Annotated in this window: 415 protein-coding genes, 7 tRNA genes, 1 pseudogene and 1 riboswitch (2 of these 424 running past the window's edge); of the genes and pseudogenes, 150 read left to right on the top strand and 273 right to left on the bottom strand. The window is 67.5% G+C overall.

Features of this window, described 5'->3' with window-relative positions; genetic code table 11:
- The 3 genes in view from AB4Y91_RS04255 to glf are tightly spaced (each overlapping or abutting the next) and all read right to left on the bottom strand, a layout consistent with a single transcriptional unit that may run on beyond the window.
- Positions 1-638 carry the 5' portion of an ABC transporter permease gene (locus AB4Y91_RS04255; RefSeq protein ID WP_441417272.1) on the bottom strand. The gene continues 253 nt to the left of window position 1, outside the view, so 638 of the gene's 891 nt are visible here — the first part of the coding sequence; it begins with the start codon at positions 636-638; the stop codon falls past the left edge of the window.
- Complete coding sequence (locus AB4Y91_RS04250; protein ID WP_441417271.1) at positions 635-2,650, bottom strand: glycosyltransferase; 2,016 nt, start codon at positions 2,648-2,650, stop codon at positions 635-637. The genes AB4Y91_RS04255 and AB4Y91_RS04250 overlap by 4 nt, the downstream gene beginning before the upstream one ends.
- Positions 2,647-3,834, bottom strand: coding sequence for a UDP-galactopyranose mutase (gene glf, locus AB4Y91_RS04245; RefSeq protein WP_441417270.1), 1,188 nt, complete (start codon positions 3,832-3,834; stop codon positions 2,647-2,649). Before glf ends, AB4Y91_RS04250 begins: the two co-directional genes overlap by 4 nt.
- Before the next feature lie 276 nt (positions 3,835-4,110).
- Between glf and AB4Y91_RS04240 the strand changes: the two genes are divergently transcribed.
- On the top strand, positions 4,111-8,148 hold the full coding sequence (locus AB4Y91_RS04240) for an FtsK/SpoIIIE domain-containing protein (RefSeq protein ID WP_441417269.1): 4,038 nt from the start codon (positions 4,111-4,113) through the stop codon (positions 8,146-8,148).
- A gap of 26 nt (positions 8,149-8,174) precedes the next feature.
- Here AB4Y91_RS04240 and AB4Y91_RS04235 read toward each other — a convergent pair whose 3' ends face one another.
- A complete protein-coding gene (locus AB4Y91_RS04235; RefSeq protein ID WP_441417268.1) occupies positions 8,175-8,657 on the bottom strand; it encodes a hypothetical protein in 483 nt (160 codons plus the stop codon).
- A 239-nt stretch (positions 8,658-8,896) separates the two neighbouring features.
- Here AB4Y91_RS04235 and AB4Y91_RS04230 point away from each other — a divergent pair, with 239 nt between their 5' ends.
- Positions 8,897-9,145 (top strand): WhiB family transcriptional regulator, encoded by a 249-nt coding sequence (locus AB4Y91_RS04230; RefSeq protein WP_003804966.1) that lies wholly within the window; start codon positions 8,897-8,899, stop codon positions 9,143-9,145.
- A gap of 90 nt (positions 9,146-9,235) precedes the next feature.
- On the opposite strand, the gene AB4Y91_RS04225 is transcribed toward AB4Y91_RS04230, so the two are convergent.
- Genes AB4Y91_RS04225 through AB4Y91_RS04210 form a run of 4 tightly spaced genes read right to left on the bottom strand, consistent with a single transcriptional unit; the run spans position 9,236 to position 17,660 of the window.
- On the bottom strand, positions 9,236-10,705 hold the full coding sequence (locus tag AB4Y91_RS04225; RefSeq protein ID WP_441417267.1) for a sensor histidine kinase: 1,470 nt from the start codon (positions 10,703-10,705) through the stop codon (positions 9,236-9,238).
- 34 nt (positions 10,706-10,739) lie between these two features.
- Positions 10,740-15,602: an NAD-glutamate dehydrogenase gene (locus tag AB4Y91_RS04220; RefSeq protein ID WP_441417266.1), complete on the bottom strand. Its 4,863-nt coding sequence runs from the start codon at positions 15,600-15,602 to the stop codon at positions 10,740-10,742.
- 58 nt (positions 15,603-15,660) lie between these two features.
- On the bottom strand, positions 15,661-17,019 hold the full coding sequence (locus AB4Y91_RS04215; protein WP_441417265.1) for an AAA family ATPase: 1,359 nt from the start codon (positions 17,017-17,019) through the stop codon (positions 15,661-15,663).
- Positions 17,019-17,660 carry a hypothetical protein gene (locus tag AB4Y91_RS04210; RefSeq protein WP_441417264.1) on the bottom strand — a complete coding sequence of 214 codons (642 nt, stop codon included), beginning with the start codon at positions 17,658-17,660 and terminating at the stop codon, positions 17,019-17,021. Before AB4Y91_RS04210 ends, AB4Y91_RS04215 begins: the two co-directional genes overlap by 1 nt.
- A 153-nt stretch (positions 17,661-17,813) precedes the next feature.
- On the opposite strand from AB4Y91_RS04210, the gene AB4Y91_RS04205 reads away from it, so the two are divergent.
- Positions 17,814-18,029: a helix-turn-helix domain-containing protein gene (locus AB4Y91_RS04205; protein WP_175321842.1), complete on the top strand. Its 216-nt coding sequence runs from the start codon at positions 17,814-17,816 to the stop codon at positions 18,027-18,029.
- Between the two features lie 7 nt (positions 18,030-18,036).
- On the opposite strand, the gene AB4Y91_RS04200 is transcribed toward AB4Y91_RS04205, so the two are convergent.
- Positions 18,037-18,609 carry a hypothetical protein gene (locus AB4Y91_RS04200; RefSeq protein WP_441417263.1) on the bottom strand — a complete coding sequence of 191 codons (573 nt, stop codon included), beginning with the start codon at positions 18,607-18,609 and terminating at the stop codon, positions 18,037-18,039.
- Between the two features lie 197 nt (positions 18,610-18,806).
- Between AB4Y91_RS04200 and AB4Y91_RS04195 the strand changes: the two genes are divergently transcribed.
- Positions 18,807-19,643 carry a LysM peptidoglycan-binding domain-containing protein gene (locus tag AB4Y91_RS04195; RefSeq protein ID WP_441417262.1) on the top strand — a complete coding sequence of 279 codons (837 nt, stop codon included), beginning with the start codon at positions 18,807-18,809 and terminating at the stop codon, positions 19,641-19,643.
- A 44-nt stretch (positions 19,644-19,687) separates the two neighbouring features.
- Entirely contained in the window at positions 19,688-20,173 is a 486-nt protein-coding gene (locus tag AB4Y91_RS04190) for an Rv3235 family protein (RefSeq protein WP_441417261.1), read from the top strand.
- Positions 20,174-20,276: 103 nt separating this feature from the next.
- Here the strand turns inward: AB4Y91_RS04190 and secA are convergent, their stop codons facing one another.
- From secA to mtrA, 7 genes are all read right to left on the bottom strand, one after another.
- A complete protein-coding gene (gene secA / locus AB4Y91_RS04185) occupies positions 20,277-23,015 on the bottom strand; it encodes a preprotein translocase subunit SecA (protein WP_441417260.1) in 2,739 nt (912 codons plus the stop codon).
- A gap of 84 nt (positions 23,016-23,099) precedes the next feature.
- Entirely contained in the window at positions 23,100-24,341 is a 1,242-nt protein-coding gene (locus tag AB4Y91_RS04180) for a winged helix-turn-helix domain-containing protein (protein WP_441417259.1), read from the bottom strand.
- A gap of 29 nt (positions 24,342-24,370) precedes the next feature.
- Positions 24,371-25,090, bottom strand: coding sequence for a ribosome hibernation-promoting factor, HPF/YfiA family (hpf, locus tag AB4Y91_RS04175; protein ID WP_441417258.1), 720 nt, complete (start codon positions 25,088-25,090; stop codon positions 24,371-24,373).
- Between the two features lie 143 nt (positions 25,091-25,233).
- Complete coding sequence (locus AB4Y91_RS04170; RefSeq protein ID WP_441417851.1) at positions 25,234-25,899, bottom strand: ComF family protein; 666 nt, start codon at positions 25,897-25,899, stop codon at positions 25,234-25,236.
- A gap of 414 nt (positions 25,900-26,313) precedes the next feature.
- Positions 26,314-28,032: an LpqB family beta-propeller domain-containing protein gene (locus tag AB4Y91_RS04165; protein WP_441417257.1), complete on the bottom strand. Its 1,719-nt coding sequence runs from the start codon at positions 28,030-28,032 to the stop codon at positions 26,314-26,316.
- Entirely contained in the window at positions 28,029-29,774 is a 1,746-nt protein-coding gene (gene mtrB, locus AB4Y91_RS04160) for an MtrAB system histidine kinase MtrB (RefSeq protein WP_441417850.1), read from the bottom strand. The genes AB4Y91_RS04165 and mtrB overlap by 4 nt, the downstream gene beginning before the upstream one ends.
- A gap of 175 nt (positions 29,775-29,949) precedes the next feature.
- Positions 29,950-30,624: an MtrAB system response regulator MtrA gene (gene mtrA, locus AB4Y91_RS04155; RefSeq protein ID WP_175321836.1), complete on the bottom strand. Its 675-nt coding sequence runs from the start codon at positions 30,622-30,624 to the stop codon at positions 29,950-29,952.
- Between the two features lie 264 nt (positions 30,625-30,888).
- On the opposite strand from mtrA, the gene AB4Y91_RS04150 reads away from it, so the two are divergent.
- From AB4Y91_RS04150 to AB4Y91_RS04125, 6 genes are read left to right on the top strand one after another with little or no spacing between them, the layout of a single operon-like run.
- Positions 30,889-32,181 (top strand): DUF7847 domain-containing protein, encoded by a 1,293-nt coding sequence (locus AB4Y91_RS04150; protein ID WP_441417256.1) that lies wholly within the window; start codon positions 30,889-30,891, stop codon positions 32,179-32,181.
- Positions 32,178-32,891 (top strand): DUF4129 domain-containing protein, encoded by a 714-nt coding sequence (locus AB4Y91_RS04145; RefSeq protein WP_441417255.1) that lies wholly within the window; start codon positions 32,178-32,180, stop codon positions 32,889-32,891. The genes AB4Y91_RS04150 and AB4Y91_RS04145 overlap by 4 nt, the downstream gene beginning before the upstream one ends.
- On the top strand, positions 32,888-34,045 hold the full coding sequence (locus AB4Y91_RS04140) for a DUF4350 domain-containing protein (protein ID WP_441417254.1): 1,158 nt from the start codon (positions 32,888-32,890) through the stop codon (positions 34,043-34,045). The genes AB4Y91_RS04145 and AB4Y91_RS04140 overlap by 4 nt, the downstream gene beginning before the upstream one ends.
- Positions 34,042-35,142: an AAA family ATPase gene (locus AB4Y91_RS04135; protein WP_441417253.1), complete on the top strand. Its 1,101-nt coding sequence runs from the start codon at positions 34,042-34,044 to the stop codon at positions 35,140-35,142. Before AB4Y91_RS04140 ends, AB4Y91_RS04135 begins: the two co-directional genes overlap by 4 nt.
- Positions 35,143-35,145: 3 nt before the next feature.
- Positions 35,146-36,438: a DUF58 domain-containing protein gene (locus AB4Y91_RS04130; protein WP_441417252.1), complete on the top strand. Its 1,293-nt coding sequence runs from the start codon at positions 35,146-35,148 to the stop codon at positions 36,436-36,438.
- Positions 36,439-36,454: 16 nt separating this feature from the next.
- A complete protein-coding gene (locus tag AB4Y91_RS04125; RefSeq protein WP_441417251.1) occupies positions 36,455-37,165 on the top strand; it encodes a DUF4166 domain-containing protein in 711 nt (236 codons plus the stop codon).
- Positions 37,166-37,168: 3 nt separating this feature from the next.
- Here AB4Y91_RS04125 and AB4Y91_RS04120 read toward each other — a convergent pair whose 3' ends face one another.
- The 7 genes from AB4Y91_RS04120 to mnmA form a co-directional block, all read right to left on the bottom strand.
- Positions 37,169-38,206 carry a hypothetical protein gene (locus AB4Y91_RS04120; RefSeq protein WP_441417250.1) on the bottom strand — a complete coding sequence of 346 codons (1,038 nt, stop codon included), beginning with the start codon at positions 38,204-38,206 and terminating at the stop codon, positions 37,169-37,171.
- 2 nt (positions 38,207-38,208) lie between these two features.
- Positions 38,209-38,631 carry a chorismate mutase gene (locus AB4Y91_RS04115; RefSeq protein WP_441417249.1) on the bottom strand — a complete coding sequence of 141 codons (423 nt, stop codon included), beginning with the start codon at positions 38,629-38,631 and terminating at the stop codon, positions 38,209-38,211.
- A 133-nt stretch (positions 38,632-38,764) separates the two neighbouring features.
- Positions 38,765-40,480: an ABC transporter ATP-binding protein gene (locus tag AB4Y91_RS04110; protein ID WP_441417248.1), complete on the bottom strand. Its 1,716-nt coding sequence runs from the start codon at positions 40,478-40,480 to the stop codon at positions 38,765-38,767.
- A complete protein-coding gene (locus AB4Y91_RS04105; protein WP_441417247.1) occupies positions 40,477-41,508 on the bottom strand; it encodes an ABC transporter permease in 1,032 nt (343 codons plus the stop codon). Before AB4Y91_RS04105 ends, AB4Y91_RS04110 begins: the two co-directional genes overlap by 4 nt.
- Position 41,509: 1 nt before the next feature.
- A complete protein-coding gene (locus tag AB4Y91_RS04100) occupies positions 41,510-42,601 on the bottom strand; it encodes an ABC transporter permease (protein ID WP_441417246.1) in 1,092 nt (363 codons plus the stop codon).
- Between the two features lie 132 nt (positions 42,602-42,733).
- The gene (locus tag AB4Y91_RS04095; protein ID WP_441417245.1) at positions 42,734-44,368 is read right to left on the bottom strand and encodes an ABC transporter substrate-binding protein; all 1,635 of its coding nucleotides are present in this window, start codon (positions 44,366-44,368) and stop codon (positions 42,734-42,736) included.
- Positions 44,369-45,073: 705 nt separating this feature from the next.
- A complete protein-coding gene (mnmA, locus tag AB4Y91_RS04090; RefSeq protein WP_441417244.1) occupies positions 45,074-46,198 on the bottom strand; it encodes a tRNA 2-thiouridine(34) synthase MnmA in 1,125 nt (374 codons plus the stop codon).
- Between the two features lie 182 nt (positions 46,199-46,380).
- Between mnmA and AB4Y91_RS04085 the strand changes: the two genes are divergently transcribed.
- The gene (locus tag AB4Y91_RS04085; protein ID WP_441417243.1) at positions 46,381-47,625 is read left to right on the top strand and encodes an NAD(P)/FAD-dependent oxidoreductase; all 1,245 of its coding nucleotides are present in this window, start codon (positions 46,381-46,383) and stop codon (positions 47,623-47,625) included.
- Here AB4Y91_RS04085 and AB4Y91_RS04080 read toward each other — a convergent pair.
- Positions 47,622-48,848, bottom strand: a complete 1,227-nt coding sequence (locus tag AB4Y91_RS04080) for a cysteine desulfurase family protein (RefSeq protein ID WP_441417242.1) — start codon at positions 48,846-48,848, stop codon at positions 47,622-47,624. The two genes, AB4Y91_RS04085 and AB4Y91_RS04080, sit on opposite strands and share 4 nt — an antisense overlap.
- Positions 48,849-48,976: 128 nt before the next feature.
- Between AB4Y91_RS04080 and AB4Y91_RS04075 the strand changes: the two genes are divergently transcribed.
- Positions 48,977-49,876 (top strand): DMT family transporter, encoded by a 900-nt coding sequence (locus AB4Y91_RS04075; protein ID WP_441417241.1) that lies wholly within the window; start codon positions 48,977-48,979, stop codon positions 49,874-49,876.
- Here AB4Y91_RS04075 and AB4Y91_RS04070 read toward each other — a convergent pair.
- Entirely contained in the window at positions 49,863-50,561 is a 699-nt protein-coding gene (locus tag AB4Y91_RS04070) for a helix-turn-helix transcriptional regulator (protein WP_441417240.1), read from the bottom strand. The two genes, AB4Y91_RS04075 and AB4Y91_RS04070, sit on opposite strands and share 14 nt — an antisense overlap.
- 90 nt (positions 50,562-50,651) lie before the next feature.
- Here AB4Y91_RS04070 and AB4Y91_RS04065 point away from each other — a divergent pair, with 90 nt between their 5' ends.
- Complete coding sequence (locus AB4Y91_RS04065) at positions 50,652-51,065, top strand: hypothetical protein (RefSeq protein WP_441417239.1); 414 nt, start codon at positions 50,652-50,654, stop codon at positions 51,063-51,065.
- A gap of 40 nt (positions 51,066-51,105) precedes the next feature.
- Here the strand turns inward: AB4Y91_RS04065 and AB4Y91_RS04060 are convergent, their stop codons facing one another.
- Positions 51,106-51,777, bottom strand: coding sequence for a hypothetical protein (locus AB4Y91_RS04060; RefSeq protein WP_441417849.1), 672 nt, complete (start codon positions 51,775-51,777; stop codon positions 51,106-51,108).
- Positions 51,778-51,791: 14 nt separating this feature from the next.
- Entirely contained in the window at positions 51,792-52,694 is a 903-nt protein-coding gene (locus tag AB4Y91_RS04055) for a diacylglycerol/lipid kinase family protein (RefSeq protein ID WP_441417238.1), read from the bottom strand.
- Between the two features lie 126 nt (positions 52,695-52,820).
- Here AB4Y91_RS04055 and AB4Y91_RS04050 point away from each other — a divergent pair, with 126 nt between their 5' ends.
- From AB4Y91_RS04050 to AB4Y91_RS04035, 4 genes are all read left to right on the top strand, one after another.
- Complete coding sequence (locus AB4Y91_RS04050) at positions 52,821-53,792, top strand: J domain-containing protein (RefSeq protein ID WP_441417237.1); 972 nt, start codon at positions 52,821-52,823, stop codon at positions 53,790-53,792.
- A gap of 28 nt (positions 53,793-53,820) precedes the next feature.
- Complete coding sequence (locus AB4Y91_RS04045; protein ID WP_441417236.1) at positions 53,821-54,288, top strand: tRNA (cytidine(34)-2'-O)-methyltransferase; 468 nt, start codon at positions 53,821-53,823, stop codon at positions 54,286-54,288.
- A 255-nt stretch (positions 54,289-54,543) separates the two neighbouring features.
- Positions 54,544-55,149 (top strand): ECF RNA polymerase sigma factor SigK, encoded by a 606-nt coding sequence (gene sigK / locus AB4Y91_RS04040; protein WP_441417235.1) that lies wholly within the window; start codon positions 54,544-54,546, stop codon positions 55,147-55,149.
- Between the two features lie 10 nt (positions 55,150-55,159).
- Positions 55,160-56,032 (top strand): anti-sigma factor, encoded by an 873-nt coding sequence (locus AB4Y91_RS04035; RefSeq protein ID WP_441417234.1) that lies wholly within the window; start codon positions 55,160-55,162, stop codon positions 56,030-56,032.
- An 84-nt stretch (positions 56,033-56,116) separates the two neighbouring features.
- Here AB4Y91_RS04035 and AB4Y91_RS04030 read toward each other — a convergent pair whose 3' ends face one another.
- The 6 genes from AB4Y91_RS04030 to AB4Y91_RS04005 form a co-directional block, all read right to left on the bottom strand.
- Positions 56,117-57,511: a GntT/GntP/DsdX family permease gene (locus tag AB4Y91_RS04030; RefSeq protein ID WP_441417848.1), complete on the bottom strand. Its 1,395-nt coding sequence runs from the start codon at positions 57,509-57,511 to the stop codon at positions 56,117-56,119.
- A gap of 62 nt (positions 57,512-57,573) precedes the next feature.
- Entirely contained in the window at positions 57,574-58,107 is a 534-nt protein-coding gene (locus AB4Y91_RS04025; RefSeq protein ID WP_441417233.1) for a gluconokinase, read from the bottom strand.
- Between the two features lie 74 nt (positions 58,108-58,181).
- Positions 58,182-58,961 (bottom strand): PIG-L deacetylase family protein, encoded by a 780-nt coding sequence (locus AB4Y91_RS04020; protein ID WP_441417232.1) that lies wholly within the window; start codon positions 58,959-58,961, stop codon positions 58,182-58,184.
- A gap of 3 nt (positions 58,962-58,964) precedes the next feature.
- Entirely contained in the window at positions 58,965-59,918 is a 954-nt protein-coding gene (locus tag AB4Y91_RS04015; protein ID WP_441417231.1) for an electron transfer flavoprotein subunit alpha/FixB family protein, read from the bottom strand.
- Between the two features lie 14 nt (positions 59,919-59,932).
- The gene (locus tag AB4Y91_RS04010) at positions 59,933-60,733 is read right to left on the bottom strand and encodes an electron transfer flavoprotein subunit beta/FixA family protein (protein ID WP_441417847.1); all 801 of its coding nucleotides are present in this window, start codon (positions 60,731-60,733) and stop codon (positions 59,933-59,935) included.
- Positions 60,734-61,029: 296 nt separating this feature from the next.
- Positions 61,030-62,604 (bottom strand): S1C family serine protease, encoded by a 1,575-nt coding sequence (locus AB4Y91_RS04005; protein ID WP_441417230.1) that lies wholly within the window; start codon positions 62,602-62,604, stop codon positions 61,030-61,032.
- A 306-nt stretch (positions 62,605-62,910) separates the two neighbouring features.
- On the opposite strand from AB4Y91_RS04005, the gene AB4Y91_RS04000 reads away from it, so the two are divergent.
- From AB4Y91_RS04000 to AB4Y91_RS03990, 3 genes are all read left to right on the top strand, one after another.
- Positions 62,911-64,956, top strand: a complete 2,046-nt coding sequence (locus tag AB4Y91_RS04000; RefSeq protein ID WP_441417229.1) for a TPM domain-containing protein — start codon at positions 62,911-62,913, stop codon at positions 64,954-64,956.
- Between the two features lie 115 nt (positions 64,957-65,071).
- Complete coding sequence (locus AB4Y91_RS03995) at positions 65,072-65,860, top strand: PspA/IM30 family protein (protein WP_441417228.1); 789 nt, start codon at positions 65,072-65,074, stop codon at positions 65,858-65,860.
- Between the two features lie 82 nt (positions 65,861-65,942).
- Positions 65,943-67,367 carry a cryptochrome/photolyase family protein gene (locus AB4Y91_RS03990; RefSeq protein ID WP_441417227.1) on the top strand — a complete coding sequence of 475 codons (1,425 nt, stop codon included), beginning with the start codon at positions 65,943-65,945 and terminating at the stop codon, positions 67,365-67,367.
- Positions 67,368-67,419: 52 nt separating this feature from the next.
- Here the strand turns inward: AB4Y91_RS03990 and AB4Y91_RS03985 are convergent.
- Positions 67,420-67,496 (bottom strand) — tRNA-Met (locus AB4Y91_RS03985).
- A gap of 336 nt (positions 67,497-67,832) precedes the next feature.
- Here AB4Y91_RS03985 and AB4Y91_RS03980 point away from each other — a divergent pair.
- Positions 67,833-69,395, top strand: a complete 1,563-nt coding sequence (locus AB4Y91_RS03980; protein WP_441417226.1) for an acyltransferase family protein — start codon at positions 67,833-67,835, stop codon at positions 69,393-69,395.
- Between the two features lie 54 nt (positions 69,396-69,449).
- Here the strand turns inward: AB4Y91_RS03980 and AB4Y91_RS03975 are convergent.
- The 3 genes from AB4Y91_RS03975 to AB4Y91_RS03965 all read right to left on the bottom strand — a co-directional run bounded on the left by AB4Y91_RS03975 (position 69,450) and on the right by AB4Y91_RS03965 (position 74,162).
- Positions 69,450-69,523 (bottom strand) — tRNA-Met (locus AB4Y91_RS03975).
- 220 nt (positions 69,524-69,743) lie between these two features.
- On the bottom strand, positions 69,744-72,773 hold the full coding sequence (locus tag AB4Y91_RS03970; protein WP_441417225.1) for a UPF0182 family membrane protein: 3,030 nt from the start codon (positions 72,771-72,773) through the stop codon (positions 69,744-69,746).
- 159 nt (positions 72,774-72,932) lie between these two features.
- Positions 72,933-74,162 (bottom strand): YlbL family protein, encoded by a 1,230-nt coding sequence (locus AB4Y91_RS03965; RefSeq protein WP_441417224.1) that lies wholly within the window; start codon positions 74,160-74,162, stop codon positions 72,933-72,935.
- A gap of 235 nt (positions 74,163-74,397) precedes the next feature.
- On the opposite strand from AB4Y91_RS03965, the gene AB4Y91_RS03960 reads away from it, so the two are divergent.
- Positions 74,398-75,849: a zinc-dependent metalloprotease gene (locus tag AB4Y91_RS03960; protein WP_441417223.1), complete on the top strand. Its 1,452-nt coding sequence runs from the start codon at positions 74,398-74,400 to the stop codon at positions 75,847-75,849.
- A gap of 80 nt (positions 75,850-75,929) precedes the next feature.
- On the opposite strand, the gene AB4Y91_RS03955 is transcribed toward AB4Y91_RS03960, so the two are convergent.
- The 3 genes from AB4Y91_RS03955 to nudC form a co-directional block, all read right to left on the bottom strand.
- Complete coding sequence (locus AB4Y91_RS03955) at positions 75,930-76,562, bottom strand: M48 metallopeptidase family protein (protein WP_441417222.1); 633 nt, start codon at positions 76,560-76,562, stop codon at positions 75,930-75,932.
- A complete protein-coding gene (locus AB4Y91_RS03950; protein ID WP_441417846.1) occupies positions 76,562-78,682 on the bottom strand; it encodes an ATP-dependent DNA helicase UvrD2 in 2,121 nt (706 codons plus the stop codon). Before AB4Y91_RS03950 ends, AB4Y91_RS03955 begins: the two co-directional genes overlap by 1 nt.
- Positions 78,683-78,853: 171 nt before the next feature.
- Positions 78,854-79,801, bottom strand: a complete 948-nt coding sequence (gene nudC / locus AB4Y91_RS03945; protein ID WP_441417845.1) for an NAD(+) diphosphatase — start codon at positions 79,799-79,801, stop codon at positions 78,854-78,856.
- Between the two features lie 383 nt (positions 79,802-80,184).
- Between nudC and AB4Y91_RS03940 the strand changes: the two genes are divergently transcribed.
- Positions 80,185-81,513, top strand: a complete 1,329-nt coding sequence (locus tag AB4Y91_RS03940) for a phosphotransferase (RefSeq protein ID WP_441417221.1) — start codon at positions 80,185-80,187, stop codon at positions 81,511-81,513.
- A 6-nt stretch (positions 81,514-81,519) separates the two neighbouring features.
- Here AB4Y91_RS03940 and AB4Y91_RS03935 read toward each other — a convergent pair whose 3' ends face one another.
- The 3 genes from AB4Y91_RS03935 to AB4Y91_RS03925 all read right to left on the bottom strand — a co-directional run bounded on the left by AB4Y91_RS03935 (position 81,520) and on the right by AB4Y91_RS03925 (position 88,807).
- Entirely contained in the window at positions 81,520-84,975 is a 3,456-nt protein-coding gene (locus tag AB4Y91_RS03935; protein ID WP_441417844.1) for an ATP-dependent helicase, read from the bottom strand.
- A gap of 104 nt (positions 84,976-85,079) precedes the next feature.
- A complete protein-coding gene (locus tag AB4Y91_RS03930) occupies positions 85,080-88,328 on the bottom strand; it encodes an ATP-dependent helicase (RefSeq protein ID WP_441417843.1) in 3,249 nt (1,082 codons plus the stop codon).
- Positions 88,329-88,390: 62 nt separating this feature from the next.
- A complete protein-coding gene (locus AB4Y91_RS03925; protein WP_441417220.1) occupies positions 88,391-88,807 on the bottom strand; it encodes an MGMT family protein in 417 nt (138 codons plus the stop codon).
- A gap of 104 nt (positions 88,808-88,911) precedes the next feature.
- Between AB4Y91_RS03925 and AB4Y91_RS03920 the strand changes: the two genes are divergently transcribed.
- From AB4Y91_RS03920 to AB4Y91_RS03905, 4 genes are all read left to right on the top strand, one after another.
- On the top strand, positions 88,912-89,622 hold the full coding sequence (locus tag AB4Y91_RS03920) for a 3'-5' exonuclease (RefSeq protein WP_441417219.1): 711 nt from the start codon (positions 88,912-88,914) through the stop codon (positions 89,620-89,622).
- Positions 89,623-89,907: 285 nt separating this feature from the next.
- Entirely contained in the window at positions 89,908-90,933 is a 1,026-nt protein-coding gene (locus tag AB4Y91_RS03915; protein ID WP_441417218.1) for a methionine ABC transporter ATP-binding protein, read from the top strand.
- Complete coding sequence (locus AB4Y91_RS03910) at positions 90,933-91,604, top strand: methionine ABC transporter permease (protein ID WP_441417217.1); 672 nt, start codon at positions 90,933-90,935, stop codon at positions 91,602-91,604. Before AB4Y91_RS03915 ends, AB4Y91_RS03910 begins: the two co-directional genes overlap by 1 nt.
- Positions 91,605-91,712: 108 nt before the next feature.
- Complete coding sequence (locus AB4Y91_RS03905; protein ID WP_441417216.1) at positions 91,713-92,555, top strand: MetQ/NlpA family ABC transporter substrate-binding protein; 843 nt, start codon at positions 91,713-91,715, stop codon at positions 92,553-92,555.
- A gap of 111 nt (positions 92,556-92,666) precedes the next feature.
- Here AB4Y91_RS03905 and hemL read toward each other — a convergent pair whose 3' ends face one another.
- The 10 genes from hemL to hemE all read right to left on the bottom strand — a co-directional run bounded on the left by hemL (position 92,667) and on the right by hemE (position 103,686).
- Positions 92,667-93,998, bottom strand: a complete 1,332-nt coding sequence (hemL, locus tag AB4Y91_RS03900; protein ID WP_441417215.1) for a glutamate-1-semialdehyde 2,1-aminomutase — start codon at positions 93,996-93,998, stop codon at positions 92,667-92,669.
- 36 nt (positions 93,999-94,034) lie between these two features.
- Complete coding sequence (locus AB4Y91_RS03895) at positions 94,035-95,156, bottom strand: LLM class flavin-dependent oxidoreductase (RefSeq protein WP_441417214.1); 1,122 nt, start codon at positions 95,154-95,156, stop codon at positions 94,035-94,037.
- Positions 95,153-96,136, bottom strand: a complete 984-nt coding sequence (gene hemB / locus AB4Y91_RS03890) for a porphobilinogen synthase (protein WP_441417213.1) — start codon at positions 96,134-96,136, stop codon at positions 95,153-95,155. The genes AB4Y91_RS03895 and hemB overlap by 4 nt, the downstream gene beginning before the upstream one ends.
- Positions 96,133-97,053 carry a uroporphyrinogen-III synthase gene (locus tag AB4Y91_RS03885; RefSeq protein WP_441417212.1) on the bottom strand — a complete coding sequence of 307 codons (921 nt, stop codon included), beginning with the start codon at positions 97,051-97,053 and terminating at the stop codon, positions 96,133-96,135. The genes hemB and AB4Y91_RS03885 overlap by 4 nt, the downstream gene beginning before the upstream one ends.
- A 20-nt stretch (positions 97,054-97,073) precedes the next feature.
- On the bottom strand, positions 97,074-98,072 hold the full coding sequence (gene hemC, locus AB4Y91_RS03880; protein WP_441417211.1) for a hydroxymethylbilane synthase: 999 nt from the start codon (positions 98,070-98,072) through the stop codon (positions 97,074-97,076).
- Entirely contained in the window at positions 98,069-99,349 is a 1,281-nt protein-coding gene (locus AB4Y91_RS03875) for a ferrochelatase (RefSeq protein WP_441417210.1), read from the bottom strand. The genes hemC and AB4Y91_RS03875 overlap by 4 nt, the downstream gene beginning before the upstream one ends.
- Positions 99,346-100,059: a hydrogen peroxide-dependent heme synthase gene (gene hemQ / locus AB4Y91_RS03870; protein WP_441417209.1), complete on the bottom strand. Its 714-nt coding sequence runs from the start codon at positions 100,057-100,059 to the stop codon at positions 99,346-99,348. Before hemQ ends, AB4Y91_RS03875 begins: the two co-directional genes overlap by 4 nt.
- Positions 100,060-100,158: 99 nt before the next feature.
- Entirely contained in the window at positions 100,159-100,818 is a 660-nt protein-coding gene (locus AB4Y91_RS03865) for a hypothetical protein (protein WP_441417208.1), read from the bottom strand.
- Between the two features lie 181 nt (positions 100,819-100,999).
- Positions 101,000-102,517, bottom strand: a complete 1,518-nt coding sequence (gene hemG / locus AB4Y91_RS03860; RefSeq protein WP_441417207.1) for a protoporphyrinogen oxidase — start codon at positions 102,515-102,517, stop codon at positions 101,000-101,002.
- Positions 102,518-102,522: 5 nt separating this feature from the next.
- Positions 102,523-103,686, bottom strand: a complete 1,164-nt coding sequence (gene hemE, locus AB4Y91_RS03855) for a uroporphyrinogen decarboxylase (RefSeq protein ID WP_441417206.1) — start codon at positions 103,684-103,686, stop codon at positions 102,523-102,525.
- Positions 103,687-103,844: 158 nt separating this feature from the next.
- On the opposite strand from hemE, the gene AB4Y91_RS03850 reads away from it, so the two are divergent.
- A complete protein-coding gene (locus AB4Y91_RS03850) occupies positions 103,845-105,194 on the top strand; it encodes a glutamyl-tRNA reductase (protein ID WP_441417205.1) in 1,350 nt (449 codons plus the stop codon).
- A 67-nt stretch (positions 105,195-105,261) separates the two neighbouring features.
- Here the strand turns inward: AB4Y91_RS03850 and AB4Y91_RS03845 are convergent, their stop codons facing one another.
- Both AB4Y91_RS03845 and moeB read right to left on the bottom strand, forming a co-directional pair.
- The gene (locus tag AB4Y91_RS03845) at positions 105,262-106,275 is read right to left on the bottom strand and encodes an SDR family NAD(P)-dependent oxidoreductase (RefSeq protein ID WP_441417204.1); all 1,014 of its coding nucleotides are present in this window, start codon (positions 106,273-106,275) and stop codon (positions 105,262-105,264) included.
- A 69-nt stretch (positions 106,276-106,344) separates the two neighbouring features.
- The gene (gene moeB, locus AB4Y91_RS03840; protein WP_441417203.1) at positions 106,345-107,556 is read right to left on the bottom strand and encodes a molybdopterin-synthase adenylyltransferase MoeB; all 1,212 of its coding nucleotides are present in this window, start codon (positions 107,554-107,556) and stop codon (positions 106,345-106,347) included.
- A 6-nt stretch (positions 107,557-107,562) separates the two neighbouring features.
- On the opposite strand from moeB, the gene AB4Y91_RS03835 reads away from it, so the two are divergent.
- From AB4Y91_RS03835 to AB4Y91_RS03825, 3 genes are all read left to right on the top strand, one after another.
- A complete protein-coding gene (locus AB4Y91_RS03835; protein WP_441417202.1) occupies positions 107,563-108,309 on the top strand; it encodes a TetR/AcrR family transcriptional regulator in 747 nt (248 codons plus the stop codon).
- Positions 108,310-108,414: 105 nt separating this feature from the next.
- Positions 108,415-108,639, top strand: a complete 225-nt coding sequence (locus AB4Y91_RS03830; RefSeq protein WP_441417201.1) for a DUF3107 domain-containing protein — start codon at positions 108,415-108,417, stop codon at positions 108,637-108,639.
- A 65-nt stretch (positions 108,640-108,704) separates the two neighbouring features.
- Positions 108,705-109,007, top strand: coding sequence for a hypothetical protein (locus AB4Y91_RS03825; protein WP_441417200.1), 303 nt, complete (start codon positions 108,705-108,707; stop codon positions 109,005-109,007).
- Positions 109,008-109,085: 78 nt separating this feature from the next.
- On the opposite strand, the gene AB4Y91_RS03820 is transcribed toward AB4Y91_RS03825, so the two are convergent.
- The 8 genes from AB4Y91_RS03820 to thiO all read right to left on the bottom strand — a co-directional run bounded on the left by AB4Y91_RS03820 (position 109,086) and on the right by thiO (position 115,846).
- Positions 109,086-109,478 (bottom strand): VOC family protein, encoded by a 393-nt coding sequence (locus AB4Y91_RS03820; protein ID WP_441417199.1) that lies wholly within the window; start codon positions 109,476-109,478, stop codon positions 109,086-109,088.
- Between the two features lie 5 nt (positions 109,479-109,483).
- The gene (locus AB4Y91_RS03815) at positions 109,484-110,779 is read right to left on the bottom strand and encodes an RNA polymerase sigma factor (RefSeq protein ID WP_441417198.1); all 1,296 of its coding nucleotides are present in this window, start codon (positions 110,777-110,779) and stop codon (positions 109,484-109,486) included.
- A gap of 53 nt (positions 110,780-110,832) precedes the next feature.
- A complete protein-coding gene (locus AB4Y91_RS03810; RefSeq protein WP_441417842.1) occupies positions 110,833-111,159 on the bottom strand; it encodes a YciI family protein in 327 nt (108 codons plus the stop codon).
- A 183-nt stretch (positions 111,160-111,342) separates the two neighbouring features.
- Positions 111,343-113,037 (bottom strand): monocarboxylate uptake permease MctP, encoded by a 1,695-nt coding sequence (mctP, locus tag AB4Y91_RS03805; protein ID WP_441417197.1) that lies wholly within the window; start codon positions 113,035-113,037, stop codon positions 111,343-111,345.
- Positions 113,034-113,315 (bottom strand): DUF3311 domain-containing protein, encoded by a 282-nt coding sequence (locus AB4Y91_RS03800; RefSeq protein WP_441417196.1) that lies wholly within the window; start codon positions 113,313-113,315, stop codon positions 113,034-113,036. Before AB4Y91_RS03800 ends, mctP begins: the two co-directional genes overlap by 4 nt.
- 187 nt (positions 113,316-113,502) lie before the next feature.
- Entirely contained in the window at positions 113,503-114,312 is an 810-nt protein-coding gene (locus AB4Y91_RS03795) for a thiazole synthase (RefSeq protein ID WP_441417195.1), read from the bottom strand.
- Between the two features lie 5 nt (positions 114,313-114,317).
- Positions 114,318-114,554 (bottom strand): sulfur carrier protein ThiS, encoded by a 237-nt coding sequence (gene thiS / locus AB4Y91_RS03790; protein ID WP_441417194.1) that lies wholly within the window; start codon positions 114,552-114,554, stop codon positions 114,318-114,320.
- Complete coding sequence (gene thiO / locus AB4Y91_RS03785; RefSeq protein ID WP_441417193.1) at positions 114,551-115,846, bottom strand: glycine oxidase ThiO; 1,296 nt, start codon at positions 115,844-115,846, stop codon at positions 114,551-114,553. The genes thiS and thiO overlap by 4 nt, the downstream gene beginning before the upstream one ends.
- Positions 115,837-115,957, bottom strand: a riboswitch (TPP riboswitch). Its footprint overlaps the gene before it by 10 nt.
- A gap of 26 nt (positions 115,958-115,983) precedes the next feature.
- Between thiO and thiE the strand changes: the two genes are divergently transcribed.
- On the top strand, positions 115,984-116,712 hold the full coding sequence (gene thiE, locus AB4Y91_RS03780) for a thiamine phosphate synthase (RefSeq protein ID WP_441417192.1): 729 nt from the start codon (positions 115,984-115,986) through the stop codon (positions 116,710-116,712).
- On the opposite strand, the gene AB4Y91_RS03775 is transcribed toward thiE, so the two are convergent.
- Positions 116,709-117,380 (bottom strand): ferritin-like fold-containing protein, encoded by a 672-nt coding sequence (locus tag AB4Y91_RS03775; protein ID WP_441417191.1) that lies wholly within the window; start codon positions 117,378-117,380, stop codon positions 116,709-116,711. The two genes, thiE and AB4Y91_RS03775, sit on opposite strands and share 4 nt — an antisense overlap.
- A gap of 40 nt (positions 117,381-117,420) precedes the next feature.
- On the opposite strand from AB4Y91_RS03775, the gene AB4Y91_RS03770 reads away from it, so the two are divergent.
- The 3 genes from AB4Y91_RS03770 to AB4Y91_RS03760 all read left to right on the top strand — a co-directional run bounded on the left by AB4Y91_RS03770 (position 117,421) and on the right by AB4Y91_RS03760 (position 121,877).
- Positions 117,421-118,926, top strand: a complete 1,506-nt coding sequence (locus AB4Y91_RS03770; protein ID WP_441417190.1) for an RNB domain-containing ribonuclease — start codon at positions 117,421-117,423, stop codon at positions 118,924-118,926.
- A gap of 318 nt (positions 118,927-119,244) precedes the next feature.
- Positions 119,245-120,987 carry a DEAD/DEAH box helicase gene (locus AB4Y91_RS03765; RefSeq protein WP_441417189.1) on the top strand — a complete coding sequence of 581 codons (1,743 nt, stop codon included), beginning with the start codon at positions 119,245-119,247 and terminating at the stop codon, positions 120,985-120,987.
- Between the two features lie 8 nt (positions 120,988-120,995).
- On the top strand, positions 120,996-121,877 hold the full coding sequence (locus AB4Y91_RS03760) for a DNA-methyltransferase (RefSeq protein WP_441417188.1): 882 nt from the start codon (positions 120,996-120,998) through the stop codon (positions 121,875-121,877).
- A gap of 65 nt (positions 121,878-121,942) precedes the next feature.
- Here the strand turns inward: AB4Y91_RS03760 and AB4Y91_RS03755 are convergent, their stop codons facing one another.
- A complete protein-coding gene (locus AB4Y91_RS03755) occupies positions 121,943-122,551 on the bottom strand; it encodes a MarC family protein (RefSeq protein ID WP_441417841.1) in 609 nt (202 codons plus the stop codon).
- An 8-nt stretch (positions 122,552-122,559) separates the two neighbouring features.
- The gene (locus tag AB4Y91_RS03750; RefSeq protein WP_441417187.1) at positions 122,560-123,405 is read right to left on the bottom strand and encodes a PHP domain-containing protein; all 846 of its coding nucleotides are present in this window, start codon (positions 123,403-123,405) and stop codon (positions 122,560-122,562) included.
- 71 nt (positions 123,406-123,476) lie between these two features.
- Here AB4Y91_RS03750 and AB4Y91_RS03745 point away from each other — a divergent pair, with 71 nt between their 5' ends.
- Positions 123,477-125,060 carry an aminopeptidase P family protein gene (locus tag AB4Y91_RS03745; protein WP_441417186.1) on the top strand — a complete coding sequence of 528 codons (1,584 nt, stop codon included), beginning with the start codon at positions 123,477-123,479 and terminating at the stop codon, positions 125,058-125,060.
- Between the two features lie 88 nt (positions 125,061-125,148).
- Here the strand turns inward: AB4Y91_RS03745 and AB4Y91_RS03740 are convergent, their stop codons facing one another.
- Complete coding sequence (locus AB4Y91_RS03740; protein ID WP_441417185.1) at positions 125,149-126,036, bottom strand: general stress protein; 888 nt, start codon at positions 126,034-126,036, stop codon at positions 125,149-125,151.
- Between the two features lie 77 nt (positions 126,037-126,113).
- On the opposite strand from AB4Y91_RS03740, the gene AB4Y91_RS03735 reads away from it, so the two are divergent.
- From AB4Y91_RS03735 to AB4Y91_RS03725, 3 genes are read left to right on the top strand one after another with little or no spacing between them, the layout of a single operon-like run.
- Positions 126,114-127,397, top strand: a complete 1,284-nt coding sequence (locus AB4Y91_RS03735) for a magnesium transporter MgtE N-terminal domain-containing protein (RefSeq protein ID WP_441417184.1) — start codon at positions 126,114-126,116, stop codon at positions 127,395-127,397.
- Entirely contained in the window at positions 127,378-128,127 is a 750-nt protein-coding gene (locus tag AB4Y91_RS03730; protein WP_441417183.1) for a DUF1003 domain-containing protein, read from the top strand. The genes AB4Y91_RS03735 and AB4Y91_RS03730 overlap by 20 nt, the downstream gene beginning before the upstream one ends.
- 12 nt (positions 128,128-128,139) lie before the next feature.
- A complete protein-coding gene (locus tag AB4Y91_RS03725) occupies positions 128,140-129,291 on the top strand; it encodes an Mrp/NBP35 family ATP-binding protein (RefSeq protein ID WP_441417182.1) in 1,152 nt (383 codons plus the stop codon).
- 33 nt (positions 129,292-129,324) lie between these two features.
- Here the strand turns inward: AB4Y91_RS03725 and AB4Y91_RS03720 are convergent, their stop codons facing one another.
- The 3 genes from AB4Y91_RS03720 to sigE form a co-directional block, all read right to left on the bottom strand.
- Positions 129,325-129,702, bottom strand: a complete 378-nt coding sequence (locus AB4Y91_RS03720; RefSeq protein ID WP_441417181.1) for a twin-arginine translocase TatA/TatE family subunit — start codon at positions 129,700-129,702, stop codon at positions 129,325-129,327.
- A 101-nt stretch (positions 129,703-129,803) separates the two neighbouring features.
- Complete coding sequence (locus tag AB4Y91_RS03715) at positions 129,804-130,967, bottom strand: anti-sigma factor family protein (RefSeq protein WP_441417180.1); 1,164 nt, start codon at positions 130,965-130,967, stop codon at positions 129,804-129,806.
- An 8-nt stretch (positions 130,968-130,975) separates the two neighbouring features.
- On the bottom strand, positions 130,976-131,611 hold the full coding sequence (gene sigE, locus AB4Y91_RS03710) for an RNA polymerase sigma factor SigE (protein ID WP_175321762.1): 636 nt from the start codon (positions 131,609-131,611) through the stop codon (positions 130,976-130,978).
- 235 nt (positions 131,612-131,846) lie between these two features.
- Here sigE and AB4Y91_RS03705 point away from each other — a divergent pair, with 235 nt between their 5' ends.
- The gene (locus AB4Y91_RS03705) at positions 131,847-132,479 is read left to right on the top strand and encodes an O-methyltransferase (RefSeq protein WP_441417179.1); all 633 of its coding nucleotides are present in this window, start codon (positions 131,847-131,849) and stop codon (positions 132,477-132,479) included.
- A 65-nt stretch (positions 132,480-132,544) separates the two neighbouring features.
- Here AB4Y91_RS03705 and AB4Y91_RS03700 read toward each other — a convergent pair whose 3' ends face one another.
- From AB4Y91_RS03700 to AB4Y91_RS03685, 4 genes are all read right to left on the bottom strand, one after another.
- Entirely contained in the window at positions 132,545-132,712 is a 168-nt protein-coding gene (locus AB4Y91_RS03700) for a DUF3117 domain-containing protein (RefSeq protein ID WP_079550332.1), read from the bottom strand.
- 225 nt (positions 132,713-132,937) lie between these two features.
- Positions 132,938-134,254, bottom strand: coding sequence for a hypothetical protein (locus AB4Y91_RS03695; protein WP_441417840.1), 1,317 nt, complete (start codon positions 134,252-134,254; stop codon positions 132,938-132,940).
- A 5-nt stretch (positions 134,255-134,259) separates the two neighbouring features.
- Positions 134,260-134,667 carry a DivIVA domain-containing protein gene (locus tag AB4Y91_RS03690; RefSeq protein ID WP_441417178.1) on the bottom strand — a complete coding sequence of 136 codons (408 nt, stop codon included), beginning with the start codon at positions 134,665-134,667 and terminating at the stop codon, positions 134,260-134,262.
- 35 nt (positions 134,668-134,702) lie between these two features.
- Entirely contained in the window at positions 134,703-135,593 is an 891-nt protein-coding gene (locus tag AB4Y91_RS03685) for a TIGR00730 family Rossman fold protein (RefSeq protein ID WP_441417177.1), read from the bottom strand.
- Between the two features lie 161 nt (positions 135,594-135,754).
- Between AB4Y91_RS03685 and AB4Y91_RS03680 the strand changes: the two genes are divergently transcribed.
- The 4 genes from AB4Y91_RS03680 to AB4Y91_RS03665 all read left to right on the top strand — a co-directional run bounded on the left by AB4Y91_RS03680 (position 135,755) and on the right by AB4Y91_RS03665 (position 139,064).
- On the top strand, positions 135,755-136,510 hold the full coding sequence (locus AB4Y91_RS03680; protein WP_441417176.1) for an amino acid ABC transporter ATP-binding protein: 756 nt from the start codon (positions 135,755-135,757) through the stop codon (positions 136,508-136,510).
- 88 nt (positions 136,511-136,598) lie between these two features.
- On the top strand, positions 136,599-137,480 hold the full coding sequence (locus AB4Y91_RS03675; RefSeq protein WP_441417175.1) for a glutamate ABC transporter substrate-binding protein: 882 nt from the start codon (positions 136,599-136,601) through the stop codon (positions 137,478-137,480).
- A gap of 100 nt (positions 137,481-137,580) precedes the next feature.
- Positions 137,581-138,231 (top strand): amino acid ABC transporter permease, encoded by a 651-nt coding sequence (locus tag AB4Y91_RS03670; RefSeq protein ID WP_441417174.1) that lies wholly within the window; start codon positions 137,581-137,583, stop codon positions 138,229-138,231.
- Positions 138,228-139,064 (top strand): amino acid ABC transporter permease, encoded by an 837-nt coding sequence (locus AB4Y91_RS03665; RefSeq protein ID WP_441417173.1) that lies wholly within the window; start codon positions 138,228-138,230, stop codon positions 139,062-139,064. The genes AB4Y91_RS03670 and AB4Y91_RS03665 overlap by 4 nt, the downstream gene beginning before the upstream one ends.
- 105 nt (positions 139,065-139,169) lie before the next feature.
- On the opposite strand, the gene dapE is transcribed toward AB4Y91_RS03665, so the two are convergent.
- Complete coding sequence (gene dapE, locus AB4Y91_RS03660) at positions 139,170-140,294, bottom strand: succinyl-diaminopimelate desuccinylase (protein ID WP_441417172.1); 1,125 nt, start codon at positions 140,292-140,294, stop codon at positions 139,170-139,172.
- 70 nt (positions 140,295-140,364) lie between these two features.
- Here dapE and dapD point away from each other — a divergent pair, with 70 nt between their 5' ends.
- A complete protein-coding gene (gene dapD, locus AB4Y91_RS03655; protein ID WP_441417171.1) occupies positions 140,365-141,375 on the top strand; it encodes a 2,3,4,5-tetrahydropyridine-2,6-dicarboxylate N-succinyltransferase in 1,011 nt (336 codons plus the stop codon).
- A gap of 96 nt (positions 141,376-141,471) precedes the next feature.
- Positions 141,472-142,323, top strand: coding sequence for a hypothetical protein (locus tag AB4Y91_RS03650; protein WP_441417170.1), 852 nt, complete (start codon positions 141,472-141,474; stop codon positions 142,321-142,323).
- Positions 142,324-142,336: 13 nt separating this feature from the next.
- Here AB4Y91_RS03650 and AB4Y91_RS03645 read toward each other — a convergent pair whose 3' ends face one another.
- The 5 genes from AB4Y91_RS03645 to fdxA form a co-directional block, all read right to left on the bottom strand.
- A complete protein-coding gene (locus AB4Y91_RS03645; RefSeq protein ID WP_441417169.1) occupies positions 142,337-142,948 on the bottom strand; it encodes a hypothetical protein in 612 nt (203 codons plus the stop codon).
- A 58-nt stretch (positions 142,949-143,006) separates the two neighbouring features.
- Positions 143,007-143,669: a TetR/AcrR family transcriptional regulator gene (locus AB4Y91_RS03640; protein WP_441417168.1), complete on the bottom strand. Its 663-nt coding sequence runs from the start codon at positions 143,667-143,669 to the stop codon at positions 143,007-143,009.
- 136 nt (positions 143,670-143,805) lie between these two features.
- On the bottom strand, positions 143,806-145,089 hold the full coding sequence (locus AB4Y91_RS03635) for a citrate synthase (RefSeq protein WP_307034993.1): 1,284 nt from the start codon (positions 145,087-145,089) through the stop codon (positions 143,806-143,808).
- A 231-nt stretch (positions 145,090-145,320) separates the two neighbouring features.
- Positions 145,321-146,469, bottom strand: a complete 1,149-nt coding sequence (gene dapC / locus AB4Y91_RS03630; RefSeq protein ID WP_441417167.1) for a succinyldiaminopimelate transaminase — start codon at positions 146,467-146,469, stop codon at positions 145,321-145,323.
- A 12-nt stretch (positions 146,470-146,481) separates the two neighbouring features.
- Positions 146,482-146,808: a ferredoxin gene (fdxA, locus tag AB4Y91_RS03625; RefSeq protein WP_056737938.1), complete on the bottom strand. Its 327-nt coding sequence runs from the start codon at positions 146,806-146,808 to the stop codon at positions 146,482-146,484.
- A 152-nt stretch (positions 146,809-146,960) separates the two neighbouring features.
- Between fdxA and AB4Y91_RS03620 the strand changes: the two genes are divergently transcribed.
- A complete protein-coding gene (locus AB4Y91_RS03620) occupies positions 146,961-147,209 on the top strand; it encodes a putative acetyltransferase (RefSeq protein WP_441417166.1) in 249 nt (82 codons plus the stop codon).
- 442 nt (positions 147,210-147,651) lie between these two features.
- On the opposite strand, the gene AB4Y91_RS03615 is transcribed toward AB4Y91_RS03620, so the two are convergent.
- From AB4Y91_RS03615 to typA, 3 genes are all read right to left on the bottom strand, one after another.
- A complete protein-coding gene (locus tag AB4Y91_RS03615) occupies positions 147,652-148,461 on the bottom strand; it encodes a type IV toxin-antitoxin system AbiEi family antitoxin domain-containing protein (protein ID WP_441417165.1) in 810 nt (269 codons plus the stop codon).
- Positions 148,462-148,784: 323 nt separating this feature from the next.
- Positions 148,785-149,162 (bottom strand): hypothetical protein, encoded by a 378-nt coding sequence (locus tag AB4Y91_RS03610; RefSeq protein ID WP_441417164.1) that lies wholly within the window; start codon positions 149,160-149,162, stop codon positions 148,785-148,787.
- A gap of 27 nt (positions 149,163-149,189) precedes the next feature.
- The gene (typA, locus tag AB4Y91_RS03605; RefSeq protein WP_441417163.1) at positions 149,190-151,118 is read right to left on the bottom strand and encodes a translational GTPase TypA; all 1,929 of its coding nucleotides are present in this window, start codon (positions 151,116-151,118) and stop codon (positions 149,190-149,192) included.
- A 288-nt stretch (positions 151,119-151,406) separates the two neighbouring features.
- On the opposite strand from typA, the gene AB4Y91_RS03600 reads away from it, so the two are divergent.
- Positions 151,407-152,225, top strand: a complete 819-nt coding sequence (locus tag AB4Y91_RS03600) for an SGNH/GDSL hydrolase family protein (protein ID WP_441417162.1) — start codon at positions 151,407-151,409, stop codon at positions 152,223-152,225.
- Positions 152,226-152,373: 148 nt separating this feature from the next.
- Here the strand turns inward: AB4Y91_RS03600 and AB4Y91_RS03595 are convergent, their stop codons facing one another.
- The 5 genes from AB4Y91_RS03595 to AB4Y91_RS03575 form a co-directional block, all read right to left on the bottom strand.
- The gene (locus tag AB4Y91_RS03595; RefSeq protein WP_441417161.1) at positions 152,374-154,095 is read right to left on the bottom strand and encodes an ABC transporter ATP-binding protein; all 1,722 of its coding nucleotides are present in this window, start codon (positions 154,093-154,095) and stop codon (positions 152,374-152,376) included.
- Between the two features lie 11 nt (positions 154,096-154,106).
- Positions 154,107-155,099 (bottom strand): ABC transporter permease, encoded by a 993-nt coding sequence (locus AB4Y91_RS03590; protein WP_441417160.1) that lies wholly within the window; start codon positions 155,097-155,099, stop codon positions 154,107-154,109.
- Positions 155,089-156,018 carry an ABC transporter permease gene (locus AB4Y91_RS03585; protein ID WP_441417159.1) on the bottom strand — a complete coding sequence of 310 codons (930 nt, stop codon included), beginning with the start codon at positions 156,016-156,018 and terminating at the stop codon, positions 155,089-155,091. Before AB4Y91_RS03585 ends, AB4Y91_RS03590 begins: the two co-directional genes overlap by 11 nt.
- Positions 156,019-156,233: 215 nt before the next feature.
- A complete protein-coding gene (locus AB4Y91_RS03580; protein WP_441417158.1) occupies positions 156,234-157,874 on the bottom strand; it encodes a peptide ABC transporter substrate-binding protein in 1,641 nt (546 codons plus the stop codon).
- 278 nt (positions 157,875-158,152) lie between these two features.
- Positions 158,153-159,979 (bottom strand): ABC transporter ATP-binding protein, encoded by a 1,827-nt coding sequence (locus tag AB4Y91_RS03575; protein WP_441417157.1) that lies wholly within the window; start codon positions 159,977-159,979, stop codon positions 158,153-158,155.
- Positions 159,980-160,058: 79 nt separating this feature from the next.
- Between AB4Y91_RS03575 and AB4Y91_RS03570 the strand changes: the two genes are divergently transcribed.
- The gene (locus tag AB4Y91_RS03570; protein ID WP_441417156.1) at positions 160,059-160,685 is read left to right on the top strand and encodes a PH domain-containing protein; all 627 of its coding nucleotides are present in this window, start codon (positions 160,059-160,061) and stop codon (positions 160,683-160,685) included.
- A gap of 33 nt (positions 160,686-160,718) precedes the next feature.
- Here the strand turns inward: AB4Y91_RS03570 and AB4Y91_RS03565 are convergent, their stop codons facing one another.
- The 6 genes from AB4Y91_RS03565 to AB4Y91_RS03540 all read right to left on the bottom strand — a co-directional run bounded on the left by AB4Y91_RS03565 (position 160,719) and on the right by AB4Y91_RS03540 (position 167,809).
- Positions 160,719-161,825 (bottom strand): ABC transporter permease, encoded by a 1,107-nt coding sequence (locus tag AB4Y91_RS03565; RefSeq protein WP_441417155.1) that lies wholly within the window; start codon positions 161,823-161,825, stop codon positions 160,719-160,721.
- Positions 161,822-163,363, bottom strand: a complete 1,542-nt coding sequence (locus tag AB4Y91_RS03560; protein ID WP_441417154.1) for an ABC transporter permease — start codon at positions 163,361-163,363, stop codon at positions 161,822-161,824. Before AB4Y91_RS03560 ends, AB4Y91_RS03565 begins: the two co-directional genes overlap by 4 nt.
- Before the next feature lie 179 nt (positions 163,364-163,542).
- The gene (locus AB4Y91_RS03555) at positions 163,543-165,324 is read right to left on the bottom strand and encodes an ABC transporter family substrate-binding protein (RefSeq protein WP_441417153.1); all 1,782 of its coding nucleotides are present in this window, start codon (positions 165,322-165,324) and stop codon (positions 163,543-163,545) included.
- 401 nt (positions 165,325-165,725) lie between these two features.
- A complete protein-coding gene (locus tag AB4Y91_RS03550; protein ID WP_441417152.1) occupies positions 165,726-166,238 on the bottom strand; it encodes a hypothetical protein in 513 nt (170 codons plus the stop codon).
- Between the two features lie 89 nt (positions 166,239-166,327).
- Positions 166,328-167,038 carry a class I SAM-dependent methyltransferase gene (locus tag AB4Y91_RS03545; RefSeq protein ID WP_441417151.1) on the bottom strand — a complete coding sequence of 237 codons (711 nt, stop codon included), beginning with the start codon at positions 167,036-167,038 and terminating at the stop codon, positions 166,328-166,330.
- A 111-nt stretch (positions 167,039-167,149) separates the two neighbouring features.
- Positions 167,150-167,809 (bottom strand): Type 1 glutamine amidotransferase-like domain-containing protein, encoded by a 660-nt coding sequence (locus tag AB4Y91_RS03540; protein ID WP_441417150.1) that lies wholly within the window; start codon positions 167,807-167,809, stop codon positions 167,150-167,152.
- A 228-nt stretch (positions 167,810-168,037) separates the two neighbouring features.
- On the opposite strand from AB4Y91_RS03540, the gene AB4Y91_RS03535 reads away from it, so the two are divergent.
- From AB4Y91_RS03535 to AB4Y91_RS03525, 3 genes are read left to right on the top strand one after another with little or no spacing between them, the layout of a single operon-like run.
- The gene (locus AB4Y91_RS03535) at positions 168,038-168,730 is read left to right on the top strand and encodes a histidine phosphatase family protein (RefSeq protein ID WP_441417149.1); all 693 of its coding nucleotides are present in this window, start codon (positions 168,038-168,040) and stop codon (positions 168,728-168,730) included.
- Between the two features lie 24 nt (positions 168,731-168,754).
- On the top strand, positions 168,755-169,315 hold the full coding sequence (locus AB4Y91_RS03530) for a DUF3090 domain-containing protein (protein ID WP_441417148.1): 561 nt from the start codon (positions 168,755-168,757) through the stop codon (positions 169,313-169,315).
- Entirely contained in the window at positions 169,315-170,082 is a 768-nt protein-coding gene (locus tag AB4Y91_RS03525) for an SCO1664 family protein (RefSeq protein ID WP_441417147.1), read from the top strand. The genes AB4Y91_RS03530 and AB4Y91_RS03525 overlap by 1 nt, the downstream gene beginning before the upstream one ends.
- Before the next feature lie 106 nt (positions 170,083-170,188).
- Here AB4Y91_RS03525 and AB4Y91_RS03520 read toward each other — a convergent pair whose 3' ends face one another.
- The gene (locus AB4Y91_RS03520; protein WP_441417146.1) at positions 170,189-171,511 is read right to left on the bottom strand and encodes a nicotinate phosphoribosyltransferase; all 1,323 of its coding nucleotides are present in this window, start codon (positions 171,509-171,511) and stop codon (positions 170,189-170,191) included.
- On the opposite strand from AB4Y91_RS03520, the gene AB4Y91_RS03515 reads away from it, so the two are divergent.
- The gene (locus AB4Y91_RS03515; RefSeq protein WP_441417145.1) at positions 171,510-171,719 is read left to right on the top strand and encodes a hypothetical protein; all 210 of its coding nucleotides are present in this window, start codon (positions 171,510-171,512) and stop codon (positions 171,717-171,719) included. The two genes, AB4Y91_RS03520 and AB4Y91_RS03515, sit on opposite strands and share 2 nt — an antisense overlap.
- Before the next feature lie 963 nt (positions 171,720-172,682).
- Here AB4Y91_RS03515 and AB4Y91_RS03510 read toward each other — a convergent pair.
- Complete coding sequence (locus AB4Y91_RS03510) at positions 172,683-172,946, bottom strand: hypothetical protein (RefSeq protein ID WP_441417144.1); 264 nt, start codon at positions 172,944-172,946, stop codon at positions 172,683-172,685.
- Between the two features lie 274 nt (positions 172,947-173,220).
- Entirely contained in the window at positions 173,221-173,784 is a 564-nt protein-coding gene (locus AB4Y91_RS03505; protein ID WP_441417143.1) for a dihydrofolate reductase family protein, read from the bottom strand.
- A gap of 335 nt (positions 173,785-174,119) precedes the next feature.
- Here AB4Y91_RS03505 and AB4Y91_RS03500 point away from each other — a divergent pair, with 335 nt between their 5' ends.
- The 3 genes from AB4Y91_RS03500 to AB4Y91_RS03490 all read left to right on the top strand — a co-directional run bounded on the left by AB4Y91_RS03500 (position 174,120) and on the right by AB4Y91_RS03490 (position 176,257).
- Positions 174,120-174,557: a DUF1003 domain-containing protein gene (locus AB4Y91_RS03500; RefSeq protein ID WP_441417142.1), complete on the top strand. Its 438-nt coding sequence runs from the start codon at positions 174,120-174,122 to the stop codon at positions 174,555-174,557.
- A 119-nt stretch (positions 174,558-174,676) separates the two neighbouring features.
- Complete coding sequence (locus AB4Y91_RS03495; RefSeq protein ID WP_441417141.1) at positions 174,677-175,591, top strand: DMT family transporter; 915 nt, start codon at positions 174,677-174,679, stop codon at positions 175,589-175,591.
- A 474-nt stretch (positions 175,592-176,065) separates the two neighbouring features.
- The gene (locus tag AB4Y91_RS03490; RefSeq protein WP_441417140.1) at positions 176,066-176,257 is read left to right on the top strand and encodes a hypothetical protein; all 192 of its coding nucleotides are present in this window, start codon (positions 176,066-176,068) and stop codon (positions 176,255-176,257) included.
- A gap of 126 nt (positions 176,258-176,383) precedes the next feature.
- Here AB4Y91_RS03490 and AB4Y91_RS03485 read toward each other — a convergent pair whose 3' ends face one another.
- A complete protein-coding gene (locus AB4Y91_RS03485; protein ID WP_441417139.1) occupies positions 176,384-178,474 on the bottom strand; it encodes a putative bifunctional diguanylate cyclase/phosphodiesterase in 2,091 nt (696 codons plus the stop codon).
- An 816-nt stretch (positions 178,475-179,290) separates the two neighbouring features.
- Positions 179,291-179,860 carry a TetR-like C-terminal domain-containing protein gene (locus AB4Y91_RS03480; protein ID WP_441417138.1) on the bottom strand — a complete coding sequence of 190 codons (570 nt, stop codon included), beginning with the start codon at positions 179,858-179,860 and terminating at the stop codon, positions 179,291-179,293.
- Between the two features lie 54 nt (positions 179,861-179,914).
- Between AB4Y91_RS03480 and AB4Y91_RS03475 the strand changes: the two genes are divergently transcribed.
- Together AB4Y91_RS03475 and AB4Y91_RS03470 are read left to right on the top strand one after the other, a co-directional pair.
- Entirely contained in the window at positions 179,915-180,418 is a 504-nt protein-coding gene (locus AB4Y91_RS03475; RefSeq protein WP_441417137.1) for a DUF4188 domain-containing protein, read from the top strand.
- A 214-nt stretch (positions 180,419-180,632) separates the two neighbouring features.
- On the top strand, positions 180,633-181,310 hold the full coding sequence (locus AB4Y91_RS03470; RefSeq protein WP_441417136.1) for a GNAT family N-acetyltransferase: 678 nt from the start codon (positions 180,633-180,635) through the stop codon (positions 181,308-181,310).
- A 411-nt stretch (positions 181,311-181,721) separates the two neighbouring features.
- On the opposite strand, the gene AB4Y91_RS03465 is transcribed toward AB4Y91_RS03470, so the two are convergent.
- Complete coding sequence (locus AB4Y91_RS03465; protein WP_441417839.1) at positions 181,722-182,456, bottom strand: nuclease-related domain-containing protein; 735 nt, start codon at positions 182,454-182,456, stop codon at positions 181,722-181,724.
- Between the two features lie 605 nt (positions 182,457-183,061).
- Between AB4Y91_RS03465 and AB4Y91_RS03460 the strand changes: the two genes are divergently transcribed.
- Together AB4Y91_RS03460 and AB4Y91_RS03455 are read left to right on the top strand one after the other, a co-directional pair.
- Positions 183,062-183,652 (top strand): hypothetical protein, encoded by a 591-nt coding sequence (locus AB4Y91_RS03460; protein WP_441417135.1) that lies wholly within the window; start codon positions 183,062-183,064, stop codon positions 183,650-183,652.
- 173 nt (positions 183,653-183,825) lie between these two features.
- On the top strand, positions 183,826-184,200 hold the full coding sequence (locus AB4Y91_RS03455) for a hypothetical protein (RefSeq protein WP_441417134.1): 375 nt from the start codon (positions 183,826-183,828) through the stop codon (positions 184,198-184,200).
- 1,106 nt (positions 184,201-185,306) lie between these two features.
- Here the strand turns inward: AB4Y91_RS03455 and ychF are convergent.
- A complete protein-coding gene (gene ychF / locus AB4Y91_RS03450; RefSeq protein ID WP_441417133.1) occupies positions 185,307-186,392 on the bottom strand; it encodes a redox-regulated ATPase YchF in 1,086 nt (361 codons plus the stop codon).
- A 145-nt stretch (positions 186,393-186,537) separates the two neighbouring features.
- On the opposite strand from ychF, the gene AB4Y91_RS03445 reads away from it, so the two are divergent.
- Positions 186,538-187,830 carry a DNA recombination protein RmuC gene (locus AB4Y91_RS03445; RefSeq protein WP_441417132.1) on the top strand — a complete coding sequence of 431 codons (1,293 nt, stop codon included), beginning with the start codon at positions 186,538-186,540 and terminating at the stop codon, positions 187,828-187,830.
- Positions 187,831-187,878: 48 nt separating this feature from the next.
- Here AB4Y91_RS03445 and AB4Y91_RS03440 read toward each other — a convergent pair whose 3' ends face one another.
- Together AB4Y91_RS03440 and AB4Y91_RS03435 are read right to left on the bottom strand one after the other, a co-directional pair.
- Positions 187,879-188,970 (bottom strand): 4-hydroxy-3-methylbut-2-enyl diphosphate reductase, encoded by a 1,092-nt coding sequence (locus AB4Y91_RS03440; protein ID WP_441417131.1) that lies wholly within the window; start codon positions 188,968-188,970, stop codon positions 187,879-187,881.
- A gap of 22 nt (positions 188,971-188,992) precedes the next feature.
- Entirely contained in the window at positions 188,993-189,856 is an 864-nt protein-coding gene (locus AB4Y91_RS03435; protein ID WP_441417130.1) for a hypothetical protein, read from the bottom strand.
- Between the two features lie 220 nt (positions 189,857-190,076).
- Here AB4Y91_RS03435 and xseA point away from each other — a divergent pair, with 220 nt between their 5' ends.
- Entirely contained in the window at positions 190,077-191,363 is a 1,287-nt protein-coding gene (gene xseA, locus AB4Y91_RS03430) for an exodeoxyribonuclease VII large subunit (RefSeq protein ID WP_441417129.1), read from the top strand.
- A gap of 99 nt (positions 191,364-191,462) precedes the next feature.
- On the top strand, positions 191,463-191,705 hold the full coding sequence (locus AB4Y91_RS03425) for an exodeoxyribonuclease VII small subunit (RefSeq protein WP_175321268.1): 243 nt from the start codon (positions 191,463-191,465) through the stop codon (positions 191,703-191,705).
- A 15-nt stretch (positions 191,706-191,720) separates the two neighbouring features.
- Here AB4Y91_RS03425 and AB4Y91_RS03420 read toward each other — a convergent pair whose 3' ends face one another.
- From AB4Y91_RS03420 to AB4Y91_RS03385, 8 genes are all read right to left on the bottom strand, one after another.
- The gene (locus tag AB4Y91_RS03420; RefSeq protein ID WP_441417128.1) at positions 191,721-192,575 is read right to left on the bottom strand and encodes a polyphosphate kinase 2 family protein; all 855 of its coding nucleotides are present in this window, start codon (positions 192,573-192,575) and stop codon (positions 191,721-191,723) included.
- A 69-nt stretch (positions 192,576-192,644) separates the two neighbouring features.
- Positions 192,645-193,865 carry a pyridoxal phosphate-dependent aminotransferase gene (locus AB4Y91_RS03415; RefSeq protein WP_175321266.1) on the bottom strand — a complete coding sequence of 407 codons (1,221 nt, stop codon included), beginning with the start codon at positions 193,863-193,865 and terminating at the stop codon, positions 192,645-192,647.
- Positions 193,866-194,053: 188 nt separating this feature from the next.
- The gene (locus AB4Y91_RS03410; protein WP_441417127.1) at positions 194,054-195,016 is read right to left on the bottom strand and encodes an ABC transporter substrate-binding protein; all 963 of its coding nucleotides are present in this window, start codon (positions 195,014-195,016) and stop codon (positions 194,054-194,056) included.
- Positions 195,013-195,759, bottom strand: coding sequence for an ABC transporter permease (locus tag AB4Y91_RS03405; RefSeq protein WP_441417126.1), 747 nt, complete (start codon positions 195,757-195,759; stop codon positions 195,013-195,015). Before AB4Y91_RS03405 ends, AB4Y91_RS03410 begins: the two co-directional genes overlap by 4 nt.
- The gene (locus AB4Y91_RS03400; RefSeq protein WP_441417125.1) at positions 195,756-196,466 is read right to left on the bottom strand and encodes an ABC transporter permease; all 711 of its coding nucleotides are present in this window, start codon (positions 196,464-196,466) and stop codon (positions 195,756-195,758) included. Before AB4Y91_RS03400 ends, AB4Y91_RS03405 begins: the two co-directional genes overlap by 4 nt.
- A complete protein-coding gene (locus AB4Y91_RS03395) occupies positions 196,466-197,563 on the bottom strand; it encodes an ABC transporter ATP-binding protein (protein WP_441417124.1) in 1,098 nt (365 codons plus the stop codon). The genes AB4Y91_RS03400 and AB4Y91_RS03395 overlap by 1 nt, the downstream gene beginning before the upstream one ends.
- Positions 197,564-197,824: 261 nt before the next feature.
- Positions 197,825-198,979, bottom strand: coding sequence for a ribosome small subunit-dependent GTPase A (gene rsgA, locus AB4Y91_RS03390; protein WP_441417123.1), 1,155 nt, complete (start codon positions 198,977-198,979; stop codon positions 197,825-197,827).
- A gap of 259 nt (positions 198,980-199,238) precedes the next feature.
- Positions 199,239-199,691: an NUDIX hydrolase gene (locus tag AB4Y91_RS03385; protein ID WP_175321262.1), complete on the bottom strand. Its 453-nt coding sequence runs from the start codon at positions 199,689-199,691 to the stop codon at positions 199,239-199,241.
- A gap of 65 nt (positions 199,692-199,756) precedes the next feature.
- On the opposite strand from AB4Y91_RS03385, the gene AB4Y91_RS03380 reads away from it, so the two are divergent.
- Positions 199,757-200,794, top strand: coding sequence for a pirin family protein (locus AB4Y91_RS03380; protein WP_441417122.1), 1,038 nt, complete (start codon positions 199,757-199,759; stop codon positions 200,792-200,794).
- 31 nt (positions 200,795-200,825) lie between these two features.
- Here the strand turns inward: AB4Y91_RS03380 and AB4Y91_RS03375 are convergent, their stop codons facing one another.
- Positions 200,826-201,755, bottom strand: coding sequence for an N-acetylglucosamine kinase (locus AB4Y91_RS03375; RefSeq protein WP_441417838.1), 930 nt, complete (start codon positions 201,753-201,755; stop codon positions 200,826-200,828).
- 51 nt (positions 201,756-201,806) lie between these two features.
- Here AB4Y91_RS03375 and AB4Y91_RS03370 point away from each other — a divergent pair, with 51 nt between their 5' ends.
- Complete coding sequence (locus tag AB4Y91_RS03370; RefSeq protein ID WP_441417121.1) at positions 201,807-202,856, top strand: nitronate monooxygenase; 1,050 nt, start codon at positions 201,807-201,809, stop codon at positions 202,854-202,856.
- A 123-nt stretch (positions 202,857-202,979) separates the two neighbouring features.
- Here AB4Y91_RS03370 and AB4Y91_RS03365 read toward each other — a convergent pair whose 3' ends face one another.
- On the bottom strand, positions 202,980-203,963 hold the full coding sequence (locus AB4Y91_RS03365) for a LysR family transcriptional regulator (protein WP_441417120.1): 984 nt from the start codon (positions 203,961-203,963) through the stop codon (positions 202,980-202,982).
- Positions 203,964-204,053: 90 nt separating this feature from the next.
- On the opposite strand from AB4Y91_RS03365, the gene AB4Y91_RS03360 reads away from it, so the two are divergent.
- Entirely contained in the window at positions 204,054-205,391 is a 1,338-nt protein-coding gene (locus AB4Y91_RS03360; protein ID WP_441417119.1) for an MFS transporter, read from the top strand.
- Here AB4Y91_RS03360 and AB4Y91_RS03355 read toward each other — a convergent pair.
- Positions 205,388-206,551: a trans-sulfuration enzyme family protein gene (locus AB4Y91_RS03355; protein WP_441417118.1), complete on the bottom strand. Its 1,164-nt coding sequence runs from the start codon at positions 206,549-206,551 to the stop codon at positions 205,388-205,390. The genes AB4Y91_RS03360 and AB4Y91_RS03355 overlap by 4 nt on opposite strands.
- A gap of 133 nt (positions 206,552-206,684) precedes the next feature.
- Here AB4Y91_RS03355 and AB4Y91_RS03350 point away from each other — a divergent pair, with 133 nt between their 5' ends.
- Positions 206,685-207,191 carry an Lrp/AsnC family transcriptional regulator gene (locus tag AB4Y91_RS03350; RefSeq protein WP_175321256.1) on the top strand — a complete coding sequence of 169 codons (507 nt, stop codon included), beginning with the start codon at positions 206,685-206,687 and terminating at the stop codon, positions 207,189-207,191.
- Positions 207,192-207,213: 22 nt separating this feature from the next.
- Here the strand turns inward: AB4Y91_RS03350 and AB4Y91_RS03345 are convergent, their stop codons facing one another.
- The gene (locus AB4Y91_RS03345; RefSeq protein ID WP_441417117.1) at positions 207,214-208,455 is read right to left on the bottom strand and encodes an MFS transporter; all 1,242 of its coding nucleotides are present in this window, start codon (positions 208,453-208,455) and stop codon (positions 207,214-207,216) included.
- Positions 208,456-208,612: 157 nt separating this feature from the next.
- Between AB4Y91_RS03345 and AB4Y91_RS03340 the strand changes: the two genes are divergently transcribed.
- A complete protein-coding gene (locus AB4Y91_RS03340) occupies positions 208,613-209,170 on the top strand; it encodes an Lrp/AsnC family transcriptional regulator (protein WP_441417116.1) in 558 nt (185 codons plus the stop codon).
- 7 nt (positions 209,171-209,177) lie between these two features.
- Positions 209,178-210,173, top strand: a complete 996-nt coding sequence (gene corA, locus AB4Y91_RS03335) for a magnesium/cobalt transporter CorA (protein WP_441417115.1) — start codon at positions 209,178-209,180, stop codon at positions 210,171-210,173.
- A 92-nt stretch (positions 210,174-210,265) separates the two neighbouring features.
- Here corA and AB4Y91_RS03330 read toward each other — a convergent pair whose 3' ends face one another.
- The 10 genes from AB4Y91_RS03330 to galU form a co-directional block, all read right to left on the bottom strand.
- Complete coding sequence (locus tag AB4Y91_RS03330) at positions 210,266-210,607, bottom strand: hypothetical protein (RefSeq protein WP_441417114.1); 342 nt, start codon at positions 210,605-210,607, stop codon at positions 210,266-210,268.
- 67 nt (positions 210,608-210,674) lie between these two features.
- Entirely contained in the window at positions 210,675-212,267 is a 1,593-nt protein-coding gene (locus AB4Y91_RS03325; RefSeq protein WP_441417113.1) for an ABC-F family ATP-binding cassette domain-containing protein, read from the bottom strand.
- A gap of 214 nt (positions 212,268-212,481) precedes the next feature.
- Positions 212,482-213,201, bottom strand: coding sequence for a hypothetical protein (locus AB4Y91_RS03320; protein ID WP_441417112.1), 720 nt, complete (start codon positions 213,199-213,201; stop codon positions 212,482-212,484).
- 239 nt (positions 213,202-213,440) lie between these two features.
- Complete coding sequence (locus AB4Y91_RS03315) at positions 213,441-213,902, bottom strand: GatB/YqeY domain-containing protein (RefSeq protein WP_441417111.1); 462 nt, start codon at positions 213,900-213,902, stop codon at positions 213,441-213,443.
- A 133-nt stretch (positions 213,903-214,035) separates the two neighbouring features.
- The gene (locus AB4Y91_RS03310) at positions 214,036-215,175 is read right to left on the bottom strand and encodes a hypothetical protein (RefSeq protein ID WP_441417110.1); all 1,140 of its coding nucleotides are present in this window, start codon (positions 215,173-215,175) and stop codon (positions 214,036-214,038) included.
- A 199-nt stretch (positions 215,176-215,374) separates the two neighbouring features.
- Positions 215,375-215,447, bottom strand: a tRNA-Ala gene (locus AB4Y91_RS03305).
- 46 nt (positions 215,448-215,493) lie between these two features.
- The gene (locus AB4Y91_RS03300; protein WP_441417109.1) at positions 215,494-216,294 is read right to left on the bottom strand and encodes an SDR family oxidoreductase; all 801 of its coding nucleotides are present in this window, start codon (positions 216,292-216,294) and stop codon (positions 215,494-215,496) included.
- A gap of 79 nt (positions 216,295-216,373) precedes the next feature.
- Positions 216,374-217,315, bottom strand: a complete 942-nt coding sequence (locus AB4Y91_RS03295; RefSeq protein WP_441417108.1) for a hypothetical protein — start codon at positions 217,313-217,315, stop codon at positions 216,374-216,376.
- A 123-nt stretch (positions 217,316-217,438) separates the two neighbouring features.
- Positions 217,439-218,080 (bottom strand): GNAT family N-acetyltransferase, encoded by a 642-nt coding sequence (locus tag AB4Y91_RS03290; RefSeq protein ID WP_441417107.1) that lies wholly within the window; start codon positions 218,078-218,080, stop codon positions 217,439-217,441.
- Between the two features lie 4 nt (positions 218,081-218,084).
- Entirely contained in the window at positions 218,085-218,990 is a 906-nt protein-coding gene (gene galU / locus AB4Y91_RS03285; RefSeq protein WP_441417106.1) for a UTP--glucose-1-phosphate uridylyltransferase GalU, read from the bottom strand.
- A gap of 109 nt (positions 218,991-219,099) precedes the next feature.
- Here galU and AB4Y91_RS03280 point away from each other — a divergent pair, with 109 nt between their 5' ends.
- The 3 genes from AB4Y91_RS03280 to AB4Y91_RS03270 all read left to right on the top strand — a co-directional run bounded on the left by AB4Y91_RS03280 (position 219,100) and on the right by AB4Y91_RS03270 (position 220,982).
- Complete coding sequence (locus AB4Y91_RS03280) at positions 219,100-219,729, top strand: 5-formyltetrahydrofolate cyclo-ligase (RefSeq protein WP_441417105.1); 630 nt, start codon at positions 219,100-219,102, stop codon at positions 219,727-219,729.
- Positions 219,730-219,866: 137 nt separating this feature from the next.
- Complete coding sequence (locus AB4Y91_RS03275; RefSeq protein WP_441417104.1) at positions 219,867-220,118, top strand: FmdB family zinc ribbon protein; 252 nt, start codon at positions 219,867-219,869, stop codon at positions 220,116-220,118.
- A 297-nt stretch (positions 220,119-220,415) separates the two neighbouring features.
- Positions 220,416-220,982: an RcpC/CpaB family pilus assembly protein gene (locus AB4Y91_RS03270; protein WP_441417103.1), complete on the top strand. Its 567-nt coding sequence runs from the start codon at positions 220,416-220,418 to the stop codon at positions 220,980-220,982.
- A gap of 33 nt (positions 220,983-221,015) precedes the next feature.
- On the opposite strand, the gene AB4Y91_RS03265 is transcribed toward AB4Y91_RS03270, so the two are convergent.
- The 8 genes from AB4Y91_RS03265 to AB4Y91_RS03230 all read right to left on the bottom strand — a co-directional run bounded on the left by AB4Y91_RS03265 (position 221,016) and on the right by AB4Y91_RS03230 (position 232,066).
- Complete coding sequence (locus AB4Y91_RS03265; RefSeq protein WP_441417890.1) at positions 221,016-221,303, bottom strand: hypothetical protein; 288 nt, start codon at positions 221,301-221,303, stop codon at positions 221,016-221,018.
- Positions 221,304-221,355: 52 nt separating this feature from the next.
- Positions 221,356-225,171 carry an AAA family ATPase gene (locus AB4Y91_RS03260; protein WP_441417102.1) on the bottom strand — a complete coding sequence of 1,272 codons (3,816 nt, stop codon included), beginning with the start codon at positions 225,169-225,171 and terminating at the stop codon, positions 221,356-221,358.
- A gap of 221 nt (positions 225,172-225,392) precedes the next feature.
- Positions 225,393-226,982 (bottom strand): glutamine-hydrolyzing GMP synthase, encoded by a 1,590-nt coding sequence (guaA, locus tag AB4Y91_RS03255; RefSeq protein WP_441417101.1) that lies wholly within the window; start codon positions 226,980-226,982, stop codon positions 225,393-225,395.
- 95 nt (positions 226,983-227,077) lie between these two features.
- A complete protein-coding gene (locus AB4Y91_RS03250; protein WP_441417100.1) occupies positions 227,078-227,590 on the bottom strand; it encodes a DUF3817 domain-containing protein in 513 nt (170 codons plus the stop codon).
- Positions 227,587-228,459, bottom strand: coding sequence for an SURF1 family protein (locus tag AB4Y91_RS03245; protein WP_441417099.1), 873 nt, complete (start codon positions 228,457-228,459; stop codon positions 227,587-227,589). The genes AB4Y91_RS03250 and AB4Y91_RS03245 overlap by 4 nt, the downstream gene beginning before the upstream one ends.
- Before the next feature lie 75 nt (positions 228,460-228,534).
- Positions 228,535-229,023, bottom strand: a complete 489-nt coding sequence (locus tag AB4Y91_RS03240) for a PTS sugar transporter subunit IIA (protein WP_441417098.1) — start codon at positions 229,021-229,023, stop codon at positions 228,535-228,537.
- Positions 229,024-229,085: 62 nt separating this feature from the next.
- Positions 229,086-230,837, bottom strand: coding sequence for a glycerol-3-phosphate dehydrogenase/oxidase (locus tag AB4Y91_RS03235; protein ID WP_175321236.1), 1,752 nt, complete (start codon positions 230,835-230,837; stop codon positions 229,086-229,088).
- 92 nt (positions 230,838-230,929) lie between these two features.
- On the bottom strand, positions 230,930-232,066 hold the full coding sequence (locus tag AB4Y91_RS03230; RefSeq protein WP_441417097.1) for a GuaB3 family IMP dehydrogenase-related protein: 1,137 nt from the start codon (positions 232,064-232,066) through the stop codon (positions 230,930-230,932).
- 294 nt (positions 232,067-232,360) lie between these two features.
- Between AB4Y91_RS03230 and AB4Y91_RS03225 the strand changes: the two genes are divergently transcribed.
- Positions 232,361-234,265 (top strand): S8 family serine peptidase, encoded by a 1,905-nt coding sequence (locus AB4Y91_RS03225; RefSeq protein WP_441417096.1) that lies wholly within the window; start codon positions 232,361-232,363, stop codon positions 234,263-234,265.
- Between the two features lie 131 nt (positions 234,266-234,396).
- On the opposite strand, the gene AB4Y91_RS03220 is transcribed toward AB4Y91_RS03225, so the two are convergent.
- From AB4Y91_RS03220 to AB4Y91_RS03210, 3 genes are all read right to left on the bottom strand, one after another.
- Positions 234,397-236,238 carry an ABC transporter ATP-binding protein gene (locus tag AB4Y91_RS03220; RefSeq protein ID WP_441417095.1) on the bottom strand — a complete coding sequence of 614 codons (1,842 nt, stop codon included), beginning with the start codon at positions 236,236-236,238 and terminating at the stop codon, positions 234,397-234,399.
- Positions 236,239-236,355: 117 nt separating this feature from the next.
- Positions 236,356-237,867 carry an IMP dehydrogenase gene (gene guaB / locus AB4Y91_RS03215; protein WP_441417094.1) on the bottom strand — a complete coding sequence of 504 codons (1,512 nt, stop codon included), beginning with the start codon at positions 237,865-237,867 and terminating at the stop codon, positions 236,356-236,358.
- A 181-nt stretch (positions 237,868-238,048) separates the two neighbouring features.
- Complete coding sequence (locus AB4Y91_RS03210; RefSeq protein ID WP_441417093.1) at positions 238,049-240,145, bottom strand: acyltransferase family protein; 2,097 nt, start codon at positions 240,143-240,145, stop codon at positions 238,049-238,051.
- 146 nt (positions 240,146-240,291) lie between these two features.
- Between AB4Y91_RS03210 and AB4Y91_RS03205 the strand changes: the two genes are divergently transcribed.
- A complete protein-coding gene (locus tag AB4Y91_RS03205) occupies positions 240,292-241,260 on the top strand; it encodes a DUF389 domain-containing protein (protein ID WP_441417092.1) in 969 nt (322 codons plus the stop codon).
- 36 nt (positions 241,261-241,296) lie between these two features.
- Here AB4Y91_RS03205 and AB4Y91_RS03200 read toward each other — a convergent pair whose 3' ends face one another.
- The 4 genes from AB4Y91_RS03200 to AB4Y91_RS03185 form a co-directional block, all read right to left on the bottom strand.
- The gene (locus tag AB4Y91_RS03200; RefSeq protein ID WP_441417091.1) at positions 241,297-243,360 is read right to left on the bottom strand and encodes an acyltransferase family protein; all 2,064 of its coding nucleotides are present in this window, start codon (positions 243,358-243,360) and stop codon (positions 241,297-241,299) included.
- Positions 243,361-243,549: 189 nt separating this feature from the next.
- Positions 243,550-245,160, bottom strand: a complete 1,611-nt coding sequence (gene groL / locus AB4Y91_RS03195) for a chaperonin GroEL (protein ID WP_175321229.1) — start codon at positions 245,158-245,160, stop codon at positions 243,550-243,552.
- Between the two features lie 79 nt (positions 245,161-245,239).
- Positions 245,240-245,536: a co-chaperone GroES gene (groES, locus tag AB4Y91_RS03190; RefSeq protein ID WP_028275747.1), complete on the bottom strand. Its 297-nt coding sequence runs from the start codon at positions 245,534-245,536 to the stop codon at positions 245,240-245,242.
- Between the two features lie 334 nt (positions 245,537-245,870).
- Entirely contained in the window at positions 245,871-246,284 is a 414-nt protein-coding gene (locus AB4Y91_RS03185) for a hypothetical protein (protein ID WP_441417090.1), read from the bottom strand.
- A 56-nt stretch (positions 246,285-246,340) separates the two neighbouring features.
- Here AB4Y91_RS03185 and AB4Y91_RS03180 point away from each other — a divergent pair, with 56 nt between their 5' ends.
- On the top strand, positions 246,341-247,570 hold the full coding sequence (locus tag AB4Y91_RS03180) for a THUMP-like domain-containing protein (RefSeq protein WP_441417089.1): 1,230 nt from the start codon (positions 246,341-246,343) through the stop codon (positions 247,568-247,570).
- A gap of 21 nt (positions 247,571-247,591) precedes the next feature.
- Here the strand turns inward: AB4Y91_RS03180 and AB4Y91_RS03175 are convergent, their stop codons facing one another.
- Positions 247,592-248,425 (bottom strand): shikimate 5-dehydrogenase, encoded by an 834-nt coding sequence (locus AB4Y91_RS03175; RefSeq protein ID WP_441417088.1) that lies wholly within the window; start codon positions 248,423-248,425, stop codon positions 247,592-247,594.
- A 491-nt stretch (positions 248,426-248,916) separates the two neighbouring features.
- Here AB4Y91_RS03175 and AB4Y91_RS03170 point away from each other — a divergent pair, with 491 nt between their 5' ends.
- Positions 248,917-250,068: a glutamate--cysteine ligase gene (locus AB4Y91_RS03170; protein WP_441417087.1), complete on the top strand. Its 1,152-nt coding sequence runs from the start codon at positions 248,917-248,919 to the stop codon at positions 250,066-250,068.
- 16 nt (positions 250,069-250,084) lie between these two features.
- Here the strand turns inward: AB4Y91_RS03170 and tsaD are convergent, their stop codons facing one another.
- The 6 genes from tsaD to AB4Y91_RS03140 all read right to left on the bottom strand — a co-directional run bounded on the left by tsaD (position 250,085) and on the right by AB4Y91_RS03140 (position 256,123).
- Positions 250,085-251,224, bottom strand: coding sequence for a tRNA (adenosine(37)-N6)-threonylcarbamoyltransferase complex transferase subunit TsaD (tsaD, locus tag AB4Y91_RS03165; RefSeq protein WP_441417086.1), 1,140 nt, complete (start codon positions 251,222-251,224; stop codon positions 250,085-250,087).
- Positions 251,221-251,712, bottom strand: coding sequence for a ribosomal protein S18-alanine N-acetyltransferase (gene rimI, locus AB4Y91_RS03160; RefSeq protein WP_441417085.1), 492 nt, complete (start codon positions 251,710-251,712; stop codon positions 251,221-251,223). Before rimI ends, tsaD begins: the two co-directional genes overlap by 4 nt.
- A 53-nt stretch (positions 251,713-251,765) precedes the next feature.
- Positions 251,766-252,437, bottom strand: a complete 672-nt coding sequence (gene tsaB, locus AB4Y91_RS03155) for a tRNA (adenosine(37)-N6)-threonylcarbamoyltransferase complex dimerization subunit type 1 TsaB (RefSeq protein WP_441417084.1) — start codon at positions 252,435-252,437, stop codon at positions 251,766-251,768.
- A gap of 2 nt (positions 252,438-252,439) precedes the next feature.
- The gene (tsaE, locus tag AB4Y91_RS03150) at positions 252,440-253,051 is read right to left on the bottom strand and encodes a tRNA (adenosine(37)-N6)-threonylcarbamoyltransferase complex ATPase subunit type 1 TsaE (protein ID WP_441417083.1); all 612 of its coding nucleotides are present in this window, start codon (positions 253,049-253,051) and stop codon (positions 252,440-252,442) included.
- On the bottom strand, positions 253,048-254,271 hold the full coding sequence (gene alr, locus AB4Y91_RS03145) for an alanine racemase (protein WP_441417082.1): 1,224 nt from the start codon (positions 254,269-254,271) through the stop codon (positions 253,048-253,050). The genes tsaE and alr overlap by 4 nt, the downstream gene beginning before the upstream one ends.
- A 760-nt stretch (positions 254,272-255,031) precedes the next feature.
- On the bottom strand, positions 255,032-256,123 hold the full coding sequence (locus AB4Y91_RS03140; RefSeq protein WP_441417081.1) for a carbohydrate kinase family protein: 1,092 nt from the start codon (positions 256,121-256,123) through the stop codon (positions 255,032-255,034).
- An 82-nt stretch (positions 256,124-256,205) separates the two neighbouring features.
- On the opposite strand from AB4Y91_RS03140, the gene AB4Y91_RS03135 reads away from it, so the two are divergent.
- Entirely contained in the window at positions 256,206-257,621 is a 1,416-nt protein-coding gene (locus AB4Y91_RS03135) for a family 4 glycosyl hydrolase (protein ID WP_441417080.1), read from the top strand.
- A 55-nt stretch (positions 257,622-257,676) separates the two neighbouring features.
- Here AB4Y91_RS03135 and AB4Y91_RS03130 read toward each other — a convergent pair whose 3' ends face one another.
- Complete coding sequence (locus AB4Y91_RS03130; protein WP_441417079.1) at positions 257,677-259,461, bottom strand: glycoside hydrolase family 5 protein; 1,785 nt, start codon at positions 259,459-259,461, stop codon at positions 257,677-257,679.
- A gap of 83 nt (positions 259,462-259,544) precedes the next feature.
- On the bottom strand, positions 259,545-260,081 hold the full coding sequence (locus AB4Y91_RS03125) for a GNAT family N-acetyltransferase (protein ID WP_441417078.1): 537 nt from the start codon (positions 260,079-260,081) through the stop codon (positions 259,545-259,547).
- A gap of 97 nt (positions 260,082-260,178) precedes the next feature.
- On the opposite strand from AB4Y91_RS03125, the gene mshA reads away from it, so the two are divergent.
- A complete protein-coding gene (gene mshA / locus AB4Y91_RS03120; RefSeq protein WP_441417077.1) occupies positions 260,179-261,444 on the top strand; it encodes a D-inositol-3-phosphate glycosyltransferase in 1,266 nt (421 codons plus the stop codon).
- A gap of 71 nt (positions 261,445-261,515) precedes the next feature.
- Positions 261,516-263,273, top strand: coding sequence for a formate--tetrahydrofolate ligase (locus AB4Y91_RS03115; RefSeq protein ID WP_441417076.1), 1,758 nt, complete (start codon positions 261,516-261,518; stop codon positions 263,271-263,273).
- Between the two features lie 85 nt (positions 263,274-263,358).
- On the opposite strand, the gene AB4Y91_RS03110 is transcribed toward AB4Y91_RS03115, so the two are convergent.
- From AB4Y91_RS03110 to glmS, 8 genes are all read right to left on the bottom strand, one after another.
- Positions 263,359-264,444, bottom strand: a complete 1,086-nt coding sequence (locus AB4Y91_RS03110; protein WP_441417075.1) for an inositol-3-phosphate synthase — start codon at positions 264,442-264,444, stop codon at positions 263,359-263,361.
- Positions 264,445-264,636: 192 nt separating this feature from the next.
- Positions 264,637-265,674, bottom strand: coding sequence for an L-glyceraldehyde 3-phosphate reductase (gene mgrA / locus AB4Y91_RS03105; protein WP_441417074.1), 1,038 nt, complete (start codon positions 265,672-265,674; stop codon positions 264,637-264,639).
- A 15-nt stretch (positions 265,675-265,689) separates the two neighbouring features.
- Positions 265,690-267,447: a malto-oligosyltrehalose trehalohydrolase gene (gene treZ, locus AB4Y91_RS03100; RefSeq protein ID WP_441417073.1), complete on the bottom strand. Its 1,758-nt coding sequence runs from the start codon at positions 267,445-267,447 to the stop codon at positions 265,690-265,692.
- A 36-nt stretch (positions 267,448-267,483) separates the two neighbouring features.
- A complete protein-coding gene (gene treY / locus AB4Y91_RS03095) occupies positions 267,484-269,820 on the bottom strand; it encodes a malto-oligosyltrehalose synthase (RefSeq protein ID WP_441417072.1) in 2,337 nt (778 codons plus the stop codon).
- Entirely contained in the window at positions 269,817-272,057 is a 2,241-nt protein-coding gene (gene glgX / locus AB4Y91_RS03090; protein WP_441417071.1) for a glycogen debranching protein GlgX, read from the bottom strand. The genes treY and glgX overlap by 4 nt, the downstream gene beginning before the upstream one ends.
- A 91-nt stretch (positions 272,058-272,148) precedes the next feature.
- Positions 272,149-273,672, bottom strand: coding sequence for an NAD(P)H-hydrate epimerase (locus AB4Y91_RS03085; RefSeq protein WP_441417070.1), 1,524 nt, complete (start codon positions 273,670-273,672; stop codon positions 272,149-272,151).
- A 4-nt stretch (positions 273,673-273,676) separates the two neighbouring features.
- Positions 273,677-274,024, bottom strand: a complete 348-nt coding sequence (locus AB4Y91_RS03080) for a holo-ACP synthase (RefSeq protein WP_175321209.1) — start codon at positions 274,022-274,024, stop codon at positions 273,677-273,679.
- Positions 274,025-274,028: 4 nt separating this feature from the next.
- The gene (gene glmS / locus AB4Y91_RS03075) at positions 274,029-275,921 is read right to left on the bottom strand and encodes a glutamine--fructose-6-phosphate transaminase (isomerizing) (RefSeq protein ID WP_441417069.1); all 1,893 of its coding nucleotides are present in this window, start codon (positions 275,919-275,921) and stop codon (positions 274,029-274,031) included.
- 121 nt (positions 275,922-276,042) lie between these two features.
- Between glmS and coaA the strand changes: the two genes are divergently transcribed.
- Genes coaA through mscL form a run of 3 tightly spaced genes read left to right on the top strand, consistent with a single transcriptional unit; the run spans position 276,043 to position 278,368 of the window.
- Positions 276,043-277,008, top strand: coding sequence for a type I pantothenate kinase (gene coaA, locus AB4Y91_RS03070; RefSeq protein ID WP_441417068.1), 966 nt, complete (start codon positions 276,043-276,045; stop codon positions 277,006-277,008).
- A gap of 5 nt (positions 277,009-277,013) precedes the next feature.
- Positions 277,014-277,949 carry a M15 family metallopeptidase gene (locus tag AB4Y91_RS03065; RefSeq protein ID WP_441417067.1) on the top strand — a complete coding sequence of 312 codons (936 nt, stop codon included), beginning with the start codon at positions 277,014-277,016 and terminating at the stop codon, positions 277,947-277,949.
- A 29-nt stretch (positions 277,950-277,978) separates the two neighbouring features.
- Positions 277,979-278,368 (top strand): large conductance mechanosensitive channel protein MscL, encoded by a 390-nt coding sequence (gene mscL / locus AB4Y91_RS03060; protein ID WP_441417066.1) that lies wholly within the window; start codon positions 277,979-277,981, stop codon positions 278,366-278,368.
- 66 nt (positions 278,369-278,434) lie between these two features.
- Here the strand turns inward: mscL and glmM are convergent, their stop codons facing one another.
- The 3 genes from glmM to rplM form a co-directional block, all read right to left on the bottom strand.
- Entirely contained in the window at positions 278,435-279,796 is a 1,362-nt protein-coding gene (gene glmM / locus AB4Y91_RS03055) for a phosphoglucosamine mutase (protein WP_441417065.1), read from the bottom strand.
- Between the two features lie 138 nt (positions 279,797-279,934).
- Complete coding sequence (gene rpsI, locus AB4Y91_RS03050) at positions 279,935-280,444, bottom strand: 30S ribosomal protein S9 (protein ID WP_441417064.1); 510 nt, start codon at positions 280,442-280,444, stop codon at positions 279,935-279,937.
- A gap of 36 nt (positions 280,445-280,480) precedes the next feature.
- Positions 280,481-280,924, bottom strand: coding sequence for a 50S ribosomal protein L13 (gene rplM / locus AB4Y91_RS03045; RefSeq protein WP_015937805.1), 444 nt, complete (start codon positions 280,922-280,924; stop codon positions 280,481-280,483).
- A 308-nt stretch (positions 280,925-281,232) separates the two neighbouring features.
- On the opposite strand from rplM, the gene AB4Y91_RS03040 reads away from it, so the two are divergent.
- The 18 genes from AB4Y91_RS03040 (at position 281,233) to AB4Y91_RS02955 (ending at position 297,144) form a co-directional block, all read left to right on the top strand.
- Entirely contained in the window at positions 281,233-281,898 is a 666-nt protein-coding gene (locus AB4Y91_RS03040; protein WP_441417063.1) for a prepilin peptidase, read from the top strand.
- A gap of 270 nt (positions 281,899-282,168) precedes the next feature.
- Positions 282,169-282,375, top strand: coding sequence for a Flp family type IVb pilin (locus AB4Y91_RS03035; RefSeq protein WP_441417062.1), 207 nt, complete (start codon positions 282,169-282,171; stop codon positions 282,373-282,375).
- A gap of 110 nt (positions 282,376-282,485) precedes the next feature.
- Positions 282,486-282,890 (top strand): TadE/TadG family type IV pilus assembly protein, encoded by a 405-nt coding sequence (locus AB4Y91_RS03030; protein ID WP_441417061.1) that lies wholly within the window; start codon positions 282,486-282,488, stop codon positions 282,888-282,890.
- A gap of 53 nt (positions 282,891-282,943) precedes the next feature.
- Positions 282,944-283,909 (top strand): Tad domain-containing protein, encoded by a 966-nt coding sequence (locus tag AB4Y91_RS03025; protein ID WP_441417060.1) that lies wholly within the window; start codon positions 282,944-282,946, stop codon positions 283,907-283,909.
- A gap of 20 nt (positions 283,910-283,929) precedes the next feature.
- Complete coding sequence (gene cpaB, locus AB4Y91_RS03020) at positions 283,930-284,709, top strand: Flp pilus assembly protein CpaB (RefSeq protein WP_441417059.1); 780 nt, start codon at positions 283,930-283,932, stop codon at positions 284,707-284,709.
- On the top strand, positions 284,706-285,908 hold the full coding sequence (locus AB4Y91_RS03015; RefSeq protein WP_441417058.1) for an AAA family ATPase: 1,203 nt from the start codon (positions 284,706-284,708) through the stop codon (positions 285,906-285,908). Before cpaB (AB4Y91_RS03020) ends, AB4Y91_RS03015 begins: the two co-directional genes overlap by 4 nt.
- Entirely contained in the window at positions 285,905-287,380 is a 1,476-nt protein-coding gene (locus tag AB4Y91_RS03010; RefSeq protein ID WP_441417057.1) for a CpaF family protein, read from the top strand. The genes AB4Y91_RS03015 and AB4Y91_RS03010 overlap by 4 nt, the downstream gene beginning before the upstream one ends.
- A gap of 11 nt (positions 287,381-287,391) precedes the next feature.
- Positions 287,392-288,330, top strand: coding sequence for a type II secretion system F family protein (locus AB4Y91_RS03005; RefSeq protein WP_441417056.1), 939 nt, complete (start codon positions 287,392-287,394; stop codon positions 288,328-288,330).
- A gap of 14 nt (positions 288,331-288,344) precedes the next feature.
- Positions 288,345-289,226, top strand: a complete 882-nt coding sequence (locus tag AB4Y91_RS03000; RefSeq protein WP_441417055.1) for a type II secretion system F family protein — start codon at positions 288,345-288,347, stop codon at positions 289,224-289,226.
- A 275-nt stretch (positions 289,227-289,501) separates the two neighbouring features.
- Entirely contained in the window at positions 289,502-289,750 is a 249-nt protein-coding gene (locus AB4Y91_RS02995; protein WP_441417054.1) for a Flp family type IVb pilin, read from the top strand.
- 98 nt (positions 289,751-289,848) lie between these two features.
- Positions 289,849-290,265 carry a TadE/TadG family type IV pilus assembly protein gene (locus AB4Y91_RS02990; protein ID WP_441417053.1) on the top strand — a complete coding sequence of 139 codons (417 nt, stop codon included), beginning with the start codon at positions 289,849-289,851 and terminating at the stop codon, positions 290,263-290,265.
- Positions 290,253-291,230: a pilus assembly protein TadG-related protein gene (locus tag AB4Y91_RS02985; RefSeq protein WP_441417052.1), complete on the top strand. Its 978-nt coding sequence runs from the start codon at positions 290,253-290,255 to the stop codon at positions 291,228-291,230. Before AB4Y91_RS02990 ends, AB4Y91_RS02985 begins: the two co-directional genes overlap by 13 nt.
- Before the next feature lie 2 nt (positions 291,231-291,232).
- Positions 291,233-292,009, top strand: coding sequence for a Flp pilus assembly protein CpaB (gene cpaB, locus AB4Y91_RS02980; RefSeq protein WP_441417051.1), 777 nt, complete (start codon positions 291,233-291,235; stop codon positions 292,007-292,009).
- Positions 292,006-293,199, top strand: a complete 1,194-nt coding sequence (locus tag AB4Y91_RS02975) for an AAA family ATPase (RefSeq protein WP_441417050.1) — start codon at positions 292,006-292,008, stop codon at positions 293,197-293,199. The genes cpaB (AB4Y91_RS02980) and AB4Y91_RS02975 overlap by 4 nt, the downstream gene beginning before the upstream one ends.
- Before the next feature lie 225 nt (positions 293,200-293,424).
- On the top strand, positions 293,425-294,714 hold the full coding sequence (locus tag AB4Y91_RS02970; RefSeq protein WP_441417837.1) for a CpaF family protein: 1,290 nt from the start codon (positions 293,425-293,427) through the stop codon (positions 294,712-294,714).
- 7 nt (positions 294,715-294,721) lie between these two features.
- Positions 294,722-295,654 (top strand): type II secretion system F family protein, encoded by a 933-nt coding sequence (locus AB4Y91_RS02965; RefSeq protein WP_441417049.1) that lies wholly within the window; start codon positions 294,722-294,724, stop codon positions 295,652-295,654.
- A gap of 7 nt (positions 295,655-295,661) precedes the next feature.
- Positions 295,662-296,543, top strand: coding sequence for a type II secretion system F family protein (locus AB4Y91_RS02960; protein ID WP_441417048.1), 882 nt, complete (start codon positions 295,662-295,664; stop codon positions 296,541-296,543).
- A gap of 142 nt (positions 296,544-296,685) precedes the next feature.
- Positions 296,686-297,144 (top strand): Hpt domain-containing protein, encoded by a 459-nt coding sequence (locus tag AB4Y91_RS02955; RefSeq protein WP_441417047.1) that lies wholly within the window; start codon positions 296,686-296,688, stop codon positions 297,142-297,144.
- On the opposite strand, the gene AB4Y91_RS02950 is transcribed toward AB4Y91_RS02955, so the two are convergent.
- Positions 297,141-297,923: a response regulator transcription factor gene (locus tag AB4Y91_RS02950; RefSeq protein ID WP_441417046.1), complete on the bottom strand. Its 783-nt coding sequence runs from the start codon at positions 297,921-297,923 to the stop codon at positions 297,141-297,143. The two genes, AB4Y91_RS02955 and AB4Y91_RS02950, sit on opposite strands and share 4 nt — an antisense overlap.
- A gap of 247 nt (positions 297,924-298,170) precedes the next feature.
- Here AB4Y91_RS02950 and AB4Y91_RS02945 point away from each other — a divergent pair, with 247 nt between their 5' ends.
- Positions 298,171-299,859, top strand: a complete 1,689-nt coding sequence (locus AB4Y91_RS02945; protein WP_441417045.1) for a sensor histidine kinase — start codon at positions 298,171-298,173, stop codon at positions 299,857-299,859.
- A 121-nt stretch (positions 299,860-299,980) separates the two neighbouring features.
- Here AB4Y91_RS02945 and AB4Y91_RS02940 read toward each other — a convergent pair whose 3' ends face one another.
- From AB4Y91_RS02940 to AB4Y91_RS02905, 8 genes are all read right to left on the bottom strand, one after another.
- Positions 299,981-300,871 carry a tRNA pseudouridine synthase A gene (locus AB4Y91_RS02940; RefSeq protein WP_441417044.1) on the bottom strand — a complete coding sequence of 297 codons (891 nt, stop codon included), beginning with the start codon at positions 300,869-300,871 and terminating at the stop codon, positions 299,981-299,983.
- Positions 300,872-300,902: 31 nt separating this feature from the next.
- Entirely contained in the window at positions 300,903-301,469 is a 567-nt protein-coding gene (gene rplQ / locus AB4Y91_RS02935; protein WP_441417043.1) for a 50S ribosomal protein L17, read from the bottom strand.
- Between the two features lie 75 nt (positions 301,470-301,544).
- Positions 301,545-302,555 (bottom strand): DNA-directed RNA polymerase subunit alpha, encoded by a 1,011-nt coding sequence (locus AB4Y91_RS02930; protein WP_024366109.1) that lies wholly within the window; start codon positions 302,553-302,555, stop codon positions 301,545-301,547.
- Between the two features lie 126 nt (positions 302,556-302,681).
- Complete coding sequence (rpsK, locus tag AB4Y91_RS02925) at positions 302,682-303,083, bottom strand: 30S ribosomal protein S11 (RefSeq protein WP_018773682.1); 402 nt, start codon at positions 303,081-303,083, stop codon at positions 302,682-302,684.
- A gap of 52 nt (positions 303,084-303,135) precedes the next feature.
- Complete coding sequence (gene rpsM / locus AB4Y91_RS02920) at positions 303,136-303,510, bottom strand: 30S ribosomal protein S13 (protein WP_024366110.1); 375 nt, start codon at positions 303,508-303,510, stop codon at positions 303,136-303,138.
- Positions 303,511-303,694: 184 nt separating this feature from the next.
- Positions 303,695-303,808 (bottom strand): 50S ribosomal protein L36, encoded by a 114-nt coding sequence (gene rpmJ / locus AB4Y91_RS02915; RefSeq protein ID WP_009358722.1) that lies wholly within the window; start codon positions 303,806-303,808, stop codon positions 303,695-303,697.
- A 69-nt stretch (positions 303,809-303,877) separates the two neighbouring features.
- Positions 303,878-304,099 (bottom strand): translation initiation factor IF-1, encoded by a 222-nt coding sequence (infA, locus tag AB4Y91_RS02910; protein ID WP_009358723.1) that lies wholly within the window; start codon positions 304,097-304,099, stop codon positions 303,878-303,880.
- 181 nt (positions 304,100-304,280) lie between these two features.
- Positions 304,281-305,282, bottom strand: coding sequence for a P1 family peptidase (locus AB4Y91_RS02905; protein ID WP_441417042.1), 1,002 nt, complete (start codon positions 305,280-305,282; stop codon positions 304,281-304,283).
- Positions 305,283-305,516: 234 nt separating this feature from the next.
- Between AB4Y91_RS02905 and AB4Y91_RS02900 the strand changes: the two genes are divergently transcribed.
- From AB4Y91_RS02900 to AB4Y91_RS02890, 3 genes are read left to right on the top strand one after another with little or no spacing between them, the layout of a single operon-like run.
- The gene (locus AB4Y91_RS02900) at positions 305,517-306,467 is read left to right on the top strand and encodes a carbohydrate ABC transporter permease (protein WP_441417041.1); all 951 of its coding nucleotides are present in this window, start codon (positions 305,517-305,519) and stop codon (positions 306,465-306,467) included.
- Positions 306,464-307,390 carry a carbohydrate ABC transporter permease gene (locus AB4Y91_RS02895; RefSeq protein ID WP_441417040.1) on the top strand — a complete coding sequence of 309 codons (927 nt, stop codon included), beginning with the start codon at positions 306,464-306,466 and terminating at the stop codon, positions 307,388-307,390. The genes AB4Y91_RS02900 and AB4Y91_RS02895 overlap by 4 nt, the downstream gene beginning before the upstream one ends.
- 59 nt (positions 307,391-307,449) lie before the next feature.
- Positions 307,450-308,796: an ABC transporter substrate-binding protein gene (locus AB4Y91_RS02890; protein WP_441417039.1), complete on the top strand. Its 1,347-nt coding sequence runs from the start codon at positions 307,450-307,452 to the stop codon at positions 308,794-308,796.
- Positions 308,797-308,917: 121 nt separating this feature from the next.
- Here the strand turns inward: AB4Y91_RS02890 and map are convergent, their stop codons facing one another.
- The 23 genes from map to rpsJ form a co-directional block, all read right to left on the bottom strand.
- Positions 308,918-309,745: a type I methionyl aminopeptidase gene (map, locus tag AB4Y91_RS02885; RefSeq protein ID WP_441417038.1), complete on the bottom strand. Its 828-nt coding sequence runs from the start codon at positions 309,743-309,745 to the stop codon at positions 308,918-308,920.
- A 109-nt stretch (positions 309,746-309,854) separates the two neighbouring features.
- Positions 309,855-310,424 (bottom strand): adenylate kinase, encoded by a 570-nt coding sequence (locus tag AB4Y91_RS02880; RefSeq protein ID WP_441417836.1) that lies wholly within the window; start codon positions 310,422-310,424, stop codon positions 309,855-309,857.
- A 5-nt stretch (positions 310,425-310,429) separates the two neighbouring features.
- Positions 310,430-311,740 carry a preprotein translocase subunit SecY gene (gene secY / locus AB4Y91_RS02875; RefSeq protein WP_175321179.1) on the bottom strand — a complete coding sequence of 437 codons (1,311 nt, stop codon included), beginning with the start codon at positions 311,738-311,740 and terminating at the stop codon, positions 310,430-310,432.
- Positions 311,741-311,927: 187 nt separating this feature from the next.
- A complete protein-coding gene (rplO, locus tag AB4Y91_RS02870; RefSeq protein WP_011692793.1) occupies positions 311,928-312,422 on the bottom strand; it encodes a 50S ribosomal protein L15 in 495 nt (164 codons plus the stop codon).
- Entirely contained in the window at positions 312,423-312,629 is a 207-nt protein-coding gene (gene rpmD, locus AB4Y91_RS02865) for a 50S ribosomal protein L30 (protein WP_056626615.1), read from the bottom strand.
- 3 nt (positions 312,630-312,632) lie between these two features.
- Positions 312,633-313,313, bottom strand: coding sequence for a 30S ribosomal protein S5 (gene rpsE / locus AB4Y91_RS02860; protein WP_441417037.1), 681 nt, complete (start codon positions 313,311-313,313; stop codon positions 312,633-312,635).
- A gap of 26 nt (positions 313,314-313,339) precedes the next feature.
- Positions 313,340-313,723 carry a 50S ribosomal protein L18 gene (rplR, locus tag AB4Y91_RS02855; RefSeq protein WP_018773674.1) on the bottom strand — a complete coding sequence of 128 codons (384 nt, stop codon included), beginning with the start codon at positions 313,721-313,723 and terminating at the stop codon, positions 313,340-313,342.
- A gap of 2 nt (positions 313,724-313,725) precedes the next feature.
- The gene (rplF, locus tag AB4Y91_RS02850) at positions 313,726-314,262 is read right to left on the bottom strand and encodes a 50S ribosomal protein L6 (RefSeq protein ID WP_028269576.1); all 537 of its coding nucleotides are present in this window, start codon (positions 314,260-314,262) and stop codon (positions 313,726-313,728) included.
- A gap of 18 nt (positions 314,263-314,280) precedes the next feature.
- Positions 314,281-314,679, bottom strand: coding sequence for a 30S ribosomal protein S8 (rpsH, locus tag AB4Y91_RS02845; protein ID WP_056737814.1), 399 nt, complete (start codon positions 314,677-314,679; stop codon positions 314,281-314,283).
- An 80-nt stretch (positions 314,680-314,759) separates the two neighbouring features.
- Positions 314,760-315,341, bottom strand: a complete 582-nt coding sequence (gene rplE / locus AB4Y91_RS02840; protein WP_056425240.1) for a 50S ribosomal protein L5 — start codon at positions 315,339-315,341, stop codon at positions 314,760-314,762.
- The gene (gene rplX / locus AB4Y91_RS02835; RefSeq protein WP_066436866.1) at positions 315,341-315,700 is read right to left on the bottom strand and encodes a 50S ribosomal protein L24; all 360 of its coding nucleotides are present in this window, start codon (positions 315,698-315,700) and stop codon (positions 315,341-315,343) included. Before rplX ends, rplE begins: the two co-directional genes overlap by 1 nt.
- 3 nt (positions 315,701-315,703) lie before the next feature.
- Positions 315,704-316,072 carry a 50S ribosomal protein L14 gene (gene rplN / locus AB4Y91_RS02830; RefSeq protein ID WP_003803789.1) on the bottom strand — a complete coding sequence of 123 codons (369 nt, stop codon included), beginning with the start codon at positions 316,070-316,072 and terminating at the stop codon, positions 315,704-315,706.
- 555 nt (positions 316,073-316,627) lie between these two features.
- Positions 316,628-316,936 (bottom strand): 30S ribosomal protein S17, encoded by a 309-nt coding sequence (rpsQ, locus tag AB4Y91_RS02825; protein ID WP_056737811.1) that lies wholly within the window; start codon positions 316,934-316,936, stop codon positions 316,628-316,630.
- The gene (rpmC, locus tag AB4Y91_RS02820; RefSeq protein ID WP_011692802.1) at positions 316,933-317,262 is read right to left on the bottom strand and encodes a 50S ribosomal protein L29; all 330 of its coding nucleotides are present in this window, start codon (positions 317,260-317,262) and stop codon (positions 316,933-316,935) included. The genes rpsQ and rpmC overlap by 4 nt, the downstream gene beginning before the upstream one ends.
- Before the next feature lie 2 nt (positions 317,263-317,264).
- Complete coding sequence (rplP, locus tag AB4Y91_RS02815) at positions 317,265-317,681, bottom strand: 50S ribosomal protein L16 (RefSeq protein ID WP_138768571.1); 417 nt, start codon at positions 317,679-317,681, stop codon at positions 317,265-317,267.
- Complete coding sequence (gene rpsC, locus AB4Y91_RS02810; RefSeq protein WP_441417036.1) at positions 317,682-318,515, bottom strand: 30S ribosomal protein S3; 834 nt, start codon at positions 318,513-318,515, stop codon at positions 317,682-317,684. It lies immediately after the preceding gene.
- A complete protein-coding gene (gene rplV / locus AB4Y91_RS02805; protein WP_003803798.1) occupies positions 318,516-318,881 on the bottom strand; it encodes a 50S ribosomal protein L22 in 366 nt (121 codons plus the stop codon). It lies immediately after the preceding gene.
- A gap of 38 nt (positions 318,882-318,919) precedes the next feature.
- Complete coding sequence (gene rpsS / locus AB4Y91_RS02800; RefSeq protein ID WP_018773666.1) at positions 318,920-319,201, bottom strand: 30S ribosomal protein S19; 282 nt, start codon at positions 319,199-319,201, stop codon at positions 318,920-318,922.
- A 12-nt stretch (positions 319,202-319,213) separates the two neighbouring features.
- Positions 319,214-320,053, bottom strand: a complete 840-nt coding sequence (gene rplB / locus AB4Y91_RS02795; RefSeq protein WP_024366131.1) for a 50S ribosomal protein L2 — start codon at positions 320,051-320,053, stop codon at positions 319,214-319,216.
- A gap of 29 nt (positions 320,054-320,082) precedes the next feature.
- The gene (rplW, locus tag AB4Y91_RS02790) at positions 320,083-320,388 is read right to left on the bottom strand and encodes a 50S ribosomal protein L23 (RefSeq protein WP_018773664.1); all 306 of its coding nucleotides are present in this window, start codon (positions 320,386-320,388) and stop codon (positions 320,083-320,085) included.
- On the bottom strand, positions 320,385-321,005 hold the full coding sequence (gene rplD / locus AB4Y91_RS02785; protein WP_441417035.1) for a 50S ribosomal protein L4: 621 nt from the start codon (positions 321,003-321,005) through the stop codon (positions 320,385-320,387). Before rplD ends, rplW begins: the two co-directional genes overlap by 4 nt.
- Before the next feature lie 4 nt (positions 321,006-321,009).
- Positions 321,010-321,660 (bottom strand): 50S ribosomal protein L3, encoded by a 651-nt coding sequence (rplC, locus tag AB4Y91_RS02780; protein ID WP_003803812.1) that lies wholly within the window; start codon positions 321,658-321,660, stop codon positions 321,010-321,012.
- A 17-nt stretch (positions 321,661-321,677) separates the two neighbouring features.
- The gene (rpsJ, locus tag AB4Y91_RS02775; RefSeq protein ID WP_038464699.1) at positions 321,678-321,986 is read right to left on the bottom strand and encodes a 30S ribosomal protein S10; all 309 of its coding nucleotides are present in this window, start codon (positions 321,984-321,986) and stop codon (positions 321,678-321,680) included.
- A gap of 437 nt (positions 321,987-322,423) precedes the next feature.
- Here rpsJ and AB4Y91_RS02770 point away from each other — a divergent pair, with 437 nt between their 5' ends.
- Positions 322,424-323,863, top strand: coding sequence for a GH1 family beta-glucosidase (locus AB4Y91_RS02770; RefSeq protein WP_441417034.1), 1,440 nt, complete (start codon positions 322,424-322,426; stop codon positions 323,861-323,863).
- Positions 323,864-323,875: 12 nt separating this feature from the next.
- Here the strand turns inward: AB4Y91_RS02770 and AB4Y91_RS02765 are convergent, their stop codons facing one another.
- The 7 genes from AB4Y91_RS02765 to rpoB form a co-directional block, all read right to left on the bottom strand.
- Positions 323,876-324,001: a hypothetical protein gene (locus AB4Y91_RS02765; protein WP_441417033.1), complete on the bottom strand. Its 126-nt coding sequence runs from the start codon at positions 323,999-324,001 to the stop codon at positions 323,876-323,878.
- A gap of 141 nt (positions 324,002-324,142) precedes the next feature.
- Positions 324,143-325,333, bottom strand: coding sequence for an elongation factor Tu (gene tuf, locus AB4Y91_RS02760; protein ID WP_003803827.1), 1,191 nt, complete (start codon positions 325,331-325,333; stop codon positions 324,143-324,145).
- Between the two features lie 262 nt (positions 325,334-325,595).
- Positions 325,596-327,710, bottom strand: coding sequence for an elongation factor G (gene fusA / locus AB4Y91_RS02755; protein ID WP_138768566.1), 2,115 nt, complete (start codon positions 327,708-327,710; stop codon positions 325,596-325,598).
- A gap of 69 nt (positions 327,711-327,779) precedes the next feature.
- On the bottom strand, positions 327,780-328,250 hold the full coding sequence (rpsG, locus tag AB4Y91_RS02750) for a 30S ribosomal protein S7 (RefSeq protein ID WP_026531948.1): 471 nt from the start codon (positions 328,248-328,250) through the stop codon (positions 327,780-327,782).
- A gap of 1 nt (position 328,251) precedes the next feature.
- Positions 328,252-328,626, bottom strand: coding sequence for a 30S ribosomal protein S12 (gene rpsL, locus AB4Y91_RS02745; protein ID WP_011692814.1), 375 nt, complete (start codon positions 328,624-328,626; stop codon positions 328,252-328,254).
- Between the two features lie 545 nt (positions 328,627-329,171).
- Positions 329,172-333,071, bottom strand: coding sequence for a DNA-directed RNA polymerase subunit beta' (locus tag AB4Y91_RS02740; RefSeq protein ID WP_441417032.1), 3,900 nt, complete (start codon positions 333,069-333,071; stop codon positions 329,172-329,174).
- Between the two features lie 119 nt (positions 333,072-333,190).
- Entirely contained in the window at positions 333,191-336,706 is a 3,516-nt protein-coding gene (gene rpoB / locus AB4Y91_RS02735) for a DNA-directed RNA polymerase subunit beta (RefSeq protein ID WP_138768564.1), read from the bottom strand.
- 399 nt (positions 336,707-337,105) lie between these two features.
- On the opposite strand from rpoB, the gene AB4Y91_RS02730 reads away from it, so the two are divergent.
- Positions 337,106-338,305 (top strand): acetyl-CoA C-acetyltransferase, encoded by a 1,200-nt coding sequence (locus AB4Y91_RS02730; RefSeq protein WP_441417031.1) that lies wholly within the window; start codon positions 337,106-337,108, stop codon positions 338,303-338,305.
- Positions 338,305-338,817, top strand: coding sequence for an aminoacyl-tRNA deacylase (locus tag AB4Y91_RS02725; RefSeq protein ID WP_441417030.1), 513 nt, complete (start codon positions 338,305-338,307; stop codon positions 338,815-338,817). The genes AB4Y91_RS02730 and AB4Y91_RS02725 overlap by 1 nt, the downstream gene beginning before the upstream one ends.
- Before the next feature lie 108 nt (positions 338,818-338,925).
- Here the strand turns inward: AB4Y91_RS02725 and AB4Y91_RS02720 are convergent, their stop codons facing one another.
- From AB4Y91_RS02720 to AB4Y91_RS02675, 10 genes are all read right to left on the bottom strand, one after another.
- Complete coding sequence (locus AB4Y91_RS02720; protein ID WP_441417029.1) at positions 338,926-340,758, bottom strand: bifunctional metallophosphatase/5'-nucleotidase; 1,833 nt, start codon at positions 340,756-340,758, stop codon at positions 338,926-338,928.
- A gap of 205 nt (positions 340,759-340,963) precedes the next feature.
- The gene (gene rplL / locus AB4Y91_RS02715) at positions 340,964-341,338 is read right to left on the bottom strand and encodes a 50S ribosomal protein L7/L12 (RefSeq protein WP_441417028.1); all 375 of its coding nucleotides are present in this window, start codon (positions 341,336-341,338) and stop codon (positions 340,964-340,966) included.
- A 75-nt stretch (positions 341,339-341,413) separates the two neighbouring features.
- On the bottom strand, positions 341,414-342,013 hold the full coding sequence (rplJ, locus tag AB4Y91_RS02710; RefSeq protein ID WP_441417027.1) for a 50S ribosomal protein L10: 600 nt from the start codon (positions 342,011-342,013) through the stop codon (positions 341,414-341,416).
- A 291-nt stretch (positions 342,014-342,304) separates the two neighbouring features.
- Complete coding sequence (locus tag AB4Y91_RS02705) at positions 342,305-343,423, bottom strand: GNAT family N-acetyltransferase (RefSeq protein ID WP_441417026.1); 1,119 nt, start codon at positions 343,421-343,423, stop codon at positions 342,305-342,307.
- Between the two features lie 148 nt (positions 343,424-343,571).
- Positions 343,572-344,684 (bottom strand): GNAT family N-acetyltransferase, encoded by a 1,113-nt coding sequence (locus tag AB4Y91_RS02700; RefSeq protein WP_441417025.1) that lies wholly within the window; start codon positions 344,682-344,684, stop codon positions 343,572-343,574.
- A gap of 95 nt (positions 344,685-344,779) precedes the next feature.
- A complete protein-coding gene (rplA, locus tag AB4Y91_RS02695) occupies positions 344,780-345,487 on the bottom strand; it encodes a 50S ribosomal protein L1 (RefSeq protein ID WP_441417024.1) in 708 nt (235 codons plus the stop codon).
- A gap of 188 nt (positions 345,488-345,675) precedes the next feature.
- Entirely contained in the window at positions 345,676-346,107 is a 432-nt protein-coding gene (gene rplK / locus AB4Y91_RS02690; protein WP_003803853.1) for a 50S ribosomal protein L11, read from the bottom strand.
- 130 nt (positions 346,108-346,237) lie between these two features.
- Entirely contained in the window at positions 346,238-347,044 is an 807-nt protein-coding gene (gene nusG / locus AB4Y91_RS02685) for a transcription termination/antitermination protein NusG (RefSeq protein WP_441417023.1), read from the bottom strand.
- 112 nt (positions 347,045-347,156) lie between these two features.
- A complete protein-coding gene (gene secE / locus AB4Y91_RS02680; RefSeq protein ID WP_056738571.1) occupies positions 347,157-347,441 on the bottom strand; it encodes a preprotein translocase subunit SecE in 285 nt (94 codons plus the stop codon).
- Positions 347,442-347,520: 79 nt separating this feature from the next.
- A tRNA-Trp gene (locus AB4Y91_RS02675) sits at positions 347,521-347,593 on the bottom strand.
- A gap of 288 nt (positions 347,594-347,881) precedes the next feature.
- Between AB4Y91_RS02675 and AB4Y91_RS02670 the strand changes: the two genes are divergently transcribed.
- A complete protein-coding gene (locus AB4Y91_RS02670; RefSeq protein ID WP_441417022.1) occupies positions 347,882-349,099 on the top strand; it encodes a pyridoxal phosphate-dependent aminotransferase in 1,218 nt (405 codons plus the stop codon).
- A gap of 81 nt (positions 349,100-349,180) precedes the next feature.
- Here the strand turns inward: AB4Y91_RS02670 and AB4Y91_RS02665 are convergent, their stop codons facing one another.
- A complete protein-coding gene (locus AB4Y91_RS02665; RefSeq protein WP_441417021.1) occupies positions 349,181-349,870 on the bottom strand; it encodes a LuxR C-terminal-related transcriptional regulator in 690 nt (229 codons plus the stop codon).
- Positions 349,867-351,231 carry an ATP-binding protein gene (locus AB4Y91_RS02660; protein WP_441417020.1) on the bottom strand — a complete coding sequence of 455 codons (1,365 nt, stop codon included), beginning with the start codon at positions 351,229-351,231 and terminating at the stop codon, positions 349,867-349,869. The genes AB4Y91_RS02665 and AB4Y91_RS02660 overlap by 4 nt, the downstream gene beginning before the upstream one ends.
- 125 nt (positions 351,232-351,356) lie before the next feature.
- Between AB4Y91_RS02660 and AB4Y91_RS02655 the strand changes: the two genes are divergently transcribed.
- The 5 genes from AB4Y91_RS02655 (at position 351,357) to AB4Y91_RS02635 (ending at position 355,494) form a co-directional block, all read left to right on the top strand.
- Complete coding sequence (locus AB4Y91_RS02655; protein ID WP_441417019.1) at positions 351,357-352,994, top strand: PspC domain-containing protein; 1,638 nt, start codon at positions 351,357-351,359, stop codon at positions 352,992-352,994.
- Between the two features lies 1 nt (position 352,995).
- Positions 352,996-353,256, top strand: a complete 261-nt coding sequence (locus AB4Y91_RS02650) for a hypothetical protein (RefSeq protein WP_441417018.1) — start codon at positions 352,996-352,998, stop codon at positions 353,254-353,256.
- A gap of 3 nt (positions 353,257-353,259) precedes the next feature.
- Positions 353,260-353,514: a PspC domain-containing protein gene (locus AB4Y91_RS02645; protein WP_441417017.1), complete on the top strand. Its 255-nt coding sequence runs from the start codon at positions 353,260-353,262 to the stop codon at positions 353,512-353,514.
- Positions 353,515-353,701: 187 nt separating this feature from the next.
- Entirely contained in the window at positions 353,702-354,727 is a 1,026-nt protein-coding gene (locus AB4Y91_RS02640) for a 6-phosphofructokinase (protein ID WP_175321157.1), read from the top strand.
- A gap of 56 nt (positions 354,728-354,783) precedes the next feature.
- Positions 354,784-355,494, top strand: coding sequence for a GNAT family N-acetyltransferase (locus AB4Y91_RS02635; protein WP_441417016.1), 711 nt, complete (start codon positions 354,784-354,786; stop codon positions 355,492-355,494).
- Positions 355,495-355,529: 35 nt separating this feature from the next.
- Here the strand turns inward: AB4Y91_RS02635 and AB4Y91_RS02630 are convergent, their stop codons facing one another.
- From AB4Y91_RS02630 to AB4Y91_RS02605, 6 genes are all read right to left on the bottom strand, one after another.
- Positions 355,530-357,068, bottom strand: coding sequence for a DHA2 family efflux MFS transporter permease subunit (locus tag AB4Y91_RS02630; RefSeq protein ID WP_441417015.1), 1,539 nt, complete (start codon positions 357,066-357,068; stop codon positions 355,530-355,532).
- A 30-nt stretch (positions 357,069-357,098) separates the two neighbouring features.
- The gene (locus AB4Y91_RS02625) at positions 357,099-357,515 is read right to left on the bottom strand and encodes an ankyrin repeat domain-containing protein (RefSeq protein ID WP_441417014.1); all 417 of its coding nucleotides are present in this window, start codon (positions 357,513-357,515) and stop codon (positions 357,099-357,101) included.
- Positions 357,512-358,594 carry a CAF17-like 4Fe-4S cluster assembly/insertion protein YgfZ gene (gene ygfZ, locus AB4Y91_RS02620; RefSeq protein WP_441417013.1) on the bottom strand — a complete coding sequence of 361 codons (1,083 nt, stop codon included), beginning with the start codon at positions 358,592-358,594 and terminating at the stop codon, positions 357,512-357,514. The genes AB4Y91_RS02625 and ygfZ overlap by 4 nt, the downstream gene beginning before the upstream one ends.
- A gap of 22 nt (positions 358,595-358,616) precedes the next feature.
- Positions 358,617-359,375: a flavodoxin family protein gene (locus AB4Y91_RS02615; protein ID WP_441417012.1), complete on the bottom strand. Its 759-nt coding sequence runs from the start codon at positions 359,373-359,375 to the stop codon at positions 358,617-358,619.
- A gap of 71 nt (positions 359,376-359,446) precedes the next feature.
- Entirely contained in the window at positions 359,447-360,061 is a 615-nt protein-coding gene (locus AB4Y91_RS02610) for an FABP family protein (protein ID WP_441417011.1), read from the bottom strand.
- A gap of 177 nt (positions 360,062-360,238) precedes the next feature.
- Positions 360,239-360,973, bottom strand: coding sequence for a permease (locus tag AB4Y91_RS02605; protein WP_441417010.1), 735 nt, complete (start codon positions 360,971-360,973; stop codon positions 360,239-360,241).
- Positions 360,974-361,336: 363 nt separating this feature from the next.
- Here AB4Y91_RS02605 and AB4Y91_RS02600 point away from each other — a divergent pair, with 363 nt between their 5' ends.
- The 16 genes from AB4Y91_RS02600 (at position 361,337) to asd (ending at position 375,613) form a co-directional block, all read left to right on the top strand.
- Entirely contained in the window at positions 361,337-362,035 is a 699-nt protein-coding gene (locus AB4Y91_RS02600) for a winged helix-turn-helix transcriptional regulator (protein ID WP_175321149.1), read from the top strand.
- Between the two features lie 269 nt (positions 362,036-362,304).
- On the top strand, positions 362,305-363,324 hold the full coding sequence (gene mshD / locus AB4Y91_RS02595; protein ID WP_441417009.1) for a mycothiol synthase: 1,020 nt from the start codon (positions 362,305-362,307) through the stop codon (positions 363,322-363,324).
- 103 nt (positions 363,325-363,427) lie between these two features.
- A complete protein-coding gene (locus tag AB4Y91_RS02590; RefSeq protein WP_441417008.1) occupies positions 363,428-365,692 on the top strand; it encodes an RNA degradosome polyphosphate kinase in 2,265 nt (754 codons plus the stop codon).
- 11 nt (positions 365,693-365,703) lie between these two features.
- Complete coding sequence (locus AB4Y91_RS02585; protein ID WP_441417007.1) at positions 365,704-366,669, top strand: NUDIX hydrolase; 966 nt, start codon at positions 365,704-365,706, stop codon at positions 366,667-366,669.
- A 79-nt stretch (positions 366,670-366,748) separates the two neighbouring features.
- Positions 366,749-368,407, top strand: a complete 1,659-nt coding sequence (locus AB4Y91_RS02580; protein ID WP_441417006.1) for a hypothetical protein — start codon at positions 366,749-366,751, stop codon at positions 368,405-368,407.
- Positions 368,404-368,853, top strand: coding sequence for a GntR family transcriptional regulator (locus AB4Y91_RS02575; protein ID WP_441417005.1), 450 nt, complete (start codon positions 368,404-368,406; stop codon positions 368,851-368,853). Before AB4Y91_RS02580 ends, AB4Y91_RS02575 begins: the two co-directional genes overlap by 4 nt.
- 9 nt (positions 368,854-368,862) lie before the next feature.
- Positions 368,863-369,666, top strand: a complete 804-nt coding sequence (locus tag AB4Y91_RS02570) for a thymidylate synthase (RefSeq protein ID WP_441417004.1) — start codon at positions 368,863-368,865, stop codon at positions 369,664-369,666.
- The gene (locus AB4Y91_RS02565) at positions 369,663-370,256 is read left to right on the top strand and encodes a dihydrofolate reductase (protein ID WP_441417003.1); all 594 of its coding nucleotides are present in this window, start codon (positions 369,663-369,665) and stop codon (positions 370,254-370,256) included. Before AB4Y91_RS02570 ends, AB4Y91_RS02565 begins: the two co-directional genes overlap by 4 nt.
- Positions 370,256-370,474, top strand: coding sequence for an NF038396 family protein (locus AB4Y91_RS02560; RefSeq protein ID WP_441417002.1), 219 nt, complete (start codon positions 370,256-370,258; stop codon positions 370,472-370,474). Before AB4Y91_RS02565 ends, AB4Y91_RS02560 begins: the two co-directional genes overlap by 1 nt.
- 179 nt (positions 370,475-370,653) lie before the next feature.
- A complete protein-coding gene (locus tag AB4Y91_RS02555) occupies positions 370,654-371,736 on the top strand; it encodes a WXG100 family type VII secretion target (RefSeq protein WP_441417001.1) in 1,083 nt (360 codons plus the stop codon).
- 14 nt (positions 371,737-371,750) lie between these two features.
- Complete coding sequence (locus AB4Y91_RS02550; protein ID WP_441417000.1) at positions 371,751-372,404, top strand: hypothetical protein; 654 nt, start codon at positions 371,751-371,753, stop codon at positions 372,402-372,404.
- Positions 372,391-372,810 (top strand): hypothetical protein, encoded by a 420-nt coding sequence (locus AB4Y91_RS02545; protein ID WP_441416999.1) that lies wholly within the window; start codon positions 372,391-372,393, stop codon positions 372,808-372,810. Before AB4Y91_RS02550 ends, AB4Y91_RS02545 begins: the two co-directional genes overlap by 14 nt.
- Before the next feature lie 161 nt (positions 372,811-372,971).
- Positions 372,972-373,352: a hypothetical protein gene (locus tag AB4Y91_RS02540; protein WP_441416998.1), complete on the top strand. Its 381-nt coding sequence runs from the start codon at positions 372,972-372,974 to the stop codon at positions 373,350-373,352.
- Between the two features lie 110 nt (positions 373,353-373,462).
- On the top strand, positions 373,463-373,879 hold the full coding sequence (locus AB4Y91_RS02535; RefSeq protein ID WP_441416997.1) for a hypothetical protein: 417 nt from the start codon (positions 373,463-373,465) through the stop codon (positions 373,877-373,879).
- 82 nt (positions 373,880-373,961) lie between these two features.
- Positions 373,962-374,378, top strand: a complete 417-nt coding sequence (locus tag AB4Y91_RS02530; RefSeq protein WP_441416996.1) for a hypothetical protein — start codon at positions 373,962-373,964, stop codon at positions 374,376-374,378.
- A 92-nt stretch (positions 374,379-374,470) separates the two neighbouring features.
- Positions 374,471-375,613 (top strand): aspartate-semialdehyde dehydrogenase, encoded by a 1,143-nt coding sequence (gene asd / locus AB4Y91_RS02525; protein ID WP_441416995.1) that lies wholly within the window; start codon positions 374,471-374,473, stop codon positions 375,611-375,613.
- Between the two features lie 15 nt (positions 375,614-375,628).
- On the opposite strand, the gene AB4Y91_RS02520 is transcribed toward asd, so the two are convergent.
- A complete protein-coding gene (locus AB4Y91_RS02520; protein ID WP_441416994.1) occupies positions 375,629-376,744 on the bottom strand; it encodes a winged helix DNA-binding domain-containing protein in 1,116 nt (371 codons plus the stop codon).
- A gap of 109 nt (positions 376,745-376,853) precedes the next feature.
- Here AB4Y91_RS02520 and AB4Y91_RS02515 point away from each other — a divergent pair, with 109 nt between their 5' ends.
- Positions 376,854-377,339: a hypothetical protein gene (locus AB4Y91_RS02515; protein WP_441416993.1), complete on the top strand. Its 486-nt coding sequence runs from the start codon at positions 376,854-376,856 to the stop codon at positions 377,337-377,339.
- 20 nt (positions 377,340-377,359) lie between these two features.
- Here the strand turns inward: AB4Y91_RS02515 and AB4Y91_RS02510 are convergent, their stop codons facing one another.
- From AB4Y91_RS02510 to AB4Y91_RS02495, 4 genes are read right to left on the bottom strand one after another with little or no spacing between them, the layout of a single operon-like run.
- A complete protein-coding gene (locus AB4Y91_RS02510) occupies positions 377,360-378,427 on the bottom strand; it encodes a UDP-N-acetylmuramate dehydrogenase (RefSeq protein ID WP_441416992.1) in 1,068 nt (355 codons plus the stop codon).
- 53 nt (positions 378,428-378,480) lie between these two features.
- Positions 378,481-379,758 (bottom strand): MFS transporter, encoded by a 1,278-nt coding sequence (locus AB4Y91_RS02505; RefSeq protein ID WP_441416991.1) that lies wholly within the window; start codon positions 379,756-379,758, stop codon positions 378,481-378,483.
- A gap of 15 nt (positions 379,759-379,773) precedes the next feature.
- Complete coding sequence (locus AB4Y91_RS02500; protein WP_441416990.1) at positions 379,774-380,211, bottom strand: MaoC family dehydratase; 438 nt, start codon at positions 380,209-380,211, stop codon at positions 379,774-379,776.
- A 3-nt stretch (positions 380,212-380,214) separates the two neighbouring features.
- Positions 380,215-380,685 (bottom strand): FAS1-like dehydratase domain-containing protein, encoded by a 471-nt coding sequence (locus tag AB4Y91_RS02495; RefSeq protein ID WP_441416989.1) that lies wholly within the window; start codon positions 380,683-380,685, stop codon positions 380,215-380,217.
- A 149-nt stretch (positions 380,686-380,834) separates the two neighbouring features.
- Between AB4Y91_RS02495 and AB4Y91_RS02490 the strand changes: the two genes are divergently transcribed.
- Together AB4Y91_RS02490 and AB4Y91_RS02485 are read left to right on the top strand one after the other, a co-directional pair.
- On the top strand, positions 380,835-381,212 hold the full coding sequence (locus AB4Y91_RS02490; RefSeq protein WP_441416988.1) for an ArsR/SmtB family transcription factor: 378 nt from the start codon (positions 380,835-380,837) through the stop codon (positions 381,210-381,212).
- A complete protein-coding gene (locus tag AB4Y91_RS02485; protein WP_441416987.1) occupies positions 381,209-382,897 on the top strand; it encodes a SulP family inorganic anion transporter in 1,689 nt (562 codons plus the stop codon). Before AB4Y91_RS02490 ends, AB4Y91_RS02485 begins: the two co-directional genes overlap by 4 nt.
- Here the strand turns inward: AB4Y91_RS02485 and AB4Y91_RS02480 are convergent.
- From AB4Y91_RS02480 to AB4Y91_RS02460, 5 genes are all read right to left on the bottom strand, one after another.
- The gene (locus AB4Y91_RS02480; RefSeq protein ID WP_441416986.1) at positions 382,887-383,111 is read right to left on the bottom strand and encodes a DUF3188 domain-containing protein; all 225 of its coding nucleotides are present in this window, start codon (positions 383,109-383,111) and stop codon (positions 382,887-382,889) included. The two genes, AB4Y91_RS02485 and AB4Y91_RS02480, sit on opposite strands and share 11 nt — an antisense overlap.
- A gap of 52 nt (positions 383,112-383,163) precedes the next feature.
- Positions 383,164-384,114 (bottom strand): DUF2797 domain-containing protein, encoded by a 951-nt coding sequence (locus AB4Y91_RS02475; RefSeq protein WP_441416985.1) that lies wholly within the window; start codon positions 384,112-384,114, stop codon positions 383,164-383,166.
- Between the two features lie 29 nt (positions 384,115-384,143).
- Positions 384,144-385,007, bottom strand: a complete 864-nt coding sequence (locus AB4Y91_RS02470; protein ID WP_441416984.1) for an HpcH/HpaI aldolase/citrate lyase family protein — start codon at positions 385,005-385,007, stop codon at positions 384,144-384,146.
- A 185-nt stretch (positions 385,008-385,192) separates the two neighbouring features.
- Entirely contained in the window at positions 385,193-386,170 is a 978-nt protein-coding gene (locus AB4Y91_RS02465) for an aldo/keto reductase (RefSeq protein ID WP_441416983.1), read from the bottom strand.
- On the bottom strand, positions 386,167-387,873 hold the full coding sequence (locus AB4Y91_RS02460) for a glycoside hydrolase family 13 protein (RefSeq protein WP_441416982.1): 1,707 nt from the start codon (positions 387,871-387,873) through the stop codon (positions 386,167-386,169). Before AB4Y91_RS02460 ends, AB4Y91_RS02465 begins: the two co-directional genes overlap by 4 nt.
- A gap of 73 nt (positions 387,874-387,946) precedes the next feature.
- On the opposite strand from AB4Y91_RS02460, the gene AB4Y91_RS02455 reads away from it, so the two are divergent.
- Positions 387,947-389,176, top strand: a complete 1,230-nt coding sequence (locus tag AB4Y91_RS02455; protein WP_441416981.1) for an ROK family protein — start codon at positions 387,947-387,949, stop codon at positions 389,174-389,176.
- Positions 389,177-389,367: 191 nt separating this feature from the next.
- Positions 389,368-392,226 (top strand): M43 family zinc metalloprotease, encoded by a 2,859-nt coding sequence (locus AB4Y91_RS02450; RefSeq protein ID WP_441416980.1) that lies wholly within the window; start codon positions 389,368-389,370, stop codon positions 392,224-392,226.
- A 24-nt stretch (positions 392,227-392,250) separates the two neighbouring features.
- Here AB4Y91_RS02450 and AB4Y91_RS02445 read toward each other — a convergent pair whose 3' ends face one another.
- From AB4Y91_RS02445 to AB4Y91_RS02425, 5 genes are all read right to left on the bottom strand, one after another.
- The gene (locus AB4Y91_RS02445) at positions 392,251-393,822 is read right to left on the bottom strand and encodes a Na+/H+ antiporter (protein WP_441416979.1); all 1,572 of its coding nucleotides are present in this window, start codon (positions 393,820-393,822) and stop codon (positions 392,251-392,253) included.
- A 132-nt stretch (positions 393,823-393,954) separates the two neighbouring features.
- Positions 393,955-394,614 (bottom strand): SDR family oxidoreductase, encoded by a 660-nt coding sequence (locus AB4Y91_RS02440; RefSeq protein ID WP_441416978.1) that lies wholly within the window; start codon positions 394,612-394,614, stop codon positions 393,955-393,957.
- A gap of 164 nt (positions 394,615-394,778) precedes the next feature.
- A complete protein-coding gene (locus tag AB4Y91_RS02435; RefSeq protein WP_441416977.1) occupies positions 394,779-395,630 on the bottom strand; it encodes a hypothetical protein in 852 nt (283 codons plus the stop codon).
- Between the two features lie 337 nt (positions 395,631-395,967).
- A complete protein-coding gene (locus tag AB4Y91_RS02430; RefSeq protein WP_441416976.1) occupies positions 395,968-397,110 on the bottom strand; it encodes a tyrosine-type recombinase/integrase in 1,143 nt (380 codons plus the stop codon).
- Positions 397,111-399,582: 2,472 nt separating this feature from the next.
- Positions 399,583-399,849, bottom strand: a complete 267-nt coding sequence (locus AB4Y91_RS02425) for a hypothetical protein (RefSeq protein ID WP_441416975.1) — start codon at positions 399,847-399,849, stop codon at positions 399,583-399,585.
- A 273-nt stretch (positions 399,850-400,122) separates the two neighbouring features.
- Between AB4Y91_RS02425 and AB4Y91_RS02420 the strand changes: the two genes are divergently transcribed.
- Positions 400,123-400,680 carry a recombinase family protein gene (locus tag AB4Y91_RS02420; RefSeq protein ID WP_441416974.1) on the top strand — a complete coding sequence of 186 codons (558 nt, stop codon included), beginning with the start codon at positions 400,123-400,125 and terminating at the stop codon, positions 400,678-400,680.
- Between the two features lie 65 nt (positions 400,681-400,745).
- On the opposite strand, the gene AB4Y91_RS02415 is transcribed toward AB4Y91_RS02420, so the two are convergent.
- From AB4Y91_RS02415 to AB4Y91_RS02395, 5 genes are all read right to left on the bottom strand, one after another.
- Complete coding sequence (locus AB4Y91_RS02415) at positions 400,746-401,696, bottom strand: hypothetical protein (protein WP_441416973.1); 951 nt, start codon at positions 401,694-401,696, stop codon at positions 400,746-400,748.
- Between the two features lie 184 nt (positions 401,697-401,880).
- Positions 401,881-401,954, bottom strand: a tRNA-Met gene (locus tag AB4Y91_RS02410).
- Between the two features lie 62 nt (positions 401,955-402,016).
- A tRNA-Thr gene (locus AB4Y91_RS02405) sits at positions 402,017-402,088 on the bottom strand.
- 270 nt (positions 402,089-402,358) lie between these two features.
- Positions 402,359-404,395, bottom strand: a complete 2,037-nt coding sequence (locus AB4Y91_RS02400) for a DEAD/DEAH box helicase (protein ID WP_441416972.1) — start codon at positions 404,393-404,395, stop codon at positions 402,359-402,361.
- Positions 404,396-404,821: 426 nt separating this feature from the next.
- Positions 404,822-405,469 carry an MOSC domain-containing protein gene (locus AB4Y91_RS02395; protein WP_441416971.1) on the bottom strand — a complete coding sequence of 216 codons (648 nt, stop codon included), beginning with the start codon at positions 405,467-405,469 and terminating at the stop codon, positions 404,822-404,824.
- 54 nt (positions 405,470-405,523) lie between these two features.
- Here AB4Y91_RS02395 and AB4Y91_RS02390 point away from each other — a divergent pair, with 54 nt between their 5' ends.
- Positions 405,524-406,711 (top strand): acyl-CoA dehydrogenase family protein, encoded by a 1,188-nt coding sequence (locus AB4Y91_RS02390; protein ID WP_441416970.1) that lies wholly within the window; start codon positions 405,524-405,526, stop codon positions 406,709-406,711.
- Positions 406,712-406,798: 87 nt separating this feature from the next.
- Here the strand turns inward: AB4Y91_RS02390 and AB4Y91_RS02385 are convergent, their stop codons facing one another.
- From AB4Y91_RS02385 to AB4Y91_RS02360, 6 genes are read right to left on the bottom strand one after another with little or no spacing between them, the layout of a single operon-like run.
- Positions 406,799-407,608, bottom strand: coding sequence for an SDR family oxidoreductase (locus tag AB4Y91_RS02385; RefSeq protein ID WP_441416969.1), 810 nt, complete (start codon positions 407,606-407,608; stop codon positions 406,799-406,801).
- A gap of 22 nt (positions 407,609-407,630) precedes the next feature.
- Positions 407,631-408,965, bottom strand: a complete 1,335-nt coding sequence (locus AB4Y91_RS02380) for an MFS transporter (protein WP_441416968.1) — start codon at positions 408,963-408,965, stop codon at positions 407,631-407,633.
- Positions 408,962-409,480 carry a winged helix-turn-helix transcriptional regulator gene (locus AB4Y91_RS02375; protein ID WP_441416967.1) on the bottom strand — a complete coding sequence of 173 codons (519 nt, stop codon included), beginning with the start codon at positions 409,478-409,480 and terminating at the stop codon, positions 408,962-408,964. The genes AB4Y91_RS02380 and AB4Y91_RS02375 overlap by 4 nt, the downstream gene beginning before the upstream one ends.
- Positions 409,481-409,535: 55 nt before the next feature.
- Positions 409,536-410,813: a glycosyltransferase family 87 protein gene (locus tag AB4Y91_RS02370; RefSeq protein ID WP_441416966.1), complete on the bottom strand. Its 1,278-nt coding sequence runs from the start codon at positions 410,811-410,813 to the stop codon at positions 409,536-409,538.
- Between the two features lie 6 nt (positions 410,814-410,819).
- Positions 410,820-412,034, bottom strand: coding sequence for a cystathionine gamma-synthase (locus tag AB4Y91_RS02365; protein ID WP_441416965.1), 1,215 nt, complete (start codon positions 412,032-412,034; stop codon positions 410,820-410,822).
- A 17-nt stretch (positions 412,035-412,051) separates the two neighbouring features.
- A complete protein-coding gene (locus AB4Y91_RS02360; RefSeq protein ID WP_441416964.1) occupies positions 412,052-413,437 on the bottom strand; it encodes a cystathionine beta-synthase in 1,386 nt (461 codons plus the stop codon).
- A gap of 131 nt (positions 413,438-413,568) precedes the next feature.
- On the opposite strand from AB4Y91_RS02360, the gene AB4Y91_RS02355 reads away from it, so the two are divergent.
- Positions 413,569-414,702, top strand: a complete 1,134-nt coding sequence (locus tag AB4Y91_RS02355) for an SLC13 family permease (protein WP_441417835.1) — start codon at positions 413,569-413,571, stop codon at positions 414,700-414,702.
- 7 nt (positions 414,703-414,709) lie between these two features.
- On the opposite strand, the gene AB4Y91_RS02350 is transcribed toward AB4Y91_RS02355, so the two are convergent.
- Positions 414,710-415,207 (bottom strand): VOC family protein, encoded by a 498-nt coding sequence (locus AB4Y91_RS02350; RefSeq protein ID WP_441416963.1) that lies wholly within the window; start codon positions 415,205-415,207, stop codon positions 414,710-414,712.
- Between the two features lie 114 nt (positions 415,208-415,321).
- Here AB4Y91_RS02350 and AB4Y91_RS02345 point away from each other — a divergent pair, with 114 nt between their 5' ends.
- Positions 415,322-416,302, top strand: a complete 981-nt coding sequence (locus AB4Y91_RS02345; RefSeq protein ID WP_441416962.1) for a DNA-3-methyladenine glycosylase family protein — start codon at positions 415,322-415,324, stop codon at positions 416,300-416,302.
- A gap of 80 nt (positions 416,303-416,382) precedes the next feature.
- Here the strand turns inward: AB4Y91_RS02345 and AB4Y91_RS02340 are convergent, their stop codons facing one another.
- Together AB4Y91_RS02340 and AB4Y91_RS02335 are read right to left on the bottom strand one after the other, a co-directional pair.
- A complete protein-coding gene (locus AB4Y91_RS02340) occupies positions 416,383-417,303 on the bottom strand; it encodes a hypothetical protein (RefSeq protein ID WP_441416961.1) in 921 nt (306 codons plus the stop codon).
- 132 nt (positions 417,304-417,435) lie between these two features.
- Positions 417,436-419,112, bottom strand: coding sequence for an AMP-binding protein (locus tag AB4Y91_RS02335; protein ID WP_441416960.1), 1,677 nt, complete (start codon positions 419,110-419,112; stop codon positions 417,436-417,438).
- Positions 419,113-419,224: 112 nt separating this feature from the next.
- Between AB4Y91_RS02335 and AB4Y91_RS02330 the strand changes: the two genes are divergently transcribed.
- Complete coding sequence (locus tag AB4Y91_RS02330; protein ID WP_441416959.1) at positions 419,225-419,503, top strand: putative quinol monooxygenase; 279 nt, start codon at positions 419,225-419,227, stop codon at positions 419,501-419,503.
- A 123-nt stretch (positions 419,504-419,626) separates the two neighbouring features.
- On the opposite strand, the gene trxA is transcribed toward AB4Y91_RS02330, so the two are convergent.
- From trxA to AB4Y91_RS02290, 8 genes are all read right to left on the bottom strand, one after another.
- Positions 419,627-420,034: a thioredoxin gene (gene trxA / locus AB4Y91_RS02325; protein ID WP_441416958.1), complete on the bottom strand. Its 408-nt coding sequence runs from the start codon at positions 420,032-420,034 to the stop codon at positions 419,627-419,629.
- Between the two features lie 79 nt (positions 420,035-420,113).
- Entirely contained in the window at positions 420,114-420,659 is a 546-nt protein-coding gene (locus AB4Y91_RS02320; protein ID WP_441416957.1) for an acyl-CoA thioesterase, read from the bottom strand.
- A gap of 49 nt (positions 420,660-420,708) precedes the next feature.
- Positions 420,709-421,437 carry a Type 1 glutamine amidotransferase-like domain-containing protein gene (locus AB4Y91_RS02315; protein WP_441416956.1) on the bottom strand — a complete coding sequence of 243 codons (729 nt, stop codon included), beginning with the start codon at positions 421,435-421,437 and terminating at the stop codon, positions 420,709-420,711.
- A gap of 30 nt (positions 421,438-421,467) precedes the next feature.
- Complete coding sequence (locus AB4Y91_RS02310) at positions 421,468-421,872, bottom strand: VOC family protein (RefSeq protein WP_441416955.1); 405 nt, start codon at positions 421,870-421,872, stop codon at positions 421,468-421,470.
- Between the two features lie 21 nt (positions 421,873-421,893).
- Positions 421,894-422,451, bottom strand: coding sequence for a GNAT family N-acetyltransferase (locus tag AB4Y91_RS02305; protein WP_441416954.1), 558 nt, complete (start codon positions 422,449-422,451; stop codon positions 421,894-421,896).
- Positions 422,441-423,604: an EAL domain-containing protein gene (locus tag AB4Y91_RS02300; RefSeq protein WP_441416953.1), complete on the bottom strand. Its 1,164-nt coding sequence runs from the start codon at positions 423,602-423,604 to the stop codon at positions 422,441-422,443. The genes AB4Y91_RS02305 and AB4Y91_RS02300 overlap by 11 nt, the downstream gene beginning before the upstream one ends.
- Positions 423,601-423,777, bottom strand: coding sequence for a DUF1059 domain-containing protein (locus AB4Y91_RS02295; protein WP_441416952.1), 177 nt, complete (start codon positions 423,775-423,777; stop codon positions 423,601-423,603). The genes AB4Y91_RS02300 and AB4Y91_RS02295 overlap by 4 nt, the downstream gene beginning before the upstream one ends.
- Positions 423,778-423,888: 111 nt before the next feature.
- A complete protein-coding gene (locus tag AB4Y91_RS02290) occupies positions 423,889-424,281 on the bottom strand; it encodes a DUF7793 family protein (protein WP_441416951.1) in 393 nt (130 codons plus the stop codon).
- Between the two features lie 146 nt (positions 424,282-424,427).
- Here AB4Y91_RS02290 and AB4Y91_RS02285 point away from each other — a divergent pair, with 146 nt between their 5' ends.
- Positions 424,428-425,141 carry an alpha/beta fold hydrolase gene (locus AB4Y91_RS02285; protein WP_441416950.1) on the top strand — a complete coding sequence of 238 codons (714 nt, stop codon included), beginning with the start codon at positions 424,428-424,430 and terminating at the stop codon, positions 425,139-425,141.
- A 98-nt stretch (positions 425,142-425,239) separates the two neighbouring features.
- Here AB4Y91_RS02285 and AB4Y91_RS02280 read toward each other — a convergent pair.
- Both AB4Y91_RS02280 and AB4Y91_RS02275 read right to left on the bottom strand, forming a co-directional pair.
- Positions 425,240-425,321, bottom strand: a tRNA-Tyr gene (locus AB4Y91_RS02280).
- A 150-nt stretch (positions 425,322-425,471) separates the two neighbouring features.
- On the bottom strand, positions 425,472-425,726 hold the full coding sequence (locus tag AB4Y91_RS02275; protein ID WP_441416949.1) for a hypothetical protein: 255 nt from the start codon (positions 425,724-425,726) through the stop codon (positions 425,472-425,474).
- A gap of 200 nt (positions 425,727-425,926) precedes the next feature.
- On the opposite strand from AB4Y91_RS02275, the gene AB4Y91_RS02270 reads away from it, so the two are divergent.
- Positions 425,927-426,418: a YajQ family cyclic di-GMP-binding protein gene (locus tag AB4Y91_RS02270; RefSeq protein ID WP_138768479.1), complete on the top strand. Its 492-nt coding sequence runs from the start codon at positions 425,927-425,929 to the stop codon at positions 426,416-426,418.
- Positions 426,419-426,537: 119 nt separating this feature from the next.
- Here AB4Y91_RS02270 and htpX read toward each other — a convergent pair whose 3' ends face one another.
- Positions 426,538-427,410 carry a zinc metalloprotease HtpX gene (gene htpX / locus AB4Y91_RS02265; RefSeq protein WP_441416948.1) on the bottom strand — a complete coding sequence of 291 codons (873 nt, stop codon included), beginning with the start codon at positions 427,408-427,410 and terminating at the stop codon, positions 426,538-426,540.
- 64 nt (positions 427,411-427,474) lie between these two features.
- Positions 427,475-428,746, bottom strand: a complete 1,272-nt coding sequence (locus tag AB4Y91_RS02260) for an MFS transporter (RefSeq protein WP_441416947.1) — start codon at positions 428,744-428,746, stop codon at positions 427,475-427,477.
- A gap of 79 nt (positions 428,747-428,825) precedes the next feature.
- On the opposite strand from AB4Y91_RS02260, the gene AB4Y91_RS02255 reads away from it, so the two are divergent.
- Together AB4Y91_RS02255 and AB4Y91_RS02250 are read left to right on the top strand one after the other, a co-directional pair.
- A complete protein-coding gene (locus AB4Y91_RS02255; RefSeq protein WP_441416946.1) occupies positions 428,826-429,293 on the top strand; it encodes a Fur family transcriptional regulator in 468 nt (155 codons plus the stop codon).
- Between the two features lie 24 nt (positions 429,294-429,317).
- Entirely contained in the window at positions 429,318-430,826 is a 1,509-nt protein-coding gene (locus tag AB4Y91_RS02250; protein WP_441416945.1) for a catalase, read from the top strand.
- Positions 430,827-430,911: 85 nt separating this feature from the next.
- On the opposite strand, the gene AB4Y91_RS02245 is transcribed toward AB4Y91_RS02250, so the two are convergent.
- The 7 genes from AB4Y91_RS02245 to exaC form a co-directional block, all read right to left on the bottom strand.
- Entirely contained in the window at positions 430,912-431,799 is an 888-nt protein-coding gene (locus AB4Y91_RS02245; protein WP_441416944.1) for an ABC transporter ATP-binding protein, read from the bottom strand.
- The gene (locus tag AB4Y91_RS02240) at positions 431,789-432,562 is read right to left on the bottom strand and encodes an ABC transporter permease (RefSeq protein ID WP_441416943.1); all 774 of its coding nucleotides are present in this window, start codon (positions 432,560-432,562) and stop codon (positions 431,789-431,791) included. The genes AB4Y91_RS02245 and AB4Y91_RS02240 overlap by 11 nt, the downstream gene beginning before the upstream one ends.
- Positions 432,559-433,401, bottom strand: coding sequence for an ABC transporter permease (locus AB4Y91_RS02235; RefSeq protein WP_441416942.1), 843 nt, complete (start codon positions 433,399-433,401; stop codon positions 432,559-432,561). Before AB4Y91_RS02235 ends, AB4Y91_RS02240 begins: the two co-directional genes overlap by 4 nt.
- Before the next feature lie 14 nt (positions 433,402-433,415).
- A complete protein-coding gene (locus tag AB4Y91_RS02230; RefSeq protein WP_441416941.1) occupies positions 433,416-434,402 on the bottom strand; it encodes an ABC transporter substrate-binding protein in 987 nt (328 codons plus the stop codon).
- Between the two features lie 273 nt (positions 434,403-434,675).
- Positions 434,676-436,226 (bottom strand): amino acid permease, encoded by a 1,551-nt coding sequence (locus AB4Y91_RS02225; RefSeq protein WP_441416940.1) that lies wholly within the window; start codon positions 436,224-436,226, stop codon positions 434,676-434,678.
- Positions 436,227-436,401: 175 nt separating this feature from the next.
- Positions 436,402-436,809: a DUF779 domain-containing protein gene (locus AB4Y91_RS02220; protein ID WP_175321362.1), complete on the bottom strand. Its 408-nt coding sequence runs from the start codon at positions 436,807-436,809 to the stop codon at positions 436,402-436,404.
- An 87-nt stretch (positions 436,810-436,896) separates the two neighbouring features.
- Entirely contained in the window at positions 436,897-438,420 is a 1,524-nt protein-coding gene (gene exaC / locus AB4Y91_RS02215) for an acetaldehyde dehydrogenase ExaC (RefSeq protein ID WP_441416939.1), read from the bottom strand.
- A 217-nt stretch (positions 438,421-438,637) separates the two neighbouring features.
- Between exaC and AB4Y91_RS02210 the strand changes: the two are divergent.
- Positions 438,638-441,493: pseudogene (locus tag AB4Y91_RS02210) on the top strand (lamin tail domain-containing protein); the annotation flags it as partial.
- Between the two features lie 575 nt (positions 441,494-442,068).
- On the opposite strand, the gene AB4Y91_RS02205 reads toward AB4Y91_RS02210, so the two are convergent.
- The 4 genes from AB4Y91_RS02205 to AB4Y91_RS02190 all read right to left on the bottom strand — a co-directional run bounded on the left by AB4Y91_RS02205 (position 442,069) and on the right by AB4Y91_RS02190 (position 446,972).
- Positions 442,069-443,484, bottom strand: coding sequence for a GAF domain-containing protein (locus AB4Y91_RS02205; protein ID WP_441416938.1), 1,416 nt, complete (start codon positions 443,482-443,484; stop codon positions 442,069-442,071).
- A gap of 113 nt (positions 443,485-443,597) precedes the next feature.
- The gene (locus tag AB4Y91_RS02200) at positions 443,598-443,885 is read right to left on the bottom strand and encodes a hypothetical protein (RefSeq protein ID WP_441416937.1); all 288 of its coding nucleotides are present in this window, start codon (positions 443,883-443,885) and stop codon (positions 443,598-443,600) included.
- 61 nt (positions 443,886-443,946) lie between these two features.
- Positions 443,947-445,395 (bottom strand): amidase, encoded by a 1,449-nt coding sequence (locus tag AB4Y91_RS02195; RefSeq protein WP_441416936.1) that lies wholly within the window; start codon positions 445,393-445,395, stop codon positions 443,947-443,949.
- A 116-nt stretch (positions 445,396-445,511) separates the two neighbouring features.
- Positions 445,512-446,972: an FAD-dependent oxidoreductase gene (locus tag AB4Y91_RS02190; RefSeq protein WP_441416935.1), complete on the bottom strand. Its 1,461-nt coding sequence runs from the start codon at positions 446,970-446,972 to the stop codon at positions 445,512-445,514.
- 180 nt (positions 446,973-447,152) lie between these two features.
- On the opposite strand from AB4Y91_RS02190, the gene rarD reads away from it, so the two are divergent.
- Entirely contained in the window at positions 447,153-448,202 is a 1,050-nt protein-coding gene (gene rarD, locus AB4Y91_RS02185) for an EamA family transporter RarD (RefSeq protein ID WP_441416934.1), read from the top strand.
- Positions 448,203-448,231: 29 nt separating this feature from the next.
- Here the strand turns inward: rarD and AB4Y91_RS02180 are convergent, their stop codons facing one another.
- Positions 448,232-449,104 carry a universal stress protein gene (locus AB4Y91_RS02180; protein WP_441416933.1) on the bottom strand — a complete coding sequence of 291 codons (873 nt, stop codon included), beginning with the start codon at positions 449,102-449,104 and terminating at the stop codon, positions 448,232-448,234.
- A gap of 190 nt (positions 449,105-449,294) precedes the next feature.
- Here AB4Y91_RS02180 and AB4Y91_RS02175 point away from each other — a divergent pair, with 190 nt between their 5' ends.
- Positions 449,295-450,128, top strand: coding sequence for an AMIN-like domain-containing (lipo)protein (locus AB4Y91_RS02175; RefSeq protein ID WP_441416932.1), 834 nt, complete (start codon positions 449,295-449,297; stop codon positions 450,126-450,128).
- 143 nt (positions 450,129-450,271) lie between these two features.
- On the opposite strand, the gene gabT is transcribed toward AB4Y91_RS02175, so the two are convergent.
- Together gabT and AB4Y91_RS02165 are read right to left on the bottom strand one after the other, a co-directional pair.
- The gene (gabT, locus tag AB4Y91_RS02170) at positions 450,272-451,627 is read right to left on the bottom strand and encodes a 4-aminobutyrate--2-oxoglutarate transaminase (RefSeq protein WP_441416931.1); all 1,356 of its coding nucleotides are present in this window, start codon (positions 451,625-451,627) and stop codon (positions 450,272-450,274) included.
- Positions 451,628-451,695: 68 nt separating this feature from the next.
- Entirely contained in the window at positions 451,696-453,126 is a 1,431-nt protein-coding gene (locus AB4Y91_RS02165; protein ID WP_441416930.1) for a gamma-aminobutyraldehyde dehydrogenase, read from the bottom strand.
- 160 nt (positions 453,127-453,286) lie between these two features.
- Here AB4Y91_RS02165 and AB4Y91_RS02160 point away from each other — a divergent pair, with 160 nt between their 5' ends.
- On the top strand, positions 453,287-454,729 hold the full coding sequence (locus AB4Y91_RS02160) for a PucR family transcriptional regulator (protein ID WP_441416929.1): 1,443 nt from the start codon (positions 453,287-453,289) through the stop codon (positions 454,727-454,729).
- Between the two features lie 94 nt (positions 454,730-454,823).
- Here AB4Y91_RS02160 and AB4Y91_RS02155 read toward each other — a convergent pair whose 3' ends face one another.
- Positions 454,824-455,360 (bottom strand): hypothetical protein, encoded by a 537-nt coding sequence (locus AB4Y91_RS02155; protein WP_441416928.1) that lies wholly within the window; start codon positions 455,358-455,360, stop codon positions 454,824-454,826.
- Positions 455,361-455,531: 171 nt separating this feature from the next.
- Between AB4Y91_RS02155 and AB4Y91_RS02150 the strand changes: the two genes are divergently transcribed.
- Both AB4Y91_RS02150 and AB4Y91_RS02145 read left to right on the top strand, forming a co-directional pair.
- Positions 455,532-456,398: a DUF1206 domain-containing protein gene (locus AB4Y91_RS02150; RefSeq protein ID WP_441416927.1), complete on the top strand. Its 867-nt coding sequence runs from the start codon at positions 455,532-455,534 to the stop codon at positions 456,396-456,398.
- Positions 456,399-456,524: 126 nt separating this feature from the next.
- Positions 456,525-456,928 carry the 5' portion of a hypothetical protein gene (locus tag AB4Y91_RS02145; protein WP_441416926.1) on the top strand. It continues 178 nt past the right edge of the window, so 404 of the gene's 582 nt are visible here — the first part of the coding sequence; the start codon lies at positions 456,525-456,527; the stop codon falls past the right edge of the window.

The raw sequence follows: 456,928 nt of genomic DNA, 5'->3' as shown, positions 1-456,928 counted from the left end.
CAGACGTACAGGACCGGCGAGGCCCAGGTCACGATCATGAGGATCATGTCGACGATGTTTTCCGAGTCCCGGAAGTACACGTTGGCGGCTCCGAAGAGGAGTCCCAACCCGGTGGCCAGCACGCCGACGATGATGAAGGCGAGGACCACGGCGGCGAGCTGCAGGATGCTCGGGGCCCAGCCCGCCATCAGGCAGGCACCGATGAGCACCAGCGTCTGGGGCAGGAAGTGGATGGCGGATACCAGCAGCGTCGAGACCGGAAACAATTCACGCGGCAGGTAGATCTTCCGGATCAGGTCCCGGTTGTCAACGATCGAACGGGTCGAGTTGCCAAGGACCTCAACGAAGAAGTTCACCAGGATGATTCCGGAGAAAAGGTAGATCGCGTAGTTCGGGGTGCTGCCTTGGAGGTTCAGGAAGATGCCAAGCGCCACAAAGTAGACCAGGAACTGCATCAGCGGCTTCACATAGGACCACAGCAGCCCGAGGACCGAGCCGCGGTAGCGGACCTTGATTTCCTTGCGCACCAGGAGCTTGAGCAGGAACCACTGGCGGAACACGTCCCGCAGCCCTCCCCCTTCGCCGGGGGTGGTCAGCGGGGAAACCACTGTTCCGCCACCGGATGGAGTGGCGGTCATATCTTCGCCTCTCCCCTCTCCTGTTCCTTGACCGCGACAGCCTCGAAGGTTTCCCGCCAGGCCGCCTGGCCGGTGAACCCGGGCAGCGCGTCCTTGTACCGGCGGGCGTTGTTGTCCCATTCGGCCATCAGCTTCATGTGCAGCCTGACCGTCCGCAGGAGCATGCTTCCGAACTGCTTCCGGTCACGCTTGTACCAGGACGCGCCGCTGCCGTCCGAGGAGGACACGAGGGCAGAGTCGAGTGCCGCGAGCCGCCACCAGCGCGCCTCCACAGCCGGGACGGCCACTTCGGGATTCGTCATTGCGTCCTCGCGGACGGGACGCAGCTGGCGCAGCAGCCCGGTGACCGCGCGAACCAGCGATTCCGCCACGTAGTTCGGTTCGTGTTCCGCATCCACTTCACCGGAGCGGAGGACACGCGGGAACGAGTGCAGGTCCGGAGTGATCCGCGCGTCGGTGAAGTCGGCGCGGGTTTTCCGCACCCAATCCAGCCTATCCGCGATAGTCGCGTGAAGGTGCTCGGGTCCGCTGAGCACGTCCTCGAGCGCCTTGAGCCGGACTTCAACGGCGGAATACTGCATCGAGATCAGGTGCCGGACATCCACCGCGATGCTTTCGAACGGCATCCGGCCGCCCTTTTTACGCGGTGAGTGGCTCAGCGCCGCCACCCAACGGTTGCGCTGGTGGTAGTAGGCCTGCCAGTCGATGGTGTCGTCTTTTTCGCTCCAGGGCATGTGCCAGACGGCGGCGCCGGGCAGGGTCACCGTGGTGATGCCGTGTTCCTTGGCGCGGATGCCGTATTCGGCGTCGTCCCACTTGATGAAGACGGGGAGGGCGTAGCCGACCTCGCGGACGATCGAGGTGGGGATCATGCACATCCACCAGCCGTTGTAGTCGACGTCGATCCGGCGGTGCATCCAGGGCGTGGTACGCAGGTTGCTGGCGCCGAAGTCGTGGGCCTCTTTGGTGTTCACGGCGGGTCGCCAGAAGTAGCGGGCGTCGTCGACCTGCTCGCCGTAGGTGTGCAGGACCGAGCGCTCGTACAGGTTGAACATGTGCCCGCCCACGATGGTGGGCGTCCGCGTGAAGTCCGCGAAGCTAACCGCGCGCAGGATGCCTTCGGTTTCGATGCTGACATCGTCATCGAGCAGCATGACGTACTTGCTGCGCCCATCCTTCAGCGTCTCGTCCATGCCGCGCGAGAAGCCACCGGAGCCGCCGATATTGCCCTGCTCGATGATCTTGAGCCGGTCCCCGAGAATCGCCGCCTGCTCCTCGAACTGCGGCTGGGCGCGGACCTTGTCGGTCCCCTGGTCCACCAGGATGAAGCGGTCCAGGATCTTGACGACGTCGGCGTCCCCGGCCAGCGTGCCGATGTGGCGCAGCGCGTAGTCGGGCCGGTTGAAGGTGGTCACGGCGATGGAGAGGGTGCCGGGCACGAACCCTTCGGGTTCGCGGACGGACCACCCGGCACTCCTGAGGGTTACCGGGGTGCCGTGGGCCACGAGGTCGAACCAGTACCAGCCGCCGTCGACGAACGACTTCAACGGCAGGTCAAAGGTGACTTCTCCGCCTTGCGAGGCGTGGGTGCTGTCCACCCGGTTCGCCGTGCCACGGGGGCTGGAACGGTAGACGATGACCGTTGCCTCGGCGTCGACGTCGACCGTCAGCCGTACCGTCTCCACAGCGGTGTGGTTCCGCCAGTAGCTGGCGGGGAACGCGTTGAAATAGGTTCCCAGCGAAACCCTCCGGAACTCCGGCAGCGTCATGCTGTTGCGGCCGGTGATGAAGCCGGAGTGCTGGGGCGAGGTAGCCGGAACCGTCGGGGGCGCCGAGATCCGACCCCGCCGGAGGGCGCGCTTGGACAGCTGCACCACGCGCTGGACCGGGTTGAAATCGACGTACAGCGGAAGGACGTCGGTGTCGCCGTCGACCGGCAGCACGACGCGGTGGACAGTCCGGAAGGGGCGCTGGTCTTCAGCCCGTGTCGATGCGTCCACGGCTACGCTCATGCGTCCACTCCTCCGCTTTCAATCTTGGCGCCGGCCTCGAAGTGCGGGCGGATTTTGTTCTCGAACATGGTCAGGGCGGAACCGATGGCCATGTGCATGTCCAGGTACTTGTAGGTGCCCAGGCGCCCGCCGAAGAGCACGTCCCGCTCGGCGGCCGCGAGGTCGCGGTACTTGAGCAGCCGTTCGCGGTCGGCGGCGGTGTTGATCGGGTAGTAGGGCTCGTCGCCCTTCTCGGCCGCGCGGGAGAACTCACGCATGATGACGGTCTTTTCCGTCTGGTACTCGCGCTCGGGGTGGAAGTGGCGCGGCTCGATGATGCGGGTGTAGGCGACGTCGTCGTCGTTGTAGTTCACCACGGAGGTGCCCTGGAAATCCCCGACGTCGAGCACTTCCTCTTCGAAGTCGATGGTGCGCCAGGAGAGGTCGCCCTCGGCGTAGTCGAAGTAGCGGTCCACCGGTCCGGTGTAGACGACCGGGATGTTGCCGACGACCTTGTCCTTGCTGTACTCGTGCGACTCATCGAAGAAGTCGGTGTTGAGCCGGACCTCGATGTTCGGGTGCTCTGCCATCTTCTCGATCCACGCGGTGTAGCCGTTCGTCGGCAGGCCCTCGTACTTATCGTTGAAGTAGCGGTTGTCGTAGTTGTAACGCACCGGGAGCCGGGAAATGATGCCCGCGGGCAGGTCCTTGGGATCCGTCTGCCACTGCTTGCCGGTGTAGTGCTTGATGAACGCTTCGTAGAGCGGCCGGCCGATCAGCTGGATGCCCTTGTCGTTCAGGTTCTGCGGGTCGGTGCCCGCGAGCTCTCCGGCCTGTTCCTTGATCAGGTCCTGGGCCTGGCCCGGGGTCAGGTTCGCACGGAAGAACTGGTTGATGGTGGCCAGGTTGATGGGCAGGGAGTAGACCTCGCCCTTGTGGACGCCGTAGACCTTGTGCACGTAGTTGGTGAACGTCGTGAAGCGGTTGACGTACTCCCAGACGCGTTCGTTGGAGGTGTGGAAGAGGTGGGCGCCGTACCGGTGGACTTCGATCCCGGTCTGCTCCTCCTTTTCGCTGTAGGCATTGCCGCCGATGTGGTGGCGGCGGTCGATAACGACGACCTTCAAGCCCAGCTCAGTGGCGGCCTGTTCTGCGATTGTCAGGCCGAAAAAGCCCGACCCTACGATGACGAGGTCAGCGGTCACAAAATCTCCTGGTTCGAATGTGGGCAGCGCAACGTTGTGCATTGTCTGCTGCTCTAGACTACCGAGGCTTTTGCCGGAGCCACGAATCGCGGCGCCCGCCACGGTGTGCCGCCGGAGCTGTCCGGTCCCGAGCCGCACCTGGTTGCCCCCGGCGGGTCTTTTCCACATCGGACCCTTTTCCACATGGCCGGATTCGATGGCCTGCCGGCCCGGGGCCCTTCCCTAGCGTGGGTTTAGCGCGCGTCCCAGCGCCTGACCGCAGGAAGGAGGCTCCCGGTGTTGCTGCAGTGCACCCTGGTCCGTGGACCCGTCGCGGCACAGCCGGGGATGCCCGTGGAACTGTCCATCGAACTGCCGGCGGGCTGCCCCGGCGCAGAACTGGAGTCAGCGCTGGCCCGGAAGTACGGCACTGTCAGGCTGACGGTGGACGGCTCTCCTCTCGATGCCCTGACCGCCGGCAACGCCCCGCTGGTCAACGGCGCCGTCCTGATCGACGGCGCCGGTGCAGGTCCGGCCTCCGACGGCGGATCCGTCTCCGGCGCGGCCTTACTGCTGGCTGTGCTCAGCGGACCAGGCGCCGGGACGGTACTTCAGCTGCGCCGGGGCCGCTACCTCTTGGGCCGCGCCGGCACGGAACTCGTGCTTCCCGATCCCGAACTGTCCCGCGAACACGCCCGGCTGGAGGTTACCGATTCCGCGGTCACCCTGGTCGATCTGGGCAGCGCCAACGGAACCACCGTTGACGGCCGTCCGGTGAAGAGCGGCCGGGTCACGAGCGACTCCGTCATCGGCTGCGGCCAGTCCACCCTGGGCCTGGTGTTCCGCGGCGGGCGCGCCGGGCGGTGCGGCGACGGGGCCGGAGGTGCCGGGGCCGGAAGTGCCGAGGCCGGCACTGACACGACGGAAGCACTGCGGATCCCCAATCCGGGCTCCCCGGCCAACCGCGCCGTGCTTCTCCTCACCGCGGTCCTGCCCTTGGCCGTGGGCGCCGCACTGGCCGTCGCCACTGGCATGTGGATGTTCCTGGCATTTTCCGCGGTTTCGGGAGTGGCCGTGCTGGTACCGGCACTGTCCGGCCGAAGACGGCGCCGTGAGCTGAAGGCGGCCGTAGCGACCGCGGCGGACGCAGACCGCGATCGACGACGCCGGGCTGCGCCGTCTGCCGCCGCTCTGGTCACCGACGCCGGGCCGCCGGAGTCCAGAGGTGCAGCGGAGGTTGAACCCGGGCCCGTGTGGCTGCGGCTCGGGCTGGCCCCGGGGAGGGCGAGAATCCTGTTAGACCCGGACGATCCCGGGTTCAGCGCCCCGCCCGTGGGCCCCGTCCCCGTGTGCCTGGACCCGTCGGCCCCGACCGAACTCCGGGGCCCGGCAGACTCCCTCGCGGGGCTGATCCGCTTCCTGGTCATGCAGCTTGCGAGCTACCCCCGGGCAGGCCGAACCCGGGTGCTGCTGCATGGCCCGGCGGCGTCCCTGCCCCTGGCGGCCCGCTTCCTGGCGCGGGTTTCCCTGTCCGCCAGTGATTCAATGACCGCCGCGCACCTTGCCGCCGGCCCCGGCCCAGACTGTGACCGCGGCGTGCTGATCATTGTCGCGGACACCGGAGGCGCCTCGGCGCTCTGCGCTGCGGCAACTCCGAACGGCTGGCAAGTACTCTGCTGTTCCGCTGCTGAGCAGACCGGTGCCGGCCGCCAGTCAGTCGTGCTCGGCGAGCGCCGAGCCTTTCTCTTCTCTGGCACCGCGAAAACCGCCTTTGCCCCCGACCTTGTTCCGGAAGACGTCTTTGACCGCTTCTGCCGGAACCGGCGCCAGCATGAATCCGCCACAGACAGCGAAACTGGGCAGATCCCGGACGATTGCCGCCTGGCCGACTTCCTGCCGCTCTCGGCCGCGGATGTGAAACAGCGTTGGGAATCCGTGGGCCGGTCGCTGATGCGGGGGCTGTCCGTTCCTGTTGGCCGCGCGGCATCCGGGCCGCTCCACGTGGACCTGCAGGCGGACGGCCCCCACCTGCTCGTGGCGGGAACCACGGGCTCCGGAAAATCTGAGTTCCTGAGGACTCTGGTGGCCGGGCTGGCGGCCAGCTACCCGCCGGACCTGGTTAACCTGCTGTTTGTCGATTTCAAGGGCGGCTCCGGGCTAGGGCCGTTGACCGGGCTGCCGCATTGCGTCGGCATGCTGACCGATTTGTCGAGCCACGAAGTGGAGCGCACTCTCGCCTCGCTCCGCGCCGAGGTCCGCCACCGGGAGGAGTTGCTGGCCGCGGGCGGCGTGCCTGACCTCACCGCCTACCAGGCACACGCCCTCGATACCGCCCAGGCGCCAGCACTGCCGGCGCTGCCCCATCTGGTCCTGGTGATCGACGAATTCCGGATGCTGGTGGAGGAGGCGCCCGCCGCGCTAAGGGAGCTCATGCGGATCGCAACCATCGGACGCTCTTTGGGGATCCACCTCGTAATGGCCACGCAGCGGCCGCAGGGGGCGCTCAACGCGGACATCCGAGCCAACGTCACAAGCAGCATCGTCCTGAGGGTCCAGTCGGAGCTCGAGTCTTCCGACGTCATGAACTCGCGGCTCGCCGCCGCCATTCCGCTGGGGAGTCCGGGGCGCGCCTACCTCGTGCGCGGAAGCGGGAGACCCGAGGAATTCCAGACCGCCGCCCTCGCGGCCCCCTCGCCCCCTGCGGGCACCGTCGTGACGGTCACGGAAGCCGCGACCCTGCTGCAGCGGAGACCCGCTGGCCTCCAGCCCCGCACGGATCGGGCCGTTGCTCCCAACCCGCAGCAGGACGTTTCTCGCCTGGTGCGCCTGACATCACGGCTGTGGGCGGAGGACGGCGGCGCGCTCCCCCGGCGCCCGATAGCGGAGCCGCTGGCGGGATCGCTGCCGCTTCCCCGCCACGCGGCCGGCCCCGCCGCCGCGGGGCCCGCGCGCGGGCTGCTGCTGGGGATGCTTGACGTGCCGGAAGAGCAGCGACTTCGTGAGCTCCGCTGGTGTCCGCTCGGCCATGGCCATCTGGCCCTCGTCGGCGGCGCCCGGGGCGGGACGCCGGCCGGGCCGGCAGGTGCCCTGAGTCTCACAGTGGACCGGCTGTTGGACAGCGCGGCCGAATCGCACCTGTATATCCTCGATGCGGATGGCTCCCTCCGCGGTGCAGCCGCCTCGCCCAGAGTCGGCGCATGGACAGGCGCCCACGAGCTGCGTCGGGCTGTCCGGGTACTCGAACGGCTGGGCGAGGAGATCCGCAACAGGCTGGCCGCTCCCCGAACAGCGGACACCCCGGCGCTGGTTCTTGTACTGAACAACTGGGGGTCGTGGGTATCAGCATTCCGGGCCGACCCTCTGGCCTGGGCCGAGGACATCGTCCACGACATCATCCGCGACGGCCCCGCGGCGGGCATTGCGGCCGTCGTATCCGGCGAGCGCGAACTCGTGGCCGCGCGGTTCTTCGCTGCGCTTCCCAACCGCATCTTCTTCCCCGCCGGGTCGACAGAGGAAACCCGGCACGGCTGGCCGCGACTGCCGGATATTCCGTCGATCCCCGGCAGGGTGGCCGTCGCCGGTCCCTTCGCCGAAGCCTCCCCGCACGCAGCCCAGCTCTACGGGCCGGCGGATGCAACATCCAGGCCGCGCACCACCGTGCCTCTAAGCGAGCGCCCCACGGCCCGGCCGTTCCGCGTCGAGCCGCTTCCGGCAAGAGTGACCGTCGCCGAGGTCCGGGCCCGAATCGGCCCGGAGTCTCCGCAGCAGGCACCCCCGGCAAAAGGCGTCCGGCTCTGGATCGGCGTGGGCGGGGACGAACTCGAACCGGTCGGTGTTCCGCTGCCACCGGCCAGCGTTCTTGCCGTCCTCGGCGGACCGGCTTCGGGGAAAACGTCCCTTGTCCGGGCGTTGCCGGATCTCAATCCCTTCGCGGACTGGCTGCCGCCCGCGGTGGGAAGCGATCCGGCCCGGCAGTGGTCCGCCGTCCTGGAGCGGGCGCGCACCGGACAGCTCGACCACGCGGCCATCGTGGTGGTTGATGACGCGGATCTCCTGGGCCTGGACGCCAACCTGCGGCTGTCGGAGCTCAACTCCTTGGGCTGGACGGTCGTGCTGACCGCGGGCTACAGTCCCGCGATCCAGCAGCGCGTGCCGCTAACGCTCCAGGCCCGCGGCCAGGGCAGCGGGATCCTGATCGGTCCCCGGAAACTGATGGACGGCGACCTTCTCGGTGTCCGGTTCGAACCGGAGCCCAGCCCGCCGCCCGGCCGCGCCCTTGTCGTGGTGAATGGCCGGACCTCGGCCGTGCAGCTGGCGGTCGCGGAACCGCCGTAGGCCGGACTTGCGTCTGTCCCGCGCGCCTACAGGGCCCGGCTTGAACCGCCCGGCCGGGACGCGAACGCAATGACCCGCTTGTCGAACAGCAGCACGATGGCCAGGGCCGCCGGCAGCAGCATGGCGAGTCCGGCCAGGGGGTAACCGCCGGTGAGGGTCGGGAAGCCGATGGTGAGCATGAACAGCTGGGCCACCAGCGCTCCGGCCCTGGGCCAGCGGTACCCGCGGAAGAGGAAATGGCTCACGGCAAAAAGCCATGCCGAGAACGCCAGCAGCAGACCGAGGGTGAAGACCGCGCCCCAGAAGGACAGGACGGGTGCACCGGTCAGCAGCTGGAATCCGTACCAGCCTGCGGCCACCAGCAGCGCCGCGGCCTCCAGGGCTGTGACGACCGATACGACGGTGATGCCGGCAGGTCTGACGGCGGGAGCCGGCACCGGGCCGCCTGCCTCTGGACCGCCGGGCTGCGGGTCAGCGGGATCTGCGGGGTTCACTGGGGGTCTTGACACACTGGCACCCTACCGGACATAGTCAAACAGAATTGGGGGTTCCGCCAGGCAATGTGACGCATCGCTCACGATTTGGCGGCATTTGTTCGGCAAATACCCCTTGTTTACACAGCGTTAACATGACACGCTTAATCCAGATGACCGAGGGGGCCCACAGGGCCCCTTTCTTATGAAGCCTCTAGTGAATAATTTCACAAGAGGCATTTAACGAATTCCCAGGAATGGAGTTACTGATCAGCATGGATTGGCGTAACCGCGCAGCGTGCCTTGACAAGGACCCGGAGCTGTTCTTCCCCGTCGGAAACACCGGCCCCGCCCTCCTGCAGATCGAGGAAGCAAAAAGCGTCTGCCGGCGCTGCCCCGTTGTGGACACTTGCCTCCAGTGGGCCCTCGAATCGGGCCAGGACGCGGGCGTCTGGGGCGGCATGAGCGAAGACGAACGCCGCGCCCTGAAGCGCCGCGCGGCCCGCGCCCGCCGCGCCTCCTGATTTTCAGCCTTCGGGCGACCCAATCAGCAGTGGCCTCGGACCGACTGGTCCGAGGCCACTGCTTGTTTAAACGCCGCGTCGTGGCTGCCTTTAGCGTGTGGCGAGGCTCAAGACCACCTGCACTGCGGTTCCGCCGCCCTCCCGCGGCTTCCATTGGATGCTGCCGCCGAGCTCGCTCGTCACGAGGGTGCGCACAATCTGCAGCCCCAGGCCTTCGGTGTAGGAGCCGGCCGGCAGCCCGACGCCGTCGTCCGCCACCGTCACGGTGAGCAGTTCGTCACCGTCCTCGCTCTCGGAGCGGTCGGCGATCAGCCAGACCGTCCCGGCCCTGCCCTCGAGCCCGTGCTCGACGGCGTTGGTCACGAGTTCGTTGATGACGAGGGCCAGCGGCGTCGCGAAGTCGCTCGGCAGCTCCCCGAACAGCCCGGAACGCTGGGTCTTCACTTGCTGCGAGGGCGAGGCAACCTCGGCTGACAGGCGGAACTGGCGCCCGATCAGCTCATCGAAGTCGACGCTCTGGGTCAGGCCCTGCGACAGCGTTTCGTGGACCAGGGCGATGGTCGCGACCCGCCGCATGGCCTGTTCGAGTCCCTGTTTGGCCTCGTCGCTGACCATCCGGCGCGACTGCATGCGCAGCAGCGCCGCCACGGTCTGCAGGTTGTTCTTGACCCGGTGGTGGATCTCGCGGATGGTGGCGTCCTTCGTGACGAGTTCCATTTCCCGCCGGCGCAGCTCCGAGACATCGCGGCAGAGCACCAGCGCCCCGAAGCGCTGCTGTTCGTCCCGCAGCGGGATGGCCCGGAGCGAAAGGCTGACGCCGCGGGACTCGATCTCGCTGCGCCACGGCATTCGCCCAGTCACCACCAGCGGCAGGGTCTCGTCGACCATGCGGCGGTCCCGCAGCAGCCCTGCCGTGACTTCGGCCAGTGACCGGCCCTCCAGCGATTCGCCGTCGCCGAGCCGGCGGAAGGCGGAGACGCCGTTGGGGCTCGCGTACTGCACGATCCCCTCGGCGTCGAGCCGGATTAGGCCGTCGCCGACGCGCGGGGCGCCCCGGCGCGATCCGGTGGGCGAGGCAAAGTCCGGCCAGAGTCCCAGGGTGCCCATCCGCAGCAGGTCGTAGGCGCACTGCCGGTAGGTCAGTTCCAGCCGCGACGGCATCCGGGAGCTGGAGAGGTCCATATGCGAGGTGACGATCGCGAGCGTCCGGCCGTTGCGGACCATCGGCACGGCCTCGACCCGCATTGCCATGTCGCTGCTCCAGTTGGTCTCGTTGGAGCGTTCGATGGTGCGGCTTTCCCAGGCTTTGTCCACAAGCCGTTTCAGGTCCGAACGGATCCCCTCCCCCACGAAGTCGGCGTGGAACACCGTATGCGTGGTGGAGGGGCGCACGTGGGCCAGCGCCACGTAGCCAAGTTCGGGGTGCGGGAACCACAAGGCAAGGTCGGCGAAGGCAAGGTCGGCGACCATCTGCCAGTCCCCCACGAGCAGATGCAGCCACTCGGCATCCCCCGGCCCGAAATCAGCATGCTCCCTGATAGGGTCCGTAAAGATTGCCACAGCACCTCCATTTGCGACGCGGGGCCGGCAGACCCTAGCGTCGGACGATTGACCTCAAGAGCCTCAATGCTACCGAGAGCGAGGCCATGTCATCGGCCTCGAGGGCGTTCACCTCGTCGAACATGCTCTTCGCCCGCCCAAGTTGCTCCACATTCTGGCTTTCCCAGGCCACCAGCCGCTCTTCCGCCGGCATATCCGCCGACGTCGCCTCCAGGACCGCCGTCGTCATATCCGAGACGGTCGAGTAGAGGTCGTCGCGGAGGGCCGCACGGGCCAGGGCCTGCCAGCGGTCCTTCCTCGGCAGCTTGGTGATGCGCTCGAGCAGCGAATCGGCGTGGAACCGGTTGAAGACCGTGTAGTAGACGTGCGCGATGTTCTCCACCGGCTCCGGGCTGACGTGCACAATCTTGGCGATGTCCAGCAGCACGAAGCTTTCGAACAGCTCCGCCCAGCGGTGCGCCAGGTCCTCGGGAAGCTCCCAGCTGCGGGCCTTTTCGAGCCACTGCGACACCCGCTCGCGGTCATCGCCGCGCAGGTAGTCCAGCAGCCGGGCCCGCATCGGATCCATCAGCGGCTTGAACTCCGCCACAATCTCCGCGATCGGCCGCGCGGCGTTGCCCTGGCTCAGCACCCAGCGGACGGCACGGTCCAGGAGCCGGCGGATGTCCAGGTGGACGGTGCTCCAGTGCTCGGTCGGGAACGACGCCGGCAGCTCGTTGAGTTCGGCCACCATGATGTCCAGCTCGTAGACCTCGCGGAGTGCGACGAACGCCTTGGCGATGGCCGACTGGGTGGCTGAGGTCTCCTCCATGGCGCGGAACGCGAACGTGATGCCGCCCAGGTTGATCATGTCGTTCGCGACGACTGTCGCGATGATTTCCCGGCGCAGCGGGTGGGTATCGAGTTCGGCGTCGAACCGTTCCCGCAGCTGCTTCGGGAAGTAGGCGCGGAGCGTCTCGCGGAACCACGGGTCTTGCGCGAGGTCGCTGTCGCGCAGCGCCGTCGCGAGTTCGATCTTGGCGTAGGCGGCCAGCACGGAGAGTTCCGGGGAGGTCAGTCCCTGGCCCTGTTCGAGCCGCTCACGCAGCGTCTCGGTGGTCGGCAGCGCCTCGAGTTCACGCTTGAGGTCGGCCGATTTCTCCAGCCAGTCCATCAGCCGCTCGTAGCTGGGGCTCCACTCGGCGACCCGCATGCGGTCGTTGAGCAGCAGGATGTTCTGGTCGATGTTGTCCTCGAGCACCAGGCGGCCGACTTCGTCGGTCATCGAGGCGAGGAACTCCGCACGTTCGGCCGGATCCAGCTTGCCGGCGGCCACCATGCGGTCCACGAAGATCTTGATATTGACCTCGTGGTCCGAGCAGTCCACGCCGGCCGAGTTGTCGATGGCGTCCGTGTTGAGGATGACGCCCTGCAGTGCGGCCTCGATCCGGCCGCGCTGGGTCATGCCCAGGTTGCCGCCTTCACCGACCACCTTCACCCGCAGTTCGCGGCCATCGACGCGGATGGCGTCATTGGCCTTGTCGCCGACCTCGGCGTTGGTCTCGGTGCTCGCCTTGACGTAGGTCCCGATGCCGCCGTTGTAGAGCAGGTCGGCCGGGGCCAGCAGGATCGCCCGGAGCAGTTCCGGCGGGCTGAGCCGGGTGGTGCCTTCCGGCAGCCCCAGCGCGGCCCGGACCTGCTCGGAGACGGGAATCGACTTAGCCTGGCGGGCGAACACGCCGCCGCCTTCGCTGATCAGGGACTTGTCATAGTCGTCCCAGGAGGAGCGGGGCAGCTCGAAGAGCCGCTGCCGCTCCGTAAAGGAGGCTGCCTCGTCCGGGTTCGGGTCCAGGAAGATGTGCCGGTGGTCGAACGCGGCGAGCAGCCGGATGTGCCGCGAGAGCAACATGCCGTTGCCGAAAACGTCGCCGGACATGTCGCCGACGCCGACGACCGTGAACGGCTCTGCCTGCGTGTCCAGGTCCAGCTCGCTGAAGTGCCGCTTGACCGATTCCCAGGCGCCGCGGGCGGTGATGCCCATGGCCTTGTGGTCGTAGCCGACGGAGCCGCCGGAAGCGAAGGCGTCGCCGAGCCAGAAGCCGTATTCGGCGGAAAGGCTGTTGGCGATGTCGGAGAACGAGGCGGTGCCCTTGTCGGCCGCGACCACGAGGTAGGAATCGTCGCCGTCGTGCCGCACGACGTCGGCCGGGGGCACCAGCCTCTCGCCCTCCGGGGTGGTGACCAGGTTGTCGGTCAGGTCCAGCAGCCCGCGGATGAAGGTCTTGTAGCTTTCGACGCCCTCAGCCATCCAGGCGCTGCGGTCCGCCGCGGGGTCCGGAAGCTGCTTGGCGTAGAAGCCGCCCTTCGCGCCGGTCGGAACGATCACGGCGTTCTTGACGGTTTGTGCCTTCACCAGGCCCAGGATTTCGGTGCGGAAGTCTTCCCGGCGGTCCGACCAGCGGAGTCCGCCGCGCGCCACCTTGCCGAAGCGCAGGTGCACGCCCTCGACCCGGGGCGAGTAGACCCAGATCTCGAACATCGGCCGCGGGAACGGCAGGCCGTCAATGCCGGAGGGGTCCAGCTTGAAGCTGACGTGCGTCTTGTTCTGGTAGAAGTTGGTCCGGAGCGTGGCCTGGATCAGGTTCTTGAAGGTGCGCAGCACCCGGTCGGCGTCGAGCGTGGCCACCTGCTCGATGGCCGTGTCGAGCCCGGCGCGGACCTGGTCCTGGCGCTGTTCGCGTTCGCCGTCGGGCAGCGCGGGGTCGAAGCGCGCGGCGAAGAGCGCGTTCAGGCCCCGGGCCACGTCCGGGTTGGCCAGCAGCGTGTCGGCCATGAATTCGAAGGAGTTGGTGTTGCCCATCTGCCGCATGTACTTGGCGTAGGCGCGCAGCACGATGACCTGGCGCCAGTGCATGCCTTCGCGCAGCACCAGGCGGTCGAAACTGTCCGATTCCACCACGCCGGACACTGCCGCGCCGAAGGACTCGCCCAGCAAGGCTCCGGTGCGCTCCGGGTCCACCCCGGCCGGGTATTTCAGGCCAAGGTCGTAGAGGAAGAAGTCGCGGTGGTCGGCCGTTTCGATCTCAAAGGGGCGTTCGTCCAGGACCTCAAGGCCGAGGTTGTGGAAGTACGGCAGGATCTGGCTCAGGCTCTTGGGCTCGAGCATGTACAGCTTGACGCGGGCGTCCTCCTCGAGGGTGGCGCCGGCACCGTGCGGAAGGTACACGTGCACGCCCGGCCGCTCCCCGCCCGGCTCGCCGGTGCGCTCGGCGGCGCCGTACTTCTCGAAGCGGGCGATGTCCTCGAGCGCGTCCTCGACTTCGTAGTCGACGCGGTAGCTGGCCGGGAACGCCTCGGCCCAGACGGCGGCGAGTTCCTTGGCTCCGTTCTCGCCGTCGGCGCCGGCCCTGGCGCGCAGGACCTCGGTGATGCCTTCGCTCCAGGACCGGGCGGCGCGGACCAGGCGCTTTTCCAGTTCGTCGCTGTTGACGTGGCTGACGTCCGCATCCTTGGGCAGCCGGATCCGGAAGAACAACCGGGCCAGGGCGGATTCGGTCATCCGCGCCTCATAGTCGATCGACACGGCGTCGAACGTCTCCCGCAGTTCCTTCTCGATGCGCAGCCGGACGTTGGTGGTGTACCGGTCCCGGGGCAGGTAGACGAGGGCAGACATGAACCGGCCGTAGATGTCCGGGCGCAGGAACAGCCGGGTCCGGCGGCGTTCCTGCAGGCGCTGGATGCCGGTGGTGATGGCGGCGAGGTCCGGGATTTCGATCTGGAAGAGCTCATCGCGCGGATAGGTCTCAAGGATGCCGAGCAGGTCCTTGCCCGAGTGGGAGTCCGGCGGGAAGCCGGCGTCGCGCAGCACGGCGTCGACCTTTTCACGGACGACCGGGATATCCCGGACGGAACCGGCGTAGGCGGTCGTGGCAAACAGGCCGATGAAACGCCGTTCGCCGTTGACGTTGCCGGCGGCGTCAAAGCTCTTCACGCCGATGTAGTCGAGGTACGCCGAGCGGTGAACGGTGGAGCGGGAGTTGGCCTTGGTGATTACCAGTGCCCTCTTCTCGCGCGCCTTCTTCCGGCCCGTTTCGGTCAGGTGCTGGATCTGGTGGCGGGTGTCGGCGCCGTTGCGCAATAGGCCGAGCCCGCTGTCCTCCCGCAGTTCCAGCACATCCTCGCCGGATTCATTCTTCAGGTCGTATTCGCGGTAGCCGAGGAAGGTGAAGTTGCCGTCGTCCAGCCAACGGAGCAGTTCCTGGGCCTGGCGCAGTTCGGCGATCTGCGCAGCCTGCGCCACCTTGTCGAGGTCGTCGGAAATCTCGTGCGCCTTGTTGCGCATCTTCGGCCAGTCTTCGACCGCCGCACGGACGTCGCCGAGCACCCGGGAGAGGCCCTCGATCAGCTGCTCCCGCTTGGCGTCGTCGACCCGTTCGATTTCGACGGCGATCCAGGACTCCATGTGCGAGGCGTTGTCCCCCTGGGCGATCAGGTGGGACAGGTTGGGCATCGCCGCTGTGTCGCCGCTGGAGATGCCCAGGTGCGAGGGGACCCGGGCCACCTTGACCAGCCGGCCGGTCTCGCGGTTGCGGGTGACGACGAAAAGCGGGTGGATTACGAGGTGGATCGGGGACTTCTGCCGGACCAGCTCGGTGTTGACGGAGTCCACGAGGAATGGCATGTCGTCGGTGACGATGTAGACGACGCTGGACTCAGCCTCGTCGGAGATCGAAATGTTCGCCACGCCGGGCTGCCGGGTTGCGGCCACCTGCAGGTGCGTTTGTGACCGTGCGGTCAGGACGTCATCGCCGTAGGCGCGGGCATCCTCCTCGGCGAGATGTTCGTAGTAGTCCCCGAAGTACCCTTCGCTGGCACCGATCGAAACGGGTTGATCCTCCACGCTGGACCCAGACGACATCGACAAACGCCTCCATCAAAAAGTTCACGGCCGCACCGTTGCAGCCCTCATGGCGAGCCTAGTCTTTTAGCCGGGGCTTTGCTGTGGAAGAAAGGACAGAGGATTTAAGATTTTGCTGGGCAGGTGCACAAACCAAGCTCCGGATGGCCCGGCGGAGGGTGGAATCCGGTGCGCTCTCGAGCAGCAACGAGCCAGCCAGCAGGGCGGCGTCACAGGCCGCCGGATCCGCCGGGAGGAAGGCTTCCAGCGGTACGGTCGGGCCGTAGCGCGCCCAAGCCTCACGAAGCTGGCGTTCCGGGGAACGGCCGACGGCGGAGGCGCGCACCTTGTTCAGGACCACGCGGGGACGCGCCTGCGGGACGGCGGCGTCCAGCTCGACCAGTCCGCGCACCAGCCGTGGCACTCCGACCGGGTCGGCGGCGCCGATGGCATAGACGGTGTCGGCCATTTCGAGGCTTCGCAGGGTGGCCGCGTTCCGGCGCGGCGCCATCGAGTCAAAGCTGAGTTCCTCGTCCGCCTCCAGGCAGAAGCCGGCGTCGATCACCGTGACCTCGGCGATCTCCCGGGCCCGCTCGTAGACCAGCGCGAGTGCCGCCGCCCGAAGTTCGGTCCAGCGGTCGGCTCGGGTAATGCCGGTCAGCACCCGGAACGTTCCAGCGCGGGTGGATACCGGGACGGCGATTTGGCGCAACGCTTCGCCGTCGAGCAGGCCCTGGTCGGCCAGCCGGCAGGCCTGCGCAAGTCCGGCCGCCTCGTCCAGCAGCCCCAACACCGCCGCGACGCTGGCGCCATAGCTGTCGGCGTCGACCAGCAGGACGGACTTTCCCTCCGCTGCCAGTTCGCCGGCCATATTGGCGGCCGTCAGCGTCCGACCGGGCGATCCGGCGGGACCCCAGACGACGATAATTCTCCCCGTTCCCGTTGCAGTTCCCGCTTCCCCGGCGCCGGGCCCGGGGCCAGCCCGCTCCGCCCCGGCCCCGCCGTCCAGAGTGCGGTCCGGGCCCGCCTGCGTGTGAAGGGCCGCGGAAGGGTCGGCCAAGCCGCTTGCCGGCGGACCGGGCCGCGCACCGGCAAGTTCCGCCACCGCGCCCGCGATCAGGGCGGCGAGCGCGGCTGCCTCCACCCCGGAAACCTCCGGGGTAACGCCGATCCCCCGAAGCCTGGCCGATTCCTCCGGGCTGTCGGTCAGCGCCACCACGGCGACTCCCACGGCGGACAGGCGGTCGACCAGCGAGGCGGTAAGCTCGCCGGTCCCCTCGGCGACGACGGCGGCCCGCGCCAGGCCGGTCTGGCAGGCGGCCAGCAGTTCGGCGAGCTCACTGCAGCGCCGGACGACGGACACCGGGCCATGGAGCCGCTCCAGCCCGCCGACCAGGTCGTCCCGGGTCCGGCCCACCGTCACCACCGGAATGCCCATCAGGGCGCGCCTCCCGGATTCCAGACCACGGAGATCTTTGCCTTGTTGGCCTGTGCCCCCAGCAGTTTGGGCATCTGCCCGTCCGACACGAGGACCATCACCACAGTGGACCGCTGTGACCCCAGGGCGGTGCTTCCCGGGGTGAGCTGCGCAATCTCGGCCCCCGGCAGCAGCAGCGTCGGCTCGCTGAAACCGTTGCGGGTATCCGGCAGCGCCACCCAGACATCCACGCGGGAGCCCGCCACCGCCTGCGGCGGCAGCGCCTCCTCAACGGAGATGGCGACCGGCTTGCGGTCCAGGGCGTCCAGCCTGCCGAAGCTTTCGCGCGGCAGGAGCTGGTCCTTGCCGATGCGCTGGACGGCGACCAGGCCGCTGTCCATGCCGGACTCCGGAGTGAGGTACTGCGGCTCGACGTCGCCCAGCCGGACCTTGACCCGGTGCAGCTTGTCCGGAGAGACCTTCTCCCCGACCGCAATCGGCTCGCTGGCGGCGTAGGCCTCGGTGGTCTGGTCCGCTGCCGCCACGAGTGACACAACGCCGACTACGGAGGCCAGCACCAGCAGGATGCCCACGAGGAGCCGCGGGTCCTTCCACGAGGGCCGCTTTAACCGGGCGCCGCCGGCTACCGTGCTCACACTCATGCGTCCTGCTCCCCCTGTAGTCGCAGCCCGGGCCGCGGGCGCCGGACACCCCTATTCTCACGAATTGGCGGCCCTGCGGGAAGACACCTAAGCAAACAGCAGCAAATTGTGGATAACGCCCCCAAACGCCAGCACCGGTGGCAAAATGGTGCCATGCCCCGATTCCTGACGCTCGCAGATGTTGCCGAGCAGCTCCAGATCAACTCCCCCGCCGCCTACGCGCTGGTTCGCAGCGGCCAGCTCAAGGCCATCCAGGTGGGCGGACGGGGCCAGTGGCGGGTCGAGGAAACCATGCTCGAGCAGTACATCCAGGAGCGCTACGCGGAGGCAAGCCGCATGATCGAGGAGGCCAAGGCCAAGGGCCACTGAGCCGCCCCTAGCTGTCGGCGCCCCGGACCGACCTGATCCCTGCGAGTGCGCCAAAGGGAACCGTGGCCACGCCGCTGACATTCGCAGGCCGACGCTCCTCCCCGACAGGGGTGAGCGCGAGGTCAAGGAAGTCGCGGCCGACCCTGTCGATGACGCCGTGCAGGACGGACTCGCCTGCCGCCCCTCGAGACACGACCACGGCCAGGTTGGCGCGGTCCCGTGCCAGTCCCCGCAGGGCACTGGCCAGCCCGAGCCGGTGCCGGGCCCCGTTGCCTGCGACCACCGCCAGCCGGGAGAGGCCGGCGTAGCGCACCGCCGACGCGTAGGGAATCAGGACCTGGTGCCGCTCCTCGTCGAGCACCAGCCACTGGCTGCCCACGTGGCTGAGCGTGCCCTCGTACAAAGTTCCGGAGCCAAGGTGGACGCCGATCCGCAGGCCCAGCGAGCCCCGCAACCGGTCCGCCAGCTCGACGGCGGCCGCATCCACCCGCGCCCGCTCGCCAATTTCGGCGTCCAGGTCCAGGCGTTCGCCGGCAGCCAGTTGCGCCTCCAAGTCTGCAAACAGGGCGTCCCAACGCATGGCGCCAGCGTAGGCGCACCCCCAACGGCGGTCAATCCACATTCTTTGCGCACCCCCTAGACAAACAGCTTCTTTGGGCATCAAACTCACTCCAAGAGCATCAAATGACATCAAACAGCAACAGAAGCCCTCCCGGACGCATTCAGCGAACCGGCCAAGCGGGCAGGACAGCGGCTCGGCCCGCAGAGGAGGCGGTTGTGGACCCAAGAAATTTTTCCGGCGCGGGCCGCCGGCGCGGGCTGGGCGCGGACGCGGCCATGGCCCTCGTCATCCTCCTGCTTGGGGCCTTCCTCGCCGGCTCGGGAGCCCGGCTCGCCCAGCGCCTGCATTCATCGGCGGCGAGGCGTCAATCCCCCTCCTTCGAGGACCAGATCGGGGTTGCCGCCAACACCGCCGGGCTGATCGTCGTCGTCTGGTGGGCGTTGTCCTTCCTGATCGCCTTCGTGGCGGCGCTCCTCGAACGCGAGGGCAGCCGCCGTTCCGCCGAAGCGGCGGGGAAGTTCAGTCCCGCCTTCATGCGCCGGCTGGCGCTGGCCGCCCTCGGGCTCCAACTCGCCACCGCCCCGCTGGCCCACGCAAACCCTGCCCCGGCCGGCCCGGAGACGACCGCCCCTCCCGCCGTTTCCGCCGCATGGATCCCCAGCGGGGCCGAGCTGGCCGCTTTCGCGTCCGGATCCGCCGCTCCCCCTCCGGCCCGTTCTCCTGCGCCGGAGCCTGAGCCTCCTGTCCCCTCCGCTATGCCCCGGAGCCTCGGCCTGGATCCTCACTGGATGCCGGCGCCGCCGCCGGTGGATCCCCGGTCCTTGGCGCCCTCCCCGCGGCGCGCCCCGGAGCCGGCGGGCACGGCGGCGGTCACCGTCCGGGCCGGAGACTCGTTGTGGAGCATCTGCGCGGCGGACCTCGGACCGCTGGCGTCCGACGTCGACATCGCCCTGGCGTGGCCGCGGCTCTACCAGGCCAACCGCGATGTCATCGGCAGCGACCCCGGGCTGCTGCTTCCCGGTCAGGTCCTTCGGATGCCGCCCGCACGCTAAACCAAGCCAACCCGCAATCCCTCCACGACAGCAAAGGAAGTCCCATGAGTCCCATGACCGGTAACCGCGCAGGCACCGCTGTCCCCCTCCCGGTGGCGCCGCCGGGTCCCCGCCCCGTCCCGCTGCATGCTCCCCGCCCGCCTGTGCCAGCCGGTACGGCACCGGTCCTGCGGCTGGTGGACCAGGACCGCGAGGTGTGTGCGATTTGCCGCTCGACCGTGCAGGCCGCCATCGAGGTCCTTGCCGGTACCCGCCCCGCACAGCAGCTGGCCCGCCGGCTCGACGAGCGCTGCCTGGCGGCGCTGCAGCACCGGGCCGCGCTGACCCGCCGCGTGGCTTCGGGCACCTCGCCGACGGCGGGCCGGCTGCACCGGAATCCGTCCGTCCGCTCGGTCCGCGCCTGCCGGGTGTCCGAGGACGTCTATGAGGCCAGCGCCGTCGTGTCCGACGAACTGCGCGTCCGCGCCGTCGCCCTGCGGTTGGAGCGCAGCAGGCTGGTCTGGCGGGTCACCGTTCTGGAGATCGGCTGAGGATCCGCGCCAGGACCCAGGGAAAGGAGGTCACCATAAATGAAGCAGGGCCGGAACTGTCGTTCCGGCCCTGCTTGTGCGCTCTAGTCCTTGCGGCTGAGGCCTAGCGGCGCTTCTTCTTGCTGGCGCGCCGCGGCGACTCCTGGGCCGCGGCCTTCGCCGGGTTGCCGGAACGGCCGGAGGACTTCGCCTCGACCCGGGTCTGGGCCGCGCCGTCCTCGCCCGGCGCCGTGTACTGCAACTGGGCCGGCTTCTCCGGCGCTTCCAGGCCGGCAGCGTGGATCTGCGGCTCGTGGTGCTCCGTGTGCTGGCCCGCGGCGTCGGCCACCACGACGTCCTCCGCCGGGGTCACCTCGACCTCCAGGTTGAACAGGAAGCCGACGCTCTCCTCGCGGATGGCCTCCATCATGGCCTGGAACATGATGAAGCCCTCGCGCTGGTACTCGACCAGCGGATCGCGCTGGGCCATCGCCCGCAGGCCGATGCCTTCCTTGAGGTAATCCATCTCGTACAGGTGTTCCTGCCACTTGCGGCCGATCACGGAGAGCACCACGCGGCGCTCCAGCTCACGCATGCTTTCCGAACCGATCAGCTCTTCGCGGGCCTGGTAAACCAGACGCGCATCGGAGAGGATCTCTTCCTTCAGGAACTCCACCGTAATCCGCGACTTGCCGCCGGCCTCGTCAATCACGTCCCGCGGCGAGAAGCTGACCGGGTACAGGGTCTTCAGGTTGGACCAGAGCAGGTTGAAGTCCCAGTCGTCGCCGGTACCTTCGGCGGTTGCTTCATCGATGAACGCGGTGATCGTGTCCTCGAGGAAGTACTGGACCTTTTCGTGCAGGTCATCGCCTTCCAGGATGCGACGGCGGTCGCCGTAGATTGCCTCGCGCTGGCGGTTCAGGACGTCGTCGTACTTCAGGACGTTCTTGCGCTGTTCGGCGTTGCGGCCTTCCACCTGGCCCTGGGCCGAGGCGATGGCACGCGAGACGAGCTTCGATTCGAGGGCAACGTCGTCCGGCACCGAGCTGTTCATCAGTCGTTCGGCCGCGCCGGAGTTGAACAGCCGCATCAGGTCATCGGTCAGCGACAGGTAGAACCGGGACTCGCCGGGGTCGCCCTGGCGCCCGGACCGGCCGCGCAGCTGGTTGTCGATCCGGCGGGACTCGTGGCGCTCGGTGCCGAGCACGTAGAGTCCGCCGAGGTTGAGGACTTCCTCGTGCTCGTCCTTGACCGACTGCTTGGCGGCCTCGAACGCGGCGGGCCAGGCGGCCTCGTATTCCTCGGAGTTCTCTTCCGGATCGAGCCCGCGCTGGGCGAGTTCGGCGACGGCGGTGAACTCGGCGTTGCCGCCGAGCATGATGTCGGTACCACGTCCGGCCATGTTGGTCGCGACCGTCACGGCGCCCTTGCGGCCGGCCTGCGCCACGATGGACGCTTCCCGGGCGTGATTCTTGGCGTTCAGGACCTCGTGGCGGATGCCTTCCTTGGCCAGCAGCCGGGAGAGGTATTCGCTCTTTTCGACGCTGGTGGTGCCGACCAGGACCGGCTGGCCCTTTTCGTGCCGCTCGGCGATGTCCTTGACCACGGCGTCGAACTTCACGGTCTCGTTCTTGTAGACGAGGTCCGGCTGGTCGATGCGCTGCATGTCCCGGTTGGTGGGGATCGCGACAACGCCGAGCTTGTAGGTGCTCATGAACTCGGCGGCTTCGGTTTCGGCGGTACCGGTCATGCCCGCGAGCTTGTCGTACATGCGGAAGTAGTTCTGCAGCGTGACCGTTGCGAGGGTCTGGTTTTCGGCCTTGATCTCGACGCCTTCTTTGGCTTCGATCGCCTGGTGCATGCCCTCGTTGTAGCGCCGGCCGGCGAGGATGCGGCCGGTGTGCTCGTCCACGATCAGCACTTCGCCGTCGAGGATGACGTAGTCCTTGTCCCGCTTGAACAGTTCCTTCGCCTTGATGGCGTTGTTCAGGAAACCGATCAGCGGGGTGTTCGCGGACTCGTAGAGGTTGTGGATGCCGAGGTAATCCTCGACCTTCTCGATGCCGGCCTCGAGGACGCCGACGGTGCGCTTCTTTTCATCGACCTCGTAGTCGGTCTCGGGCTGGAGGCGCAGCACCACCTTCGCGAACTCGCTGTACCAGCGATTGGTGTCGCCCTGGGCCGGTCCGGAAATGATGAGCGGGGTGCGGGCCTCATCGATGAGGATGGAGTCCACTTCGTCGACGATGGCGAAGTTGTGGCCGCGCTGGACCAGTTCGGACTTGTCCCACGCCATGTTGTCGCGCAGGTAGTCGAAGCCGAATTCGTTGTTGGTGCCGTAGGTGATGTCCGAGGCGTACTGCTCGCGGCGGACGGCGGGGTCCTGGTTGGAGAGGATGCAGCCGCTGCTCAGGCCGAGGAAGCGGTACACGCGGCCCATCAGGTCCGACTGGTACTCGGCGAGGTAGTCGTTGACGGTGATGACGTGGACACCCTTGCCGGTGAGGGCATTGAGGTAGGCCGGAGCGGTGGCCACCAGGGTCTTGCCTTCACCGGTCTTCATTTCGGCGATGTTGCCCAGGTGCAGGGCGGCGCCGCCCATCAGCTGGACGTCGAAGTGGCGCATCCCCAGGGTCCGCGAGGATGCCTCGCGGACGGCGGCGAAGGCCTCCGGCAGCAGGTCGTCGAGCTTCTCCCCGTCGCCGTGGCGGGCGCGGAGACGGTCGGTCTCTTCGCGCAGTTCGGCGTCGGTGAAGGTCTTGAAGGAGCTTTCCAGGGCGTTAATGGAATCGGCATAGTTCCGCAGTTGCCGCAGGGTCTTTTTGTCACCCGTGCGGAGAAGTTTTTCGATTAGTGATGCCACGTGAAATTGCTCCCAGTCTCAAGCTGCCGAATTCCGGCGTGTTTAGTCTACGGGAGAGACGCAGGGCGGGACGCGCCTGTTCCCTCAGAGCGGATGCAGGCCTGCCACGGCCTGCCCGAGCGCCGGCGCCAGGTCCCCCACGGGGGCGACAACGACCCGGTCCAGCTCCAACCACTCTGCCATGAGCTGCAGTTCCTCGGCGAGTTCGACGGCGGTGTCGGCCGGCGCGCCGGGCTCGGCGTGGCTGGCCCGGGCGAGCAGGCTGCCGGTCGCCCGGTCCGCCTTCAGGTCCACGCGGGCCACGATTCCGTCGCGCAGCAGGAAGGGCAGCACGTAGTAGCCGTAGCGGCGTTTGGCCTCGGGGGTGTAGATCTCGATCCGGTAATGGAAGCCGAACAGTTCCTCCAGCCTGCGGCGTTCAAAGACCAACGAATCGAAGGGGCTCAGCAACGCGCGGCCGTTGGCGGCGCGGGGCAACCCGGCGTCGGCGTGCCGGTACAGCGGCCTGTTCCACCCGGCCACCGTCACGGGCTCCAGCCGCCCGGCGTCCACGAGGTGTTCCACCGCAACGGCGGCGGCGCGCAACGGGGTCCTGAAATAGTCCGCGAAGCACCGCACGGTGCCGATCCCGTGCGCCTGGGCTGCGGCGTCGATCAGCCGGATCATGGCGGCCGCGGCATCCGGCTCCCGGCCCGCGGCGGGTGGTCCCGGCGCGGCCGGGACGCTGCCGGCCAGGACCCTCGAGGTCAGCGTATAGCGGCGTTCGAAGGACTCGGTCCGGGACGCGGCCGAGACCAGGCCCTCCTCAAAGAGGTGCTCGAGGACCCGTTTGACCGCGTTCCAGTTCCACCCCCAGTTGTCCTTGGGCCGGTCCTCGACGTGGCCCAGCCTGGCCGTGAGTTCGGCGGCGGTCAGCGGCCGGCCCGCGGCCAGCGCCTCCAGTACCCGCCCTGCCACCTCGCTGCGGAGCTCCGGATCCATGGCATGCGCGCCGACCCATTTTCGGTTCTGCCACAGCACGAGATCCTGGAAATGCTCGGGCCGGATGAAACTGGCCTCGTGGGCCCAGTACTCCATCATCCGTCGCGGGTGTGTCCCCGCCATGCGGTGCAGGATGGTGCGGTCGTAGTTCCCGAGCCGGGAGAAGAACGGCAGGTAGTGGCTCCGCGAGAGCACGTTGACGGAATCAATCTGGACCAGGTGGAGACGGGCAAAGGTACGGCCCACCGCCCGTGCGCTCACGGGTGCGGCGGGCCGGACCTTGTCCAATCCCTGGGCTGCCAATGCGATCCGCCGTGCCTGCTTGAGGCTCAGCGATGCGTGCACATCAGTCCCTTCGTCGGATGGTCACCAGCTCAGGCGCTGGCGGGCTCATCCTCTGAACGATAAGCGATGATCTTTTCTTCCAGCGGAGCCTCGCCCGGTTCGCAGGTCTGGTCCAGGCTGATCACGCCGTAGGTCCAGCCTTCACGGCGGTAGACGACCGACGGGGCCTTCGTCTCCTTGTCCACGAACAGGTAGAAGTCATGGCCTACGAGTTCCATGTTGTCGACGGCGTCGTCGAGCGACAGGGACGCCGCGGGGAAGACCTTGCGGCGGATCAGCACGGGCGAGTCGCCGGCAGGAATATCGTTTTCCACCTCGTACGGCGACTTCTCGGCGGACCGGGGCTGCGGCGGATGGCTCGCTTCCTCGTAGATGGGCTCGCTGGTGCTGGCAGGTTCCAGGGTTGCCGTCGCCTCGGTGACGGACTTCGGAGTGTGCCGGCCGTGGTGGACCTTCTTGCGGTCCTTGGCACGGCGCAACCGTTCAAGAAGCTTGTTGTAGGCCAGGTCGAACGCGGCAAATTTGTCTGCGGCGCTGGCTTCGGCACGGATCACGGGCCCTCGGCCCAGGACGGTCAGCTCGACAGTGAGCAGTTCTGCGGTCTGCCGGGCCTTGGTCTCCTTGGTAACCTTGGCGTCCACCCTCTGGACCTTGTCCCCCAGTGATGCGATCTTCGAGATCTTTTCGTCGGCGTATTCGCGGAACCGGTCCGAGACCGTCAAATTACGACCGCTGATCATGAACTCCATGGTGCCCTCCAAATGACTTCGGTGACACGACGGCGGCACTTCCCGGGGCTGATCTGACTGACAGTCGAGCCCCTTTCCGAGCCGCTATCGACAGGTACATCTGTTCTTGGTACCCATGTTCGACGTTAGTTCATGGACCCCTGTTATTCATCTTTTTTTGGTTTATTTTTTTCCTCATCGCCGGGGTTCCCCGCCAGCCCGGGGATTGCCGCGGCAAAGTTGTACCGGGCGGGCGGGCGTGTCGCCGCGAGCACCACTGCGCCGCGGACCAGCCCTCCCGCGGCGTGCAGCGCGCGGGCCGCTTCCGCCAGCGTGGCGCCGGTGGTCAGCACGTCGTCCACGACGATGCAGGGCCGACCGTTCAGCTCCGGCCGGCGGAGTCCGCCCTTGATCCGCATCGAACCGCGTACCCGCCGGGTCCGGGCCGCGCGGCCCAATCCCTTCTGCCCGCCGGGCGAGCCGGCCGCCAGCCCGGGTCGGCCCCGGGGACCGTTTAGGGTGGGCCGCGCCTGGCGCAGCACGTCGGCGACGTCGGCTCCGGCCAGGGCGGGGATACGCCGGGCCCGCGCAAGCAGGAGGTGGACCGGGCTGAAGCCCCGGCGTCGAAACGCGGCACCGCTGGTAGGCACGGGCACCAGCAGGATTCCTTCCGCCCGGCCGGCCGCGGCGCCGATGGCTTTGACGAGGGCCTTGGCCAGTTCCTCGGCCAGCTGACGCTGGCCGTGCCTCTTGAAGGACAGCAGGGACTGGGCCAGCTCGCCCCGGTAGACCCCGGCTGCCACGACCGGCAGCAGGACCGAGCCGTCCATGTCCACGAGGGCAGGGGCCCGCCCTTCCGCCCGGAACGGCCGCCGCGTCAGCTGGCGGACACGATGCGCGCAGCCGGCGCACAACGTCCGGTCCTCCGCGCCGCAGCAGACGCATTCCACCGGCGCTGCCAGCGCCAGTAACTCCGCGGCAGCTGTGGCGGCACGGTCCGCGATGCGCTCCGTCCAGCGTCGGTAGCCACCACGGTGTTTCGCTGCCGGGGGTACCGGGGCAAGGTCCGGGTCGACAGCGCGGATTCTGGTGCTGTTTCCGGTGCTGTTTCTGGTGCGATGCCGGCGTTTGTTCACCCTTCAAGGCTGGGCGCCGCCGGTCCGCCGCGGAAGCCCTCCCGGCTGCTATGTGGACATCTGTCCGGGCGCCGCCCGGCCCCTCCCGGTCAGCCCGGCCCCTCCCGGTCAGCCCGGGTAGGAGGGGTCGATGGCGCCCTTGACCTGCGGCGACCAGCCGTTACCGAGCCGCTGGAAGATGCCCTCCGTGGATTGGCCGTAGATCTCCGTCGGTCCGTTGCCGGCGCTGAGCGCGGTTAGCCCCGGCCAAGGTGCCAGCAGCTGCGGCGCCCCGGAGGTAAGGGACAGCAGCTCGGGCGTGACGTTGTCGTTCGCCGAGCTCTTCATCACGGCGACGGTCGTGTCGTTGACCCAGACGCCCCGGTCGGGGGCACGGGCTGACAGGAGTGTGATCGGCGCGGTGAGGTCCCTCGGGGTGCCGTCGCCGTTACGGATGATTCCGGTGATCTGGACGCTGGTTTTGCCGTTCAACTCCGAGATGACGAGTGCACGGGTTCCTTCGCGCGAGACCCTGAACTCCTTGATGCTCCGTCCGGCGAGCCAGGGCGGGGTCATGGTCACGGCAGGCACGTTCGCTCCCGGCGCGGTCCCGGCAGGATGGTAGGCGAGAACCTCGGTGGCCCCGTTGCTGCCGGGCCCGGCGGTCCAGACCCAGTCGTAGCGGTCGAAGGACGGCCGCGACAGGCCTGCCCGCGTGGTGAGGGCGCGCGCCGGCTGGCCCGGCAGGATTGAATACAGCGTGGTGCGGCCGGCGTTGAGGAACGCCGCTGCCTGGGACACCGGCGATTCGGCGGGCACACGCGGCGCCAGCGCCCGGACGGACTGGATGTCCGGCAGCGGACCCAGCTTGTTGTTCTCATAGCGGACCAGGTCGTTGTTGCTGACGGCGATCTGGTGGGCGGGAACGTCCTTGTCCCGCACCGGCGGCAGCACGGAGCCGTCGTCTTCGACCCGGACAAGGTCCTGGTTCGCCCGCAGCTCCACGTTGATCACGTCGGGCTGGCTGCGGAAGGTCAGCGCCAGCTGGGTCTGCATGCGCAGCCGGTCCTCGTTGGAAGCGTCCACGAGCTCCTTAGCCGTGAGGTCCACCTGCGCGGCGCCGGAGACCACCGGCACCGACTCGCGCGCCAGCTTCATGCCCGAAGGGAACGCGCTTACGACGGCGCCCTTGAGGTAAGGGGCCGGGCCGCCGAGCAGGGCGCTGGTCATGGCCTTGACGGTCTTCTTCTTGATGAACCAGCGCATGTCCGGCACCGCGTAGGTGAAGGTGGGGTCGTAGAAGTAGATGGGGTAGGCGCCGTAGATGACCTTGAACGTCTGCTCGGGGATGGCGGTGCCATCAGGGATTTCCGAGATCCTCCACTCGCCGTCGACCTTGGTCAGCGTTGCGGGAATGCTTTCCTTGGAACCTTCCGGCAACGGCGTGGCGATCCCGTCGGCGTCGACCGAATACGCCAGGTCCAGTTCGTAGTTGAAGACATTTTCGACGGCGGTGCGCACCACGCGGGCGGAACGGAAGACCAGCACCCGCTGGTCCGGCTTCCACTTCACCGAGGAGGCCTGGGTGAGGTACTGCCGGGCCACGGCATAGTCGTCCTCGTAGCCGCTGCCCGCGAGGTAGAAGTCCTCGATCATTGCCTCCGGGCCCGCCCCTGCCCGCGGAGCCACGGGGAAGAAGACCGGTGCGTTGTTGGGCTTTCCGGCGCTCTCGTCCGTACTCTTTCCTACCGGGCCGGAGCGCGGAATCTGCGCGCACGAGGTCAGAAGGAGCAGCACCAGCGCCAGCAGGGCCCCGGCGAGCCTGGTGAGTTTCCCGGCACCTCTCATGGCTGCTCCTTCGTTGTGTCGGGGCCGGACGGGGCCGGACGGGGCTCCCTGACGGCCGTCTCCAGCAGCAGCATCGTCCGTTCACGCACGACGCCGGCGGGCCCGACGTCGGCGGGTTCCAGCTGGAGCGGTGATCGGGTGATCGTTTCGCCCTGGCGCAGCGGCAGGGTCAGTCGGAAGTTGGAGCCCCTCCCCTTGTCGCCCCAGGCCTGCAGCCAGCCGTTGTGCAGCTTGGTGTCCTCGGTCGCGATGGACAGACCCAGGCCGCTGCCGCCCGTGGTGCGGGCGCGGGCCGGGTCGGCGCGCCAGAAACGGTCGAACACGCGCGCGGCCTCCGCGGCGGTCATGCCTATTCCATGGTCCCGGACGGCGACGGCCACCGCGGTGTCGTTTGCCGCCACGGAGATGTTCACGGGCCGGCCCTCGCCGTGCTCCAGCGCATTCAGAACCAGGTTCCGCAGGATCCGGTCGATCCGCCGGTCATCCATCTCGACGATGATGCTGCGTGCGGGGGCATTCAGCGTCACCTCCGAGCCGTATTCGGCCGCCACCGGGGCCACCCCCTCGATCACGTGCGAGACGAGCTGGACGATGTCGGACGGTTCGGCGTCGAGCATGGCCACGCCGGCGTCGAACCGGGAGATTTCCAGCAGGTCGGCCAGCAGCGACTGGAAGCGTTCCACCTGGTTGTAGAGCAGTTCCGCGGACCGCTTGTTGATCGGGTCGAAGTCCTCACGGGCGTCGTAGAGCACCTCCGCCGCCATCCGGACCGTGGTCAGCGGGGTGCGGAGCTCGTGCGAGACGTCCGAGACAAACCGCTGCTGCATTTGGGACAGGGTGGCCAGCTGGGTGATCTGCTCCTGCAGGCTGGCGGCCATGTGGTTGAAGGAAGCGCCCAGCCGGGCGACTTCGTCTTCGCCTTTGACCACCATGCGCTCCTGCAACTGGCCGGCGGCCAACTTTTCGGAGACAACGGCAGCGTGGCTGACCGGGCTGACCACGTTGCGGGTGACGTACCAGGCCACGGCGCCGATCATGAGGGCCAGGGCGGCGGCACCGGCCAGCAGGACGTTCTGGATTTCGTCCAGGGTCTTTTGCGCCGTGTTGAGGTCGTAGATCAGGTAGAGCTCGTAGACCGTGCCGTTGAAAGTCACCTTGTTGCCAACCGCGATCCCGGGGCGATCCTCGGTTCCCACCGGGAATTCCGTGGAGGCCCAGAACTGGTCTTTGCCGGAGTCCTGCACCGCCTTGCGCAGCTCGGGCGGGATCACACTGATCGTGAGCTGGTCGGACGCGCGCGACTCGACCCACCGGTTGCGCGGCTTGGTCTGTTCGGGCATGGCCTCGAAGACGTAGCGCCGCTGGATCACCGAGCCGCGGCCTTCGACGGCGTTCAGGGTGTCGTAGACGAGGGTGATGACGCTGGACTGGTCGGTGACCTGCGCGCCGTCGAACGTGTCCTGGACCTGCTTGACGTTGTAGCGGGTCTCCGACTCCGCCTGGGCCAGCCGCTCCTGGAATAGGTTGTTGGCGATCTGGTTGGAGAGATACGCGCCGACGACGGCGAAGGAACCGATCGCGAGCATGAGGGTGGTGAGCACGGTGCGGAACTGCAGGGACCGCCGCCAGCGCCGGTGCACGGCACGCAACAGGTACCTGGTTGCCGGCAGGATGCGGGACGCACCGGTGCGGACCAACCGGGCAACGCGGGCGGTGACAATCCGGGCCCGGCGGCTCCAGATCCGGGCCCTGAAAAGCGGGGTCTGTCCACGGGACGATGACGGCGCCGTCTGGCCCTCGGGGGCAGCGGCCTCGGTCGCGGCAGCATCAGGCTGGCCGTCCGACGGGGCGGCAGTCTCCGGGAGCTCGAGCCGGGCAGCGGTCTCCGGGGCGGTCCCCGGCGGGCCGTCCGCCGGCTCAGGAACCTGCTTTGTAGCCGACACCACGGACCGTCAATACAACTTCAGGGGCTTCCGGATCGCGTTCGATCTTCGAGCGCAGCCGCTGGACGTGGACGTTGACCAGGCGGGTGTCCGCCGCGTGGCGGTAGCCCCAGACCTGCTCGAGCAGCAGCTCCCGGGTGAAAACCTGCCAGGGCTTGCGCGCCAGGGCGACCAGCAGGTCGAATTCCAGCGGGGTCAACGAGATCCGCTCGCTGTTGCGGCTGACCACGTGGCCGGCGACGTCAATCGTGACGTCCGCGATGCGCAGCGTCTCCGGGGCCTTCTGGTCGCCGGGGCGGAGCCGTGCCCGCACCCGGGCCACGAGTTCGGCGGGCTTGAAAGGTTTGGGAACGTAGTCGTCGGCGCCGGACTCGAGTCCGCGGACCACGTCCGAGGTGTCGGATTTGGCCGTCAGCATGACGATCGGCACATCAGACTCGCCGCGGATCTGGCGGCACACTTCGATGCCGTCAATGCCGGGAAGCATCAGGTCCAGCAGCACCAGGTCCGGCTTGGATGAGCGGAAAACCTCCAGGGCCTGTCCACCGTCCGCGCAGAAGACGGGGTCGAAGCCGTCGTTGCGCAGCACAATACCGATCATCTCGGCCAGCGCCTCGTCATCGTCCACTACCAAAATCCGTGCCTTCATAGGTTATATATTCCCCTATTGAAATGGCTTTGTCGTATTCGGGCAGTCCCCGGCATGGCGCGGGCGATTGCACATGCTGCGGCACCCGGGGTGGTCCCGCCGCTAACTTGGTGCCGCGACTTGGCCCGAATGCTTGCGGCCGGCCGTCGAAACTATAGGCTGGGGGCAAGCCTGGCCCGGACTTACGCCGGGGCACGCGGGCGGCACGGCAACCGGTCCCCGGCCGCGTGCATCCGGTGGGCAATTTTCTTGGGGAGGAAAAGCTTGTCTGAGCAGGAACCTAGCGAACCGCAGCAGTGGGGCGGCCAGCCGCAGTGGGGGCAGCAGCCGCCGGCCCAACAACCCGCAGGGGGCACCACCCCGCAGTGGGGCCAGCAGCCGCAGGCCCAACAACCCGCATGGGGCACCACCCCGCAGTGGGGCCAGCAGCCGCAGTGGGGCGCTCCCCAGCCCGGCCCCCGCTTTTCCGGCCCCTACGTCCCCTCCCCTTATGGCCAGCCGCGTTACGTCGCGCCGCCCAAGCCCGGCATTGTGCCGCTGCGGCCCTTGATGTTCGGCGAAATCCTCGACGGCGCATTCCGGACCGTCAGGCGGAATCCCGCGGCCATGCTGGGGGCGGGCGTGATCGCCCAGGCCCTGACGTCTGTCACTTCCGCGCTGGCCCAGACAGGTGCCCTCTTCGGGGGATCAGGCGCACCCTGGCCGGGCAACCTGGGTTCGTCGCAAGCCACGGCGTTCGCCTTTGGCACAGCGGCCGGCGTCGGCGCGCTGTTGTCGCTCCTGACCGTGCTGATTTCGGTGGTCATGCAGGGTGCCATGGCGGTCCCCGTGGCGCGGGCACTGCTGAACAGGCGGACAGGCTTCCGCCAGATGTGGACGCTCTCCCGTTCCCGGACCGGTGCCCTGCTGGGACTCGCAGGCCTGCTGATCCTGGGCGCGGCCGCCGTCGTCGTCCTCGCGGTGGTGGCAACGATGGCCCTGGTTGCGGCCATGGAGCGCGCCGCCGTGCTTGCCTTGGTGCTCCTGTTCATCGGCCTGATGATTGTGCTGCTCTGGCTCGGCATCCGGTTCCTCGTCGCGCCGGCGGCGATTGTGGTGGAGGAGATCGGCACCTTCGCCGGGCTGCGCCGTTCCTGGCAGCTCACGGGCAGGAACTGGTGGCGCATCCTGGGCGTCACCCTGGTGGTGGGGCTGCTCGTCGGGGTTATCACCCAGATTGTCCTTATTCCGGTCAGCCTCCTGGGCAACGCCGTCGGGTTTACCGTCTTCTCCCAGGGCGGCGAGGGTGGGTCCCAGGTGGTCCGGATCCTGGTCGCTGTCGTCGGCACCGCGGTCACCGCGCTGGTGGCCGCCGTGGGCTACGCCTTCCAGACCTCAACCGTTGCCCTGGTCTATCTGGATCTGCGGATGCGCAAGGACGGACTCGATCTGTCCCTGCTGCGGCAGTTGGAGACGGGAAGTGACCCGGAGGGGGTCCCGGGACGGACCGCAGCCATCCGCGGGGACACCTCCACCTGGCAGCAACCTCCCTACGGTCCTCCCCCGGTCCGGCGGTGACGGCGGCCCCCGTCTTCGCCGCCGAGCGCGCTGTGGCGGTGCTGTCGGCCCGGCTGCAGCCGGAACCTCCGGTGCTGCCCGACCGGGACGAAGCGCGCCGCTGGGCGGCGGAGGAGCTCGCGAAGGCACCGTACCGCGAAGCCGAGCCCAGTTGGCTGGACAAGGCACTTGCCGAGTTCGGTCGCTGGCTGCGCTCCCTGTCCGGCGACGGCACCCCCGGCGCCGACGGCGGCTATGCCGTGCCGCTCCTGCTGGTCATCGCCGCCGTGGTCATTGCTGTCGCCGTCGTGGTGGTGCGTCCGCGGCTCAACGCCCGGCGGGCCGCCGCCCAGGACGTGTTCGACGCCGATGCGGCACTAAGCCCTGACGCGCACCGCGGGCGGGCCTCCGCCGCCGCGGCGCGCGGGGACTGGTCCGCCGCCGTCGTCGAGCAGTTTCGCGCCCTCGTGCGCGCGGCGGAGGAGCGCACCGTACTGGATCCGCAACCCGGCCGGACCGCCAGCGAGGTCGCCGCCCGGTTGGGCCGCGCCTTTGGAGCGTACGCCCGCGAACTGGAGGAGGCGGCACTCACTTTTGACGCCGTCCGGTACGGCGGGGCGGACGCCGGATCCCCGGACCACGCGGCGCTCGCCCGGCTCGATGCGGCGCTGGCCGGCACCACCCCGGATTATCGGGGCACCGGTTCGGACGCGCTCGTCAGGCCGCTGTGAAGAGCACAGCGGCGCCGCTGCGCTGGATCCGCCGGCACCGCACCTGGGCCATCCTCGGCGTCGTCTTTGTCGCTGCCCTCGTCCTCACGGCGGTGCTTCAGCTGCAACCCCATGGAGATCGGACCCAGCTGTCCATCCGAAATCCCGCCCCTGAAGGAGCACGCGCCGCCGCGGAAATCCTTGTTCGCCATGGCGTCGTCGTGGAGCAGCGGGACTCTTTCGAGTCGACCATCCAGACGCTTGAAAGCGCCAAACGCGCCGGCGAGCGCACCACCGTCCTGCTCTACGACCGCAACGGCTACCTCGGCCGCGACCAGCTGCAGTACCTGGGCGGCGCGGCGGACCGTCTGGTGGTGATCACACCCCGGCTCAACACGCTGCAAGGCGTCAGCGGCGGGATCGTGCAGGCCGGCGTGGTGCGGGACGGCACCGAGGTACTAGCCCCGGCTTGCGTTATTTCCGACCCCGTCGACGCCGGCACGGTCTCGGCCGCGAATGGCTACCTCTACGACGGAGAAGTGGTCTGTTACGCGCCGCGCGACGGCGGGGGCGGCCTCTACGCCGGCAGCGAGGACGGCCGGACCGTGGTCCTGGGCAGCACCAAAATCCTCAGCAACGGAGCCCTCGCCGAGCAAGGCAACGCAGCTCTGGTGCTGCGGACCCTTGGGGCGGAGCAGCGGCTGGTCTGGTACCTGCCCGGGATCGCCGATGTGCCCGCGGCGAAGAAACCGGTGACCCTCGATGAGCTGGCCGCGCCGTGGACCCACGTCCTGGGGCCCTGGCTGGCGTTCGTGGCGGTGCTGGCAATTTTCTGGCGCGGCCGCAGGCTTGGCCCGCTGGTCTTCGAACCGCTCCCCGTGGTGGTGAAGGCGGTGGAGACGGCTGAAGGACGGGCCCGCCTCTACCATGACGCCCGCGCCGTGGACCGTGCCGCCGACGTCCTCCGGGCCGGCACGCTGGTGCGGCTGGCCAGGACCCTCCGGCTGGGACCGGACGCCGGGGCCGCGGCCATCATCGACGCGGCTGCCCGGCACCTGGACCGGACTCCGGAAAGCGTCGCCGTTGTCCTCGACGCCGAACCCCGGGCCGAAGCCGAGCTCGTGCGCTGGGCCCAGCAGCTGGAAAGACTAGAGAAAGAGGTACACGCCCGATGAATGATCAGCCAACCGTCTCCACCGGCCCGGCCGCAACAGCCGCTGCCGGATCCAGCACTGCCGCCCCCTGGCCCGCGCCACGGCCCGCCGCGCAGCAGGCGCCGCAGCAGGCAGCGGGAGCCCACGGCTACCGGGACGCCCGGGACCCGGACCCAGTCCGCCAGGCCCTGCTGGATGTGCGCCAGGAGGTCGCCAAGGCCGTCGTCGGGCAGGACGCCACCGTCACCGGGATGCTGATTGCGCTGCTGTCCCGGGGACATGTGTTGATTGAAGGGGTGCCTGGCGTGGCCAAGACCCTGCTGGTGCGCAGCCTCTCCGCGGCCCTCAGCCTCGATACCAAGCGGATCCAGTTCACCCCGGACCTGATGCCCGGCGATGTCACCGGCTCGCTCATCTACGATTCGCGCACCTCGGAGTTCAGCTTCCGCGAGGGCCCCGTTTTCACCAACATCCTGCTCGCGGATGAGATCAACCGGACGCCGCCCAAGACGCAGGCCTCGCTTCTGGAAGCCATGGAGGAGCGGCAGGTGTCGGTTGACGGCGTCTCGCGCCAGCTTCCCGCGCCCTTCATCGTGGCGGCCACGCAAAACCCGGTGGAGTACGAGGGCACCTACCCGCTGCCGGAGGCGCAGCTGGACCGCTTCCTGCTCAAACTGACCATGCCGCTGCCCGGCCGGGAGGATGAAATCGAGGTGATCCGGCGGCACGCGGCCGGCTTCGATCCGCGCAACCTGGCCGCGGCCGGCGTCCGCCCCGTCGCGGGTCCCGCCGAGCTGGAGCAGGCGCGGCAGGCCGTGGCCGCCGTCGAGATCGGTCCCGAAGTCCTGGCCTACATCGTCGACCTCGTCCGCGCCACCCGTTCCGCGCCGTCGTTCCAGCTGGGCGTCTCGCCGCGCGGCGCCGCGGCCCTGCTGAACGGCTCCCGTGCCTGGGCCTGGCTCTCCGGCCGCCGCTTCGTCACCCCGGACGACGTCAAGGCCCTCGCCCTGCCCTGCCTGCGGCACCGGGTGGCGCTGCGCCCCGAGGCGGAGATGGACGGCGTGCACGTCGACGGCGTGCTGGGCAGCATCCTCGCTTCCGTGCCAGTGCCGCGCTGAGCCATGGCGATTTCCGGACGCTTCGTGCTGCTGGCACTGCTTGGCCTGGTCCCCGCCGTGCTCCTGCCCGGCTGGGAGTCCGCAGGGGTTGTCCTCCTGCTGCTGGCCGCCGCCGCGCTGCTCGACCTGGGCCTCGCGGTAGCGCTGAGGCACGTCTCGGTGCAGCGCACCGATCCCGGCAGCGTCCCGCTCACGGGGTCGGCGGAGTCCGTCCTGACGGTGGCCAACGCCGGCCGCCGCGCCCTGCACGGCCTGGTCCGGGACGCCTGGCAGCCCTCGGCCGGCGCGCAGAACCCGAACCAGCGCCTGCTCGTACCGGCGGGTGAGCGCCGCCGGATGACCGTCACGCTGCAGCCCACGCGGCGCGGCGAACTGGGCGCCGCGCATGTCACGGTCCGCGCCTTCGGCCCGCTGGGCCTTGCCGCACGGCAACGCACCCTGCCCTGCCCCGGTTCCCTCCGGGTGCTCCCGCCGTTCCACGCGCGGCGGCACCTTCCGTCCAAGCTGCGCCAGCTGCGGGAGCTCGACGGCAAGGCGGCGGTCCAGATCCGGGGCGCCGGCACCGAATTCGACTCCCTGCGCGACTACGTCCGCGGCGACGACGTGCGCTCCATCGACTGGCGTGCCACGGCCCGCCGCTCCGCCGTCGTGGTCCGCACCTGGCGGCCGGAGCGCGACCGCCGCGTCGTCATCCTGCTGGATACTTCGCGCACGGGCGCAGCCCGGATCGCGGACGAGCCGCGGCTGGACACCGGCATCGAGGCGGCGCTGCTGCTGGCTGTCCTTGCCGAACGGGGCGGCGACAGGGTGGACTTCCTCGCCTTCGACCGCAGGCTCCGGGCGCGGGCCGGGTCGGCGGCCAAGGGGAACCTGCTGGGACAGCTGGTCCAGGCGATGGTCCCGCTCGACGCCGAACTCATCGAACTCGACTGGTCACAGATCCCGGCCCAGATCCGCTCGGTTTCCGCGCACCGGTCCCTGGTGGTGCTGCTCACCGCGCTCGACGGCGGCGCGCCCGAAGAGGGGCTGCTGCCGATGGCCGCCCTGCTCGCGCAGCAGCACGTGGTGGTGGTGGCCTCGGTCCGCGATCCCATGCTCGGCGAAATGCAGCAGGAGCGTTCGAGCGCCAGCGGGGTGTTCCGGGCCGCGGCGGCCGAGCGGGCCCTGCTGGAACGCGAGGCGGTCAGCGCCCAGCTGCGCCAGGCCGGCGCTGAAGTAGTCGATGCCGAGCCATCCCTGCTGCCGCCGGCGCTGGCGGACGCGTACATTCGATTGAAGGCCGCCGGACGGCTGTGACCCCAAGGAGTATGCCGTGACCAGCTACGAACCCATCTACCAGCTCGGCCTGGGACGCGAATTCTCCCGGCTGCAGCCGGAACTGCAGCAGTACTTCTCGCTCGCCCCGGGCTCCGGGCACTACGGGGTGGGCGAGGGCGTCTTCGACGTCGTCGGCTGCCGGCAGCGCTGGCTGCGGCCGCTGCTGCGGCTCGCGACCGGCGAACAGGCGTTCTTCCCGGAATACGGCGAGGGCATCAGGTTCCGGATCGAGAACCACGCCCATCTGGACCCGTTCGGGCGCTCCAGCCTGACCGCGCGCCGGGAAATTTTCTTCCCGCAGACCACCCGGATCTTCCAAGACACCACCAGCACGGACTCCTCCGGGGGCACCCCGCGGCTGGTTGATTACGTCGGCCGCTACCGCAGGCTGGTCACCGACCTCAACCTGAGCGTCACCCCGGAAGGCCGGCTGCGGGGCGTCTCCGAGGCCTCCCGGCTGTTCCTGGGGCCGCTGCGGATCCCGCTGCCGGACGCCCTGGATGCCAAGGCCTATGCCGAGCAATGGTGGGAGCCGGACGAGGGCCGGCACCGGATCCAGGTCAAGGTGATCCAGCCCCAGATCGGCCTGGTGCTGGTCTACGCCGGGCACTTCGACTACCGGCTTGAGCCTTACCCGGCGGATGCCCTGGCGCCGGGCTACCTGCCGGAGAGGGCCCGGCCCGAGCGCTGGGAAAGCCGCGTCTAGGTCTTAGCCGAGCGCCAGCTGGTTGAGGCCGTCAGCGAGCTGCGTCAGCCGGGTCAGCACCGCCGTCGCGGACGACGGGGTGTGTCCGGCGAGGCCTGCGGAGGGCGTCACCCGCACGGTGCCCAGCGCCGTGGCCGGGAGGCCGAGCTGACGCCACGGGAGCCAGAGCGTTTCGACGGCCTGGGGCACGCGCGGCAGCGCCGCGGCCGGCTGGTCGACCGGCAGCGCCCCGGCCCAGAAGCGTTTCCCGGACTCCACGGCTGCCGCGATTTGTTCCCACTGGCGGGAGGTCAGTGCCCGCAACGGCACCGCGATCCCGTCGGCACCGGCGGCGAGGATCCGGTCGAAGGGCGCCTCGACTTCAGGCACGGAGACCACGATTTCGGCCGCGCCGGCGGCCCTCAGGGCATCGATGACGAGGCGCCAGGACTCGGTGATTTCAGAACCGGCGACCGCGCGCAGGGTGCGGTAGCCGCTGGAGGTGGGGATGGTGCCGGCCATCACGGCGGCGATGTCCGGTTCGTCGAGCTGCACCACCAGGCCGGCTCCGGGCGCGGCGGCGGCGACCTTGCGCAGGTAGGGGCCCACACCGGCTGCCAGCGAGGCCGCGAGGTCCCGCCGGGCGCCGTGGTCGAGGAGGGCCCGCTCCCCATTGTGCAGGTGCAGTCCGGCGGCGAGGCTGAGCGGGCCGCGCAGTTGGATCTTGAGCTCCGCGGCCGGCGTGTCCTCGGCCCCGACGACGTCGGCGAGGACGTTGATGTCGGTGGACAGCGCCGAACGGGCCCGCATGAGGTCCTTGCCGGGGCGGTCAACGAGCCGCCAGCCGTAAGGCTGGACGTCGACGGCGAGGCCCTCCAGCAGCGACGCCGTCCGGCCGAGCGCGTCGGAACCCACGCCTCGGTCCGGGAGTTCGGCGAGGAAGGGAACGTGTGGACTGCCGAGCTCGCCGCGGATGATGCGGGCAGCTTCGACCGGGTCCTCCCCCGGCCACGGGCCGAGTGCGGTGGCCGTGACCTGGCCGGGGGAAACGGGTACGGGCACGGCTACGCCTCGGCGGAAACGCCGGGGTCCGCAGCAGCCGTGCCCCGGTGCGCGGCCGCCTCATGGTCCTCGGCGATGGCCTCATGGTGCCGGATCACCTCGCCGATGATGAAGTTCAGGAATTTTTCCGCGAACGCCGGGTCCAGGTGGGCTTCGGCGGCGAGGCGGCGCAGGCGCGCGATCTGTGCCGTTTCCCGGCCGGGATCCCCCGCGGGAAGCTTGTGCGCGGCCTTGAGGAAGCCGACCTTCTGCGTCGCCTTGAAGCGCTCGGCCAGGAGGAAGACCAGGGTGGCATCGATGTTGTCGATGCTGGAGCGGATGGAGAGCAGTTCCGCCATCACCGCGGGATCCACGTGCCCGGCCAGCGAGCTGGCCGTGGGGTCGTAGGAATCGGCGTCAGGGAGGTGCTGGTTCTGCTCGGTCATTCGTCCAGTCTAGGGGCTGGCACGGAAATCCCGCGGGGTGTTAAGCGGGCATGCCCGCCGTTCGCAGTGAACGGCGGGCATGCCCCTTGGTGCGGCCAGCCCTCGCCCCAGGCGGGGCAGGCGCGGCCGCTTGCTAGGCTCCGAGAACCGCGCGGAACTCCTCACGACGCCGGGCCTGCTCGTCCGGATCCGGGACCGGCAGCGACGCGATGAGCTTCTTGGTGTAGTCGTGCTGCGGGTGCCCCATGACCTGGTTTCCAAGGCCCTGCTCCACCATCTTGCCCTTGTACAGGACACCGACCCAGTGCGAGAGGATGTCCACCACGGCGAGGTCGTGGCTGATGAAGAGGCAGGCGAAACCGAATTCGGCCTGGATGTCCTTGAACAGCTCCAGCACCTTCGCCTGCACCGAAACATCCAGTGCCGACGTCGGCTCATCGGCGATCAGCAGCTTCGGGTTCAGGATCAGTGCCCGCGCCAGCGAGGCGCGCTGGCGCTGGCCGCCGGAGAGCTCGTGCGGGTACCGGTCCGCGTAAGCCGCCGGCAGCTGCACCGATTCGAGCAGCTCCCGGGTCCGCTGGCGTGCCTGCGCCGGCGTCGGCTTGGTGTGGATGATGAGCGGCTCCGCGATGCAGTCACCGATGGTGAGCTGCGGGTTGAACGACGCCGCCGGGTCCTGGAACACGAAGCCGATCTGCTTGCGCAGGGGTTTGAAGGTGCGCTCCTTGAGGTTGAGCATCTCGTAGTCCAGCACCTTGAGGCTGCCGCCCGTGGTTCTGTTCAGGCCCGCGATGGCGCGGCCGATCGTCGTCTTGCCGGAGCCGGACTCGCCGACGAGGCCGAAGACCTCGCCCTCGGACAGGGTGAAGTTCACGCCGTCCACGGCCTTGAACGCCGGGCTGCCCAGCCGGCCGGGGTACTCGATGGTGAGGTTCTTCGCCTCGACCAGCACCTTGCCGCCCTGGTGGGCGCGTTCGGTCATGCCCGCCGAGGCGGAGTTCCGGCCCAGGTGCGGGACGGCGGCCAGCAGCTTCTTCGTGTAGTCCTGCTTCGGTTCCGCAAAGAGCACCCGAGCGCTGGCCTCCTCGACGACGTCGCCCTGGTACATCACGACGACGCGGTCGGCGAGGTCGGCCACGACGCCCATGTTGTGCGTGATCAGCACGATCGAGGTGCCGTACTGGTCGCGCAGGTCGCGCAGCAGTTCCAGGATTTCCGCCTGCACGGTGACGTCCAGTGCGGTGGTCGGCTCGTCAGCGACGATGAGGCCCGGGTTGAGCGCCAGCGCGGCGGCGATGACGACGCGCTGTTTCTGGCCGCCGGAGAACTGGTGCGGGTAATAGTTGACCCGGGTTTCCGGATCCGGGATGCCCACCTTGCGCAGGGCGTCGATGGCGCGAGCCTTGGCCTCCTTGGCGCTGACCCGGCCTGCTCCCCCGTGCCCGGCATGGGCGCGGATGCCCTCGGCGATCTGCCAGCCGACGGTGAAGACCGGATTGAGCGCCGTGGAGGGCTCCTGGAACACCATGGCCACGTCGCGGCCGCGGATTTCCCGCAGCTTCGAGGCGCTGACGCTGATCACGTTGTTGCCGTTGATCAGCACTGCGCCGGAGCTGATCGCCGTCTCCGGCAGCAGCCCCAGGATGGTCTTGGCGGTGACGGTCTTGCCGGAGCCGGACTCGCCGACGATGGCGACGACTTCGCCGGGGTTGACCTCGAGGCTGACATCTTTCACGGCATAGACGTCCCCGGCGTCCGTGGCGAAGGTGACCCTGAGGTGGTCGATGTCCAGCACGGGCCCGGCGCCGCGGGCGTGCTGGTCTGAAACGGAACCGATATTGGTGCTCATGAACTGCTCACTTCTGCTGAGTGCGCTGCCTGGGCGGCGGAACCGGGTCCGCCGGTGCCGGGGCCGGCTTTGCCGGAGGCAGCCTTCTTGCGGCCGCGCAGGCGCGGGTCGTTGAGGTCGTTGATGCTTTCGCCGACCAGGGTCAGCCCCACCACGGTGAGGACAATGGCCAGGCCCGGGAAGACACCGGTCCACCAGATCCCGGAGGTGGTGTCCGCCAGCGCCTTGTTGAGGTCGAAGCCCCATTCGGCGGCCGAAGTCGGTTCGATGCCGAAGCCGAGGAAGCCCAGGCCCGCGAGGGTGAGGATGGCTTCGGAGGCGTTCAGCGTGAAGATCAGCGGCAGGGTGCGGGTGGCGTTCTTGTAGATGTGGCGGGTCATGATCCTGATGTTGGACGCGCCCACCACCTTGGCCGATTCCACGAAGGGTTCGGCCTTGAGCCGGATGGTTTCGGCGCGGATGACGCGGAAGTACTGCGGGATGAAGACCACGGTGATCGAGATCGCCGCGGCCAGGATGCCGCCCCACAGGCTGGAACGCCCGCCGCTGATCACGATTGCCATGACGATGGCGACCAGCAGGGAAGGGAACGCGTACACCGCGTCGGCGACGACCACGAGGATCCGGTCAAGCCAGCCGCCGATGTAGCCGCTGACCAGGCCGAGGATGACGCCGATGAAGATCGACATGATGACGGCCACGATGATGACCATGACGGCGGTCTGCGCGCCCCAGACGACCCGGGAGAACACGTCGTAGCCGCCCACGGTGGTGCCGAGCAGGTGCTTGCCGCCGGGTGCCTGCTGGGCGGGGAAGCTGCCGTCGGCGTCGGAGATCTGGGAGAAGCCGAAGGGTGCGATCAACGGTGCGAAGATGGCGGTCAGCAGGAACAGCGAGGTCAGGATCAGCCCGGTGACGAGCATGCCCCGCTGCAGGCCGACGCTCTTGTTGAAGTGGGAGACGACCGGCAGGCGCCGGTACCAGGGGTCCCGGCGGCTTTCTGCGGCAATGGTTGGTTCGATGCTCATGTCAGTACCTCACGCGGGGGTCGATCAGCGCGGCGACGATGTCCACGATGAAGTTGGTCACGGCCACGATCACGGCGAGCAGCACCACGATGCCCTGCACGGCCACGAAGTCGCGGGCCGTCAGGTAGGTCGCCAGCTGGAAGCCGAGGCCTTTCCATTCAAAGGTGGTCTCGGTCAGCACGGCGCCGCCGAGCATGACCGCGATCTGCAGGCCCATCACGGTGATGATCGGGATCAGCGCCGGCTTGTAGGCGTGCTTGGTGACCAGCCGGAATTCGCTGACGCCGCGTGAGCGGCCGGCCTCCACGTAGTCCTTGCCGAGGGTGCCGATCACGTTGGTGCGGACCAGCCGCAGGAAGATGCCGGCGGTCAGCAGCCCAAGGGCGACGGCGGGCAGCACGGCATGGGCGGTGACATCACCGAGTGCGGCCATGTTGCCGCTGCGGACCGCGTCGAGCCAGTAGATGCCGGTGGGCGCCTGCAGCGCGGTGAGGGCCAGTTCGGTGGAGGTCTTGGCGCGGCCGGCGACCGGGAGCCAGCCGAGCCAGACCGAGAAGGTCAGCTTGAGCAGCATGCCGGCGAAGAAGACGGGCGTGGCGTAGCAGAGGATCGCGAAGATGCGCAGGACGGCGTCGGCCGCCTTGTCGCGGCGGTGCGCGGCGATCATGCCCAGCGGGATGCCCACGAGCAGTGCCACGAGCAGTGCGTTGATGGACAGTTCCAGCGTTGCCGAACCATAGGTGGTCAGCATCTCGGAGACCTGGCGGTTATCCGAGAGCGTGGTGCCGAAGTTGCCGGTGATGAGCTGTCCGAGGTACTCGAAGTACTGCACGAAGATGGGCCGGTCGTAGCCGGCCGCGTGGATGCGCTCCGCCAGTTGTTCCGGCGGGAGCCGCCCGCCGAGGGCGGCCGTGATCGGGTCGCCCGTGATGCGCATCAGGAAAAATACGAGTGTGACCAGGATGAAAATGGTCGGGAAGATCAGCAGGAACCTGATCAGGATGTATTGGCCCAGTCCCCCACCGGACGCCTTCTTCTTTGTTGGCAATAGGCCGTCGGCGTCGCTGGGCGGCGCCTCAATAAGTGTTGTCATTGGTACCTAAATTTGTGTTTCCGTCGGCTTCGTGGGCTTCCGGAATCGGTTGTCCTGCTATCAGCAAGAAAGGCGGGACGCCGCGCAGGCGCCCCGCCTCCTTGGCTGGTCAGGACCGGATGGGGAATGGACCTACTTGGAAATCACACCAAGACGGGTCTTGAAGGACGCGTCGAGGGTCTTTTCGACACCCTGGACGTCCTTGCCGGCGACCATGAGCTGGGCGCCCTGCAACAGCGGCAGCGTGGAGAGGTCCTTGGCGACGGCCGTCTGGGCCTCGCCAAGCACCTTTTCGCGCTCGGTCTTGTCAACGGTGGTGAGCTGCTTCTTGATCAGCGCCGTGACGGAGGCGTTCTCGTAGTGGTTCTTGAGGAAGTTGCCCGGGACGAAGAACGGGGTCAGGAAGTTGTCGGCGTCGGAGTAGTCCGGGAACCAGCCGAGCTGGTAGACGGGGTAGACGTCCTTGGTGCGGTCCTTGGAGTAGGTGACCCACTCGGTGGACTGCAGGTCGACTTTGAACAGGCCCGACTTTTCCAGCTGCTCCTTGATCATGGCGTACTCGTCGCCGGAGGACTTGCCGTAGTGGTCCGGGTTGTACTGCAGCTTCAGCGTGACCGGGGCGGTGACGCCGGCGTCGCTGAAGGCCTTCTTGGCCTTGTCCAGGCTGGGCTTGCCGTTGCCGTCGCCGTACATTTCCTTGAGCGGCTTGATGGCACCGACGAAGCCGTCCGGGACGACGGAGTACGCGGGCAGGTAGGTGCCCTTGTAGACCTGGCTGGCGATCGCGTCGCGGTCGACGATGTCTGCCATCGCCTGGCGGACGGCGAGTGCCTTCTTCGGGTCGGCGTCGGCAGCCTTGGCGCCGAACGGCATGGTGTCGAAGTTGAAGACGATGTAGCGCAGTTCGCCACCGGGGCCCTTGTGAACCTTGACCTTGGAGTCCTTCTCGAGGTCGGCGGCGTCGGTCGCGGTCAGGCTGCGGCCGGCGACGTCGATGTTGCCCTGCTGGACATCGAGCTTGAGGTTGTTGGAGTCCGCGTAGTACTTGATCGTGGCGCTGTCGTTCGCCGGCTTGCCGAGCAGACCCTTGTAGTCAGGGTTGGCCTTGAGGCTGACGAGCTCGTTCTTCTTGTAGCTCTCGATCGTGTACTGGCCGGCGAAAGGCTTGCCCTTGACGATGTCCTCGTCGCTCATCAGCTTGTCGGCGGAGAAGACCTCTTCGTCGACGATCGGACCTGCGTTCGCGGCAAGCACGCCCGGGAAGACCTGGTCGTTGCCTTCCTTGAGCTTGAAGACCACGGTGGAGTCGTCTTTGACTTCCACCGAGGCGAGGTTGCCCAGCAGGGAGGCCGGGCCGTTGTCGTCGTTGATCTTGATGACGCGGTCGATCGAGAACTTCACGTCCGAGGACGTCAGCGCGTGCCCGTTGGCGAACTTGAGGCCGGACTTGAGCTTGACGGTGTATTCCGTGGGGCTCGTGAAGGATGCGGACTCAGCGATGTCCGGGCTGGAGTCAGCCGTTCCGGGCTTCGAGTTCATCAGGAACGGGTAGATCTGGTTCATCACCATGAACGAGCCGGCGTCGTAGGAGCCGGCCGGGTCGAGGGTGACCACCTTGTCCGTGGTGCCGTACGTAATGCTGCCTCCGCCTGCGGCGCTGCCGGAGGACGTTCCGCCGCCGGTAGGGCCGGTGCAGGCCGTCAGTGCAAAGGCGGAAACCCCGGCAAGCGCGATGGCGCTCTGCAGGGCCTTTTTGTTCATTGCCATCTGTGAACTTTCTGTTCGATGAGTACTAGTGCGCAGCCCGAAGTAGCTTGACTCGTTGGGCAGCACCTGTCCTGATTCCTAGATTCAACCAGAAGACCACGGGCGAATCGCTACATCTTGTGAGTTGAGACACAAAATTTACACGAACCGGCGGAAGTTATCGCATTCTTCGGGATTTCGCCCGGATCTTCGGCACCCCGGACTCGGTGCGGCCTGCGGCGGCGGGGGCTCGGGAACGGACATGCCCACCACCAGGCCAGGGACTGGGCATATACCCGAAGTGCCCACTCGTGGCCGCGAAGAATGGACATGTCCCGCGCTCTAGCCGGAAGACGAACATGGCCCGCGCTCTGGCCGGAGGACGGGCATGCTCACCGCCGAGGCCCGGGAGTGGACATAATCCCGAAGTGCCCACTCGTGGCAGCGAAGAATGGACATGGCCCGCGCTCGATGCTTGCGCGGGCCGCACGCTAATGAACATGTCCCGCGCGGGATGCTTGCGCGGGGTGCACGCTAACGAACATGTCCCGCGCCCGAGCCCGGGAGTGGACATATACCCGAAGTGCCCACTCGTGGCCGCGAAGAATGGACATGTCCCGCGCCCGGGCGACGGTTAAAGGCAGGAGCGCCGCAGGCCAATGGCATGCGGCGCTCCTGGATTCGGCGGACCCCCGCCGAAGCGAAGACGCGGCCCGTCGAGGGCGGTTAGAGTGCGGCCCGCTGGAGCGACCGCGCGGCGTCGATGGTGGCCTGGCCAAGGACCCGGCTGCCCTGGTAGAGCACCACGGTCTGGCCGGGGGCGACGCCGCGGAGCGGTTCCGCCAGCGTGACCACCAGGTCGCCGGACCCTCCGGAGTGTTCCATCCGGGCGGTTGCCGGCACCGGGTCCCCGTGGGCGCGGACCTGGGCGTAGCAGTCGAACTCCTCGCCGGTGGCGATCTCCGCGATCGGCAGCCCGGCCCAGGACACCTTGATGCCGCGGATCTCGTCGATCGCGAGCAGGGCCTCGGGGCCGACGACCACCTTGTTCTCCTTGGGCTGGATCTCCAGCACAAAGCGCGGCTTGCCGTCGGCGGCCGGGGTGCCCAGCTTCAGCCCGCGGCGCTGGCCGACGGTGAAGGCGTTTGCGCCCGGGTGCTCGCCGACCTTGGCACCGGATTCGTCCACGATGTCGCCGGTGGTCATCTCGATCTTCTCCGCCAGCCAGCCGGCGGTGTCGCCGTCGGGGATGAAGCAGATGTCGTGGCTGTCGGGCTTGTTGGCCACGGACAGCCCTCGGCGTTCGGCCTCGGCGCGGACCTCGGCCTTGGAGGGGGTGTCCGCGAGCGGGAACATCGAGTGCCGGAGCTGTTCGTGCGTGAGGACGCCGAGCACGTAGCTCTGGTCCTTTGCCCAGTCCGCGGCGCGGTGCAGTTCGGGGTTACCGTCGGCGTCCGTGATCACCTTGGCGTAGTGGCCGGTGCAGACGGCGTCGAAACCCAGCGCGATCGCCTTCTCCAGCAGCGCGGCGAACTTGATCCGCTCGTTGCAGCGCATGCACGGGTTGGGCGTGCGGCCTGCGGCGTATTCGTCGATGAAGTCCTGGACGACGTCTTCCTTGAATCGCTCGGAGAAGTCCCACACGTAGTACGGGATGCCCAGCACGTCGCACGCCCGCCAGGCGTCGCGCGAGTCCTCGATGGTGCAGCAGCCGCGGCTGCCGGTGCGCAGCGTTCCGGGCATGCGTGAGAGGGCGAGGTGGACACCAACGACGTCGTGGCCGGCCTCGACGGCGCGGGCTGCGGCAACGGCTGAATCGACGCCGCCGCTCATGGCTGCAAGAACTCGCATGCTGGCTTTCTCTAGGAATCGGGAGGTCCGCGGGCAGAGGAATAACACAGCGCCCGCCTACCGATTCTATCGCCACGCCGATTCCTGCCCCAAAAAGGCTTGACGGCAGCCTGCCGCGCTTCTAACGTCAGCATTAGCGGTTTTAGAACAAGGGCGGCGAAAGCCCAGACGGGACGCGCGAGATGGCTGTCGAGAGCATCGTGATTGTGGGTGGCGGGCTGGCGGGCGCCACCGCAGCGAAGACCCTGCGGGTGGAGGGCTTCGAGGGCCCGGTCACGCTGCTCGCCGAGGAGCCGCAGGCCCCCTACCTGCGGCCGCCGCTGTCCAAGGAATATCTCCTGGGCAAGGACGGCGAGGACGGCCTCCCGGTGGTTCCTGCCGGCTGGTACGGGGAGAACGACGTCGACCTCCGGCTGGGCGCTCCGGTCACCGGGCTGGACACCGTGGCCCGCACGGTGACCCTCGGCGACGGCAGCCGGCTGCCCTATTCCGCGCTCCTGCTGGCCACGGGGGCACGTCCGCGCTCGATTCCGCTGCCCGGCAGCAGCCTCGACGGGGTCATGACGTTCCGGACGCTCGACGACAGCCGCCGGCTCCGGGATGCCCTCTCCGCGGGCGGCCGGAACGTGGTGATGGTCGGCTCAGGTTGGATCGGAATGGAGCTTGCGGCCGCCGCGAATTCGTATGGCAACTCCGTCACCCTGCTGGGCCTCGAGCAGGTGCCGCTGGCCGCGGCGATCGGCCCCGAACTGGGCGCCTTCTTCCGCTCGCTGCATGAGTCCCGGGGCGTGCGGTTCCGGCTGCCGGCGTCGGCCGCAGCCATCACAGGCGTCGACGGCCGGGTCACCGGCGTCCGCACCGACGCCGGCGAAATCCTGGCCGCCGACCTGGTTGTCATCGCCGTCGGCGTCGTCCCCGAGACATCGCTCGCCGCAGCCGCGGGTATCGCCCTGGACAACGGGATCCTCACGGACGCGTCGCTGCGCACTTCGGCTCCGGCAGTCTTTGCCGCCGGCGACGTCGCCAACGCCCTGCATCCGTTCACCGGCGGGCACCACCGCAGCGAGCACTGGTCCAACGCGCTCAACGGCGGGAAGGTCGCCGGCCGGGCGATGCTCGGGCGGGAGGCCGTACTGGACACCATTCCTTACTTCTATACGGACCAGTACGACGTCAGCATGGAGTATTCCGGCTTCCCCAGCCTGGTCGAGGGCCCGCCCGTGCTCAGGGGTTCACTGGAGCGGCAGGAATTCCTCGCCTTCTGGCAGCGCGAAGGCTGCGTGGTCGCAGGCATGAACGTCAACTGGCCGCGGTCCGACAAGCCGCAAAAGGCCATCAAGGCACTCATCACTGCACGCGCCTCCGTCAGCCCGGACTCGCTGGCGGATCCGGACGTCCCGCTGGAGCAGCTACTGTCCGGGGACTAGCCGTTGGCGGATTGGCGGGCGAGGGTTCCCGCGGTCTGGATGCTGGACTCGTGTCCGGCCATGCCGGCCTGGCGGGCGCGGGTGTACGCCGCCGGCAGGGCCGCCAGCAGCGCATCGACGTCGGCGTCGGTAGAGGAGTGGCCGAGGGTGAAGCGCTGGGCGCCCCGGGCGGTGTCCTCATCCAGGCCCATGGCGAGCAGCACGTGGGAGGGCCGCGGCACGCCGGCGGTGCAGGCTGAGCCGGTGGAGGATTCCACCCCGGCGAGGTCCAGCAGGAACAACAGCGAGTCGCCCTCGCAGCCGGGGAAGGTGAAATGCGCGTTGCCCGGCAGCCGGCCGTTCCCGGGGGCACCGCGCAGCATGGCCTCCGGAACGGCGGCGCGGACGCCGTCAATCAGCCGGTCCCGGAGCGCGGAGATCCGTGCCGACTCGGCGGCCAGATTTCCGGTGGCTGCCTCCGCCGCGGCGGCGAAGGCTGCGATCGACGCGGTGTCCAGGGTGCCGGAGCGCACGTCGCGTTCCTGTCCCCCGCCGTGCTGGACCGGGGTCAGCTTGACGGCGCGGCCCAGCAGCAGCGCGCCGACGCCCACCGGGCCGCCGATTTTGTGGCCGGAGATGGACATGGCGTCCAGACCGGTCCCACGGAAATCAACCGGCACGGAGCCGAACGCCTGCACGGCGTCGGAATGCACGGGCACGCCGGCGGCGTGCGCCAGCCGCACGACCTCCGCGACCGGTTGGAGGCTGCCTACCTCGTTGTTGGCCCACATGACGGTGACCAGGGCAATCGAGGCCGGATCGTCGGCCAACTCGGCTTCCAGCGCGGCCAGGTCCAGCACGCCGTCGGCGTCCACGGGCAGCCAGCGAACGTCGGCTCCCTCGTGCCGTTCGAGCCATTCGACGGCGTCCAGCACCGCGTGGTGTTCGACGGCGGAGCAGAGAACGCGGGTCCGCCGCTGATCCTCGGCCTGGCGGGCCCAATAGAGTCCCTTCACGGCAAGGTTGTCGGCTTCCGTGCCGCCTGAGGTGAAGATAACCTCCGAAGGATGCGCCCCGGCTGCCGCGGCCAGGGCCTCGCGGGCATCCTCGACAGCCCGGCGGGCGCGGCGGCCGGACCCGTGCAGAGAGGAGGGGTTGCCGGTGCGGGCCAGCTCACGCGTCAGCGCGGCCAGCGCCTCAGCGGCGAGCGGCGTGGTGGCTGCGTGGTCTAGGTATACGGGCACACGCCAATTCTACCGTGGGGGGCTTGCTCCGCGCCGCGGGACGGCGCCGCCGGAAGGCGCGGGACGGCGCCGCCGGAAGGCGCGGGACGGCGCCGCCGGAAGGCGCCGGAGGGCGACGCCGGAAGGAGATGGCACTGGTGTACATTCAAGCGGTGAAAGCGTCCTTCTACCTCGTCCTGGCCACCCTGTTCTGGTCCGGAAATTTCGTCGTCGGCCAGGCCGCTGTCGCCTCAATGACGCCCCTGGACCTGACCTTCTGGCGCTGGACGCTGGCCGCCCTGCCGCTGCTGGCCCTGGCCCACTTCGTGGAAAAGCCGGACTGGCGCGCGGTCCTGCGCCGCTGGCCCGTGCTGCTGCTGCTGAGCGCGCTGGGGATGAGCGGCTACACCTTGCTCCTGTACAGCGCGCTCGGCTACACCTCCGCGATGAACGCCTCGCTGATCACCGCGGCGAACCCGGCCCTGATTGTGGTGATGGCAATTTTCCTGCTCGGCGAGAGGACCACCCGGCTCGGCTGGCTCGGCATCGGGCTCGGGCTGCTGGGCGTGCTGCTGGTCCTGACCCGCGGCGAACTGCAGCGGGTATTCAGCCTCTCGATCAACACCGGGGAACTCCTGATGATCGGCGCCATCGTGGTCTGGGGCAGCTACACGATCATCGCCCGCCGGCTGGACATTCCCGCCATCGCCGCCACCGCTGTGCAGGTCACCATGGCCACCGTGACGCTGGCACCGTTTGCGCTGGCCATGCACGTGCGGTTGCCGGAGACACCGGCGGAGGGCTGGTCGCTGGCCTACATAGCGGTCTTCCCCTCGCTGGGCGCCTACCTGTTCTGGAACCTGGCATTGAAGACCACCCCGCCGGGCACCGCCGGGAACTATCTGAACCTGATGGTGGTCTTCACCGCCGTCATCACGGTGGCGCTTGGGACGCCCCTGACCCTCGTCCAGGTCGCGGGCGGCATCATGGTGGTAGCCGGCGTCCTGCTGACCGGCATCAAGGGGCAGGCGAAGCTCAGAGCGGCCTGATCCGGGCGCAGCACTGGGCCGGGGCAGCCGAGCCCTGCACCCGGAGTTCCTCGATGTCGAGCGCTTCGACCCTGGCCGGATCCACCCCGCAGCCCGCCGCGGCCCCGCCCAGGAACGCGCCGTTCATGGCGCAGACCACCTCCGCGTGGCCCTGGGCCACCCGGTGAAACGGGCAGTTGAGCAACACGAGCCCGCCGGCGCCGTCGTCCGCCGGTCGGTACCCCTCGGCGGTCAGCAGCTCCGCGAAGTCGGCGGTGCCGGCGGCTTCCCCCGCGGCCAGGCCCCGCGACCGGGCGGCCTGCAGCAGCGCGGTCCGGGCCGATCCGCCGTCGGCCGCGGATTGTTCAATCGCCGTCACCAGGAGTTCGGCGGCCAGATCATAGTTGCGTTCCGGGACGGACGCCGAGACCTCCTGGACGGCCGCGCGGTACAGCTTGGCCGGCCGGCCGGAACCGGGCCCCTCCTTGCCGCCGAGTTTGCGGAACTCCACCGCCAGCAGGCCGTCGCGGACCAGCCGGTCCAGGTGGAACGACGCGGTGCTCCTTGCCAGCCCGAGGGCACCGGCCGCGTCGTCGCGGCCCACCGCCTGATCCGCCGCGGTGACGAAGTCAAAGAGCCGCCTGCGGTTTTCATCCCCCAGGGACGCGACGGCGGCAATCCTGCGGCTCCACGGCAAACGGTTCATGGCATCAGCCTAACTCTAAAAACAAGATCCATTGCTTAACCCCTGCAGTCATTCTAAAATCAAGTTACCCAATTTTAGAAGGAGTAGAAGATGAAATCTTCAACAGCCCTTGCGGCCCCGGCCCCGACGGTCGCAGCCGGTTCCCAGCGGCAGGCCTTCCTGTTGCTGCGCACGGTCTTCACCGTCGCGCCGATCATTTTCGGCCTGGACAAGTTCACCAACCTGCTGACCGACTGGACGATATATCTCGCCCCGGTCGCCACCTCGGTCGTCCCGGTGTCGGCACAGAGTTTTATGTACGTCGTCGGCGTCGTCGAGATCATCGCCGGCATCGCCGTGGCCGTCCGCCCGCGCTTCGGATCCCTGCTGGTCGCCGTGTGGCTGCTCGGCATCATCGTCAACCTGCTGGTCCTTGGCAGCTACTTCGACGTGGCGCTGCGCGACTTCGGACTGCTGGTCGGGGCCCTGGCGCTGAACCGGCTCTCGCCGGCGAAGCTCCACTAGCCGGCCCCCTGCCGCCGCCGGCCTGTCCGCTTCGGGCGGGTCAGGACGACGGCGGCAGCACGGCCAACCGGGCGGCGATGTCGGCCCGCGCGGCCGCGAGCGCCGCGTCGTCCGGGCAGGACACGGAGACATAGACGGATGAGCCTGCCTTGGCAAAGAGCCGGGCGTAGCTGGCGCTCGCCCGGCTCCCGGCCTTCTTACCGCCCTCGAGCACCAGTACCTCGACCCGCGGGCCCGGCTTGTCCGGTTCGCCGCCCCAGCGCAGGACTGCCGTCTTGAGGTAGGACGGCAGGATGCTGGGGTCCAGGTAGTGGAAGAGGGCCTCCGTGGACGCCTTGTCGTCGCCGGCGACGACGAGCGGCCACTGGTTCACCCGGACCCTGGTTGAGACCAGGCAGCCGTCGGCCTTCCGGTACTCGCTGGCGCCGGCCACATCCTGTTTGCCGGCCTTCCAGGCGGGGGCGTCGCTCAGCCCGTCGGAGAGTCGGACCGGTACGCCGGCAGCGAGGCGGTCCCCCGCTCCGAAAGGCAGGCTGCGCGCAGCGACCGCTTCGGCGTCGTACCCCGGCGTCACGGTCGGGGTGGCGACGGTGGCAGCGCTGCTCACCGGTTTGGCCGCCGAGGGATCCGGAACCCCCACACTGCAGCCTGCCAGCAGGGGCAGCAGTGCCAGCAGTGCGCCGCCGAACCGTGCCGTGCCATGGCCCGCCATGTCCGTCACCCTGCCTACGCCAGGACCCGGAGCGCACCGGGCACAACGTCGATGGTCAGTGGCAGCGGACCGACCCGCTCGCCGTCCGCGTACGCGACGACGCCGTCAGCCTCAAGTTCAACCCGCCGGACCCGGCGGATCTCCACGGCCGGGTGGCCCACGTGCTTGCCGGAAAACACCTTGGGGAACACCGCCAGGAAAGCGGCGCGGGACAACGGCCGGACGATGAACAGGTCCAGATAGCCGTCGTCGAGGACGGCGTCGGGCACGACCTTCATGCCGCCGCCGATCGACTGTCCGTTGGCCACCGAGATCAGCATGGCACCCTGCTGCCAGCGTTCGCCGTCGGCCGTCACGGTGTACTCGATGGCGCGAAAGGTGGCCAGTTCGCGCAGCATGGCCAGGTTGTACCGGGCCTGGCCGCGCGGCCGGCGCCACGCGTTGGCGCGCTCGTTGACCGCGGCGTCAAAGCCTGCGGACACCACCCCGGCAAACCAGTGCGTCCGGCCGCCGGAGCTCACCCGGCCGGCGTCGATCAGGCGGCCGCCCGACGGCAGGGCAGCCAGCACCCGTGCGGCGGCCGCCGGGATGTCGTGCCGCGGCAGGCCGAGCGCGCGTGCCATGTCATTTCCGGTTCCGCTCGGAATGATGCCCAGCGGAGTCCCACCGAACGGGGCACCCGACCCGGCGAGCGCGTTGACACCCAGGTGGACCATGCCGTCGCCGCCCGCCACAACCAGCGCGTCCACCCCGTCGGCGAGCACCTTGTCCACGGCCTGGGACAACTGCTGGTAGCTGTCCTCGCACAGCAGCTGGACCTGGACCCCGGCCGCGCTGAGGCACTCGGCCGCTTCCCGGCCGGCATGCCGCCCGCGGCCAAAGGAGGCGCGCGGGTTGACGGCGAGGGCAATCTTCATGCGCTGAATTATGCCAGCCGCCGGGAACCATCCACGGCCACACGCTCGTTATTCCCCCAGCCGGTTAAACTGTCCACGCCGGAGGTCCCCGACCGGACCGGCTCCACTGACGCAAAGGAATCGTGCTTGACGCAGGGCAACAGCTCGCATTACCAGGTCCTCAGGATCCCCGTCACGGCGACGTACAAGGACATCAAGGTGGCCTACCGCAAGGCTGCCCGCACGGCCCACCCCGACCACGGAGGCGACGCCGCCACCTTCCGCCGGGTGACCCTGGCCTATGAGACCCTCATCGATGCCAAGCGCCGTGCCGACTACGACCGTTCCTACGGCAGCGGGACCGCCTTCTCCAGCCGCACGGCCCCGGCCGAAGAAGGTGCGCACTTCGACGCGCCGGCAGCCGGCAGCCGGGCGTCCGCGCATGTCCGCCGTCCGAACACGCCGCGCAACACCGCCGCCGATCCCCCGGTCTACGTTCCCTCCTTCGAAGAGGTGGCGGCGGCCGGTGAGGTGCCGCTGATCCCGGCGTCGGTGGCCGGGCAGCAGGTCCACGGCATGCCCCGCCGGCGGGGCATTTTCGGCGCTGAGGCGCGCATCCAGCGCGAAATGCGGACGGTGCAGCTGATCACCCGGCAGATCCTGCCTGCCATCCCGGCCGCCCGGCTGATCAATGGTCTGCAGTCCCCCGCGGACAACAGCCACATCGACCATGTGCTGGTCTCCGGCTACCGGCTGGCCATCATCGGTTCCATGCTCCTGCCGCCGGGAGCCTACGCCTGGAACGGCAGCACCCTGAACCACGGCGGCCGATCCATCGCCCCGCCGCAGCTGGCCCATGTGGTGCGCCGGATGCAGGACATCTTCCCGGAGCTGAACGTCACCGGCTGGACCGTCGTCCACAGCACCGACGGCAACCTGCACGAACCGGTGATCGACCGGCACGGCCGCTCCCGCGACCGCGGCGACAGCCAAGAGCTCGTCCAGGTGGTCAACGCCGCCGGGCTGGCCCGCGGCCTCAAGCAGTTCCTCAGTTCCGGGCCCGCCCCGAACACCGTCAACGTACCGGTGCTGGCCAGGCTGCTGCGCGGAATGCATTAGCGGCCAGCCGGCTCGCTAGGATGGGAGCGTGTTCCGCATCCTCTTCCACAGCCCCGAAATCCCCGGCAATACCGGCAATGCCATCCGGCTGGCCGCCATCACGGGCGCCGAACTCCACCTCGTGGAGCCGCTGGGCTTTGACTTCTCCGACGCCAAGCTCCGCCGCGCCGGCCTGGACTACCACGACCTCGCCGTCGTCACCGTCCACCCGGACATCGACGCGGCCTGGGAAGCGCTGCAGCCGGAGCGGGTCTTCGCCTTCACTTCCGACGGCGAAACCTCCTACACGGACATCAGCTACCGTCCCGGCGACGTGCTGATGTTCGGCCGGGAATCCGTGGGCCTTTCCGAGGCACTCAAGCACGACCCGCATGTGACGTCCCGCGTCCGGTTGCCTATGCTGCCGGCGCTGCGTTCGCTGAACCTGGCCAACGCGGCGTCGATTGCTGTCTACGAGGCCTGGCGCCAGCAGGGCTTCGCGGGCGCCAAGCTGTAGTACCTGGGGCTTGCGGCGCTGGATCCGGATCAGGCCGCTGGCGCAAATTTCCCTGAAGTCCGCCCATCCGTTTCTCCCGCCGCGCCGAATCGTTTGTGAGAGACCATCCAGGCGAGCGTTGAAGGGAGCGAGGAGCGGCAGGTGACAATAATGCAGGCGGATAGACGCCTGGCCCGTTGGGCTGCGGGCAACCACGGCACGGTCGAAGTCCGTTCTGGCCCCGGACCGGAGGCTGGCACCTTATGCTTGAGGGTGATGGAAACTCCGAATGCCCCGAATCCCGAGGCCGCCGCTCCCCCCAGCGCCTCAGCCGACGTTAACCGCCGGCTGGGAGCCCTGCTCGGACAGATCGCCAACGGTGACCAGGCCGCCTTCGCCGAGTTCTATCAGCTCACGTCGCGCCGCGTTTTCGGCATGGCGCGCCGGGTCCTGATTGACACGGAGCTCAGCGAGGACACCACGCAGGAGGTGTTCCTCCAGGTCTGGCAGAACGCCGCCAAGTTCAACGCCGACGCCGGCAGCCCGCTCGCGTGGCTGATGACCATCTCCCACCGCCGGGCCGTGGACAAGGTCCGGTCCTCGCAGTCCTCCACCGACCGTGAGGCCAAGTACGGCGCCAGCAGCCAGGAGATCGACCACGACTCCGTTTCCGATGCGGTCGGCAGCAAGCTCGAGGCCGAAGCGGTGGTCCGCTGCCTGGACACGCTGACGGACACACAGCAGGAATCCGTCCGGCTCGCCTATTACGGCGGGCTCACCTACCGGGAAGTCGCCGAGAAGCTCAACGCGGCCGTTCCCACCATTAAGTCCCGCATCCGCGACGGACTGATCCGACTGAAGACCTGTTTGGGGGTGAGTTGAGATGAATGACATGAATCCTCAGAACAGCGGCCGCACGCCCGGCAGCTTTTCCGCCGACATCGCCAGCGACCTCAGCTCCGGCCGCGCCGTCGACCTCGCCGAGGTTTACGCGCTGCACGCCCTCGACGACGCCGAACGCACCGCCGTCGACCGCTACCTCACGGAGGCCCCGCCGGCGGAACGCGCCGAGTTCGAGGAGCGTGTCCGGCAGGCCCGAGAGACGCTGACGATGAGCTTTAGCGCGGAGGAGGAGCCGCCGGCCGGCCTCTTCGACCGCATTGTCGCGGCCCTGCCGGCGCAGGCCGCCGAGCCGGGTGCCGAGGCACGGCCTGGCCCTGCCGCTCCCCCGGTGGTGGCCCGTCCGGTCCGCGAACACCCGGGGCTTCCGGTCACCGACGAACTCAGCGCCGCCCGCCAGCGCCGTGACGAACGGCGCCGGCCCCAGGGCATGCGCAACTGGCTGATCGGCGTCGCCGCTGCTGCCGCCATCGCGGTAGGCGGAGTCGGGGTGGGCGCGTATGTCGCCAACCAGAACGACCCGCTGAACCAGGTGCTTCAGGCCAGCGACGTGCGCAAGGCGACGATCGACGTGATCGGCGGCGGCACGGCCTCGCTCACGCTCTCGTCCTCGAAGGACGCCGCGGTAGTAAAGATGAACGGCGTTCCCGCTCCACCGACGGGCAAGGTCTACCAGATGTGGCTGATCCCGAAGGACGGCTCGGCTCCGGTCTCCAAGGGCCTGATGGACGCGGAGGCGCTGTCAAAGCCTGCTGTCGTCACGGGCATCGGCTCCGCCGCGGCCCTGGGCATCACGGTGGAGCCGGCGGGCGGCTCTAAGACGCCCACCATGCCGACCGTGGCCTCCGCGCCGCTGGGCGCTTAGTAGCTGACGCTTAGTATCTGACAACGACAAAGCCGCGCAGGACCCGATTGCCCGGGGCCTGCGCGGCTTTTGTTGTGCCGCCCGCTAAATGACCAGCGAGAGCAGCATCACGAAGGCAAAGCCCACCACGGAGATCAGCGTCTCCATCACGGACCAGGTCTTGAACGTCTGTCCGACGCTGAGGCCGAAGAGTTCCTTCACCAGCCAGAACCCGGCGTCGTTGACGTGGGAGAGGAAGAGCGAGCCGGCGCCGATCGCAAGGGCCAGCAGGGCGGCGTGGGTCGGGGAAAGGGAACTGGCCAGCGGTGCCACGATGCCCGCCGCGGTCACGGTGGCCACGGTCGCGGAGCCGGTGGCGAGGCGCAGCGCCACGGCCACGAGGAAGCCGAGGACCAGCACGGACATGTTGGCGCCCTCGGCCCATTTCTTGACGGCGTCGCCGACGCCGGCGCCGATCAAGGTCTGCTTGAAGCCGCCGCCAGCGCCCACGATCAGCAGGATCGCGGCAATCGGGCCGAGACTCGCGCCGATCTTGGTGGTGATCTTGTTGCCGGTGAAGCCGACGGCGTAGCCGAAGGTGCCGATGGCGAGCAGGACCGCCAGGGTCATCGCAACGAGCGGCTGACCCACGAAATCGAAGAAGACCCGGATCCACGGCGCCGAGGCGGCGTCGGGCCAGATGATGTCCACGACGGCCTTGAGCAGCATGAGGACCACCGGGAAGATGATGGTCATCAGCGTGACCGGGAAGCTGGGCTGGCGCTTGACGCCTTCGAGATCGGCGCCGTGCTCGGTGTCGATGCCGCCCGCGACGGCGGGGGCGCCCACCGGCACCCATTTGGCGGCGAGCCGGGAAAACAACGGCCCGCAGATGATGACGGTGGGGACGGCGACCAGGAGTCCGAGCGCGAGCGTGGTGCCCAGCTCGGCCTTGACGGCGCTGATCGCGATCAGCGGACCCGGGTGCGGCGGCACGAGGCCGTGCAGCACCGACAATCCGGCCAGCGCCGGGATGGCGATGCGCATCAGCGGCATTTTGGAGCGCTGCGTGACCAGGACAATCACCGGCAGCAGCAGCACGAGGCCGATTTCGAAGAACATCGGCAGGCCGATGATCACCGCGACAAGCGTGATGGACCAGACCACCCGGTTACCGCCCGCCTTGGCGAGCAGCGTGTCCACCACGCGGTTGGCTCCCCCGGAGTCCGCCAGGAGCTTGCCCAGCATGGCGCCGAGGGCGATCAGCAGGCCGACCTCCTTCAAGACGCCGCCCACGCCGTCCTCGAAGTTGCTGATGATCTTGGGCAGTTCCACGCCCGAGGCCAGTCCGACAAAGGCCGAGCCCAGCACAAGCGCGAGGAAGGGGTGGAGCTTAAACTTGGCGATCAGCACCACGATCAGTGCGATGCCGAGGCCGGCGACCACCAGGAGCTGGGTGTCGTGGCCGGTCCAGGCCTCGAGGGCAGCGGGAAGCTGCATTGCTGTAAGAGAATTCAAAACGTTTTCCTAGCTGGAATAAGGGGGTGGTGACCGGCGCGCGGTTAGCGCGCGGCGGCGTCGGCGCCGTTGAGGTGGAGCCGGTCGATGATTTCCTGGGCTTCGTCCGCGGGGGTTGCCCCTACGGAGAGGGTGATGAAGTTTTCGTCCTCGGTGGGGGCTTCCAGCGCGTCGAACTGGGATTCCAGCAGCGCCGGTGGCATGAAGTGGCCGTGCCGGGAGGCGAGGCGGTCCGAGATCCGGTCCTTGCTGCCTTCGAGGAAGACAAAAACCACGCCTTCCCCGCGCAGGACGTCGCGGTACCGCTTCTTCAGGGCCGAGCAGGTTACGACGCCGGGGGTCCCGGCGGCGGTGTGCTCCCGGATCCAGGCGGCGATGGTGTCCAGCCAGGGCCAGCGGTCTTCGTCCGTCAGCGGCTGGCCGGCGTGCATCTTGGCCACGTTGGACGCCGGATGCAGGTCGTCGCCTTCCGCGAGGTCCCAACCCAGCCGCCCGGCCAGCAGGCCGGCCACGGTGGATTTGCCCGAGCCTGAGACGCCCATGATGACCAGGACGGGGTGCTGCGCAGTCTTCGCCATTAAAGTCTGCCTTCCATCAATAAATATGATTTAAACAATGGCAAGCATATGGCAGCGGTCACGCTCGGGCAACACTAGAAGCCGGCGATGGTTCCCGGGCCGTTGACCGCGACGACGTGGAACGCCTCGGCGCTCCGGCCCGGAGCGAGGCCGCCGCGTTCCCCGGTGGCGAGCATGAGGCCGCGGACGGTGCGTTCCATGGCGTCAACGTCGGGGTGCTGGCTGGCGTGGATGTGGATGGCCGCCAGCTTTTCCTCGACGTTCCCGGTGACATCCACAAAGTGGTTCTCCCGCTCCTCCGGTCCGGCGAAGAGCCACAGCCAAGGCAGCTTGTAGGCCTCCAGCCCGGCCGCGGCCAGCTCCGGGTACGCGAAGGGGTTCTCCAGCGCCGGGTACACAGCCCTGGTCACCGCCTCCCCCACCGCCAGGTGGTCCGGATGGCTCTTCTGGATCCGGTTCCAGTTCCGTTCCGGATGCATGGCGAGCACGACGTCGGGACGGAGCCGGCGGATCAGGCGCACCACCTCGCGGATGACCTCGTGCGAGGGCTCAAGGTAGCCGTCCAGCTGGTGGAGGTAGTGGATATCGCTCACGCCGACGAGCGCGGCGGCGCGCTGCTGTTCCTCCGTCCGCAGCCGGACGATTTCGTCGCGCTTCGCCGGGTCGAAGCCGCCGGCGTCCCCGTCCGTCATGATGCAGTAGCTGACCTGGACTCCGGCGGCGGTCCACGCGGCGATGGTGCCGGCGGCGCCGAAGTCGATGTCGTCCGGGTGGGCGGTGAAACAAAGCACCCGCTCGATCCGGGTGTGGTTCGGATCGAACGGGCTCTGTGCCGCGGGGGCGTTGGTGCTCAATGGTCAGCCTTTGCGCTTCTTGATTTCTTCGGTGGCCTGCGGCAGCACCTGGAAGAGGTCGCCGACGATGCCGAAGTCGGCGATCTCGAAGACCGGGGATTCGGCGTCCTTGTTCACCGCCACGATCACCTTGGCGGTCTGCATGCCGGCCTTCTGCTGGATGGCGCCGGAAATGCCGGCTGAGATGTAGAGCTGCGGGGAGACGGTCTTGCCGGTCTGTCCGATCTGCGCGTCGTGGCCGATCCAGCCGGCGTCCGTGGCGGCGCGGGACGCGCCGATGGCCGCGCCCAGGGCGTCGGCGAGGTCCTCAAGCGGTCCGAAGTTTCCGTCCACTCCCCGGCCGCCGGCCACGACGATCCGGGCCTCGGAGAGGTCGGGGCGGCCGCTGGCGGCCTTCTCGGTCCGGGCGGTCACCCGGGCCGCGCCGGCTGTGGTGTCCGCCGGCAGGTCGACCGTGACGGGCTGCGGGGCGGTGGCCGTGGCGGCCGGCTCCGGGGCGACGCTGTTGGCCTTGACGGTCAGCACGGCCACCGGGGTGGTGGCCCTGGCCGTGGTGGTGTACGAGCCGGCGAGCACCGACTTGTGCGCGGTCCCGTCCGGGTCGACCGCGACGACGTCGGTGATCACACCGGCGCCGAGTTTGATCCCCAGCCGCGCCGCGACCTCCTTGCCCTCGGCCGAGTTCTCGGCCAGCACCACGGTGGCCCCGGAGGTTCCGGCCGCGGCCGCGAGGAACGCCGCCTTGGGCCCGACGAGGTAGTCGTTGAGGTCGGCTGCCGCGGGGACGTAGAGTTCCCCCACTCCGTAGGCTGCCAGCTCGGCGGCGACGTCGTCGTGCAGTTCGCCGTTGAACGCCACCACGGCCTCACCCAGCGAGCGCGCGATGGTGAGCAGCTCCAGGCTGGACTTCTTCAGCGCCTGGCCCGGGGTATCGATGAATACAAGTACTTTTGCCATGTCTGGATTTCCCCTTAGAGCAGCTTCTGGGCGGCCAGGAACTCGACCAGCCTGAGGCCGGCGTCGCCTTCGTCGGTGATGATGGTGCCGGCCGTCCGCGGCGGGCGCGCTTCGGCGGTCTCGACGGCGGTCCAGGAGCCCGCGAGCCCCACCTGGCCGGGTTCGACGCCGATGTCTCCCAGCGTCAGGGTGGCGATGGTCTTCTTCTTCGCCGCCATGATGCCCTTGAAATTCGGGTAGCGGGGGTCGTTGATCTGGTCCGTGACCGAAACGAGGGCCGGCAGGGTGGCCTCGACGGTGTCCGCGTGCGAGTCACCGTCGCGGCGGGCCGTGAGCTTGCCGCCGTCGAGTTCCAGCGAGGATGCGAAGGTCACCTGCGGCAGGCCAAGGCGCTCGGCGAGCTGGGCCGGGACCAGCGAGGTCTCCCCGTCGGTGGAGGCCATGCCGGTCAGGATGAGATCCGCGGGCGCGTCGGCGCCGAGGTGCCGGATCGCCGCGGCCAGCGCCAGCGAGGTGGCTGCCGCGTCCGAGCCGGCGAGCGCATCGTCGCTGAGGTGGACACCTTCGGTGGCGCCGATCTGCAGCGACTTCTTGACGGCATTGACGGCGCCGGCCGGGCCCATGCTCAGGGCGATGACCTTGTTGCCGGCCGCTTCGCCACCGCGAGCCTCGATCAGCTGCAGCGCGGCTTCCAGGGCGTATTCGTCGAGCTCCGACAGGATGCTTTCGGACCGGTCCGTGGTGTTGTCCCCGCCGCCAAGGTGGCGGTCGAACTGCGCGTCCGGTACGTGCTTGACCAGCACGATGATCTTCAAAGTCTCTTCCACTGTGTTTACAGCAGCCTTCCATGCGGGTGGGCAGCCAGCCGGGTGGGGACGTGGCCAGGGAGCGCCCGGGGTGCCGGGTTGCTCCTAGCTAACCATATAGCGCGGGCCTGGCGGGGCCTCGGTTAACGCCTGTGTCAGGGCGCCCCGGAAAGGGGCAATAGCGGTCGTTAGCGTGCCGGAAAAGGGAGCCGGGAAAAGCAGCGCCGGCCGGCACCCCAAGGTGCCGGCCGGCGTCACGGGCCGGGCGTTGCGGCTCCGGGACCCTCTCGTCGTACTGCTGTTCGCTACTGGTCGGCGGCCGCACCAAGGGTCACATCGAGCTGCTGTTCCTGGCCGCCCCGGAGGACGGTGACCTTGACCGTCGCGCCGGCGGCCTGCTCGCGCACGGCGGCCGTCAGCTGGTTCGGATCGCTGATGGTCCGGTCCTGGAACTTCGTGATGACGTCGCCCACCTTGATGCCGGCCTTGTCGGCGGCCGAGCCCGGTTCGACCGTGGCCACGTCGGCGCCGACCGAGAAGCCGGAGGACGAGGTGCCGGCCGCCTTGGACTTCACGCTCACTCCAAGCTGGCCGTGGGTGGCCTTGCCGGTGCTGATGATCTCCTGGGCCACGCGCTTGGCGTGGTTGATCGGGATGCTGAAGCCGACGCCGATGTTGCCGCTGCTCGTGCTGCCGCTGGCGTCCCCGCCGGCGGAGGCGATGGCCACGTTGACGCCGATGATTTCACCCTTGCTGTTCACCAGCGCGCCGCCGGAGTTACCCGGGTTGATGGCCGCGTCGGTCTGGATGACGTTGATCGAGATGCTGCCCTGATCGGCAGTGCTCGGCGCCTGGCCGCCACCGGGAGGGGCGAACTGGAAGCCCTGGTCGCCGCCCTGGGAATTGTCGGCGCCGCCCTTGGGGGCGGCCGAGGAGGCCACGCTGATGGTGCGGTTGAGAGTGGAGACGATGCCGTCTGTGACGGTTCCGGTCAGGCCCAGCGGGGAGCCGATCGCGACGGCGGTGTCACCGACGTTGAGTTTGTCCGAGTCGCCAAGGGTTGCCGGAACCAGCCCGGCCGGCTTGTCGATCTTGATCACGGCGAGGTCCGAGAGCGGGTCGGTGCCGACGATCTTCGCGCTGAAGACTTTGCCGTCGCTCGTGCGGACCTCCACGGCGGCGTTGGCGGTCTTGCCGTCCAGCGTGACGACGTGGGTGTTGGTGAGGACGTGGCCATCGCCGTCGAGGATGATGCCGGACCCCGTGCCTCCGTCGCTTCCGCTCGAGGCCTTGATGGTCACGACGCTGGGCGAGGCCTTCATCGCTGCGGCGGTGATCGCGTTGACGTCGTCCTTGTTGTTCACGATCACGGTGCCGGACTGGCTGGTGCTGCCCGTGGAAGACAGGGGCCGGTTCCCGATCAGGGCGTTGCTGCCGGCCACGACTCCGCCGCCCACCAGACCGGCGGCCAGGATGCTGGCAATGAGGGTGGGAACGCCGAAGGCGGCCTTGCGCTTCGGCGCGTTGGCCGGGTGGTTAAACGCATTGTTGTGGGGAGCCTGTCCGGCAGGCGGCTGGTTGCCGTAGGCGCCATAGGGGCTGGCTCCCTGGCCGTAGGGCGCGGGCTGTTCGTGCGAGGGCGCGCCAAACTGCTGCGTCTCGGGACCCGAGTGCTGGGCATAGGCCGGGGGACGCTCCGGATACACGGGGCGCGGGGAGCCATCCGCCGATTGGTCAAGCCTCATGGTCGGGTTTTCCCGGGCTGAGTCCTCCGCCGCTGTGCTGTGCGAAGCCCCGGCAGCGGCCTCCCCCGGCTCAAGCGGCTCCCCGTTCGGGGTCGATGGATCCGGTGACGCGCCCTGCATTGGGTTCTCAGTCATGGGACTTCCTTTCATCCTCGTCTGCAGTCAATTATGGCGGTCCAGACTGGAACATAAGCGAACATTTGCTGGGAGGTTCCTGAATGCCGACGCGCGCCGGGGCGGGGCCGGGTCCTCCCGTCCCGCCAGCTTCAGCGCGTTTCGCTGGTGGCATATTCCCGGCGGTGGACGGCCATTGGGGTGCACCATAGAATCAAATGGAATTGCCACAGCGACCTGCGGCTTTACACCTGCGTGGGGGCGCTGCTGCGTTCTGAGACGACCGGCTCGGCTCGATCCGGTCACAGAAGTGCTGAAGGGTTGCACATGCGGTCAATGATGAAACGATTCCTCGCCGTTCTCGGCGTGGCCGGACTGCTGGCGCTCCCCGCCGCTCCTGCCCTCGCCGAAGATCCGGTGACCATTCCTTCCGGGCAGAACATCGTCGACAGCGGCAACGTGCTCGGCAGCCGCAAGGGCGAGGTCCAGGACGCGATCCAGAAGCTCCTGAAGGACCACAAGTACAACCTTTACGTGGTCACCGTAAAGACCTTCGAGAACCCGGCCGACCCCAAGTCATGGTCACAGGCCGTGGCCACCAAGAAGGGTATGGGCCGGGCCGACGTCATCCTGGCCATGTCCGACGACGGCAAGTACTACTTCTCGCCCAACTCGGCCAGCGCCATCTACTCGAAGACTCGCAGCATCAGCGACAACGCAATCGTCGCGAACCTGGCCGGCGGAAAGCGCGACTTTGCGCAGGCCGCGATTGACACCGCCGCGGCAGTCGGTGACGCCGCCGGCGGCGGCAGCGGCTCGGTCCCCTCTGCGGGCGCCGTGAACGGCGTCCTGGTCGGCGTCGGCGTCGTGGCGGCCGGCGGCGTGGGAACCTATCTTTACCTGCGCAACCGACGGAAAAAGACCGCCGCGGCAGCCGGCACCGCCTATGGCCCGCAGGGCGCCGAACTCGACCCCCTCGCCGGATTGAGCGTTGAGGAGCTGCGCCGCAAGAGCGGTTCGCTGCTGATCGAAGCGGACGACGCCATCAAGTCCAGCGAACAGGAGCTTGGCTTCGCCCAGGCGCAGTACGGCGACGCCGCCGTCGGCAACTTCACGAAAGCACTGCAGGACGCCAAGGCCCACATGAGCGAGTCGTTCAAGCTGCAGCAGCAGCTTGACGACCACATTCCGGACACCGAAGAGCAGCAGCGGACCTGGCTGGGCGAAATCATCCGCCGCTCCGAGGCCGCACTGTCCTCCCTCCAGGAGCAGAAGGCGGACTTCGATTCCCTGCGGGAGCTTGAGAAGAACGCCCCGCAGGCGCTGGCGGCCGTCGGCACCGGCGCAAAGGACGCGGAGGCCAAGATTGCCGCCGCTGAGCAGTCGCTGGGCGAGCTCCGGGCAAAATATGCGGAGAGCGCCCTGACGCAGGTCGCGGACAACATCAGCCAGGCCAAGGAACGTCTGGCATTTGTGCAAAACGCCTCCACCACGGCCCAGGACAAGCTCAGCGCCGGCGAGGGCAGCCTTGCCGCCGTCGCGGTCCGGGCCGCCGAGGAGAGCCTGCACCAGACCAACGTGCTGCTCGGGGCCATCGCCAAGGTGGCGGCCAATCTGGACGAGGCCCGCAGCGGACTCGAGTCCGCCGTCGTGGACACGTCGCAGGACCTCGCCCAGGCGCGGGCCATGATCCAGTCCGGCGCCCACCCGGAGCTGGCCGGACCGGTCGCCGGGGTGGAGGCCGCACTGGCCCAGGTCAAAGCCGAAATCCAGGCCGGCAAGATCGACCCCATCGCCACGCTGGAGCGCGTGGAGAACGCCCACCAGTCCCTCGACACGGCCCTGACCGGCATCCGGGACCAGCAGGAGCAGGCCCGCCGGGCGCAGGCCTCGCTGCAGCAGAGCATCATGTCCGCCCAGGCGCAGATCAGCGCGACCTCCGACTACATCACGGCACGCCGCGGCGGGGTGGGCACCGAGGCGCGCACCCGGCTCGCCGAGGCGCAGCGCAACCTCGACTACGCCCTGTCCATCTCCCGCACCGACCCGGTCACCGCCCTGCAGTACGCGCAGCAGGCTCATTCCCTCGCCGCCCAGGCCGCACAGCTGGCGCAAGCCGATGTGGACCAGTTCGGCGGCTACGCGAACCAGGGCTACGGCCGCGGCGGGATGTTCGGCGGCGGCGGAGGAGGCGGCCTCGGCGGCGCCATCCTCGGTGGCATCCTGATCAACTCCATCCTGCACGGCGGCGGTGGCGGCGGTTGGGGCGGAGGCGGCGGAGGCTGGGGCGGCGGCGACTCCGGCGGCGGTTGGGGCGGCGGCGACTTTGGCGGCGGCGGCGACTTCGGCGGCGGGGACTCAGGGAGTTTTTAGCCGGCCGGTCACAGACTAGGCGCCGGCGGACTCGATCCGGCCGGCGGGTAGAAGCGGTACATTCACTGTTCACCGAATTCAGTGGCCACCACTGGATAGGACGAAAGGTAACACCATGGTTAAGCAGTCCATTTTCGGCCGCATGGCGCAGCTGGCGAAGGCGAACATCAACTCCTTGCTGGACCAGGCAGAGGACCCGCAGAAGATGCTGGACCAGATGGTCCGCGACTACACGAACAACATCGCCGAGGCCGAATCAGCGGTCGCCCAGACCATCGGCAACCTGCGCATGCTCCAGGACGACTACAACGAGGACATCAAGAACGCGCAGGACTGGGGCAACAAGGCACTGGCCGCCTCGCGCAAGGCCGACGAGTACCGTGCCAAGGGCGACATTGTGGATGCCGAGAAGTTCGACAACCTGGCCAAGGTGGCCCTGCAGCGCCAGATGTCGTCGGAGAACGAGGCGAAGTCGGCCGAGCCGAGCATCGCTTCCCAGACCGACGTCGTGGACAAGCTCAAGCACGGCCTGGACCAGATGAAGGGCAAGCTCAACGAGCTCACCAGCAAGCGCAACGAGTTGGTGGCCCGGTCCAAGACGGCGGCCGCGCAGACCCAGGTGCACGATGCCCTCAAGAGCATTGACATCATGGATCCGACCTCCGAGGTGGGCCGGTTCGAGGAAAAGATCCGCCGCGAGGAGGCCAAGGTCCGCGGCCAGCAGGAACTCGCCGCCTCCAGCCTGGACGCCCAGTTCAACTCCCTGGAGGACCTCGGCGAGCAGACCGAGATCGAGGCCCGCCTGGCAGCGCTGAAGTCCGGCGGCGCCACCCCGGCCCTCGGCGCCGGCAACGGCTCGGCCGCCCGCTCCACCGTTGAGGAAGCCGACTTCGACAAGCTCTAACCCTTGAGGCGGGGCCGGGCACCTGCGGGTGCCCGGCCCTTGCTGTGTCCCCGGGGGGCCGCCAATCCAGTAGCGTGGAGCCATGTCTTCGACCCTTGTCTGGCTCCGCGATGACCTCCGCCTCGACGACAACCCCGCCCTGGCGGAAGCTGCGGCGTCCGGTGACCCGCTGACCGTTGTCTATGTGCTCGACGAAGCTTCGCCGGGCGTGCGGCCCCTCGGCGGCGCCGCGAAGTGGTGGCTGCACCACTCGCTCGAGTCGCTCGCCGCCGACCTTGAGACGGCAGGGTCGCGCCTGCTCCTCCGCCGCGGCCCGGCGGAGGAGGTCATCCGGGGGCTGGCCGAGGAAACCGGCGCCACCCGGCTGCTCTGGAACCGCCGCTACGGCGGCCCGGAACGCACCATCGATGCCGGCCTCAAGGACTGGGCGGCGGGGCGGGAGATCAACGCCACGAGCTTCCAGGCCAGCCTGATGTTCGAGCCGTGGACGGTGCGGACCGGTTCCGGCGGCCCGTACAAGGTCTTCACCCCCTTCTGGAAGGCCTGCCTCGACGCACCGGAGCCCCGACTGCCGCTGGACGCGCCGCAGCGGCTCCCCGAGCCGGCCAAGACCGAGGCCGGTGAACTGCCGGGGAGCGACGCTCTGGAAAGCTGGCACCTGCTCCCCCACAGCCCGGACTGGAGCGCCGGGCTCGCCGCGGAATGGACGCCGGGCGAGGCGGGCGCGCACAGCAGGCTGGAAGACTTCCTCGACGGGCCCGCGGTCGAGTACGGCACCGGCAGGGACGTCCCCGGCGTCGAAGGCACCAGCAGGCTCTCCCCGCACCTGCGTTTCGGCGAGATCAGCCCGTTCCGGGTCTGGCATGCGCTGCGGGAACGTTACCCGCGCGGCGCACCGGCCGACGTCGGGATCTTCCGCTCCGAACTCGGCTGGCGGGAATTCTGCTGGCAACTGCTCTACGAGAACCCGCAGCTGGCCACCCGCAACTACCGCCCCGAGTTTGACCGCTTCGCCTGGCAGACGCCGTCGGACGCCGAACTGCAGGCGTGGCAGCAGGGCCGCACGGGCTACCCACTGGTGGACGCCGGCATGCGCCAGCTGTGGCAGACCGGCTGGATGCACAACCGCGTCCGGATGGCAGCGGCCTCGTTCCTGGTCAAGAACCTGCTGGCCGACTGGCGGCTCGGGGAGGCGTGGTTCTGGGACACCCTGGTGGACGCCGACGCCGCGAGCAACCCGGCAAACTGGCAGTGGGTGGCCGGTTCCGGAGCCGACGCCTCCCCCTACTTCCGCATCTTCAACCCGGTTACCCAGAGCAAGAAGTTCGACGCTGCCGGGCGCTACCTGCGGGCCTTTATTCCGGAGCTTGCCGGCCTCGACGACAAGGCGGTACATGAACCGTGGAAGGCCGACGGCGGCGCGGCCGGCTACCCGGGCCCGATCGTGGGTCTGCCCGAGTCGCGGGCTCGGGCCCTGGACACCTACCAGCGGCTCAAGGACGCCTAGGAAACAGCAAAGGCCCGGATCCTGGGATCCGGGCCTTTGCTATTACTGCCATTGGTTGCGGGGGCAGGATTTGAACCTGCGACCTCTGGGTTATGAGCCCAGCGAGCTACCGAACTGCTCCACCCCGCGTCGCTTGATCAACACTACCCTACTTTGGCCGCCGCCCCGACCACGGGCGGGTCCAGGGGGCTCCCATGGGTAGCCGACGGCGCTCCCGACCGGTCGCAGGCGCCGCCGTCCTGACCTTCTGCAGCACCCGGTCGGACTTTCCGCACCATCGGCAGGACAGGCCATAGACCGTGCCGCACCGGTAAAGGTAAGCTCCGAAGAACCCATGTCCACCTGATCTCCGCAGGACCAAGAATCTTCGAGAGATCGGTCCGTTTTCCTCCTATCTCCGTGCCCGCGGGAAGGAAGGAACAGTCGCGACGGCGACTACCCTCAGGAACGGAAAGAGGACACATCATGTCCGGACCTGTACGAGCCAAGCTGGCGCCCGGGCTGGCTGCCACTCCAAGTGCGCCGCCGGCCCTTGCCCCCGTCCGGGATCGGTACCTTGACCTGCTGCGCGCCGTTGCTCTGGCCCGCGTGGTCGCCTACCACTCCTTCGCCAGCGCGGTATGGCTGAGCGTCGTCTTCCCCTCAATGGGTGTCATGTTCGCCCTCGCAGGTTCCCTGATGGCGCGCTCCCTCGAGCGGCCCGCCTTCGGCGTACTGCGGAGCCGGACCCGCCGGCTGCTGGTTCCCCTGGCGGTCTACAGCGCGACCGTACTTATGCTGTTGCTTTGGGAGGGCTGGATCCCTGATAGGGAGGCGGGGCAATCCTGGTTGCAGACCCTGCTGTGGTTCATCCCGGTAGCGGACCCGCCCTTCCCGGAAGCTATCGGAACGGATGCGGGCCTCGTCGAATCATCCTGGGCATCACAGGCCGAAGAAATCCTCTGGTACATCCGGGCCTACTTCTGGTTCATGCTGCTCTCACCGCTGCTGCTCAAGTCCTTCCGTCGTTTTCCGTGGGCCACACTGCTTGCCCCGCTGGGCCTGATGGCCCTGCTTAGCCTTGGCGTTGTCCCCCTTCCGGGCTGGGCAGACAGCGGCGTCACGGACTTCGCCACCTACGGCTCCTGCTGGATCCTCGGCTTCGCCCACTACCAGGGCCTCCTGCGCCAGTTCCCCCGGCGGGTGGTCTTCATCGCGGGGCCGGCCGTAATGGCGCTGGGCTTACTCTGGGCCTCCACCCACCTGGACGATTCCGGCTGGGACCTGAACAACATTCCCCTCGCCCAAGCCCTCTGGTCCGTGGGGTTTTGCGCGATGCTATTGCGGATTTCACCGTCCTGGCAATCGCTCCCGAGGCCCCTGCGTTTCTTGGACAAGACGGTCACGCTTGTGAACAACAGGGCCATGACCATCTACCTTTGGCACAACCTGCTGCTGGTCGTCACGGTGGTGATCATCGACAGGCTTTATGACATCGACACCGTTGCCACAGCCATACCCTGGCTGCTGGACAGCGAGTGGACGCAGTTCATCGCAGTCTGGTTCCTGTTGGCGCTCATGTTCCTCACCATCGGGTGGGTGGAAGACCTCGCCGCCAAACGCACCCCGCAGCTTTGGCCCACCGGAACCCGAAACACGCCTCCCGGAGACATGCTCCCCCCGGCCCCTGCCGATCCACGGATTGCGGAGGAACCGATCACTAACGGAAAGCTGACAGTCCTGCCGCTGAACCGACAGACCGGGCGGATCCGGGCCTACAAATGCATCATCGCTGCCGGACCAGGGGGCCCTCAGCCGGAACCGCACGCTCACAGCGGCCAGGAGTCGATCCACGTTCTGAACGGCCATCTGCGGTTGCTGGTCGGAGACAAGGAGCTGGTCCTGCTCGCGGGCGAGAGCGCGGACTTCGACCCACGGGTCCCGCACTGGTTTGGGCGCGCCGGGACCGAACCGGTGGAGTTTCTGGGCCTATTTGAAGGGCACAGCGAGCGGATCCACATACCTCCGAGGTCCGGTCGGGCAGTCTGAGGACTTAAAGCAAGAAGTCCGGAACACTTTCCAGTGTTCCGGACTTCTTCTCAGTTGCGGGGACAGGATTTGAACCTGTGACCTCTGGGTTATGAGCCCAGCGAGCTACCGAACTGCTCCACCCCGCGTCGCATGATCAACTTTACCTGCCGGTGAACGGCAGGCCAAATCGGGGCGGCGTGATGTGCGTCCCATCCGTCACTCGGCCCCTGCCCGGAGGTCCGCACGGGACCCGCAAGCTGCCGGTTCGCCCGTTCAAGCCAAGGCGAAAGGCCGGATCCCCCCCTCGAACGGTACGGGGAATCCGGCCTTCGGCCTTCCTACATACGCCTGCCGGGCCGTCGGCGCCTACTTACTCGGCGAGGGCGACGGCGAGGGCGTGGACGACGGCGACGCGCTGCCGCTCGGCGACGGAGTGGCCGACGGTGACGGCGACGGCGTCGTCGTGGTGATCCTGGCCTCTGCGTCGATCGCCCGCTGCAGGGCCGCGGAGAGCTTCTTCTGCTGCTCGCCGTAGGCCGCGAAGTCACCCTTGGCCAGGGCCGCCTGGCCGGCCTGGATCGCGCCGTTGGCCTCTTCGAGGGCCGCTTTCAGTTCCGCCTTGGCGTCCGTCGTACCGCCGGCGGCCGGGGGCGTTGCTCCCGGGGCCGGGGTAGCCGGGGTTTGGCCGTTGTTGGCGGCGTCGCCGGCGGTGGCGCCGGAGCGGCCGCCGAACAGCTGGTTCAGTGCCTCGTCAAGGGTCGGCGCGAAGCCGATCTTGTCACCGAATGCGACCAGGACCCGTTGCAGCGTCGGGTAGGAGGTCTCGCCGGTCGACTTCAGGTACACCGGCTGCACGTAGAGCAGGCCCCCGCCCACCGGCAGCGTCAGCAGGTTGCCGTTGAGCACCGCCGATGCGCCCTGTCGCAGCAGGTTCAGTGCCTGCGACACGGTGGGATCGGAGTTGAACTTGTTCTGCGCCTGGCCGGGCCCGGGGACGTTGGCTTCCGGCGGAATCTGCAGCAGCCGCAACTGCCCGTAGCTCGCCGCCTTTACGCCCTTCTGGTTGCCGGCATCCGAGTCCGCGGCCAGGAAGCCGTAAAGCACGTTGCGCGCATTGCCATTGACTACCTGCGGGATGAATGACGACGTCAGCTGGAAGGCAGGCTTGTCCTGGTCGGGCATCTGCAGCGACATGTAGAACGGCGGCTGTTTGACCCCTTCTTCCTTGACGGTCGGGTCGTTCGGGACGCTCCAGGCATCATTGTTGGTGAAGAAGCTGTCCGGGTTCGTTACGTGGTACCGGCCCAGGAGTTCGCGCTGGACCTTGAATAGGTCCTCCGGGTAGCGGACGTGGCTCATCAGGGCGCCGGACATTTCCGAGTACGGCTTCAGGGAGGTCGGGAACACCTTCTGCCAGGCCTTCAGGACCGGATCCTGGTCGTCCCAGGCGTAGAGCGTGACGGAACCGTCGTAGGCGTCCACGGTGGCCTTCACCGAGTTTCGGATGTAGTTGACGGAGTTGCTCGGCAGCGCGGCGGTGCGGCCGGCCGAGGTCTGCGAGTCCCGCGTGGCGTCCGAGAGCTGCTCCTGCTGCGAGTACGGGAAGTACGGGCTCGTGGTGTAGCCGTCCACAATCCACTTCACCCTGCCGTCGACGACGGCGGGATAGGCGTTTCCGTCGACCGTCAGGTAGGGCGCGACCTTCTCCACCCGGTCCTTCGGGCTCCGGTCGTAAAGGATCTGTGACTCGGCGTTGACGCCGTCGGACAGCAGCAGGTCCGAGGACTGGAACTTGATCGAGTAGAGGATCTTGTTGAAGAAGCTGCCCACGTTCGGACCGCCGTTGCCGGTGAAGGTGTACTGCGTTCCGGCGTCGCCTTCTTTGGCCGCCGGGCGGTCCTGCTCGCGGTGCGCGGCACCGGCCGGAGCGCCGACGATCGAGTAGTCCGGCGAATTCTCGCCGAAGTAGATCCGCGGCTGGTAGCTGGTGTCGGTCCCCAGCACGCCTGTGGAGGGGATACCCGACTGCAGGAACTCGGGCTTGCCGTCCGCGGTGAACTTGTTGCCCTTGGCCGCGACCACGCCGTACCCGTGGGTATAGACCACGTGCTTGTTGAGCCAGGACTGCTGGTTGGTGGCCAGGCCGCCCGGGTTCAGCTCGCGCACGGCGATGACGGTGTCCTGGATCTTGCCGTTCACCTCGTAGCGGTCCACGTTCAGGGTGCTCGGGAACTGGTAGTACGGCCGGTACTGCTCCAGTTGGGAGAACGCGTCCGAGATCAGGTTCGGGTCCAGCAGGCGGATGTTGGCGGTGGTCTGGGCGTCCGGGGCCAGGGCGCCGGTGGTGGCCTTGGTGGTGGCCTCGTAGCGCTTCTCCTGGATCTTATCCAGGCCATAGGCGGCGCGGGTCATGGTGATGTTGCGCTTGATGTACTCGTTCTCCAGGGTCTGCTCCGAGGGGCGGACCTGGAACTGCTGGATCACCCAGGGGTAAACGCCGCCGGCCAGGATCGAGGTGATCACGAGCATGGCGGTGCCGATCACCGGCAAGCGCCACTTGCCGATCACTGCGGCGACGATGAAGAGGACGGCCACGAGTGCGGCGGCGACGGCGAGGATGGCCTTGGTGGGGATGACCGCGTTCACGTCGGTGTAGAGCGCGCCGGCCCAGCGGCCGCCGTTGTTCAGCACGGCGGAGTAGCGGTCAAGCCAGAAGTTGACGCCAAGCAGCAGCAGGAACGCCGCGCCCGCGACCGCGAGGTGGATCTGGGCGGCGCGGCTGGTGAAGACGCCGCGCTCCATTAGGCGGATGCTGCCGTAAAGGTAGTGCGTGAGGATGCCGGCGACTCCGGCCACGACGGCGACGCTGATCAGGAAGCCGGTAACGAAGCCCAGGAAAGGCAGGGTCATGAGGTAGAAACTGATGTCCAGGTTGAACTGCGGATCGTTCTGGCCGAAGGGCTCCTGGTTGAGGAAGAGCATCACCTTTTGCCACTGGCTGGCGGCCGCGCTGCCGGCGAAGAGGCCGAACAGCACCGGCAGGCCGATCATGACCACGCGGCGGATCGGTTCAAGCTGGGCCTGGTAGCGGTTGAGGTTGTCGCGGACGTCCGAGTCGGGTGCGTAGACCGGCCGGGCGATATAGGCGATCCGGATCGCGAAGAACACGGCGGCGAACATCACGGCGAAGCCGGCCAGGAAGATGGCGATCCGTGCGATGTTCTCGGTCAGGAAGACTTCAAAAAAGCCCAACTGCTGGTACCAGAGGACGTCCGTCCAGACATTGGCGAAGAAAATGAAGCCCACGACGATCAGGGCGACAACAATCAGTGTCGGCGTCAGTGCGCCTCGCCGTTGCTGTGGCCTTCCGGGTGGGACGGTGCTGGGACGGGACAAACTCGGTACCTCATAGCTGGTCGTCAGTGCTGCTGGTTTTTTAGTTGTCTAAGTGCATCGTGTTGCTGCAGTCTAGCGACTGCCGGCGCCGGCCCGGCAGGGCGGCAGCGGCCGTCATTAGTGCCACGAGTGGCGCCTGAGCTTAGTTCCGGGGTCAGTCTAGTTGCTGGTGCAGACCGGAAGCCCCGATGTGTCGCCGCCGGCAGCGGCGAGCTCGACGGCGCGGCGCGCGTCGGCCAGGTTCTCCACCTTGACGACCTGGAGGCCTGCCGGGATGTGGCCCACGACGTCGTCGCAGTTGGCCGCCGGGGCCAGGAACATCGTGGCGCCGCCGGACCTGGCCCCGACCATCTTCTGGCTGATCCCGCCGATGGCCCCCACGGCGCCGTCGGGCGTGATGGTGCCGGTGCCTGCAACATGCTTGCCGCCGGTCAGGTCACCGGGGGTCACAGTGTCGACGATGCCGAGGGCGAACATCATGCCGGCGCTGGGGCCTCCGACCTTGTCCAGCGAGATCTTGACGTTGAACGGGAACTTGAACTTGTACTGCAGCACGACGCCGAGGAGGTAGCGGCCGGTCTGGGACTTGCTCGGGGTGACCGTCAGCGGCAGTTGGCTGCCATTGCGCTCGACGACGACCGTCACCGGTCTGCCGTTCCCCGCCGCGAGCTGCGCCTGGACAACGCTGAGCGCGGTGATCGGCTTGCCGTCGATCGAGACCAGCACGTCGCCTTCCTGGATCTTGCCCTTCGACGCCGAGTCGTCCGGAATCCCGGCAACCTGCAGCTTCTGCTCGAACGGGATACTGAGTTCCTTGAGCGCCGCGGCGACGGCATTCTCCTGCGAGGTCGTCATGGCGACCGCGCTTTCCTGCTGCGACTGTTCCTTGGTGACGCCCTTGGGGAAGATCAGTTCCTCCGGATAGACCGCCTTTGCGGCGTTCAGCCAGGCGCTCAGGGCTTCGAAGACCGTGACCGGCCCGTTGGGGCCGCCGTCGACGTAGACGGTGGTGAGGTCCAGGTTGCCCTTGGCCGGGAAGGTCTCGTGTCCCGCCACGGTGATGACCGGCTTGCCGTTGTCCGTGCCGAGCGTATTGAACGTAGGGCCGGGCGATTCGATCACATAGGGAACGGGCAGGCTCATGGCGGCGAGGCCGAGGGCCATCGCCAACAGGCCGGAGACGAGCATGGTGGAGGAGCGGTTGTCCTCTCCCCCGCCGTTGGCACCGCGGGTCCTCCGTCCCGGGGCACTGCCTCCGCTGCCTGCGGCGCCGCGTCTGGCGGCGAAACGGGACCACAGGCTGGGTTTGCCGCCGGCGCTGCGGGTACCGCTGCCGCCGTCGCGGGGCGCGGGTTCGGCCGGCAGCTGCCCGCCCTGGTTAAACGTCAATGAAGGACCTCTCCATGCCGGCGCCTTGGCCCTTGCGGGGCCCGGATCAGGGCGCTGCGGCTGCGGCCGAAACCGGCTCCGCAGCCTTCAAATATTCCAGTCTCTAACACTACGCGCTCGGGCACCGCAGGGGCTCTTTGCCGACAGCGAACGTGGCCGGGTTTCGGGAGACAGCCGCTCACACGGAGGGGTAGCGTGAAGATGAGCACCAGTCACACCGACGATCGGCGGGATCATGACCTCTAACCCACTCAATCCGTCCAACGGGGACGACGAACCCAAGGATCCGCTGGCAGAAATGCTGCAGAACCTGATGGGCGGCAAGGGCATGGGGGACATCGATCCGGCAGAGCTCGCCAAGGCCGCCGGGCTGCCCGACGACCCCAACCTGCTGGCCCAAATGTTTTCGCAGGTCCAGGCCATGATGAGCGCGTCCTCCGACGGTCCGGTGAACTGGCAGCTGGCGCACGAGAACGCCCGCCGGGTGGCCGCCAGCGGCTCCGACCCGTCAGTGACCGCCGCGCAGTCCCGCGAAGTCGACGAGGCCCTCCGGCTCGCCGAGCTCTGGCTGGACCAGGTCACCGAGCTTCCCGCCACCGGGCTGATCGGCCGGGCCTGGTCCCGCGCCGAATGGGTCGAGGAAACCCTGGGGACGTGGAAGCGGCTGACGGAGCCCGTCGCGAATAGCATCGCCAACGCGCTCTCCTCCGCCATGACCGAGCAGATGCCCGAGGAAATGAAGTCCATGATGGGCGGCGCCTCCTCGATGCTGCAGAACATGGGCGGGGCCATTTTCGGCATGCAGCTGGGCCAGGCGATCGGCGCGCTCTCCGCCGAGGTGGTCAGCTCCACCGACATCGGTGTCCCGCTGGCCGACCTGGAAATGGCGCTGCTGCCGGCCAATGTGGCGAAGTTCGGCGAGGGCCTCGGCCTGCCGGAAAACGACATCCGCCTCTTCCTCGCGGTCCGCGAAGCCGCCCACGCCCGGCTCTTTGTGCAGGTCCCGTGGCTGCGCGGGCACCTGCTCGGCGCGATCGAGGCCTACGCCCGCGGCATCCACATCGACACCTCCAAGATCGAGGAACTCGCCCGCGAGCTGGACCCCAGCAACCCGGAGGGCATCCAGGAAGCACTCTCGCAGGGTGTCTTCATGCCGCAGCGCACGCCCGCCCAGGACCAGGCCCTCGAGAAGCTTGAGACGGCGCTGGCCCTGGTGGAGGGCTGGGTGGATGAACTCACGGCCGCCGCAACGGAGAAGCTGCTGCCCTCGGCCGCGGCGCTGCGCGAAACCGTCCGGCGCCGACGCGCGACCGGCGGCCCCGCGGAGCACGCGTTCTCCTCGCTGGTCGGTCTTGAGCTGCGGCCCCGCCGGCTGCGCGAGGCCGCCACGCTGTGGGCCCAGCTGAAGGAAGAACGCGGCGTGGAAGGCCGGGACGCCATCTGGCAGCACCCCGACCTCTTGCCCACGGCCGGAGACCTGGACGATCCGAAGGGCTTCAGCGAACGCCGCAAGCTGGCCGAGGCCAGTGACACCGAGGTTGACGACGCGCTGCAGAAGCTGCTGAGCGGCGGGTTCGACACGGCTGAACCCGGGGCGGAGCAGGGCGAAGACCATACCGGCGAAACCGGGGACGATTCCAGCGGTGAGCCCGGAGCCGGGGACGACACCGGCAGCCCCAAGGCCTGACTGGCTATTTCGGCGAGCGGCACCGGAAAGCCCCGGCCGGAACCTCGGTTCCGGCCGGGGCTTTCCCGTGCCCGGGGTCGTCAGCGGACGGCGGTACCGGCGTCTTCGACATCGGCGCTGTCGACGTCGTCCCGGTCGGCCGGCAGGCCGCGGGCGGCGGCAAAGGACACACCCTCCAGGAACGCCTTGGCGCGTTCGGTTTCCGGGTAGGCGGCCAGCAGCCGCCAGAACGCGGCGTTGTGGGCGGCCACCAGGAGGTGGGCCAGCTCGTGCAGCAGGACATAGTCAATGACCCACTGCGGCATCGGCTGCAGCTTGTGGGAGAGCCTGATGGTTCCCTCCGATGGCGTGGCCGAACCCCAGCGTGAGTTCTGGTTGGTCACCCAGCGGACCGACGTCGGGACCGCCCGGCCGCCGAGGTATTTGGCGGAAAGGTCGGCCGCATGGGCCGCCAGCTCCGCGTCGCTGCCCGCCCGGCGCTTGCCGGCGGCCTTGGGGCCGCGGCTGCCCTGCAGGCGGAGCTTCTCCAGCATCCGGTGCACCCATTCGCGCTCCTGGGCGCCGCTGAAATGCGCCGGGATGGCGACCACCGCGGTGCCGTTCTCCCAGAATGCGGCCACCGTGCGGCGCCGCCGGGCCGAGCGGCGCACCTCCACGGGAGCGCCGTCGGCGGTGGTCACCGGGGTGACGCTGGTGTTGGCGGCGCCGGCCATCAGAGGCTGGAGCTTTCGACCAGGACGGCCAGAACGGCTTCGCCGTACTTTTCCAGCTTCGACGCGCCGACCCCCGGCAGCGTGGCGAGCTGTTCGAGGGACTCCGGCCGCGCCTCGGCGATCGCGGTCAGGGTCGCGTCGGTGAAGACCACGAAGGCGGGGACGTCTGCCTCCAGCGCGGTCTCCTTCCGCCACTGCCGCAGCGCGTCGAAAGTCTGTTCCTCGTAGCTCGGCGGGCACTGGCTGCACCGGCCCACCTTGCGTTCGGCACCGGAAGAGAGCATGCTCCCGCAGACCCGGCACGACGCCGGCACCGCCGCCTTGCGCCGCGGCGCGGCCCCCTTGCCGCGGACGGAGGAGCTCGCGACCGAGTCGGGCCGCAGCCCGTCCAGGAACCGCGTAGGTTTCCGGTTGGCGCGGCCGCCCGGTGTCCGGGCCGTGGACCAGGACAGGTGCAGGTGCTCCTTGGCGCGGGTGATGCCGACGTAGAGCAGCCGGCGCTCCTCGTCCACGGCTTCGGGAGTGTCCGCGAAGGAGATCGGCATCAGGCCTTCGCTCAATCCGACCAGGAACACGGCTTCCCACTCCAGCCCCTTCGCGGCGTGCAGCGAGGCCAGGGTCACGCCCTGGACGGTGGGAGCGTGCTGCGCCAGCGAGCGCTCCTGCAGTTCATTCACGAAGTCGGCAAGGCTGAACTGCGCTCCCCTGCTGACCACCAGTTCGTCGGCGAGTGCCACGAGTGCTGCCAGCGACTCCCACCGTTCCCGGAGGGCGCCGCCGCTGTGCGGGGCCGCGTCCGTGTAGCCCAGCGAGGACACGATGTCGCGGACCAGCTGACCCAGGGGCTCCGGCGTCGCGGTCTCGGCGACGGCGCGGGTGGCGGCCCGCAGCTGCAGGATCGCGTCGCGGACTTCCTTGCGGGCGAAGAACCGCTCGCCGCCGCGGAGCTGGTAGCCGATGCCGGCCGAGGCGAGTGCCTGTTCGTAGGCCTCCGACTGGCCGTTGGTGCGGAACAACACGGCGATCTGGCTCGCGGGCGTCCCGGCCTCGAGCAGTTCGCGGATCTTCACGGCGACGGTGGCAGCCTCGGCCTCGTCGTCGGAACATTCGGTGAACTGCGGCACGGGGCCGGCCGGCCGCTGGGCCACGAGTTGCAGCGGCGTGGCCCAGGCCGCGTCCGCCACGGGACCGCCGCTGCGCCGGCCGGCGAGCAGGTCGTTGGCCAGCTTCACCACCTGCGGCGTGGAACGGTAGTCCCGGATCAGCTTGACCACCGTGGCGTTGGGGTACTGCGCCTTGAAGCCGAGCAGGTGCTTCGGCGAGGCGCCCGTGAAGGAGTAGATGGTCTGGCTGGCGTCGCCGACGACGCAGAGGTCGTCACGGCCGCCGAGCCACAGCTCGAGGAGCCGCTGCTGCAGCGGCGAAACGTCCTGGTATTCGTCCACCACGAAGTGCCGGTACTGTTCGCGGACGGTGGCGGCGACCTTGGGGTCCTCCTGCAGGATCCCCACGGTGATCAGCAGCACGTCCTCGAAGTCGATCACGTTCCGGTCCGTCTTGACGTCCTCATAGGACTGGAACACGCGGGCGACGGCGGTCAGGTCGAAACCGCCGGGGGTGCCACGGCCCTGGGCCTTTTCCAGGTAGTTGGCCGGGGTGAGCATGGACACCTTGGCCCACTCGATTTCGGAGGCAAGATCCCGGATGGAGGCCCGGTCGGTGCTGAGCCGCAGCCGGCGGGCAGCCTCCGCGATCATCTGGGCCTTGTGGTCCAGCAGGTTGGGCAGCGCGCCGCCGACGGCCTGGGGCCAGAAAAACTGGAGCTGGCGCAGCGCCGCGGCATGGAAGGTGCGGGCCTGCACGCTGCCGACGCCGAGGTCGCGGAGCCGGCTGCGCATTTCGGCGGCGGCCCGCGAGGTGAAGGTGACGGCCAGCAGCCGCTGCGGGCTGTACACGCCGGAGTGCACACCGTAGGCGATGCGGTGCGTAATGGCGCGGGTCTTGCCGGTGCCGGCGCCTGCGAGCACGCACATGGGCCCGTTCAGGGTGCTAGCCACCTCGCGCTGTTCGGCGTCGAGGCCGCCAAGGATCCGCTCCTCGAGGGAACGGCCGTCCGGCACCGGAGCTTCAGCGGCGGGTGAGCCGTCGTGGGACTGTCCGGCCGGAAAGGCGCTGGACTGGAAGATATCTGTGTTCACTTCTGCTGCTCAGTCGTTGGAGTGTGTGCGGTGGATGCCGCGGCGTGTGGAACCCGCCGCACGGGGGTGCCTCCGGATGGTGTCACGAGGACGTCAGGCACTGTCCGGGCGATCCTGGATGACGCCCCCGTACCAGTGTTCAATCAGGGCCCGCGCGATCGAGAGCCGGCTGGAAATGACGATTTCGCCGCTCAGCACCGCTTCCTGCAGCTCGGCGCGGCTGAACCAGCGCGCCCGGGTGACCTCGACGCCGTCGGGCGTGGCCTCCGTGTCCGCCGTCGTCGCGGTGAAGCCGAGCATGAGCGAAGCCGGAAAGGGCCAGGACTGGGAACCGAGGTACTGCGATGCGGTGACCCGCACCCCCACCTCTTCGCCAATTTCCCGGACCACTGCCTGCTCCAGGGACTCACCGGGCTCGACGAACCCGGCCAGGGTCGAGTAGTTCCGGGAGTCGAGCGGGCCGCCGCCGCCCAGCAGCAGCCGGTCGTCCGGGCCGACGACCGTAACGATGATGGCCGGATCGGTGCGCGGGTAATGCTCGGAATTGTCCGAGGGGCAGCGCCGGACCCAGCCGCCGGCCTCCGGGACCGTGGCGGCGCCGCACCGCGGGCAGTGCGTATGGGTGGCGTGCCAGTTGGCAATGGCGCTGGCCTCAATGAACAGGGCAGTATCGGTGGGGTCCAGCTGGGCGGCCACCTCGCGGAAGCCGGCCCACTGCGCACCCGCCGGGATGCCCTCGACGTGCGGCTCGAACGGCTCGGCACGGACCTCGAACTGTTCCGGAAGGACGAACAGCACGTACTGCGTTCCCTCGGCCGCACGCGCTCCGGGCAGTGCGGTGCCGAGGTAAATCACCTGTTCCGGGGCGTACGCGGTTCCCTTGAACCGCCCGGCGAGGCCGGCCGCGTCCAGGAAGACGAGCCCCTGGCCGCTGACCAGCGCCTGGCGCCGGGACAGGACCATCGCCTGCACGCCACCGGAACGCAGCAGCTCCTCCAGCATGCCCGGCTTCAGCCTGGCCGCGGAGCCGCGGTCAATCATCGCGGGCCGGACCGGAAGAACGGTGTCCCGCAGCTGGTTGGCCGGGGGGCTGTCGCCCGCGGCCCGGGCCACCGCAACTCCCCCCGCCGGAGCGGCCCCGGCAGCGGGCACCGATCCAGGATCAACCTGTCCGCTATTTTGCCCGGTAATTTGCCCATCGATTTCTGCATTACCGGACTCCGGTGACTCCGCAAGACTCATGTACCCACCGTACCGACCCCCGCCGACAATTGACATTTTCGCCGGCCCTCCGGGGCCCGCCTCCCGGCCGATTGCGGGAGCGGTTGCCCAAGCAGCCGCCGTTCGGCGCTATTTCGGGCCGATCTTTCAGACTCGCCGTGATGCAGCGCCGTCTTAGGGCCGGCTCAATCTACCGTGGAAGCGTGAGAAGAAAACCAATCGAACTGGCAGCTGTAGCGACTGCGGCTGTCCCCGGCCTGACCCCGACCGCCGTGAGCTCCGCGCCCGACGATCCGGCAGACTTCGATTCCGCCCTTCTCCTGGACTCCGAAGGCAAACGCTGGCGTGTCCGCTCGCCACGCCATGCCGAGGCCAGTGCGCGGCTCGAAACAGAGTTCCTGGTGCTGCGCGCGTTCACTCCCGGCATCCGCGCCGAGCTCCCCTTCTTGATGCCGACCGTGGCCGGCACCGTCCGGCAAGGCACGCTCAGCACCTTCGTCTACTCCCACCTTTCCGGCACCACGCGCTCGGTGGAGGAGCTCAGCACCGGCTCCGCCGCGCTGACCCGGGAACTCGGCGCCGCTCTCGCGGCCATCCACGACCTCCCGCACTCTCTGGTCAGCAACGCCGACCTGCCCAGTTACACGCCGAACGAGTTCCGCCAGCGGCGGCTCAACGAGCTGGACCAGGCCGCCACCACGGGCAAGATCCCGCCCCTGCTGCTGCGCCGCTGGGAGCACGCGCTGGAGGACGTGTCGCTCTGGCGCTTCAACCCCAGCGTGGTGCACGGCGACCTGCACGAGGACAACCTCCTGGTCGACGGCGACCGGGTCACCGCCGTGACCGGCTGGACCGACCTGCGGATCGGCGACCCGGCCGACGACATGGCGTGGCTGGTCGCGTCCAACGACCAGGACTTTGTGGACGCCGTCCTTGCGCACTACACGTCCAGGCGCCGGGACGCCCCCGACGCCCATCTGCTGCGCCGCGCCGCGTTGTCCGCCGAGTTCGCCTTGGCGCAGTACCTGGTCAAGGGCCTTGCGGCGGCCGACCAGGACATGATCCGCGAGGCCGAGTCGATGCTCGCGGTGCTGGCCGAGGACGTCGCGGAACATGGCGGCCAGCCGATCAGCGTCGAGCCGCTGCCACAGCCGGCCGTGACCGTGCAGCCGATCAGCCCGGATGCCCCCGGCTCAACGCCCGGACAGGATCCGCAGCACGTCAGCGATATGGCGACCGCTGTCCACGTCACGCCGATCCCCCGCGACGAGCTTCCGGGCGCGGCGCAGGACGACGCCGGGACGCAGGCCGCCACTGACGGCGGTCCGGAGGACAGCGCTCGCGACGCCGGTGCCACCGCCGCTGACGGCGATCCGGAGGACAGCACGCCCGTCGACAGCCGGGCAGCCGCCGACGGCGATCCGGAGGACAGCATGCCTGTTGCCGACGTTCCGGCCCCGCCAAAGCCGTCCGCTGCGGACGACACCTCCACCACGGCGCTCACCGTGGTACCGGCGAGCGAGCGTCGCTAAGGCCAGCTAGCCTGATTTCCTTCCGAGGGCCGCCGCGACGATTTCCTCCAGCCGTTCCGCGGAGCCGAGATCGTGCGGGCGGACCACCTGGTTGTCTGCCACGTAGTAGAACGCTGCCCGGACGTCCTCAAGCGGGACGCCCTTGAGCCGGGACCACGCCAGGCGGTAGACGGCGAGCTGCACGGACTTTGTCTTGAGCTGGCCGGCCGAGGGCCGGCGTCCGGTCTTCCAGTCGACGAGGTCCCAGCCGCCGTCGGCGTCGCGGAAGACTGCGTCGATGCGCCCGCGGACCACGGCGTCGCCGATCCGGGTTTCGACCGGCACCTCGACGTGTGCGGGTGCCCGGTGGGCCCACTCCGACTGGCGGAAGGTCTCCACCATGGCGTCCAGGCCGTAGGCCTCGTCAATGTGGTCGTCCGAGCCGGCGGCCTCGCCGAGGTCCAGCATCCCGGAGGTGCCGAAGTATTCTTCGACCCAGGCGTGGAAGGCTGTTCCCTTGCGGGCCGACATCCCGGGTTCGCGCGGGACGGGCCGCCGCAGCCGGGCCACCACGGAGGCCGCATCCTCGTCCAGGTCCACCAGGGTGGAGGCGGAAATATGGCCCGGCAGGTGCACCTCCTGGACGGCTGACCGCCGGGAACGCCGGTCCAACAGGGTGGCCGCTTCCTGCGCCCACCCGGCCGCCGGCCCGCGCAGTCTGCGCGCCCCGGCCGCCGAAGCTGCGGGCGCCGTTCCCGGCCCGGCGGGAGCCGGCAGCGAGCCGGCGCCGGGCTGTTCCAATTGCTCCAGGACCCGCGCCGCGGCAGCCTCCATGGCGGCCCGGCGGCCCGGTACGAGCCGCAACCGGGCTCCGGTGTGCGGGTGGACTGGTCCTTCCAGGGGATCGTAGGGCCACAGGGCCAGCTCCAGCTCGGAGGTCAGCGGGCTTTCCTCCGGCAGGGCCTCCTCGGCAACGGAATGCGGATGGATCTCGGCCGCGCCGGCCCCACTGAGCCCTTCGAGTTCGGCCAGGAACGGGGACATCTCGGCCAGGCCCGCCCGGGAGCCCACCCAGGCTGCGCTTGAGACCCAAAGCACATGCTTGGCGCGGGTGTAGGCAACATAGGCCAGGCGCCGTTCCTCGGCTTCGCCGTGGGCCTGGACCGCGGACTTGAACTCCTTCTCGGCGTCGAGCCAGCCTTTCTGGTCCGGCTGATCCAGGTCCCACTGCGGCAGGTCGGCGCGGTCCCCGCGGAGCGGCCACGGCAGCGCGGCGGACCCGCTGCTCCAGCGCGAATCCCGGCTGGACGGGAACGCCCCGGCGTTGAGGCCGGGAACGAACACGACGTCCCATTCCAGCCCCTTGGAGGCGTGGACAGTCAGCAGCTGGACGGCCTCGTGGTTGACGTCCGGCGCGGCGGCGTCGAGGCCGTTCTCCTCGGCAGCGGCCGCTTCCAGCCAGGCCAGGAAGGCGAGTACGTCGACCCGCTGCGAGGTGTGCAGGAACCCGGCGGCAGCATCCTGGAAGGCGTCCAGGTTGCGCCGCGCCTGATGGATGCTGATGCCGGGCCGGGCCGCAACTTCGATGTCCAGGAGCATGGCACGTTCCACTTCGCCCAGCAGGGTGCTGAGGTCATCGCCCATGAAGCTGCGCAGTTGACGGAGCTCGGCGGAGAGCCGCTGCAGCCGCTCCAGCGCGTCCGGGCTCAGCCGGCGGCCGTGGGCGGACGTCCAGTCGGGACGGGGCAGCCAGTCCAGCGCCTCGATCAGGCTCGCGGCGTCGGTGAGGTCGCCCTCGATGACGGTTTCGGCGGTGTCGCCGTCGACGTCGGTATCGGTGTCGGTGTCGCTGCCGGGGCGTCCGCGGCGCCGCGCCAGGAAGCTCGACCAGTCGCGGAACGCCATCAGGTCCGCAGGCCCGATCCGCCAGCGCGCGCCGGCCAGCAGCCGCATCAGCGAGTCGGAGCGGCCCGGATCGGCAAGCACCCGCAGGGTCGCCACCAGGTCGACGATTTCGGGGGTGTCCAGCAGCCCGCCGAGGCCCACGATTTCGTAGGGGATGCCGCGCAGCTCGAATTCGCGGCGGATGCACTCCATCTGGGCCCGGCGGCGGCACAGTACGGCCATCGCCGGCGGCTCGGGCTCCTCCGCCTTGCCGGCGCCGAAGTCGGTCCGCCGGAATTTCAGCACGTCGGCGGCGATGGCCGCCGCTTCGTCCTCGTCCGTGCCGAAGCGGCCCATCAGGACGCGGCCCTGGACCGCGGCGGGGCTGGGCTGCAGCGGCGGGACCTCCACGGTGTCGGCGCTGTCCCGGGCACCGGCCACGGCGGCATGGGCCGCCGCCTTGCTGAGCGGGGCCGAAATGACGTTGGCGGCCTCGAGAATATTCCGGCCGTTGCGCCACGCGGTGGTGAGGTACGACGTCGGCGCGACGGCGAACTGCGGCGGGCCGCCGCCGGCGTCGCCGGAATCACGCGCACTTCCGCCGTCGTCAACCCGGACGGGGAATTCGCGGACGAAGTGGAAGAGCTGGCCCGCGGACGCGCCGCGGAAGCCGTAGATGGACTGGTTCGGGTCTCCCACCGCGGTGACGGCGTGCCCGTCACCGAACAGGCGGGAGAAGAGGACAAGCTGGGCGTGGGAGGTGTCCTGGAATTCGTCCAGCAGCACCACCTTGTAGCGCTGGCGTTCCGTTTGCGCTGCCACCGGGATCTCGTTGGCCACCCGGGCCGCGAGGGCCACAAGGTCACCGAAGTCCAGTGCGCCGCGGGCCCGTTTGGCCTCCGCATAGCGGCCCACCATGTCCGCAACGCTGGCGCGGGTCCGGAGCAAAGCGCTGAGGTCCCCTGCGGCCTGGCTGGGATTCTTCTTGGCCGTGGCGACATACGGCAGCGCTTCGAACTCGGCCACCCGGTCCAGCAGCCAGCCCCGGACTTGCGCGGGGTCCTGCAGGTGCTCCGCGCATTCCCCGGCAAGCTGGATGACCGCTTTGACCAGGGTGGACTTGGCGGAACGGAAATGCTGGTAGTCGCCGTCGAAGGCTTCCACCACCTCGCTCGCGAGCTGGAAAGACTGGGCACCGCCGAGGAGCACAACGTCCCGTTCGACGCCGAGCCGGAGCCCGTAATCCGAGACGATGCCGCTCGCGTAAGAGTGGTAGGTGGAGACCTTGGGTTCCAGCGCGTCGGTGCTCAGCAGCCCGGCCGGAAACACCTTGTGCTCCGGATCGGCCGCGGCGATCCGCGCCAGGGCGGCCAGCTTGGCCCGGATCCGGGTGGCGAGCTCGCCGGCAGCCTTTCGGGTGAACGTCACACCGAGTACTTCCTCCGGCCTGACCCAGCCGTTTGCGACGAGCCACACCACACGGTCCGCCATGGTGGCGGTCTTGCCTGAGCCGGCCCCGGCGATGACAAGCCGGGGCGCCAGCGGCGAGGAGATGATCCGTGACTGTTCGGCGGTGGGGCTGTTCTTCTCCCCCAGCATCACGGACAGCTCTTCCGGGCTGAACCGCGGTTCGGGCAGGGGCTTCGGCCGTGTGTCCGCCGGCGCGGCGGTCTCCGGCCCGGCCGCCGTCGTCGTCTCGATACTCATTCGGTGACCTGCTTTCCGCGTGCGCACAGCGGGCAGACTTCGGGGAGCCTGCAGCCGTGGCCGCCGTGCCCGCCCTTGGCGGGGTCGTGGCGGGCTTCAAACGTGGTGCCGGACATGACGCGTGCGGCCTCGCCGACCATCTCCAGGGCCCAGTTCGCTTCCGGATCCAGCGCCGGCTGGCTCTGCACCCCGGGGCTTTTGGTGCTGGTGCCGAGCTGGGCCAGCACCGCGCCGCCGGGTCTTGGCGGCGGACCGTCGTCCGGGCCGGTAAACCCGCCGGCCAGGACCGCCGCCTGGTAGGCGCCCAACTGGGGATGGCGTTCCAGCTCGGCCTTGCCGGGCTGGCGCTTGCCGGTCTTGAGGTCCACGATGACCAGCCGCCCTTCGGCGTCGATCTCCAGCCTGTCGACCTGGCCGCGGAGCACGGCGGGCCGCGCGGGCCAGGACTCTTCACCGCCGGCAACGGCTGCGGGCTCCAGATCGGGAAGCTTCACCTCGAAGTCCTGCTCGACGCCGAGCAGGCTCCGGCCCTCGCTCCGCATGACCAGCACGTACTGGGCGAGCTTGCGGACCATGGTTTCGGCCCGCTGGAAGTCGAGCTTGCCCTCCCAGTTGTCCTTCATCCCGAGCGCGGGCCAGCGTTTCACCAGCTCGGCCACGTACTCGCCGCCCGAGGCGTCCGGGAGGTCCTGGGCAATGGCATGGACCAGGGTTCCGAGGCTGCGGGCGAAATCCGTTGCGGCCTCTCCGCCGGCTGCCTGGACGAACCAGTCGAGGGGCGACTTCTGCACGGTCTCGACCTTGGAGGGCGAAACGAAGACGGTACTGCCGGGCGGCACCACGGGGTCCGTCGACGACAGCGGAGCCAGCCCCCACCAGCTGTCCGGGTGGGCGCCGGGCACCGCCGGCCGCGCGGCTGCGAGGGCGCCCAGCACGGCGGTGGCTTCGGCCGCCTCGGCGGGGGCGCCGTCGAGCTGGGCGTACTGGCGCAGTTCCGCGACGAGCGCGCGCAGGGTCAGCGGCCGCTCAACGGGCGTGAAGCCGCGCCGGTCCTGGTCCGGGTGCAGGGGCGAAACGTAGTCCAGGAAGGATGAGGGCTGTTCGTCCTCGGAGGAAACCGCCGTGCAGATCAGCACTTCGCGGGCCCGTGAAACGGCGGTGGAGAAGCTCCGCAGCTCGTCATAGCGGATCTCGCGGAGACGGCTCAGCGGATCGAGCTGCAGGGCGTACTCGACACCGTGTTCGACGGCGTCGGCGAAAAGTGTGCTGCCGAGCAGTTCACCGCGGAGCCGGGTGTTGGGCCACACGCCTTCCTGGAGGCCGGGCACAATGACGACCGGCCATTCACGTCCCGCGGCGCTGGCCGGGGTCATGAGTTCCACCGCGTCCTCGAGCTGTGCCCGGGCCGCCAGCGTGTCCATAGGCAGTTCCTGGCTGAGCAGGTACTCAAGGAACTGCTCCGGACCTGAGCCCGGGAGCTGGTCCACGTACCGCTCGGCGGTGTGGAACAGGGCCATCATGGCGTCCAGGTCGCGGTCCGCGCGGGCGCCCGCCGCCCCGCCGGCCAGGGCTGCCTCGGTCCAGCGGCCGGCCAGTCCGGTGGAATGCCAGAGCGCCCAGAGCACGGTCTCGGCGTTGCCGCCCGGTGCCTCGGCGGCGTCCCGGCCGGCGCGGATCATCCGGGCAACGCGGCGGGCGGAATGCCCCTCGATGCCGAGCGTGGCCAGAGCGCCGGGGTCCAGGAGTGCTTCCACGAGCAGCACGTCGCTGGTGCGGCCGCCGCCGCCCAGAAGTTCCTCACGCCGCAGTGACTGGCGGAGCCGGCGCAGCTCGATCGACGTTGCCCCGCCGATCCTTGAGGTGAGCAGCGAGACGGCGGCTTCCGGGGTAAGGACGTCAGGGTCCAGCGCCACCGCGTAGGCGTCCAGCAGCGGCCGCACGGCCACCTCGTCCCGGACCGCGGACTCGGCCACCGGGATCCGGACCGGGATGCCTTGGCCGGCCAGGTGGCGCTGCAGCTGGCTGAGCTGGCCGCCGTTGCGCACGATCACCGCGATGTCTCCCAGCTCCCGGCCGTCATTCAGCTGGGCTTCCAGGATCCGCTGCGCCACATAGCGCAGTTCGTGGACCGGGGACGGCAGCAGGTGCGCCTCGACGACGCCGTCGCCCTGTCCGCTGGGCTTCGGGTGTTCCAGCCGGCGCGCCACAGTCCCGCCGGAGCGCAGCGAGATCCGTTCGGCGACGCCCTGCCAGGCCTGCGCGACGGCCGGGGTATGGCGGTGTGCGGTCCAGAGCGGCCGCTCCAGGACGGTGCCGCCGGCCGGGGCGAGCAGCCGGGGCAGCTCGGCCACCAGGTCCGGCCGCGCCCCGCGGAATCCCTGCACCACGGTGTCCGGGGAAGAGGTGACGAGCGTGTCCTTGCCTGCGGCGATGTCCGCGAGCAGTTCGAACACGGCCGGGTTCGCCTCCTGGATATCGTCCACGAGGATCAGCTGGAGCCGGTCCCGCTCCGCGGCCAGGAATTCCGGGGCGTCCTGGAAAATCTGGCGTGCCGCCGTGATGATCCCGGCCGGGTCAAAGGATTCGGGCATCCGCAGGTCAAGGACGTCGCGGTACTCGGCATAGAGGGCGGCCGCGGCGGTCCAGTCCTGCCGGCCGCAGCGCTGCGCGAGGGCCGCCAGGTCCTGCGCGGTGCGCCCGGATTCGATGATCCGGTCAAAGAGCTGGCGCACTTCCTGCCGGAAGCCGCGGGTCTGCAGGGCGGCGGCCAGGTCCTCGGGCCAGGGCAGTTCCAGCCCGGGCCGGGCATGGCCTTCGAGGAGTTCCTTGATGATCAGGTCCTGTTCGGGCCCGGAGAGGAGCTTCGGCGCACGCGGCAGCGGCAGGATGCCCTCCGCCTTGGCACGCCGGATCAGGTCGAAGGCGTACGACGCCCAGGTGCGGGCCGGCGTCGTGCTCAGGCTGCGGTCCAGGCGCGCGGTGAACCGGTCGCGCAGCGCATCGGCGGCCAGCCGGCCGGGGGCCAGGATCAGCATCCGTTCCGGGTCCAGGCCGTCGCGCTGGGCCCTGCGGACGGCGGCCTCGACCAGGACCGTGGACTTGCCGGTGCCCGGCGCGCCGGGCACCAGGACGGGTCCGGAGCCGTGCGCGACGTCGACGGCGTCCCGCTGGTCCGGGGACAGTACCGGGACGGCGCTGTGCTGCGTCCGGGGCGGCAGCAGCCGGAGGCCCGTCTGGCCGGGCACGGCTTTTTTGGGGGCGGTCTTGTTGGGGGCGGCTTTGTTGGGGGCGGTCCGGCTGGGGCTACTCACACAGACATTTCATCATTGGGGACAGACAATTTATGCAGCTCCCGTTCGAGGCGCTCGGCGATGGCGTCGATCTGCTCGAAGTCCGGCTCGGACGGCGCCCACCGGGCCGCCATCAGGTCGACCCGCCAGCGGCCCTCGCCGGTGCGCTCGTATTCCAGGTAGCTGCCCAGCAGCGGTGTCCCTTCGGCGAGGTAGAAGGCCAGAGCCTCCCGCTCGTGGCCGGGCGGGGCGTCTCCGTTGGCTTTGAGGATCCGCCACCAGGGAACGGCGCTGCCGTGGTGGCTCATTACGGAGCCGACCTGGCGGGGGCCGCCCGCGCCCAGGAGTTCGGCGACGTCCCCGTAGGCGACGGCGGTGCCCGCCGGAACCATCGCTGCGAGCTCCAGTACCGCCTCCACATACTCCGTCCGCATGGACCAAGGTTACCGGTGCCGGCTGCCGCCGGTCTCGGCACGGCACCGCAAGGCACTGCACGGCGGTGCAAAAAACTGTCAGCGGCAACAGGTAGCGTTGAAGCATGAGCACCTGGCACACCCTCCCCCGCGCAGCCTTCGACCTGGAAACCACCGGGCGGAATTCCCGCGCTGCGAGGATCGTGACGGCATCGGTGACCGTGGTGGACGCCGACGGCTCGGTCATCAAGGAGCACGAGTGGCTGGCCGATCCCGGGGTGGAGATCCCCACCGAGGCGAGCGACATCCACGGCGTCACCACCGAGCAGGCCCGCCGTGACGGCCGGCCTGCGGCCGAGGTGACCCGGGAGCTGGCGGCCGTGCTGCAGGAGCTGTTCGACACCGGCGTACCGGTCATTGCCTTCAACGCCAGCTATGACTTCACCGTGCTCGCCGCCGAGTCGGCCCGCTACGGCGTGCCCCAGCTGAGCCGCTTTCCCGTGCTGGACCCGTTCATCATGAACAAGCAGGTGGACCGGTACCGCAAGGGCAAGCGCACCCTGACCGCGCTGTGCGAGGAGTACGGCGTCAGCCTCGACAATGCGCACACCTCCGCGGCCGATGCGCTGGCCACGCTGCGGATGCTGGATGCCATGGCCGGGAAGTTCCCCAAGCTCCGGATGCCGGCCAGCCACCTGCACCAGCTCCAGGTCGAGTGGGCGTCGGCCCAGGCCGCGGATTTCCAGAGCTACCTGCGCAAGACCAAGCCCGCGGCCGTGATTGAGGGCGACTGGCCGGTTCTGCCGCCGGAAGATGCCAGCCGGGGCGACTTCTAGCCCTGAGCGCGGGCCACCGGCACGGGACCGGCAAGCTACTGGGACTGAGATCACAGCGGCGGTTGCCCCTGCCGGCGGCTCCTGGCGCCCTCAGGGATTTGGCCGCGGGACGGCTGCCGGTTTCCTCCCGCGCCCATCGACCTTCAGGACGAAATTATCTGCACCCGATGGCACTTTGTGACGAACTAAATGCGCAAGTGGATGGCCTTTGGCGCCGCTGACATAATTTAGTTCAGAACAGGGCGTGTGTTATGTCGCGCCCAGACCCCAACCGCCAAGGGATAAATGATCACAGTTACCGACCTTCGCAAGGTCTACCGGCAGGGCAAAAAGGAAGTGGTAGCGCTCGACGGCGTCACGCTCTCCGTGCCGAAGGGCTCGATCCACGGCATCATCGGACACTCGGGCGCCGGCAAGTCGACGCTGGTGCGCTGCCTGACCCTGCTGGACCGCCCCACCGCCGGGTCCGTCAGCATCGACGGCACCGAGCTGAGCTCCGTGCGGGATTCGGAGATCCGTGCTGCGCGGCGGCGCATCGGCATGGTTTTCCAGCACGCGAACCTGATGGACTCCCGGACCGCGGCCGGCAACGTGGCGCACCCGCTGGAACTCGTCAAGACCCCCAAGGACAAGATCCGGACCCGGGTTGCCGAGCTCCTCAAGCTCGTGGGACTCGAAGGCTTCGAGAACGCCTACCCGTCCCAGCTCTCCGGCGGCCAGCGCCAGCGCGTAGGGATCGCGCGGGCCCTCGCCTCGGACCCCGAGGTGCTGCTCTGCGACGAGCCCACCTCGGCCCTGGACCCTGCCACCACTGAGGAAATCCTGGACCTGATCCAGGACCTGACCCGGCGGCTGCAGCTGACCGTGCTGATCATCACGCACGAGATGAACGTCGTGAAGCGGGTCTGCGACTCGGTGTCCCTGCTCTCCCGGGGCCGCATCATCGAACACGGCGCCCTGCAGGACGTGGCCGGCGAGCTGGACAGCAAGCTGGCCCGGGCCCTGCTTCCGCTGCCGCCGTCGGAGCCCCTGCACGGCGCGCTGCAGCGCGGGCCGGTCCTGGAGATCCTCTTCTCCGGCGAGAGCGCCAAAGAACCCGTCCTGACCGGCGTCGCCCGGCACTTCGACATGGACCTTAACGTCCTCGCCGGCAGCGTCGAGACCCTCGGCGGCCAGCAGTTCGGGCACCTCCGGGTCCAGCTCGCCGAAAACGCCGATTTCGACGCCGTCCTCCACTACCTGCACGAGCGGGGCATCAGCGCCAAGCGCGTCGCCGCCGATGCTGCTCCGGCGGAAGAAGGAGCCAACTAATGAACGACATTTTCAGCAACCCCGTACTCGCCAGGGCCCTCCCCGAGGCAATCGTGGAGACCCTGCAGATGGTCGGCATCTCGGCCTTCTTCACCGTGCTGATCGGCCTGCCGCTGGGCGTCTTCCTGCACGTCACGGCCCCCGGCGGACTGCGCCCGATGCCCGTCACCAACCGGATCCTCAGCGACGTGATCGTCAACATCACCCGGTCCATCCCGTTCGCCATCCTGATGGTGGCGCTCATCCCGCTGGCCCGCGCCCTGACCGGGACGAGCCTCGGCCCGATTGCAGCGTCGGTGTCGCTGTCCATCGGTACCATCCCCTTCTTCGCCCGGCTCGTCGAATCCTGCCTGCGCGATGTGCACCACGGCAAGATCGACGCCGCCCAGGTGATGGGGTCCACCAACATGCAGGTCATCAGCAAGGTGATGCTGCGCGAATCCCTGCCAGCCCTCGTCGCGGCCGCCACCACCACGGTGGTGACTCTCGTGGGCTACTCCGCGATGGCCGGCCTCGTCGGCGGCGGCGGCCTCGGCAAGCTGGCCTACAACTACGGCTTCCAGCGCTTCGACGTCACGGTCATGATCGTCACCATCGTCCTGATCGTCGTCCTCGTCCAGGTCATCCAACTCGTGGGCGAGCGGATTTCCCGCGGCCTCGACCACCGCTGACCCGACAAACAACCACCCCAGCCTTGCAGCGGGTAGCCGCCCTCTGCATCTGCGCGGACCACGGCACCGCCGTCGTGTTTTCCGCCTATTTCGAAAGGAACGCATCCGATGCGTAAGTCACTCACCCTCTTGGCCACCGGCATTGTCACTGCCCTGGCGCTGACGGCTTGCGGTGGTTCTTCCACCCCCAGCGCCCAGGTCACGACCCTGGATCCGGCGAAGCCCGCCACCCTCAAGGTCGGCGCCAGCCCGGTCCCGCACGCCAAGATCCTCGAATTCATCAACCAGGAGCTCGCCCCCAAGGCCGGCCTCAAACTGGAGATCAAGGAGATCGAGGACTACCAGACGCCGAACACCGCGCTGAGCGACGGCTCCCTGGACGCCAACTTCTACCAGCACCTGCCCTGGTTCGAGGACCAGGTCAAGACCAAGGGCTACAAGTTCGGCCACGGCGCCGGCGTGCACATCGAGCCCTACGCCGCGTTCTCGGAAAAGGTCAAGGACATCAAGGACATCCAGGACGGAGCCAAGGTCGCCATCACGAACGACCCGTCCAACCAGGTCCGGGCCCTCAAGGTCCTCCAGGTCGCCGGTCTGGTCAAGGACATCAAGGACGACACCTCGGTACTGACGCTCAGCGACGAACAGAACCCCAAGAAGCTGAAGTTCTCCGAGAACCAGCCGGAACTGCTGATCAACGACCTCAAGGACCCCTCGGTGGATCTGGCCCTGATCAACGGCAACTTCATCCTCAAGGCCGGGCTGAGCACCAAGAACGCCCTCGCGGTGGAATCCGTGGACAACAACCCCTACGCCAACTTCCTGGCCTGGCGTGAGGACTCCAAGGACGACGTGCGCATCAAGAAGCTTGATGAGCTGCTGCACTCCCCCGAGGTCAAGGCCTTCATCGAGAAGGAATGGCCCAACGGCGACGTGACCCCGGCCTTCTAGGCCCGGACCAGCGTTAACAACTTTCGGCACCCGCTGCGGCGGGTGCCGAAAGTGTTTAAAGGGCGACGACGGCGACGGCCGCCGCCGGTTCGCTGGGCCTGCGCCCTGCTCCTAGGCTCGCGCCGCCGCGGCGGCCCGGGCGGCAGCCGGCAGGGCCTCGAAGATCCGGTTCATCGCGGCGTCGTCGTGCGCGGCGGAGAGGAACCAGGCCTCGAACACCGACGGCGGCAGGTACACCCCGGAGTCCAGCATCGAGTGGAAGAACGGCGCGTAGCGGAAGACCTCCTGGCCCTGCGCGTCGTCGTAGTTGTGGACGCCGCGGGCCGAGGTGCCGAAGGCCACCGAGAACAGGTTCCCGGCGCGCTGGATGGAGTGGTCCACCCCTGCCGCGTCCAGCGCCGAAGACAGGGCGCCGGAGAGTTCCAGCGAGCGGGCGTCGACGAACGAGTAGACCTCGGGGGTCGCGTGGGTGAGAGTGGCGACGCCGGCAGCCATCGCCACCGGGTTCCCCGAGAGAGTCCCGGCCTGGTAGACCGGGCCCACCGGGGCGAGGTAGTCCATGACCTCGGCGCGGCCGCCGAGGGCCGCCGTCGGCATGCCCCCGCCGATGACCTTGCCGAAGGTCAGTAGGTCCGGGGCCCAGGGCTCGGCGGCGTCGGCCGCCCCGCCGGTGAGTCCCCAGTAGCCGGAGTAGCCGGTGCGGAACCCGGTGAGGACCTCGTCGAGGATCAGCAGGGCGCCGTGTTCGCGGGTGATCCGGGCCAGGCCGGCGTTGAAGCCCTCGCCCGGGGTGACCACGCCCATGTTGGCCGGCGCGGCCTCGGTGATGACGGCCGCGATGCTGTCGCCGTGTTTGGCGAAGGCGGCTTCGACCGCGGCGAGGTCGTTGTAGGGCAGCACGAGGGTTTCGGCGGCCGTGGCGGCGGTGACGCCTGCCGAGCCGGGCAGCGCGAGTGTCGCGAGCCCGGAACCGGCGGCGGCGAGGAGGCCGTCAAGGTGGCCGTGGTAGCAGCCGGCGAACTTGATCACGAGGTTCCGGCCGGTGTAGCCGCGGGCCAGCCGGATCGCGGTCATGGTCGCCTCGGTGCCGGTGGAGACCATCCGGACGCGCTCCGCCGCCGGGACGCGCTCCTGGACGATTGCGGCGAGGTTGGCCTCGTCCGGGGTCGAGGCGCCGAAGGACAGCCCGCGGTCGACGGCGGCGTGCACGGCCGCGAGGACAGCCGGGTGGGCGTGGCCCAGCAGCGCCGGCCCCCAGGAGCAGACGAGGTCCACGTACTCGGCGCCGTCGGCGTCGGTGAGGTAGGGGCCCGTGGCGGAGACCATAAAGCGGGGTGTGCCGCCCACCGAGCCGAAGGCCCGGACCGGCGAGTTCACGCCGCCCGGCATCAGGCGGCGGGCGCGGTCGAAGAGTTCCTCGTTGCGAGGGTGGCTGGAAGTCATGGTTCCTATTCTCTCAGTGGTTCTCACAGGTCGCTCTCACAGGGCCCGGTCACTGGCAGGCACCCCGCCGGCCAGCTGGGCGGCCACACGCGGCGCCACTTCGGTGCCGAACAGCTCGATGGAGCGCATCATGGCGGTATGCGGGAGCGTGCCGTTGCTGTATTTGAGGTCGAAGCGGTCCACGCCCAGGTTCCGCTTGAGCAGGGCGATCTTCGCGGCCACCGTGTCCGGCGAGCCGACGTAGAGCGCACCCTCGGGACTGCACAGGTGGTCGAATTCGTCGCGGCTGCCCGGACCCCAGCCGCGTTCGGCGCCGAGCTGGTTGCGCTGGCCCAGCCAGTGCGGGAAGAACTCCTCCCGCGCGTCCTCATCCGTGGCCGCCACGTGGCCGGGCGAATGCGTGGCCACCTGCTGCATCGGGTGGCCGTATTTGGCCATGGCCTCGCGGTAGAGCCCGGCCAGCGGACCGAAGGACCGTGGCTGGCCGCCGATGATGGCGAAGATGATCGGGTAGCCGTATTCGGCGCAGCGCAGCACCGATTCCGGGGTGCCGCCGACGCCGATCCAGGCCGGCAGCAGGTGGTGTTCGAGCGGCGGGTAGACGCTGAGCCCGTTGATGGCCCGGCGCGTCCGGCCCTCCCATTTGATCGGTTTCTGGGCCCGGACCTTGTCGAAGAGCTCAAGCTTCTCCTCGAACAGGACCTCATAGTCGGCCAGGTCCAGTCCGAACAGCGGGAAGGACTCCACGAAGGAACCGCGGCCCAGCATGACCTCGGCCCGGCCGTTGGAGATTGCGTCCACGGTGGCGAAACGCTGGAATACCCGGATCGGGTCATCGGAGCTGAGAACGGTGACGGCGGAGCCGAGCCGGATCTTCTTGGTCCGGGCCGCGGCGGCGGCGAGGAAGACCTCGGGCGCGGAGACGGCGAAGTCGCGGCGGTGGTGCTCCCCCACCCCGAAGGCGTGCAGCCCCACCTGGTCCGCGAGTTCGACCTGTTCCAGCAGTTGCCGCAGCACCTGGGCGTGCGGGACCGGGTGCCCGTCCGGGAACACCCCGACGTCGCCGAAGGTGTTCAGGCCGAGCAGGATCTTGTCCGGGCCGACCGGCGCGGTCGGGTTGGCTCCCGATGCCGGGTCCGGCGCTTCCGCGGGGCTCATCGGGTCTCCTTCAGCCAGCCGGCGAGTTCGCTGGCCCAGTAGGTCAGGACCACGTTGGCCCCGGCCCGTTTGATGCCGAGCACGGATTCGGTGATCGCGGCGCGGCGGTCGATCCAGCCGTTCGCGGCGGCGGCCTCGATCATCGAGTACTCGCCGGAGATCTGGTAGGCGGCCACGGGCACCGGGCTCATCGCGGCGACGTCGGCCAGGATGTCGAGGTAGCTCATGGCTGGTTTCACCATCACCATGTCGGCGCCCTCCTCGAGGTCCAGTTCCACTTCGAGGATCGCTTCGCGGCGGTTGGCGGCGTCCATCTGGTAAGTGCGCCGGTCCCCGGTGAGCTGCGAGTCGACGGCTTCGCGGAACGGGCCGTAGAAGGCGGAGGCGTACTTGGCGGCGTAGGCCACGACGGCGGTGTTGGCGTGTCCGGCCTCCTCCAAGGCCTGCCGGATCACGGCGATCTGGCCGTCCATCATGCCTGAGGGGCCGAGCACGTGCGCGCCGGCCTCGGCCTGCGCCACGGCCATCTGCCCGTAGATCTCCAGGGTCGCGTCGTTGTCGACGTAGCCGTGCGCGTCCAGGACGCCGCAGTGGCCGTGGTCGGTGAATTCGTCGAGGCAGACGTCGCTCATGACTACCAGTTCGTCGCCGACCTCGGCCTTCACATCCCGGATGGCCTTGTTCAGCACGCCCTCGGGGTCCAGCGAGGCGGTGCCGCGGGCGTCCCGTTCGGCCGGAATGCCGAAGAGCATGATGCCGCCCACGCCCAGCTGCACGGCCTCGGCGGCGGCGCGCTTGAGCGAGTCGGTCGTGTGCTGCTGCACGCCGGGCATCGAGGCGATCGGGTTCGGCTCGGAGAGGCCCTCGCGGATGAAGGCCGGGAGGATGAGTTCGGCAGCCGAGAGGCGGTGTTCGGCCGTCAGCCGCCGCATCGCGGGGGTGGTGCGGAGCCGGCGGGGGCGGTGGGTCGGGAAGCTCATGTCTGGTCCTTCACAGTCTGCTCGGGGTCGGGATGGGGAGTGGGGGTTGCCGGATCCAGGGCCCGGATAACGGCGGCGACGAGTCCGGAGGCGGTGGGCTCCTCGGCAACGGCGGCGACCGGGAGTCCGAGGGCCAGGGCCTCGGCCGCCGTCGAGCGTCCGATCGCGACGAGCTGGCAGCCGCCCAGCGGCGACAGCCCGGTGTGGACGCGGCGGGCGGCGCTCGGTGAGGCCGCGACGACGGCGTGCAGCGTTCCGGCGTCGATCGCGGCTTTCGCGTCGGCCACGGTCAGGACTGCGGCGTCGTGCCCCTGCGGGTCGGGGGCGGCGGCCAGGCTGCGTCGCGGGTCCGCGGGGAAATCGACGGTCTGGTAGGCGGTGACGGCCTGGACCGAGGCGCCGCGGGCCTCCAGCCCCCGGCGGAGCCGCGGGTCGGCGATGTCGGCCTGCGGCAGCAGGACGCTGCCGTGGCCGCGGGGCCAGATGTCGAGCAATCCCGCGCCGGACTGCTGGCCGGCGGGCGCGAGGTCCACTGCGATGTCCAGGCCTTCAAGCATGCGGCGGGTGGCCGGGCCGACGGCGGCCACCTGCAGGCTGCCCGGAAGCCACGCGCTGAGGGCCGCACCGCGTTCGGCCGCCTTGGCTTCCAGGACCTGGACCGTGGTCACGCTGCTGACCACCAGCCATGAGTAGGCGCCGGCGCCGAGCGCGTCGAAGGCCACGTCCAGCGAGTGCTGGTCGGCGGCGCGCTCGAAGTCGATGAGCGGCAGCAGCAGCGGCTCGGCGCCGGTCTCGCGGAGCGCGGAGAGCAAGGCACCGGCACGGTCCGGGTTGCGGGTGACCAGGACCCGGGCGCCCTCGAGTACCCGGGGCCCGGCGCCCCCGTCCGGCCGGCGGCTGGCGCTGCGGCGTCCCATCAGGTGAGAATCCGTCCGGCTCAGGAAGCGGCCAGGTCGGCGATGTCGGCAGCACCGGCCGCCAGCAGCGCCTCGGCCAGTTCGATTCCCAGCAGGGTGGCGCCGACCTCGGTCAGCCCGTCGGTGGCCTTCTTGTCCCGGACCGTCGCGGTGCCGTCCACGGCACAGACAACGGCCTCGAGGTGCAGCATGCTGCCCTTGCGGTAGGCGTAGGCGCCCACCGGCGCGGCGCAGCCGGCCTCCAGCCGGGCCAGCAGCGCCCGTTCGGCGGTGACGGCCAGCCGGGTGTCCGGGTCGTCCAGGGCTGCGAGGGCCTGGGCGAGCACGCCCTGGGAGCCCTCGGTGGACCCGGCCTTGCGCGGCGCGTCGGAGCTGCGGCATTCGATCGCGAGCGAACCCTGGCCGGCGGCCGGGAGCATCACCTCGGTTTCCAGGTATTCGCTGACCGCGTCCAGCCGGCCGATCCGGTGCAGGCCGGCAGCGGCGAGCACGACGGCGTCGAGGTCGCCGGACTTGCCTTCGACGACGGCGCCTGTTTTGTTGCCCGGCAGGCCCGGCACGCGGCCCAGGCGGGTGTCGACGTTGCCGCGGATGTCCCGGATGTCCAGGTCCGGCCGTGCGGCCCGCAACTGGGCGGCCCGGCGCGGGGAGCCGGTGCCGACGGTGGCGCCGGCCGGCAGCTGGGCCAGCGTGAGCCCGTCCCGGGCGCAGAGCACGTCCCGGACGTCCACGCGCTTGGGCGTCGCCGCGAGGGTCAGGCCCAGGGCAGCGCCGGTGGGCAGGTCCTTGAGCGAATGGACCGCGACGTCGCACGCGTCCCGCAGCAGGGCGTCGCGCAGCGCCGCCACGAACACGCCGGTGCCGCCCATTTGGGACAGCGGGCCGGTCAGGACGTCGCCGTCGGTGCGGATGTGGACGAGTTCCACCGGAAACCCTCCGACGGCGGCCAGCTGGTCCGCAGTCTGCTGGGTCTGGGTGAGGGCAAGTTTGCTGGCCCGGGTACCGATCCGTACGGTCACGGCGTGGCCTGGCCTGCTGCCGGGACCGCCTCATCCGCAGCCGCGGATGCCCCTGCCGGGTATGGATCATGCCCTGTCCCGACGGTGGTGTCCGCGCCCGCGATGGTGGGCTTTTCGCCGCGGAAGTTGGCGCAGCAGCCGGGGCGGCAGACGTCGTACCAGGGGCCGAGCTTGGTCAGGTGCGGCCGGTCGGCGATGTTGTGTGCCGCCGTCCGCTCGCTGATCAGGTCCACGATCCCGGCAACGAATTTGCGGTGCGTCCCGGGCGTCGGAACGCGGGTGGCCGCGAGGCCCAGCTTGCCGCAGGTTTCCAGGGCCTCGGTGTCGAGGTCCCAGACGACTTCCATGTGGTCGCTGACGAAGCCCAGCGGCACGATCACGACGCCCTTGACGCCCTGGCCGGCGAGCTCCTCGATGGCGTCGTTGATGTCGGGTTCGAGCCACGGCACGTGCGGGGCCCCGGACCGGGACTGGTACACGAGGGACCAGGGGGCGGTCAGGCCGGTTTCGGCTTCGACCCGGCGGATGACCTCGGTGCCGGTGGCCAGGTGCTGGGCCACATAGGCGGAGTCCTGTTCGAAGTGGCGCGGCTCGCCCTCGGAGCGGCCGGCGGCTTCGGCGTCGCGGGTCGGAATCGAATGGGTCGCGAAGAGGATGTGCACCGGCGCGTCAGGGGTGCCGGCCGCGGCCAGCTGGGCGCGGACGTCGGCGAGGCCGGCGGCGGTGCCCTCGACGAAAGGCTCCACGAAGCCCGGGTGGTCGAAGTACTGGCGCACCTTGTCCACCTCGAGCTTGCCGTCCAGCCCGGTCTCGGTGAGCGCCATGCCGATGTCTTCGCGGTACTGCCGGCAGCTGGAGTAGCAGGAGTAGGCGCTGGTGGTGACCATCAGGACCTTGCGGTGCCCGGCGTCGTAGATCTCCTGCAGGGTCTGCGGGATGTAGGGATCCCAGTTGCGGTTGCCCCAGAAGACCGGCAGGCCGATGCCCCGGGTGGCGAGCTCCTTCTCCATGGCGGCCTTGAGCTCGCGGTTCTGCTGGTTGATCGGGCTGATGCCGCCGTTGGCGCGGTAGTGGTGCGAGACCTCTTCGAGCCGTTCGTCCGGGATGCCGCGGCCGCGGGTCACGTTGCGCAGGAACGGGATGACGTCTTCCTGGCCTTCGGGACCGCCGAAGGAGGCCAGCAGCACGGCGTCGTAGTCTTTGGGGGCCATCCGGCCGGCCTCGGTGACGGGATTCACGGCGGTGGCCGTGGGATCCTGCGGATCGAGCGGGCTCATGCGAGGACCTCGGCAATCTCGACGGCGCTGACGCGGCGGCCGGTGTAGAACGGGACTTCTTCGCGAACATGGTGGCGGGCTTCGGTGGAGCGCAGGTGGCGCATCAGGTCCACGAGGTCCACCAGCTCCGGTGCTTCGAGGCCCAGGATCCACTCCCAGTCGCCCAGGGCGAAGGAGGAAACGGTGTTGGAGATGACCTGCGGGAAGTCCCGGCCCAGCAGGCCGTGGTCCCGCAGCATCGCGCCGCGCTCGGCGTCCGGGAGCAGGTACCACTCGTAGGAGCGCACGAAGGGGTAGACGCAGAGCCATTCGGCCGGTTCCACGCCGCGGGAGAAGGCCGGCGTGTGGTTCTTGGCGAACTCGGCCTCGCGGTGGACGCCCATCGCGGACCAGGCGATCTCAGTCCCCGTGAAGAGTTTGCTGCGCCGGATGTCGCGCACGGCGCGCTGCAGCGCTTCGGCCCGGGGGCCGTGCAGCCAGATCATGATGTCGGCGTCGGCCCGCATCGCGGACACGTCGTAGCTGCCGCGGTGGACGACGCCGTCCTCGGCCAGCCGTTCGATGAGTGCGTCGAAGTCCTCAGCCGCGTCGCCGCTGCGCAGGACATCGGCGGAGCGCTTGAAAACCGTCCAGAGCGTGAAGAACTGCTCGGTCGATTCCTCGGCTGCTGTTCCGGTTTTAGTGACAGATTCGGCAGAAGTGTGGCTCATGGATACCAGTCTGCCCCCTCCCCCGAGCTAAGTCGAAATAGAGCACTTCTACAACGCGTAGAAGTGCTCAATTTCACAGCCGGGTGGTTCGGACGTCCCTTAGATCTTGCGCATCCGTAGGGCCACGACGCCTGCTCCCAGCGACACCGCGAGCAGGCAGATCCCCCAGCCGACCAGGGCGGAGGGGGACGATTCAACGGAGGAGGCAGCCTGCATCTTGTCGCCGGACCGGGGCGCGGCGGTGGGAGCCTGCTTGGCGGCGGACATCGTGGTGGCGGACCTGGGCGGGCCGCTCGGCGTTGCCGCCGGCGTACCGGTTGCCGCCGGCGTACCGGTTGCAACACCGGGAGCGGCACCGGCGGGAGTGTCGTTCGCTGGCGCCTGGACCGGGGCCGGGGCCTGCTGGGTTCCGGAGGGCTGGCCGGCTGCCGGCTGCGGGGCTGCGGGCACCGGTGGCGGAACCGAGGTTCCCGGCGCCGTGGCCCGCTCGGAGGCCTGCCGGGAAGCCCGCTGCTCCGGCGTCTCGGTCGGATCCGGTGCGGTCGACGTCGGCGGGGCCGTGCTTTCGGTGGGGTCCGGGCTGCCCGAGTCGGAGGTCGGCGAGGGCGACGGCGTCGGGGATTCCACCAGGCCGCCGATCAGGTCGTCGATGCCGACGGAAATCGAGGCTGACGGGCCGTCCGGGCTGGGCGTCGGGGTGGCAGCCTGGGTGGCAGGAACCCCTGCGGTGAGAGCCAGTACCGCTCCGAGTGCTGCCACGGCCGTGCCGCGTCGGAGTCCCCCATGGTGACCGGCCGGCGTTTCTGGAACTTCGGACCTGTGCATAACCATGGTCATCGACCCTAGCCGGAGAACGCCGGCGTGGAAAATTTGCCCAAACGCCTACTTTCCGGCTATCGGGCACCGTGCCGTGCCCCCCCATCAAGCCCCGGGGCAGGCTTCAGGGAAGCAGGGCGGCCACCTGTTTGGGGGTGTCGGCGACGATGGCGGCGAGGCCGTTTCCGGACAGCCAGCCCCCGACGACGGCGAGGCCACCTTCCGCCGCGCAAAGTTGCCGAACCTGCTCGACCCGCCGCTTGTGGCCGAGTGCGGCGAAGGGCAGCGCGCCGGACCATCGCACCACGTCCCAGCCGACGACGTCGGTCCGGGCCAGCGGGACGGCGAGGAGCGCGGCGGCGTCCTGCAGCGCGGCGTCGAACAACTCCTCGTCGCTCCGGGGCTCCGGGGCCGCCGCGGCGTCCGGCACGTTCGCGCCGCGACCGTAGGAGAGCCGGAGGACGTGCCGGCCGGGCGCCGTCCGTTCGGCCAGCCAGGCCCACTTGGCGGTCGCGTGGGTGAGGGCCTTCGCGCGGATGCCGGGGCTTTGCGGGGCCACGAGCACTCCGGTGCCGCGCGGTGCGGCGTCGAGGGCGGGGCTGTCCAGCACCAGCGTCACGAGCCGCACATCGGGTCCCGCGTCCGGACGGAGGGCAGCCAATGCCGGCAGCGTGCCGGCGAGCAGCGAGACCGCCGCCGGGCCCTCAACCGCCACGATTAGCCGTCCGGCGTCGAAGGTGGCCTGGCCCGCGGTGGCCCGCCAGCCGCCCGGGATGCGCTGCACCGCGCCTACCCGGGTGCCGCCGAGCAGGGCCACGTCCAGCCCGCGCAGCTCGGTGAGGAGGGCAGTGACGAGGGTGTGCATCCCGCCGCGGAGGCCGGCCACGGCGGAGCCCGCCTTCTGCAGCCCAGGCTGCTGGGCACCGGGCGCGGGAGCGCTGGACCCCGGCGCGCCCGGCCGGGGCCCAGCCCCCCGGCGCTGCGCGGCCACGGCGGCGGCGAGGGAGCCGTGCGTGCGGATTCCTGCGCGCAATCCGGGCGCCACCATGTCCACGTCAAGCAGGGCCGGGTCGGCCGAGTGCACGCCGCCGACCACCGGCGCCACCAGCCGCTCCAGCACGCGTCGGCCCATCCGGGCGCGGACCAGGGCCGCCACGCTTGTGGCCTCGGCAGCGGTCCCCATGGAAGCCGGCAGCAGTGCGTCGAGCGAGGCGCGCAGGGATCCGAGCAGGCCAAGGGAACGCCGGACTTCGGGGTCCCAGGGGTTGGCGGGAATGCCCAGCACCCCGGTCTTCGGCAATTCCCGCGGACCCTCCGGCAGTTGGACCCAAGCGCCGCCGGGGTTGGGCGGAACGATCTGCGCGCCGAGGCCGAGCTCTTCGGCCAGGCCGGCCACCGCGGCGGACCGGGTGGCGAAGGATTCGGCGCCGCTGTCCAGGGTCAGGCCGGCCACCACATGGCTGCCCACGCAGCCGCCCCAGTCGCCCGATGCTTCCAGCACCGTGGTCCGGACGCCAGCCCGCGCCAGCTCCCGGGCGGCGAGCAGGCCGGAGATGCCGCCGCCCACCACCACGGCCGTCGGCGCGGGAGCAGCACTGGTGTTGGAGCCGGGGTTGGTGTCAGTGGCGGCGTCGGTGGCCATCGGGGTTACTCCGGGGCGATCGAGTGGATCAGTTCGACCACGCGGGTCAGCACCGCCGCGTCCGTCTCCGGAGGCACGCCGTGGCCCAGGTTCAGGACGTGGCCCGGGGCCGAGGCGCCGGCTTTGATGACGTCGCGGACATGGGCCTCGAGGATTTCCCATGGTGCGGAGAGCAGTGCCGGGTCGATGTTTCCCTGCAGCGGCACGGTCCCGCCGAGCCGGCGGTTGGCCTCGTCCAGCGGCAGCCGGTAGTCGACGCCGACGACGTCCACGCCGACGTCGCGCATTGCCACCAGCAGCTCCGAGGTGCCGGTGCCGAAGTGGATCAGGGGTGCTCCGAGGTGCCGGACGTGATCCAGGGCGCGGGCGGACGCCGGAGCCACGAACCGCGTGTAGTCGGCCAGGCCCAGGGAGCCGGCCCAGGAGTCGAAGAGCTGCCCGGCGGAGGCGCCGGCCTCCAGCTGCGCGCGCAGGAACATCCCGGAGGCGTCGGCTGCCCAGTTGGCCAGCGCCGTCCAGGTCTCCGGATCCGCGTGCATCATGGTGCGCGGGCCGAGGTGGTCGCGGGACGGCTTGCCCTCCACCATGTACGCCGCCAGGGTGAAGGGGGCGCCGGCGAAACCGATCAGCGGGGTGCTGCCGAGTTCGGCCACGGTGAGCCGCACGGCCTCGCGGATCGGCTCCAGGGCCTCCCAGCTCAGCTGGGGCAGCGCGGCAACGTCCGCGGCGGTGCGCACGGGCTTGTCCAGCACCGGGCCGACGCCGGGGACGATGTCGACGCCGACGCCGGCCAGCTTGAGCGGGATGACGATGTCGGAGAAGAAGATCGCCGCGTCGACGTCGTGCCGGCGCACGGGCTGGAGGGTGATCTCGGAGGCGAGATCGGGGCGCAGGCAGGAATCCAGCATGGCCACGCCTTCGCGTACCTTGAGGTACTCGGGCAGCGACCGGCCGGCCTGGCGCATGAACCAGACGGGGCGCCGGGAGGGCTTGCCGCCGCGGTAGGCGGTGATCAGCGGCGAGTCGGCGGTACGGCCGTCCATCAGGGGGTGGCCGGCGTCGAGACTGTTGTGTGCCGTGCCGGAGTCTGCCGTGTCGGAGTGTGCCCTGCCGGAGTTTGCCGTGCCGTCGATTGCAGTGCCGTTCGTGGCCGCAGCGCTAAGAGTCATGCCTTTGATTGTGCCGAAAATCGGCTCCAAAAGATAACGACAACCTGTCACGGCAGCCGCTGCGGGCGCCGCCGTGGCGGGAATCACAACCCCGGGTGGGCAGTCCCACGCCCGGTAGTTGTTCTACACGGACGCGAAAAAGCTATGATTGTCGTGCTGTGGTTCTTTTCTCATTGGTGGCTACACACGCCGACATCGATCTGGAGACCGTTGCTCAACTGAGCACCGGCGCTTCCGGGCTTGCCACATCCGCCCTCGCCGGATCGCCGGCCGTGGCGGGTGCCGTTGTCCTTGCCACCTGCAACCGCTTCGAAATCTACGGCGAAGCGCCGCACCCGGACGACGTCGAGGCGGCCCGCGCCGCGCTGGTCTCCGAGATCAGCGGTGCCAGCGGACTCAACGAACAGCTCGTCTCCCGGTCCTTTAATACCCGCACCGGCCCGGACGTCAGCCGCCACCTGTTCGCGGTCAGTTCCGGACTGGATTCCGCCGTCGTCGGGGAACGGGAGATCGCAGGCCAGGTCCGGCGCGCCCTGATCACCGCGCAGCACGAAGGCACCGCGAGCTCCGGTCTCGTGCGGCTGTTCCAGGCCGCTTCCAAGACCGCCAAGGACGTCGGTGCGCAGACGGCCCTCGGCTCGCGCGGACTGTCGATCGTCTCCGTCGCTCTGGACCTCGCGACCGACCTCTCCGAGAACCCCGACTGGTCCACCAAGAAGGCCGTCGTCTTCGGCACCGGCGCCTACGCGGGCGCAACCATGTCCCTGCTCCGCGAACGCGGCTGCACTGACATCTCCGTCTTCTCCTCCTCCGGCCGCGCCGCCGGCTTCGTCGCCACCCGCGGCGGCACCGCCCTGGACAGCGCTTCCCTGCCGGACGCAGTCGCGGCCGCCGACGTGATGATCGGCTGCAGCGGCTCCGACAACCGCGTCGAGGCCCCCGAACTGGCCCGGATCCGCTCGGCGTCGCCGCAGCCGCTGATCGCGATCGATCTGGCCCTCACCCACGATTTCGACCCCGCGGTCGCCGAACTCGACGGCGTCGAGCTGCTCACGCTTGAGTCCGTCCGGCTGGCCGCCCCGCAGGAGCAGGCGGAGTCCCTGAACCAGGCCAGCGGCATCGTCGACGGCGCCGCCACCGCCTTTGAGCAGGAGCGCGAGGCGCGCTCGGTTGATTCGGCCATCGTCGCCCTGCGCCGCCACACGATGGACGTGCTCGACGCCGAAATGGAAAAGGTGCGCGCCCGCCACGGCTGCACCGCCGCGGCAGAGGAAGTCGAGTTTGCCCTGCGCCGGATGGTCAAGCAGCTGTTGCACGTGCCCACCGTCCGTGCCCGGGAACTCGCTGCGAACGGCCAGCAGGACGACTATGTGGCCGGCCTCGAGGCCGTCTACGGCATCACGGTTGAACAGCATGCGGCACGGCGCCCCGCTTCCGGCACCGAGGCCGAGTGCCCGGTCGACCACAGCGCGTTTCCCGCCGCCGACGGCCAGCGGGAAACGGCCTAACAACCTTCAGCCCCTTGTCCGGCGGTATTTCCGCCAGTCCGGTGAGTCCGGCCGGCCAGTCAGGCGCTTAGTCCGTTTGCGCGGCGAAGGCGTTGACGCCCGTCAGCTCGGCGGACAGCTGCCACAGCCTCTCGGCGTCCGCCCGGTCCACGGCGTGGGCGTCGACTCCCCTGACCCGTGCTTCCGGGGTTCCCGGCACCGTCGGCTCGGCAATGTCGCAGTCCTCGCAGTAGACGCCGCCCTTGCCGGCAAGCAGCGGCGAGGTGGCCGCCCAGACCGAGGTCGCGGCCCCCTGGGCAGGCGTCTTGAACCGTTCGTTGAGGTTGCCCTCCGCGTCCATCCAGCCCGAGGCGATCATCTCTTCCCGGGGCAGGTGCCGCTGCAACTCGGTCATGATGCCTCCCGGGTGCACGGCGAAGGCCCTGACGCCGGCCTGTTTCCCGAGCGCGTCCAGCTGCACCGCGAACAGCGCATTCGCGGTCTTCGCCTGACCGTAGGCCTTCCACTTGTCGTAGCCTGAGTCGAAATTGATGTCATCGAACCGGATGGGCGACAGCTTGTGGCCGGTGGAGGACAGTGCCACCACCCGCGCCCCCTCCCCCGCGGAGAGCGCGGGCCAAAGCAGGTTGGTGAGCGCGAAGTGGCCCAGGTGGTTCGTGGCGAACTGGGATTCCCACCCCGGGCCGACGCGCTGCTCCGGGCTGGCCATGATGGCGGCGTTGTTGATCAGGATGTCCAGGCTGCCGCCGTCGCCGAGGAAATCGGAGGCAAGGAAACCGGCCGCGAACTCCCTCACGCTGGACAGTTCGGCCAGGTCCAGCCCGGTCACGCGGACGCCGTCGAGGCCGGCCTCGGCCAGGACCTTGCGGGCGTGGTCGGGGCGCCGCGCCGGAACCATCACCCGGGCCCCGGCGGACGATAGCGCCCGCACCGTCTCCAGGCCGAGCCCGGAATAGCCGCCGGTGACGACGGCGGTCTTCCCGCTCAGGTCCAGGCCCGCAACGACCTCCGCCGCCGTCGAACGCGGGCCGAAACCCGAGCCGATCTTGTGCTGCGGGGTCAGGCTGGTGTCTTCGCTCATGGCAGTGCCTCTCGGGTAGGGGCCCGGCAGTCCGGGGACAAGGTGTTCAGGGCAAGGTGTTCAAAAACGTCAGTAGACCGGTTTTCCCGGTTCCACCTCGCGCACCCAGGCGAGGATCCCGCCCTCCAGGTGGCTGACCCGTTCGTAGCCGGCTGCCCGGGCGGCGGCGAGCACGGCCGCGGAGCGTGTCCCGCCCTTGCAGTGGAACACAATGTCCGTGTCCAGCGGCAACTCGGCCCACGCGTCGCCGGCCAGGATCCTGCCTTGCGGGATCAGCGTGGCGCCGTCGATGCGGACGATGTCGAATTCGCCGCTCTCGCGCACGTCCACGAGCTGGAAATCCTTCAGCCCGGCCTTGCGCGACGCGAGCATGGTGGCGAGCTGGGTGGCGGTGACGGTGTGTTCGGTTCCGGCGTCCGCGGCGGGTGCGATCCCGCAGAAGGCCTCGTAGTCGGTGAGCTCGGTGACGCGCGGGGCTTCGGGGTCCCGGGAGACTTTGATTTCGCGCCAGCTGCCGCCGAGGGCGTCGAACAGCGCCACCCGGCCCAACAGGGAACGCCCGACGCCGGTGATGAGCTTGACCGCCTCGGTCACCATGAGCGAGCCGACCGCGGCGCACAGCATGCCGAACACGCCGCCTTCCCCGCAGGAGGGCACCGAGCCGGCGGGCGGCGCTTCGGGGTACAGGTCCCGGTACGTCGGGCCGTGCTGCTCCCAGAAGACGCTGACCTGTCCGTCGAAGCGGAAGATCGAGCCCCACACGTAGGGCTTTCCGAGGATGGCGGCGGCATCGTTGACCAGGTAGCGGGTGGCGAAGTTGTCGGCGCCGTCGACGATCAGGTCGTAATCGGCGAAGAGCTCCAGAGCGTTGGAGGCATCCAGCCGGACGTTGTGCAGCCGGACATCGACCAGGGGGTTCAGCGCTGCGATCGCGTCGCGGGCGGACTCGGTCTTGGGCCGGCCGACGTCGGCCACGCCGTGGATCACCTGGCGTTGGAGGTTGCTGAGGTCCACGTCGTCGTCGTCGATAATGCCCAGGGTTCCCACCCCGGCGGCGGCCAGGTAGAGCAGCGCGGGCGAGCCGAGGCCGCCGGCGCCGATCACCAGGACCCTGGCGTTCTTTAACCGGCGCTGTCCGAGCGTACCGATCTCGGGAATGATCAGGTGGCGGGAGTAGCGCTCCACCTCGTCCGGCGTCAGCGCGTCCGCAGGTTCGACCAGCGGTCCGGGCGCCGGCGGCGGGGTTGCGGGGGTTCCGTTTGGGGTCAACTGGGAAGCCATACTTCAATGTATGCCCGAAGATGCCGCCAGGTCATATTACCCCCGCGTAAAGTGGAGCTAACAGCGAAGGAAAGAAGGCCGATAGTGGTTCATCAGGCACCGGTTGAGCGGGGACATACCGGAAAGTCGTCGGCGGCCCAGGCGCGGAGCGGGACGCAGCGCTCGGCGCGGCTGCCGCGCGATGAACGGCGGGCCCAGCTGCTCGCCGCCGCGCAGGAGGTCTTCGTGGCCAACGGCTACCATGGCGCCGCCATGGACGAAATCGCCGAGACCGCGCACGTGAGCAAGCCCGTGCTGTACCAGCACTTCCCGTCCAAGCGCGAGCTGTATCTGGCCCTGCTGGACAGCCACCTGTCGGCGCTCACGGAACTGCTGCTCGGTGCGCTGAACTCCACGACGGACAACGACGAGCGCGTGCAGGCCGTCATGCGGGCCTATTTCCATTTCATCGCCAACGATGACCAGGCCCACCGGCTGGTCTTCGAATCCGATCTGGTCAACGACCACGATGTGAGCGCGCGGCTGGAAACGTTCAACAAGACTTTCGCGGACGCGATCGCGAAAGTCATCGCCGAGGACACCAAACTGCCGCTGCTGGAAGCCCAGCTCCTGGGCCGCGGACTGTCCGGAATGGCGCAGGTCAGTGCCCGGTACTGGCTGGAAACCGACGGTAACCTGGACATCGATGTGGCCAGTGACCTGATTTACCGTTTAGCTTGGCGCGGAATCTCCCGCTTTCCCAAAGAGTCCTAGACTACAAATAGAGAACACCTCGTGGAGGAAACTCGCAGAGAACGCCTCGCAGAGAAACCCTCGCAGAGAAAATTTGAACACTTTGATTGGCTGGGAGGCCTTGCTGTGGAAGTAAAGATCGGCATTCAGAACATCGGCCGCGAAATTGCCCTCGAATCCAACCAGGACGCGGACGCGGTGGCGAAGCTTGTGGAAGAGGCCATTTCCAAGGGCACCGAACTCCGCCTGACCGATGAGAAGGGCCGCCAGATCATCATCCCGGCGAACGTCCTGGGCTACGTGGAAATCGGCGCCGAAGAGGTCCGCCGGGTCGGCTTCGGCGCCCTCTAGGCAACGCCCCGGATCCCCCTACCGTTCAACCCGCCCCTCAACCCGCAGTTCCCAAAGGAGTCTGAATGCTGTCCCTGATTGTGGTGGCCATGGTCGCCGTGGCCGCGGGTTTTTTGGTCTGGGCGAACGACAAGCGGCACGCCAAGTACGGCATCACTGTCCCGGCCGGTATCGCCCTGGGCGTGGCGATGCTGAGCTGGATCATCTTCATGGCGGCCGGCTTCGGGTACCAGCCGGGCCTGACCTGGATTCCGTGGGTCCTGCCCGTACTGCTGGGCTCGGCGGCGGCGGTCGGCGCGGTGCTGTACCTCGGCAAGTCCCGGACCCGGCTGGACACGGCCCGGATGACCGCCATCCTGCGCATCTAGCGGACAGCTGAAGTCGCAAAGCGCTGTGGCCACTCCCCCTCGGGTGAGTGGCCGCAGTGCCTTAACCGGCTGAAGCCCTCAGCGCCGGGAAGCTTCCTTCACTTCCGGGTCCGTGGTTTCCTGAAGGACCCAGCGGTTGCCGTCCGGGTCGCTAAAGTATGCGAAGGCTATCCCGCCGATGTCCTGGACTTCACTGATCTCGGCTCCGCGTCCCAGAAGTTCGGCGCGGGTGCCGGCCATGTCCGGGACCACCAACTGCAGTCCTTCCAGGCTTCCGGGGGCCATGGCGGTCATTCCGGTGCCGATGACGATTGAGGCGGCGGAGCCGGGCGGCGTGAGCTGGACGACCCGCATGCCTGGAATGTATTCGACGTCGTGGTCCAGTACGAAACCCAGCTTCTCCGTGTAGAACAACTTGGCCGCGTCCACGTCGGTGACCGGCACTTGTACGACTTCCAGACGCATCTCCATGCGCATCACAGTACTCCCGATACTTCCGGACGGGTCTCCGCCAGGCGTTTGCTGATGTAGCGGCGCTCAGCCTCAGACGGTGCGAGCTCCCGGGCACGCCGGTATTCCTGGCTGGCCTCCGGCATTCTGCCAAGGCGCCGCAGGAGGTCCGCCTTCGCGGCAGGCAGGAGGTAGTACCCCTCCAATGACCGGGCATCCTCCAGCCGGTCGATGAGCGCCAGCCCGGCGTCCGGCCCTTGGGACATCGCGACGGCGATGGCACGGTTGAGTTCGACGACCGGTGACGGTGCCAGCCGCGCAAGACGGTCGTACAGCATTGCCACGCGGCCGAAGTCGGTGCTGCCAAAATCGCGGGCGGTCATATGGCACGCGGCGATGGCTGCCTGGATCCGGTAGCTGCCGGGCCGGACGCCGAGTGAAATGCCGGCGCGGTCGGCGGCCGCCAGGAGCGCCACCGCTTCCGCAGTCGCTGCCCGGTCCCATCGTTCGCGGTCCTGGTCCTCCAGCGTCACCAGGTCCCCGGCCGCGTCCGTACGTGCGTGCCGGCGGCCGTGCTGGAGGAGCATCAGCGCCAGCAGGCCCAGCGCTTCGGGTTCCTGCGGTGACCCTTTGAGCAGGCCAATCAGCAGCCGGTCGAGACGGATCGCCTCCCGGGCAAGGGGCTCGCGGATCAGCGTGTTGGCGCCGGTGGCCGCATACCCTTCATTGAACATGAGGTAGAGGACTGCCAGGATCCCGGCCGTGCGTTCCGCCATTAATTCTGGCGGCGGCACCCGGTAGGGGATCCCGGCGTCGCGGATTTTGGCGCGGGCACGGACCAGCCGTTTGGACATGGTTGACTCCGAGACGAGGAACGCGCGAGCGATCTCGCTGGTCGTCAGGCCAGCCACGGTGCGCAAGGTCAGGGCGACCCGCGCCTCAAGCGGAAGGGCGGGATGGCAACAGGTGTAGATCAGGCGCAGCCGGTCGTCGCCGTCCACGGGATCCCCGGGAGCATCCTCCGCCAGCTCTTCGAGCCTGGCCAGGACCGAGAGCTCCCGCACCGCCTTCTTCTCGCTCGCTGCGCTCCGCAAGCAGTCAATAGCCCTGTTCTTGGCAACGGTCGTCAGCCAGGCCGCCGGGTTTCCGGGGATGCCGCGCTGGGGCCAGTCGACGAGGGCACGCGCGAACGCGTCCTGGACACAGTCCTCGGCCAGGCTCCAGTCGCCGGTAATGCGGATGAGGGTGGCCGTGATCCGTGCTGCCGCCTCGGCGGAAGCACCCCCGAGGGCCGCCCGCACCTCCGCCGCGTCCGCTGCCATCTGATCCCCCTTTTCGCCCTCCCGCGCTGAGGCGCCGATTGCTGTAACGAGTGCTATAAACCGAGCGGCCACACGGGCCTGATCTCGATCTTGCCGAATTTTGCCATCGGATGCTTGGACGCCACCTCGATCGCCTCGTCAAGATCGGTGCAGGCGATGATGTCATAGCCCGCGATCCATTCCTTTGTCTCGGCAAACGGGCCGTCCGCGACGACCACCTCCCCCGCCCGCACCGTCACGGTGGTCGCGTCCTCGACAGGTCGCAGCCTGTCGCCGTGGCGGGCGATGCCTCGCGCTTCTATCTCCGCCGCCCATTCCTCGATGTTGTCCTCGGCGGGCACATATTCCGGCGCAGTCGGATCGGTGCAGATGAACAGCATGTAGTCCACGGTGACTCCTTCTAGTAGGTAGATACGTCAATACGACGAAGGAGCTGCCGGCAAAAGGACACCCGGTGGAAAAATTCCTGGTCGGCCGGCCAGCCACCTCCAACCGGAGTCTATGGCCCGTGAACGCCCGCGGGCGGTCAATCGCCGATCCATGGTCACCACGGATAAAGGGCTTCAGTACGTCGGGCCCCCTGGTTCGGCGAGCGGGTGTTCGCGCTGGAGCTGGGCCACCTTCGGATCGTTCTCGTCTGCGCCGTAGTCCGAGGAGCGGGTGATGTCCTTGCCGTCGGGGACTTTCATTGCCCGGAAAACCAGGGACAGCACAGCTGCGACGACGAGGTTAATCACGAACGCCACAACGGCGATGTAGACCTGGATATCGGTGCCGGGGATGGCCGAGATGGACCCGCCAAAGTGGGCTTTCGTGACGGGATTGACGACGTTATACGCCGCGATCGTGCCATAGGCGATGCCAGCCGCCCAACCGAGGAACAGCGCCCACCGGTGGAACCAACGGGTATAGAGTCCAGCCACGATGGCAGGGAAGGTCTGCAGGATCCAGATGCCGCCAAGTAGTTGCATGTTGATGGCCGCGGACTGGTCCATGGCGATCACGAAGACCAGCGCGCCGAACTTCACCACCAGCGAGGCGATCTTGGAAACGCTGGCTTCCTGCCGGGGCGTGGCGTCCGGCTTGATCAGGTCCCGGTAAATGTTTCGGGTGAACAGGTTGGCCGCGGCGATGGACATGATGGCGGCCGGGACCAGCGCCCCGATGGCGATGGCGGCGAGCGCAATGCCGGCAAACCAGGCCGGGAACTGATCCAGAAACAACTGCGGCACCACCAGTTGCGGATTGACGGCGCCGTTCAGGTCGGTGGGCTTGGTGCCGGCGAAAATGGCCGCGTAGCCCAGGAGTGCCAGGAAGCCCAGCATCAAGGAGTACAGCGGCAGCACCGCAGCGTTCCTGCGGATGGTGTTCCGGCTTTTGGTCGCCAGGACGCCCGTGATCGAGTGCGGATACATGAACAGGGCCAGCGCGGAACCAAGCGCCAGGGTCCAATACGCGGAGTAGCTGGACGCCCCCGGGATGAACGCGCCCGCCGGTTTGCCCGTCGCCGGATTGACCGCTCCCAGCTTCGCCTCGGCGGAGTCGAAAATGGTACCCCACCCGCCGAACTTGATAGGCAGGTAGATCACCGCCACGATCACGGCCAGATAGATCAGCAGGTCCTTCACGACGGCGATCAGGGCAGGAGCGCGCAGGCCCGAGGTATAGGTATACGCGGCCAGAACCACGAACGCGATGATGAGCGGCAGGTCGGTCAGCAGCGCGTTCTCAGCACTGCCCAGGCCGAGCACTGTGAGTACGGCCTTGATGCCCACGAGTTGCAGGGCAATGTAGGGCATGGTGGCGACGATGCCGGTGGCGGCGACCGCAACGGTAAGGGCCCTGCTGCCATACCGGCCGCCAACAAAGTCCGCCGGCGTGACGAAACCGTGGCGGTGCGAGACGGACCACAGCCTGCTCATCAGCAAAAACACGATCGGATAGAGCACGATTGTGTACGGCACCGCGAAGAAGCCGCTCACGGCTCCGGTGGCCCACATCGCCGCCGGGACCGCCACGAAAGTGTAAGCCGTGTAAAGATCCCCGCCGAGCAGGAACCAGGTCACCCAGGTACCAAAGCCCCGGCCGCCCAGTCCCCATTCGTCGAGGCTATGCAGCCCTGTCGTTTCTTCCCGCCTCCACCGCGCGGCAAAGAAGCCGAGGACCGCCACCAGGACGAAGAGGATGATCACAATAGTGAGGGCTATGCCGTTGACCGGCCGGTCCGGTGCCGCCAGCGGCACGACCGCCCCGTTCACCGCTCCTCCCCCGCAGCGGCCGCCCCGCGGACGGATTCACGGCGACGGCGGTCCTCCCTGGTGACCAGCCAGTAGGAGATCCCCACCAAGGCCGCGGTGACCGGGATCCATGCCATCTGATACCAGTAGAAATACGGGATACCCGCCAGCCGCGGTTCGTCGAAGGCGTACGCGGGCACAACCAACGGAACCACAATGGCGACGAGCAACAGGATTCCGGACACTACATAGGGACCCGGCTTGGCCGGCCCCCGCGTTGGCACATCAGGACTGGACATGGACGCCTCCTCACCGAGACGGGCCCCCGGAGCGGGAAGGCTTCCCGGGACGTGCCGGCGGCCTGCGGACCGTGCAGTGCAGCGGTCGTTACCCAACAGGATAGACACTGGATTTAGATCTTCAACAGTGCCTTTAGCCACCGATTGGCGAGGCGAACGGGCCCGGACGGAAGCGCCGCCGGGGCCGCTACAGGAACTCGGCGCGACCTTCCATCGCGGACGACGCGAGGGCGTGCTCGCGGCGCGGGATCCGGCCGGCCCGCCGCGCCAGCCGGCCGGCGATGACGGCGTGCCGGAACGCCTCCCCCATCAGCGCCGGGTCCTGGGCCCGGGTCACGGCGGTAGCGAGCAGCACTGCGTCGCAGCCCAGTTCCATCGCGAGCGCGGCGTCGGAGGCGGTGCCAATTCCTGCGTCGAGCACCACCGGCACCGAGGCACGGGAGACGATGAGTTCAATGTTGTGCGGATTCAGGATGCCCAGGCCGGTGCCGATCGGGGCGCCCAGCGGCATCACTGCCGTGGCGCCGAGGTTCTCCAGCCGGAGGGCCAGGACCGGGTCGTCATTCGTGTAAGCGAAGACCTTGAAGCCGCGCGCCACCAGCTGTTCGGTTGCCTCCACCAGTTCCAAGGCGTCGGGCAGCAGGGTGTGCTCATCCGCGATCACCTCGAGCTTCACCCAGTCCGTCTCCAGCGCTTCGCGGGCCAGTTCGGCCGTGAGGACGGCGTCCCGGGCGGTGAAGCATCCGGCGGTGTTGGGCAGCACCCGGATGTTGTGGTCCGCCAGCAACTGGAACAACGAGCCGCTCTCGGCCGGAGAGTAGCGACGCATGGCCACCGTCGTGAGTTCCGTTCCGGAGGCCACCAGCGCGGCTCCGAGGCCGTCCAGGCTCGGCGCACCGCCGGTGCCCATGATCAGGCGGGAGCCCAGTTCCACTCCGTCAACCGTCAGCAGATCCCGGCGTGCCTGCTGCGTTTCCTGCATTGCTGTTGCTTCCATGCCTTCTATCCTCCCTGTACTGCCGTAACGAGTTCGACGTCGTCGCCCTCGGCGAGCGCGGTCGCGTGCCACTGGCTGCGCGGCACCACCTCGGCGTTGCGGGCGACGGCGACGCCCAGTTTCCGGCCGTCCGTGGCCCGGCCGTCGGCGGCCAGCGTCCGGCCGGTCACCCCGCTGACCAAGGCGCTGATTGTGGCGCCGTCGGCGAGGGCGTGCTGCGCTCCGTTGAGCCTGATATTCATGCTGTCGTCCTGTCTTTCGCTGGAGCGTCCGCGGGTGAAGCGTCCCGCTCGGATGAGCCGGGGGCTGGAGAAACCGGGCGGCGGCTGGAGAAGCGGTCCGGGCGGAAGCCCTCCCAGCGCCGGTCCGGCTCTCCGTCCAGCAGCGCCCGGCAGATGGCGGCGGCCGCCGGGGTGAGCAGGACCCCGTGCCGAAAGAACCCGGTGGCAACGATGAGTCCCTCGACGTCCTGTCCGGATCCGGCGCTGGCCACGCGCCCCAGGAGCGGGGCGTTGTCCGGGGTCCCGGGCCGTGCCCGCGCCGTGGCCTCGAGCAGTTCCAGCTCGGCAACGGCCGGGACGAGCTGCTGGGCATCGCGCAGAAGCTGGTACACGCCGCCGGCAGAGACGGCGCCAGCCTCGGAGGGCGCATCCTCCCGCTGGGTTGCGCCGATCACGACCGTGCCGTCCTCCCGCGGGACGATGTAGACCGGAACCCCGCGGACCAGGCCCCGCACGGTCGAGCGCAGCAGTGGCCGGAGCCGTGCCGGGATCCGGAGCCGCAGGATGTCCCCGTAGACCGGACGCAGCGGCAGGGACAGTCCCCCGGGCAGGCCCTGCAGTTCCGCCGCGGCCAGGCCGTTGGCTACGACCGTCTCGCCGGCGCGGAGTTCTCCGCCGCCCTCGAAACGGATGCCGGCGACGCGGCCGCCCTGCCAGAGCAGCCCGGCCGCGCGGCGGGGCACGGCCGTGAACCGGCTGTCGGTGGCCAGCAGTGACCGAATCCTGGCCAGCAGCCGGCGCGGATCCACCTGGTGGTCGGCCGGGATGTCGAAGGCGCAGGAGATACCGGGGCTGAGCAACGGTTCGCGGCTGCGTGCTTCACGGACGGTCAGCGGCTCCACGGCCAGGCCGCAGGCCTGCTGCGCGGCCCGCAGGTCGGCGAGCGCCCGGCGGTCGGCCGCGTCCGCGCCGACGGCGAGGGTCGGCGTCGTGAGATATCCGGTGCCGCCGCCGTCAGTGCTGCCGCCGGCCAGGCCGGCGGCGAACTGCGGCCACAGCCCTGAGGCTTCCAGCATCAGGGCAAGGAGCTCCTCCTCCTGGTAGTGGAGTTCACTCACGGGCGCCAGCATGCCGGCGGCAGCCCAGCTGGCGCCGGTGCCGGGGGCGTCGTCGACCAGCGCGACGGTACGGCCCGAACGGCGGGCCTCCCAGGCGATGCCGTGGCCGATCACTCCCCCGCCGATCACGACGACGTCGTAATAATCCGAGGATGGGCCCGGTGGTGTGGCGGGTGGTGCGACGGATACGTCCATGGGTTCCTTCCCTACGCCGGTACTAGCCGGATCAGGTCAAGCGGTCGGCTCTGACGCCCTCTCAGCCCGTCGGCCGTCTGGCGGCCCGCGCGGGCTCCCGCGGTATGCGCCCAGTTTAGAGGAACTAGGCTTGGGGCATGAGCCAGGATGTCCACACCACCGCCCGCCTGTACCTGTGCACCGATGCCCGGAAGGAGCGCGGTGACTTCGAGGACTTCGTTGACGCTGCCTTTTCCGGCGGCGTCGACATCATCCAGTTGCGGGACAAGTCGCTGGAGGCGGCCGAGGAGCTTGAGCTGCTGGAGGTCCTGCACTCCGTGGCGCGGCGGCACGGCCGGCTCTGGGCGGTGAACGACCGTGCCGACCTGGCCTCACTGGCAGGGGCGCCGGTGTTCCACATTGGGCAAAAGGACATCCCGTTTGCCGCTGCCCGGGATTTCCTGGGCAAGGGCACCGTGATCGGCATGTCCACGCACACGCCGGAACAGGTGGATGCGGCCATCGCGGCGTCCCCGGGCCGGGGCGGGCTGGACTACTTCTGCGTGGGCCCGGTCTGGGCCACCCCCACCAAGCCTGGCCGCGCCGCCGTCGGGCTGGACCTGGTGCGCTACGCCGCCGCGGCGATCGGCCGGGCCGAGGCCGCCGATGTCGGGAAAGTCGCCGGGGTGGTGCCGTGGTTCGCGATCGGCGGCATCGACCTGGGCAACGTGGCGCAGGTGGTCGACGCCGGAGCCAGAAGGATTGTGGTGGTCCGGGCGATTACCGAGGCCGCTGATCCTGCCGGGGCCGCGCGTGCCCTGCTCGCCGCGCTCGACGCCGGGGCGGACGCCGACGCCGACGTCCACAGCGGCGCCGCGGACAACTAGCCGGCTAGTCCCAGCTCTGACATCCGACGGGAATGGGCGGCGGCAAGCTCGGCGGTCAGGGCGCGGGCGAGTTCACCGGCCCGGTCCTCGTCCGTGCCGGTCAGGCCGCCGAGGAAGGCGTGCTCCACGCTGACCCGCTGGGCCTGGGTAAGCGCTTCGCCGAGCAACCGCCGAGCCCACAGGGCCAGCCGGGACGCCAGCCGCGGATCGTCGGCGAGCGCGGCCTTGAGCCGGTCCCGCAGCACAACCGTCGCGTCCCCGGCCGCCTGGACCAGTTCGATCAGCCCGGCCGTCCCGGCGTCGACATAGCCCGAAATGGACCGGTAAAAGTCCGCGGAGACCGTGTCGATCACGTAGGCCTTCATGAGCGACTCGTGCCAGTCGGCGGGGCGGGTGCGCTCATGGAAGTGGTCCACCGAAGGCTGGAACGGCAGCATGGCCTCCTCCGCGTCAAGACCCATCTCCGCCAGCTTCGCGCAGACCAGTTCAAAATGCTGGAACTCGATGACGGCGAGGCGGCCCAGCACCGCCCGGTCGTGCAGGGTGGGCGAATACCGGGCGTCGGAGGAGAGCCGTTCGAAGGCCGAGAGCTCCCCGTAGGCCATCACGCCGAGCAGGTCCCGGAGGAAACGGTTGTAGCGGGCGGGCTCGGCCGGGGAGGTGCTCATGCTTCAAGACTAGTAGCGGAAATCGGGCTAACCTGATTCCGTGTCTCATCATCGCCTGACTCCGAGCGTCCGCCAGCAGAAGAACCAGCTTGCCCAGGCGCTCAACGCACTGCGCACCGTCCTGGAGCTGCCCGGGCCGTTTCCGGAAGCCGTGCTCCGGGACGCCGAGGCGGCCGTCGCCTCCCACGAGCTGCCGGAACTGGATTTGACTCACGTGGAGTTCGTGACCATCGACCCGGCGTCCTCGACGGACCTGGACCAGGCCTTGTTCATTGACCGCGCCGGCGACGGGTACAGGGTTTTCTACGCGATCGCCGACGTCCCGTCCTTCGTCGCCCCCGGCGGCGCGCTCGACGCCGAGACCCGGCGCCGCGGCCAGACGTTCTACACTCCGGACGGCCGAATCCCCCTGCACCCCGAGGTCATCAGCGAAGCGGCCGGCAGCCTGCTGGCGGGCCAGCTCTGCGCGGCCTTCGTCTGGGAGTTCGAGCTCGACGCCGCCGCCGAGGTCTCCTCCGTGCTGGTCCGCCGGGCACAGGTCCGCAGCCGGGCCAAGCTCAGCTACCAAGGTGTGCAGGCCGAACTCGACGGCGGTACCGCGGACCCCGTTCTGCAGTTGCTCAAGGAAGTCGGCAGCAAGCGGGTGGAACTGGAGCGCCTGCGCGGCGGGGCCAGCCTGAACATGCCGGAGCAGGAGATCGAGCAGCTGCCCGACGGCGGCTACCGGATCGTCGCGGCGCCGCCGCTGCCGGTGGAGGACTGGAACGCCCAGATTTCGCTGATGACCGGCATGGCCGCAGCGGAGCTCATGCTGCAGGGCAAGGTCGGCATCCTGCGGACCATGCCCGCCCCGGATGAGAGCTCGCTGCGGCACTTCCGGCGCCAGACCGGCGCACTCGGCAAGCCCTGGGACGGCCGGATCAGCTACGGCGAATACCTGCGCACTCTGGACCCCACCGACCCGCGCCAGCTTGCCATCGTGCACTCGGCCGGGATGCTCTTCCGCGGCGCCGGCTACACCCACTTCGACGGCGCCGTCCCGGAGGACGCCATCCAGTCCGCTATCGGCGCGGCGTATGCCCACTCCACCGCCCCGCTGCGGCGCCTGATCGACCGCTTCGTCCTGGTCATCTGCGAGGCCCTGTCCAATGGCGCCGAGGTTCCGGGCTGGGCCCGTGAAGCCCTCCCGTCGCTGCCGGCCATCATGGCGGCTTCGGACCAACTGGCCGCCAAGCTGGAGCGGCTGTCGCTGGACACCGTGGAGGCGGCCCTGCTGAGCAACCACATCGGGCAGGAGTTCGACGCCGTCGTGATCTCGGGCTCAAAGCCCGCGAAGAACGGCGGCACGAACGGAAACGGCAAGGGCAGCAACGGGAACGGTAAGAGCAACGGGAACGGCAATGGCCCGTCCGGGATCGTGCAGATCGCCGAGCCCGCGGTGACCGCACGGTGCCCCGGCGAGCTGGAGCCCGGCACCCAGGTCCGGGTGCGGGTCGTATCCTCGGACATCGCCACGCGGGAGGTCCGGCTCGAACTCGTGGGCTGATGTTACGCCCGGCTTGCGCCCCGCAGCCGTGCCACTGGCGCGCCGCACCGCGGGCCCCGGTCGAGGTTCCGAACGGCGAACAGCTAGACTGGAAGGGTAGTAATGGATGCCCGGTCGTTGATTTCCATGTTTTTCGAATTCAACAAGCCCGCCCCTACGCGATCTTGAGACACACCCGCTGGTCCCAGTGCCAGCATTTAGATAGCCCGCGATCGGCTTCCACTGGACTTGCTTGCGCTCCTGAGCGTGCTCCGGAACGGCCCTCGGCCGGCCCCGTTGAGCAAGCAGCGCAGCCCAAATGAATAAGGAAACTCCCCTGTGAGTGAATTGCACACGCACCAGCTTCTTACCGACGAGTCCGGCACGGAATCGATCGAGCCGGAAGAGACCATCATTTCGGACGAAACCCCGCACGAAATCGCGGAAAAGTCCTTCGCCGACTACAACGTCCGCGCCGACATTGTTGAATCCCTTGCCGACGCCGGAATCACCCACCCGTTCCCGATCCAGGCCATGACGCTGCCGGTCGCACTGAGCGGCCACGACATCATCGGCCAGGCCAAAACCGGCACGGGCAAGACCCTCGGCTTCGGCATCCCGGCCCTGCAGCGCGTCATCGGACGCGACGACGCGGGCTTCGCCGACCTCCCGGCCCCCGGCGCACCGCAGGCCCTCGTGATCGTGCCGACCCGTGAGCTCGCGGTGCAGGTCGCCGGCGACCTGCAGAACGCCGCCCGCAAACGCAACGCCCGCATCACCACGATCTACGGCGGCCGTGCTTACGAGCCGCAGGTCGAGTCGCTGCAGCAGGGCGTCGAGATCGTCGTCGGCACCCCCGGGCGCCTGATCGACCTCTACAAGCAGAAGCATCTCGTCCTCAAGAACGTCAAGATGGTCATCCTCGACGAGGCCGACGAGATGCTGGACCTCGGCTTCCTGCCGGACGTCGAGACCCTCATCGCAGGTACCCCGGCCGTCCGCCAGACGCTGCTGTTCTCCGCCACGATGCCCGGCCCGGTCGTCGCGATGGCGCGCCGCTACATGACCAAGCCCACCCACATCCGCGCCGCGGATCCCGAGGATGAGGGCCTCACCAAGCGCGACATCCGCCAGCTGATCTACCGTGCCCACAGCATGGACAAGATCGAGGTGGTGGCTCGGATCCTGCAGGCCCGCGGACGAGGCCGGACCATCATCTTCACCAAGACCAAGCGCACCGCCGCCAAGGTCGCCGAGGAGCTCGTGGACCGCGGCTTCGCTGCGGCCGCCATCCACGGCGACCTCGGCCAGGGTGCCCGTGAGCAGGCGCTGCGCGCCTTCCGCAACAACAAGGTGGACGTTCTCGTCGCCACTGACGTCGCCGCGCGCGGCATTGACGTCGACGACGTCACGCACGTGATCAACTACCAGTGCGTCGAAGACGAGAAGATCTACCTGCACCGCGTCGGCCGCACCGGCCGCGCCGGCAACAAGGGCACCGCCGTGACCTTCGTCGACTGGGACGATATGCCGCGCTGGGGCCTGATCAACAAGGCCCTCGGCCTGAGCGTGCCCGAACCGGTGGAGACCTACTCCTCCTCGCCGCACCTGTTCGAGGAGCTGGACATCCCGGAGGGCACCAAGGGCCGTCTCCCCCGCGACAAGCGGGTGCTCGCCGGCGTCGACGCCGAAGTCCTCGAGGACCTCGGCGAGACCGGCAAGAAGAACGCCCGTCCCGGCACACGCGACGGTGCACGCGACGGCGGCCGCTCAGGCTCCCGCGAGGGCGGACGCGACAATGGCCGCTCCGGCTCCCGCGAAGGCGGCCGTGACGCCGGACGCTCCGGCTCCCGCGAAGGCGGCCGTGACGCCGGACGCTCCGGTGAGCGCCGTCGTCGTTCGCCCGAAAAGGAGACCGCCACGGGACCCGCCGAGGCAAGCGCCCCGGCAACGGCGAGCGCTCCGACCGAGGTCGACCGGGCTACCCGCGCGCGCCGCCGGACCCGCACCCGCCGCCGCAACGGCGAAGTGGTGGCCGGCGAGGCACAGGGCGGCGCCCCGGCACGCAGCGCCGAGGCCTAATCCCCTACATGACTGACACCGTCTGGGCGCCGGACGGCAGCAACCTGGTGGTTCACGCGGATAACGCGGAATACCTCCCTACGCTGCCGGACGGCGCCTTCACACTCATTTACGTGGATCCGCCCTTCAACACGGGCCGGGTCCAGCGGCGCCAGGAAACCAAAATGGTGCTCAACACCGGCGGCGAGGGCGACCGCGTCGGCTTCAAGGGCCGCTCCTACGACACCATCAAGGGCGCGCTGCACAGCTACGACGACGCCTTCAGCGACTACTGGTCCTTCTTGGAGCCCCGGCTGGTCGAAGCCTGGCGGCTGCTCGCCGACGACGGCACCCTGTACCTGCACCTCGACTACCGCGAGGTGCACTACGCCAAGGTCATGCTGGATGCGATCTTCGGCCGCGAGTGCTTCCTCAACGAGATCATCTGGGCGTACGACTACGGCGCCCGGGCCAAGTTCCGCTGGCCGACCAAACACGACAACATCCTCGTGTACGTAAAGAACCCGGCGAAATACCACTTCGACAGCGCCGAGGTGGACCGGGAGCCGTACATGGCACCCGGACTCGTCACGCCGGCCAAGCGCGAACTCGGCAAGCTTCCCACCGACGTCTGGTGGCACACGATTGTCTCGCCCACCGGCAAGGAAAAGACCGGCTACCCGACGCAGAAGCCCGAGGGCCTGATCCGGCGGGTGGTCGCGGCCTCCAGCCGCCCCGGCGACTGGTGCCTGGACTTCTTCGCCGGTTCCGGCACGCTCGGCGCTGTGGCGGCCAAGCTGGACCGTCGGTTTGTGTGTGTGGACCAGAACCAGGCGGCCGTGGACGTCATGGCCAAGCGGCTCAGCGCGCACGCGTCGTTCACCGCGCTGCCGGGCTCAGACCCCAACTAGCTCGCATTAGTTGTCGTTTTGACGCCTCAAAACGACAACAAGTGCGAGTCAGTTGGGCGACGTCGTCAGGTCCAGCTCTTGATGAAGGCGTGCACGGCGTCGGCGATCATCTGCACCGCAATCGCGGAGAGCAGCAGGCCGGCGATCCGGGTGATGAGTTCGACGCCGTTCTCGCCCAGGGCGCGCTGCACGAGACCGGCGAACCGCATCGCCAGGTACAGGGACGCGAGTGTCACGGCGATCCCCAGCCCGACGGCGAGGTACTGCGCCATGCTGCCGGAGCGCTGGACGAACACCATGACGGCCACGATTGCACCCGGGCCCGCCATCAGCGGCGTCCCCAGCGGCACAAACGCGACGTTCTTGTACTTGGCGGCGTTCTCCTCGCCGCTGGTGGAGCCCGTGAGCAGCTGCAGCGCGATCAGCACCAGCAGCAGGCCGCCGGCCCCCTGCAGCGCGGCGAGCGAGATGTGCATGTAGTTCAGGATGGACTGCCCGAAAATCGCGAAGGTCACGATCACGCCCGTGGCCACGAGCAGCGCCTGCAGCGCCGACAGGTTGCGGTCCCTGGCGTCCATCTGGGCCGTCAGGGACATGAAGATCGGCACCGTCCCGGGCGGATCCATGATCACGAACAGCGTGACGATCACGGAGGCCAGGAGCTGGAGGTCAATCCACTCCATCAGCGCACCACGGACGATCCGGTGCCCAGTTCCTCGATCCGCGCGAAGACCTCGGGAGCGGTCAGGTTCTCGCCCAGCAGGTTGGGTTTGCCGGTCCCGTGGTAGTCGGAGGACCCGGTCACGAGCAGTCCGTGCCGTGCTGCGAGGCGGCGCAGGAAGGCGCGGCCCTCCTCCGGGTTGTCCCGGTGGTCGATTTCCAGCCCGGCCAGGCCGGCGTCGATCATCTCCCCGTAGGTGCGGTCCCCCACGATCCGCCCGCGGGAGGACGCCACAGGATGCGCGAACACGGGCACCCCGCCGGCGTCGCGGACCAGTTCGACGGCGTACGCCGGGTCCGGCGCGTAGTGCTGCACCCAGTACCGGGAATGCGAGGTCAGGATCGATTCGAAGGCTTCGCTGCGGTCCTCGACCACGCCCGCGGCAACGAGGGCGTCGGCGATGTGCGGCCGGCCCAGGGTGGCGCCGGGGGCGACGTGGTGGATAACGTCGTCCCAGGTCAGCGGGTAGTCCTCGGCCAGCAGGCTGACCATCCGTTCGGCCCGCGTGAAGCGCGCGTCCTTGGCCTTGGTGATTTCCTCCAGCAGCCCGGGGTGCGCCGGGTCGTGCAGGTAGCTGAGCAGGTGGACGCTGATGCCCTCCCGAGTCCGGCAGGAGATCTCCATGCCGGGGACCAGCGCCACGCCGTGTTCCCGGGCGGCGGCGGAAGCCTCGGCCCAGCCGTCGGTGGAGTCGTGGTCGGTCAGCGCGATGACGTCGAGCCCGGCCCCCGCAGCGGACGCGATCACCTCCGCGGGCGCTTGGGTGCCGTCGGAAACATTCGAGTGGGCATGCAGGTCAATCCTCACCTCCCTAGCCTAGTAGATCCGCCGGGGCGGCTTGTTGGCCTAAGCCGCGCAGCTGGTGAGACGATGGGACGGTGAACGATGCAGATAACACCCAAGTCTCCGCTTCCCAGCCCCTCGAAGAGCGCGTCAACAACCGCTCGCAGCGGCCCAGCTCCGATGCCTTCAAGGCGTTCATGGCCAGCAACTGGGCCCCGTCCCGGGAACAGCTGCCGGAACTCGACGCCGTGGCCGGCCACGCCGCCGCCCGCCGCCGGGCCATCTCAGAGTTGTTCAAAGGTGAACGCCTGGTCATCCCCGCCGGTCCGCTGAAGGTCCGCTCCAACGACTGCGACTACCGCTTCCGCCCCCACTCGGGCTTCGCCCACCTCACCGGCCTGGGCCTGGATCACGAGCCCGACGCCGTGCTGATCCTGGAGCCGGCCGACGAAGGCAAGGGCGACGACGGCGGACACCACCGCGCGACGCTGTACTTCCGCCCGCTGGCCGGCCGCGACACCGAGCAGTTCTACGCCGACTCCCGCTCAGGCGAGTTCTGGATCGGCGCCCGGCCGACCCTCGCCGAGTTCAAGGCCCAGCTGGGCCTGGAGACCGCCGACCTGGCCGAACTCGAGCTCGCCATCACCAAGAACGTCGGTGCCCCGGAAATCGGCGGCATCTCCATCCGGCTGGTGCGCAAGGTGGACGAGAACATTGATGCGCTCGTGGACACCGCCCGCTACAACACCGCCAAGGATCCGGAGAACCTGGACCTGGGCGTGCTGGACGCGCTCGACGAGAAGCTCAGCGAGGCCCTCTCCGAGCTGCGCCTGATCAAGGACGAATGGGAAGTCGAACAGATGAAGACCGCCGTGGCCGCCACGGTTGAAGGCTTCACCGAAGTGGTCAAGGCCCTGCCGCGGGCGCTCACCCACCGCCGCGGCGAACGCGTGGTCGAGGGCGCCTTCTTCGCCCGGGCCCGCGAGGAAGGCAACGAGCTCGGCTACGACACCATTGCCGCTTCGGGCAACAACGCCACCGTGCTGCACTGGACCCGCAACACGGGCAAGGTCAACGCCGGCGAGCTGCTGCTGCTGGACGCCGGCGTCGAGGCCGACTCCCTGTACACCGCGGACATCACCCGCACCCTGCCGGCCAACGGCACCTTCTCCGAGATCCAGCGCAAGGTCTACGAAGCCGTGCTCGACGCCGCCGACGCCGGCTTTGCCGCCGCGCAGCCCGGCACCAAGTTCCGCGACATCCACACCGCGGCCACCACCGTTCTGGCCGAACGCCTCGCCGAATGGGGCCTCCTGCCGGTGTCCGTCGAGGAAGCCATCAGCCCCGAGGGCCAGCAGCACCGCCGCTGGATGCCGCACGGCACCAGCCACCACCTGGGCCTGGACGTGCACGACTGCGCCCAGGCCAAGCGTGAACTGTACCTGGACGGGATCCTGGCCCCCGGCATGGTCTTCACGATCGAACCGGGACTGTACTTCAAGGAGGAGGACCTCGGCATTCCGGCGGAATACCGAGGAATCGGCGTCCGGATCGAGGACGACATCCTGATGACGGCGGACGGCCCGGTCAACCTGAGCGCGGCGCTGCCGCGGAAGGCCGACGACGTCGAGTCCTGGATGGCAGGCATCTACCAGGACGTTGAGGCGCAGCTGCCCTAGCAGCCGGGCAACAAGAAAGGGAGGGCCGCCGGTGATCCGGCGGCCCTCCCTTTCTTGTCCAGTGCCGTGCTTTGACTGCCTGGCGGCCTTAGCGCTGCTCGCCGTCCCGGCGGGGTCCGTCCGCGCTGGGTTCTCCCTGCCGGGGTTCGTTGGTGACCCGGACGCCGTACTGCGGCCGGCCGTCGGGCAGGTCCGGGTAGCTGACCCCGGAGGGGCGCACCGGCTCCTCCTCCGCGGCGGGCTCACCGGCGGCCGCCGGCTGGCCGGCGTCGGCGGTCCGCTGGCCATACGGGTCGCTCCAGCCCGCGGGACGCTGGGGCATCGGCCCCTGCCCCTGGTGGCCGGGCTGCTGCTGCTGCGGGCCCGGCTGTTGCGGACCGGACTGCCGCGGACCGGGCTGCTGCGGGCCGGGCTGGAACGGCTGGTGCTGGTGGTCGTGCTGCTGGTAGCCCGCGGCGGAGGCGTCATGCTGCGTCATCGGCAGCTGGTGCAGCAGGCGGCGCGCCTCATGGGCGGCCTCGAAGGCCACCACGACGTCGTAGTTCGTTGCGACCACCTGGCTGGTGGAGGTGAAGTCACGCTTGCCGCGCTGCATGGCGTACGTGACGATGCCGAACAGCATAAAGAAGGCCGCACCCATCAACACCGAGGTGACGATCGAGAAGTAGCCGCCCGACTCCGAGAAGAAGGAGAGCATGACCCCCACGAAGAGGCCGAACCACATGCCGCTCAGCGCGCCGGAGAGCGCCACGCGGGGGTAGGTGAGCCGGCCGGTGACGCGCTCCACCATCTTCAGGTCATTGCCGACGATCGAGACCAGCTGCACGGGGAACTGCTGGTCCGCCAGATAGTCCACCGCCTTCTGGGCGTCCAGGTAGGAGTTGTAGGAACCGACGGTGTCCCCCTTGGGAACAGCGCGGGACTCGTCCGCCCCGCCGGGAGCGCCGGCCTTTGGACCACCAAAAATGTTAGACATACGCCCATTCTCACCCATCCAGCTGGGCAGCGGCTGCAAATTCAGCTAAAAGAGAGCGGACTCGGTAGCCTGTAGGTGTGAGCACAACTCTTTCGCGGGTATTTGTCGCGCGCCTCCTCGGACTGGACGTCTTCGACCCCCTGGGCGACCGTCTGGGCCGGTTGCGCGACGTCGTCGTGCTCTCCCGCGGCAACCGGGGCGCCCCGCACGTGGTGGGCATCGTCGTCGAGGTCCCCGGCAAGAAGCGCGTCTTCGTGCCGATGACCCGGATCACCTCGATCGACCAGACCCAGGTCATCTGCACAGGGCTGGTGAACCTGCGCCGGTTCGAACAGCGCGGCGCGGAAACCCTCGTGGTCGCCGAGATGTTCGACCGCCGCGTGACCCTGGCCGACGGCAGCGGGGACGCCACCATCGAGGACATCGCGATGGACCGGCACCGCTCCGGCGACTGGTTTGTCAGCAAGCTCTTCGTCCGCCGCGGCCACTCCCTCTCGCCGCTGAGCAGGCTGCGCCGCAACGAAACCATGATCATCGACTGGGCAGACGCCCAGCAGGGCGCCCGCACCGAGCCCCAGGCCGCCACCCAGTTCGTCGCCACCCACGAGGACCTCAAGCCCGCCGACTTTGCCGAGGCGCTCCAGGAGATGAGCGACAAGCGCCGCTTCGAGGTCGCCAGCGAGCTCCAGGACGAACGCCTCGCCGACGTCCTGCAGGAAATGCCCGAGGGCGACCAGGTGGAAATCCTCTCCGCCCTCGACGTCGAACGCGCCGCCGACGTGCTGGAGGAGATGGACCCCGACGACGCCGCAGACCTCCTCGCCGAGCTCCCCAGCGCGCAGGCCGAGGAACTGCTGCAGCTGATGGAACCCGAAGGCGCCGAGGACGTGCGCCGCCTGCTCGAATACGACGAGGACACCGCCGGCGGCCTGATGACGCCCGTTCCGGTCATCCTGCCCCCGGAAGCGACCGTCGCCGAGGCCCTCGCCCACGTCCGGCGCGAGGAGCTCTCCCCCGCGCTGGCCTCGTCGATCTTCATCGCGCGCCCGCCGCTGGAGACGCCGACGGGGCGTTTCCTCGGCGTCGTGCACATCCAGCAGCTGCTGCGCTACCCGCCGCCGGAACCGCTGGGCAACCTGGTGGACAAGAACCTCGAACCGGTCTCTGACCAGGCCCACATCAGCGAGGTGGCGCGCACCCTGGCTACCTACAACCTGAACTCACTCCCCGTGGTCAACGAAGACGGCCGACTCGTCGGGGCGGTGACTGTTGATGACGTGCTTGATCATCTGTTGCCCGACGACTGGCGCGCCCACGATGACGACGCCCCGATAAGGAAACTTGGAGGCCGCATTGGCTGATATCAGCACACCACGGAACCCCAACGTCCGCCCGGGAGCCCGGACCACCGGCGGCCTTGATACCCCGCTGAGCGGCCGCGCCCGGATCCTGCCCAAGTTCTCCCCCAACCCGGATGCCTTCGGCCACGCCACCGAGGGCTTCGCCCGGTTCATGGGCACGCCGACGTTCCTGGTCTACATGACCGTGTTCTGCGTCTTCTGGCTGGTCTGGAACACTTTTGCGCCGAAGGAGTGGCAGTTCGACTCCCAGGCGCTCGGGTACACGCTGCTGACCCTGATGCTCTCCCTGCAGGCCTCCTACGCCGCACCGCTGCTGCTGCTGGCCCAGAACCGCCAGGACGACCGTGACCGCGTCTCGCTGGAGCAGGACCGCCAGCGTGCCGAACGCAACCTCTCCGACACCGAATACCTGACCCGGGAACTCGCCTCGCTGCGCATCGCCCTGCGCGAGGTCGCCACCCGCGACTACGTCCGGGCCGAGCTGCGCAGCCTCCTTGAGGACATGCTCGAAGCGCAGGAGGAACTGCGCACCCACGACCCCTCGGCCGGCGTACACGAGACCCCGCGGGACAAAGTCAAGGAAAAGCTCAAGGAACGCCGCGACAAACAGCGCAGCCCGCGTACCCAGCAGATCCCCCGCGTCAGGAGCGAGGCAACGCCGGACAAGCAGTCCGGTTCCGGTCCGGACGCCACCGGCGCGCCGGCGCACCGCACCTTCCCCGAAAGCTGAGCCAAGCCCGCAATGAGCACCCCGCAGGGATCAACCCCGGCATTCCCCCTGGACCAGGCCGTGCACGCCGCACTGGCCACCGTGATCGACCCGGAACTGCGCCGCCCCATCACCGAACTCGGCATGGTCGATTCCGTGGACATTTCCGGCTCCGGCCACGTACGGATAGCCGTGCTGCTCACCATTGCGGGCTGCCCGCTGCGCGGCACCATCACCGCGGACTGCGAGGCGGCCCTGGCCGCCGTGCCGGGCGTCACCGCCGTCGACGTCGAACTCAAGGTCATGTCCCAGGAACAGCGCGATGCGCTCAAGGAGCGGCTGCGCGGCCCGGGCGGTGCGCGCGGCATCCCGTTCAACGCGCCGGGCTCCCTGACCAAGGTCTACGCCGTGGCGAGCGGCAAGGGCGGGGTGGGGAAATCCTCGGTGACCGTGAACCTGGCCTGCGCCCTCGCGGCCCAGGGGCTGCGGGTGGGGATCGTGGACGCGGATGTGTACGGCTTCTCGGTCCCGGCGCTGATGGGCATCAGCCAGGCACCCACCCGGGTGGACGACATGATCCTGCCGCCGGTGGCCTACGGCGTCAAGGTCATCTCCATCGGCATGTTCGTCACGGGCAACCAGCCGGTGGCCTGGCGCGGGCCGATGCTGCACCGCGCCCTCGAGCAGTTCCTCACCGACGTCTACTTCGGCGACCTGGACGCCCTGTTCCTGGACTTGCCGCCGGGCACGGGCGACATCGCCATCTCGGTGGCCCAGCTGCTGCCCAAGGCGCAGATCCTGGTCGTGACCACTCCCCAGGCCGCGGCGGCCGACGTGGCCGAGCGGGCCGGGGCGATCGCGGTCCAGACCGGCCAGTCAGTGGCCGGCGTCGTGGAGAACATGTCCTATCTGGAAATGCCCGACGGCGGCAGGATGGAACTCTTCGGCAGCGGCGGAGGCGCCGTGCTCGCCGAGCGTCTGTCCGCCACCGTTGGCACCGACGTGCCGCTGCTGGGCCAGATTCCGCTCGACATCCTGCTCCGCGAAGGCGGAGACACCGGCGTTCCGCTTGTGCTTGGCCGGCCCGAAACTCCGGCAGCGCTGGCCCTGGCGGGCATAGCCGGCAGGCTGGCTGCCAGCCCGCGCGGGCTGAAAGGGATGTCGCTGGGCCTCCAGCCCCGCTGACACGGGCCGCACCGGGCCCGCCGGACGTCCTGTTTAGGTTGCCTCGGAGTCGAACGGCGCAGCCTCGCCCTCCGGCAGCCGCTCAACGACCCGGGCCGGCCGGCGCTCTTCGGCGGTGGCGACGGCGGCGGGCGCACCGGCGCTCACGGGCTTGGTGTCGTCCTCCAGGAGGGCTTCCTTGATGATCCGGCGGGGGTCGTACTGCCGGGGGTCGTACTTCTTCCAGTCCACATCGTCGATGTCGATGCCGACTTCTTCCTTGATCTGCTCGCGGGCGCCGGAGGCCATCCGCCGGACTTCCTTGACGATGTTGGCCAGCTTCTGCGTGTATTCGGGCAGCCTGCTGGGTCCGATCACCAAAAGGCCGATGATCAGCAGAAGTATGAACTCCGGTCCGTTGATTCCAAGCACCCTAGGAAGATTACCCTCTCAGTCCTGTGCGCGACGATTCCAGAAAACGCTGCCCGGGCCTGGCTGACGGACCCCGTTACGGCGCGGCGCCATGGTGTGCGTCATCGTGCCAGCAGCTCCACAATCCGTTCCAGGCCCCGCTCAAGGCGGGCCGGGACTCCCTCGGCGCCGTGCGACGTCGGGGCCTTAACGGGATGGGGATGCACCAGGGCGCCCACGCCGTCGTCCGCCTGCTCCGCCGGGAGCTCGGAGATATACGTGAAGGTGGCCGTGGACGTCCGGTAGATGGCGCGGAAGGGCGCCTCTTTGTTGATCCAGAGCGAGCCGGCCGGGGCGGCGGGGCCAACCGCCGCGGCGGCGTCCAGCCGGGCGGCAACGAAGCCGTCCTCGGTGGCCGGATGCCCGGTCAGCACGTTCACCGGCGGCCCGGCGGCGGGCTGTGCTGGGCCAGGCTGTGCTGGGCCAGCCGCCCCGGGGGTCGGCCGCACAGTGCCGGCCGTGCCGTGCTGGTCGGCGGAGACGTCCGCGTGTTGTTCCAGGACCGTCGCAAAGTGCCGGCCGTCGGTGAGGCGAAGCTCCAGGAGTTTTGAGCCGTCGGCGACCCCGCCGCGGGCCCAGACGAGGTGGTAGCCCAGCTCCCGCAGTTCCGGGCAGGTCCAGCCACGGGCACGCAGTGCGGAGAGCTGTTCGGCGCTCAGCGAGCCGGCCGGCGTGCCGTCCGGCTCGCCGCTGAGCTTCCACGCGGCCGCCGAGATGCTCTCGGAAGACAGCGCCGGGCCGGACGGACCCGACCCGGGAAAGGCCGAGGTGAACGCCTCGTCGGCGGGCAGCGCCGTATCGCTGCCCATGAGGTAGGCGGCGCCGCCCATCAGGACGGCGGTGGCAGCCACGCCGCCGGCGATCTGGACAGCGAGCCGCAGCGGCCGCCCCTGCTGTGGCGGCGTCCGCCGCGGCGCAACCGAGGTCGGACCGGGCGCGGGAGCCGCCTCCGCATCCTGCTGCCCGGCGGCCAGGACGCCGGTGCGGGCCAGCAGGCGGGCGGTCAGGTCTTCGCTTGCGGCGGGCACAGCGGCACCGCGCAGCCGTTCGAGGTATTGGCGTTCGCGCTGCAGCCGGGCACGGCACGCGGTGCACCGCTCAAGGTGTTTCCGGCGCCGCTCCTGGGCCCTGCCGGTGAGCGGCTGTGCGCCCGTCCGGACCCGGCCCGGTTTCCGGCCGAAATACGTGCACGTGAGGCCCGCGAGGAAGTGTTTCAGCTGACCCATTGCCTGGTTCAGAGGAGGCCGGCGATGCGGGGCATCTTGAGCCGGGGCTTCAGTGACTGCTTTGCGGCCGGCTGCGGCCTGGGGTCGCGGTGGGCGAGCTTCTCGCGGAGCATCGTCCGGCCGCGGTGGATCCGGGACCGGACGGTGCCGAGTTTGACGTCCAGGGCCACGGCAACCTCGTCATAGGACAGGCCCTCAAGGTCGCAAAGCACCACGGCGGCGCGGAAATCCGGCGGGAGCTCCTCGAGGGCGGCCTGCACGTCCAGATCGAGGTTGTTGAATTCAAAGCTCTGCTCCGGACCGGGCTCGCGGCCGGGAATGCGCGACTCGGCGTCCTCGGCCAGCGCATCGAAGCGGATCCGGCTCTTACGCCGGGCCTGGTCGAGGAAGAGGTTGGTGGTGATGCGGTGCAGCCAGCCGTCGAGCGTACCGGGCTTAAAGTTGTCCAGCGAGCGGAAGACCCGGACGAAGACTTCCTGGGTGAGGTCCTCGGCGTCGTACTTGTTGCCCGTGAGCCGATACGCCAGGCGGTAGACCTTGGCGGAGTGGTTGGTCACCACCTCTTCCCACGTCGGCCTGACCCATTCGGCCTCGGCCGTGGGCTGGGACTCGTCAGTTACCGGGACAGCTGCCACAACCGACATTGTCCACTCCCCTCGCGGATGGTGCTTACGCCTGGATGGCACTTGCTGCTGCAAGCCCCTACACCCCTAGATTCGGCGCCGATCACCACGCGGATGAGCGGATATCCATCATTTCAAAATAAGCTGGGAATTTCCTGACGTGGCCGGTTCTTCCGCCCACGGCGGAACGCAGAAGACCGCGCAGGACACAGTACGCTGTATGAAACACTCCCCTCCTGCCCGGAAAGCGATACCCATGAGCGCCGATAAGTCCACGAGCTGGTCCTACGCAGAAGATCTGCCTGCCGAGGATGAGGTCTTGTTGCACGCGCGCGAACGGTCTTTCGAACTGGGCGTCACCCCGATCGGGCCCGGCGTCGGCGCCGTCCTGACCGTACTCGCAGCCGCCTCCAAGGCTCAGACCGCGGTGGAAATCGGCACCGGGGCCGGCGTTTCCGGCGTCTGCATCCTGCGGGGCCTGGGGCCGCAGGCGGTGCTGACGACGATCGACGTCGACGTCGAACACCTCCGCGCCGCGCGGGAGTCCTTCCAGGAGGCCGGGAGCCCCGCCAACCGCACGCGCACCATTTCCGGCCGTGCCGGCGACGTGCTGCCGCGTCTGACCGACGGCGCCTATGACCTGGTGTTCATCGACGCGGACAAGCCCAACTACCCCAGCTACGTGGAGCAGGCCGTCCGGCTGCTCAAGTCCGGCGGCCTGCTGATCGTCAACGACGCCCTGGACAAGGACCGCGTCTCCAACCCCGCGGCCCGCGAGGCAACCACCGTCGTCCTGCGCCAGGTCGGAAAATCCATCCGCGACGACGACCGCCTCGCCTCAGCCATGCTGCCCACCGGCGACGGTTTGCTGGTGGCGGTCAAGAAATAGCCCGGGCTGCCGGAAAGGGGCCCGCTGCCAACCGGCTGCGGGCCCCTTTTCCTGTGACGATAAGGCTATTCGGTAACGCCGACCAGGCATTCCTTAAGATTTGTCGCTTCGGCAGCGTTGAGTTCGACCACAAGCCGTCCTCCGCCTTCGAGCGGAACCCGCATGATCAGGCTGCGGCCCTCTTTGGTCACTTCCATAGGGCCGTCGCCGGTGCGTGGTTTCATAGCCGCCATGAGGAATATCCCCTCCAGTAGTCCCGTGACTTACCAGCCCGGCCGGGCTGTGTCCGCTTGGTCAAACAAGACGCCTGGCGGCCGTGATGGCAGCCGCCGTGGCTCAACACTCAGTTTTCCTTTGCTTACGGCCCATTATCCCGTAATTACGCGCTTGTAGCTAATCGATGGACTTTTTATGCTCCTTGGGAATGTCGCGCTTACGGCAGGAAAACGTGTTCGGCGTCACGGCGGATAGTCGCCGCCGCCGGGCAATTGGGCCCACGCCCAAAGCCACACGATCCAGACGATTTGCAGCAGAATAAACATGACAACAACCGTCGCGCGGTAGGCGCGGGAGCGGGAAACGAGTGCCGCGCCGAGGGCCAGCGGGAAGAGCGGCAGCAGCATCCGGAAGGTGCTGGTCTGCGGGTGCAGGAACACCAGCAGATAACCCACGTAACAAACGCACCACAGCCGCAGCTCCGTGCCCAGCGCCGCCACGGGACGGGACATCATGAGCAGGACAAAGGCGGCCACGAAGACGAACGGCGCCAGCAGCCCCAGGACGGGTCCGAAGAGCTGGACGCCGGTGTCGAACCAGGGTTTGAAGGGCACCAGGTCATGCCCGCGCCACACCGTTTCGGTCTTGGTGTAGGCCTGGACGTCGCCCGTGACGGCCCACGCAAACGCGGGCCACAACAGCGCCCCCAGACCGCTGACGGCGGCAAGGCCGGCCAGCGACCACAGCTCCCCGGGGCTATGGGTCCCGGCGGCGGGCGGCCCGGCGGCGGAGGTCCCGGCGGCGGGCATCCCCAGGTCGGGGCTGTGCACCGCACCGGTCCGGGGCCGCCCGCGGACCGTCGCGACGAGGCTCGGGTACACGCGGTACAGGAACAGCAGCCCGACCATCGCGGCGAACGGCACGCCGGTTGGCCGCGACAGGCACATCAGCAGCACCACCGGCATGGCCCAGAGGTAGCGCCGGCGCAGGACGAGCAGCAGCGCCGCGGCCAGCAGCAGGAGATTCAGGGACTCCGCGTAGGGAACCTGCAGCACCGGGGAGACGGGGAAGGTGGAGAAGAACACCGTGCCCCAGAGCGCCGTGCGGTGGGTGGCCTTGTGCCGGAATAGCCGGTAGACCACGAGGGCCGCCGCCAGTCCGGAGAGCATGGCGATGACGGTAAGCGCGGCGGCGGGCGCGATTCCAGCCAGCCCGGCGAGGGTCCGGCCCAGCAGCGGGAAGAGCGGGTAGAAGGCCCATGTGTTTTCCTGCACCGCGCCGGCGTCGTCGGTCGGCAGTTGGGCGGGATAGCCGTTCCGCAGGGCCTCGCCGTACCAGCGGGCATCCCAGATGTTGATGAAGTTCCAGTAGTCGGGCTTCGCCGGAAACCACGGGTTCACGCCCTGGTGCAGGGCGGCCGCCATGAAGATGCAGGCGCTGACCAGCCGCGCGGCAAGGTAGATGCCGCCGACCTGAAGCCACCACGGCCAGCGGGCGGCGCGCGTGCCGGCGGCCGCAATCCGGCTCCACACGGCGGAGTTCAGGCCCTCCTGAGCCACCGGGGTCACGGGGCCGGGTCCGGCGCAGGGTCCGGGTGCCGTTCCGGTGCCCCTTCCGGCAGCGGGTGTTCCAGCGGGGGTAGTTCCGGCGTCGTTGCCTCACGCTCCGTGCGGAGCCGGGCGATTTCGCGGTCCTTCCGGGCGATCTGGTCCCGCAGCTCGTCGAGGACCTGGTCCACCTGGTCCATCCTGTAGCCGCGCAGCCCGACGCCGAACCTGATCCGGTCGACGTCGGCCGGGTCCGCGTCGGCGGGCAGCAGCACGGCCGGCAGCGAGGCCACCGGCTCGTCGAAGCCGTCGTTGAAGGGCTGTTCGCCGGCGCCGCGGCGGAAGATCCGCGGCACCAGGTCGGTGCCGACGAGGATGGCGACGGCGGCCAGCACGATCGCCACGAAAACCAGGAAGAAACTCACAGCTCCATCGTGCCAGACCCGGCCGTGCGGGCTGCTCAGGCCCGCGGGCCGTTAGCCGCGCCGTAGCTGCCGTTTCCAGTGCCGTTGGTCCCATTACTGGGGCTGGTTCCGTTCGGGTTGCGGTGGCGGGCGGCGCCTTCGACGATGAGTTCGACGGCGAGCGCCGGGTCGTCAACTACCTGCACCAGGTCGAGGTCTTCCTCCGCCATCATGCCCTCGGCGACCAGGGTGGTCTGGATCCAGTCCAGCATCGGGCTCCAGAAGGCGGTCCCGATCAGCACGATCGGGAAGGAAGTCACCTTCCGGGTCTGGACCAGGACCATGGCCTCGAATAGCTCATCCAGGGTGCCGAGGCCGCCGGGAAGGACAATGAAACCCTGGGCGTACTTCACGAACATGGTCTTGCGCGCAAAGAAATAGCGGAAGTTGATGCCCAGGTCCACCCACTGGTTCATGCCCTGCTCGAAGGGCAGTTCGATCCCCAGGCCTACCGACACCCCGTTGCCCTGGACCGCGCCCTTGTTGGCCGCTTCCATGGACCCGGGACCGCCCCCGGTGATCACGGCCAGGCCGGCTTCGGCCAGTTTGCGGCCCACGTCGACGGCCAGCTCATAGTTGAGGCTGCCCGGCAGCGTCCGGGCGGAGCCGAACACGCTGACCGCCGGGCCAAGGTCCGCGAGGGCGCCGAAACCTTCCACGAATTCGCTCTGGATCCGCAGCACACGCCACGGGTCGGTGTGCACAAACTGTCCGGGGCCCTTGGTGTCCAGCAGCGTCTGGTCCGACATCGTGACCCTGGCAGCCTTGCGGCGCAGCTCCAACGGGCCCTTGTGCCGGATGCCGTTCGCCTGCGGGGCGTCCCGCCGCCCGGCCCCGGCGTTCGGTGCGGGGTTCTGCTCTGGCGTGGGCTGCTGCTCGGTACTCATGCCCATAGGCTAGCGCGGATCGGAAGGCCCGGCGCCGCGGCGCGGCGGGGCGCCGGGAGGGTGTGGTACGACCCTGACCTGCGGATATCTCTTGGGTCACGATGTTGACCAACTCCGAGTGATTGGGGTCATAATCCGCTAATGTTCGCTAGATTCTTCTTATGACTACTCAAGTGCCCGGCGATGCCCTCGTCTCCCTAAATGCCGTCAACAAGCATTACGGCCAGTTGCACGTCCTCAAGGACATCAATCTGAACGTCCGCAAGGGAGAGGTCGTTGTTGTCATCGGCCCCTCGGGCTCCGGCAAGTCAACGCTCTGCCGCGCCATCAACCGCCTCGAGACCATCGACGACGGCGTCATCACGATCGACGGCAAGGAACTTCCCGCCGAGGGCAAGGAACTCGCAAAGCTGCGCGCCGACGTCGGGATGGTCTTCCAGTCCTTCAACCTGTTCGCGCACAAAACGATCCTGGAAAACGTCACGCTCGGCCCGATCAAGGTCAAGGGGGTGTCCAAGGCCGAGGCCGACAAGGACGCCATGGCTCTGCTGGAGCGCGTCGGCGTCGGACACCAGGCACCGAAGCTGCCGGCCCAGCTCTCCGGCGGCCAGCAGCAGCGCGTGGCCATCGCCCGCGCCCTGGCCATGAAGCCGAAGGTGATGCTCTTCGACGAGCCCACCTCCGCGCTGGACCCGGAAATGATCAACGAAGTCCTCGACGTCATGATCCAGCTGGCCAAGGAAGGCATGACGATGATCGTGGTGACCCACGAGATGGGCTTCGCCCGCAAGGCAGCCGACCGCGTGGTCTTCATGGCCGACGGCCAGATCGTCGAGGACGCGACGCCCGAGGAGTTCTTCACCAATCCCAAGAGCGATCGGGCCAAAGACTTCCTGTCCAAGCTCCTGACCCACTGAGCCGGCAAGGCTCCGCACACCACCACTGAAATTCCGCAGATTCCGCACCCAGGCTGCCGCGAGGCGGCCGTCCAATGAAAGGAATGTCATGATGGCATTTTTGACCCGAAGGAAATCCCTTCTGGTGGCCGCATCCGCAGCTCTGGCGCTGAGCCTGAGCGCCTGCGGCGGCAGCTCCTCCACGACGAACCCGCCCGTAGCCGAGAAGCCGAGCTTCGCCGCCGACAGCACCATGGCAAAGCTTTCTTCTGCCGGCAAGATCACCATCGGCACCAAGTTCGACCAGCCGCTGTTCGGCCAGAAGGGCCTCGACGGCAAGCCTGTCGGTTTCGACGTTGAGATCGGCAAGCTGATCGCCGCGAAGCTGGGCATCCCCGCCGACAAGATCGAGTGGGTCGAGACTGTTTCCGCCAACCGCGAGCAGTTCATCAAGCAGGGCAAGGTCGACATCATCGTCGCCACCTACACGATCAACGACAAGCGCAAGACCGAAGTCGACTTCGCCGGCCCGTACTACGAGGCTGGCCAGGCCCTCATGGTGAACAAGGACAACAACTCCATCACCAAGCCCGAGGACGTCAAGGGCAAGAAGGTCTGCTCCGTGACCGGTTCCACCCCTGCCTCCACCATCGTGGAGAAGTACGGAGCAATCCTGGTCCCGGCCGCTACCTACTCGGCCTGCCTTGAGCCGCTGCGCAACAAGCAGGTTGAAGCCGTCACCACCGACAACGTCATCCTCGCCGGATTCGTCAACAAGGAGCCGGACGCCTTCAAGCTGGCCTCGGACGAGACCTTCACCAAGGAGCCTTACGGCATTGGCCTGAAGAAGGACGACAAGGTCTTCCGCAACTGGATCAACGACCAGCTGGAAGCCTTCGACAAGGATGGCTCCTACAAGAAGGCCTGGGAAGCCACCGCGGGCTCCGTCATCAAGACGGCCCCGAAGCTCCCCGCCATCAACCGCTACTAAAGCCGGATGTGGCGGCCGCCGGAAACCGCGGCACTCGCGGCCCGGCGGCCGCCACAGCCCCGCTAACGCTTGAATCCCCTCAACGCAGCTGAAGGAACCTATGGACGTCATCATTGAGAGCCTGCCCCAATACTGGGACGGCTTTCTCAGAACCCTCTTCCTGGCAGTGGTCTCGGGAATCATCGCCCTTGTCTTCGGTACCCTGCTCGCAGCGGCCCGGGTCTCCCCCATCGCCGCGCTGCGCGGCTTCAGCATGGCCTACGTGGAGATCGTCCGGAACACCCCGCTGACCATCGCCTTCTTCTTCGCCGCCGTGGTGCTGCCCCGCCTGGGTGTCACGTTCCAGCAGTTCGAAGTCGCCGCCATCATCGCCCTGAGCGCCTACACCTCGGCCTTCATCGCCGAGGCCGTCCGCTCCGGCGTCAACAGCGTTCCCGTGGGCCAGGCCGAGGCCGCCCGCAGCATCGGCATGAAGTTCAGCCAGGTGCTCTCCCTGATCATCCTGCCGCAGGCCCTGCGCACGGTGATCCCGCCCTTGATCAATATCCTGATCGCCCTGGTGAAGAACTCCTCCGTGGCCGGCGCGTTCTATGTGCTGGAGCTCTTCGGCTACGGCAAGCAGCTTGCCAACGACCACGGCGATGCCGTCATGTGGGTCCTGGTGGGCGTCGCGTTCTTCTACCTGCTGATAACCGTCCCGCTTGGCTACCTCGCCAACGTGGTTGAACGAAAGGTGGCGATCGCACGATGACCTCAGTTCTCTACGACGTCCCGGGTCCCAAGGCCCGCCGCGTTTCCCTGATCGGTTCGGTCATCGGCGTCATTGTGATCGGCGCGCTCCTGGTCCTGGCCGTAATGACCCTGGCCCAGCAGGGCATCTTCGAAGGCCAGCGGTGGGCCATCTTCGGCCAGGCCGACGTTTGGACGCTGATCGCCAACGGCATCGGCGCCACGCTGAGCGCCGCCGCGGTCTCGGCCGTGATCGCCTTCCCCCTGGGCCTGCTGCTGTGCCTGATGCGGATCTCCGACGTCGCCTGGATCCGTGTCCCCACCCGCATCGTCCTGGAGTTCCTCCGCGGCATGCCGGTGGTCCTGATGATGCTGTTCGTGTTGCTCGTCTTTGCCACCAGCTCCTTCATCGCCGTCGTGGCCGGCCTGGTCCTCTACAACTCGGCCATCTTCGCCGAAATCATCCGGGCCGGCATCCAGTCGCTGCCCAAGGGCCAGCGGGAAGCCGGCCTCGCTATCGGCCTGACCAGCTTCCAGTCCCGGCTGACCATCGAGCTGCCCCAGGCCATCCGCCGCATGCTCCCCTCGCTCGTGGCGCAGCTGGTTGTCCTGCTCAAGGACACCTCGCTCGGATACATCGTGGCCTACGGCGAGCTGCTCCGCGCGGTGCAGGTCATGGCGGACTTCCTGGGTCCGCAGTTCCTCTTCCCGGTGTTCTTCGTGGCCGCCGCGATCTACATCGCGATCAACCTGGCGGTCTCCCGCATCGCCATCTGGATCGAGAAGCGCGGTTCCAAGAAGGCCGCCGGCGGCATGGCCCACGTCCCGGTCGCCGGAGTCGCACCGGCCAAGTAGCCGGTACCAGCCGCCAGTACAAACGCAGGAGGTCCGGAACCCAGTCGGGTTCCGGACCTTCTGCCTTTTTCCCGGACGGGCCAGCGGCGAATTGGTCCCGGCCGGCTAGACTCCCAGCCAGCTCCGCAGCGCCCGCAGGCACTCGCGGATCGCGTCGGCGTCGACGTGCTCGTCGTCCTTGTGCGCCAGCAGCGCATCACCCGGCCCGAAGTTCACGGCGGGGACGCCGAGCTCGCTGAAACGCGCGACGTCGGTCCAGCCGTACTTCGGCTTCGGCTCCGCGCCGACGGCGGCGACGAAGGACGCGGCGGCGGGGTGGTTCAGGCCGGGCCGGGCCCCGTTCGCTCCGTCGGTGCGGACCAGGTCGAAGCCGGCGAGCAGTTCGCGGACGTGCTCCTCGGCCTGCTGCATGGATTTGTCCGGGGCGAAGCGGTAGTTGATCTCCACCACGCAGCGGTCCGGAATGACGTTGCCGGCCGTCCCGCCGTTGACCCGCACGGCGTTGAGGCTCTCCCGGTAGTCCAGTCCGTCCACGGTGACGGTCTGCGGCTGGTAGGCGGCCAGCCTGGCCAGGATCGGGGCCGCAGCGTGGATGGCGTTGCTGCCCATCCAGGCCCGCGCCGAGTGGGCCGCCTCACCGAGGGTGGTCGCCTCGAAACGGATGGTGCCGTTGCAGCCGCCCTCGACGGTCCCGTCGGTCGGTTCCAGCAGGATCGCAAAGTCGCCCTCGAGCAGGCCGCCGTGGTTCCTGACCAGCCGGCCGAGGCCGCTCTTGACCCCCTCGACTTCCTCGTGGTCATAGAAGACGAAGGTGACGTCCTTATCCGGTGCCGCGCCGCCGTCGAACAGGCCCGCTGCCAGCGCGAGCTGCACCGCGACGCCGCTCTTCATGTCGGTGGCGCCGCGCCCGTACAGGACGCCCTCCCCCGGCGCCCCTGAGGGCCAGTAGGAGGGGACGGTGCCCAGCGCGCCCTCGGTGGTCGGCAGCGGGACCGTGTCCAGGTGTCCGGCGAGAATGACGCGCTCCGCCCTGCCCAGGTTGGTGCGGGCGATCATCGCGTCGCCGTCGCGGGTCAGCTCCAGCTGCGGGATGGCGCGGAGGGCATGCTCCACGGCGTCAGCCAGGCGGCGTTCCTCTCCGGAGACGCTGAAAATGTCGATGATGTCCGCGGTCAGCAGGGCAACGTCCTGGCGCAGGTCCAGGCGGGCGGGGGCAGTATGATCAGTCACCGTTCCACTGTATCTGCCCGCCCCCGTCACCGGTTTCGGGGAGCGCGGGGGCCGTCTATAGACTTGACGCATGACTGAAACCGCTTCTGCTGCTGTGCCCTACAACTCCCGCTCCGCCTACGGTTACGGGCTCGCTACCATCGCCACCCGCAACGGCACGGCCACGGTGCTGGACGTCTGGTTCCCGGCGCCGGCGCTCGGAACCGCTGCAGAGAACCTGCGCGACGTCGCGAACGCGGACCAGTCACTGCTCGACATCGCCGCACACGGCGCCGACGCGGACCGTGGCACCGAACAAAAGGTCGTTTTCGCGCAGATCCACCTTGACGAGGCGCCTGCCGACACCGCCGACGCGTACCTGCGCCTGCACCTGCTCTCCCACCGTCTGGTGCGGCCGAACAGCATCAACCTGGACGGCGTTTTCGGCAAGCTGCCCAACGTCGTGTGGACCAACTTCGGCCCGGCCGCCGTCGAGGACTTCGAACTGACCCGGGCGCGGCTGCGCAAGCGCGGCGCGGTGACCGTCTACGGCGTGGACAAGTTCCCCCGGATGGTCGACTACGTCATCCCCTCGGGTGTGCGGATCGCCGATGCCGACCGGGTCCGCCTCGGCGCGCACCTGGCCGAGGGCACCACCGTCATGCACGAGGGTTTCGTAAACTTCAACGCCGGCACGCTCGGAACATCCATGGTCGAGGGCCGCATCTCCGCCGGCGTGGTGGCCGGCGACGGCTCCGACGTCGGCGGCGGGGCCTCCATCATGGGCACCCTCTCCGGCGGCGGCAAGGAGAAGATCTCCCTTGGGGAACGGGTCTTGCTCGGCGCCAACTCCGGCGTGGGCATCAGCATCGGCGACGACTCCGTCGTCGAGGCCGGCCTCTACGTCACGGCCGGAACCCGGGTGCGGGTGATCGGGCCGAAGGACGCCGACGGCGAGGACACCAGCCGGATCGTCAAGGCCGTCGAACTCTCCGGCGTCCCGAACCTGCTCTTCCGCCGCAACTCCTCCAGCGGCGAGGTGGAAGTACTGCCGCGCAAGGGCCAGACTGTCGAGCTCAATGAGGCCCTGCACGCCAACTAGGCGGCTGCCGCCAACCAACCGCCTGAAGAACAAACCGGCTGAAGAACAACTGGCTGAAGGACTAACTAGCCCGTCAGGGCTTGAGGGAGTAGTTACGTGGCACGCAGAGGTGGCTGGCGCCGTCGGATCGTGCTGTTGCTGACCCTGGCCATGGTGGCGGGTGCCATCTACACGGCGGTGGGATTCCTGCAGCGCTCCGAAACGCTGATCACGGAGCGCTGCACCGCGGTGGGCGCAGGCGGCGAAGATCTTGCCACCGACCAGGCCGCCAATGCCGCCCTGATCAGCGCCATTGCGGTCCGGCGCGGGCTGCCGGCACGCGCAGCCAGCATCGCCCTGGCCACCTCCATGCAGGAATCGAAGCTGCGCAACATCGGCCACGGCGACCAGGCCGGCCCGGATTCCCGAGGGCTGTTCCAGCAACGGCCGTCGCAGGGCTGGGGCACCGAGCAGCAGGTGATGGACCCGTACCACGCCACAAACGCCTTCTACGATGCGCTGGTGAAGATCCCGGGCTACGAATCGCTTCCCATCACGGAGGCCGCGCAGCGGGTCCAGCGTTCAGCGTACCCGGGCGCCTATGCCCAGCATGAGCCGATGGCCCGGGCCTTCGCCTCGGCGCTGACCGGGTACACCCCGCAGGGCGTCGATTGCTCGCTGCGCAAGCCGGATACCGCCGGGGCCGCCGGGCAGGTCCGCCAGCGCCTGCTGGCTGCTTTCGGGAGCATCCCGGCGACGGCGGCCGGCCGGACGCTGACCATCCAGGTCCAGGGCAGCGAGGCGTGGGCGGTGGCGCAGTGGGCGGTGGCCAACGCCAAGGCCTTGTCCGTCACGGAGGTGCGGCTGGACGGGCAGGGCTGGACCAGGGTGTCCCACAAGGGCTGGGAAACCGCAGAAGGGCCTGAGGGGCAGGTCACCATCACGGTTGCCGACAAACCCGCGTCGTAGCTGCCGGGCCCGCTCAGACCAGCAGTTCGACGACCGGCTGGACGTAGCTGCGGAAGAGTTCCGGTTCGGACAGCAGGGCCGAGCTCATGATGATCTTGTCCGGCTCCAGGTACCAGGCCCGGGGCTCGGCGAGCGGAAGCTCGATGATGGTCAGTTCGAAGTCGCGCGCGGCCCGGCCGACTTCCAGCAGCCGGTCATCGACCATGTCGGCGAGCACCTGGTTGGCCCCGCTGGCGTCCCGCTCGGCTTCGAGGGCAAGATACTCCCCGCGGCGTTCCCGGGCCCAGCTGAGGGCGGCGCCGAAGTGGGCCTGCAGCACGCGCCGGAGGGCAGGCGAGTTGCCGAAGGCCCGGAAGCCAGGCGGACCAAGCTCGGGCTCCATCTCCGGGTGGGCCTTCAGGATCTGCGCCCACCAGGCTTCCCACTCGGTCTTGAGGGCCGGCATGCCACCGACCTCGTCGATCAGGTGCGTATGGTCGGAGGAACGGATCTTCGGTGCCACGTGGGAGAGTGCGGGGTGGCCCGCGGTGTCCAGGCCGGCCGCGTCGCGGACGTAAAGCGCTATGAGCATGGGACCTGAGGTGTCCATGGTGATTCGCCAGCCGGGACCGCCTGTGTGGTGCATCCGATTGCCTCCCTTGGCATGACGTACTTATCCAGTCTATTCCTGAAGGTAGCGCACGTTAATGGCTGGCAGCGCGGCGGTCCAGGCTCGCCAGATGGGCTTCCAGTACATCGTGGCACATTTGCGCCGTCATCCATTCCGGCTGCAGCAAAGCGTGCATGGTAAGTCCGTCCAGGGTCGCCAGCAGCCGCTCGGCCTCGGTGACGAGCCGCTGCTGCCCCGGCACCTCCGTGCCGTCTGTGCCGTCGACGGCGGCCGTGCCGTCGGCCGCGGCCAGGTCCATCATCAACCGGCCCACGACGGCTGCCACCGTGCGGTGGCTGCGGTCGGCTTCCGCGGCGAGGAATGGCTTGGTCCGGGCCGCGTTCTTGAAGGCCATCCAGACGCAGGCATCCACGGCCCGCTCCTCATCCAGCGGCAGCAGTTCCCCCAGCAGGGTTAACACGCCTCGCCGGTGCTCGGCCGAGCCAGGGGCGGTTTCCGCCAGCCGGTCCTCGGCGGCGTCGAGCCGGCCGGCGATGCGGTCCACCACGACGCCGAAGGAGTGCGCCAGGAGTTCGTCGCTGCTGGCAAAGTAGTGCCGCACCGAGCCCACCGCCAGATCGGCTTCGTCCGCTACTTCGCGGAGGGAGGCCCGTTCCAGCCCGTCCGCCGCGACGATCCTGAAGACGGCTTCGACAACTTCCTGGCGCCGCAATGCAGCGTCGACAAATTTGGGCATTGCTCCTTTTTAGCACGGATGTGCGCCCACCCGGGTTGCCCACGCCGGTCACACCCGCAACTCCAGCACCATTCACTCCAGTACTACGGACCCTCATGCTTGAGGTGCGCGGCCGGCGTCGTTAGCGGCTTCTAGCCTAGACCGAAGGGTAGTTCCGTTCCGGCTCTCCCGTGTAGAGCTGGCGCGGGCGGCCGATCTTGGTGTTCGGGTCGCTGATCATTTCACGCCACTGGGCAATCCAGCCCGGCAGGCGGCCGATCGCGAACAGCACGGTGAACATCTTCTCCGGGAAGCCCATGGCCTTGTAGATCAGGCCGGTGTAGAAGTCCACGTTCGGGTAGAGCTTGCGCTCGATGAAGTAGTCATCCTGCAGCGCCTTCTCTTCGAGGCGGAGCGCGATCTCCAGCAGCTCGTCGTTGCCGCCGAGCTTGCTGAGGATCTCGTGGGCGGTGGCCTTGACGATCTTGGCGCGCGGGTCGTAGTTCTTGTAGACCCGGTGCCCGAAGCCCATCAGGCGGACGCCGTCTTCCTTGTTCTTGACCTTCTCCATGTAGTCCTCGGGCTTGATGCCGTCGGCCTGGATCTGGCGGAGCATCTTGAGTACGGCCTCGTTGGCGCCGCCATGGGCGGGGCCGAAGAGCGCGTTGATGCCGGCGGAGACGGAGGCGAAGAGGTTGGCGTTGGAGGAGCCGACCAGGCGGACCGTGGAGGTGGAGCAGTTCTGCTCGTGGTCCGCGTGCAGGATCAGCAGCAGGTCCAGTGCCTTGGCGACCACCGGGTCCACCTCGTACTGCTCGGCCGGGAGGCCGAAGCTCAGGCGCAGGAAGTTCTCCACGAGGTTGTGGGAGTTGTCCGGGTACAGCATGGGCTGGCCGACGGACTTCTTCAGGGCATAGGCAGCGATGACCGGCATCTTGGCCAGCAGCCGGTAGGTGGAAACCTCAACCTGCTCGGCGTTGAACGGGTCCAGCGAGTCCTGGTAGAAGGTGGACAGGGCGGACACGGCGGAGGACAGCACCGGCATCGGGTGGGCGTCGCGCGGGAAGCCGCTGAAGAAGCCCTTGAGCTCCTCGTGCAGCAGGGTGTGGTGGCGGATCCGCTGGTCGAACGCTTCCAGCTCGGCCGGCGTCGGCAGGTTGCCGTAGATCAGCAGGTAGGAAACTTCCAGGAAGCTGGAGTGCTGGGCGAGCTGCTCGATCGGGTAGCCCCGGTAGCGCAGGATGCCGGCGTCACCGTCAATGTAGGTGATGGCCGAGGTGGTGGCCGCGGTGTTCATGAAACCGGGGTCGAAGGCAACGGCGCCGGTCTGCTTCAGCAGCTTGGAAACGTCGTAGCCTTCGTTTCCTTCAACAACCTTGATGCGCGGGAGCTCGAGCTCGCCGCCCGCGTGACGCAGGGTTGCGCTGGTGGTCTCAGTCATGGATTCTCCTCATGAGGCGTCTGGGCCCCTGTTGAAAGCTTGATCCAACATCTGGTGAAGCCGCCCACGGAACCTGTATCTGGACACGGATTCCAACGGCTGCGCTGCCTTCTTGTGGAAAGCCACCATTGATAGTCAGTTAAAAACTACCGTCAGTTCGCGGGTGGCACTAATCCGAGGCGATTCCAAGGCGACCAAATCCCGCATCTTGTGGCCCTCCTCACAGCATTGTTACGGTCCCGTAGCCAGCCGCTCGACGGCGGCGTCGATCCGCTCGTCACTGGCAGTGAGCGCCACCCGGATGAAGCCGTTGCCGGCGTCCCCGTAGAAGACACCGGGACCGACGACGATTCCACGGTCGGCGAGCCTGCCCACGGTGTCCCAGGTCGCCTCGCCCGCCGTGGCCCAGAGGTACAGTCCGGCGCGGGATTCACGGATGTCCAGCCCGAAACGCTCCAGTGCCGGGACGATCCGTTCGCGCCGGCCGCGGTACAGGTCCTTTTGCGCCGCCACGTGGGCGTCGTCGCCGAGGGCCACCCGCATGGCCTCCTGGACCGGGTACGGCACGATCATGCCCGCGTGTTTGCGGCTGTTCACCAGGTTGGCCATGATGGCGCCGTCGCCGGCCACGAAAGCGGCGCGATAGCCGGCGAGGTTGGACTGCTTGCTCAGCGAGTAGACCGCCAGAAGTCCCTCATGGGAGTCCCCGGCCACCCGGGGGTCAAGGATGCTGGGGACCGGCTCGCCGCCGCGCTGGACGTCCCATTCGCCCCAGCCAAGTTCGGCGTAGCACTCGTCGGAGGCGACCACGGCACCAAGTTCCCGCGCCTGGCCGACGATCCGCTGCAGCGACGCGACGTCACGCACGCTGCCGGTTGGATTGGCCGGGGAGTTAATCCAGACGAGCCGGACGCGCGAGCGGGTGTCGGCGTCGAGTTCGTCGAGGTCGTCCGCGGCCACGTGCTCGGCGCCGGCGAAGGTGGCCCCGATGTCGTAGGTGGGGTACGCGACGGTCGGGCGGACCACGACGTCGCCGGCCCTGAGTCCGAGCAGGAACGGCAGCCAGGCCACGAGCTCCTTGGACCCGACGGTGGGCATCACGTTCTGCGGGTCCAGTCCGGGGACGCCGCGGCGCCGGTCGAACCAGGCAGCGATCGCTTCCCGGAGCGCCTGGGTGCCGTGCACCGTCGGGTAGCCGGGCGCATTGGCCGCCGCCCGGAGCGCCTCCTGCACCAGGGCCGGCGTGTCATCCACCGGGGTGCCGATCGAGAGGTTGGCTACGCCCCCCCGGTGCGCCGCGGCCCGCGCGAGATACGGGGCCATGGCTTCCCACGGGTAGTCGGGCAGGCTGAGGCCGAAGCTGCGCACCGCAGAAGTCACCGGAGCGCCGTCCTAGTTGTCTTGGTTCTGCGGGGGCAGGGCGGCGATCATCGGGTGGTCCGTGTGGGTGTTGCCGATCTTGGCGGCGCCACCCGGCGAACCGAGCACGTCGAAGAACTCAACGTTGGCCTTGTAGTAGTCGGCCCACTCCTCGGGGGTGTCGTCCTCGTAGTAGATGGCTTCGACGGGGCAGACCGGCTCGCAGGCACCGCAGTCCACGCACTCGTCCGGGTGGATGTACAGGGAGCGCTCACCCTCGTAGATGCAATCGACGGGGCACTCTTCAATACATGCCTTATCTTTGACATCTACACACGGCTGCGCGATTACGTACGTCACGTCCCTGGCCTCTCCACGTTGGTTCCGGCGTCCCGCCGGATCTTGCTCCCGGCCTGAGCGCCGGGCTACTGACTTCCGAGCCTATTATCTCCCAGTCTGATCCCGCGAACCTAGCCGGGCGTCACAGAGCCCGCGCGTCCTACTATGAACGGGTGAGTTCACCGATCCCCCAGCCGCAGCAGTTCCTCTCCGACGCACCCCTGGGCACCCGCGTGGTGGTGCGGTACCGGATCGAGGGAGGCCTCACGGACGCGATCGGCGACCTCGTGGGGAAGGCCGACGGCGGCTGCACCGTCCGCACCCGGCGCGCCGACGTCGTCATCCCGCTCCGGCTCGTCGTGGCGGCCAAGGAAGTGCCGCCCGCCCCGGCCCGCCGGCCCCGGGGACACGCCCAACCGTAGCCCCGGCCGCCGGACATGCCCACCCCCTGCCCGCCCCGCCGGACATGCCCACCGCCTGCACTGAGCAATGGACATAACACGTATACGTCCATCCCTGACGGGAAGCGGGGAGCATGCCCGTTGCGAGCCCACCCGGCCCCCGCGGAACATGCCCACCCCTAGCTTCGCGCAATGGACATACTGCCCATGTGTCCAGCCTTGGCCGGGAGCGGGGAGCGCGCTCATTCTCCGCGGTCGCCGACGGACATGTCCTCGCCTAGAGCCGAGCAATGGACACATTGTCCATATGTCCATTGCCGGCCGCGCGCACGGAGCATGTCCGTCCCGCGCCCGACCGAGCGCGGAACATGTCCATCGACGATGCTGCAACGCGGACAAGTCCAGTGCCGACAGGGGGTGCACACATCCTGCGAGCTGCTTTGCTCGGCCCGGACGACCGGCGTCAAGCGGCCGCTGAGAGCCGGTTCAACGCCTCACGGACCATGGCTATAAATTCCTGAGGACGATATTTGAGCAGAGGGTAGGTCACGACCAGGGTGGGTACGCCCAACCGGACAGTGACATTCCACCGCCGTCGGTCTTCTTCGAAACTTGCGCGGTCCATGTGAAACCCGGCACCGTCGGTCTCAATCCCGAGCCGGCCGTCCACCATGAGGTCCAGGTGGCCCATTCCGGGGATGTTCACCTGCGACTCAACATGAAAGCCCGCCCGTCGCAGGAGGAACCGCGCCATGCACTCGATGACCGACTGCGACTGCGGAACGATAGCCGCAGCAATTCTGCGCTCCCGGGCGTCGCTTCGGCCGGCCAGCCGCTGTCGGAGCGCTGACAGCGGAAGGCCCTTGAGGACGACGGCGGATTCGGCGAGTGCCAGGCCCTCCAGTTCCGGCAGGCAGCGCAGGCTTTGGACCACGGTGTCCAGCAGTGTCGGCGGTGCCGCAGACCGGTGGCAGACAAAGCCCGGGTAACTGCGGCTGTGGGGCAGCGCTACATGCGGCTGCTTGGGCGCTTCGAGCACCCAAAGTCCACTAAAGTGCGCGGCACTGACACAGGCGGGCTCGGCGGGCAGGGAACGGATGGCGACCAGTTGCGGATCCGCGCCCGGTATTGCGTATACCCCGCGGGCGACTCGGGCGACACTTCCGTTGGCGAGAGCGGCGTTGAGCTGGAAGCTGGATATTCCGGCCGCCGCGAGATGCTTGGCGCGGGCCACGCCGTCGTGCTTGGACATGACTTCACTGACTTTGACCATGGGCCCATGATCTCTATGCCGGCCGCCCCGGAGCAGCCCCTTCTTCCGGTATGTGCACAAGTGCATGTCCATGGGTAGGCGCCGCCGTTGGGCATGTACACCGGCGGGATCGGGACATGTCCGTTTGGCAGGTCCCGGGACTGGGCATGTCCATTGCTCAGAACGGGACATGTCCGCTGCCGGGCCCGAGCGGTGGACATAGTGCGAATATGTCCACCCCAGCGGCCGAAGGATGGGCATGTCCCAAGGGGGCAGGTGCGGAGGATGGGCATGTCCACCCCGGGGAGCGGAGGATGGGCATGTCCCCCGTGGGTCCGGCTCCGCTACCCCGCGTGCCGTGCGTAGCGGCGGCACCAGACGAGCATGGCCACTGTGACCGCGCCCGCGCCGAAGATCCAGAGATTCCCGGCGAGGTCCCCGATGATCAGACGCTTGCCTACCTCGAGGGTGGACCACCAGCCTGTCAGCGCGTAGCATCCCGCGCCGCAGACCGCCGTCGGGACGAGGGAACGGAAGGCGGTCCCGAGCAGCAGCTCCACGGACGCCAGCAGGACCAGCGCGGCGACAGCGCCCCAGGGAAGGTCGACGCCGGCCACTGCCAGATGCTGCCGGTGCAGCGCGGTGCCAGCCAGGGCAACAAAAAGAGCTGCCGGAAGGGCGGCGGCAATACCGCCTGCCCTTCCGGCAGCTCTCTTAGTCACGTCTCAGCCGAAGCCGGTAGACCGGGATTAGACCTTGGCGCGGGCGCGGTTGGACTTGGCCCGCTCGTTGGTGTCGAGGATGACCTTGCGGATGCGGATCGACTCCGGGGTGACCTCGACGCACTCGTCTTCGCGGGCGAATTCGAGGGACTCTTCGAGGGTCAGGTCGCGCGGCGGCGTCAGGTTCTCGAAGGTGTCCGAGGAAGCGGCACGCATGTTGGTGAGCTTCTTTTCCTTGGTGATGTTGACGTCCATGTCATCGGCGCGGGAGTTCTCGCCGACGATCATGCCCTCATAGACCTCGGAGGTGGGCTTGACGAAGAAGGAGCCACGCTCCTGCAGGTTGATCATGGCGAACGGGGTCACAACACCGGCGCGGTCGGCGATCATCGAACCGTTGGTGCGGTACTCGATCGGGCCGGCCCACGGCTCGTAGCCTTCGGAGATGGAGGCGGCGATGCCGGCGCCACGGGTGTCCGTGAGGAACTTGGTGCGGAAGCCGATCAGGCCACGGGCCGGAACGATGAATTCCATGCGGCACCAGCCGGTGCCGTGGTTGGCCATGTTGGTCATGCGGCCCTTGCGGGCTGCCATGAGCTGGGTGACGGCGCCGAGGTACTCTTCCGGCACGTCGATGGTCATGTGCTCCATCGGCTCGTGGATCTTGCCGTCGATGGTCTTGGTGACAACCTGCGGCTTGCCCACAGTCAGCTCGAAGCCTTCGCGGCGCATCTGCTCGACCAGGATGGCCAGCGCGAGCTCGCCACGGCCCTGGACTTCCCAGGCATCCGGACGCTCGGTGGGGAGCACCTTGATCGAGACGTTACCGATCAGTTCCTTATCGAGGCGATCCTTGACCTGACGTGCGGTGACCTTCGCGCCCTTGACCTTGCCGGCCAGCGGCGAGGTGTTGATACCGATGGTCATGGAGATGGCGGGGTCATCCACCGTGATCAGCGGCAGCGGCTGCGGGTTCTCGGCGTCGGTCAGGGTCTCACCGATGGTGATTTCCTCGATGCCGGCGACGGCGACAATCTCGCCCGGGCCCGCGGACTCGGCCGGGACGCGGTCCAGTGCCTTGGTGGCGAGCAACTCGGTGATCTTGACGTTCTTCAGCTCACCGTTGGCGCGAGCCCAGGCCACGGTCTGGCCCTTGCGCAGGGTGCCGTTATAGATACGCAGCAGGGCGAGGCGGCCAAGGAACGGGGAGGCGTCAAGGTTGGTGACGTGCGCCTGCAGCACACCGTTCGGGTTGTAGGTCGGCGCCGGGATGTGGTCGATGATGGTCTGGAACAGCGGCTCCAGGTCCTCGTTCTCCGGAGCGGTGCCGTCAGCGGGCTGCTCGAGCGAAGCGCGGCCGACCTTGGCGGCGGCGTAGACGACCGGAACGTTGAGGATCTTGTCCAGGTCCAGGTCCGGAACTTCGTCGGCGAGGTCGGAGGCCAGGCCAAGGAGCAGGTCCATGGACTCGTGGACGACTTCCTCGATCCGGGCGTCGGGGCGGTCGGTCTTGTTGACCAACAGGATCACCGGGAGGTGCGCGGCGAGGGCCTTGCGCAGCACGAAGCGGGTCTGGGGCAGTGGGCCCTCAGAGGCGTCGACGAGGAGGACGACGCCGTCGACCATCGACAGGCCGCGCTCGACCTCACCGCCGAAGTCGGCGTGGCCGGGGGTGTCGATCACGTTGATCGTGATGGTCTCACCGTGCGAGGACGGACCGTTGTAGGCCACCGTGGTGTTCTTGGCCAGGATGGTGATGCCCTTTTCGCGTTCCAGGTCACCGGAGTCCATGACACGGTCTTCGAGGTGGTTGTGCTCGGCAAAGGAGTTGGTCTGCTTGAGCATGGCGTCGACCAGAGTGGTCTTGCCGTGGTCAACGTGGGCCACGATCGCGACGTTGCGCAGGTCACTGCGCGATGCAGTGGCTACCGCAGTGTTGGTGGTGGTTTCAGACATGCGTTATTGCTCGATTCAGTGGTGAAGTCAGCTGTTGTATCGCGACATTTCCAACCGGAACGCACGACAGGTACGGCCCTTTGACACAGGGCGCCTTCATCCATTCTAGACGCTAGGGCATTTATTGGCCTAAAATCCCAAAGCGCCCCTCCCCCGGCCTGTTACCGAATCGTGAGTCCCCCACGCTGTCAGGTGACCAAAGTCACTGGTATTCGGGCCGGGCATGCCGCATTATTGCTGGAGTAACTACGAACGCGGGGGAAGTCCGACATGCCAAGCGTCCAGAGGATGGCCCGTATCATCCCGCCATTTCTCGCCGCAGCCCTCTTCCTTGGCGGCTGTGCCCCGGCGCCCGACGCAGCCGAGTTGCCCAAAACCTCAGACCGCGTGAAGGAGCTTCCGGTGGCCGCGGCGGCCGGCCCGGGACAGCCCGCGGCAGCAGGTTCCGTCCGCAAGAAGACCGCAGCGGTGAATCCGGACAGCCTGCCCCCGGGCTCGGTCTACCGGAACCCTGCGAACGGCAGGGACGAAGTCATCGTCGAGGACATTTCGAGCACCGCCGTATTGATCGGCGATTCCCAGTCCGAGCCTTCGGAGAGCTGGCCCCGGCTTGCCCTCGGGAACCTCGGCTACGACGTGGTGTTCGGCGGCGGAAGCGGCACCGGGTTCGTGGCCGGCAACGGCACCCGCGGAAACTACATCGACGGCCTCGAGAACGGGGACTGGCGCCTGCCCTACGGCGCGCCACCGCTGGTCGTCATCGAAGGCGGCGGAAACGACGCCGCCAGAGGCGCCTCAAATGTCGACATTGCTGAGCACGCCGAGCGCCTGATCCAGGCCATCGAGGACCGCTACCCCGCCGCCGAGGTGGTGCTGGTCGGGACCCTGGCGCGGGGCGCCCAGGCCGGCGGCGGGCGCCGGACACAGGTGGACACCCTGCTGGGCGCGGTTGCCAAGGAGTACGGTCTCTCCTTCGTCAGCGTCGGCGACTGGCTGACCCGTTACGGTCTCGCCCGGTACCTGGCTGACGACCGCCACCTGAATGCAGAAGGGCACAGGCTCGCGGGGGCCCTGCTAACCAAGCGGCTTGAGGCCCTCGACCTGTAAGGACTGACACGGGCCCACGCCGGCTAGGACCGTCAGCCACCAACCAGAAAACAACCAAGAAACAACCAGCCAACGCAAGAGCCGGCGCCCACCCTGGGGTGGACGCCGGCTCTTGTGTTTTAAGGCTTGCTCTTGCCGCAGCCTATGGCTAGGCCGTTGCCACCTCGGGGGGCAGCATGAGCTTGGCGCCGGGAATCGCGTTGAGCAGGGCCTTGGTGTAGTCCTGCTGCGGCGAGTCGAACACGTCGTCGGTGGAACCGGTTTCGACCAGCTTGCCCTTCTCCATCACGCACACGTGGTCGGCGATCTGCCGGACCACCGCAAGGTCATGGGTGATGAACAGGTAGGTCAGGCCCAGCCGGGACTGCAGGTCTGCAAGCAGGTTCAACACCTGCGCCTGCACCAGCACGTCGAGCGCCGAAACGGCCTCGTCGCAGATGATCACCTCGGGGTCGAGGGCCAGGGCGCGTGCGATTGCCACGCGCTGGCGCTGGCCGCCGGAGAGCTCGTTCGGGTACCGCTGCATGGTGGACTGCGGCAGCGCCACCTGGTCCAGCAGTTCCCGGACCTTCTTCTCGCGGCTGGCCTTGTCCCCGATCTTGTGGGTCCGCAGCGGTTCCTCGATGGTCCGGAAGATGTTGTACATCGGATCGAGGGAACCGTAGGGGTCCTGGAAGATCGGCTGCACGCGGCGGCGGAAGGCGAAGATCTCCTTGCTGTTCAGCGTGGAGGTGTCGACGCCGTCGAACACGATCTTGCCCGAGGTGGGCTGCAGCAGGTTCAGCACCATCTGCGCCACCGTGGACTTGCCGGAACCCGACTCCCCCACGATCGCCGTCGTGGTTCCGCGCTTGACGCTGAAGGAGACGTCGTCCACCGCGGTGAAGTCGGTGGCCCGGCCGAAGCCGGAGCGCAGCTTGAAAACCTTGCTCAGGTTCTCAATCTGGAGCACCTCGTCGGGCATGCTCGACGCGACGACGACGTCCTCGGCCGGCGCCAGCAGATCCTCCGATTCGACGCCCAGTTCCTTGGCGGCCTGGATGCGCCGTGACGCCAGCGACGGCGCCGAGGCGACCAGCCGCTGGGTATACGGGTGCTGCGGGTTCTGCAGCAGCTCCAGCGAGGGACCGGATTCAACGACCTGCCCGCGGTACATCACCACGACCTTGTCGGCACGTTCGGCAGCCAGGCCCAGATCGTGCGTGATCAGCAGGACGGCCGTTCCGAGTTCGGTGGTCATCTTGTCCAGGTGGTCCAGGATCTGGCGCTGCACGGTCACATCCAGGGCCGACGTCGGCTCATCGGCGATGAGCAGGCGCGGCTGGCAGGACAGGCCGATGGCGATCAGGGCACGCTGGCGCATGCCGCCGGAGAATTCGTGCGGATACTGGTTGGCGCGGCGCGCAGCATCCGGCAGGCCGGCCTCGGAAAGCACCTTCGCGACGTCGTCCGGGCCGCTGGGCAGCCCGTTCGCCTTCAGTGTTTCCCGGACCTGGTAACCGATTTTCCAGACCGGGTTGAGGTTGGACATCGGATCCTGCGGCACCATGCCGATGCTGTTGCCGCGCAGCTCGATCATGCGCTTCTCCGAGGCGTGGGCGATGTCCTCGCCGTCGAAGATGACTTGTCCGGCAGCCACCCGGCCGTTGCCCGGAAGCAGGCCGATGGCGGCCAGCGCCGTCGTCGACTTGCCGGAACCGGATTCGCCGACGATCGCGACGGTTTCGCCGGGCATCACGGTGAGGTGGGCGTTGCGGACGGCGTTGACCTCGCCGTTGCTGGTGGTGAAGCTGATTGCCAGGTCCTTGATTTCAAGGAGCGGGCGCCCGGCCGCCGCGCCGGCTTCGTGGATTTCGACAGAGGCGTTCATGGCGTCCCCTTTCATCGCTTGCGCGCTTTGGGATCGAGCGCATCACGCAGGGCGTCGCCCAGCATGATGAAGCTCAGGACGGTGATGGACAGCGCGATAGCCGGCCAGAGCAGCGGCATCGGGTTGGACCGCAGGGACGCCTGCGCTGCCTGGATGTCATTGCCCCAGGACATGACGCTCGGCGGGAGGCCGATGCCGAGGAACGACAGGGTGGATTCCGCGACGATGAAGGTGCCCAGCGAAATGGTGGCCACGACGATGATCGGCGCGAGCGAGTTCGGCATGACATGGCGCATCAGCGCGCCGAACTTGGAGACACCCAGGGAACGGGCGGCAGTCACGAAGTCAGCGTTGCGGACCTCGATGACGGCGCCGCGGGTGATGCGCGCGATCTGCGGCCAGCCGAAGGTGACCAGGATCAGCACGAGCGTCCAGGCCGTGCGGTTGGCACGGAACACCGGCAGCTGCATCATCACAATGGCGCCGAGGATCAGCGGCAGGGCGAAGAAGATGTCGTTGATGCGGGCCAGGATGGAGTCCACCCAGCCCCCGTAGTAGCCGGCGAGGGCCCCCATGATGCCGCCGATGAGGAGGACGCCGAGGGTGGTGAAGAGGCCCACGGTCACCGAAGAGCGCGTGCCGAAAATGACGCGCGCATACACGTCGCAGCCTTGCTGGGTGAAGCCCAGCGGGTGCCCGGCCGCCGGTCCGGCGTCGGAATTGGCCAGCTGGCATGCCTCGGAGGCCGGATCAATACCGGAAAAGAGCGAGGGGAAGAGTGACACGGCGACGACGACGAGGATCAGGAACGCGGAGATCAGGAAGAGCGGCTGCCTGCGCAGGTTCTTCCAGGCCTCGCCCCAAAGGCTCAGCGGGGCCTGGTCTTCCTTGACCTTGTCGGTTGCCTGCAGCGGTGTTTCGGCAAAGTCGGCGACGAAGTGTTCGACGTGCCGCTTCGCCGGCGCCGCAGGGCGCAGGTCTGGGGTCATGTTCTCAGGCGTCATAGCGGATCCTTGGGTCAAGCCAGGCGTACAGCAGGTCTACAAGCAGGTTGGACACGACGTAGATCAACACGAGCACCGTGACGATCGAGACGACCGTGGGGCCCTCACCCTGCGTAACGGCGCGGTAGAGCCGGTTGCCGACACCGGGGACGTTGAAGATGCCTTCGGTGACGATGGCTCCGCCCATCAGGGCGCCCAGGTCGGCGCCGAGGAAGGTGATCACCGGGATCAGCGAGTTGCGCAGAATGTGCACGCGGACCACACGGAAGCGGGACAGGCCCTTAGCCGTGGCGGTGCGCACATAGTCGGCATTCATGTTTTCGATGACGGATGTCCGGGTGAGGCGCAGGACGTAGGCGAATGAGCCGAGGCCGAGGACGATCGCCGGCAGGATCAGGTCCTGCACCGTGGCGGCCGAGCTGACGGTGGGCTTGGCCCAGCCGAGCTGGACGCCGATGGTGAACTGCAGCAGGAAGCCGAGCACGAAGATCGGGATGCCGATCACGATCAGGGAGGCGATCAGGACCGTTGCGTCGAAGAACTTGCCCTTCCGGAGGCCGGCGATCAGACCGAAGATGATGCCGAAGACGGCTTCGAAGATCAGCGCCATGACGGCCAGCCGGGCCGTGACCGGGAAGACCTCGCCCAGCACGGCGGCGATCGGGCGGCCGGAGAAGTCCTGGCCAAGGTCGAAGGTGAAGATCCCCTTGAGATACAGCAGGTATTGGATCCAGAACGGCTGGTCCAGGTGGTACTGCTCGCGGAGCTGGGCCGCGACGGCCTGGTTGACCGGCTTGTCGCCGAAGAGTGCCACGATAGGGTCGCCAGGCAGGCTGAAGACCAGGAAGTAGACAAGCAGCGTGGCGCCCAGGAAGACCGGGATCAGCTGCAGGAAACGCTTAAGGATGTAGGTCGCCATCAGCGAAGGACACCCCCGTCAGCAGGCATCCTGTCCAAGGATGCGGCGGAGTTGTTCATCAAAGAACCTTTTCACTATGGGTGCAGCCGTCGCCGGTGCGGTCACGGCGGGCCGGCTGCGAAGACACCGGCCGAAGGCTGGTGCTTAGAAATTGGGGTGGAAGCAAAACAACGGCGGAGGCCCCAATCCAGGCAGCCCCCGCCGTTGTTCAGTTGTTACTTGCCAGTGATGTTGTAGTACAGCGGGACGCCGTCCCAGCCGTAGTCAACGTTGGTGACCTTGTCGCTCCAGCCGCCCTGGGCAACCTGGTACCACAGGGGGATGGCCGGAAGGTCGGTCAGGAGGGTTTCCTGGGCCTTGTTCATGGCCTTGTTGCCTTCGCTGACCGAGGAAGCGGCGAGACCTTCAGAGATGGCCTTGTCGAACTCCTTGTTGGCGTAGCGGGCGTCGTTCGAGCCTGCACCGGTCTTGTAGATCGGTCCGAGGAAGTTGTACAGCGACGGGTAGTCGGCCTGCCAGCCGGCGCGGATCGCACCGGTCAGCGTGCCTGCGGTGGCGTCGTTGCGGGCTTCCTTGAAGGTCGCGTACGGCTTGCCCTCAACCTTGATACCCAGGGTGTTCTTGAGCTGGTTCACAACAGCCTCGACCCATGCCTTGTGGCCGCCCTTGTCGGCGTTGTAGGCGATGGTGAAGGTCTTGTTGGCGTCCCACTTCTGGATGGCGTCAGCCTTGGCCCAAGCGGCCTTGGCCTTGTCGGCGTCGAACTTCAGGTTCTCGGAACCCGGGATCGAGTCGCTGTAACCGTCCAGGACGGGGGCGGTGAAGTCCTTGGCGGGCTGGCGTGCGCCGCTGAAGATGACCTTGGTGATTTCATCGCGGTTGATGGCCATGGAGATGGCCTGGCGGCGAAGCTTGCCGGCTTCCCCGCTCCACTCCGGCAGGTATTCCGGAATCGCGATGGTCTGGTTGCCGGCGTACGGCTTGTTGATGGTGCGGTCGCCCAGGTCGGTCTTGAAGTTCTTCAAGGCGCTCGTGGGGATGGTCTGCAGGATGTCCAGGTTGTTGGACAGCAGGTCCTGGTACGCGGCGTCGTCGTTCTGGAAGATCTTGAACGTCACGCCGGCGTTCTTGGCCTTGCGGGGGCCGTTGTAGTCCGGGTTCGGGACGAGCTGGATCTGCACGTTGTGCTGCCAGCCGCCGTCGGCCAGCTTGTACGGGCCGTTGCCGACCGGCTTCTCGCCGAAGCCCTTCGGGTCCTTCAGCGCACCGGAGGGAACCGGAACGAAGGCGGTGTAGCCGAGGCGCAGCGGCCAGTCGGATTCCGGCTGCTTGAGTTCGACGGTGAAGGTCTGGTCGTCGACGACCTTCAGGCCGGACATGGTCTCGACCTTGGAGCCTTCGGCGCTGGCCTCGTCGTAACCCTTGATGCTTTCGAAGAAGGCGCCGCTGAGCTGGGCGTTCTTAGCGGCCGCACCGAAGTTCCAGGAGTCGACGAACGACTTGGCGGTGATGGCCTCGCCGTTCGTGAACTTCTGGTCCTTCTTGATCTTGATGGTGAAGTGCTGGCCGTCCTTGCCTTCGATGGACTCGGCCAGTTCGTTCACGGGCTTGCCGCTGGGGTCATAGCTGACCAGGCCGGCGAAGATCATGTCGATGACCTTGCCGCCGCCAACTTCGTTGGTGTCGGCCGGCATCAGCGGGCGCTGCGGCTCCGAGCCGTCGGCGATGATGACCTTGCTGGCGTTGCCGCCGGTGCTGCCGCCGGCGGTGTTAGAACCGCCGCCGCCGCAACCGGTCAGGGCCAAAGCGGCGATAGCCACCATGCCCAGTGCTTTGGAAGTGCGCGAAAAACGCATTCCGCCTCCTAAGAGTTGTGGGAGTTCGTGCGGGAGAGACTTGTGCTTCCCGGCAGGCCCGGGCACAGAGATATCCTGTGACGTGGCCTACATATGGAAGTAGCCTAACCGCAAAAAGTCCGAATGGTGGAACTCCGTTGCCAAACCGTGACTCGACAACGTCGTGACGGCTAGCGTCAATCGCAACGTATTTCAAGTCACACATTACTGGCTGGTACCATTCGCTCCCGGCGGCTCCTGGTTATGGCCCGTTAACCGAAAATCTCCCGCGGAACCCCTTAGCTGGCGCCCGAGAGCAGCTGGGCGCGCAGCTCCCGCCGCTCCCGCTGCTTCTCCGGATCCGGCAGCGGCACAGCGGCCAGGAGCCGCTGGGTGTAGGCCTCCTGAGGGTTCCGGAGGATCTGGTCGCGGGTGCCCTGTTCGACGATCCGTCCGCGCTGCATCACGCAGATCCTGTCGGCCAGGACGTCGACGACGGCCAGGTCGTGAGTGACGAACAGGCAGGCGAAGCCAAGTTCCTTCTGCAGGTTCTGGAAGAGTTCGAGCACCTTGGCCTGGACGGACACGTCAAGGGCCGAGGTAGGTTCGTCGGCCACCATCAGCTTCGGCTTCAGCGACAGGGCCCGGGCGATGCCCACGCGCTGCTTCTGGCCGCCGGAGAGCTCGTGCGGGTACCGGTTGCGGTAGTCGCGCGGCAGTTCCACCTGGTCCAGCAGCGCCTCGATCCGGGACTGCAGCGCGGCGCCCTTGGCGACGCCGGCGAGGAACATCGGTTCGCCGATGCTTTCGCCGATGGGCAGCCGCGGGTTCAGCGAGGATGACGGGTCTTGGAAGACCATGCCGACGTGCCGGCGCATTTCGTGCAGCTGGCGGCCGTTCTTCTTGGCGGCGGAGATGTCCTGCCCCACGACCTTCATGGTGCCCGCCGCCACGGGGAGCAGGCCGACGGCGGCACGCCCGATCGTTGTCTTGCCGGATCCGGACTCCCCCACCAGGCCGACCACCTGGCCGGGGTAGATCGCGAGGTTGGCGCCCTCGACGGCGCGGAAGGCCGGCACGCGCCCCTGCTTGGGGTACTCGATGGCGACGTCGGTGAGTTCCAGCACCGGTTCGCCCTGCGGCTTCACCGTCTCGGCGGCGGACAGCGCGGCGGCGTTTTCGCGCTCGCGGCGGAGCAGCTCCGAACGCGGGACCGCCTCAAGGTCGGCGTGCGTCGCCGCCGCGAGGGCCGCGGTCACGTCAACCTCGTCGTCGCTCGCCGCACCGCCCTGCCCGAGGTGCGGGACGGCGGCCAGGAGGGCCTTGGTGTACTCATGCTGCGGGTTGTGGAAGATCTGCTCCGCGGTGCCGGTCTCGACGATCAGCCCCCGGCGCATGACGGCGATCCGGTCCGCGAGGTCCGCCACGACGCCCATGTCGTGGGTGATCAGCACAATCGCACTGTCCAGCTTGTTGCGCAGGTTGCGCATGAGGTCCAGGATTTCCGCCTGGACGGTGACGTCCAGCGCGGTGGTGGGCTCGTCCGCGATCAGCAGCTTCGGGTCGCAGGAGAGCGACTGGGCGATCATGGCGCGCTGCCGCTGACCGCCGGAGAGCTGGTGCGGGTAGGACTTGAAGGCCTTTTCCGGGTCCGGCAGCTCCACGAGGTCGAGCATCCGCAGGGCACGCTCCTTTGCCTGGTCGGGCGAGACCTCATTGTGCAGCCGGATGGTCTCCACGATCTGCGCGCCCACGGTGTACACCGGGTTCAGGGCCGTCATGGGCTCCTGGAAGATGACTGCGACATCCTTGCCGCGGACCGCGCGGATGTTGGCCTCGTTCCCGCCGAGCAATTCCTTGCCGCCAAGTTTCACGCTGCCGCTGACCCGGCTGTTGCTCGGTAGCAGTCCCAGCAGTGCCATCGAGCTGGCGCTCTTGCCGGAGCCGGACTCCCCCACGATCGCCAGGACCTCACCGGCCCGAACCTCGTAGTTCAAGCCGATCGCCGCGGGAACCCACTTCTTGTCCACGCCGAAGTCGACGCTGAGGTCCCGGACCTCCAGGACGGTGTCACCTTTTCCGGGCGCGGGAGCCGGGGCGGGATCCAGGGTGATGAAGTCAGTCATGATGGGTTTTTCCTTCCACCCGAGCCGCCGTCGCACCGGTGATTAGTGCTGGAACTCGGAATACTGAATTATGGGGGGCATGAGCACTGTGCCCGCTGCCGGAAACGTTGAAATCTTCAAGGCCAGGACCAACAAGTGGTTCGCCTGGCTGGCCTGGACCGTGGCGGTCGTCGGCCTGGTGGTCACGGTCGCCTCCGCCGGCCCCGCGGCACTCCCCACCACCGCGCCGCTGCTGCTGATCGCGCTGCTGGGCTGGCAGTTCTTCTGGATGCCCGCCGTCGTAGTGCACGACGGCGGCGTCACCCTGGAGAACCCGTTCCGCTCGGTCCTGGTGCCGTGGGCGGCCCTGGTGCACGTGGACACCCGCTACGCCCTGACGCTGGTGACGGCACAGAAGGGCTACGCCGCCTGGGCGGCGCCGGCCCCGGGCATCTGGGGCGGACGCAATGCCCGCCCCGAGGACCTGCAGGGCCTGCCGGACACCAGCTACGGCCCGGGGAAGTCGGTGCGGCCGGGCGACCTCAAATCCACCGACTCCGGCCAGGCCGCCCGCCTGGTGCGCACGCGCTGGCGGGACCTGGTGGAAAGCGGCGCCCTCGCCGCAGGCGACGCCGACACGGCTGTGACCGTCACGCCGCGCTGGGCGGCCATCGGCGGCGTCGTGCTGCTGCTGGCGGCCAGCTACTGGGCGGTTGCCGCCCGGTAGCTGGCCGCTGCCGGCGGCGTGGCTGCAGCGCATCTAGTGGTCCTTGGGTCCATCAAATGCGGTGACCGGAGCGGCCTCCGGAACCCGGCTGCCCGTTTCCCGCGCCTTCTTAGCGTTGAACTTCTTCTGCCGCGGGTCGAACGCGTCGCGCAGCCCGTCGCCGATGAAGTTGATGCTCAGGCAGATCAGCACGATGAACAGGCCGGGGAACCAGAACAGCCAGGGACGGGTGGCGAACGCCTGCTGGTTCTGCGAGATGAGCAGGCCCAGCGAGGTATCCGGAGCCTTGACGCCGACGCCGAGGAAGCTCAGCGCCGTCTCGGTGAGGATCGCGGCGGACATGGTCAGCGTGACATTCACGATCAGCACGCCGACGGCGTTGGGCAGGATGTGCTTGAAAATGATCCGCGCGTTGCTGGCGCCGGAGATCCTGGCCGCGTCGACAAATTCACGCTCCCGCAGTGTCAGGAATTCGCCGCGCATCAGGCGGGCCAGGCTCACCCAGCTGATCAGGCCAAGGAAGATGCCCAGGGCCAGGACGCCGTTGGTGCTGGCGAAGGCGGCGAACCAGCTTCCCGAGTCCCGCCGTCCGGCCATCTGCGCCATCACGGCGGCGAGCAGCAGCGCCGGAACGATGATGATCACGTCGGTCAGCCGCATCAGGATTGCTTCGGCCCAGCCGCGGAAGTAGCCCGAGACCGCTCCGACGACGACGCCGATCAGCCCCGCGATGATGCCGATGACGAACATGACCGTGATGGACTGCTGCGCCCCGCGCATGGTCATGGCGAACAGGTCGCGGCCGATCCGGTCCTGGCCGAACGGGTGCTCGCCCCAGGCCAGCGGCCAGAGCGAGGAGGTCGGCGCGCCGTCGTTGACCAGCGGCGAAACCTGCTCGTGGTTGTACTTCCACCAGCCGGGGATGCCCCAGTACCCGACCGAGGTGAAGGCGACGATGAAGATGAGCGCAAAAACCACCAGGCCGATGATGGCACCGGAGTGGCCGAGGAAGCGCTTGCGGACAATCTGGCCCTGGCTCAGGCCCTTCGCTTCGAGGACGGGCTCGATGCCGGCCGCCGGCGTGGGCTGCAATGCGGCTTCTTCGGCCATTATTTCGTCTTGCTGGCTTGGCTGGCTCATGCTTTTACCCTTACGCGCGGATCAAGTGCGGAGTAGGCGAGGTCCGCGATGAGGTTGAACACCATGGCAGTGATGGCTACACACAGGAAGACACCCATGACCGGGTTGGGGTCAACGTGCGAGATGCCGTCCAGGAAGAGGAAGCCCATGCCGCGAACGGAGAAGACCGATTCGGTGATGACGGCGCCGCCGATCAGGCCGCCAATGTCGAAGGCCACGATGGTGGCGATCGGGATCAGCGCATTGCGGAAGGCGTGGCGCATCACCACGGTCCGTTCCGACAGGCCCTTGGCCCGGGCGGTCCGGATGTAGTCCATGTTCATGATCTCCAGCATCGAAGCCCGGGTGAACCGGGTGTAACTGGCGAGGGAGATCAGGATCAGCGCCATCGTCGGCAGGATCAGGTGGGTGAAGGAGTCCAGGCCCAGGACCCAGAAGTCGCCTTCGATGTTGGGGGTGGTCGCCCCGATGGTCGCGATGGGGCGGCCACGCACTCGGCTGTTGTTGAAGTACGTGGGCCACGCCTGCATGAAACGGTCCAGCAGGATCATGAATCCCACCAGGAACGACGTGATGGCGGCCGCGCGCATCGACTGCCCCCGGTCGTAGCCGCCGACCAGGTAACCGATGCCCAAGCCGACCAGGACGGCGGCGATGGCCAGCAGCACGATCATGACGAAGGTGGCCTGGTCCAGCAGGGGCTGGACCAGGAAGTACAGGACCACGCCGACGCCGACGGCGATCAGTGCGGATTGCAGGGCCTTGCGGTTTTTCAGGCCGGCGGTGAGCAGGGTGACGGCGAAGGCGATGCCGACGCCGGCAATGGCGATCAGCACCGGGCCCAGGCCCGGGGCCTTGAACCATTCGGTGGCGGAGAAGTAGATGAGGATGGCCGTGACGAAGAGGAAAACGACGCCGCCGGAAAGCACCCTGCGCTTCAGCTCGCCGCCTATCGCCACCGCGATCAGCGCACCGAAGGCGATGCCGATGGCGACGGCGGTCGGTATCGGGATCTCCGGGTTCCTCAGGAAGTTGTTGAAGCCGATGGCGCCGAATTCCTTGAGCAGGACGGCGACCCAGAAGATTGGGAGGGAGAAGAACAGGAAGGCCATGAAGGTCACGCCGTAATCCAGCGCGCTGTACTGGCGCAGGGCGGTGATGATGCCCAGGGTGATGCCGACCAGGATGGCCAGCACCGTGGCACCGGTGACCAGGGTCAGGGTCTGGATGAGGGCATGGCCCAAGGCGTCGGTGACGGGCTGGCCCACGATGTTCTTGCCCAGGTCACAGGAGTTGGCGAAGGGCACGAGGCACTGGGCGGCGCCGCCGAGCCACTTGAAGTAGCGCAGCGGCGGCGGGACGTCCAGCTGCAGGAGTTCGGTGCGGGCGTCCATCAGTTGCTGCTTGTTGGCCGCGCTGATGGCGCGGTATTCCTCGAGGGGGTCACCTGACGCCGCTGTCAGGAGATACACCAGGAAGGATGCGCCGAGAAGAATGAGGGCGGCAGTCATGAGCCGCCGGACTATGTAGGTCACCATGGGGAATAGAACCTCGGTATTCGGGCCCAGGGATCGCCCGGACCGGTCTCAGAGTTAGGCCGGATGCCCCGGACGATGCGGCCGCGCCAGTTCATCGCCGGGGTCGCTAGAAAGGCGTCGGGACCGTAAAGCCGTGGTCCCGACGCCTTTAGCTAGCAAGTGTCACTTGAGGCTGCGGGCTACTTCTGCGCCCACTCCCAGAAGTTCCACCAGACACCGGTCTGGTTCGGCATGTACTTCACGCCGGTGACGCGGTCGCTGTATGCGTCCACGCCGACGGACTGGAACAGCGGCAGGCCGTAGCTGGAAGCCCAGATCTTCTTGTCGATCTGCTGGACCAGGTCATCCTGCTTGGCCTTGTCGGTGGTGACGATCAGTTCGTCCATCAGCTTGTCGGCGTCGGGATCGGTGAACTTGTTGAAGTTCGAGCCGTTTCCGGACTTGAAGATCTGCGGGACGCCGGAGACGCCGACACCCGAGTTGCTCCAGCCAAAGATGGTGGCATCGTAGCTGCCGTTGCCGAGGGCCGCGCCCCAGTCCGACTTGCCGAGGCCGCCGTCGACGACCTTGAAGCCTGCCTTGGCGGCGGACTCGCGGATCAGGGAGAAGGAGTCCACCCGGTTGGGGTTGTCCTTGTTGTACATGATGCGGACCGTGGGGGTGGCGCCGTTCAGCAGCTTCTTCGCACCTTCGATGTCAACATCCTGGTAGGCGGAGGAGCCGTTGTCCTTGACGGAGTCGGCGTACTTGGCCTGGTCCGGGACGAAGAGCTGGGAATCCAGCGGAGCGGACTTGTCATCGAGCTTCTTGACGATCTTGTCGACGATGTCCTTGCGCGGAACCGTCTTCATGAAGGCTTCGCGGACATTCTTGTCGGCGAACGGGCCGCTGTAGTTCAGGTCGAGGTGGTCGTAGGCCAGCTGGTGGCCCACCTCCACCGTGACGCCCTGGCTTTCGAGGGCCTTGAGCTGCTCCACCGTGTCGGCGGAAGCCTGCGGGGCGATGATGTCGGCCTCGCCGTTCTTCAGCGCCTGGACCTGGGCCGGGGCTTCGCCGATGTAGCGGACGGTGATTTCATCCAGCTTGGGCTCCGGGCCCCAGTTGTAGTCCTTGTTCCTGACCATGGTCAGGGACTGGTCCTGGTTGACGGCCTTGACGACGAAGGGGCCGTTGGAGAGGTAGAGGCTCGGGTCGGCCGGCAGCGTCTTGGTGTCGAAGCCGGTGTTCCACATGTCGGCCATGGCCTTGAGCTGCTTGTTCGCGGGCTTGGGGTTCTTAGCGTCGCCGCGCGGCATGCCCTTGACCAGGTCAACGAAGGCCTTGGCGTCCGCCAGGCCGGCCTTCTTCGCAAGGACGTGGGCCGGAATGTCGATGCCGGGGCCGCCGAGGGCGATTTCCCAGTCAGCGAAGGGCTTGGAGTACTTGAGGGTCATCGAGCGGTTGTCGTCGCCGAGTTCCGGGAAATCGGTCAGCGCCAGGCCGGTCGGATCTCCCGCGTAGTCGAAGTACGAGGTGCCCTTCTTGCCATCCGCGTCAGCATCGTTGTAGTAGCCGGAGAATGCTGCCCACTGAAGCACCAGGTCGGCTGCCGTGACGGGAGTGCCGTCAGACCACTTGACGCCGTCGTTGATGGTGTACTTCACGGTGAGCGGGTTGTCTGAGACCTTTTCCATCTTGCCGAACTTTTCGTTGCGTACAACGTTCAGCTTGTTATCGACGTAGAAGAACCCGGAGTGGGTGGCGTAGCTGATCTTGGAGTTGATATCAGTGTTGCCTTCAGCGGTGTTGGGGTTGAACGTATTGAACGCGTTCACCTCTACGACCGTTGCCGATCCGCCTGTCTTGGCTGCTGCCGCGGCCGACGACGGGGTTGTCCCGCCGCTGTTGCCTGCGCAAGCGCTGAGTGCGAGTGCTGCTGCTGCCGCGACCCCCACTGCTTTGGAAATACGACCGAATCGCATTCCGCCTCCTTGTTTCTGTGGTGTGGATGAGACCGGCGCCGTAGGCACCAGACAGACGTCCACACTCCCCCAGCGGCAGTGTGGCGCGTCTCACATGGGATGAAGCGTAAACCCATGACAGGGCAGAAGGGCACGAAAGTTGACCGCGGGTATAGTTCGTTATCGAGCTGCAACAATTGGCGGCACCGTTAACTGAATTTTGTCGAAATTCATTGACGGATGCGGCACCCCAAGATAAAAGCCGATTGCTGCAAAAAGCCCGGATTCATGCAAATCGGGGCTTTACGAGTTAATCTTCCATTACTGGCCCCGACGGGGCCCAACCTGCGAAGTTGCACTCCGCCACGTCTTCGTTGGCAGCGCGACCGCCCGATCGCCATGTACTTTCCGCTGCTCCGACGCTAATGGTTCTGGCCGATTGCCAAGGTGCCGGAATTACAGGCCAGTTGAAGTCCGCCGCCGACCGGGTCGAGCCTGCAGTTCTGGTCCTTTACCCGCGGCCAGCCGGCGAGCTCGGGCGCGCTGCGGCTCCACCGGTAGTGGGTGTCGTCGTGCCGCACGTAGATGTCGACTGCCTCGCCGTCGAACTGATCCTGGGTGATGAGCACCGACTGGCCGTCAGCGGCTTCAAGCCTCACATAGTCAGCAGACATCCCAGCCGTGAGGAAGGCGAAGAACAACAAGAGCGCAAGGTAGGGCACCGCAGCGGCCGCAGCCAGACCTGCGGTCCACGCGGCTGCCAGCCGTAGCTTGCGGCGGCAGATCCTTCTGATGAGGGGCGGCACCAAAAGGCTCGCCGCGGCGACCGCCGCCATTAGCGCAATAGCCCGGAGCCCTGCGCCAATACATTCGGCCGGCACAGCGAAGAAGAGAAGTAGATGCGAACCGGCGGCAACCCTGGCGGCCTCAGACACTGCACTTCCGCCCCACCCGACCAGCGCTGCCGCCACCAGGACCGCAGCGCCCCAGCCCTCGCGTCGGCTCAGGGGTCCACATCCCACCTCTACACTCTGTCGGCTTCGAGGACGAAGAAGATGAAGGACAGGAACGCTGTCTTCTCGCCAGTGAGGATGCGCGGGGGGAGGAGTTCGTGCGGTGTATCTGGAGACGGGGCTGGTTCGCTTACGGCGGCTACACGGTATCCGGCCGAGATGAAGGCGTTGATCATCGCGTGAAGGGGCCGGTGCCAGAAGGTCAGGACCGCAGGCTCGCCGTCGAACTCGTAGTCCTCCGAGTACTCCCGGACGGCGAAGTAGTCCTCGGTTGGCTGGGTGACCACGCTGACCGTGGGGTGGTTGACCGACAGGATCAGGCGGCCGCCCGGCTTGAGCACGCGCCGTAGTTCGGCAAGCGGTGCCGACCAGTCCTCAAGGTAGTGCAGGACCAGGGACGCGACGACGTCGTCGAAGGAGTCATCGGCGAAAGGGAGCGGCCTGCTGAGGTCGGCCAGGTGGAGGTCTGCGCTCTCTCCCAGTCGCTGTCGTGCCAATTCGAGCATGGCAGGACTGGAATCGAAGCCGGTCACGACCGCGCCCTTGGCGCTCAGTGCCGCGGACAGGGGCCCGGAGCCGCACCCGGCGTCGAGAATCCGGCGGCCGGCCACCTCGCCGGCGAGGCCTAGCATCGCCGGCCGCTCGTAGTAGGCGTTGAGGAGGCTGGACTCGTTCTCCGCCGAGTAGCTCTCAGCGAAACTGTCGTAGTGGTCGGCTCGCACGGATCCCCGCTCTCAGGTTGACGCTGATGGTCAGGTCGGTCGGCCCGATCCTACAACTTTTCAGGGGTCCTGTGCGGGGCATCGCAGGACTTCACAAATGCTGATCACCCATCACCCAAACTTCTTCCATCGTCCTTCGGAAACCACCTCGACGGAGCCGTCGACGACCTTGATGGCTGTCTGTTCATCGATGGCGTAGGCAGGAACATCTATGTCGGCGGCCCACCGCTCTGCGTGGGCCAGGGTGTTGCCCGGGAAAGCGTCCAGATGAGGAAAGATCGAAAAATCCACCACCCCCAGAGTCTGATCATCCGGAGCGGACGGCCACTCGACGAAGTAATCCCCGATCCGGGGCGTCATCACCATGCTTCCGGCACTTACCCCCACCCACACCGTGTCGGGAAGTGAGGGCAGCAGCTCGGCCAGCCCGGACTCCCGCATCCAATGGGACAGGTACGTCGCGTCGCCGCCGTCGACCAGGAGCACGTCGGCCGCCCGAAGCCAAGGGACCCACCGATCCGCGCCGATGGTAGGCAGCGCGGTCAGCTCGAGAACACCGAGCGACGCCCAGCCAAGGCCGGACAAGTGACGGTGGTTTGGGTCGGCGGCCAGTAGGCCCCGTACAGATGCCGGTCCGCACATGGGGTGACCCCACTGCGCCGTCGGGACGACCAGGGCGTGGCATTGGGCGACCGGTTTGTTGAGAAGCTGCACGAGCGCCGAGTGGATGCTCGGGTTCGTCACGCCGCCTGACGTCAGCAAGAGTTTCACACGTGCCCCCAAAGTTCGCGCGCGGATGGTGGATGTGCCTGAACGCGGGAAACGGGCTGGAACCCACCGGCCGATTCGGCCCGCCCGTCTGGCGCTCGGCCCTTCAATAGGTACACACCCAGCAAATCTTTGTCCATGGTCCGGCATGGACGCAGACACCACTCAGGTGGTGGACGCGCGACCCGGTCCGGTTCACACCGCCGTCGAGCGGGTGGCTAGGCTGGGTGGATGGCGACAGTTATCCTCGTGCGGCACGGCCGCACCACAGCCAATGCCACTGGACTGCTGGCCGGCCGGGCAGCCGGCGTCAGCCTGGACCAGACCGGGCGGGAGCAAGCGGCTCTGACCGGAGACCGGCTCGCGACCGTACCCTTGGTCGGGGTGGTGTCGAGCCCCCTTGAGCGTTGCCGGCAGACCGCCCAGCTCATCCTCGATCGCCAGGCGGGCGCGCCGTACGCGCCGGTCGATCTCGATCTCACCGAGTGCGATTACGGCCAGTGGCAGGGCCGCACGCTCAGTGATCTCGCGGCCGAGGATTTGTGGCCGGTTGTGCAGTCGCAACCGTCCGCCGTCGTCTTTCCCGGCGGTGAATCCATGGCCGCGATGCAGGCTCGGTCGGTGGCAGCGGTTCGACGCCACGACGCAGCTTTTGAAGCCGAGTACGGGCCAGGGCCCGTGTGGGTGGCGGTGAGTCACGGTGACATCATCAAGTCAATCCTCGCCGACGCGCTCGGCATGCACCTTGACCTGTTCCAGCGTATTAACGTGGGCCCCGCGTCCGTATCGATCGTCCGCTACGGCGCCAGTCGGCCGAGCGTCTACGCGACCAACACCGACGCGGGTGATCTGTCGTGGCTGTCGAACGGCATCCATTCTGGCGATGCGCCGGTGGGCGGCGGTGCAGGGCAACCGGCGCCATGACACTCATGTGCCTAAAATACTGACATGCCTTCACGTGTTCACGAGTTTGCCTGGCCCGATCGGGTCATCGTCGGCACCATCGGCGTTCCAGGGGCGCGCACGTTCTACCTACAGGTGCGCGCAGGGAAGCAGCTCGTGAGTGTTGCCATGGAAAAGCAGCAGGCAGCTCTGCTCGCGGAGAAGGTCGACGAAATTCTCGACCAGCTCATCACCGTCGAGGGCAACCCGTTCAGCGTTCCCACGGGTACTCCCCTTGAACTTGTCGACAATGACCAGCTCGAGGCCGTTCAGGAGCAGTTTCGCACCGGCGCCATGACCTTAGGGTGGGATCCAACCACGGCTCAGGTCGTCATAGAGGCCTATCCCGTCACCGATGCCGATGCCGATGCCGATGAGAACGACGAATCGCTTGACGAGGACGGCGCTAACGAGCCCGAAATGCTGCTGGTGCGAATGCCGGTCGGCACCGCCCGCGCATTCGCCAAGCGCACCCGCGAGATCGTGGGCGCCGGGCGTCCGACGTGCCCGCTCTGCGGTTACCCCATGGACGCCGACGGGCACATCTGCACCCTTCCCGAGGTCTGATGCCAGCGCCCGACCTAGTGAACACCGAGCTGACCCTCACCGGCCGCATCACGACGGCATCAAACACTACGTTTCTGGGCAGCATCGGCGACGTGATGGTCGTCTATAAGCCAATAGCCGGCGAAAGCCCGCTGTGGGACTTTCCCCACGGCACCCTGGCTCACCGGGAGGTGGCCGCCTACCTGGTCTCGCAGGCCTTCGGCTGGGACGTCGTGCCGCGCACCTGGCTGCGCGATGGTCCGATGGGCGAAGGAATGGTGCAGCTCTGGCAGGAGCAAGACCACGCCCAAAGCGCCGTCGACCTGGTCGCGACGGACCGCGTGCCGGAGACTGGGTGGAAACACGTCCTTGAGGGACGGGATGAGAACGGACGGATGGTCGCCCTCATTCACGAAGACTCGCCCGCGCTCAGACGCATGGCGGTGTTCGACATCATCGTCAACAACGCAGACCGCAAAGGCGACCACATTCTTGCCATGACGGACGGACACCGGCACGGCGTGGACCATGGGCTCACCTTCCACCCGGCCCACAAACTGCGCACGGTGCTGTGGGGATGGCTGGGAGACGCTCTGACCTCCGAGGAACGCGACGGCATCGATCGCGTCAGCGAGGGATTGAACGGCGGGCTGGGCCGAAACCTGGCGGACTTGCTCAGTGCCGAAGAAATCGCAGCGCTCGCCGCGCGCTGCGCCCGGTTGCGCTTGGCAGGGCGGTTTCCGGCTCCGCGCGGTGAGATGCCGGCGGTGCCCTGGCCGCTGTTCTAAGGAACGACGGCGACGGCTTCGCCGGCTGTGCCGCGTTGAGTCGTCCCTCTGCGGACGCGCCCGCAGAGCGGATCCAACGCCAGGCAAGGTCGGCGCCTTGACCACTTCACTCGTAGATGGTCGGGATAGCCGGACCGCCGGCCTGCAGCCGGTCCACGACCCGGGGCAACTCCGCCATGGAGGCCGCGTGCCGGTCCCGCGCCCGACCCACCGCGCCCGGCCCGGTCCACCCGGGCAGGAGCTCGCCGCCTCTCATGAACTGCTGCAGGAGCGGCCGGCCGTTCTTGCCATCGGCCGGCGGATGCTCCACGCCGAGGACCTCATGGGTGGCGGTGCCGCGGCCATCCAGGCGGCGCACCGCGAACTTGCGGCCGCCCACGTTGATCTTGTCCTTCGAGGTCTTCGCGACGGCGACGAGCCCGCCTGAGTCGCCGGCGCGGCTTACCAACTTGTAGACCATGCCGGCGGTGGGCGCCCCGGAACCCGTCACCAGCGACGTGCCGATCCCGTAGGAATCGGCCGGCGCTGACCCTAGCGCGGCGACGGAAAACTCGTCCAGGTCCGAGGTCACCACGATTTTGGTGTGCACGTTGCCCAGGCTGTCCAGGAGTTCGCGGACCCAGCGCGCCTGGGCCACGAGGTCTCCGGAGTCCAGCCGGATGGCCCCGACCTTGTCTCCGGCAAGGTCGACGGCGGTGCGGACAGCCGCTTCGACGTCGTACGTGTCCACGAGCAGTGTGGTGCCCGCCCCCAGCGAGGCAAGTTGCGCCGCGAAGGCGTCGCGCTCGGAGTCGTGGACCAGCGTGAAGGAGTGTGCCGCGGTGCCGACGGTCCGGAGGCCGTAGCGCCGGCCGGCGGCCAGGTTGGACGTGCCGGAAAAGCCGGCGATCACGGCCGCGCGGGCCGCCGCCGCGGCCGCTTCCTCGTGCGTACGGCGGGAACCCATCTCAATACAGGGCCTGCCGCCGGCGGCACTGGTCATTCGGGAGGCGGCCGAGGCGATGGCACTGTCGTGGTTCAGCACCGACAGGACGTAGGTCTCCAGGACGCAGGCCTCGGCGAAGGTCGATTCCACGATCAAGATTGGGGAATGCGGAAAGTAAGCCTCGCCCTCCGGATATCCCCAGATGTCACCGGAGAACCGGAATGCGGACAGGTGTTCCAGCGTGTCTTGATTAACCACCCCGGAACCGGCCAGGAAATCGAGGTCGTCCTGGCTAAAGCGAAAGTCCGCGATGCCTTCAAGGAGCCGGCCGGTGCCAGCCACGATCCCGTACCGGCGCCCGGCCGGGAGTCCGCGGGCAAAGGCCTGGAAGACGGACCGGCGGTGTGCGGCCCCGGAGTAGAGCGCCGCCTGGTACATGGTCAGCTCATAGTGATCGGTAAACAGTGAGGTCCGGGATCCGTCCGGTGCGGCAGATGTGCCCATGACTCACTCTAGGGCGGGGCCGTGCGGAAAGGGAGGCCGCTGGCCGCTGGTACCGGCTGGCGTGCTGTACCGTCTCCGGGCCGCACTTAGCCAGTGCGTGGAGCTTGCCGGATCCGAGACGGCCCACGAACTGCTCACGCTCGTCAGCGCCGAACTGGAACGCCGCGAAAGCCCGGAGCATCCGCACCCGCTGTTCCCACCACGGTGAGGGACCAAAGACCCCACGCCCCCTCGGCGGGCTGGCTGCTGGCGCACCGCAAGGACCTTCGCCCCTACTCAGGGAACTCATACAAGCGATTAATGAGGGCTAGAGCGTGCGCTACAGAGGAGAGGGATCATGGGAACATGCGATGTTTGCGGTAGCCCCGACGGAAGGACGTTCACCGTCTCCATGGGAAACCAGAGTGGAACTTTCGACAGCTTCGAATGCGCCATACAAATGATGGCTCCGGCGTGCGAACACTGCGGCTGCCGGATCATCGGACATCCGGTGGAGAGCGAATCGGGCGTGTACTGCTGCCTCCACTGTGCCAAGGAAGCAGGAAACCCGCACAAGCCCGCCAAGGAACAACCTTCCGGCCTCGCCGTTCCGGTCCAAGACCCGTCCTCCCCCCGCTGAGTGCTTCCGCGGTGAACCGCCACCTCGGACTGGGCGGTTCACCGCGGAGATGGGGTGAGCGCGGTGGGAGATAGGGGCCGCTGTGGGCGAACCACGCGTCGACCATGTCGGATTACGTGGGCCAGGGAAAGTGCGTGGCCGGGCACTAAATAGGGGAAGCCCCACCAGCAATGCTGAAGGGGCTTCGACTGTTTTGATTCCGTTATGACGAACATCATCTCCCGAACTTGCGGGAATCCTAGCGCTTCCTGCCTCGTCACCGGCAGACCACGGAGGATTAGATCCACCATGCGTTCAAGGGTTCCCCTGTTGTTCGTTCCCGTCCTTCTTTCGAAGAACGTATTAACAGTGATACGCCTAGTTTTTCGATGGCGCAAGAGCCAATGCTCCCCGCGTCGGCGGGGCTTTTTCCGAGCGGTGTCGGTGGATCAAGGTGACTGTAGGAGACTGCAGCTTGGATCCAGGGCCACAGCACCGCCGCAGAGGCCAGTTCCTGACGCCCGAACTGAACCTGAATCGAAAAGCCATCCGCCACGGGATCCGATAGCAACGCTAGGCTGTCATCGTGTTTGCCAGCTCGTGCTTCTCCGGGGTGACTTCCACCAGCAGGTTTGGCCTGACATTGTTGTCGAACCATGCATCGTGCTGCGCGGCCTCCTCCCAAATTTCCACGACAGTCATTCCGCCTACGCTCTCATAGGCGTAATGGGCGTTGAATCCTGGCGTGGCCATGAGCTTGTCCCTGAGAGCGGCGGCGATGCCTTCGTACTGTTCCCGGGTCAGGCCGGGCACAAGGTTTTGGACCAGAACAGTCATGGCGGACTCCTTTATAACCGAACGGCCAGCCGGGCGGACGGAACCCGCGGACAGGGCCGGCACAGCCGAAGCCTACGCCGGTAACGGCGGCCGCGACATAGCTGGGTGCTACCCCGTGGGGCTGGGACGGACCCCAAGACGGGGCGTTTGCGTGGCGAGCCTCGACACGTTGGATTCGTCCCGGGAACACGCGCCCGGCCGGGGGCCAGTCGGCGATGTGTACGTTGGGTTGGCCGCGTCCGGCCCTGTTAAGGTTGGCGCTCCGGCCGGGCACTCAGTGCCGTGTCTCGTACCTAGTGAGGACCACACCGCCCGGAAAGGTCCGGGTCTCCACCAAGCTCAGGTTCACCCAGTTGTCCAGGGCTGTGAAGAACGGCGTGCCGCCGCCCAACAGCACCGGATGGGTGACGATCGCGTACTCGTCGATCAGTCCGGCCCGCATGGCTGCCGCGGCGAGCGTGGCACCGCCGATGTCCATGGAGGCGCCGTCGTCCGCCTTGAGCCGGGTGATCTCCGTGACCGCGTCGCCGGTGACCAGGCGGGTGTTGCCGTCGACCGTGCGGGTCGTCGAGGAGAACACCACCTTTGGCATGTCCCGCCAGCGGCGGGCGAACTCGATCTGCGCCGGTGTGGCGCCAGGCTGCTGGTCGGCAGTCGGCCAGTGGGAGCTCATCCTCTCCCACAGTTTGCGCCCGTACAGCGCCAGCCCGGTCGCCGCCACCCGGTCGGACCACCATTGGAACAGCTCGTCGCTCGGTGCGCTCCAGCCGAGGTCATCGCCGGGGGCAGCGATGTAGCCGTCCAGGCTCAGGTTCATACCGAAGGTCAATTTGCGCATGGCGTCAGTCTCCCGTGAGGGGGTATTCCTTGTACAGAGTTGAACAGACCCGGAACGCCGACGCGTGGCTAACCGTTCATATAGATCGCCGGTCAAGCGGGCCGCAGAAGTTCACTGCATCGCCGAGGCTTCGCCGTCACAAACGGGACAGCAGGTGATGGACGCTATGTGTGTGAAGTCCCGCCAGCCAGCATGGCCAGCGGGACCTTTCAAGTTAGCTCTCGCCGCACCCTGCTTGACAGAAAGAGAAACTAAGCAAGCTTATCATCCTGACGCTTCTCCACCTGCTGGTAGGCAGAGGCCCGGCGGCGGTCATCCTCCGGCTACCCTGAGTCATGACCGACCACCCAAAGACCTGGCACGACGGGCACAAAGCCACCCTCACTAGAGGGCAGCGCGCCGCAGACATCATGCGAAACGGAATGGGAAGTTGGCCATTCGTGGGCGGCTTCATCACTTTCATGCTCATCTGGGCCGCCATAAACACCTGGGCCCTGGCCACCAACTCCTGGGATCCGTACCCCTACATCCTTCTCAACCTCCTGCTCTCGATGCTGGCCGGACTCCAAGGGGCCATCCTGTTGATCGCCGCCAAAAGGCAGGATGCCATCGCCGCCGCCATGGCTCAACACGACTACGACACCAATGTAAAGACCAAGGAAGAGATTGAGCTGCTTATGGCAATCAACAGCCAACAGTTGGAGATTCTCAAGGAGCTGAAGGAACTGGCGACCATTGAACGCCATGGCGTCATCGATCCTGCCGGCATCTGACCTGCACCCGGTGCCCGGACTAGGCCAGGCCAGTAGGCCCTCCTGGGCCCCCGGCTCCTTCTCCTGGGAAGCGCTGAGGCGGTGCAGTCAGCGCTGCAAGCCACCTGTAGGGTCGGAGCATGATCCAGACTGTCGCAGCGCCAATCTTGTCGTCCTATCACTGGCTTGGCATCCCGATCGCCGTCGCCGGAGCGATTCTGCTGGCCCTGGGCACCCTCTTCCAGCACAAAGCCGTAGACGAGCAGGCGCCCGCACCGGGGCGCGGCGCCGGGAGCATGGGAGGGGGCCGGCTGCAGGCCCTCCTGGGCAAACCGGCGTGGCTCGCCGGCACAGCCATGCTGGGAGCAGCAATACTCCTGCAGCTCACAAGTCTGAGATTCTCACCCCTGATCGTTGTGCAGCCCATCGGCGCAGTCGCCCTTGTGGTCACGGCCCTGGCGACCGCCAAAATGACCCGGAGGCCGCCGGGCCGCCGAGCGCTCACATCCGTGGCCCTGTGTATTGCCGGTGTCGGGGTGTTTGTTGCAGTCGCTGCAGTTTCCGCGCGCGACGTTGCAATCACCGACCGGCAACTCATCACAATTCTGATACTGCTCGGCGCTGTCCTCGCCGCGCTCGGCACGGGTTTCGGCCTTTGGCGCCACAGCTGGAGCGCCGTCGTGTTCACCGCCGGAGCCGGGACACTCTTCGGGTTCGTCGCGGCGCTGGCTAAAACCGTCATTGCCCGACTCTTCCAGGGCGACTTCGAATGGCTATCCTTGACCTGTCTGGCAGGGCTCATCATCGCAGCCCTGTTCGGGACGTTTTTGGTCCAAAACGCCCACACCCGAGGGACACCCGAACTCGTCGTCGCGGGCCTGACAGTAATTGATCCGCTCGTCGCCGTCACCATAGGCATTACCGTCCTCGGGGAGGCTGACACAGCCCCGGCAGAAGCATTCATCGCATTCCTTCTCGCCGGCGCAACAGCCGTCGCCGGAGTCGTCCTGCTGGCCACCGTCAAAAAGGCACCGGTCAGCACTACGGCCGCATAGTCCGTAGCACAGCAGCCTCCTCCGTCCTGACCGCGACAGCGGCCCCTACGGCCGCATCCGTCTCCCCCGCAGCTCTGCCCCGACCAGTGCGCGACAGCCAACACTAGCCACCGCTGTACTCTTCAATTCGCCGCGCAATATGGCAACCGCGGAAGGCGTCACCGCCATGGTCGCGATTGACGTCTGCATACCTAGACAGACCTTATTCCGTGAGACGCGTCGACCCGGCCCTTTTGCGCGTGCGAAGAAGCTCTGGCGGTCGTGGCACCATGCAGGGCTATTTCCGCAAAAGCGGCCGCCAGGAACATGTGTTCTTGGCGGTCATCGCAAAAGGGCTCAGGGACTACACGTTGAAGCGGAACTCCCCCACGTTCCGTCACGGAATAAACTTTGCTCCACCACGATGGACCCGAAGACGAGTTCGCGGCCGATCCAGAGCACCCGCGCACTCCCGGACCTGCTCGAGAGGACCTCATGAAGTTGCGCGCGGCACTCCGGAAGGTTCAGCGCCTGGACGGACCGGACATCACCGGCGGGTTCCTCACCCTCGTTGAAGAGGAACGTCGTCGTCGCAGGACGGCGCGGAAAATCCACATCTCCGGGCCCGCCCGGGCACGTCGACGCCCGCCCCGCACCGGACCCGGCACCGACCCCGCACCGAAGTGAGCGCGGTCGGTGACCTGTGCTGCGCTGACAGAAAAGACACGGGCCACGACCTCGTTTTCGCCACCTCCACCCGGACGTAGCCGCCGACTGACCTGCAACCGGGAAGGATCCTGTGACGCCCTCGAATCAGACCAGGCCGGGCACAGTCCCGTGTCCCGGTTCAACGGCAAGGAGAGCGCCCATGCCGGGCGCCGGCTCTGAATCCCGGGACTCGAGCCAGGAGTCCAGCTCCTCAGCGGACACCGGACTGGACATGAAGAAGCCCTGGGCGAGGTCGCACCCATAGTCACTGAGCGCCCGGTAGGCCCGTTCGTCTTCAACGCCCTCCGCCGTCATTTCAAAGCCCAAGCTGTGGGCCAAGTCGATGGTCGAGACCACCAAAGCGGTAGCGCGGGCATCATCCATCATCGAAAGAACAAAGGACTTGTCGAGCTTGAGCTCATCGATGGGAAGCTCCCGCAGGTAGGACAGCGAACTGTACCCCTTTCCAAAGTCGTCGACGGCGATCCTGACCCCCATCTCCCGCAGGGCCGCCAGCACAGCACAGGCACGCTCACGGTCAGCAACCAGCACGTCCTCCGTGATCTCCACGACCAGCACAGAAGGAGATAACCCCCGGGCGGCGGCCATGGCGGCAACCTGTTCTGGCAGCCGCGCGTCCATAATCGACCCCGCGGACAAATTAACCGCAACAGAAATCAACCGTCCCTGCCTCGTCCACCGAGCCGCCTGATCCAAGGCCTTGACCAGCACCACGCCCGTCAGGGCCCGCATGAGACCGGCCTCCTCAAAGCGATTGAGGAAAGCATCGGGCTGCAATAACCCCAGGCTCGGGTGGGTCCAGCGAACGAGCGCTTCTACGCCGCGGACCTCGCCCGTCCCCAGCTCAAGCTTCGGCTGGAAATGCAGAACAAGCTGATCTTCGGCCAGGGCTGCATTCAATGCCTGCACGCTGTGGAAGTGCGTGTGACCAGAGGCGCCCACTGTCTCCATGTAGAGAGCGTGGCCGCTGCGGTTGGACTTCGCCGAGTACATAGCCATGTCCGCTTTGCGCAATAGCAAACTCAGGTCCCGGCCTTGCTCCGGAAAACACGAAATGCCAATGCTGGCGTTGACCTGCACCGTGACCCCGCCCAAGTCATAAGCGCTCCCCAAAACCTCCCGAAGCTTCAGGGCCACCGCCTCCGCTTCCTTCGGCGAACAGTCGGCGACATGAACGACAAACTCATCCCCGCCCATCCGGGTCAATAGATCGGCATCACGGAGGTTTCCGGACAATCGTGCGGCGACCTGCCTGAGGAGCTCATCCCCCACATCGTGGCCCAACCCGTCGTTGATCTCCTTGAACTTATCCAAATCCAGTAACAGGACTGCGCTGGCCCGGCGGGCGTCGGCCAGCCGTAGCGGCAGATCAGCGTACAGGGCGCGCCTGTTCGGAAGACCGGTGAGCTCGTCAGTCCTGGCCTGCCGGTTGGCATCAGCCAGCCGGATCCTCTGCCGAAACACCAACGGCAACACGGCCAACGCCAATGTAAGTCCCGCCAGCACAACCGCCAGCAGCATCACGCGTTGTTGGGTGGCCAGGATTAGGACACCAAGTCCTGCAACCGTTGCTAGTGCCGGGACGGCCTGAACCGGGATATCAGGACGCCTTGCCCGGGCCGACGACTGCCCGGCATCTTCCTGAACTACCGCCCAACAACCGATCAAGGCAGTCCCCAGCGCCCACGCCGTATCCAGCGGAGTTCCCACGACATAAAGATCGTGGAGTTCCAGCAGGGCATACACGATGTCCGCCCCGGTAAACGTGAGCAATCCAGCCACCAGCAGGACCCACCCACGTCCCAACCCGCCGCCAGGGGTGGCTGCGATTCCCATGACCGTAGCGATCAACAACAGATCCAGCAGAGGATAGGCGGCGCCAACCGCTGCCGCCACCGAATGCGACCCCCCAAAAGCAGACCCAAAAACCGGCCCCATGACCACGGTCAGAGCTGCTGCAGCCCCAAGGCCTCCCACAACACTGTCCAGGACGACAGGCCAGGTCATGTCACGCAGCCGCCCCCTGACGACCACCAGCAACGCCGCGAGCATCAGGATGTAGAAGCCGATATAGCCAATATCCGCGGGCGAAGGCAGGGGAACATTTCCGCCGCCGGCCGACTGCACAGCATAGTAGGTGTCGCCCGCGGCCTGGCACGACACGGCAGCTGCCACCAAAGCGATGTCCGGTCTGCGGGAGCGCGCTCGTCCGACCACAAGCCAACAGACAACCGCAGGCAGCCAAACCGTCAGGAGCGACAAGAATCCATCGACAAGGGGACTGAAAGCATCCGAATCACGGCACAAGACGCCGACCGCATACAGGACCGCGGCAGCGATCATGCCACCGGAACACACCCAGATAAAACGCCTCCACGAGTGGACTCCGGCGCCCGCCACATCCTGTCCCGCCATCAGCCCTCACCCCAGCAACGGGCCACTGGAGCGATCCGCAGAGCAACGCCGCGCTTGGCTTTCGAAAAGTCACCAATTAGGGCAAAGACGTCGACAACATTGCAGATCATGATGCTCCTCCGCGGAAACCTTCCGCTTCATACTCAGCTATCGACCTACAAACGCGCCCGGTAACGATATCCCGCCCATAAGGAAGTCCCCGAAGCTCTGGTACTGGAGTCGACCCAGCTGCAACGAACCTCAGTCGAATCCGGGAGGGATAAGGGGGTCCAATCTTTCGGGGCCGGAGCCGGTTGCCTCAGGATGCAAAGTCCGGGCGACATCATTTCGCCTTGGCAACCGGTGGCAAAACGCGCATGGCCGCTAAGAACACAAGTTCTTGGCGGCCATCGCAAAACTTCTCAGAGGATCAGGAACTACACGTTGCAACGGAACTCCACCACGTTCCGTCACCAAACAACCTGTTGTAGAACAGGGGGTACGCTGACGAACATACTGGCCGCCCGTCACGAGATCCGGATTTTCGACGGCTGCTGCGACACCATGGTCCGCCGGCTGATTGAGGACCGATGTTCCCTAGCGTCTCAGCGAGCGGCCAATCTGGCTGATGGCGGCATCATAGGCCACATCCCAGATCCAGCCAGCCGCCGGTGCACCGGCCAGCTCCAGTGACACCAGCCCGTGGACTTGGCCCCACACGACGGCGACCATCGAGGCGATCTCGTCATCCGCTGCTCGGGGCAGCGCTGCGGCAACCGCGGTGAACAGCGGCGCGATCGACGGCTCAGCGGCACCCGGCGTCGGCCGGCACGGCACCTGGCCGGCCAGTGAGCCGCCGAACATCAGGCCGTAGAGGATCGGATGCTCCAGTGCCCAAGTTCGGTAAGCCCGGCCCAATGCTTCGAGGCCGCCAGCGGCGGCCTCTTGTTGGGAGGCAGCAAAGGAAGCGAAGCCATCGTCGAGCACCGCAGTCAACAGTTCCGCCTTGCCCCCGAAGAGCGAATACACCGCCGTCGTCGACGTCCCAGCAGTAGCGGCAATACTGCGCAGCGATAAGGAAGCGGCGCCGTCGCGGGCGATGAGGGAGGCTGCGGTGTCGAGCAGCCTGCGACGCAGGGTCTCATCGTGGACTATGGGTCTTGCCATAGGACAAGTATTGCATAACACTGTTCTGTAACAGCGTTATGAATAGGAGAAGCAATGTCGGAACAAGTGCACGCAGGACGTTTCACTGCCGATCCCGGAGGCGGCCCGGTGACAATCTTCCTGATTGGGATGCGCGCCAACCGGTGGTGGAAATTCGGGAAAGTGGCACGGGTGGGGGCGGCCATGCCCAGGATGCTTGCCCACCTGGCCAAGACGCCGGAGGCAGGGTTGTTGGGCTACCAGCAATGGTTCGGGCGCACGACCATCATGGTCAGCTACTGGAGGAGCCCGGAGCATCTGCAGCGGTTCGCCGCCGACCGGTCGGCGCCGCACCTTGAGCCCTGGCGCCGATTCATGCGCGAATCCGCCGGTACTGGCGACATCGGTGTATGGCACGAAACCTACGAGACGATGCCCGGTGGCAGGGAAAGCGTGTATAGCGATATGCCGGTCTTCGGGCTGGCAGCGGCTACCGGTCACGTACCAATGGGAGCGGGACTGAACACCGCACGCCAGCGTATGGAGGCAGACGAGGTAAGTTGGCGTCTGTCCGAATGAGCCGTCTTTATTGCAGTTCTCACTGTGAAAGGTCCCCGGCCAATAGTAAAGGCAGAGCCCGCTCATTGGAGTCATCGCCGCGATTCTCCGCCGCGGTGCAGCGGCGTCCGGCATCCGCAGCACGTCCATGGCAGCCAGCAAACTTCACCACCGTGCGAACGGGCCGCGGCACTCCCGAAACAAATCCAAAGGTCCTACGAGGAGAAGAAACTAAATGCCGACTTTCAACAGCCCCGAAACAAGACCCGCTGTCGCCCATTTCGAAACACCGCGCCTTCACGCCCGCCCATTCCATCCGGCAGATGCAGAAGCCTTTGCCGCCTATCGCGCCCAGCCCCAGGTCGAGCGGTACCAAAGCTGGAGCAATTACACCCTTGAACAAGGTCGCACCCTCATCAACTCGATGCAAAACATCCAGCCCGGCACACCGGGAGAGTGGTACCAGTTCGCCCTCGAAAGACGTGCCGACGGCATTCTCATCGGCGATGTTGCATTAAAGGTGAACGACACTGAAAAGAGCGAGGCGGAATTGGGATTTACGCTAGCGCCCGAGCACCAGGGGCACGGGTATGGCCGTGAGGCGGTTCTGGGGCTCCTCGGCTACGCCTTCGAGCAGTTGCATCTCCACCGCATACTAGCTGTCACCGACGCGCTCAACGATTCTGCGGCCCGGCTTCTTGACAGGGTAGGAATGCGGAGGGAAGCCCACTTCCACGAAAACGTCTTTTTCAAAGGTACGTGGGGAAGTGAGTTCGTCTTCGGAATACTGGACCGGGAGTGGACTGCAGGTACACGGAGCGTACCGGATCTGCCTCCGACGGAATCGGACCATAAGGAAACGACCGAGATGGCCCCCTCCCCGGTCGGCATCAAGGGGTTAGCTGTGAAATGACTCGTGAGCGCTGGTAAGGGAAAAACCCGCATCGCCTCGCGTTGGAGTCGCAGGTCATTGGGTAACCGAGGAAAAAGCCCGAAATTTCCTATGCACCCGGACTCCGCCCGAAGGTCCTTGACGCTACGACTATCAATTCTGTTACAAGAAATGCCGCCCTCGTACGTTTTCACGGAGGGCGGCATTTCTACTGATTCAGGCGAAGAATCTACACATTGAATCTAAATTCAACCACGTTCCGTCACGGAATTACCTTTCATTCAACTGGAGAATGGCGGGCCTTGACCGCAACACCCCTGGCCGCCCTACACAATGTCTCGAAGCTTGTCGGGTTGAGCGGCTTATTCACCGCTGGTTGCGAGATTCGGCCAATGGTTAGAACGTTTCTGACCAATGGATACTTTTGTACCGTCAGAAGTAGGCAGAAAGCGTCGCCAGAATAAGGGGGCCCCCGACGAGAAGGGCTAGAATCCATCCCGCGCGGCGGCGTCGCGCGCTGTCCACGAGGGATCGCAGCCTGGTGAATTCGTACAGCAGCAACGCGGGATCCACCACGTCCGGCGGACTCCGGTGCCACGTTCCGGGACTTATGGCTGCAGCTGTAATCGCCGCTGTCTGCCGGGGCGTGAGAACGTTCGGGCGGTCGCTGAGCCACCGCAGGAGCCGCCGGTCCGTGACCACAGCAACGTCGGAGGGCCTCTCCCTGACAGTCATGCTCTTCGGGGCAACGACGACCACGACGCCGGTGACCGCAACTGTGGCATTCACTCCGCGGGTGAGAAGTTTCGCCGCCCTGGCGGCTTCGTGGCTGGCGTTGTAGAGATGGCGCTGTTTCTTCCCGGACACCATCAACGTCCGGCCTGCAACCCAAACGGATTGCCCGGTGTGGTTCTTGGTATTGAGAGTGAATACGCCGCCCGGACCTATCAGCACGTGATCAATGTCGGAGGCACCGGCGCCCACCGGCACGGCGTGCAGGACCGTCCACTCTGGACCTAGGCGTTCAAGGATCTGCCCGACTGCGATTTCCCCTAGAGCACCCTTGTACCAAGGGTAATTGTCCGGAGTTAGCGGGTCGGCGCCGAAAACACGACCCAAAAACGACCGCGGAGGTAGACCCTTCCGATCGGCCAGCAGCTTCTCCATCACGGCATGTCCAGCGACACGCTGACTCACGACTCGCCTGATGTCGTCATCGCTCCCCGACCCAAATCGCTGCGATGCAAAGTCAGACGACATAGGACTCCCCCATCCCACCTACAGTGAGGCCAGTCGGCCCAGATGCAACGAACCCTAGTCGACCCCGGGAAAGATAAGGGCTTCCAAGAACAATAATGCGTCAAACTTTCGGGGCGCGTGACTCAGCACAGCAAAAGTGAGACCGTTGGCCCAGCGCTGGCTCCGTTCCGCCATCTTCGGACGTGATCTGGGAATTCCGTTCAAATCAAGAGACCGACCCGGACGCTCTCGGCGTTGAGTTGCAGATCGCCCGGCGCAAGCTCGATCTGTCGAAAACAGCGCCCCAACTGCAACATCCCTGACGTCTTGCGCCCCAGAGATGGGGGGTGGCATCTCAGGAAGTCGGTTGGACGGCGGCGTCGAGAACTGACCGGCCGTTGCCGGCGTCCAACAGGGTGTTTAGGGTAGGGAAAGCCACATACCAATCCAGACAAGAGGAGCAACAACTTCCTTGACCTTCCCTCGGCCGCCCATCGCGGTTCTGCCGGACACCGCGGATACAAGGCTCTTTGGTGGACCTCACAAGCCACGCCAACGACCTTTCAGAAGCCTCGCACGCCCTCGCGTGCGCGCTGGGCGCGGGTGAGGAATCAGAGCTATGGATGCCGCTTACGTCGCACGCCGTCACGGCGTATATTCGCCCGTTCATCTTCTCCAATGTCCGCAGCCGACTCGACGAGATGCCGGGCATTCCAGCCGTTCCGGCCGCCCATCAAGCGGTGCACGACATCATTCGAAAGTATCGCAACACCACCATTGCGCACTCGCAATCAAATCTGGTCATGCCGCTGCCTCTCGCGATTTTGAGTGCCGAAGGGCAAGGGGTCGATGTCATCGGTGTGTCGATCATCCATTCGATGCCATTAGCCGTGGCCGAACGCTTCGCTAACCTGATCGGTGCGATGGAAGGGATCGTTGAACTTGCAACGCAACCAATTCTGGAGCGTCTGCGTACCTGGCTGAAGGACCAGGCCCCGGAAACTATCGACGGTTGGGAGCTCCCGGAAGTCATCCATGCCATTGACTCGGAGTTCACGGCTGCACACCGAAGAAAGCGGATACCGCGCTTCACCAGTTATTGGCGCATTGAGCACCCGGTTTAGAACTGCCCTGCGACAACTTCTCTGGGTAGTATCCGCTGACATATCCCTATCCTTACAGCCTGCAACCCTGATGGTTCACGGCTTTAGCGGCAACTGGCATGCCGGAAATCTAAGGGCAGGGAGTAACCGGTTGAACCGATGAAAGGAATTGGTCGTCATGAGAAGGTTACTGCGTGAATCCTGACGCCCTCAGAAAGTGGACCGATGTTTATCTGGCCGAGTTGTTGGCAATGGACTCGTTGTCTTTGGCGAGCGACGCGCGCTCGCGACGATGGAATAAACACGTCCATCGAATGCAGCGTGCCCAACTCGAGCTGAGAAAGTCTGCCGAGGGTCGCGCGACAATTACGGCGATGATGGCTCATTCCGTGCCGACCGTGGCGCTGTGGTCCGCAGCTCATACTCTGTTCTGGTCAGAATCCGAAGCGCGGGTTTTTCTGCAAACTCTCGCAAGCTCGTGCGGCGCAGGGTCCTTCGAGGCAGAGATGGTGTTGCGTGAATTCAACGCTGGCCGCCTCCGGATGGACTGGGAGCCCAAGAGCAGATGATCTGGCGCGCTCACGGACTGGTTTGCTGTGTTTGCGCTTCCTTAGCGGGAGGTTGATACTTCCACACATGGAGGACTCCCTCCCCGTGCGCACGACCTTCGGTAACGAATTGGATGTGACATGAACGCTAGCAAGCAACCGACGAAGGCTCTGTCTGTGGGTACCATCGTCGGTGGCCGGACTACATCAAACCGGGGCTGGATCGACGCAGTCAACGAATTGACCAACCGGATAATCAATGCGCGAGACGGCGTTACTTCCGCCTTAAACATCAATGTCGAATTCCACATTCCCGGGAACCTGATTGCTCCCGGCTATGCGGGGGTCCGCCCTGCAAGTTTCCGGACGGACGATTCGCTATTGAAGGTTCAGGTGGCCCTACCAGCCCAAGCCCCGGATGACCCCCGGTCCGCCCTCATAGGGTATCTATGGGCAGCTCTCGACGCAGCCGATGTCTGGGCCGTCGGGAAGCGCAAAAACTTCGACACAGCAGCACTCCGCGAAATAGTCGGGTCAATTGAGGCATCCGCAAGCCGAGACCACTTGGGCTCGGAACAGCCGTCGGGCCCGGGTTTAGGGTAGTGCCATGAGCGACACTCTTCCCTGGCACGCAGCCGGCAATGTTCGTTGGTTGCCGCTGTCCCGAAGTGTTGGACGTCCGGTGAGTCCCTCGGCACCAAGCTATTCTCCGACGGCAGTCTTCGTCCTCGGAGGAGAAGCGGAGATCATCCCTGGGTGGCCATCCACGGGCGAGCACTTCAGCCTCGAGATCGAGTTGGGCAATCCCGACCTGACTGGGCGCGTTCCGGCAAGATTTCGATTCTTAGCGCCAGAACTCGTAGGAGATTATTTAACTCCAGGCGCGGCATTCATGGTGATGGAGGGGCCCAGGCCTGTCGGGGAAGCGGAAGTAATCACCGTTGCCGGGGCCGCCGATGAAAAGGGCACGCAGCCATACCGCGTTGCGACGTCGCGCGCCGCCCAGGAGGGATCTCAGCCCTCTGGAGTCCCCCATCCAGGAGCCTCCGCAACCGCTGGCGAAAGCGATGGCCGCTAAGAACACGTGTTCTTAGCGGCCATCGAAAATGGTCTCAAAGGATCAGGAACTACACGTTGAAGCGGAACTCCACCACGTCGCCGTCGGCCATGACGTATTCCTTGCCTTCAATGCGGACCTTGCCACGGGCCTTCGCTTCGGCCATCGAGCCGGCCTCGATGAGGTCGTCGAAGGACACAACTTCGGCCTTGATGAAGCCGCGCTGGAAATCGGAGTGGATCACGCCGGCGGCCTGCGGTGCCGTGTCGCCCTGGTGGATGGTCCAGGCCCGGGTCTCTTTGGGACCGGCGGTGAGGTAGGTCTGCAGCCCCAGCGTGTGGAAGCCGACGCGCGCCAGCTGGTCGAGGCCGGACTCGTCCTGGCCGTTCATTTCCAGCATTTCGCGGGCTTCTTCCTCGTCCAGTTCGACGAGGTCGGACTCGAGCTTGGCGTCGAGGAAGATGCAGTCGGCCGGGGCCACCATGGCGCGTAGCTCTTCCTGCTTCTCCGGGCTGCCAAGGATTCCCTCATCCGCGTTGAAGACGTAGATGAACGGCTTGGCCGTGAGCAGGCCCAGCTCCTTGAGGTGTTCCATCTCGAGCTTGTCGCTCTTGATCGAGGAGAAGATGGTGTCGCCGCGTTCCAGCACAGCCTGGGCGGCCTTGACGGCGGCAAGCTCGGCGGCTTCGCGCTTCTTGATCTTTACTTCTTTTTCGATCCGGGGGACGGCCTTCTCGATGGTCTGCAGGTCCGCCAGGATCAGCTCGGTGTTGATGGTCTCCATGTCCGAGCGGGGATCAACCTTGCCGTCGACGTGGATGACGTCTGGGTCATCGAACACGCGGACGACCTGCGCGATGGCCTCGGCCTCACGGATATTCGCGAGGAACTGGTTGCCCAGGCCCTCACCTTCGGAGGCGCCCTTGACGATGCCGGCGATGTCCACGAAGGACACGGCGGCCGGGAGCAGGCGTGCGGAACCGAAGATGGCCGCCAGCTTCTCGAGCCGCGGGTCCGGCAGGTTCACGACGCCGACGTTGGGCTCGATCGTGGCGAACGGGTAGTTCGCAGCGAGCACCTGGTTGCGGGTCAGTGCGTTGAAAAGAGTTGATTTGCCGACGTTGGGCAGTCCGACGATGCCAATAGTAAGAGCCACGAGTATTGATTCTACCGGTAAACGGGCCGGTCCCCTGCGGCGGCGGGGCGCTGTTCGCCGTCGGCGTCGCTCCTGGCTGCCTCAGACCGTGAGGGCCCGTGCGTCACTGGCTAAAAGTGTCACGGGTGCGTGCCAGAGTGATGGCATGGACGCTTTCGCACTTATTCTCGCCCTGCTGATGTTGCTGATCGGAGCCGTCGCCGGCGCCGCCTTCACCTTCGTGGTGTTGCGGCGTCGCAGCGCCGGCCTTGAACAGGACTTCGACGGCGTCTCCGCGCGCCTTTCCGAGGTCAGCGCCCAGTTCGCCGCCGCCGACGCCGAACGCCGCCTGCTGGCGGCCCAGAACCGGGAGCTGGGCGACGCCAGAACGCAGGACGGCAGCGTGCTGCGTGCACTGGCCCCCGTAGCCGAAAAGCTCACCGCGGTTCAGCAGCAGGTCGCGCTGCTGGAGCGGGACCGGCTGGAACAGTACGGCCAGCTCGCCCAGCAGCTGCAGGAGGCGAGGCTGTCTGACGAGCAGCTGCTGCGCTCAACGCATGCGCTCGAATCCGCCCTGCGCTCCAACAGCGCGCGCGGCCAGTGGGGCGAAGTGCAGCTGCGCCGCGTGGTCGAGGCGGCCGGGATGCTCCGCCACGTGGACTTCCACGAGCAGCTTCACAGCTCCGGTTCCGGATCAGAGAACACCGTTCGGCCCGACCTCGTGGTGCAGCTCCCGGGCGACAAGCAACTCGTGGTGGACGCCAAGGTGCCGCTGACGGCCTACCTTGAGGCGCAGGAACTCGGCGCCACCGCCGCAAGCCGGGCCGCCGGGGCGGGAACGCTGAACGGTCAGCAGGCCCTGCTGGCCACCCACGCGAAGGCCCTGAAGGCCCACGTGGACGCCCTGAGCAACAAGAAGTACTGGGACATCCCCGGCAATGCCCCGGAACTGGTGGTCTGCTTCCTGCCCGCGGAGTCGATCCTGGCCGCGGCACTCACTGCGGATCCGGCCCTGCTGGACTACGCGCTGTCCAAGAACGTCGTCCTCGCCTCGCCCGGGACGCTGCTGGCGGTCCTTAAATCGGTGGCGTTCACCTGGCGGCAGGACGTTCTGACGGACAGCGCGCGGGAGCTTTTCGAACTGGCGCAGCAGCTCTATGAGCGGATGGGAACCCTGGGCGACAACGTCTCCAAGCTTGGCTCATCGCTGAAGACCTCGGTGGACCGCTACAACTCCCTGGTCGGCACACTGGAGGCCAGGGTGCTGCCCACCGCACGGAAGCTCAACGCCCTGGACGGCGCGGGCCTGGCGACTCCGGTCACCGTCGAGGTGACACCGCGCTCGGTGGCGGCACCGGAACTCCAGCAGGAAATTGGCGTACGGGACGTCGTCGGCGACCGGGCCGACGACGTCGAGCGGCGCAACGACGCCGGCACCTCGGAAGAGTCAGCCGCGTAGGACTACTCTCCGGGCGAGGACTGTTCCGGGCGAGGACTGTGCCCCGGGCTAGGACTCTTTGGCGGCGCGGGTGCCGCGGCCGCCAAGGGCGCGGGTGACGTCCCCGGCCTGCTTCAGCGTGGCCCGGAGTTCCTTTGGCAGCGAGAACAGCAGGTCCTCCTCCGCTGTGACGACTTCCTCGACGGAACCGTAGCCGTAGTCGGCCAGGAGCCGCAGTACGTCCTTCACCAGGACCTCGGGCACGGACGCCCCCGAGGTCACGCCTACCGTGGCCACGCCCTCGAACCAGGACTCGTCCACCTCGTTGGCGAAATCCACCCGGTAGGAGGCCTTCGCCCCGTATTCAAGTGCCACTTCCACGAGGCGCACGGAGTTCGAGGAGTTGGCCGAGCCAACCACAATCACGAGGTCGGCCTGGGGCGAGATCTTCTTGATGGCCACCTGGCGGTTGGTGGTGGCGTAGCAGATGTCGTCGCTGGGCGGATCCTGCAGCGTGGGGAACCGCTCTTTCAGGAGCCGCACGGTCTCCATGGTTTCGTCCACGCTCAGGGTGGTCTGCGAGAGCCAGATAACCTTTTCCGGGTCGCGGACCGTCACCTTGTCCACCTCGTGCGGGCCGTTGATGATCTGGATGTGCTCGGGGGCCTCGCCGGCGGTGCCTTCGACTTCCTCGTGGCCGTCATGGCCGATCAGCAGGATGTCGAAATCGTCCTTTGCGAAGCGGACAGCCTCTTTGTGCACCTTGGTCACCAGCGGGCAGGTGGCATCGATGGTGCGCAGGCCCCGGTCCTCCGCAGACTGCACAACAGCCGGCGAGACACCGTGCGCCGAGAAGATCACCAGGGCGCCTTCAGGAACCTCGTCGGTTTCGTCAACGAAGATGGCACCCTTTTCCTCGAGGGAGCTGACAACGTGGACGTTGTGCACGATCTGCTTGCGGACGTAGACGGGAGGACCGTAGTGCTCAAGCGCTTTTTCCACCGCAATCACGGCACGGTCGACGCCGGCGCAGTAGCCGCGCGGGGCCGCCAACAGTACCTTCTTCGGTCCGGTCACGGGTGCCGCCGCCAGCACTTCCTCCGGCGAACGCCGCCGGCGCGGAACGGAGGGCATCGGAATGGATACAGCGGTGGAGGTCATGCCCCAATGCTACCGGTGTTCGCTACGGCAGGTTATTTGACGCCGGCCGGCGGCCGCCGACAACACGGAGCACGATGCCGGCGGCCAGCAGCACGCCGCCCGCCAGCAGCGCCGCCACAATCCACTGCCCGAAGCTGGCCGTGGCCGCCGCCACGAATTCACGTTTGAAGATCCCCGCCACGTCGTTGCCGCTCCCGACGCCCTGCACCATCGTTCCTGCCGCGTCCGAGCCAAATTTCCAGACACCGGCCAGGACCAAGGCCCCCAGACCGGTCCCGGCAAGGACCGTCCACTTCCGCCGCGCCGCGACGAACGCCAGGAGGAACGCAATGGCCGAGCCCACAGCCACGGCGGTGCCCATCGGCGCATAGGCCGAGACCCGTTCGATGAGCTGGCGCTGGTCGGACTGGCCGATGCTGATGCGCACCTGCTCCGGCGCCTTAATCGGAACGGGAGAGGCCTCCGAGACGCGCTTGACCACCAAACCGACCAGCGGGGCGACGTCCAGTGTCAGGGAGGTGGTGCCGGCCACTTCCGGCGGAAGCGTGCGGGGATCGGCGAAGCTTAGCCGGTGACTCCTGCGCAGGGTCTCTGCCCAGGCCTCCGAGTATCCGGGCATGGAGGTCAGTGACTGCGCGGCGTCCGCCAGGATCGGTTTGACCACGGCCTCGAGGGGGGCGGGCAGCTGCTGGCCGCCGAAGGCCATCCCATTCACTGCGGCCGTGGCCAGCCTCTTCTGGAACGCGGGGTCCTTGCCGAGCGGTGCGGTGAGGGCGACGAAACCCTCCTCCTGGACAATGTTCCGGTCCACCCACATGGCCGGGACGGCAACAGCCGCCATGGCGAGGCCGATCAGCACTGCAATGGCCGAGACAAAAGTGCGCACGAAAGTCTCCTAGAAGGTTGGGAGTAGAGCCATCCTACGGTGGCGTCGCCGCGAACCCGAATGCAGGGCACCGTAAAGCGGGGCACCGTAAAGCAGCGGCCCAAAACGTCCGGCCCTACTGGTAGACCTATGGATAGAGTTGAAGCAGCTCCCCTCTTTATCAAAGGACCATGCATGCACCCGCACCTGCACCAGGCACTTTTCGCCGGCGGCCACCGGCATGTCTGAAGACACCGCCGCGGCCACCACCCTGCCGGCGACTGCGGCAGACACCAGCCCGGACAACCCGTGGCCGCTGCAGCTGCTCTCACAAAAACTGAAGATGCACATCGACCGGGCGCCCTCGGCCTGGGTCGAGGGCCAAGTCATCGAACTCAACCGGCGCGGCACCAACGCCTACCTCACGCTGCGGGACATCGACGCGGAGATCTCCCTCCCTGCCTCGGTCTGGACCAACGTCCTGGACCGCCAGCCCACGCCGCTGGAGCGCGGTTCCCGGGTGGTGGCGCTGCTCAAAGCCGAGTTCTGGCTGAAGACGGGCCGGCTGAACATGTCGGTCAAGGACATCCGGCCGGTAGGACTCGGCGACCTGCTGGCCAGGATCGAACGTCTGCGCCAGGCCCTCGCGGCGGAGGGGCTGTTCGCCGACTCCCGCAAAAAGCGGCTGCCCCTGCTCCCCCACCGGATCGGCCTGATCACCGGCCGCGACTCGGATGCTAAAAAAGACGTGCTCCGCAACGCGGCGCTGCGCTGGCCCGCCGTCGAATTCGAAATCCGCGAGGTGGCCGTCCAGGGCAACACCGCGGTGGCCCAGGTCATCGGCGCGCTGCAGGAGCTGGACGCCCACCCGGAGGTCGACGTCATCGTCATCGCCCGCGGCGGCGGCGCCCTGGAGGACCTGCTCCCCTTCAGCAGCGAGGAACTCATCCGGGCCGTGGCCGCCGCGGCCACGGCGATCGTCAGTGCGATCGGCCATGAGGCGGACCGTCCCATCCTTGACGACGTCGCCGACCTGCGCGCCTCGACGCCCACCGATGCGGCGAAACGGATTGTGCCCGACGTCGTGGAGGAACTGGCGCGGGTCCGGCAGGCCCGGGAGCAACTGCGCCGCGGCGTCACCCGCCTGGTCGAGCGGGAGACGGACCGGCTGGCCTCGCTTCGCTCCCGACCGGTGCTGGCAGCCCCGGAGGGCATGGTCACCGCCCGGCACGACGACGTCGAACGGCTCAAGGGCCGCTCCCATGCGGCCATCAACACCGCCGTCGTGCGGGCCGCCGACCAGCTGGTCCACCTTAAGGCCCAGGTGCGCGCCCTCTCGCCGCAGAAAACGCTGGACCGCGGCTACGCCGTCGTCCAGCTCGACGATGGCAGCACCGCCCCGGGAACCCGCCACGAAGTGGTGCGACACCCGGACCAAGCACCCGCCGGCACTCCCCTGGCCGTGCGGGTGGCCGGCGGCAGGTTTAAGGCCCAGTCCACCGGCGGCCAGGAGCCCGCCGAGGACTGACCGGCCCATTTCCAAGAACCCAGGCAATCCAGACTTCCCGGACCCCGCGACGGGACCCCGACACGCGGTAGGCACCGGACCCACGCAAGGAGCATCAGCATGGCAGCAGAAAACGCAGCAACCCCGACCCCGAACACCGACATCGACGGCCTCAGCTACGAGGAGGCCCGCGAACAACTCGTGGGCGTGGTGGGCAGGCTTGAGGCCGGCGGCGCCAGTCTCGAGGAATCCCTCGCACTGTGGGAGCGCGGGGAGGCCCTCGCGAAGCGGTGCGAGCAGTGGCTCGAGGGCGCCCGCAAGCGTCTCGCCGCGGCCCGGGACCAGGCCGGCCAGGAAAGCTGACCTACGGCCGGCCGGCTAGGAGCGCCGCACCAGCTCGCGCTCCATGTCGACGTCGATCTCCGGGACCGGCCACTCGAGCGCCAGTCCTTCCAGCGCGTCCAGCAGCAGCTGCTGTACAGCGATCCGGGCATACCACTTCTTGTTGGCAGGGACCACGTGCCAGGGCGCAAGCTCGGAGCTGGTCCGCTCAAAGGCGGCCTGGTAGGCGTCCATGTAGTCGTCCCAGAAGGCCCGTTCCTTGAGGTCGTTGCCGCTGTACTTCCACATTTTCGAGGGGTCTTCCAGCCGTGCGAGCAGCCGTTCCTGCTGCTCGTCGCGGCTGATGTGCAACATGACCTTGACGATCTTCGTCCCGGCGGCCGTCTGCCGGGCCTCGAACTCGTTGATGGCCCGGTAGCGGCGCTCCAGTTCCTCTGCGTCCGCCCAGCGGTGCACCCGGTGGATCAGGACGTCCTCATAGTGGGAACGGTCGAACACGCCCACCATGCCGGCCGCTGGTACTTCCTTCTCGATCCGCCAGAGGAAGTCGTAGGACTGTTCCTCCGGGGTGGGCGCCTTGAACGACTTGAGCTGCACGCCCTGCGGATTCATCTGGCCCATGACGTGGTTGACGATGCCGCCCTTGCCCGCGGTGTCCATGGCCTGCAGGACCAGCAGGACGCGCTTCTTTCCGCCGGTCCTGGACTCCGCAAAGAGCTGCTCCTGCAGCTGCGTGAGCTTGCCGTCGAGCTCGCTAAGCAGGGTCTCTCCGGCGGCTTTGTCCCCGGCGTAGCCCGGTGTGGAACCCGGGTCAAGGTCGCGGAGGCTGAACTTCTTGCCTGCCCTCAGGGTCTCGGAGGGATGTTTGTCGAAGTCCACGACATCTGCCATCAAAGCCTCTTTCCGGTTCGGGCAGCCCGCCGGCCGGACGTTCGGCGAGCGGCGCTGCTGTCCCGAATCCTAGTTGCCCTGGTACCGGCTCAGGAAGTCCGCCATGCGGTTGATCGCTTCCTCGAGGTCCTTGACGTTCGGCAGGGTCACCATTCGGAAGTGGTCCGGCCGGACCCAATTGAAGGCGCGGCCGTGGGAGACGAGGATCTTCTGCTGGCGCAGCAGGTCCAGGACGAACTTCTCGTCGTCGCGGATGTGGTAGACCTCGGGGTCCAGGCGCGGGAACAGGTACATCGCCCCGCGGGCCTGCTGCGTGCTGACGCCCGGGATGGCGTTGAGCATGTCGTAGGCCTTGTTCCGCTGCTCCAGCAGACGGCCGCCGGGCAGGATCAGGTCGTTGATGCTCTGGTATCCGCCGAGTGCCGTCTGGATCGCATGCTGCGCCGGCACGTTAGCGCACAGCCGCATGTTGGCGAGCAGGTTGATGCCTTCAAGGTAGTCCGCGGCGTCCTTCTTCGGACCCGAGATGGCCATCCAGCCGGCCCGGTAGCCGCAGACGCGGTAGGCCTTGGACAGCCCGCTGAAGGTCAGGCAGAGCACGTCGTCGCCGGTGAGGCTGGCCATGTTCACGTGGACGGCGTCCTCGTAGAGGATCTTCTCGTAGATCTCGTCGGCGAACAGCACGAGGCCGTGCTTTTCGGCCAGGGCCACGATCTTCTTGAGCGTTTCCTCCGGGTAGACAGCGCCGGTGGGGTTGTTGGGGTTGATCACCACGATGCCCTTGGTGCGCGGCGTGATCTTCGCTTCGAGGTCGTCCAGGTCCGGCTGCCAGCCGGATTCCTCGTCGCAGAGGTAATGCACAGGCTTCCCGCTGGCCAGGGCCACCGACGCCGTCCAGAGCGGATAGTCCGGGGTGGGAATGAGGACCTCGTCGCCGTCGTCCAGCAGGGCCATCAGCGACATGGTGATGAGCTCGCTGACTCCGTTGCCCAGGTAGATGTCGTCGACGTGGATGTTCTGGATGCCGCGGGTCTGGTAGTACTGCGAGACGGCGGTGCGGGCGGAGAAAATGCCTCGGGAATCGCTGTAGCCCTGGGCGTGCGGCAGGTGGCGGATCATGTCCACCAGGATCGCGTCCGGCGCTTCAAACCCGAACGGGGCCGGGTTTCCGATGTTCAGTTTGAGGATGCGGTGACCCTCTGCCTCCATCTGCTGGGCGGCCTGAAGAATCGGTCCACGGATGTCGTAGAGGACATTATGAAGCTTGGTGGACTGCTTGAATTCTGCCATTCATCAAATATGCCATATGGCGGATGTACTTCCCCTGAGACTTGTCTCACAGCGGAAGTCCGCGTCACACGGGCTCCCCGGGGCCGCCTGGCACCGAGCGGCGCAACGACGGCGGCGTAGCGACGGCGGCCGCCGGGTCCGGGGGTGCCGGATCCGGCGGCCGCCGTCGAGCGCTCAAAAGCTCCGGTCTACTTGACCAGGCCCTTGTCCTTGAGCCACGCTGCCGCGGCGTCCTTCGGGTTCTGCTTCTCGCTGCCGCCGACCGCCCGGTTGAGGTTGATCAGGTCCTCAGTGGTGAGCAGCTTGGAGACGGCGTTGAGCGCCTCCTTCGCCTTGTCGGTCATCTTGGCCTTGTTGTACAGCGGCAGGACCTGCTGGGCGATGAAGTTGTTCTTCGGGTCCTCCAGCACCACCAGGTCGTTGTCCGCGATGGCCGGGGTGGTGGTGTAGATGTCGGCCACCTGGACCTGGTCCGAAAGCAGGGCCTTGACCGTGACGGGGCCGCCGCCGTCGCTGAAGGGTTCCAGCTTCTTGGGCTCGCAGTTGTAGTTCTTCTTCAGGCCGGGCAGCCCGTAGGCGCGCTCGGCGAACGTTGCGGGGGCGCCGACCACGATCTCGTTGCAGACCTTGGCCAGGTCCTCGATGGACTTCAGCTTGTACTTCTCGGCGGTGGCCTTGGTGACCACCATGGCATCCTTGTCCTCGGCCTTGGCGGCGTCCAGCACGGCCAGGCCGTCGGGAAGCTTGCCCGGCAGTGCCTTGGCAATGTCGTCGGCGGAGATCTCGGTGGCGTCCTTGTTGACGTGCAGCAGCAGGTTTCCGCTGTAGTCCGGGATCACGTCCACGGAGCCGTCCTGCACGGCCTTGAAGTAGACCTCGCGGGAACCGATGTTCGGCTTGGTGGTGGCGGTGACGCCGGCGGCGTTGAGTGCCCCGGCGTAGAGCTCCGCGATGATCTGGCTCTCGGTGAAGTCGGCCGAACCGATCACGAGGGCGCCGCCGGCTCCCCCGGAGGAACCGCCGCTCGCGGGTGCCGAGGACAGCGGGTTGGACGAGCCTCCGCAGGCGGACAGGGCCAGGGCCAGGCCGACGCCGGCGGCGAGGCCGCCGAATGCGCGCCTGCCGAGGGCTCGTTGGCGGTTTTCTTTCATGACGTACCTCCTTGGACAACAGTCTCCGCCGGTGCGGGGTCTGTGAGATCAACCGCGGCCTGCTGGCTCCGGTTTGGCTTGTTGGCGGCCCCACGGGACAGGAAGAGCCGCTGGAATAGGACGAGGACAAGGTCGACGGCGATGGCGAGTCCCGCGATGAGCAGCGAGCCGCCGAGCATCTGCGGGAAGTCGGAGAGCACCAGGCCGTCGAAGAGGTAGCGGCCCAGGCCGCCCAGGTTGATGTACGCGACCACCGAGACCGTGGCGATCACCTGGAGGACTCCGGTGCGGAACCCGCCGAACATCACCGGAAGCGCGTTGGGGAACTCGGCCCGGAAGAGCACCTGGAGTTCGGTCATGCCCATGGCCCGGGCGGCGTCCACGACGTTCCGGTCCACGCTGGAGATTCCCGCGTAGGTCCCGGCCAGCAACGGCGGCACGGTCAGGATCACCAGCGCCCAGACCGGAGGCATCAGCCCGATCCCGGCCAGCAGGACGAAGAGCGTCAGCAGGCCCAGGGTCGGCAGGGCGCGCAGGGCCCCGGCGAGGGCCACCACGGCCACCCGGCCGCGGCCGGTGTGGCCGACGTAGAGGCCGATCGGGACGGCGATGGCGGTCGCAATCAGCATCACGAGGCCGGTGTACTGCAGGTGCTCGGCCAGGCGAACCGGAATGCCGGTGCTGCCGGACCAGTTGTCCGGGTCGGCGAGCCACGCGGCGGTGTCGGTGATGACGTTGCTCATGCGGACGCCCCAGCCGTGGAATCGGACAGCCGCCGGGCCGCGGCCGGCTCCCCGGGCTTCCCGGTTTTCCCGGCGCCTGCCCGGGTCCACGGGGTCAGGAGGCGTTCGAGCAGGACCAAAACGGAGTCCATCAGCAATGCCAGCACCAGGATCGCAATGATGCCCACCATCACCTCGGTGACGAAGTCGCGCTGCAGCCCGGAGGTGAAGAGCATGCCCAGGTTGCCGATGCCCAGCAGGGCGGCGACGCTGACCAGGGAGATGTTGCTGACCGAGACCACGCGGAGCCCGGCGAACAGCACCGGCAGGGACAGCGGCAGGTCGATCTGCAGGAACCGTGCCAGGGGTTTGAAGCCCATGGCGACGGCGGCCTGCTGCAGGTCCTCGTCCACGGAGTCAAACGCGTCCAGGGCGGCCCGGACCAGGAGCGCGACGGCGTAGATGGTCAGGGCCACCACGACGTTGACCGGGTCCAGGATCCTGGTCCCCAGCACGGTCGGCAGGATGATGAAGAGAGCCAGCGACGGGATGGTGTAAAGCAGCGAGGACGCGGTCAGGACCACGGTGCGCAGGGTCCGGTTCTGCCTGGCAAGCTGGGCCAGCGGGATCGAAATCAGCAGGCCGAAGAGCATCGGCAGGATCGCCAGGACGAGGTGCTGGCCGGCGAGGCTGAAGACCTGCCCGCTGTTGGCCAGGAACCATTGCATCAGCGCACGCCCTGCCGGACCCGGCGGTCCGCTTCGATCACGGCGAGCACTTCTTCCGCCGTGATCACACCGGCCACCCGGCCGTCGGCGTCGACAGCGACGCCGAGTCCGGACGGCGAGGACAGGGCCGCGTCCAGCGCGCGGCGCAGGGTCTCGCCCTTGTGGAAGAGGGAACCTCCCGGGACGGTCGCCGCTCCGGCGCCCGGCGCGCTCCAGCCCAGCGGCCGGTTGTCGGCGTCGACCACGAGCTGCCACTCGCCCGCTCCGGGGCCGCCGTCACGGCCGAGGGCGTCGGCGCGGACGGTGTCGACCGGGTGGATCGTGACGCCGTCGGAGGGGCTGAAGGCGAGGTGCCGGAAGCCTCGGTCGCGGCCCACGAAGGACGCGACGAAGTCGTTCGCCGGGGCCCGCAGGATCTCTTCCGGCGTCGCGTACTGCGCCAGCTTGCCGCCGCCGGCGAAGACGGCCACTTTGTCCCCGAGCACCGTGGCCTCGTCGATGTCGTGGGTGACGAACACGATGGTTTTGGCCAGGTCGCGCTGCAGGCGGAGCAGTTCCTTCTGCAGTTCATCGCGCACCACGGGATCCACCGCGCTGAAAGGTTCGTCCATGAGCAGCACGGGCGGATCTGCGGCGAGGGCGCGGGCCACTCCCACGCGCTGTTGCTGGCCGCCCGAAAGCTGTGAGGGGTAGCGGCGGCCGAGGCCGGAGGCGAGGCCGACGACGTCGAGCAGCTCCTCCGCGCGCTTGCGGGATGCCGCCTTGGACACGCCGTTGAGCCGCGGGACGGTGGCGATGTTGTCCAGCACGGACCGGTGCGGCATCAGCCCGGAGGACTGCATGACGTAGCCCATGGAACGGCGCAGCTGCGCGGCGGGCACGGAGGTGACGTCCTGCCCGTTGACGGTGATGGTGCCCGAGGTCGGCTCGACCATGCGGTTGATCATCCGCAGCGAGGTGGTCTTGCCGCAGCCCGAGGGGCCGACGAAGACCGTGATGGCGCCCTTGTCGATAGACATGCTCAGATCGTCGACGGCGGCCTGGCCGCCCTGGTACTGCTTGGTGACGCTCTGGAACTCGATCATGGCCTCTGCCATTCCGGGCTTACCTAACTGTTGGCGGCAACATGGGACGGTCCAGCCAACTGATCATATGCATGCTGATTTTTGGCTGTAAAGCGGGTATGACCCAGCGTAGCTGCCACCGCCGGCGATGTCGGAGCACAGAATCGAAGAAACGGGCCCGATAACGTCGGCGGCGCCGGGGCTACCGTTGGCATTCGGCGCCGGGCGGGATTTGGATGGGCGCGGGTTCAGGCCCGGTCCCGGACCCCGCGCTGGTCCGGGACCGGCACTGTGTCACGTCGCCCGGCCGCTGCCCTTACCGTGGCCTTTTCCGTTGTCTTTTCCCCTGCGGGGATGGTCGTGGCTGAGCCGCTCGGCCGCCCGCTGGCTCCGGCTGGCCACCACCACCTTCTGATGCCACTCCCGCTGGTACGCCCGTCGGGCGGCGGCGTCGTGGCGCCGGGCCAGGGCCGCCACTTCGCGCTGCATCTTGAGGTAGCTTGCCCAGCGGCGCTCGTCCAGGGCACCCTCCGCGAGCGCGGCCTGCACGGCGCAGCCGGGTTCGCGGCCGTGCGCGCAGTCGGTGAACCGGCACCGGGTGAAGACCTCCTCGAGATCGCCGAACATCTCGTCCATGCCGTCCCCGGCATCGAACAGGCCAAAGCCGCGCACCCCGGGCGTGTCCATCAACACCGAGCCGCCGGGCAGTGGCACCAGCTCCCGGGACGTCGTGGTGTGCCGGCCCTTGCCGTCACCGGCCCGGACCGCACCCGTTTCCTGCGCCTCGAACCCGACGAGGGCATTGATCAGGGTGGACTTCCCGGCGCCCGAGGGGCCCAGCAGCACGATGGTCCCGCCGGGCGGCAGATGAGCCAGCAAGTCATCGAGGCCATCGCCCTGCTCGGCGGAGGTGGTGACCACGTCGACGCCGGCGGCCTGCAGCATGACCTGCCCGACGACGTCGTCCGCCACCTCAGCGAGGTCTGCCTTGGTGATCACCACCAGCGGGGTGGCGCCGGAATCCCAGGCCGCGACGAGTGTCCGTTCGAGCCTGTTGTGCGTGAGCGGACGGTCCACCGGCACCACGACGCCGACGACGTCCATGTTGGCGCCGAGCACCTGCGCTTCGGAGGATGCCTCGAAGGCGCGCTTGCGGCTCAGCTCTGAGCGGCGCGGCAGCACGCCCACGATGGCTGGATCGCCCACCGGGTTGCTGCCGAGCCAGACCCAGTCGCCGGTGGCCGGGATGGGTCCGGTCCGCGGGTAGGGCAGCTGTGCCTGGCCGGCATGGTCCGCGACCAGCACGAGGTTGCGGTCCACCCGGACCACCCGCCCGGCTCTGGTGCCGCCGGGGACGGGATTGGCGGCGAAAAGTTCCGTGACGGCCTCGGTGAAACCGAAACGGGCCGGCCCCTGGAGGCCGGAGTGGTGACTGAACTGAAGATTCAATGGAAACCCTTTGATGGGCCCGGCTGCGCATTGCCCGCTGCGGTCTGGAGAGACCGGTCAGCTGTAAGGGCTAGGAGGTGTGGACTGCCGGGGCAGGAATAATGATGGGGCTTTGGGGTGTGCGCTGCGCGCGCAGTTCCGTTGCTTTCATTGCTTCCACCTCCCCGGCTATCTGGCCCACAGCTGGGCTCATCGGGCGGCCTTCCCGGCCGCGGTTTCTCTAGGGTAACCGCCCGCGCCGCGGCTGGCTAGGGATTTCTCAGGCGAGCTTTCCGTCCAGCGGTCGCTCGCGGTACAGCCGGAGCGCGGCATCGACCAGTGAGACCCGGTTCAGGCCCGCCACCTCGGCCAGCGGGATCCAGGCCGCGTGCGTGGTGCTGCCGCCTACCTCATGCCGCAGTTCCCCGCCGGTGATGCTCGCTTCATAGACCAGCCGCAGGGACTGGAAGTCGCGGTGGCCGCCGTCGAGCCGGCTCTCGGCGGGCCAATGCCCGACGTCGATCCCCAGCATGGCGCCGATCTCAGCGTGGTAGCCGGTCTCCTCGTAGATCTCCCGGCGGCACCCGTCCACGGGGTGCTCGGCGAGATCCAGACCGCCACCCGGCAGGGTCCAGCCCTCCTTGCCGCCCTGCTTCCAGTACGCGAGCAGGAGGCAGTCATCCCGGAGGATCAGTCCGTAGGCAGCCGGGCGGGTATCGAATGGCAGGGTCATTGCTCCAGCGTAACGGCGCAGCGCGGGCCCTGCCGGATCTCCGGGTTCGGCCCTAAAGTTTGAGTGTGACCAACCTCGAAGTCCTTCCGCCCGAAGAAGTCTGCCCCGCCGCCCGCAGCGTGGAGGGGACCGCCAGCGGCCCGTGCCTGCAGTTGTGGCCGGCCAGGGAGGTTCCGCTGGGCGGCGTCCGCGCCATGAACGTCTCGCGGACCCTGCCGCAGCGCGGGCTGCCGACGGTGGGCGCGTGGTGCTTCCTGGACAGCTTCGGACCGGACCGGGTGGCCATGTCCGTGCTGCCGCACCCGCACACGGGGTTGCAGACTGTCACCTGGCCGCTGGCCGGCAACATCCGGCACCGGGACAGCGTGGGCAGCGACGTGATCGTCCGCCCGGGCGAACTGAACATCATGACGGCGGGCCGCGGCGTTTCGCACTCCGAATTCGCGGTGCTCCCCGTGAACGGGGTTCCGGGCGGGCCGACACCGGAACTGCCCGTGCAGCGCGGACTGCAGTTGTGGGTCGCGCTGCCGGACTCCGAACGGCACCGCGCACCGGCCTTCGAGCAGCACCGCGAGCTGCCCGTGGTCCGCGGCGACGGCTTCAGTGCAACCGTCATGGTGGGGACCCTGGCGGGCACCACCTCGCCGGCCACGATGTACTCCCCGATCGTTGGCGCCGACATTAGCTGCACCGGAAGCATCAGCCTGCCGCTGCGGCCGGAGTTCGAGCACGCCGTGCTGGTGCTCGACGGCGCCCTGGCCCTGGACGGCCAGGAGGTGCGGCCGGGCCCGCTGGGCTACCTTGGCTCCGGGCGCAGCCGCCTGGACCTGGACGCCGCTCCGGGCACCCGTTTCCTGTTGCTGGGCGGCGAGCCGTTCGAGGAGGAGCTGCTGATGTGGTGGAACTTCGTCGGCCGCAGCCACGAAGAGGTGGAGCAGTCACGGCTGGACTGGGAAGCCCAGGCCGGGCTCTCCGACGACGACGCGTCGCGGGCACGGTTCGGGCTGGTGCGCGGACACGGTCCCGACGCCGGATCCGAAGCCGGCCGCATCCCGGCGCCGCCGTTGCCGGGGGTGCCGCTGCGGCCGCGACGCCGGCAGTGACTCCGTCCTAGGTTCCCCGCTGCGGCTGCCGCTAGCCCTGCTCGGCGACGAGCTGGAGCACCCCGAACACGGGTTCCTGCTGCAGCACCCGGACGTCGGTGATCCCGGCCGCGGCCAGGGCAGCGCGGAACGATTCCTGCAGCCGCGGCACGTTCATGCCGAGCCCGCTGCCCAGGATGACCGGGCCCTCGATGCCGAGCTGCCTCACGGTCTGCTCGGCCATGGCGGCGAGGTCGCGGCCGGCCTGGTCTATCAGCTCCCGGCTCGGCTCATGGCCGGCGTCCGCCGCCTCCACGACGAGCCGGGCGCGCTGGGCCCAGAAGCGGCGTCCGGTCTCGGGTGAGTGGAACAACGCAATGAGTTTGTTCGGGTGGCCCACCCCGCAGGAATCCAGCAGGGCCCTGGTAAGTTCATCCGGTTCCAGCCCCTGGTTCATCCGGCGCAGGCTGTGCCGCACGGCCTCGCGGCCCAGCCAGTAGCCGCTGCCTTCGTCGCCGAGCAGGTAGCCCCAGCCGCCGGCCCGGGCTTCCTGTCCGCGGCTGTTCTTGCCCCACGCGGCCGAGCCGGTACCGGCGATCACGGCGACGCCGGTGCTGGCCCCGCCGGCTGCCAGCAGGAGCCGTGAGTCGTGCACGACGGTGATCTTGGCGCCGGGCACGTGCGGGGCGATCAGCGCGGCGAGCGCCGCGGCGTCGTCGTCGGTGTCGATCCCGCCGGCTCCGGCGTAGACCTGGGCGACGTCACCGCCGCCAATCCGGGCGAAGAGCTCCGCGAGGTTCCGGGCGGCTTCCTCGGGAGTGACGTTCTGGACGTTCGCGCTGCCCACGGACTCGTCGGCCACGGGCTTGCCGGCCTCGAACCGGACCCCGCGGGTCTTGGTGCCGCCGATGTCGAGTCCGATCACGGCGCCGGATGTAGTGGCATGCGCGGCGGCGGAAACGGCGTCCGGCGGTGTGGGGATGTCAGAATGAGTCACCGGAACAGCCTACTGAATCACCGACAGGAGCGAGCAATGTCCCGCGATATCTTCGGTACCCGCATTATCGCCGCGCCGATGGCCGGCGGGACTTCAACTCCGGCCTTCGTCACGGCCGTGCACGAGGCCGGCGGTCTGGGCTTCCTGGCCGCCGGCTATAAGAGCGTTGCTGCAATGCTGGCGGACATCCGCGCCGTCCGCGAGTCCGGTGCGCGGTTCGGCATGAATGTCTTCGTCCCGGACCCGGCCCAGCTGGCGCCCTCCGCGGCCACCGTGGCCGAGCTCGAGGCATACCGGCTGCAGCTGCGCGCAGACGCCCTGCGCTACGGTGTGGAGCTCCCGACTTTGCGGCTCGATGACGACGACGCGTGGCAGGCCAAAGTCGAGGCCCTGCTGGCGGATCCGGTGGAGCTGGTCAGTTTCACCTTCGGCCTCCCCGGCGCGGACGTGGTCCACGCCCTGCAGCGGGCGGGGTCGGCGGTACTGGCCACGGTCACCACCGCGGCCGAGGCCCGGCAGGCGGCCGAACAGGGCGTGGATGCCCTGGTGGTGCAGCATGCGTGCGCCGGGGGCCACAGCGCGGCGTTCCTGCCCGTGTCAGTCGATCCGGGTTCAGCCGTGCCGGGTTCAGCCGCGCCGGCCACGACGGCGGAGCTGATTGCGGCGGTGCGCTCCGCCGTCGCGCTCCCCCTCGTCGCGGCCGGCGGGATCATGGACGCCGCCGGCGTGGACCGGGTGCTGGCCGCGGGCGCACAGGCAGCCCAGCTGGGCACGGCCTTGCTGCGCACGGAGGAGAGCGGCGCCCGGCAGTTGCACAAGGACGCCCTGTCCAGCCCGCACTTCACCCGGACGGCCCTGACCAGGGCTTTCACCGGACGGCCGGCCCGGGCGCTGGTCAACGAGTTCGTCCGGGACCACCCGGACGCGCCGGAGGCCTACCCGGCGGTGCACCACCTCACTGCCCCGCTGCGCGCGGCCGCCGCCGCCGTCGGGGATGCGGAGCGGCTGAACCTCTGGGCCGGAACCGGCTGGCAGCAGGCGCGCGCCGCCTCCGTCGCGGACGTCCTGCCGGGCCTGTTGGGCTGAGCGGCGCGGGCGGCCTGCCCGCTCGCGGCGTCGCTGCGGACTCGCCGTGTGGAGACGTCGAGCCCGGACGGAACCCGCGAGCGAAGAACGGCGACGACGGTGCGTGCGCGGGTTCCGTCCGGCTCAGGTGCCCGAGCGTCCGCGGACAAAGCCGGCCAGGAGCGCCGGGCCCTCGCTAAGCACCAGCTCGCGGAACAGCCGCACCGGGTCCGGCTCGGCGTCCGCTCCCCCGCGCCGTTCCCGCCAGGCCAGGCCGATCTCCCGGAACGCCAGGCCGGAGTCGAGCGCCAGTTCCACCCAGCCCAGGTCGCCGGACTGCCCCGGGGTGTGGCGTCCGGGGGCCAGTCCGCCGGGCGGCAGGATGCTTACACCCAGCCCCGCCGAGACGAGCCCCCTGGCCGTGTGGGAGTCCTGGCTTTCGAAGGCGATGCGGGGCCTGAATCCGGCTTCCCGGAACAGTGCGTCCGTCAGCGAGCGCATGCCGTAGCCGGGGCCCATCGCCACGAACGGGTCCTGACGGATCTCCGCGAGGCGGGCACGACGACGCCGGGCGAGCGGGTGCCGGTGGTGGACCACCAGCCGCAGCGGTTCCCGGTACAGGGCAGCCGAGGAGATCAGCCGGCTCGGCGCCGCGATCGGGGCAGTGAGTGCCAGGTCCGCGTCCCCGGCGGCCAGTTCGGCCAGGCAGCCGTCCCGCGCACCCTGGCTGAGGTCGAAGGCCGGCTGCGGATGCCGGCTGCGGAAGGCACTGATCATCAGCGGCAGCATCGCCTCGCCGAAGGTGTGCTGGAACGAGACCGCGATCCGGCCGCGCACCACCTCCGACTCGTGCCGGACCAGGTCCAGCCCGGCTTGGAATTCGCCCAGTGCGGCCTCAATGTGCGGGAGGAGCGCCTTGGCCGCGGGGGTCAGCCGCACGCCGCGTCCGTCCCGGATCAGCAGTTCCGTCCCGATGATGCCGCTGGCCCGCGCAATTCCACGGCTCACCGTTGACTGGGGCAGTCCCAGCACCTCGGCCGTGGCGGTGATGTGCTGGGTCCGCCCCAGCTCGGCCAGCAGGGGCAGCAGCGGCAGCAGCTGGACGAGCTGCTTGTGCTCAACGTCCATGGCCAACCCTCTCAATCGTTCCGTATTTGCCATGAATACTATGAGAAACATGCATTGGAAGCATGTCTTTCCGGGACCTATTCTGGGGACATGCCCCGCCTACCCCTCCGCAATCCCGCAACCGAGCCCGATACCGCAGCTGATGCGGGCACCGCGGCGGACGGCAGCCCCGCAGCCGGCGGCGGGGTAACCGCGTGGGCGGGCCATCCCAAAGGCTCGGCGGCTTACCGCCGGATCCTCGCCGGCCTGGCCTTCGCCGGCGTCGCGACCTTCGCCCAGCTCTATTCAACCCAGGCCGTGCTGCCGATCATCGCCGCCGATTTGCAGGTGACGGCCGCCGAGGCGGCCCTGACCATCTCCCTGGCCACCGTTGGCCTGGCCGCGACGGTCCTGCCGTGGTCCTTTTTGGCCGACCGGATCGGCCGGGTGCGTGCCATGGCCTGGGGCATCTCCGCGGCCACCGTCCTGGGGCTGCTGGCCCCGCTGGCACCCAGCTTCCAAGTCCTGCTGGGCCTGCGGATGCTCGAGGGCATGGCACTGGGCGGCATCCCGGCCATCGCCATCGCCTACCTGAACGAGGAAGTGAACAAGGCCCACGCCGCCCTGGCGGCCGGTACCTACGTCGCAGGCACCACCCTCGGCGGGCTGGCGGGCAGGCTCGTGGCCGGTCCGGTGGGCGAGCTGTGGGGCTGGCGGGCCGCAGCACTGGCCGTGTCCGTGATGGCGACGTCCGCCGCCGTCCTGTTCCTGGTGCTGGTGCCGCCGGCACGGAATTTCACCGCCGCGGCCGCCAGCGGCTTCCGCGGCGCCCTCGCAACCCTCGCCGGCCACGGCCGGAACCCGCGGCTGCTGGCCATCTACGTCCAGGCGTTCCTGCTGATGGGCGGCTTTGTTGCGGTCTACAACTACCTCGGTTTCCGGCTGTCCGGCGAACCTTTCAGCCTGCCGGCCACCCTGATCAGCCTGATCTTCCTGGCCTATCTCTCCGGCACCGTCTCCGCCCGCTGGGCCGCCGGGCTGACGCTGCGCTTCGGTCGGCGCAGCGTGCTGGTGGCGGGCACGGTCCTTATGGTCGCCGGGCTCGCACTGACCCTGACCGAGCTCCTGGTCCTGATCCTGGCCGGGCTGTTGCTGTTCACCGGCGGCTTCTTCGCGGCCCACAGCATCGGCTCCGGCTGGACCGGGGTGATCGCGAGCACGGGCCGCGCGCAGGCAGCCTCGCTCTACAACCTCGCCTACTACCTGGGATCCAGCGTCATCGGCTGGGCCGGCGGCCTGCTGTTCCAGTCGTTGGGCTGGACCGCCCTCGCCCTCGCCGTGATGGGCCTGGCCTGCACGACGGCGGTGATCACCGCCGTCGTGCATCCCGCCGGCGCGGGCGGCGCCGTCGCCGCGAGCGCATCCCCAGGGCGGAGCGCGGCGCGCTAGCGGGTCGCCTCGAGGGCCTGCACAAGATCGGCGACAATGTCCGCCGGGTCCTCCAGCCCCACGGAAACCCGGAGCAGGCTGGCGTGCGGCTTGGCCTCCGCGGCGACCGGCCGGTGGGTCAGGCCCGCGGGGTGCTGGATCAGGGTGTCAATGCCGCCCAGCGAGACGGCGTGCGTGATCATGCTGACGGCTGCCGGAATGCGCTCGGCATGTTCGGCACTGGCCAGCTCGAACGCCAGCAGCGAGCCCGGGCCTGCCATCTGGGTGCCGACCAGGCCGCGCGGATCGCACTCCGGCAGGCCCGGATAGAACACCCGCCGGATCAGCCCGTGCTCCGCCAGGGCGGCCGCGACCTTCTCGGCGCTGGCCTGCTGCGCCCGCACCCGGACCGGCAGGGTCGCCAGGCCCCGGTGCAGCAGGTACGCCGGCCATGGCGTGAGGATGCCGCCGGTGATGGCCCGGATCTGCCGGAGCCGGACGGCCCATTCCGGGGAAACGGCGACGACGCCGCCCATGGCGTCGCCGTGGCCGCCGAAGAACTTAGTGGCGCTGTGCAGCACCATGGCCGCACCGTGCCGGTACGGCTGCTGCAGGACGGGAGTGGCGAAGGTGTTGTCCACCAGCAGCGGCACGCCGTCCGCCGCAGCCGCCGCGGCGGCGATGTCGACGAGCTCCAGGCTCGGGTTCGCCGGCGTCTCCAGGATGACGAGCCCGGTGTCGGGGCGCAGTGCCGCGCCGATGCCGTCGGGCGTGGTGAAAGTGACCTCGGTGCCCAGCACCCCGGAGGCCAGCAGGTGGTCGCTGCCTCCGTAGAGCGGCCGGACCGCCACCACATGCTTCTTCCCGGTGGCGACGACGGCGAGCAGCACCGCGCTCAACGCGGCCATGCCGGTGGCGAAGGCGACGGCTTCTTCAGTGGCCTCAAGCAGGGCGACGCCGTCTTCGAAGCGGGCGACGGTCGGGTTCCAGAGCCGCTGGTAGACCGTGCTATGCCCGTCCAGGTGCGGGCCGCCGGTGGCCATCTGTTCGTAGGCGAGGCCGCCGTCGTGGACGGAGGGCAGCGGCGCCGTGGTGGACAGGTCGATCGGGACGGCGTGGACGCCGAGTTCCGTGAGGCCGTTCCGGCCGGCGTGGACCGCCAGCGAGTCTTGAGAAAGCACCGTTACTCCTTATGAATATTCACCATTGAATGCGGTAAGTATCTGGCAATAATTCGGCGTTTTACAGGGGTTCTGAATGGAACTGTCAGATAGTGGCGTTTATGATGAACTCACAACACATCAAGGAGGATCCGTGAGCAGCACCACGAAGAATGTTCGGCCGGGAGCCGGAGCCGGCGAACCCCTGGACGCCATTGACGAGCGCCTGCTCGCCGCCCTGGTCGCGGATGCCCGGATTTCCAACAAGCAGCTGGCCGAACTGGTGGGGATCGCACCGTCCACGGCACTGATGCGCACCCGGGCCCTGTCCGAGCGCGGGATCATCCAGGGTTTTGAGGCCAAGCTCAGCCTTGCCGCGGTGGGCCGCTCGGTGCAGGCGCTGATTGCCGTCCGGTTGCGCGCCCACGACCGCGAACAGATCGACCGTTTCACGGCCCGGGTCCCCAAGCTGCCCGCCGTGCTGTCCACGTTCCACACCTCGGGTTCGGTGGACTACCTGCTGCATATCGCCGTCGCCACCACGGAGGACCTGCGCGACTGGGTGCTGGACAACCTGGCCACCGACCCCGTCGTGGGCCACACCGAGACCACCCTGGTGTTCGACCACATCCAAGGCAACCACGGGCCGCTGCCGGACTAGGGGTTTCCGCCCGGCTGCGGGCTCAGGCCCGCTGCCGGAGGGCGCTGCGCAGCGTGACGGCCGCCAGACCGAGGGCAACGAGCGCGCACAGCACCACAAAACCGGCCACGGCAGCCTGCAGGCCGAAGTATCCGGCCGCCAGCCCCAGCCCGATCACCGGGAAGGCGCTGCCGAGGTAGGTGATCACGTAGACGGTGCTGATGATCTGGGCGTGGCGCGACGCCTCCACCTTGCCGGCCACATCGTTGAAGACCGTCCGGAACGAGACGCCCTGGCCCAGGCCGGCGGTGATGCTGGCGGCAATCAGCAGCCACGGGCTGCTCCACGCCGCGGCTGCCGCGATCAGCAGCACGGAACCGGCGAGCAGGGACAGGCCTACGGGCACCACGAAGCGCCCGCGTACGGCCAGCAGCTGGCTCAGCGCCGACGCCGCCAGGGTCAGTCCCGCGAGCAGACCGATCAGCGGCCGTGAGTCCGCGTGGACAATCTGCGCGAAATAGCCTGGAGCCAGCGAGAGGCAGAATCCGAAGACGGCAAAACTGAGGAACCCTACCGCCGAGGCCAGCCAGAACGCGCCCCGCGCCTCCCTCGACACGGAGGGGCGCCGGGGTGCGAGGACCTTCAGCGGCTGGGGACCCGCGACCGAGGTGATGGCGGGCCTGGCCTTGAGCAGATAGAGCGGCACCAGCAGGGCGGCCAGGACTACGGAGTGCAGGTAATAGGGCGTGGACGTCGGCCCGGGAAGCACGGAAAGCACCCCGCCAATGGCCGGCCCCGCCGCCACCCCGCCGGCGGAGGCCAGCAGCGTAAACCGCGAGGCCCACTCGGGCCGGCTGGGCAGCAGCTCGCGCAGGGCCGCGGAACTGGCACCGGTGGCCAGGGCAACCGCGGCGCCCTGCAGCGCCCGGCCGGCGGACAGCGCCAGCAGGCTGTTGGCGGTGGCGAAGACGAAGCCCCCCGCGAGGCCTACCAGCACGGCCAGGACCAGGGCAGCGCGCCGGCCGATGTGATCCGACCAGTGTCCGGCGAGGATGAGGGTGGCCACGAGCGCCAGGACGTAGGCGGAGAAGGCAACCGTGACGTCCAGGGCCGTGATGCCAAGTTTGGCCTGCAGCAGGGGGTACAGCGGTGTCGCCAGGTTGGCGCCGACCAGCAGCGTGAAAATCACGACGCCGGCCATCACCAGCCGTGCGGTGACGGAAGCGTCCCAGCCCCAGCGTTCTGCCGTGGCCGGGCGCATGCGAAGTTCGCTGAAGACGGTCATAGCGGTGCCCCTGCTGCATCGAAGCGGGCCGCACGCGTTCCCTGTGGGGAGGCGCCGGCCCGGTGAAGATTGATATCTACAGAATGCGGCACGAATGACTGTTCCAGCCAAGTTCTGTGCCAAAATTGATCAAAACCGTCAATCACGGACCACAAGTATGAACCGGAGTGATGATTTGAACAGTCTGGACCCCACCGATCTGAAGATTCTGCTCGAACTTATCAAGGACCCGCGGATCCAGATCGGCGAACTCAGCGACGCCCTCGGGATCGCGCGGAACACCGCGCAGTCCCGGGTCCGGCGGATGCTGCGCTCCGGTCTGCTGCACGACGGCGGCCGGGAAATCGACCTGGAGGCGGTGGGGTACGACGTCGTCGCCTTCGTCACGATCGAGGTCAACCACCGCGAACTCGACGGCGTGGTGGGCGCCCTGCGCCTGATCCCCCAGGTCCTGGAGGTCCACGAGATTTCCGGCCGCGGCGATGTCTGGTGCCGGGTGGTGGCGACCGACACGCACAACCTCCAGGCGGCGCTGCGGTCCATCCTGAGGATCAAGGGCGTCATCCGGACCGAGACCGTGCTGGCCCTGCACACCCACATCCCGTACCGGACCGAGCCGCTCATCAGCCGGCTTGCCCAGGGCAGCGCCCTTGCCCCCGGCCGGTCGGCCTCGCGCCGGGCCGGTGCCGCGGATCCACAGCTAAAGACTGGATAATGTCCCCGTGACTATCATTGACAACGCCGTCTACGTTGACGGCGTCCGGCGTGCCGAGCCGCGCAACCTGGAACAGACTTTTGAGACCCTGACCGAACACGGCGGCATGGCCTGGATCGGCCTGTACCGGCCGACGGAAGAGGAAATGGCCGCCGTCGCCGAGGAGTTCGGCCTGCATGGTCTGGCGGTGGAAGACGCGATCTCCGCGCACCAGCGCCCCAAGCTGGAACGCTACGATGACAACCTCTTCACCGTACTCCGGCCGGCCCGGTACCTCGACGAGACCGAGACCGTGGAGTTCGGTGAGCTGCACGTATTCACCGGCCGGAACTTCGTGGTGACCGTCCGGCACGCCGAGACGGCGGTCGTGGGCCAGGTCCGGCGCCGGCTGGAGCGGCGCCCGGACCTGCTCTGCCACGGCCCCGAGGCGGTTCTCTACGCCCTGATGGACCAGGTGGTGGATGATTACGTCCCAGTGGTGGCCGGGCTGGAGAACGACATCGACGAGATCGAGGACCAGCTCTTCAGCGGGGATCCGCTGGTTTCCCGGCGCATCTACGAGCTCGCCCGGGAGGTCATCCATTTCCAGCGGGCCATCCACCCGTTGCCGGCCATGATGCAGCAGCTCCGGCGGGGCTTCGAGAAGTACCAGGTGGACACGGAACTGCAGCACAGCCTCCGCGACGTCGAGGACCACGTGGAGCGGCTGATTTCCCGCGCCGATTCCTTCCGCGACCTGCTGCAGAACGCGCTCACCCTGGACGGCACGCTGACGGCGAACCGCCAGAACGAAGCCAGTGCGGAACAAAACGAGCAGGTCAAAAAGATCTCTTCCTGGGCCGCCATCTTCTTCGCACCGTCCTTTGTCGCCGGTGTGTACGGCATGAACTTCGAACGGATGCCGGAGCTGCATTGGACCTTCGGCTACCCGATGGCGCTCGTCATGATGGCGGGCACGGCAACGCTCATGTACGCCATTTTCAAACGCAAGGGCTGGCTCTAGCCGGCGCGGCGCCAATGTCCTGTCGACGCGTATACGGGCTGACGCGAGGGGCATACCCGCCGCGCCAGCCTTTTTGCGCGTCATGGAATCATTTACGCGTCGGGCCAGCCTCCTGAGCGGCGCTGGCGTGCCTGGGCCACAAGGCGGATGAACGCGAGGACGAAGCAGCTCTCGATCACGGCCATCAGCCCGAGCCACAGCCACTGCCCGTGGCCGATGAAGTAGATCGTCCCGAGAAGGACCAGCACGCTGCCGAGGACAAGGGCATAGACGGCGAAGCCGAAGGCCACGCGTGCGCTGCGCACCCCGGTGCGGAAGCCGAAGCCGTAGGGCTCACCGCCCGGGTAGCCGCCCACGCGGTCCTCCGCGGCCGGCTTGAGCCGGTCGAACTCCTCCCACGGGTCACGGTCCTGTTCCCGTCGCTGCTCGGGCATAACCCCATTATCCCGCGACGGCGGCGCGCCGGCGGCACCGGGCGGCAGCACCGGCAGGCTTGACCGCTTAGGCGGCCCGCTGGCCGACTTCGCCGGGCGCGGCTCCGGCTGCTCCGAAGATGAGCTGGCGGGTGGCGATCTTCTCGGTGAAGAACCGGTCATGGCTGACTACCACGACGGCGCCGGGGAAGTGCAGCAGCGCCCGCTCCATCACCTGGGTGCTGGAGAGGTCCAAGTGGTTGGTGGGTTCGTCAAGCAGCAGCACCGAGGCGCCGGAGAGCAAGCACTGCGCCATGGCCACGCGTGCCTTTTGGCCGCCGGAGAGGTTCCCGATCTTCTGCTTGAGGTCTGCTTCGGAGAACTGGAACATCGCCAGGAACCGGTTGACGGACTTCTTCGTGGCGCTGAAGGCCAGGCTGTCCGGCAGCGCGTTGACGGCGTGCGAGACGGTGTCGCCGTCGTCGAGTTCTTCCAGCATACGGTTGTACGAAACGAAGCCGGGGCCCTTCGCCCACGCCACCGCGCCGGCGTCGGCGGCCTCCTCGCCGGTCAGGACCTTCAGCAGGGTGGACTTTCCGCTGCCGTTGGCACCCAGCACGGCAATCCGGTTGCCCCTGCGGATTTCGAAGCTCAAATCATCGAACAACACTTTCTCGCCGTAGGATTTGCCCAGCCCCTCCACCCGGCACAGCACGTCCTTCACGTGCAGCCCGCCGTAGATCTCGGTGACAATCTGGTCCACCGGCCGGGGCGTCCGGGATTTCTTGATCTTGGCGAGCTGGTTGCCCAGGCCGCGGCCGGCGGCCTTGGCGGCTTCACGGCGGTCGGCGATCCCTTCGGCCTCGAACGCGAGCAGCTCGGACTCGTGCACGAACTGCTGCTCGAGGGTCTTGAGCCGGAACTGCTTCTGGATCACGTATTCGCCGAAGTTCCCGGGGTATTCGTGCAGGTGGAAGTTCTCCACCTCGATGATGCGGGTCACGACGGCGTCCAGGAACGTCCGATCGTGCGAGACGATGACCGCGGCTCCCTTGAAATCGCGGAACCAGCTTTCCAGCCATTCGACACCGGCGACGTCCAGGAAGTTGGTGGGCTCGTCGAGCAGCAGGACGTCCGGCCCTTCGAGCAGGATCTTCGCCAGCGCGGCACGGTTGCGCCAGCCGCCGGAGAGCGCGTCGATCGCACAATGGCGGTGCGCGTCGTCGAACCCTAGAGTGGTCAGCACCGTATCGATGCGGCGCGGGTAGTCCCAGCCGTCGAGCCGGTCCATGTCCTCGAACAGTCCGGCCTGCCGCCCGATCAGCCGGTCCAGCTCATCTGCCGCGGGATCTTTGGCGATGGCCGCATCAATGGCGGCAAGCTCGGCTTCCACCGCCTTGATCTCGCCGAACAACCCGTCGAGGACTTCGGTGATGGTCGCGTCGCCGTTGAGCTCGGAGAACTGGGAGAAGTACCCCACCCTGGTTCCGAGGTCCACGCTGACCGTGCCGGTGTCCGGAGACACCTGGTCCAGGATCAGCTTCAGGATGGTGGTCTTGCCGGATCCGTTCTTGCCGATCAGGCCGACCCTGTCGCCGGCTTCGAGGCGGAAGAACGCCTCGCGGAGGATCTGGGTGTTGTCGAAGCGGACGCTGACGTCGTGCAGCCGGATCAGGCTCATTGCTGCTGTCCTCTCAAGGGGGTTGGCCCCGGCGATTCCCGGGGGCTGTCCGGGAGGGGGCTGGCCGACGATATCCGCCGCCGACGCCGGAACTGTGGGCGGGCGTCCGTAAGCGGGCCGGGCTTTCAGACTATCCCGAACGGGCGGAGCGGTCGGACACGGAGACAGCAAAGACCCCGCACCGCGATGCGGTACGGGGTCTTTGGACCAATGCTTACTTGTGGTGCTTGCCCGACCCGCTGGGCTTGGCGTGCGCGGCCTTGGGTGCTTCGGCGTGGCCCGGCGCGCGAACGGCTGCGGTGACCGACCCGGATCCGTAGCTCGGAACCGCGGGGGTGGCGGCGTGCTCATTGCGGTGCTCGGCGGCCTTCGCGAGCCCGGCTGCGCGGTGCGCAGCGGCGTTCTGGTGGGCCCAGGCGCTGTTGCCGTGCTCCGAGGACTTCTCGTGCTCGTTTGACTGGTCTTCCCCGGCCTCGTCGGCATCATCGCCGTCGGTCGGCTCCGGGGCCGGCGCCGTCTCAGTCTCGGTCGGCTCCGGGGCCGGAGCGGTCTCGGTCGGCTCCGGGGCCGGCGCCGTCTCAGTCTCCGTCGGCTCCGGGGCCGGAGCGGTCTCGGTCGGCTCCGGGGCGGGCGCCGTCTCAGTCTCCGTCGGTTCCGGGGCGGGAGCGGTCTCAGTCTCCGTCGGCTCCGGGGCCGGAGCGGTCTCGGTCGGCTCCGGGGCCGGAGCGGTCTCCGTCGGCTCAACCGTCGGATCCGCCGTCGGGGTCTCGGTGGCGGTCGGTTCGGGAGAGACGGTGGCGGTCGGGTCCGAGCTGAGTTCCGTTACGGTGGCAGCCATGGCGGCGCCGGCACCACCCGTGACGACGACGGCGGCAACGACAGTGGCCTTGCCTGCAGTACCGAGGGCGCTGAGCCAGGTGAAGATTCCTGCCAAGGGGTGATCCTTCCAGAGTTCGTACGTTGAGGGCGGCTCGCGGTTCCACACCGCCAGCCGCGCGCAACGTTACCGAACAGAAAGCACGGTCCGGGGCGGGAAAGGAATTCCTGCGGAATTCCTTGGGAAAAACACTGTCAGCCGCGGCTCAAAGGCACTGGTCCGGCGCCTGCCGGGCGCCCGGGGGCCTGGCACCCCCGGGGCTTGGCAGCGGAGGCTGTGCATCACCGTGTCCCTTTTCAGGCCAGGCGGCTGCGGACGATCTCGCTGACGGACTTGCCGTCGAAGCGACCGGCCACCTTGGCGGTGACCGGCTTCATCACCGCGCCGATGGAGCGCATGGAGAGCTCCTGACCGTCGGCCTTAAGCGCAGCGATGGCCTCGTCGACGATCGCTTCCACCTCGTCGCGGGTGAGCGCCTTAGGCAGGTATGCCTCGATGATTTCGGCTTCAGCGACCTCGGCGGCGGCGCGGTCGGTTTCGCCGGCTTCGGTGAAGATGCGGGCGGTGTCGCGACGCTTGGCGGCTTCCTTCTGCAGCAGCGACGTCACCTGGGCGTCGTCTAGCTCAACCGGCGTCTTGCCTGACTTCTCCCGGGTGCTGATCTCGCCCAGGACGTTGCGGACGGTAGTCAGCGCGGTCTTGTTGCCGGCCTTCATGTGGGTGACAACGTCTTCTTTCAGGCGCTCTTTGAGCGTCATGGTGTCCTCTTTCCTAGATCGTTAGCGGGGTGCCCTACAGGCCAGTTTCCCCCAGGAGCGTGCGAATGACGATGCCGGGCCGCCTACGGCCTGCCGTCCACAGGTACAGGCCGTTGTTTCCACCGCTCCCCGCTCAGACTTCGGGCCTGCACGCCCCCTGGCCGAGAACGGACAGGCCTGTGAGGTCCCCGGCCTGGTACGTGGTTACCCCGGGGACGGCCGTGGGGTTCATCAGCTGGGCCGGGTCCTGGACGTGGCCCAGGCCCACGACGTGGCCGAGCTCGTGTTCGATGACCCCGCGGGCGGGCGCCAAGCCGTCCCGGAGGATCAGGGACTGCATTGCGGGCCCGTTCAGTTCCAGCTGGCCGCTGACGTAGGTGACCTCGGTGCCGTCCCGGCTGAGCGCGGCGCTGCCGCCCAGACCCATAACGTTGGTTCCCACGGCGTAGTTGGTGAAGCGGGGCTCCTCGGCTGTGGTCTCCCAGGCGATAAGCACCGGCGCCCAGCGGTCCCCGTACCGCGCCGGCTGGTAGGACTTGTGCTTCGCCGCCGGGGCCTCCGTGGTGGCTCCGTCGTTGATAAACACCAGCCCGGTCGCCCGGGAGACGGCTGCGATGGCCTCCTTGATCAGTCGGGGCCCTTCCGCCGGCTGGTTGGCGGCGCGCGTGACGTAATGGATAGGCCGGCAGGGGTCGTAGGCGGCCGGCCGCTTGTCCTTGCCGGTGGCCGTAAACGCGTAGGAGCGGGATTTGACCGTGACCGGCGCGGGTCGACCCAGCGGGGCGACGGCCTCTTCGCGCCCGGGTGTGGGGTGGTCCGCAGCCGCGCGCGGGGTGGGCACCGGAGTAACCGCCGCAGGAGCCGCCGCCGGAGTCCGGGGCCTTGCACCGGCGGACGGAGCGGTGCGGTACACCAGGGGGTCGGATGCGCCGGCGGCAGGATCGCCCGCGGGTCCGCCCAGGAACGACGACGGCTTCAGGTCACCTTTGAGGTACAGCAGGAAACCGCACACGAGCGCAATGGCCGTCAGGACGGCGACAGCCTTGAACAACCGTCCCAGCATCCTGCCGAGGGCCCGGAGGAGGCGGACCGGCCACGGGGCGCGGCGCGCCCAGACGTCCCGGACGGTCGAGGAGGTGTGGACCTGGCTGGGGTCCCAGCCGGGCAGCAGCGGGGCCGGGTTGCCGCGCCAGCCTTCGGACGGGGCCTGGCTGCCGGCCGTTTCTTCAAGTTTCCAAAGCGGAATCCGCTTCGGCTCCCCCTCATCACTCATCGGCGCCCCTACCCCCGTCGTCGTCGGCTCCGGTGTCAGCGTAAGGGAATTCGAGGCGCCGCACTACGTCCCGGATGATTTTGTCCCGACATCAGCCGAGATGCCGGCGCTCGGGTGGCTCTACCGCCACATGCGGGCCCAACGGGCTACCAGCATGATTGTGCGACCCACGCAGGGGCTCAAAAACCCCTGCAAATTGTGGAGCTAAGGAGATTCGAACTCCTGACCTCTTCGATGCGAACGAAGCGCTCTACCAACTGAGCTATAGCCCCGCAACAACGCCGCTCCCGGAGGAACGGCGTTGTCAACGTTCCTAGGCTACAAACTATCGGCGTGCATTGCCAGCCAGCCCTCGAATGTCTGCGTGCCGTGTCGCTCGCCGGGGGCCAGGTTGAGGCCGGCGCGCAGGTATTTGCCCATGCCGCCGGGCAGCGGCAGTTCCACTACGCGGCCGCGCGCCCCGGTAGCCTGCCGCCAGCTGTGGGCCAGCTCGCGCATCCCGACGATCTCCGGACCTCCGACGGTCCGGACCCGGTGCTGCACGCCGGACGGCGCCTCCAGCGCCGACTCCAGTAGTTCCGTGGCCACCTCTGCGGGCGCAATCGGCTGGAACCGGGCGCCCTTCACCACCGGGATCAGCCGGATCCTTGCTCCGGCGGCAAACACGCCGGCGAGGAGGGAATGGAACTGCGTGGCCCGAAGCACCAGGGTTTCAAGCCCGGAACGCTCGTAGACCTGCTCTTTGGCCGCCTTCGACTTGTAGTAGCCAAAGCTGCTCCGGTCGCAGTTGACGATCGAGAGCATGACAGCCTTCCTGACGCCGGCGTCCTGGGCGGCAGCGAGCAGCCGCGCTCCGCCGTCGGCGAAGTTCTTCAGCGCCCTGCCGGACTGTCCCTCAAGGCAATCGATGACGACGTCGGCTCCGGCCAGCGCGGCGGCCAGCCCCTCCCCCGTGGTGACATCCCCACGGAAATACTCTGCGCCGTCGTCCCGGCCGGCCTCCCCCGGCGCGGGCGGACGACGGCTAAGCACGGCGACGCGGTGTCCGCCCTCGACGGCCTGCCGCACCACTTCACGGCCCACCTGGCCGGTTCCCCCCGCAACGCAGATTCTCGTCATGCTCGTCAGGATAACTCCCGCGGGCAACAAAAAGCCCCGGGCGGCCGATGTGTCGGCTGCCCGGGGCGGGAAGTTTGAGTCAGGCGCGTCGGCGCTGCAGGACGTCGTCGAGGTTGCTCAGGGCGCTCTGCCCCTTGCCCATCACCTTCGACTCGGCAGCAGCCGCCTCCGGCTGCCGGACGGTGGCCTGCTTGAGCGAGGGCTTGCCGACGGCTTTCGGGGCTTCCGGCAGGTCCAGCGGCTCCGGGGCGGGGCGTTCCGCCTTGGGCGCCTCCACATACGTCGGCTTGGGGACCTCCACGGGTTCCCAGCTGGAGCCTTCTGCAGAGGACGGGTCGCCGACGCGGCGCACGGACGTATCGCCCGAGGCGGCGGCCTCGGCCAGTGCCGCCTGCCGCAGTTCGTCGGCTGTCAGGGGTGCGGGGGCGGCCTGGGGCTGCGCGGCGCCTGCTTCTGCGTCGAAGAGCGGACTCTCTTTCGCGGGCACCGCAGCTTCCCGGATGACGTCGGACTGCGCCGGGGTCTCCTCGGAAGCTCTCCGCGCCGGGGCGCCCATGGCCGAGCGGAACGCGGCGTTAACCTTGCGCCGGCGGTCCCGCACCGCAAGCCTGCGGAGCAACACGACGGCGGCAACGGCCCCGAGCAGGGTGGCGGCGGGCAGCCAGCCCGAGCCGACGCCGAAGAGCCGAAGGGCGGCGGACACGACGCCGGTGAGCAGCGAGAGCAGCCCCAGCACGGCAAGCGCCAGCCGGCCGTAGCGGATCCGGAACGCCGGAGCCGCCGGTTTCCGATCGCCGGAGTTAGTGGAACCCGGGGCTGACTCGGGGCGCTGCGTACTCGTCATCGGTGTCTCCTGCGGGGCAGCCATCTTCATGAGGTTTCCGGCTTGGGGGTCTGCTTTTTCTACATCCACGGCATTCATCAGGAGCTCCCCCGCCGGCTGCAGCTGGGGGCGGCCGTTCCGGAGCATGTAGGGAGCCACCCATACGATCCAGAGCGCAACAGCAATGACAAGGATCACTGAGCTGCTAAGAGGGAAGTCCACAATCAAAACCGTATGAGCAAGACGGCGGAGCGGGCGGCATTGGCAGCGGTGTGTCGCGAGGCAACTGCCAAATCACTGGATATATGACGAAACTGCTGGTCAGGCGGGGGTTTCCGGTGCCTGTGCGGGGCGGGTTTCCAGCCACCGGGCCAGCAGGCCCCCGGGGACTTCCTCGGAGGTCAGGGCGAACGTGCGGTGGTCCGCCCATGCGCCGTTTATGTGCAGGAAACGCGGCCGGTAGCCCTCGTCGCGGAATCCGAGTTTTTCCACCACCCGCAGGCTCGGACGGTTCTCCGGCCGGATGTTGATTTCCATCCGGTGCAGCCCCAGGGTCCGGAAGCAGTAGTCAGTCGCCATCGCGACGGCGGTGGGGGCTATGCCCTGGCCGGCGCGGTCCTGGTCGACCCAGTAGCCGAGGGTGGCCATCATGGCCGAGCCCCAGACAATCGAGGAGACAGTCAGCTGCCCCACGATCACCGGTTCCTTGAACCCGGGAGTCCAGGCAGCAATGACAAAGGGAAGCGCGGTGGCCTGCGCCGCCTGGGCCTTGAGCGACCGCACCATCTGCCGGTAGTCAGGCAAGCCGCCGCCCGGTACCGGGTTGGACGCTTCCCAGGGGGCCAGCCACGCGTCGTTGCGGGCCCTAAGCTCGCTCCACTCCTTGCGGTCCCGGTACCGGATCGGACGCAGCACAAGATCGCCGCACTCCAGGGTCACCGGCCAGGTGAAGCTGCCCCCCATGGGACTATTTCGTCAGGCTGGAGGCGAAGCCGGGCAGCCATTCGCGCAGACCGGGGCCGAGGTCATCGCTGTCGCAGGCGAGCTGGACGCAGGCCTTGAGGTAGCTGAGCTTGTCGCCCGTGTCATAGCGGCGGCCGCGGAAAATGACGCCGTACACGCCGTAGCCTTCACCTTCGCCGGCGGAAAGTTCCTGCAGGGCGTCGGTGAGCTGGATTTCGCCGCCGCGGCCGGGCTCGGTCCGCTCGAGGACCTCGAACACCGCGGGGTGCAGCACATAGCGGCCGATGATGGCCAGGTTCGAAGGGGCCTCGTCGACGTCGGGCTTCTCCACCAGCTGCTTGATCCGGACGTACTCCTCGCCCTCAACCGGCTCGACGTCGGCGCAGCCATAGGCGCTGATCTGCGAGGGGTCGACCTCGATCAACGCCACGACCGAGCCGCCGGTCTTTGCCTGGACCTCGATCATGGTGCTCAGCAGCTCGTCGCGGGCATCGATGAGATCGTCGCCCAGCAGCACGGCAAAAGGTTCGTAACCGACGTGCTGCTTGGCGCGCAGCACGGCGTGCCCGAGGCCCATGGGGTCGCCCTGGCGGACGTAGTGGATATCGCCCAGGTTGCTCGCGGCCTGGATGGACTCCAGCTTGGCGGTGTCGCCCTTGGCCTCCAGCGTCGCTTCCAAGGTGGGCACGCGGTCGAAGTGGTCCTCGAGGGCGCGCTTGTTGCGTCCGGTGATCATCAGGACGTCGTTGAGGCCCACGTTCACGGCTTCCTCGACCACGTACTGGATGGCCGGCTTGTCGACGACCGGCAGCATTTCCTTCGGCATCGCTTTGGTGGCCGGAAGGAAACGGGTGCCGAGGCCCGCAGCGGGGATGACGGCCTTACGGACGGAGGCGTTGGGTGTAATCACTCGACTAATCTAACTGAGGGGGCAAAACATCAGGTAATTGTCCCCACCGGCACGGCAGCCGCGGCAGCCGACATCATCAGGCGCCGCCCGGGCGAGAGGACGCCACCGCATGAGCACCAAGGAAGAGATCCGTTCGCGGCACCGGCTGCGCCGGACAGCGATGTCGCCGGCGGAGCTGGATGCCGCCGGTTCGGCAATCGCCCGGCACGGGCTGGCGTGGGCCTCCGGGCTGGCCGACGGCGGACCAAGCACCTTCGCTGCCTACCTTGGTGTCGGTTCCGAGCCGCCCACCCTGCCTCTCTTGGCCGCCCTGCATGATGCCGGCCACCGGGTGCTGCTCCCGGTCTGCGAACCTGGACTGGCGCTGAGCTGGGTGTACTGGACTCCGGCCTCGGAGTTTGTCCGCAGCCGCTATGCACCCATCCAGGAGCCGACCGGTGAACGGCTCGGCACGTCCGTGATGCGGGACGTGGCCGGAATCTTCCTCCCGGCCACGGCCCTGGACCGTTCGGGCAACAGGATCGGGCAGGGCGGCGGCTATTACGACAAGTTCCTTGCGGCCCTCGCCGCCCTGCCGGCGGGCCCTTCCCGGGCTGGCGATGGCCCGCTGCCGACGGCGGCCGTCGTCTACGACGCCGAGGTACTCCCCGCTGGCAGCATCCCGGCGGAGTCCTTCGATCAGAAGGTCGCCGCCGCCCTGACTCCTGGCGGCTTGGTCCGGCTTGCCGGGCTTTCCTAGCCGCAGTCGGCGGGTGATAGAATTGGCACTCAGGCCCTGCGACTGCTAACGCGGACTCCTCGTCCACCGATTCCGGTGGCGGAAATGCCGCTCCGGCAGCACGGGACCTGCTCGTTTGTCCAAGAGGAGGAACCCCAGTGCCCACGTATGCATATGCCTGCAAGGACTGCAGCCACGCCTTCGAGACCGTGCAGTCGTTTACGGACAGCTCCCTGACGACCTGCCCGGAGTGCCACGGGACGTTGCGCAAGAAGTTCAACAGCGTCGGCGTCGTGTTCAAGGGCTCCGGCTTCTACCGGACCGACTCACGCGACAGCAAGGGCAGCGCCGTCGCCCCCGCTGCCAGCCCGGCTGCGAGCTCCGCACCGGCTTCCGCCGCCGCCAACTAGTACCCGGCAGGCCGGCACCCTCGCGGTTGTCCACATAGCGCCGCCCGGGCCTGACGCCCGCTGGCTTCCCCACCATAACGTGGCGGCATGGCCCACCGCAGCCGCCGCACACTCTTTTCCCGATCAGCACCGTCTTACGGGTCGACGCCGCGTTTCAGATCGGCTCCGTCACCGCTTCCGCGCGCTGCCATCCGCCCTGGCGCCCGCCGCAAATTTCCGCCGAGGCGGCGCTTCCGCGGCTGGCTGGGCAGACACCGCCGGCTGGTCATAGCCCTGCTGCTGTGCCTCGCCGCCGGCATGGCCGTGCAGCAGCTGACGCCTGCGCCCGAAGCCACCGTCACCGCGTGGGCCGCGGCCAAGGATCTCCCGGCCGGCCGGGTGCTGGACGCGGCCGACGTCGTCGCCATCCAGATCCCGCCCGGCGTTCTGCCCGCCGGCCCGCTTGACCCTGCCGGACTGGACGGGAAACAGCTCGCCGTGGCCCTGCGCAAGGGCCAGCTACTCTCCGACTCACAGTTCGTCGGCCCCGGGCTGCTTGCCGGCAGTCCGCCGGGTTCGGTGGCCGTGCCGCTTCGCATGGCAGACCCTGCCTCGATCCAGCTGGTCTCCCCAGGCCAGCTGGTCAATGTCGTGATGACGAGCGGCGACGGTTATGAAAAGGCAGCCGCTTCCCGGCTCCTCGCTTCGGCTGTTCCGGTCCTGTGGACCTCAGCGCAGGGCGGCCGGGCCGGCCCATGGCTCGACGCCGGGGCGCCGGACGGCCTGATCGTGGTGGCCGCGGACCCTGACCAGGCCCGCCAACTCGCCGGAGCGTCCACGCAGGGCAAGCTGTTCTTCGTCCTGGTCAGGGCCGCGCGCGGATAGCGAAGGCCGCCGGCTGCTTCGCCGGCGTGCGGGTCAGCCCCAGTGCGGCGGCCGCTGCTCCTTGAGCCAGGCATCGTGGTCGTAGCTCCCGGGCTGGTCGCCCCAGCGGCGCGGATCGTCTTCGGCCGCCTTGTTCGGCAGCAGTCCGCCGGAAGCCGCGGCGCCGGCCCCCGGCTGCCCCTGTGGTTTCTGGGCGGGCGCTTCCTGATTCCGTTGAGCGGTGTCCGGGGCAGTCACGTTCGGGTCGCCTGCCTGCTTTGCGTCACCGCTGTCACTGCCGTCACCGTGGTTGTTGTTTTCGTTCTCGCCGTCTGCGCTCATGCCGCCGGCCTCCTTGCTGCAAATAACTGTTCAGTGCCTCCGGGCCTGCCGGTCAGCCCCGGTCAGCTGCGGCCGGAGCGTAGGCATCTTGCCCGTCTTCGACGCTCAGGTTTTCGATGTCGTCGGAGAAACCGGGCGAGGGGCGCACCCGGCTCGGCGCCGCAGGCTTCTCCAGTCCGAGGTAGCCGCCGATCCGGTCCGCGCAGGCGGACGGATCGGTGAAGACTTCTATTGTCCATAGTGGCATGTACCGCCAGCCCATGCGCTCCAGCAACTGCGGGCGGAGCCGGCTGCGCTCACGCACTGTCATCCGCCGGTACCGTTCGGTGCCGTCAGACTCGATGGCAACCGGGCGGGGAATCTCGGCGTCGTCCTGGCCGATAGTGTGCATCGGGTCGGCCGCGGCAACCATGTCCAGGACGCCGTCGTACTGGTGCCAGACGCGGGCGCCGCGGGCACGGAGCCGGTCCCCGAGATCGGCCACAAGCGGGTCGGCGCCAAGGGCCTGCTCGCTGGCCGCGGCACGGGATGCCGGGCTCCCCAGGTCGGAGTTGCCGGCGATCTCGCGGTCCAGGAGCTCGTAGAAGTCCACCGCGCCGTGGCTCAGGCGGGTGACGTCCAGGTCCTCGGGCCGGAAGCAGCTCAGCACGTGCAGTGAACGCCGCGCCCGGGTCATCGCCAGGGCGAATTTAGCACGGCCGCCCTCGGCTGAAAGCGGCCCGAGGCTGTGCAGCGCACGCCCGTGCGGGGTGCGGCCGTAACCGGGCGAGAAGATCACATGGTCGCGGACCAGCCCCTGGGCCCGTTCGAGGTCCACGACCCGGAAAGATTCGTCGCCGGCGGTGAAGAAACTGCCCAGCACCGGGTAGTTGGGCAGCTGCCGCCGGATGGCCTCGCCGATCCGGGCGGCGTGACGCAGGCTGCCCGTGACAACCGCCAGGGAGGTGCGGGGGCGCAGCCGTGCGTGTTCGAAGACCAGCTCCACCACACGGTTCACTTCGGCCACGACGGATTCGACGCCGTCGTGGTCGGCGCTCGGCAGGCCGGTCCCGTCCGGCAGGTATTCCACTGTCAGGGCCCGGTCCAGGCCCGTGGCCGACTGCCCCTCCGGGAGCCGGCGGAGTCCGCCCTCGTAGAATCCCTTGCTCAACTGCCGGACCAGGTCCTCGTCGACGGCGCGGTAGACGGTCCGCAGTTTCCAGACCGGCAGCACGGCGGCCAGGGCCTGGTAAGCGCTGTCCACCGGCTGGTGCGAGTTCTCACCCGCGGCGAGCCGCTCGACCCCCACGGTGAAGCCGCGCGGGCTGGCGATTTTGTCGTCGCCAAAAGCAATGACCTGCCGGGAGCGCGCCACGGCGGGCAGCACGGCCTGCAGGGACGTCGCCTCGGCGTCGAGGATCACGACCGCGTCGAAGCGCTGTTCGGCCGGCAGCAGGCTGGTCATAAGGTAGGGGCTGACAGACCAGACCGGCACGAGCATGGGCACGAGCTCCGGTGACTGCGCGGTCAGTGCCGCCGGAGTGACCCGCCCGTCCTTGAGCAGGCTGCGCAGCAGGTCGGCCTGGCGGGGGTGCTCGCTGAGGGCGGCGCGCCACCGCTCGGCCAGTTTCCAGCGCAACCGGGCGGCGCCGCTGGCGATGTGCGCGTTGTCCGCGAGGCGGTACTCCGCCTCGAGCTGGCGGAGTGCGTCGCCGTCGGACATGGCGAGATAGTCGTCACCGCTGATCATGGCTTCGAGGGCCGACTGCCACCAGGCCAGCTCAAGCTCCGCGGCCACCGACTCGGCCGGCACCTCGCGCTCGGCGAGGTCCGCGAGCAGCTCGCCCAGGCCGTGCTCGCGCATGTTCTCCACCAGCAAGGTGCGCTCGGGCAGGGTCTCCAGCGTGCCGGTGTCCGCGACGAGGCGTTCCAGGCGCTCCACCAGTTCCTCGTACGGGGTGTCCCGGACCGCTCCGCCGGCAGCCGTATGCCGCACGGCCTCACTCAGCTCGGCCAGCTCGGAATCCAGCTCCCGGTACAGGGCGGTGATCTCGGCCAGCCCGGAGGGAACGGCAGGGTGGCGCTGAGTGGTGGCGTACCCCGACCAGGTGGCCCGCTGCTCCTGGACCAGCACCAGCGAACTGTGAAGGTCCGCGATGTGCACGCCCGGACGGACGTACTCCTTGGCAACGCGGCGCAGGCGTGAGCGTTGCATCGACGCCATTTCGATGTTCCGCTCGCGGCGCCACGAGGACGGGGCGGTGGCCGAAATCAAATCATGGACGGGCCGGTCGAAGATGTCGGGGGTGAACTTGTCCAGGCTTTCCCGGACCGCGACCAGCAGGTCGATCTGGTCCCCCCATTCGGCGAATGTCTCGCCGAGGCGGATCTCTGCGTGTTCGGCGACGCCGTTCATTCGTTCGCGCAGCTGCGGGAGCTTGTCCGCGACAGAGCGGGCCACCTGCTGCGCCTCCTGGGTCTCCTTGCGCGTCAGCAGCCGGGCGCCATGCCAGGGGCTCATGGTCGAGGCGCGGCTGAAGCTGCCCAGCTCGGCCGCCCGTTTGAGCCGTCCGGCCAGTTCCTCACGGTCCCGGATGCTGTCCAGCACGCTGCGCTTGAGCCGGACGGTGGTGGCCGGTGCCGGGTGGATGGCGGTCAGGGCCGCGAGCGACTGCATGGCCTCGTACGGCGAGCAGCCCCAGCGCTGGCGAACGTTGTGCAGGGATGCGACATGGTCCATCAGGGCGTGCCGGTGCTCGGTCAGGGTGGAGTGCAGGTTCTTCAGCTGCGGTTCGAGCGACTTTTCGTTGCGGACAATCGCGCGGACCAGCTGCCCCTTGAGCATCAGGGGCGTGGAGTTGCCGGCGAGCTGCACGAGCAGCGATTCGAGCCCCAACGTCTCCAGCTGTGCGGAAACTTCGCCCAGGCTGGCCCGGCGGTCGCCCACGACCAGGACGCTTTTGCCTTCATCGACCAAGGCGCCGATGGTGTTGATCGCGGTCTGGGTCTGTCCGGTGCCCGGCGGGCTGCTGACCACCAGTGAGTCGCCGGCGCGGACGGCGTCCACGACGTACTGCTGGTCCGTATCGGCGTCAAGCAGCAGGAGTTCGTCGGCGGGGCTGCGCTGGTCCGTGCTGGGAAAGCGCCCCTCTTCGAGGTGGGGAACATCCACCGGGTCGCCGGCCGCGGCACGGCCCAGCGCCGCCACGAGCGCGTTGTTCGGGTTGATCCAGGGGTCATCCAGGTTGCCGGAGAGGTCGGCGAACGTCGAGACGAGCAGGTTGTGCTCGATTTCGGCGCCGTGGATCGGCTGGATCAGGGTGCCGAGGCGGTCCAGCACCGGCTGCGGATCGTACCGGGCCGTGCTGTAGGCCATCCGGGTCACGGCGTTGACGTCGAAGACAATCCCGTGGATGGTCTTCAAGTGCCGGACCAGGGCGGGGTTGATCCGGGCCTGTTCCGTGAGCTGCAGTTCGTAATCGTCCTCGCCGGGGCGCACGGTGAGGGAAATGGCGGTGAGCATGACCGGCGCGGACACGCGCTGCGGCTTGCCCCCGACGGCGGAGGTCCAGACAACGGTGCCGGCCGATAAGTAGCCGGCGTCGATGCCGCGGTCGTTGGCGAGCTCGAAGATCTTGGAGCGAAGGTTGCGCGAGGCCCGCGCGGCGACGACGTACTGCTGACGGTCACGGATCAGGGTCGACAGGCGGGTCCTGCGGCCGGCCATCAGCTGCGCCAGGCCCGAGGGATGCGCGTGAGTCAGGTCAATGGAGCCCTCGGGCGTTTTCGTAAAGCGCAGCATGGTGTCTGCTCCGGTGACGGGTTTGAGACCCGACAGCCATTTCCTGAACTCCTCGGAGCCCTCGGGGTGGCCTTGACCAACTGACACTGCTGCCTTCTTTTCTGTGCTCACGGTTTCTGTGCTCGCGGTTTCTGAGTTCGCGCGGGACGCCCTGGACCATACCGGCATGCCTTCGAGGTTAGCCCGAATCGGGCGTCAGTGCGGGGCCGCAACACTGGCGTACACCAAATTCGTGGGCAAATTGCTTCGGCGAAAGGGCTGGCCAAAAGAAAATGGCCGGCCTCCGAAGAGGCCGGCCATTCACAACGCTATTCCCACTCGATGGTTCCCGGCGGCTTGCTGGTGACATCCAGTACCACGCGGTTCACGCCGTCCACCTCGTTGGTGATCCGGTTGGAGATCCGGGCGAGCAGCTCGTAGGGCAGCCGCGACCAGTCCGCTGTCATGGCGTCCTCGGAGGACACCGGACGCAGCACGATCGGGTGGCCGTAGGTGCGGCCGTCGCCCTGCACCCCGACGCTGCGGACGTCCGCCAGCAGCACGACCGGCATCTGCCAGACCTCGTTGTCGAGGCCGGCCGCGGTCAGCTCGGCGCGCGCGATGGCGTCGGCCTTGCGCAGCAGGTCCAGCCGCTCTTTGGTCACTTCGCCGACGATCCGGATGCCGAGCCCGGGGCCCGGGAAGGGCTGACGGCCCACGATTTCCTGCGGCAGGCCGAGCTGGGCGCCGACGGCGCGGACCTCGTCCTTGAACAGTGCACGCAGCGGTTCCACGAGCTCGAACTGCAGGTCTTCCGGCAGGCCGCCCACGTTGTGGTGGCTCTTGATGTTTGCCGCGCCCTCGCCGCCGCCGGATTCGACGACGTCGGGGTACAGGGTGCCCTGGACCAGGAACTTGATCTTTTCGCCGTGCGCCGCAGCCTCGGCGATGATGGCCAGTTCGGCCTCTTCGAACGCGCGGATGAATTCGCGGCCGATGATCTTGCGCTTGGTTTCCGGGTCGCTGACGCCGGCCAGTGCGGCCTGGAAACGCTCCTGCTCGTTGGCGACGTAGAGCTTGACGCCCGTGGCGGCCACAAAATCGCGTTCCACCTGCTCCGCTTCGCCTTCGCGCAGCAGGCCGTGGTCGACGAAGACACAGGTGAGCTGGTCCCCGACGGCGCGCTGGACGAGGGCTGCGGCCACGGCGGAGTCCACGCCGCCGGAGAGCCCGCAGATCACGCGGGAGTCGCCGATCTGTTCGCGGATCCGCGCCACCTGCTCTTCGAGGATGTTGCCGGTGGTCCAGTTCGGTTCCAGCTTGGCGCCCTTGAAGAGGAAGTTCTCCAGGACCTGCTGGCCGTAGGCGGAGTGCTTCACTTCGGGGTGCCACTGCACGCCGTAGAGGCACTTCTCCTCGTTGGCGAAGGCGGCGACGTCGGCGCCCGCCGTCGTCGCGAGGACCTCAAAGCCCTCCGGGGCCTCGTGGACGGAGTCGCCGTGGCTCATCCAGGTGCTCTGGTGCTGCGGCATGCCCTCAAGGATGGAGCGGCCTTCGCCGATGGTGGTGGTCTCGGTGGCGCCGTATTCGCGCAGTCCGGTCTGGGCGACCTTGCCGCCCAGGGCGTTGGCCATGGCCTGGAAGCCGTAGCAAATGCCGAACACCGGGACGCCGGCCTCGAACAGGTCTGCGCCGACGCTCGGGGCACCTTCGGCGTAGACGCTCGCGGGGCCGCCGGAGAGGATGATGGCGGCCGGGTTCTTGGCCAGCAGCTGCTCGGTGCTGTAGGTATGCGGAACGACTTCCGAATACACATTCGCTTCCCGGACGCGGCGGGCAATCAGCTGCGCGTACTGGGCACCGTAGTCAACAACCAGCACAGGCCTTTGGGACGTCTGGGATGCAGTGGGAGTGGTCACCCCACTAGCCTACTTTGCACCGCCGGTCCCCCGCACATTGAGAAGCCCCGGGTAAGCGAACTCACAGGCCGCCGGAGCGTCCGGAGGAGAGCAGGTCAGTAGCGCTGCGGCGCCTGCGGGTTGGCCGCCAGTTCCGCCTCCACCTCTGCGTGGAACCTCTTTTCCACAAAGAAGGACAGGAACGGCACGACGCCGCCCAGCGCCAGGATGACGAGCTTGGCAAAAGGCCAGCGCATCAGCGACCAGAGTCGGAAGTTGGACATCAGGTAGACGACGTACATCCAGCCGTGCACGATCAGCACCGCCACGGAGAGGTTCACTCCCCCGATCACTCCCGGCGGCTCGGCGTCGGCGAACCCGAAGCCGAACGGCTGCCCGGTCACGGCGTTGGTGCCGCCGGCGAAAAGGTAGTGGCCGAAGACGTAGCGGGCGATCAGCTCCGCGCAGAGCAGGAGCAGCATGGAGCCCGTCAGGTAGGCGAGGACCTTGTAGAACTTCAGGGCGGAGCGGATCTGCGCCTCGGTCCCGCCGAAGCGGCGCTTCTTGCCGTTGGCGCTTCCCGTTCCGTTGGACTGCTGCGGCTGGATGGCCGGCTGGGGCTCGATCATGATTGCACTCTCGGATTGGTTGGTTCGGTTGCGGGGGAATCAGTGGGCGGATCGGTGTCGTGGGGTCCGCCGGCGGCGGCCAGCCGGGCGGCCGCCTCGTCCTGGGCGTCTTCGAGGCCGCGGCGGTAGTCGTCCTTGACCAGGCGCCACCAAATAAACAGTGCGAAGCCGGCAAAGACCACCCACTCCGCGGCGTAGAAGAGGTTGAGCCAGTTCACGGTCTGGGCGGGCGGCTGCGGGCCGATATTGAGCGGTTTGACGGAGCCGGCGGCGGCAACGTCCGCACCGCCGGAGCGCTCGGCGCTGGCGGCCACGAACCCGGGATAGCTGCTGACGTCCCAGAGATTAATGAGTTCCGCGACGGAGACGGCGCTTGCCCGCCCGGCGCCGGCGTCGGTGTTGGGCAGCGGCGCTTCGGAGGGGATCAGCCGACCGGTGAGTTCAATAGTGCCCGACGGCGGCGCCGCGGCGTCAGCCGCATCGGCCACCCAGCCCCGGGCCACCGGGATCCAGGTCTGCGGCGATGCGCCGGCGCCGGTCAAGGCGGGAGCGCCCTGCACGGCGAAGGCGGAGACGATCCAGAATCCCTTGGCGCCCTCGTGAATCCGGCCCGGCACCAGGACCTGCTTCCGCGGGTCGTAGCTGCCGGTGGCGGTGACGACCTGGTCGGCCACCGAGCCCGGGAAGAACTGTCCCGGCTTCAGGACCGTGGTCAGCGGGCGGGCGTCCTCGGTTCCTGTGGAAACCGGCGCCTCGGACCGTGTGGAGCGGCCGAACTGCCACTGGCTCAACAGCACAAAGACTCCCGAAATCACGATCGCCAGCACCAGGCCTGCGATCCAGCGGGGTTTGAGGGCGGTTTTCAGCACCCCTTAACCGTACTTCGTCGGCGTGTAGAACAACGAAACGGCTCTGGAGACCAGCCATAGCGTCGGCAGCAGGTGCTAGTGGTCGAAGAACACCAGGCTGGAATTGATCAGTTCGGAGATCACTTCGGGATCATAGGCTCGGCGGAGCGACTCCCGGAAGGACTCCTTGGACAGCGAACGCGCCAGGGTGGCCAGCACCTCCAGGTGGTCCGAGAAGGAACTCGCGGGCGTCGCGATCAGCAGGATAACGGTGGCCGGTCCGTCGGCCGCCCCAAAGTCCAGCGCCTTGCCGTACTTGGTGATGCCGACCGCGATCGAGGTGCGGGAAACAAATTCGCTGCGGGCGTGCGGCAGGCCGACGCCGCCGGGAAGCCCGGTGGCCAGCTGGTGTTCGCGGGCGTTGACGTGGCTGAGGAACCCCTCCAGATCGGAGATCCGGCCGGCGTCGTACATCCGCTGCGCGAGCTGGGCGGCGGCGTCGAACTTGTCCTCCGCGTCCAGCTCCAGGATCACCATCTGCGGCGTGGTGAGGTCGGCATCGTACCGGTCCAGTGGTTCCGCCAAGAGGTGTCCCTTCGAAGTGGCGTCGGTGCACGCCGGCTGGCGGCGCCGTACGGCGTCCCCGGTCAGCGCAGCGGAACGATGTCCTCGACGCCCAGGCGTGCTGCGTCGGCGGATTCGTCGTCCGGCTGCTCCTGGCTCAGCCGTTCCGCGTCGACCCGGGCCAGGTAGTGCTTGATCTCGCTCTCGCGCTGCGCGTCGCTCCAGCCGAGAACCTCACCGATCAGTTTAGCGACTACCGGCGCCGCGGACACACCGCGGTCCCACGCCTCGATGGAAATGCGGGTCCGGCGGGTCAGCACATCCTGGACGTGGCGGGCCCCCTCGTACCTGGCCGCGTAGACGGCCTCGGCTGCGAGGTAGTCGTCCGCGCCCGGCAGCGGCTCGGCCAGCTCGGGGTTCTCCCCGATCAGCGCCAGCACTTCCGGGGCCATCGAACCGTAGCGGTTGAGCAGGTGTTCGATCCGCGCGACGTGCACTCCGGTTTCTTCCGCCATCCGGTTGCGCTTGTTCCAGGCAGCCTTGAAGCCGCTCGCACCGAGCAGCGGGATGGACTCGGTGCAGGACGGCGGGACGCGTTCGTCCATGCTGCGGGTGGCTTCGTCGACGGCGTCCTTGGCCATGACCCGGTAGGTGGTCCACTTGCCGCCGGCCACGACGACGAGGCCGGGCACCGGGTGCGCCACCACGTGTTCGCGGGAGAGCTTGGCCGTTGAGTCGTTCTCCCCGGCCAGCAGCGGGCGCAGTCCCGCATAGACGCCTTCGACGTCCTCGCGGGTCAGCGGCCGCTTGAGGACCTTGTTGACGTGCTCGAGGATGTAGTCGATGTCCTTGCTGGACGCCGCCGGGTGCGCCTTGTCCAGGTGCCAGTCCGTGTCGGTGGTGCCGATGATCCAGTGCCGGCCCCAGGGAATAACGAACAGCACGGACTTCTCGGTCCGCAGGATCAGGCCCACCGTGGACTGGAAGCGGTCGCGCGGCACCACCAGGTGGATGCCCTTGGAGGCGCGGACCTTGAGCTGGCCGCGGTCGGTGACCATGGCCTGGGTTTCATCGGTCCAGACGCCGGTGGCATTGATGACCTGCTTGGCCCGGATGTTGAAGCTGGAGCCGTCCTCGTGGTTGACGACCTTGGCCCCGACCACCCGTTCGCCCTCGCGGAGGAAGTCGACAACGGCCATCTGGTTCACCGCGTGCGCGCCGTAGTAGGCGGCGGTGCGGACGAGGTTCGCGACGTACTTCGCGTCGTCGACCTGGCCGTCGTAGTAGCGGATGGACCCGACGAAGGCGTCGTCTTTAAGGCTGGGCGCCGCCCGCAGGGTGCCGCGCCTGCTCAGGTGCTTGTGGAACGGGACGCCGCGGCTGTGGCCGCCGGTGATGGACATGGCGTCGTAGAGCGCGATGCCGGAGCCTACATAGGGCCGCTCCACGAACCGCTTGGTGAGCGGGTAGAGGAACGGGACGGGCCGGGCAAGGTGCGGGGCGAGCACGGAGAGGATCAGCCCGCGCTCGTGCAGGGCCTCCTTGACCAGCGCGAAGTCCAGCATCTCCAAGTACCGCAGGCCGCCGTGGATGAGCTTCGAGGACCGCGACGAGGTGCCCGCAGCCCAGTCGTTGGCCTCGACGATGCCCACGCTGAGGCCGCGGGTCACGGCATCGAGGGCGGCGCCGGCGCCGACAATGCCGCCACCGACGATCAGGATGTCGAGTTCCTTGCCGGGCTGGGTGCTGGCTTTGAGCACCGCGAGGGACGCTTCGCGTTCCGCGGGCCCTAGCGCGCCACCGGCCAAGGGAGCACCACCGGGAAAACTGTTCATCTCACGCCTCCATCCGGATCAAACCTCGTAGTGCACCACACTACTTCCAAGTTCTTCGGATGGGCAGGGTCTTGGCCCCGCCGGCGCCGGGCTCAGTTTCCGGCGTACGGGGAGACGACGACGTCGACGCGCTGGAATTCCTTCAGGTCCGAGTAGCCGGTTGTCGCCATGGATCGGCGCAGCGCGCCGATCAGGTTCGAGGTCCCGTTGGTGTGGTGGCCCGGGCCGAACAGGACCTCCTCGAGCGGTCCGACGGTGCCGACGTTGGCCCGGTCGCCGCGGGGCAGTTCGAGGTGGTGGGCTTCCTGGCCCCAGTGCCAGCCCTTGCCTGGAGCCTCTTCGGCGCGGGCCAGGGCGCTGCCGAGCATGACCGCGTCGGCTCCCATGGCGATGGCCTTGACGATGTCGCCCGAGGTGCCCATGCCGCCGTCGGCGATCACATGCACGTAGCGGCCGCCGGATTCATCCATGTAGTCCCGGCGGGCGGCCGCGACGTCGGAGATGGCGGAGGCCATCGGCGAGTGGATGCCCAGGGCGCGGCGGGTGGTGCTCGTCGCTCCCCCGCCGAAGCCGACCAGCACGCCGGCGGCGCCGGTGCGCATCAGGTGCAGAGCCGGGGTGTAGCCGGCCGCCCCGCCGACGATCACCGGGACGTCGAGTTCGTAGATGAACTGCTTGAGGTTCAGCGGCTCGTGGTCCTTGGAGACGTGCTCGGCTGAGACCGTGGTGCCACGGATGACGAAAATGTCAACGCCGGCGGCCACGACGGTTTTGTAGTGCTCCTGGGTGCGCTGCGGCGTCAGGGAGCCGGCCACGGTCACGCCTGCGGCGCGGATTTCGGCGAGCCGCGAGGTGATCAGTTCGGGCTGGATCGGGGCCTGGTAGAGCTCCTGCATCCGGCGGGTGACGGCCGGGCTGTTGGTCTCGTTTTCGAGGGCGGCAATCTGGTCCAGGACCGGCTGCGGGTCCTCGTAACGGGTCCAGAGGCCTTCCAGGTCGAGGACGCCGAGGCCGCCGAGGCGGCCCAGTGCGATGACGGTTTCCGGGGACATCGCGGAATCCATCGGCGCGGCAATGACGGGCATGTCGAACTTGTAGGCATCGATCTGCCAGGAGACGGAGACGTCCTTGGGATCGCGGGTACGTCGGTTGGGGACGATCGCAATGTCGTCCAGGGAGTAGGCACGACGCCCACGCTTGCCACGGCCAATCTCAATCTCGTAAGTCACGTCCCCACTTTACTTGACCGGGCCGGGGACCCGGCATTGGCCGCGCCTGCCGGGCTGCGGGCCGGCCCGCGGGGGCACGGCGGCGGCCGCGGCGGCGGCGTTGCCGGGCCGGCCGATAGCGAAGTATGCACCCGAATTAATCGATAGCTCACACTTACTTGACACGATCTGTCAATAGTTTACAAAACCTGAAAATGCCCTTACGTTTACTTTCGGCCGGCCGGGGATTTCGCCGGGGGCCTCCACACCCAGTTCCGGGCATTCCGCAATGCCCGGTTAAAGAAAGCAGAACCCATGGGAAGTGCATCACTCAGGAAGTCCCGCGTCCTGGCCCTGTCGCTGGCCGCCGTCGTCGGAACCATGACCCTCGCCGTCACCCCGGTGCTCGCCGCCCCCGGCACCGGGCCGGTCGCCACCGAAAATGTCCCCGCGCCGGACGTCAACGCCGGCGAGGCGTACACGCAGTTCATCGTCAGTTTCAAGAAGACCCCGGGCAACGCCACCCCCAACGGCCGCGCGAACGCCTGGGGCAAGGCCGCCAAACAGCAGGGGGTGAGCGTACGGGAGCTGCGCGCCCTGGCTACCGGAGCGACCCTGATCGCCTCCGACAAACCCCTGTCCGACCAGGCCGCCACGGACTTCATGGACTCGATCGTCGCTTCCGGCGCCGTCAATGCCGTCGAACCCGACGCCCGCATGACGGCCGTCCTGACGCCGAACGACACCCGCTACGGGGAGCAGTGGGACTTCACCGGCGCCAATGGCATGCGGATCCCCGGCGCCTGGGATGTCTCCACCGGGTCGGGGTCCACCGTTGCCGTGATCGACACCGGCATCACCGCACACCCGGACCTGGACGCCAACGTGCTGCCGGGCTACGACTTCGTCTCCGATGCCACCGCTGCGCGCGACGGCAACGGCCGCGACTCCAACGCCCAGGACCAGGGTGACTGGTACGCCGCCGGCGAGTGCGGGCAGACCACCGCCGGCAACTCCTCCTGGCACGGCACGCACGTCTCCGGCACCATCGCCGCGGTGACGGGTAACTCCACCGGCGTGGCCGGTGTCGCGCCCAACGCCAAGGTCCTGCCGGTCCGGGTCCTCGCCAAGTGCGGCGGCTCCCTCTCCGACATCGCGGACGCCATCATCTGGGCCTCCGGCGGGACTGTCTCCGGGATCCCCGCCAACGCCAATCCGGCCAGGGTCATCAACATGAGCCTGGGCGGCTCCGGCGCCTGCGGCACCACCTACCAGGCCGCCATCGACTCCGCCGTGTCGCGGGGCACGACCGTGGTGGTGGCGGCCGGCAACAGCAACCAGGATGCCTCCGGCTTCCGTCCGGCCAACTGCAACTCGGTGGTGACCGTCGCCGCCAGCAACCCGAGCGGCGCCCTCTCCTATTACTCCAACTACGGCGCCACCGTGGATCTCACCGCTCCGGGCGGCGACACCAGCGTCAGCGGCGGAGGCATCCTCTCCACGCTCAACACCGGAACCACGACGCCGGGTGCGGCGGGCTACGCCAGCTACCAGGGCACGTCGATGGCGACCCCGCACGTCGCCGGGCTCGTCGCCCTGATGAAGTCCAAGTCACCGGCCCTCACCCCGGCCCAGGTCGAGTCCACGCTCCGGCAGGGCACCCGGGCCATGCCCGGCGGTTGCACCAAGGGCTGCGGCGCCGGCCTCTCTGACGCCACGGCTACGATGGGGCTCCTCGGCGGAAGCACCCCGCCGCCGCCGTCGGGCAACCTGCTCCTGAACCCCGGCTTTGAAAGCGGCTCGGCGTCCTGGACCTCCAACCAGTCGGACACCTTCGAGACCGGCACGGCCGCCCGCAGCGGCAGCGGCTTCGCGGGGCTGAACGGCTGGGGCAAGTCGACGTCGTACACGGTGGACCAGGCCTTTTCCATCCCGTCCTCCGTCAGCGGCTCCTCGCTGTCCTTCTACCTGAAGACGCTCTCGGATGAGACCACCACCAGCACCGCGTACGACACCCTGAAGGTCCAGGCCATCAGCGGCGGCGTGACCACGACGCTGGCCACCTACTCCAACCTGAACAAGTCCACCGGCTATGTCCTGAAGACGCTGGACCTGTCCTCGTTCAAGGGCAAGACCGTCACGCTGCGGTTCCTCGGCGTGGAGGATTCCTCCCTGGCAACGTACTTCTACCTTGACGACACCTCGGTGACCACCTCGTAGCACCACCGGCCGCTGCTAAGAATGGGCATGCCCTCCCTCCCCGGGAGGACATGCCCATTCTTTGTGCCCCGGAGTGGACATAACACCGCTATGTCCACGGGACGTCGCCGGCAGAGGGCATGTCCGGCGGCTCAGACCCCCTCGGCCTCGTCGACGGCGAGCTGCGATTCGAACATCCGGAAATAGCGGCCGCGCAGTGCCACGAGTTCCTTGTGCGTGCCCTGCTCCACGATCCGGCCGTCCTCGAGCATGTAGACGATGTCCGCCTTCTCGATCGTGGCGAGCCGGTGGCTGATGGCGATGATCGTGCTGCTGCGGTCGGCGAAGAGCCGGGTGAAGATCCGGTGCTCGGCCAGGGCGTCGATTGCCGACGTCGGTTCGTCCATCACCATGAAGGACGCGTCCCGGTAGAAGTTCCGGGCCATGGCCAGGCGCTGCCACTGCCCGCCGGACAGGCCGCTGCCCTTCCGGCCCCGCGGGTCCTCCATCCAGTTGCTGACGTGGTTATCCAGCCCGTTGGGCAGCTTGTTGATGAACTCGAGGGCCTCCGCGTCCGACGCGGCCCGGCGGATCCGGTCGTCGTCGCGCGGCGCATCGACGTCGCCGAAGAAAATGTTCTCCGCCGCGGTGGCGAACTCGTACTTCAGGAACTCCTGGCTGAGCACCGCGAGGTGGCGGTGCCACGACTTCACGTCGACGGCGGCGAGGTCCACGCCGTCGAGCAGCACCTGGCCCGAATCCGGGCGGTAGAGCCCGGCGAGGATCCGGATCAGGGTGGACTTGCCGGCGCCGTTCTCGCCCACTACCGCGATGTGCTGGCCCTGCCGGATGGTCAGCGAGATCCCTTTGATGACCTCCAGCTCGCTGCCGGTGTAGGTGAACCGGATATCCCGCAGTTCCACGGTCCGGGGCGCCTGGAGCAGGGGCGGGGCATGGTCGGAGTGGACCGGCAACGCCATGAACAGCTCGTAGTCCTTGAGGTTGGCGAGGTCCTCGTCGATGGAACTGAGCGAGGAGACGAGGCTGTTGGCGGTGGACAGGGCGCGGCTGACGATCTGCTGGACGTAGAGGAACTGCCCCACCGGCTGGGCCCGGGCGATGATCTGGCCCACCACCCAGATCAGCGAGACCACCTCCGCGCCGTATTGCAGGGCGTCGGCGGCGAGCTGTTTGGGGATGTAGCGCTTCTGGAAGTCGAGCCGGCGCTTCTCATCCGCGTCCCGGAGCCGGGAACGGAGCCCCATCAGGTAGCCGACGATCCCGTAGAGCCGCATCTCGGCGATGTGCTGCGGGCGCAGCAGGTTGGTTTCGATCATCCGGCGCTGCCGGCGTGAATCGACCTGCGTGTTCCAGTGCGCGATCTGTTCCCGGGACAGTTTGAACTGCAGGTAGACGCTGGGCACGATCGCGACCAAAACGATCACCGCGATCCACCAGCTGACCAGCAGCAGCGCGCCGATCGCCAGGACCACCGAAACCAGTTGGGTGAAGATGGCGGCGATCCGGTCGAGGACCCGGGCGTAGGAGTCGGAGAAGCGCTTCGCCCTGTCGTACAGGTCCACCGTTTCCTTGTCGTCGTAGCGCCAGAAGTCGAGGGCGAGGAAGCGCTCGTACATCAGGTCCCCGACGATCGCGCCGACCCGGAAGCTCATCAGCTGCTGGATGTAGCGGTCCACGCTGCTGAAGGCTCCCCAGAACAGGCCAAGCGCCGCGGTGATGATGACGTAGACGATGGCCTGCTGCCCGGCGGCGGCGTTTCCCGCATAGGCGGCTGCCAGCGCCGTCGTGGTCAGCGCGGCGTAGTAGGTGGTGACGAGGGGCAGCAGCGCCGAGACCAGCGAGCCCACGACTTTCATGACGACGGCGGCGGGTGAGGCGCGGAAGCTGACCCGCAGAACCTGCGCAACGGCCCGGGCGTAGGGCCGCAGCGCCAGTTTCCGCTTCGGCTCGCGTGCGGGCAGGAGTTCGGACATGCCTCCAGCCTAGTTGCGGGCCGCGGCGGCGGAACGCGAAAGGGCCACGGGACGAATCCCGTGGCCCTTCAAGTTGGCGTGGTGGCAGGAGCCGGATGGGCCCACGGCGCCCGGGACTTAGCGCGAACCGTAGTTCGGCGCCTCCACCGTCATCTGGATGTCATGCGGGTGGGATTCCTTCAGCCCGGCCGGGGTGATCCGGACGAACTTGCCACGGGCCTTGAGCTCGGGGACGGTGGGTGCTCCGGTGTAGAACATGGTCTGGCGGAGGCCGCCGACCAGCTGGTAGGCCACGGAGGAGAGCGGGCCGCGGTACGCCACTCGGCCTTCGATGCCCTCCGGGATGAGCTTGTCGTCACCGGAAACGTCGGCCTGGAAGTAGCGGTCCTTGGAGTAGGAGGTGTTCTTGCCGCGGGTCTGCATGGCCCCCAGCGAACCCATCCCCCGGTAGCTCTTGAACTGCTTGCCGTTGACGAAGATCAGGTCGCCCGGGGACTCGTCGCAGCCGGCCAGCAGGGAACCGAGCATGACGGTGTCCGCACCGGCGACCAGGGCCTTGCCGATGTCGCCGGAGTACTGCAGGCCGCCGTCGGCGATCAGCGGCACGCCGGCCGGGATGGCCGCCTTGGCGGACTCGTGGATGGCGGTGATCTGCGGGACGCCGACGCCGGCGACGACGCGGGTGGTGCAGATGGATCCGGGGCCGACGCCGACCTTGATGCCGTCGGCGCCGGCGTCGATCAGGGCCTGGGCGCCTTCGCGGGTGGCCGCCTGGCCGCCGATGATGTCCACGTGCGCTGCCACCGGGTCGGACTTCAGCCGGCGGATCATGTCCAGCACGCCCTGCGAGTGGCCGTTGGCGGTGTCCACGAAGAGGGCGTCCACGCCGGCGTCGATCAGGGCCATGGCCCGCTCCCAGCCGTCACCGAAGAACCCGATGGCGGCACCGACGCGCAGCCGGCCCTCGTCGTCCTTGGTGGCCAGCGGGTACTGCTCGGCCTTGGTGAAGTCCTTGGTAGTGATGAGGCCCTTGAGCCGGCCCTGCTCGTCGACGAGCGGGAGCTTCTCGATCTTGTTGGTGGCAAGCTTGTGCGAGGCTTCCTCGCGGCTGATGCCGACGTGACCGGTGACCAGCGGCATCTTGGTCATGACATCGCTGACCAGCCGGATCGGGAAATCCGTCTCCGGCACGAAGCGGGTGTCGCGGTTGGTGACAATGCCCAGCAGCCGCATGCCCTCGTCCACGACCGGCAGGCCGGAGACCCGGTAGTGCGAGCAGATCTCGTCCAACTCGGCCAGCGTGGCCTCGGGGCCGATGGTGAGGGGGTTGGTGATCATGCCGGACTCGCTGCGCTTGACCCGGTCCACCTGGTCGGCCTGGTCGGCGATCGAGAGGTTCCGGTGCACGACGCCAAGGCCGCCCTGGCGGGCCATGGCGATGGCCATCCGCGACTCGGTGACGGTGTCCATCGCGGCGGACAGCAGCGGCGTGTTCACCGTGATGCGCTTCGAGATCCGCGAGGAGGTATCAGCTTCGGAGGGGATGACGTTGGTGTGTCCCGGCAGGAGCAGGACGTCGTCGTAGGTCAGGCCAACAAAGCCGAAAGGGTCGTGTTCGGGCTGGGTCATGAGTGCGCCTCTTACCTTGGGTTTCTGGGTTCACGGGTAGGGGTTGCAGCAGATGACCAGCCCGTCATTACGGGCATGGCCTGTGCAGAGGTGTTGTGTAAATACTAGAACCTTGGCGGCGATCCCCATATTCCGGGACGCGAATGTGAGCAACGGCATCCGACTGGCGGCGCCGGGGGCGTCACTTCCAGCCGGTGGCGGCGAGCAGTCGCTTTTCGAACATTGGGATCATGCTTTGGACGTAGGTCTTGGTCAGGTGGTTGTCGTCCTTGTAGACGTACACGTTCCCGACGACGGCGGGGCAGGTCCCGTCGGCGCAGATGAAGTCGCTCATGTCCATCAGGTGCAGGCGGGCAACCTTGCCGCGGTAGTCGTCCAGCGGTGAGGACGCCGCCAGGGATTCCTGCAGCGGGACGTTGCACTCGGCGGCGTCGGGGCCCTTTTTCTGGACGCATTCGGGCATGTTGGTGGTGAACCGCGGGTTGTCGCGGATGCCGACAACCTCGATGCCGGCGTCGGTGAAGGGCTTGATCCCCTCCAGGTACTGCGGCACCTCGGTTTCGAACGGCGCCTCCTTGTGCGTCAGCGACGCGACCGTGAAGACGGCGTCGGGCTTGTGCGACAGGACGTAGTCGGAACTGGCTTTGTTGAAGGCGTTGCAGTCGGCATCCCGCTCGGGTGACTCTCCCCCGAAGCGGCAGTTTCCCTTGAGCAGGGTGACGACCTCCCAGCCGTGGCTCTTGGCGATGGGGCCCAGCGCGGCCATGTACTGCTGCGCATGCGAGTCGCCGAGCACCACGATTTTCTTGGTGACCTTGTCCGGCCGGCTGTTCTGAAGGCAGCCCTGCAGGAGGGGGTCGCTGGGCACGTTGCCGTCGGTGCAGAGCCCGTCGATGTCGGCCCATTCGTTCTTCATGGCGGCCGGTGCCGGGATGATCTTGGCCTCCGGCGTCGGCTTCCCGGCGTTCTCCGGGGCCAAGGCTGCGGCGCCGGGCGTCAGTTCCTTCGGCTGGGACGCGGCCGCGGCTTCGTCGGCCACAATGTGGCTCTGCCACAAAGTCACCGGGCCGGCCAGCAGGGCCCCGCAGGCGGCGATGACGACGGCGGTGCGCCAGGCGCGGCGCTGCGGCCAGTGCCACTCGCGCAGCGGCTTCTCCACGAAGCGGGTGGTGAGCACGGCCAGCACCACGGAGATGGCGACTATCGCGAGCCCCTGCCACAGGTCCGGCGCGCTGACTCCCATCCCGGCCAGGGCCAGCACCAGCAACGGCCAGTGCCAAAGGTAGAGGGCGTAGGAGTTGTCGCCGAGGGCGACGAGCGGCCGCCAGGTCAGGAAACGGTCCACGCCGAACCGGCTGCCGCTCTGCCCCGCCACAATGATGGCGGCGGCAGCCAGCGTCGGCCACAGCGCGATGAATCCGGGGAAGGAACGGTCGACCGTCAGCAGCAGCCCGCAGGAGAGCATCGCCGCCAGTCCCGCCCAGCCCAGCACCAGGCGCAGGATCCTTCCCGGTTTCAGGTACGGCAGGGCCAGCGCCAGCAGCGAGCCCAAAGCGAATTCCCAGAGCCGCGCACGGGTGTCGAAGTAGGCGTAGGCCTGATTGCTGGCGGTCTGCTCGATCGAGTAAACCAGCGATGCGGCGAAGATGGCGCCGAACGCGAGGGCCAGGAACAGGCGGTAATTCAGCAGTCGTTCGTCCACCCCGGTCCAGCGGCGCAGCGCGTAGCGCAGTCCCTTGCGCAGCAGGGCGGCGCCCGCGAACACGAGCGGCCACAGCAGGAAGACCTGCCCCTGGATGGACAGCGACCAGAAGTGCTGCAGCGGGCTGGCTCCCGAGTGGTCCTGGGCGTAGTAGTCCACGGCAGAGTCCGCGAGCAGCCAGTTCTGCCGGTACAACAGTGACGCCCAGGCCTGGTCGAGGATGTCCGGCCAGCGGCTTGCCGGCAGGATGGCCCAGGTGCCTGCCAGCACGCCCAGGACCACCACGACGACGGCGGGCAGCAGCCGCTTGAGCAGATGCAGCCAGTGGCTCACCAGGCGGAGCGGCTTACCGCTTTCCACCTTGCGGGCAAAGCTCAGGGTCATCAGGAAGGCCGAGATGAGCAGGAAGATGTCGACGCCACCGGAGACCCGGCCAAGCCACACGTGGTAGGTCACCACCATGAGAACGGCGAGGGCACGCAGGCCCTGCACCTCCGGGCGGTACCCCGATTTTCGGCTCGCGGGAGAACCCGCGGCCGCGTGCTGCGGGCTGGCTATGGTTCGCTCGTTCGTCACGCGGGATCCCTCAGGCTGGCTTCCAAAACATCAATGTTACCGAACCGTAATTTTCATTGCCAATTTCCGGGGCGCCTTCCGCCCGGGATTCCCGGGGCAGGGCGCACCGGCGAGGCTAGGCTGTTACGAGTCGAAGGAGGCCGCGAGTGATCGTGCAGGTGCGGATATGTGTCCCGGAGGAGCTCTCCGGAGCCGTGGTGGAGTGCTGCTCCGGTGAGCTTGGCGTCGCGGAGGTTGCGTTGCACGCCGGCGCCTCGGTGGTGCCGCCGGGCAACGTCATCCTCGTGTTCATGGCACGGGAGTCCGTCGAGTCGCTGATCGAAAAACTCCACGCACTGAACGTCCAGGACGTTGGCTCCATCTCGGTCACCACGCCGGAGCTGGTGCTGTCCGATCGCGCGGACCAGGCGGTCGCTGAGGCGCCCGGCGAAGGCGCGGACGCGATGATCTGGGATGAGGTGTCGCGGCAGACCGGGGAGGATTCCCGGCTGACGTGGAGCTACCTGGCGTTCCTTGTCCTCGCGACGCAGCTGGCCGCGATCGGCATCGTCACCGACTCGACCATCGCGATCGTCGGTGCCATGGCGGTGGGGCCCGAGTTCGGCCCGCTCGCCGCCCTGGCCGTGGCCCTGGTGCGGCGCCAGTGGCGGCTGGGGCGCAGCGCGGCACTGGCACTCGGCGTCGGGTTCCCGGTCGCGATGCTGGCGGCGGCCTTCACGGCCTGGCTCTCCGTACCACTCGGGCTCTTTCCAGCTGACGCCCTGGACCGCGGTTCGGCTGTGGAGTTCATCTATCACCCGGGGCCCTATTCCCTGATTGTCGCCCTGCTGGCAGGGACCGCCGGCATGCTGTCCGTGATCAGCCGGCGCTCGGCGGCCCTCATCGGGGTGTTCATCTCCGTGACCACCGTCCCGGCCGCCGGTTTCGTAGCGGTTTCCCTCGTTCTGGGCGAGTACCAGAAGGCCGCAGGTTCCGCCCTCCAGCTCCTTGTGAACTTGGTCGGGATTATTGTCTCGGCGGTGGCGGTGCTGCTGTTCTACCGGCTAGTCACGAAGCGGCTGCCGCGCGACGCCGCGCGGAAGCTGCGGAGGAACGCCCAGCGCCTGCACCACTGAGCTGCACCGGGCCGGCCCCGGGGCGTCCCCTGCGGGCTACATCCAGCCGGTCGACTCAGCGAGCCGCTGGCCGAACACGGGTGACATCGAGGCCACATACGTGCGGGTCAGGTGGTTGTTGTCCTTGTAGACGAACGTGTTCCCGACCACCCCCGGGCAGGTTTTTCCGTCGCAGATCAGGTCGGTCATGTCAACGAACGACAGTCCTGGCACCCGGCCATGCAACGGAGCCAGAGGGCTCTTCGCGGCGAGCACGTCGCGTTCGGCGCGTTCGCAGTCCGGGCTCTCAATTCCCTTGTTCGCCACGCATTCGGCAATGTTGAAGTTGAAGCGCGGGTTATCGCGGATAGCGACCATCTCGACGTGCTTCCCGGTCCAGAATTTCGCGGTCGCTTCAAGGCCGGGTGACAGCTTTTCCGCCGGGGAAGACACAGCGGCGACGGTGCCCACGGTGATGATGGCGTCCGGCGGATTGTCGGTGACCTCTTCCGTGACGGCAGCGTTGAAGGTGTCACAGGGAATGGACCGTCCCTGGGCGGCAATGGTGTACCGGCAGCCGGCCCGGAGGATGGAATAGACGCGCCAACCGTTCTTCTTGCCGACGGCATCGATAGCGGCCAGCCACTGCTGCGCGTGGGAATCCCCCAGCACGAGGACGGTCTTGGCGGGCTTGTCCGGAGCCGTGTTCTGCGAGCAACTGCTCCTCAGCGAACGGTCCTCGGGTTCAAGGTCGCCGGAGCACCGGTTGCCCAGGCTGGACCAGTCGTTCTTGAGCTGTTCGGGCAGGGGCAGGATCGGGGCGTCGCTGTCCGCCGCGCTGACGAAACCGGGCACCAGGGCCAGGGCGCCGGGGTTGTTCCGCTGTGACTCTGCCATCACAGCCTGCGCTTGGAAGTGCTGCTGGAGCTGCACCCCGGTGAGCGGCACCGCGACCACTGCGAGGCAGAGCGCCACGGCGAGGGCAGCGCGCCGACGTCGGACTTCCGGCCATGCCCAGGACCGCCACGGCTTCTCGACGAACCGGGTGGTCAGGAAGGCGAGCCCCAGTGAGACGGCGATGATGAGGCTGCCCGAAAGCCATCCCGCGTGCTCCTTGCCGCTCCAAGCCAGGGCAAGCACCAGGACGGGCCAGTGCCAGAGGTAGAGGGCGTAGGAATTATCTCCGAGCCTTACGAGGGGGCCAGCGCTGAGGATGCGGTCCACTCCCCAGCGGCTGTTGGTCTGCCCGGCCAGGATGACGCAGCTGGCGGCCAGGGTGGGCCACAGCGCCACGAACCCAGGGAAAGCCCCTTCCACATCCAGGATGAAGCCGCAGCTGACCATGGCCAAGACACCGACCCAGCCGAGGACCACGCGCACCGACTGCGAAAGGAACGACAAGCCCGGCAGGAACAAGGCCAGAAGCGTGCCCAGGGCGAACTCCCAGAGGCGTGCGCCGGTGTCGAAGTAGGCCTGGGACTGGTTGGTGGCCGTGTAGTAGATCGAGAAGGTCAGCGAAGCCAGGAAGATCGCGGCGAAGATGTAGCTGAGCAGCGCCCGGTAGCGCAGGTTGTACCGTCGTGCGAGGAACGCTGCGCCGGCAAAGATTAGCGGCCACAGGATAAACACCTGGCCCTGGATGGACAGCGACCAGAAGTGCTGGAGCGGGCTGGCCAGCGCGTGGTCCCCCGCGTAGTAGTCGACGGCTTCGGCCTGCAGGACGCGGTTTTCCACGTAGAACAGCGATGCCCAGCTCTGCGCGACCACATCCGGGAAGCGGGTGCGGGGCAAAAGGAAGTAGCTGGCCGCCAGCGTGGCGACAATGACGACGGCGGCCGCCGGCAGGAGCCGCCGGAACAGGTGCAGCCAATGCTTGATCAGCGCCATCTGCGAACCCCGCTCGAAGCGGCCCACGAACTGCAGCGTCATCAGGAACGCCGAGATCAGCAGGAAGATGTCGACGCCGCCGGACACCCGGCCAAACCAGATGTGGTAGGTGACCACCATGAGCACCGCGAGCGAACGCAGTCCTTGGATTTCCGGCCTGAATTTCGTCCCCCGGGCAGGACGTGGCTCGGCGCTCGTTTCGCGCGGCGAGACGAGCGTTACCGCTCCAGACATACAAACCCCCGTAGAAACAACGCAAGACAGCCAGAGCAACTATACAACCCGGTTCGGCGTCGGTCCCTTTCGGATGACGCCGGCCACGATGCCCGGACCCCGACGGCATGGCTCCGGGGAACAAAAAGGACCGGACCAGCTGACGCTGGTCCGGTCCCTTCTTTGCACGGAAACTAGTGCGCGGGAACCTTAGTGCTGGTGTCCGGCGTGCTCGTCCTCGTCGGCCGGCTTTTCCACCACGAGGGTTTCGGTGGTGAGAACCAGCGCCGCGATGGAGGCCGCGTTGCGGAGGGCCGCGCGGGTGACCTTGACGGGGTCGATGACACCGGCCGCGATCAGGTCCTCGTATTCGCCGGTCTTGGCGTTGAAGCCCTGATTGACAGCGGATTCGGCCACCTTGGCGACGACGACGTAGCCGTCAAAGCCGGCGTTCTGGGCGATCCAGCGCAGCGGCTGGGTCAAGGCCCGGCGGACGATGCCCACGGCAGCTGCCGCGTCGCCGTCGAGCGCCTGGACAGCCGGATCCTCATCAAGCGCCTTGAGGGCGTGGATGAGGGCGGAGCCGCCGCCGGCCACGATGCCTTCTTCGAGGGCAGCGCGGGTGGAGGACACGGCGTCCTCGATGCGGTGCTTCTTTTCCTTCAGCTCGACCTCGGTGGCAGCGCCAACCTTGATCACGCCGATGCCGCCGGCCAGCTTGGCCAGGCGTTCCTGCAGCTTTTCCTTGTCCCAGTCCGAATCGGTGCGGGTCAGCTCGGCGCGCAGCTGGGCAACCCGGGCCGCGACGTCCTCGGCCGAACCGGCGCCGTCAACGATGGTGGTGTTGTCCTTCGTGACGGTGATGCGGCGGGCGGTACCCAGGACCTCAAGGCCCACGGTGTCCAGGCTGAGGCCCAGTTCCGGGGAGACAACCTGCGCGCCGGTGAGGGTCGCGATGTCCTGCAGCATGGCCTTGCGGCGGTCTCCGAAACCGGGAGCCTTGACGGCCACGACGTTCAGGGTGCCGCGGATACGGTTGACGATCAGCGTGGAGAGTGCCTCGCCGTCGACGTCTTCGGCGATGATGAAGAGCGGCTTGGAGCTCTGCAGCGCCTTTTCCAGCAGCGGCAGGAATTCCTGGACCGAGGAGATCTTGCCCTGGTTGATCAGGATAAGGGCGTCTTCGAGGACTGCTTCCTGGCGTTCCGCGTCGGTGACGAAGTAGGGGGACAGGTAGCCCTTGTCGAACTGCATGCCCTCGGTGAGGACCAGTTCGGTCTGCGTGGTGGAGGACTCCTCGATGGTGATCACACCATCCTTGCCGACTTTGCCGAAGGCCTCGGCCAGGAGCTCGCCGACCTCGTCGCTCTGTGCGGAGATCGCGGCCACGTTGGCCACCTGGGTGCCCTCGACCGGGCGGGCGTTTTCGAGCAGGCGGGCGGCCACGGCCTCGACGGAGACCTCGATGCCGCGCTTGATCTGGCCCGGGGCGGCGCCGGCGGCAACGTTGCGCAGGCCTTCCTTGACCAGGGCCTGGGCGAGGACGGTGGCGGTGGTGGTACCGTCGCCGGCGACGTCGTTGGTCTTGGTGGCGACCTCCTTGGCGAGCTGTGCGCCAAGGTTTTCATAGGGGTCGTCCAGCTCTACTTCGCGGGCGATGGTCACACCGTCGTTGGTGATCGTGGGGGCGCCCCACTTCTTGTCCAGCACGACGTTGCGGCCGCGCGGGCCGAGCGTCACCTTGACCGTGTTGGCGAGCTTATCGATGCCGGCTTCGAGCGACCGGCGGGCAGCGTCGTTAAACGCAAGCTGCTTTGCCATGGTTTTGTCCTTTCAAGACAGAACCCCGCGCAGCCGTTCGTTCAAAGCGAAGGATCGGCGGCGCGGGGGTCCAAGAGAGTTACTTTACGACGATCGCCAGAACGTCGCGGGCGGAGAGCACGAGGTACTCGGTGCCGCCGGTCTTAACTTCGGTTCCGCCGTACTTGGAGTAGATGACAACGTCGCCAACGGCAACGTCAACGGGAACGCGGTTGCCATTGTCATCAAAGCGGCCGGGGCCTACTGCAACAACTTCGCCTTCCTGCGGCTTCTCCTGTGCGGAGTCCGGGATAACCAGGCCGGAAGCCGTGGTCTGCTCGGCTTCGAGCGGGCGGACAACAATACGATCCTCAAGAGGCTTAATAGAGACCGACACTCGGACCTCTCCTTTTCGTCAGCAAATTTGTGGACTATGAAGCGATGATCCGTGGCGTACAAACCGTCGTCGCGGTGCCGGCAGTAGCCCGGCGGAACATGCTTCACGTGTTAGCACCCGCCTAGGGAGAGTGCTAATGACGACTCTATGTAAGTAGTTAGCACTCGGTCAAGGTGAGTGCCAGAAGTTCGTCACTGGTGAACGTCCGGCGGGACCGTCCGGAGTGACGGACATGCCCATCGCAACCGGCCGGCACTGGACATATCGGCAATATGTCCGGTGCTGGTGCCGAAGGATGGGCATGTCCCTCGGTCCGCGCCCAGGCCGGGGCGGCCTACTCCCCCGCCAGGTCCTCATAGTCCCAGTCCTGGCCGTCGTCGTCTTCCTCGATCCGGGCGGAGGCGTTGCGTTCGCGGTACAGCACGAAGCCGCCGGCGAGGGCAGCGACCACGCCGAGGACGAGGGCGATGATGCCGCCCACCCGGGCTGCGGCATAGGTGTCACGGATCGCGCGCGCCTCATCGGTCGCATCCTTCACGTCCTTGCCGCCGACCGAGTAGACGGTCGCATTGAAGGAGTCCAGTAAGAAGATAATGACGAGCAACGCCACGCATACGACGGCGATCACGATGCCGGCGATCAGCGCCGGCCGGGCGAAGCGGGCCAGTCCCCGGCTGTCCCGGGCCTCCCCGACGGTGTTCTCCCGGGTGCCTGCCGTGCCGAAGTCGTCTGTGTCCCTGCCATCCATGCCGTCCAGCCTATCGGGCGCGCCGGGCGTTCCCCGCCTGAACTACGCTTGATGGCATGGCTGAGACTACGCAGGACCAGATCGCCCCGCTCCTCAATCCGGAGGGCTGGGAGCTGCTGGCCTCGCTGGGACCGTACCGCGAGGAGGAGGCCTTCCGCCTCAACGCCTCGCTCCGGAAGGCCGGCCATTCCCCCGAGCTGGTCTCCGCGGCACTCACCCAGTCCCGCCTGCGGACAAAGGCGGAAGCGAAGTTCGGTGAATTCGCCCGGCAGATGATTTTCACCCGGGCCGGCCTGGAACAGGCCACCCGGCTGACCGTAGCGGCGCGGCACGCGCAGCGCTTCGCCGAGGCCGGGATTGCCCATGTGGCGGATCTGGGCTGCGGACTGGGAGCCGACGCAATGGCCCTGGCCTCGCTGGACATCAAGGTGACCGCCGTGGAACTGGACGAAACCACCGCCGCCTGCGCCACGATGAACCTGATCCCGTTCCGGAACGCCACCGTCGTCCATGCCGATGCCGCCGCCGTCCCGCTCGACGGGATTGACGGCGTCTGGCTGGACCCGGCCCGCCGCACCACCTCAAGTTCCGGGACCAAGCGACTCTGGGATCCGGAGGACTTCTCCCCCCCGCTGTCCTTCGTGGAATCCCTGGCCTCGTCCGGCCGTGCCGTCGGCGTGAAGATGGGCCCGGGCATGCCGCATGCCTCCGTCCCGGAGGACTGCGAGGCGCAGTGGGTCTCGGTGGGTGGCGACGTCACCGAAGTTGCGCTGTGGTTCAACGCGGTCCGCCGGCCCGGAATCCGGCGTGCCGCGCTGGTACTCGGCCCGCAAGGCGCCGCGGAGCTCACCAGCTCGGAGGACTTCGGCGCCGGGCCGGAGGCCCCGCTGGGCCCGGTGGATGGCTACCTCTACGAGCCCGACGGCGCCGTGATCCGCGCCGGCCTGGTCGCCGACGTCGCGCTCCAGCTGGGCGGTCATCTGCTGGACGAACACATCGCCTATATCTGCGCGCCGGAACTGCACGATACCCCGTATGCCCGCGCGTACAAGGTCCTCGAGGTGATGCCGTTCAACGTCAAGGCGCTCAAGTCCTGGGTCAAGGACAACGGCGTGGGCGTCCTTGACATCAAGAAGCGCGGCACCTCGGTCACGCCGGAGGAACTGCGCAAGCAACTGCTCCCCGGCGGCGGCAGGAGCGCCAAGAATGCGGCCAAGAAGACGGCCACCCTGGTCCTCACCAGGATCGGGGAGGAGCGGGTGGCCATCTCGGTGGAACCGGCCTAGGGCCGGCCTTGCGGGGCGGGGCTACTGGGCCCGCATGAACTCCTCGGCGGCACGGACCTGTTCGTCGCTGGGCCGGATGCCCGTGTAGAGCACGAACTGTTCGAGGGCCTGGATGGTGGCGACCTCGGCGCCGGTGATCACCTGCTTGCCGGCCGCCCGCGCGGCTTTGATCAGCGGCGTTTCGGCGGGCAGCGCCACAACATCGAACACCACCTTCGCGGCCGCCACGGCTTCCGGCGGGAAGGACAGGGCGCCGGACTCGGGGCCGCCGGCCATGCCGACGGGCGTCACGTTGATCAGCAGGTCGGCTGTGCCCTCTGCGGAATCCGGGGCCGGGAGTACTGCACGCCATTCGAATCCGTAGAGCCCGGCGAGCGCCCGGCCGGCCGCCTCGTTGCGGGCGATGATCGTGACGTGCCGGAATCCGGCGTCGCGCAGTGCCGCCGCAGTGGCCTTCGCCATTCCACCGGCGCCCAGCAGCCACACCGTGTTGTCCGTGGGGACGGCGTTGCGTTCCAGCAGCTGCTCGATCGCCGTGTAGTCGGTGTTGTAGGCCGTGAGCTTCCCGCCGTCGTTGACGATCGTGTTGACCGAGTCGATGGCTTTCGCGGACGGGTCCATGACATCCACGAGGGCGATGACGTCTTCCTTGAATGGCATGGACACGGCGCAGCCGCGGATGCCCAGGCCCCGCACGCCGGCGATGGCCTGGGCCAGGTCGGTGGGGGCGAAGGCCTTGTAGATCCAGTTCAGGCCCAGCTGTTCGTACAGGTGGTTGTGGAAGCGGGTCCCGTTGTTGCTCGGCCGGGCCGAGAGCGAGATGCACAGGGTCATGTCTTTATTCAGGATGGGCACAGCACCATTAAACGCCACGAAACGCCACGGCAACGGCTCAGCGGCAGCCGGAACCAGGCCCTTGCCGCCCGACGGCGACCGGCAGCTTCCCGGGGGCGCTGGTCCGGACCCCATCCGAGGGGGCGTGGCTTCGCGGAACGGGCATCTCCGGCCGGCGGAGGGGCGCTGTGGACACTCCGGCCCTGGGACGGGGCGGGATTCGAGGCGCCGGGGCCGGTGCAGCCTGTGGATACCAGGGCGAGCCCTGTCAGAACCGCCGCGGCTGCCGGGAACAGGCTTCTTCTGTGAAAACTCTCACGCATCAGCTGTAACTTGACCACCAGTTGGATGCTACCCCTGCACTAGACTTTGAACACCGCTGCCTGGCCACTGCATGCCGCAACCGGGCTGCACCAGCGGCCAATGAACACCAGCGGCCAATGAACACCGGCGGCGAACACACACTGGCGGGTGACAAACTCCGGCGGGCAACAAAACAGCGAAGGGACCACATGAAGATTGATTTCGCTTCATCCAGGCAATCAACTCTTGGTGTGGAATGGGAGCTCGCGCTCGTCAACGCCGAAACCGGTGAGCTGGCCTCGGTGGCCAGCGAGGTGCTCCGCGGCGTGTCCGCCCGGCATCCCGAGCTGAACGAGGATGACGAACACCCGCACATCAAACAGGAGCTGCTGCTCAACACGGTGGAGCTCGTCACGGGCATCTGCACCACCGTGGCGGAAGCGAAGGCGGACCTGAACAGTTCCCTCGCCGCGGTGCGCGAGGTCACCGACCCGATGGGCGTCGAAGTCTTCTGCGCCGGCAGCCACCCCTTCAGCCCGCCGCAGCTCCAGCCCGTCACCGACAAGGCGCGGTACGCCAAGCTGATCGACCGCACCCAATGGTGGGGCCGCCAGATGGTCATCTACGGCGTCCACGTGCACGTGGGCCTCGACAGCCGCGACAAGGTACTTCCTGTACTCGACGGGCTCGTCAATTACTTCCCGCACTTCCAGGCGCTTTCCGCCTCCAGCCCGTTCTGGGGCGGCGAGGACACCGGCTACGCCTCGCAGCGCGCGCTGATGTTCCAGCAGCTGCCGACGGCGGGACTGCCGTTCCAGTTCTCCAGCTGGGAAGAATACGAGTCCTACGTCCAGGACATGTTCACCACCGGGGTGATCGACACCCTCTCCGAGATCCGCTGGGACATCCGGCCGGTACCCAACCTCGGCACCATCGAGATGCGCATCTGCGACGGCCTGGCCACGCTTGAGGAGGTGGGGGCCATCGCCGCCCTGACCCAGTGCCTCGTGGACGAGTTCTCCACCATCCTGGACAACGGCGGCACCATCCCGACCATGCCGCCCTGGCATGTCCAGGAAAACAAGTGGCGCGCGGCCCGCTACGGTCTGGACGCAATTATCATCCTCGACGCCGAGGGCAACGAGCAGCTCGTCACCGAGCACCTGCGGGAGACGCTGGCCCGGCTCGAGCCCGTGGCTGCCAAGCTCGGCTGCAGCGCGGAGCTGGCCGACGTCGAGAAGATTATCGAGCGCGGGGCCGGCTACCAGCGGCAGCGCCGCGTCGCCGCGGAGCACGGCGGGGACCTGCGCGCCGTCGTCCTGGATCTGGTCGAGCAGATGCGCAAAGGGCCCGAAGCCTAGATTCCTGGGCCGTCCCCTAGGCGGATACGCTCGTCACCGGCATCGACGAGTCCGGCGCGAAGCCGAGCCCGCTCGGCACTATTCCGGACATCACCAGCTGCGCCCCGAGCGCGGCCACCATGGCCCCGTTGTCCGTGCACAGCGAGAGCGGCGGGACGGTCAGCCGGATTCCGGCCGCCGTGCAGCGCTGCTCCGTGAGCTGGCGCAACCGCGAGTTCGCCGCCACTCCCCCGCCCAGCAGCAGTTCGGTGATGCCGTTTTCGCGGCAGGCGAGCACCGCCTTGGAGGTGATCACGTCCACCACGGCCTCCTGGAAGGCGGCCGCAATGTCCGCCACCGGCACCGCTTCGCCGCGCGCCTCGAACTGCTCCACGCAGCGGGCGACGGCGGTCTTGAGTCCGCTGAAGGACCAGTCGTAGCGGTGCGGGCCGGGTTCCTCCGCGGTCCCCATGTACTTGGGCTGGGTAAGACCACGGGGGAAACGGATCGCCTTCGCATTGCCGGTGCGTGCCAGCTTGTCGATGGCCGGCCCGCCCGGGTAGCCGAGCCCCAGCAGCCGGGCCACCTTGTCGTACGCCTCGCCGGCGGCGTCGTCGATCGTGGAGCCCAGCAGCTCGACGTCGTCCGTGATGCTGCGGATCCGGAGGATCTCGGTGTGGCCGCCGGAGACCAGGAGCGCGCCGAGGTTCTCCGGCAGGGCGGTCCCGGAGCCGGCCGCCTGCCCGCTGTCGTCCGAGCCGCCGTCCTCCGGCGCGCCGCCGCCGGGCTCGAGCAGTCCGACGCCCACATGCGCCACGAGGTGGTTGATCGCGTACAGCGGCTTGCCGGTGGCGACGGCGAGGGCCTTGGCTGCGCAGACGCCCACCATCAGGGCTCCGGCCAGTCCCGGGCCGGAGGTGACAGCGATGGCGTCGATATCGTCCAGCGTCACTTCCGCTGCGGCGAGCGCTTCCCGGAGGGTGGGGACGAAGGCGTCGAGGTGCGCGCGGGAGGCGATCTCGGGGATGACCCCGCCGAAGCGCACGTGCTCCTCCATGGAGGACGAGACGGTGTTGGCGAGCAGGCGGGTGCCGCGGACGATGCCGACGCCGGTCTCGTCGCAGGAGGACTCGATCCCAAGCACCAGGGGGGCGGAGCTGCGTGGGTGGTGGTTCATTCTTGGCCTGTTCCCCTTGGCTGTGTGTGGTCCGTGGTGTTGCCGGGCGCTGGCTGTTCCGTCGCGTGCAGCTCGAGCCGCATGATGAGCGCGTCGACGCCGTCGCGGTAGTAGCGCGGCCGGACATGGATCTGCTCGAAGCCGAAGCGCCGGTAGAGCTGCTGGGCGCGGGGGTTGTCCGCGCGCACCTCCAGCAGCACATCGGCCGCATGCCGCCGCCGGCTTTCCCGGATGAGCTCGGTCAGCAGCGCCGAACCGATGCCACGGCCCTCCTGTTCGGGCACAACCGCGATGGTCTGCACGTCCGCGATGGGTTCGATGCACATCAGCCCCGCGTACCCGACGATTGAGCCGCCGGACTCGGCAACGATGTAGCGTCGGGTCTCGGTCTGGGCGAGCTCGTCGACAAACATCTGCAGGGGCCAGGCGTCCACCGGGAACAGCCGGCGCTCCAGCTCGTGCACCGCGGGGATGTCCGCGGAGGCCATGTCCCTGAGGCTCACACCTGCCGGGGACGGTCCGCGCGGCGTATCCGGGGCGTTCACAGGGCGCGCTTCCGCGGGCCCGGGACCTGCGCGTCCGATTCCCGCAGGTACAACGGGGTGGTGTCCAGGAGCTGCTCCCCGGCGGCGAGCCGCGCGAGCGCGAACTGGCCCAGCAAAAGCGCCTCGGGCTGCCGCGCGGCGAACTCGGGGACGGCATTGAGGACGTCCGGGTACAGACCCGCGCCCGCGCCGTAGACCGGAAGGTCCGGCAGATCGGCGGCGAAGCCCACATGCGGCCCGTCCAGCAGCTGCGGCAGCTGGCTCCCGGCCAGCGCGTAGCGGGCCCAGTAGACCTCCTTGCGCCGCGCGTCGGTGGCCACAATGAACTCCGGGGCCGCTTCCGTGGACTCCGCTACCTCCAGGGCAATGGCATCCAGGCTCATGAGCCCGTAGAGGGGCTTTTGCCAGACGAAAGCCAGGCTGCGGGCGGTGACGATGCCGGAGCGGAGGCCCGTGAATGGACCCGGTCCCACCCCGGTGACAATGACGTCGACGTCGGCGCCGCTGAGACCCGCGGCGGCGAGCAGCTGCTTGATGCCCGGGGCCAACACCTCGGCATGGCTGCGGGTGTCCGCGGTGGCGAAGCTGCCGACGACAGATTCCAGGGAATCATCGGAAACGAGCGCCGCGCTGGCAACGGCCGAGGTATCGATGGCGAGGATCAGCATCTTCAGTCCGTTTCCGTGGTCGCGGGCAGGTCAGGGATTCCGGCAAGGGCGGCGGGCGGTTCGGCCCAGCGCGGCCCAAAGCCGCGGAAGACCACGGTCCTGGGCTCGTCGGCGTCGTCGGTGTCGAAATCCAGCACGTCGGTGCCGGGCTGTGCGGGGCCGGACGGGGCTGTGCCGCTGGGCTGGGCGCTACCCAGCCGGCGTTGCAGCTCCACCTCCAGCCGGCTCTCGCTCAGGTGCTCCACCCGGCCGCGGCCCCACTCCACGACGGTCACTGCACTGTCCATGGTGTTTTCCAGGTCGATGTCGTCGATTTCGGAAGCAGAGGCGAGCCGGTACGCGTCGACGTGGACCAGGTCCGGGCCGCCGGGACGGGGTCCGTCCGGAAGGTTAGGGTGGATCCGCACCAGCACGAACGTGGGAGAGATGATTCCGGCGCGGACGCCAAGGCCCTCGCCGAGCCCCTGCGTGAAGGTGGTCTTCCCGGCGCCAAGCTCGCCGCTGAGCACTAGCAGGTCGCCCGCCTGCAACTCGGCGCCAAGGCCGGCCGCGAGGGCATGTGTCTGCTCCGCGGTCCCCACTTCCAGGGTCCGCTGCCAGGCCGGGTGGCTCACTGCGCGGCCCCGTCGCCCGGTGCGGGCTCTTCGTTGATGTAGCGGCGCGGCACCCGCGGGCTGATGCGGGTGACGATCTCGTAGTTGTTGGTGCCGGCTGCCCTGGCCCAGTCCTCGGCGGTGGGACCGCCGTCGGCACCGTTTCCGAACATCACGGCTTCGGCACCCAGCAGGCTGGGACCGCCGGCGGAGACGTGGAGCGGGCCGAGGTCGATCACCATCTGGTCCATCGCGATGCGGCCCACCACGGGGTAGCTGATTCCGGCCACCCGGATCGGACCTCCGGTGGCGACGCGCGGAACGCCGTCGGCGTATCCCAGCGGGACGAGGCCCAGCGTGCTGGCGCCCCCGGTGCGGTAGTTCAGTCCGTAGGAGACACCCTGGCCGGCGGGCACGTCCTTGCAGTGCGAGACGACGGTGCGGACTGTCATTGCCGGGCGCAGCCCGATCTCCGCGGAAGTCTGGCCCTCGAACGGTGAGAGCCCGTAGATGCCAAGGCCCACCCGGACGAGGTCGAAGTGCGTGTCCGGGCGGGACAGCGTCGCCGGGGTGTTCGCGAGGTGGCGGACCTCGGGATCGACGCCGGCGTCCTGGGCCATCGCCAGGACATCGCGGAAGGCGGCAAGTTGCTCGTCGGTTTCGGGGCGCTCGGGTTCGTCGGCCACGGCAAGGTGGGAGAAAATGCCCACCACCCGCAGCAGGCCCTGGTCCTGGTAGTCCAGCGCTTCGCCGAGCAGGGTGTCCCAGGACTCCAGGGTGGCGCCGTTGCGGCCGAGCCCGGTGTCCACCTTCAGGTGAATCCTGGCTGGGCGTTCCTGCTCGCGGGCTGCGGCTACGATCCGGCCCAGCTCCCAGCCGGAGCAGCCGATGTCGATCCCGGCAGCGACGGCGGCGGCAAAGTTGCTCTCGGGGGTGTGCAGCCAAGCCAGCAGGGGGGCCTCGATCCCGGCGGCGCGCAGGGCAAGCGCCTCGGAGATATGTGCGACGCCTAGCCAACTGGCCCCGGCGCTGAGCGCGGCGCGGGCCACCGGGATGGCCCCGTGGCCGTAGGCGTCGGCCTTGACGACGGCCATCACCTTCGCCGGCGAAGCCACCTTGGCCAGCCGCCGGACGTTGTGCCGTATCGCCTCGAGGTCGATGACGGCCGAGCGCTCCTCGACGTGGTCCGGACCTGCTTCCGCCACCGGCCGGAAATCACCTGTTGCTGCTGGGTATATCACTTTACGATTCTACGGGTGGCCGCAGATCCTGCTGAATTCCGCTGGCGCCCCGCACTTTGGGACATGCCCATCCTTGGCTTCGGGACATGCCCATCCCTCGCAGCCGCGACTGGGCATATGCGGACTATGTCCAGTCCACGGCCCGGGCGCAGGGCATGTCCCTCGCCCGCACCCCGCGGCATCCCAAACCATTCACGGATCCATTCCTGGCGTCGGGACATGCCCACCCCTCGCAGCTACGAGTGGGCATATGCGGAATATGTCCAGTCCACGGCCCGGGCGCGGGGCATGTCCCTCGGCCCGCACCCCGCGGCGTCCCAAACCATGCACGGGTCCATTCCTGGCTTCGGGACATGCCCACCCCTCGCAGCCACGAGTGGGCATATGCGGACTATGTCCAGTCCACAGCCCGGGCGCAGGGCATGTCCCATGTCCCGCACCCCGCGGCGTCCCAAACCATGCACGGGTCCATTCCTGGCTTCGGGACATGCCCACCCCTCGCAGCCACGAGTGGGCATATGCGGAATATGTCCAGTGCACAGCCCGGGCGCAGGGCATGTCCCTCGGCCTGCACCCCGCGGCGCCCCCAAACCATGCACGGGTCCATTCCTGGCTTCGGGACATGCCCACCCCTCGCAGCCACGAGTGGGCATATGCGGAATATGTCCAGTCCACAGCCCGCGCGCAGGGCATGTCCCTCGGCCTGCAGTCCTCGGCCCGCAGCCCGCACCCGCTCCCCAGCCGCCCGCCACCCCAAGGGCTACGCGTCGGAGAGGTGCGCAATCGTCGCCGTCGCCCGCCGCTGCGCCTCCGGCGGCACGTCGCGGACGATTTCTTCCAGGAAACGGTAGCGGCGCAGCCATTGACTGCCCTGCCGCTCCTTGCGGGCATTGGCCCGCTGCCACCAGTCGGCGAGGTCGCCCCAGCCGGGAGCGGCCAGCGAGCCGCCCACCTGCTGCACGGCCAGGGCCGCGCACAGGTTGGCGAACCGGAGCCGGTCCCCCAGCGGCCAGCCGGCCAGGCAGCCGACGATGAACGCGGCCCCGAAGCAGTCCCCGGCCCCGGTGGGGTCGAAGGCCGCCACGGGCAGCGACGGCACCCACTCCTCCTCACCGGTCTCGGAGTCCACCGCCATGGATCCCTGCGGCCCCAGGGTCACCACGGCCACTGGGACCCTGTCCGCGAGCGCGTAGAGCGCGGCCCACGGGTTGTCCTTGCCGGTGAACGCCATGGCCTCCTGCTGGTTCGGCATGAAGGCGTGGAAGTATTTCAGGTTGTCCAGTCGCGCCTGCGCCCACGTCCCGGTGGGATCCCAGCCGACGTCGCCGAAGAGACGCACACCGGCCCGGTGCGCGTCGACGGCCCACGGTTCCAGCTCCTCGCCTAGCTCGGCGACGGCGGCGAGCGCGGGCGGCGGGCAGCCGATCAGTTCGCTTGAGGTTACCGGCGCCGGGTGGCCGTGGGTCACCATGGACCGGTCCTTCTCGACACTCAGCGACACGGTGACCGGCGAGTGCCAGCCGGGAACGCGCCGCGACAGCGACAGGTCCACGTGTTCCTGCCGGTCGAGGATCTTCCAGTTGTAGTCGCCGTAGCCGTCGTCGCCAAACGCGGCGGCCAGCCCGGTCCTCAGCCCCAGCCGTGCCGCGGCGATGGCCTGGTTCGCCACCCCGCCGGGACAGCTGCCCATCCCGTCGCTCCAGATTTCCGTGCCGGGCCGGGGTGCGTGCGGCAGCCCGGTGAAGATGATGTCCTGGAACACGGTGCCGGTCAGGAGCACGTCGAAGCTTCCCGCCGCCGGGGTACGGACGGCGGCGAGCGGGTCGAAGCGCGGCGCTGGAATCGCGTCCATACACGGCACACTACGCCGTCCAGGTAGCCGGCGAAAGACGACGTTCCGGGCCCATCAGCGCGGCGCGGAATAGACTGCAGCCATGCGGCTCATGATTGCTGGCGGCGGCGGATTCCGGGTGCCGCTGGTCTACCGGGCGCTCTCCGCCGGTCCCTTTGCCGGGCTGGTCCGGGAGCTGGTGCTGTACGACGTCGACGCCGGCCGGCTGGCCGCCATCGAAGCGGTGCTGGCCTCCCTGCCGGGCAGGGAACAAGGCGGCGGGCCGCCGGTCCGCACCACCACGTCGCTGGCCGAGGCCCTGTCCGGCACGGACATGGTTTTCGCCGCCATCCGGCCCGGCGGCACGGCCGGCCGCACGGCCGACGAGCGCGTGGCGCAGGAGCTGGGCGTGTTGGGCCAGGAGACCACCGGCGCCGGCGGCATCTCCTACGCCCTGCGCACCATCCCGCCGATGTTGGCCCTGGCGCAGGCGATGAAACGTTTCTGCCCCGGGGCGTGGCTGGTCAACTTCACGAATCCGGCTGGCATGGTGACCGAGGCCCTGGTCCCGGTGCTGGGCCGCCGGGTGGTGGGTATCTGCGATTCGGCCGGCGGACTGGTGCACCGCGCGGCGCGGGCCGCCGGCGTCGTGCTGCCCGAGGGCAGGCTCGACGGCGTCGGCTACTACGGGCTCAACCACCTGGGCTGGCTGTACCGGCTGGAGTCCGGCGGCAGGGATGTCCTCCCCGCCCTGCTCGCCGACGCCGGGACCCTGGCAGGTTTCGAGGAGGGCCGGCTCTTCCCCCAACCCTTTCTGGCCGGCCTCGGCTGCCTGCCGAACGAGTACCTGTTCTACTACTACGAGACCGCCCGCGCCCTGGCCGCCATGCGGGCCGCTGCCCAGACCCGCGGCGAGTCCATCCACCGGCAGCAGTCCGAGCTGTATCCGCGGCTCGCGTCCGCCGGTGCGGAGGCCTACGGGCTCTGGGATGCCGCCCGCCGGTCCCGCGAGGAGGGCTACCTGGCCGAGGCCCGAACCGCTGGCGAGCACCGGGACGAGGAGGACCTGGCCGGCGGCGGCTATGAGCGCGTCGCGCTGGCGGTGATGCGCGCCCTCTCCGGTGGCGGCGGGGCCGAACTGGTGCTGAATACCCCCAACGCGCTACCCGGCCCGGACGGTGCACGGACTGCCGCGATCCCGGGGCTGCCGGCGGACGCCGTCGTGGAGGTCCCCTGCCGGGTGGACGCCGACGGAGTGGTGCCGCTCCCACAGGACCGCCCGTCGGAAGCGCAGCTCGCGCTGATGCTGCGGATCAAGGAGGTGGAACGGCTCGTGGTCCAGGCCACCGGGCCGGGTCCCGGCAGCCTGCGGCGCGGGGCCGCCCTCGCCGCGTTCGCCCGGCATCCGCTGGTCGACTCGGACGAGCTCGCGGCGAAGCTGCTCGCCGGTTACGAGGCAGCGTTCCCGGGCCTGTTGCAGCTCTGGCGCAGCGACGTCCGCAGTTCCGGTGACTCCTAGCCGAGTCCGCCGCTCAACGCGGGCCGCTCAACGCGGGCCACTCAGCGCAGTCCGCTCAACGCAGTCCGCGGGCGAGGGTCTCCTGTAGCGCCTTGTTGGGTTCGCCCGGCTGGCCGGTGCCGCTGAGGTAGAGCCCCATCTGGGTCCCGTGGTATTCCCAGTACGCGAAGCTGAGCTCGTTCTCCGCCAGGAGATCAAGCATGTCGGTGACCCACTGGCTGCCGCCCTTGCCCTCCATCTCAAATGCTTGCCGGACCAGTCCGAACTCCATGACCGACATCGGCACGTTGTTATCGATGCCGAACTTGAGTCGCTTCCCCAACTCATGTGCCAAATAGCCTTTGTCGCGTGCCAGGAAGCCGTTTCCGGGTGTTCCGGGCGACTGTGCGTAGACGTCGAGCTGGAGCCCGATCCGGGGTGCCGAACCGGCCGAGGCCGCAATGTTCTGCCCCCGCATGTGGCCCTGGATGCGGTACTTGTTACCCGGCACGACCTTGAACAGGTGGGCGTCGTTGCTCCACCCTGCGATTGCCGTGGCGTCGACGGCATTGCTGATGGAGAGGCTGCCGCTGTCCTGGTGCCCGGTCTTCTCCCGCGCGAACTTCGGCGGCGCCGCCGTGTCCCCGTACTGCCATTGATGCCAGTCCAACGTCGAGTCGCGGTCCAGGGGATCGTTGATGACTTGCCGGAGTTCGGTCCCGTCGGGGCCGTATTCGGTCACCCTGATTGCATCGAAACCGGCCGTTCCGCGCATGCCGCCCTGCGCAGTGACCATGGGTGCAGCCGCCACCGCGCTGCTGTCCTCGATAGTTACGATGCCGCTGTCATACGCCGCCCAGCCTGAGGTGCCGGGCGGCAAGGACTTGGTTGCGATGCGGCTTTCCGGCAGCAGGACCCGCTGACCGGTCGGGAGAATGGTGTCGGGGTCGGGATAGCGCCCGCCGTCCTGAACCGGGCCCTCGACCCAGGACGCATACTGGTGGGTGTATTTGATGGGCTCGTAGAAGTGGAAGTCGTAAACCACGTTGTCGTCATCAACAAGGAAATGCTGGTCGACCCCGGAGAAGCCGTAGCTGCCGTTGACCCCATAGATCCCGCCCACAACCAGAAGGTGGTTCTGGTCCTCGGACCGGACTGCGGCGACCAACTGCCCGGCCAGCACTTTCCATTGTTCCCCGGTCGCGTCAGTCGTCACCGGCTCATTGAGCAGGTCGTAGGCTGCGATGGCTGGTTCATCCTTGTAACGGGCTGCGATATCGCGCCACAGGTCCGCGTTCTGCTGCTGCAGTCGGGGGTTGGACCAGATGTCGAAACTGACGGCGTCGCTGGTGGGGTCCAGCCAGAATCCGCCGATCGGGGTGTGCAGATCCAGGATCAGGCGCATCCCGTGTTCCCGCGCCCAGGCCACGTTTTGGTCCAGCCACTGCCAGAAGACCTGCGGGGAGTCGACATACCAGTCCCCGTCGAAGGCGAAGCGGATGCTGTTGAAGCCAATTTCTTTCGCCCGGGCAAAGTCGTCCCCCGCATGGTGCTGCGAATTAGGAAGCTCGGCCCCGTTCAGGTTTCGATGGTAGAAGTTGGAGAAATTCACCGCTTTCAGCCGGGTGGGCTCGCCGTTGAGGACGAGGCCGCGGCCCGAGGCGGTGACGAAGCCCGGCGAATTCTCCGCCGAGGAGCTTCTGTCGTTGTTCCGGGCCAGCGTGCACCCGGCCATGACCAGCAACGGAACCACCAGCAGCAGGACGGCCGGAACCCACCCAGGCAAGCGGCGCCGTCGTGCACCCCGTTCAGGACTGCGCCGTTCCTGGTGCGGCAGTTGCGGATCGCCACTTCCGGGCATTCAGGCCTCCCTCGCTCGGCCCCCAGAGGGCCAGCCTATTCGGGCCGGCAGAAAATGTCTTGGGTTGAATCCGGCGAAGGCAGCTATAGCTTGCGGTACATCACGTGCAGTCCCACGTAGCCCAGCTGCGGGTGCCGGAAGGCTTCCGGGATGGTGGCGAGGATCTCGAAGCCCATGGCTTGCCAGGCGGCGACGGCCCGGACGTTGCTTTCCACCACGGCGTTGAACTGCATGGCGCGGAAGCCCGCGGCGCGGGCGGCGTCCAGCGAGTAGGCGCACAACGCCCGGGCCACTCCCTGGCCGCCGTAACCGGCGCGGACCATGTAGCCGGCGTTGGCGACGTGGCTGCCGCCGCCGCCCTGGTTCGCGTGCAGCTCGCCGGTGCCCAGTACGACGCCGTCGAACCGGCCAGTTCCGACGGCGACGAAGGTCCTGCCCGGGACGGTTTTGAACCACTTGGCGCGGGCCTGGTCCTCCGTGGTGTCGCGGTCCCAGGTAAACGTCTCCCCGGCACGGATCACAGGCTCCAGGATCTCCCAGATGGCGGCCCAGTCCTGCGCGGTGGCCTCGCGGATCTCCCACGACGCCGTGGCCGGCCGGTCTTTTGCGTTTGCGCTCACAGCCGCCACGCTAGCAGCAGGCAGCCGCCCGCGAACCGGCCCGGCGTTCAGGAGTAATGTTTTACCGAATCCACGTCACGCGAAGGGAAGGAAGAAGATGCCGCTGGTCCGCCGTGTCGCTTTCCTCTCCCTGCACACCTCGCCGATGGAGCAGCCCGGGTCCGGGGACGCCGGCGGCATGAACGTGTACATCCGGGCCCTCGCCGCCGCCCTCGCGGAGACCGGCGTCGAGGTGGAGATTTTCACGCGGTCCAACGCGGCCGGCCAGGCCGCTGTCGAACACCCCACCCCGGGAGTCTGCGTGCACAACGTGCTCGCCGGGCCGCCGCGGAAACTTCCCAAGGAGGAACTGCCGGCGCTGCTGCACAGCATGGTGGCCGAAATCGACCGGATCAAGCAGCTGCAGCCGCATGGCCGCTACGACGTCATCCATTCGCACTACTGGGTTTCCGGCGTCGCGGGCCTCGAACTCTCGGAGCTGTGGGGGGTGCCGCTGGTGCACACCATGCACACCATGGCCAAGGTCAAGAACCTGCTGCTGGAATCCGGCGAGCAGCCCGAGCCGCGCCGGCGCGAGGATGGTGAACACCGGATCGTCGAGGGCGCCACCCGGCTGATCGCCAACACCGGCGCCGAGGCCGCCGAGCTGGTCTCGCACTACGACGCCGACCCCGACCGGATCGACGTGGCGCCCCCGGGCGTGGACCTTTCCGTCTTCACGCCTGCCTTCCGGAGCCGCGCCCGCAGCCAGCACGGGGTCCCGCCGGGCCGCTTCCACCTGCTCTTCGCCGGGCGGATCCAGCGGCTCAAAGGCCCGCAGATCCTGATCAAGGCGGCCGCGCTGCTGCGTGCGCGCCGCCCGGACATCGACCTGCAGCTGACCATCCTCGGTGCGGTGAGCGGTGCGAAGGACTTCGACCTCAAGGCCCTGATCACCGCCGCCGGGATGGATGACGTCGTCACGCACCATCCGCCGGTCAGCGCGCCCAAGCTGGCAGGCTGGTACCGTTCGGCCGACGTCGTGGTGATGCCTTCTTACAGCGAGTCGTTCGGCCTCGTCGCGCTGGAGGCCCAGGCCTGCGGAACGCCCGTGGTCGCCACGAAGGTGGGCGGGCTGTCGCGGGCGATCTTCGACGGCCGGACCGGGCTGCTGGTGGAAGGGCACAAAGCCGCGGACTGGGCCGATGCCCTGGAGGCACTGCACGACGACCCGGCCACCCGGGAGGACATGGGCCGCGCGGCGTCGGTGCACGCCCAGGGCTTCGGCTGGCAGCGCACCGCCGCGATTACGCTGGAGAGCTACCAGTCCGCATTGCTCCAGTATTTTGGAACACGGAGCATCCCGGTGGGCCACACGCCCTGAGGGAACCACACCGGGCGCCTGGCCGGAACCGCCGGCCGGAGCGACCCGAAGCCACGAGCTGAAGGGCAACGATGTCTGAGAACACCACGGAAACCGCAGCAGCTACCGAAGCGCCGGCCGGGACGGCGGCACCGGGTACGCCGGCCGCAGCGCCGGTCCTGAGCGACCTGGAGATTGCGCAGCGGGCCACCATGCGGCCGATCGAGGACGTGGCTGCCGCGGCCGGGATCAACCCGGAGGCGCTGGAATTCTACGGCCGCTACAAGGCGAAGATCGATCCGGCCAAGCTGGCCCGGGACGGTGCGCACGCGCCGGGCAAGGTGGTGCTGGTTTCGGCGATGTCCCCCACGCCGGCCGGCGAGGGGAAATCCACCACCACCGTGGGCCTCGCCGACTCCCTGGCTCGCGCCGGGCACCGGGTGATGATCGCCCTGCGCGAGCCTTCGCTGGGTCCGATCCTGGGCATGAAGGGCGGCGCGACCGGCGGCGGCTACTCCCAGGTCCTGCCGATGGACGAGATCAACCTGCACTTCACCGGCGACTTCCACGCGATCACCTCGGCGAACAACGCCCTGATGGCTCTGGTGGACAACCACATCTACCAAGGCAACGCGCTGAACATCGATCCGCGCCGGATGACGTTCAAGCGGGTGCTGGACATGAACGACCGGGCGCTGCGCGAGGTCGTGATCGGCCTGGGCGGTCCCACCCAGGGCGTGCCGCGACAGGACGGCTTCGACATCACGGTCGCCTCGGAGATCATGGCCGTGTTCTGCCTGGCCACGGACCTGGACGACCTGCGCGCCCGGCTGGGCCGGATCACCTTCGGCTACACCTACGACCGCGAGCCGGTCACGGTCGCGGACCTCGGCGTCCAGGGTGCCCTGACCATGCTGCTCAAGGACGCGATCAAACCGAACCTGGTGCAGACCATCGCGGGCACCCCGGCCCTGGTGCACGGCGGGCCCTTCGCCAACATCGCGCACGGCTGCAACTCGCTGATCGCCACCCAGACGGCGCGTTCCCTGGCCGACGTCGTCATCACCGAGGCCGGCTTCGGCGCCGACCTGGGTGCCGAGAAGTACATGGACATCAAGGCGAGGATGGCCGACGTCGCCCCGTCCGCCGTCGTGGTGGTGGCCACCATCCGCGCGCTCAAGATGCACGGCGGCGTCGCCAAGGACCAGCTCAAGGAGCCCAACGTCGAGGCGCTGGCCGCCGGCGTCGCCAACCTGCAGCGGCACGTGCGCAACGTGGAGAAGTTCGGCATCACCCCGGTGGTGGCGATCAACAAGTTCGGCACCGACAGCCAGGAGGAGCTCGACTGGCTGCTGGACTGGTGCGCCGCGGAGGGTGTTCAGGCGGCCGTGGCCGACGTCTGGGGCCGCGGCGGAGGGGGCGACGGCGGCGACGAGCTTGCCGCGAAGGTTGCCGCCGCCATCGACGCCCCGCACGGCTTCCGCCACCTGTACCCGCTCGCGATGTCGGTGGAGGACAAGATCCGCACCATCGTGCAGGAAATCTACGGGGCCGACGGCGTCGACTTCTCCGTCCCGGCGCTCAAGCGGCTCGCGGAGATCGAGAAGAACGGCTGGTCCGGGATGCCGGTCTGCATGGCGAAGACGCAGTACTCCTTCAGCGACGACGCCACCAAGCTCGGCGCCCCGAAGGGCTTCACCGTCCACGTCCGGGACCTGATCCCCAAGACCGGTGCGGGCTTCATCGTGGCGCTCACGGGTGCGGTGATGACCATGCCCGGACTGCCCAAGGTCCCGGCGGCCATGCGGATGGACGTGGACGCCAACGGCAACCCCGTCGGCCTGTTTTAAACAGCAACGCGGGGTCACTTACGGCCCATCCCAAGGGGGATGATGGGCTGTAAGTGACCCCGCGTTGCGGTGTACGGTGCGGGGCTTAACGCTCCAGGTTGCCGCGGATGAAGGCCTCGACCTTTTCGCGGGCGAGGTCGTCGTTGAACTGCTCCGGCGGGGACTTCATGAAGTAGCTCGACGCCGAGAGCAGCGGGCCGCCGATGCCGCGGTCCAGGCCGATCTTGGCGGCGCGGACGGCATCGATGATCACGCCGGCGGAGTTGGGCGAGTCCCAGACCTCCAGCTTGTATTCGAGCGAGACCGGGGCGTCACCGAAGTTGCGGCCCTCGAGGCGTACGAAGGCCCACTTGCGGTCATCGAGCCACTGGACGTAGTCCGACGGGCCGATGTGCACGTCCTTGGCGGCGAGCTCGGCTTCCACGTTGGACGTGACGGCCTGGGTCTTGGAGATCTTCTTGGACTCGAGGCGGTCGCGCTCCAGCATGTTCTTGAAGTCCATGTTGCCGCCGACGTTCAGCTGGTACGTGCGGTCCAGGGTGACGCCGCGGTCTTCGAAGAGCTTGGCCATAACGCGGTGCGTGATGGTGGCACCGATCTGGCTCTTGATGTCGTCGCCCACGATCGGCACGCCGGCGGCGGTGAACTTGTCCGCCCACTCCTTGGTCCCGGCGATGAACACCGGCAGCGCGTTGACGAAGGCCACGCCGGCGTCGATCGCGCACTGGGCGTAGTACTCGGCGGCTTCCTGGGATCCGACCGGCAGGTAGCAGACCATCACGTCGACCTTGGCGTCCTTGAGGGCCTGGACGACGTCGACCGGCTCCTCCGGGGACTGCTCAATGGTCTCGAGGTAGTACTTGCCCAGGCCGTCGAGGGTCGGGCCGCGCTGAACGGTGACGCCGGTCGGCGGGACGTCGGCGATCTTGATGGTGTTGTTTTCGCTGGCGAGGATGGCGGCGGAGAGGTCCTGGCCCACCTTCTTGCCGTCGACATCGAATGCTGCGACGAACTGCACGTCGTTGACGTGGTACTTGCCGAACTGCACGTGCATCAGACCCGGAATCGTGGCCTGGGGGTCGGCATCCTTGTAGTACTGGACACCTTGGACCAGCGAAGTGGCACAGTTACCCACGCCGACGATTGCAACACGAATCGGATTTGAAGACACGAAACTCCCTTTGAGAACAAACTTCACGTGCCCGGCGCGGCCATACTCTGATGTACGACGGCGGCAAACGGGCACAACGCCATGCGGCACTCTTGCATTCTAGTCAACGGCGCCGGGACTCAAGTTGTTCCCGGCCACGGCACCGAATCTGTTACGTCAGCCGGCGGCGCCGCGGAACGGCGCCGCCGGGGCTTATTTCTGGGCCCAGAGGTTGATGTCGGACTCGACGGCGAACTCGTCGATCGCGTCCAGCTCGTCGGCCGTGAAGTCCAGGTTGTTGATCGCGGCCAGGGTGTCCTCCAGCTGCCGGACGCTGGATGCGCCGACCAGGGCGGACGTCACCGAGGTGCCCTTGCCCTGCTCGCGCAGGATCCAGGCGATCGCCAGCTGCGCGAGGGTCTGGCCCCGGCCCTCGGCAATCCGGTTGAGCCCGCGCACGCGGTACAGCTTCTCCCCGGTGATCATCGCCTCGTCCAGGGACTTGTCCTGCGCCGCACGGGAATCCTTGGGGACGCCGTTGAGGTAGCGGTCGGTAAGCATGCCCTGCGCCAGCGGCGAGAAAGCGATGGCCCCTGCACCCACCTGCTCCAGCGCCTCGTAGAGGCTGGGGCTGCCGTTCTCGGTCCAGCGGTTGAGCATCGAGTAGCTGGGCTGGTGGATCAGCAGCGGGGTGCCGAGTTCCTTCAGGATCCGGGCCGCCTCGAGCGTCTGCTCCGGAGTGTAGGACGAAATGCCGGCGTAGAGCGCCTTGCCGGAGCGCACGGCCTGGTCCAGGGCGCCCATGGTCTCTTCCAGCGGCGTCTCGGGGTCCGGGCGGTGGCTGTAGAAGATATCCACGTAATCCAGGCCCATCCGGCCCAGCGACTGGTCCAGGCTGGCCAGCAGGTACTTCCGGGAGCCCCAGTTGCCGTAGGGCCCCGGCCACATGTCGTAGCCGGCCTTGCTGGAGATGATGAGTTCGTCGCGGTACGGCTTGAAGTAGTCCTTGAAGTGGCGGCCGAAGTTAGTCTCGGCGCTGCCGTAGGGCGGGCCGTAGTTGTTGGCGAGGTCGAAGTGGGTGACACCCAGGTCGAAGGCGCGGCGCAGGATGGCCCGCTGCACTTCGAAGGGCTTGTCATCGCCGAAGTTGTGCCAGAGGCCCAGGGAAATGGCCGGCAGTTTCAGTCCGCTGCGTCCCACCCGGCGGTAGGGCATCGTCTCGTATCGGTTCTCTGCTGCAACATATGTCATGACTATTATCCTGTCCTAGTTTGAGACGACGGCGGCACTGTGGCCGGGCAGTTCCACGCGGCCGGCGGACAGCGCGACGCCGTCCTCGGTGGCCAGCAGCAGCGAGCCGCCGTCCACGGCTACCTGGCGGGGTTCGATGGAGAAGTTCATCGCGACCTCCACGCTGCCGCGGCGCAGGCGCAGCCAGCCCTCGTCCTCGCTGAACGCCACTGCGGTGTCCTCGAACCCGAGCCCGGCCAGCTCCGGGGTCGCACGGCGCAGCGCGATAAGTTTCCGGTACAGCTCCAGCAGCCGCGCGTGCTCCCCGGACTCGGCTTCGGACCAGTCCAGCTTGGAGCGGGTGAACGTGGCCGGGTCCTGCGGGTCGGGCACGACGGCGGGGTCCCAGCCCATCCGTTCGAACTCCTTGATCCGGCCCTCCGCCGTGGCCTTGCCCAGCTCGGGCTCCGGGTGCGAGGTGAAGAACTGCCAGGGCGTCGTGGCGCCGTATTCCTCACCCATGAACAGCATCGGGGTGAAGGGCGAGGCCAGGGTCGCGACCGCTGCGAGCGCCAGCTGCCCGTAGCCGAGGCTCTGGGAGAGCCGGTCGCCGGTAGCCCGGTTGCCGATCTGGTCGTGGTTCTGGCTGCAGACCACGAGGGCGGCCGGGTGCACGAGGGCGGTGTTGATGGGCCGGCCGTGGTGCCGCTCCCGGAAGCTGGAGTAACTGCCGTCGTGGAAGAACCCGTCCACCAGGACCTTGGCGAGGGCCGCGAGCGAATCGAAGTCGCTGTAGTAGCCGGTGGTCTCGCCGCTGACGTTGACGTGGACCGCGTGGTGGAAGTCATCGCTCCACTGCCCAGCCAGGCCGTAGCCGTTTACCTCCCGCGGGTAGAGCAGCCGCGGGTTGTTCAGGTCCGACTCGGCGATCATCGTCGCAGGGCGTCCGGTTTCGGCGGAGACCTCATCGGCGAGCGCCCCGAATTCCTCCAGCAGGTGGACCGCCCGCTCGTCCTTGAAGGCGTGCACGGCATCGAGCCGCAAGCCGTCCACGTGGTAGTCGCGCAGCCACATGGCTGCGTTGTCGAGGATGTAGCGGCGGACGACGTCGGAGCCGGGGCCGTCCAGGTTGACCGAGTCGCCCCAGGTGTTGCCCTCCCCGGACTTGAGGTACGGCCCGAACCGGGGCAGGTAGTTGCCGCTGGGGCCGAGGTGGTTGTAGACGACGTCCTGGATGACGCCCAGGCCGGCGGCGTGGGCGGCGTCGACGAAGCGCTGGTAGGCGGCCGGGCCGCCGTAGCCCTCGTGCACGGCGTACCAGAGGACCCCGTCGTAGCCCCAGTTGTGGGTGCCGTTGAACCCGTTGACCGGCAGCAGTTCGACGAAGTCGATGCCGAGGTCGGCGAGATAGCCGAGCTTGCCGATCGCGGCGTCCAGCGTCCCCTCGGGCGTGAACGTGCCCAGGTGCAGCTCGTAGATCACGCCGCCCTGCAGGCCGCGGCCCTTCCACTGCCCGTCTGCCCATTCGTGGCTGCCGGCGTCGAAGGTCCGCGAGAGTGCATGCACTCCCCCGGGCTGGCGGCGTGAGCGCGGATCCGGCAGCGGGGTGGAATCCCCGTCGAGCAGGTAGCCGTAGTCGACGTCGCCGGAGGCCGGTGCCTCCGGCGCGCTCCACCAGCCGGCGGACCCGGACCGGACCATCGGGTAGTGCCGGCCGTCGGCGAGCAGCGTGACGTCCTGCGCTTCCGGTGCCCAGAGGTCGAAGCGTGCGGTTCCGTGTGCGGGCAGAGTCATTGCCGTTCCCCTAAGTTGGTTCGTCAGTTCGTGCGTTCAGGCGCCCGGCACCAGCAGGGCCACCGGGTAGTCGCGGAGGATCTCCGCCACGTCCGTCGTGCCCGGCCCGAAGGACCTGCCGCTGAGCTGGTCCGTCATGGCGACGGTGAGGCCGATGGCGGTGTCCTGCCAGCCTCCGCGTTGTTCGAGGCCGCGGGGCAGCCTTGTGGCCAGGGTGAGGGCCCCGGGCGTGCCGGCGCCGCGGTCGAAGGCGACCAGGTGTTCGGCGGCGGCTCCGGTGGCAGCAACCGGGGCGTAGCCGGCGAACAGCTCCGGCCGGTCCCGGCGCAGCCGCAGCGCCCGCGAGGTCACGAGCAGCTTCGCCGCGTCCTCCCGGTACGATGCCGGCCGCTCACCGGCGTCGATCGCTTTGAGGGCGGCGCGCCGCGCCCCGAAGTCGAACGGCCGCCGGTTATCGGGGTCGGTCAGCGACCGGTCCCAGAACTCGGTGCCCTGGTAGACGTCCGGCACGCCCGGCATGGTGAGCTGGACCAGTTTGGCGGAGAGCGCGTTGGCGGAGCCGTAGGGTTCCAGCAGGTCCACCAGCGAATCGAGTTCGGCGCGCACCTGAGCGTTGTCGAACGCAGCGTCAACGGCGGCTGCAAGTTTCGCTTCGAAGTCCGGGTCCGGGTCCAGCCAGTTCGTCGAATTGCCGGCCTCTCGGGCCGCCTTCTGGGCGTAGGACTGGAGGCGTTCCCGGTCCGCGGGCCACACCCCGGCCACGGCCTGCCACAGCAGGTTGGCCAGCGGGCCGTCGGGCAGGGGCGCCAACTCCTGCAGCCGGCGCAGCGAGGCCGTCCATTCCGGGGCCAGCTCCGCAAGCACGGAGATCCGGGCCCGGGTGTCCTCGCTGCGCTTTGTGTCGTGGGTGCTGAGCGTGGTCATCGACAGCGGCTGGCCCGCCTGGCGGCGTGCCATCCGGGCGTGGAACTCGTCGGCGGACAGCGCGAACTCGGTGGGGTCCGCGCCGACCTCGGTGAGGGTGCCGAGCCGGGTGTAGCGGAAGAACGCGGTGTCCTCCACACCCTTAGCCATCACCATGCCGGAGGTCTGCTGGAAGCGGCGGCCCAGCTCGGCGTCGGGCCCGGGGCCGGCCTGCAGCAGCAGCGGGAGCAGCGCCTGCACCACGGGTTCGAGCTCGGGACGCCGCCGGGCGGCGAGTTCGCATGCCTCGCGCAGCACGCCCTCGCCCTCGGGCAGGTAGCTGCGGTAGACCGGGAAGGCCGCGGTGATCTCGGACAGCGCATCGACGGCGGCCTCCGGGCTGAGGCCGGCGGACGCCGGTACCAGCCGGGCGAGCCGCCGCATCTCCGAGTGCAGGATGCCGTCGGTGATCCGGCGCTTGGTGCCGCGGATCATGTCCTCATAGTCGGCGGGGGTGCCGCCGCGCAGCGAGGTGTCCAGGGCGTCGAGGCCCGCCTGGCCGGCGGGGTCGACGAAGAGCCGGTCCACGTCCGCGAGGGCGTCGTACCCGGTGGTCCCCTCGCACTCGAAGCCGGCCGGAAGCTCTTCACCGGGCTCCAGGATTTTCTCGATCAGCAGGTAGGCCCCGCCGGTCACTTCGCGCAACCGGCGGAGGTAGCCTGCCGGATCCGCGAGGCCGTCCGGGTGGTCGATGCGCAAGCCGTCAACGAGGCCCTCCCGGAACCAGCGGACAATCTCCTCGTGCGCCTCATCGAAGACCTCCGGGACCTCAACCTTGATCCCGGCGAGGGTGTTGACCGCGAAGAACCGGCGGTAGTTCAGATCGGTGTCCGCACGGCGCCAGCCCACCAGCTCGTAGTGCTGCCGGTCATGGACCGCGCGCGGGTCGTCGGCAGTGGAGTCACCTGCGGTATAACTGCCCTCGGCCAGCGGGAAACGGTGGTCGTAGTAGCGCAGTTCGCCGTCACGGATTTCGAGCGCGTCCACGTCCGCCTCCTCGCCCAGCACCGGGATCCGGATCCGGCCGCCGCCGAAGTCCCAGTCGACGTCGAACGCCTGGGCGTAGCGCGACTGCTGACCTTCCTTGAGCAGCGACCACCACCACGGGTTCTGGACCGGGGTGGCGACGCCGACGTGGTTGGGCACGATGTCCACCAACACACCCATGCCGGCCTCCCGCGCCGCGCGGGACACCGCCGCCAGCCCTTCGGGGCCGCCGCGGTCCGGGTCGATCGCGGCGGGGTTGGTGACGTCGTAGCCGTGGTCCGAGCCCTGCTCGGCCGTCAGGATCGGAGACAGGTAGATCCAGTCGACCCCAAGGGACTTCAGGTAGGGCACGGTGTCGGCGGCGTCCTGCAGGGTGAAGCCCGGCCGGATCTGGAGCCGGTAGGTCGAGACGGGGGTCCTCATGAAGCAGTGGCCTTCGCTTCGCTGGCTTCGGCGGCCTTCGTCTGGGCTTCCGCCATCTCCTCCTGGGCGTCCTCGTGCTCGGCCATGGAGGCCAGGGAGGCGGCTGCGGAGTGGTCGACCTCGATCTCGGGGCCCGAGTAGGCGCGCAGCACGGCCATCGACTTGGCCGCCAGCGTCAGGGTCGACCCTGCCTTGAGCGGCTCGTCCGTATCGGCCTGGTCCGCGGTGTCCACGAGGATCTCCCAGAAGGGCGAGTACTCGTCGTTAGGCAGCACGAAGTCCACGCTGTCGTCGTGGGCGTTGAAGGCCATCAGGAAGCTGTCGTCGGTGATCCGGCGGCCCCGGGAGTCCTGTTCCTGGATGCCGTGGCCGTTGTAGAACACGCCGATGGTCCGGCCGAAGCCGCTGTCCCAGTCCTCCGGCAGCATTCCGGTGCCGTCGGTCTTCAGCCAAACGATGTCCGGCAGTTTCTCGCCCTCACCACGAACGACCGGGCGGCCGTCGAAGAAGCGGCTGCGGCGGAACGTCGGGTGGTCGTGGCGGATCTTGTTGACGAACGCGGTGAACTCCACGAGGGGCTGGTCCATGGCTTCCCAGTGCACCCAGCTCAGTTCGGAGTCCTGGCAGTAGGTGTTGTTGTTGCCCTGCTGGGTGCGGCCCAGTTCGTCGCCGTGCAGCAGCATCGGCACGCCCTGGGAGAGCAGCAGCGTCGCAATGAAGTTCCGCTGCTGGCGGGCGCGGAGGGTCAACACCGTGTCGTTGTCGGAGTCGCCCTCTTCGCCGCAGTTCCAGGAGCGGTTGTGCGATTCGCCGTCGTTGTTGCCCTCGCCATTGGCCTCATTGTGCTTCTCGTTGTAGGAGACCAGGTCGCGCATGGTGAAGCCGTCGTGCGCGGTGACGAAGTTGATCGAGGCCACCGGGCGCCGAGCCGAACTCTCGTACAGGTCCGCGGAGCCGGTCAGGCGGGAGGCGAATTCGCCCAGGGTGGACGGTTCGCCGCGCCAGAAGTCCCGGACGGTGTCGCGGTACTTGCCGTTCCATTCGGTCCACTGCGGCGGGAAGTTGCCCACCTGGTAACCGCCGGGGCCGACGTCCCACGGCTCGGCGATCAGCTTGACCTGGGAGACGATCGGATCCTGCTGGATCAGTTCGAAGAAGGTGGAGAGCTTGTCGACGTCGTAGAACTCGCGGGCCAGCGTGGAGGCGAGGTCGAAGCGGAACCCGTCGACGTGCATTTCCGTCACCCAGTAGCGCAGCGAGTCCATCAGCAGCTGCAGCGAGTGCGGGTGGCGGACATTGAGCGAGTTGCCGGTGCCGGTGTAGTCCATGTAGTGCTTCAGGTCCCCGTCGACCAGGCGGTAGTACGCCTGGTTGTCGATGCCCTTGAAGGAAAGGGTGGGGCCGAGGTGGTTGCCTTCGGCGGTGTGGTTGTAGACGACGTCGAGGATGACCTCGATGCCGGCCCGGTGCAGCTCGCGGACCATGGCTTTGAATTCCTGGACCTGGTGTCCGACGTCGCCGGAGGAGCTGTAGGTGTTCTGCGGGGCGAAGAAGCCGATGGTGTTGTAGCCCCAGTAGTTGTTGAGGCCCTTCTCCACCAGGGTGCCGTCGTTGACGAACTGGTGGACCGGCATGAGCTCGATCGCCGTGACGCCGAGCTTCTTCAGGTGCTCAATGACGGCCGGGTGGGCCACACCGGCGTAAGTGCCGCGCTGCTCTTCGGGGATTTCCGGGTGCAGCTCGGTCAGGCCTTTAACGTGGGCCTCGTAAATGACCGACTCGTGGTAGGGGACGCGCAGCTGGCGGTCACCGTCCCACTCGAAGTACGGGTTGATGACGACGCCGTGCATGGTGTGCGGTGCCGAATCGGCGTCGTTGCGCGAATCGGGGTCGCCGAATTCGTAGGAGAAGAGCGCCGGGTCCCAGTCGATCTGGCCCTGGATTGCCTTGGCGTACGGGTCCATCAGCAGCTTGTTGGCGTTGAAGCGGTTTCCGCTCGCCGGGTCGTACGGGCCGTGCACCCGGTAGCCGTACTTCTGTCCGGGCTGGATCTGCGGCAGGTAGCAGTGCCAGACGTAGCCGTCCACCTCGGTCAGTTCGATCCGCGTCTCGCTCAGGTCGTCGGCCAGGAGGCAGAGCTCAACCCGCTCCGCTTGCTCGCTGAACAGGGCAAAATTGGTGCCGGTGCCGTCAAAAGTGGCTCCCAGCGGGTAAGCCGTTCCGGGCCAGACTTCCATGTGTACTCCTCGTGCGATGCGGACAATCTCTAGACAGACTACTTGTAAGTAAGGTTACTAATTTACCGGAGGCGCGAGGCGCGCGCTTTTGTTACAGCTTCGCGATAACCTCCGGCAGGGCTTCGGCAATGTCCGACGCCGTCAGCGGCCCGCCGTTCGAGGCAGCTGTTCCGGCACGGCCGTGCAGGCTGGCCGCCATCGCGGCGACGGCGGCCCACCGGTCCGGCCCCTCGAGCCCCAAGGCGCTGAAGGCACCGGAGCCCTCCGGGAGTTGTGCCAGCAGGGCGCCGAGCACCCCGGCCAGGACGTCGCCGCTGCCGGCGGTGGCCATCCACGGGCTGGCTTCGGCCTGGCTGAAGACCGCCCCCGAGGGGGCAGCCACCAGGGTGGTGGCGCCCTTGAGCAGCACGGTCGCTCCGGTGAGCCCGCTGGCCTGCCGGACGGCGGCGAGCGTTGCGTCCTCGACGGAGGTCCGGGCCGGGCCGGCGCCGTAACGTTCCAGCAGGGCGGCCAGCTCGCCGGCATGCGGGGTCAGCACGGTGTGCGGGGACAGTTCGCGGGGCAGGGCCGGCAGCGCACCGGCGTCGGCCACGGTGGGAAGTCCGGCGGCTGCCGCCTCGCGGACCCGCTCCAGCTGCTCGTGGGCGCCGGCGTCGAGTCCGGATCCGAGCAGCCAGGCCTGGACGTGCGCGTCGGCGACGGACGTGCCGCACACCACTTCGGGGCAGGCCTGGCGGACCAGGTCCGCGACCTCCGGCGGGCCCACGTAGCGGACCATGCCGGCACCCGCGGCCAGGGCGCCGCGGCAGGCGAGGACGGCCGCCCCCGGGTAGCGGGCGGATCCGGCCACGACGCCGAGCACGCCCCGGGAGTATTTGTGCGAGCGGCGGCCGGGCTGCGGGAGCAGCGCGGCCAGGTCCGCGGCCTGGAGGCGCCGCAGCTCCGGATGCACCAGCGCGTCCTCGATGCCGATCGGGATGGTCCGGAGCCGGCCGGTGAAGTCCGCGCCCGGGTCGGCGAGCAGGCCGGCCTTCGCGGCCCCGAAGCTCACGGTGACGTCCGCGGCCAGGACAGGGGCGTGCGCTTCGCCGGTGTCGGCGTCGACGCCGCTGGGGATGTCGCAGGCAACAACCAGCCCGTGGCGGCTGCGCTGCAGCTCTTCGATCAGCGTGCCGGCCGCGCCGCGCAGCCCACCCTGCGCGCCGGTTCCCAGGACCGCGTCAATGACGACGTCGGCGCGGGCGGCGTCAGCAGCCAGGTCCCTGGCGTTGCCGTCGGTGAGGGCGGTGTCCCGGCCGCCGGCGGCGCGGAAGGCCGCCAGCCCGCTTGGATGGGCGTCGCCGGCGGTGAGCACCGCCGTCGTCCGCAGGCCCCGGCGGGCCAGCAGCGCCGCGGCGTAGAGGCCGTCGCCTCCGTTGTTGCCCTTGCCGGCAAGCACGGTGACGCTGGAGCCGTAGGGCCGCAGTCCGCGGCGTTGGAGTTCCCGGATGACCGCGTTGGCGAGCCCGTAGGCGGCCCGCTGCATGAGAACAGCGCCCATACCAGGGTCCGCACTCGCCTCAAGGAGTTGCTTCTCGAGGCCTCGAATGTGGGTACCTGTATAGGCGCTGATCATGTGCTTAGCCTTCGGCGATCACCGTGGCGGTGGCGATGCCGCCGTCGTGGCTGATCGAGAGGTGCCAGCGCTTGACGCCTTTCGACTCGGCCACGGCCAGTACCGTGTCCTTGACCTGGACGGTGGGTCCGTTCTGGTCCAGGCCGATCCAGCAGTCCTGCCAGTTCATTCCGGCGGGCGCGCCGAGCACCTTGGCCACGGCCTCCTTGGCCGCGAACCGCGCGGCCAGGGACCGGGTGTTCAGTTCCCGCTCGGCCGGGACAAACAACCTGTCGCGCAACCCGGGGGTGCGCTCAAGCTGCCGGCCGAACCGCTCAATGTCTACGACGTCTACGCCAATGCCAACAATCATGCGGCTATTCTACGGTCACGCTCTTGGCCAGGTTCCGCGGCTGGTCCACGTCGTAGCCCTTGGCGCTGGCGAGTGCCAGCGCAAAGATCTGCAGGGGCACGGTGGACAGCAGCGGGGCCAGGAGGGTCGGGGTCTCCGGGATGTAGATGACGTGCTCGGCGTAGGCCTTCACCGCTTCGTCACCCTCCTCGGCGATCACGATCGTCTTGGCGCCGCGGGCACGGACTTCCTGGATGTTCGAGACGACCTTGGCGTGCAGCGAGTCGCGGCCCCGGGGCGACGGGACGACGACGAAGACCGGCTGGCCTTCCTCGATCAGGGCGATCGGGCCGTGCTTGAGCTCGCCGGCGGCGAAGCCTTCGGCGTGGATGTAGGCGAGCTCCTTGAGCTTGAGCGCACCCTCCATGGCAACCGGGAAGCCTACGTGGCGGCCCAGGAACAGCACGGACTTGGCGTCCACCATGTCGTGGCCGAGTTTCTTGATCGCGTCGGCATTGTCCAGAATCTGCTGGATCTTGGCCGGGATCTTGCCCAGGTCGGCGAGGATGTCCTTGATCTCGCCCTGGAACTTGTTGCCGCGCAGCTGTGCCAGGTACAGGCCCAGCAGGTAGGCGGCCGCAATCTGGGCGAGGAACGCCTTGGTGGAGGCCACCGCGATTTCCGGACCGGCGTGCGTGTACAGCACGGCGTCGGACTCGCGCGGGATGGTGGAGCCGTTGGTGTTGCAAATGGACACCGTCTTGGCGCCCTGTTCCTTGGCGTACCGGACAGCCATCAGCGTGTCCATGGTCTCGCCGGACTGCGAGATGGAAACGATCAGGGTGTTGGCGTCCACGATCGGATCGCGGTAGCGGAACTCGTGCGAGAGCTCGACCTCGGTGGGGATCCGGCACCAGCGTTCGATCGCGTACTTCGCGACCTGGCCGGCGTAAGCGGACGTGCCGCAGGCCAGGACGATGATTTTGTCCACGCTCTTCAGCAGTTCCGTGTCGATCCGGAGCTCGTCGAGGGTCAGCTTGCCGTCGACGTCCGACCGGCCCAGCAGGGTCTGCAGCACGGCGTCCGGCTGGTCGTGGATTTCCTTTTCCATGAAGGACGGGAAGCCGCCCTTCTCCGCGGAAGCGGGATCCCAGTTGACGTAGTATTCCTTGCCCTCGGCCGGGGCACCGTAGAAGTCGGTGATCGCGACGGTATCGGCGGTGATGGTGACGATCTGGTCCTGGCCCAGTTCCACGGCGCGGCGGGTGTAGTCGATGAAGCCGGAGACGTCGGAACCGAGGAAGTTCTCGCCCTCGCCCAGGCCCACCACGAGCGGGGAGTTGCGGCGGGCGGCCACGACGACGTCGGGCTGGTCGGCGTGCACGGCGAGCAGCGTGAAGGCGCCCTCGAGGCGCTGGCAGGCAAGTTCCATGGCCTTGGTCAGGCCGCCGTTGGCGTTGTCGCCGCCCAGCTGGTTGCGGTAGATGTCACCGATCAGCGCTGCGGCCACCTCGGTGTCGGTCTCGGAGAGGAAGGTCACGCCTTCGCCCACGAGTTCCTGCTTCAGCTCCGCGAAGTTTTCGATGATGCCGTTGTGGATGAGCGCCAGCTTGCCGCCGTCGGACAGGTGCGGGTGCGCGTTCAGGTCCGTGGGGCCGCCGTGGGTTGCCCAGCGGGTATGCCCGATGCCGGTGAGGGCGTCCGGCAGCGGGTGGGCCTCCAGTTCGGTGATCAGGTTGCTCAGTTTCCCCGACTTCTTGCGGGAAGAAATGGCACCGTCCGCCACGACCGCGATCCCGGCGGAGTCATAGCCGCGGTACTCAAGGCGCCGCAATCCCTCCAGGACAACGTCCAAGGCTTTGTGTTCAGTATTTACCCGGCCAGCCGAGCGGCCTACATATCCAACGATTCCGCACATGGACATAAGCCTAACCGGTTTCCCGGTCGTCCGACGTAGGATGTGCCGGTCCGGGCCCGCCGCTGGCGGCTGGCGGGGTGTCCATTTCGCTCTGGGCGTTGTCAAGGGCAGAATCTCTAAGGTGACTTTGCAACGCAACGAAGCGAACGGCGAGGGCGTCTCCCCGTTCGTTGAGCTGGACCGGCAGACCTGGTCCCGGCTCGCTGCCCAGATGGAGCAGCCCCTCAACGAAGAGGATGTGCTCCGCCTCCGCGGCCTGGGCGACCCCCTGGACATGAAGGAGGTCCGCGAGGTCTACCTCCCGCTGTCCCGGCTGCTGCACCTCTACGTCGAGGCCGCCAACCAGCTCCACGCGGCCACCACGACCTTCCTGGGCGAGAAGACCCAGCGCACCCCCTTCGTGATCGGCGTGGCCGGCTCCGTGGCGGTGGGCAAATCGACCATCGCCCGCGTACTGCGTGAAATGCTGCGGCGCTGGCCCGGCACCCCGAACGTCGAGCTGATCACCACCGACGGGTTCCTCTACCCCCTCGCCGAACTCAAGCGCCGTCAACTCCTGGAGCGCAAGGGGTTTCCGGAGTCCTACGACCGCCGCGCACTGCTGCGCTTCGTGAGCGAGGTCAAAAGCGGGGCCGAGGAAGTGCGGGCCCCCTGGTACTCGCACGTCACCTACGACATCGTTCCGGGCAAGGAAGTTGTGGTCCGCCGGCCGGACGTGCTGATTGTCGAGGGCCTGAACGTCCTGGCGCCGGCACGCCCGCGGCATGACGGCCGGCAGGGCCTGGCGTTGAGCGACTTCTTCGACTTTTCCATCTACGTGGACGCGAAGACCTCGTATATCGAGGAGTGGTATGTGGACCGGTTCCGCAAGCTGCGTACTACCGCCTTCGCACAGCCCGAGTCCTACTTCCACCGCTATGCGACGCTCTCCGATTCGGAGGCCGAGCAGACCGCCCGGGACATCTGGAAGCGCATCAACGAGCCGAACCTGGAAGAAAATGTCCTCCCCACCCGCGGCCGGGCCCAGCTGGTGCTGACCAAGGACGCCGACCACTCCATCCGACGCATGTTGCTGCGCAAGGTTTAGCACAGGTGTGCCACGACAGCGCCGGCACTTCCCCGGGCTCGGCAACCCCGAGCCGGCGGACGCTCGGGCGCCTGCTCGCGGCGGGAACGGCACTGGCTGTCCTTGCCGCCGTGGCCGGCTGTAGCCCGGGCAGCAGCCCGGAGCCATCCTCCAGCACGGCTGTGCCAACTGAGCGTTCCTCCGCCGCGGTTTCCGCCTCCGGCTCGCCTACGGCGACGACCACCTCCGCGGGCATGGCCACCGCCACCACACCCCCGGCCGACGCAGCGCCGTCAGCCTCCGCGCCTGCGGCTTCCGGACCGGCCGCGTCCGGGCCGGCCGCGTCCGGGCCGGCCCGGAAGCATTCCCTGACCGATCCTGCGAGCCCGTGGGTGGTGGTGAACAAGCACCGGCCGCTCTCCCCCGCCACGTTCGTTCCGCCCGACCTCGTGCAGCCGGCCGTCAGGCTGGCGGTTTCCGGCGAGGCCGCGCAGCTGAACAGCACGACGGCGGCGGCCGCCGAGCGGATGTTTGCAGCCGCCGCGGCGGACGGCGTGATCCTGACCCTGGCGAGCGGCTACCGTTCCTACGCGACCCAGACGGCCACCTACAACGGCTACGCGAACGCCCGGGGGCGCGCCGAGGCGGACACGGCTTCCGCGCGGCCCGGTTACTCCGAGCACCAGACGGGCTGGTCCTTTGACATCGGCGACGGCGGAGGGGCCTGCAGCTTCCAGCCCTGCTTCGCGGAACAGCCGGCCGCCGTGTGGGCCAAGGCCAATGCGCACCGCTTCGGCTTCGTGGTCCGCTACCCCTGGATGGCCCACCCGGTCACCGGCTACTTCTACGAGCCGTGGCACCTGCGCTACATCGGTACCGAGGCCGCGGGCGACATGCACAAGCGCGGCGTCGCCACCCTCGAAGAGTATTTCGGCCTGGAAGCCGCGCCAGCCTACCGCTGAGCCTGCCGGGCCCGGGCTACCGTGGGTTCATGCTGACTGGATTCAAGAATTTCATCATGAAGGGCAACGTCGTTGACCTTGCCGTCGCCGTCGTCATGGGGGCCGCCTTCGGCGCCGTCGTGACCTCCATCGTGGAAGGACTCCTCACGCCACTCATCGGCTTGCTTTTCAACGCCAAAGGCATCGAGGAAATGGCCTGGGAGGGGTTCAAGTACGGCTCCGTCATCTCCAGCATCATCTCGTTCGTGCTGATTGCAGCTGCCATCTACTTCGTGGTGATCCTGCCGATGAACCACATGATTGAACGCCGCAACCGCCGGCTGGGCATCAACCCGGACGTCAAGGAGGAATCGGCCGAGGACCCTCAGATCGCCCTGCTCACCGAGATCCGCGACGCCCTGACCCGCACCGCCCGCTAGCTTCCGGACCAACAAAAGGTGGCCCGCTTCCTCACGGAAACGGGCCACCTTCTTGCGTTCTTGGAGTCAGTCGGCGATGAGCGCCAGGGCAAGCTCGGTCCGGACCACCTGGGCCAGGCCTTCGGCGACTTCCTGGGCGGTGTCCTGGTCCGCGGCTTCCACCATCACCCGGACAACGGGTTCGGTCCCGGAAGGACGCAACAGCACTCGTCCGGTATCGCCCAGCCGTGCCTCGGCCCGGGCCACGGCTTCGGCCACGGCCTCGTCACCCTTGACCCGGGTGCGGTCGACGCCCTTGACGTTGATCAGCACCTGCGGGAGCTTGGTCATGACCGTGGCCAGTTCCTTGAGCGGACGGCCGGTCAGCGCGACCTGGGCGGCAAGCTGCAGGCCCGTCAGGACGCCGTCGCCGGTGGTGGCGTAGTCGGCGAAAATAACGTGGCCGGACTGCTCGCCGCCGAGGTTGAAGCCACCTTCGCGCATGCCTTCCAGCACGTAGCGGTCGCCTACCCCGGTCTCACGGAGGCTGATGCCTGCCTCGCGCAGGGCGATCTTGAGTCCGAGGTTGCTCATCACGGTGGCAACCAGGACGTCGTCCTTGAGCTTGCCGGATTCCTTGAGGGCCACGGCAAGAATGGCCATGATCTCGTCGCCGTCCACCTCGTTGCCCTCGTGGTCCACGGCCAGGCAACGGTCGGCGTCGCCGTCGTGGGCAATGCCCAGGTCAGCCCCGTTGTCCAGGACCGCCTGCCTCAATGGGCCGAGGTGCGTTGAACCCACCCCGTCGTTGATGTTGAGGCCGTCCGGATCGGCGCCGATCAGTATCACCTCGGCGCCGGCCGTCTTGAAGACCTGGGGTGAGCAACCGCTGGCGGCGCCGTGCGCGCAGTCCAGGACCACCTTTAGACCGTCCAGGCGGTGCGGGAGCGTGCCCAGGAGGTGCACGATGTAGCGGTCTTCCGCGTCGGAGAAGCGCTGGATGCGGCCAACTTCGCCACCGACCGGGCGGTACGGCTCCTTGCTCAGCTGTTCCTCGATCGCGTCCTCGACGTCGTCGGGGAGCTTCTGGCCGCCGCGGGCAAAGAACTTGATCCCGTTGTCCGGGGCCGGGTTGTGGGAGGCGGAGATCATCACGCCGAAGTCGGCGTCGAGGTCGGCGACGAGGTACGCGGCGGCCGGCGTTGGCAGCACGCCGGCGTCGTAGACGTCGATGCCGGAGCTGGAGAGCCCGGCCTCCACGGCGGCCGCGAGGAACTCGCCGCTGGCCCGCGGATCGCGGGCGACGACGGCGCGCGGCCTGTTGCCGTTGGTGTTGCGGTCGTGGCCGAGCACGACGGCGGCGGCCTGCGCCAGCTGCAACGCCAACTCTGCGGTCAGTAGGCCGTTCGCCAGGCCCCGGACACCATCTGTTCCAAATAATCTAGACATCGAGCCCAAGTTTAGTCGATCGCGGGCCCGGGTCCGGTTTCCGACCATTGGATACCCGTTAAACGCCGGAAACCCGCCCCGCAGAATGCGGGACGGGCTTCCAGTTCCAACCAGCGGCGCCGGTTGGGAAGGCGCTGTTTAGCGCTTGGAGTACTGCTGAGCCTTGCGTGCCTTCTTGAGACCAGCCTTCTTACGCTCGATGATGCGAGCGTCGCGGCGCAGGTAGCCGGCCTTCTTCAGGGTGGCGCGGTTGTTCTCGGTGTCGATCTCGTTCAGTGAACGGGCGATGCCGAGGCGCAGGGCACCGGCCTGGCCGGAGATGCCGCCACCGTGGATGCGGGCAATAACGTCGTAGGCGCCTTCAAGGTCAAGGATCTTGAAGGGCTCGTTGACGTCCTGCTGGTGCAGCTTGTTCGGGAAGTAGTTCGCCAGCTCGCGACCATTGATGGTCCACTTGCCGGAACCGGGCACGACGCGAACGCGTGCAACGGCTTCCTTGCGACGGCCAACTGCAGCGCCGGCGACGGTCAGTGCCGGACGTTCCTTCTTCGGCGCCGCTGCGTCAGCAGCACCGCTCTCCGAGGTGTAGCTGGTCAGGTTTTCCTCAGCCTCAACGGCTTCGGTGGTCAGTTCTTCGTTCTGAGCCACGATTCTCCTTGATAAAAAGTTGGTTGGTGGCCAGGACTACTGGGCGACCTGGGTGATTTCGAAAGTCTTGGGCTGCTGGGCGGCGTGCGGGTGCTCGGCACCGCGGTAGACCTTCAGCTTGCCCAGCTGCTGTGCAGCGAGGGAGTTCTTCGGGAGCATGCCCTTGATGGCCTTCTCCACGGCGCGGACCGGGTTGGACTCCAGCAGCTCCGCGTAGTTGACGGAGGTCAGGCCGCCCGGGTAACCGGAGTGGCGGTATGCGCGCTTCTGCTCCAGCTTGGCACCGGTGAGGGCGACCTTTTCAGCGTTGATGATGATGACGAAGTCGCCCATGTCCATGTGGGACGCAAAGGTGGCCTTGTGCTTGCCGCGCAGCAGGATTGCGGTCTGGCTGGCGAGACGACCAAGGACAACGTCGGTGGCGTCAATGACGTGCCACTGGCGGTTGATATCGCCGGGCTTCGGGGTGTACGTACGCACGGTGTTTGCCTCGTTCTTGTTCTGGCGTTCTTGTTTTAGGCGTCACGCAAAAGGTGCACCTACTATCTATGCGCTACCGGAACAGAGGTGAGGGCTCCATGTAACCAGTCATCCTGTGGTCTCGAATGTGCACGTTGAGTAGCTATCCTGCAACCGGATTCTCAAGCGGGCACGCATCATCGAGATAGGACACGCACAACGACTACCAAGAATAGCGGAAGCCGGGGTCGTGGGTCAAAATGGGGTTTCCGGTGGCACGCAGCCCTGCGTGCCGTTCAGTTCCGGTACGCCGTGTTCCTGGAGGTCCCGTGCCCGATCCCGCCGTTGCAGGTTCCGCATCGCTGCTGTTCCTCGCGGGAGTCGCCGCCGCCGGACTGTGCCTCGGGCTGCTGGCAGACGTCTTCGTCAGGCGCGCCCTGCCGGAGCTGGGACCCGGCCCCACGCCTGCGCAGCGGACGGCGACGGCGGTTGCCGCCGCGGTGCTTTGCGCCCTCCTGGCCTGGCGGTTCGGCGCCTCTCCGGAATTGCCGGCATTTATGGTTTTGGCGGTTATTGGCGTCCAACTGGCCCGAATTGACGTTATTCATCATTTGCTGCCTAACCGGCTGGTCCTGCCACTCCTGGGAGCCGGCGTTGTGCTGCTCGCAGTGCCTTCGATAGCCCTCGGAGGCTGGGGGCAGCTGGCCCGGGCCCTGGCCGGGGCGGTAATTCTCTTCTTTTTCTACTTCATCTTGGCCCTCATCAGCCCCACAGGCCTCGGAATGGGCGACGTTAAGCTCGCTGCGCCACTCGGCCTGTACTTAGGCCACTTGGGCTGGACCCAACTGTTCTATGGCGGAGCCCTGGGGTTTGTCGCCGGCGGCCTGGTTTCCTTGGTCCTCCTCCTAAAGAACCGCGGAAACAAGCCGAAGGAAGTGGCCTTCGGGCCCTCGATGCTGGCCGCCGCCCTGCTCACCGTCCTGCTCTCCGCGTAGCGCCCTCTCCTGCGCCGCTTGTTGGGTGAACCAGTAAGCCGACTTATCAAAACAAGTAGTCGGCTCCGTAGCGCCCGAAAGTACTGAGTACACGTCCCTCAGAGCGGCAAGTAAACGCTCCTTTTCCACCCAAAAAGTCGGGTAGTCGCATGCATTGCCGGGCCGTTAATCGGCGTGCAAATGTTGTCCCAACGGAGCTCCAGCAGGTAGCAAAGGGGACTTGCTGGAATTCCGTCAAACTATTCAAATCTCTGGAGAAGGACTTTCAAAATGACTGGTCTCATGGTCTCAATGCTCGCTTTTGTTGCCGGCGTCAAGAACAAGCTCGAATCCGAAAAGGGAGCAACCGCGACGGAATACTCGCTGCTGGTGGCGTTCATCGCCTTCGCTGTTATTGGCGGCGCAACCGTCTTCGGCAACCAGTTGAGCGCCTGGTTCACCGAGCTGGGCAACAACGTCCGCGCTTGGTCCAACTAGGCAACTAGTTCCGCCACAGGTCTCAGTAACACCGATTGTGCCGCGTCCGTGTATCGCGGGCGCGGCACAGTTCTTATTTCGTCGACTGCATCTATCCCTGGGGGGATCCAATGAAGCGCAGCAATTTTTCGCCCTGGTTTGGGGCTGAGGGACGCGAGCAGGGGGCGGCCGCAGTCGAGTTCGCCCTCGTTGCACCTATACTCCTCGCCTTGGTGGGCGGGATCATCGAATTCTCTTACATCTACAATTTGCAGATCTCGGTGACCCAGGCCGCCCGCGAGGCTGCCCGGACTATGGCCATCTTCAACGATCCGGCCCGCGCCCAGGCTGCCGCTGTCTCAGGTGCGCCCGGGTTGAATGCGGCAGGCTTCACCTACACCTTCACGGGCGCATGCCCCGCCGGCGGCACGGGCAACGCCAAAGTGGCCGTTGGTTACACCGCAAATTCACTGACCGGGATTTTCGGTGGTTCCGTCACCGTCCACGGAACCGGAGCCATGCGATGCCACGGTTGAGGACTTCGATCCAAGACCAGTGCGGCCTAGGGCGGGAGCGGGGCGCCACCGGCGTGCTTGTAGCAGTGATGATGCTGGTGCTCATAGGAGCCGGCGCCCTGGCCGTTGATGCCGGCCAAATCTACGCCGAACGGGCCCAACTGCAGAATGCAGCGGACGCAGGCGCATTGGCGGCAGCACAGAGGTGCCACGCGGCCGGAACCTGCACAGTTCCCCAGGCTCTGGGCTGGGCCCGCGAACTTGCCGGTCCCAACTCCAACGACGGAGCCTCTGCCGTCGATTCAGTAAACGTGGACCTTTCCCGCGGCCAGGTCAAGGTGGTCACGTCCACCCTGGGCAGCAACGAGGCGGGCTTCCTGACCAAAATCTTTGCCAATGCGCTGAACGCCCCACCCGCAACAGTCCGCGCCGGCGCCACCGCGGCCTGGGCACCGTTGAGCAGCGGCTCCGGATTTCCGCTTGCGATCTCCAACAGCTGCTTCAACCTTTCCACTGCCGTGGCCACCGGAGAGGTACAAAAGATCTCCTACAAGCCGGGCGGAACCTGCACCGGTCCTTCCGGAACGCAAATCCCGGGCGGCTGGGGATGGCTCGACCGGAACTCACCATGCGTTGCCGTGACGGCCACCGGAAACAACCGGGTGGGGTCCGACCCAGGCAACAACCCGCCGACCGACTGCGACACCGTGCTGGGCGGCTGGATCGCCACCATCCTCGCCGGCGGAGAGGTGAAAGTCGCTTTTCCCGTCTTCGACGACGCGAGCAACCAGGGGCAGAACGGCTACTTCCACGTGATCGGTTACGCCACCTTCAAGATGTGGGGCTGGAAATTCGGCAACAACCACAACTACGAATTCCGGAACACAGCCGGCGACCCGAACATGACGAGCGCCCTGGCCTGCAGCGGCGGCAACAACCGGTGCATCATCGGCCAATTCGTGAAATTCGAAACTATTAACTCGACCGGACCTGGTGGCGGCGCCGACTTGGGAACCGTCGATATCAAACTCATCAAATAGGTAATTTCTAAGGAGTTACGATGAAAACACGCCTACTGGGAGGCATCGCCGCATTACTTGTGGCAATTATCGGAACCGTATTGCTGGTCTCATATGTTCAGAACGCTGATAAACGAGCGTTAGCCGGCACGGAAACAGAATCAATCTACATTGTGCAAAAGGCCATTCCGGCCGGAACCGCCGCGGACAAGATTGCGGCAATGGTGACAAAGAAGGAAGTTCCCAAGCTGGCGCTGGCTGACAGCAGCGTCACGGATCTCGCCTCACTGGGCACCAAGGTCACCGCCGTTACCCTCATGCCGGGTGAGCAGCTGCTGTCCACCCGGCTGGTGGAAGAGAGTGCTTTCCTCGGCCCGTCCCGGGTCCAGGTACCTGCGGGCTTCCAGGAGATCACGCTCAAGCTTCCGATCGAGCGCGTCGCCGGCGGCATTTTGAAGGCCGGCGACACGGTGGGGGTTTTCCTCTCGCTGGAAGACGCCGGCGGCAAGGCCGGTGCCAAGGTCAGCAGGACGCAGCAAACTTTCCACAAGGTCCTGGTGACCGCGGCGCAGTTCAGCGATGGGGCGGCCACGCAGACTGGGACCTCCGACACCGCGTCCGGGGCCAGCCAGGTCTCGTCAACCTCCTCCACCAAGGCACAGGGTGACGGCAGCTACCTCATTACCCTGGCCAGGAATTCCGCTGATGCGGAGCGGATCGTGTTTGCCACGGAGTTCGGCAAGGTCTACCTGTCGAAGGAACCGGGCAATGCTGTCGAATCGGGCAAGGGCACAGTCGATGCGGCAGGACTGTTCCGATGAGCCGCTTCGTCCTGATCACGCCCAACGCCGATTTCGAACGGCTGGTCCGGCTGGCTGTCGGCGGAATGCATGGGGACCTCCACGTCTTCAAAGCCGACTACCTGCCAGAGGGCCCCGCCGACATCCTGCGCCAAATGGTCGGCGACCCGCCCGAGGTCCTCATCCTTGGTCCCGGCGTGCCTGTGGCCGACTCACTGAAGCTGGCCGCAGTGGTCGACCTCCAGTATCCGGAGATCAGCGTGGTCCTGGCCGTTAATGCCAGCCCGGAAACCGTGGTCCAGGCAATGCGCGCCGGCGTCCGGGACCTGCTCGATCCCGGAGCCGACCCCGACACCATCCGGGTCATGCTGGAGCGTGCCAGCCTGGCCGCAGCGGGCCGGCGTCGGGGTCTCGGTCCGCAGACGACCGAGCATGCCGACCACGGCTCAGGACGTGTCATCGCCGTGATGTCCCCCAAGGGCGGCGTTGGCAAGACAACGGTCGCCACCAACCTCGCGGTCGGGCTGGGAAAGACCGCGCCGATGGGGGTTGTGATCGTGGATCTTGACCTGCAGTTCGGCGACGTGGCCAGCGGACTCCTCCTTGAACCGGAGTTCACGATCACGGACGCCGTAATGGGGGCCGCAAGCCAGGACTCAATGGTGCTCAAGACGTATCTCACAGTCCATCCTGCAGGCATCTACGCGCTCTGCGCCCCCAGGACGCCCGTGGAGATGGACCGTATCAGTGCGGCCCATGTCTCCCACCTGTTGGAACAGTTGCGGCAGGAGTTCCGCTACATCGTGGTGGACACGGCCCCGGGACTGGGCGAACACGTCCTGGCCACGCTCGAACAGGCGACCGACGCCGTGTGGATCTGCGGCATGGACGTTCCGAGCATCCGCGGTATGCGGACCGGGTTCCAGATCCTCGAAGAACTGAACCTGGTACCGGCCCAACGCCACATCGTCCTCAACATGGCCGACCGCCGGGCGGGACTATCGCTCAAGGACGTCGAAGCCACCATCGGGGCCCCCGTGGACGTCGTGCTGCCGCGTTCCCGGACCCTTCCCTTCTCCACCAACAAAGGCGTTCCCGTCCTTCAGGACGGCGGCCGGGACGCTGCCCTCAAGGGGCTCCGCCAGCTGGCTGACCGTTTTAAGCCGGATTGGGAAGCCAGACCGCACAAGCAACTGCACAGAAGGGCGGTAGTCCAGTGAGCCTCACCGACCGATTCCAGCAACTACGCGGCGGACTTCCGCCCGCCGCGCCCGAGGAAAAGCCGGCCGCCGTCGACGTCTTCGCCTCTCATACGCCACCGGCGACGCTGGGGCGGATCCTGGAAGCGAAGACGGCAGCAGAATCGCACCCCGGATTCACCGAGCTGCAGCAGACCGCGTCCGTGGCCAGCGAGGCGCTGAACGCGCTCAAGGAACGCGCCAGCCAGGCGCTCTTCGAACGGCTCGGATCCCGCATCACCGATTCCTCTATCGATGAGACGGAACTTCACCAGTCGGTCAAGGACGAGTTGAAGGCCGTCGTAGACGAGGAGCAGATCCCCCTCACCGCGGTCGAACGCCAGCGCCTGATCCGGGAGATCATCGACGACGTTCTCGGCCATGGCCCCATCCAGCGGTACCTGGATGATCCCACGGTGACAGAGGTCATGGTCAACCGTTTCGACCAGATCTACGTGGAACGCCAGGGGCAACTCCAGCTGACGGACTCGAAGTTCACCTCCGACGACGCCCTGCGGCGGGTCATCGAAAGGATTGTCTCCAACGTGGGACGCCGGATTGACGAGTCATCGCCGCTCGTGGATGCCCGGTTGTCGGACGGTTCCCGCGTCAACGCCATCATCCCGCCGCTGGCCGTCAATGGACCGGCCCTGACCATCCGGAAGTTCGGCCGGGATCCACTGACCGTGCATGACCTCATTTCGATGGGCAGTCTTTCACCGGAAATGGCGGAGCTGTTGCAGGCCTGCGTGCTGGCCAGATTGAACATCATTGTTTCGGGCGGCACCGGCACCGGCAAGACGACCCTGCTGAACGTGCTCTCCTCGTTCATTCCGAGCTCGGACAGGATCGTCACGATCGAGGACGCGGTGGAACTCCAGTTGCAGCAGGACCATGTGGTCCGGTTGGAGAGCCGCCCGCGGAACATCGAGGGAAAGGGCGAAATTTCCATCCGCGACCTGGTCCGCAACTCGCTGCGTATGCGGCCGGACCGGATTGTGGTCGGTGAAGTCCGCGGCGGCGAGTGCCTCGACATGCTGCAGGCCATGAACACCGGCCACGACGGCTCCATTTCCACCGTGCATGCGAACTCCCCCCGGGACGCGATCGCCCGGCTGGAAACCTTGGTGCTGATGGCCGGCATGGATCTGCCGCTGCGGGCCGTCCGCGAGCAAGTGGCTTCGGCGGTGAACCTGATCGTGCATATTTCCCGGCTCCGTGACGGTTCGCGGCGGGTCACGCACATTACGGAGGTCCAGGGCATGGAAGGCGACGTCGTCACGCTCCAGGATGCCTTCGTGTTCGACTACTCCGCCGGTATCGACGCCGGCGGCCGGTTCCTCGGCAAGCCCATGCCTACCGGTGTTCGTCCGCGCTTCACTGATCGCTTCGCCGAATTGGGAATCCCGATTTCGCCGGCGGTCTTTGGCGCAGCGCCTGCTAGGGGGCGGTAACAGTGCAGGATATGTCTCCCCTTGTCTTTGTAGCCGGCCTCGTCCTGGCGTACGCAGCCTTGGCGACGATTGTTGCCGTCCTCTTCAAGTCAAACGCGGTGCCGCTGTCCCGGCGCCGGCCCGACGAGGCGGCCGTCCACTCGTCAAACCTCAGCAGGCTCACCGATCAAGCCGTGCACACCCTCAACAGGGGCCTGCGGAGCCGTGACTCGGGACTGCTCAGCCGCACGAAACTCGAGAACGCCGGTCTGAAGAAACAACCCGGCGACTACGTGCTGATGGGCTGTGCCTTCACTTTCGTGGCCGCGGTCCTTGGCTTCCTCCTCGGCGGACCGGTCCTGGCCGTTTTGTTGACGCTGCTGACACCAGTGGTCCTGCTCTTGTTTCTCAACGTCCTGGTCTCGCGGCGGCGCAAGAAGTTCGACGAGCAGGTGCCGGACGCACTGCAGATGCTCGCGGGCGGCCTCCGGGCCGGCCACAGCCTGCTCCGCTCGGTGGACGCCGCCGCGGAGGAGAACGAGGCGCCAATGAAGGAGGAGCTCAATCGGGTGGTGAACGAGACACGCATCGGAAGGGACCTTGGCGAATCCCTCGCGGAGGTCGCCAGGCGGACCGACAACGAGGACTTTGCCTCGATCACCAGGGCCATCGATATCCACCGCGAAGTCGGCGGCGACCTCGCCCAGGTCCTGGACCACGTGGGCGAGACCATCCGGGACCGCAACCAGATCCGGGGCCAGGTCAGGGCCCTCAGCGCGGAGGGCCGGATGTCCGCCATAGTCCTGATGTCACTCCCGGTGGTGATGTTCATCGGGCTGACACTCTTCAACCCTCTGTACTCCAAGGTCTTCCTGACCACTTTTCCGGGGTTCCTGATGATCGTCGCTGCCATAGTCCTGCTGACTGTGGGCGGCTTCTGGCTCAGCCGACTCGTCAAGCCGAAGTTCTGAGAAGGGAGAGAACCGTGCAAACAATTGCCTACGCAGCGATCCTGGGGGTCGTCGCACCGCTCTCGATCATGACCTGGCTTGCCTTCACCGGAGACCGGGCCGGCCTTCGCAACGTGCAAGCCAACCTCGGGCGGGGTCCGCAGAGCAACGGATCCGCGCTCTCGGCCACCGGCCAATTCGCGGCACTAAGCCGGAAGGGCACGCCGAAGGGCTACACGGCGTGGCTGGACAAGCAGCTCGCCGGTGCCGGCCGGCCCAAGGACTGGCCCCTGGGACGCGTCCTTATGGTCAAGCCCCTGCTGGCCCTCGCGGGAGCCATGACGGGAATCTTCATGGTTGCCGGGAGCCCCACGGCGACCACGGTCCTCCTGATGGTGGGCATGACCGCGCTGGCTTACTTCGTCCCGGACATTCTGCTCCGGAACCACGCCCAGAAGCGCCGCGAAGCAATCAAACTGGAGCTGCCTGACGCGCTGGACCAGATGCTCATCTCGGTCCAGGCCGGGCTCGGCTTCGAAACCGCCATGGCCCGGGCTGGCCAAAACGGCAAAGGGCCGCTCGCCGAGGAACTGATCAGGACCCTGCAGGATATCCAGGTCGGCCGGTCCCGAAAGGACGCGTACCTGGCCATGTCCCAGCGCGTGGATGTGCCGGACCTGCGGTCCTTTGTCCGGGCCGTGGTCCAAGCGGACGCTTACGGCATCGCCATCGCGCAGGTATTGAACGCCCAGGCGAAGGACATGCGCGTGAAGCGCCGCCAGCGGGCGGAGGAACACGCCATGAAGATGCCCGTCAAGATGCTCTTTCCGTTGATCTTCTCGATCCTCCCCACGTTGTTCATCGTGGTGCTGGGCCCCACGGTTATGAGCATCATGGAGGTTTTTGCCAACAAATAGCCACGCGGCCCGCGTCAGGGCCGCCCATAGACCGGACCCCCTTGGTACCCAGAGCCAAGGGGGTCCTCCTTTGTGCCCGGGGCCCACTCCCAGGGCCTACGGCCAGTTCCGCAGCCCCCAGCGCAGGATCCGCGCAGGGAAAGTACAGGAATAGGGCAGTTTGGGAAGTCTTGGCACAGGATGTTCCAAACTCCGATTGACGGCGTGTCGGCGCTTGCTAAGTTCCTCTCAGTGCTGGTGCAGGGCCAGCCGCCCAACTCGCTCAGGAGTCACCAATGCGTTCCTACCTCTCCAACATCGCAACCCGCCTTCGCCGCGACCAGCGCGGCGCGACCGCCGTCGAATACGGCATCATGGTCTCCCTCATCGCCGTTGTCATCATCGTCGCCGTTACGCTGCTCGGAGGCACCTTGAAGGACACCTTCACCCAGGTGCAGTGCTCGGTCAGCAACGGCAGCTTCTCTCCCGCCGTGGCCGGCGTCGACGGGGCTGCAGGAACCGCCGCCAAGTGCACGCCGAAATAGAACGCATTCACCGCGCATAGCGCGATACGTGTGGCGGCGGCTTTAGCCGCCGCCACACTGCCATCTCCGGATGTACCCAGCCAGGAAGGCGGTCCCCCATGTCCAAGACAAGCGAACGGGGCGCCGTCGCGGTGGAGTTCGCCCTGCTGGCCCCGGTCCTGGTCATGATGCTGCTGGGGATCATGGAGTTCGGCCGCGCCTACAACGTGCAGATTTCGCTCTCCAACGCTGCCCGTGAAGGCGCAAGAGTGATGGCCGTCAACTACGCGGCGCCAGCAGCCGCGACGACCGCCAAAGCCGCTGCTGTGAGCGCCGCGAGCGTCCTACAGCCGAGTCTGACAAACGACAAGATTGTCTTGACATATCAGACGACACCCGCCTCGACGCCCGCGCCAACGGCCTGCGCCGCGAATGTCCAAGTTACCGTGACAATCAACTACACCCTGTCCACTATGACCGGAATTGCCGGACCATTTGCGATGAAGGGCGTAGGTACGATGCAATGCGGCGGATAGCAGTTTCGGGCGACACGGAACGTGGCGGGATCGCTGTCATGGTCGCCCTCCTTATGCTGGTTCTACTTGGGTTCGCGGCCATCTCCATCGACGTTGCTCGACTCTATTCCGAGCGTGGCCAATTGCAGAACGGGGCCGATGCGGTGGCCCTCATGCTGGGCCAGAAATGTGCCAAGAATCCGAATGATGTGGACTGCTCGGACACCATGACTTCGCCAGTGATTCTCGCCAGGACGCTTGCCAATGCGAACGCCGTTGACGGTCAGAGCAATGTCAAGAGCATCGTCTTGGATAAGGCGAACCGCAAAGCCACGGTCACCACGAGCGCCAAGGACAGTGGGGGCGCCCTCAACTCCGTACCCGACCTTTTTGCCCGCGCACTGGGCTTTTCGAACTCTGAGGTCGCGACAACTTCGAATGTTCAGTGGGGGACGCCGTCCAAGGGCACCGTCATCGTCCCTTTGGCCATCGCCGAGTGCAAATTCTCCCCCGACCCCTCCTTCGTGCAGGTCCTCAATATGAGTGCGGGCGGATGCGCAGGGATCCCCGGAGGTTTTGGATGGATCACGGACCCCAATGCGGCCGATTCTGCGTGCAGCGTTGTGATCAGCGCCGGCGCCTCGAATGATCCGGGCATCTGGTTCAGCAGCGACACCGGCGCCTCCAGACCCTCGGTCTGTACGCCCGGGGACATCAGCGCTTTGAACGATCAGACCGTTCTCCTACCGCTCTACGCCGTGGCCACGGGCACCGGGTCAGGCGGCAAGTACTACATCAAGGGTTTCGCAGCCTTTCACGTCACCGGCTACCGCTTTTCGAGTGACACCTGGAATTCCAGCGGGCTGGCCAACAAGTCCATCCGCGGATACTTCGTGAAGTTCGTGTCCCTGTCACAAGCCCTCGAACTCGGAAGTACAGCCGATTACGGCGCGTCAGTCGTCCGCCTCACCATTGGAGCCCCCTAGTAATGAAGTCACGCCTATTGGCAGGACTGGCCGCAGTCGTGCTGGCCATCGTCGGCGCCGTCCTCGTCGTCAGCTATGCACAGGGCGCCGATACCCGTGCAGTCCAGAACCTCAACCCCGTCAGCGTCATGGTGGTGCAAACGGCCATCCCCGCCGGCACCCCGGTAGCGCAGCTAACAGCCTTCGTCACCGCCCAGGAACTCCCCGGCAAAGCCGTGTCCAAGACTGCGCTGAAGAATCTTGACGGCTTGGCCGGCAAGGTCACCGCCGTCGACCTGTTGCCGGGTGAGCAGCTCGTCGCCGAGCGGCTGGTCGAGCCGGAGGAGCTGAAGACGAGCGGATCCGTGGAAGTTCCAAAGGGGCTGCAGGAGGTGTCTTTCCAGCTTGAACCCCAGCGCGTCGTCGGCGGTCGCATCACGGCCGGGGACCATGTGGGTATCTTCATCAACCTCAAGGAGGGCGGCATCGAGGGAAAGCCTGACCAGCAAACCACGCAACTGACCGTCCACAAGGCCCTCGTGACGGCGGTGCAGCGCGCACCCGTTACCACCCCCACTCCGCAGCCCTCGGCGAGCGGCTCCGCCGCTCCCGCCGAGGACACCTCGCTCCCCGTCGGCTCGATGATTGTGACCGTTGCCGTCAACGACGTGGCCGCCACGAAGATTGTCTACGCCTCGAACTTTACGGACGTGGCGAGCATCTGGCTGAGCCGGGAACCGCTCGACGCAAAGGACAGCGGCCGCCCCGGAATTATTACCCGACCGGAGGTCTACAAGTGAGCCGCTTCGTCCTCATCACTCCCAACGCCGACTTCGATGCGCGCGTCCGCCAGGCGGTCGCGGGCGGGTTGCCCGGCGGCGTCCAGACCTTTGCCTTCATCAATCCCGCCAATCCCGGTGAACTTTTCGCCAACCTCAACCAGGAGCGTCCCGAGGTGCTGATCCTCGGACCCGACGTTCCGATTGAGGACGCCCTGCGGCTCGCCACGGTGTTCGACGTGCAGCTGCCAGAGTTAAGCGTGATCCTGGTGGGCGAGCCCGAACCGGAGTTTGTGCTGCTGGCGATGCGTGCCGGGATCCGCGACATCCTCAGCCCCGCATCTGACCCGGCCCAGATCCGGGTGCTCCTGGAGCGGGCCTGCCAGTCCTACGCCAGCCGGACCCGGGCCACCGCCGTCCAGCAGCCGGATAACAATCCCAAAGGCCTGGTGATCGGAGTCTTCTCCCCAAAGGGAGGAGTCGGCAAGACGACCATTGCCACGAACATCGCCATCGGTCTGGGCCAGGTTGCACCGATGGGCGTCGTCATCGTGGACCTGGACCTGCAGTTCGGCGACGTGGCCTCCGGCCTGTACCTGAATCCGGAACACACCGTCACCGACGCCGTCTCGGCGTCGGCCAGCCAGGACTCGCTGGTCCTCAAGGCGTTCCTCACCGTGCACCCCAGCAGCATCTACGCCCTCTGCGCGCCCCGGACCCCGGTGGAAGCGGACGACATCACGCCCCAGCAGGTCAGCCGGCTGATCGAACAACTCGCGGAGCAGTTCCAGTACGTCGTCGTGGACACCGCCCCCGGCCTGCCCGAGGTGGGCCTGGCCGCCATGGAACAGTGCACCGACGTCGTCTGGGTCAGCGCCATGGACGTGCCCAGCATCCGCGGCCTCCGTTCGGGGCTGGAAATCCTCCGCCGGCTCGACCTGCTTCCGGAAACCCGCCATGTGGTCCTGAACATGGCGGACTCCAAATCCGGGCTCAGCGTCCAGGACGTCGAGGCCACTATCGGCGCGCCAGTGGACGTGAGCATTCCGCGCTCCCAGGCGGTGGCGTACTCCACCAACCGCGGGATCCCGGTCCTGCAGGACGGCCGCAAGGATCCCGCAGTGAAGGGCCTGCGGCAGCTGGTGACGCGCTTTGATCCGGCCTGGCGGGCCACAGCGCAGAAGAAACTGCACCGACGGGTGGTGGTCTAAGTGAAACTCTCCGAACGTCTCTCCGCAGCGGAAGCCGGCCCCCAAACGCAGCCGGCACCGCCGTCGTCGGCCCCGCTAACGACGGCGACCGCCCCGTCGGCCCGGCCACCCCGGCTCTCCCCCCACCTCGAAGCAGCGCGCTCCGAGCCGTCGCGCCTCGCCGCGGCGGCCGCGCCGTCGTTCGCAGAACACCCCGACACGGCCCGCGCCAAGGGGCAGCAACCGGTGGATGCCTTTGCCGCGCTCAAAGAGCGGGCAGCCACCGCCCTGTTTGAGCGGATGGGCACCCGCTTCAACGATTCGGCGGTCAAGGAAGAAGAGCTGCGTGCCACCGCGCGCGACGAATTGACCCGCATCATCGACGCCGAACAGGTGCCGCTGTCCACCGAGGAGCGCACCCGGCTGGTCCGCGACGTCGCGGACGACGTGCTGGGGTACGGTCCGCTCCAGCGGCTGCTGGATGACCCCGCGGTTACCGAGATCATGGTCAACCGGATGGACCAGATCTACGTGGAACGAAAAGGCCAGCTCACCCTGACCGAGTCGCGCTTCAGCTCGGAGGACCACCTGCGCAAGGTGATCGAACGCATCGTCTCCAAGGTGGGCCGCCGGATCGACGAGTCATCCCCGCTCGTGGACGCCCGGCTCGAGGACGGCTCCCGCGTCAACGCCGTCATCCCCCCGCTGGCAGTCGGCGGCTCCTCGCTGACCATCCGAAAGTTCAGCAAGGTCCCGCTCACCGTGCGCAACCTGATCGATTTCGGCACGCTGACACCGGAAATGGCCGAACTGCTGAACGCCTGTGTCCGGGCCAAGCTAAACATCATCGTCTCCGGCGGCACCGGCACCGGCAAAACCACCCTGCTGAACGTCCTCTCCTCCTTCCTGCCGCACGACGAGCGCATTGTCACCATCGAAGACGCGGTGGAACTCCAGATCCAGCAGGAGCACGTGGTGCGGCTTGAAAGCCGGCCGCCGAACACCGAAGGCAAGGGCGAGGTCACCATCCGCGACCTGCTGCGCAACTCCCTGCGCATGCGGCCGGACCGGATCGTGGTGGGCGAGGTCCGCGGCGGCGAGTCCCTCGACATGCTCCAGGCCATGAACACCGGCCACGACGGCTCCCTCTCGACCGTCCACTCGAACTCGCCGCGCGACGCCGTTGCCCGGCTCGAGACCCTGGTGCTGATGGCCGGAATGGATCTTCCGCTGCGCGCCATCCGGGAACAGATTGCTTCGGCGGTGAACTTGATCGTGCAGATCTCCCGTCTGCGGGACGGAACCCGCCGGATCACCCACGTGACCGAGGTGCAGGGCATGGAGGGGGACATTGTCACCCTCCAGGATGCCTTCATCTTCGACTACTCGGCCGGGGTGGACGCCCACGGGAGGTTCCTCGGCAAACCGGTGGCCACCGGGATCCGGCCCCGATTCATCGACCGCTTCGAGGACATGGGCATCTACGTTTCCCCCAACGTCTTCGCGGCGCCGCTGGCACCGGCCGGCAAGGCGTGAGCCGGCCATGACACTGACTATCGGCGCCGCCTTCCTGGCCACCGCCCTCCTCCTGCTCGCCGTCGCGGTCCTCTTGCCGGGGACCGCCCGCGTTCCACTTGACCGACGGCGGCCGGTCCAGGCCGCACCGGACTCCTCGCTCAGCCGGTTCGCGGGATCCGCGGTCAACCTGGCGGACGGCTTCTTCGCACAACGGAAGGTCCGGCTCTTCAACCGGGAGGCTTTGGAACAAGCGGGACTGCGCATGGGCCAGGGCGACTTCTACGTGCTGCTGGCGGTCGGCGCCTTTGTGGGGGCCCTGGCCGGCTTCGTCGTCGGCGGCGTCCTGCTTGCCCTTCTGCTGGTCCTGCTCGCCCCGGTGGCCGGTCACCTGGCCCTCACGGTCCTGGCCGGAAAGCGTCGTGCCAAGTTCGACGACCAGCTGGGCGACACCCTGCAACTGCTTTCCGGCGGCCTGCGGGCCGGGCACAGCATCCTGCGCGCCATCGACGCCGCCGGGAGCGAATCGCAGAGCCCCACCGCGGAGGAAATGCGCCGCGTCATCACCGAAACGTCCCTCGGCCGCGACCTGCTGGCCTCGCTCAGCGACACCGCCGAACGGATGCGCAACGAGGACTTCGTCTGGATCGCCCAGGCCATCCAGATCAACCGCGAGGTGGGCGGCAACCTCGCCGAAGTGCTGGACCAGGTGAACGAGACCATCCGCGAGCGCAGCGAGATCAAGGGCCACATCAAGTCCCTCGCGGCCGAAGGCAAGTTCTCCGCCTACATCCTGATGGCCATGCCCATCGGCATCGTGGTCATGCTGATGCTGGTCAACCCCGGCTACATGAACGTGATGTTCACCAACCCGCTGGGCTGGGCCATGATGGCGGCCTCCGTGATCCTGATGACGATCGGTGGTCTGTGGATGCGCAAGATCATCGACCTGAAGTTCTGAGGCCCGGATGAACCCCCTGATCCTGTGCTCCCTCCTGCTGGTCAGCCTCCCCTCGGCGTACCTGACGTGGTCCGTCCTCTCCGTCGACCGGAAATCCCAACGCGCCATCCGGGAGATGCTTTCCCTGGGCACCGGACCCGCCGAGTCCGCCGGGCCCAAGGAGACGGCCCTGCTCGAGCGGATCGGCCACCGCCTGACGCCTCCCGCCTATGTCCGGAAACTCGACCGGCTGCTGTCCTTGGCCGGACGTCCCGCCTCGCTCCCGCTGGGTCGGGTTCTGGCCGCCAAACCGCTGCTGGGACTGCTGGGCGCCCTCCTGGGTCTCTGGCTCGCCGGCACGCCGGCCCCGCTCCTGAAGCTGGTGGGCTTGTTCGTGATGCTCCTGGGCTACTTCATCCCGGACCTGCTGCTCTACAGCAAGGGCCAGGAACGCCAGAAGATCATGCAGCTGGAACTGGCCAACACGCTGGACCAGATGCTGATCTCGGTCGAGGCCGGATTGGGATTCGAGGGGGCCATGGCGCGGGCCGGTGAAAACGGCAAGGGACCGCTCGCCGAGGAACTGGTCCGAACCCTGCAGGATATGCAGGTGGGACGCAGCCGGCGCGAGTCGTACCAGGCGCTGGCGGCACGAACCAACATCCCCGAGCTGCGCAGCTTTGTCCAGGCCGTGGTGCAGGCCGACACCTACGGCATTGCCATCAGCCGCGTGCTCCGAATCCAGGCCAAGGTGATGCGCGTCAAGCGGCGCCAGCGAGCCGAGGAGAAGGCCATGAAGCTGCCGGTCACCATCCTGTTCCCCCTGCTGTTCTTCATCTTTCCGGTGCTCTTTATCGCCATCCTGGGGCCCGCCGTGATCAATGCCATAGAGACCTTCAGTGGACACTAATCGGCCCATAAGTTTGCGGCGAACGGCCTGCACGGACGCCGCTAGTTGGCCCATAAAAGTGCCGGACAAGGATAGCCGCAAGGTTTCCGCAGGATACTCCGCCGCCTCCGGCGCCGGTCCGGACAGCTAGTACCGTAGAGCCATGTCTCTCTTAGCTGCCTGCCCCGACGACGCAAACGCGGGGTCCTTGCTCGCCGCCGATGCCCCCGCAGGCGGGGCCGGACTGACGGCGCCGTCCTCCGGCGCGGCCCCGCTCGTGGACCCCGCGGCCCTCCAGGACCTGGGCGAGCAGCTGAACAGCGCCGCCGTCGCCAAGGGCTTCGCCCGGGACTACGCAGAGATGTGGGACCAGCGCTATGACTCGCTGGCCGGGGCCCTGGAACGCCGAGACCAGGCAGCCGCGCTGGACGCCGTGCTGAGCCTCAAGACGTCCTCGTCGATGGTCGGCGGCCTGCGCCTGGCCGAACTCGCCGGCGAACTCGAGGAATCGATCCGGGGCGGGGACCTCGGAAGGGCCGCTTCCCTGCTGGACGATGTCGCCGCCCGCGGCAGCGAAACCGTGGACGAGCTGCAGTTCAGCTACATCCTCTGGGAGCGCTAGGAACGTTCAGCGTACTGGGAGCGCTCAGGCGCCAGCCGGTAGCCCACTCCGCGCACCGTCTGAAGCCAGCGCGGTTGCACCGAATCCTCCCGGAGCTTCCGGCGCAGGTTGCCGATGTGGACCTCAACGGCCCGTTCATCGGACTCGCTGATGTAGGCGTCGGCGCGGTAATACTCTCCCCGCACCACACGGACCAGCTCGGTCTTGGACTTCACCGCGCCGGCGCCGCGGAGGAGCGCATGCAGGAGGTCGAACTCACTGCGGGTCAGGGCGAGCGGTTCGCCCTCGACCGTCACCGAGCGCATGTCGGGATTCAGTGCCAGCCCGTTGTGGCGCAAAACATTGTCCGGCACGGCAGCGTCGCCGGCCGGCCGTGCCGACGCCGCAGTCAACGCGCCCTGGCCGTCATGCCGGGGCCGGCGCATCATCGCGGCCACCCGGGCCCGTAGCTCTCGGGGCCGGAACGGTTTGGTCAGGAAATCGTCGGCGCCGGTGTGGAGCGCAGTCAGCGTGTCGAGCTCGTCCGTCCGTGCGGTCAGCATGACGATGTAGGCGTCACTGAACTGGCGGATCCGGCGCAGCACCTCATAGCCGTCAATGTCGGGAAGACCCACGTCCAGTGTTACGACGCTGGCCTCCCGGCGCCGGACAACCTCGACGCCCTCCCGGCCCCCGGCCGCTGAATGCACCTCATAGCCGGCCTGCCGGAGCACTGCCTCCACGAGGTTGCGCACATCCGCATCGTCCTCAACAACGACGGCCACCCCAAGGTCAGTCATGCCACCCTCACATCCGATGCTGCTCTGCCGGCCGGCGATGACCGTGCATACGCCGCCGCTGTAAATCCGGGCCTCATGCCCCGATGCCCACGCCGTGCCCAAGGGACACGGCCTACACATGTCCTGCCACCATACCTACCAAGGGCCCCAATTTCGGTCTCCGGCGCAGTAACACGGGCAACAATAATATGTTTAGTGTCAAGTAGGTGTGACAGCAATGTAAACTCCAGTTGCGAGGAAGGGGCGCTTGTCATTGGGTGAACAGCGGCTGTTTCGTGGCGCGGGCGTGGACCGCCGCCTGGGCGCCCTGCACCCGCGCGCCCGTGTGCTGCTCAGCCAGCTACCACTCACCCTGTTGTTCGGCGCCGGCCTGACGGCCGCGCCGGCCGCTTGGAGCCTCCACTTGGCCAACGGCTGGGGCCAGATCTCCCTCGCCCTTCATGCCGCACTTCTCCTGGCCTGCCTCCTCGTGCCGTGGCAACGGTTCGGGCCGCTGGCGCCCCTGGCGATTCCGGTCCTGGACCTCGCCGCGATCGGACTCAGCCGGGTGGCGGCCGCCGAGGAACTACCGGGCCTCGGAGTGCTGTCAGTGCTTCCCGTCGTCTGGATCGCCGCCTCGCAGCTCTCCCCCGCCGTCATCGCGGCCGTCAGCTTCCTGGGGCCGCTGCTGGCAGGTCTGCCCTGGTATTTTGCCGCCGGCGCCGGGGACAGCCCGGGGCGCGGCGCCACCGTCGTGCTCCTGGCACTGATGACCCTGGCAGTCGCCCTGGCCATGCAGTTCGCCAGGGCGCAGCTGTGGCGCCAGCAGCGCAAGGTCGAAGCCAAGGAGGCGGAGTTGCAGGCCCTCCTCGCGGAAAGCCGGGAGCGTGAACGGCTGCTGAATACCATCCTGGACACGGTCGACGTCGGCATCGTCGCGATCGGCGCGAACGGCCGCCGACTGCTCACCAACAGCTGGCAGGCACGGCTCGAGGCGGCCGCGGCGATTCCCGGGCCTGCCGGGCCCGCGGATCCGGGCTGGGAAGACCAACTGCTGCTAACCGGGCGGGACCAGACCACGCTGCTCCCGCCTGCCCGGCGCCCGCTCCGCCGGGCGCTGGAGGGCGAGTCCTTCGCGGACCACCTTGTCTGTTTCGGGGAAGCGCCGGGCAGCCGGGTTGTGTCCACCGGGGCGAGGCCGCTGAAAAACGACGACGGCGGCTTCGGCGGCGCCGTCGTCGTGTACAACGAGGTCACCGGGCTGGTCAATGCCCTTGCTGCCAAGGAAGACGTGGTCGCGACCGTCTCGCACGAGTTCCGGACACCGCTGACGTCGATCATCGGCAACCTGGACCTGGTCCTGGGCGATGAACTGCCCCTGCCGGTGCTGCGCCGGATCGAGGTGGCGCAGCGCAACGCCGAGCGGCTGCTGGCGCTCGTCTCCGACCTGCTGATGTCCGCCAGCTCAGCGGTTCAGGTCCACCCAAGGAAAACCGACCTGGCCGGCCTGGTGGAGGCGAGCCTCGGCTCGGCCCAGGCGCATGCCCAGTCCTCGCGGGTGTCCCTGGCGATGCACGTGCCGGCGCCGCTGTGGGCGAATGTGGACCCGCTGCGGATCAGCCAGGCGCTGGACAACCTGGTCTCCAATGCCATCAAATACTCGCCGGATGGCGGCGCGGTGACTGTCTCGGCCTGGGCCGACGACGGCCGTGTGCTGCTGCAGGTGGAGGACAGCGGCATCGGCATGACCGCTGCCGACGCCGAAAGGGTCTTCACCCGCTTCTTCCGGAGTCCGGCCGTACGGGACGGCGCAATCCCCGGGGCCGGGCTGGGCTTGTCCATCACCAAGGCGATCGTGGAGGGCCACGGTGGCTCCATCACCTGCAGCACCCTCCCCGGCTGCGGGAGCACCTTTACCGTGGACCTGCCGGCAGACGGCCACCCTGCCGCTTTCTAGTCCCTCGGGTCAGTCGCCGGTCGGAACTCCCCAACTTCGGCGCCGTGGCCCGGCGTGTTGCGCCGACCCGCCGTCCTTGCCGGCTTTGGTGCCGTCAAAGACGGGGAAACTCGGCCGCGGGCTATTTGCGAAGGGCGCGCGTCAGCTCGGCCCGTGCCAGCAGCCCGCTAGCGGAGGGGTACGCCACCTCTTCAAGGACCAGCGGGTGCGGGGCGGCAAGGACGGACCGGGCATCCCGCTGGCGGGCGATCAGCCGCTCGTAGAGCCACCCGGGCTGCTCGACGCCGGCTCCGACGTAGAGCGCCGATCCCACGAGCGAACGGACCATGTTGTGGCAGAAGGCGTCAGCCTGGACCGTGGCGACGATGACGCCGTCAGCGCCCCGGGTGAACTCGAAACGCTGCAGTTCCCGGATGGTCGTGGCGCCTTCGCGGGGCTTGCAGTAGGAACGGAAGTCCTGCAGCCCCAGCAGCTGGGAGGCGCCTTCGTTCAGCAACGCGGTGTCCAGCTGCTCCTTGTGCCAGAGCGTCGAGTACCGGCCGAGCGGATCCCACAGGGCCGCCCCGTCCGCGATCCGGTAGCTGTAGCGCCGCCACAGCGCGGAGAACCGGGCATCGAAGCCTTCCGGCGCCAGGGCAACCCGGTGCACTTCGATCGCGCCGCTGAGCTCGCCCAGCCCGCGGCTCAGCGCGCCGCGCAGCCGCCGGAGCAGGGCCGCAGCAGGGTCGAGTTCGGCCCCGCGGTTCAGCCCCTGCCATTCCGCTTCACTCAGGTCCACGTGCACCACCTGTCCGCGCGCGTGCACGCCGGCGTCGGTGCGACCGGCGACGGTGACGCGGACCGGCCGGCGGATCAGCAGGGCGAGGGCCTCTTCCAGGACGCCCTGCACGGTACGGCGGCCGGGCTGCAGGGCCCAGCCGCTGAACGGGCCGCCGTCGTACGAAAGATCCAGCCGGATACGCAAAAACCCGCCGCCCCCCATAACGGGGGCAGCGGGTTTGAGCTCGTTCATAGACTTAAGTCTATAAGAAGGTTCTAGCGAATTACTTCGCGTCCTTCTCGGACTCTGCAGCAGCTTCCTCGGCGGCCGGAGCCTCTTCGGTCTCGGCGACCTCAGCTTCGGGAGCCTCTTCGGTCTCGGCAGCTTCAGTCTCGGCGACCGGAGCGGCTTCAGCCTTGTCAGCGTCCTTCTTGTCGGCATCGCGCTTCGCAGCGGAAGTAGCCTCGGCTACCACGGCCTGCTTGGCGGAAACCGGCTCGAGAACCAGTTCGATGACAGCCATGGGAGCGTTGTCGCCCTTGCGGTTGCCGATCTTGGTGATACGGGTGTAGCCGCCGTCGCGGTTCTCCACTGCCTGTGCAATGTCGGTGAACAGCTCGTGGACGATGCCCTTGTTGCTGATCAGGCCGAGTACACGACGGCGGGAAGCGAGGTCACCGCGCTTGGCGAAAGTCACCAGGCGCTCGGCGTACGGCTTCAGGCGCTTGGCCTTGGTCACCGTGGTGGTGATCCGCTTGTGCTCGAACAGTGCGGCGGACAGGTTCGCGAGCATAAGACGCTCGTGAGCCGCTCCGCCTCCGAGGCGCGGACCCTTAGCGGGGGTAGGCATTATAGTTTCTCCTCATATGGAAGCCGGCGGGCTGCGCACGCTGCGGTGCGTCCAGCCTGCTGGCCAAGATCTGTTTTAGAGCTCGTCGTCGCTGAAAGCGGCGTCGTCCTCTTCGATGGCTGCGGCGCGGGCTGCGAGGTCGAAACCGGGAGGGGAGTCCTTGAGGGACAGACCCAGTTCAACGAGCTTCGCCTTGACCTCATCAATGGACTTCGCACCGAAGTTACGGATGTCCATCAGGTCAGCCTCGGAGCGGGCAACGAGTTCACCCACGGTGTGGATGCCCTCACGCTTGAGGCAGTTGTAGGAACGGACGGTGAGGTCCAGATCCTCGATCGGCAGAGCCATGTCTGCTGCCAGGGCAGCATCCGTCGGCGACGGGCCAATCTCGATACCTTCAGCTGCGGTGTTCAGCTCGCGGGCCAGACCGAACAGTTCCACCAGGGTGGTACCGGCCGAAGCAACCGCATCGCGCGGGGCGATGGCCTGCTTGGTCTCAACGTCGACAATCAGCTTGTCGAAGTCAGTGCGCTGCTCAACACGGGTAGCTTCCACGCGGAAAGTAACCTTCAGGACCGGCGAGTAGATCGAGTCGACCGGGATGCGGCCGATCTCGGAGTCGCCGGACTTGTTCTGAGCTGCCGAAACGTAGCCGCGGCCGCGCTCGATGGTCAGTTCGAGTTCGAACTTGCCCTTCGAGTTCAGCGTGGCAATGTGCAGATCCGGGTTGTGGAATTCGACGCCGGCCGGAGGAGCGATGTCCGCGGCGGTGACGACTCCCGGGCCCTGCTTGCGCAGGTAAGCAACAACCGGCTCGTCGTGCTCGGAGGAGACCGACAGGTTCTTGATGTTCAGGATGATCTCGGTGACATCTTCCTTGACACCCGGAACCGTGGTGAACTCGTGCAGCACGCCATCGATCCGGATGCTCGTTACAGAGGCACCGGGGATGGAGGAGAGCAGGGTACGGCGGAGGGAGTTTCCGAGGGTGTAACCGAAGCCCGGCTCCAGCGGTTCAATGATGAAACGGGAGCGGTTATCGGAGACGACCTCTTCGGAGAGGGTGGGGCGCTGTGCAATGAGCACTTAGGTTTCCTTTCGGCGAGCATCCGCTATATGACGCAACACAGGTGGTGGAAAGATCGGTCTGAAGACTTAACGCGGCTGGGCTTGCCCGGACCGGCGAGGGTCCGGGCAAGCTCCGGCTAAGACTTAGACGCGGCGGCGCTTCGGCGGGCGGCAGCCGTTGTGCGCGCTGGGGGTTACATCCTGGATGGATCCAACCTCGAGGCCAGCGGCCTGCAGTGAACGGATTGCGGTCTCGCGTCCGGATCCCGGTCCCTTGACGAATACGTCAACCTTGCGCATGCCGTGCTCCTGAGCGCGCTTTGCGGCGGCTTCGGCGGCCATCTGGGCTGCGAACGGGGTGGACTTACGTGAGCCCTTGAAGCCAACCTCACCGGACGAAGCCCAGGAGATGACAGCACCGTTCGGATCCGTGATGGAAACGATGGTGTTGTTAAAGGTGCTCTTGATGTGCGCCTGGCCCAGCGCGATATTCTTCTTGTCCTTCTTACGCGGCTTGCGAACCGCGCCACGAGTCTTCGGGGGCATTATTTCTCCTACAGAAAGTTATCGGGGGGAAGACGAGCTAATCCCGAGGGATCTAGCGGGTCTTCTTCTTGCCTGCGACGGTGCGCTTCGGGCCCTTGCGGGTGCGCGCGTTCGTCTTCGTACGCTGTCCGCGCACTGGCAGGCCCTTACGGTGGCGAATACCTTCGTAGCTGCCGATTTCAACCTTGCGGCGGATATCTGCTGCTACTTCGCGGCGAAGGTCACCCTCAACCTTGTAGTTGCCTTCAATGTAATCACGCAGCTGGACGAGCTCGGCGTCGGACAGGTCCTTGACCCGAACGTCCGCGCTGATGCCGGTGGCAGCCAGGGTTTCGTGTGCACGGGTCTTGCCCACGCCGTAGATGTAAGTAAGCGCAATTTCCAACCGCTTTTCGCGGGGAATGTCTACGCCAGCGAGACGAGCCATAGTGGCAGTGCTCCTTGAATAAACCGGAGGTCGTAGGCAGTACACCCGTACAGTCCGTACGGCCCCAGCCTCCGACCGGGGGTTAGCTGTCCGGACTCGTTATTGCTCAGTGTCCCAGATCAGCTTGTGCTGCCTTTTTATTTACTTGCGTGGGTTAGCAACCCAGGGTTTCCGGTGAAGGAAATTAGCCCTGGCGCTGCTTGTGGCGCGGGTTCTCGCAGATCACCATGACCCGGCCATTACGGCGGATCACTTTGCACTTTTCGCAGATCTGCTTGACGCTCGGCTTGACCTTCATGGCGTTCCTTTGCGTGTTGCAGTTGGTCAGCTGGACCGGCCTTTGGCTAATGCCCTGGCCGGCCAGTGTTTACTTGTAGCGGTAGACGATACGACCACGTGTCAGGTCGTACGGGCTCAGCTCCACCACTACCCGGTCCTCAGGGAGAATCCTGATGTAGTGCTGGCGCATCTTTCCAGAGATGTGTGCCAGAACGATGTGCTTGTTGGTGAGCTCAACGCGAAACATCGCGTTAGGCAGCGCCTCGGTCACAACGCCCTCGATCTCAATGACCCCGTCCTTCTTGGCCATACCCTCCGCTAACTGTTGTTGCCACAGCCCCTCCGGCTTGCACCGACGATCACTGCGGACGATTTTAATTGCTTGTTTTGCTAGCTTGCCTGCTGCCACCAGGCCACAAAAGGGCACAACAGGGCAGACAACCAACAGTCAACACTACGGCATTGCGGGCCGAATGTTAAATCCAGCCATGCTAGCGCACTCCGTCCCCGTATGCACGAAAGCGCCCCGCCGGGGTCTCCACCTCCGCCGCCGCGGCGATCCCGTCCAGGATGGCCAGCCGGACGACGTCGGCTGCCGCGCTCTGCAGGTTTATCAGGCTCAACTGCCGTGCGGCGTCGGTACTGCGGTCCAGCGCGACGGCGCCAGTGGAGAGCGCGAACACCGTGTCGCCGTCGGCCAGCGTATGGCTTGGATTCAGCGCCCGGGCGAGGCCGGCGTGGGCTGCCGATGCTGTCCGCTTGCACTCGGCCTTGTCCAATACGGCGTTGGTCGCGACGACGACGAGGGTTGTGTTGAGGGGCGGCGCGGCATTCGCCGACGTGGAATCGGGAACCCGGAAGCGCGCGTCTAAGGGAGGAACGACCGAGCGCGCGGAGGGTTCGGGATTTCCCGTAGGCACCACAAATGGGAGTCCCAGCGCGTTGACTACAGCAAGCGCCCCGACGACGACGCCGTTTTCCAGGGTGATCGAGGCCGTGCCTACTCCGCCCTTGAATTGGCCCCGGCCGATAGCTGCGCCGGTGCCGGCTCCCACGTTGCCTCGTTCGACGTCGTGCCCCTCCTGGTGTGCGGCGGCATCGGCGGCGGCGGCATAGCCCATGGCCTCGTCCGGGCGGGCGGCGAAGTCGCCGCCGCGGCCCAGGTCGAAGATGGCCGCCGCGGGGACAATCGGCACCACGCCGCCGGGCACGGGGAAGCCCCTCCCCTGCTCCTCACACCAGCGCTGGGCGCCGTGGGCAGCCGCCAGCCCGAAGGCGCTGCCCCCGGTCAGGACCACGGCGTCGACGGCGGTGCTCAGCGTGGTGGGGTCGAGCGCGTCGGTCTCGTGCGTACCGGGACCGCCGCCCCTGACGTCCACCGAGCCTGCCGTCCCCGGGGGCGGCAGGACCACCGTGACACCGCTCTGCCAGCCCTCCCCGGTCCGGGCGGCATGGCCCACGCGGATTCCGGGCACATCCGTAATCGCCGTCATGGCTCCATTGTGCGCCCCGCCGCCGGGAAACCAGGCGCCGCGATCTCCCCGCCCGCAAACGAACGTTGTGGAATACTGCAACCAACAATAGGTAAACGGGCAAGGAAGCCTGACATAACAAAGCTCTGACGAGGCCTTGTGCGGGGTTCCGCCCACCCAGCGTGTGGTGAAGTGTTCTTGATCCCCCGCCCAACTGCCTGCCCTCGGCAGGCCCGGATCCGTTAGAGACGCCCTATGACTAGACAATTGACGGACAGTCCCGTGGCTACCGCCGGGACCGTCACGCGGGACCAGCGCCGGGGACGCTGGTCTGCCCGGACGCGCAGGGACTTCATCGTGTTCCTGGCGCTGGCCCTGCCGAACCTGGCACTGATAGCGGTGTTCACCTACCTCCCGCTCATCAACAACATCTACTACTCCACGCTGGACTGGACGCTGGGCTCCGCCTCCGCCACGGTCGTCGGCTTCGACAACTACATCAACTTCTTCACCAGCGCTGACGCCCCCAAGGTGCTGGGCACCACGGCCATCTTCACCGTCATAACGGTCGGCGGGTCCATGGTCCTCGGACTGCTGGTGGCCCTCGCCTTGAACTCCAAGGTCCGCGGCACCACCTTCGCCCGGTCCGCCGTTTTCGCCCCCTACGTGCTCAGCGGGGTCGGCGTCGGACTGGTCTGGCTGTTCATCTTCGACCCCGGCTACGGGGTGCTGTCCTGGCTGCTGCGCGGGATCGGCCAGCAGAGCCCGCAATGGATCAACGATCCGCAGCTCTCCCTGGTCATGGTGATCACGGTCTACATCTGGAAGAACCTCGGCTACTGCGCCGTCGTCTACCTCGCCGGCCTCCAGTCGCTGCCCCAGGACGTCATGGAAGCGGCGTCGCTGGACGGCGCCAACGGGTTCCGCCGCTTCGTCAGCATGTCGGTCCCGCTGCTCTCCCCCACCACGTTCTTCCTGCTGATCACCACGATGCTCAGTTCGCTGCAGGCTTTCGACCTGATCCGGATCATGACCCCGCTCGGCAACGGGACGTCCACCCTGATCTACGAGGCGTACCTGCAGGCCTTCGGGGCCTTCAACCGGGCCGGCTACTCGGCGTCCATTTCCGTGGTGCTCTTCGCCATCCTCCTGATCATCACCGTGCTGCAGGTGCGGTTCGTAGAACGGAAGGTGCACTACTCGTGAGCACACTCTCTCCCGTGAACCCCGATCCCGCTGCCAACGCCGGACCCGCCGCCGGCCCCGAGGTTCCACCGCAACGGCAGCGACCGTTTTCCCGCGCAAACCTGGTCCAGACAATCGCCGCCGGCTACGTCCCGCTCATCCTCGCCACCCTCGTGGTGGTGCTGCCGCTGCTCTGGATGGTGCTGAGCTCCTTCAAGCAGCCGGGCGAGATCGTCACGACGGACCTGATGATCCTGCCGGAAAGCGTGAACCTGGACAACTACCACGTAGCGATGACGACGGTGCCCTTCGCCAGGTTCTTCCTGAACAGCCTGATCGTCACCACGGTGGGCGCCACTGTGAAGGTGATCCTGGCCATCCTGACGGCCTACGCCCTGGTCTTTGTCCGCTTTCCGTTCAAGAACGTCATCTTCATCCTCATCCTGGTCGCGCTGATGGTGCCGCCGCAGGTGTCCATCCTGCCCAACTACATCCTGATCGCGGGCCTGGGTGGCAAGAACACCCTCTGGGGCATCATCCTGCCCGGGCTGGGCACCGCCTTCGGCACCTTCCTGCTCCGCCAGCACTTCATGACGCTGCCCGGCTCCATCCTGGAAGCTGCCGAGATCGACGGTGCGGGGCACTGGCGCCGGCTGTGGCAGGTCGTCGTCCCGGTCTCCGGCCCGTCAATCGCCACCGTCGCCCTGGTCACCGTCGTGAGCGAATGGAACGACTACATCTGGCCGCTCATCATCACCGACCGGCCGGAAACCATGACGCTGCCCGTGGGCCTGACCCTGTTGCAGAACTCTGAAGGCAACGGCTCCGGCTGGGGCATCCTGATGGCCGGCGCGGTCCTGGTGATTGTTCCGATCCTGCTGGTCTTTGCGGCGCTGCAACGCTACATCGTGGCCGGCCTCACCCAGGGCAGCGTCACCGGGTGACGCCGCCTCCGAATGCACCCCACCATCACAACAAGTCAACACTTTTGAGAGGATCCACCATGGCAACGAATCTTGGCCGCAGACACTTCCTTGGCCTGGCCGGCGCGGGCGCAGGGGCCGCGGCCCTGGCGGCCTGCGGCGGCCCGTCCACGGGAGGCGGCACCGGGGCCTCCGGCGCGGCGGACATCGACTTCAGCGGCGTGAAGCCGGCCTCGTCGATCGATTTCTGGACCAACCACCCGGGCAAGTCCCAGGACGTGGAAAAGGCGATCATCGAGAAGTTCCAGGCCAAGTTCCCGGACATCAAGGTCAACCTGATCACCGCCGGCGCCAATTACGAGGAAATCGCGCAGAAGTTCCAGACCTCCCAGGCAGCGAAGTCGGCCCTGCCCGGCCTTGTGGTGCTCTCGGACGTCTGGTGGTTCCGGTACTACACCAACGGCAACATCATCCCGCTCGACAACCTGATCAAGCAGTTGGACATCAAGGTTGATGACTTCCAGAAGTCACTCGTCGCCGACTACCAGTACGCCGACAAGCAGTGGGCCCTCCCCTACGGCCGCTCCACCCCGCTGTTCTACTACAACAAGGACCACTTCAAGGCCGCCGGCTTGCCGGACCGGGCGCCCAAGACCTGGCAGGAGTTCGCCGAGTGGGCCCCGAAACTGAAGGCCAGCTCCGGCGCCCAGTACGCCTACATCTATCCCGCACTGGCCGGATACGCCGGCTGGACCCTGCAGAACAACCTCTGGGGCTGGGGCGGCAGCTGGTCCAACGAATGGACCATCAACTGTGATTCCGCCGAGTCGGTGGAAGCGCTCCAGTGGGCCCAGGATTCGATCTACAAGGACAAGTGGGCGGGTGTCTCCTCCAAGGAGGCCGCGGACGACTTCGCGGCCGGCATCACCTCCGCCACGATCGCCTCCACCGGCTCCCTGCTGGGCGTGCTGAGCTCCGCCAAGTTCAACGTGGGCGTCGGCTTCCTCCCGGGCGGCCCGAAGAAGGAAAGCGGTGTCTGCCCCACCGGCGGCGCCGGGCTCGGCATCCCCAGCGGTGTCAGCAAGGAAGTCCAGCTCGCTGCCGCGACATTCCTGAAGTTCATGACCGAGCCGGAGAACACCGCCGCGTTCTCCGCCGCGACCGGCTACATGCCGACCCGGACGTCCGCCGACATGACCGCGGTGCTCGCCAAGACGCCTCAGATCAAGACGGCCATCGACCAGCTCGCGGTTACCCACGTCCAGGACAACGCCCGGGTGTTCCTGCCGGGCGCGGACCAGGAAATGGCCAAAGCCGCCGCGAAGATCCTCACCCAGCAGGGCGACGTCAAGGCCACCATGACCGAGCTCAAGACCACCCTCGAGGGCATCTACACGAAGGACGTGAAGCCGAAGCTCAAGAGCTGACGCTGCGCTCACTGCCTGAGGATACGACGAATCCCTGGCGACGCTGGAATACCAGCGCCGCCAGGGATTCGTCGTATCACAAGCCGCCAAGCGCATCGCTAGGGAGCCGCGAAAGAAACGCTTAGGGAATCGGGACGGGGACGACGCCGAGCGGCGCCAGTTTCGCGGCTCCGCCGTCGGGCGCCGAAAGCACCCAGATGCCCTTCTCGTGCACCGCCACGGAGTGCTCCCACTGGCAGGAGCGCTTCCCGTCGGTGGTGACCACGGTCCAGTCGTCGTCGAGGGTGGCGGTTTCGATGCTGCCGCGGACCAGCATGGGTTCGATCGCCAGACACAGTCCGGGCCGGATCTTGGGGCCGCGGTGGCCCGTACGGTAGTTCAGCACGTCCGGGGCCATGTGCATCTCGGAGCCGATCCCGTGGCCCACGTAGTCCTCCAGGATGCCCAGCGGCTTCCCGGGCACGGAGGAAACATAGTCGTCCACAGCGTTGCCGATGTCGCCGACGAACTTGCCGGTGGCCAGCGCCGCGATGCCGTGCCACATGGCCGCCTCGGTGACGTCGGAGAGCCGCTGGTCTTCGGGGTCCGCCGTCCCGACGATCACGGTACGGGCCGAGTCGGAGTGCCAGCCGTCCACGATGGCGCCGCCGTCGATCGAGATGATGTCCCCGTCCTGCAGGACACGGTCGCCGGGGATGCCGTGCACTACTTCCTCGTTGACCGAGGTGCAGATGGTGGCCGGGAAGCCGTGGTAGCCGAGGAAGTTGGACTTCGCTCCGGCGTCCTGGAGCACGCCGGCAAAGACGGCGTCGAGGTCGCGGGTGGTCACTCCGGGGACGGCTGCCGCCACGGCGGCGTCGAGCGCGCGGCTCAGCACCAGCCCGGCCTCGTGCATGGTCCGCATCTGGGCGTTGGTCTTGTATTCAATGCGGGTCTGGCCGAATGCCATGCTCAGCGTCCTTTCGGTGGTGCCGCAGCCGCCCTGCAGGGGGTGTGCGGACAAATGGCTGAGGCTCCTCCCGGCACTGCGGGAGGAGCCTCAATAGTCACGGGCCGGATCAGGCGGACTGCGCCGCTTTGATGGCCTGCATGACGCGGTCGGTGACCTCGTCGATGCCGCCGATGCCGTCGACCTGGGTGAGGATGCCGCGGTCGGCATACTTGGCCACCACGGCTTCCGTCTGGCCGTGGTAGAGGTCCAGGCGGTGGCGGATCACGGCTTCGTTGTCGTCGCTGCGGCCGGTGTCCTTGGCGCGGCCCAGGAGGCGCTTGACGAGTTCCTCGTCGTCGGCCGTGAGCTGCAGGACGACGTCGAGCTTCTGGTCGGCGTCGGCGAGGATCGCGTCGAGGTAGTCCACCTGCGCGGTGGTGCGCGGGTAGCCGTCCAGCAGGAAGCCGGCTTCGACGTCGTCCTCCGTGAGGCGGTCCCGGACCATCTTGTTGGTCACGCTGTCCGGGACGAAGTCGCCCGCGTCCATGTACTTCTTGGCTTCGATGCCGAGCGGCGTCTCACCCTTGACGTTGGCACGGAAGATGTCGCCGGTGGAGATCGCAACGACGCCGAGTCGCTCCGAAATGCGTTCCGCCTGCGTTCCCTTGCCGGAACCGGGAGGTCCGATAATCAACATTCTCGTCATCGCAAAAGCCCTTCGTAGTGACGCTGCTGTAGCTGAGCATCAATCTGCTTGACGGTCTCCAAACCTACGCCCACCATGATCAGGATCGAGGTGCCGCCGAACGGGAAGTTCTGGTTGGCGTTGATCAGGACCAAGGCAATCAGCGGGATCAGGGCCACAAAGCCCAGGTAGATCGCGCCGGGCAGGGTGATCCTGGAAAGCACATACTGCAGGTAATCCGCGGTCGGCTTGCCGGCACGGATACCCGGAATGAAGCCGCCGTACTTCTTCATGTTGTCAGAAACTTCCTCAGGGTTGAAAGTGATCGCAACATAGAAGTAAGTGAAGAACACAATCATGGCGAAGTACAGGGCCATGTAGATGGGGTGGTCACCGCGGGTGAGGTTGTTGTTGATCCACTCAACCCACGGCGCGACGGGCTCGCCCGGCGCAGGCCGGTTGAACTGGGAGATCAGGCCCGGCAGGTACAGCATCGAGGACGCGAAGATGACGGGCACGACGCCGGCCATGTTCACCTTGATGGGGATGTAGGTGCTGGTTCCGCCCACGGTGCGGCGGCCGATCATGCGCTTGGCGTACTGCACCGGGATCCGGCGCTGGGACTGCTCAACGAAGACGACCAGGGCCACGGTCAGCAGGCCGATGACGAGGACCATAAAGAAGGTGCCCGGGCCCTGCGCCTTCCAGATGGCGCCGAGGGACGTCGGGAAGCCGGCAGCGATCGAGGTGAAGATGAGCAGCGACATGCCGTTGCCCACACCCTTCTCGGTGACGAGCTCGCCCATCCACATGATCAGGCCGGTGCCGGCCGTCAGCGTGATGATGATCAGGATCGTGGTGATGATGCTCGCGTCCGGAATGATCGGCAGCTGGCAGTTCGGCAGCAGTTGGCCGGAGCGCGCCAGCGACACCAGCGTCGTGGCGTTCAGGAGGCCCAGGGCGATCGTCAGGTACCGGGTGTACTGGGTCAGCTTGGACTGGCCCGAGGCGCCCTCTTCGTAGAGCTGCTGGAACCGGGGAATGACCACGCGGAGCAGCTGGACGATGATGCTTGCCGTGATGTACGGCATGATCCCGAGCGCGAAAATTGAGACCTGCAGCAATGCACCGCCGCTGAACAGGTTGACGAGCTGGTAGATCCCGCCCGAGGTCTGACCGTTCTGCAAGCATTGCTGGACATTCTGGTAGTTCACACCAGGCGAGGGGATGAAGGCACCCAAGCGGAAGATTGTGATGATTCCCAGCGTGAACAACAACTTGCGTCGCAGATCAGGCGTGCGAAAGGCCCGGCCAAATGCGCTAAGCAAGCGTCCTCCTGAGTAATAAGTAAAGTCGTGTGAGATAGGTCAAATAAACCCAACAACCGAGTCTAACGGGTGGATGCGCCCGGCGAACAATCGGCATGGCCGGGAAACAGAAAAAACTCCCGGCACCGGGGGCCTGAGCCCCATGGTGCCGGGAGTTTGAACAACGGGCAACTGCCCCGCCGCCTCTTTAGAGGGCGGTGGTGCTTCCGCCTGCTGCGGCAATCTTTTCTGCGGCGCTGGCCGAGAATGCGTGGACGGTGACGTCAACCTTGACGGTGATGTCGCCGGTGCCCAGCACCTTGACGGGCTGGTTCTTGCGAACGGCACCCTTTTCGACCAGGTTCTCCACGGTGACTGCGCCACCTTCCGGGAACAGCTCGTTGAGCTTGTCCAGGTTTACAACCTGGTACTCAACCCGGAACGGGTTCTTGAAGCCGCGCAGCTTCGGCAGGCGCATGTGCAGCGGCAGCTGGCCGCCGGCAAAGCCAGCCTTGATCTGGTAGCGGGCCTTCGTACCCTTGGTACCGCGACCAGCGGTCTTACCCTTGGAACCTTCACCACGACCAACGCGGGTCTTGGCGGTCTTGGCACCCGGGGCGGGACGCAGGTGGTGAACCTTCAGTGCGTTCTGCTTCTCAGCAGCGGCGCCCTGTGCCTTCTCGGCGGTGTTCTTCTCTGCCATTTACTTCGCCTCCTCTACCTTTACCAGGTGCGGAACCGTGTTGAGCATCCCGACGGTCACGGCGTCGGCGGTGCGGACAACGGTGTGTCCGATCCGCTTCAGGCCGAGGGAGCGAAGGGTGTCGCGCTGGTTCTGCTTGCCGCCAATGGCGGACTTGATCTGAGTGATCTCCAACTGAGCGTCGGAGGGAATCAGGTTCTTAGCCATGACTCAGACACCTGCCTTCTGGTTCAGGAGCGCCTTCACCATTGCCGGCGGAGCGACCTCGTCGAGCGGGAGGCCGCGGCGTGCTGCCACTGCTGCCGGCTCTTCGAGGCGCTTCAGCGCATCAACGGTCGCGTGAACGATGTTGATGGCGTTGGAGGAACCGAGCGACTTGGAGAGGATGTCGTGGATGCCCACGCACTCCAGTACTGCACGGACCGGACCGCCGGCGATAACACCGGTACCGGCGGAAGCCGGACGCAGCATGACAACGCCTGCAGCGGCTTCGCCCTGCACGCGGTGCGGGATGGTGCTGCCGATGCGGGGAACGCGGAAGAAGGACTTCTTGGCCTCTTCAACGCCCTTCGCGATGGCGGCGGGAACTTCCTTAGCCTTGCCGTAGCCGACGCCGACCATACCGTTGCCGTCACCGACGACGACGAGGGCGGTGAAGCTGAAGCGACGACCACCCTTGACGACCTTGGAAACGCGGTTGATGGTTACGACGCGCTCTACGAACTGGCTCTTCTCGGCTTCGCGGCCGCCGTCGCGGCCACCACGGCCACCACGGTCGCCACGGCCCTGGCCGCGGTCGCCACGCTCGCCACGACGGGCGCCACCACGGCGGTCGTCAGTGGTAGCAGGCGCAGCGGTCTCAGTTGCCGGAGCAGCTACAGCTTCAGTCACCTGAATGTCCTTTTCGTTATTTTCGGTCACAGTGCCAGCCCACCTTCACGTGCGCCGTCAGCGACGGCGGCGATCCGGCCGTGGTACTTGTTACCACCGCGGTCGAAGACAACAGCTTCGATACCGGCAGCCTTGGCGCGCTCGGCGACGAGCTCGCCAACGCGCTTGGCCTTGGCGGTCTTGTCACCGTCGAACGCACGAAGGTCGGCTTCCAGAGTGGACGCGCTCGCTACGGTCAGGCCCTTGGTGTCATCGACAACCTGGACGAATACGTGGCGTGCGGAACGGTTGACGACCAGACGCGGACGTACAGCCGTACCGGAGATGCGCTTGCGGATACGAAGCTGGCGGCGGCTGCGCTGGGCAGACTTGCTCTTGTTCGTACGCTTCTTGTTAATTGCGATGGCCATGGTTACTTACCAGCCTTTCCGACCTTGCGGCGGATGACTTCGCCGGCGTAGCGGATGCCCTTGCCCTTATAGGGGTCCGGCTTCCGCAGCTTGCGAATGTTGGCAGCAACCTCGCCGACCTGCTGCTTGGATATACCTGAAACAGAGAGCTTGGTCGGGGTCTCAACTGCAAAGGTGATGCCGTTCGGAGCCGAGACGTTGACCGGGTGGCTGTAGCCCAGAGCGAACTCAAGGTCAGAACCCTTGGCCTGGACGCGGTAACCGGTACCGACAATCTCAAGCTTCTTCTCGTAGCCTGCGGTAACGCCCTGGATCATGTTGGCGATCAGGGTGCGGGTCAGGCCGTGCAGCGAACGGGAGGCGCGCTCGTCGTTCGGGCGGGCGACAGTCAGGGTGCCATCTTCCAGGGTGACCTCGATCGGGCTGGCCACAGTGTGGCTCAGCTCGCCCTTGGAACCCTTGACGCTGACGACAGAGCCGTCAACCTTGACCTCAACGCCGGCAGGAACGGTGATGGGGAGACGTCCAATACGTGACATTATTCTCTTCCTTTCCCGTTACCAGACGTAAGCGAGGACTTCGCCGCCCACGCCCTTCTTGCCGGCCTGCTTGTCAGTCAGGAGGCCGGAAGAGGTGGACAGGATTGCGATACCCAGGCCACCCAGCACGTGCGGCAGGTTGGTGGACTTTGCGTAAACGCGCAGTCCCGGCTTGGAAATACGACGAACGCCAGCGATGGAACGCTCGCGGTTCGGACCGAACTTGAGCTCGAGGGTCAGCTTCTTGCCAACCTCCGCGTCTTCTTCCTTCCAGGAGGCGATGAAGCCTTCTGCCTTCAGGATGTCAGCAACGCGTGCCTTGAGCTTGCTGTAAGGCATAGACACGGAATCGTGGTATGCCGAGTTTGCATTGCGCAGACGCGTAAGCATATCTGCGACAGGATCTGTCATAGTCATGTGGGCTCTTGCCCTTCCTCATAACGGTTTCCGCTGTCCTGGAAACAAAGCCAGGCAGCCGGACCTTTTACGTAGCTAGATTAATCTTCGGTCTTGAACGGGAAGCCAAGCGCCTTGAGCAGCGCGCGGCCTTCGTCGTCGGTCTTGGCAGTGGTCACGACGGTGATGTCCATGCCGCGAACGCGGTCAATGGAATCCTGGTCGATCTCGTGGAACATAACCTGCTCGGTCAGACCGAAGGTGTAGTTGCCGTTGCCGTCGAACTGCTTGCCGCTGAGGCCCCGGAAGTCGCGGATACGCGGCAGTGCCAGCGTGACCAGACGGTCCAGGAATTCCCACATGCGGTCGCCACGCAGAGTTGCGTGCGCACCGATCGGCATGCCTTCGCGCAGCTTGAACTGTGCGATCGACTTGCGGGCCTTGGTTACCTGCGGCTTCTGGCCGGTGATCAGGGTCAGATCGCGGACAGCGCCGTCGATCAGCTTGGAGTCCTTAGCGGCATCTCCAACACCCATGTTCACAACGACCTTCACCAGACGGGGAACCTGGTTGACGTTCTCGTACTTGAATTCCTCAACGAGCGAGCTCTTGATGGAATCCGCGTACTTGGTCTTCAGACGAGGAACGATCTTGCTTGCCGGAGTCTCGAGAGTCTCAGTCATTAGATGTCCTTCCCTGAGCTCTTGGCCACGCGGACACGCACTTCACGCTTCACGCCATCGCGCTCAACGGTCTCGGTGCGGAAACCGACGCGGGTGGGCTTCTTGGTGGAGGGGTCAACCAGAGCCACGTTGGAGATGTGGATTGAAGCCTCAACGACCTCGATGCCACCGGTCTTGGTGCCGCGCTGCGACTGACCGACCTTGGTGTGCTTGGTTACGCGGTTAATGCCTTCAACCAACACGCGGTTGGTCTCCGGGAATACGCGCAGAACCTTGCCCTGCTTGCCACGGTCGCCGCCGCGCTCAGCCTTGGCGCCAGTGATGACCTGAACCAGGTCACCCTTTTTGATCTTAGCCATGGACTAGAGCACCTCCGGAGCCAGAGAAACGATCTTCATGAACTTCTTGTCGCGAAGTTCACGACCAACCGGTCCGAAGATACGGGTACCGCGGGGGTCACCGTCGTTCTTCAGGATCACAGCTGCGTTCTCGTCAAACTTGATGTAGGAACCATCCGCACGGCGGCGTTCCTTCTTGGTACGGACGATGACAGCCTTGACGACGTCGCCCTTCTTTACGTTGCCGCCCGGAATTGCGTCCTTGACGGTAGCGACGATCACGTCGCCAATGCCTGCGTAGCGACGGCCAGATCCACCGAGAACGCGAATGGTAAGGATTTCCTTAGCACCCGTGTTGTCGGCGACCTTGAGTCGCGACTCCTGCTGAATCACTATTTACTCCTTGCGTCGCGCCGGTTCTCAGACCGAAAATCTTCCTACGGAATGAGCCTTGCGGAACGGTTGATCGGGGTGTCTCTTGACCTGCCTGGATTTTGCCAGACCAGGCCTAAACGCCCGTGCCAAAAACAGTTGCTTCCCGGGAGCGCGAGGCGCGAGGGGGCACTATGCCGTGGCACGATTGTTTACGAGGTTGATGATGACGCACGAAAGGCGCCATACAAACTCAAAATCCTAGCACGTTTCCGGCGCATCCCCATATCACAGCTGCCGGCCCCCTGCCCACGGCGCGCGAAGGGACACTTAGTGGGCGCGGGCGGGGTGCGGCCGGCCCTCAGCGGCCGACGTCGTCGCTCACGGCAGTCTTTTGGCCCGCCTTCCGCCCCCTCCCCCGCGAACTGAGCCGGCCGGCGTCGGACACCCGCTGAAACTCTGCGCGGCGTGAGATGCCGGCGACGCCACAGGCCCCCGCCGGAAACGAGGAAACCCCCGCTCCCAGAAGGGAACGGGGGTTTCGGCGCAGATCCCCGGGCGGGGAAGCTGCAGGTGTTACTTGGCCTTCTCGAGGATCTCCACCAGGCGCCACCGCTTGGTAGCGGACAGCGGGCGGGTCTCGGCGAGGAGAACGAGGTCGCCGATGCCGGCGGAGTTCTCTTCGTCGTGAGCCTTGATCTTCGTGTTGCGGCGCATAACCTTGCCGTAGAGGGCGTGCTTCACGCGGTCTTCGACCTGGACAACGATGGTCTTTTCCATCTTGTCCGAGACGACATAGCCGCGCTTCGTCTTACGGTAACCGCGCTCGTCAGCCTTGGCTGCGTCGGAAACAGTTTCCGTCACGTTCTCGTCCTTTTCACTCACTTGGCGTCCTCCTCGGTCTCAACCGTTTCAGCCTTGTCAGCCTTCTTGGTTGCAGCCTTCTTGGACTTCTTTTCTTCCTTGGCTTCCACAACCGGTGCGGCAACCTCGGCACGAATGCCCAGCTCGCGCTCACGGAGAACGGTGTAGATGCGTGCGATGTCCTTCTTTACCGCGCGCAGACGACCGTGGTTCTCCAGCTGTCCGGTGGCGGACTGGAAACGCAGGTTGAACAGCTCTTCCTTGGCCTTGCGGAGTTCTTCAACGAGACGCTCGTTGTCGAAACCGTCCAGCTGTGCGGATGCAAGTTCCTTGGATCCTACTGCCATTTCTACTCACCACCTTCGCGACGCACAATGCGTGCCTTCAACGGCAGCTTGTGGATTGCCAGGCGCAGGGCCTCGCGAGCTACCTCTTCACTGACACCGGAGAGTTCGAAGAGAACCCGGCCCGGCTTGACGTTTGAGACCCACCATTCCGGAGAACCCTTACCGGAACCCATGCGGGTTTCGGCCGGCTTCTTCGTCAGCGGACGGTCCGGGTAGATGTTGATCCAGACCTTTCCGCCACGCTTGATGTGGCGGGTCATCGCGATACGGGCAGATTCGATCTGACGGTTCGTGACGTAGGCCGGGCTCAGAGCCTGGATACCCCACTCACCGAACGAGACCTCGGTGCCGCCCGTGGCAGCGCCGGAACGACCCGGGTGGTGCTGCTTACGGTGCTTTACTCGACGCGGGATAAGCATTTAAGCCTGTCCTCCTTCTACTGCCGGTGCAGCTGCTTCGACAGCCGGAGCGTCGGCAGCAGCGGGTGCAGCCTCGGCCGGGCGGTCGTTACGACGACGGCGGTCACCACGGTCAGCGCCACCCGGGCGGCCCGGACGATCGCTGGCACCACGGCCGCGGGACGGAGCAGCAGCTGCCTGCTGAGCCAGTTCCTTGGCGGTGACGTCACCCTTGTAGATCCAGACCTTCACGCCGATGCGGCCGAAGGTGGTCTTGGCCTCGTAGAAGCCGTAGTCGATGTTCGCGCGGAGGGTGTGCAGGGGCACACGGCCTTCGCGGTAGAACTCCGAGCGGGACATTTCTGCGCCACCCAGTCGACCCGAGCAAGCGATACGGATGCCCTTGGCACCAGCGCGCTGCGCGGACTGCATTGCCTTCTTCATCGCACGGCGGAAGGCCACGCGGGAAGTCAGCTGCTCTGCAACGCCCTGGGCAACAAGCTGGGCTTCCATCTCGGGGTTCTTGACCTCGAGGATGTTCAGCTGGACCTGCTTGCCGGTGAGCTTTTCGAGCTCGCCGCGGATGCGGTCTGCCTCGGCGCCGCGGCGGCCGATCACGATACCCGGACGTGCCGTGTGGATATCCACGCGGACACGGTCGCGGGTGCGCTCGATCTCAACCTTGGCGATGCCGGCGCGCTCCATGCCCGTGGACATGAGCTGGCGGATACGGATGTCTTCGCGAACGAAGTCCTTGTACCGCTGGCCGGCCTTGGTGCTGTCGGCGAACCAGTGCGATACGTGATCGGTGGTGATACCGAGTCGGAACCCGTGCGGGTTAACTTTCTGTCCCACTTAGCGAGCCTCCTCTTTCTCCGGGGTAGCGACTACCACGGTGATGTGGCTCGTGCGCTTCTTGATCTGAAATGCACGACCCTGGGCACGCGGCTGGAACCGCTTCATGGTCGGGCCTTCATCAACAAACGCTTCGCTGATGATGAGGTCACCTTCGTCAAACGCCACGCCGTCGCGGTCCGCGAGGACCCGGGCGTTGGAGATTGCCGACTGAACTACCTTGAATACCGGCTCAGAAGCTGCCTGCGGGGCAAACTTCAGAATTGCCAGAGCCTCGTTCGCTTGCTTACCACGAACAAGGTTGACGACGCGCCGGGCCTTCATAGGCGTTACGCGGATGTGACGCGCAATTGCCTTGGCTTCCATTGCTTTCCTTCTCTCGTCTTTGACGTAAGTGCAGGCGCCTAGCGGCGCTTGCCCTTACGGTCGTCCTTGACATGGCCGCGGAATGTCCGCGTGGGAGCGAATTCGCCGAGCTTGTGCCCGACCATCGACTCAGTGACAAACACCGGGATGTGCTTGCGTCCGTCGTGCACGGCGATCGTGTGGCCGAGCATGTCGGGGACGATCATCGAACGGCGGGACCAGGTCTTGATGACGTTCTTGGTGCCCTTTTCGTTTTCCCTGGCTACCTTCACAAAGAGGTGCTGGTCAACGAAAGGACCTTTTTTCAGGCTGCGTGGCATGTGTCCAGGCTCCTATCGCTTGTTCTTGCCAGTACGACGGCGACGAACAATAAGCTTGTCGCTCTCTTTGTTGGGACGGCGGGTGCGGCCTTCGCGCTTACCGTTCGGGTTGACGGGGTGACGTCCACCGGACGTCTTACCCTCGCCACCACCGTGCGGGTGGTCGACCGGGTTCATGGCGACACCACGGACGGTCGGGCGGACGCCCTTCCAGCGCATACGGCCGGCCTTACCCCAGTTGATGTTCGACTGCTCGGCGTTGCCGACCTCGCCGACGGTTGCGCGGCAGCGCACGTCAACGTTGCGGATTTCGCCGGAAGGCAGACGCAGCTGGGCGAAACGGCCTTCCTTTGCAACGAGCTGGATCGATGCGCCGGCGGAGCGGCCCATCTTGGCGCCGCCACCCGGGCGCAGTTCAACTGCGTGGATTACGGTGCCGACCGGGATGTTGCGCAGCGGCAGGTTGTTGCCGGGCTTGATGTCAGCGTCGGCACCTGCTTCCACGGTGTCACCCTGGGCCAGCTTGTTCGGGGCGATGATGTAACGCTTGGTGCCATCAACGTAGTGCAGGAGGGCGATGCGAGCCGTGCGGTTCGGATCGTACTCGATTTCGGCAACGCGGGCGTTGACGCCGTCCTTGTCGTGACGACGGAAGTCGATCAGACGGTACTGGCGCTTGTGGCCACCACCCTTGTGACGGGTCGTGATCTTACCGGTGTTGTTACGGCCACCCTTTTTCGGGAGGGGACGTACCAACGACTTTTCCGGCGTCGACCGCGTGATTTCGGTGAAGTCCGCTACGCTCGAGCCACGACGGCCCGGGGTAGTCGGCTTGTACTTACGGATTCCCATAATTTATTTCCTCGTTAAAGTGGTCTCCGCTACGAGAGCGGACCGCCGAAGATGTCGATAGTGCCTTCTTTGAGGCTCACAATGGCACGCTTGGTGTTCTTGCGGGTACCCCATCCGAATTTGGTGCGCTTGCGCTTACCGGCACGGTTGATGGTGTTGATCGATTCGACCTTGACGGAGAAAATCTTCTCCACGGCCAGCTTGATCTCGGTCTTGTTCGAGCGGGGGTCCACCAGGAAGGTGTACTTGCCCTCGTCGATCAGGCCGTAGCTCTTTTCCGAAACGACGGGTGCAAGCACGACGTCGCGCGGGTCTTTGATGGTGGCTGCGCTCACTTGGCATCCTCCTCGTTCTTTGCAGCCTTGTCAGCAACGAATGCTTCGTAGGCAGCCTTGGTGAAGACTACGTCGTCAGAAACGAGCACGTCGTAGGTGTTCAGCTGGTCTGCGTACAGAACGTGAACATCCTGGAGGTTGCGCACGGAGAGTGCAGCAACATCGTTGGCGCGGTCGATGACAACGAGCAGGTTCTTGCGCTCGGAGACGCCACGCAGCGTTGCCAGTGCGTCACGGGAAGACGGCTTGGTGCCTTCGACCAGATCAGCAACGACGTGGATGCGGCCGTTACGGGCGCGGTCAGAGAGAGCGCCGCGCAGTGCAGCAGCAATCATCTTCTTGGGGGTGCGCTGGCTGTAGTCACGCGGCGTGGGGCCGTGGACGATGCCACCACCGGTCATGTGAGGAGCACGGATTGAACCCTGACGGGCGCGGCCGGTGCCCTTCTGCTTGAACGGCTTGCGACCGGCGCCGGAAACTTCGGCGCGGGTCTTGGTCTTGTGGGTACCCTGGCGAGCAGCAGCGAGCTGTGCAACGACGACCTGGTGCAGCAGCGGCACGTTGGTCTGTACGTCGAAGATCTCTGCAGGCAGGTCAACCTTGACAGTGCTAGTCATTGAACTAGGCTCCCTTCACGGCGGTGCGTACGAGTACGACCTGGCCGCGGGCGCCGGGGACGGCACCCTTGATCAGGAGCAGCGACTTCTCGACGTCAACCGCGTGGACCGTGAGGTTCAGCGTGGTGTGACGAACGGCGCCCATGCGGCCGGCCATTTTCATGCCCTTGAAGACGCGGCTCGGGGTGGATGCGCCACCGATAGAACCGGGCTTACGGTGGTTCTTGTGGGCACCGTGGGAAGCTCCAACGCCGTGGAAGCCGTGACGCTTCATAACACCGGCGAAGCCCTTACCCTTGGTGGTGCCAACGACGTCGATCTTCTGGCCGGCTTCGAAGAGCTCTACGGAGAGCTCCTGGCCCAGCTCGTAAGAGTCAGCATCTGCAGTGCGCAGTTCTACGACGTGGCGGCGAGGCGTGACGCCTGCCTTTTCAAAGTGACCAGCCAGCGGCTTGGTGACCTTGCGGGGGTCGATCTGGCCGTAGCCGATCTGAACGGCGACGTAGCCATCAGTCTCTGCATTGCGCAGCTGCGTGATGACGTTCGAGTCAGCCTGGACCACAGTGACGGGGATGAGCTTGTTGTTCTCGTCCCAGACCTGGGTCATGCCGAGCTTCGTGCCCAGCAGGCCCTTTACGTTACGGGTTGCGGTCATAGTCTCTCAGCACCTCCCTACAGCTTGATTTCGATGTTCACGTCGGCCGGCAGGTCGAGACGCATGAGCGAATCAACAGCCTTGGGCGTGGGATCGATGATGTCGATAAGACGCTTGTGCGTGCGCATTTCAAAGTGCTCGCGGCTGTCCTTGTACTTGTGCGGAGAGCGGATTACGCAGTAGATGTTCTTCTCCGTCGGCAGCGGCACGGGGCCAACTACAGTTGCGCCTGCGCGCGTGACCGTCTCAACGATCTTCCGTGCTGAAACGTCAATGACCTCGTGGTCATATGACTTCAGCCGGATGCGGATTTTTTGTCCCGCCATGTCGCCTGACTCTCTTTCAGTCTGTGCTTCCCCTGTTTAGGGCTGCCCTGTTTACTTACTCGTTGTGTGGCTGCCGAAGCATTTGAAGTCGTAACTACCACCCGCCGCACAAGCTGAATCCGGATGAATCCGGGTTCCTCAACCTGCCGGCGCAACCGACCCCCGCGGTCGGGCGTGTCGCGCTTTGCACGCGTACTCGTCCGCAGTTCCTTGGGAAGTGGGTTATGTTTGGGCTCTTACTTGGACCCTGGCACCCGGCATTATCCGGATCGGGACGCGAAAGAGCGCTTGAACAACTCATCTAGTATGCCGGAATTAATCGGCAGAAGCGAATCAGCGCCGACAGGACCTGCCCCTGGCTCCCCGCTCCTCTCGACTCTTGGTCCTGCCGGCGCCCGGTCATTGCCTTCAGCAACGGTCGATACGAAGATAGGGGCATGACCGTGCAGGATTCCCCCGCCGTCCAGGCCCTCGCTGCCAAGCTGCGGCCGGGCTTCATGCTGGGGGTGGCCTCCGCCGCCTTCCAAATCGAAGGTGCCCTCGCAGCCGGGGGGCGAGGACCCTCAGGCTGGGACGCCTTTGCCGAGAAGCCCGGCAGCATCCAGGACGGGCACTCCCCCGCCGTCGCCTGCGATCACTACAACCGTACGGACGAGGACGTCCGGTTGATGCGCGAGCTGGGCATCGATTCCTACCGGTTCTCGATTTCCTGGCCGCGGATCCAGCCGGACGGCACGGGCCCGTTCAACGCCGAGGGCCTCGACTTCTACGACCGGCTGATCGACCGGCTCCTCGAGGCCGGAATCTCGCCGATGGCCACGCTGTACCACTGGGACACCCCGCTTCCGTTGGAGCACCGCGGAGGCTGGATGAACCGGACGACGGCGGAACGCTTCGCCGACTACAGCGCCGCCGCCGGCGCCCGGTTCGGGGACCGGGTGACCCAGTGGGTGACGTTGAACGAACCGGCCTCCGTCACCCTCAACGGCTATGCCCTCGGCGTGCATGCGCCCGGCCACGACCTGCTCTTCGACGCCCTGCCGTCGGTGCACCACCAGCTCCTGGCCCACGGACTCGCGGTCCAGGCCCTGCGGGCCGAGGGCGTTACCGGGGCGGTCGGCGTCACCAACCTGCACTCCCCCGTCCGGCCGGCCACCGGGTCCGTCACGGACAAGCTGCTGGCGAAGGTCTTCGATCTGGCACTGAACCGGATCTACGCCGATCCGATCCTGTTGGGGACCTATCCGAAACCGCCGCTGCTGGCCAGGCCCTGGTTCCGTGCCCTCGCCAGGATCTCCGACGCGGACCTGCGCAATATCCACCAGCCGCTGGATTTCTACGGGGTGAACTACTACTACCCGGTGAAGGTGGCCACCGGCCGCGGCCCCGCGGACAGCCCGGTCGGCTCAGCGGAGGCGATGGTGAAACTGCCGTTCCACTTTGCCGCATTCCCGGAGTATGAAACCACCGGCTTCGGCTGGCCGGTGGCGCCGGACCACCTGGGTCCGCTGCTTCGGGAAATGAAGGACCGGTACGGCGAGGCCCTCCCCCCGCTCTACATCACCGAGAGCGGAGCGAGCTTCCCGGAACCGGACCATGTGGACGGGCCGATCGCTGACGCGGGCCGGATCAGCTACCTCGCCGACCATCTGGGCCACGCACTCGCCGCGACGGCCCCCGGCGGCATCGCCGACGACGTCGAACTCCTGGGCTACTACGTGTGGACGCTGATGGACAACTTCGAATGGGCGGCCGGCTACTCCCAGCGCTTCGGCCTGGTCCACGTCGACTTCGACACCCAGGCGCGGACCCCCAAGGAGTCCTTCTATTGGTACCAGGCCCTCAGCAGGGCCAGGCAGGACCAGTCCGCGCGCTAGATCACTGCCCCGCTACTTGTTCTTGTTGGCGCGGTCGATGCGTTTTGCACGCTCGATCTCGTGCCGGAAGTATTTCTTGGCCCACAGCCCGCCACCGACGCCGGCGGCAATTACCACCAGGAAAATGATCCATTCCATGCCGGTCTCCTCTCTTCACCTGCAACCGTAGCAGGAACTTAAAAGGAACAGCCCCGCTGCAGTGCAGCGGGGCTGTTCCTTTTCGTCACGGAGGCCGCCAGGCGGCCGCCGATCAGGAGTTCAAGCTCGGATCAGCAAGGACTACTTGATGATCTTGGTGACGCGTCCCGAACCAACGGTGCGGCCGCCTTCGCGGATTGCGAAGCCGAGGCCCTCTTCCATTGCGATCGGCTGGATGAGCGCAACGGTCATCTCAGTGTTGTCGCCGGGCATAACCATTTCCGTGCCTTCCGGCAGGGTGATAACGCCGGTTACGTCCGTGGTGCGGAAGTAGAACTGCGGGCGGTAGTTGGAGTAGAACGGGTTGTGACGTCCGCCTTCGTCCTTGGAGAGGATGTAGACGTTAGCCTCGAAGTCGGTGTGCGGGGTGATGGAACCCGGCTTGACGACAACCTGGCCACGCTCGACATCGTCGCGCTTCAGACCGCGGAGCAGGAGGCCACAGTTCTCGCCGGCCCATGCTTCGTCGAGCTGCTTGTGGAACATCTCGATACCGGTAACCGTGGTCTTCTGGACCGGGCGGATGCCGACGATCTCGACCTCAGAGTTGATCGCGAGGGTTCCACGCTCGGCGCGGCCCGTAACAACGGTGCCACGGCCGGTGATCGTGAAGACGTCTTCGATCGGCATCAGGAACGGCTTGTCACGGTCACGTACCGGGTCCGGAACGGACTCGTCGACAGCAGCCATCAGGTCCTCAACGGACTTGACCCACTCCGGGTCGCCTTCCAGAGCCTTCAGGCCCGAAACGCGGACAACCGGTGCTTCGTCGCCATCGAAGCCCTGCGAGCTCAGGAGCTCACGAACTTCCATTTCGACGAGGTCGAGGAGTTCCTCGTCATCGACCATGTCAGCCTTGTTCAGTGCCACCAGCAGGTAGGGAACACCAACCTGGCGGGCGAGCAGAACGTGCTCGCGGGTCTGGGCCATCGGGCCGTCAGTGGCGGCAACCACGAGGATTGCACCGTCCATCTGAGCAGCGCCGGTGATCATGTTCTTGATGTAGTCAGCGTGACCCGGAGCGTCTACGTGTGCGTAGTGGCGCTTCTCGGTCTGGTACTCAACGTGGGAGATGTTGATGGTAATGCCGCGCTGACGCTCTTCGGGTGCAGAGTCAATCGACGCGAAGTCACGCTTCTCGTTGAGAGTCGGGTACTTGTCGTACAGCACCTTGGAAATGGCGGCCGTCAGCGTCGTCTTACCGTGGTCAACGTGACCAATGGTACCGATGTTAACGTGCGGCTTAGTCCGCTCGAACTTTGCCTTTGCCACAGGTTCCTCCTAGAACGTTTTCAAATGACTTACCCTTCGACCGCGCTTGTCGCGGCTGAAACTCCAGTAAGTCTACTTGGGGGGCTTTGGATTGGTGAAATTGCAGATTCAGGAACTAATACTAGTCCCTCGAGCCTGTTCGTGCTGGCGGCCGGTGCCCGGCTGGACTGCGTCCGACCGGGGCCGGCCGCCAGCACCAGGTGAATCTCCTATTGAGGAAACGCACCCGAGTGTTTTCGCTGCTGCGGGAAGTCCTTGCGGACTACTCGCCGCGGCTCTTCTGGATGATCTCGTCGGCAACTGCCTTCGGGACCTCGGCGTAGCTGTTGAACGTCATGGAGTACACAGCGCGGCCCTGGGTCTTCGAACGCAGGTCACCGATGTAGCCGAACATGCCGGACAGCGGGACGTGCGCGCGAATGACCTTGACGCCCTGGGCATCTTCCATGGACTGCATCTGGCCACGGCGGGAGTTGAGGTCACCGATAACTTCACCCATGTATTCCTCAGGGGTGCGGACCTCGACATCCATCAGCGGTTCAAGCAGGACGGGGTTCGCCTTGCGTGCGGCTTCCTTGAAAGCCATACGGCCGGCGATCTTGAACGCCATTTCCGAGGAGTCAACATCGTGGTAAGCGCCGTCAATCAGCGTCGCCTTGATGCCGACAACCGGGTATCCGGCCAGGACGCCGTCGTTCAGCGCATCCTGGATACCAGCGTCAACGGACGGGATGTATTCGCGCGGAACGCGGCCACCGGTGACCTTGTTCTCGAACTGGTACATCTCGCCTTCGGACGTGTCCAGCGGCTCGATGGCGATCTGGATCTTTGCGAACTGGCCCGAACCACCGGTCTGCTTCTTGTGCGTGTAGTCGTGACGCTCTACAGCACGCTTGATGGTTTCGCGGTAGGCAACCTGGGGCTTGCCCACGTTTGCCTCGACCTTGAATTCGCGGCGCATGCGGTCCACCAGGATGTCCAGGTGGAGCTCGCCCATGCCGGCGATGATGGTCTGGCCGGTGTCTTCGTTGAGGGAGACCTGGAAGGTCGGGTCCTCAGCGGAGAGCTTCTGGATGGCCGTGGAGAGCTTCTCCTGGTCGCCCTTGGTGTTCGGCTCGATCGCGACCGAGATCACGGGCTCCGGGAAGCTCATGGACTCGAGGACGATCTGGTTCGAAGAATCGCACAGGGTGTCGCCCGTGGTGGTGTCCTTCAGGCCGATCGCTGCGTAGATGTGGCCAGCGGTAGCGCCGTCAACCGGCATTTCCTTGTTGGCGTGCATCTGGAACAGCTTGCCGATGCGCTCCTTCTTGCCCTTGGTGGAGTTGACCACCTGTGCGCCTGCTTCCACGTGACCGGAGTACACGCGGATGAAGGTGAGCTGGCCGAAGAAGGGGTGCGCGGCGATCTTGAACGCCAGTGCGGAGAACGGCTCGTCAGCGGAAGGCTTACGGGTCAGTTCCTTCTCTTCGTCGCGAGGATCGTGACCGATCATCGGGGGGACGTCGAGCGGGTTCGGCAGGTAGTCCACGACGGCGTCGAGCATCGGCTGGACGCCGCGGTTCTTGAACGCGGAACCACAGAAGACCGGGTAGAGCTCGGAGTTGATCGTCATCTTGCGGATGCCGGCCTTGAGCTCGTCGATCGAAATCTCTTCGCCCTCGAGGTACTTCTCCATGAGCTCTTCGGAGGACTCTGCAACGGTCTCAACGAGCGTTGCGCGGTACTCTTCGGCCTTTTCCTTGAGGTCAGCCGGGATCTCCTGGATCTCGTACTTGGCACCCATGGTGACGTCACCCTTGGAGTCGCCGGGCCAGACCAGTGCACGCATGTACAGCAGGTCGACGACGCCGATGAAGTCGTTCTCGGCGCCGATCGGCAGCTGCATGACGAGCGGCTTGGCACCGAGGCGGCTGACGATGGTGTCGACGGTGAAGTAGAAGTCAGCGCCGAGCTTGTCCATCTTGTTGACGAAGCAGATGCGCGGGACGTTGTACTTGTCGGCCTGGCGCCAAACAGTCTCGGACTGCGGCTCCACACCTTCCTTGCCGTCGAACACGGCGACTGCACCGTCGAGGACGCGCAGGGAGCGCTCAACCTCAACCGTGAAGTCAACGTGGCCGGGGGTGTCAATGATGTTGATCTGGTTGTTTTCCCAGAAGCAGGTCACGGCGGCAGACGTGATGGTGATGCCGCGTTCCTTCTCCTGTTCCATCCAGTCGGTGGTCGACGCGCCGTCGTGCGTTTCGCCGATCTTGTGGTTCACACCCGTGTAGAACAGGATGCGCTCGGTAGTAGTGGTCTTGCCGGCATCAATGTGGGCCATGATGCCGATATTGCGGACCTTGCTAAGGTCGGTAAGCACGTCCTGTGCCACGGTGTCTCCCTTTCGGATGGACTGCACGTTCGCCGCCGACTCGGTTGAGCCGGCGGCGTCCGGGAAGTATTACCAGCGGTAGTGTGCGAAGGCCTTGTTGGACTCGGCCATCTTGTGGGTGTCTTCGCGACGCTTCACAGCGGCTCCGAGACCGTTCGAGGCATCCAGGATTTCGTTCTGGAGGCGCTCGGTCATCGTCTTTTCGCGGCGGGCCTTGGAGTAGCCAACCAGCCAGCGGAGGGCGAGGGCCGTGGAACGGCCCGGCTTGACCTCGACGGGAACCTGGTAGGTGGCGCCACCGACGCGGCGGGAGCGGACCTCGAGGGAAGGCTTGACGTTGTCCATGGCCTTCTTGAGGGCTGCAACCGGGTCGCCGCCGGACTTGGCGCGCGCGCCTTCGAGTGCACCGTAGACGATGCGCTCTGCGGTGGACTTCTTGCCGTCAACCAGCACCTTGTTGATCAGCTGAGTGACCAGCGGGGAGCCGTAAACGGGATCTAGTACTAGCGGCCGCTTGGGGGCCGGACCCTTGCGAGGCATATTACTTCTTCTCCATCTTTGCGCCGTAGCGGCTGCGGGCCTGCTTACGGTTCTTCACACCCTGGGTATCGAGGGCGCCACGGACGATCTTGTAACGGACACCCGGAAGGTCCTTAACACGGCCGCCACGGACGAGCACAATGGAGTGCTCCTGCAGGTTGTGGCCAACACCGGGAATGTAGGCGGTGACTTCAACGCCGCCGTTGAGGCGCACGCGGGCAACCTTACGGAGAGCCGAGTTCGGCTTCTTCGGGGTCGTCGTGTAAACGCGGGTGCAGACACCGCGGCGCATGGGGCTGCCGTTAAGCGCGGGAGCCTTGGTCTTCTTGACCTTAGGCGTGCGGCCCTTGCGGACCAGCTGGTTAATCGTAGGCACTCTCGTGTTCTCCGTTTTATCCGGAGCGGTCGTTGACGGCCGCTCTCTTGTCGCTTCGCCTCGCCGCTCGAGCTTTGAAGTTCTCTCCAGAGCAGCTGAGGCGAAGCCTTAATAGTCGGACCGCATACCGGGCCTCCGGACTCTCATCCTGGACTGCCCCTAGGCATGCGAAAATGTGGCATACGTTGCACAAGAACCCTGCAAACCGGAAACGTCGTCCTGATTGAACCTTTCGGCTGCAACCGGCGCACTCATCCACTGCCACAATAACAATTAGTCTCAAGTCTAACACGGACGGCCCCCAGCCCTTAATCGGCGGGCTTTCGGGCCCATCCGCCGCCGGCCGCCTCCCGCCGTCGAGTGCTGAGATACGGCCGTTCCGGAGCCCGAAAAGGGCGGCATCGGAGCAACCGACTGACCAAGGGCCGGAGGCGCTGGCACCGGGGACGCGGCAGGCTGCGGGTTAAACGGGGATGGTCCCGCACCTTGCGGTGCGGGACCATCCCTGGCAGAGCTACGACGGCCCGGAGGGGCCGCCGTGGCGGTTAGCGGAAGTCGCTGCCCAGATCGTAGTCATCCAGCGGGATGGCGTGGAACTCAGGAGCTCCGTCGCCGCCCAGGGAGTCGTAGGAGAAGTCGCTGAACGCGCTCGGGCCGGTGAACAGATTGGCCTTCGCTTCTTCAGTCGGCTCCACCGTGACCTCGGTGTAGCGCGGGAGACCCGTGCCGGCCGGGATGAGCTTACCGATGATGACATTTTCCTTGAGGCCGAGCAGCGGATCGCTCTTGCCTTCCATGGCCGCCTGCGTCAGGACGCGGGTGGTCTCCTGGAAGGAAGCTGCGGACAGCCAGGACTCGGTCGCCAGGGACGCCTTGGTGATACCCATGAGCTCGGGACGGCCGGAGGCCGGCGTCTTGCCCTCGGAGACCACGCGGCGGTTGGCATCCTCGAAGCGGCTGCGCTCGGCGAGCTCGCCGGGCAGCAGATCCGATTCACCGGACTCGATGACCGTGACGCGGCGCAGCATCTGGCGGACGATAACCTCGACGTGCTTGTCGTGGATACCGATGCCCTGGCTGCGGTACACGCCCTGGACTTCGTCAACCAGGAACTTCTGCGCGGCACGGGGGCCCATGATGCGCAGAACCTGCTTGGGGTCGACCGGACCGTTGATGAGCTTCTGTCCGACACTGACGTGCTCGCCGTCTTCGATGAGAAGACGTGAACGGCGCAGCACCGGGTAGGCGATCTCTTCGGACCCGTCATCCGGGGTGATGACCAGGCGCATCTGGCGCTCGGACTCTTCGATGGTGATGCGGCCGGCTGCTTCAGCAATCGGTGCGACACCCTTCGGAGTACGGGCTTCGAAGAGCTCCTGGATACGGGGCAGACCCTGGGTGATGTCGTCGCCACCGCCGGCGGAGACAGCACCACCGGTGTGGAAGGTACGCATGGTCAGCTGGGTACCCGGCTCACCGATGGACTGTGCGGCGATGATGCCCACGGCCTCGCCGATGTCCACGGTCTTGCCGGTGGCCAGCGAACGGCCGTAGCACAGGGCGCAGGTGCCGACGCTGGACTCACAGGTGAGTACGGAGCGGACCTTGACCTCGGTAATGCCGGCTGCGAACAGTTCGGCAATGACGACGTCGCCGCAGTCAGTGCCGGCCGCCGCCAGGACCTTGCCCTTGGCGTCAACGACGTCCACGGCCAGGGTGCGGGCGTACGCGCTGTTCTCGACGTTTTCGTCCAGGACCAGCTCGCCGTTGGCGTCAGCCACCGCGATCGGGGTAACGAGGCCGCGTTCGGTGCCGCAGTCCTCTTCACGGACGATGACGTCCTGCGAAACATCCACCAGACGACGGGTCAGGTAACCCGAGTTGGCGGTACGCAGTGCGGTATCGGCCAGACCCTTACGGGCACCGTGCGTGGCGATGAAGTATTCCAGCACCGACAGGCCCTCGCGGTAGGAGGACTTGATCGGACGCGGGATGATCTCGCCCTTCGGGTTGGCCACCAGGCCACGGATACCCGCGATCTGACGGACCTGCATCCAGTTACCACGGGCACCGGAGGACACCATGCGGTTGATGGTGTTCATCGGGGACAGGCTGTCACGCATCGCCTGGGCGATCTCGTTCGTTGCCTTGTTCCAGATCTCGATCAGTTCCTGGCGACGCTCGTCGTCGTCGATCAGGCCCTTGTCGTACTGGCCCTGGATCTTGGCGGCCATGGTCTCGTAACCGGCGAGGATCTGCGGCTTGTCCGTGGGCACCTCGATGTCCGAGATGGCGACCGTGACGCCCGAGCGGGTTGCCCAGTAGAAACCGGCGTCCTTCAGGTTGTCCAGCGTTGCCGCCGTGACGACCTTCGGGTAGCGCTCGGCGAGGTCGTTGACGATCCGGGACAGCTCGCCCTTGTCGGCAACAGCCTCAACCCACGGGTAGTCCGCGGGCAGCGTCTGGTTGAAGATGACCTGGCCGAGGGAGGTTTCGACCAGTGCGGTCTGACCCGGCTCCCAGCCTTCGGGAGCTTCCCAGCCGGCGTAAGGAACGAAGTCCTCGAGCCGGATCTTGACCTTGGAGTTCAGGTGCAGCTCGTGCAGGTCGAACGCCATGATGGCTTCCGAAACGGAGGAGAAGATCCGGCCTTCGCCAGCTGAACCGACACGCTTGGTGGTCAGGTGGTAGAGACCGATGATCATATCCTGCGAGGGCAGGGTCACCGGGCGGCCGTCGGACGGCTTCAGGATGTTGTTCGAGGACAGCATCAGGATCCGGGCTTCGGCCTGGGCTTCGGGGCTCAGCGGCAGGTGGACTGCCATCTGGTCGCCGTCGAAGTCGGCGTTGAAGGCGCCACAAACCAGCGGGTGGAGCTGGATTGCCTTGCCTTCAACAAGCTGCGGCTCGAACGCCTGGATGCCGAGACGGTGCAGGGTAGGTGCACGGTTCAGCAGCACGGGGTGCTCGGTGATGATCTCTTCGAGCACGTCCCAGACCTGCGGGCGGTAGCGCTCGACCATGCGCTTGGCCGACTTGATGTTCTGTGCGTGGTTGAGGTCAACCAGGCGCTTCATCACGAACGGCTTGAAGAGCTCCAGTGCCATCTGCTTCGGCAGGCCACACTGGTGCAGCTTAAGCTGCGGGCCGACGACGATCACGGAACGGCCCGAGTAGTCGACGCGCTTACCCAGGAGGTTCTGGCGGAAACGACCCTGCTTGCCCTTGAGCATGTCGCTCAGGGACTTCAGCGGGCGGTTGCCCGGTCCGGTGACCGGACGGCCGCGGCGACCGTTGTCGAAGAGGCTGTCAACAGCTTCCTGAAGCATGCGCTTCTCGTTGTTGACGATGATCTCCGGGGCACCGAGGTCAAGCAGGCGCTTGAGGCGGTTGTTGCGGTTGATCACGCGGCGGTACAGGTCGTTGAGGTCGGAGGTCGCGAAGCGGCCACCGTCCAGCTGGACCATCGGACGCAGTTCCGGCGGGATCACCGGGACGGCGTCCAGCACCATGCCGAGCGGGCTGTTGTTGGTGGTCAGGAACGCGTTGACCACCTTGAGCCGCTTCAGGGCGCGGGTCTTGCGCTGGCCCTTGCCGTTGGCGATGATGTCGCGCAGCAGGTCCGACTCGGCCTGCATGTCGAAGCTCTCAAGACGCTTCTTGATGGCCTCGGCACCCATGGAGCCTTCGAAGAACATGCCGTAGCGGTCACGCAGTTCGCGGTACAGGCCCTCGTCACCTTCGAGGTCGGCGACCTTGAGGTTCTTGAAGCGGTCCCAGACCTGCTCGAGGCGCTCGATCTCAGCATCCGCGCGCTTGCGGACGTTGGCCATCTGGCGGTCGGCGGAGTCGCGGGCCTTCTTCTTGTCGGCGGCCTTGGCACCTTCACCCTCGAGCCGCGCGATCTCGTTTTCGAGGTCGCGGGCGATCGTGGCGATGTCGGAGTCGCGGTTGTCGATCAGCTGCTTCTTCTCGATGTCGTGCTCAACCTGGAGGTTGGGCAGTTCCTCGTGACGGGCATAAGCGTCGACGCTGGTGATCATGTAGGCGGCGAAGTAGATGACCTTTTCGAGGTCCTTCGGCGCCAGGTCAAGGAGGTAGCCCAGGCGGGACGGGACACCCTTGAAGTACCAGATGTGCGTGACCGGGGCGGCCAGCTCGATGTGGCCCATGCGCTCACGGCGCACCTTGGCACGGGTGACCTCAACGCCACACCGCTCGCAGATGATGCCCTTGAAGCGCACGCGCTTGTACTTACCGCAGTAGCATTCCCAGTCGCGGGACGGGCCGAAGATCTTCTCGCAGAAGAGGCCGTCCTTCTCGGGCTTGAGCGTGCGGTAGTTGATGGTTTCCGGCTTCTTAACCTCGCCGTAAGACCAGCCACGGATGTCTTCCGCGGTGGCGAGGCCGATCTGCATGAGGCCGAAGGAGGATTCGCTGGACATATGGTCCCTGTTCTCTCTTGTTCTCTAAATTCTGAAGTCTTGGGTTACGGGAAGAGGGAGGTGGCGCCGGGGAAAAGACAGCGCGGCGGGGCCGCTTGCTTTTCCCCGGACCCCGCCTGCTAAACCTCTTCTACGGAACTGGGCTCTGCACGAGACAGATCGATGCCCAGTTCTTCCGCAGCCGTGAAGACTGCGTCATCAGAGTCACGCATTTCAATTGTGGTTCCGTCCGTGGAAAGAACTTCCACGTTCAGGCACAGCGACTGCATTTCCTTGATCAAGACCTTGAAGGACTCAGGAACGCCCGGCTCCGGGATGTTCTCGCCCTTGACGATGGCTTCGTAGACCTTCACACGACCGTGGATATCATCCGACTTGATCGTGAGGAGCTCCTGGAGCGTGTAGGCGGCGCCATAGGCTTCGAGCGCCCACACTTCCATTTCACCGAAGCGCTGGCCACCGAACTGTGCCTTACCACCCAGCGGCTGCTGCGTGATCATGGAGTACGGGCCGGTGGAGCGCGCGTGGATCTTGTCGTCCACCAGGTGGTGGAGCTTCAGGATGTACATGTAGCCGACCGAGATCGGATCCGGGAACGGCTCGCCGGAGCGGCCGTCAAACAGGCGGGTCTTGCCCGAAGAGTTGATCAGGCGGTCGCCGTCGCGGGTGACGTTGGTGGAGTCGAGCAGGCCCGTGATTTCCTCTTCACGAGCACCGTCGAAGACCGGCGTTGCGACAGTGGTCTGGCCACTCTCACGCGGCAGGTTCGGCAGCTGCTTGACCCACTCGGGCTCGCCCTCGATCTTCCAACCGGTCTTGGCAACCCAGCCGAGGTGCGTTTCGAGCACCTGGCCGACGTTCATACGGCCCGGAACACCCAGCGGGTTCAGGACAATATCAACGGGGGTGCCGTCGGCAAGGAAGGGCATGTCCTCGATCGGAAGGATCTTGGAGATAACACCCTTGTTGCCGTGACGGCCGGCGAGCTTGTCGCCGTCGGTGATTTTGCGCTTGGCGGCCACGTAGACGCGCACCAGCTGGTTGACGCCCGGGGGCAGCTCGTCGTCGTTGTCGCGGTCGAAGACGCGGACACCGATCACGGTGCCGGACTCGCCGTGCGGAACCTTCAGCGAGGTGTCGCGCACTTCGCGGGACTTCTCACCGAAGATGGCGCGCAGCAGGCGCTCTTCCGGGGTCAGCTCGGTCTCGCCCTTGGGGGTGACCTTACCTACCAGGATGTCGCCGGCTTCGACCTCGGCACCGATGTGGATGATGCCGCGCTCGTCCAGGCCTGCCAGGACTTCCTCGGACACGTTCGGGATGTCACGGGTGATTTCCTCGGCACCAAGCTTGGTGTCGCGGGCGTCGATCTCGTGCTCCTCGATGTGGATCGAGGACAGGACGTCCTCGGCCACGATCCGCTGGGACAGGATGATGGCATCCTCGAAGTTGTGGCCTTCCCATGACATGAATGCCACGAGCAGGTTCTTACCGAGGGCGAGCTCGCCCTGGTCCGTTGCCGGGCCGTCAGCGATGATGCCGCCGACCTCCAGGCGCTGGCCTTCGTTCACCAGGACACGGTGGTTGTAGCAGTTGCCCTGGTTGGAGCGGGCGAACTTGTTGATCCGGTAGTTGGTCTCCGTGCCGTCGTCGTTGAGCATGATGACGAGCTCGGCGGAAACCTCGGTGACCACACCGGCCTTCTTCGCGATGACTACGTCACCGGCGTCGACGGCGGCGGCGCGCTCCATGCCGGTGCCGACGAACGGCGCCTCGGAGCGGACCAGCGGGACAGCCTGGCGCTGCATGTTGGCACCCATGAGTGCACGGTTGGCATCGTCATGCTCGAGGAACGGGATCAGGGCGGTAGCCACGGACACCATCTGGCGCGGGGAAACGTCCATGAACTCGACGTCGGCGGCGGGAACCAGCACGGGCTCGCCTCCACCACCGCGGGCACGGACCAGCACGGTCTCTTCGGCGAAACGCTTGTTCTCGTCCAGCGGGGCGTTGGCCTGTGCGATCAGCACCTCGGCCTCGTCGTCGGCGGTGAGGTACTGGACCTCATCGGACACGACACCCTCGGAGACCAGACGGTACGGGGTCTCGATGAAACCGAACGGGTTGATGCGTCCGTAGGAAGCCAGCGAACCGATCAGACCGATGTTCGGGCCTTCAGGAGTTTCGATGGGGCACATACGTCCGTAGTGGGACGGGTGCACGTCACGAACTTCCATGCCGGCACGGTCACGGGACAGACCACCCGGACCAAGCGCGGACAGGCGGCGCTTGTGGGTGAGGCCCGAGAGCGGGTTGTTCTGGTCCATGAACTGTGACAGCTGGGAAGTTCCGAAGAACTCCTTGATGGCTGCCACGACGGGGCGGATGTTGATCAGGGTCTGCGGCGTGATGGCCTCGACGTCCTGGGTCGTCATACGCTCGCGGACAACGCGCTCCATGCGGGACAGGCCGGTGCGGACCTGGTTCTCGATGAGCTCGCCGACGGCGCGGATGCGGCGGTTGCCGAAGTGGTCGATGTCGTCGATCTCGACGCGCAGCTCGTGGTCCTGGCCGTCGCGCTTGCCCATGAGGGTCTTCTCACCGGCGTGCAGGGCTACCAGGAACTTGATCATGGCAACGATGTCTTCAACGTGCAGCACGGATGCTTCCTTGTCGCCAAGGGAGCGGTCGATGCCGAGCTTGCGGTTGATCTTGTAACGGCCAACCTTGGCCAGATCGTAGCGCTTGGAGTTGAAGTACAGGTTGTCCAGCAGGGACTGGGCAGCCTCAACGGTGGGCGGCTCGCCCGGTCGCAGCTTCCGGTAGATGTCCAGCAAGGCGTCTTCGCGGGTTTCGGTGGCGTCCTTCTCCAGCGTTGCGCGCATGGAGTCGTACTGGCCGAACTCTTCGAGGATCTGGCCTTCGGTCCAGCCGAGGGCCTTCAGCAGCACCGTGACGGACTGCTTGCGCTTGCGGTCGAGGCGAACGCCGACCTGGTCGCGCTTGTCGATTTCGAGTTCGAACCAGGCGCCGCGGGACGGGATGATCTTCGCGGTGAAGATGTCCTTGTCGCTGGTCTTGTCCGCGGTGCGCTCGAAGTAGGCGCCCGGGGAACGGACCAGCTGGGACACGACGACACGCTCGGTGCCGTTGACGACGAAGGTGCCCTTCTCGGTCATCAGCGGGAAGTCACCCATGAACACGGTCTGCTGCTTGATTTCGCCCGTGTTGTTGTTCATGAATTCGGCCTTGACGTACAGCGGAGCCGAGTAGGTAGCGTCCCGGTCCTTGCACTCGGCCATGGTGTACTTCGGATCAGCGAACTCCGGCTCGGAGAAGCTCAGGGACATGGTGCCCTGGAAGTCCTCGATCGGGGAGATCTCTTCGAAGATGTCAGACAGGCCCGAAGTGGTGGCGACGCTGAGGTCGCCTTCTTCGACGGCCTTCGCAACGCGTGCCTGCCAGCGTTCGTTTCCGACCAGCCAGTCGAAGCTGTCGGTTTGCAGGGCAAGCAGATTCGGAACGTCAAGCGGTTCGTGAATCTTTGCGAAGGAGAGCCGGCGGGTTGCACCGTCGGTGCTGTCGGCATTGATAGCGGTAGCGTTGTTTACATTAGAGGTGCTCGAGGCGACCAAGAGGGATCCTTCCACAGACCTTCAGGCGTTTTCAGATCTCCCCCGTTATGCACCCTGCGAAGTGACTCCGCAGTGCTACCAGTCCGGTTCCGCTATATGACCCGGGACCCGGCTGCCCATGCTGGTGCGCGTTGTAGACGGCACATTGATGGAGCAGCTGTCAGGCTAAGCCCACCGCTATATGAAGGCTGAAGGTAAACAGGGAAGACGCAAATATCTACGATACGGCAAAGCAACCTACTTGTCTACCCCACTTGCGGCGTGAATGCAAGCACGCCCCCCGCTCCCCCACGGCCTCGCCGCGGGCCCGCCCACAGCCGGGACGATTCCCCGGAATGGCTCCGTGATGGGGCTCACGATAGCCTTGGAGGACATCGTTAGAGATCGGAAGAGATAACCATGAGCAACTCCGCGGACAACAATGATGTTGTCATCCTCGCCGCCGCCCGCACCCCGCAGGGGCGGCTCAACGGGCAGCTGGCCAGCTTCACCGCCGTCGAACTCGGCGCCCACGCGATCCGGGCGGCCCTGGCCGCCAGCGGAGTGAAGCCGGACCAGGTCGACTCGGTGGTCATGGGCCAGGTCCTGCAGGCCGGCGCGGGCCAGAACCCCGCCCGGCAGAGCGCCATCGGCGCCGGCATCGGCTGGAACGTCCCCACCGTCACCATCAACAAGGTCTGCCTCTCCGGCCTCACCGCCGTGATCGACGCGGCCCGGATGATCCGCAGCGGCGACGCCACGGTCGTCGTCGCCGGCGGCCAGGAATCCATGAGCCGGGCGCCGCACCTGCTGCCCGGCTCGCGGCAGGGCTGGACCTACGGCTCGGTCCAGGCACTCGACGCCGCCGCCCACGACGGCCTCACCGACGCCTTCGACGGGCAGTCGATGGGCCTGTCCACCGAGAGCAAGAACGTCACGCTCGGCATCGACCGCACCTCCCAGGACGAAGTGGCGGCGGCATCGCACCAGCGCGCCGCCACGGCAGCGAAGGACGGGGTGTTCGACGGCGAAATCGCCCCGATCAGCGTCAAGCAGCGCAAGGGCGACCCGCTCGTGGTCGGCACCGACGAGGGGATCCGCCCGGACACCTCCGTCACATCCTTGGCGGGCCTGCGCGCCGCCTTCGCCACGGACGGCACGATCACCGCCGGCAACTCCTCCCCGCTCTCCGACGGCGCCGCGGCCCTGGTCCTCACCTCGCGGAAGTTCGCCGAGGACCACGGCCTGGACTACCTGGCCGTCGTCGGCAAGCCCGGGCAGGTCGCCGGACCGGACAATTCGCTGCACTCCCAGGCCTCCAGTGCGATCAAGAACGCGCTGGACAAGGCCGGCTGGTCCACCGGGGACCTGGACTTCATCGAGATCAACGAGGCCTTCGGTTCCGTGGCCGTGCAGTCGCTCAAGGACCTGGACTACCCGCTGGAACAGTGCAATATCCACGGCGGCGCCATCGCCCTGGGCCACCCGATCGGCGCCTCGGGGGCCCGGCTGGCCCTGCACGCGGCCCACGAGCTGAAGCGGCGCGGCACCGGCAAGGCCGCCGTGTCGCTCTGCGGCGGCGGCGGCCAGGGCGAAGCCCTGCTGCTGTACCGCGACTGATGAGCGAGCTCGTCTCGGGCCAGGACCGTGGCGGCGGTGCCGGCAGGAAGCGTTTCCTCGCCGACGCCGCCGCGCGCGGACTGGAGGTGGAGCTGGTTGAGCGGCTGGCCGCCAGCAGCCTGGAGGAGGCCGCCGGTATCCTCGGGATCGCCCCCGGCGACATCGTGAAGTCACTCGTGGTCAAACACAAGGACGGCAGCTTCCTCTTCGCCCTCGTTCCCGGCGACCGCCAGATCTCCTGGCCCAAGCTCCGCCAGCTGGTCGGCGTCAACAAGCTCTCGCTGCCTGGCGCCGACGTCGCCCTCGCGGCGACCGGCTACGAGCGCGGCACGATCACCCCGCTCGGCAGCACCTCCCCGTGGCCGGTCTATGCGGACAGCACCATCACCGGCCGGCGGATCTCGATGGGCGCCGGCGAACACGGCTACAGCGCGTTCGTCGACGCCGACGCGCTCACCGCGGCGCTTGGCGCCGTCGTCGCGGACATCACCGAGCCGATGCCGGCCGTCTAATACACCCGGGTTAAAACCAACGCGGGGTCACTTCCAGCCCATCCGAGGCCAAAGGATGGGCGAGAGGTGACCCCGCGTTGCTGTTTCCGGCGGAAGGGTCCGTAGGAATCAGGCGGTGACGGTCAGCGGCGCCCCGTTGACTGTGAGCCGCCAGTTGCTTTGGCTGAATACGGCCGCGTCCAGGGTGCCGCGGTCCACGACGTAGTCAATGATGCGCTGCCGGATTTCCTGCTGGCTGTTGGAGAGCACCGGCGCGGTCTTCACGGCCGGGAAGTTCCCTCCGCCGCTCTGCCGGTAGTTGTTGATCGCCATCGCGAATTCCTGGCCGGCCGGGACGGGCGCCCCGCCGTACGTCAGGTTCATGATCCGGTCCCCCACCGGGCGGGCGAGGTCGATCTCGTAGTCCAGCGGGGCGTCCAGGCCGTAGACGACGTCGTAGTTGTAGTCCGGGGTGCCGTTCGGCGCCATCGCGGTGGCCGCGTTCGTGACGTCCTGGGCGCTGGCCGTTGTGCCGGAGACCGGCTTGAAGTACTGCGCGGACCATTCGAGGTAGGCCTTGACCTGGGCGCCGGTGACCTTGATGGACAACAGCGTGTTGTCGAAGATGTACAGCCCGGCCACGTCGCGGATGGTCAGCGGGCCCGCCTTCACGTCCACCGCCCGCGAGAACGCCGCCGCGATGGAGAGCACCGGGAGCCCGGCTGCCGGCCCGTTGGCCAGCTCCGCCTTGATGGTGCTCGCCTGGACATAGTTGATCGCGTCGATCGCGGCCGAGTCGCCCCAGCAGGCGGTCGCCGTGCTCAGCGGCGCGGTGGACGTGCCGATCACCTGGTTCACGTACTTCACGGTCGCCTGGTGGCCGGCCTGCACGGCGCTGACGACGGCGGCGTCGGCATCGACGGTCTTGGCGTCGAGGAGGTGGGAGTGCGCCGAGACGACGCTCCACTGCCCCCGGTCCTTGGCGAGCTGCAGGTCGATCACGGCGACGCGCATCCCCCACTTGAGGGGTTCGGTCAGGAGCACCTGCCGGCCGGTGGCCTTGTTGGTGACGAAGCGTTCCGGAATCTCCAGGTGGGCGTGCCCGACGAGGATCGCATCGATCCCGGGGACCTCCTCGGCGAGCTGGGTGGAGGCGTTCTCGGGGAACGGCAGCGCATCGCCGTAGGAAGAGCCCGGCGTCGCACCGGAGTGGCTGGAGACGATGACGACGTCGGCTCCGGCCGCCTTCATCTGCGGGATGACGGTCTTGGCCTCCTCGACGATCCCGTTGAAGTCGAGCTTGCCCTGGACGTTGTCGCGGTCCCAGAGCGCGCAGCCGGGGGTCACGAAGCCGACGAGCCCCACGGTCAGCCAGCCGTTCCCGGTCTTGACGCGCTTGAGGATGTACGGGGTGAAAGCGCGCTGGCCGGTGACGGCGTCGTGCACGTTCGCGCCGAGCAGCGGGAAATCCAGCTGCTTTTCCCAGGTCCGCAGCAACGGGATGCCGTAGTTGAATTCGTGGTTGCCGAGCGCGACGGCGTCGTAGCCCACGGCGTTCATCGCCAGTGCCATGGGGTGCTTGACGGTGTCGGAGATGGGGTTGACCTTGGCGAAGTAGTAGGCCAGCGGCGTGCCCTGGATCGTGTCCCCGGAGTCGATGGTGAGGGTGTTGCCGGCGCCGCGTTCTGCCCGGACCGCCTTGATCAGGGTGGCGGCCTGCGCGATGCCGATCTTGTTTCCTGCGTTGTCCGAATAAGGCACGTCCTTGAAGTAGTCCCAGTTGAAGACGTTGTTGTGCAGGTCGGTGGTGCCGAGCACGGTCAGCTGGAACTGCTTCTTCCCGTTGGCCGGCGCGGCCTGGGCCGCCGGGGCGCCGGAGAGGGCGGCAGCGGCAGCGCTGCCGCCGACGAAGGCCGCGGTGAGCATGGCGCGGCGGGAGAACGAAGGATTCGGATCGGTCATTGGGTGGACTCCTCAGGGTTTGGCGGCCGGTCGGCACAGAGCCAAAGTCTAGGGGCCGCGCACGCTCCTGAAAAGGAGAGCCCCCAATCATTTACAAAAGGTTCACCTGGGCCGTATCCGACCCGGAACGCAGGAAACCCCGCCCACCGGAGTGGACGGGGTTTCCCGAAGCTGGAAAGCTGAATGCCTTCCGGAGCTGAGAGTGTTACTTGAGGGTAACGGTGGCGCCGGCAGCCTCGAGCTGCTCCTTGGCCTTCTCTGCAGCTTCCTTGGTGGCGCCTTCGAGGACAGCCTTCGGTGCACCGTCGACCAGGTCCTTGGCTTCCTTGAGGCCGAGGGAGGTGATGGCGCGAACTTCCTTGATCACTGCGATCTTCTTGTCGCCAGCAGCTTCGAGGATGACGTCGAAGTCGGTCTTCTCTTCAACCTCTTCAGCGGCGCCGCCGGCGGGGCCAGCAACAGCAACCGCAGCAGCGGTAACTTCGAAGGTCTCTTCGAAGAGCTTGACGAACTCGGAGAGCTCGATGATGGTCAGTTCCTTGAAAGCTTCAATGAGCTCTTCGTTGGTGAGCTTCGCCATGGTTGGCGTCCTTCCTATAGTGGTGCTTGGCGGCCGGGGCCGTGCCTTCGCACCGGAGTCTGGTTTGAAAGAGAGTTAGTTCTCTTCGGCAGCTGCGGCTTCGGCCGGAGCTGCGGCTTCGGCGTTAGCCTCGGCTGCGGGGGCTTCTGCTTCTTCAGCGGCGGGCGCTTCGGCAGCTGCCGGTGCACCGTTCTCTTCTTCAAGCTTGAGGCGCAGTGCGTCGATGATGCGTACAGCAGCGGCAGCAGGAGCCTTGAGGACGCCTGCAACCTTGGCGAGCTGCAGCTCACGGGACTCGAGTGCTGCCAGGGCAGCAACTTCGCTGGCGTTCAGTGCCTTGCCTTCGAAGTAACCGGTCTTGATAACCAGCTGCTTGTTGGCCTTGGCAAAATCCGTCAGGCTCTTGGCAGCGGCAACTGCGTCACCCTTGATGAACGCGATTGCAGTGGGGCCGGCGAGCTGACCGTCGAATGCTTCGACACCAGCTTCCTTGGCTGCAATTGCGGTCAGGGTGTTCTTGACGACCGAGAACTTGGTTTCCTGGCCGAGAGAAACACGCAGCTGCTTGAGCTGTGCAACGGTGAGCCCACGGTATTCGGTCAGGACAGCGGCGTTCGATTCCTTGAAATCGTTAGTGATCTCAGCTACTGCTGAAACCTTGCTAGGCGTTGCCATAACCCTCCTTCCGGGGATAGTGCCGGTTTGTCCGGGTCCCCGCTCGGATGAGCTAAAACTAAAAACGCCCCGCGCAGATGCACGGGGCTTGGCTCAACGCGATCATGCCGCGGAGCTTTGCTTCGTTCACCTGCGCCGGCCGCCCTATGTCAGGGTCCTTCGTCTGGAGATCCACTGGCCCTCCCGGCGCAGCTGCAGAATTGAGCCTTGCTTGGGAGAGTGGATTTCCAACAACCGACGGTCTTTGGTCCCATCAGCTTACGGGAAGGGCACCGTGTGCTCCAAATCGGCTCAGCTGACACTGGGCCGGAAGTCCGGCAGCTCCTTTTGCCAGATGCCCGTCACGCCCGCGGTGGTGAACCCGAGCTGCTGGTTGACGGTGAGGAGGTAGCGGTTTTCCGGAGCGTTCCAGGTATAGAGCACACGCGCGTCCGGGAACTGTTCGGTCAGCCTTTCCATGTTCGCCACCTTGATCAGCAGGCCAAGCTTGTTGCCGCGGTGCTCGCGCAGCACAACGGTGTCGTCCTGGAAGACGACGTCGGGGCGCAGGGCCAGGACGCTGATGGTGGTCAACCCCACGAGCGTTCCGCTGGCGATGTGCTCGACGGCGGTGACCACCGTCCGGCGTCCCTGCGCGATGGCGACGTCCTCCGCCTCACGGAGGATGCCGCCGTCGAACACCAGAGCCCCGTCGTCGGCGCCGGGGATACCATCCTCTCCGGCCTGGTTCTCCAGCGCGGCGACAGCCTCGAGCCACTGCTCCGGGCAGCGGTCCGTCCAGTGGTGCAGCCGGTAACGTCCGGCGTTGGCTTCTTCCGCCTCGGCCTGCAGCTCGGCGACCAGCTTGCTGTCCAGCGGAAGGGTGCAGGAGCTGAACTGTTCGATGTGCTGCAGGGTGTAGCCGGTGTGCTGCGCGAATTCCACCTCCCGGCTGTTCAATGGCACGAACCCCATCCCGGTACCGGGAATCAGCTGCCCTGCCTTGCTGTCGGCGAGCGTCGCGCCGGGGTGGTTCGTGTCGATCAGGATGATGCGCCTGCCCTCCTCCCGGGCCAGGTGCTCCGCGGCTTCCAGCAACTGCCGCCCCACGCCGCGGCCCTGGAACTCCGGCAGGATGTCGAGGGTGAATTCGGCCAGGTCCAGGTTGTCCGCGAGCGGCAGGGCAATATCCACGGTTCCGACGATCTGGTTGTCGACCTTGGCCACCAGGATCACCTGGCGTTCATAGGGGTCCGCCAATTCCAGCAGCTTCTCCAGCGGCGCGTAGGCCAGGTCATCGCTCCCCCACGTCTGCATCCGGACCTTCCGCCCTACTTCGACGGCGGCAAGGAAATCTGCTGCATCCGGTCCGTCCAGCGAATCCGGGATCCAGAGCTGCTCGACCCGTACCTCGTATGCCTTAGCGGGCATGTTCCCAGCCATCCTGCCGCCCAATGCTCTACCGCCCCATGCGTTGCCCGGCCCGCGCCGGGCTTTCAAGCGTCAGCATATGCCCGTTTGGGTCCGCATTCCATGGCCGGCACCGGGATGTTTGCGGGCAGCCTCGATGCAGGCGGGGTCACTGGGACGACGCTGCTGTCCCGGACGTGACGGAGCGTTGCCATTCCCCATCCCAGCCGGCCGGACGGAAGCCGAGGGCCACGTTAATGGCCAACATGTGGTCGTTTTCGGCGGCGTTGAAGGTGGTGACGCGTTCGACGCGGGGGTAGTCCGCCAGACGGCGGAGGTTGGCGATCTTGACCAGCATGCCCAGGCGGTGGCCGCGGTGGTTGGCGGCCACCAAGGTGTCATCCTGCTCGGCAAGCCACGGCTTGCTGGGCGCCAGCTCGAGGACGGAGTAGGCGGCCAGTGCGCCGCTCTCCCGGTGCCGGGCCGCAGCCACGAGCGAGACGTTGCCGGCCTGTTTCCAAGTGTCCTCCACATGCCGGACGCGTGCGGCGTCCCAGGTTTCCTCGTCAAAGCTGAGGCCTCCCGTGGGCGCGTCCGTGCTCATCCGTGACATCAGCACGGCAAGCTGCTCCACGTGTTCGTCCGGGCAGCGGTCCGTCCAGGTCAGCAGCTCGTACCCGGCGGCCCTGGTCCGCGCGTCCCGCTCCAGGCCGTCCAGCGCCGGCGCCGCGGCAGCGAGATCCAGGCTGCTGAACCGCTCCACCTGCTCGAGCTGGTAGCCTGCCGCCGCGGCGAAACGAACGCCGCGGGCCGCCGCCGGCAGGGCGCCGGTCCCGGTCAGCGGGGCGATCACGTCCGGGCCGTCGGCGTCGAAGTCCGCCGGGTGTTCCGTGAAACTCATCAGGACGCTGCGGCCGTCAGCGGCGGCCAGCTCCTCAGCGCGCTGCAGCAGCGCCCGGCCGATCCCGCGGCCGGCATACGCCCTGAGCACGGCGACGTGCAGGAGTGCCCGGCCAAGGTTCTCCTGCTGCTCGAAGCGGATCCAGGACTTCGCCGCCATCCGGCCGTCAACGCGGACAAAGAAGATCCGCATCCGGGTGTAGGCGTTGTCGCGCCAAAAGCGCAGCCGCGCCGGGGGCGCCGTCGCCCGGTCCAGGCTTCCCCAGGTTTCGAGGGTCAGCGCGTCACAGAGGCGACCGAATTCGTGGAAGTCCGCGGCGTCCGGGGCGTCGATGGTTTCCGGGAGGGTCAGGGGTTCGATGAGGTACGTCGCTGGAGTCACCGGGGCAGCCTAACCGGGGTCCGGAATGCAGAAAAGACCGCCCCGCGGACGCGGGACGGTCTTTTCGCTGCTTACTACGGCAATCCGGGAGGGGATTAGACCTCGGTCAGGACCTTGGTGACGTTGGGGTCAACCGAGATGCCCGGGCCGAACGTGGTGGCGACGGTGGCCTTCTGGATGTAGCGGCCCTTGGAAGCGGACGGCTTGAGGCGAAGGACCTCTTCCAGAGCGGCTGCGTAGTTCTCGGCCAGCTTGATGGCGTCGAAGGAAACCTTGCCGATGATGAAGTGCAGGTTCGAGTGCTTGTCGACGCGGAAGTCGATCTTGCCGCCCTTGATGTCGTTGACAGCCTTGGCGACGTCAGCGGTCACGGTGCCGGTCTTCGGGTTCGGCATCAGGTTGCGCGGGCCGAGGACCTTACCGAGGCGGCCAACCTTGCCCATGAGGTCAGGGGTGGCGACGGCGGCGTCGAAGTCCGTCCAGCCGCCGGAGATCTTCTCGATCAGGTCGTCGGAACCGACGAAGTCGGCGCCGGCAGCGATTGCGGCCTCAGCCTTGTCGCCCGTGGCGAAGACGAGGACGCGGGCGACCTTGCCGGTGCCGTGCGGCAGGTTGACGGTGCCGCGGACCATCTGGTCGGCCTTACGGGGGTCGACACCGAGGCGGAACGCGACCTCAACGGTGGCGTCGAACTTGGACGGGTTGGTGTCCTTGGCGAGGGTCACTGCCTCGAACGGCGCGTAGAACTTCTCCGCGTCGATCTTGGCGGCGGCTGCCTCATATGCTTTGCTGCGCTTTGCCATGCTGCTTATTCTCCTTGTGCAGTTGTGGTCTGCGGACCGCGCTGGGCCCTGCCACAGTCGGATGCCGAACGGTTGATCCGTTCCTGGTTCCCGACATTTCAATGTTTAGGTGGTGCCGGTCGCCCGGCGGTGCTGTCCGTCGTCGGTTTCGGTTTCCCGGACCCGGCGCCGCATCAGCGGTGGGGGAATTAACCCTCGACGGTGATACCCATGGAACGGGCGGTGCCGGCGATGATCTTCGCGGCGCCTTCCAGGCTGGTGGCGTTGAGGTCTTCCATCTTGGTGGAGGCGATCTCGTTGACCTGGGCCTGGGTCAGCTTCGCAACCTTGACGGTGTGCGGGGTAGCCGAACCCTTGGCGACGCCTGCAGCCTTCTTGATGAGCTCTGCAGCCGGCGGGGTCTTGGTGATGAACGTGAATGAACGGTCTTCGTAGACGGTGATTTCAACCGGAATAACGTTGCCGCGCTGGGCTTCCGTCGCAGCGTTGTACGCCTTGCAGAATTCCATGATGTTGACACCGTGCTGGCCAAGCGCAGGACCGATCGGCGGGGCCGGGTTAGCGGCACCTGCCTGGATCTGCAGCTTGATGAGGCCGGTGACCTTCTTCTTGGGAGCCAATGTAGGGTCCTTCTCTCAATTACGTCCTGGGACACAGGAGCGTGCCTCAGGTTGTTGGCCGCCATGGCGAGGCGGCCTGCCGCTCCAAGGCTGCTAAGCGGGCAGCCCGGGGCGAATTCTGTCGGTGTTGCTAGATCTTGCTGACCTGGTTGAACGCCAGCGTGACCGGGGTCTCGCGCTCGAAGATGGAGACCAGCACCACGAGGGTCTGCGAATCCACCTTGATCTCGGAGATCGTGGCGGGGAGGGTCTCGAAGGGACCTTCCTTGACGATAACGGATTCGCCGACCTCGAAGTCGACGTCGACCGCGGCGGCTGCGTGCTTGACCGGCTTGCCCTTCTCGGCCTGCTCTTCTTCGAAGACCGGGGCGAGCATGGAGAAGACCTCGTCGAGGCGCAGCGGCACGGGGTTGTGGGCGTTGCCCACGAAGCCGGTGACGCCGGGGGTGTGGCGGACGGCGCCCCACGAGGCGTCGGTCAGGTCCATGCGGACCAGTACGTAGCCGGGGATGCGGACGCGGTTGATGACCTTGCGCTGAGCGTTCTTGATCTCAACGACTTCCTCCATCGGGACCTGGATTTCGAAGATGTAATCTTCCATGTCCAGGGTCTGGATGCGGGTCTCAAGGTTTGCCTTGACGCGGTTTTCGTAGCCGGCGTAGGAGTGGATGACGTACCAGTCACCCTCCTGGCGGCGCAGCTTGGCCTTGAATTCGTCGGCGGGGTCGACCTCGGCCGCGGCGGCGGCGGCCGCGAGGGCGTCGCCTTCCTCGCCGGTTCCGGTTTCCTCGGCAGCTACGGCCTCGTCAGCAGTCTCGTCGGCGGCGTCGGATTCGGGCGCAGCAGACACAGCCTCGGACTCTTCCGTGGCTTCCGCCGCGGCGTCCTGGCTCTTATCCAGCTCAGTCTCAGTTACCTCGAGCTCCTGCTCAGACACTTGGTCTCCTGCTTCCTCATTGCCTAACATGCCTATTTAAATGACTCAATTCCGCACACCCCGCGGAAGCTCCGGTTTCCCGGAGGTCCACGCAGTCTGCGGACCGGTCGCCTTAGCGGTCCGTGGCGCCTGTTCCGCCGAATACCCAGCTCACTCCGGTCCCGAAGGCCAGGTCCAGCAGGGTGACGATCACCATCATGATGACCACGAACACCAGCACCACGAGCGTGTAGTTGATCAGTTCCTTGCGGGTGGGTGCAACGACTTTCTTCAGTTCACCGATGACCTGGCGGACGAAGAGTGCAATCCGAGCGAAGAATCCTGCCTTAGGGGCATTCTTGGCGGGGCGGCCTTTGGAGCTGCTGGCAGCTGTTTCGGTCACCTGATCCTCACTCATCCTCGCGATGTCGGATACCCGGCTCTGGACTGAACCATGGTTGCTGCGCTGGTTCCGGTAAACCCCGGAACAGCTTGCGCAGGGCAGACAGGACTCGAACCTGCAACCTGCGGTTTTGGAGACCGCTGCGCTACCAATTGCGCCACTACCCTATGGATCGAAAACCGGTCAGACCGCGCATTTCCGCAGGCTTCCCTGAGGCGCACGCCATCATCGTGTTTTCAACACCGGAGAACCAGTCTACGCAACAACTGCGTCCACGTCGAACCGGCTCCGTCCGGACCCCTGGCTGCCTGCGGAAACGGCGGACCCGAAAGCCGCTTTCCCGCTCTGGGTCACATTCATACCCGGCACCCCGGAGGATCCGCTGAACAGCATAGAGTAGATTTCGTCGAATCCCCTCATCCAGCCACGAGCTGAACGCGAAGAACGGACCCGCAATGCCTGCCGCCCGCATTTCCCAGCGCATTTCCGCCATAGCCGAATCCGCCACACTGGCTGTCGATGCCAAGGCGAAGGCGTTGAAGGCGGCCGGCCGGCCGGTGATCGGCTTCGGCGCCGGCGAACCCGATTTCCCGACTCCCGGCTACATCGTCCAGGCAGCCATCGAGGCCGCGGGCCAGCCGAAGTACCACCGGTACTCCCCCGCCGGCGGGCTGCCCGAGCTGAAGCAGGCCATCGCGGACAAGACCTTCCGGGATTCCGGCTACAAGGCCGAGGCATCCCAGGTGCTCGTCACCAACGGCGGCAAGCAGGCTGTCTACAACACCTTCGCCACGCTGCTGGATCCGGGCGACGAAGTGATCGTCCCTGCGCCGTTCTGGACCACTTACCCGGAGGCGATCCGGCTGGCCGGCGGCGTTCCGGTGGAGGTCTTCGCCGGCCCGGAACAGGGCTATCTGGTCACGGTGGAGCAGCTGGAAGCGGCCGTCACGGACCGCACCAAGATCCTGCTCTTCGTCTCCCCGTCCAACCCCACCGGCGCTGTCTACTCCCCGGAGCAGGTCCGCGAGATCGGCCAGTGGGCGGCCGCCAAGGGCCTCTGGGTGGTCACCGACGAGATCTACGAGCACCTGACGTACGACGGCGTGCCCTTCACCTCGATCGCCACGGCCGTCCCCGAGCTCGGCGACAAGGTGGTCATCCTCAACGGCGTCGCCAAGACCTACGCCATGACCGGCTGGCGGGTGGGCTGGATGATCGGCCCGGCCGACGTCATCAAGGCCGCCACCAACCTGCAGTCGCATGCCACCTCCAACGTTTCCAACATCATGCAGATCGCTGCCCTCGCGGCAGTTTCCGGCCCGCTCACGGCGGTCGATGAGATGAAGGTGGCCTTTGACCGCCGCCGGAAGGCCATCGTGGCCGGGCTCAACGCGATCGAGGGCGTGGACTGCCCCACGCCCAAGGGCGCCTTCTACGTCTACGCCGACGTCCGGGCGCTGCTGGGCAAGGAGTTCCCCACCGCGAACGGCCCGGTCCGGCCCTCGACGTCGGCCGAACTCGCCGCGCTGATCCTCGACGAGGTGGAAGTCGCTGTGGTGCCGGGCGAGGCCTTTGGCCCCTCCGGTTACCTGCGCTTGTCCTACGCACTGGGCGACGAGGACCTCGCCACCGGCGTCGGCCGCCTCCAGGACTTCCTCGGCAAGGCCAAGTAGCGGCCCGAACCTCTGATGCTCCCTCACATAGGGTCCCTAAGCCGCCGGCTTGGGGACCCTACGTGATGGAGCATCTTGGGGTTAGAGGAGGCGGCGCTCCGCGGCCCAGCGGGTCAGCTCGTGCCGGCTGGAGAGCTGGAGCTTGCGCAGTACCGCCGAGACGTGGGTTTCTACTGTCTTGATCGAGATGAACAGCTCCTTGGCCACTTCCTTGTAGCTGTAGCCCCGCGCGATCAGCCGCATCACCTCAAGTTCGCGGGCCGACAGCCGGTCCAGTTCGTCGTCGGCGATGTCCGCCGGGGCGGTGCCGAAGGCGTCGAGGACAAAGCCCGCCAGCCGTGGTGAGAAGACGGCGTCGCCGCCCGCCACGCGGCGCACCGCGTCGCTGATCCCGGCCCCTGAAATGCTCTTGGTGACGTAGCCCCGCGCTCCGGCGCGGATTACGGAGACGACGTCCTCGGCGGCATCCGAAACGCTCAGCGCAAGGAACCTGGTGCTGCCCAGCAGCGCCGCGGAGCCGGCCAGGACCTCGCGTCCGCCGCCGCCCAGTCCGCCGGGAAGATGGACGTCCAGCAGCACGACGTCGGGACGCGCCTCGGCGATGACGGCGACGGCTTCTTCTACGGTGCCCGCCTCGCCGACCACGAGGATGCCGGGATCCAGGTCGGCCTTCAACCCGGAGCGGAAGATGGCGTGGTCATCGACGATCACCACGCGCGTGGCCACGGGAGGGGTCCCGGCCCCGCTGCTGGCCAAGGGCTGGGTGCTCATGGTTGGTCCTCTCCGTTGGTTCTGGTGCCGTTGCCGGCGGCTGTGTTGTTGGTGGTGGCAGCGAGCGGCAGCCTGAGCCGCACCTCGGTACCGTCGGGGCCGCTGGCGATGGCGGCGGTGCCTCCGTGGCGCCGCATCCGGCCGATGATGGATTCCCGGACGCCCAGGCGGTCGGCGGGGATCGCGCCCGGATCGAACCCCGGCCCCCGGTCCTTGACGAAGACCTCGGCGGCGTCATCGGTGACTTCCAGGTACACCGAGACGGCGCCGCCGCCGTGGCGGGCCGCGTTGAGCATGGCCTCGCGGGCTGCCTGGACGAGGGCCTCGAGGCGTTCTGTCATGGCGCAGTCCCCCACGGTCACGACTTCCACGGCGTGCCCCAGGGAGTCCTCGACGTCCGCGGCGGCAGCCTTGAGCCCGGCGGAGAGCTGGCCCGAGTCCGGCCCGGGGTCGCGGTAGAGCCAGCCCCGCAGCTCCCGTTCCTGGGCGCGGGCGAGGCGGACGACGTCGTGCTCGTTGGCGGCGCGACGCTGGATCAGCGCCAGCGTTTGGAGCACGGAGTCGTGCAGGTGGGCGGCGATCTCGGCCCGTTCGGTGGCACGCACCCGGCCGGCGCGCTCGGCCTCCAGATCACGCCAGAACTTCAGGCCCCAGGGCAGCAGCACCAGCGCCACGCCGCCCAGGACGGCCACGGAGGCCAGCAGCGCGAGCCAGGTCTGCTCCCAGGAGCCCGAGCCGGACACCATCAGCAGCACCCCGGCCACCACCAGGGCGAGCCCGGCCGCGAGCCTTGCCCAGCCCCCGGCTTGGTCGGCCTTGGTCTTGTCCACGAGGCCGGCCCGCCGCGTTTCATCCAGCTGCATCCAGGCGATGGCCGCGCCGCCCAGGATCGCGGCAACCGGGATAAGTGTGCCTAGCGGCACGTCCAGGCCAAAGAGCCGGGCGATCAGGATGCCGGCCGCCAGCAGCAGCCCGGCGCCGAGCAGGATTTCCTTGCCGTACGGCATGCCCGGGAACCGCGTCCGCCAGGCCCCTGCCGGGACGCCGGCGCCGGCATCCACGCCGACGCCGCTCCCCCCGCCTACCGCGGGACCGCCTACCGCGGGCGCGCTCACCGCGGGAGCGATCGGCGACGCCGGCTGACGGGCGTTGCGCTTAGAGTTCTCGTCCGCGGTGGGCACCATGATCCAAAGCCAGGCATAGAACGCGACCCCGGCGCCGCCCGCGAGCGCCGCCACCACCATGCCGATCCGGACCATCCGCACCGGCCAGCCCAGATGATGGGCCAGGCCCGCGCAGACGCCGGCGATCACGCGGTCGCTGCTGCGGACCAGCGGCGGGCGGGAAACGGCTGTCGTCATGGGTCAATCCAAACACGGACCGGGGTTTCCCGGAGCCGTTTTCGGACGGAACCGGGGACCGCTCAGGGGCCGTTCAGGGTCTTCCCCAGTAGAGCGCCGGGCCCCCTGGGCGGGAGGATCGAGGTATGAACCCGCACACTCCGCACCCAGATGAGGACCCGAACGCTTCGGGCCGTCCGGATAGCACTCCGGACGCCACTTCCGGCGGCCCCGCCGACACCACTGCGGCGGCCGGCGAACCAGCGCAGGAGGCTCCGCCGCTTTACCCGCCGGGCGGCCCGTACCCGTCCGGCCCCGGGGCCACCCCTCCCCCGTACACCGGCGCCCCGCCGGCCCCGGGCGTGCCGCCGCAGAACTTCTTTGACTGGATCCGCAGCCACGGGATCTACCGCGGCCGTCAGCGCTGGGTCGGCGGCGTCGCCAGCGGCATTGCCCAGCGGCTCGGCGTCGACCCCTTGATCGTGCGCGGCATCCTGATCGTTCTGACCGTGTTCGCCGGCGTCGGCGTCCTGTTCTACGGCCTGGCCTGGGCGCTGCTGCCGGAGCCGGACGGCCGGATCCACGTCCAGGAGGCGGCCGCCGGCCGCTGGAGCTCGGGCATGACCGGCGCCCTGATCACCACCATCATCGGGTTCCCCAGCCTGGGCAGCGGCGTCTGGGGCTGGGACCGCTACGGCTTCGGCGCCTTTGTCTGGACCGTGTTCTGGGTGGGCGGCGCCATCTACGTCATCTACTACCTGACGCAGCGCAACAAGGCCCGGGCCGGCGGACCCCCCGCGTCCCCAAGGCCGGGGACGGGAGGTGCCGGCTGGAGCGCGGCGGGCGCCGGCACCTACGGCACCATGTCCGGCACCGGCACCGGCACCGGCCCGGGCAACCCCGCCACACCCGGCGACAGCGCCCTCGACGGCACCTACGAGAGCACCTACGAGAGCACCTACGGCGGCACCGGACCGAACCCCACCGGCACCAACCAGACCCTCCCGCTGGAAGGACTCCCGGCGCGGAATTGGGAGGACCATTCCGGAGCTGCCCCCGGCTGGGCGGTACCGCCCGCCGCCGGCCTCACCCCGCCCTACGGCGGCGGTTACGGACCCGTGCCGCCGGCCGCGCCGGTGCCGGCCCCCAAGCCCCGCAACCTGGGCCCCGGCGCTTCTGCCGTGGCGGTAACCGCCGGCATCGCGCTCCTGGTCGGCGGCGGCATCAAGGCCCTCGACGCCGCCCACGCGATCAACCTCGGCACCGCGGGCAACGCCGTCGTATGGGCCAGCGCCGCGGCGGTGCTGGGTCTGGGGATCCTGGTCTCCGGGCTCCGGGGCCGGACGGCGGGCATCCTGGGGTTCTTCGCCGTCGTGGCACTGATCATCGGCGGGATCTTCAACCTGGTGCCCAACGCCGACCGGGCCCGCTTCCAGAACATCGACTGGGCCCCGGCGAGCATCGAGCAGGCCCGGGACGGCTTCGACATCACGGGCGGGACCGGCACGGTGGACCTGACCAAGCTCAACCTGAACCCGCCGCTGGGTTCCGACGTCGTGGTCCGGCTGGATGCCACGGCGAGCAATGTCACGGTGGCCATCCCCACCAGCGTCCCGGTCCAGGTCCAAGCGGACATGACGATGGGAAACCTCAGCGACAGCCGCGGCAACCACGGCGGCATGACCACCCAGCAGAACGACTACAACACGGACAAGCCCGGCAGCCGCCTGATCGTCAAGATCTCGGGGACCCTGAGCAACGTCACCGTGAAGGAAGGGAACTGACATGAGCAGCTACGACCCGGCGGACACGCCGGCGGGGCCCTCGACCGACGGCGGTCCGCGGGCCCGCGTGGGAACCGTGGTTTGGGGGCTGATCGTGCTGGCGCTGGCCGCGCTGATCATCATCTCCCGGCTGGGCCTCGTCGCCCTGAACGGAACCTATGTGCTGATCGGCCTGATGATCGGGGCCGGCGCCGCGCTGGTGGTCGGCGGATTACTGTCCGCCCGCAGACGTGACAAAGACACTACGACAGGGAAGTCTTGAACCATGGATAAGTTCTTCAGCATCGTCCGGGGCCTAGGCCTGAAACGCGGCCCGCAGCGCTGGCTGGGCGGCGTGTGCGGCGGGATCGCCGCCAAGCTGAACGTCGACGTCGCGTACGTCCGGATCGGATACCTGCTTTTCGCCCTCATCCCCGGCCCCGCCTTCGTGTTCTACCTGGCAGCCTGGCTGATCCTGCCGGACCAGCGGAACGCGATCATCCTCGAGTCCTTCCTGGAGAGGCGCGCCGGTCGGCCCTGAGCCGGCCCTGAGCCGCGGCGGCAGCCGCCTGCCCCACCACGAACGCGCAGTGCCCCCGCCGACTCCGGCGGGGGCACTGCGCGTGGGTCACCGTTTGTGTGCTGCCCCACATCCGCGATTACACTTCTAGGTGAGCTCAGCGTGGCGCTCTGCCTGTACCCCTTCGAACCAGGATTTGAGCCGAGACATGAAAATTGGAATCCTCACCAGCGGCGGAGACTGCCCCGGACTGAACGCCGTGATCCGCGGTGCCGTCCTGAAAGGCATCGCCGTCCACGGCCACGAATTCGTGGGGTTCCTGGACGGCTGGCGCGGCGTGGTCGAAGGCGACATCATCGACATCCCGCGCGCGCTGGTCCGCGGCATCGCCAAGCAGGGCGGGACCATCCTCGGCACCTCCCGGACCAACCCGTTCGAGAACAACGGCGGCCCCGAGGTCATCAAGGCGAACATGGACCGCCTCGGCATCGACGCCATCATCGCCATCGGCGGCGAAGGCACCCTCGCCGCCGCGAAGCGCCTGACCGACGCCGGGCTGAAGATTGTCGGCGTGCCCAAGACCGTCGACAACGACCTCGACGCCACCGACTACACCTTCGGATTCGACACCGCCGTCGAGATCGCCACCGAGGCCATCGACCGCCTGCGCACCACCGGGGAATCCCACCACCGGACCATGATCGCCGAGGTCATGGGCCGCCACGTCGGCTGGATCGCCCTGCACGCCGGCATGGCCTCCGGCGCCCACGCCATCCTGATCCCGGAGCAGAAGGCCTCCATGGAACAGATCACCGAATGGGTCATCTCGGCCCGCGACCGTGGCCGCGCGCCGCTGGTCGTCGTCGCGGAGGGCTTCGTCCCCGAGGGTCAGGAGTCCCCGCACTCCGAGCGCGGACTGGACACCTTCGGCCGGCCGCGCCTCGGCGGCATCGCCGAACTGCTGGCCCCCGAACTGGAGGCCCGCACCGGCATCGAGACCCGGGCCACGGTGCTGGGGCACATCCAGCGCGGCGGTGTCCCCACGGCTTTCGACCGGGTGCTGGCGACCCGCCTCGGCATGGCGGCGATCGATTCGGTGGTGGAGCAGCGCTGGGGAACCATGGTGTCGCTGAACGGCACCGACATCGTCCATGTCGGCTTCGACGCCGCCTTGGGCAACCTCAAGAGCGTGCCGCAGCACCGCTACGAGGAAGCGGCCGTTCTCTTCGGCTGAGGCGTCCCCGGGCTGGGCTTTCCCGGCTGGGCGTTGCCGCTGGGTAGGGTTGAGGCATGACTCTTGCGCCCGGTTCCGCTGAAATCATCCAGCTCGCGTGGGCCCGCCGGCTGGGGCTCGACGACGGCGCTTTTGCCACCGCCGCGGGTCGCCGCCTCACCCGGGTGGACGACGCGGCCCGTTCCCTGCAGTTCGTCCGCCTGTTCGGCAGCTCCGCCCTGGTGGGGCCGGGATGGGCCATCGACGCCGCGGCCGGGTACTCCGAGGAGGAGCTGGCGCAGCACGTCACGCTGCTGACCATCACGCGCGGGCACGGCGGCCACGGCCTGGGCGCCGCCGCACTCTTCTTCGCCGACGACCTGCCGCTGCAGCAGCCGGCCGAGGAGCTGACCGTCTCGCAAGGGAACCCGGAAGCGATCGAACTCGAAGCACTGTGCCCGCCGGACGACGTCAACGAGGTCGGCCTCGCGGACCTCGAACACCGCTTCACGATCATGCACGTCGAAGACGGCCGGCGGACGCCCGTGGCCTGCGGCGCCTACACCGAATGGGAAGGCATCTTGGCACAGCTTGGCGTGCTGGTGGCCCCCGAGTGGCGGCGCCGCGGCGTCGGCACCCTGGCCGCCTCGATTGCGGCCCATGAGGCGCTGGCCTCGGGGTTGACGCTGCAGTGGCGCTCCGATGTCAGCAACAAGGGCTCGCTGGCCCTGGCCCGGAGCCTGGGCTTCACCGCCGGCGGCATCCAGACCAGCGTGCTGCTGGGCTAGTCGGGCCGGGTCCGGTTGCGCCCGGCCGCGTTGCCCTAGCCCCGCTGGGCGTCGGCGTCCTCCGTGACGGTGGCCCCGCCGGTTACTGCCGCCGGAACCGTGCCGGGGGTTCCCCAACCCTCGTGCGGCTGCGGCTTGGCGAAGAACAGCGCCACGGCAGCGCCGAGCAGGATCACCGCCGCGGGCAACAGGATGGACTGGCCCATCGCCGTCGAGAATCCCTCGTGCAGCGCCTCGGGCAGCCTGCCGCCGAACGCCATCGGGTTCGACTCCCCCGACGCACCCGGGGCTGCCGGGAGTTCCGCGGCAAGGCGGGCCTGGATCAGCACGGCGATGGCAGCGCTGCCCAGGACCGCGCCGATCTGGCGGGTGGTGTTGTAGACGCCGGAGCCGGCCCCGGCCTGGCGCGGCGGCAGGTTCCGGGTGGCGGTGGAGCTCAGCGGCGCCCAGATGCCGGCGTTCGCGAATCCCAGCACGGCGCTGGGCAGCAGGAAGAGCCAGATGGGGGTGTCCGGGTGCATCAGCGAGGCGTTCCAAAACAGCGCCACTGACATCAGGACCAGGCCGCCGGCCGTGATGAACTTCGGGTTGACCCGGTCGATGATCTTGCCCACGACCGGTGCCAGGCCGCCGGAGATCACGGCCATCGGAACCATCATGAGCGCGGACTGCGTCGGGGTGAGGCCCCGGACCACCTGGTAGTAGAAAATCAGCGGCAGGCTGAAGGCGGTCACGGTGAAGCCAACCGTGGTGATGCCCACGTTGGCCAGCGAGAAGTTGCGGTCCTTGAACAGGCCGAGGGGCAGCAGCGGTTCGCCCTTGTTGAACCGCTGCCAGGCCACGAAGGCGACGAGGACAACGACGCCGCCTATGATCAGGCCCCAGACGGTGATGGGGCCGGTGATGGTGCCCCAGTTGTAGGTTTCGCCTTCCTGGATCCCGAACACCAGCAGGAACAGTCCGACGGCGCTGAGCAGCACGCCGGGGATGTCGAACTTGTGCGGGTGCGTGCTCAGGGCCGGAACGAAGCGCAGGGCCAGGATAAAGCCGGTGATGCCGACCGGAATGTTGATGAAGAAGATCCACTCCCAGCCCAGGCCGTCCACCAGGACTCCGCCCAGGATCGGCCCCACCAGGGTGGCAACCCCGGCCGTGGCACCCCAGATGCCCATGGCGGCGCCGCGGCGGTCCGGCGGGAAGATCCGCGTGATGACGGCCATGGTCTGCGGTGTCATCATCGCGGCCCCGAGGCCCTGCAGCACCCGGGCCTCGATCAGGGTGTGCACGTCGCCGGAGAGCCCGCACCACAGCGAGGCAAGGGTGAAGACCACCAGTCCGGACAGGTACAGCTTCTTCGGACCGAAGCGGTCGCCCAGCCTGCCCGTGATCAGCAGCGGGACGGCATAGGCCAGCAGGTAGGCACTGGTTACCCAGATCACCGAGTTGATGTCAGCGTTCAAGCCCTCCATGATCCGGGGGTTGGCCACCGAGACGATGGTGGTGTCGATCAGGATCATGAAGAATCCGATCACCAAAGACCAGAGGGCGGCCCACGGCCTCGCTACGTTTTCCATTAGGTTCCTTAGGGTGCGTGGGTGGCCGGTTCAGGCGAGGAGCGCCAGAATATCGTTCCGGGCAAACATTTGGGCGGCTGCCCGGGCGGAGGGACTTCCGGCGTCGGGGTCGGCGCCCGCGTCCACGAGGACCTGGACCACGTCCGGGTAGCCCTTGAACACGGCCCCGGCCAGCGGTGTCTGGCCGCGGTCGTTGGCTGTGTTGGCGTCGCCGCCGTGCGCCAGGATGAGCCGGACGGTGTCCGCGTGGCCATGGTAGGCGGCAAGCATCAGCAGGGTATCGCCGGCCGCGGTGGTCAGCGTGGCGGGCGCCCCGGCGGCGAGGTAGCTGCCGAGCAGGGCGGAGTTGCCGTCGCGGGCGGCGTCGAACAGCGCGTGGGCGAGGGCGAGGGTCTCCTCGTCGGGGGCGGCCGGCTCGGAAGCGGCCGCTTCCGGCCCGCCGCTCACCGGGTCCCCCGGAGGAAGCCGGTCTGGCGTCCCACGACCTGACCGGCGTCGGGCGCCACAATGAGTTCCTGGGCGGCGGTGTACGCTTCGTCGCCGTCCATCACGGTGAGCACCTCGTCCGGGGCGACGGAGCGCTTGATGACGGCCAGGGCCACCGGACCCATTTCGTAGTGCTGCGCCACGGAAGTCAGCGTGCCGACCTTCCGCTCGCCGGCCCGGACTTCGCTGCCGACGGCGGGCAGCGTGTGCTGGGACCCGTCCAACTGGAGGAACACCAGCCGCCGCGGGGGATGACCTAGGTTGTGCACCCTGGCGACTGTTTCCTGTCCCTTGTAGCAGCCTTTCGCCAAGTGCACTGCCGTGCGCAGCAGGTCCAGTTCGTGCGGGATGGTCTTGTCGTCGGTCTCCGACCCCCAGCGGGGGCGCCACGCGGCGATGCGCAGCGCCTCGGCCGCCAGGACACCGGCCAGCGGGCGTTCCGCCACGGTGGCCTCAAGCTCTGCAGCCGGCACGAGGTATTCGAACCACGGCCGTTCCAGGCCAGGGTGGGTGTCCTCGCCCACCACGGCGTAGGAGTACCCGCCGGCGCCGACGTGCGGCCAGGGATCTTCCCAAACACGGAGACCGGACCACTCCGGAACCGGCCGGGTGGCGCCCAGCACAGCCCAGTCCGCCGAGACGTCGGCGACCTCGACCCGGAGCATGAACTTCATCCTGGTCAGCCATTCGGCCAGCGGCGCGGCCTCGGCCGCCTCCACGATCAGCCAGGTGGTCTCGCCGTCGTCCAGCACCCGCGCGTCGAACTCGATCCGGCCCTGCACGCTGAGCAGCAGCAGTTCGGTGGACTGGCCGGGGGCCAGGGCCGTGAGCTGCTGCGAGGACAGGGTGTTGAGCCAGCTCAACCGGTCCGGCCCGCTCACCGTGACCACGCCGCGCTGGGACAGATCGACGACGGCGGTGCCGGCAGCCAGGGCGCGCTGCTCGCGCAGCGGTTCGCCGTAATGGGCGGCGACGCCGGCGTCGGCACCGGCCGCTTCGACGGCGCCCGGGCGCGACAGCAGGGGGCTCTTGGTAGTCATATGAAGTAGAAGTCCTCAGCGCTCAGCGGTATTCCGGATTTTCGAAGTCGAATCGGGTGCCGGCTTTCCAGCCTTCGGGCAGGTTGCCGTACGCGGGGATGCCGCCGGCATCCTTGAGCATCCGGGCCAGGTGCAACAGGTTCCACGTCATGAAGGTGGTGTTGCGGTTGGTGAAGTCACTTTCCGGGCCGCCGGAGCCTTCGTCAAGGTAGCTCGGCCCCGGTCCCACCGCACCGATCCAGCCCGCATCAGCCTGCGGCGGGATGGTGAAGCCGATGTGCTGGAGGCTGTAGAGCACGTTCATGGCGCAGTGCTTGATGCCGTCCTCGTTGCCGGTGATGAGGCAGCCGCCCACCTTCGGATAGAACGCCCACTGGCCCTTGGAATTCAGCTCGCCGGAGTGCGCGTAGAGACGCTCGATCAGTTTTTTGGTCTGGGACGAGTTGTCCCCCAGCCAGATCGGGCCCGCCACCACCACAATGTCCGATTCCTGCACCGCCGGGTACAGCGCGGGCCACTCGTCGCTCGCCCAGCCGTGCTCGCGCATGTCCGGGTAGACGCCGCTGGCAATGTCGTGGTCCACCGTCCGGATGACGCTGGTGGCGACGCCCTGCTTCTCCATGATCCTGCGGCTGATCTCGATCAGGCCCTGCGTGTTGGACGTCTCCGGGGATTTCTTCAGGGTGCCGTTGAAGAAGACTGCCTTGAGGTCGCCGTACGTGCCGGGTCTCGCCGCGTCAGTGCCGGTTTCATTTGCGGTGCCACTTGCTGTGTCGTTCACTGTGGTGCTCCCTGCGTTCGCTGCGGACAACGGAAATCCAGTGAGACCCCGGCTTCGGCCGGACGTGCGGTTCAGCCGACCTTGCTGAGGATGGCGGAGGCGTGCGCTTCCAGGCCGCCGCCCGGCGTCGAGCCCTTGCCGGCGGCGACGTCCCAGCGCCAGAGCAGCTTGCCGTCGACCAGGCCGAAAATCCGTGTTGCCGCGGTGTACTCCTTGGAGTGGCTGCCGCGCATCACCATGTCGGTGCTGAGCTGGATCTGCGGTCCCTTGATCTGGCCGTAGTAGAGCTCGGAGATCCCGCCCGGATGCGAGATGGAAACGGAAATGTCGAAACCGCCCTCGCTGTTGCGCAGTTCCTCGACCTCGTCGGCGCTCTTGAGCACCGGGACGATGTCGGCCGGAATGAGCCCGGGGCCGCCGTCCTCCTCGCGCTGCTTGCGCTCAAGGGCCCAGAAACCGGTCTCCACGGTCAGCGGCCGGAGTTTGGTTCCCTCGTCGTCCGTCAGCCACGATTCGGCCCGGTACTGCAGGTACGGCAGGCCGTTGTGGGTGAAGGAGACGTGCTGGAGGAAGTGCTCCGAGTCCTCTTCCCCGGCGCCGAGCCGGCCGCGGCCCTCCCACTCACCAATGAGCCAGGACAGCGGAACAAGTTCGGGGGTCAGATCTGTAGGAATTTCAATCGGCACAGCAGCTACCTCTGGAAACTACGGGTTCTGGACGCTTAGCGGCTTTTTACTTCTGGCCCTTGAAGAGCCGGTACACCACGAAGCCGGCAAACCAGGCCATGGAAAGGCCGGCGACGGCAAGCAGGACAAGGAAGAAGATCTCAAATGCAAGTACGGACATGATGCCATCCTAACGCGTTAGTGGAGGAGTAGTTTGTCTATGAAGTAAGCCAGCGAACCGACCGCGGAGACGGGCGCCAGGCCCATGCTCAGCACGGCCGGCAGGTTCAATGTAGCGCCCCGGATGATCACCAGCCGGCGGAAGCTGACCAGGACGGCCCCGACCACGATCCCGACGAGGGCGGCCGGCAGCACGGCGATGTCGGAGAGCACGAGGCCGGCCAGCGGGCCGGCAAGCCCTGCCCCGACGATGCCGAGCGGAGCGACGATCCGGTCCGGCCAGCGGATCAGGCCCGCCATCAGGGCGATCGCCGCGCTGATGGCGGCAACGAGCAGCATTTCCCTGACCCCGTTGAAACGCGAGCAGGCGATCCAGCCGGCGCCGAGGCAGGACAGCAGCACGCCGGCGCTGGACCCCAGGGTGGACTCCAGCCGCTGGGCCTGGCCCGTGCCGCGGATCAGCTGCATGACGAAGATGGCCATCACCCCGGCCGCCACGAATGCTGGCGTCCAGTTCAGGAACCCCGGCGCGGGCAGGTAGGTGGCGGCCACAGCGGAGCCGATTCCGGGGAGGCCGATCAGGGCGGCGAGGGTCTTCTTGGCCGGGATGCCGAGGAAGTGCGGCCAGCCAATGCCGACGCAGGCCGCGGTGAGCACTGCGACGGCCAGCAGGACCTCAGGCGCGGAGTAAGCCCCGGCAATGATCGCGGCGAGTCCGGCCAGGCCGATGACGCCGACACTCCAGGACTTCACAGTTCCCCCTCCAACGTCTGTCTCAAAGCCCTCCCCAGCAGGGCACCCGGAACGCGGTCCCCCACGATCAACTTAGCCACGATCAACCGGTACCTTCGCTCACTGCGGACCCGTTGGGCCTGCTCGACTCGCCGGGCTGGAGGCCCTGACGGATCAATCCTGCCCTATGTGAACGTTTTGTGTCGCAAAAGGGCCAAGCTGGAGCGGCGGAACAGTGCCTGTCGGGGGCCGTTTGGGTATACTCAAAGCTCAGCTACGCTTCCTCCGGCAGCCGCAGGCAGGTCACCGTCCGGAAGCTCAGTACCGGCCGGTGAGAGCCCGGCTCAGACGCCCAATGATGCGCGGACACCCCTTGGAGGAACCATGTCGCACATCCTGCTACTGACGAACAGCACCGGGTCATCGGTGGATGTCCTGCCTGCGCTGGAACTGCTTAATCACCGCGTCCACATTCTTCCCGCTGAGCCCACGGCCCTGCTCGAGACCGACCCGTGCGACATCGTGCTCCTCGACGCCCGCAAGGACCTGGTCGGCGCCCGCTCCCTCACCCAGTTGCTCAAGGCGACCGGGCTGAGCGCACCACTCATGCTGATCCTGACCGAAGGCGGCATGGCAGCGGTCTCCTCGGCCTGGGCCGTGGACGACATCCTGCTGGAGTCGGCCGGGCCCGCGGAAGTCGAAGCCCGCATCCGCCTCGGCGTCGCGCGTGCCCTGCCGGACCAGGACGACACCCCCACGGAGATCCGGGCGGCCGGCGTCGTCATCGATGAAGCCAGCTACACGGCCCGGGTCAACGGGGCGGCGCTCAACCTGACGTTCAAGGAATTTGAACTGCTCAAGTACCTCGCCCAGCACCCCGGCCGCGTCTTCACCCGGCAGCAGCTCCTGACCGAGGTCTGGGGCTACGACTACTACGGCGGCACCCGCACCGTGGACGTCCACGTCCGGAGGCTGCGGGCAAAGCTTGGCGCCGACCACGAGAACCTGATCAGCACCGTCCGCAATGTCGGATACCGCCTGACGCTGGTCCGGCAGCCGGATGAGGAACTCACCGAGGCCTGAGCGGTTCCGCCCACCGCGCTGGCCCGTTTCGAACACAGAAAAGCCCCGGACTCAACAGTCCGGGGCTTCCTTACGCCGCTTGGCGCTGCAGTGGAGGACATACGGGTCGAACGTATCGAGGCCACCCCAGTGGTGGATCCCCCTCGCATCCATTCAACGTTTCGAACCGTTGAGCCGGATGAGATAACGACTATACGTGCCCCGAACGGATGCATCAAATCGACGCGGCCCCCACCCGCCGGCGGGCAGCGGACGTATAGCCTTGCACCATGAGTCCTGCGCATCCGGAAAACTGGCCCGTACTCACCCTGCAGGGAGCTGTGGACGAACGGCTGCTGCGGGACGTCAAGACGCTCGTGGCGGCCGCCGAGGAGTCCGACGGCAACCCGCCGCTGTCCGAGCAGACCCTCGTGACGCTCCGCGCCGCGGGCGCGGGCCCGCATTCCGTGCTGGCCTTGGCCCTCTACTCCCCCGACTATTCCCGCGAGGACTCCGGCGTGGATGCCGCTGCCCCCGGCCACGCCGGATCACCACACCCGGGCCGGGGCAACGACTTGGCGGGCTTCGCCGTCGTCGTCGAGGAGGCGGACGGCACCGGGGTGCTGGAGGTGGCCGTCCATCCGAGCTACCGCAACCAGGGCGTCGCAGACCGGCTGGTCGGGGAACTCCGGAAGGTGCGCGGCTTCGCGGGCCTGAAGGCGTGGTCACACGGCAACCATGAGGCCGCCGCTGACCTGGCCGCCCGCTACGGCTACGCCCCGGTGCGCGAGCTGTGGAAGATGCGGCTCGCCACCGCGGCCTCGGAACTGCCCGACGTCGCCCTGCCCGACGGCGTGTCGCTGCGCAGTTTCGTGCCCGGCCGGGATGAGGAGGCCTGGCTGGCGGTCAACCGGGCCGCCTTCGCCCACCACCCGGAACAGGGAAACATGAGCCGCGCGGACCTGGACGCCCGTATGGCCGAGCCGTGGTTCGACCCGGCCGGTTTCCTGCTCGCGGTCGACGCCGACGGCCGGATCCTCGGCTTCCACTGGACCAAGGTGCACCCCCGTCACGGCGAGCACCCGGCAATCGGCGAGGTCTACGTGGTCGGCGTCGCCCCCGAGGCGCAGGGCACCGGCCTGGGCAAGGCCCTGACCGTGGCCGGCATCAAGCACCTGCAGCAGCATGGCCTGCACGCCGTGATGCTCTACGTCGACGCCGACAACATTCCCGCCGTCGCACTGTACCGGCGTCTGGGCTTTTCACGCTGGGATGTGGACGTCATGTATGCCCCGCTGGAAGGGCAGTAGCCGGGCCGGCGGCCGGGCACCCGGCCGGGGTCGAAACCTGGGCTCATCCGGATCTGATTCCTTGTAAGGTTGAAGCTAAATCGCGCCAGCATTAGGAGAGACCATGCAACGGGAATCTGCCCGGACAGCCACGTCTGAAGCCGCTACGCCGGACAAGGCTGCGCGTCCCGTGCGGGCGCGGTTCGGTTCCTCCGAAGTGCCCGCCTCCCGCGCCACCCAGGACCGGATCGACATCCCCGAGTTCGCCCCCAACCTGGAACCGGAAGGCGACATCAGCCCGGACCGCTTCCTGGACCGGGAGCTGAGCTGGCTCGCGTTTAACTCACGCGTCCTGGAACTCGCCGAAGACCCCAACCTTTACCTGCTGGAACGCGTCAGTTTCCTCTCCATCTTTGCCTCCAACCTGGACGAGTTCTTCATGGTCCGCGTCGCCGGCCTCAAGCGCCGCATCGCCACCGGCCTGGCGGTGCCCTCCCCCGCCGGACTGAGCCCCATGCAGGTCCTGGAACAGATCGGCGACGCCGCCCACCGGCTCCAGCAGCGCCACGCCAGGGTCTACGCGGAACAGATCCGCCCCGCGCTGGCCTACGAGCACATCCACCTGATGCACTGGGAAGAACTCGACGACCAGGCCAAGGACCAGCTCAGCGCCATGTTCGCGGAAAAGGTCTTCCCAATCCTGACGCCGCTGGCCGTGGATCCGGCCCACCCGTTCCCGTACATCTCCGGGCTCTCGCTGAACCTCGCCGTCGTGGTCCGCAACCCGGTCAGCGACAAGGAGCTCTTCGCCCGCGTCAAGGTCCCGGACCAGCTGCCGCGGCTGATCTCCATTGACGGCCCGCGCGCCGGCTCCGTGCCCGGGCGGGTGGCCCGATTCATCGCGCTTGAGGAAGTCATTGCCGTCCACCTGGACCAGCTCTTCGCCGGAATGGAGGTGCTGGAACACCACACCTTCCGCGTTACCCGCAACGAGGACGTCGAGGTCGAAGAGGACGATGCCGAGAACCTGCTGCAGGCCCTGGAGAAGGAACTGCTGCGCCGCCGCTTCGGCCCGCCGGTCCGGCTCGAGGTCACCAACGACATCAACCCCAACATCCGGGCGCTGCTGATCCGCGAGCTCGGCGTGGAGGAATCCGAGGTCTACTCCGTCCCGGCCCCGCTGGACCTGCGCGGGCTCTCCGTGATCGCGGGGATCGACCGCGCGGACCTGCACTACCCCAAGCATGTGCCGCACACGTCCCGGTACCTCAACGAGTCGGAGACCTCCAAGGCAGCGAACGTCTTCGCGGCCATGCGGCGCCGGGACATCCTCCTGCACCACCCCTACGATTCCTTCTCCACCTCCGTGCAGGCCTTCCTCGAGCAGGCCGCCGCGGACCCCAAGGTGCAGGCCATCAAACAGACCCTGTACCGCACCTCCGGCGACTCGCCCATCGTCGACGCCCTGATCGATGCCGCGGAGGCCGGCAAGCAGGTGCTCGCCCTTGTGGAGATCAAGGCCCGCTTCGATGAGCAGGCCAACATCTCCTGGGCCCGGAAGCTGGAGCAGGCAGGGGTGCACGTGGTCTACGGCATCGTGGGCCTCAAGACCCACTGCAAGCTCTCGCTCGTGGTCCGCCAGGAAGTCGACGGGCTGCGCCGCTACTGCCACATCGGCACCGGGAACTACCACCCGCGCACCGCGCGCTATTACGAGGATCTCGGCCTGCTGACGGCCAACGAGCAGGTGGGCGAAGATCTGTCGAAGCTGTTCAACCAGCTTTCCGGCTATGCACCCAAGTCCACCTTCAAGCGGCTGCTGGTTGCTCCAAGGTCGGTGCGCTCCGGGCTGATTGACCGGATTGAAACGGAAATCCGGAACGCCCGGGCGGGAATCGCCGCCCGCGTCCAGATCAAGGTGAACTCGATGGTGGACGAAGCCATCATCGATTCCCTCTACCGTGCCTCGCAGGCCGGGGTGCAGGTGGACGTCATTGTCCGCGGCATCTGCTCCCTGCGTCCCGGCGTCCCCGGACTCAGCGAGAACATCACTGTGCGCTCCGTCCTGGGCCGATTCCTGGAACACTCCCGCGTCTTCGCCTTCGCCAACGCCGGAGACCCGGTGGTCTACATCGGCTCGGCGGACATGATGCACCGCAACCTGGACCGACGGGTGGAGGCCCTGGTGCAGCTCAGCAGCGGGGACGACACCTCGTATGTCCTGGACATGCTCCGCCGCTACATGGATCCGGGTACCGCCAGCTGGCATCTGGACAACAGCGGCGAATGGGTCCGCCACCACCTCGCGGAGGACGGCACCGCCCTGCAGGACGTCCAGTCATGGCTGCTCGCATCGCGTTCGCGGCAGCGCTCGGCGAGCCTGCGCTAGGGCCTCCGGTTGTGAGCAGCGATTCACTGGTCGCGGACCAGACCGACCATCCCGGCGAGGCCATAGCCGTCGTCGCGGCCGGCGCCCTGCCGTGGCGCGTCAACAAAGACAAGCTTGAGGTCCTGCTGATCCACCGCCCCCGCTACGACGACTGGTCCTGGCCCAAGGGCAAGCTTGATCCGGGCGAGACCGTTCCCGAGTGCGCCGCCCGCGAGGTGGAAGAGGAAATCGGCCTCAAGGCTCCCCTGGGCATCCCGCTCCCGCCCATCCATTACCACGTGGCAGCAGGCCTGAAGGTGGTGCACTATTGGGCGGTCGACGTCGACGGTGCCCCGCTCCGCCCGGATGGCAAAGAGGTGGACAGCGTCATGTGGTGTTCGCCGGAGAAGGCCGCCGGCCTGCTCAGCAACCCCAGCGACCGGGCCCCGCTGGAGCACCTCGCGGCGGCACACTCCCGCGGCGAACTGGACACCTGGCCGCTGCTGGTGTTGCGTCATGCCAAAGCCAAGCCGCGCTCGTCCTGGTCAAAGGCCGAGGGCGACCGTCCGCTGGCTGCCACCGGAACACGCCAGGCCCAGGCCGTGGGCCGGCTGCTCCAGGCGTGGAGCCCGTCGCGGGTGGTGACGAGTCCCTGGCTACGCTGCGTAGCCACAGTCGCGCCCTATGCCAAGGCCGTCGACGCCAAGGTGAAGCTGCATGAATCACTGACCGAGCACCTGCACGGCCGGAGCCCGCACAAGACCGCCAACGTCGTCGAATCCCTGTTCGACAAGGGGCGCCCGGTGGCACTGTGCACGCACCGCCCCGCACTGCCCACGGTCTTTGCGCAACTGGGCAAGCACATGAACTCCCGGCTGCGGGCCCTGCTGCCCTCAAACGATCCATTCCTCTCGCCCGGGGAAATCATCGTCTGCCATGTCTCGCACAGCAAGGGCAAGGTCGTGGCCGTGGAGCAGTTCCGGCCCTTCGACGACTAGGGTCCTTGACCCCGGCGTCCCCCGGCCCTAGTTTGTATCAAGTACTTGGTACATAACTGCGGGATCTTTGGGGGATTTCATGCCGGGCGAGTTCTACTTTCCATCGATGCTGCTGTTCGGCCCGATCATCGCCGCCGTGCTGGTCTACGCCGTGCTGCGCTGGGTAATCTGGGCGCCGGATACAGGCACCTCCCCGGCATCGGTGTCGGAACACGCATTGTGGGTGGGGGTCATCGGCTGGCTGGCGAGCTCGCTGCAGGGCGCCATGAATCTGGGCATCATTCCGGCCGACCCTTCCGCCGGCGGCGCCATGACGACCCCCGCGACGATCCTGCCTGCCCTTACCTGGCCGATCCTGGGCTGCCTGGGCGTACACGCGCTCGGCCAGGTCAGCTATCCGGGGCCGCGGCGAATGCGGCGGCAGACCGTCCTGTCGGTCCGGCGGATCCGCGACTTCCTGCCGCACCGGCTGGCCGCGGTCACGGCGGCCGTCTTTGCCGCCGCCGGCGCGCTCATCGCGTGGACCGCCACGCTGCCGGGGTTCGCACCCGTGCCGCCCACAACCGTGGCGGACGGCCCGTACACCCGGCAGACGCTGGGCGTTGACGGCCGTATTCCCGGGGTTGAGCTAGCCGCCTGGCTGGGCGGAGCCCTGGCCGTCCTGGCCGCCGGGACGATGCTGGTGCTGTGGCTGATTGCCAGCCGCCGCCAACTGGAGGCCCTCGACGCCGGCGACAATGCGGTGCTGCGCACCATCGCCATGAACCGCCTGCTGCGGACCGCTTCCATAGTGGCTGCGGGGCTGGGCGTGATCGCAGGCAACTTCGCAGCGCGGCCGGACCCGTCAACCGGCGTCTCGTCCTGGACGAATGCGGCCGGCCTGGCGGGCATGGGTGTCCTCTTGATGATGTGGTTTTGGGGGCCGCCGCGGCTCGCGGCCGCCGGGCTGGGCGCGCGCAACCGGCCGCCTGCAGGACTGCAGGCCGGCGGCCAGCACCCCGCGGCCCGGCTGGTCTCGTCGCTGGGTCCGCTGCTGGGACTCGCGGCGGCGGTGCCCCTGCTGGCGGGGGTCTTCATCGTCCCCGGATTGACCGCCGCCGCGGCGGGCTTCGGAATGGCGGGCTTCGCTACCCTGATGGCGGCCGCGGTGCTGGCGGTCATTGCGGCCGGCGAACTGCTCCTGCAGCGCAACTACGGCGACCCGGGAGCGCCGCGCAACTGGCCGCGGCAGCCGGTTAGCCCGGCAATGCTGACCACCGCCGTCCTGGCCCTGCTGTCGTTCCTGCTGGCCCTGGCAGTCACGGCGGTCGGTCAGGAACGGCTCTATGGCGAGCCGGACTGGGTTCCGCCGGCCCTCCTCGCGGCCGGCGGCGCGCTTGCCTCGGTGCCGGCTTTCCTCGCCGCCAGGCACCGGCAGGGGGTCCCCGGTCTTGCCGCCGGCATGGACGCCGCGCTGCGCGCCGTCGCGATCCACCGGACCGTGCGGACCCTCGCGGCCCTGTTCACCGCCCAGGCCGCCGTGTTGCTGCTGACCCAGGGGCCCGCGTGGGCTGCCTTGTTTGCAGCCGAATCCTTCGGGGGACCATTCAATCCCGACGCCAACACGTGGTGGCCGGCGACCCTGGCCGGAGCGGTCCTCGGCACCCTTGCCACCATCATCGCCGTTATCCCCGTCGCCGGCCCCGCGCGCAGCCCGGCCGGACCCGTGCCGCGGCGGGACAAGGAGCCCGCCGCGTGACCGCGGGAATCTCCATCGACCTCCGCTCGGCCACACCGCCGTACGAGCAGATTCGGGCGCAGATCGCCTCGCTGATCGTCATCGGGGCGCTGCCGCCGGGAACCCGGTTGCCGACCGTCCGGCGCCTCGCCGCAGACCTCGGCATTGCGGCCGGAACCGTCGCACGTGCCTACAAGGAGCTCGAACAAGCCGGGCTGATCCAGACCGGGCGCCGCAACGGAACCGTCGTCGCCGGCCCGGTCGGCGGGGACGGCCCGGGTGGCGCCCTCGGTGATGCTGTCCCGGCGCGGCCGGCGGCCGGACCGAACGCCGCGGTGATCGCCGCCGTCGACCGCTGCATTGCCGCAGGCCGCGCGGCCGGCCTCGACGACGGCGCGTTGCTCGCCGTGATGCGCGCCCGGCTCGGCCAAAGCCATGAATACGGCGAGCAAGACTCTTCTCAGTAGACTGGGAGCGTGAGCATCCCAACGCCCTACGAAGACCTGCTGCGCGATGTCTTCGAGCACGGCACCCACAAATCGGACCGCACCGGGACGGGCACCCGCAGCGTGTTCGGCCGGCAACTCCGCTTCGACCTGGGCAAGAGCTTCCCGCTCATCACCACCAAGCGCGTGCACTTCAAGTCCGTCGCCGTGGAACTCTTGTGGTTCCTGCGCGGGGACAGCAACGTGAAGTGGATGCAGGACCAGGGCGTCACCATCTGGAACGAATGGGCCGACGCCGACGGCGAACTCGGCCCGGTCTACGGCGTCCAGTGGCGCTCCTGGCCCACGCCCGACGGCGGGCACATCGACCAGATCGCGGAACTGGTGGAGAACCTCAAAAGCAACCCCGATTCACGCCGCCACATCGTCTCGGCCTGGAACGTGGCAGAGCTCAAGAACATGGCCCTGCCCCCCTGCCACGCCTTCTTCCAGTTCTACGTCGCCGACGGCAAACTCTCCTGCCAGCTGTACCAGCGCTCCGCGGACACTTTCCTGGGTGTGCCCTTCAACATCGCCTCCTACGCCCTGCTGACCTGCATGCTGGCCCAGCAGACCGGGCTGGAACCGGGTGAGTTCGTCTGGACCGGCGGCGATGTCCACATCTACGAGAACCACCTGGACCAGGTCCTCACGCAGCTGGGCCGGGAGCCCTACGAATATCCGCAGCTGAGGATCACCCGCAAGCCGGAGTCCATCTTCGACTACACCCTCGAGGACTTCGAGGTCGTCGGATACCAGCACCATCCAACGATTAAGGCCCCGATAGCCGTATGAGCAACGAGACCAGCAACCCCACGGATCCCGTCGATTTCACCGAGCAGCTCCGCGGCACCGTCACCGGCCTCGGCCTGGTGTGGGCGCAGACCAGCACGGGAGTGATCGGCCAGGCCGGGACCATGCCGTGGCACCTTCCAGAGGATATGAAGCACTTCAGCCGGCTCACGGCCGGGCACCCCGTCATCATGGGGCGCAAGACCTGGGATTCCTTCCCGGACAAGTACCGGCCGCTGCCCGGCCGGACGAACATTGTCATCACCCGGCAGGAAGGCTGGGGCGGGACGCCGGAGGCCGACGGCGCCTTGGCGGTCAAATCCCTCGACGACGCCTTGCTGGAGTCGCAGTTCGCGTCCGGCCCCGAGATGGTCTGGATCATCGGCGGCGGCGAGATCTTCACGCAGTCCCTCGACCTCGCCGACGTCGCCGTCGTGACGACCATCGACACCGCGACGGAGGGCGACACCTTCGCCCCGGAACTCGGCTACGACTGGACCGCGGAGGCCAGCCTCCCGCCCGACGGCTGGCTGACTGCGGCGAACGGCACGCGGTACCGCATCACCCTGTGGCGGCGGACGGAGGCCAAATAGTGCTGCGTAAACCGGAAATCCTCTTTGTCCTCGGCTACATGCTGCTGCCCCTGCTGGCGCTGCTGTCCGCGATCGTGGGACTGACCATGATCCTCGGCGGCAACAAGATCGCGGGCGCGATCGTGCTCGTCGTCGTCACGCAGCTGTTCGCTTTCGGCGCCATGTTCGCCCTGCGCCGGCGCAAGAGCGCACTGCTGGCGGAGCCCGACGGCGAGTAGCGGCACCGGCCGCGGCTCCCGCCGGTGCCGGCGGATGGGGAGACCACCCCATCGCGCGATCCCGGCGGCACGGCTAGATTGGGGCCGGTCAGATTCTTTGGTCTGGCTGTAATGAGCTGGAATGCACTTGGTCTTGGCAGTGGCCCGTTAGGCTGTTGCCCGTAAGGGGGGATGCCATCATGGCAGGTAACGTGTGGGGCGCCGATGTCGCCCAGCTTCGGTCGCTCGCGCAGCACTTCGGCAAGACGTCGGAAACGCTACTGCAGCAGTCCTCGGTCCTCACGTCCACGATCAACAACAACACCTCGTGGAAGGGCGCCGACGGCGCGCGCTTCAAGTCCGACTGGAACGACACCCACCGTGCCTTGATCCAGCAGACCGCCCGGGCGCTGAAGCAGCAGTCCAAGGTACTCCTGACCCAGGCCGACGAGCAGGAGAAGGCCAGCAACGCCGCCCCGGGCTCCGGCGGCGGCCCGCTGGGCCCCCTCGGCCACGGCGCCGGCCCCGGGGCCTGGGCCGTGGCCGGCGGCATCCTCGCCGGCGGAGCCGCCCGCCTCAAAATGTTCATGGGGATCCAGAAGAACTTCAAGACCCCGCTCACCCTGGCCAAGCACCTCGGACAGTACGGCTGGGTCTTGAAGAACGAGCGGGATGCACTGTCCAAGGCGTTCTTCACCACCGGCCGCCACCGGTTGGGGGGACCCGGATTCACCGCAAGCAACCTCTTGCGCAGCGACCCGCTCAAAGAGCTGCTCACGGCATCGACGAAGTCCAGCAGGGCCCTCGGCCTGATCGACAAGGCCTCGGACATCGCGTCGCTCAAGGACCTCAACAAGCACATACCCGGGCTGTCACGTCTGGCGCCGCTGCTCGAAGAGCGGCAGCTCTTCGGGGCCAACAAGAGCTGGGACTGGCTCGGGAAGTCCGGACTGTCCCGCACTCTCGGCTGGGCCGGAGTCGGATTCAACGCCGTGGACACAGTAAAGAGCTTCGCGGACGGCGACCTCAAGGGTGGCGCCGCCAGCCTTGGCAAAACGATGCTCGGCGTCGGATGCTTCATGCCGCCGCCTGCCGGGACCATCTGCCAGGTGGCGAGCGTGGGCGTAGCCGTTTACGAGAACTGGGACACCATCAGCAGCGTCGGCAAGAACGTCGGGGAAGGCATCGTCGACGCCGTCAAGGATCCGGGCAAGTTCGTCAGCGATGCCGCTGACAGCGTCAAGGATGCCGGCGAATCCGTGGCACACTTCTTCGGCTTCTAGATTAGGAGAATCACATGACAGTTCAGGATGAAACTGCCTACGAGCCCCGGCTCGGCGTCGATGTCATCGGCTTCGGCATCGGGGAAATCGCGTACCTGCTTGATGTTTTCGAGGGACCGGCCCGTGACCGTTCCGTCAGCGTCTTCCGGGCTGAAGAGATGGTGGACGACGTCACTCTGGCGACCGCCGGCGCCTCCTCGCTCCTTGCACGGGACTTGGCCACGGTCAACGAGGAGGGAGAGCTCGGCGTGACCGGTGTCGCCGCCGCCGTCGCGTCCGCTTTCGGCCACGCAACCCACTGGACGGAGGTGTCCCTCCTGGCACCCGAGTCGATGGACAACGTGTTGCTCATCGAAGCCCCCGACGTCGCGCTGATGCTGCAGCCCCGGCTGCTGGGCACCTGGTTCGTGTTCGCGCAGGACCCCGCCATCAGCTCGGCCGAGGCTACGCTGCGGCTGGTCAAGCAGCACGCCGCAGAAACCCCCGGCGGCTCTGCCTATTTCGTGTTCAAATCCCTCACTGCCGAGACCCGTCTGCTGGTGCGCCGGGAAGGCGAAACGTGGACGACCGGCGTGCCCGACTTCGAGACGGATGAGGTCGTGGAAACCGCAGGCCTGGACGACGCCGCGCTGCTGCGGGCGATTGAGGAGTCCCGTGGACAGGCATAATCAGAACACCCCCCAGGATCCCGCCCGCGACGGCGCGCAAGGAGAGCCTGAGCGGGGAGCCGGGCCAGAGCGCCCGATCCGCCGCAGGGCGGACAACGGGGATCTTGTCGCTTACAGCGCCGAAGAGTACGGGGTCCGCAAGGATGAAGGCCTCGGCGTGATCAAACCCGTCAATAGCGCCAACGGCATTCTCTTCCTGGCTATCCTGCTGACGATCGGAATGGGAGGGCTGGTCTACTTCGTCGTCCAGATCATCAGGCAGGACGCCTGGCACATCGCCGGCGAGGTCTGGTGGGTCTTTCCCGCCTGCATCTTCCCCTTCGCCGCTGCCTGGTTCAACTACTTCAAGGAACGCAAGGCCGAAAAGCTCCGCAAGGCCGGCAACCTGCCGCGGCCGGTCGAGTAGCGTGACGGAGGCACCGCCGCTCCCCTTTCAGTCGCGGAGCATGCTGAATTTTCCCGACGTCGCCGAGGGTCCGACGATCTCGTCGAATGCTGCGCAGGCCTACGGCACCGGAGGTAATCTCCTGAAGCCGCGAGGGTCCCGTGGCGAGGCGTAGCCGGGACGTGCCCCAGGAACGCGGTTACACACCGCCGCCGGCCCCGGAGGCGCCCGTGAAGCACCGGATGGCCGAAAATGGCGAAATTGTCAGCTATACCGACAAGGAATACGGCGTACGCAAAGACGACGGGCTGGGCATCATCAAGCCGTTGAACGCCTCCGGCGGCCTGCTGTTCCTGGCCCTGTTGATAACCGCCTTCTTCGGACTGATGCTCTACGGCGTGGTCCAGATGGCCGTCACCGACCAGTGGCACATCATGGGCGAGATCTGGTGGATGTACGTGCTGGTACTCTATCCACTGTTCGCCGGCTGGGCCGGCTACTTCAAGGAACGCAAAGCCGAGAAGCTGCGTAAGGCCCGCAACCTGCCGAGGCCGGTCAAGTAGCTTCTCCGCAGGTAAAAAGTTCCGTGGCCCGGTGGGCGCGACGGCGTCCTCTGAAGGGCCGCTGGCAACCGTCTTCCCGAGCAGATCCGCACCGTTAGTCAGGACGAACTGTGAGCTTCGATCGCGAGCGTGAACGCCGCAACGACGACGTCTATGCCGAGCACAAGGAGGCGCTCGCGCGGGGCGAGAAGCGCGTGCTGCGAAAGACCGACACAGGCGAACTGCACAGTTACCCCGCGGACGAAATCGGGTTTTCCCCCGGCCGCGGCCAGGTGCAGGTCCGGTCCTGGTGGGGCATGGGAATCCTTGCCGCCGTCATGGGGCTCTTAGTCATTCTTTCCGGGGTGATCCTGCTGGCCCCTGTGGGCCGCGGTGAGCAGCCTTTCTGGGGAGCACTGTTCCTGACGGCATTCGGCGGTTTCGGAGCCTGGTATACCTTCGGCATGGCAAGTGACGAGTACCGGGCCAAAAAGCTACGGACGGAGCGGCAGGCGCCCGAGCCTGGAGCCGGGCACATCTCGCAGTAGTTCGCAGGGCCGGGCATCGCTCGCTCGCATAACGTACCCGACTGCGAATGCGTCATCCACACCATCCAGAAGGTAGAACCACGTGCCTACAGACACTGACAACCACCAGCACGACGAAGAGATCCGGGCCCGCCATGAACGGGCAGTGGCTGCCGGGGAGAAACGGTTCCTGACCAGGACCATGGACCACGGGCGACTGCACTCCTACGCCGCGGACGAGATCGGCTTTGCCCGCGCCGGGTCCGGCCCGATCGTCGCCACGGCGTCCGGGATGGTCCTTCTGGCGGCCGTGTTCGCCGCGGTGACCGTGTTCTCGATTTTCCTCGTCGCCGCCCCTACCTCGCGGGGCGAAAGCCCGCTGTGGGGCGCTCTCGTGCTGACCGTGGTCGGCGCCTCGGGTGTGCTCTACGCTGTTCGGCTCGCCGTCTCCGAATTCAAGGCCAGGCGCATCCGCCGCGAGCGCGGCCTTCCGGAGCCCAGCCCGCGCCAGCTGAACTGATACGGGACGTTGCCGAGCCCTGCGGGAGGGCCGACGTACCCACGTGACGTAACCGGCTGCGGGCCAGGCACCGCAAAGTCTAAACTGGCCCAATGACTACAGCAGCTACCCCGTCCGTCGGACTGGTCGGTTGGCGTGGCATGGTCGGCTCCGTCCTGATGCAGCGTATGCAGGACGAGGGCGACTTCGCCAACATCAACCCGGTCTTCTTCTCCACCTCGAACGCCGGAGGTGCCGCCCCGGCCATCGCCGGTGCGGCGGCAGGCGCTGCCGGCAAGCTCGAGGACGCGTTCGACGTCGAGACGCTGGCGAAGCTGCCGATCATTGTGACCGCCCAGGGCGGCGACTACACCAAGCGGGTGCACGGCGAGCTGCGCAGCCGCGGCTGGGACGGCCTGTGGATCGACGCCGCTTCCACCCTCCGCATGAACGACGACTCGATCATCGTGCTGGACCCGATCAACCGCGACGTCATCGACGCCGGCCTCTCCGGCGGCGTGAAGGACTACATCGGCGGCAACTGCACGGTCTCCTGCATGCTGATGGGCCTCGGCGGCCTGTTCAAGAACGGCCTCGTCGAATGGGGCACCTCGATGACCTACCAGGCCGCGTCCGGAGGTGGTGCCCGGCACATGCGTGAACTGCTGAGCCAGTTCGGCACGCTGAACGCCGAGGTCAGCAGCGAACTGGACGACCCGGCGTCGGCGATCCTGGAGATCGACCGCAAGGTCCTGGCCCACCAGCGCACCGACATCGACGCCACCCAGTTCGGTGTGCCGCTGGCGGGCTCGCTGATCCCCTGGATCGACGCGGACCTCGGCAACGGCCAGTCGAAGGAAGAGTGGAAGGCCGGGGTGGAAACCAACAAGATCCTGGGCACCACCGGCGCGGACCGCGTCATCATGGACGGCCTGTGCGTCCGGATCGGCGCCATGCGCTCCCACTCCCAGGCGCTCACGCTCAAGCTCCGCGAAGACCTCTCCGTCCCCGAGATCGAGAAGCTCCTGGACGCGGACAACGAATGGGCCACCGTGGTGCCCAACACCAAGGAAGCCTCGATGGCGGACCTGACCCCGGTGGCGGCGTCCGGCACCCTGGACATCCCGGTGGGCCGCATCCGCAAGCTCGAAATGGGCCCGGAGTACATCAGCGCGTTCACCGTCGGCGACCAGCTCCTCTGGGGCGCCGCGGAGCCGCTGCGGCGCATGCTTAAGATCGCCACCGGGACCCTCTAGCCCCTGCGGGTCCGGTCAGGTTCGGTCGAGGCCGAGGAACCGGCGGTACTTCGCGGCCTGCAGCTCAAAGGATTTCCGAGCCGCAGGCCGCAGCCCGTTAACGTCGTCGAACGGTTCGGGCGCGATGGCGCCGGACCGGCCGTTGCCGGGCGCCGCCCAGGTCCCGACCACGGCGCCCCCGGCCACGAGGGTCTTCTTGAACACGCCGTTGCCGCCGGGGACGATCTTGTCCGCGTGCTGCGCGTGCAGCGCGATGGACCGGTCGGTGTAGCCGAGGAGGAACTCGTCGAATCCGGGCAGCGCCAGCACGGTGCGCTGGCCGGGGACGGCGCCGTCGAGCAGGGCCGCCGTCTGCGGGGAGAGCCAGTAGGTTTTTCCGTCAAATTCCAGCTCCGCCAGCCGGTCGCGCACGTCTGCCAGCGCAGCCCGGACCTCGGTCAGCGGGACGCCGGACCACCAGGCGAAGTCACGTTCGGTGGCAGGGCCGTGGCTGTAGAGGTAGCGCAGCAGCCACTCGGCGATCCCTTCCTCGCGGCCCAGCCGCCGCGAGTCCTTGATCCAGTCGTCAAACGCCACCACCAGCTGCTGGTTGCCGGCGAGCGGGCCCAGCACCAGCAGGCCGCGCTGGCACAGGGTCCCCAGGAGATGGATGCCGCGCTGGCCTGCCGTGGACTGGCCGGCTTGTTCGAAGGCCTGGAACAGCTCCGCCCGGCTGGCTGCTGCCCCGCCGGCGACCCGCTGCAGGGCGGCATCCGCGGCGGCGTCGACGTCCGCGGCGGAGATGCCCAGTTCCCGGTGCCGCCCCGCCAGGCCTTTGATGAGGCGGGCGGAGGTGATGTCCAGGACCCATTTCAAGTCCTCGGGCGCCAACAGGTGCAGCGTGCCGCGCATCGGCCAGGACCGGACGATTTCGCCGCGGTCCAGCGAAGCGCGGACATCGGCCGCGCGGGAGCCCGGCACGCGCTGCCCTACGGCCCACAGCGCAGCCTGGAGGTCCTGCGCCTGCATGGCGGTCATGCCCCGGACGGCGCCGGGAACAGACTCGAAAGCCGGGCCGGCAAGCCCTTGGGAGACCAGGCGGAGCCGGCCCATGACGCTCCGGCTCAGACGCGTGCGCACCACTGCTGCCATGACAACATCCTAGGCCGGGCTCAGCCGCCCCGGCGGAATCCGGCCGGTGCGCGGCCACCGCCCGGTCCTCTCCCAGCCTGCGTCCAGCCGGCTTCATTACCGTGGATGCATGACTTTGGGTGATGTGTGGCCTCTCCTGCGGCCCCTGTGCAGGAGGCTGGCCCTGTTGGGCTGGGCCTCCAGCGCGGCCGGTATGGCCGCCGGACTGGCCGTCGCCATCGCCAGCGGCACCCGTCTCTCCCCCATGATGACAACGTTCCAGACGGTGTCCGCCGCGTCCATGGCGGTAGCCGTGGTCAGCTTTGTCACGGCTGCGATGATCCAGCCGCGGTCTCCGGCGTTGCAGAACGCCGACCGCAGGGAAGCCGACCCGGATCCCGGCGCGGAGTTTCCCGCCACAGTGCACAGTTTCCTCCTCGGTTCGCTGGCACTGCTGGCCGGGGCGGTGGCTTTCGCCTGCGCCGGGCTTCTGCTGCGGAGCGGGCCCAGCGCCCAGTCCGTGGCGTTCTGCCAGGTCTTCCTGCTGGGCGCTGCAGCGTCCGGCTTCACCTTCATGCTCTTCAGCAAGGTGGTCCCCCGCCGCGGCAGGAACTAGGCCCGGCGCCGGCCCCTGACTTAGAGCTCGACGCCGATCAGCAGCGGCTCGGGGTGCAGCTCAATACCGAAGCGTTCGACGACGCCGCGGCGCACCTCGCGGGCAACCGCCAGGAGATCTGCCGCGCTGGCGCCTCCCCGGTTGGTGATGGCCAGGGTGTGCTTGGTCGACAGCGAGGCCCGGCCGCCGGAGACGCTGCCCGGCTCAAGCCCGAAGCCCTTTCCGTAGCCGGCATGGTCGATCAGCCAGGCCGCGGAGAGCTTGGTCAGGCCCTCGGCGCCGCCCGGGTAGCGGGGGGCATCCTCGGGCAGCCCCGCGGCAACCTCGACGGGCACGATCGGGTTCGTGAAGAAGGATCCGGTGGAGTACGTATCCCGGTCCGCCGCATCCAGCACCATGCCCTTGGAGGCCCGGAGCCGGAGCACCTCGCGCCGGACGTCGTTGGAGTAGGCCCGCTGGCCGGTCTCGACGCCGAGAGCCCGGGCCAGTTCGGCGTAGCGGATCGGAGCGCTCATCCGGCCCAGCGGCAGCTGGAATTCGACCGTGAGCACCACGTACCGCGGAGAGCCGTTGGTGGTGGTCTGTTTCAGCACGGAGTCCCGGTAGCCGAACTTGAGCTCCGAATTGGTGAACGTCTGGACGGCATTGCGTTCCCGGTCCCAGGTGCGCACCGCGGCGATGGTTTGCGAGACGTCGGAGCCGTAGGCTCCGACGTTCTGCACCGGCGTCGCGCCGGTGGCGCCGGGGATCCCGGACAGGGCCTCTACGCCCGACCAGGCATGCTTGACGGCATGCTCCACGAGGGCGTCCCAGTTGTGCCCGGCCTGGACCACGACGGCGACTCCGCCGCAGGAAGCCTCAGCATTGACGGTGAATCCTTCCGACGCGATTTTCACGACGGTTCCGGGGAAGCCTTCGTCGCCGACAAGCAGGTTGGAGCCCCCGCCGATGATCAGCAGCGGCTCGCCGGCGGCGTCGGCCGTGCGGACAGCGTCGATGATCTCCGCTTCGGTGCGGGCTTCGACGTAGTTGGCGGCGGGGCCGCCGACGCCGGCCGTGGTCAGGGCGGAAAGCAGTGTCTGGGTCACCCCACCAGCCTAGCCGGGTTCGGCGTATGCCCGGAAAGGCGGCAGGGCCGGGCCTAGGCGGCCTTGCGCGCCACCGGGGAAAGCAGGAAGCTGACGACGAGCATCACCATGACGGCGAGCAGCGAGTGCAGGATGCCGACGTGCTCGGCCAGTAGGCCCAGCAGTGGCGGTCCGCAGAGGAACGCCCCGTAGCCGATGGTGGAGACCACCGAGACGCGCGCGGCGGCCTTGACGGGGTCGTCCGCGGCGGCGGACATGCCGACCGGGAAGCCCAGCGAGGCGCCCAGCCCCCAGACGGCCAGGGCGACGTAGGCCAGCCAGGGAACCGGCGCGAAGACGAACAGGCCCAGTCCCGCCACGGCCAGCGCCGCGCACCAGCGCATCACCGGGACCCGGCCGTAACGGTCCAGCACCAGGGTGCCGGCGAAACGGCCCACGGTCATGAAAGTGACGAAGAGGCCGTAGCCGGCGGCTCCGGCGGCGTCGGACTGGCCGTGCCCGTCGGCGAGCGCCAGCGCCACCCAGTCCCCCGCCGCGCCCTCGGCCAGGGCGAGCCCGAGCACCAGGACGCCGAGCAGCAGGGTCCGGCGGTCCCGCCAGGCCTGCGCGATCTGCCGTTTGTTATCCAGCGGTTCTTCCGGGCCCTGTGTGGCCTGGCTGATGATGGGCAGCGGACCGGTGGAGGGATCCTCAAAGGTGTCCGGCCCGGACGGGGTGAAATCCTTCTCGGCCTCGACCGGGGTGATGTCGGCGCGGAACCAGCTGGCGGCCGTGGCCACGGAACCGGCGACGAGCAGTCCCACGGCGGCCAGGTGCCAGAAGACCGGCACGCCGGCGCCGGCAGCCCAGGCCCCCGCGCCCGCGCCCGCGACGGTGCCCAGGCTGAACGCGCCATGCAGCCGCGGCATGATGTGCCGGCGCACCGCGCGCTCGACGGCGGCGCCTTCCACGTTGGACGCCGTGTTCCAGCTGGCCGTGCCGAGGCCAACCACCACGAGCCCAGCCGCCACCGCCAGCGGGTTGACCAGGACCGACGTCCCGAACCCGGCGAGGACCAGCCCGGCGCCCACCATGATGCTGCCGATCCGGATGGTCTGCTTGGAGCCGAAACGCAGCACGATCAGCCCGGACGCGGAGACCGAGACGAAGGAGCCCAGCGTCATGCAGAGCAGCAGCAGGCCGACGTTCCCGGGCGTGAGGTCGAGTCCGTCACGGATGGCCGGAAGCCGGGACACCCAGCTGGCGAAGGCTATCCCGCTGAAGGCATAGGCCACCACGACGGCGTTGCGCCACCGGGTCACCTCGGCGGACTGGGCCACACGGACCCTCACGGCTGGATCATTCGGTCAGGCCAGCCTGACGACGGCCTGGGCCTTCATGAGGACCTTCTGCCCGCCTGCGACGACGGTGAGGTCCACGCGGGCGGTGCCCGCGTCGGCGTCGAGCGCCCCAATGGCGCCGCTGACCTCGATCACCGCGCCGGCGTCCGGGGTACCGGTGGTGTCGGCCACCGGGACCGGCTTGCTGAAGCGGGTCTGGAAGTCGACGACGGCGGCCGGGTCACCGGCCCAGTCGGTCACGAGCTGGACGGCGGCGCCCATCGTGAACATGCCGTGGGCGATCACGCCGGGGAGGCCGACGCCGGTGGCGAAGGCCTCGTTCCAGTGGATCGGGTTGAAGTCACCGGAGGCGCCGGCGTACTTGACGAGGTCTGTGCGTGTGACCTCGATGCTTCGGCTGCCGAGGTCCTGGCCGACCGTGAGTTCTGAAAATGTGGGGGCCATGGCTTACTGTCCCTCTCCGCGGACCAGGATGGACGAGGTGGTGGTGGCGACGGCTTCACGCGGGGCGGCCGCATCGCTGCCGGCGAGGGCGAAGATCTCGGAGCGGGTGGTGATCATGGCGCCTCCCCCCATGGCGCGGACGCCGTCGACGTGCAGTTCGGCCACGAGCCGGTCCCCGGCGACGATCGGGCGGTGGTGGACGAAGCGCTGGTCGGCGTGGACCACGCGGGAGAAGTCGATGCCGGAATCCGGGTCCTCGATCAGCTGCGCGTCGGCGCGCTGCGCGACGATGATCGCGAAGGTGGGCGGGGCCACGAGGTCGCCGTGGCCCAGGGCCCTGGCGGCGTCCACGTCGAAGTGGGCGGGGTGGGTGGCTTTGACCGCGCGCGCGAACTCGCGGATCTTCTCGCGGCCGACGTCGTACACCTCTGCGGCAGGGTAACTGCGGCCCTGCAGATCCGGATTGATAGTCATGGTTCCAGCCTAGCGCCCTGCCTTCGGATGGCTTTCCCCGTTACACCGCCCCGCGGCGCTTGCACCCGAACGATATGATGGAAACATCAATTCATAAATCCACGGTGTGGGCGGTGCCCGTCCGCAGGCCAAGAGAGCGCAGGACCGCCATGATTTCCGCAGCGCAGACCCCCTTGTACGAAATCAAGGCCAACCTGTTCAAGGCCCTCGCCCACCCGGCGCGGATCCGGGTGCTGGAACTGCTGGCGGCGGCCCCGGACGGCTCGGCTCCGGTCAGCTACCTGCTGGCCGAGACCGGCCTGGAGGCCTCGCACCTGTCCCAGCACCTGGCCACGCTGCGCCGGCACCGGGTGGTGACCTCGGTCCGGACCGCCAACGCCGTGACCTACCGGCTGGCCCACCCGAAGATTGCCGAGCTGCTCGCCATTGCCCGGATCTTCCTGCTGGACAGCCTGGCGGATTCGGGCGAACAGCTCCGGCTCGCGCAGGAACTGCCGGTCGCGCACCTCCAGGGGTCCGCCTCGTGACCGCCGCGACGGCAACGACGGCGGCCCGCGGCGTCCGGGGCTACCTCGCCCGCTTCCTGCCCTCCCGCCGCGACTACGACGGGCTGCGCGGGTCGTGGCGGACGGACTTGCTCTCCGGCATCACGGTGGGCATCGTGGCCCTGCCGCTGGCCCTCGCCTTCGGGGTGAGTTCCGGGGTGGGTGCCGAGGCGGGGCTCATCACGGCAGTGGTCGCGGGACTGGTTGCCGCCGTCATGGGCGGCTCCCACGTCCAGGTTTCCGGGCCCACGGGCGCGATGGTGGTGGTCCTGGCCCCGGTGGTCGCCGCGCACGGCGCCGGCAGCATCGCCCTGGTCTCCGTGATGGCCGGGCTGCTGGTCATCATCCTCGGCGTCAGCGGCCTGGGCCGGGCGGTCGCGTTCATCCCGTGGCCCGTCGTGGAGGGCTTCACCCTGGGCATTGCCGCCATCATCTTCCTGCAGCAGGTGCCGATGGCCACCGGCACTGAGGGAGTACCGGGCCACAACACCGTGCTGGCCGCCGTCGAGAGCGCCGCCACGGCGACGGCCCCCACGGTGCTGCAGACCCTGGCTATCGTGGCGGGCGTCGCCGCGGTGATGTTCCTGCTGCCCCGGCTGAACAAGGCCATCCCCGCCAGCCTGGCCGCCGTGTTGCTGGCCACCGTGGCCGCCGAACTCCTGGACCTGCAGATCCCGCGGATCGGCTCACTGCCGCATTCCCTCGCCGCACCGTCCATGCCGGCACTGGACCCGTCGGTGCTGGGTGGCCTGCTCATGCCCGCCGTCTCCATCGCCACGCTCGCGGCCATCGAATCGCTGCTGTCCGCGCGGGTGGCCGCCGGCATGGTCGGCCCCGACGGCCGGCCCACCGGGACCTACAGCCCGGACCGCGAACTCACCGGCCAGGGCCTGGCGTCGGTAGCGGCGGGTTTCTTCGGCGGCATGCCGGCCACGGGCGCGATCGCCCGGACCGCCGTTAACGTCCGCTCCGGGGCGAAGACCCGGCTCGCGGCGATCGTCCACGCCCTCGTGCTGCTGGCCATCATCTACCTGGCGGCGGGCCTGGTGGGCAGGATCCCGCTGGCGGTCTTGGCCGGGATCCTGATGGTCACGGCCACCCGCATGGTCTCACGGCAAACCGTGGCGGCGGTGATGCGCTCCACCCGGGCCGATGCCTTCGTCTTTGTCCTGACAGCACTGATCACCGTCGCGTTCGACCTGATCGTGGCGATCGAGATCGGGCTGGTCGCGGCGGCGGTGTTCACGCTGCGCAAGTTCGCCTCGCTCAGCGGGGTGCAGCGCGAAGACATCCCGGGCCCGGCTGTACCCGGTGACAGGCACATCGCCATCTTCCGGCTCGACGGCGCCATGTTCTTCGGGGCTGCGGAACGGGTCCTGCAGGAGATCAGCCAGGTCAAGGACATCCAGGTCGCGATCATCCGGCTCTCGCAGGTGCGGATGCTCGACGCGACCGGGGCCCACACGCTGGTGGACGTCATCTCGGCGCTGGAGCTGCGCGGAGTCACGGTGCTGCTCAAGGGCGTCCAGCCTCAGCATCTGGACCTGGTGACCAATGTCGGCGTGATCCGCTCGCTGCGGCACCACAAGCATTTGTTCGCCAGCCTGCCGGACGCCGTGGAGCACGCCCGCAGCCACGTGGTGCGGAACGCCGCCGCTAGCGCTTGAGGTTTTTCCGGATTGTCTGGCCGCGGACCACGATCCCGGCGATGTGCAGGATGAGACCGACGCCGATGACGGCCAGCGAGGCCAGGGCCAGGCCTTGGTTGCCCGTGTTGTTGCCGACCAGATTGAGGATGATGCCTGTGGCGATCAGGCCCATGGCGCTGAAGACGAGCACCTTGTAGGTGGTTGACGCGGTGGCCCAGAATTCGTTCAGCACCGTGCCAGTCTACCGGGGACCCCTGCACCCGCCGTCGTGGGCGGACCCGGGCTCAGAACAATGCCTCCTGGACAGCGGGGACCTCGGAGCCGTGGTCGCCAAGCTCGATGGTCCGCGCTTTCAGCTCGCCGAGGTTGACGACGAATTCAAGGTCGGCGCCGTCGAGCCTGGCCAGCGCGACGCTGCCGCTCAGCGACGCGAGCCGGAAGCCGTGGGCGTCCGAGCCGAGGTCGTGGGGGTAGGCGTGCCGGGCGCCCGGGGTGCAGGCCGCGTCGGCCAGCGCGGGACGCAGCCACCGTTCGTCCACGACCTCAAAGCCGTCCGTATTGGCACCGCCCAGCAGGTTCCGGACTCCGGCTGCGAGCCGGCTGTTGAGGGCCTCCAGTGCTGCGGCGGGCGGCGGCGCGGTGAGCCCGGCGGCCTTCGCCGCCGAGCGGACCTGCTGCGGCAGCCCGGCGTCGCGCGTGACCAGATCCTCCAGCACCCTGACCACCCGCCCGTCGTCGGCGCGGGCGACGTAGCGGGCCACGACGGCACCCTGCTCGGCAAGCCGGTGCCACTTGCGCAGGTTCGAGGCGGTGCCCACCTTGCTGGCGCCATTGGCGAAAGTCGCGACATAAAGCCAGTGCGGCTGCATCAGGTAGGCGCGCAGCCCCGGCGGGACCCGGCCGCCGCGGTGGAAGTCATGGATCAGCCGCGAATCGTCGACGGCGAAGCACGGCCCGCACTGCTTTCCTCGGGCGGCCGGGGCACGGTCCGGGCAGACCATGTGGTCCCGGTCCGCGGGTCCGTGCACTTTGTGGTGGCCCAGGCAGTGCTTCCCCCGCGAGGCGAGCCGGAAACCGAGGCGCGTACCGGCGTCGAGCACCAGTTCGGTGAACGCACCCGCGGGGTCCTGCAACCGCAGGACGGCACGGCCGGCGTCGGGCTGGCCGGGAACCGGCGAGGCCGGCTGCAGACCATCCCAAAAGACCCCGTGGACCAGATAGCGGGTATCGGTCACGGGGTCTCCTTGCTGGGGCCGGGAACCGGCTACAGTGCCGGCTGCACCCCAAAGGCTACAGCGAGCTTCATGATCTTTTCGGCTCGGCCCAGGCGCGGCAGGTCGGAGCCGTCCCGGATGACGCGGCCGTTGGCCTCGAAGTCGGCCATGAAGTCGGTGGCCCAGGCGACGTCGGACGGCGTCGGGCTGATGACCTCATTGATGACGCTGGTCTGGTCGATCGCGAGGCAGAGCTTGCCGGTCATGCCCATCATCACGGTGATGCCGGTCTGCTCGCGCAGGATCGGGTGGTTGGTGCCGACGGTGGGGCCGTCGATCGGCCCGGGCAGGTTGCCGACGCGACTGGCGACGACGAGCTTGGCGCGCGGGTAGGCCATGGCCTCCGGGGTGGCGGCCATGCCGGTGTCGCGGCGGAAGTCACCGGAGCCGAAGGCCAGCCGGAACGCGCCCTGGGCCTTGGCGATGTGGTTGGCTTCCTCGATGCCGACGGCGGACTCGACCAGCGGGATGACCGGGGTCTTGCCGTCCATGCGGTGGTAGCTCTCGGTGACCTGGTCCGCGGACTCGGTCTTGGCGAGCATCACGCCCAGCAGTCCCGGAGTGCCGCGCAGGCCGGCGAGGTCATCGGCCCAGAAGGGGCTCGTGGCGTCGTTGATCCGGACCCAGGCGCTGCCGCCGGCGGTCAGCCAGTCCACAACGTGCTCGCGGGCGGCATCCTTCTGCGAGGGATCCACCGCGTCTTCGATGTCCAGGATGATGGCGTCCGCGCGGGACTCCGCCGACTGGCCGAAGAGTTCCGGCTTCATGGCGTTGACCAGCAGCCAGGAGCGGGCGATTTCGGCCGGGACATTGCGCTGGGGCCGGACGATCCCGGCGGTGGTGGTAGAGGTCATGCCTCTACGCTAGCCGCCCGGGGCCGCCCGCCGCCAAGTAATACCCCTGTTTAGGGCGACCAATACGACCAAAATCACCCCGGCGCGCGAAACTGGCTCGCAGTTGTTGTCGTTTGAAGCGCTCATAACGACAACAACTGCGAGCCAGTTGGGCGGGCACGACGGCCGGCGCGGCCGGTGCGTGCCTAGGGGATGTTGCTGCCCCGGGCCGTGATCCAGAGCCGGTACCACTCGGTGCGCGTCATGGCCGAGGCCACCTTGGCGGCGCCGGCGCAGGCCCGGATCCGGTCCGGCTTGGCGGTGCCGATCACGGGGGCGATTCCGGCCGGGTGCTTCATCAGCCAGCCCAGCAGCACAGCCTCGCCCGTGGTGCCCTTCTCCGCGGCCAGCTCCGCGACGAGTGCCGCGGCGGCCTCCTCCGCGGCACTCGGGCTCGCCGCCGGCGCCCCGGTGTAGAGCCCGCGGGAGAGCGCGCCGTAAGCCTGCAGGGTGATGCCGTGCCGGACGCAGTGCTCCACGGTGCCGTGCGGGAAGCTGTAGTCCGTGCCCTCGGCGTGGTTGACCAGCACGGTGCTCTCCAGCCAGGCCCGCGCGGAGAGACTCATTTCCAGCTGGTTGGCCACCACAGGCACCTCGAGCCGGTCCTGCAGCAGCTCGATCTGCGGGGCCGACATGTTGGAGACCCCCACCGCGCGGACCTTGCCCTCGGCCATGAGCTGCCCGACGGCGGACGCCACCTCGGCAGGGTCCAGCAGCGGGTCCGGGCGGTGCAGCATCAGCACGTCCACGTAGTCCGTCCGCAGCCGGTCCAGGCTGTCGTTGACCCGGTCCAGAATGCCGTCCCGGCTCAGGTCGTAGAACGCATCGAGGCCCTGTTCGCCCAGCCGGATGCCGCATTTGGTCTGCAGCCGGACCCGTTCCCGCAAGCCGGGCGTCTGCGCCAGCACCTCGCCGAAGACCGCCTCGGACTTGCCGTTGCGGTAAATGTCGGCGTGGTCGAACAGGGTGATGCCGGCGTCCAGGGCGGCGTCGACGGCCGCGGCCGCCTCGTCCACGTGCGCGGACGAGTACGGTTCCGACGACCAGCTGCCGCCCAGGCCCATGCAGCCATAAATCAGTTCCTGGGTGGGGAACCCTCCGGGCTTAGGGGGCGCGGAACTCACCGAAGCCAGACGGTGGTGTTGCCCGGGAGCAGCTGGCCGTCCAGCGGGCCGCTGCTGACCAGCACCTCGCCGGTGGGCAGTTCGACGGCGTCGTCCCCGAAGTTGGTGACGGACTGCCAGCCGCCGTGGCGGCGGAAGTGCAGCACGTCGGCGCGGCCGGTCTCCAGCCACTCCAGTTCCTCCGAGGTCTGCAGCTCGCGGCGCAGCTTCAGGGCCTTGCGGTAGAACTCCAGCGTCGAGCCTTCGGTCCCGTCCTGGGCTGCAACGGCGTAGCGGCTGAACCATGCCGGCTGAGGCAGGTGGGCGCCGCCGTCGCCGAAGCCAAAGGAGGAGCCTTCCGGGGCCCAGGGCAGCGGCACCCGGCACCCGTCGCGGCCGATCTCGACACCCTTGTTGCGGAAGAAGGTGGGGTCCTGGCGTTCGGCGTCGGGGATCTCAGCGACCTCCTGCAGGCCCAGCTCCTCGCCCTGGTAGAGGTACGCGGAACCGGGGAGGGCCAGCATCAGCAGGGTCGCGGCACGGGCGCGGCGCAGGCCCAGTTCGACGTCGAGTTCCTCGGCCGGGGCGCCGGCCAGCAGCCAGCCCTTGCCGTCCTGGCCCTTGGCGTGCCGTCCGCCGCCCTTGGGCAGGCCGTAGCGGGTGGCGTGCCGGACGACGTCGTGGTTGGAGAAGACCCAGGTGGAGGAGGCGCCGGACTCGGTGGCCTCGGCGAGGTTGCGGGTGATGATTTCGCGGAACTCGTCGGCGTCGAAGTCGGCCTGCAGCAGGTCGAAGTTGAAAGCCTGGCCGAGCCCCTCCGGGCTGGCGTAGCGGGCGCGGCGGGACGCGTGCACCCAGGCCTCGGCGACGGCGGTGCGCGGCGGGTTGTACTCGTTGAAGACCTCGCGCCATTCGACGTAGATCTCGTGCACCTCGTCGCGGTCCCAGAACGGGTGCGAGCCGTCGTCGAAGCCGTCGGTGCCGGAGTTGGCCTCGCTCAGCTCGACCTTGGACAACAGCGGCTCGGTGAGGTCCTTGGTCAGGGCGTGCGCGACGTCGACGCGGAAGCCGTCCACCCCGCGGTCCGACCAGAAGCGCAGGGTCTTGAGGAAGTCGTCGCGGATCTCGCGGTTGGACCAGTTCAGGTCCGGCTGTTCCTTGGCGAAGATGTGCATGTACCACTGGCCGGGGGTGCCGTCCGGCTCGGTGATGCGCTCCCAGGCCGGGCCGCCGAAGACGGACTCCCAGTCCGACGGCGGGATCTCTCCGTTTTCGCCCTTGCCGTCGCGGAAGATGTAACGCTCGCGGGCAGCCGAGCCGCGCGGGGAGGCGAGGGCTTCCTTGAACCATTCGTGCCGGTTGGAGGAGTGGTTCGGGACGATGTCAGCGATCAACTTGATGCCTGCGGCATGCAGCGCGGCGGACATCTCGTCGAAGTCTTCCAGGGTGCCGAGCTTGGGGTCGACATCGCGGTAGTCGTCGACGTCATAGCCGCCGTCGGCGAGGGCCGAAGGGTAGAACGGGGAGAGCCAGACGGCGTCGATGCCGAGTTCCTTGAGGTACGGGACCTTGGCGGTGATGCCCTTGATGTCGCCCAGGCCGTCACCGTTGGAGTCGGCGAAGCTGCGCGGGTAGATCTGGTACACGGAGGCCTGGCGCCACCAGTTGGGGTCTGCGGCGAGGTCGGAACCGGACAGGGTTGCCAGCGTGGCGGTGTTCGACAAGGTGAATCCTTCGGGGCTGGGGAGCGGTGTCTGACAAAAGCGGGTCTGATAATTTAGATACAAGCTAAATCTATTGCAGGTTCAATTATGGGTCCGCACTTACAGGGAGGTCAAGATTCCGAAGCCGCAGGCAGCCGCCACCCCCCAACTGCTGCGCCGCGTCAACGCCCAGGCGGTGCTTGCCGCTATCCGGGGCACCGAGGTGGCCACCGGCACGGAACTGATGGCGGGAACCGGACTCACCCGGGCTTCGGTGATTGCCGTCTGCGAGGACCTGATCCGGCGCGGCTGGATCCGCGAACTGGACGCCCCGCGGAAGGACGCTCCCGCCGCCGGACACCCGCAGAAGGGACGGCCTGCCCGGCGTTTCGAGCTCCGGGCGAGGGCCGGCGTCGTACTCGGCATCGACATCGGCGCCGCCACCACCACCGCGGCCGTCGCGGACCTCCGGGGCACAGTCCTGGGCCGCGCCAGCGGGAGTTTCCGTGCCGCGGACATCCCCGCCGCGGAGCGGATCGGCGTCGTCGACCGGGCCTGCCGAGAGGCGCTGGAGGCCGCCGGCGAGGCCCCGGGCAAGGTTCTGGCTGTGGGTGCCGGCATTGCCGCTCCGGTGGACCGCGGCGGCAATGTGCTGGCCGCCCAGCACTTCTGGAGCCTGTTCGACGTCGGGCTCCGCTCGGCCCTGCAAGACCTCCACGGCTGGACCGTGCTGCTGGAGAACGATGCCAACCTGGCAGCACTCGGTGAACGCTGGCGTGGATCCGGCGCCGGCGTGGATGACCTCGTGGTGCTCCTGGCCGGCGAGCGGCTCGGCGCGGGCGTGCTGGAGTCCGGACGGCTGTTGCACGGCCGCGGCGGCGGCGCCGGTGAAATGGGCTTCCTGGACATGGTTGAGGGCGTCGGCTCCAGCGACGGCATCGCGAGCCTGGCCCGGCAGTGGCAGTCAGCGGGCGGCGGCCCGGCCGACGGCGGCGAAGCGAGCGCCCGGCGCGTGTTTGAGGACGCCGCCGCGGGGGACGCCGCGGCCCTCGCGATCCTGGGCCGGCTCTCGGAGCGGATGGCCCGGGTCATCGCCGCCATCGCAAGCTTGATCAACCCGGAGCAGGTGGTGATCGGCGGCGCCGTCGCGGATTCGGCCGGCGCACTGGTGCCCGGCATCACCGCCGCGCTGCCGCGTTTCACCGCCACTCCCCCGCGTGTCACGGTCTCGCCGCTGGGCGACAAGATCGTTACGGTGGGAGCCATCCGGCACGCCCTGGATTTCGTCGAGGCCAACGCCCTGGAAGTGGAACTGGCCGGCTGACGGCCGCCCAAGCAGGCCACTTTTCCAAGGAACCGAATCTCAAGATTCGGCAACGATTGGATACCCAAGTCGAAAGTTTGACGCAGGTTTCCTTTTATTCTTCTCTCTCATCCGTAGACTGGCGTCACTCTGGTCACTTGCGGCCGTCCAGCTGACCCGTCGGCCGGGCGGCGGTCTCATGAAAGATAAACGTGAACTCTTTACGGATGAAGGCCGCGTTCTTTGCCGCGCTTGTCCTTGCCCTGGCGTCGGTCCCAACAACCGGCACGGCACCTGCACACGCTGAGCTGACGCCGGCACCTGTCGCGACCGCCACGGCAACACCGACTCCTAGCGCTCCGGCCGCGGCAACGCAGACGGCGACCGCCACCCAGACGGCAACACAGACGCCGACGGCGGCGCCCACCGCGGAAGCCCCGGCTCCGGGCGCGGACGCCGTCCAGCCGGCGCCGACCCCCTCCGCTACTGCCGGCACCAGCCCGTCCCTCACGACGGTCGAATCGCTGCCCCCGGAAAACTCGGGCGAGCCCTTTGTGGCACACACCTTTGAGAATCCGCCCCCGGCCGGCGTGAAGGGGGCACCGGCCACGGCCAGCGCGGGCATGCTGTCCACGGAGTCCTATTCGCTTGCCCGCCAGGGTGACATCAAGGTTCGCCTCGTCCTGGTCCAGTTGGCCGACAAGAAGGCCACCATCTCGCAGACAGCGGCTAAGGCCTCCATCACCACCAGCAGCAATTACTGGAAGACCATGTCCAACGGCCGCCTGTCGATGAGCGTGGCGACGGTGGAGAGCCGCACCAGCAAGGCCACCTCGACGCAGCGCTACCCGGACATGATGAACACCATCGCCACCGAGCTCAAGTGGACGCCGAATCCCTACACCGCACTCGTCGTCTTCGTGTCCACGCCCACGCTCTCCGACGGGGCGTACGGCGCAGGCTGGAGTTACAGCGGCACGAGCGGGCGGGTCATCATGCCGCTCCCGGCCACCCTGACCAACAGCGTGCTGACACACGAATTCGGGCACGTGCTGGGCCTGATGCACGCCAACAGCTTGCAGTGCGGCAGCGGCGCGCAGGACGTCGCCACCAAGTCGGACGGAACGTTCGCCGACTCCACCTGCAGCATCCGTGAATACGGCGACAGCCTGGACCTGATGGGCGTCTCCCAGACCACCCAGCCCGCCATCAGCTCGACCCTCTGGACCTATGGAGGATTCGGCCGCGGGGACGAGGTTCTCGACGCCGGGATCCTCAAGGACGTCAAGAAATTCACCTTGAAGGCCTGGGCCGGCACCGATGCCAGACGCGCCGTGAAGTTCACCGACCCGGTGAGCGGCGAAGTCTATTTCCTCGAGTTGCGCCTGCCGGTCAGCTACGACACCGCGAAGGCCGTGAACCTCAACAGCGGCGTCAAGATTGTCCAGCAACTGGGGGCGGGCTCGCTGATCCTGCTGCCCGACTCACGACCCTTCTCCGGGTACTACAACCCCAGCCAAACCTGGCAGGCCGGCCAGACCTTCAGCACCCATGCCGGCACCCGGGTGAAGATTGATTCCATCTCGGCTACCGCCGCGGCCATCACCATCACCGCCGCCAACGCCGTGACCGGAGTGTTCCGGGACGCCTGGCTGCAGGCCGGCGGGGAAACCAGCCTGGGCTACAGCACCAGCGACGTGACCTGCCCGTACGGCGCGGCGGCCACCACCACTTGCCACCAGACTTTCCAGCGCGGCGTGGTCTACAGCACCCCGGGCGTGGGCACCTATGCCGTCTCGAACACCTATATGTCCGGGTGGAAGGACGCCGGCTGGCAGCAGGGCATCGGCTACCCCACCGGGACCGCGAGCTGCGGCCTGTACGGCGGAGGCTGCTACCAGCCCTTCCAAAAGGGCAACATCTACTACTCCACAGCGTCGGGCGCCCACGCCGTCGTCGGCGTCTATTGGAACGCCTGGCGGGACTCCGGCTGGCAGCCCGGCATCGGCTACCCCACCGGGGCACCCAGCTGCGGACTTTACGGCGGCGGATGCTTCCAGCCCTTCGAGAAGGGGAACATCTACTACTCCACCGCGTCCGGCGCCCACGCGGTCATCGGCGCCTACTGGAACGCCTGGCGGGAAGCCGGCTGGCAGCCCGGCATCGGCTACCCGACGGGCGAACCCGTCTGCGGGCTCGCCGGCAGCGGCTGCTCCCAGTCGTTCCAAAAAGGCAACGTCTACTACACGCCCACCACCGGCGCCCACGCCGTGAGCAGCGTCTACGCCACAGCCTGGACGGCGGCCGGACTCCAGCCGGGCATCGGCTACCCGACCGGCGCACCGGCGTGCGGGCTGTACGGCGGCGGCTGCTACCAGCCCTTCCAGAAGGGGAATATCTACTACTCCACCGCATCCGGCGCCCACGCGGTCACCGGCGCCTACTGGAACGCCTGGCGGGAAGCCGGCTGGCAGCCCGGCATCGGCTACCCCACGGGCGAACCCGCCTGCGGGCTCGCCGGCGGCGGTTGCTCCCAGCCGTTCCAAAAGGGCAACGTCTACTACACGCCCACCACCGGTGCCCACGCCGTGAGCGGCGTCTACGCCACAGCCTGGACGGCGGCCGGACTCCAGCCCGGCATCGGCTACCCCATCGGAGCTCCCAGCTGCGGGCTCTACGGCGGCGGCTGCTACCAGCCTTTCGAAAAGTCCAACATCTACTACTCCGCAGCGTCCGGCGCCCACGCCGTCACCAGCCGGTACTTCAACTCCTGGCGTGCGGCCGGATGGCAGAAGGGCGTGGGGTACCCCACGGGCCCGGAAAAGTGCGGATTGTGGGGTGGCGGCTGCTACCAGCCCTTCCAGACCGGCAACAGCTATTACACCGCCGCGACCGGCGCGAACATGATCGGCCAGCCCTACCGGGAAGCCTGGCGGCTGGCTGGCTGGCAGTCCGGCGGACTGGGCTACCCGCTCGGCGCAGCTGTGGCCTACAACGGCTACCGGACGGTGCCGTTCCAGGGCGGCTCCATGATCTACAGCTCGACGGGAGTCAAGGTCGTCCGTAAGTAACGGACTTAACGGTGGGGCGGTGCGTCACTCCGGCATGATCATGGTGCGCAAATCCAGCTGCCGCAGCACCCGGTCCGCGACCTCGGGGTCCATGTCGGGTTCGTTCCGGGCCGCCACAACCTCCTGACGCGCGGCGTCGAGGGCGATGGTCTGGACGGCAATGGCCAGCTCGCGGCCGCGCTTGCGTTTTTCGGTGACGCTCTCGTTCCGCAGGCTGCCGTCCAGGAGTTCGGCGTGCAGCCGGGTCATCTTCTCCTTGACCAGGGCCACCTTTTCCTGCGGCAGCTCCTTCATAAGCTCGTGGTCCTTCAGCGCCGCAATGGCCGCCTGCTGCGCGCGGGAGGCCAGCAGCCGGGCGGCGTCGCGCTCCACGGACCCGTCCTCCGAGGCCTTCAGGACCCGCATCAGCCACGGCAATGTCAGACCCGGCAGCACGAGCGTGGCCAGCAGCACGGCGCACGCAATCACCAGCAGCTCGCTGCGGGCCGGGAACGGGGTCCCGTCGGCCAGCGTGGCCGGGAGGGCCAGCGCCAGCGCCAGGGTGGCCAAGCCGCGCATGCCGCACCAAGTCAGGATCAAGACCTCTTTCGCGGAGGTGGGACGCAGCGTGTTTTTCTTGCTCCGCGCCAGGCCCGACATCATCGCCAGCCAGCCGAACCGCACGGCGAAAACCAGCACGCAGACCACGGCGGCTGTTCCGGCCATTCCGATCACCGCGGTGCCCTCGTCGTGGATGACCTGGCGGATCTCCAGGCCCACCAGCCCGAAGGCGAGGCCCGTGGCGAGCAGCTCCACCACATCCCAGAACGCCGTGCGGGTGACCCGTTCGGCGGCCTCCTGCGGCCGTGAATGCCGCTGGATCTCCAAGGCCGTGACGACGACGGCGATCACGCCGGAGGCGTGCACCTCCTCAGCGAGGATGTAGGCGGCAAACGGGACCACTAGCGTGACCGCGCTGCGGGCCACCATCGAGTGCACCAGACGCGTGATGAGGCGCGTGAGCCAGCCCATCCCGATCCCGACGCCGACGGCAAGGGCCGCCCCGACGGCGAACTGGAGAACGACGTCGGGCCCCACCCTGCTGCCGGCAACGGAGGCCGCCACGGCCGCCTGGAAAATGACGATGGCGGCCGCGTCGTTGAACAGGCCCTCGCTCTGCAGGACCGTGATGAGCCGGCGCGGCATGTGGACCCTGCCTGCGATGGAGTCCACCGCCACGGGATCGGGCGGGGCCACCATGGCGCCCAGGGCGATCGCGGCCGGGATGCCGATACCCGGGATCATGAGCCAGGCGGCGCCTGCCACGACGGCGGTGGAAACCACCACAAGCGCTACGGCGAGCATCAGCAGCGTCCGCCAGCGCACCCGGAAGACGGCCCAGGAACTGCGCTGCGCGGTCGCGAAGAGCAGCGGCGGCAGGAAGATGGGCAGGATCAGTTCCGCCGGAATGTCCACCTCCGGAAAGCCCGGGATAAACGTCAGCGACGCGGCGAGGATCAGCATCAGGACCGGGTATGGCAGGCGGAGCCGGTCGCCCAGGCCCACCGCCACCACGGTGGCCAGAAGAAGTCCGATGATGAGGGCCAGCTGGTCCATGTGCACTCTTTCCCCGGGGTGACGGCGACCAGTCCCCGGCCATCGACGCGCCAGCCGCCCCCACCACCCTATCGGGGCACTGGTTCGCCGGGGCCGGCCCGGCCGACTACCTCACGGGTCCAGTTCGCCGGTTTAGCTCACGGGACCGAGGGCCGCGGCGAGCGGCAGGGTTCCGTCGCGGAACTCGATTGTCCGCCCTGCGGTCTGCGGCAGGCCCAGCACCGCAGCGGCGACGAGCGCCACGTTGGAGCGCGAGGTGCCGGTTCCGTCAGAGGTATCGGTGGGGTTGACGTCCAGCAGACCGTTGCCGGGGCCGTCGGTCAAGGCTCCCGGGCCCAGGATGGTCCACTCCAGGCCGCTGCCACGCAGGTGGGCGTCCGCGGCAGCTTTGGCCTCGGCGTAGGCGTGGAAGCTGTTGTCCGCGGGGACGCCATGGTCCGGCCCGGCCCCGAGGTAGGAGACCATAACGTAGCGCCGGACGCCGGCGTCGCCCGCGGCGTCGATCGACCGGATGGCCGCGTCCCGGTCCACGGCGTAGGTGCGTTCCGGGCTGCCGCCGCCCGCGCCGGCGGACCACACCACGGCGTCGTGGCCCTTCAACGCTTCGGCGATTTCCGCCGTCGTCGATTTCTCCACGTCGAGCACCAACGGGGTGGCGCCGGTGGCGGCGACGTCGTCGCGATGGTCCGGGTTGCGGATGATGGAGGTCACCTCGGCCCCGTCCTTCGAGAGGATGCCGGACAGTTCCATAGCCACTTTTCCGTGGCCGCCGATGATTGCGATTCGCGTCATCGTCCCATTCTGTCCCACCGAGCCCCGTCCCCGCACCCGGTACGTGGCCATTCGAGCGCGCGTTGCGCTATCACTTCGGGCCGTCATGGGCGCGGCAGAACAGCCATAAGTGACAGAGCAAACGGCGGAACCCGGACCGCCGAACCTGGCAGGTCCCGTAGTAGTTACCCGATGGTGTAGCCGTTGAAGCCGTGGCCGATCTGCACGCGGTGCTTGAGTCCGCGTTCACTCGCGTAGAGCCACAGCCCGCCGTGGGTGTCCGTGGCGACGAAGTCGATGTACCCGTCCACGTTCACGAAGTCACCGTCCTCGACTATGCTCCTGTACTTGCCCCAGCCGGAACCGTAGTTGAACGGCGACCGGTGGACGTGCGGCCCGTAGTGGCTGTCGTAGGTGAAGTAGTAGGGCCAGAGCGTGCCGTGCGTGTCCCGGGCCAGGAAGTCCGAGTCGTTGTACCCGCGCGAGGCGACCAGCATGTGTCCGGCCCATCCGGCGCCGAGCCGCTGGCGGGTCAGCCAGTGGATGCTGTGCGATCGGACCTCATACGGATACCGCCACAGCGTGCCGGAGCGGTCGATTGCCAGGAGCGCGGGTTCGTGTGAGGCGGGGATGATGCTGGTCATCTGGTTCCAGCCGCCGCCGGTGCGTATCCGTTTGAGCCAGCCGCCGTGGCCGTTGCTCGGGATCGCCCAGAGGGTTCCTTCGCGGTCCCGGGCGAAGACGCCCGTATATTGGGCCGGACCGGGCACCACCCCTTCCAGAATGGCGGTGTAGTGCCACCCCGTGCCGGACCTAATACGCGGTTTCAGATGGCCGTCCCCGTCGTTGGGGTAAAGCCAGAGTGTGCCGTGGCTGTCCTGCGCGAGCAGGTCCGGACGGCCGTCGCAGGTGAAGTCGCGAACACCGGACCCACACGGCGCCGGTTGCAGTGCGGCCTGCGCCGGGGCGGCGAAGATGCCCGCGGCCAGGAGCAATGGCCAGGTGATGCTGATCAGAAGACGCAGGCTTGCTTTCATGGCCCGCAGCCTAGACCCGTGTGCCATTGTGCACACGAGTATCAAAACCCGTGACTAGTGCGACCCGTACGCAAGTAGCGGCTGCCGCCCTCGGCGCTCACCTGGTTCCGCGGATATGAAACGCAGCTAGCAGGATCCCCACGAGCTGCTTCTTCGTGGCGGTTAAGACAAAACGACCCCGCAGGCCGGGCCTGCGGGGTCTTTCTGTAGCGGCGGGGAGGCTCGATCTCCCGACCTCACGATTATGAGTCGTACGCTAAGCGCCTGTTAGTATCTGGAACTCTGGGCTCTTTGTATCCACGCTGTATCCAACGCTGATAATCCGCCCCAGGAATCCCTAGGTCACATCTGACTTGAAAAGCGCATCCACCGCTTGGGCGGACGAATGCGCATCCTCGGCAAAGAGTTGGGCATACACGTCCAAGGTCGTCTTCGCAGAGCTGTGACCTGCGATCTGTTGGACGAGTTTCACGTTCGCCCGGGCACTCACAGCCAACGTGACCGCAGTCCTCCGCAGGTCATGAAAAATGATCTCCGGGAAGTGCGGGTCCGCCGCCCTACAGCGGTCCACAGCCGGGCGGAACACGCGACGACCAAAGTTGGAGGACCGCAACGCAGCCCCGGTGGGCGACGTGAACACAAGCGAGCCCGGCGCAATGCCCTCTACATGCCGTTCCAGGAGAACAGCAACCGATGGGGGGATGGGCACAGTTCTCGGCCTACGCCCCTTCGTGGTTTCACGGAACTGCAAGCGTCCATCGACTGGCACCAGCGTGGATCGGACAATGACCTCCGGCCGTTCGCCGAACGTCAAGGCATCGACGCGGAGACCTGCGATCTCCGACCATCGGAGGCCGGTGGTTCCCGCGAACATCGTCAACACCCCGTAAGCATCATGCGACGCTTCTTCATACCGTCCGCCCGCAGCGGCCTGCTCTGCGAGCACCATGAGTTGCCGGGCGGTCAAGGCCGCATGATCCCTGACCGGGGCCGGACTGGGAACATGGTTGATCGTGGCATTGCGGGCAGGGTTCGAAGACAGGTATCCCGCATCCACGGCGTACTGAAGCATCCTGCCGAGCTGGCGATACGCCCGCTGGCGCGCATCGTCGGTCACCAACGTTGTCAGCCAGTCGTTGATTACGGTCAGCGTTACCGTCGCAAGGGTGCGGTGCTCCAGATGGGGCCTCAGATGCTTCTCGTAGATGCGCTTGTAACCGGCCACAGTAACCGGCGATGTCGGGCGGGCACCTTTGGCCCCCACCCGCTCAATACGGTCGATCCATTCCAGGTAGAGGTCATGAAACCTCATCTTGCCGCCCGCCCTCGTATCTACGAGGGTGCCACCAGCCTTCGCGGAGTTGATCTTCAGCTCGTGCGCTTGGGCCTCTGCCTTTGTCCGAAACGTCGGGTACAGCCGCTTCCCGCCCACGCGGTAGTCGTGCCGCCACTTCCCGTTGGGGAGCTTCTTGATCGCCATCGAACGATCATATCCACAAAATCGTAGGCTCGCGATTTCGTGGACTCACAGTCCCGGTGGGCATCTTCCGACACGCCGTACACCCCCGGTTCTTTGCACCGAACTTCCCGGCCGCGCCGAGAGCTTTGCTGTCGCGAACAACGGAAAAGCCACCCGCTTTTCCCCTAGAATCCGCGGACTATGGCGCATAGCAAGGCTACGCGGCTGTGGATTAAAGGGAGGTTAAATGACATGATTGTCATACGTCACCCGAGCTCCCCCGTGGGGCTCTTGCACTACATGTAGCATCGTAGAGCTTGACACGGAGCCAGCGAGAGCGCTTGGGAAATTGACCCAGCGCCCCTGCCCTGTCAGCCACCACCGACTACGGCTTCACCCTCGCAAGTTTGACTCGCAGCCCCCATGATTCGGCGCGATCCTCGCAGGCATAGAAGCTCCTGTCAGTCACCCCCGCGCCCCCGTCCCGGTCGCCTTCCAGCACTGCCGCATGCCTAAATGGCATCGGTCCCTTCTCATCCGGAGTTCTTGTTGTCCCCGATTAGCACCGCCATCTCCCCCGAACAGGCCCGAGAGATCACGTCGTCCGTCTACCTGAGCCGCCGCAACGCGGCGCTGTACATGTGCGTCAGTGAAAAGTTCCTAGCGACCCATCTACACGACGGCCCCTTGCGCTTACGCCTTGGGTCCAAGATCGTTTACCGCGTGTCCGACATTGAGGACTGGATGCGCCAGCAGGAAGTGCGCCGATGAGCGGGGCCTCTCCGCTAGGGCTACGAGTCCCACAGGAGGAACTACCCCCGCCGGTTGTCCTAATTATGCAACCGCCCCCAGGGCCGCTGACGCTAGGTGCCAATCCCCCGCCGACACGGGGAAACCGGCTACATTGCCAGCCCCAGGGGGCCGTAGTTTCTTGAACACATTTGTTGAACGGAATTCGAATGCCAAACGGGGCAGGCCGAAGACTCAGAGCAAGTGCAAAGTCAAGGGATGCGACAAGGATGCCGCCAGCAGGAACAGGTGTTGGACCCACTACAGACAGTGGGAACGCAAGTACGGGCACCTTCGGTGTCATTGGCCCGGTTGCAGGGTGCACCAGGACGACGGCGGCCGACGGATGAACGGCGTCTTTTACTGCCGCCGCCATGAACACGAACACCTGAGGATCACCCCACAAGCGCAAGTTCTAAACGGCGAACGTCTAGGCTGCTTGATCACACCAGATGCCAATGGCTGCTGGCTATGGAGCGGGCCAACTAATGACGGCGGTTATGGCCTATTTGTCCCCGAGGGCGCGAACACAGCCAAGTGGTACGCGCACCGGGTGGCATGGGGTCTCCTGATGGGCGGGCATGAGCCCGGCCTAGAACTTGACCACCGGACGTGTAAACGACCCAACTGCGTGAACCCCTTCCACCTGGAGCCAGTCACGAAGAGCGTCAATCAGAAGCGCAAGCGGAATAGTCCCGAATGGGACTGGACCAACCCCGACGCGGTGAGGAATCCCCGCGTCTCCCAATTCGCCAGGGAGCACGGCCTACCGGTACCACTCCCGCCCACAAGCGCACACATCGCCAAGCGTCGCCGCCCGGCCACGCTCAAACCCCCAACCCGAAGGACCCATCATGCCCCGCCCAACACCCGCCGAGCTCGCACACGCCAAGGAATTTGACGTAATGAACAACCGATACCGCAGTTTGGGGCTCTGCACTACCTGCGCCCCCCAGGCCGCATACGGACATCAGGACGGATTCGCCGCCGTGAAACCGCCGTGCGCGGCATGCCTCCCAATAATCCTGGGTTTCCCCACCAATGAGCCGGGAGAGTGGCGCAGCTTCAGCCGCCGCTACGGACGCCAGCTCTCCGCTGGCTTAGCCCTAGAAGCAATCTGCTAACCCATCTGAGGTGGGAGGTTAACACCTCCCCCTCCAGAGGGGTCACGGCCCTCCCAACCCACCGGAAAGCTTTCTAACCCGTCCGCAGGGGGAGGCGCTATCACCACCGGGGTGGCGGCGGCGGGGTTTAGGGTCCCTCCCCCTCCCCTTATCGCCGAGTATGCGCGGCGCCCGACCGGTGCCTAGGCGGAAGCTTACTTCGCCGACGGATGGCCATCGCCGCCGCCGTCATCGCAACAGCGGGTATCAGAAACACGGCAGCGCCGGGACTCATGAATGCGCCCGCGCTGACGTAAGCCAACAGCGAGAACGCCCAGGTAAGAGCCGCGGCATACTCTGCGATCACAGCTACCGAACCCCGCACTGCGGGATCACGGAAGGAAAGGAAGGCACCACTTGCCGTGTTGTCCATGATCACTCCTTGCCGTACCAGCGATGACGTGGAGTAATGACACCACGAATGCACCAGACATGCCAGAGTCGGCAGGTTTGCCAGCGCGCGCCGACGTCGATTCCGATTCTTAAAGACGATGGGAACATGAGGGGAGGTTAGTTAGATCTCCTCCAAGCGTGTCCGCATCTACTGCGGCTCAAATAAGACGGTTTCAGTCGTCGTTACTTCGTCGGCCGGCCGGCCGTAGATCAGCGCATAGCGCGAGTATGGCTCCGGCCGCCCGTCTCTCGTTAAGTGGTGGTCCTCCCAGCGCAGGAAAACCTCGAACGGATTTCCTGCAGCTTTCTTCGTGCCCCATTCGATGACGTCCGTTACTTGGTCGGCGTCGGTGACATCCCACTCATCAACGAGCCATGCAAATCTTGGTGCAGGGGGCGGCGTGTAAATGCGCACTCGGTACGCTGGAGGTGAATCACCACCCCCGACGGGATCATTCGAGTCAGCTCGGACACTGTGCATGGCCCCAGCCTACGCCCGGGGCTACCAATTCCGATTCTTAAAAACGATCGTTTGATGAGTGTGAGAATGACGGCCAGCCGTGGGCGGCTGACCCCGGAAATTAAGGGAAGTTGCTTTATCATTACTCTTCTCATAAACTAATTCCCATAACAAGCCTTAGAGTTGAGTAAATGAGAATGGGGAATGGGAATGGCACTGGTTGGATACATGCGAGTCAGCACTGCGGATCAGAACACTGACGGCCAGCTGGACGCGCTGGTAGCGGCGGGGGTCAAAGCGGACCCCCGCCATCTGTTCCAGGATCACGGCATCAGTGGTGCGAAGGCGGAGCGCCCCGGCCTCACCAAATGCTTGGAGTCCCTGCGGGAGGGCGACACGCTGGTAGTCGCCAAGCTGGACCGTCTGGGGAGGTCCCTTGGGAATCTGGTCCAGTTGTTCCAGGAGCTGGCGGAGCAAGGTGTGGGGGTCCGTGTGCTGGATAACCCCATGCTCAGCACGGAAGGGAACAGCGCCCAGGCGAAGCTCATGCTGGGTATCTACGGGGCGTTCGCTGAATACGAACGTGACCTACTCCGAGAGCGCACCAACATCGGACTCGCGGCGGCGCGTGCACGCGGCCGCAACGGAGGCCGGCCCAAACTGCTGGACAGCGCGAAGGTCAACAGGGCGAAGCAACTGCACGCCGCTGGTGTCATGATCCCCCAGGAAATCGCGGACGCTGTGGGCGTCTCCGTCGCCACGCTCTACCGGTACCTCGCGAAATAACTGCAAACACCACAATGCCCCCCGTTATAAGCGGGGGGCATTTTTGTGTCCTGGTGCCGCAAGCCTCAGGAGGGATCACGCAAATCAAAGCGCAGTCGCCCCGGTAGCCCGCCTTCAGCGACTTCCTCCCCAGCGAGGAGCAACCCACAAACGTGACACTGGAAGCTCTCCACTTCCATAACTTCCTGCCGAGCCATTGCGAGCTCAGCCTGATCACCAGGGAACCGGAGCCCGGGAAAACCAACAGCCCAGCCCTCCAACCCGCAGACAGGGCACAGGAGGCGAGCAGTAACGTCCGAGGGGTCCGAGCTTATGGAGGGCCGCGCGTCTGCCAGCGAGCTGAACAGCGCCTCTTGTAGCTCTCGCGGCACCCCCTGCTGCCGTCGTGCGAGAACTTGCCGAGCGGTGCTGAACAGCGCTCCAACGAGAATCGCGAGCCGCTCCTCAGCATCGGTTAGCAGTCGCACGGCGAGTTCCGCGTTCTCTACTCCCCACCAGCTCTCAACATCCCTCTTGAAGTACTCCCGCGCGGCATCGCAGAACCGAACCATGATCACAACTGCATCTTGGAGCGTCTCTGCATCTACGAGCCCCATATGGGAAGCTGCGTTTCGGACAGTGAACACCGCATCGTCGGCGTCAGACCATGCGTTGATCAGCCCGAGGGCCTTCAGCCGCTTCGTTGCCTGAGAGGCAGATAGGGAACGTACTAGGAGTGAATCCATCTTTTTCCCCCGCGGGTGCGCCACCCCGGCAAAAAGCAATGCTGACCGCCAGTCGTCTGATCGCTCCTGTAGCAACACAGGAGATACATCTGCCAGCATCGCCTTCGCGAGCAACTCGACAGATGAGCCGATAGCCACTGCCGCGTCAAGAAGTTGAATGGAGTCCCAAGAACAGTACTGCTCTAGCGCCCGCCGAGCGTAGACGATTCCTGTTTCGCGTAAATGATTGGCGAGAGCGTCCGTCCCGCCCAGACCGGTGGGCCACACGCCTTCTTTTCCCCAAACTTCCATGGACTGAGGCTACATCCAACTCCATCCGGACCCTCCCAGGACCCGGGTCGTATCCATTCTGTATCCACCCCGCGGAGACAGAGCGGGATTTCGAGGGAAAACAGGAGAATGTTCTGGCTCACTGGGAAGAGGCTTGCAAACAGAAAACCCCCGGAATCTCGCGGATTCCGGGGGTTTATCTCTGTAGCGGCGGGGAGGCTCGATCTCCCGACCTCACGATTATGAGTCGTGCGCTCTAACCAACTGAGCTACGCCGCCACGAATGAGAAAAACCTGCGCCAAGCCGGTCAAAAACCGCCTTGACGCAGGCCCTCATTCAGAGCCCCCCACCGGAATCGATCCGGTGACCTCGTTCTTACCAAGAACGCGCTCTACCACTGAGCTAGGGGGGCAACGAGTAAATACTCTACCGGAAGATTCGGCTCCCAACAAATCGGCCGGCCTCCCCTGCCGGCGGTGCCAAAATCCGCGCGATTTCGGGGGTATCCCGGGCCTTCGGGCATCCCCCGCGGGCCCATTCCGGCCGGTCCGCACCCCGGATGTGACGAAGGCGACTCACGGGTCCGGAGCGTGCCAGGAACTGCGCACGCTCCGGACCTTAAAGCAGGACGGGCCGGCTCAAAGAGAGCCGGCCCGTCCTGGCACTGCCTAGTAACTAGGGGTTACCACTTGTTGCGGGGCTTGAAGCCGCCTTCGGTGCGGGGCTTGCGGGTGTCGGTGCCGACGCTGCGCTCGTTGCGATCGCTGAAGGAGCGGCCGCCGCGGTCAGCCGAGGAACGCTCGCCGTCGTTCTTGCGGAACTCGCGCTTGAAGCCGCCATTGCCCTTGAAGTTGCCGCTGCCACCGGAGTAACCGCCGCGCTCGCCGCCACGGTTGCCCTGGTAGGCGCCCCGGTCGCCGGAGGGCTTGCGGCCGTTGTCCAGCTCGAGGTGGATCAGCTCGCCGCCGATCCGGGTGCGGGACAGTGCCTTCAGCTGATCCGGGCTCAGGTCCGCCGGGAGCTCCACGAGGGAGTGGTCCGAGCGGATGTCGATGCCGCCGATCTGGGCCGAGGAGATGCCGCCTTCGTTGGCAATGGCGCCCACGATGGAACCCGGCATGACGCGCTGGCGGCGTCCGACGGCGATCCGGTAGGTGGCGTTGCCCTCGGTCAGGGTGCGGGTCGGGCCACGGGAGCCGAACCCGTCCTTGGAGCGCTCGCGCTTCTGGAATTCCGGCGCGGCGGGCAGTTCCTTGACCAGGAGCGGCTGTCCGCCCTGCGCCATGACGGCCAGTGCGGCGGCAATCTCGGCGGCCGGAACGTTGTGCTCTTCCTCGTAGGAAGCGATCAGGTCGCGGAACGCCGAGACGTCCTCAGATTCGAGGGTTTCGGTGATCTTCTCGGCGAACTTGCCCAGCCGCAGGGTGTTGACCGTTTCCGCGGTAGGCAGGTGCATCTGCTCCACCGGCTGGCGGGTGGCCTTCTCAATGGAACGCAGCAGGTACTTCTCCCGCGGGGTCATGAACAGCACGGCGTCGCCGGAACGGCCCGCGCGGCCGGTGCGGCCAATGCGGTGCACGTAGGACTCGGTGTCGTGCGGGATGTCGTAGTTGATCACGTGGCTGATGCGCTCGACGTCCAGGCCGCGGGCCGCAACGTCGGTGGCGACGAGGATGTCGATCCGGCCCTCCTTCAGGGCCTCGACCGTGCGCTCACGCTGCTGCTGCGGGATGTCGCCGTTGATGGCTGCGGCCTGGAAGCCACGCGAGCGCAGCTTGTCGGCCAGGTCCTCGGTGGCCATCTTGGTGCGGACGAAGGCGATGACGCCGTCGAACTCTTCGACCTCGAGGATGCGGGTCAGTGCGTCGAGCTTGTGCGGGCCCATGACCTGCAGGTACCGCTGACGCGTGTTGGCGCCGGTGGTGGTCTTGGACTTGACCTGGATCTCGGCCGGGTTGTTCAGGTACTGCTTGGAGAGGCGACGGATCTGGCTCGGCATGGTGGCAGAGAACAGTGCAACCTGGCGGCCCTCGGGGGTCTGCTGGAAGATCTGCTCCACGTCATCGGCGAAGCCCATCCGCAGCATCTCGTCAGCCTCGTCCAGCACAAGGTACTGGAGTTCGGACAGGTCCAGGGAACCCTTGGCGATGTGGTCGATCACACGGCCGGGGGTACCGACGACGACCTGGGCGCCGCGGCGCAGGCCGGCCAGCTGGGGTCCGTAGGCGGAGCCGCCGTAGACCGGCAGGACGGTGAAGTCGTCGATGTGCTTTGCGTAGGAGGTGAAGGCCTCCGCGACCTGGAGCGCAAGCTCGCGGGTCGGAGCCAGGACCAGGGCCTGCGTCTTGCGGGAGGGGCCGTTCAGGTCGTGGAGTTCGGCCAGCCGGGACAGTGCCGGTACTGCGAATGCTGCAGTCTTACCGGTACCGGTCTGGGCCAGGCCCACAACGTCGCGGCCTTCAAGCAGCACCGGGATGGTCGCTGCCTGGATCGGGGACGGCTTCTCGTAGCCGACGTCCTGCAGGGCGGCAAGGACGCGGGCATCAATGCCGAGGTCGACGAAGCGGAGACCGGTTTCGTCGTCACCGGCATCGTTCGGGGTGTTTTCGGCCGCGGTTTCCACCGGCGTGGTGGCTGCTTCGGCGGCAGGGGTCTCGGTGATCTCGACGTCGGCCTGGGTGTTTTCAGTGTCGACGGAGTTGTCCTGATTTTCGGGCATAGGGGAATCTTCCTCATCCATAGGGGCCAGGCGGCACAACCCGAGGTGAGCGGAGCCGCAGTACACGTGCCGTAATTGCCGGGCATACGTTGACCGGCCGGTCACATAGAAGCCCGGCGCTTTCGCAATCCCGTGGCAGGACTTCCCGCTGCAACTCTTGGCTGCTATCCCAGCAGTCTGTACAGCGTTTTCTTTAGCCGGCTCTCCCTATGAAAATGCCCGCATCACAGTAGCGGGCCCCAACACTTGCCAGTCCTGCCTCAAAAATTGGGCAGGAATAAGGGATTTCCGGAGTGGGGGATATTTCAAGTGTAAGGCATGCACACCTGCAGATGGTAACGCAGGGGCCGACGGCGGCGGTGAGCTTGCGCACATGCCGCACCGCCCGGGCCTGTGCGGGCCCCGGACCGCGCTTCGGCGGACGCGCTAGTCCGCCGGCTGCAGCTTCGCAAACTCCTGGTGGTACTCCGGCTGCAGCCGGATCAGGCCATCGGCGTCGGCATCCCGCAGCGCCTCCATGTCCTGGACCGTGGGGTCGGAGAACCACTTGCCGATCGTCACGCCGTGCGCCGGGACGTAGAGCCGGTGGATGTGGTCCCCCGCCTGGATGCTGCCGGTGCGCACCACGCGCAGATAGGTGCCTACAAGTCCGGCCTCGGTGAACCGCTTGACCCAGTGGGGTTCGTTCACCCGCCGCTGGAAGGTGCTGCACGGCCGGCGGGGCGAGGTGACTTCCACTTCGACGTCGAGCCCGATCTTCCAGCGTTCGCCGATCACCGCGTTGGTGGCGTCGATGCCGGCAACCCGGAGGTTCTCGCCAAAGTATCCGGGCGGGATGTCCCGTCCAAGTTCCGCGGCCCAGTAGTCGGCGTCGGCCTGGGAATAGGCGTACAGCGCCTGGTCTTCGCCACCGTGGTCGATCCGGTCGGCCTGGATGTCACCTCGGAGGCCCAGCCGGTGGACTTTCACGGGTCCGTCCACGGGACGCTTGTCGATGGCGGTCACGCCCAGTCGTCCCTCGTCGCTGAGCAGCTGGTGCACCCGGCAGACGGCAAGCACAGAAGCGGTGTTCATGGCACCAGTGTAGGCCTGGGGCCGCGTCCAGACGGCGGAAAGTAGGATGCTCCCATGAGCAGTGTTGGAGCAACAGACGTGTCCGATGTCCTGGCGATCGATTCCCTGCTGAGCGCCGAAGAGCTGGCTGTTCGGGGAAAGGTCCGCGATTTCACCAGCCAGCGGATCCGGCCCGGGATCGCGGCCTGGTATGACGACGGCGTCTTCCCGCTCGAACTGGCAGCGGAACTGGGCGAGCTGGGCGTGCTCGGGATGCAGCTGGAGGGCTACGGCTGCCCGGGCCGCTCCGCCGTCGAGTACGGCCTGGCCGCGATGGAGCTCGAGGCCGGCGATTCCGGCATCCGCACCTTCGTCTCGGTGCAGGGTTCCCTCGCCATGACCGCCATCCATCTGTGGGGCTCGGAGGAGCAGAAGCAGGAGTGGCTGCCCCGGATGGCCGCGGGCGAAGCCATCGGCTGCTTCGCTTTGACCGAGCCCACCGCCGGGTCGGACCCGGCGGCGATGCAGACCTTCGCCCGGCGGGACGGTACGGGCGATGACGCCGGCTGGATCCTGGACGGGGCGAAGCGCTGGATCGGGCTCGCCTCCGTCGCGGACGTGCTGGTGGTGTGGGCAATGACCGACGACGGCGTGCGCGGCTTCCTGGTGCCTGCCGGCACGCCGGGGGTGACTGCCACGCCGATCGGGCAGAAGCTTTCGATGCGCGCCTCGATCCAGTGTGATGTGGGCCTCGACGGGGTCCGGCTGGGCCCCGAGGCGCAGCTGCCCGCCGCCCGCGGGCTGCGCGGACCGTTCAGCTGCCTGAACGAGGCACGCTACGGGATCGCCTGGGGCGCGATGGGCGCCGCCCGGGACTCCTACGAGGCTGCGCTGCGGTACTCGCAGGAGCGGCTGCAGTTCGGCAAGCCGCTGGCCGGGTACCAGCTCACCCAGGAGAAACTGGTGAACATGCTGCTGGAAATCCAGAAAGGCACCCTGCTGGCGCTGCAGCTGGGCCGGCTCAAGGACGCCGGGAAGCTGAGGCCGGAGCAAATTTCGTTGGGCAAACTGAACAACGTGCGGGAGGCAATCGCGATTGCCCGCGAGGCCCGCACCATCCTGGGCGGGAACGGGATCACGCTGGACTATTCACCGCTGCGGCACGCCGCCAACCTCGAGTCGGTGCGCACCTATGAGGGCACCGACGAGGTGCACACCCTGGTCCTGGGCCAGCACATCACCGGGCTGGCCGCCTTCCGCTAGCGGCGCGGGGTGAAATGACAGTTCGCGGCAGTGTTGCCGCACCACACTGCCGTGAAATGTCATCTCGACGGCGGCGATGGCGCGGCCTCAGGCGGAGAAGCCTCCGTCTGCCTTGACCAGCTGCCCGGACACCCAGCGGCCCTCGGGTGAGAGCAGGAACGCCACCGTCCCGGCCACGTCCGCGGGGGTGCCGAGCCGGCCGCCGGGATGCCGGCGGGCCAGGTCCTCGCGCAGTTGCGGGTCCATCCAGCCGGTGTCCACCGGCCCCGGGTTGAGCACGTTGGCGCTGATGCCCTGCGGGCCCAACTCCCTCGCGGCCGCGATCACGATCCGGTCCAACGCGCCCTTGGACGCCCCGTACGGCAGGTTGAACGCGGTGTGGTCGCTGGTCAGCGCCACGACTGCACCGCCTTCAGCCGGCGCCTGCCGGGCAAATGCGGCGATCAGCTGCCAGCTGGCGCGGGTGTTGACGGCGAAGTGGCGCTCAAAGCTCTCCAGGGACGTGTCCAGGATGCCCGAGTCCACGGATTCGGCGTGGCTCAGCACCAGACCCTGCAGGGTGCCAGCCTCTTCCGCCACTGCGGCCATCAGCCGGTCCACGGCCTGCGGATCCTCGAAGTCGGCGGGCACGGCCAGCACGGCGGCGCCGGTCGCCTGCAGCTCGGCGGTGAGGCGTTCGACGTCGTCCGGCTGCACGCCCCAGGGCATCCGGGTGTCGTAGTCCTGCCAGTAGGTGAGCACCAGGTCCCAACCGTCCGCTGCGAGCCGCCGCGCAATGCCTGCACCGATGCCGGCGAGCCTTCCGACGCCGGTAACCAGGGCCGTCTTGCGCTGCACCGGCGGGGCATCGGCGGCCGGCGTGTCCGGGTTATCTGGCCTGGGCGGGGTGGAAACCATGGTGCCCAGCCTAACGTCCGGCCTAGGCCGGGACCGGGACGGCCGCCTGCTTTCCGGTGTCCTTGCGGATGGTCGCGCTGATGACGGCGGCGATGGTGCACATCGCCGCGGCGGCGAACCAGGCGTACGTGTACTGGCCGGTGGCGTCCCGGACGGCACCGGCCGCCAGCGCTGCCGCGGCGGCGCCGAGCTGGTGCGCGGCGAAGACCCAGCCGAACACGACACTGCCGTCCGCGCCGAACACCTGGCGGCAGATCGCGGCCGTCGGCGGGACGGTGGCTACCCAGTCCAGGCCGTAGATGATCACGAAAACGATCATGCTGGGCTGGATCTCGGCGCTGAGCAGCAGCGGCAGCACCAGCAGCCCGATGCCCCGGAACTGGTAGTAGACGGCGAGCAGGATCCGTGGATTGAAGCGGTCCGTCAGCCAGCCCGAGGCGATGGTGCCGAGAATGTCGAAGATGCCGACGACGGCGAGCAGGCCGGCGGCCGTGGTTTCGGCCATGCCGTGGTCGTGGGCGGAGGGGATGAAGTGGGTGCCGATCAGTCCGTTGGTTGTGGCTCCGCAGATGGCGAAGCCGGCCACGAGTGCCCAGAACGTCCGGACCCTGCTGGCCCGCTTGAGCACCTGAAGCGCCCGGACGGCGGCATTCCGGCGGGGCCCGGCCGGGACGGCCGGCTCCCCCGGCGTTGCGGTCCCGCCGGCTGTAGCCCCACCCTCCGCGGACTCGGTCTCGGCGCCATACGGCAGCGCACCGACGTCGGCCGGTGAGTTCTTCAAGAACTTCAGCACCAGCGGCACCACCGCCAGGGCACCGGCGGCGATCAGCAGCGAGGCCTGCCGCCAGCCGGGGCTCTGCGCGAGGGCGGCGATGAAGGGCAGGAACACCAGTTGCCCGGCCGCGCTGCCCGCGGTGAGGATGCCGATCACCAGCCCGCGGCTCTTCACGAACCAGGTGTTGGCGACCGTGGCGGCGAACACCAGCGCCATCGATCCGGTGCCGAGTCCGATCAGCAGCCCCCAGGTCAGCAGGATCTGCCACGACTGGTTGACCAGGACGGTCAGGGCGCTGCCTGCCCCGATCAGCACCAGCGCCACGGCGGTCACGGCGCGGATGCCGAAGCGCTCCATCAGGGCCGCGGCGAACGGTGCCGTGAGGCCGAACAGCACCAGGTTGATGCTGACCGCGGCCGAGAGGACCGTGGTGGACCAGCCGAACTCGGTCTGCAGGGGCACCATGAGCACGCCCGGGGCGGCCCGGAAACCGGCAGCGCCGACCAGTGCCAGGAACGCGACGACGGCGACGATCCAAGCCGGATGGATGCGGCGCCGGGTGGAGGTGCGGGGCTCACTCATGCTGCGGTTCCGTTCTTCCGTGTCGCCGGAGCGGTGGCGAGGGGGACCGGGTCGGCGGTCCGGGTGAGGCTGTGCCAGCTGGTGTTTTCGGCCGTGAGCCGTTCGCCGCAGGCCGTGCAGCTGTCCGCAGAGGAGGTGCGCTGCCCGCAGCCGCTGTGGACCACAAACATGTGCGCCTGTTCGGACGGCGCGGCCAGGTGCTTCTCGGACCAGATCACGACGGCATTGAGCACCGGCAGGGCGTCCTCGCCTTTGGCGGTGAGCACGTACTCCTGGCGGCGGCGGCCGCCGCCGTCGTCGTAGGGGCGGCGGGTGAGCAGGCCGGCGTCGACGAGTGCTGCCAGCCGCCGGGTGAGGACCGAGTCAGCAGCGCCCAGCCGGGCCTTCATGGCGTCGAAGCGTCCGTTGCCGAAGAAGACTTCGCGCAGGACCAGCATGCCCCACGGGTCGCCGAGGATGTCCAGGCCGCGGGCCATGCTGCAGTTGCGCCGGGACCAGTCGGATCGAAGTGCCATACCGGCAGATTAGCTGGCTTTCTTCAAGATAGCTAGAGGCCGCAGCTGCCGGGACCTAGAGGTACGGCCGGAGCCCGGCGCGGGACGGCCGGTAGGCCAGCGCCCAGTACACCAGCATCGCCATCCCGCAGACCACGCCGAGGCTGGCGACCGTGAGCTGCCACTGCGTAGTGGGATCCTTGCCCCACTCGTGTGCCCCGGCCATCACCGCGAGGTACTTGGGGGTGAGGTAGAAGGCGACGGCGGAGGCGGCGACGATGATCCAGCCGGCCAGCCGCATTTTGCCGTCGCGCGAGGGGACTCGGTGGATGGCGAACCCCATGCACGGCAGCGCCACGGCCATCCAGACCCAGTGGTGGGACCAGGACACCGGGCTGATCAGCAGCATCAGCAGCGCGGTGGCGGACACAGCCACGAAGTTCTCCTCCGCGTCAACCGCCCCCTTGATCACCAGCGCGGCGACGGCGGCGAGGCCCAGCGCGAGCACCAGCCAGACCACGGAGGTCAGGGACGAATCCGGCATCCCCAAGTGCAGCAGCAGGCCCTTGACCGAGAGGTTGTCCACGTAGGCCGGCCCACCGATCCGTCCGGTGTCCGGCAGGATCTTGGTCCAGAACGTCACCGAAGCGGTGGGCAGCATGGCCCAGGCCAGCGCGATCGAGCCGAAGAACCCCGCGGCCATCCAGCCCAGGGCCTTGAAGTCGCGGCGGACCAGGAAGTACAGGCCGAAGGCGAGCGGGGTCAGCTTGATCCCGGCCGCGATCCCGATCAGCAGGCCAGCCGGCCAGCGGAACTCGCCGGCCCGGGATTTTCCGTAGAGTGCGAAGTCGGCCAGGATCAGGCCCATCAGGATGATGTTGATCTGGCCGAAGTCGAAGGTATCCCGCCACGGCCCCATCAGCAGGATCGCCGCGGTGCCGGCCAGGCCCACGGCGCGGAACCGCCAGTCCGCGACGGCGTCGCGCCAGCGGCCCAGCCCGAAGTAGTGCCGGGTCAGCCACGCGGACACGACGGCTGCGCCGAGCAGCGCGGTGGCAGTGAAGACAAAGCCGCCGGCGCTTTGGCCCAGGGTGGCGAGGGCGGCGAAGATCAGCGCGGCGAACGGCGGGTAGGTGAACGGAAGCCCGTCGCGCGGGGCGTAGAGCTCGTTCACGCCGGCTTCGCCGGTCTGCAGCACCCGGTTTCCGCCGTAGAAATAGACCTCGAAGTCGTTCAGCAGCGGGATGTAGGCCGAGTACAGCACCACCAGGGCGACGACGACGGCGGCCGCGCCGGCCGCCGTCGCGATCCAGCCGCGGATGGTGGAGCTGGCTGCCCTGGAAGTGCTGGTCACCGGAGGCTAGCTGCCCGTCTCAATGCGCGCGAAAGCCTGCTCGAGGTCCGCAATCAGGTCCTCGACGTCCTCGATGCCGCAGGAGAGCCGGATCAGGTTCTCCGGGACTGCCAGTTCGGTGCCCTTGACCGAAGCGTGGGTCATCTCGGAGGGGTAGTTCATCAGCGATTCGATGCCGCCCAGGGATTCCGCCAGCGTGAACACGGAGGTGGATTCGGCCACCTTGCGTGCCGCGGCCTCGCCGCCCTTGAACTGCACGGAGATCATCCCGCCGAACTTCTTCATCTGCTTCTTTGCCAGTTCGTGGCCCGGGTGGGAGGGCAGGCCCGGGTACAGCACGGCCTCCACCTCGGGGCGCTGCAGCAGCCATTCGGCCACGGCCTGGGCGTTGTCGCTGTGCCGGTCCATCCGCACGCCGAGCGTCTTGAGCCCTCGGGTGGTGAGGAACGCGTCCATCGGCCCGGACACGGCGCCGACGGCGAACTGCACGAAGCCGATCTTCTCGGCCAGTTCGGGGTCGTTGACGATGATCGCGCCGCCGACGACGTCGGAGTGCCCGCCGATGTACTTGGTGGTGGAGTGCACCACGACGTCGGCGCCGAGGGCCAGCGGGTTCTGCAGGTACGGCGAGGCGAAGGTGTTGTCCACCACGAGGAGGGCGCCGGCGTCGTGCGCCACCTTGGCGAGCGCCTCGATGTCGGTGATCTTCATCATCGGGTTCGACGGCGTCTCCACCCAGACCAGCCGGGTCTTGCCGCCGGCCGCGCCGCCGTTCGATCCGCCTGCGGCGACGGCCTTCGCGACGGCGTCAAGATCGGACATGTCCACCGGGGTGTTGCCGATCCCCCACTCGCCCAGGACGCGGCTGATCAGCCGGTACGTCCCGCCGTAGGCGTCGTTGCCGAGCACGATGTGGTCTCCGGGCCGGGTGAGGGCGCGGATCATGGAATCCTCGGCGGCCAGGCCGGAGCTGAAGGAGAACGCCGCTGCGCCGCCCTCCAGCGCGGCGAGCTGCTCCTGCAGGGCGTCGCGGGTGGGATTGGTGCCGCGGCCGTATTCGTAGCCTGCCCGGAGGCCGCCGATCCCGTCCTGCGCATAGGTGGAGGAGAAGTGCACCGGGGGCACCACGGCGCCGGTGCGCGGCTCGAAGGCCTGGCCGGCGTGCACGGCCCGGGTGTTGAAGCCGGCGTTGGCCGTGGAAGAGCTTTCTGGCTGGGACATGGGACTCCTTGAACTGGTCAGTTGCTGAGGTAGGCGAGGAGGTCGTGGCGGGTCAGGATCCCCACCGGAGCGCCGACGAACGTCACCATCAGGGTGTCGGTGTCGGAGAGGAGTTCGCGGGCCGTCGAGATCGATTCGAGCGAACCGATCACGGGCAGCCGTGCCTCCATGTGTTCGGAGATCTTGTCGGTGAGGTTCGCCTCGCCGCGGAAGAGCTTGGCGGTCAGGGTGCGCTCGTCGACGGCTCCGAGCACCTCGCCCATCACGACCGGCGGTTCCTGGGACAGCACCGGGATGTGGGAGACGCCGTACTCGTTCATGATGTTGATGACGTCCCGCACGCTCTCGTTCGGGTGGATATGCACCAGGTCCGGCAGCTCGCCGGTCTTGGACTTGAGCACTTCTCCCACCGAGGCTTCGTCGCCGCCGGCGAGGAAGCCATAGGAGCGCATCCACTGGTCGTTGAAGATCTTCGCCAGGTAGCCCCGGCCCGAATCGGGCAGGATCACCACGACGACGGCGTCGGCGGGCAGGTCCTTGGCGGCCTGCAGCGCGGCGACGACGGCCATGCCGGAGGAACCGCCCACCAGCAGGCCCTCTTCCCGGGCCAGGCGGCGGGTCATGGCGAAGGACTCGGCGTCGCTGACGGCTATGACCTCATCCGGAACGGCCTTGTCGTAGTTGGCGGGCCACATGTCCTCGCCGACGCCCTCGACGAAGTACGGCCGGCCGGTGCCGCCGGAGTAGACCGAACCGGCCGGGTCGGCCCCGATGATCTTGACCACGCCGCCGTCGGCCTCGGGCCGGTCCGCGGAGACTTCCTTGAGGTAGCGGCCGGTGCCGGTGATGGTGCCGCCGGTGCCGGCGCCGATCACGCAGTGCGTGACTTTGCCGTCCGTGTCCTTCCAGATCTCCGGGCCGGTCGACTCGTAGTGGCTGGCCGGCGCGGCCGGGTTGGAGAACTGGTCCGGCTTGTAGGCGCCCGGGATTTCAGTGACCAGGCGGTCCGAGACGCCGTAGTAGCTCTGCGGGCTGTCCGGCGCGACGGCGGTGGGGGTAACCACCACTTCGGCGCCGTAGGCCTGCAGCACGGCGCGCTTGTCTTCGCCGACCTTGTCCGGGACCACGAAGATGCAGCGGTAGCCCTTCTGCTGCGCCACGAGCGCCAGGCCCACACCCGTGTTGCCGGACGTGGGCTCCACGATGGTCCCGCCGGGCTGGAGCTTGCCGCTGCGTTCGGCCTCTTCGACCATCTTGGCGGCGATGCGGTCCTTGATCGAACCGCCGGGGTTCAGGTATTCCAGCTTCACCAGGACCGTGGCGGCGATGCCGTCGGTCACGTGATTGAGTTTGACGAGCGGCGTGTTGCCGATGAGGTCCAGGACGGACTGGGCGTACTTCATAGGTACAAAGTTACCGTCTCCGGGACGGCGGGCACGTCGCGTCGCCGGCGCCGCGGTCCGGGTGCGACGATAAGGCAGTGAAGCGAAGGACCTGGTTGAAGACGCTGAGGAGCTACCTCGTCCCCGGCGGGATGCTCCTCGCCGGGGTGGCGGTGCTGGGCACCGGGCTGTTGCCCTGGCCCGCATTCGAGGAGCTCACCGGCCGCACGGTGCCCGTACTGGGCTTCGTGGTGGCCATGTCCCTGGTGACGGAACTGGTGGATGACGCCGGGCTGTTCCGGGCCGTCACGGACCGACTGGCCGCACTGGGCCGGGGCAGCGTGCTGCTGCTCTGGCTGCTGGTGATCGCGCTGGCAACGGTCTCCACCGTGTTCCTGTCGCTGGATACGACGGCGGTGCTGGTCACGCCCGTCGTCGTACTTCTGGCCGTCCACGCCCGGATCCCGCCGCTGCCCTTCGCGCTGACTACCATCTGGCTCGCGAACACGGCCTCGCTGCTGCTGCCGGTGTCCAACCTGACCAACCTGCTGGCCCAGTCCCGGCTGGGTCTCAGCCCGGCCGCCTTCGCCTCGCTGGTCTGGGCCCCCGCGCTGGTTGGGATCCTGCTCCCCCTGGCTCTGCTCTGGCTGGCCTTCCGGAAGGATCTGCGGGGCCGCTACGGCCCCCAGCCGGTCCACCGGGTGCGTGACAAGGTGCTGCTGTACGCCTCGGCTGGCGTGATGCTGCTCCTGCTCCCGGCCCTGGTGTCCGGAGTGCCGGTACAGATTCCCGCCGCTGCCGCGGCCGCGGTCCTCCTGGGGCTGTTCCTGTGGCGGCGCCGCTCGGCCCTCCGCTGGGCCATGATCCCGTGGCGGCCGCTTATGCTCACCGTCGGCCTGTTCATGGTGGTCGAGGCGTTGCACGCCAACGGCCTGACCAAGGTCCTGGCGGGCGTCGCCGGGTCCGGGGAGAGCCTTCCCGCGCTGCTCCAACTGGCGGGGCTCGGCGTGGGAGCCGCGAACACCGTCAACAACCTGCCGGCCTACCTCGCGCTGGAACCGGCGGGCGGCTCGCCGGTGAGGCTCGCGGCCCTCCTGATCGGCGTGAACCTTGGCCCGCTGGTGAGCCCCTGGGCGTCCCTGGCGACCCTGCTCTGGCACGAGCGCCTGCGGGCCCTCAACGTCGAGATCCGCTGGGGCGGCTTCGCGCTGGCCGGCCTCGCCGCCGTCGTCCTCACGGTTCCCCTCGCGGTCGTGGCCCTCTGGCTGGCCAGCGGCATGCACTAGGCGCGGGTCAGGCCCCGATGTCGTTTCCGGCGGTTTCGCCGCTGCCGCCGGCCGGAGCCGGTGCCGCGGGCGCGGCGTTCTGCCACAGCCCCACTACGTTGCCCTCGGTGTCCGTGAAATACGCGTTCCAACCGGACCCCGGCACCTCCATCTTTGCCCGCTGCACCGAACCGCCCCGGGCCACGATCTGCTCCAAGGCGGCGTCGATGTCGTCGACGTCGACGGTCACCACCGGGGCGGTGAGCTCGCCGCGGCGGAACAGGCCGCCGTTGATCGACCCGGAGACCGCGGGCCGGCCCTCCTCGTCCATCGGGGTGGTCAGCGCCAGGCTGTATTCCATCTCCGGCATGACCTGGAAACCCCAGCCGAACACCGAACTGTAAAACTCACGCGCACGGTTCTCGTCGTCCGCGGGAAGCTCGAAGTGCACCACTCCACCAGCCATCACACTCTCCTGACCATCAAGGGATCCGATCCCGGGGCGGGCGCGGGAAGTCCGGGCCACAGCCGGAGTCTAGTCCCGTCCGGGGCCGCGGATAAGGGCCGTCCGGTTGCGCGCATCCCTCCGCCCAACAGCCCGGATGTGCCCGCCGTCGGCCGGGCGTGGGAACATATTCGAGTGACCACCGCAGAGCTCCCCGCCGGCGTGCCCGCCGCGGCGGACGCCTCGCTGCGGTGGCACCCGGGCGGCCCGTTCGATCTCCTGCAGACCCTCGGCACGCTCCGCCGGGGCCACGGCGATCCGTCCATCCGGGTCACTGCGGACGGCTTCTGGATGGCGTTCACGACGGCGGCCGGTCCGGCCACGCTGCGCCTGGCGTCCGCGGGTCCGGCGGCCGCGCCCTGGATCGAGGCGCGCGCCTGGGGGCCCGGGGCAGCCGCGGCGATCGAGGCCGTTCCGCGAATGCTGGGACGCGACGACGACTGGACGGCCTTCGACGAACCCGGCTTCCACGCCACGCTCCCCCGGATGGTTGTCGACGCACGACGCCGCAACCCCGCCCTCCGGCTGCCGGCCACCGGGCGGATGATCGATTCCCTGGTGCCTACGGTGCTCGAGCAGAAGGTCACGGTGATCGAGGCACGCCGCGGCTACCGCTACCTGATGTACCGCTTCGGGACAGCGGCGCCCGGCGCCGGCACCGTGGCCCCCGCCAACCTCCTGGTCCAGCCCACGCCCGAGCAGTGGCTGCGCATCCCGTCCTGGGAATGGCACAAGGCCGGAGTCGGCCCGCAACGATCGGACACCGTCATGCGGGCGCTGCGTTCCGCGGCCGCGCTGGAACGGCTGGCGGCGCTGCCGGCGGCCGAAGCGGCCGCGAAGCTGCAGACCCTTCCCGGGATCGGCGTCTGGACGGCGGCCGAGGTGGTGCAGCGCACGCACGGCTGTCCGGACTCGATCGCGGTGGGCGACTACCACCTCGCGGCCTACGTCGGCGCGGCCCTGACCGGGCGGCGGACCGACGACGCCGGGATGTTGAGGCTGCTGGCGCCCTGGGCCGGGCACCGCCAGCGGGTGGTGCGCATGATCGGCCTCAGCGGGTTCCGCAAGCCGGTTTTCGGGCCGCGGATGACCATCCAGGACCACCGCGGCCACTGACCGGCGCCGCTGAAGCAACGCGGGGTCACATCCGGCCCATCCGGGGCGCCTTTATAGGCGCGATCTGACCCCGCGTTGCGTTAGACCGAGCGGAGCCGGGTCTTCTTGATCCGGCCAACGAGGGCTTCGAAGCCATCGGCGAGGTCATCGGCGTTGGCCTTGAAGTACGCCCAGCCAGCGCCGCGGAACGCTTCGTCCCGCCGGATGTCCCTGGATTGTTGTTCCCGGGTGAGGTGGTGGGCGCCCTCGTACTGGATGGCGATGCGGTACCTCCGGTAGCCCAGGTCTGCGGCCGGCGAGCGCCGGTCGTCAGGGTCCAGCCTGATCTGAAGCTCCGGCTCCGGTAATCGCGCGTCCATCAGCGCCAGCCGCAGAAAGGTCTCCGGGAACGAATCCGCCCCCACCCGCATCTCGTCCAGGGCCAGCCGGGCTTTCTCGACGCCCTTCATGTTGGGATGCTGGCGGATGAGTAGCCGCAGTCCGTCCTTGTACGCGTAGGGCTCTGAGCGCTGTTCCAGTCCAGGCCGGGGTATCCGAATGATCTGGTCGCCCAGGGCGATGAGGTAGTTGAGAGGCAGGCCCGAGGCGAGATCCAGCCAGGTCCGCGGCGGTGCCGTCACAGGGACGCCGTCGACGTCGGTCAGCTCGCCGGGGATACACCGCACGCGGTGTCCCGTAACCCCGGCCCGGCGGACGCGAGGCAGTTCGTGCGGCTTGCTGAGATGGATGGTGGAACACCCGCCCAGCCACGGCGGCAGTCCGAGCCGGGTGAGCACGGCGGCGGTCTCGTGGGACACCCAGGCGCCGGGCGTGGCTGCGCTGAGTACCCGGGCACGTTCGAAGATCTCCAGGTGCCTGCCGGCCGGCAGATAGATGAGACGGCCGCCGTCGGACAGGTCCTTCGCCCGGAGCCGCTTGGACGTAACGCCGACCGCACGGGATTCGTAGACCGTGAACGGCGTCTGGAAGAGACTTTCGGGGAGCGGCACAATGCGGACCATGGGCACCATTGTGGCCGCGGATTAGGCTCGCTGCCTGAGTTATCCACAGGCCTGCCCAATTCGAAGCATCGCAGGGTCACTTACGGCCCATCCACGGCCCCGCGATGGGCCGTAAGTGACCCCGCGTTGCGGTCAAAGATGCAGCCTGGCCACGGCTTCCTGGCGCATGTCCACCTTGCGGATCTTGCCGGACACGGTCATCGGGAAACTTTCCCGGACGTCCACGTAGCGCGGGATCTTGTAGTGCGCCAGCTTGCCCCGGCAGAATTCCGCCAGCCCCGCGGCGTCCAGCCTGCCGGCTCCGGGCTTGAGGATCACGCACGCCATCAGTTCCTCACCGTACGTGGCGTCAGGGACACCGATCACCTGAACGTCCTGGATATCCGGGTGCGTGTAGAGAAACTCCTCGATCTCGCGCGGGTAGACGTTCTCGCCGCCGCGGATCACCATGTCCTTGATCCGGCCCTCGATCACCAGGTAGCCGTCCTCATCCATGCGCGCCAGGTCGCCGGTATGCATCCAGCCTTCGGCGTCGATCGCCTCGGCCGTCTTGTCCGGCTGGTTCCAGTAGCCCTGCATCACGGAGTACCCGCGGGTGCACAACTCGCCGATCTCGCCGCGCTGCAGCACCTCCCCGGTCACGGGGTCCACGATCCGGTTCTCCAGCTGCGGCATGGTGCGGCCGACGGTCTGCGTGCGCTGGGCCATGGTGTCCCCGTCGCGGGTCATGGTGGAGACCGGCGAGGTCTCGGTCATGCCGTAGCAAATGGCCACGTCGCGCATGTTCATTTCCGAGATCACCCGGTTCATGACCTCGATGGGGCACAGCGAACCGGCCATGACGCCGGTGCGCAGCGTCGAGAGGTCGTAAGAGGCGAAGTCCGGCAGCGCGAGTTCGGCGATGAACATGGTCGGCACGCCATAGAGCGACGTTCCGCCGAAGTCCTGCACTGCCTCCAGCGCGGCGGCCGGCGTGAACCCGCGGCCCGGAATGATGGTGGCGGCGCCGTGGCTGAAGGCGCCCAGGTTGCCGATCACCATTCCGAAGCAGTGGTAGAACGGCACCGGCAGCACCACCCGGTCGTGCTCGGTGTAAGCCAGCAGCTCGCCGATGGCGAAGCCATTGTTGAGCAGGTTGTGGTGAGTCAGGGTGGCGCCCTTGGGAAAACCGGTGGTGCCGGAGGTGTACTGCAGGTTGATCGCGTCGTGCGGGTCCAGTTCGGCCATCCGCGCCTTCAGGCCGGAGTGCGCGACGTCGTCGGCCCGCCTCAGCAGCTCGGCGAATGTCCGCTCCGCCTCACTTTCCGGGACCCCGGCGGTGAGGCCGGGCTGGCCGGAATCGGGCAGGAACACGACTTCGCGCAACTCGGGACATTCCGCCAGCGCCTGCCGGGCCATCACCGTGTAGTCGCTGTTCCGGTCCGACGGCGCCGCCACCAGCATCCGCATGCCGTTCTGCTTGACGACAAACTCCAGCTCGTGGCTGCGGTACGCCGGATTGACGTTGACCAGGATCGCCCCGATCTTCGCTGTGGCGTACTGCAGAATGGTCCATTCGGCGCAGTTCGGGCTCCAGATTCCGATCCGGTCTCCCTTGGCGACGCCGAGCGCCAGCAGCGAGCGGGCCAGCCGGTCGACGTCGTCGTTCATCTTGGTGTAGCTCCACCGCCGGGCCTCCCCGCCGGGAACCGCCGCGGCCTCGATCAGCGCGTCGTGGTACGGGAACCGGGCGACGATCCGCTCAAAGTGGTCGCCGATGGTTTCATCGATCAGCGGGACGTCAGTGTCCCCGGCTGTGTACGCAAGCATGGTGTGACGCTACCAACAGGCCGCCGGCAAGAGAAGGGCAAAGCGTGGAAGTCCTAGGAAATCTTCAGGACATCTTCCGACGCCGGGTCGGCCGCCCGGTAGGGTAAAACCCATGAGCGCACCCATTGACCTGCAGGCCACTTTCATTCCCAACGAGGGCGAATTCTTCCGCGTGAAGCTTGCCCTCGAAATCGCGATCGACGAGGTCGTCAACGAACCCGGCTGCATCCGCTATGAGCTGACCGAGGCGAGCGAGGACAAGCTGGTTCTGACCGAGCAGTGGGCTTCCCAGGCAGACTTGGACAAGCACTCCAAGGGCACCGCGGTCCAGGACCTGAACGAGTCCCTGAGCGCTTTGCTGGCCGAGCCGGTCAAGCTGGAAAAGCTCTAAGCCCGCCCCGCCTCCGAACACAAACGCGGGGTCACCTCGCGCCGGTAATCCCTCAAGGGATGGGCGCGAAGTGACCCCGCGTTGTTGTTTGTTGCGGCAGTCCGGGTGTTGCGGCAGTCCGGCTTAGATATCCGGAATCTGGCTACCGTCCTGCTGGGTTGTTGCGGCCTCGGCCTGGGAACGGGCCACGTGCGCGTGGACCTCCTCCATGTCGAGGGCCTTGACGGCGTCGACCACCTGCTCCAGCTGCTGGGCGTTCAGCGCACCGGGCTGGGAGAACACCAGTACCTTTTCGCGGAAGGCCATCAGCGTGGGGATCGAGGTGATACCGGCCTCGGCGGCAAGCTGCTGCTCCGCTTCGGTGTCCACCTTGGAGAAGACCACGTCCGGGTGCTTCTCTGAAACGGCCGAGTACGTGGGGCCAAACTGCTTGCACGGGCCGCACCATTCGGCCCAGAAGTCTACGAGGACAATGTCGTTGTCCTCGACGGTCGATGCGAACTGTTCACCTGTAATGTCTACGGTAGCCATGCGTCAACGGTACGCGAGCCGCCCGCGAAAGTCCCCTGCGTTTCGCTGATGGCACATCCCGGCGGGCACGGCGCGGAGGTCACGCCCAGACGTGCGGGGCGGGGCGGCGGGCGCCCGGCAGCGCGTTCGTTTCCCGCCACTCGTGGATCCATTCGGGCAGCTCCAGGTCCGCCGGCGGCGCCCCGAACTCGCGGATGATCTCTTCCTGGCTGACCGGCTTGCCCTTACTGACCAGCCGGGTGGCGATGTGGGCGCGGGCGTAGATTTCGCCGTCGACCACCATGCGCTGCTCAAAGTAGATGGCCTTCTCATCCAGGCCGATGACCTTGGACTCGATGGTGTACTGCTGCCAGAGCTGCAGGGAGCGGCGGAAAGCGATGGTCTCCCCCGCCACCACTGGCGTCCAGCCGCGCCGGCGCATGGCCTTCCAGGTCCCGCTGCGTGCCATCAGGTCGAACCGGCCCAGGTCCATCAGCGAGAGGTACATGCCGTTATTGACATGCATTGCGATGTCGATGTCTGTCGGGAGCACGCGGAGCGGCAGCGAGGACGTGTCCCAGATGCTCAGCGGCGAGCGCCGGGCGGACTTGATGAGCAGGAGGAGGGTGCGGAGCAGCAGGTGCATGGGACTATGTTACCCGCGGGTAACAAAGGTGCCAAGAAGGGTCGGCCGCTCAGCCGGCGGACAGCACCGCCACCGTGGCCTTGCGGCCGGAGCCGCGGATGGTCCAGCAGTTCCCGGTGCCGAGCACCTCAAGGTCCTCGAGGCCCGCGTGGCGCAGCACCAGCGCGGTGTTCTCGTCCAGGGCCACGGCCCGGTCCACCAGGCCCTCCGCCACCGCCGCGACCGCGCGGCTCAGGGTCCCGGCCTGCGCGGTATGGACGTCGACGGCGAACGGCACCAGGCCCAGGCCGTCGCGGACGTCGATTTCGTCAAGGCCTTCGGAGCATTCTTCCGAGCACACCTCGATGCCCCGGATCCGGTAGCCGCCCACAAGCGCCCGTTGCGGCGCGATCATCGCCCCCGCGGAGAACCCCAGATAGGGCACGCCGGCAGCGACCGCCTGCCGGATCGCCGCCGCCGAGCCATGCAGGCCGGCCAGGTAGTCCGGGGTAGGGCCGCCTCCGACGACGATCCCGTCGACGTCGTCGAACGCTTCCGGGTCCGCCGGCTCATTGGAGCGCAGCAGGACCGGTGTCAGCTGGCAGGACGTGCGACTCTGCAGCGGCTCCAGGTACGCGGGGAGGAAATACTCCGAGCTGCCTTCGCGGTCGAACAGCACGACGGCGATCCGGGGAGGCGGGCTTCCCCCGCCGCGGTTCCGGACATCCTTGACGAAGCGGTCAAAGATAACCGGGGTGGTGACGGTATCGGGGCCCCCGCCCACCAGGATGATGCTCATGGGTATCACGGTACCCGCCCGGCCGCCGGGTCAGCCGGTGGCGACCAGCTCGACTTCGAAGCCGTCCGAGTTCACCAGGTAGGCAGCGTAGTGTCCGGGGCCGCCGGCGTGCGGATATTTTTCCGGAAACAGCTCGGTCCAGCCGTTGCCGGGGCCGTCCGCGGCCAGCGCGTCCACCTGCTCCGGCGTTCCGCCCCGGAACGCCAGATGGTTCAGCCCGGGCGCGGTGCGGTGGTGGTTCCGGCCGTCCAGGTCGGGTGACTCCTCGACGACGATGTACGTGGCGCCGCGCCGCCAGCTCCGCCCGCGGGGCCAGTCCTGGAACTGCCCATAGCCGAGCCTGGTCAGCAGCCAGCCCCATTCGTCCCGGGCCCGCGCAAGGTCCGGCACCCAGAGCTCGACGTGGTGCAGGGCGCCGAAGGATTCGTCAGTCACTGTGTGAGTCTCGCACGTGCCTCAGTGCAGGACGCGCTGGAACAGGAGATGGTCCTGCCAGGCGCCCGCAATCTGCAGGTACTCCGGGGCATGTCCGATCTGTTGGAAACCGGCCCGCTGCAGCACCCGCTGGGAAGCGGCATTGTGCGGCAGCGTGGCCGCCTGGATCCGGTGCAGGCCCAGCGCGGTGCTGGCGGCTCCGACAACATGAGCGACGGCGGCCGATCCGATGCCCCGCCCGTTGAAGTCCTGATCCACCCAGTACCCGAGGTTGGCGCTGAGGAAAGGCCCGCGCACGATGCCGCTCAGCGTCATCGTCCCCACGGCCTCCCCGCCGGCCAGCAGGACCCACGGAACGCCGGTTCCGGCGCCGAACATGGCGAGTTTGCCGCCGATGTTGGCGCTCTGCCCCTCCGTGGTGAAGAACTCGGCGCTCCGGGTCGGTTCCCAAGGCGCAAGATGATCCCGGTTCCGCCGGTACGCGGCCCCCAGCCGTTCGGCGTCGGAACCGCGAAGCAGCCTGATGCGGACACCGCCGGGCAGCTCTCCCGCCAGCGCGCTTGGGGCGTCAGTCGTCACGTGCCCCTGCCGTCCCGGTGAGCGCAATGATCATCCGCTCCATCCTGGCAACGCCGGCGAAACGCCCCGCGTTGTCCGTCACCAGGAGCGAGTCGAACCTCTGGTTCTTGGGCCTCGTCATGGCCCGGGCCAGGGCCTGGCTGAGCGGGGTATCGAGGTTCACGCGCATCCCGGGGCTGACCACGCCCAGTGCGGACGCTCCGGCGTCCAGCACCGCGACCGGCCGCAGGTGCTCGCCGAGCAGCACGACGGCCTCCAGCGCCGGGTTGGCCGCGAAGGCGTCAGCGGCCTGGGTGACGCTGCCGGCCGTCGTCGCCGGTTCGACGACGTCGCGGATGACCGTCTTGTGTGCCACCGGACGGGCGCTGGCGAGGCGGTGGGCCAGGTCAAGATCAATGCCGGCCCAGGGCGGGGCGGGCCGGGCGAGGTAGTAGCCCTGCACGAGCGGGACGCCCAGCGAGACCAGTGCCTCGAGCTCCTCCGCCCGTTCGACGCCCTCGGCCAGGATCCAGGCGTCGACCTGACTCGCAAACGCGCCGAGCATCCCGATGAGGGCACGCTTCGCCTCATCACGGTCGACGTCCTGGATCAGGTCCCGGTCGATCTTGATCAGGGCGGGGCGCAGGGCCAGCAGGTGGCGCAGTCCCGCGTAGCCGGCTCCGGCGTCGTCGACGGCGATCAGGGCACCGGCGGCGCGCAACTGGTTGAGGTCCGGTTCCAGCTCCACGTACGAGTCGATCGGTGTTTGCTCTGTCAGTTCGACGATCAGGCCGCCCAGTTTGCCCTCGTCGCGCCAGACGCTGCGGATGCATTCCGTGGTCAGCAGCTCCGGTGAGACGTTGAGGGTCAGGAAGCAGTTGGCCGGCAGGGCGGCGCGGGCCTTGAGCGCGGTGCGCAGCGCGGCCGCTTCGAGTTCAGCGGCTTTCCCGTGTTGACGCGCAGCGGCGAACCAGACTTCGGGGTTCTTCTCGGCATAGCCGGGAAACCTGGCGAGGGCTTCATAGCCCACCACCGCTCCCCGCGCGGTATCAACGATGGGCTGGTAGGCAGCCGCCAGGCCTTCGCCGCGGCAGGCCGAGGCCAGCAGCCCATCCCAGTCCGGCGGTGCAGTGGCGCCGGACCCGGAAGGTGGACCGCCCGCCGCAGGAATCAACTAACCGGGTGGATTGCTTTGTGCACCGAGTCGACGAGCTCGGCGGGAAGCTCGGTCAGGCCGTGCACGGACGCGGCATGGGCGCCGACCTGGACCAGGATTTCGTCATCGGTGCTGCAGACCCAGCGGGCTTCACAACCGGGAACAACGTCACCACATGCAAACGATTTCATGTCAACTCCTCAGGCTCATTCGATCAACGCGCCTAACCCTACTCCGCAGTAATGCCGGATCGGCCGATTATCCGCCCGGGTGTCGCCGGAGCCTCCGGTGCCGCGGAAGGATCAGCCGGCGACGCTCTGCGGTTCGTCGCTGGCGGCCAGCTCACCCAACCACTCCAGGGCGTCGGCGCGGGAGGTGAAGTAGCGTTGCGGGCAGTCGTTTCCGCGGCGCATCCACGCGGCGACAACCCGGTCCACGTTCGATTCGCCGACGAGTGCCACGGAGGAAACGAAGCGGCTCTCCAGGTAATGGTTGCGGGCTCCGGCGGTCAGCTTGACGTCGCTGATGTCGATCAGCAAGGGCAGCATCCGCCCGGCGCTGATTTTTGAAATGGCAACGACGGAATCGACGGCGTCCGCCGTATCGAGCATGGACCCGGAGGCCCAGGCCAGCCGAAGAATTCCGCTCTCATCCAGGTTGAGCGTCCCCTTGCCAGCTGCCAGGACTATCTCCATGTGATTCCCCCTCCTGCGACAGAGTAGCGCCTCAGCGGGCCAAGATGTGACGCCGGGCACGTTTTCGACCGGAAAATGACGTTCGACGGCGGAAACCCCCTGCGTTGCGCGCCTTCGCCAGCGGCCGGACCGCGTAGGGTGCCGTCATGGACATCATCCTGGTTCCCGGTTTCTGGTTGGACGCGTCGTCGTGGTCGGAGGTCACGCCGCCGCTGGTCGCCGCGGGGCATCGGGTCCACCCGCTCACGCTGCCCGGGCTGGAGTCGGCTGACGCACCGCGCGCCGGCATCGGCTTGCGCACCCACATCGACGCCGTCGTGGCCGCCGTAGACAGGGTGGATACCCCGGTGGTCCTGGTGGGCCACTCCGGCGGCGGGGCGATCATCCATGGCGCCGTGGATGCGCGACCGGACCGCGTTGCCCGCGCCATCTACGTGGACAGCGGCCCGCTGGGGGACGGCGGCGTCGTCAACGACCAGCTGCCGGCCGACGGCGACGAGGTGCCGCTGCCGCCATGGGAATTCTTCGAGGACGAGGACCTCGTTGACCTGGACGAGGAGCTCCGGTCCGCCTTCCGGGCCCGCGCCGTCCCGGAACCCAAGGGCGTTGCCTACGACCAGCAGAGGCTCCACGATGACCGCCGCTACGACGTTCCGGCAACTGTCATCGCCTGCGAATTTCCGACGTCGGTGCTGCTCGAATGGATTGCCGCGGAGCAGCCGTATGTCGCGGAGCTGGCACGGATCCGCGACGTCGAATACCTGGACCTGCCGACCGGGCATTGGCCGCAGTTCACCAGGCCCGCGGAACTGGGTGCTGCCATCGTCGCCGCCGTGGACCGAACGCCGATTGCTCCATAACTGCCGTTTTCACGTCCCATAACGGCACCTACGGAGCAGTAGCGCAATAAAACAAAAAAGCCTCCGGAACCGTTTGGTTCCGGAGGCTTTCTCGAGGGTGGCAGATGAGGGATTCGAACCCCCGTAGGCGTTGCCAGCTGATTTACAGTCAGCCCCCTTTGGCCGCTCGGGTAATCTGCCGAACTTCAAAAGAAGATCACTCGCGGCTTCCATCTGCCGAACGCCTGTTTCCAGTCCGTTCCGCTTCCAGCAACCGCGGGCAAGACAACTTTACAGAACTTCCGCCGAAGAATCGAATCGGCGCCGCGTGGCCCCGGGAGGCCCGGAATATCAGGCTTCTCCGAGGATGCGGCCGGCGAGTTTGGCCTCGAACTTCGCCGCCTGCTCGGCGGTGACCTGGTTCAGCTGCACCGCCCGGGCCAGGTCCGCCTGCACGCCACCGAGGCGGGCGGAAGCGTCTGCGGCCGGGCTGAGGATGATGGAGGCCGCCAGGGCCGCGGCTGCCACCGACGTCACCGCCGTCGTGATGGAACCCGCGGCTGCGGCGGTGGTGCTGCTGACGTTACGGATGGCCCTGCGGTTCATGTGCCCTGCCTTTCAAGCGGCTCTTCCAACGGTCCCAACTCTCCCGGGCCAAGCTTCGTTCCCCCCGGGGTTCAGCTTTGAGCCAACTGTGAAGACCGGCCGCCCCGCGGCACCTTCACATCCGGAGCATCCGTACTAGGCTGGAATGCAGAAAACACCGCCCTCCAGCAGGGCGTCCGGACAACATCAGGAGGACAGTCATGGCAGGCGAATCCACATTCGACGTCGTCAGCAAGGTCGACAAGCAGGAAGTCGCCAACGCGCTGAACCAGGCGCAGAAGGAACTGGCGCAGCGGTACGACTTCAAGGGCGTCGGCGCCGAGGTCGACTTCAGCGGCGAGAAGATCCTGATGAAGGCCAATTCCGAGGAGCGGGTGCTGGCCGTCCTCGACGTGCTGCAGTCCAAGCTGATCCGCCGCGGCATCTCGCTGAAGTCCCTCGACACGGGCGAGCCCTACCCTTCCGGCAAGGAATTCCGCCTCGAGGCCACCATCAAGGAAGGAATTGCCCAGGACCTCGCGAAGAAGATCAACAAGTTGATCCGCGACGAGGGCCCCAAGTCGGTCAAGTCCCAGATCCAGGGCGACGAGCTGCGCGTGACGTCCAAGTCCCGCGACGACCTCCAGGAAACCATGAACCTGCTGAAAGGCTTCGACGAGGCCGATCTCCAGTTCGTGAACTTCCGCAGCTAGCTGCGCTCCGCGTCGGGCACTCCCCTGCGACGCACAAAAGGGCTGGCGCCACCGGTATTCCGGCAGCGCCAGCCCTTTGTGCGTCATGGAACTAGGTGCGCGTCGTCAGGCCAGCGGGCCTAGCCCAGCTGACGCCCCGCCATCCGCTCAAGCCGGCCGATCCGTTCGCTCATCGGCGGGTGCGTGGAGAACATCCGCGCCATGCCGCCGCCGCGGAACGGGTTGGCGATCATCAGGTGCGAGGCGTTGACCAGCCGCTGGTCCTGCGGCAGCGGCGCGAGCTGGACGCCCTGCTCGATCTTGCGCAGGGCCGAGGCCAGCGCCAGCGGGTCGCCGGTGAGCGCCGAACCGTCCTCGTCGGCGTCGTACTCGCGGGTCCTGGAGATGGCCATCTGGATCAGCGACGCGGCAAACGGCGCCAGCAGGGCCATCGCGAGGAGGGCGAGGGGATTGCCGTTGCGGCGGTCTCCGCCCCCGCCGAAGAACAGCAGCATCTGGCCCACCGAGGTGATCACGCCCGCGACGGCGGCGGCCACCGACGAGGTGAGAATGTCCCGGTTGTAGACGTGCATCAGCTCGTGGCCGAGCACGCCGCGGAGTTCGCGGGCGTCGAGCAGCTGCAGGATGCCCTGCGTGCAGCAGACCGCGGCGTTTTGCGGATTCCGGCCGGTGGCGAAGGCGTTGGGTGCCATGGTCGGTGAGATGTAGATCCGCGGCATCGGCTGGTTGGCGCGGGCGGAGAGCTCCCGGACGATCTGGTGCAGCTCCGGCGCCTCGGCCTCGGTCACCGGATAGGCCTGCATGGACCGGATCGCGATCTTGTCGCTGTTCCAGTACCCGTAGGCGGTGGTGCCGACGCCGATCAGGGCCATGATCCAGATGGGCGCCGAACTCCGCATCCCGGATCCAATCACCGCGCCCAGGCCAAGCAGCACCGCCCAGAGCACGCCGAACAGGGCTGCCGTCTTCAAGCCGTTGTGATGGTTATGCACTGATCCTCCCAAGCCATGCCGTCGATCGGGTGTCCCACGGGTCACCCATCTAAGAAACGAACCGCTAGGGAACCGGGTTCCGCGCGTCGTACTTCAGGAACCCGGACTGCCAGCGCGCCACGAGCCAGGCCACCACCGCGCACAGCACCCCGCCGGCGAGCAGAACCCAGCCTTCACTGAGCAGCTTAGTCGCGCCGCCGGCCAGCATGTCCCCCACCCGGGGGCCGCCCGCGACGACGACCACGAAGACGCCCTGCAGCCGGCCGCGCAGGTGGTCCGGGGTGGCCGATTGCAGGATGGTGGTGCGGAAGACCGCGCTGACGGAGTCGGCGATACCGGCGAGCGCGCAGCACACGGCGGCAGGCACCAGCCAGGGGGTCACGCCCGCGGCGCCGGACCGGCCGGCGAGCACGACGACGAGGCCCAGCCCCGCGATGGAGGCACCCCAGCCCATGACAGACCAGACCACCGCCGTGCCCTGCGCCCGGACCGCACCGAGCGGGCCGGAGAAGAGCCCGGCCAGGAACGCGCCGACGGCAGTTGAGGCTAGCAGCACGCCGACCGTGGCTTCGCCGCCACCGATCATGAGTGCGGCGATGGCCGGCAGCAGCGCCCGCGGTTGCGCCAGGATCATGGCCACGAGGTCGATCACGAAGGTCATACGCAGGTTCGGCCGCGTGCCGAGGAAGCGGAAGCCCTCGACGACGGAGCGCAGGCCGGCCCGGTGCGACTCATGCCCTGGCGGCATGGGCGGCAGCTTCAGCAGGGCCCAGACGACAAACGCGAAGCTGGCCACATCGATCGTGTAGGTCCAGGCGAAGCCGACCGTGGCCACCAGCACGCCGGCCAGCAGCGGACCGGCGGTCATGGTCAGGCCGAAGATCATCATGCTCAGGGCATTCGCCGCGGGCAGGAGCTCTTTCCGGACCAGGACCGGGATGATGGCGCTGCGGGCCGGCTGGTTGATGGCCTGCGCGCCGCTCTGCACCGCGACGAGCAGGTACAGCAGCCAGACGTTGCCCAAGTGCAGCCACGCCTGCAGCGCCAGGCCGACCGTAGTCAGCCACAGCACCGCGGAGGCGAGCAGCGCGACCTTGCGGCGGTCGTGGGCATCCGCGATGGAGCCGCCGAGGAGGCCGCCGAACACCAGCGGGACCAGGGCAAAAATGCTCAGCAGCCCCACGTACAGGCTGTCCTGGGTGAGCCGGTAGACCTCGAGGCTCACGGCCACGAGGGTGAGTTGGCTGCCCAACGCCGAGGCGGCGGATCCCAGCCACAGACGGCGGAAGGCCGGGCTTTCGCGTAACGGCGTGATGTCCGCCAGGAATTTCCCCACCCGGCAACTTTAGTGGGCCACAAAGGAAATAAGCCGAACCTTATTGTGACCAGCTCAAAATAAGTGCTTGAATGGGGCCATGACGGATTCGGTGGGCGGCAGCGAGGCATGGACCGCCGCCCTGCATGCCCACGGCCGCCGGGTCACTAAGCAGCGGCTGGCCGTGCTGGCCGCCGTCGAACGCCACCCGCATTCGCCGGCGGAGAGCATCCTTGCCGCAGCCCGCGAGGAGCTGCCCGAACTTACGGCGCAGTCCGTCTACGTGGTCCTCGGCGACCTGACCGAGCTGCAGATGCTGCGCCGCTTCGAACCCCCGCACTCGCCCGCGCTGTATGAGACGCGTGTGGGGGACAACCACCACCACGCCGTCTGCATCAGCTGCGGCCGCGTGGAGGACGTTGAATGCGCCGTCGGCCACGCGCCGTGCCTCACCCCGCACTGGGACTCGGGCTCCAAGCCCATGACCATCCAGATCGCGGACGTCCTGTACCAGGGCATCTGCGAGGACTGCCAGCGCACCCAAAAACTCCCCGCCGACCGTAACTAAGTTAGAAACAGAAATAGGAGAATGATGACTCAGAACATCTCTGCGCCCGCAGTGTCCACGACACAGTCCGGTGCCCCCGTCACTTCCGACGCCCACTCGCAGTCCGTCGGTGCTGACGGCGCGATCATCCTGACCGACCACTACCTGGTGGAGAAGCTCGCCCAGTTCAACCGCGAGCGCGTGCCGGAGCGTGTCGTGCACGCCAAGGGCGGCGGCGCCTTCGGCACGTTCACGACCACGGGGGATGTCTCCCAGTACACCAAGGCCGCGCTGTTCCAGCCGGGCGCCGAGACGGACATGCTCATCCGTTTCTCCTCCGTCGCCGGCGAGGCAGGCTCCGCCGACACACTCCGCGACCCGCGCGGCTTCGCCGTGAAGTTCTACACCACCGAGGGCAACTACGACCTCGTCGGCAACAACACCCCGGTGTTCTTCATCCGCGACGGCATCAAGTTCCCGGACTTCATCCACTCGCAGAAGCGCCTCCCGGGCACCCACCTGCGCGACGCCGACATGCAGTGGGACTTCTGGACCCTCTCCCCCGAGTCCGCCCACCAGGTCACCTGGCTCATGGGCGACCGCGGCCTGCCGGCCTCCTGGCGTGAAATGCAGGGCTACGGCTCGCACACCTACCAGTGGATCAATGCAGCGGGCGAGCGCTTCTGGGTCAAGTACCACTTCAAGTCCAACCAGGGCGTCAAGTCCCTGACGGGCGACGAAGCGGAAGAGCTGGCCGGCGCGGACGCGGACTTCTACATCCGCGACCTGCAGGAGAACATCGACGCCGGCAACTTCCCCTCCTGGGACCTGCACGTCCAGGTGATGCCGTACGAGGACGCCAAGACGTACCGCTTCAACCCGTTCGACGTCACCAAGGTATGGCCGCACGGCGACTACCCGCTGGTCAAGGTCGGCACCATGGAGCTGAACAAGAACCCGGATAACTACTTCGCGCAGATCGAGCAGGCCACCTTCGCGCCGTCGAACTTCGTGCCGGGGATCGCCGCCTCCCCGGACAAGATGCTGCAGGCCCGCATCTTCTCCTACGCCGACGCGCACCGCTACCGCGTGGGCACCAACCACGCCCAGCTCCCGGTGAACCTGCCCAAGAGCCAGGTCAACAACTACAGCCAGGACGGCGCGGCGCGGTACCACTTCAACGCCCCCTCCGTCCCGGTGTACGCGCCGAACTCCTTCGGCGGTCCCGCCGCCGTGGAACCGCAGAACCCGGCCGGCGGCTGGGAGAACGACGGCGAGCTGACGCTCTCCGCGCACTCCCTGCACGCTGAGGACGGCGACTTCGGCCAGGCCGGCACGCTGTACCGCGAGGTGTTCGACGACGGCGCCAAGGCCCGCCTGCTGGACACCCTCACCGGTGCGGTGGGCGGCGTCAAGGACGCTGGCATCAAGGAGCGCGCCATCCAGTACTGGACCAACGTCGACGCCGAGCTCGGCGCGAAGCTTCGGGCCAACCTGGGTGCCGCCGCCGGTGCTGCCACCTCGGACGCAGAGGCTGCCAACAAGATCGGCTAGCCTTTCCCAGCAATGAAGGAACACCCCGCCGCGGAGAACCGCGGCGGGGTGTTCTTTTCGTCCGGCGCCCGGACCGGCGGGACAGCTAGGCGCCGCTGGCGCCGGGGTCCGCCGCCGGCGCCGACGCTGCCGCGGTAGCTGCTGCCGGCGCGCCCGCCGCTGCGGGGCGGTGGCCCCTCTTGGCGAGCTGGATCTGCTCGTAGACGTGGTGGCGGAGCTCGGTGAACCGGGGCAGGGAACGGGTCTCCAGCTGGTCCCGCTCGGCCGGAAGGTCGATCACGATGTCCTCCTGCACCACGGTCGGGGAGCTCGAGAGGATGATGACCCGTTCACCGAGGTAGACCGACTCGTCGATGTCGTGGGTCACGAAAAGCACGGTCACGCCGAGCTTCTTCCAGACCACCCGGATCAAGTCCTCGAGGTCCGCGCGGGTCTGCGCGTCGACGGCGGCAAACGGCTCGTCCATCAGCAGGACCTCGGGCTGGTATGCGATGGCACGGGCGATCGCCACGCGCTGCTGCATGCCGCCGGAAAGCTGCCAAGGGTAGGAGCGCGGCACGTGGGCCAGGCCCACGGCCTCCAGGGCCTCGTCGACGAGCCGGTCGCGTTCGGCCTTGGGCACGCCCTGGTTCTTCAGCGGCAGTTCCACGTTGTCCCTGACCCGCATCCAGGGGAACAGCGAGCGTCCGTATTCCTGGAAAACCACCGCCATCTTCTTCGGCGGCCCGGACACCCGCTTGCCGTCCAGGAGCACTTCCCCCTCGGTGGGGGTCATCAGGCCCGAGATGCACTTGAGCAGGGTGGTCTTGCCGGACCCCGAAGGGCCCACGAGGCAGGCCAGTTCACCGGCGCGGAGATCGAAGGTGAGGTTCCGCACCGCTTCGACGTCGCCGCCGTCGGTCTGGTAGACCTTCTTCAGTCCGCGGACGGAGAGCATCGCCTCCGGGGCCGCTTGCGCTGCACTAGGCTGCATTTTCTACCTCTTTCTGGCCGTGGTACCAGCGCAGGATGTTCCGCTCGGCCCACTGGAAGATGAATGACATGGCCACGCCCAGCAGACCGAGCACCACGATGCCGGACCACATTTCGGGGATGGCGAAGGACCGCTGGAACTGGACAATCGTGAAGCCCAGCCCGGAGGACGAGGCGAACATTTCGGAGATGACCATCAGGATCAGCCCCAGGGACAGCGACTGGCGCACGCCGGCGAGGATCTGCGGGCTGGCCGAGGGCAGCACCAGGTAACGCACACGGGCCCAGCCGTCGATGCCGTAGGTGTGGGCCGAATCCGAGAGGACCCCGTCCACGGCGCGGACGCCCTCAATGGTGTTCAGCAGCACCGGCCAGACACAGCCGGAGATGATGACCGCGATCTTCATCGAGTCGGTGATGCCCATCAGCAGGATCAGGACCGGGACCAGCACGGGCGGCGGGATGGCGCGGAAGAATTCGAGCGTCGGTTCCAGCAACGCCCGGAGCCATTTGACCGAGCCGATCAGCACCCCGCCCACGACGCCGATCACGATCGCCGCGACCACGCCGATCAGGAGCCGGGCGATGCTGGGCAGCACATCCGAGAAGAAGCGGGGGCCGAACCAGACCTCGCCGAACTTGTTGACCAGGGCGGCCGGGGTGGGGACGAAGAAATTGACCGTTCCGAGGGTCGAGGCCCACCAGGCCAGGACGAGCAGAACTGGCAGCGCGAGCAGGTAGGCCGCCGTTTTCAGTGCTTTCATACGATCACCTCAGAACGGACCGAGGAATGCCAGGACAGGGTCTTCTTTTCGATGAAGCGCATCAGGACGTTGATCAGCACGCCGATCAGGCCGGTGGCGAGCACCAGGGCGTACATGCCCGAGATGGCGCCGCCGGATTGCGCGAGCGCGATTTCACGGCCTAGCCCCGGCGAGCCGATCACGAGTTCCGCCGTGATGGCCAGGACCAGCGCCACCGTGGCTGCGAGCCGGACACCGGTCATCAGGTAGGGCAACGCGGTGGGGAACACCACGTAGCGGATCCGCGCCATCCACCCCAGCCCGTAGGTCTTGGCGGTGTTGTTGGCGACCATGTCGACGTCGGCCACCCCGTAGAGGACCTGAATGAGGACCTGCCAGAAGGCGGCATAGGTGATCAGCATCAGTGACGACTCGATCTTCACGCCGAAGAGCAGCACGGCCAGCGGGATGAGGGCCACGGACGGAATCGGGCGCAGGAACTCGACGGTGGAGTTGGTGGCTTTGCGCAGGAAGCTGCTGGATCCGATGATGAAGCCCAGCAGCACGGCGAGGGCAACCGCGATGATGAGGCCCAGGAACCAGGCCTTCATGGTTTCACCGACCGAGACCCAAAACGCCGTCAGGCCGAAGTCGAGGGCCAGGGCGGAAATGACCTCGCTGGCGGGCGGAAGGTAACGTTCGTCGATAATTCCCAGACGCGGAATGAGCTCCCAGGTTCCCAGGAACCCAATTATCCCGACCACCCCGAGCAACTGCTTCACCGGAAGTTTGTGGCCGGACCGGCGGTTCCGCCTCCCGCCGGAGGCGGAACCGCCGGACGCCACAGCGTCGGAACTCATGGAACTTACGGAACTCACGGGAGGAGGTCGCCTGCGTTCGGGGCCTTGGACAGCGTCCCGTACTTGGCGGCAGCATCACCGAGGGTCTTGAAGGCGTCCTTGTTGAACTCCACACGGTAGCGGGGCAGGACAATCTTGGCCCGGGTGGCTTCGTCGATCTTGGTGTAGGTGCCCACGATGTCGCGGACTTCCTGCGGGTGCGCCTGGGCATATTCGAGCGACTTGTTCATGGCCCGGGTGAACTTCTGGGTCAGCTCGGCCTTGCCCTTGATGGTGTCCGCCTTGGTGAAGTAGCCGGCGATGTCCAGCTCAGGGCTCATGTCCACGAAGTTGGAGGAAATGATCTTGCCGCCCTCTGCGACGGCCTTGGACAGGAAGGGCTCCAAAATCCAGGCCGCGTCCACCTGCTTGTTGGCCAGCGCGGCGGGGGCGTCCGGGAAGGCCACCTCCACGAACTTCACGCTCGAGGGGTCGCCACCGGCCTTTTCGACGACCGACTTGATGGTGGTGTCCCCGATATTGGAGAGGTTGTTCACCGAGACGGTCTTGCCCGCAAGGTCCTTCGGGGACTGGATGCTGGACCCGGCCGGGACGACGACGCCGCCGATGTCCTTGCCCTTCTCGCCCGTGGTTGAGGCGCCGTTGGCGACGAATTTCAGGTCAAGGCCCTTGTCCTTCGCCACCATGACGGAGATCAGGTTGGAGAAGGCGAAGTCGAAGCTGCCGCTCACCACGCCGGGGACGATCGCCGCACCGCCGGTGGCCGTCTGGATGTCCAGCTGAAGGCCTTCGTCTTTGAAGAATCCGAGCTTGTTGCCCAGGTAGATGGGGGCGCAGTCGACGATCGGGATGACGCCGACGCTGACCTTGGTCAGATTTCCGCCGCCCGTTGCACCGCCGGATGCGCTGCCCCCGCCGGTGGAACTCGGCGATCCGCTGCCGCAGGCCGAGAGGGCCAGGACCGATGCGGCCGCCAGCACGGCGATAATACGACGTTTCATGTTCACTCCTATGTGCGCATTGGCGTGGGCGTGACAAGCTCCCAAGCCCCAAAGTTCGCTCTCCGAACAAGCGTTCAAAATCAAGTCTGACCTAAGGCTACTGTGAGGTCAACCACATTAGGCGCATTGTTACAGCTCCGAGACGAGCGCGGAAGAGGCCGCGGCAATACCTCCCGCAACGCAGCAACGCGGGGCCCCTACGCCCGTCCGGACAGGCCGGACGGGCCGTAGTGACCCCGCGTTGACTAACCGCGTGGAAGTGCAGCGTTGCAGCTACGAGCGGGTGAGCGACTCCGCATCCTCGTCCGCAACCGGATCGGCGGCCGGGCCGTTGACGGCGGCCCTTGCCTCGGCGAACTTCTCGTTGAGCCGGGAGTGGCGCTGGCCGTAGGCGAAGTAGATCGCGATGCCGATGACCAGCCAGATCGCGAAGAAGATCCAGGTCTCCACCGCCAGGTTCGTCATCAGGTACAGGCACAGGACGGCCGAGACGACCGGGAGCACCTTGCCGAACGGCACGCGGAAGGCCGGCTTAAGGTCCGGCCGCTTCCGGCGCAGCACCAGGATGCCGAGGCTGACCATCACGAACGCGGAGAGCGTGCCGATGTTGATCATTTCCTCGAGCAGGTCCACGTTGGTCAGTCCGGCCACGACCGCCACGGCCGTGCCGCAGATGATCTGCAGGCGTGCGGGGGTCGCCCGGATGGTGCCGGTCTTGGAGAGCGAGCGCGGCAGCAGGCCGTCGCGGCTCATGGCCAGGACCACACGCGAGAGGCCCATCAGCAGCACCATGATCACCGTGGTGAGGCCCACGAGGGAGCCGAAGGCGATGACCTTTGCGGCGTCGGTGTTCCCCACGGCCTCGAAGGCAGTGGTCAGCGTCGGGTTCTTCGCCTCGGCCAGCTTGGTGTAGGACACCATGCCGGTCAGGGCCAGCGAGACCAGGATGTAGAGCACGGTGACGATCGCCAGGCCGCCGAAGATGCCGCGGGGCAGCGTCTTCTGCGGGTTCTTGACCTCCTCGGCGGAGGTGGCGACGACGTCGAAACCAATGAAGGCGAAGAACACCAGGGCGGCGCCGGCGAAGATGCCGAGCGTGCCGTACTGGGCCGGGGCCGCGCCGGTGAGGAAGCCGAAGAAGGACTGCTTGAGCACGTCCGTGGCGCCGGTACCGCCGGTGGGTTCGGAGGCAGGGACGAACGGGGCGTAGTTCTCAAACTTCACGTAGCTGAAGCCGACGACGATGACGAAAAGCACGACGGCGATCTTGATCAGCGTGAACACGTTGCCGACACGGGCGGACAGCTTTGTCCCCAGCACCAGCAGCACGGTGAACACGGCAACAATCAGGAAGGCGCCCCAGAAGAGGTCGACGCCGGCCACGGAGATCGACGGCGGGACGTCCAGTCCCATCAGCGCGAACACTTTGCTGAGGTAGATGCCCCAGTATTTGGCGATCACGGCGGCGGCGGTGAAGAGCTCGAGGATGAGGTTCCAACCGATGATCCAGGCGAGCACCTCCCCCATGGTGGCGTAGGTGAAGACATAGGCTGAGCCGGCCACCGGGATGGCGGTGGCGAATTCGGCATAGCACATGATCGCCAGGGCGCAGGTGACGGCTGCGATGGCGAACGAGATGGTGACGGCGGGGCCGGCGAAGTTGGCGGCAGCCTTGGCCCCGACCGAGAAAATGCCTGCGCCGACCGCAACGGCGACGCCCATGATCATCAGGTCCCAGGTGCTGAGCGAGCGTTTCAGCTTGCGTCCGGGCTCATCGGCGTCGGCGATCGACTGCTCGATGGATTTGGTCCGGAAAAGGTTCATAGGAAAGTCCAAAATCTCGGTAGCTGGTTGGAAACAGACCTATTAATAGTAGTGTCCATCCACTGGACGGCCGCTTTTATCCCACATCGTGAGACGCAAAAGAGCGCGAACATACCCTTGGGGGCCCCGGCCGCGGGGCCCCCAAGTGAACGTTCGCGCCCAGGGCTTCAGTGGCTCAGGCGGGCCAGTCCATCAGCGTCGAGCGGATCAGGAAGCGCTTGCCCTCGGGAGCCTCGACGGAGAAGCCGCTGCCGCGGCCGGGGACGACGTCGACCGTCAAGTGGGTGTGGCTCCAGTAGTTGAACTGCTCCTTGGACATCCAGAATTCCAGCGGCTGCGGCTGCAGGCCGTCCGAGATGTCGAACAGGCCCAGCAGCACATCGGAGTCTCCGGTGAGGAACTCCCCCGCCGGGTAGCACATGGGCGAGGAGCCGTCGCAGCAGCCGCCGGACTGGTGGAACATGAGCGGGCCGTGCTGGAGCCAGAGCTTGCGCAGCAGCTCAACGGCTTCGGGGGTGAGCGCCACGCGGGAAAAGTCCTCGCCGGCCTGTGTCACGGCGGCGTCGAGCCTGGTCTGGGTCATCGGAGCTTCTCCTGCAAGTAGGGGCGGCTGTCACGGGCGGGACGGGAAGGCGGGGCGGACCGGTCCGGTCCGCCCCGCCGCAACGGCTTAGAAGAAGCCGAGCTTGTTCTCGTTGTAGCTGACCAGCAGGTTCTTGGTCTGCTGGTAGTGGTCCAGCATCATGGCGTGGTTCTCGCGGCCGATGCCGGAGGACTTGTACCCGCCGAACGCGGCGCCGGCCGGGTAGGCGTGGTAGTTGTTGACCCACACCCGGCCCGCCTGGATTTCGCGGCCGGCGCGGTAAGCGACGTTGCCGTTGCGGGACCAGACGCCGGCGCCCAGGCCGTAAAGGGTGTCGTTGGCGATGCCCATGGCGTCGTTGTAGTCGCTGAAGCGGGTCACCGAAACCACCGGCCCGAAGATCTCCTCCTGGAAGATCCGCATCTTGTTGTGTCCCTCGAAGATGGTGGGCTGGACGTAGTAGCCGCCGGCGAGGTCGCCGGACAGTTCGGCGCGGGCGCCGCCGGTAAGCGCTTTGGCGCCCTCCTGCTTTCCGATGTCGATGTAGGAGAGGATCTTCTCGAGCTGGTCGTTGGAGGCCTGCGCGCCGAGCTGCGTGTCGGTGTCCAGCGGGTTGCCCTGGATTATCTTCTGGGTGCGGGCCAGCGCGTCGGCCATGAAGGAGTCGTAGATGCCTTCCTGGACCAGGGCGCGGGAGGGGCAGGTGCAGACCTCGCCCTGGTTGAAGGCGAAGAGCGTGAAGCCCTCAAGAGCCTTGTCGTAGAAGGCGTCGTTGTTATCCGCGACGTCGTTGAAGAAGATGTTGGGGCTCTTGCCGCCGAGCTCCAGGGTGACCGGGATCAGGTTCTGGGACGCGTACTGGCTGATCAGGCGGCCGGTGGTGGTCTCGCCGGTGAAGGCGATCTTGCGGATTCGCGGGCTGGAGGCGAGCGGCTTGCCGGCTTCGACGCCGAAGCCGTTGACGACGTTGATGACGCCCGCCGGCAGCAGGTCGCTGATCAGCTCCATCAGCACCAGGATCGAGGACGGGGTCTGCTCGGCCGGCTTGAGGACGACGGCGTTGCCGGCGGCGAGTGCGGGGGCCAGCTTCCAGACGGCCATCAGGATCGGGAAGTTCCACGGGATGATCTGGCCGACGACGCCGAGCGGCTCGTGGTAGTGGTAGGCGGTGGTGTCGTCGTCGAGCTGGGACAGCCGGCCCTCCTGGGCGCGGACGGCGGAGGCGAAGTAGCGGAAGTGGTCCGCGGCGAGCGGGATGTCGGCGTTGAGGGTTTCGCGGATCGGCTTGCCGTTGTCCCAGGACTCGGCGACGGCGAGCATCTCGGTGTTCTCGTCGATCCGGTCGGCAATCTTGTTCAGGATGGCCGCGCGCTCGGCGACGGAGGTCTTCCCCCACGACGGGGCGACCTTGTGCGCGGCGTCCAGGGCCAGCTCGATGTCCTCGGCGGTGCCGCGGGCGACCTCGCAGAAGGCCTTGCCTGTCACCGGGGTGATGTTCTCGAAGTACTGGCCCTTGACCGGGGCAACCCATTCGCCGCCGATCCAGTTCTCGTAGCGGTCCTTGAAGGTGACCTTCGAGCCCTCGGTACCGGGCTGTGCGTAGACAGTCATTGCTAGCTCCTTTGCTGTGCAAGATTGGTGGCGGAAGCGGCCAGGATCTCTGCGGCCGCCGCTGGCACCAGCCTAGGAGCCGGGAGGTTGCGAGCAGGTTGCAACCATGTGAGCCGGATCACGCGGACTCTCATTGCGCTGGGCTCGTTCAGGAACGCGGCCACCATCCAGGCAATAGGGCCCGTGTTCTGGTACTTACCTCCACCCCGCAATACCTATGGACACCGCCGGAGCCCCCTCCGATACTCAGCGTGACGCCGCAGGCTGTTGCGGCGTGGGCGTCCAGCTGCTCACCAACGGCGCTCACACCTTCATTGAGGGGGCTCTTGGCATGGTGGTAAAAACGGCAACAAAAGCAGGAGGAAGAGGCTGGCGGATGGCGTCGGCCATTGCATTGGCTTCGGCGATGGCCAGCACCTTCGTGGTCTCGCAGGCTGTCCCGGCGAGTGCGGCGACGTCGGGCGGGATGGTGATCTCAGAACTCAACTACCATTCCGGATCGGATCTGGATACCGACGACTTCCTGGAACTGACCAACACATCAGGCGCTCCGCTGGACATCTCGGGATGGTCCTTCACCGCCGGCGTCACGGCCGTCTTCGCTGCGGGCACCGTGGTTCCCGCCAACGGCTACTTTGTGGTGGCGAAGGATGCCGCCCAGTTCCAGACCACATACGGGTTCGCCCCGAACGCCGTCTACGGCGGAAACCTCAGCAACGGCGGCGAAGCGGTCACGCTGGTCGATGCGGCGCTGAACGTCGTGGACACCGTCACTTACGCGGACGTCGCGCCCTGGCCATCGACGCCTGACGGGACGGGCCCCACCCTCGAACTGCGCGACCTGACCTTGGACAACACACAGCCCGACAGCTGGGGCGCGAGCCTGGCTGCGGGCGGCACCCCCGGGGCCAAGAACTCGCTCGACGGGACCGGGCCGGCGCCGGTCGTCGCTGAGCTGAAGGCGACCCCGGCGCGGCCGGCCGCCGGTCAGCCGGTGGCCGTTACGGCCCGGCTCCGGACCGGCTCCACAGCTCAGCTCACCTACAAGGTGATGTTCGGCGCCGACGTCGTGGTTCCGTTCATAGATGATGCGGCCAGCCCCGGCGGGGCAGGCGACGGCGTGTATTCCGGAACCATCCCGGGTCAGAGCGCGGGCAACCTGATCCGCTACCGGGTCGATGCCTCCGCGGGCGGTACCGGCTATTCGGAACCTGCGGCCGGTGACTCGGTGCGCTACCGCGGCGTGGTGGTCCTGAACTCCGCGGTCAGCAGCTCGCTTCCTGTCATCGAGTGGTTCATGGATGACGCCGTGTACAACGACATTCTGGCCAACCACCGCTACGACGACTACCAGGGCGCGGCGGTCTGGGCCTACAACGGCCAGGTCATCGACGGCGCCCTGATGAACGTGCGCGGCAACACCTCCCGGAGCAATGCGAAGGTGAGCTGGAAGGTCGAGCTGCCCAAGGGTTACATCTTCGATCTTGGCGGCAAGCTGCCCTATCCGCTGGACGAATTTGCGCTCCAGAACTACGCGGACAACTTCGCCGACGTCGGCTGGGCGACCGTGAAGGCCGGTGGCGACCGGGCCCTGAACATCGTCCCGGTCCGTACGCAGCGCAATGGCACCTTCTGGAGCCTGGGCCGGATCATGGAGACCGAGGACGGCCGCTGGCGGGATGACCAGGGCGTGTCCAACTGGGCGATCTACAAGGGCGACGGCGGCAGCGTGGGCGCCACGTCGTCTCCGGCCGCGCTCCAGGCCTCGAGCTGGCTGGACAAGAAGACCCGCAAGGATGAGGACTTCTCCGACGTCTGGACCCTGTCCAACTCGGTCGACGCCTCGCCCTCAGCGGCGCAGCAGGCCTGGATCTACCAGAATGTGAACATGCCGGAGCTGGTCAACTATATGGCGATCAACTCGATCATCCGGCACCAGGACAGCGGCTGGTACAACTGGTGGCTGGCCCGCGACACCGACGGGACCGGCCGGTGGGAGATGTGGCAGTGGGACCTGAACTGGATCTTCACCACTCCCTCCTCGGACGGCAAGGGCCTCTTCCTGACCCCGGACACCTCCAACAATTTCACGCAGGCCATGCTGAGCTACCCGGAGATCAAGGAAATGTTCTACCGGCGGCTGCGTACCCTGGCCGACCAGTTCCTTCCGGCCGGGCAGTACGAGGCGAAGTGGGACGCGATATCGGCCCAGACCACGCCGGACTGGAACCTGGACCGCGCTAAGTGGGGCGGGTACACGCCGGCGTCGGCGCGGACCGCGTTCCTGGCCGGCCTGGCGGATCGCCGCAACACGATCAACGGCAACACGGGCCCGGGACTGCCGGTGCCCACCACACAAGCGGCCGACGCGAATGTGGTGGTCAATGAGATCCAGTACCACCCGGCCGGAAGCGGTGGGGAGTACATCGAGCTGGCGAACCCCGGCAGCACGGCCGTGGATATCTCGGGCTGGACGATCGATGCGGTCGGCCTGAAGATCCAGCCCGGCACGGTGATCCCGGCCGGCGGACGCGTGGTGTTCGTGGCGAATGACAAGGCGTTCCGCCTCGCCTACACCGGGGCGAACCGCTTTGTGGGCGGCACGTTCACGGGCACTCTCGACGACGCCGGCGAAGCCATAGTGCTGCGCGACGGCAGCCGGGTGGTGGACTCCGTCACCTACTCGAACGCGGCGCCGTGGCCGACTGCGGCAGACGGCACCGGCCCTTCGCTGGAGCTGACCTCGCCGACGGCGGACAACTCCGTTGCGTCGAACTGGACCGCGGTGTCCACCACCGGCGGCACACCGGGACTGGCAAACACGAAGGGGACTCCGCCGTCGAATGTGGCGCCTGTTGCGGCGTTCACGAGTGGGGTGAGCGGGTTGACGGCGAACGTGAACGGGGCCGGTTCAACGGACTCGGACGGCACGATCGCCTCGTACGCCTGGGACTTCGGTGACGGCGGGACCAGGACCGGGGTGACGGCGAGCCACACCTACGCTGCCGAGGGGACGTATACGGTCACCCTGACCGTGACGGATAACGGCGGCGCCAAGGGTACGGTCAGCCATTCGGTAAGYGTTGCCGCGCCGCCGGCGGGCAGTGTCCTGGCTCAGGACACGTTYACCCGCACGGTCACCGGCGGTCTGGGGACGGCGGAAACGGGCGGGCCCTGGACATTGTCCGGGACAGCCTCGAACTTCGCCGTCAACGGCAGTGCGGCCACGATTGCCAGCCCCGCTGCCGCCAACCGCTACGCCTACCTTGACGGTGTCTCCTCCACCGACACGGAGGTGCGGGCAACGATCGGCTTCAACCGGCCGACCGCCAGCAGCATCTACACCGGCCTGATCGGCCGCCGGGTGGGTGCGGATACCTACGGTGCACGGGTGGTGGGGCACCGCGGAACCGGCGAACTGGCAACTGAGCACAACCGACAGCACGGCCACGCTGCAGAGCGCCGGTGGAATCGGCATCTACAGCTACCTCAGCACCACCGGAACGCCGACCCCGTTGACCGTCAGCTTCGACGACCTCTGGGCCGGGCGCACCAACTAGCGATACTCGGCAAAGAAGTCCCCGCCGGCGCAGACGACGCCGGCGGGGACTTCTTTGTGCGCCATGCAGCGCCGAGAGCGCGTCCTGCTCAGGCGCCGAATTCGGCTTCGAGCCGCTCCAGGTCCGCGACGACGGCGGCGCGCCTGGGCGAGCGCGGCGGCAGCAGCTTCAGCGCGGCAGTGCGGACCTCGACGTCGTCCCGCGCTTCCGGCAGTTCGGCATATTTCAGCAGCGATTCGGCGCTGCCGTCGGTCAGTACGGCCTCGCGCAGCAGGGACGAGACGCGGCTGCGGAGCTCGGTGATCCCCGGCGCCTCGGAGCGCGGCAGGACCGCGCCGCGGTAGATTTCCAGCGCGATCCGGTGCGCGCCGCGCTGCAGGCAGCTGAGGATCTGGCCGGAGTCCGGCACGAGGTCCACCGGGAGGCGGTACGGCCTGGACTCCGGGACGGCGTCCGGATTGAGCTGCTGCAGGACCTTGCGCAGCCGCACCATCTCGGCGCGCAACGTCATGGTGGAGCCGTCGCGCGGGTAGAGCAGCGAGCTCAGCTCCTCGGCGTTGAGGCCTTCCGGATGCGTGCTCAGCAGGGTGAGGATTTCGCTGTGCCGGGCCGAAAGCGTGACGGTGCGGCCGTCGATGCTCAATACGGCCTGGTCGCGGCCGAGCAGCTGCAGGCTGTTGCGGTACAGGCTGCCGGGCGCCCTGGAGCCCGCCCGGGCGGGTCGCGCTCCGCCGGACGCGGCGTCGGACCCGGCGCGAGACGCGGCGGCGGTCTGCCGGCGTCGAACCGGGGCGGCCTGCCGGGCGGCGGCAAGCTGGAGGCGCTCCACCCGCAGGTGCGCCTGCGCGGCGGCTACGGTCGCCTCGACGAGGGACAGGGTGTGCGGCGCGACGGCGGATTCGGTGCCGGTGATGTCGACGACGCCCAGCAGGGCCCCGGAATCCGGGTCGTGGAACGGCACGGCCGTGCAGCTCCAGGGGTGGACGGAGCGTTTGTAGTGTTCGGCGCCGGCGATCTGGATGCCGCGGCCAAGGGCGAGCGCGGTGCCGGGGGCGCTGGTGCCCACGGTGGCCTCGGACCAGTCTGCGCCGGGGACGAACATCATCCCCTCGGCGCGGCGCTGCATGGCGGGGTCCCCTTCGACCCAGAGCAGCCGGCCCACCTCGTCCCCGACGGCCACCAGCATGCCGCTGTCGTGGCTGGGCAGGACCAGCAGTTTGTGGATCACGGGCATGATCGCGGCCAGCGGGTGCTGCCGGCGGTATTCCTCGAGTTCCTCGCGGTCCATGGCCAGCGGGGCTTCGGGGTTGTCCGGGTTGGCGTGCAGTTGCGCGGAGCGCTGCCAGGATTCCCGGATCAGGCTGCGGAGCCCGGGCGGCTGCTCACCGCCCAGGCCTATGGAGTCCAGTTGCTCGTGCCCCGCGTAGGCATACTGCTGGCGCAACTCCGGGCTCAGGCCGTGGCCGGAGCCGCGCGGGGCCGTCTGCTCGACCGGATTCCTCATTGAACTCCCACCTGGCTGGCACACTCTTCAGCGCGCGACCGCATGCCGGAGGCAGCGTCGTCCGGCCCAGTCTAGTTCCGTGCCGGGAGATTGGGAATGCACCCGCCCGGGCCTCAGCCAGTGGCGCCCGACGGAAGAACGTAGCTTTGAATCTCGCCAAGAGCCCGGATCTCGGGGCTGGGCAGGCCGGCGTCGGCAGTAAGTTTCCGGAATTCCGCGCTGCTGCTGAAGCCGTCAAAAACCTCCCTGCTAGGGCAGGTATCCAGGACAACGATGCCTTCATCGGTCTGCACGCAAAGATGGAATTCCAGTTGGCCGGCGGGCAAGAGCGCCAGCATCCGGTCGTGTGCTGCAAGGAGCTCCGCCGGGTTCCCGCGGAAGCTGTACATTCCCAGATACATTGCCTGTCTCCTTTGCATTGATTGCGGTGTTTGGTTTCTCCGGCGCGGTCCTCGCGGAGGCTCACCGCGCAGTGGTTGCGGGCCGTCGCCCGGCCCAGGGTCTGGCCTGTTCAAGCTGGGCAGCAAGCCTGAAGAGACTTGCTTCGGCGCCGAAACCCGCGAGGAAAGACATCCCGACGGGCAGCCCGGCGGAATCCGTGCCCAGCGGAATGGACATGGCCGGGTTGCCTGTGACGTTTGCGTACTCTCCGTCGAACATCAGGAAACGGCCGGCCTCCTGCTCCCCGCGGAGGGGGTTCTCCGGAGTCGCCGTGAGCGTGCCCAGCGGAAGCGGCGGCCAGCCGACCGTCGGCGTCAGCCAGAGATCGTACAGCTCGAAGAAGCCGGCAACGCGGCGGCTGAAACGCTGCAGTTCCTCCACGCCCTGCAGGTAGTCCCCCGCGCTGACGTTCCGGCCGCGCCCGAACAGGACTTCGGTGTAGAGCTCCAGCTCGCCCGGTTCGGGCCCCCGCCCCAGTCGCCGAGTCCAGTACCCCTCGATCCAGGCCGCTGCAGCAGCGTACACGTCGCGGAGGGCCCGGCGTCCGGCCCGGTCCAGCGGCGCCGGGCGCCCTTCCTCGAGCTCGTGACCGAGGTCGCTCAGCAAGTCCACGGTCGCGTCGAAGACCCGTAGATAGTCAGGATGAACCGGCTGGCCGCGGTTGGGGGTAGCAGTGGCCGCGATCCTCAGCCGTCCCGGTGGTGTCGCGGTTTCGGCCACATAGGGACGGAGCTGCGGCGGGGCCCGGTAGGGGTCCCCCGGAGCCGCACCCGCGACGGCGTCGAGCAGCGCCGCCGCGTCGCGGACCGTGCGGGTCAAGGCGAATTCGGCAGCGAGGCCGCCAACAACGTCGCCGTATTCCGGCCCCAGCGGCACACGGCTGCGGGTCGGTTTGAGACCGAACACTCCGCACCATGCCGCCGGATAGCGCAGCGACCCGCCGAGGTCGTTGCCGTGGGCCATCGGAACGATCCCCGCCGCGACTGCCGCTGCCGACCCGCCGCTCGATCCGCTCGTGGACAAGGACAAGTCCCACGGGTTGCGTGTAGCCCCGTGCAGGAGCGGTTCGCAGTGCGGGCTCAGGCCGAACTCACAGGTGTTGGTCTTGCCGATGACGGCCAGTCCGGCGCGGCGGAAGCGGCCTGCGAGCTCCTGGTCGTGGCGGGAGACGTTCCCCGCAAGCCAGCGGGAGCCTTCGGAGAAGGGCGTTCCGGCAATTTCCAGCGCCAGATCCTTGACGAGGAACGGCACGCCGGGGAAAGGAAGAGCATCGGAGAAGACGTCACCGGGCTGGGCGCTGCCGGTGTTGGGAGCGTCCCCGTCCAGCTCGACAATCACGGCATTCAGGGCTGGGTTCAGTACCCTGATCCGTTCCCTCGCCTCGGCGAGGAGTTCTGCCGCACTAACCTGGCCGGAGCGGACCAGATCGGACTGCCCTGTCCCGTCCATCCACCGAAGTTCGTCATCCACGGCTGCCTCCCGGAGGGGGACCCGGGGCTATGAGCGAGCCGTTGCAGTCCCCGCGGGTGAATTCTACGTCCGGGCGCAGCGCAGGAACAGGTCAACGCCTACTGCGGTTCGGCGGTTCAGTCCCGGGAAATCCGGATCATCTCTTCCCGCGGCACGACCTTGATGCGTTCGCGCACCACGCCGTCGTCCGGATGGGAAGCGGTCCACGCCGCGCCGAGGGCCAGCTCGTGGGCGTCCAGCTTGTTCCAGCCTTCCCAGGTGGTGTACTGGATGCCGCGCTCTTCGAGCAGGTCGATGATGGCCTGCGGATCCGGGTTCTGGGCCGGCGGAAGGGTCAGCCGGTCCTCGAGCAGGAAGCCGATGGTCTCCAGCGCATCTCCCTTGGTGTGGCCGATCAGGCCGACCGGGCCGCGCTTGATCCAACCCGTGGCGTAAATGCCGGGCACGGGCTTGCCGTCGGCGCCGAGCACGCGGCCGCCTTCGTTGGGGATGACGCCGCGCCGCGCGTCGTACTCCAGCTCGTCGAGCTGGGAGCCGTGGTACCCGATGGCGCGGTAGACGGCCTGGACCGGGTAATCGACGAACTCGCCGGTGCCCTTGACGTTGCCCGTGCCGTCCAGCCGCATGCGCTCGAACTTGATGCCCGTCACCTTGCCGGGATGCGCAGCGTCGCCTGTTTTTTCGCCGAGGATCTCGACCGGATTGTGCAGGAAGTGCAGGTGCAGCCGGCGGGAGGACGGTTCCTCGGCCTCGGCGTGCTCCTCGACGAGCCAGTTGCCAAGGGTGCTCACCATGGTCTTGATCTGGTTGTTCGTGCGGATGGCCTCGTCGGAGGCTTCGTCGAATTCGAAGTCCTCCGGGTAGAGCACGATGTCCACATCCTTCGCGTGGCTGAGCTCGCGCAGCTCCAGCGGCGTGAACTTCACCTGCGCCGGTCCACGGCGGCCAAAGACGTGCACGTCCGTCACCGGCGAATTCTTGAGCCCCTGGTAGACGTTGTCCGGAATCTCGGTAACCAGCAGGTCATCTGCGTGCTTGACCAGCATCCGGGCGACGTCCAGGGCCACGTTGCCGTTGCCGATCACCGCGATTTCTTTGGCCTCCAGCGGCCAGTCGCGGGGAACGTCCGGGTGCCCGTCGTACCAGGAGACGAAGTCGGCCCCGCCGAACGAGCCTTCGAGCCCGACTCCCGGAATGTCCAGGTCCGCGTCCTTGATGGCGCCGGTAGCGAAGATCACGGCGTCGTAGAAAGCGCGGAAGTCGTGCAGGGTCAGGTCCCGGCCGTAGCTGACGTTGCCGAGGAAGCGGATATCGCCGCGGTCCAGCACCTTGTGCAGGGCGTTCACGATCCCCTTGATCCGCGGGTGGTCCGGCGCCACGCCGTAGCGGATGAGCCCGTAGGGCGCCGGGTAGGCCTCGAACAGGTCGATGCTGACCTCGAAGTCGCCGTCCTTGACCTCGTTGGACTTGGTCAGGATGTCCGCGGCGTAGACACCGGCCGGTCCGGCGCCGACAATCGCAACGCGGAGGGGACGTTTGGTCGTTCTTTCAGGCGAGGTTTCGGCCGAGTTGGACACCGGGAGCCCTTCTGAGTCTTGGCGGGTGCGCCGGCAGATACAGCGCACAGTCCCCTATTCTAAATGCCCCCGCGGTGGGGTGGTCCCCGGGTGAGGGAGAACGCAGGTGACGGACATCGCAGACGCCGCGGCCGCCCTGCCGGGCTCCGCGGCAGGAATAGCCGCGCCGGGGGTGGTGTTATGGGTCTTGTGCCTATCTCCGACGGATCCCCCGCTCCCGCATCCCTGACTTCCCCGGGCGGCGTTGCCCCCGCTACCGGAGCCGCCGGTGACGCCGCTGGCCCCGCTGCGGCACCTGGACTCAAGGCAGTGGACAAGGACACGACGGCGGGGATCCTGTTCGGCATCGGCGCCTACGGCTTATGGGGCCTGCTCCCGCTGTACTTCTTCGTGCTGCACCCGGCCAGCGCCGTCGAGATCGTGGCCAACCGCGTGGTCTGGTCCCTGCTCTTCTGCGTCCTGCTGATCACCGTCACCCGCGCCTGGCGGGTGATCGGCGCCGCGTTCCGGAACCGTACCGTGATCGGTCCGCTGGCCCTCGCGGCCGTCCTGATCGCGATCAACTGGCTGACCTACACCTACGGCGTGACCACCGGCCAGGCCGTCGAAACATCGCTGGGCTACTTCATCAACCCGCTCGTGTCCGTGCTGCTGGGCGTCTTTGTCCTGAAGGAAAAACTGCGGCCGCTGCAGTGGGCCGCCGTCGTCGTCGGTTTCATCGCGGTGGGCGTACTGACATATTCCTACGGCAAGCTCCCGTGGATCGCCCTGACCCTGGCGTTCAGTTTCGGCCTCTACGGCTTCGTCAAGAAACGTGTGGGTCCGCGGGCGGACGCGATCACCAGCCTGTCGGTGGAAACCATCGTGCTGGCGCCGATCGCCGGCGTGACCATGATCGTCCTGGCCCTGACCGGCGCCGCCTCGCTCACCACCAACGGCGCCGGACACTTCTGGCTGCTTGCCGCGTCCGGCGTCATCACCGCTGTCCCGCTGCTGTTCTTCGGCGCCTCCGCGCGGCGGCTGCCGATGACCACGATCGGGCTGCTGCAGTACTTCGCCCCGGTACTGCAGTTCATCGTGGCGCTGGTGGTGTTCAAGGAGGCCATGACCCCGGAGCGCTGGATCGGCTTCAGCGTCGTCTGGCTCGCGCTGTTGCTGCTCACGGCGGACATGCTGCGGACGGCCCGGAAGAACTCCGTCACCCGCAGGCTGGCCCGCGCCGCCGCCTAGGGCAGACCAGCCCAGGCGGCGGCGCCGGCTTAGTCGTCCGGGCTGGTGTCGATGCGCACGTAGTCGCGCGGCACTACGACCATGGGGACCGGCAGGGCGCGGAGCACCTTGTTGGCCGTGCTGCCGATGAAGAGCTTGTTCTTCTCCGCCAGGCGGGACGAACCGACAATCATAATCTCCGCGTCGTCCCAGTCGAGGTCATCGATGGCTTCCTCAATGGTCCGGCCGTGCGCGACCTCCACGGTGACGTGGTGTCCCGCCGGCAGGCGCTCGGCCGCGGCCTTCAGGACGGTGTTCGCGTGGACATGCGCGGCGTTGACGTTTTCGCCGCCGTCGCCCTCGGCGTCCAGTTCGACGAGCGAGACCAGCCGCAGCGGCACGCCGCGGCGCTCGGCCGACTCAATCGCGACGTCGATCGCCGCCTCCGCGCCGGTACGCTGGCCGACGGCGAGGGTCAGCCGGGTGATGGGGTCGGTGTTGCGGTAGCCGCGGGGCGCCAGCGCAACCGGCACCGGTGAGGCATGCAGCAGGGCGTTGGCCACGCTGCCAACGCTGTACCGCTTGAACAGGCCGCTGTTCGCGGCACCCACGACGATCAGGCCGGCGCGGTATTCCTTGGCGGCGTCGATCAGTCCCGCGGCGAAGGAATCAGCCTGGCGCACGTGGAACCTGGCCTCCAGGCCCTCCGGAACCAGGGACAGGCCCTGCCGCTCCGCCGTCAGCACGGACTGCTCCGCGGCACTGACGCGGTTTCCCTGCGGGTTCAGCGCGACATAGGGTGTGTTCCGGTCCACCACATGAACCAGGTCCAGGTGCGCGCCCTGGGCGCGGGCCATGGCGGAAGCCAGGGCGACGGCGTCGGCGCCGCGGTCGTTGGGTGTGTAGCCAACTACGTATCGCATGTAAGAACCCCTTATGGGTCTGGGGCAGAATCCAGCTTGGCTCCGGGGTTCCGGGCGACGTCGGCCGGTCTGCGTTCCTGCAGTGGTAGGAACGACTCTAGCCCAGCGTTGCGGGGAATAGTGGGTGACTTTTGGCCCTGCGGCACGCAAATTTCCGCGACTACGCTGAAGCCGTGGAGGGGAGCTCACCATGAGTCTGACCAGGAACACCGGGTTCGCGGCAAAAACGAGCGGGCTGGGAGCGCTGATCTTCCTGTTCGCGCTGACCGGCTGCACCCCTTCTTCGCCCCAACCCTCCGGGAGCAGCCCCGCGTCGGCGACGGAATCAGCGACGGCATCGGCGACGTCGACCTCCACACCTTCCGGCGCTGCGACGCCCTCATCCACCGCCTCGGCGACGCCGTCGGCCTCCGCGACGCCGTCTCCGGATTCCGACGAGACCAAAGCCCCGCAGGACGGCGACCGCGTGATCTCCTCGACCATTACCCATGACTGGGCCTGGCCTGGAGCGAAGTCGCCGTTCAAGACCACGCACAGCAATCCCGTACCGTTGGCCCCGCCGCCGGCGGAGCCCCTGCCCACGCTGTACGCCATTGGCGCCGGCCAGCACCCCTCGGACACCCCGCCCTATGACCAGCTGAGCTTCCGGTTCAACGGCGCCTTTCCCAGTTACGACATCTCGTTCGTCCCCGAACTGATCGCCGACGGCAGCGGCCTGCCCGTGCCGATGCCCGGGACGGGCGCCATCCTGAAAGTTGTCTTCCACGGCGCCCAGGCGCACACCGCAGACGGGAAGGGCAGCACCGTCAAGAGCATCCCTGCCCCGTCGATCGGCTACCGGGCACTCACCCGCTACGCCCCGGCCGGGGACTTCGAAGGGGTCCTTAGTTATGGGATCGGCGTCGGCCGCCCGGGTACCGCCGTGCAGCAGACCAAGGTGCGGGTCTACGAGGTGGAGAAGATCGAGCAGGGCCGGCACCTGTACGTCGTCGCGATCCAGCTCGACGCCAGCTCCTGGAAGTAGGCCCGGACGCGAACGAGCCGCGGACTTCTCGGTCCGCGGCTCGTTCATGTTGCTCGGTGGTGTCCCGCTGGGGGTGTCCCGCCGGTGGTGTCCCGCTGGGGGTGTCCCGCTGGGGTTGTCCCGCTGGGGGTTCCCGCCGGCGCTTAGGCGTTGGCGCGGACCGCCGCGGCCAGCACCTCGAGTCCGTCCAGCAGCAGCTCGTCGCTGATCACCAGCGGCGGCAGCAGCCGGATCACGTTGCCGTAGGTGCCGCAGGTGAGGATGATGACACCCTCTTTGAGGCAGGCAGCGGCAACGGCCTTGGTCAGTTCCGGGTTCGGTTCCTTGGAGCCGGCCTGGACCAGTTCGATCGCGAGCATGGCGCCGCGGCCACGGATGTCACCGACCACGGTGAGCTCGGACGCGCGCTCCCGCAGCTTGCCCAGGGCGAGTTCCTCGATGTGGCGGGCCCGGGCGTTCAGGTCGTACTGCTCCATCGAGCCGATGGAGGCCAGCGCCGCGGCACAGGCCACCGGGTTGCCGCCGTAGGTGCCGCCGAGGCCGCCCGGGTGGACGGCGTCGAGCAAGTCGGCGCGGCCGGTGATGGCGGAGAGCGGCATGCCGCCGGCGATTCCCTTGGCCATGGTGACGATGTCCGGGATGACACCCTCGTGGTTCACGGCGAACCATTCGCCGGTGCGGCAGAACCCGGACTGGACCTCGTCGGCAATGAAGACGATGCCCTTCTCCTTGGCCCAGGCCGCAAGGGCCGGCAGGAAGCCCTCGGCCGGGACGATGAAGCCGCCCTCACCCTGGATGGGTTCGATGATGATCGCGGCCACCGACTCGCCACCGATCTGCTTCTCGATCATGGTGATGGCACGCTTGGCGGCCTCGGCGCCGGTGATCTCCGGGTTTTCCTCGCGGTACGGGTAGCTCATCGGCATCCGGTAGACCTCGGGCGCGAACGGGCCGAAGTTGGTCTTGTACGGCATCGCCTTGGCGGTCAGCGCCATGGTGAGGTTGGTCCGGCCGTGGTAGGCGTGGTCGAAGGCGACGACGGCGTCCCGGCCGGTGGCGAGGCGGGCCACCTTGACGGCGTTCTCCACGGCTTCGGCGCCTGAGTTGAACAGCACGGTCCGCTTCTCGTGGTCGCCCGGGGTGAGCCGGTTCAGCTGCTCGGCGACGGCGACGTAGCCCTCGTAGGGCGTCACCATGAAGCAGGTGTGGGTGAAGTGCTCCACGGCTTCCTTCACCGCGCCGACGACGGCGGGATCCGAGGCGCCGACGCTGGTCACGGCGATGCCGGAGCCGAGGTCGATGAAAGAGTTGCCGTCGACGTCCTGGATGATGCCGCCGTCGGCGTCGGCGACGTAGACCGGGACGCTGGAGGCGACGCCGGACGCGACGACCGCCTTGCGGCGCTCGGTCAGGGCCACGGACTTGGGGCCGGGGAAGTCGGCCTGGACGCGGCGCTTCTGCTCCAGACGGTAGGTGAGGTCGTTTGCTGTGGTGGTCATGGGGAAGGCCTTTCTAAACGTGTAAGGGTCGGCGGGGCCGGGTCTGGCGGGAGCGTTAGGCAGCCGCGTCAGGCATCGAGCGCACTCATGACGTGCTTGATGCGGGTGTAGTCCTCGACGCCGTACATCGAGAGGTCCTTGCCGTAGCCGGACTGCTTGAAGCCGCCGTGCGGCATCTCGGCGGTGAGCAGGATGTGGGTGTTGATCCAGACGGCACCGAAGTCCAGGTCGCGGCTGACCCGCATGGCGGTGCCGTGGTCCGTGGTCCAGACGCTGGAGGCGAGGGCGTATTCGACGTCGTTGGCCAGCTCGATCGCTTCGGCCTCGGTGCTGAACTTCTGCACCGTGATGACCGGGCCGAACGTCTCCTTCTGGACAATGTCGTCGGTCTGCTTGGCGCCGGTGACAATGGTGGGCTCGAAGAAGAAGCCCTTCTCCCCCGCCCGGTGGCCGCCGGTCTCAATCTTGCAGTTCGCCGGCAGGTGCTCCACAACGTCGGTGACCGCGTTGAAGTGGTTGACGTTGTTCAGCGGGCCGAAGTAGTTGTCTTCGTCGTTCTGCGAGCCGGTGTGCAGGGTCTTGGTGTGTTCTACCATGGCGGCGACGACGTCGTCGTGCACGGAATCCTCGACCAGGACCCGGGTGATTGCCGTGCAGTCCTGGCCGGCGTTGAAGAAGGCGAACTCGGCGATGGCCGCGGCGCTCTTCTTGATGTCCGCGTCCTTGAACACGATCGCCGGTGCCTTGCCGCCGAGCTCCAGGTGCGCGCGCTTGAGCCCTTTGGCGGCGCCGGTGGCGACAGCAATGCCGGCCCGGACGGAACCGGTGATTGAGACCAGGCCCGGGACCTTGTGCTCCACCATCATGGCGCCGGTCTCGCCGGTGCCGAGGACGACGTTGAGCACGCCGGCGGGGAGGATCTCGCCGGCGAGGCGGGCCAGGACCAGGGTGGATTCCGGCGTGGTGTCGGAAGGCTTGAGCACCACGGTGTTGCCGGCGGCCAGTGCGGGGCCGATCTTCCAGATCGCCATCAGGAACGGGTAGTTCCAGGGGGCAACCTGCGCTACGACGCCGATCGGTTCGCGGCGCACGTAGGAGGTGTGGCCCTCGAGGTATTCACCGGCGGACTTGCCCTCCAGGATCCGGGCGGCACCGGCGAAGAAGCGCAGCTGGTCTGCCCCCGCGGCAACCTCCTCGGCGGCGATCAGGGAGCGGACCTGGCCGGTGTTGCGGTGCTGGGCCTCGACGAGTTCGTCACTGTTGGCTTCGACGGCGTCGGCGAGCTTGAGGAGCATGAGCTGGCGCTGGCCGGGGGTGACGTGCTTCCAGCTGGCGAAGGCGTCCTTCGCGGCGGTCATGGCGGCGTCGACGTCGGCCTGCACCGAGACCGGCGACTTGGCCACCACCTCCCCGTTGGTGGGATTGACAATGTCCAGCAGGGCCGTCCCGGCGGGGGTGACGAACTCGCCGTTGATGAAGTTCTGCAAGGTTTGAACCACGGTGTACAACCTCTTTCGTGCTGGCCTCGGAAAGGCAGGTATGAGGGGATCTGCGACTGCTCCGAGCCTATGCCAGGCACGCAAGGCAGGGAATAGGCAGCTGCACACCGAAGCAGCGCGACTTTAGTGCGGTTGACCAGCCCCCGGCTATCCTGATTCCATGGCAATTTCACTCGCGGCCCTGCTGGGGGTTCCGTCCCTCAAGCTGACGAAATCGGGCCTCGCGGAGACCACCTGGCACCAGGACATCCACTGGGTCGCGGTGACGGAGCAGGAAGACCCGCACCGCTTCCTCAACGGCGGGGAACTGGTCCTCACCACCGGGATGCGGCTCAGGACCGCCCCGGAGCAGCGCCGCTTCGTCCGCCAGGTCCAACGCGCCGGCGCCGTGGGCATCGGTTTCGGGATCGGGCTGACACACGACGCGGTGCCGCCGGCCCTGATCGCCGAGGCCAACCGCTGGGGCCTTCCGGTGGTGGAAGTGCCCTACGAGACACCCTTCATCGCCATCGGCAAGCTCGTGGCCGACGCCCAGTCCGCGGACCACTACGCCAAGCTGGAGCGCCTGATCGCGGGGCACCAGGTCTTGGCCCGCGCCCTGCTGACCGGCGGCGGCCTCGCCGAGCTGCTCAGGCACCTCGGCTCCATGCTGCGCACCGAGATCGTCCTGACCCAGTTCACCGCGCAGCTCTACAACAGCGCCGCCGGCAACCCCTCCCCCACGGCGGACGGCTGGGCCTCGTACCCGATCCCGACCGGCCGCCGCGACGCCTGCACACTGTGGGTCAGGCACCCGTTCGAAGACTCCGGAATCATCGGCTATGCGCAGAACCTGATCAGCGTCGAGCTCAACAACATGGTCAAGCAACGCCAGTCGCAGCGCGCCCTGGCCGGGCAAGTGCTTGAGGACGTGATCCACGGGACCCTCGATGCCACCGAAGCCACCCGCCGGCTCGCCGGCATCGGCGTCAACAGCACCCGCAAGAACGTGGTCCTGCTGGCGGAATCGGCCGCCCACGCCAAGCAGCTGGGCAGCTCCTCGCTGCCTCAGCCGCTGGCGGCGGCGGTGACCGCCGTCGTCGGCAAGGACCTAGTGGTGCTGGTGCACGACGACGGCAGCGGCGCCGGCGCCCTGGCCCGGAGCCTCAGCGACCACCTCGCCGAGGCGGGCATCCACGCCACGATCGGCATCGGCGGGGCGTACACGAAGCCGAACGGCCTGCGCTGGAGCTACTTCGAGGCCCGCGACGCCGCCAGCCACGGACTGCCGGTCAACGAGCCGGAGCGGCTGAGCCTGACCTCGCTGCTGCTGGCCAGCGAGGACGTTCCGCTGGCGGACATGGCGAACGAGTCGCTGAACCCGCTCCGGAACTTCGACGCCGCGCACGGCGCCGAACTGATGACCACACTGGAGAGTTACCTGAGCAACAACGGTTCGGTCGCCGCCGTCGCCGAGGAGCTCACCCTGCACCGCAACACGGTCCGCTACCGGCTGGCGCAAATCACCGAATTGACCGGCTACGACCCGGCGCAGACCGCGGACCGGGTCCAGCTCTGGCTGGCGCTGGCCGTGCAGCGGCTCAGCGCCCGGCAGCCGCGCTGACGCACCCGCCACCAACAACGCGGGGTCAGACCGCGCCCATCCGGCAACTGCCGTGGGAACGTTCTGACCCCGCGTCGGAGTGGAACCAGCGCGGCTAGCGGGAGAGGCCCTTGAAGACGTTCTTCGGCCGCTGCATTTCGCCGTGCTTGGCGCCCAGGACGATCACCCAGCCTGCGAAGACCGGGATGGCCCACTGCAGGATCTTCAGCTGCTGCTGGGCAGAGCGAAGTTCCTCCGAGGCGCCCGGCTTGGGCTCGGTGGCGCCCTCGGCACCCTCGGCGGCGAGCTTGTCCACCTTCGCGCCCTGCAGTCCGGCGTACAGGGTCACGGCTGCACCGGCCAGGGTGACGATCGACTTGTAGATGCTCAGCCGGGTCACGCCGTCCTGCTTGGTCATCCGGCCCTTGTTCTCCCACATGATGGCGAGGCCGGAAAGGAAGTGCGCGCCGAATGCGGCCGTCTGGTACGGGGCCCACTTCTTCCAGCCCAGGCTGGACAGACGGGTGCGCTCGGCGGGATCCTTGGCCTCCGCCGTCGCGCCGTTCAGCCCGATGGCGCCCATCAGCGAACCGCCAAACCACGCGCCGGCGGTCAGGTCGTGGATGGATCGGGCAACAAGATTACCTGCCATGGTGAGCTTCCTATCGTGTGAATTCGAATCCGGAATGGTGCGGCCACATGCGACGCCGCACCCCGGACATAGTAAGCACACTTACCAACAAGTTGGTAGTCCCGGTTTCGGGCCGCCGACCGCCGGACGGAGCTTCCAGGCAGCCGATCCGTTACGCGTAAGCTCGAAGCAATGGAAGAAATCAGCAGGGAGCTCCCGCAAGGGCAGGCCGTGCCGCGCCACGCGGCTGGCATCGGCGAAGCCGCCGATGCCGCAGAGGCCGCCTCAAACAGCAGGGTGCTCGACGTCGTCGCGCGGTGGGGGTTCGCTGTGATGGCGTTGCTCCACATTGTCATCGGCGTGATCGCCGTCGCGCTGGTCCTGGGGGCGCCGGGCCAAGCCGAGCCCACCGGAGCGATCGAGCAGCTCGCCGCCAACCCCTGGGGTCCGGCGGTGTTGTGGCTCTGCTTCACCGGCTGCGCCGGACTCGCCTTGTGGCAGCTGAGCGAGGCGACCCTGCGGGCCAGGCACCTGCCCCGCGGCGAACGGCTGGGCAAGCTGGTCTCCTCGGGCTTCCTGGCCATCGCCTACGGCAGCGTCGGCTTCACCTTTGCCAGCTTCGCCCTGGGTTTCCGCAGCGACTCGGGGGATTCCACCGCGGCCTTCAGCGAAGCCCTGATGAACCGGCCGCTGGGCGCACCACTGCTGATCGGACTGGGACTGACCGTGGGTGGGATCGGCGTTTTCTTCGTGGTCAAGGGCCTGGGCAAGAAGTTCAAGGAGGAGCTGCGCCACTTCGAAGGCACGCACCGCGGCCACCTCATCAGCGGCCTGGGCGTGGCCGGCCACGTGGCCAAAGGCCTGGCGCTGGTCCTGACCGGTCTGCTGTTCGTGATGGCCGCGGCCACCAATGACCCTGGCTCGTCCACCGGGCTGGACGGAAGCCTCAAGGCGCTGCAGCACCACCCGTTCGGGCCATACTTGCTGCTGGCCATTGGCGCAGGGTTTATGGCCTACGGGGTTTTCGCCCTGATCCGCGCCCGGTTCGGCCGGATGTAGCGCAGGTTTCCTCCCTTGTTGCCGAGCGGAGCCGGGGATATCGTTTTAGCTACCCGGCACGGCGTTCCCTTCTCTTCCGACAAGTGCCGCGCACGCCCCCGGTGGTCGGTTCTTCGAGGTATGGCCATGAGCTACGTCCCAGTCAGCAGGCGCACCATCCGGCGCCACCGTGAGTCCGAGCGGTCCACCCGGCGCCTGGTGATCGTCCTGTCCGCGGCGGCGGCAGTGGCGTGGCTGCTTTCGGTCACGATGTCCACGGCGGTCCGGGTGGGCGGCTACGCCCACGACCTGGCCGTCGTCCTGCACGTCCTGTCCCTGGTGGTGTCTTTCGGCGCCATCATCCTGGTCGACTGGCACGGCTTCCTGTGGCTTGTCGGCCGCCGCAAACTGGCTGAAACCATCCGGCTCGACGGCGCTGCCACGCCGCTGATCTGGGCCGGTCTCGCCGGCCTGCTGGCCACCGGCGTGTTCCTGAACCCGCACCTGACCAACCCGATGACAGACGTCAAACTGGCCGCCGTGCTGGTTCT

It is taken from the genome of Arthrobacter sp. YAF16 (assembly GCF_052113385.1).
Taxonomy (GTDB): domain Bacteria; phylum Actinomycetota; class Actinomycetes; order Actinomycetales; family Micrococcaceae; genus Arthrobacter.
This window is presented reverse-complemented; position numbering and strand designations above follow the sequence as displayed.

Bases quoted from the DNA above. Each gene is read 5' to 3' on its own strand.
- asd (WP_441416995.1), top strand. From the start codon at position 374,471: ATGACTACAGCAGCTACCCCGTCCGTCGGACTGGTCGGTTGGCGTGGC.
- glgX (WP_441417071.1), bottom strand. From the start codon at position 272,057: ATGGAAGTCTGGCCCGGAACGGCTTACCCGCTGGGAGCCACTTTTGAC.
- AB4Y91_RS03135 (WP_441417080.1), top strand. From the start codon at position 256,206: ATGCGGCTCATGATTGCTGGCGGCGGCGGATTCCGGGTGCCGCTGGTC.
- AB4Y91_RS02730 (WP_441417031.1), top strand. From the start codon at position 337,106: ATGAGCAACTCCGCGGACAACAATGATGTTGTCATCCTCGCCGCCGCC.
- moeB (WP_441417203.1), bottom strand. From the start codon at position 107,556: ATGGCTTCCCAGTTGACCCCAAACGGAACCCCCGCAACCCCGCCGCCG.
- AB4Y91_RS03515 (WP_441417145.1), top strand. From the start codon at position 171,510: ATGACTCACTCTAGGGCGGGGCCGTGCGGAAAGGGAGGCCGCTGGCCG.
- treZ (WP_441417073.1), bottom strand. From the start codon at position 267,447: ATGACTCTGCCCGCACACGGAACCGCACGCTTCGACCTCTGGGCACCG.
- AB4Y91_RS04200 (WP_441417263.1), bottom strand. From the start codon at position 18,609: ATGCGTTGGGACGCCCTGTTTGCAGACTTGGAGGCGCAACTGGCTGCC.
- AB4Y91_RS02470 (WP_441416984.1), bottom strand. From the start codon at position 385,007: ATGACCTCTACCACCACCGCCGGGATCGTCCGGCCCCAGCGCAATGTC.
- rarD (WP_441416934.1), top strand. From the start codon at position 447,153: ATGGGTCTTGTGCCTATCTCCGACGGATCCCCCGCTCCCGCATCCCTG.
- AB4Y91_RS03835 (WP_441417202.1), top strand. From the start codon at position 107,563: ATGTATGCCCGAAGATGCCGCCAGGTCATATTACCCCCGCGTAAAGTG.
- AB4Y91_RS03825 (WP_441417200.1), top strand. From the start codon at position 108,705: ATGCTGTCCCTGATTGTGGTGGCCATGGTCGCCGTGGCCGCGGGTTTT.
- AB4Y91_RS04110 (WP_441417248.1), bottom strand. From the start codon at position 40,480: ATGAGCACCAATATCGGTTCCGTTTCAGACCAGCACGCCCGCGGCGCC.
- AB4Y91_RS02590 (WP_441417008.1), top strand. From the start codon at position 363,428: ATGCAACGGGAATCTGCCCGGACAGCCACGTCTGAAGCCGCTACGCCG.
- AB4Y91_RS03200 (WP_441417091.1), bottom strand. From the start codon at position 243,360: ATGTCTGGAGCGGTAACGCTCGTCTCGCCGCGCGAAACGAGCGCCGAG.
- AB4Y91_RS03590 (WP_441417160.1), bottom strand. From the start codon at position 155,099: ATGACGCCTGAGAACATGACCCCAGACCTGCGCCCTGCGGCGCCGGCG.
- AB4Y91_RS03795 (WP_441417195.1), bottom strand. From the start codon at position 114,312: ATGGAAGCAACAGCAATGCAGGAAACGCAGCAGGCACGCCGGGATCTG.
- AB4Y91_RS02320 (WP_441416957.1), bottom strand. From the start codon at position 420,659: ATGCACCTGCTGCTCCGCACCCTCCTCCTGCTCATCAAGTCCGCCCGG.
- AB4Y91_RS02275 (WP_441416949.1), bottom strand. From the start codon at position 425,726: ATGAACCGCAGGGCCATCCGTAACGTCAGCAGCACCACCGCCGCAGCC.
- AB4Y91_RS02555 (WP_441417001.1), top strand. From the start codon at position 370,654: ATGGCAGGTAACGTGTGGGGCGCCGATGTCGCCCAGCTTCGGTCGCTC.
- AB4Y91_RS02415 (WP_441416973.1), bottom strand. From the start codon at position 401,696: ATGGAAGTTTGGGGAAAAGAAGGCGTGTGGCCCACCGGTCTGGGCGGG.
- AB4Y91_RS02765 (WP_441417033.1), bottom strand. From the start codon at position 324,001: ATGGAATGGATCATTTTCCTGGTGGTAATTGCCGCCGGCGTCGGTGGC.
- AB4Y91_RS02330 (WP_441416959.1), top strand. From the start codon at position 419,225: ATGAGCGCACCCATTGACCTGCAGGCCACTTTCATTCCCAACGAGGGC.
- AB4Y91_RS02740 (WP_441417032.1), bottom strand. From the start codon at position 333,071: ATGTCCAGCGAATCCTCCTTCGGCCTCATGCAGATCGGCCTCGCCACC.
- AB4Y91_RS02255 (WP_441416946.1), top strand. From the start codon at position 428,826: ATGACGGATTCGGTGGGCGGCAGCGAGGCATGGACCGCCGCCCTGCAT.
- AB4Y91_RS03370 (WP_441417121.1), top strand. From the start codon at position 201,807: ATGTCCCGCGATATCTTCGGTACCCGCATTATCGCCGCGCCGATGGCC.
- AB4Y91_RS03585 (WP_441417159.1), bottom strand. From the start codon at position 156,018: ATGGCGACCTACATCCTTAAGCGTTTCCTGCAGCTGATCCCGGTCTTC.
- AB4Y91_RS02665 (WP_441417021.1), bottom strand. From the start codon at position 349,870: ATGAGCACCCAGCCCTTGGCCAGCAGCGGGGCCGGGACCCCTCCCGTG.
- AB4Y91_RS03225 (WP_441417096.1), top strand. From the start codon at position 232,361: ATGGGAAGTGCATCACTCAGGAAGTCCCGCGTCCTGGCCCTGTCGCTG.
- rplP (WP_138768571.1), bottom strand. From the start codon at position 317,681: ATGCTTATCCCGCGTCGAGTAAAGCACCGTAAGCAGCACCACCCGGGT.
- AB4Y91_RS04095 (WP_441417245.1), bottom strand. From the start codon at position 44,368: ATGGCAATGAACAAAAAGGCCCTGCAGAGCGCCATCGCGCTTGCCGGG.
- AB4Y91_RS02705 (WP_441417026.1), bottom strand. From the start codon at position 343,423: ATGCCCGCTAAGGCATACGAGGTACGGGTCGAGCAGCTCTGGATCCCG.
- AB4Y91_RS03615 (WP_441417165.1), bottom strand. From the start codon at position 148,461: ATGGTCAAAGTCAGTGAAGTCATGTCCAAGCACGACGGCGTGGCCCGC.
- AB4Y91_RS03635 (WP_307034993.1), bottom strand. From the start codon at position 145,089: ATGACTGAGACCACCAGCGCAACCCTGCGTCACGCGGGCGGCGAGCTC.
- guaB (WP_441417094.1), bottom strand. From the start codon at position 237,867: ATGACCCAGCCCGAACACGACCCTTTCGGCTTTGTTGGCCTGACCTAC.
- rplD (WP_441417035.1), bottom strand. From the start codon at position 321,005: ATGACTAGCACTGTCAAGGTTGACCTGCCTGCAGAGATCTTCGACGTA.
- AB4Y91_RS03085 (WP_441417070.1), bottom strand. From the start codon at position 273,672: ATGATCAGCGCCTATACAGGTACCCACATTCGAGGCCTCGAGAAGCAA.
- AB4Y91_RS02240 (WP_441416943.1), bottom strand. From the start codon at position 432,562: ATGAAAGCACTGAAAACGGCGGCCTACCTGCTCGCGCTGCCAGTTCTG.
- AB4Y91_RS02565 (WP_441417003.1), top strand. From the start codon at position 369,663: ATGAGCAACGAGACCAGCAACCCCACGGATCCCGTCGATTTCACCGAG.
- AB4Y91_RS03960 (WP_441417223.1), top strand. From the start codon at position 74,398: ATGACCTCTAACCCACTCAATCCGTCCAACGGGGACGACGAACCCAAG.
- AB4Y91_RS02335 (WP_441416960.1), bottom strand. From the start codon at position 419,112: ATGCTTGCGTACACAGCCGGGGACACTGACGTCCCGCTGATCGATGAA.
- AB4Y91_RS03130 (WP_441417079.1), bottom strand. From the start codon at position 259,461: ATGCCCGGAAGTGGCGATCCGCAACTGCCGCACCAGGAACGGCGCAGT.
- AB4Y91_RS03565 (WP_441417155.1), bottom strand. From the start codon at position 161,825: ATGAGCCAGCCAAGCCAGCAAGACGAAATAATGGCCGAAGAAGCCGCA.
- AB4Y91_RS02645 (WP_441417017.1), top strand. From the start codon at position 353,260: ATGGATAAGTTCTTCAGCATCGTCCGGGGCCTAGGCCTGAAACGCGGC.
- rplL (WP_441417028.1), bottom strand. From the start codon at position 341,338: ATGGCGAAGCTCACCAACGAAGAGCTCATTGAAGCTTTCAAGGAACTG.
- rpmJ (WP_009358722.1), bottom strand. From the start codon at position 303,808: ATGAAGGTCAAGCCGAGCGTCAAGCAGATCTGCGAAAAGTGCAAAGTG.
- AB4Y91_RS04035 (WP_441417234.1), top strand. From the start codon at position 55,160: ATGAATCCTCAGAACAGCGGCCGCACGCCCGGCAGCTTTTCCGCCGAC.
- rpmD (WP_056626615.1), bottom strand. From the start codon at position 312,629: ATGGCTAAGAACCTGATTCCCTCCGACGCTCAGTTGGAGATCACTCAG.
- AB4Y91_RS02900 (WP_441417041.1), top strand. From the start codon at position 305,517: ATGACTAGACAATTGACGGACAGTCCCGTGGCTACCGCCGGGACCGTC.
- hemB (WP_441417213.1), bottom strand. From the start codon at position 96,136: ATGAGCTTCCCGACCCACCGCCCCCGCCGGCTCCGCACCACCCCCGCG.
- mtrA (WP_175321836.1), bottom strand. From the start codon at position 30,624: ATGAAGGCACGGATTTTGGTAGTGGACGATGACGAGGCGCTGGCCGAG.
- AB4Y91_RS02250 (WP_441416945.1), top strand. From the start codon at position 429,318: ATGACTCAGAACATCTCTGCGCCCGCAGTGTCCACGACACAGTCCGGT.
- rplE (WP_056425240.1), bottom strand. From the start codon at position 315,341: ATGACTGAGACTCTCGAGACTCCGGCAAGCAAGATCGTTCCTCGTCTG.
- AB4Y91_RS02390 (WP_441416970.1), top strand. From the start codon at position 405,524: ATGAGCAGTGTTGGAGCAACAGACGTGTCCGATGTCCTGGCGATCGAT.
- AB4Y91_RS04085 (WP_441417243.1), top strand. From the start codon at position 46,381: ATGGCTGTCGAGAGCATCGTGATTGTGGGTGGCGGGCTGGCGGGCGCC.
- AB4Y91_RS02315 (WP_441416956.1), bottom strand. From the start codon at position 421,437: ATGAGCATCATCCTGGTGGGCGGGGGCCCCGATACCGTCACCACCCCG.
- AB4Y91_RS03170 (WP_441417087.1), top strand. From the start codon at position 248,917: ATGAAGATTGATTTCGCTTCATCCAGGCAATCAACTCTTGGTGTGGAA.
- AB4Y91_RS03580 (WP_441417158.1), bottom strand. From the start codon at position 157,874: ATGCGTTTTTCGCGCACTTCCAAAGCACTGGGCATGGTGGCTATCGCC.
- AB4Y91_RS03530 (WP_441417148.1), top strand. From the start codon at position 168,755: ATGCCTTCACGTGTTCACGAGTTTGCCTGGCCCGATCGGGTCATCGTC.
- AB4Y91_RS02445 (WP_441416979.1), bottom strand. From the start codon at position 393,822: ATGGACCAGCTGGCCCTCATCATCGGACTTCTTCTGGCCACCGTGGTG.
- AB4Y91_RS04210 (WP_441417264.1), bottom strand. From the start codon at position 17,660: ATGAGTGTGAGCACGGTAGCCGGCGGCGCCCGGTTAAAGCGGCCCTCG.
- AB4Y91_RS03365 (WP_441417120.1), bottom strand. From the start codon at position 203,963: ATGGACGTTGAGCACAAGCAGCTCGTCCAGCTGCTGCCGCTGCTGCCC.
- tsaD (WP_441417086.1), bottom strand. From the start codon at position 251,224: ATGAACCACCACCCACGCAGCTCCGCCCCCCTGGTGCTTGGGATCGAG.
- dapD (WP_441417171.1), top strand. From the start codon at position 140,365: ATGACTGAAACCGCTTCTGCTGCTGTGCCCTACAACTCCCGCTCCGCC.
- AB4Y91_RS03510 (WP_441417144.1), bottom strand. From the start codon at position 172,946: ATGACTGTTCTGGTCCAAAACCTTGTGCCCGGCCTGACCCGGGAACAG.
- AB4Y91_RS03980 (WP_441417226.1), top strand. From the start codon at position 67,833: ATGTCCGGACCTGTACGAGCCAAGCTGGCGCCCGGGCTGGCTGCCACT.
- mnmA (WP_441417244.1), bottom strand. From the start codon at position 46,198: ATGCGAGTTCTTGCAGCCATGAGCGGCGGCGTCGATTCAGCCGTTGCC.
- AB4Y91_RS02495 (WP_441416989.1), bottom strand. From the start codon at position 380,685: ATGACTATCAATCCGGATCTGCAGGGCCGCAGTTACCCTGCCGCAGAG.
- AB4Y91_RS02960 (WP_441417048.1), top strand. From the start codon at position 295,662: ATGAACCCCCTGATCCTGTGCTCCCTCCTGCTGGTCAGCCTCCCCTCG.
- AB4Y91_RS04030 (WP_441417848.1), bottom strand. From the start codon at position 57,511: ATGCAGCTTCCCGCTGCCCTCGAGGCCTGGACCGGCCACGACACCCAG.
- AB4Y91_RS03955 (WP_441417222.1), bottom strand. From the start codon at position 76,562: ATGGCCGGCGCCGCCAACACCAGCGTCACCCCGGTGACCACCGCCGAC.
- AB4Y91_RS03810 (WP_441417842.1), bottom strand. From the start codon at position 111,159: ATGCTGTTCATCTGCACCGATCCGACTGCGCCGGAATATGTGCCCGCC.
- AB4Y91_RS03725 (WP_441417182.1), top strand. From the start codon at position 128,140: ATGAGCACCCCGCAGGGATCAACCCCGGCATTCCCCCTGGACCAGGCC.
- AB4Y91_RS04170 (WP_441417851.1), bottom strand. From the start codon at position 25,899: ATGGACGGCTCGGTCCTGCTGCCGGTCGTGGCAGCCGGGGTCTACCGG.
- AB4Y91_RS03995 (WP_441417228.1), top strand. From the start codon at position 65,072: ATGGTTAAGCAGTCCATTTTCGGCCGCATGGCGCAGCTGGCGAAGGCG.
- AB4Y91_RS03700 (WP_079550332.1), bottom strand. From the start codon at position 132,712: ATGGCGGCTATGAAACCACGCACCGGCGACGGCCCTATGGAAGTGACC.
- hemQ (WP_441417209.1), bottom strand. From the start codon at position 100,059: ATGAGCCACACTTCTGCCGAATCTGTCACTAAAACCGGAACAGCAGCC.
- AB4Y91_RS03520 (WP_441417146.1), bottom strand. From the start codon at position 171,511: ATGGGCACATCTGCCGCACCGGACGGATCCCGGACCTCACTGTTTACC.
- gabT (WP_441416931.1), bottom strand. From the start codon at position 451,627: ATGACCACCACAGCAAACGACCTCACCTACCGTCTGGAGCAGAAGCGC.
- hemE (WP_441417206.1), bottom strand. From the start codon at position 103,686: ATGACTCTTAGCGCTGCGGCCACGAACGGCACTGCAATCGACGGCACG.
- AB4Y91_RS03235 (WP_175321236.1), bottom strand. From the start codon at position 230,837: ATGAACAGTTTTCCCGGTGGTGCTCCCTTGGCCGGTGGCGCGCTAGGG.
- thiE (WP_441417192.1), top strand. From the start codon at position 115,984: ATGAGCCAGGATGTCCACACCACCGCCCGCCTGTACCTGTGCACCGAT.
- AB4Y91_RS03360 (WP_441417119.1), top strand. From the start codon at position 204,054: ATGCCCCGCCTACCCCTCCGCAATCCCGCAACCGAGCCCGATACCGCA.
- AB4Y91_RS02175 (WP_441416932.1), top strand. From the start codon at position 449,295: ATGAGTCTGACCAGGAACACCGGGTTCGCGGCAAAAACGAGCGGGCTG.
- AB4Y91_RS03315 (WP_441417111.1), bottom strand. From the start codon at position 213,902: ATGACGCTCAAAGAGCGCCTGAAAGAAGACGTTGTCACCCACATGAAG.
- AB4Y91_RS02995 (WP_441417054.1), top strand. From the start codon at position 289,502: ATGCGTTCCTACCTCTCCAACATCGCAACCCGCCTTCGCCGCGACCAG.
- AB4Y91_RS04065 (WP_441417239.1), top strand. From the start codon at position 50,652: ATGAAATCTTCAACAGCCCTTGCGGCCCCGGCCCCGACGGTCGCAGCC.
- AB4Y91_RS02660 (WP_441417020.1), bottom strand. From the start codon at position 351,231: ATGACGACAGCCGTTTCCCGCCCGCCGCTGGTCCGCAGCAGCGACCGC.
- rimI (WP_441417085.1), bottom strand. From the start codon at position 251,712: ATGGCCTCCGCGGACATCCCCGCGGTGCACGAGCTGGAGCGCCGGCTG.
- AB4Y91_RS03570 (WP_441417156.1), top strand. From the start codon at position 160,059: ATGAGCACTGTGCCCGCTGCCGGAAACGTTGAAATCTTCAAGGCCAGG.
- rpsH (WP_056737814.1), bottom strand. From the start codon at position 314,679: ATGACTATGACAGATCCTGTCGCAGATATGCTTACGCGTCTGCGCAAT.
- AB4Y91_RS03290 (WP_441417107.1), bottom strand. From the start codon at position 218,080: ATGGGGGGCAGCTTCACCTGGCCGGTGACCCTGGAGTGCGGCGATCTT.
- AB4Y91_RS03330 (WP_441417114.1), bottom strand. From the start codon at position 210,607: ATGCCCGAGCAGCGACGGGAACAGGACCGTGACCCGTGGGAGGAGTTC.
- AB4Y91_RS03395 (WP_441417124.1), bottom strand. From the start codon at position 197,563: ATGGCAGAGGCCATGATCGAGTTCCAGAGCGTCACCAAGCAGTACCAG.
- AB4Y91_RS03645 (WP_441417169.1), bottom strand. From the start codon at position 142,948: ATGCACCACACAGGCGGTCCCGGCTGGCGAATCACCATGGACACCTCA.
- AB4Y91_RS03500 (WP_441417142.1), top strand. From the start codon at position 174,120: ATGACCGACCACCCAAAGACCTGGCACGACGGGCACAAAGCCACCCTC.
- AB4Y91_RS03600 (WP_441417162.1), top strand. From the start codon at position 151,407: ATGGCCCGTATCATCCCGCCATTTCTCGCCGCAGCCCTCTTCCTTGGC.
- AB4Y91_RS04015 (WP_441417231.1), bottom strand. From the start codon at position 59,918: ATGGCAAAAGTACTTGTATTCATCGATACCCCGGGCCAGGCGCTGAAG.
- AB4Y91_RS02375 (WP_441416967.1), bottom strand. From the start codon at position 409,480: ATGGCACTTCGATCCGACTGGTCCCGGCGCAACTGCAGCATGGCCCGC.
- AB4Y91_RS03685 (WP_441417177.1), bottom strand. From the start codon at position 135,593: ATGAGTACCGAGCAGCAGCCCACGCCAGAGCAGAACCCCGCACCGAAC.
- AB4Y91_RS03990 (WP_441417227.1), top strand. From the start codon at position 65,943: ATGTCTTCGACCCTTGTCTGGCTCCGCGATGACCTCCGCCTCGACGAC.
- AB4Y91_RS03325 (WP_441417113.1), bottom strand. From the start codon at position 212,267: ATGAGCCTGATCCGGCTGCACGACGTCAGCGTCCGCTTCGACAACACC.
- AB4Y91_RS03300 (WP_441417109.1), bottom strand. From the start codon at position 216,294: ATGACGAGAATCTGCGTTGCGGGGGGAACCGGCCAGGTGGGCCGTGAA.
- AB4Y91_RS02430 (WP_441416976.1), bottom strand. From the start codon at position 397,110: ATGGCGATCAAGAAGCTCCCCAACGGGAAGTGGCGGCACGACTACCGC.
- groL (WP_175321229.1), bottom strand. From the start codon at position 245,160: ATGGCAAAGCAGCTTGCGTTTAACGACGCTGCCCGCCGGTCGCTCGAA.
- AB4Y91_RS02965 (WP_441417049.1), top strand. From the start codon at position 294,722: ATGACACTGACTATCGGCGCCGCCTTCCTGGCCACCGCCCTCCTCCTG.
- AB4Y91_RS04060 (WP_441417849.1), bottom strand. From the start codon at position 51,777: ATGGCGGGCCATGGCACGGCACGGTTCGGCGGCGCACTGCTGGCACTG.
- rplX (WP_066436866.1), bottom strand. From the start codon at position 315,700: ATGGCTAAGATCAAAAAGGGTGACCTGGTTCAGGTCATCACTGGCGCC.
- rplC (WP_003803812.1), bottom strand. From the start codon at position 321,660: ATGACCGCAACCCGTAACGTAAAGGGCCTGCTGGGCACGAAGCTCGGC.
- AB4Y91_RS03400 (WP_441417125.1), bottom strand. From the start codon at position 196,466: ATGCAATGGTTCCTGGCCAACAGCGGGCAGGTCTTCAGCCTCGCCGGC.
- AB4Y91_RS02640 (WP_175321157.1), top strand. From the start codon at position 353,702: ATGAAAATTGGAATCCTCACCAGCGGCGGAGACTGCCCCGGACTGAAC.
- AB4Y91_RS03680 (WP_441417176.1), top strand. From the start codon at position 135,755: ATGACTACTCAAGTGCCCGGCGATGCCCTCGTCTCCCTAAATGCCGTC.
- AB4Y91_RS03820 (WP_441417199.1), bottom strand. From the start codon at position 109,478: ATGGAGATGCGTCTGGAAGTCGTACAAGTGCCGGTCACCGACGTGGAC.
- sigE (WP_175321762.1), bottom strand. From the start codon at position 131,611: ATGTCGGTTGTGGCAGCTGTCCCGGTAACTGACGAGTCCCAGCCCACG.
- AB4Y91_RS03775 (WP_441417191.1), bottom strand. From the start codon at position 117,380: ATGAGCACCTCCCCGGCCGAGCCCGCCCGCTACAACCGTTTCCTCCGG.
- AB4Y91_RS03265 (WP_441417890.1), bottom strand. From the start codon at position 221,303: ATGAGCGCAGACGGCGAGAACGAAAACAACAACCACGGTGACGGCAGT.
- AB4Y91_RS04135 (WP_441417253.1), top strand. From the start codon at position 34,042: ATGAATGATCAGCCAACCGTCTCCACCGGCCCGGCCGCAACAGCCGCT.
- AB4Y91_RS03185 (WP_441417090.1), bottom strand. From the start codon at position 246,284: ATGGATGGCAGGGACACAGACGACTTCGGCACGGCAGGCACCCGGGAG.
- AB4Y91_RS03480 (WP_441417138.1), bottom strand. From the start codon at position 179,860: ATGGCAAGACCCATAGTCCACGATGAGACCCTGCGTCGCAGGCTGCTC.
- exaC (WP_441416939.1), bottom strand. From the start codon at position 438,420: ATGACTGTCTACGCACAGCCCGGTACCGAGGGCTCGAAGGTCACCTTC.
- AB4Y91_RS02290 (WP_441416951.1), bottom strand. From the start codon at position 424,281: ATGGAGATAGTCCTGGCAGCTGGCAAGGGGACGCTCAACCTGGATGAG.
- AB4Y91_RS02385 (WP_441416969.1), bottom strand. From the start codon at position 407,608: ATGGTTTCCACCCCGCCCAGGCCAGATAACCCGGACACGCCGGCCGCC.
- rplJ (WP_441417027.1), bottom strand. From the start codon at position 342,013: ATGGCAACGCCTAGCAAGGTTTCAGCAGTAGCTGAGATCACTAACGAT.
- rplQ (WP_441417043.1), bottom strand. From the start codon at position 301,469: ATGCCTACCCCCGCTAAGGGTCCGCGCCTCGGAGGCGGAGCGGCTCAC.
- AB4Y91_RS02880 (WP_441417836.1), bottom strand. From the start codon at position 310,424: ATGTTGATTATCGGACCTCCCGGTTCCGGCAAGGGAACGCAGGCGGAA.
- AB4Y91_RS03560 (WP_441417154.1), bottom strand. From the start codon at position 163,363: ATGGTGACCTACATAGTCCGGCGGCTCATGACTGCCGCCCTCATTCTT.
- AB4Y91_RS03030 (WP_441417061.1), top strand. From the start codon at position 282,486: ATGAAGCGCAGCAATTTTTCGCCCTGGTTTGGGGCTGAGGGACGCGAG.
- AB4Y91_RS03715 (WP_441417180.1), bottom strand. From the start codon at position 130,967: ATGGGTCAGCTGAAACACTTCCTCGCGGGCCTCACGTGCACGTATTTC.
- glmS (WP_441417069.1), bottom strand. From the start codon at position 275,921: ATGTGCGGAATCGTTGGATATGTAGGCCGCTCGGCTGGCCGGGTAAAT.
- treY (WP_441417072.1), bottom strand. From the start codon at position 269,820: ATGAGGACCCCCGTCTCGACCTACCGGCTCCAGATCCGGCCGGGCTTC.
- AB4Y91_RS03875 (WP_441417210.1), bottom strand. From the start codon at position 99,349: ATGAGCCCGCTCGATCCGCAGGATCCCACGGCCACCGCCGTGAATCCC.
- AB4Y91_RS02940 (WP_441417044.1), bottom strand. From the start codon at position 300,871: ATGAACGAGCTCAAACCCGCTGCCCCCGTTATGGGGGGCGGCGGGTTT.
- AB4Y91_RS02990 (WP_441417053.1), top strand. From the start codon at position 289,849: ATGTCCAAGACAAGCGAACGGGGCGCCGTCGCGGTGGAGTTCGCCCTG.
- rpsM (WP_024366110.1), bottom strand. From the start codon at position 303,510: ATGGCTCGTCTCGCTGGCGTAGACATTCCCCGCGAAAAGCGGTTGGAA.
- AB4Y91_RS02235 (WP_441416942.1), bottom strand. From the start codon at position 433,401: ATGAGTTCCGACGCTGTGGCGTCCGGCGGTTCCGCCTCCGGCGGGAGG.
- rplA (WP_441417024.1), bottom strand. From the start codon at position 345,487: ATGGCAAAGCGCAGCAAAGCATATGAGGCAGCCGCCGCCAAGATCGAC.
- AB4Y91_RS04165 (WP_441417257.1), bottom strand. From the start codon at position 28,032: ATGAGAGGTGCCGGGAAACTCACCAGGCTCGCCGGGGCCCTGCTGGCG.
- AB4Y91_RS03905 (WP_441417216.1), top strand. From the start codon at position 91,713: ATGCGTAAGTCACTCACCCTCTTGGCCACCGGCATTGTCACTGCCCTG.
- AB4Y91_RS03475 (WP_441417137.1), top strand. From the start codon at position 179,915: ATGTCGGAACAAGTGCACGCAGGACGTTTCACTGCCGATCCCGGAGGC.
- AB4Y91_RS03080 (WP_175321209.1), bottom strand. From the start codon at position 274,024: ATGATTGTTGGCATTGGCGTAGACGTCGTAGACATTGAGCGGTTCGGC.
- AB4Y91_RS03885 (WP_441417212.1), bottom strand. From the start codon at position 97,053: ATGGGACGCCGCAGCGCCAGCCGCCGGCCGGACGGGGGCGCCGGGCCC.
- trxA (WP_441416958.1), bottom strand. From the start codon at position 420,034: ATGGCTACCGTAGACATTACAGGTGAACAGTTCGCATCGACCGTCGAG.
- AB4Y91_RS03250 (WP_441417100.1), bottom strand. From the start codon at position 227,590: ATGATCGAGCCCCAGCCGGCCATCCAGCCGCAGCAGTCCAACGGAACG.
- AB4Y91_RS03035 (WP_441417062.1), top strand. From the start codon at position 282,169: ATGACTGGTCTCATGGTCTCAATGCTCGCTTTTGTTGCCGGCGTCAAG.
- AB4Y91_RS03310 (WP_441417110.1), bottom strand. From the start codon at position 215,175: ATGAGTGATGAGGGGGAGCCGAAGCGGATTCCGCTTTGGAAACTTGAA.
- AB4Y91_RS02420 (WP_441416974.1), top strand. From the start codon at position 400,123: ATGCGAGTCAGCACTGCGGATCAGAACACTGACGGCCAGCTGGACGCG.
- AB4Y91_RS02955 (WP_441417047.1), top strand. From the start codon at position 296,686: ATGTCTCTCTTAGCTGCCTGCCCCGACGACGCAAACGCGGGGTCCTTG.
- AB4Y91_RS02270 (WP_138768479.1), top strand. From the start codon at position 425,927: ATGGCAGGCGAATCCACATTCGACGTCGTCAGCAAGGTCGACAAGCAG.
- AB4Y91_RS03895 (WP_441417214.1), bottom strand. From the start codon at position 95,156: ATGAGCCCCGCGGAAGCGCCGGACCCGGCATCGGGAGCCAACCCGACC.
- ygfZ (WP_441417013.1), bottom strand. From the start codon at position 358,594: ATGACTACCAAGAGCCCCCTGCTGTCGCGCCCGGGCGCCGTCGAAGCG.
- AB4Y91_RS02400 (WP_441416972.1), bottom strand. From the start codon at position 404,395: ATGCCCGAAAATCAGGACAACTCCGTCGACACTGAAAACACCCAGGCC.
- AB4Y91_RS03405 (WP_441417126.1), bottom strand. From the start codon at position 195,759: ATGAGCAACGTCATCACCGACACCGCCGCGTGGCTCGCCGACCCGGAC.
- AB4Y91_RS04105 (WP_441417247.1), bottom strand. From the start codon at position 41,508: ATGAGCATCGAACCAACCATTGCCGCAGAAAGCCGCCGGGACCCCTGG.
- AB4Y91_RS02285 (WP_441416950.1), top strand. From the start codon at position 424,428: ATGGACATCATCCTGGTTCCCGGTTTCTGGTTGGACGCGTCGTCGTGG.
- AB4Y91_RS02340 (WP_441416961.1), bottom strand. From the start codon at position 417,303: ATGGTCCGCATTGTGCCGCTCCCCGAAAGTCTCTTCCAGACGCCGTTC.
- AB4Y91_RS03340 (WP_441417116.1), top strand. From the start codon at position 208,613: ATGAACCGGAGTGATGATTTGAACAGTCTGGACCCCACCGATCTGAAG.
- AB4Y91_RS02520 (WP_441416994.1), bottom strand. From the start codon at position 376,744: ATGGCAGCAGTGGTGCGCACGCGTCTGAGCCGGAGCGTCATGGGCCGG.
- rpmC (WP_011692802.1), bottom strand. From the start codon at position 317,262: ATGGCAGTAGGATCCAAGGAACTTGCATCCGCACAGCTGGACGGTTTC.
- AB4Y91_RS02360 (WP_441416964.1), bottom strand. From the start codon at position 413,437: ATGAAGTACGCCCAGTCCGTCCTGGACCTCATCGGCAACACGCCGCTC.
- AB4Y91_RS02365 (WP_441416965.1), bottom strand. From the start codon at position 412,034: ATGTCCCAGCCAGAAAGCTCTTCCACGGCCAACGCCGGCTTCAACACC.
- AB4Y91_RS03425 (WP_175321268.1), top strand. From the start codon at position 191,463: ATGGCAGCAGAAAACGCAGCAACCCCGACCCCGAACACCGACATCGAC.
- AB4Y91_RS03575 (WP_441417157.1), bottom strand. From the start codon at position 159,979: ATGACTGACTTCATCACCCTGGATCCCGCCCCGGCTCCCGCGCCCGGA.
- map (WP_441417038.1), bottom strand. From the start codon at position 309,745: ATGGCATTCGGCCAGACCCGCATTGAATACAAGACCAACGCCCAGATG.
- AB4Y91_RS03495 (WP_441417141.1), top strand. From the start codon at position 174,677: ATGATCCAGACTGTCGCAGCGCCAATCTTGTCGTCCTATCACTGGCTT.
- AB4Y91_RS03910 (WP_441417217.1), top strand. From the start codon at position 90,933: ATGAACGACATTTTCAGCAACCCCGTACTCGCCAGGGCCCTCCCCGAG.
- AB4Y91_RS02500 (WP_441416990.1), bottom strand. From the start codon at position 380,211: ATGGCCCCCACATTTTCAGAACTCACGGTCGGCCAGGACCTCGGCAGC.
- AB4Y91_RS02720 (WP_441417029.1), bottom strand. From the start codon at position 340,758: ATGACCGATCCGAATCCTTCGTTCTCCCGCCGCGCCATGCTCACCGCG.
- nudC (WP_441417845.1), bottom strand. From the start codon at position 79,801: ATGATTGACCGCGGCTCCGCGGCCAGGCTGAAGCCGGGCATGCTGGAG.
- AB4Y91_RS03535 (WP_441417149.1), top strand. From the start codon at position 168,038: ATGGCGACAGTTATCCTCGTGCGGCACGGCCGCACCACAGCCAATGCC.
- AB4Y91_RS03595 (WP_441417161.1), bottom strand. From the start codon at position 154,095: ATGAACGCCTCTGTCGAAATCCACGAAGCCGGCGCGGCGGCCGGGCGC.
- AB4Y91_RS02155 (WP_441416928.1), bottom strand. From the start codon at position 455,360: ATGGCAGGTAATCTTGTTGCCCGATCCATCCACGACCTGACCGCCGGC.
- AB4Y91_RS04230 (WP_003804966.1), top strand. From the start codon at position 8,897: ATGGATTGGCGTAACCGCGCAGCGTGCCTTGACAAGGACCCGGAGCTG.
- AB4Y91_RS04190 (WP_441417261.1), top strand. From the start codon at position 19,688: ATGAGTCCCATGACCGGTAACCGCGCAGGCACCGCTGTCCCCCTCCCG.
- cpaB (WP_441417059.1), top strand. From the start codon at position 283,930: ATGAAAACACGCCTACTGGGAGGCATCGCCGCATTACTTGTGGCAATT.
- AB4Y91_RS02550 (WP_441417000.1), top strand. From the start codon at position 371,751: ATGACAGTTCAGGATGAAACTGCCTACGAGCCCCGGCTCGGCGTCGAT.
- AB4Y91_RS03385 (WP_175321262.1), bottom strand. From the start codon at position 199,691: ATGACCCTGCCATTCGATACCCGCCCGGCTGCCTACGGACTGATCCTC.
- AB4Y91_RS03270 (WP_441417103.1), top strand. From the start codon at position 220,416: ATGGCCGTGCAGCAGCTGACGCCTGCGCCCGAAGCCACCGTCACCGCG.
- glmM (WP_441417065.1), bottom strand. From the start codon at position 279,796: ATGTCTAGATTATTTGGAACAGATGGTGTCCGGGGCCTGGCGAACGGC.
- AB4Y91_RS02985 (WP_441417052.1), top strand. From the start codon at position 290,253: ATGCGGCGGATAGCAGTTTCGGGCGACACGGAACGTGGCGGGATCGCT.
- AB4Y91_RS02770 (WP_441417034.1), top strand. From the start codon at position 322,424: ATGACCGTGCAGGATTCCCCCGCCGTCCAGGCCCTCGCTGCCAAGCTG.
- AB4Y91_RS02160 (WP_441416929.1), top strand. From the start codon at position 453,287: ATGGCAATTTCACTCGCGGCCCTGCTGGGGGTTCCGTCCCTCAAGCTG.
- AB4Y91_RS03670 (WP_441417174.1), top strand. From the start codon at position 137,581: ATGGACGTCATCATTGAGAGCCTGCCCCAATACTGGGACGGCTTTCTC.
- AB4Y91_RS02220 (WP_175321362.1), bottom strand. From the start codon at position 436,809: ATGACCCAGACCAGGCTCGACGCCGCCGTGACACAGGCCGGCGAGGAC.
- infA (WP_009358723.1), bottom strand. From the start codon at position 304,099: ATGGCCAAGAAGGACGGGGTCATTGAGATCGAGGGCGTTGTGACCGAG.
- AB4Y91_RS02295 (WP_441416952.1), bottom strand. From the start codon at position 423,777: ATGAAATCGTTTGCATGTGGTGACGTTGTTCCCGGTTGTGAAGCCCGC.
- rplB (WP_024366131.1), bottom strand. From the start codon at position 320,053: ATGGGAATCCGTAAGTACAAGCCGACTACCCCGGGCCGTCGTGGCTCG.
- AB4Y91_RS04250 (WP_441417271.1), bottom strand. From the start codon at position 2,650: ATGAGCGTAGCCGTGGACGCATCGACACGGGCTGAAGACCAGCGCCCC.
- AB4Y91_RS04100 (WP_441417246.1), bottom strand. From the start codon at position 42,601: ATGACAACACTTATTGAGGCGCCGCCCAGCGACGCCGACGGCCTATTG.
- AB4Y91_RS02200 (WP_441416937.1), bottom strand. From the start codon at position 443,885: ATGTATCTGGGAATGTACAGCTTCCGCGGGAACCCGGCGGAGCTCCTT.
- AB4Y91_RS04215 (WP_441417265.1), bottom strand. From the start codon at position 17,019: ATGGGCATTCCGGTGGTGACGGTGGGCCGGACCCGGGACGACCTGGTC.
- AB4Y91_RS03640 (WP_441417168.1), bottom strand. From the start codon at position 143,669: ATGCCCAAATTTGTCGACGCTGCATTGCGGCGCCAGGAAGTTGTCGAA.
- mshA (WP_441417077.1), top strand. From the start codon at position 260,179: ATGCCGCTGGTCCGCCGTGTCGCTTTCCTCTCCCTGCACACCTCGCCG.
- AB4Y91_RS03465 (WP_441417839.1), bottom strand. From the start codon at position 182,456: ATGGAGAAGCTGCTGGCCGATCGGAAGGGTCTACCTCCGCGGTCGTTT.
- AB4Y91_RS02600 (WP_175321149.1), top strand. From the start codon at position 361,337: ATGTCGCACATCCTGCTACTGACGAACAGCACCGGGTCATCGGTGGAT.
- AB4Y91_RS03220 (WP_441417095.1), bottom strand. From the start codon at position 236,238: ATGTCCGAACTCCTGCCCGCACGCGAGCCGAAGCGGAAACTGGCGCTG.
- AB4Y91_RS04115 (WP_441417249.1), bottom strand. From the start codon at position 38,631: ATGACCGAGCAGAACCAGCACCTCCCTGACGCCGATTCCTACGACCCC.
- AB4Y91_RS02890 (WP_441417039.1), top strand. From the start codon at position 307,450: ATGGCAACGAATCTTGGCCGCAGACACTTCCTTGGCCTGGCCGGCGCG.
- AB4Y91_RS03920 (WP_441417219.1), top strand. From the start codon at position 88,912: ATGAGCACCTGGCACACCCTCCCCCGCGCAGCCTTCGACCTGGAAACC.
- AB4Y91_RS02440 (WP_441416978.1), bottom strand. From the start codon at position 394,614: ATGACGCGAATCGCAATCATCGGCGGCCACGGAAAAGTGGCTATGGAA.
- AB4Y91_RS02630 (WP_441417015.1), bottom strand. From the start codon at position 357,068: ATGGAAAACGTAGCGAGGCCGTGGGCCGCCCTCTGGTCTTTGGTGATC.
- hemL (WP_441417215.1), bottom strand. From the start codon at position 93,998: ATGACTTCCAGCCACCCTCGCAACGAGGAACTCTTCGACCGCGCCCGC.
- AB4Y91_RS03015 (WP_441417058.1), top strand. From the start codon at position 284,706: ATGAGCCGCTTCGTCCTGATCACGCCCAACGCCGATTTCGAACGGCTG.
- AB4Y91_RS04075 (WP_441417241.1), top strand. From the start codon at position 48,977: ATGGCACTGGTGTACATTCAAGCGGTGAAAGCGTCCTTCTACCTCGTC.
- AB4Y91_RS03555 (WP_441417153.1), bottom strand. From the start codon at position 165,324: ATGCGATTCGGTCGTATTTCCAAAGCAGTGGGGGTCGCGGCAGCAGCA.
- xseA (WP_441417129.1), top strand. From the start codon at position 190,077: ATGTCTGAAGACACCGCCGCGGCCACCACCCTGCCGGCGACTGCGGCA.
- AB4Y91_RS03345 (WP_441417117.1), bottom strand. From the start codon at position 208,455: ATGACCGTCTTCAGCGAACTTCGCATGCGCCCGGCCACGGCAGAACGC.
- AB4Y91_RS04130 (WP_441417252.1), top strand. From the start codon at position 35,146: ATGGCGATTTCCGGACGCTTCGTGCTGCTGGCACTGCTTGGCCTGGTC.
- hemG (WP_441417207.1), bottom strand. From the start codon at position 102,517: ATGGCCACCGACGCCGCCACTGACACCAACCCCGGCTCCAACACCAGT.
- typA (WP_441417163.1), bottom strand. From the start codon at position 151,118: ATGTCTGAAACCACCACCAACACTGCGGTAGCCACTGCATCGCGCAGT.
- AB4Y91_RS02435 (WP_441416977.1), bottom strand. From the start codon at position 395,630: ATGAAAGCAAGCCTGCGTCTTCTGATCAGCATCACCTGGCCATTGCTC.
- AB4Y91_RS02580 (WP_441417006.1), top strand. From the start codon at position 366,749: ATGCCGGGCGAGTTCTACTTTCCATCGATGCTGCTGTTCGGCCCGATC.
- AB4Y91_RS03440 (WP_441417131.1), bottom strand. From the start codon at position 188,970: ATGACCTCCACCGCTGTATCCATTCCGATGCCCTCCGTTCCGCGCCGG.
- tsaB (WP_441417084.1), bottom strand. From the start codon at position 252,437: ATGCTGATCCTCGCCATCGATACCTCGGCCGTTGCCAGCGCGGCGCTC.
- AB4Y91_RS03915 (WP_441417218.1), top strand. From the start codon at position 89,908: ATGATCACAGTTACCGACCTTCGCAAGGTCTACCGGCAGGGCAAAAAG.
- mscL (WP_441417066.1), top strand. From the start codon at position 277,979: ATGCTGACTGGATTCAAGAATTTCATCATGAAGGGCAACGTCGTTGAC.
- AB4Y91_RS04025 (WP_441417233.1), bottom strand. From the start codon at position 58,107: ATGGCGAAGACTGCGCAGCACCCCGTCCTGGTCATCATGGGCGTCTCA.
- AB4Y91_RS02395 (WP_441416971.1), bottom strand. From the start codon at position 405,469: ATGAACACCGCTTCTGTGCTTGCCGTCTGCCGGGTGCACCAGCTGCTC.
- AB4Y91_RS03280 (WP_441417105.1), top strand. From the start codon at position 219,100: ATGAGCACCAAGGAAGAGATCCGTTCGCGGCACCGGCTGCGCCGGACA.
- AB4Y91_RS03180 (WP_441417089.1), top strand. From the start codon at position 246,341: ATGGCTGAGACTACGCAGGACCAGATCGCCCCGCTCCTCAATCCGGAG.
- thiO (WP_441417193.1), bottom strand. From the start codon at position 115,846: ATGGACGTATCCGTCGCACCACCCGCCACACCACCGGGCCCATCCTCG.
- rplF (WP_028269576.1), bottom strand. From the start codon at position 314,262: ATGTCACGTATTGGACGTCTCCCCATCACCGTTCCTGCCGGCGTTGAG.
- rpsK (WP_018773682.1), bottom strand. From the start codon at position 303,083: ATGCCCCCGAAGACTCGTGGCGCGGTTCGCAAGCCGCGTAAGAAGGAC.
- secE (WP_056738571.1), bottom strand. From the start codon at position 347,441: ATGAGTGAGGATCAGGTGACCGAAACAGCTGCCAGCAGCTCCAAAGGC.
- AB4Y91_RS02905 (WP_441417042.1), bottom strand. From the start codon at position 305,282: ATGACGGCGATTACGGATGTGCCCGGAATCCGCGTGGGCCATGCCGCC.
- AB4Y91_RS03490 (WP_441417140.1), top strand. From the start codon at position 176,066: ATGAAGTTGCGCGCGGCACTCCGGAAGGTTCAGCGCCTGGACGGACCG.
- AB4Y91_RS03760 (WP_441417188.1), top strand. From the start codon at position 120,996: ATGACTGACACCGTCTGGGCGCCGGACGGCAGCAACCTGGTGGTTCAC.
- AB4Y91_RS02670 (WP_441417022.1), top strand. From the start codon at position 347,882: ATGCCTGCCGCCCGCATTTCCCAGCGCATTTCCGCCATAGCCGAATCC.
- rplO (WP_011692793.1), bottom strand. From the start codon at position 312,422: ATGGCAGAGAAGAACACCGCCGAGAAGGCACAGGGCGCCGCTGCTGAG.
- AB4Y91_RS02380 (WP_441416968.1), bottom strand. From the start codon at position 408,965: ATGAGTGAGCCCCGCACCTCCACCCGGCGCCGCATCCATCCGGCTTGG.
- cpaB (WP_441417051.1), top strand. From the start codon at position 291,233: ATGAAGTCACGCCTATTGGCAGGACTGGCCGCAGTCGTGCTGGCCATC.
- AB4Y91_RS02355 (WP_441417835.1), top strand. From the start codon at position 413,569: ATGCTCCTCGCCGGGGTGGCGGTGCTGGGCACCGGGCTGTTGCCCTGG.
- AB4Y91_RS02225 (WP_441416940.1), bottom strand. From the start codon at position 436,226: ATGAACCTTTTCCGGACCAAATCCATCGAGCAGTCGATCGCCGACGCC.
- AB4Y91_RS03525 (WP_441417147.1), top strand. From the start codon at position 169,315: ATGCCAGCGCCCGACCTAGTGAACACCGAGCTGACCCTCACCGGCCGC.
- AB4Y91_RS02180 (WP_441416933.1), bottom strand. From the start codon at position 449,104: ATGCGATACGTAGTTGGCTACACACCCAACGACCGCGGCGCCGACGCC.
- AB4Y91_RS03740 (WP_441417185.1), bottom strand. From the start codon at position 126,036: ATGTCTAACATTTTTGGTGGTCCAAAGGCCGGCGCTCCCGGCGGGGCG.
- AB4Y91_RS03005 (WP_441417056.1), top strand. From the start codon at position 287,392: ATGTCTCCCCTTGTCTTTGTAGCCGGCCTCGTCCTGGCGTACGCAGCC.
- AB4Y91_RS02515 (WP_441416993.1), top strand. From the start codon at position 376,854: ATGACTTTGGGTGATGTGTGGCCTCTCCTGCGGCCCCTGTGCAGGAGG.
- AB4Y91_RS03925 (WP_441417220.1), bottom strand. From the start codon at position 88,807: ATGCGGACGGAGTATGTGGAGGCGGTACTGGAGCTCGCAGCGATGGTT.
- AB4Y91_RS04205 (WP_175321842.1), top strand. From the start codon at position 17,814: ATGCCCCGATTCCTGACGCTCGCAGATGTTGCCGAGCAGCTCCAGATC.
- hpf (WP_441417258.1), bottom strand. From the start codon at position 25,090: ATGGAGTTCATGATCAGCGGTCGTAATTTGACGGTCTCGGACCGGTTC.
- AB4Y91_RS03140 (WP_441417081.1), bottom strand. From the start codon at position 256,123: ATGGACGCGATTCCAGCGCCGCGCTTCGACCCGCTCGCCGCCGTCCGT.
- AB4Y91_RS03410 (WP_441417127.1), bottom strand. From the start codon at position 195,016: ATGAAAGAAAACCGCCAACGAGCCCTCGGCAGGCGCGCATTCGGCGGC.
- rplR (WP_018773674.1), bottom strand. From the start codon at position 313,723: ATGGCCATCGCAATTAACAAGAAGCGTACGAACAAGAGCAAGTCTGCC.
- rpsJ (WP_038464699.1), bottom strand. From the start codon at position 321,986: ATGGCGGGACAAAAAATCCGCATCCGGCTGAAGTCATATGACCACGAG.
- AB4Y91_RS02635 (WP_441417016.1), top strand. From the start codon at position 354,784: ATGACTCTTGCGCCCGGTTCCGCTGAAATCATCCAGCTCGCGTGGGCC.
- AB4Y91_RS03470 (WP_441417136.1), top strand. From the start codon at position 180,633: ATGCCGACTTTCAACAGCCCCGAAACAAGACCCGCTGTCGCCCATTTC.
- AB4Y91_RS03415 (WP_175321266.1), bottom strand. From the start codon at position 193,865: ATGGCAGAATTCAAGCAGTCCACCAAGCTTCATAATGTCCTCTACGAC.
- thiS (WP_441417194.1), bottom strand. From the start codon at position 114,554: ATGAATATCAGGCTCAACGGAGCGCAGCACGCCCTCGCCGACGGCGCC.
- AB4Y91_RS03420 (WP_441417128.1), bottom strand. From the start codon at position 192,575: ATGGCAGATGTCGTGGACTTCGACAAACATCCCTCCGAGACCCTGAGG.
- AB4Y91_RS03445 (WP_441417132.1), top strand. From the start codon at position 186,538: ATGGACGCTTTCGCACTTATTCTCGCCCTGCTGATGTTGCTGATCGGA.
- AB4Y91_RS02205 (WP_441416938.1), bottom strand. From the start codon at position 443,484: ATGAGGAATCCGGTCGAGCAGACGGCCCCGCGCGGCTCCGGCCACGGC.
- AB4Y91_RS03505 (WP_441417143.1), bottom strand. From the start codon at position 173,784: ATGCGCAAATTGACCTTCGGTATGAACCTGAGCCTGGACGGCTACATC.
- AB4Y91_RS03815 (WP_441417198.1), bottom strand. From the start codon at position 110,779: ATGGCAGCGGACGCGGCGGAGGTGCGGGCGGCCCTCGGGGGTGCTTCC.
- AB4Y91_RS04070 (WP_441417240.1), bottom strand. From the start codon at position 50,561: ATGAACCGTTTGCCGTGGAGCCGCAGGATTGCCGCCGTCGCGTCCCTG.
- AB4Y91_RS03935 (WP_441417844.1), bottom strand. From the start codon at position 84,975: ATGCTGGGGGAGAAGAACAGCCCCACCGCCGAACAGTCACGGATCATC.
- mgrA (WP_441417074.1), bottom strand. From the start codon at position 265,674: ATGACATATGTTGCAGCAGAGAACCGATACGAGACGATGCCCTACCGC.
- AB4Y91_RS03705 (WP_441417179.1), top strand. From the start codon at position 131,847: ATGAGCGCCGATAAGTCCACGAGCTGGTCCTACGCAGAAGATCTGCCT.
- rplV (WP_003803798.1), bottom strand. From the start codon at position 318,881: ATGGAAGCCAAGGCAATTGCGCGTCACATCCGCGTAACGCCTATGAAG.
- AB4Y91_RS02230 (WP_441416941.1), bottom strand. From the start codon at position 434,402: ATGAAACGTCGTATTATCGCCGTGCTGGCGGCCGCATCGGTCCTGGCC.
- AB4Y91_RS04055 (WP_441417238.1), bottom strand. From the start codon at position 52,694: ATGAAGATTGCCCTCGCCGTCAACCCGCGCGCCTCCTTTGGCCGCGGG.
- AB4Y91_RS02725 (WP_441417030.1), top strand. From the start codon at position 338,305: ATGAGCGAGCTCGTCTCGGGCCAGGACCGTGGCGGCGGTGCCGGCAGG.
- AB4Y91_RS03115 (WP_441417076.1), top strand. From the start codon at position 261,516: ATGTCTGAGAACACCACGGAAACCGCAGCAGCTACCGAAGCGCCGGCC.
- rpsS (WP_018773666.1), bottom strand. From the start codon at position 319,201: ATGCCACGCAGCCTGAAAAAAGGTCCTTTCGTTGACCAGCACCTCTTT.
- AB4Y91_RS02245 (WP_441416944.1), bottom strand. From the start codon at position 431,799: ATGCAGCCTAGTGCAGCGCAAGCGGCCCCGGAGGCGATGCTCTCCGTC.
- AB4Y91_RS02150 (WP_441416927.1), top strand. From the start codon at position 455,532: ATGGAAGAAATCAGCAGGGAGCTCCCGCAAGGGCAGGCCGTGCCGCGC.
- AB4Y91_RS02655 (WP_441417019.1), top strand. From the start codon at position 351,357: ATGAACCCGCACACTCCGCACCCAGATGAGGACCCGAACGCTTCGGGC.
- AB4Y91_RS03845 (WP_441417204.1), bottom strand. From the start codon at position 106,275: ATGAGCGAAGACACCAGCCTGACCCCGCAGCACAAGATCGGCTCGGGT.
- AB4Y91_RS02490 (WP_441416988.1), top strand. From the start codon at position 380,835: ATGATTTCCGCAGCGCAGACCCCCTTGTACGAAATCAAGGCCAACCTG.
- AB4Y91_RS04220 (WP_441417266.1), bottom strand. From the start codon at position 15,602: ATGTCGTCTGGGTCCAGCGTGGAGGATCAACCCGTTTCGATCGGTGCC.
- AB4Y91_RS03800 (WP_441417196.1), bottom strand. From the start codon at position 113,315: ATGTCCAGTCCTGATGTGCCAACGCGGGGGCCGGCCAAGCCGGGTCCC.
- sigK (WP_441417235.1), top strand. From the start codon at position 54,544: ATGGAAACTCCGAATGCCCCGAATCCCGAGGCCGCCGCTCCCCCCAGC.
- AB4Y91_RS04005 (WP_441417230.1), bottom strand. From the start codon at position 62,604: ATGACTGAGAACCCAATGCAGGGCGCGTCACCGGATCCATCGACCCCG.
- AB4Y91_RS03665 (WP_441417173.1), top strand. From the start codon at position 138,228: ATGACCTCAGTTCTCTACGACGTCCCGGGTCCCAAGGCCCGCCGCGTT.
- AB4Y91_RS03675 (WP_441417175.1), top strand. From the start codon at position 136,599: ATGATGGCATTTTTGACCCGAAGGAAATCCCTTCTGGTGGCCGCATCC.
- mshD (WP_441417009.1), top strand. From the start codon at position 362,305: ATGAGTCCTGCGCATCCGGAAAACTGGCCCGTACTCACCCTGCAGGGA.
- AB4Y91_RS02950 (WP_441417046.1), bottom strand. From the start codon at position 297,923: ATGACTGACCTTGGGGTGGCCGTCGTTGTTGAGGACGATGCGGATGTG.
- AB4Y91_RS02650 (WP_441417018.1), top strand. From the start codon at position 352,996: ATGAGCAGCTACGACCCGGCGGACACGCCGGCGGGGCCCTCGACCGAC.
- AB4Y91_RS04000 (WP_441417229.1), top strand. From the start codon at position 62,911: ATGCGGTCAATGATGAAACGATTCCTCGCCGTTCTCGGCGTGGCCGGA.
- rpsG (WP_026531948.1), bottom strand. From the start codon at position 328,250: ATGCCTCGCAAGGGTCCGGCCCCCAAGCGGCCGCTAGTACTAGATCCC.